Source organism: Ensifer sp. SL37 (genome assembly GCF_026672675.1).
Classification (GTDB): domain Bacteria; phylum Pseudomonadota; class Alphaproteobacteria; order Rhizobiales; family Rhizobiaceae; genus Ensifer; species Ensifer adhaerens.
Genome location: NZ_JAPPRN010000006.1, coordinates 3,008,220 through 3,447,997 on the forward strand (window position 1 = coordinate 3,008,220; position 439,778 = coordinate 3,447,997).

A 439,778-nucleotide genomic window follows, 5' to 3' on the forward strand; every position below is an offset into this window, starting at 1 on the left:
CCTGGGCGCGCAATTCAGCGGCCTATCGGCTGGCGCGGCAGATGCTGACGGAAAAGCAGCTCTTCGACGCCATCTCGCGCAAGGCGCGGGAGAAGTTCGAGGATATCAGCGTGAACCAGGTGGAGCTGCTGGCGGCTGTGGCCGTGACCTTTGCCTATGACAATGGCGCGCTCAACGACAAAGCTTATGCCGAGATCAAGACCCGCTCGGCCATGCGCGGCGGCAAGTCGAAGCGGGCGATCGCTCAGAAGCTGTCGGAAAAGGGCGTCGCGCGGGACGCCGTCGCTGCGGCGGTGGCGGAAGCCGACGATCTCTATGCGGCCGTCGTCTTGGCGCGAAAGCGCGCCTTCGGGCCGTTCCGCAAGGCGGCGCTCGACGAGAAGCGTACGGCCAAAGAGCTCTCCGCCTTTGCCCGGGGCGGCTTCAGCTTCGAACTGGGCAAGCGGGTCTTTGCGATGTCGGTCGACGAGGCCGAGGACATTTTATTTGCAGGCCGCTCGCTCTGACCTAAGGGGGCAGGTCGTGTTGTCTGATTGGTCTTCCTGTTCGCCTGGGTCAGGCCTCAGGCGATCGGCAAGGACCTTGCCGCCGCGGGGGCGGGCATGCTGGCGCTCGCCCTGATCTCCGGCATCGTCCAGTACGCGCTTGCCTTCTGGCTCTACCTGATCGGCCTCAAGCGCCTGCCGGCGAGCACGACTGCGCTGTTCCTGACCCGGACGCCCGTCTTTGGCATCGGGCGTAAAGGCCGCGGCAATTACCCGCGCTTCAGCGCCGGATCGTCCATCGCCGGATTGTAGAATAGCGAAAGCGTCAGGCTGCGGGCGATGCGTTCGGCCGTGGCAATGAACCAGGCCTTGGCCTCGCCGTTCGGGGCGATGTCGTCGAGCGTCGTGGAAAAGAGATCAAGCCATTTCGGAAAGAGATCCGGCGTCATGTTGGCGACGCCGACATGCGCCTGCACCGGCTTGCCGCCATAGGCGCCGTTGCGGAAGGCGACGGCCGACCAGAAGCTCTTCATCTTGTCCATGTGCTCCGGCCAGCGGCCGGAAAGCCTGGCGTCGAAGACGGGGCCGAGATCGGGATGGGCGAGCACGCGGGCGTAGAAGGTCTCGACGAGACGATCGATGAAGGCCGCATCGATGCCGATCGCCTTCATCTCGGCTTCCGCTCGTTCGCGGATTGCTGCGACATGAGCGGCGCGGCCCTGCAAGTCGTTGTCGTCCATCCCGATGTCCCTGTCTCGATGCCCATGTCTCGATGCCCATGTCTCAGGCCCAGGCCCTTATCTTTGGCGTCTTGCATATAGGCATGCGGGGGCGTCGCGCCAGAGGCCGAAGGGGCGATTGCGTCAATCTGTCAGAGGTAACGCTGGGTGAGTTTTGCCAGTGCTGTTCTACCCGGGCTTGCAACGGATTGCCCGCGTCGCGCGTCTCAGTAACGGTTGCGAGCCGGCACGTCGTAACTGTTACGTACTTGGACACCCACCCCCGCACGCGCATCATCCGCCCGGTCCTCGACAGCAGTGCATTTCCGATCGCCTTAACTAGGAGAGTACGATGAGCATGCATGACGATAACAAGGCTGCGCCAGCGATGGCCGAGAATGGGGTAACGGATGTCAGCCGCCGCGATCTCCTTCTCAGTGGAACAATTTTTGCAGCCGCGTCGCTGGTGGCAGGCGCTGCTTCGGTAAGCCCTGCCAAGGCGCAATCCTCTTCTTCCGCGAGCGGCAAGCCGCCAAACATCCTCGTCATCTTCGGCGACGATATCGGCATTCCGCAGATCAGCGCCTACACGATGGGGCTGATGGGCTATCGCACGCCCAACATCGACCGGATCGCCGCCGAAGGCGCGATCTTTACCGACAGCTACGGCCAGAACAGTTGTACGGCGGGCCGCGCCTCCTTCATTCTCGGCCAGGAGCCTTTCCGCACCGGGCTCTTGACGATCGGCATGCCGGGCGACCCGCACGGCATCCAGGACTGGATGCCGACAATTGCCGACGTGTTGAAGACCAAGGGGTATTCGACCGGCCAGTTCGGCAAGAACCACCTCGGCGACCGCGACGAGCATCTGCCGACCGCACACGGCTTCGACGAGTTCTTCGGCAACCTCTACCACCTCAACGCCGAGGAAGAGCCGGAAGGCTATTTCTATCCCAAGGATCCGGAGTTCAAGAAGAAGTTCGGCCCGCGCGGCGTCATCAAGTCGAGCGCCGACGGCAAGATCGAGGACACCGGCGCGCTCAACACCAAGCGCATGGAAACGATCGACGAGGAATTCCTGACGGCTGCCAAGGATTACATCGACCGGCAGGTGAAGGCCGACAAACCGTTCTTCTGCTGGTTCAACTCGACCCGCATGCATGTCTTCACCCACCTGAAGCCGGACTCGCTCGGCAAGACCGGCAAGGGCATCCATGCCGACGGCATGGTGGAGCATGACGGTCACGTCGGCCAGCTCCTGAAACAGCTCGACGATCTCGGCATCGCCGACAACACCATCGTGCTCTACACCACCGACAACGGCGCGGAACTGGCGCTGTGGCCGGACGGCGCGCAGACGATGTTCCACGGCGAGAAAGGCACGACCTGGGAAGGCGGTTTCCGCATTCCGATGATGGTGCGTTGGCCGGGCGTGGTAAAGCCGGGCACGCAGATCAACGACCCGGTGACGCTGATGGACTGGCTGCCGACCTTTGCGACCGCCGCCGGCATCGCCGACGTCAAGGAAGAGATGAAGAAGGGCTTCAAGGGCACGTCGAAGACCTTCAAGGTGCATCTCGACGGCTACGACCTGACGGGGCTGTTGAAGGGCGAGGCGAAGGAGCCGCCGCGTGACTCGGTCTACTACTTCGACCAGGGCGGCAACCTCAACGCTATCCGCTGGAACGACTGGAAGCTGAGCTTCGCCCAGGCGAGCCACGGCAACATCGCCACCGCCACCCGTGAGGTGCCGAGCTGGGCCGTCATCGCCAACCTGCGCATGGACCCCTACGAGCGCGGCATGGAAGACGGCGGCGGGGCGATCGAGTTCCTCGCCCGCAACATGTGGCTGCTGGTGCCGATCCAGGGCAAGATCAAGGAGTTCTTCGCCGACTTCAACGATTATCCGTACCAGGCCGGCAGCACGCTGAACGCCAGCGGCATCAACTATGGCTGGCTTGCGCAGCAGGCAGCGATGAAGCGGCTGGGCGAACTGGAAAGCCTGGCGCCGCGGTAAAGAGCGGAAAGACTCCGCCGCCGGCGACCGCTGGCGGCGGGACGCAAAGCGCCGGCGGCTTGTAAAAAGGCCGCCACCTCTTGCCGCGGGTCAAGGTCCGGCGGCATCCCTTGCGTAATTCCTTGCGTTCGATCGCAAAAAGGAGCGTGCGATGTGCCTGCGGAGTCTGCGTGCCCTTGCCCTACACACGGCGATCCTGGTGGCGTTGCCGACAGTGGCGCCGGCACAATCGGTGCTGACTCAGGCCATACGCACGAGCGAGGCGCAGGAGCCAGCGCTGATCCATGCCGACCAGCAGTCCGCGGCGCAACAGAAGCTCGATACGCTTTATGCCAGGCTGGGCAAGAGGCCGAACATCGTCTGGCTCGTGGTTGATGACATGGGCTATGGCGATCCCGGCGCCTATGGCGGAGGTGCTGCGATCGGCGCTGCGACACCCAACATGGACAGGTTGGCGCGCGAGGGCCTGAGGCTCACCTCGGCCTATTCGCAACCCACCTGCACCCCGACGCGCTCGGCGATCCTGACGGGCCGGTTGCCGGTTCGCACCGGCCTGACGCGGCCGATCCTTGCCGGCGACAAGATCACCAAGAACCCCTGGGCCGACGAGATTTCCCTGCCGACGCTGCTTGGTGGGGCAGGGTACAAGACCGTGCTCTCGGGCAAGTGGCATGTGGGCGAAAGCGAAGGCATGCGGCCGCACGAGGTCGGGTTTGATGAATTCTACGGCTTCTACGAGGCCGAGAAGGAAATCACCCAAGGGGTCGACAAGCGGCGTTACCCCGATCTGGTGCTGAACCCCGAGCGGCTGGCGATGCTGAGGAAGACCGGATCGAGCACGGCGCTGGTACAGGCGGTAAAGGGCGGGCCAGTCAGCCAAGTCGAAGAGATCGACAGCATCGAGAAGATGGCCGAAGGCGATCGGATGCTCAAGGAATTCACGGTGAAGAAGATCAAGGAGCTTGCGTCGGGAACGGCGCCGTTCTTCCTCGAACACTGCTTCATGAAAGTGCACGCCGACAATTTCGCCTCCAAGGCCTTCGAGGGCAAGAGCGGCAGCAAGTACCCCTACAAGGACGACGTGGTGGAGGTGGATGCCTATATCGGCGAGATCGTCGACGCGCTCGATCAGGCCGGCGTCCTCGACAATACCTTCATCTTCGTCACCTCCGACAACGGCCCGCAGCTCGATAGCTGGCCGGACAGCGGCTATACGCCGTTTCGCGGCGCCAAGGGATCGGCCTGGGAGGGCGGCATCCGCATCCCGGCGATCGCCTACTGGAAGGGCATGATCAAGCCCGGCCGCGAAAGCGACGAGCTTTTCGACCTGATGGACCTCTTCAACACATCGCTGAGCCTTGGCGGCATCAGAGACAAGGTGCCGACCGACCGCTACATCGACGGCATCGACCAGACCTCGTTCCTGCTTGACGACGACGGCCGGTCGAACCGCGAGAAGGTGTTCGTCTGGAACGAGCAGAACCTGATGGCGATGCGCATGTACGAGTACAAGATCCACGTGAAGGTGGTGGAAACCAAGGCCCAGTGGCTGAACATCGACATGACGACGGTGAGCGACGTCGGCCTCGCGCCGTGGCTCTTCAATCTCTACATCGATCCGAAGGAGGAATATCCCGTCGGCCACCGAATGAACGCCTTCCTCGCCTCGATGCTGGCCGAGATGAAGGCGCATGCCGCCACCTTCAAGAAATACCCGGCGAAGAACATCGGCCTTGGACAGTGAGCGATCCGGTACATAACAGGGGACGTCGTGGATTTTCAGTGGACGCGGCGGGGATTTTCGGGCGCCGCGCCGTCGCAGTGAGGTCCGGTCGCGACTTCGTCTTGCCGCCGTGAGAGGGGCAGTCGAGATAGCGCTTTCGCGATTGCGCCCAGCGACACCACATCCTAGTTTCCCGCCAAATCTGCCGGGAGCTGAACCATGCGAATTCGACCTGCGGTCAAGGACGACCATCCGGCGCTTTGCGCGATCGACAGCGTTGCGGCCGACGATCTGAAGCGACGCGCCGACATTGCCGACTGGATCCAGCAGGGCTGCTGCCATCTCATCGAGATCGAGGGAGAGGCTGCCGCCTATGGCGTGCTGACCCACCACTTCTTTGGCCAGGCCTACATCGAAATGCTGATGGTGGGGACGTCCTGGCGCCGGCGTGGTCTGGCTGGGACGCTGATCGCCCACTTTCAATCCATGTCGTCGGGCGCGAAACTCTTCAGCTCGACCAACATGTCGAACCGTCCGATGCAGGACCTGTTGGTCAAGGCCGGGTTCCGGCCGAGCGGCTACATCGACAATCTCGACGAGAACGATCCGGAGATCGTGTTCTACAGCCCCCCAAGTCGAGCGTGACCTGAGGGGCTGGATAGCGTGGGGCTCAGGCGGCCGCGCCGAGCTCGGCGAGGTGGCCGGCGAGGTCGGTGCCCCGACCGGCGGCGTTGATCGTGTCGAAATATTCGTGCCAGCCGGATTGGGCGATGCCGGCGACGAGGGCTTCGAGTGCTGTCGCGTCCGGGCAGCGCCACACGGCGAAGAAGGTCTGCGATGCCGCATGCAGCTTCGACTGGTCGACCTTGCCGAAGGTGATGAGCTCGACGCCGAGCGCCGACAGGCCCGGCATGGCGGAGCCGATCGCGGCCAGGAACTGCTGGCGCCCCTGACGGGGAAGGGCGAGCCACGCCGGCTTGGCGCTGTAAAGTTCGGTCAGGTAGTGAGGCATAGTCTGCTTTCTTGTTGTCAGTCTGAGGTTATGCCATTCCGGGCGCTCTCAAGCGTTTGCGGAACTGGATCTGGTGGGGATGGATCGAAGCGCGCGGCGACAGATGCGCGATGTCGCGGGTCCTGAGCTTTCGGCGGACCAGCGTGCCGCCAGCGCCTGGACCCACTCGGGCCGATCCTTGGCCGCATCGTTCAGCCAGTTGCCGACCGAATCCTGCACGTAAGGTGAGGGATCGGCGCGCAACGGCTCGAGCACGGGCAGCGCGCGTTCGGGTTCTTTCTTGAGCACTGAGAGATGGGCGCACCAGACGCCGCGCGGGCGGATGGATTCCGAGGCGAAACGGCGGATGCGTTCGGATGGATCTGATGTCCACTCTGCCGCCAGCAGGGCGATCGCTTGATCCAGATCGGCGGCGAGATGCGGGCGAACGGCGATCCAGGCCCATTCGCGAACACCGAAATGGCTATCGTCGGCCAGCGAGCCGGATCGCGGCCAGCCGCTCGGCGAGGGTCATGTTTTCTCCGGCCGCCACCACGAAACAGGCCCAGCCGCGCACCGTGTCCGAGGAATGCTGCTTGAGCGTCTCGAAAGTCGAGGGGCCGAGGCGCTCTCCGATCAGCCGGGCGGCAAGCGGCATGCGCCGGGAGATGCCGGCCGACGCGGCCGATGTCATCTCGGCAAGGGCATCGTCGTCGATGCCGGGCACGATGTTGCCCATCAGCGCTGCGAAATCGACCGCGAGGCATTCGGTCAAGGTGATGGCTTGCGCTCCGGCGTTCAGCTGCGCCAGGCGCTCGGCGCCAATGCCGCTGGCGCCGCGTTTCTTGGTCTTGCTCTCGCTCACGTCTGTGTTTCCGGCGTGTTCTTGGGCGTGGCGCCGGTCTCCAGATTTTGCCAGATGCGCTTGAGCAGCCGGTGGAACGTCTGGTGTTCATCGGCGCTGAAACCGGCAAACAGCGAGGCGATCCAGGCGCTGTGTTCGCCCAGCAGATCGCGGGCAGTCCTGCGGCCGGTTTCGGTGAGCATTACCGCGATCTTGCGCCGGTCATTAAGGCCCGAGCGGCGCTCGACGAAGCGATCGCGCTCCAGGCCGTCGAGGAGCCCGGTGATGGTGGCGCGCGTCACGCCCGCGCGATCGGCAAGCTCGTGCGGCGACAGGCCCTCGGGTTGATCGTTGAGCAGGAAGAGGGTAACGAACTTGCCTTCCGACAGCCGGTGGGGTGCCAGTCTTGCGGCGCAATCCCGGTCGATCGCGCCTGACAGCGCCAGCAGTTCGAAGCAGGCGCGCATGTTGCCGGTCTCGGCGACCGCACGACGCTCGGCTTCCTGCAACATGGCCCGGTGTTTTTGTTCCAGCATTGTCATAAGGCGACAGATAATAAGGCGCCTAATTAGAGTCAACGGCTTCTTCGTTGTCGACTGTGGATGGGGCGGCAGACTTGTCCTACCGCCCGATCATTCGCTCCTGCATTTCTTCGCCGATGAAGCAATTGTAGCCCTCACCGAACCGGGCTGCGCGCACCGTTTCGGGCGACAGGCGGCTTATCTCCAGGCCGGAGATTTCGATGATCAGCTTGCGCAGGATGGCGCGGGCGAACTCGCCGCTGTCCGTCACCTTCACCAGAAAGGCGCCGTCGCCGCCGATCACGCATTCGCGGTAATAGGCGTCGAGATCGGGGATCGCGGCGGAGTCCGAGGCGGCGTGCGTCTTCAGCATGATCGGCAGGCCGTCGATGGTGATGCCGCGGGCAACGGTGGAATTGCGGGCGACAGGGGCGGGGACGCCGGAATTGTTGGGACCGTCGCCCGAGATGTCGATGACGCGGCGGCTGCCCTCAAAGGGGCTGTAGTCGAACAGCCGTCGGGTGAAGGCCAGCGTGTTGGAGATCGAGGTGAAGGCGATCCGCCGGATCGGCTGCCGCCGCAGCAGCTCGGAATATTGCGAGGCCGTGCCGCGGCCGTCGATCAGCGTCCAGGGCGTGACCTGCACCGCCGAGCCGCCCCATTCGACATAGGTGACGGCGATGCGGCCGACGGGACCATTCTCGATCGCCTCGATGAGGGCGGGCTCCAGGAAGGCCGCGACATAGCCCTGCCGCTGCAGCCGCTGCTCGTCGAGTTCCATGGAATAGGAAACGTCGACGGCGAGCACCAGCTCGAGATCGACCCGGAGCGGTTCGGCGGAAGCACTCCCGCAGAAAAGGCAGACGTAGGCAAGAAGGATCGATCCGAGCTTCATGGCAGCCGATACCTAAGGCGAGCGGGATATCCATGCTACGCCCAAACCGACCTAGCGCAATGCGGGGTCCGGCGATGGATTGGCCGGCTAGGCCCCCTGCGGTCAGGCAAACCTGCCGGCAGGCTCTGGTCAGGTCAGCGGCGCAGCTTCTGCAAAAGCGGTTCCAGCGCCTCGATCAGCGGTTCGGGCGAAACCGGATCGCCGCCTTCCTCCCAAACATTCTGAAACTCGGCGATTTCAAGCCCGACGACTTCGCTCCCGGCAAGGACAGCACAGGCTGCACGCAGGTCATCGAGCGACAGCCCGTTTTCATGCTGGTAGTCGGTGGGCACGATGCCGGGGTTCAGCACGTCGCAGTCGAGGTGGATATAGACCGGTTGGCCGGCGACGGCTTCGGCCAGCCTTTGCGGGAGATTGGCACCGGGACGAATATGCGGAATGCGCTTCGCCTCGATGAGTTCGGCCTCGAAGGGATCGAGGTCCCGCTGGCCGACGAGCACGATATTTTCGATGGAAAGCCCACCGCCCAGACCGGACTGCCAGAGGCCGCAGGGCCCGGACAGCGCCAGCCCGCCGAGATAGCCGGTGCTGCTGGCCTCGGGCGTATTGAGGTCGCCATGGGCGTCGAACCAGACGACGACCGCATTGCCGTGGTGTCTCGCAAGGGCAGGCAGGGTTGCGAGCGAGACGGCACAGCGGCTGGTCGCTGCCAGCGAAAACGATCCCTCGGCGTAGATCACATCGAAGCGATCTCGCATGCGCTTCAGAGCCGGCATCGCGGCTTCGAGCTCGACCGTCCAGTGGCCGTTCAGCGCCGGTTCCGGATCTCCGACCGTGACCGTTTCGAGGCCGAGTTTTCGGGCGAGATGGGCGGCAACGGACTTCGCGCCGGGAATGCCGAGGTCGTTGTGATCGCCGGCGCGACCCTGAAAGCAGGTGAGGGCAATGGGCATCGATGGCGGCTCCAACTCGCGTTTGCAGCGAACGAAGCACAGAGGCGGTCGATTTGGCAAGGCTGGAAGCCGAACGGCGCAAAGCGGTTGCGTCCGTCCGGTATTCCTTCATGCCAGCGTCCTTGCTCGGTGTGCCTTCTATCCGAACACCAGCGAGCGGTGCAGTTGCGCGCCGGCCCAGGCGCCGTCGCCGACGGCAAGCGAGACGGAGTGGGGAACGCGGCCGACGTCGCCGCAGGCATAGGCGCCGGGAATGGTGGTTTCCTTGGCGGCCGTCGCCCGGATCTGCAGGCCCATCGGGGTCTCCTCGATCTCGCAGCCGAAGCGCTCGGCGATGTCGCATGAGGGCGTGGTGCGGGTGGCGACGAAAAGGCCTGCGAAGGGCAGGCGGCGGCCATCCGTCAGCACCACGTCGGCATGGCCTTCGAGCCGTGCGACCGGGGTTTCGTCGATGGTTACGCCGCGCCTGACGAGATCGGCACGGCCTTCGGCGTCGAGGGTGATGGCGCCATTGGTGAAGAAGGTCACCTTGCCCCATTCCGGAATGAGCTGCGCCTGGTGGATCGACATGGGGCTTGCCGCGATTACGGCGATCTCGCCCTGGTTCAGCTCGTAGCCGTGGCAATAGGGGCAATGGAAGGCGCTCTTGCCCCAGCGCTCGGTCAGCCCCTCGATCTGCGGCAGGCCGTCCTTGACGCCGGTTGCAAAGAGCAGGCGCCGGCCTTCGAAGGAGGCGCCGTCAGCGGTGGTAACGAAGAAGGCATCCTGCTTGCCGCTGGCTTTCTCGGCACGGCCGTCGATCCAGGTGAGCGTGGGGTATTTGGAGAGCTGCGCCCGCGCGGTTGCGGCAATCTCTGACGGGTCGATGCCGTCCTGACCGAGGAAGCCATGGGAATGGCTGGCAAAACGGTTGCGGCGAATGCCCTCGTCGATGATCGTCACGCGCCGGCGGGCGCGCAGGAGCTGGAGGGCGGCGGCCATGCCGGCATAACTGCCGCCGATGATGATGACGTCCTGTTGCATGGGTCTTCCTTTCGGTTGGGCGCAGGCCAGCCCACCGGTTTCTTGAACCAGTGTCTCGACCCGGGCTTTGGGCAATAGGGTTCCGGCCGGAAACCGCTTATGCGGTCCCGGTGTAATCGGATGTGTCGGGATCGATCACGTCAGGACGGATCGATCGGCTGCTGTCAGTGCGATCGGAGCCGGTGCCGCCGGGCAAAGTCCTCGGCTAGGTCGGCAAGGGTCACGTGGGCGAAGCGGTCGAGCAGCAGCGCCTCGGCCTCCGCAAAGGCGGTATCGAGGGCGGCGTTGACCGCCTGTTCGACGAGGCATTCCGGCATTTCCTGCCGGTTGCCGATGGCAAAGATCGCGGGTTCGCCGAGTGTTTCGTGCAACTGCCTGAGCGTCACGGTCTTGAGATCGGCAGTGATCGCCCAGCCGCCCGCATGGCCGCGGGCGGAGGAAACGATGCCGGCATCGCGCAGGAAACCCATGGTGCGACGAACGACCACCGGATTGGTGCGCATGCACATGGCAAGCTCGTCCGAGGTCAAGGGCTCGCCGCGCTCGGCCATGTGCAGGAGCGCGTGCAGGACGGAGGAAAGGCGGCTGTCTTTTTTCATGTAACTTCAATTATTACGAATCGAAGTACGATGCAAGCGGTACCTCTAGCTCACGCCTAAAAGTGCCAAGCGACAGAGGCTTGCCTGACGAGGTGCCACTCCTGTTGTCAGCGCATTCGGCTAAGATCGCCGGTATGCCCACCACCGCTCTTCGACTGGGGTCTTCGGTCCGCCGGAAGCTTGTACCGTGAAGACAGACGTTATCGTTTCATAGCTGAAATCCGCGACCACCTCAGTTGCAACAACTTCACAACGTTCTCGATCTTCATCGTCAAAAGCTGAGTCTACTAAGAACTCGAGGACGATATTGTCGTTGTTCCAGCCGCACGTTACGGCCGATATCGTCGGCGGGACTGTTCCGAGCAAGGCGCGTTGCACGCTGAGGAGCAGTCGTTTCTCGCGATCTGACGCTGGCATAAGTACCTTCATTGCTGGGGCGGTTCGAATCTATGACGCCAGATGGATGGCCCCAAAGGGATTGTACTTGAACTCGTCCTCGTCATAGGCGTCGACGGGCAGCAATTGGGCGCCGCGGTGCTTCAGCACCGTCTCGACGCCGTCGCTGAAGACTTCGTCGGCAACGGTGTCGATCAACGCGCTCAAGGCCAGTTCGTCGTCGGAGAGGGTTTTCGGCGCGTAGACTTCGGGTATCCCGACCAGATGGAAGCCGATGCTGTAGAGATGTTCGTCGGTGCCGATCGGCCGCTTGGCAAAGGCGAGGCGGCAGGGGCGGGCAAGTGCAGCGCCTGTTTGGCCTTCGGCGTCGCGAGCAAGCTCTTTCCACCTCTCAACGCCGTGGGCGACGCCGGCGCTCTCGCCCTTGGCGGCGACGATGCCGTTATCGAGGGTGTGGGCGACCAGCCGAAGTGCGATGACTGAATGTTTGACCGCATCCTCTGCCGTCATCGGCGGGCCGAGCACATAGATGACCGAGCGATGGTCGCTGACGGCCTCTTCGTCGGCTTCGGTCCAGGCACCCTTCTTGACGCGATCCCGGCAGACTTCGAAGGATATCGGCATGCGGTCATCCGGCGCGTCCTCGGAAAACGTATAGTCGATCTCGAAACCCAGGGCGAAATCGTCGATCGCCGACTGGATCATCTCGCAAAGGTGGGAGAAGGGGCGTTCTCCGCCGAGCAGGCAGAGCACGTGACGTGGTTTGACTTCGGAAAAGCTCATGGCCGCTGTCCCCCGGTGGTTTTGGCGAAGCTGTCGCAGACACCACCACAAGATGCAAGCGGTCAGTGGATGGCTTTCCTAGGCGTGCGCCGGACTTTGGCCGCCGGCCGGCTGCTGTGCTCGTGCGACAATGACGATGCCGACGAGCGAGACGGCGAGGCCGACGGCCATGGCCCAGGAGAGAGGCTCGCCGAACATGACGAAGGCCCAGATCATCGTCACGGGCGGGCTCAAATAGAGGATGGCGGTGACGCGGGCGGGCGAGGATTTTTTCAGCGCCAGATAATAGAGGCTCCAGGCGCCGAAGGTGGCGACGAAAACGAGCCAGAGGATACCGCCGACAAAGCCCGGATCGAGCACCGGCAGAACGCTGCCCTCATGCCAGGAAAAGAGCGCGAAGATCGCTGCCGCCGACAGGCACTGGATCGAGAGGCTTTGATGCACCGGCATGGCGCCCGCCGGGCTGCGCTTCTGCAGCAGGGTCGCCAGCGCCAGCGACAGGGTGCCGAGAACTGGCAGGCCATAGGCCCAGAGCGGAACGTTGCCGATATCGAGCGACCAGCCGGAGGCGATCAAGACACCGGTCAGCCCGATGAAGGAGCCGAGCCATTGGCGGGCGGTCAAGGCCTGGCCGAGGACCGGCCAGGAGAGGATGGCGACGGCAAGCGGCAGCATGTCGGTGATCAGCGCCACGAGGCCAGTGGGCACGCCATAGGAAATCGCCAGCGCAAAGCCCGCGAGATAGCCGGACATGGCAAGCGCGCCGAAGAGCATCTGCGGCACGGCGTCCTGCAACCGGATCTTTGGCCCGACCGTCAGGGCGAAGGGCAGCAGTATGAGACCGGAGACGAGGCTGCGCCAGAAGAGGATCAGGAAGAGCGGCGCGTGATCGATGGCGAAGCGGATGCCGACGAAGCCGGCGCTCCAGGAGATCACCAGCGCGGCCTCGAGCAGGATCAGGATGACGACGGCCCACATCCGGTTTGGCCGGCGGGAAGGCAGCGCAGCGACGTCGCTCATATCAAGGGTTCCGGCTCTAGCGGCTGGGGAGGGCCGCGTCGATGGCGGCGGCGGATCGCGGGCGTTCGGCGCGGCGGCGCCGGGCCGGCATCGGCAGGGTGAGGATGAAGAGCGAGCCGACGATCAGCCCGATGCCCGCCCAGCCCTCGGCCGGCAGGCGCTCGCCGACGATGACGACGGCAAGCACGGCGGCGATGACCGGTTCAAGCAGCGACAGCGTGGTCGCCATGGTGGCCGACACGCGGGCGAGGCCATAGGCGAAGAGCACGTAAGCGACCAGCACCGGCACCAGCGCCATGTAGATACCGACGGCGACATTGGTCGACGACGCTAAAAGCGGCGCGCCGGTGAAGGCGAGCACCGGCAACAGCAGAGTGCCGCCGACACCGAAGATCGAGCCCATGGCGGCACGCGGCGGAATGCCCGCCTGCATCAGCCGCCGCGCCACCCAGGAATAGAGCGCGTAGAGCAGGCCGGAGACCAGGCCGAGCAGGATGCCGTAGAGGACCGCCGTCGCGTCGGCAGCACCGGCGCTGCCGTGGCTTTCCGAAAAGGTGAGAAGCACGGCGCCGCCAAGGCCGGCGGCGGCACCCAGCAACCAGCGAGTGGTGAGCTTCTGACCGTCGAAGATGCGCTCGATCAGCGAAGCGGCGAGTGGCGCCGAGCCGATGGAGATGACGGTGCCGATGGCGACGCCGGCGAGATGCATGGAAGAGTAGAAGGCAAGCGGATAGATCGCGACCGAGAGCGAGCCGAGGATCAGCATCGGCCACTGCGCGGCGATCTTCGCCCTGCTTTTGACGATCGAATGCAGCGCCGTCAGCGCCAAGAGCAGGCCGCCAAGGCCCATGGCGACGGCGCCGATGCCAAGCGGGCTGACCCCTGAAGCAAAGGTGGCGGTGGTGCCGGTCGTGCCCCAGAGCGCGGAGGCGGTGAGCACGCAGGCAAAGCCGACGAGAGAAGCGGAATTTCGGGAGGTCATAGCTGGTCCATGATCGAGATGGCGATCCGGCGCGCGGTCTTCAGCCGTGCGTCATGTCCGTCGAGCCCGGCACGCGACATCGCGCCTTCGAGCAGGAAGGAGAGGTGCTCCGCCGTCTCGTCGATGGCGGCACCCGCGTCGGGCTTCATCTCGGCGAGATATTGCTTGAAGAGCGTTTCCACCTCGTCCTTCTGCGAGGCGACGATGTCGCGGGCGGGATCGCCGACCGAAAGCTCGGCTGCGGCATTCAGGAGGCCGCAGCCGCGGAAGCCCCAGGAATAGGCCATTTCAGCGTGGTCGACATAGCTGTCGAAGATCGCCAGTACACGGTCTCTCGGCGTTGCCGCATGGGCCAGGCGCTCGCGGTAAAGCTCCTGCCATTCCCGGTGGCGCGCCTCGATATAGGCGTTCACCAGATCGGTCTTGGACGAGAAGTTGTTGTAGAGGCTCATCTTGGCGACGCCCGCATGCGCGGTGATCGCATCGATGCCCGTGGCACCGACCCCATCCCGGTAGAACAGTTCGGCTGCCGCCTTCAAAAGCCGCTCGCGCGCCGGCGCCTTGTCGCTCATCGCCTTCTCCAATCTATTAGGTAGACCGATCTACCTATTTTGGTCCGATGTCAAGTGACGCGGTGTTTTTCAAAGGGGATGAGGATGCTGTGATGCGCCGGCCGATCGCCGCCGTCTGTGTTTGCGGCTGTAACCGTAACGTACTTCCGCGCGTCGCACGCAACGGGTCTACTGCTCGGCATGCATTCGCACTAAATTTCGCATTGGTGGCCCGCAATGGAGTTTGCGAGGCAGCGGCGGTCGAGAGATTTCAAGGCCGCCGGCCGCGGCGTATGAGGGAGATTCGGCATGCTGCGATTTATACTCACAGGCGTGGTGCTTCTGGCCGGCGCGACGAACGTCGCGGCGCAGGATATGTTGCCGGCCGAACTCCGGGACCGCGCGATCGCCCGCCGGGCGACGGAGGCGGTGATCTGGGGCATGCCGGCGGTCAATGCCGACCTGATGCTGCAGACGATGCTTTCGACGACGAAGGCCAGGGTCAACGAAGTCGTCTACTGGTCTCGCCCGGTCAACTGGAAGAACCAGACGCTGACGCCGAACCCGGATTCGATCTATTTCATGTCCTTCTGGAACGTGAAGGACGGGCCTATCGTCATCGAGATCCCACCGGCCGAGGGCGGATCGATCGCCGGCAACATCGTCAACGCCTGGCAGATGCCGCTCGAAGATGCCGGCCCGCATGGCGCCGACGAGGGCAAGGGCGGCAAGTACCTGATCCTGCCGCCGGATTACATGGGCGAGGTGCCGGAGGGCTTCATTCCGCTTCGCTCGGACACCTTCACCGGATTTGCGCTGCTGCGTTCCAACCTGAAGAGCCATGCCGACGCCGATATCGAAAAATCGGTCGCCTATGGCAAGAAGATCAAGATCTACCCGATGCCGGTGACCGACAAGCCGCCGGAAACGGTCTTTACCGACGCCTATGACGAGCTGTTCGACAGCACCATCCGCTTCGACGCCAGCTTCTTCGACAATCTGAACCGGGTCGTCCAGACCGAGCCGTGGCTCGAGCGCGACCGGGTGATGATCGACCAGCTGAAGACGCTCGGCATCGAGAAGGGCAAGCCCTTCCAGCCAAGCGCCGAAACCAAGGCGCTGCTCGACAAGGCGGCGGCCGAAGCCAGGGCCGAGCTTTCGGCGCGCTATGACGCCGGCTTTCCTGTCATCAACGAGGGCATCCGCTGGTTCCCCGCCGGGCTGCCGGACATGGTGAAGGCCGCCTCGGAGGCCTATGCCGATCCCGGTCTCTATCCGGTCGATGCCCGAGGCGTGACCTATACGCTCGGCTTCACCGGCATCAAGCGGCTGGGCACGGCGCAGTTCTACCTGATGGCCAACAAGGACAAGGACGGCAATCCCTTCGACGGCGGCGCTAACTACCGCCTCGTCGTGCCGAAGGATGCGCCGGTCGAGCAGTACTGGTCGGTGACCGCCTACGACCGCGAGACCCATGCGCTGATCCGCAACATGGACAAGGCGAGCGTCGCCTCGATCGGCGAGGGGGTGAAGAAAAATGCCGACGGCTCGGTCGACGTCTATTTCGGCGCCAAGGCGCCTGCGGGCAAGGAGGCGAACTTCGTGCCCGTCGACCCCGCCCGCAAGTTCGAACTGCTTTTCAGGCTCTACGGCCCGGAAAAGCCGCTGTTCGAGAAAAGCTGGAAGCTGCCCGACGTGGAGAAGATGCCGTAGCGCTTGCAAATGCCGTACTTGCAAAGTGACGGTGTTGACGCATTCCGGCGGAGCCATAGCTATGCATGCAGCCGCGGGCGGAAGGAGCCACCATGTGCGGACGCGTCTATCTGAAGACCAATCTGGAGGGGTTGCTGCGCGCCTTCGGCTTTGCCGAGCGTGGCGGCGTCGAGACGATCGCCAACCAGTTTCCGCGCTATAACGGAGCGCCGACGCTCACCTATCCGATCATCATCCGCGACGTGATCCGCGATCCCGATCTCTTCGGTCCGGTCTTCGTCTCGGCCCGCTGGGGCCTGATCCCGAGCTGGACCAAGGACCCGAAAGCGGGCAGGCCGCTCGTCAACGTGCGTTCCGACACGATCGCCAGCAAATTCCGCTCGTCCTATCAGCGCCGCCGCTGCCTGGTGCCGATCGACGGCTTCTTCGAATGGAAGGACATTCACGGGACCGGCAAGGACAAGCAGCCCTATGCAATCGCCATGAAAACGGGCGAGCCGTTCTGCCTTGCGGGCATCTGGGAGAGCTGGCGGAACCCCGATACCGACGAGGATATACGCACCTTTGCGATCGTCACCACCGACGCCAACGCGATGATGACCGACATCCACGACCGCATGCCTGTCATCCTGCATCCCGACGATTACGAGCGCTGGCTTTCGCCGGAGCCGGAAGCCCCTGACCTGATGAAGCCGTTTCCGCCTGAGCTCATGACGATGTGGAAGATCGGCAGCAAGGTCGGCTCGCCGAAGAACGATACGCGGGATATCTTGGATCCGGTGGATTGAAGGAGAAGCATGCTGAAAAACGAAGGCAAATTCTGATGTCTCGAACCGCTGCCCTGCAGCTTTGCTGTGGCGACACCAATCCCTTGATTGTGGCGCCAATTGAAGGCGATCCTTCGCATGATGCGAGAGGTGTGGCCCCCGAACGAGCCGGATCGCCCGATGAGTAAGCAAGCTCAAATCTCGACAACCTCTCCGCGACCTGATCTAGATGCCTGGGTTCCAGACAGAGCGAATGGCAGGGAGTTCGGGTTTTGGTTGATGCCAGGACATGACAAATCCATCCGGCAAAACGATGTTGAAGGCCTTCGCAGCCACATTCGCAGTCCTGATCGCTGCCGTGTACATCTACGGCGAAACGCTGCAATCACACGAAAGTCCGGAAGATCAAGCCAAGGCTCGTTTGAGAAAGCACCTCGCGGAACGTGGGGAAGTCGACCGGATGCGCTACGTGACTTGCTCCCGACACGATGAACCGGAGCACAATCCGCTTCCGAATGTGTCCTACTATGTGCTGTGTGTGATCGAGCAGCCTAAGTCTGCGGGGGCAGTTGCCATCGAAGTGGCCTTCGGCCAACGCGATCAGGTGGAGTTTTGGGACCTGTCGCGCTGAAGATGACGGTAAGCGCTGCGGCGAGACCCTGGTCTTGCGGCGCAAGGCAGGTCCGAACACCGGTTCGAACGTCAGCGACCGATAGCCACAAATTTTGAAGGAAGGCCATCTCTTGATCTATCTTCTCCGCCATGGCGAAACCGTCTGGAACACGCTCGGTCGGTTCCAGGGGCAGCTGGATTCGCCGCTGACGAGGCTTGGCGTCGAGCAGGCAGATGCTGTCGCCAACCTCCTTCGCGCCGAGATTGGTGATGAGGTGCCGTCGTTCGAGATGCATGTCAGCCCGCTCGGACGGACCCGCGAAACCGCCGAAAGGGTGCAGCGGGTGCTGCCGCTTGCGAGCCGCGAGGATGCGCGGTTGATGGAGGTTTCGGTCGGCTGCTGGGATGGCATGACCAAGTTCGAGATCGACATGGAGTATCCGGGCAAACTCGATGGTTCCGATGTCTTCGACTGGTATTTCCGTTCGCCGGATGGGGAGAGTTTCGATGCCGCCTGTGCGCGGGCGGAAAGCTGGCTTGCGGATATCCGGCGGCCGACGGTCGCGATTTCCCATGGGCTGTTCGGCCGGTTGCTGCGCGGCGTCTATGCCGGCCTCTCCAGGCGGGAAATGCTGGAGTTGCCGGTGCCGCAGGATGGATTTTATCGTCTCGGCGATGGGGCGTTCAGCCTCGTCACCGGCGTATCGACCGGCCAGCAACTGGCGTCCGCTACCGAGTGAAAACACCAGCGCGGCACCTCGTGTCGGCGCCCGGGCCTTTCCAGTGGCCGCCGCCGTGGATCGACGTTTCTTCGCGGTTGGAGGGCTATCGGCCAAAGGCAGGCGCGGACTGCGCAAGCATCACGTTTGCATCACCTGCTCCAGAGCGCTCAGCAACGCCCGCGTATCCGCCGGCTTGCCGACATTGACTGCCCCCGCCAGAACCTCTCCGCCGACCTGCTCCGGTTTTTCATAGGCGCTGGCAAGCACGAAGGGCACGCTCTGCGCCCGAAGCGCCTCCGCCACCGGCGTCACGGTGCCGTCTTTCAGGGTAACGTCCAGAATGGCCACCGCCGGCTCGGCGCTTCGCAAGAGCTGCAGGGCCTGCTTTACCGTCGCGGCGGGTCCCAAGACATGCCAGCCGTGCCTTTCCAGCAGCAGCTCGAGGTCCATGGCGATCAGGAACTCATCCTCGACGAGAAGCACGGACTTGGACATGAAACCAGTCTCTGTCTTTGGAGACCGGTGACAGGGGCGTAGCGATCTCTACTGCCAAACCCTTTGGTGCATAGTTCAGTTCCACGCGCGCGCCCAATTCGCTTCTCACGGAGAATTCGATAAGCCTGGTGCCGAAACCCGACCTGGTCGGGGGGCGTGACCGGCGGACCGTTCCTACAGGTCCCGCGCGAAAATCTGGCCGGTGAGATCCTTGCCGAAGCTGTGGTGTTGTTCTTCCTCGATCAGCGCGAAGCCGGCCTTCTCGTAGATGTGGCGGGCGGCGTCGAGGCCGGCATTGGTCCACAGGATCATGCGGTGGTAGCCCAGAAGGCGGGCGTGGCGCATGCATTCCTCGACCAGCCGACGGCCGATGCCGAGGCCCCGGGCGGTGGGCTCGACATAGAGCAGGCGCAGCTTCGCCGTCGTTTCATCGTGGCGGACGAGAAATACCGAGCCGACGACCTTGCCGTCTTTTTCGGCGATCCAGCATCGATCCGACTTCGGATCGTAGTCGTGCATGTATTTGACGACGATCTCGGCGACCAGCGCTTCGAACGCGGTGGTCCAGCCATATTCCTGCGCATAGAGCGCGCCCTGCCGGTGGATCACCCAGCCCATGTCGCCCGGCTGCGGATCGCGCAGGATGAAGCCCGGCGTGCGCTCCTCGGCAAGCAGGCTTTCGATCTCGCCCATGGCGCCCACCAGCTGCTTCTGTTCCGGCACTGAAAGCTTTTCCAGCATGGCGACGACTTCGCGCTGTGACGCATCCTCCAGGGGCTGGAAGATCGCGCGCCCCGCCTCCGTCAGCTCGAGTTGCGTGACCCGGCCGTCGGCCGGCGAACGGGTCTTTTCGATCAGCCCCTTCTTCTCGAACCCGGTAATGACGCGGCTGAGATATCCCGCATCGAGGCCGAGTTCGCGGCAGAGGTCGCTCGCCGTCAGACCGGAGCGATGCGCCAACTCATAGAGAATCCGGACTTCGGTCAGCGAGAAGGCGCTGGCGAGCAGATGCTCGTGCAGCAGGCCTATCAGTCGGGTGTAAAAGCGGTTGAAGCGCCGCACCGTCTGGGCGCGGTCATCGATTTGCTGCGGAGACATGGGATGCCTTTATGAATTTGCCTTGATCAGATAATTAGTTGCCTAAGGCAAGTATTGTCAAGCAGGAATGCGCCAAGGCCTGCGGGACCGCCCGCTGCCGAGCGCCGGCGCATGTGCGTTCCCTTTTGGTTTTTGCATTTGCTAATTTAGGTAGGAGATCGTTTCAGGCTGCGATAATATCGGATCGGATATCTCTTAGGTCCGGAAATCCGGAACGGGCCGCTTTTCAACGTGTTTGGCAAGCCCATGGAGCAGAGATTAGCCGCAGTGCTGGCGGCCGATATGGCCGGCTACTCCAGGCTGATGGAGGCCGACGAAGCGGGCACGCTTGCGCGGCTCCGCACGCACCGCATCGAGCTCATCGATCCCGCGATCGCCAAGAACAAGGGGCGGCTGATCAAGACCACCGGCGACGGGCTGCTGGTGGAATTCCAGAGCGTGACCGATGCGGTCAAATGCGCGGTCGAGATCCAGCAGCGCATGAAGAGGCGGAACTCCGATGTACCGGAGGACCGGCGGATCGAATTTCGCATCGGCATCAATCTCGGCGACATCATCTTCGAGGACGACGACATCTTCGGCGACGGCGTCAACATCGCCGCGCGCGCCGAGCAGCTGGCCGAGGTCGGTGGCATCTGCGTGACAGCAGCAGTGGCGACACAAGTGGCTGACCGGCTGGAATTGCCGATCGAAGATCTCGGAGAGAAGACGCTGAAGAACATCAGCCGGCCGGTGCGCCTCTACCGCGTCGGTCTCGAGGGTCTGGACCTTCCGGCCTCGACGGGGGGGAGCGAAGCGAAAAAGGGCGTCTGCAAACCGACGATCGTCGTCTTGCCCTTCGACAATATGAGCGGCGATCCCGACCAGGAGTTCTTCGCCGACGGGCTGACCGAGGACATCATCACCGAGCTTTCGCGAAGGCATGAGCTCTTCGTCATCTCGCGCAACTCCTCCTTTGTCTACAAGAACCAGTCGGTCAACGTGCGCGAGGTGGCCGCCAGCCTCGGGGCGCAATATCTGGTGGAAGGCAGCGTGCGCAAGATCGGCGAGCGGGTGCGCGTCACCGTCCAGTTGATCGACGCGGTCAACGACGCACACATCTGGGCCGACAAATACGACCGGCAGCTCGATGACATCTTCGCCATTCAGGACGAGGTGACGGCGGCGATCGCCGCGACCGTGCCCGGTCGGCTGGAGGCTGCCCAGCGCGACCAGCTTTCGCGCACCAAGCCGGCCAACATGGCGGCCTATGAATGTGCGCTTGCCGCCAAGGTGCTGCATCACCGCAGCAGTGCCGACGACAACAGGCAGGCGCAGGCGTTGATCGACCGTGCCGTTTCGCTCGATCCCGGCTATGCCCACGCGCATGCCTGGCGGGCCTGCATCCTCGGGCAATCCTGGGTCTACGGCTGGTGTGCCGACAAGGAGGCGACCTGGGCCGAGGTCAATGCCGAGCTCGAACGGGCGCTTGCGCTCGACGACAACGACGCCGACGTGCATCGCATCCTTGCCGCCGTCAACGTCAACACCAACGAACTGACGACGGCGCGCTATCACCAGGAGCGGGCGCTGTTCCTCAACCCCAATTACGACCTCGTCGTGGTGCAGCAGGGCGAACTCTTGACCTGGCTCGGCCGGCCGGAGGAGGGAGCGGAATGGATCCTGAAGGCGATGCGCCTCAACCCGCACCACCCGGAACGCTTCTGGAGCCACCTCGGCAAGGCGCATTTCGCTGCGCGCCGATATGGCGAGGCGATCGAGGCCTTCATGCACCTGACCTCGATGGACGAGACCCAGCACGCCTTCGTCGCCGCCTGCCACGGCTGGCGCGGTGATGCGATTGCGGCGGGCGCGCATATCGGCAAGGTCAAGGCGCTGGCGCCGAGCTTCGAGATCGAGACCTTTCTGGCGACCATGCACTATGCGCAGGAGGAGGACCTGCAGCATCTGCGCGAGGGGCTGGTGAAGGCGGGGGCGGGGTGAAAAGCGGGCCCGCGCGCTCAAGGCCCGCGCGTGGACGCAAGCACGGATCCGGAGGCGAGGAGGATGCGTTTCCGCCCCTGACAACGCAATTGCGGAGCCTGCTGCACCGTCGGGAGAGGTGGCTATGGAAGCAGTTCGCGCAGAACGGCGGCTGGTGGCCATTCTTGCCGTCGACGTTGTCGGCTACTCGCGGCTGATGGAGGCCGACGAGGCCCGTACGCTCGCAGCCATCAAGGCGTGGCGTTGCGACATCTTCGATCCCCTCATGCAGGACTACCACGGCCGCATCGTCAAACTGATGGGCGACGGTGCGATCGTCGAATTCGGCTCCGTCGTCGATGCCGTCGCCTGTGCGGTCGCGTCGCAAAACAGGGTTGCGGCGCGCCAGGCGGATATCCCGCGCGAGCATCGGCTGCTGCTGCGCATGGGCATCAACCTCGGCGATGTCGTCGTCGAGGGGGATGATCTGCTCGGCGACGGCGTCAACGTCGCAGCCCGCCTCGAGCAGATGTGCGAGCCAGGGGGCCTGTTCGTCTCCGGCACCGCCTTCGACCACCTGCAGGGCAAGTTCGAACTGCCGCTGGAGTTCATTGGCGAGCATCACGTGAAGAACATCCAGCGGCCCGTCCGCGTCTACCGGGTGCAGTTCGACGGAGATCTCAAAAGTCGGCGCTTCACCTTCGAGACCCTTCGCGGCTGGCGCATTGCGGCTGCGCTGGCCGTGATCGTTGCGACCGGCCTTGCCGCGACGTGGCTGGTGCAGAGGCGCGAGAGCGTCGAGCCCGCGTCCGTTGCGCGGAGCGCCTTGCCGCTGCCGCAGACGCCCTCGATCGCGGTGCTGCCTTTCGAAAATCTCAGCTCCGATTCAGCGCAAAGCTACTTCGCCGACGGCATGACCGACGACCTGATCACCGAACTGTCGAAACTGTCGGGCATCTTCGTCATCGCGCGCAACTCGACCTTTGCCTACAAGGGCAAGCCCACCAAGGCGCAGCAGGTGGGGGCGGAACTGGGCGTCCACTATATCCTTGAGGGCAGCGTCCGTCGGGAGGGAAACCAGGTTCGGGTCAATGCCCAATTGATCGACGCGATCGACGGGCACCACCTGTGGGCCGAGCGCTATGATGGGGAAATGAGCGGCGTGTTCGGGCTGCAGGACAAGGTGATCGGACAGATCGTCTCGACGCTCTCCGTGAAGCTGACGAGTGCCGAAAAGAACGTGGCGGCGGTGCCGGAAACGACGAACCCGAAGGCCTACGATACCCTGTTGCGCGGCTGGGAGCATCTTCGCCGCGACAGCGAAGCGGAAACGGTAGCAGCTTCCGCATTTTTCCAGAAGGCGATCGTGCTCGACCCGCACTATAGCCGTGCCTACGCGTCGCTGGCGGCGGCAAACTGGCGGGCGAGCACCCTCTCCTGGGATTATTCCCGCAGGGAGGCCGCGTCCAGGAACCTCGCCAGAAATCTCGCAAAGGCGATGGAGAGGCCGACGCCGCTTGCCTATGCCGTCTCGGCGCAGGTGCTTGCGCAGCAGGGGCGTTACGACGAAGCCTTCGCCGCCATCGACCGAGCGATGACGCTTGCGCCCAACGATCCCGACAACCATGTCGGCATGGCGCGGATCCTCAATGCGACGGGACGCGCGACGGAGGCGGAACAGGAGGCGCGCCTGGCGATGCGGTTCGATCCTCACCCGACGCGGGCAACGCTGCGCATGCTCGCCGTCTCGCTGTTTTCTCAAGGCAAATACGACGAGGCCGCCGCCACTTACGAGCGGGTGCTCGAGAAAAGCTCCGAACTCTTGGGGGATTACGCCACGCTGACTTCGAGCTACGGACATCTCGGCCGCACGAGCGACATTCAGAGGCTGGTCGACCAGTACAACAAGCTGGCGGCGTCCTCGCTGGGAGATCCGCTCACCGTCCAGGAAAGCGCCTATGACTGGTATGGCAGCGCCTTCAGCTACCACAGACCCTATATCGCGCGGCTGCAGGAGGGACTTCGCAAGGCCGGATTGCCGGAAGGGGCCGGCACGGACCTTGCCTTCGACGACTATGCCAAGTTCATTTCGCTGACGAAGGGCGAGTTCAGCGTCGAGCGAACGATAAAGGTCGACGTTGCGGAAGTGAAAGCGCTGCTTGCGCGCGGCGTCACCTTCATCGATGTGCGGGCGCCGCTCACCTATGACATTGGCCATCTCCCCAAGGCCGTCAATCTGTCGCTGCTGACCGCGCTATCGAAGGAAAGCCTCGCCAAGGTGGTGGGAAAGGCAGACGAGGTCGCCTTCTATTGTCAGGGCAGAAACTGCACCCATGCCGCCTATGCGTCGGCCAAGGCGATCGCCTGGGGCTACACCCGCGTCTACTATTTCGCCGGCGGATTTCTGGAGTGGGATGACGAGGGCTACCCGCTCGTGATCGAGGTCGGCAAGTAGTTCGGGCAGGGATGTCCCCGATCCATTGCTACCGTGGCCCGATGCTGATGAAGATCGACTTCCGGTCGCTGTCCGAGCTGGGGCGCCACTGGCGCGGCATCGGCGTGACGCTCTTCATCAACTGGGCGATCAAGCCATTCTCTATGGCCCTGCTGGCATGGTTGTTCATCGGCTGGCTCTTCCGCCCGTTGCCGCCGCCATCAGCCTGTTCGGCATCCAGTCGGGCGCCGCGCTCGCGACCGTCGTCTGGGTACTCATCGAGGTGCCGGTGATGCTGTCGGTCGTCTGGATCGTGAACAGGTCCAGGGACTGGTACGAGGCAGCGCCGGCGGTGGCCCGGAATTCCGTCTCGAAAGGCGCATGAGCGATGGAGGCGCGTGTCGCGCTCGCTGGACAGCCCTTGATACATGCGCCAATGATGACGGATGGACGAAATCGTCATCCAGGCGCACAAGCATTGCGCCAACCATCGAGCGGAAATCGAAGCGAGCCCGTCCTGCGGATGCTTCTATTGTTGCGAGATCTTTCCGGCGGCCGAGATCAACGAATGGATCGACGATGACACAACGGCGATCTGTCCCCGTTGCGGCATCGATTCCGTCATCGGCAGTGGCTCAGGCTTTCCCGTGACGACGGTCGAATTCCTGGCGCGGATGAGACGCTATTGGTTTTGAGCGTCGCGCCGTCCGCCCTGAAGCGGGGGCGCAACGCCACGTAGACTTCAGCCTGTCGCCATCAAGGCCCAGCTCGTTTGCCGGGCATCGATGGCGGCTCCTTGCCGCGATCTTGGTCGGATCAGGCCTCAGGCTCGTGGCAGACAGCCTCGATGTTGTGGCCATCCGGATCGAAAACGAAGGCGGCGTAATAGTTGGCGTGGTAGCGCGGGCGCAGGCCCGGCGCGCCGTTGTCCCTGCCGCCGGCCGCAAGGGCTGCGCTGTAGAAGGCGTCGACCTGCTCACGGGTCGTGGCCATGAAGGCGAGGTGAAGGTGCGCCGGCGATTCCTCGGTCTGGTAGAGGCACAGCGACGACTTGCCGTCCGTACTCATCTCCACGCCATGCGCGCCATGATCGACCACCGAAACGCCGAGCGGTTCGAGCGTCTTCAGGTAGAAGTCGAGGCTTGCCGCATAGTCGCGGACACCGAATTTGACGTGGTCGAACATCGCGTTCTCCTGTGTGCGGGTTTGAGGTGCGCTGGCGAGGCGGCGCATTTGCGGCCGGGATTGGGCTGATAGCCCGATGGCCTGTTGCAGGCAACCGTAGGTCCTTGGGGGCGCATCGGTATGCGCTCGGGGCCTGGCCTCTTGCCGCGCGGCGCGTCACACGGCGCAGACCTCCCGCACGCATCCCCTTAGCCACCTGTGCGCCGGATCGGCGTCGAGGCGGGGGTGCCAGAGCAACGAAATGGTGATTTCGGGCAGGGCGACGGGCAGGGGGAAGGTGACGAGGTTTTCGCGCAGGCTTCCGGTGTAGCGCTCGGGCACGCTGGCGACGAGGTCGGTGGCGCGGACAAGCGCCAGGGCCTCGGAGAAGCTGCCGACGGAAGCGGTGATCTTGCGGCTAAGGCCGAGGGCCTGGAGGGCAGTGTCGATCGGGCCGACGTCGTTGCCGCGGCGCGAGACATGGATGTGGTGGCCTTCGGCGTAGCGGGCGGGCGTCACTTCGCCTGATGTCAGCGGATGGCCCGGGCGGACCACGGCGACGAAACGGTCGTGGAAGAGGGCTTGGGCGCGAAGCTCCGGGCCCGTCATGTCGCCGACAACGGCAGTTTCGAGATCGACGGTTCCTTCGCGAAGCGGGCTGCTTTCCCGGTCGAGCTTCTGCACGAAGCGCAGACGCACGCCGGGCGCCTCTCGCTCGACACGGGCAATCAGTCCAGCGCCGAAGTTTTCGACGAAACCCTCGCGGTTCCTGAGCGTGAAGGTGCGGGCAAGCGTCTTCAGGTCCAGGCTCTCGGCCGGGCGAAGGCAGGCTTCGGCCGCTTCGACGATGGGGCCGGTGAGCGTGCGCAGCTCCAGCGCCCTCGGCGTCGGAACGAGGCCGCGGCCGGCACGCACCAGAAGCGGATCGCCGGTCGCCTCGCGCAGCCTTGCCAGCGCCCGGCTCATGGCCGAGGGGCTGAGCCGCAGGCGCCTGGCGGCGCGGGCGACGCTGCCTTCCGCAAGCAGCACGTCGAGGGTCACGAGCAGGTTGAGATCCGGTCTGGTCATGCCCATCCATAACACAGTTAGCTCATGATGTGGCGTCAAACGCACGAATGAAGTGCAAATGCTGCGTCTTCCGCCACATGAAGCCGAGGTCTATTTTTTCGGAGAACTGACCTTGGAGGGTTTTTCGATGATCTCATGCCCACTGATGCCCGCCCCGATTTCCCTGTCTGATCGGAAGTCGTTGCCGCCCATTTTGAATCATGAAAGCGCGCTATCGCCTTGTTTCCCCGCGATTTCCCGTGCTGCAAAAGATCGGTGCGAAACCTCGCGCGCGGGAGGTGGTCGATGAGCGCGACGAAGACTGCAAACGCTCCCGCCACCGCCTCGGTTCGCTGCGTGCTCACCAGCCTGTCGCTGTCGATGCTGCTCTCTTCGCTTGGCACCAGCAGCGCCAATGTGGCGCTTCCGGCGCTGATGGATGCTTTCTGCGTCTCGTTCCAGGCGGTGCAATGGGTGGTGCTTGCCTATCTGCTTGCCATCACCACGCTGATCGTCAGCGTCGGGCGGCTTGGCGATATCGTCGGCCGGCGGCGGCTTCTGCTTGCCGGCATCGCGCTCTTTATCGCAGCCTCGGTGCTTTGCGGCCTGACGCCCGCTTTCCCGCTGCTCGTCGCGGCGCGAGCGATGCAGGGCGTCGGGGCTGCGATCATGATGGCGCTGACCATGGCGTTTGTCGGCGAGACGGTGGCGACGGAGAAGACCGGCAGCGCCATGGGCTTGCTCGGCACCATGTCGGCCATCGGCACAGCGCTCGGGCCGTCGCTCGGCGGCGCGCTGATTGCCGGGCCCGGTTGGCGGGCGATCTTTCTCGTCAACGTGCCGTTGGGGCTTCTGGCGCTCGTGCTCGCCCATCGGTATCTGCCGGCGGACAAGGGGTATGAGGGCAGGGAACGCCCACGCTTCGACGTCGCCGGCACCTTGCTGCTTACGCTTTCGCTGGGCGCCTATGCATTGGCGATGACGGTGGGCCGCGGCAGTTTCGGCATGCTCAATGTCGCGCTGCTTTCGGCCGCCGTTTTGGGTCTTGCACTGTTCCTGCGGGTCGAGACCAAGGTAGCCTCGCCGCTGATCCGGCCGGCGATGTTGCGCGATCCGGTTTTCAGCCGCGGGCTTTCGACCAATGCGCTGGTCTCGACCGTGATGATGGCGACGCTGGTGGTCGGGCCGTTTTATCTGTCGCGCGGGCTGGGGCTGGATGCGGCGATGGTCGGGCTCGTCCTGTCGGTCGGTCCCGTCATCTCGGCCTTCGGTGGCGTGGTCGCCGGCCGTATCGTCGATCGCCTGGGCGCGGGCTTCGTAGTCACGATCGGTCTTGCCGCGATGGTTGCGGGCTGCGCGGCGCTTGTGCTGCTGCCGGGGCTTTTTGGCGTTGCCGGTTATGTCGCGGCGATCGCGCTTTTGACGCCCGGCTACCAGCTGTTCCAGGCTGCCAACAACACGGCGGTCATGGCGGATGTGAGCGCGGACCGGCGCGGCGTCGTTTCCGGCCTGCTCAACCTCTCGCGCAATCTCGGCCTCGTCACCGGCGCATCGGTCATGGGCGCGGTCTTTGCCTCAGCCGTGGCGGCAAGCGACATGGCCGGGGCGGCGCCAGCCTTGGTCGCCAGGGGCATGCAGGTGACCTTTGCGGTGGCTGGGCTGTTGACCGTGACCGCGCTGGCGATCGCCGTTGCGGACAGGGCGTTCAGGCGCGCACAACGGGCCGTCGCCGCGGAGCCAGCTGGAGAGGGATGATCCCGCAAGAGACGGACCGCACCGACACGCCGCCGCTCAGCGATCGGCACCCGACCGATTGCGCCACGCCTCGGACGCGAGGCTGTAGCTCTGGTGGAGGATCTCTTCGCCCCTCGAGCGGGAGGCCTTCCGCATGGTTTTCTCAGGGCGAAAGCCGAGCTTGAGCAGCACCTTGCCGGAGGCCGGATTGTCGGCCGCGTGGCCTGTTTTCAGCCTCGCGAGCCCGAGCTGCTCGAAGGCGAAGGACACCACCGCCTGCGCGGCCTCGAAGGCATAGCCCTGGCCCCAGCTTGGCTTCTCCAGCCAGTAGCCGAGTTCGCCTTCTTCGCCGTCGATCTCGTCGAGATCGACCAGGCCGATCATGCGGCCTCTGCGCTCGATGGCAAATCGAAAGGCCGTGCCGGCGATCCATTCCTGCCGGTGCTCACCGAACCAGCCGGTCATGTCGTCGGGATCGGGTGGAAATTGCGCCATGCGTAGCATCCTCGTGACGTCCCAATCCGACTGGATCTCAAAGGCGCGCTGCGCATCGGCGGGCGTTGTCGGGCGCAGCGCGAGTCGATCGGTCGTCAGCGTGACCGCGGGGCGATTTCCAGTGTTCGCTGCGGATGGGCGCATTGTCAGAGGTTTCCCCATCGATCCGCACTGATCGTCAGACACTACCGCGTTCAGGCGGTCGGCAAACGCTCGAGCCGGGCGCGAAGCGTTTCGAAATCCGGCACGAACCAGATCGAATCACCCTTGTTCGTTTCGCGCACGAAATCGGTCAGCGCCTTGCTGGCTTCGAGCCTGGTGCTGATATCGCCGACGATGGCGAGCCGCATGCGGTAGTTGACGAATTTCTGGAACACCTCGCCGGCGACGCGGGTCGAAAGATCGAGGAAATGGGGACCCAGCCGTTCGACCGGGACTGCCAGCAAGTCGGCCTCATGCGCCCAGCCGTTGCCAAGAAAATCATTGGCGTCGCCCGGTGCCGCAAGCAGAGGGCCATCGACAGCGCATTGCAGCACGCGCGCGGTTCCGATTTCGATCAGCTGTGTCATGCGCCAAGAAGTAGGCTGCAAAGCCCAGGGTTGCAAGGGCTGTTGCCTCGGGTTCTGCCGTCGGGGCAGGTTGCGTTCGCCGCCGGCAGGATTGTTCCCGTATCCGCATGTCCGGCTGGTTCGGCCGAGCGGGCATGAGGCGATGTATTTCTAGAAATATATCGATATTCGCAAAAACTGATTGGCGTCCGCAAGTTATGCCGGAACGACGCGTGAGAATTTCTCGGGAATTCCGGTACCAGTTTTCTGTCAATTTGACACAGATCAATGACCCCTTCTGTTCGGCATTTACTCTGAGGCACGGTGAAAAGCTGTCATCGGCCGGTCACGGGATTGATTTTTATTTCCGGTGGCGCATCTTACCTTGGATTGTGTTGGGGGACGCAGGAATGCCGGAAGTCGTTCAGGCACAGCCGATCGAAAAGCCGCCGCGCTCGCGACGCGCGGAGCTGATTACCTTCTTCGTGCTCGCCTTCGGCATCTGGCCGATCGTCGCCGTTGGTATCGTCGGCGGCTATGGTTTCCTCGTCTGGATGCTGCAGATCATCTTTGGCCCGCCGGGCCCGCCCGGGCATTGAGGTCGAGCCATGAAGGTCGAACCTCTCTCACGCCGTGAACTCTTTACCGGCCGCGCTGCCGCAAAGCCCGTCCGAATCCGCCCGCCGGGCGTTTCGGAGCTCAGCCTTGCCGCCTGCACCGGTTGCGGCGCCTGTGCGGAGCGATGTCCCACCGCCATAATCCGTCTTTCTGACGGTCTTCCCTTCGTCGACTTTTCGGGCGGCGAATGCACCTTCTGTGGTGCCTGCGAGGAAGCCTGTCCCGAGCCGGTATTCACCGAGAAGGCCGTGCGCCGTTTCCCGCATGTCGCCGCGGTCACCGATACCTGTCTCGCGCGCCGATACATTGCCTGCCAGTCCTGCGGCGAAAGCTGCCCGGAGCAGGCGATCCGTTTTCGCCCGCGTATCGGCGGGCCGTTTCTGCCTGAGATCAACGAAGACCGATGCACCGGCTGCGGCGCCTGCCTCAGTGGCTGCCCGGTGAGTGCGATTGCAGTGAAGGCATTGGAAGTGGAGGTGGCGCATGTCTGAGGCCGCAGCGGCAAAGGCGGGTACGCCCTATCACATTTCGAGCGCCGTGGTCGCCACGATGCCGCAGAGCACCGAAGCGATCCTGGCGACGCTCGCGGGAATGGAAAACGTCGAAATCCATGGCCATGGCGGCGGCAAGATCGTCGTCGTCATCGAAGGCAGAAGCACGGGCGCGCTCGGCGAACGGCTGACTCAGATCTCGCTGCTCGACGGGGTGATCTCGGCCAACATGGTTTTCGAGCATGTGGAAATGGAAGAGGAAGGGCAGGAGCCATGAGCGGAGAACTGACGCGGCGTGACATTCTGAAGGCCCATGCGGCCGGCATCGCCGCCGCCACGGCCGGCATTGCGCTGCCTGCCGCCGCACAGCCGGTGCCGGGCGGCGTCAACGCGCTGGAAATCAAGTGGTCCAAGGCGCCGTGTCGCTTCTGCGGCACGGGCTGCGGCGTGATGGTGGGCGTGAAGGAAGGCCAGGTTGTCGCCACCCACGGCGACATGCAGGCCGAGGTCAACCGCGGCCTCAACTGCATCAAGGGCTATTTCCTTTCCAAGATCATGTACGGCAACGACCGCCTGACGACGCCGCTCTTGAGGAAGCGCGGCGGCACTTACGCCAAGGACGGCGAGTTCGAGCCCGTCAGCTGGGACGAAGCCTTCAACGTCATGGCCGAGCAGGCAAAGAAGGTGCTGAAGGAGAAAGGCCCGACGGCCGTCGGCATGTTCGGCTCCGGTCAATGGACGATCTTCGAGGGTTATGCGGCGACCAAACTGATGCGGGCGGGTTTCCGCTCCAACAATCTCGATCCCAATGCCCGCCACTGCATGGCGTCCGCCGCCGTCGCCTTCATGCGCACCTTCGGCATGGACGAGCCGATGGGCTGCTACGACGACTTCGAGAACGCCGATGCCTTCGTGCTCTGGGGCTCGAACATGGCGGAGATGCACCCGATCCTCTGGACCCGTGTCGCCGACCGGCGTCTCGGCCAGCCGCATGTGCGCGTCGCGGTGCTTTCGACCTTCACCCATCGCAGCATGGACCTGGCCGATATCCCGATCGTCTTCAAGCCAGGCACCGACCTCGTCATCCTCAACTACATCGCCAACCACATTATCACGACCGGCAAGGTCAACGAGGACTTCGTCAACAAGCACACGAAGTTTGCTCGCGGGGTCACCGACATTGGCTATGGTCTCCGGCCCGACAACCCGGTCGAGGTGAATGCCGCCAACTCCAAGGACCCCGGCAAGACCGAGCCGATGGATTTCGAGGCGTTCAAGGAGTTCGTTTCCGAATATACGCTGAAGAAGACCGCCGAGATGACCGGCGTCGATCCGGAGTTCCTGGAGCAGCTGGCCGAGCTTTATGCCGACCCGAGCCGCAAGGTCATGTCGCTCTGGACCATGGGCTTCAACCAGCATGTGCGCGGTGTGTGGGCCAACCAGATGGTCTACAATCTGCATCTTCTGACCGGAAAGATCTCCGAGCCCGGCAACAGCCCGTTCTCGCTGACCGGGCAGCCGTCTGCCTGCGGCACGGCGCGCGAGGTCGGCACCTTCGCCCATCGCCTGCCTGCCGACATGGTGGTGACCAATCCCGAGCACCGCAAGCACGCCGAAGAAATCTGGCGCATTCCGCACGGTATCATTCCGGAAAAGCCCGGCTACCACGCCGTGCAGCAGGACCGGATGCTGAAGGACGGCAAGCTCAATTTCTACTGGGTGCAGGTCAACAACAACGTCCAGGCGGGGCCGAACACCGCCAACGAGACCTGGCAGGGCTATCGCAACCCGGACAATTTCATCGTCGTTTCCGATGCCTATCCGACGATCACGGCGATGAGCGCCGACCTGATCCTGCCCGCCGCCATGTGGGTGGAGAAGGAAGGGGCCTACGGCAACGCCGAGCGGCGCACCCATGTCTGGCACCAGCTGGTGCAGGCGGGCGGCGAAGCGCGCTCGGACCTCTGGCAGATGGTGGAGTTTTCCAAGCGCTTCACCACCGACGAGGTGTGGCCGAAGGAAATCCTCGACGCCAGCCCCGAATATCGCGGCAAGACGCTGTTCGAGGTTCTGTTCAAGAACGGCGAAGTCGATCGTTTCCCGCTGACCGATGTCAGCGCCGAATACGACAACAACGAAGCCAAGGATTTCGGCTTCTACATCCAGAAGGGGCTGTTCGAGGAATATGCCACTTTCGGACGCGGCCATGGTCATGATCTGGCGCCCTACGACACCTATCACGAGGTGCGCGGGCTGCGCTGGCCTGTGGTCAACGGCCAGGAGACGCGCTGGCGCTACCGCGAGGGCTTCGACCCCTATGTGAAGCCGGGCGAGGGCGTGAAGTTCTATGGCAACAAGGACGGCAAGGCGATCATCCTTGCGGTGCCCTACGAGCCGCCGGCCGAATCCCCCGACGACGAATACGATACCTGGCTGGTGACCGGCCGCGTGCTGGAACACTGGCACTCGGGCTCGATGACCATGCGGGTGCCGGAACTCTACAAGGCGTTTCCGGGCGCGCGCGTCTTCATGAACGCGGAGGATGCCCGCAAGCGCGGCATCAACCAGGGCATGGAAGTGCGCATCGTCTCGCGCCGCGGCGAGATCCGCTCGCGCGTCGACATCCGCGGCCGCAACCGCATGCCGCCCGGCGTCGTCTTCGTTCCCTGGTTCGATGCCAGCCAGCTGATCAACAAGGTTACCCTCGACGCCACCGATCCCATCTCCAAACAGACGGATTTCAAAAAATGCGCGGTCAAGATTCTTCCCGTCACCCTCTAGGGTGGTCACGGCTGGTTCGGGCCGTTGCCAAACGGCCCGCATGGATGGCCCTTGCGGCTGGCCTTCTGATGTTCGTCACGACGGCGGCCGTCGCCCAAGTGGCGGAAAAACTGGTGCCGCAGCTCGAAGGGCCGACGCCGCAGATGGCGACGGAAGCGGCGGCACCGCTGCCGAAATGGGTGGTCGACGACAAGCGCAAGATGCGCGCCTATCCCGATCAGCCGCCGGTCATTCCGCATTCGATCGAGGGCTATGAGCTTTCGGTCAATGCCAACCGGTGCCTGTCCTGTCACAAGCGCGAGTTCACGCAGGATTCGGGTGCGCCGATGATCAGTGTCACCCACTACATGACGCGCGACGGGCAGATGATCGCCGACGTTTCGCCCCGGCGTTACTTCTGCACCGCCTGCCACGTGCCGCAGGCCGATACCAGCCCGCTGGTGCCGAGCAATTTCAAGGACATGAGCGAACTGGGCTTCAAGCCGGCCGGAAGCGAGTGACGACATGATCGCATGGATCAGGAAAATCATCCTTTGGGCCTGGGGCATCATGAAGACGCCGGCCGGCACGCTCGGCCTTGGCTTCCTCACGCTCGGCGGCTTCATCGGCGGCGTCATGTTCTGGGGTGCATTCAACACGGCGCTGGAACTCACCAACACCGAAAAGTTCTGCACCTCGTGCCATGAGATGCACGACAACGTCTATCAGGAGCTGACGCGCACCATCCACTTCTCCAACCGCTCGGGCGTGCGCGCCAGTTGCCCGGACTGCCACGTGCCGCATGAATGGACCGACAAGATCGCCCGCAAGATGCAGGCTTCGAAGGAAGTCTGGGGCAAGATCTTCGGCACGATCAATACCAGGCCGAAATTCCTCGAGAAGCGGCTGGAACTGGCGCAGCACGAATGGGCGCGCATGAAAGCCAATGACAGCCTGGAATGCCGCAACTGCCATTCCTCCGTCGCCATGGACCTGCAGAAGCAGACGCAGCGGGCGGCCGAGATCCACACCCGCTATCTGCTCTCGGGCAAGGCCACCTGCATTGATTGCCATAAGGGCATCGCCCACGAGCTGCCCAACATGGAAGGCATCGATCCAGGCTGGAAGATGCCGCCGGAACTGGAGGGCAAGAAGATGGCCAATCAGACGCCGATCGACGATCTGAGGCAAGCGATGGCGGATTTGCATATGCAGGCGCAGTAAGACGCGCCGGCCCGCCTGAGCTGCATTGAATTCTCCAGGGCCATGCCGGTGCGGTGTGGCCCTCTTTTTTACGGTTCTTGGGCAGTGCGTCCTTCATTCCTGTGCTTGTCACAGGAATTCAGCCGCGTCGCGTCGGCGGCGCGAGGGACCTGGTTCCCAAGAGGCGTCGTGCCAAGACCGTACTTCCCGCCGTGCCGACGCACGGCTGCTGGATCTCTGTGACGAGCACAAAGATGAGGGTGGGCCGGCCTCGTGCCAAGCCGCCAGATGAGGGGAGTGGCTTGGGGGTTCTTGAGCCAACGGCGCACATTCGGATCTGCGGCGATGGACTTGTCGAGCAGCGCTTTTCTCTCTTCATTTCTGCCAATTCTTTTTTCTGAAAAATATTCGACACCGCTGTCGGCGCCGCCATTTCCCGTTCGTCATTTAGGCAGGGAGGCAATCTGGCTTCCTCCACCGGAGCGGGATAGGAAAAAAATCCGCGCGGGTCTTTCGCCCGCAGCTTGCTCTCACTATTTGGGTTTCACCACGCCGGCACCCCCAGAGGTCACGAGGACCGGGACTGGCGTGACAGAGGAGAATGGACAATGCGCGTAGTGGTTTTTGTAAAGGCGACCAAGGACAGCGAAGCGGGCAACATGCCCTCGACCGAGCTGCTGGAAGCCATGGGCAAGTACAACGAGGAACTGGTCAATGCCGGCATCATGCAGGCGGGCGAGGGGCTGCATCCCTCGTCGCGTGGCGCCCGCGTCGCCTTCGACGGCGCCGACCGCATGGTCATCGATGGCCCCTTTGCCGAGACCAAGGAACTGGTCGCCGGCTTCTGGATCTGGACCGTCAAGGACATGGCCGAGGCAATCGCCTGGGTGAAGCGCTGCCCGAACCCGATGCCGGGCCCGAGCGAAATCGAAATCCGCCCGGTCTTCGAGATGGAAGATTTCGGCGACTTGGTGACGCCGGAGATCGCCGCCCAGGACGAGCGCCTGCGCGAGAAGATCGCCAACCAGTAAGGGCTGTTAGCCGAACCTTGGGGTGGCCTTGCCCATCTCCTCAGGTTTAACCCGGGAGCAACCCTGCTTGCCCCTCACCCTAACCCTCTCCCCGCAGGCGGGGAGAGGGGACGAGCCCGGTTCTCGGTGAGTTCGAACGCAGCGCCGTCACGGTCAAATGTGTTTGGTCGGGGGGCCGGATTGCGGTGCTTGTCGCCGAGGAAGTGAGTGCCACGCATGTCCTTCTCCCCGCCAAGCGGGGAGAAGGTGCCGGCAGGATGAGGGGCAAGTCGTCACCGGGCGGCTGAGGAGTAGGTCCTGACCGCTGGATGAGGGGCAGCCGCCGGTTTTGCGCGGTGACAAGGTGTTGCGCGGCGAGCGGGACGAAGGCCGTTCGCGAGATGAACGGCTGCCACAGTGTCCGGATCGTGTCGACGTTGGTAGGACGTCTGCTCTGCTTCCCGTAGAGATTGTATTAACCGTGTTCGTTTACCTTATTTCCGGGGTTTGAACCGGAGTGGGGCAATGGTCAGGACGAGCAGTTTCGTCATTTTTCTTCTTTCAAGTGTTTCGATCGCGGCGGCTGCCGATATCGATGGTCCGTTGGTGGGGCCGCAGGACGCCTATGAGGTGCCGGTGGAGCAGGCGTCGGGCGGCATCGTCGGCTACGTCGAGACGTCCTACGGCGCGGCCGTGGACTCGCCCGGCGATATCGATGCGGATGCATGGGACCTGCGCGGTGCGGTGAACTTCGACGCCGGCGCCGGCTTCAACCTGCAGGTCGATCTCGGCTACACGCGCGCCTCCTTTGAGGATATCGACACGAACAGCTATGACGGCGCGCTGCACGGCTACTACCGCAATGATCTCTTTGCGGCAGGCGTCTTCGTGCAAGGCGCACGCCTCGACCCGGGCATCGGCCTCGACCTCAACGATTACATGGGTGGCGTCGAAGCGGCCTACTTCCTTGATACCTGGACGCTGCATGGCGCGATCGGCTACGGCCAGGCGAGTGTGGAAGACTTCGACGACATCGATGCCGATCATTACATGGGCTCGCTCGGCGCGCGCATCTACGCGACCGACAACCTGCGCTTCGACGTCGACGGCTCGCTGCATCGCATGAGCGAAAACGACCTGGATTACGACCTGCGCAGCGTCAAGCTGACGGCCAACTACCGGCTGGACGCTTTCCCCGTCACGCTCTTTGCCGGCTACAAATACACCAACGAAGAGCTTTCAGGGCTGAGCGCTTCGGTTTCCGGCGACACCAGCACCCTCTTCGGTGGCCTGCGCTTCTCCTACGGTTCGACGACGCTCAAGGAAGAAGAGCGCCTCGGCCCGGTCTGGTCCAGCAATCGCCTGGCGTTCTGATCGGCTTGGCAGGCGGCAGCATTTTGCGCCGCTGCCAGCCAGGTACAATCATCAAGCAAGAGCATGGTGGCACCGCGCGTCTGAAGAGGCGCGCGGTGTTCTTATGTTATCGCAGGCTCCGGAGATAATTGGCCCGATCGAACGGGTTCGCGCCCAACCGGGGCCGGGAAGGCTGCGTGCCTGCGATCGGCGCGTAGTGATCGAAGCTGTTTTCGAGCACGCCGGCGCCGCTGGTGAGCCCCGGCAACTGCCGCTGGACGCCCTGGACGTTGGCCGATGCGATCGTTCCGGCAAGCCGGGCGACGCCGCCTTCGATGATCGAATCCGTCGTCGACGCGCCTGACTTGGCGAGCAGCGTGTGAATGGCCGTCAGGACGGACGCGGGCGCTTCAAGGCGGAAGCTGTCGATCGGCTCGCAGACGACCGTTCCGGCCGAAGACAACGCCTCGGCGAGCACCAGCGGCGTCAGCCGGCGAAAATCGACGGCGGTGCTGGCCGGCGAGGTCTGGCGCGCCGCTGTCATGGCGACGTGGCAATCGATCACCTGCCAGCCGAAGAGCCCGGCCTTCAGCGTTTCGGCAACGGCCTCTTCGACCGCCCGGTAAAAGCTCGCAGGCATCTGGCCGACATCCACTTCGAGGGCAAAACTGTTGGCCGCTGCCGCCGGCCGCGGTTCGATCCTGAGGCCGACGGTCGCAAGGAAGGGGTTCGGCTCGCGGAAGATGATCTCGATGCCGGTTCCGGTGCCAAGGGGCCGTTCGACGCAGATGACCGTGCTTTCCTCGAAATGCGCCTCCAGCCCGAAATCGGCCGACAGGGTGGCCTCGATCACCTCCTTCTGCACCTCGCCATAGAGCGAAACGAACATCTCGCTGGCATCGTCGCTGGTGCGCAGGTTGATGAACGGGTCCTGTTCGGCCAGTTGCTGAAGGGCAAGCCACAGCGCCGTGTTGTCCGAAGGGCGCCTCGGCCGCACGAGGGTTTCGAGCGTCGGCGGGGCGAAGTGAAACGCTCCGGCACGCCTTCCGTCGACGCCGACCCAATCACCGATGCGGGCATGGGCAAGCCCGCCCACCTTGGCGATGCGGCCGGCTGTCACCTGGTCCACCTTTTCCAGCCGACCCTGGTCGAAGAGCTGGATGCTGGTCACCTTCGCCGCGCCGCCGGAAAGGACGAGATAGTCGCGCGTGGCGACAGTGCCGGACGTCAGGTTGAGAAAGGCGAGCTTTTCACCGCCCCAGCCGCGCTCGATCTTGAAGATCCGGCCTTCGACCGGTGCATCCGGGGCGGGCGCCTTCGTCGGCAACAGCGTCTCGATCGCGGTGATCAGGCCCGGCACGCCGACGCCGGTCATGGCGATGCCGCAATAGACCGGGTGCAGAAGGCCTTCGGCAAGCTGCGTCGCCAAGGCCTTCCGCAGCCGCTCGACAGTCAGACGCTCCGGTGCCAGTACATAATCGTCGAGCAAGGCTTCATCATTGGCGGCAAGCGCCTCCGAAAGTGCCGAAAAATGCGGTTCCTGCGCAAAGTCGTTCGGCTCGGCTCTCGCGTGTCGGCTGCCGGCCTCGACCGCCGCCGACATGATGACGGGGCGGACCGAGAGTTGGCTGGCGATCTCTTCGACCACTTCGGCGGGACGCGCCCCCAAGCGATCGATCTTGTTGACGAAGAACAGGAAGGGGACGCCGAGGCGGCGCAAGGCGCGCACCAGCACGCGGGTCTGCGCCTGCACGCCTTCCACCGCCGAGACGACCACGACGGCGGCATCGAGCGATTGCAGCACCCGCTCGACCTCGGCGATGAAGTCCGGATGCCCGGGGGTGTCGATGAGGTTTACGACCAGATCGCCAAGCCTGAACGACACGACGGAGGCGGCAATGGTGATGCCACGCTGCCGTTCGAGTTCAAGGCTGTCGGTCTGGGTATTGCCGCTATCGACGCTGCCGAGCCTGTCGATCGCGCCGGTGTCAAAAAGGAGTCTTTCCGTAAGGCTAGTCTTGCCTGCATCCACGTGGGCGAGGATGCCCAGATTCAATGTGCGCATATCCCATCAGCTTCTCAAAAATTCGGATCTGGGTTTCTTGAGAAGTGACTCGGCGCATCGGGGCCTCCAGACTTGAGCTTCTTGCGGATCGCGCAACCCACGGCAGGCGAGGGTGCTCGTGAAATCTAAGGACGCCACAGGAAGGGCGTCAAGCGCCGCCTGACAACTCCGACGCGGTGTTGCAGATTTGCTGGTGTGGTCGGGGCCGTCGAAAAATGGCGACGCTCCCGCTTCGGGCGGTCACGCGAGGACAGGCCGAACACAATGTCTGGTCGTACTTATTAGTATATGCTAACTTCCTCCCGCCAAAGAAAAAGGGGGAGGCAAACATGGACATGACCCGTCGCGCCGTCGCATTGGGCGGCGCCGGCCTGCTTGCATCAGCATCGTTCTTACCTGCGAACGCGCTGGAATCGCCGCTTTTCGATCCGGTCGAGGCTGCCGATGATTTCTGGCTGGCGGTGGAAGCCTATATCTACGGCTATCCGCTGGTGACGACGGAAATGACCCGCCGGGTGGTGACCAATGTGGCCAAGCCCGAAGGCAGCAAGGGGCCGATGGGCCACGTCATCAAGCTGCGTGAATATCCGAACGCATCCTTCAAGGATGTCACCGCGCCGAATGCCGATACGCTGTACACGACAGCCTTCGTCGATGTGGGCAAGGAGCCGTGGGTGCTGTCGATCCCCGACATGAAGGATCGCTTCTTCCTGTTTCCGATGCTCGACGGCTGGACGACGGTGTTTCAGGTGCCGGGCAAGCGCACGACCGGCGGCGGGGCGCAGGCCTATGCCATTACCGGGCCGGGCTGGCAGGGCAGCCTTCCCGACGGCGTGACCGAATACAAATCGTCAACCGGCATCGTCTGGATCCTCGGGCGCATCTATTGCGATGGCACGCCGGAGGACTATGCGGCGGTGCATGCACTTCAGGACGAGTGCAAGCTTTGTCCGCTCAGCGTCTATGGCAAGGACTGGACGCCGCCGGTCGGCAAGGTCGATCCGTCGATCGACATGAAGACGGCGGTGCGCGAGCAGGTCAATCGCATGGATGCGGTCGAATATTTCACGCTTCTTTGCGAGTTGATGAAGACCAATCCGCCGACGGCGGCGGATGGCGAGGCGATCGCCAAATTTGCTGAAATCGGCATCGTGCCGGGCCAGGACTTCGACAAGAGCAAGCTCGATGCCGCCTTCGTCTCGCGCATCCCCGTCATGGCGTTCCATCGCATCATGCTGCACTTCAAGTTCAGCGATGGTGACATCCAGAACGTCAACGGCTGGGGCTTCACCACCAAGACCGGTATCTACGGCACCAACTATCTGCAGCGGGCGCTGATCACGGCGATCGGGCTTGGCGCCAATCGTCCGCAGGATGCGATCTATCCGACGTCGCTGAAGTCCAGGGACGGCCTGGTTTCCCGCGCCTATCACGGCTCCAACAAATACCTCGTCACCTTCCCCAAGGGGCAATTGCCGCCGGTGCGCGGCTTCTGGTCGATCACCATGTACGACGAGAACTATTTCTTCGTCGACAATCCGCTCAACCGCTATTCGATCAGCGCGCGCGTCAGCCCCAAGGCCAATGCCGACGGTTCGACGGAGATCTACATCCAGAATGAATCACCCGGCAAGGACAAGGAAAACAACTGGTTGCCGGCGCCGAAGGGCAAGTTCATCCTGATGATGCGGCTCTATTGGCCCGACGACAGCCCGCCTTCCATTCTCGACGGGTCGTGGCTCATCCCGCCGGTGAAGAAGGCGGGATGACAGAGGCGAAAGAGTCCCTGCGTCTTCGCGTGAAGGCGCAGGGCGTGGCGATCAGGCGGCGGCTCAGCGCTTCGGCAGCACGAGATCGCCGACCGTATAGATGTGAAACTCGCTGCGGGAGACTTCGTCCAGCTTGCGGAACTTCTCCGCGAACACCGGATCGGAGAAGAACTCATCGACATTTCCGGTGCCCTGGATCGCCTCGACATTGACGACGGTCTCGCCGTCGGTGCTCTTCGACAGCGTGCTCCACAGAAAACCTTCCTTCCGTTCGGCAACGTAGTGCACGACGTCCTGGATGACGGCGAAGGCTTCTTCCTGCTTGCCGGGATGGGCGTGGATGACGTTGACGACGAAGGTCGTCGGAACGGGGGACGCCGTGAAAGTGGGGGTAGGGATCGTTGTCATGCTTCTCTCCATTTAAACGCCGCGGCGTATCGACCGCGACGGCACCTGGATATCGGGAGAGAAATAGCGGATAAACGAGCGCGTATTCTCATCACTTCGGAAAAAGATTCCGTAATCGGTGCGCGATGGACAAGCTCGGAACGCTCAGCATTTTCATTCAGGTGGCAGAGGCGGGCAGCTTCGTGGCCGCCGGGCATCGCCTAGGGCTTTCAGGTTCGGCCGTCGGCAAGGCGATCGCGCGGCTCGAAGACGAGATGGGCGTGCGCCTCTTCAACCGGTCGACGAGAAGCATGGCGCTGACCGAGGACGGCAGCTTCTTTCTCGACACCTGCCGCCGCATCCAGTCCGAATTCGAAACGGCCCAGGCGCAACTGTCACGCTCGCATGCGACGCCGCGCGGGCAATTGCGCGTCAGCCTGCCGCTCGCCGGCATGCTGCTGATGCCGACCATATCGGACTTCATGCGCGCCTATCCGCTGATCAATCTTGATCTCGATTTCACCGATCGGCTGGTCGATGTGATCGAGGAGGGCTTCGATGCGGTCATCCGCACCGGCGACGTGAAGGATACACGCCTGATGAGCCGCAAGCTCGGGACGTTCCGGCACCGGATCGTCGCTTCGCCGGAATATCTCGCGGCTCATGGGCGGCCGGAGGTGCCGGAGGACCTGCTTGGGCACCGCTGCCTTCATCACCGCTACGCCAATTCCGGCCGCCTCGAACCCTGGCCACTCGTTCGTGACGGGCGTGAGGTGAAGCTGGACCTGCCTGTGACCACGGTGGCGAGTACGCTTGACCCCTTGATCTTTCTTGCGGAGCGCTCCTTCGGCATCACCTGCCTGCCGCCCTTTGCCGTGTCGCCTGAACTGGCGGAAGGCAAGCTGGTCTCGCTGCTGGAAGATTACCTTCGCGAAACCGGCACGTTCCGCGTGCTTTGGCCGACCAATCGCTATCTTTCGCCAAAGGTGCGTGCCTTCGTCGATTTCATGGCGGAGAACCTGTTTGCCGCGTGACGGCCGGGCGGTACGGAACGTTCCCCCGGCGTCGATCCAGCCGTTGCTAAAGTGCTGCAAATGTCCGAAGCTTCGCTGACGCCATCGGGTCATGCGAGCCGGAGCAGATGCGCACCATGACAGACGCCTCTTCCATTCAGCCTGCCGCCAGCCATGACGCCCGCATCTGCCGGGGATGCTGGGACCAGATGCATGTGCCGATCCCGATCCGCGGGCCTTTGGCGCTGCCGTTCCGTGCCTTCGGTATTACCCGCAGCAAGATGAACCCGAACATCTGTACGATCTGCGAGCGCTCCTTCCGTTACGTGAAGAAGCAGAGTCACGTCGCGGCAAGTGCCACAATCCTGTTTGCCGACATCCGCGGATTCACGCATCTTTCGGAGCGGATCGAGCGGGTGCGCTTGAGCCAGATCGTCAGCCTGTTCCAGGATCGCTGCGCCCAGGCGATCTGGGCGCATGACGGCATCGTCAACAAGCAGATGGGCGACGGGCTGATGGCGATCTTCAACTTTCCGATCATCCGGAAAGACCATGCGCAAGCGGCGATCATGGCAGCACGCGATATCCAGCGTCTCTGCGCCGATGCACTCGGCCGCCTCGACCTCGACGACCTCGGCGAACGGCCGCTCGGCGTGGGCGTCGGCATTCATTCGGGCGAGGTCGAGATCGGCGAGTTCTCGACATTCCGCAGCGATTTCACCGCGATCGGCGGCACGGTCAACCTGGCCTCGAGGCTCGAATCCCAGGCCGAGGCGGGCGAGATTCTGCTTTCCCCGGAGACGGCCGCTCAGGCGGCAACGCTGACGGCGGGCGCCGGCACGCGGCTGCTGGTCCTGAAAGGCATCGAACAGCCGGTCAAGGCGAGGGTGCTCGCAAAGCAAGGCTGAGGCTTAGTCGAGCGGCCTGACGTCGGTGACGACGAGGCCCCATTTTCCGCCGCGGCCGCTGACCACCACTCGATCTCGCGGCCAAAGACGGTCTCGAAGTTCGGCAGAGTAGCCGCAGAGCTTATCTGCCGGAAACGGCGCCTCGATGAGTTCGATGGCGTTCCAGCACCGTCTGGAACGGTCCGTCGAGGCGACGGTGTAGATGTGTTCGACCAGCGATCAATGCGCCCGCCATCGGTGCGCCCATCTTTACAACGATGTATCCCATCCCGAAACCCAGGAATGGCACGATGGCGATAAACAAGGCTGTCTTTGGATCGGCGTACGCGTAGTGATGGGTATCCGGGCTGGTGGCGACCGCCCAGAGAAGCAATGCAGCGCCGACAGCGCCGCCGATCAAAGCGGCTATCCGGCTCAAGGCCATCCACTCGGGCGAGGGAATATAGAGGTATCCGACGAACGCGCCGAACATGGGGAGCGAGAAGAGCACCAGGCAGGATCCGAGAGCATGGCGCGCAAGTTTGGTGAAGAGTGATCGTTTCGCGCGCTCAGGTGCGTCCATCGGATGTTCCGGGCAGGTGGTTCAGAGCGGAGGGTGATAACCGTGCGATTGCGGACACTTGCCAAGGCCGTTCCTTACCACTCGGTGTTCACATCTATAGGCCGCGTTCGGTTGCGCTTCAAGGGAGGTGCAACGTATGATTACTTCATACCCAAGGCGCTGACCGTTCGTCTGTACGGCCCCTCTAGAACCACAGATCGCGCACGCAGCGGCCGTCCGGTGCCAGGTCCTCGAAGGTATCGAAGCCGTCGAAATGGTCGATTGGGAGATGGGCGACCCGGTCCAGCGCGGCCAGTCTGACATTGACGGCGATGCGCCGGCGGCCTCGTGCGTCGAGGTTGAGGCTGCGCCAGGCGACGACGCCGGCGCAGGTCGGGCAGAAGAGGATTTCGAGCGTCGGGTCCTTCTCGTCGGCGCGGGTATAGGCGGTGAGTTCGCCGCTGACTGCGATGCGCTCGCCTTCGTAGTCATAGGCCCAAAGCGTGCCGTAGCGGTGGCAGAGCGTGCAGTTGCAGGCGGTGATCGGGCCGGGGTCGCCTTTGAGCGTCCACTTCGCATTGCCGCAGTGACATGAGCCGTCAAGCATGAGCCGCTCCCGCTATTGTACCGAGGCGGCATAGTGCCCCGATGGCGGGATGTCCGCAATCGGGGCCGGATATCAATCTCGCTCGCGCTTGTGCGCCAAGACAGCGTCGATGAAGGGAGCCTTCGAGGCGAGGTACTCGCCGATGCCATGCTGGTTCGTGGCTTCGAGGTGCAGCTTCAGCGCCTGATAGCGGGCGCTGAGGTCCGGATCCTGCCGCAGAAGATCGCGAAACCGCAGCATTCTTGCAATCTGCCAATGTCCTGACCGGCACACATGGACCTTGTGGGTTCGAACGCCATTGACGTCGCGCCGATGGAAGTGGTGGTCCTGCGAAAGGTCCGTGCCGCGAACATATCCAAGCGATTTCATACGCTCCGTCACATCGCCCACGTCGCGATGCTCGGACACCTCGACCAGAAGGTCGATTTCCGGCTTCGCGGCGAGACCGGGGACGGCGGTGCTGCCGACATGGTGGATCGTGACGAGCGCATTTGCGAATACGCTGCGGATGCGCTGCTGCTCGGAGAGAAACAAATCGGGCCATCGCGGATCATAGACTGAAATCTGGCTGGTCAGCGGCACGGCGGCTTGCTCCGGGTTCTTGACGGTGGTGTCATGGTAGCACCCGGAACGAATTCATGGACCTTCCCCCGCCTGGACGGAGGAAGGTTGTTTGGTCGGATCGTGCCACCGCCTAGTTGCGGTCGAGCCGCATGACCTTTTCATCGCCGAGGACCATGCCGGTCTCGCGGAAACCGAAGCGGTGGTAGAGGGCGTGGGCGCGGGTGTTTTCCGGGTAGACGCCGAGATAGATGTCGCCGCATTCAGGGATCTTGGCCATGTGGTCCAGGAGGGCTGCGAGCGCCTTGGCGCCATAGCCCTTGCCCTGGTGGCGGGCATCGATCATCAGTCGGTAGATCCAGTGGTTGCCGTCATCGGGGTCGAGCGCATACATGGCGAAACCCACCGGCGCCCCTTCGGCCATCACGGCAAAACCGACGCATTCGGGGCGTTCGCCGAGTTCTTCGAGAGATTCGTCGTTGCTGGCGATGAAATCCATCTGGTTTTCGTGAACGTCGAGCCTTCGGATGACATCGGCATCGACGGTATCGACGGGCAGGAGTGTAATCGTCATTCGGTCCTCGTGGTCGACGCTGTGGCCTGGGCGGCAGTCTCTGTCTAATCCCGTCTGCGGTCACCTTCTCCCCGCGGGGCGAGCGGGGAGAAGGGACCTTGCAGCGCTCTCGGCGTCCACATCCTGCGCCTGGGCGCGAGCGGTTCCCTCTGCGGGGCGGGCAGGGGAACCGAAGGGTAGGCGGAGCCGGGCCGCTGCCGTTCCCTTTCCCGATCAGCGGGCGAGGGAGTTGGGGGCAAGGAACCGGAGGGACGGGGACACGCGTCCAGCCTGGCACGTCAATAACAATCTGATTTATACGTTTTCAGTTTCTGCCGTGCCGGCCGTGCCGCTCGAGGCGCCGAAATCCGGAAAGCGAGCCCTTCTCCAACGGGCGCATTACCGCAACATTGCGATGGCAAGAAAGAAACGGCCTTCGCGCCAGCCGCTCAGGTTTCCTCGACGATGCGTGGCTCTGCTTTGCCCGTCCATTCAAAGGTGATGGTGTGGCCCTGGCGGACGTTCTGGATGACCGAGGGGCGGAAGACGGCGAGGCACGTGCCCTCGGGATCACGGGCCGACGGATAGATCAGGCCGTTGCCGCCTTCGGCAAGAATGGTGGCGGCGAGCGCCTGGCCGGCGGGGTAGGCGACGGCGGTGTCGGGGGAGAGATAGGCGGCGTCCACTTCGCCGCGCACGTCATGGAAGCGGCAGGTGAAGCCGGCGATCAGTTCGCGGTAGCGACCGATGTCACGAAAGCTGCCGGCCTCGCGAAGCGCCCGGGTGCGGTGATAGACGATTTCCGCCTGGCAGGTCTGGAGTGCGCGCGGGCCGAAGGCACAGTACCAGGCGCCGCGCTCCTCGCCGTTGAAGCGGTTGCCTGGAGGCCGGGCATGGCAGAAGGCGGCATTGATCAGCGACCAGCCGTAGCCGAAGGTCTCGTTCAGGAGTTCGGCAGGATCGACGCCGATGGGCAGAGCGAGCGAACTCAGCCGCGCCGAGGTCATCGCCTCCAGCCGGTTGAGGATCTCGATCTCGTCGTCATCGTCGGCGAGCGGCTTGACCGCGGGCTCGTCGATATAGGCGGTCGAGATCAGCCGGACGGTTGCCGGCTCGTTGAAGTCGATTTCCGGCAGCGCGATCATAGGCCGCCGCGCAACCCGTCGAGATAGCGCCTGACCTTCATCATCACGGGAATGCCGCCCTCGATCATCAGGTCGACCGGCGAGCGGCCGGAAAACAGCGGGCCGGTGTTGACCGCCTTCGGCCATTGATAGGTAAGCGGCCCGTTGAAGAACAGCCGCAGGCCCTTGAAGATGCCGACGATCAGGCTCGCGCGCATGCGCTTGTCCTGGTCGAGCCTGCCCTTGAAGTCGCCGGCCTTCATGCGGTTCCAGGTGGCGATCGGCACGTCGAAGAGCTGGGCCGCCTCCCTATTGGTGAGATTCCAGAGGTCGCAGGCTTTCACCACCGCCTTTACGATCACAGCTTCTTCCTGCCGGGCGGGTGCGAAAGCCGGTTGTGCGAGGGCCATGAATGTCTCCTATGCGGTGACTGAGTGTATCATATGATATGAAATGGCGATGTTGGGCGGAAAGTCAAGGGGTGGCCGGCTGATGCCTGTTTGCACTGCCGAGCGAACGCGCCCGGCTCTGCCCCTCACCCTAACGCTCTGCCCGCCACGCGGGGAGAGGGGACATGGACGACGGGGCACCGTCACTCGGCGGCTGATCTCACAAACCCAAGGTAGACAAGGTTTCTGTGGGGGGAGCGGGTGACCACGTCGCCTTCTCGCCGTCGTGACGGGGGGAAGGTCCCGGCAGGGGATGAGGGGCAGCGCTTTTGCTGCAAAAGGGCCATCCTCAAACTTGTCGAGGCTCTCGCCGCTTGGATCGCCCTTCACCTGACGTGGCGCAGAGGTCGCCGCGCGCGTTGCGTCGCCACCCGCTGAGAGGGCGCGGTCTCCATCACGGCAATTCGATTTTACTCGGTTGGTGGCGGCCGATAGGCTCTTCGGCACAGTTGATGGGAGAGAGAGCCATGAAGCGCGCATTAGCAGCAATCGCATTCGCCTTGGCCTGTTCCGGCGCGGCCTATGCGCAGGACACCAGCATGAGTTTCTTCGTCACCAGCGTGAACCCCGGAAAGGGCGGCGATCTGGGCGGCCTCACCGGGGCGGACGCCTATTGCGATACGCTCGCCAAGGCAGCGGGGGCGACGGGCAAGAGCTGGAAGGCCTATCTTTCCACCGACGCGGAGAACGCCAAGGACCGGATCGGCGCAGGCCCCTGGTACAACGCCAAGGGCGAGAAGATCGCCGATGATGTCGCATCGCTCCACAGCGACAAGAACAACCTGACGAAGCAGACGGCGCTCAATGAAAAGGGCGAGGTGATCAACGGGCGCGGCGATACGCCCAACCGCCACGACATTCTGACGGGCTCGAAAGCCGATGGCACGGCGGCACCGGACACCTGCGGCAACTGGACGATGGGCGGCGCCGACGGCGCGGCGATCGTCGGCCACAGCGACCGCACCGGATTGAACGATTCCGCCGAGGCCAAATCCTGGAACTCTTCACACGCGACGCGGGGCGGCTGCACCGTCGAGGCCTTCAAGGGCACCGGCGGCGAGGGGCTGTTCTATTGCTTCGCTGCGAAATAGGGCGCTTTCAGCTTATCGTAACGCGCAAGGGACACGCCTTGGTTTCATCCTGACGGCCCGGACACTCGGCCCGGGTCGCAGGTCCGTTCCCACGTGCGTCAGACATGCGGCCCGAGCAACGACAGGTCGGCCTCGCCGAGCCTGTCCCTGGCGGTCCAGAGCTGGTGCCAGTAGGGGTAGATCACCGGCGGCAGGCTGACGGCGTCGAGCAGTTCGCGCTCCTCGTCGGAGAGCTTCAGATTTGCGGCCGCGAGGTTGTCTGAGAACTGCGCCTCGGTCCGCCCGCCGATGATGACGGACGTGACGCCCTTGCGGCCGATCAGCCAGGCGAGCGCAACTTGCGCCGGCGACACGCCGCGCTCGGCGGCGATGGCAACGAGCATGTCGACGATCTTCCAGAGCCGCTCCTCGTCGCGGATCGGCGGCTCCTTCCAGCCGGCAAGCTGGCGGGTGCCTTCCGGTGTCTCGTTTCGCCGGTGCTTGCCGGAGAGAAGTCCGCCGGCAAGCGGGCTCCAGACGAGCACGCCGAGCCCCTGGTCGATGGCGATCGGCATCAGCTCGTATTCAGCCTCGCGGGCCTCGAGCGTGTAGTGGATTTGCTGGCTGATGAAGCGCTGGCGGCCTTCGAGCGCGCTGACGCCGAGCGCCTTCATGATGTGCCAGCCGGAATAGTTGGAGCAGCCGATATAGCGGACCTTACCGCTGCGAACGAGGCTGTCGAGCGCCTCCATCGTTTCTTCGAGCGGTGTTAGGCCGTCCCATTCATGCACCTGGTAGAGATCGATGACGTCGGTGTTCAGTCGCTTCAGGCTCGCCTCGCAGGCGGCAATCACGTGCTGGCGCGAGAGCCCGCCGTCGTTCGGCCCCGGCCCCATCGAAAAGCGCGCCTTGGTGGCGACGAGCACACCGCCTTTGCGCTGACCGCCGAGGACCTCGCCGATGATCTCCTCGCAATGGCCGGTCGAATAGATGTCGGCCGTGTCGATCAGGTTGACGCCGGCATCGAGGCAGAGGTCGACATAGCGGCGCGCCTCCTTCAGCCCGACATTGCCGACCTCGGCGAACTTGCCGCGGCCGCCGATCGTCATTGTGCCCATGGTGATGACAGAGATTTTCAGGCCGGAACGGCCGAGCAGCCGGTATTCCATGGTCTCTGGTCCTTTGCTGGTGGGGAAACGGGAACGCAAGCTTCACCGGATGAAAGCCGAAGGCGACAGCGGCGGTCAAGTGGCGCTCAAAGAGGCCGCGTCCGCGGCGCGGGCCCAGTGTGCAGGCCTGCAACACTCTGCAATCGGATGTTGCGGTGGTTGCAGCTCCGGTTTCTTAGGGCTGGCTTGAACACGGCAAAATGTTATCGTTTCGTCGAGAGATTAAGGGGAATCACTGGATGAGCGTTGTAAAGCGTCTGTTGTCCGCATCGGCGATCGCTGCCGGTCTGGGTTGCATTGTTGCGCCCTTGACGGCGAATGCGGCCGAAAACGGTGCCGGCTTCTATCTGCTCGGCGCACGTGGCCCGATGGCCGGCCTTTTGGCGCCGCCCGGAACCTATTTCCAGAACGACACCTACTTCTATGTGGGCGAGCTCAAGGGCAACAAGCAGCTTCCGCTCGGTGGCGAGATCGTCGGCGAGGTCGATGCGACGCTGATCGGCATCTTCGGCACCGGGCTCTGGGTGATGCCCGAAGAAGTGCTCGGCGGCAATCTCGGCTTCACCGCGATCGTGCCCTTCGGGGGGCCGGATATCGACGCTACGCTTTCGGCGCCAAGGGCCGGTCGCTCGGCCTCGGTCAGCGATTCTATCTTCACTATCGGCGACCCTGTGTTGGGCGCGGTTCTCGGCTGGCACGAGGGCGATTTCCACTGGACGGCGAACGCCTCGGTCAACGTGCCGATCGGCGACTACCAGAAGGGGCAGCTCGCCAATCTCTCGTTCAACCGCTGGGCTGGCGACTTCACGCTCGCCGGCACTTGGTTCAATCCGGAAACGGGCTTCGACATCTCGGGCGCCGCGGGCTTCACCTTCAACGGCGAGAACCCGGCGACGGACTACCGCACAGGTACGGAATTCCACGCGGAATGGGCGGTGACCAAGCACTTCGGCCAGGAGTTCTCCGCCGGCGTTGCAGGCTACTTCTACCAGCAGGTGACCGGCGACAGTGGCGCCGGCGCAAGGCTCGGCCCGTTCAAGGGCCGTATTGCCGCGATCGGCGGCACCATGGGCTACAATTTCAAGATGGCCGAGACGCCGGTATCGCTGACGCTCAAGGTCTTCCAGGAATTTGGCGCCAAGAACCGGCCAGAAGGCACGGCCGGTTTCGTCACCATCGCCTTCCCGATCGGCACGCCGCCGGCCCAGGTGAAATAGGCTTGAGCTAAGCCTCGCATGCCCCGCCGGTGCCGTTTTCGACCGGCGGAGGCATGGATGACGCGTGACCTTCGTGCCGGTCTGGAAACGACCGATCGCGGCAGGGTTCGCGTGCGGCGACGTTGCTTTATCTCCCGATCGGCGCATACTGCCGCCTTCGCTGGGCAGGATGCGGCTCCGGCGGCTGTAAGATCGTTCGCGTTTTCGTCCCGATACGGGCGGTCGCGGAATGTCTCGGATGGCCAGGCCACAGGCGCTTCTCCTGCACGCAATGGACCGGATCGATCAGGCCTTCGCCGAGATCGGGTGTCCGTGCAACGGCGATTGGGCGGAAGCAAGTGCCACGCGTCACTTCCGCCGCAGCCGGCGGGCATTCGTAAGAGCGTCCGCCCTGAAAGGCGCAATTGGTTTCGACCCGCGGTTGGCGGCGTACGCGGATAGCGGCGCGCCGGCCCTTGGCAGCCAGGAGGTTTCAATGCAGGAGTTTGCACGCGAACCGGACGGCCCGATCGGCCCCGACGATCTTGATATGCTGCAACGCACCTTCGACCGGGTCTGCATCTGGTGCGACATCCCGCGCTACGGCAAACGTGCCGACCGGCTGGCCCGCCACATCACGGGCCAGTTCCGCAGGGGCATTGCCGACGAGCGGGTGCTGTTCGAAAACGCCATGTGGCTGGAGCAGCAGGGTGGTTCAACGCGGCATCGCGCCGACACTTGACGCCGGCGGCGCCTGAAGCACATCGCGATTTTCAGATTGAGTTGTCTATCGCAAACCGCTGCGCCCTTTTGCGCGACATTCTCTAGATCTCGAAGAACCGCTCCGGCATCAGGTTCCGGTAGGGGAACATATGGAAATACGGACGCGCCTCGGCGAGCACCCGGCGGACGGACGCGCGTTCGAGCAGTCGTTCGAAATAGACCGCAAGATGCGGATGCGTCTCATCGAAGGGCTCGACGATGCCGCCATAAAAGAGAGCCGGGGTGGCGGCGCAATCGGCAAGGCTGAACGTATCGCCCGCGGCAAATTCATGCGTGGCGAAGTGCGCGTCGGCCATGCCATAGGCCAAGCCAAGCGCGGCGCGGGCGTCGGCAACGCCGCGGTGGTCGTTTTCGCCCGGGCCCCGCAGCGTGTCAGTGACGATCTTCTGCATCGGCACGTGGATGTAGTTGTCGAAGAAGCGATCCCAGAGCCGGGCTTTCAGAGCCATGTCGGGGTCATCGGGGATCAGCCGCCGGCGTCCCGGATAATGGCGGTCGAGATATTCGATGATGATCGACGTCTCCGGCATCACCACGTCGCGAGCGCTGTCCGTCAAGACCGGCATCTTGCCGACGGGCCACAGCGCCGCGAAGCGGGCCGCTTCTTCCGGGTCGAGCAGGTCGACCAGGCTGCTTTTGAATGGGGTCTCGTTTTCGTAAAGCGCGATGAGCACCTTGTGGCAGAAGGAAGCGAGTGGATGCTGGTAAAGCGTGAGGGACATGCGCGTATTCTCCAGTGCGGAAGGGACGCTTGCGGATCGGTCGTCAGGTCTTTACGTGCCCGTTTATCGCAAAACCGGTCCTGTTTCGCAATCGGTTTTCGGGGTTCAGGGCCAAAAGATCGGGGCCCGTGGCGCAGAACGGCGGCAGCCGCGCCGGATACGCGCCGATTTTTTGGGGACGCCATGCTGATCGATTCCAAGCGGTTAGCGCCGGAAAAGGACGCGCACGCGTAAAGACTTGCCGCCATCGTGCCCGGCTACCATTGAAAGCGCAAAAGCTGCCCTAGAATTAATAGAACAAGGGCGTCGCAACGCTCGGCGCCCGTCGTCATCGCGACAGGGGAGGATTGCCGATGCGCTGCTTCACGGTACTTGGGCCCTCGCAGACCGGAAAGACCACGCTGGCAGACAAGCTGGCCGGTCTGGAGGGGGCCTCCAGAAAAGCTGCTTCACCCTACGGATTGAACCTCACGGAATTCGAATTTGGCGGCGAAGCCTGGTGCGCGCTCGACGCACCCGGCGGCACCGAGGCGCTGGGACACGCGCAGCACGCGCTGATCGCCAGCGACGCCTGCGTGCTCTGCGTTTCGCCGGTGCCGGAGGAGGCAGTGCTGGCCGCGCCCTATCTGAAGGCGATCGAGGCGTCGGGCACGCCCTGCATTCTCTTCATCAACCGCATGGACGAGCCGCAGGGGCGGCTGCGCGACGTGATCGCCGCGCTTCAGGATTATTCCGGCCACATGCTGCTCCTGCGCCAGGTGCCGATCCGCGAAGGCGACAAGATCGTCGGCACCTGCGACCTGATCTCCGAGCGCGCCTGGCGCTACCGCGAGGGACAGACCTCGGCGCTGATCGAAATCCCCGACACGGTGATGGATCGGGAAAAGGAGGCGCGGGCCGAGCTGCTCGAACATTTCTCTGAATTCGACGACTGGCTGCTCGAAGAGCTGATCGAGGACCGGGCGCCGGCCAACGACACGATCTATGCGATCTCCACGCGGCTCTTGAAGGAAAACCGCATCATCCCGGTGCTGGTGGGCGCTGCAAGCCACGCCAACGGCATTCTGCGGCTGATGAAGGCGCTGCGCCACGAGGCGCCTCAGGTCGACGCGCTTCGAAAGAGACTGGCTGAGGCCGGACCGATCGCCGAGACGGCGCTTTCGGCCGTCAGCTTCCACGCCTATCACAAGGCGAATGTCGGCAAGACAGTGCTGGTCAGGGCGCTGGCATCCGGTATCAAGCAGGGCGCGACGCTCGGCGGCGGCAGCCTCGGCTCGCTGCAGGACCCGGCGACCGGCAAGCCGCTGCCGAACGCCACGCCGGAGGCGGGCGCGATCTTTGCCGCTGTCAAGGCCGACCATCTGCCAGTGCCGGCGCTGCTTGCCGCCAGCAGCACCGCCGAGGCGCCGGACTGGACGCTGCCGCCGACGCCGATGCTGGTGCGCATATTGGTGCCCGACAGCGAGCGCGACGAGACCAAGCTCTCGGGCACGCTTGCCAAGCTCGCCGAGACCGACCGCGCACTCGCGGTCATGCAGGAGGAAGGCAGCGGCGCGCAGCTCGTCTGCGTGCAGGGACCGATGCACCTGCGCGACCTCTGCAAGACGCTCGCCGACGTCTTCCATGTCGGCGTCACCGACCGGCCGCCGAGCCCGACCTATCGCGAGACCGTGCTGAAACCCTCCGACGTGCACTACCGCCACCGCAAGCAGACGGGCGGTGCCGGGCAGTTCGCCGACGTCAAGCTCAGCGTGCACCCGAACGAGCGCGGTGCCGGCTTCTCTTTCGCCGAGACGGTGAAGGGCGGGGCGGTGCCGCGCAACTTCATCCCGGCGATCGAGGCCGGCGCGCGCGAAGCGATGGAGAAGGGGCCGCTCGGCTTTCAGGTGATCGATGTCGGCGTGACCTTGACGGACGGTCAGCACCATGCGGTCGACAGCAACGACTTCGCCTTCCGCGCGGCCGCCAAGATGGGCGTGCGCCAGGCGCTGTCGCAGGCCTCGGCGGTTCTGATGCAGCCGGTCATCCGCGTCGAGATCCACATCCCCTCGATCTATTCCGGCAGCCTGGTGCCGATCGTCTCCACCTACAAGGGCCAGGTGCTCGGCTTCGACCGTGACGAGACCGCCAAGGGCTGGGACATCTTTCGCGCCCTGGTGCCGGGATCGGCGCTCGACGATCTTGCCCGGACGCTAAGGGCCGCGACGCAAGGCATCGGCTACTTCTCCAAGAGCTTCGACCATTTCGAGGAGCTCTACGGCAAGGAGGCGGATGCGGTAATCCACGCGCATGGGACACAGCAGGCGGGGTGATCGTCTATGAGAGCAGCGGCTTGGCGCGATGCACCATGACCGCGCCGAGCAATTTTAGTCGCGCATCAACGTCGCTTCGGTGGCGAATTCATTGCCGCGCAATCACGGAGCGTATTTGTTGTCGCGATAGGTCTCGCCGATTCCCCGGACCGCCGACGGGCAAGGTCGAGTGCGCGGGTCGCCTTCCGTGAGGTTGCTTTCAAGGCCCCAACCCGGCATCGCCGTTCTGCGGATACAGTCTCCGACATCACGCTCTCTCGACTTCGTGTAGAGGCGGATCGGCGCGGTAGTCCGCGAGCAACCGTTGATCGGGCCTGGGGTTCGGCTGCGTTTTCACCGCTTCGAGAATGATGTGCTGGTCATCGAAGATCAGGTCCTGGCGCTGCGCGCATGGGTGGGGCCGGAGGAGGCGATCCAGCTTTCTAAGGGATCCGACGCGCTTGACAAAGGCGCCGATAAATTATTTATAACCATCCGGTCGGAAATAAATCGGATGGAGCCATGGGCCGGAAACGCGCAATTGATCAACAGCAGGTGCTGGATGCCGCCGAACGAGTCGTCGGTCGTGATGGCGCTGCCAACCTGACTGTCGATGCCGTCGCCAGGGAAGCCGGCGTCAGCAAGGCGAGTGTGCTTTATGACTATAAGTCCAAGCAGGCGCTGATCGAGGCCGTCGTCGACCGGGCGTTTGAGCGCGACAACGCACACCATGCGCAGGTCGAGCAGAAGATCGGAGACATTCAGGATCGAGCGGTCAGGGGGCGCATCGTTGCTGCGGCCGAACCGCCGCCCGAGGAGTTCCGGGCGGTGGCACTGAACCTCAGCGCGGCGCTTACGCTCGATGCCGGTTTGCGCCGGAAGATGCAGGCAAGCCAGGATGCGACGATCGCGAGAATTCTCCAGAACTCCCAGTCGCCGCGCGGGGCGTTGCTTGCCTATCTCGCGCTCGAGGGTCTCAAGTTCCTCGAATATCTCGACTTTCACCATTTTGCGCGTGCAGACCGCGACGAGGTGCTGCGCGAAATCAACTGGCTCGTGACTGCAACCCCGCAGGCAGCCGATCTTCCGGACGAGCGCTAAGCGTCCAAACCTCATAGGTGCAGCGAAATGAACCAAGCATGCGATGCCACATCCGCCGTGGCCACGGGCGAACGCGCCCCGTTCCGGCGCATCTTCATCACCGGTGGCAGCGGCTATGTCGGCCGCAACCTCATCCGCCATTTCGTCACGACGGGCGCTTCTGTTGTCGCTCTGGCGCGCAGCCAGAAGGCGGCCGACCGCGTCCGCCAACTCGGTGCGACGGCCTTTATGGGCGACCTGCTCAGTCCAGACATCGCCGCGGGAATGGCGGGCTGCGACGCGCTTGTCCATGCCGCGGCCGATACCGATCATGGACCAGGCACGCCGCAGCAGCGCCGGGTGAACGAGGATGGCACGCGGATCGTCATGGAGGCGGCCCGCGCCGCCGGTATCCGCAAGGCGATCCATATCAGCACCGAATCCGTGCTTGCCGATGGGCACCCGCTGGTGCAGGTGGACGAGACGGCGCCGTTTCCGCGCCGCCCGGCCGGCAGCTATTCGCGCAGCAAGGCGGCGGCCGAGCGTGTAGCACTTGCGGCCAGCAGTCCGGCTTTCCCGGTCGTTGCCCTTCGGCCGCGCTTCGTCTGGGGGCGTGACGATACCACGGCGTTGCCGGCACTGGTCGAGGCTGCCCGCTCTGGCAAGCTCGCCTGGATCGCGGGAGGCACCTACCTGACCTCGACCACGCATATCGCCAACCTGTGCCAGGCCGTGGCGCTTGCGCTTGCAAACGGGCAGGGCGGGGAGGTCTATTTCATCACCGATGGCGATGCCGTTCCGTTCAGGACGTTCGTCTCGCAGCTTCTGGAAACGCAAGGGATCGTCCCGCCGGAAAAATCCGTTCCCCGCGCCGTCGTCAGAGCCGTTGCCTGGGGCGGCGATGTGCTCGCTGCCCTCTCCAGGGGGAGGATCAGCGTTCCGCTGACATCACAGGCCTATGCGACGTCGGCCGTCGAGATCTCGCTTGATATCGGCAAGGCAAAGCGGGCGCTGGGCTATGTTCCTGTCATCTCGCGGGAGCAGGGGCTGGACGAGCTTCGGACCGTCAGCACCGGTAGTCCTCCAGTTGCGGCGCCGTGTCCGGCTTGCCTGCCTTGATCCAGTCCACCTTGCCGCGCAGGAACGAGAGAGCCGCGTCCAGCGCGGCCTTCCGCTCTTCTAGTCGCGCGATCTGCGCTTGCAGGATCTCGACCGTTCGTGCGGGCGAACTTTCGCCGGCGCGATAGGCGTCATTGAGGGCCTGAATCTCCCGCAGCGAGTAACCCAGCGTCTGTTGCAGCCGGATCATCCGCGCGGCGGTAACGTCTTCCTGGCTGAACAGCTGATAGGGATTAGAGCCGCCCTTGGCGCTGCGCTCCGGCTTCAGCAGCCCCTTGGAAATGTAAAAGCGGATCGTATCGACCGGCAGTTCCGTGGCCTTCGCAAATTCCGAAATCAGCATGCAGTAAACCCTTGACCATAGAGTATGGTCAATACTTATAAGAGCTGCTTGTCTGGAATTGGAGACCCATGATGACAAGCAAGGAAAAGATTCTACACCGCGTCCAACTCGGCTCGGATGGCCCGCCGATCGGAGCCCAGGGCCTCGGCTGCATGGGCATGAGCGAGTTCTACGGCACGACGGACGAGGCCGAATCTCGCGCCACTCTGGAACGGGCGCTCGAACTCGGCGTCACCCTGTTCGACACGGCGGACATGTACGGTATCGGCGCCAACGAGGCCTTTCTTGCGTCCTTCGTCAGGACGCATCGTGAAGCGGTCCTGATCGCCACCAAGTTCGGCTATGCGCGCACGCCGCAAAGCCCAGAGGACTGGAGCATAGACAACCGGCCCGAGTTCATTCGTGCTGCCGCTGACCGCTCGCTGAAGCGCCTGGGTGTCGATGTCATCGACCTCTATTACATGCATCGCCGCACCGATGCCGTACCACTCGAAGAATCCATTGGCGCGATGGCCGATCTGGTCGCGGCCGGAAAGGTCCGTTGGCTCGGCCTCTCGGCGGTGACTGTGGCGGAGCTGCGGGCCGCGCATGCCATCCATCCGATTGCAGCGCTGCAGTCGGAATGGTCTGTTTTCACGCGTGAGATCGAGGAAGATGTCGTTCCCGCTGCATTCGAACTCGGCGTGACGCTCGTGCCTTACTCCCCGCTCGGACGTGGCATGCTGACCGGCCAGGCCTTTGCCCAATCCCTGACGGAGGGAGATGCACGCAGGAATTTCCCGCGCTTTGCATCGCAGCACCAACAGGCGAACATGCAGGTGGTGGCAAAGGTCGAGGAAGCCGCGCGTGGCCTCGGCATTACCTCGGCCCAGCTGGCACTAGCCTGGCTGCACACGCAGGGCCGCAAGTTGAATGCGAAGGTGGTGCCAATCCCCGGAACACGCAGGCGCAGCCGCCTTGAGGAGAACGTCGCGGCGGCGTCCATCATCCTCCCCGATGATGTAACGGCCATGCTCGATCCGCTCGCCGGGGCTGTGCAAGGAGCCGCCGTCTAAGGGTGCGACCGCCGTGCGCGACGGGCGTGCGGCGGCCGGTTCTTGTGTTGGGTGGGGAGGAGGGACGCTCGCCGGCCGCCGACGGCTAGCTTGTGCCAGATGTTTGCACTGCCTCTGCGCTCTGCCGCTCGCGCTCCTCGATCTCGGCGATCAGCCAGTTGAGAAAGGCCCTTGTTACCGGCTTGGTGCGCAGGAGGTCTTCCTGGCAGACGAACTGGTAGGTTTCGGGCGGCTTGTAGAAATGGTCGTGGGCTAGGCGAATCTGACCGGATTTGAGTTCGTGTTCGACCATGGTGCGGTCGATCAACGCCACGCCCTGGCCTTCTCTCACCGCTTCGAGAATGATGTGCTGGTCGTCGAAGATCAGGTCCTGGCGGCTGCGCGGAAGGGCGAGGCCGGAGGAGGCGATCCAGCTTTGCCACTCCTGAAGGCCGCGATAGTGCAGCCGGTTGCTGGAAAGCAGTGCCTGCCTGTCGCCCTGCCAGAGGTCGCGACCGCAGACGGGAACCAGGCACTCGCGCAAGAGCTTGCGGGTGAAGCGTCCGGGTGGTGGCTGCAGGCAATAGGCGATGGTGACGTCAGCCGGGCCGGTGCCGGCGGTGATCGTTTCGAGGTGGGAGAGGTGGATCTGCACGCCGGGATTGGCGGCGAGAAACTCGGAGATGCGCGGCGCGATCACTTTCATCGAAAAGAACGGGCCGACCCGGACGCGCAGGATCTTGTCGCTCGTGCGTGGGCGGATGTGCTGGACCACGCCTTCGAGATCGTCGAAGGCGCGCTGGCAGGAGGCGTAGAGCAGCCCGCCCTCCGGCGTCAGTTCGACACCGTGCTGTTTTCTGACGAAGACCCGAAGGCCGAGATTGAGTTCCAGATTCCGGATCTGGTGGCTGATCGCACCCTGGCCGATGCAGAGCTCGTCGGCGGCGGCCGTCAGGCTGCCGTTGCGCGCGGCCGCCTCGAAGGCGCGCAAGGATTTGAGGCTCGGCAGGTCACGCATCCGTTGCTCCGGGTCTGGATCGGTTGCAGCCTACATGAATTTTTTCGATAGCTGGAATGATTTCTTTCACATTGCGAAGGCTGGAGACCTCCCGCATTGTCGAAGCATAATAAAGCAAAACGAAAACTGAAATCGGCCGAAAATCCAGATAGTTTCAAGCAAGTTGCTCCTTTGGTCAGGCCAATGGTCACGCTTGCGACCGGAACTTCGTGGGTGGCCGACAGGAAGGACAGAGGGAACGAGATGAAAAAGAAGTTCATGACCGCATCGGTCATCGCCGTGCTGTTTGCGGCCGGCACCGCCAATGCCGAGACGCTGTCGATCGGCACCGAGGGCGATTACGCGCCGTTCAACTATGTGACCGCAGCCGGCGAAATCAAAGGCTTCGACTACGATATCGGCCAGGCGGTCTGCGCCGAAATCAAGGTAGACTGTGTCTGGAGCACCAATGAGTGGGCGGGCATCATCCCGGCCCTGCAGGCCAAGAAGTTCGACGTGATGATCGCCTCGATGGCGATCAATCCGGATCGCAAGACGCAGGTCGACTTCACAACCCCTTACTATTTCAACGCCATGCGCTTCGTCGCCCGCAAGGATCTCGGCCTCAAGGACATCTCGCCCGAGGCGCTGAAGGGCAAGGTGATCGGCACGCAGTCCGGCTCGGTCGCGGTCGAGGCGCTGCAGGAGTTTTTTCCCGATAGCGAAGTGAAGCTCTATCCGACGATGAGCGAAGTGTTTCTCGACATGGAAAACGGCCGGCTGGACCTGATCCTCGAAGGGCAGATGGCCTTTACGGAGTGGCTGGCCAAGGAAGAAAGCGGCTGCTGCGCCTTTGTCGGCGAGAGCTTCGTGCTCGACACGGCCGAGGGCAACGCCATGGCGGTACGCAAGGGCGACGAGGCGCTGCTCTCCAAGCTCAATGCCGGCCTGAAGACGATCATGGAAAACGGCACCTACGACAAGATCCGCAAGCAGTATTTCGATTTCGACATCATGGCAAAGCCGAAGACCACGAGCGAGTATTTCCGCTGAGGTTTGTGGCTCTATCCCTCATCCGGCCCGCCGGCCACCTTCTCCCCGCAGGCGGGGAGAAGGTTAGGGTGAGGGGCAACTCCTCGGAAGATGCGCGAGGGCGTCTCTTCTAAGCTGCCGAGAGGGGCCGCCGCGGATCCAAGGTTCAACTCCAACCATCCAGAATTCGCCTGTCGCGCCCTGCGTTCAACGCATCGCGCGGCAGGAGAACAGGCGCGGCGTCGGGGTTTCGCGTTTTCCCCGGCGCCCGTCTTCTCGATTTTTCCAGTCAGCAAAATGAAAGTGCATAGGATGAGCTTCCGGGTCGCCGTTCTCGAATTCAACCAGGAAACCAACACGTTTTCGAAGCTCAAGACCGGGTTCAGGGACTTCGAGGCCTGCCACTATTTCGTTGGCGCCGAGATAGAAACCCATTGCCGCGGCACCAATTCGGAGATCGGCGGCTTCATCGATTGTTGCGACACGTACGGCTGGCAGCCGGTCTATACCGTGGCGGCGCGGGCCGAACCCGGCGGCAGGATCGAGGAAGCGATGCGGCAGCGCTTCGTCGCGGATCTCCAAAGCGCGCTCGACGGCGAAAGGCTCGACGGCGTGTTTATCGTCTTCCATGGGGCTATGTGCACGGAAACGGCTGACGATGCGCAGATCCAGCTTCTGGAGGTGGTGCGTGGCATCGTCGGTTCGGAACTTCCCATCGCCGCGACCTTCGACCTGCACGCCAATTCGGCGCCCGAAATGGCCGGCCTGCTCGATATTGCCGTCTCGTTCCGCACCTATCCGCATGTGGACATGGCCGAATGCGCCCACAAGGCGGGCGCGCTGCTCGAGCGCGCCATGCGCGGCGAAATCCGGCCGGCGCTCGCCATCCGCCAGCCGCCGATGCTGAACGGCTGCAACGACGGGCGCACGACCCATGCCTGCGCCATGACCGAGCTGCTCGAAATTGCCGACGGGATCGCGGCGCGCGACGGCATGCTGGCGACCTCGATCAATGCCGGCTTCTACGATGCCGATATCTTCAACACCGGCCCATCGGCGGTCATCTGCTACGACCGCAACCGGGTGGCGGCCGAAGACGCGGAAGCCGAGGCCGAGCGTCTCTGCCGCGAGATCTGGGACCGGCGCGAGCACCAGGATGTGCAGCTGCCGCTCGACGCGCTGCCCGGCATCGTCGCGGCGCATCTTGCGAAAGATGGGGCCGGGCCGTTGGTCATTGCCGACTTCTCCGACAATCCCGGCTGCGGTGCCTACAGCGATTCCACCTGCGTGCTCGCCAGGCTGCTCGATACCGGCGTCCGAAACGCGGCTTTCGGCGCGCTCTGCGATCCGGAAGTCGTGGCCGAGTTGATCGCTGCCGGCATCGGTGCGACACGCGAGGTTACGCTCGGCTGCAAGATCGACCCTGAAGTCGGCGGCGGGCCGATCACGATCAAGGGCAGGGTGGAGGCGATTTCGGACGGCAGGATCGTCTTCGAGGGGCCGATGTTTCAAGGGCTGCCGGCGACGATGGGGCCGAGCGTGCGCTTTCATGTCGAAGGCATCGACATCCTCATCTGCAGCGAACGTCAGCAGATGCTCGATCGCAACCTCTTCCGCGCCGTCGGCATCGAGCCGTCCGACTATCAGATCGTCGTCGTCAAGTCGCAGCAGCATTTCCGCGCCGCCTTCGGTCCGATCGCGTCCGAGATCGTCGAGATCGACGGCACGGGCCTCAGTAGTGCCAATATCGGCGCGCGCAAGTTCCAGCGGGTGCGGCGGCCGGTCTATCCGCTGGATCACGGCGAACTCGGCTGAGGCGGGCTGCCGTTCACGGGCCAAGGTTCATGCCTGCGCCCTCTAAAGGGGGCAGCCGTATGGCGCGGTAACCGTTACGTACTTCCGCAGTGCCCGGCTTTGGGTCTAGCGTCCCCGTCGTGAAGGGGAGCGCAACTTCATGAGTTTTATCGATCTCTTCGCCTGGATCGTGCTGATCGTGCTCGTGGTGAGCACGGTCGCCGTGCTGATCTTTCTCGCCATGCTGCCGGGGTCGATCGCGAAAAGGCGCAATCATCCCTGGAGCGAGGCGGTCAATGTGGCGGGCTGGGTGACGCTGTTCCTCGGCTTCGCGCTGTGGCCGATCGCGCTCATCTGGGCCTATGTCGACGTGCCGCGCCCGAGCGGCGCGCATCCGGCGGCGACCCCTGCGGGCGAGGTTCATCCGAGCGAGGCGGGCCAGTCATGATCGTCTTTCTCTTCAATGTCTATCTGGCGATCCTCTTCTGCCTGGTGAAATTCAGGATCGTGCCTTTCAACCTGTTCTGGAAGATTTCGCCGGCGATCGTGTTCCTGTTACTCCTCGTCGGCCTGTTCATTCCGATGAACTGGGGGGCGCCGCAGGGCAAGGCGCTGGTGGTGCGCAATTCGGTGGCGATCGTGCCCGATGTCGCCGGCGAGGTCACGGAGGTGCCGGTCGCCTCCAACAGCCCCCTGAAAGCCGGCGACGTGCTCTTCCGCATCGACCCCGTGCCCTACCAGGCGAAGGTAGACGCGTTGCAGGCGCAGCTTTCGCTGCAGGAGCTGCGGCTTGCGCAGATGACGAAGCTGCAGTCGCGCGATGCCGCAACCGAATTCGACGTGCAGCAACGCCAGGCGGACGTCGACAATCTGAGAGCCCAGATCAGCAATGCCGAGTGGGAACTCGGCAAGACGACGGTGCGGGCGCCGGCCGATGGCTACGTGACCAACCTTGCGCTGCGCAAGGGCGCGCGCGTGACGACGCTGCCGCTGTCGCCGGCCATGGCCTTTATCGACACCTCCGAGACGATCATCGGGGTCGAGATCAACCAGATCGATGCGCGTTATATAGAGCCCGGCCAGATGGTGGAGGCGACCTTCAAGTTTGCGCCCGGCGAGACCTATACCGGTGAGGTCGAGGGCGTGCTGCAGGCGATCGCCTCCGGGCAAGCCCGGGTGTCCGGCACGGCGGTGACCCCGGAGGCAGTCTCCGCCGCGCCCTTCATCGTGCGGGTGAAACTCGACGACCAGGCTTTCGCCGCACGGCTGCCAGCCGGCGCCACGGGGGACGCGGCCATCTTCACCGACCGGGTGAAGGTGGCGCACGTGATCCGCCGGGTGCTTTTGCGCCAGATCGCGATCACCAACTACGTCAATCCGTTCTGATCGGCTGCGCGGCGGGGTGCCACCGGCTGCCCCGCCCGCTGGAAGACGGGCGAGGATAGGACGGTTTCTCGCAATTCCGGACGGAAAACTGCTGCGCGCTTTTCCTGGAATTTCTTGGCCAAATGACGCAATTCCGGACGGAATACCGCTGCGCACTTTTCCTGGAATTGCTTGGCCAGATGTCGCAATTCCTGGCGGAAAACCGTTTCACACTTTTCCTGGAATTTCTTGGCCAAACGACGCAATTCCGGACGGAAAACCGCTGCGCACTTTTCCTGGAATTGCTTAGCCGGCAATCGGTAGCGGCGCCTCCGGGTTGACGAGACCGGCTGCCCTCAAGTCCCGCCAGAAGTCGGCCGGCACGGCTTCGTTCAGGGCGGCGCGGTCTTCGGCGATGCGGCTCGGCTGGCTGGCGCCGGGGATGACGGCGGCAACCGCGGGGTTGGCGAGCGAGAACTGCAGGCCGGCCGCCTTCATCGAGATGCCGTGACGGTCGGCGATCGCCTTGATACGCGCGACCTTGTCGAGAATTGCCGGCGTGGCCGGGGCATACTCGAAGTTCGGGCCACCGACGAGCGCGCCGGAGCTATAGGGGCCGCCGACGACGATGCCGAGGCCGCGCTTGGTGACCTCGGGCATGACGCGCTGGAGCGCGCGGTCATGGTCAAGCAGGGTATAGCGGCCGGCAAGCAGGAAGCCATCGGGACGCGGACCCTCGAGCGCGAGCAGCAGTTCGATCGGCTCCACCCGGTTGACGCCGAGCCCCCAGGCCTTGATCACGCCTTCGTCACGCAGCCGGTCGAGCGCCCTGAAGGCGCCCTTGCGCGCCGTCTCGAAAACGTCGAGCCATTCGTCGCCGTAGAAATCCTGGGCAACGTCGTGAACGAAGGCGATCTCGATCCGGTCGGTCTTCAGGCGCTTGAGGCTGTCCTCGATCGACCGCAGGGTGGCGTCATGGGAGTAGTCGTTGACGATCTTGTTGGGGCGGCCATAGCGGAAGACGTCGCCCTTTTCCCCAAGGTCGCGGGCGCTGACGTCCTCGATCTCGTCGAGGATGACCCGGCCGACCTTGGTGCTGATGACGTATTCGTCACGCGGGCGACCGCCGAGCGCTTCGCCCATGCGGATCTCGGCAAGGCCGGCGCCGTAGAACGGGGCGTTGTCGAAATAGCGGATGCCGTCGTTCCAGGCGGCCTCGACGGTGGCAAGCGCTTCCTTTTCGGGGATTTCGCGGAACATGTTGCCGAGCGGGGCTGCGCCGAAACCGAGCTTGCCGGGCAGAATATCCTTGAGTGTCATGTGTCCTGTCCTTTGCTGATCGATGGGGCAGGTGATGCGGTGCATCGCCGTTGTTTGGAAAAATAGGTCAGCGAGCGGAGTCCCGGTAGCGGGGTACGCTTCGCAGGATATGGGAAACGAATTCACAGATGCGATGTTCGGAGCCGGATAACTGGTGAAGTGTTCCGGGGAAGCCATCGGGCAGACCGTCTGCGACGGATCGGATGGAGAACACCGGTCGTAAACTTCTCGCGTCTCGGGTCTGGTTTGCGTATATTAGACTAGCCTAAATCGGTGGAGATTCAACGATCTGCAATAGGGGTGTTCGCCATGACCATTGGCCAGAGCATGCTTGCGGGTGCAGCCTTCTTCGCGCTTGGTTTTACGTCCGCATGGGCACAGCAGGTTTCAGGGACGCTCGGCGCCCCGGGAGCGACGACAACAATTACGGGTAAGCAGCTTCCGTCACCAAGTCCGGCTTTTGGCGGTTTAATCAAGGAAAAGGCCTCGGAATCGACGCCCTGGTGGGCTCCGCGTGTCGTGCCGCCGAAAGGCGCGCCCAATGTGCTGCTGATCATGACGGACGATCAAGGCTTCGGTGCGCCCAGCACCTTTGGCGGCGTCATTCCGACACCGGCCATGGACCGCATCGCCAAGGAGGGGTTGCGCTTCACGAACTTCCACTCGACATCGCTCTGCTCGCCGTCTCGTGCGGCGCTGATCACCGGGCGCAATCACCATTCGGTTGGCTACGGGGTCGTCGGGGAGATCGCGACCGGATATCCGGGCTACGATTCGATCATTCCGATCGAGAAAGGAACTGTTGGCACGATCCTCAAGGAAAATGGCTACGCCACCGCGTGGTTTGGCAAGAACCACAACACGCCGTCCTATCAATCAAGCCAGGCGGGCCCCTTCAACCAGTGGCCGACGGGCATGGGCTTCGATTATTTCTATGGCTTCGTCGGCGGCGATGCGAGCCAGTGGCAGCCGAACCTGTTCCGCAACACCACGGCCATCTATCCGTTTGAAGGCAATCCCAAGTGGAACCTGGAAACGGCCATGGCCGACGAGGCGATCCAGCACATCAGGCAGTTGAGCGAGATCGCCCCGGGCAAGCCCTGGCTCGTCTACTACGTGCCCGGTGCCACCCATGCACCACACCACCCGACGCCCGAATGGATCAAGAAGATCAGCGACATGCACCTCTTCGACGAGGGCTGGAACAAGGTGCGCGAGACGATCTTCGCCAATCAGAAGCGGCTCGGCATCATGCCTGAGAACGCGAAGCTCACGCCGTGGCCGGAGGGGTTGCCGCAATGGGATTCCCTCAGTTTGGAGGCGAAGAAACTGTTCATCAGGCAGGCCGATGTGTACGCCGCTTACCTTGCCTATGCCGACAACGAGATCGGGCGCGTCATCCAGGCGGTGGAAGATATCGGCGAGCTCGACAACACCCTGATCATCTACATCGGCGGCGACAACGGCGCGAGCGCCGAGGGCATGCTCAACGGCACGCCGAATGAGTTCACCACATTCAACGGCGTCGACGTTCCGGTGAAGGACCAGTTTCTCTGGTATCCGTTCTGGGGTTCGGAGCGGACATTCCCGCATTTCGCAGCCGGCTGGGCCTGGGCGATGGGGACACCGTTCAAGTGGGTCAAGCAGGTGCCATCGCACTTTGGCGGGACGGCGCAGGGCATGGTCATGTCGTGGCCCGGCCATATCAACGACGCTGGCGGTGTCCGCGCGCAGTTTCACCACTTCATCGACATCGTGCCGACGATCCTGGAGGCGACAGGCATCCCGCAACCGGAGACGATCAACGGCATCAAACAGGAGCCGATCGAAGGCGTCAGCATGGCCTACACATGGGACAAGGCGAATGCCGCTGCGCCGACTGAACACAAGACCCAGTACTTCGAGATGCTGGGAAACCGCGCGATCTACCACGACGGATGGGTCGCCGCGACGACGCCCGCGACATTGCCGTGGGAACTCAGCACCAAGACGCCGCCCGACGTGATCACCGGCTACAACTGGGAACTTTACAACGTCGATGAAGACCCGACGCAATTCACCGATCTTGCCGCCAAAATGCCTGACAAACTCAAGGAATTGCAGGACCTCTTCTATGCCGAGGCGAAGAAGTACAACGTGCTGCCGCTCGACAATTCGACGCTCGCACGCTGGAATGCCCCGCGGCCGAACCTGACGGCCGGCCGTACGGAATTCACCTACCGCGGCGAACTGAGTGGTGTGCCGGCCAGCGCTGCGCCGAGCACCTTGAACAAGTCCTATACGATTACGGCCGATGTCGAGATACCCGACGACGGTGCGCAAGGCATGATCGTCACCGAGGGTGGCCGCTTTGGCGGTTACGGCCTCTTCCTCAGCCAGGGCGACTTCGGTGTCGGCAGTGGGAAGGTCGTGTTCCTCTACAATCTCCTCGACCTCAAGCGCACCCTGTGGGAAGGACCGGAACTCGAACCCGGCAAACACAGGATCGTCTTCGACTTCAAGTCGGATGGAAAGGGACTTGGCGCCGGGGGCACCGGCGTTCTGTCGGTGGACGGCAAGGAGGTCGCCAGGAACAGCATCGATCATGGCATCCCGGTCACTTTCCCCGAGGATGAGACCTTCGACGTCGGTCTCGACACGCGCACCGGCGTCGCCCTTCTGGAACACCGCTACGACACGCCCTTCCGCTTTACGGGCAAGATCGACAAACTGACTTTCGAATTGAAGCCAAACGCAACGCCCTAGAGCGCCGTGCGTTCACGTGAACGCACATGGGACGCTCTGGCGACCTTGCATCGCAAGGCCCGGACACAAACGACTGGCAGAGGTGCGTTCCGATGATACGCGTGCTTGATCTCGCCGCCTTCGGGGAGATGGCAACAGGGCTCGCACTGGTGGTGGCGCCTTCGCTCGTGGGGCAGGTGCTGCTTGGCGAGCTACTCACCGGGCCTGCGATCCCGACGGCCCGGGTGGCGGGAATTGCCCTGATCGCCCTCGGCGTTGCCTGCTGGAAGAACTCAAGCCTCATCGGCATGCTGATCTACAGTGCGGCCGTCACGCTCTATCTGGCCTGGTTCGGACTGACGGACGGCTCCACCGGCGTCCTTCTGTGGCCTGCGATCGCAGTTCATGCGGTGCTGTCGGTCTTGCTCTGGCGCGGACGTCACACGCCTGGCGCCGGCTAGAGTCCCGGTCGATTTTGTCTCGGTCTCTGTCGGCAAACGCAGCATTCGTGCGTCTTCAGGATGTGCACACGGAGGACCAAGCCGCATGAAGCTCTATTTCAGCCGCAACCCCAATCCGCGCCTGGCGGTCGCCACAGCCCGATTTCTGAAGGCAGAGGTTGCGTTCGAATATGCCGAGCCGCTGGCGCCGGGCCAGGCGGACCGCTATCGGCCGCTCAATCCCAACCTGCTTTTGCCGATCCTGGAGCGTCCCGGCCGGGCGCTGTGGGAGGCGGATGCGATCGCCTGCTTTCTCTCTCGCCAGGTCGGCTCCAACCTCTGGCGAAGGGATGACGACGAGCCGGAGATGGTCCGCTGGATCAGCTGGGGCAAGGAGAACTTCGTGAAGGCCTGTGACATGGTGCATTGGGAGCGCGGCACCAAGCTGCGCTACGGCATCGGCACTTGTGACGAGGCCATGGTGGAGGAGGGGATGAAGGCGTTCCACAAGGCGGCCCGGCTGCTCGATGCCGAACTCTCCGCTCACGCCTGGCTGGTCGGCGAGGCCGTCTCCTACGCCGATTTTCGCATGGCAACATTCCTGCCCTACAATGATGTGGCAAGGCTGCCGCTCGCGGACTATCCGGCACTTGCGCGCTGGGCCGGGCAGCTCGAGGCGATCGACGCCTGGCGCGATCCGTTCCGCGGGCTTGATGCGCCCGCGTTGCCTCCGATATCAGGCTGAGCGGCGGCCTTTGCCTGCCGTCGAGCGGCGGCGACGGCCGGTGGTTGTCGCCGCGCATTCGCAGGTTGCGTGATTGTTCTCGCCATCCATTTTCTCCTCTGCTAATACAGTCGCGCTAGCATGCGAACAGCCTCTTCTTGCTCAGAAGGAATTCGTCCGATACGTTTCACAGTCGCAATCGCAGCAGCAGCATTGATGTCCCTTCCGACAGCAACCCTTGCCAAATCGCCGGCCGATATCGCCGATCTCGTCGGCGCACGCGCGCCTGGCGCCGAGAGCGAGATGCAGTCCAGGGGCTATGTCGATGTCGGCGGCAACAATACCTGGTGGAATGCCGGCACCAAGACCTGCGTCCGGGTGCATGTCTCCCAGGGACACTACTCGGCGATCTCGCAGATCAAGCCCTCGGCTTGCGGCCAAGGGAGCGGCAAGAGCACGCCATGCCCGCCGGATCTGTCGCAGGCCGATCTCTACAAGCATCCGGGCTGCAGCCTCTAGGGGCAGTCGCGTCCAACTGGTGCTGGGCTGGAACTTTCGCAGTGAAGGCAACGGTGACACGGGCGGTGCCGGCGGCCGCCTCGGCTTCATTGTGCCCTTCGATCGGCGGGGAAAGCGGTACGAGAGCGCCGCGACCATTGCGCAATGCGATGATCTCTGCTCTCCTTTGAATGGCCTATCGGTGGAGCAGATTGCCCCTGGCGATCGGATTTTGCGGTTGAAAGCGTCGGAAACCGCTAAAAAAAGACCGATTGCGGCAGATATTCCCGCCCCAACCATTCCCGCCCAAAACCCGAAAGGTGTTTCGCCTTTTTTAGGAAAGCGAGATTTGCCTACCTTCAGTACCCTTTTGGTTGTCCCGCTGGAGACGGGACATATCGCGAAGGTATGGAGGAGATACCCTTGGCAAGCATTTCAGAGGACACTACGCATACCCAGAATCCGGCGCAAAATCCGGAAGACGAACGGCTGAGCATCGGCGCGAACCTCGCCTATGGCCTGCAGCACGTCTTGACCATGTATGGCGGCATCGTCGCCGTTCCGCTGATCCTTGGCCAGGCGGCGGGCTTGAATTCCGGCGATGTCGGCCTGCTCGTCACCGCCTCGCTTTTCGCCGGTGGCCTCGCCACCATCTTGCAGACGATCGGCGTGCCGTTCTTCGGCAGCCGCCTGCCGCTGGTGCAGGGCGTCTCGTTCTCGGGTGTCGCCACGATGATCGCCATTTCCGGCAATGGCGGCATTCCGGCGATCCTTGGTGCGGTCATCGCGGCCTCATTGATCGGCCTTCTGATCACGCCGGTGTTTTCGCGCATCACCCGCTTCTTCCCGCCGCTCGTCACCGGCATCGTCATTACCACCATCGGCCTGACGCTGATGCCGGTTGCGGCATTCTGGGCGATGGGCGGCAACAAGGCGGCGCCGGACTTCGGCAGTACCGCCAATATCCAGCTTGCGGCGGTCACGCTCATCATCGTGCTGCTCTTGAGCAAACTCGGCAACGCTTCGATCTCCAGGCTTTCGATCCTGCTGTCGATCGTTATCGGTACCGGCATTGCCTATGTCGCCGGCATGACCGATTTCTCGCAAGTTGCAAACGGCCCGGTCTTCGCATTGCCGAGGATCTTCCATTTCGGCTATCCGACCTTCGAACTTGCGGCTGTTATCTCGATGCTGATCGTCATCATGGTGACGCTGGTCGAGACCTCGGCCGACATTCTCGCCGTCGGTGAGATCGTCGAAACCAAGGTGGATTCGCGCCGGCTTGGTGACGGCCTTCGTGCCGACATGCTGTCGAGCATTCTCGCGCCGGTCGTCGGCTCCTTCACCCAGAGCGCCTTTGCCCAGAATGTCGGCCTCGTGGCGGTGACGGGCGTGAAGAGCCGTTACGTGGTGGCAACGGGCGGCTTGTTCCTGGTAACGCTCGGCCTCTTGCCGATCATGGGTCGCGTCGTCGCCTCGGTGCCGACCTCGGTGCTTGGTGGCGCCGGCATCGTGCTCTTCGGCACGGTTGCGGCAAGCGGCATCCGCACGCTGTCCAAGGTCGAGTACAACAACAACATGAACCTGGTGATCGTCGCGACCTCGATCGGCTTCGGCATGATCCCGATTGCGGCACCCGGCTTCTACGAGCATTTCCCGGCCTGGGTCGCCACGATCTTCCATTCGGGCATCTCGTCGGCGGCCGTCATGGCGATCCTGCTCAACCTCCTGTTCAATCACTTCACCGCAGGCAATTCCGACCAGCAGTCGGTCTTCGTGGCTGCAACCGAACGCACGATCCGCTACCAGGACATCGCAAGGCTGCACGACGGCGACTACTTCCTCAACGGCAAGCTCTACGATGCCAAGGGCACCGAGGTGCCGCTGATTGCGGCGGAGGCGCACTGAACCGGCAAGCTCCCTGAAATGATGCAATTCCAGACTGCTTTCCCTGGGGTTGCTTTGAATTACGCAACTCCGGACGAAAAACCGCTTCGCACTTTTTCTGGAGTTGCTTGTGAAACCCGCCATTCCGGGCAGGAAACCGCTTCCTGTTTTTCCTGGCGTTGATTGAAAAACCCAACAAAAGGACATTGGGAATGACACGTGAGACCGACAATTACGCGCTGCTCGATGCGCTGCTTCACACGATGGAGAAGGGCATCATTCCGGCAACGGAAGCGGGCGTTGCCGCCGGCAACAAGATCTTCGGCGCGGCGCTGATGCGCAAATCCGATCTTTCGACCGTGCTTGTCGAAACCAACAACGAGACGGAAAACCCGCTCTGGCACGGCGAAGTGCACACGCTGAAGCGGTTCTACGAGATCGAAGGCGAGAAGCGGCCGGACAGCCGCGACCTCATCTTCCTCTCGACGCATGAGCCGTGCTCGATGTGCCTTTCGGCGATCACCTGGGCGGGTTTCGACAATTTCTTCTACTTCTTCAGCCACGAGGATTCCCGCGACAGTTTCTCCATTCCGCATGACCTGAAGATCCTGAAGGAGGTCTTCACGCTGGAGCCGGGCGGCTACAACCGCACCAATGCCTTCTGGAAGGGCCAGTCGATCCACGCGCTGATCGACGCTCTGCCCGAGCCGCAACGCCAGGAACTCAAGGCCCGCGCCGAGGCGATCCGGGCGAAATACGACGATCTCTCCTCCGTCTATCAGGACAGCAAGGACGGCAACGCCATTCCGCTGAACTGACGCTCGAAAAGCCGTCACCTGTACCGGGCCATTTCATTCTCTCATCAGAGATTGAAATGGCCTATTTCTTTGAAAGAATATGCATTCCTCCTCGCCAGGGCAGGTGCTAGGGTCGCCTCCATACAGTCGCGTTTCGGGGGAATTGCGTGAACTGGTCCAGGCCTCTCAGGGTGCATCTCAGCGTGCTCGTCGTGGCGCTGCTCATCTTAACGGCGACGCCGATCATCTGGATGGCGTTCAGCCAGGGGCGGCAGGCGGCGATCCTTGCCGGCGAAAAGCACATGCGCGAGATGAGCCTGAGGCTGATCGAGGGCTACAGGAATGCGCTCGAGGGCGGCCACGAGGCGGTCGCGCTTGCGTCCACCGTGCCGCAGCTGGCCGTCGCGCCGCCGGGCGACCTGCAGCCGAAGGAGCAGTTCTTCCTGGAGGTGCTCAGGAGCGTTTCCAACGCGACGAGCGTCTATGCCGGCTATCCTGATGGATCCTACCTGCAGGTGATCAACACGGGGCGGGACTATGTTCGCCAAAGTCTGGCGGCACCGGCAGGCACCGCCTTTGCCGTTCGGTTGCTTGCGCATGCCAAGGACGCGGGCACCGTCTCGACCCTTCGGTTCCTCGACGCTGCGGCGCAGACGATCGGGGAGCGTCCGTTCGAGCGCACAAATTTCGACCCGCGGCAGAGCCCCTGGTATCAGACGGCGTTGCGAGCCGGCGGTCCGGTTTCCGTCGGGCCCTATGTCACGGGAACGCTGAAGGTTCCGACGCTGGCGCTCGCCGTTCCGCTGAAGGGCAAGGAGGGGATCGTGGTCGGCACCAACATCCACCTTCAGACCATCAGCCGCCTTCTCGATGCGCGCGAGATCTCACCGCGGGCCCGGTCCTATGTCATCGGCAGCGACAACAACCTCGTCGCCCATTCCGATCCCGCGGTCATGAGCACAATCCTCGGCGCCTGGTCGGGTGGTGGCGGCGCCGGCATGCGCAGCCTGGATCCCAGCCTCGACGTCGTCGCCGGGCTGCGCAAGGATCCCGCCTATGCGGGCGGGGGTCTTGCCGAAGCCGATTTTGCCGGCGAGCGCTATCTGGTCCAGATGGCACCCGTCAGCGTATCCGGCCTCTTCAAGGGCAGCTCGGTCGCGATCGTCGTGCCGCTGCAGGATCTGGTGGTGCAGGCAAACCGGCTCCTGGTGCGCAACCTCATGATTGCCGCAGCCGTGCTGGTGGCCGGCGTGGTCGGCTCGCTCATGCTGTCCCGCGTGATCAGCCGCAAGCTCTATCACCTCGCCGACGAGGCGCGGCGGATCGGTGACCTGAACTTTGCCGGCACGGACGCCCCGCATTCCTGGATCACCGAGATCAATACGCTTGGCGGCGCGCTTTCCGCCAGCCGGCGCGCTATCGTCCAGTTTGCGCTCTATGTTCCGCGCGAGGTGGTGCGCCGGATCATCGACCCCGAAGGCGGGGCGGCGGTCCGGGGCAGGCGGCAGGAGGTGACGGCGCTTTTCACCGACGTGCGCGACTTCACCACCATCTCCGAACAGCATTCGCCGGAAGAAGTCGTCGATATCCTCTCGGCCTATTTCGAGATGCTGAACACGGTGGCCGAGCAGTACCACGGGACCGTGATCCAGTATCTCGGCGACAGCATCTTCGTCATCTGGAACGCGCCGGTTGCCGATCCGCAGCACATCGAGAATGGCTGTCATTGCGCGCTGGCGATGAAGGCGGCGGTCGATCGCCTGAACGAGACCAACCGCAAAGGCGGCCGGCCGGAGCTTTTCACGCGCTTTGGCGTGCATACGGGGCCGGCGGTCGTCGGCAGCTTCGGCGCGATCGCGCGGCAGCAATACACGGCCATGGGCGACACGATCAACGTCGCCTCGCGGCTCGAGGGGCTGAACAAGGAGTTCAACACGTCGATCCTGGTGAGCGGGGCGGTGCAGTCTGCGGTTGCCGACCTCTTCGACTTCCGCGCGATGGGGATGGTGCACGTGAAGGGGCGCTCGGGAGGCATCGACCTCTGGGAGCTGGTGGGCGCGAACGCCCGTTAGTCCTTGCCGCCGCGACGACCGCCCAACGGGGCGGATCAGCGCTCCGCCAGCAGGCCGGTGGCCATGGCGCGGAAGGCGTCGATCGCCTTCGGCAAGACCGCTTTCGGCTCGTCGCTGGCGGCGACCCAGAGGGCAGCGTTGAGGGCGGCACCGCTCAAGAGCCGCGCGGCCGCTTCCGGATCGACCGGCTTCAGCACGCCCTTGTCCAGCAGTTGCTCTACCGATCGCTTCGTCGCCAGCAGGCAACTGTTCTGGCTCGGCCATTTCGAGGGATCGCCGAGCACGGCCGGGCCATCGAGCAGAACGATGCGCTGGACTTCGGGATCGAGCGCCATCTCGATATAGGCCGCCCCTTCGGCAAGCATCGCCTGCCAGTGGTCACCGGCTGCCGCATCTGCGCCGATCGCCTTGGCGCGGGCGGCCATCTCGCCGTCGATCTGGGTTACGACCGCGGCCAGGAGCCCGCGCTTGTCGCCGAAATTGTGATAGAGCGCGCCGCGCGTCAGCCCGACATCGGCGGTCAACTCATCCATCGAGGCCGCCGCATAGCCCTTTTCGGCAAAGGCCTTTCGGCCGGCCGAAATCAGCTTCGCGCGGTTTTCCTCCATCGTTTCCTGGCGGCTTCTGGCCATCATTGACCTCAAATTCAGATACGGCGCGTATATGGATTTGACATACGCGTCGTATTTCGCTATTTCAGATACGTTCCGTATACCAAATGAAGCGGGTTTTGTGAAGTTCTGCCTGAAACGGCAGCGCGCGCCCGTTTGCGCGTCCTCAATTTACGAGAAGGATCAGACCGATGACCAAACGCAACGCAATCTTTCCGGCAAATCGCCATGCGCTCTACGAGGCGCACGGCTACTCCGCGGCCATCCGGTCGCAGGACCTGCTGTTCGTCTCGGGGCAGGTGGGGAGCCGTGAGGATGGCACCCCGGAGCCGGATTTCGAACGCCAGGTCGAACGCGCCTTCGACAATCTCGAAGCGACGCTCGCGGCAGCCGGCTGCAGCTTCGACGACATCGTCGATGTGACGACCTTCCACACCGACCCCGAACACCAGTTCGAGACGATCATGGCCGTCAAGAACCGGATCTTCAGCGAAAAGCCCTATCCCAACTGGACCGCCATCGGCGTCAACTGGCTCGCCGGTTTCGATTTCGAGATCAAGGTGATCGCGCGGATTCCGACTGGCCAACTGGCCGCGTAGGTCATTGGGAACGTGGCAATCCGGGTTCTAGTGCAAATGCACCAGCTTGTCCGGGTTGCGCACGACGTAGATCGCCACGACCTTGCCGTTCTCGATCTCCAGCGCAGTCGTCTGCAGTTCGCCATCGGCCTCCCGGGTGACAAAGCCGGGCAGGCCGTTGATGAAGCCGGCGCGCACGAGCGTCGAGCCGTGCTTGGCAAAGAGGGCGGCCAGTTGCGCGTGCACCTTCATCACAGCGTCGAAGCCGAGGATCGGCTGCAGGGCGGCCGGGCGCTTGCCGCCGCCGTCGGAATGTACGCTGACATCGGCTGCGAGCATGGAGCCGAGCGTTTTCATATCGCCGTGGCGGGAGGCGGCAAAGAAGGCGTTGGCGAGTTCCAGGCCGCGCTGCTGCTCGATCTGGAAGCGGGGGCGTTCCTCGCGCACATGGGTGCGGGCCCGGGCCGCAAGCTGGCGGCAGGCGGCGGCGTCGCGGTCGATCGTTGCCGCTACCTCATCGAAGCTCTGGCCGAAGACGTCGTGCAGCAGGAAGGCGGCGCGCTCCAGCGGCGAGAGCCGTTCGAGTGCCAGCATCAGGGGCAGGGTGACGTCGTCCTCCGGCTCCTCCTCGACGACCGGATCGGGAAGCCAGGGGCCGACATAGGTCTCGCGCTTCAGCCGCGCGGATTTCAACTGGTCGAGGCAGAGCCGCGTGACGGTGCGGCGCAGAAACGCCTCCGGCTCGCGCACGGATGTGCGGTCGGCCCCCATCCAGCGGATGAAGGCCTCCTGCACCATGTCCTCCGCATCGGCGACCGAGCCGAGCATGCGGTAGGCGACGCGGACGAGCTTCGGACGCAGCGGGTCGAAAACCGCCGCTGCGTCCTCATGGGCGCTGTCCGCCATCAGGCGGCAGCCTGGGCGGCGGCCTTGGCGGCTGCCGGATCGACCCAGAGGCCGAAGCCGACGGCCAGACGGTTCCAGCCGTTGATGACGTTGATCATCAGCGTGAGCTTCACCTGTTCCTCCTCGGTGAAATGGTCCTTCAGCGCCTGATAGGCCGCTTCATGGCCGTGGCCTTCCGAAAGCCGCGTCAGCGATTCTGTCCAGCCTAGCGCGGCGCGCTCGCGATCGGAATAGCAGGGCGCTTCGCGCCAGGCGGAAAGCAGGTAGATGCGCTGTTCCGTCTCGCCCTTTTCGCGGGCTTCCTGGGTGTGCATGTTGATGCAGTTGGCGCAGCCGTTGATCTGCGAGGCGCGGATTTTCACGAGTTCGATAATAGTGGCGTCAAGGCTCGCGGCAACGGCCATCGAGACACTGGTCCAGCTCTTCATCAGTTGCGGGGCAGCGGCGAAAAGGTCGATCTTGGCAGTCATGGTTCCGTTTCCTTTCGTTGGTTCCGATACCATGACGAGCGAGCGACGGCCGGTGTGACATGGCCGCGAATTTTTTTGAAAACTCCAGTGTGGATTGTTTTGCGCGGAGCCGGCGCATGCCGCGCCGCACTAACCCGTTTGGATGACTATGCCGCATTCGGCCGATATGTGAGTGTAGCCTGGGGGATCCTTTATTGCAGGTGGTGGTGCCGAGTGCTTCGGGAGGTACTCAATGGCAGACGAATTCAATGCCGCACTCGATATTCCGTATGTCTTCGAGATCACCATTAACGACTTTGCGGCGCTGTGGCGGAAGCTGGAGAGGCGAAGCTTTGCGCTGAAGGCGCTTTTGCCTAACTGGTATGGCCAGCTCCAGGGAGAATTCGCAGCAAGCTTCGGCGCGCTCGATGCCTATGTCGGCCACGGCAGTGCGGTCATTCCCCGAAACGGCATGGAAAAGGCCGCTGTCGAGGCGGTAATCGCGACAATGCTGATGGGCCGACTCGGCATGGCCATTCGCGAGCTGGCCGTCGAGGCGGGCCAGGCCGCGACCCAAGAGGGCGCTCCCATCAAGGGCCGGCTTCACTATGGCAAGGACAACCGGATTATCGGTGTGGACAACGAGTATCTGCGCCGGGTGCTCGATCCGGCCGAGGACTATCAGGCCGCTGGCTGCGTCTTCGAGGTGCTCGGCTATTCGCCGAGCAGTCCCTTTTCCATGACGTCGAGGATCGCCTCGATGATGCTGCTCTTCAACCGTGGCATGGCGCCCTTGAACGGCCGGCCGGTCGAGTACAACGTCATCCTGAAGACGATGCACGCCTTCATCGCTGCGGAGAACCTCGGCTATGTCATGACCTTCGAGCACCGCAACACCAATGACGACCTGTCGATCTTCACCACCAACGAATTCAACAAGCTGACCATCCAGTCGGCGGAGGGCGACCTTCGCCTCATTCAGAAATACCTGAAGGCCATCGGCTTCTATTTTGGCGATGTCGACAATGCGCTCGGACCGGAGTTCGAGGTCGCTGCCCGAAATTTCGCGCGCGTCTACAGGCTGGACCACTATGCGCACTACAGTGACCGCGATTTCCTGTACACACTGGCCAATGCCTATGTGCTCCACCGCAGCCAGATGTCGACGGGCGCGCGCTAAAGCTCATCGCGTGAAGCTCTTGTTTTTATGCGCGTCGTCGCCGCAAAACCGCTGCGCACATTTGCGCGACCTGCATCGGGACCCACTGATCGCGCGTCCCCCGGTTCTGTCATACCCCTGTAAAAGGGTGGCCCTATCCCTCGGCGCCAGTTTCAACACGAGGGTGTATCCATGAAATCGTTTGTCTCCGTCCTTGCCGGCGCTGTTGTCGCAGGCCTGCTTTCGACCGCGGCCTATGCCGAGAGCCTGGTGCTCTATACCAGCCAGCCGAACGAGGATGCGCAGGCGACGGTCGACGCGTTCCAGGCCGCCAATCCCGGCATCGAGGTGGAATGGGTGCGCGAGGGCACGACCAAGATCATGGCCAAGCTGATGGCAGAGATCGAGGCCGGCAATCCGGTGGCCGACGTGCTGCTCATCGCCGACACCGTGACCATGCAGCGGCTGAAGGAAGCAGGCCATCTCGCCGACTACAAGTCGCCTGAAGCGGCAAGCTACGACGCGGCACTCTATGATGCGGACGGCGCCTATTACTCCACCAAGATGATCACGACCGGCATCGTCTATAACACCTCCGCCGCCATGAAGCCTGAAGGCTGGCAGGATCTCAGCAAGCCGGAGGCCAAGGGCCTCGTCACCATGCCGAGCCCGCTGACCTCGGGTGCGGCTCTCATTCACGCTCAGACCCTGACCGGCATCGATGGCCTCGGCTGGGACTATTACAAGGCGCTCGCCGAGAACGGTGCTACGGCTGCCGGCGGCAATGGCGGCGTCTTGAAGGCGGTTGCGACCGGCGAGAAGGCCTATGGCATGCTCGTCGATTTCATGGCGATCCGCGAGAAGGCCAAGGGCGCGCCGGTGGAATTCGTCTTCCCGGCCGAGGGCGTGTCTGCCGTGACCGAGCCCGTCGGCATCCTGAAGACCGCCAAGAACGTCGAGGCGGCGAAGAAGTTCGTCGACTTCCTGCTGTCCGAGGAAGGCCAGAAGACGGCGGTGAAGATGGGCTATATCCCGGCCCGCAACGGCGTGGCGTTGCCTGCGGGCTATCCGGCCCGCGAGACGATCAAGGTGCTGCCGGTCAATGCGGCCGAGGCCGTGAAGAACTCCGACGCGGATCTCAAAACCTTCTCCGGCATCTTCGGTACGAACTGATCCCGGGAATGCTTGAACGCAACGATGCGCGCAGCCGGCCCCGCTGGCTGCGCCTTTCCTTTCACGGCCGGACGATGGGCGCGCCCAAGGTGCGGGCAGGGGCGAGCCCCGCCGCCGAGCCGCGCTGGCTGGTGCCCTTCGTTCTCGGCTGCCTGTTTCTCCTCTGCCTGCTGCCGCTCTTCAGCCTGGCGAAGGCCGGCTTTGCCGGGCTTATTTCGGGCCGGTCGATTGGCGTGCTCACGGAACCTGCAACCTTTGCCGCCATCCGCAACACGCTGATAACCGCGACCGGCGGCATGGTCGTCTCCGTTGTCATCGGCGCGCTCTTCGCCTTCTCGGTGGCGCTGACGGATGTGCGCGGCAAGCTTGCGCTCAGCTTTGCCTTCATGCTGCCGATGATGATCCCGCCGCAGGTGACGGCGCTTGCCTGGGTGGAGATGACCGGGCCGGCGAGCCCGCTGTTAAAGACGCTCGGGATTGCGCCGCCGCTCGGCAGCCCGCAGCCGCTCTATTCGCTGGCAGGCATTTCGCTGCTTCTCGGCGTCCAGCATGCGCCGCTGGTTTTCCTGGCGCTGAAAGCCGGGCTTTCCGCCGCGCCGCGCGACGGGGTGGAGGCGGCACGGCTTGCCGGGGCCACGCCATTCCGTGTCTTTCGCGACATCGTCGCGCCGCTGTCGCTGCCGGGACTGATTGCCGGTGCGGCGATCGCCTTCGTCTCCGGCGTCGGCAATTTTGGCATTCCGGCGATCCTCGGCATTCCCGCGGGCATCGAGGTGCTGCCGACCCTGATCTATACGCGGCTCGCCAGCTTCGGCGCCGGCACCTTCGGCGAGATCGCGCTGCTCTCCAGCCTCATCGCCATGATCGCGGCTGCCGGGCTGATCCTGCAGCAGAAGGCGCTTGTCGGCAGGGATTACCGCATCATCGGCCTTTCCGGGGCGAATGCCGCCTTTTCGCTCGGCCGCTTCCGCCCGGTCGTCGAGCTGGTCCTCGTGGCGATCCTGCTTCTCGTGCTGGTCGCACCGCTCGCCGCTCTTGTCGCGAGCTCGCTGGTGCCGGCCTATGGCGTGCCGCTCAACCTTCAGACGGTGTCGCTGCGCGCTTACGAAGAAATTCTCTTCCGCCAGTCGATGACGCTGAAGGCGCTTGGCAATTCGATGTTCCTTGCAGCAACGGCCGCATTCGGCCTGCTCGCCGTCTCGGTGCCCGCGGCCTATCTCATGACGCGGCGCAAGGGGTGGCTTGCCAATACGCTCGGCATCCTCATCGAGATCCCCTATGCGCTGCCGGGCATCGTGTTGGCCGTCGCCTTCATCCTTACCTTTGCCGCACCTCTGCCGATCCTCAAGGTCTCGCTCTATGGCACCATCTGGATCATCCTGGTTGCCTACTTCTCCTCGTTCCTCGCCGTCAGCCTCAAGCCGGTGATGAGTGCTTTCCTGCAGATGGACCCATCGCTGGAAGAGGCGGCGCGTCTCGCCGGTGCTGGCTTCTTCAGGCGGATGTCCGACGTGATCCTGCCCTTGGTAGCGCCGGCCGCGGGTGCGGCGATCATCCTCGTCTTCCTGATTGCCGCCAATGAGCTGACGGTCTCGGCGCTGCTCTGGTCGGCCGGCACCCAGACACTCGGTGTCGCCATCTTCAATCTCGACGACAGCGGCTCGTCGGACCTGGCCGCAGCCCTTTCCGTGCTCGTGGTCGTCATGGTCGTCATGCTGATGGCCGCGCTCGAGGCTCTCGCAAACTATCTCCCGGAAGGCGTGCTGCCGTGGCGCAACTGATCCTCAATCACGTCACCAAGCATTTCGGCGGCGGCCGGCCGGCGGTTTCCGATGTGTCGCTGACCGTGCGGGAAGGCGGCTTCCTGGCGCTGCTCGGGCCTTCCGGCTGCGGCAAGACGACGGTGCTGCGCATGATCGCCGGCTTCGAGCAGCCCAGCGATGGATCGATCGATTTTGGCGAAAGACGGCTTTCGGATGCTGCACGGGCGCTGCCGCCGGAGCGACGCAACATGGCGATGGTGTTCCAGTCCTATGCGCTCTGGCCGCATATGACGGTGGCCGAAAATGTCGGCTATCCGCTGAAGGTCCGCGGCATTTCAGGCTCGGCGTGGCAAAGGAGCGTCGCCGATGCTCTGGCGTTGGTAAAGCTCACCGACTATGCCGACCGCCGGCCGGCAGCCCTTTCCGGCGGCCAGCGCCAGCGCGTGGCGCTCGCCCGCTGCCTGGTGACCTCACCGGATGTCGTGCTGCTCGACGAGCCGCTCGCCAATCTCGACCAGCACTTACGCAAGTCGATGGAGGAGACCTTCCGCATCTTCCACGAGCGCTCGGGCGCGACGATGATCTATGTGACGCACGACCAGGCGGAAGCCATGGCGCTCGCAACCGATGTCGCCGTCATGCACGAGGGGCGGCTGATGCAGATGGCGCAGCCGGCCGAGATCTACGCAAGACCCGAAGGCGCCGTCGTCGGCGGCCTGATCGGCCGTGGCTCGGTGCTCAAGCTCGCCGTGCCGGAGGGCATGCCGCGGGCGATGGATTGGCCAACGCTGCGGTCAGCGCTTGCCGGCGTCGGCATGGAAGGCGCAGGCGATGGCGCCGTGCGCGACGTCCTCGTGCGCCCGGAACATGTGCGCCACGACGGCGAGGGCATGGCGCTCCGCGTCGTCTCCTGCGTGTTCGAAGGCGAGCGTTTTGCCCTGACCTTGGCTTTGCTGGACGGTCAGTCATTGAAGGCCTATGGCGACAGGGCGATCATGCCGGGAGACACGGCGCGCTTCGTGATGAGCCAGGGGTGGCGGCTCTAGGCCGGGTTGGCGTCAGTCGCGATCGGGTTTGTCGAGTTCGACCTCGAACTGGCGCGGGCCGACAACGCCAGGCTTTGCCGGCAGACCGACGATCCTTGCGATCACCGTGCATTTGCCGGCGACGACGGCATAACGGTCGCGGCCCTGGCTGATGACCTTGTCGATCGGGTGTTTGGGAACGGCGACGGCGACCGCGTTGATGACCGCGTTCAGTTCGCGGGCACGCTGAAAATTCGGCGCAAGGGCGGCATTGGCCTGACCAGTGGCAAGGACGAGGACGAGGCAGGCGACGGCGGATCGGGCGAACATGGCAAGCTCCTGTTTGGAAGAGGCAAGCATGATCGCCCGGCAGATTCAAGGACAGCGATCGGCCGGGCCGTCGATGGGAACGGTTCGTTGACAGGGGGTGATCCGAAGACGATCCTCGGCCAGCTTCGCCTCCAGCCTCTCGAACGGTCCGATGACATCCGAAACGCCGATACAGGAAACGCCGCTTGCGGGCGGGAACGTCAATGCCGGCGTCGTGCGCGTGGGCGATACGGTGCGCCGCGCCACGCGCCCTGAGAGCGCGACCGTTCACCGGCTGCTCCTCCGTCTCGAGGCAAAGGGCTTTGCGGGATCGCCTCGGTTCCTGGGCCTCGACGGCCAGGGGCGAGAGATGCTGAGCTTTATTGAAGGCGATGCCGGTGTCTCTTCCGACATCTGGCTTTGCGAGGATGCGCTGATTGCCGCAGGGCGGCTGCTTCGCGCCTATCATGACGCGACGGCCGAATTCGGCTTCGGCGCGGCGGATCGCTGGGCCTTTAGATATCCGGATCGGCGTCGATGGGAGGTCATTTGCCACAATGATTTTGCGCCGTACAATCTCGTTTTTCGGGCCGGCGAACCGGTGGGGATCATCGACTTCGATCTCGCCGGTCCCGGGCCGCGGCTGCGAGACCTTGCCTATCTCGCCTATTGGACCGTGCCGCTTTCCTTCCATTCCGATGACTTGAAGGCCGCGGCGCTGGCGGATCTCGATGATGGCAGCCGGCGGCTGAAACGGCTGTGCGCGACCTACGGTCTTGCCTCGGACGATGCGTTGCTTGGGATGGTCGCCGATGTGCTCGGGCATATGGGCGACGAGGCGGCGATGCTGGCAATGATCGGCGCGGCCGCGACCGAGCGGCTGAAACGGGACGGGCATCTCGATCACTGGCGGCGAGAGCGGGACGCCTTCGAGCGCTATAGGACACTATTGTCCCGAAACCTTGTCTGACGACCGGCGAAGCGGCAGGGCAAGCCGATAGCGCTCGCGAAAAAGAATTCTTGCCTACTGAAATAAACCATTGAGTTAAATGAAACTGGTTGTTATAAACAACCGGTGTTCCGCTTTTATGCGGTTGAGGAGGAACGGGGCGGTCGCCTCATCGACAGGAGGATAAGATGAAGCTTTATCAGGGCATGGGACCGAATTCGTATCGCGTGCGCATCTTCATGGCGGAGAAGGGGATCTCGCTGCCGATGGTGGATGTCGATTTCGCCAAGGGCGAGCACAAGGCGCCGGAGTTTCTCGCGGTCAATTCGCTCGGTCAGATCCCGGTGCTGGAACTCGACGACGGCACTGTTATCACCGAGAGCGTCGCGATCTGCCGCTATCTCGAGGAGACCACGCGCGAGCCGCAGCTCTTCGGCCATGACGCCGTCAGCCGCGCCAAGGTGGAGATGTGGAACCGGCGCGCCGAACTGGTGATCCTCGGCACCGTCGGCAATGTGGCGCTGCATTCGGACGCGTTCTTTGCCGAGCGGCTGACGCAGTTTCCGGCCTTTGCCGAGACCGAGCGGGCGGCGGTGCCGCAGAAATGGGGCTGGCTCGACGATGAGCTCTCGGATGGAAGGCCGTTCCTGGCAGGCGACGAATTCTCGATCGCCGACATCACCGCAGGGGTCACCGCCTGGCTCTGCGAGGTCTTCGGCATGGAAATCCCGGCTTCCGCAAAAAACGTCCAGCGCTGGCTGGAGCGGGTGCGTTCGCGGCCGAGTTTTGAGGCTTAAGGGACAGCATGTGGCAGGGGCGGTTTCGCGCAGTCTTAGGGTGGCGAGATCGGCCCCTCATCCGGCCTGCCGGCCACCTTCTCCCCGTTGTCGCGGGGAGAAGGAGGGACGTGGCGGCCGCTCGTTCCTTCGGCCAATGTGGCAGCCGCGTTGCCCGTCGGCAGGTCTCGACCTGGGAGCCGGCCGTCGTCCGCGTTCCCTCTCCCTGCAGGCGGGGAGAGGGTCAGGGTGAGGGGATGGCATGCGCCATAGCATTGATTATTTTGTAGATTTCCCCATTCTGCAGACGAAACCCAACGACCGAATTCTCGCCTCTGCGCCCCCGCTAAAATTCATATGTGGATAGGCGCGTCGCCCTTTTTGCTTGCCTTCTCCATGGCTTTTTTCAATTCCTAAAATACAAGCTGCCCGATTCGCCGCTGCCGGGCGCCTGCAAGGCGCTGGCTCTAGGAGACAAGCCATGACCGATTTCAAGAAGCCCACGATCACCGAAATGCGCCCGAAGATCACCGTGATCGGGGTCGGCGGCGGTGGCGGCAACGCCATCAACAACATGATCAACGAAGGGCTTCAGGGCGTCGATTTCGTGGTCGCCAACACCGACGCGCAGGCGCTCGCCATGTCGAAGTCGTCGCGCATCATCCAGCTCGGCGCCGCCGTGACCGAAGGCCTCGGCGCGGGCTCGCTGCCGGATGTCGGCCGGGCGGCGGCGGAAGAATCGATCGACGAGATCATGGATCACCTCGGCGGCACGCATATGTGCTTCGTCACCGCCGGCATGGGCGGCGGTACCGGCACGGGCGCGGCCCCAGTAATTGCGGCGGCGGCACGCAAGGCCGGCATCCTTACGGTCGGCGTCGTCACCAAGCCCTTCAGCTTCGAAGGCAAGCGCCGCATGGAAACGGCCGAGCAGGGCATCGAGCGGCTGCGCGAGGCGGCCGATACCGTCATTGTCATCCCCAACCAGAACCTCTTCCGCATCGCTGACGCCAAGACCACCTTTGCCGATGCCTTCGTGATCGCCGACCGGGTGCTCTATTCGGGCGTTGGCTGCATCACCGACCTGATCGTCAAGGAAGGCCTGATCAACCTCGACTTCGCCGACGTGAAATCTGTCATGAAGGGCATGGGCCGGGCGATGATGGGCACCGGCGAGGCGACTGGCGAGGGCCGCGCGCTGAAGGCGGCCGAAGCCGCGATCGCCAACCCGCTGCTCGACGAAGTGTCGATGCGCGGCGCCCGCGGCGTGCTGATCTCGATCTCCGGCGGCATGGACATGACGCTGTTCGAGGTGGACGAAGCCGCGACCCGCATCCGCGAAGAGGTCTATGACGAAGCCGACATCGTCGTCGGTTCGATCTTCGACCGTACGCTCGACGGTACCTTCCGCGTGTCCGTCGTTGCGACCGGCCTCGACGGCGCGCGCTCATCCGCCAACCCGGCCGGTGCCGCCGTCGGCCAGCCGGCGGCAGAACCTGCACCGACCCGCACGCTGCAATAGCATTCGCATCCATCGCCTGCTTCAAGGACCCTCCCGATGTGATGACGCCATATCGGGAGGGTCCTTGCGTTTGGAGGCTCGAATGAGCGACGAGGGTGTGCCCGCCGATGAGGCGGCAAAGCACGCGCCAGCGGCACCAGGCCGTGCGGCGAGAGCGGTGATGGCGGCTGAGGCGGTGCTTGCGGAACGCTTTCCGCAGGCGATCTTTGCGATCGTCGCGGGCTCCATCCTGCGCGGCGAGGGTACGCAGACCTCGGATATCGACCTGGTGGTGCTGCACGAGGCACTGCCGGCCGCCTGGCGGGAAAGCTTCCATTTCGACGATTTTCCGATCGAGGCCTTCGTGCACGACTTCGAGACGCTCAACTGGTTTGTCGACCAGGATATGGCGGGCGGTTGCCCGGTGCTTGCGGACATGGTGGCGGGCGGCGTTGCTATCGGGCCTGAGCGGGCGCGTGCCGAAGCGCTTCAGGCCGGGGCGCAACAGCGCCTGGAACGAGGGCCGGCGCCGCTGACGCCTGAGATACGCGACGGACTACGCTACCAGATCACCGATCTGGTGGATGATCTGCGCGATGCACGCCCGGCCGCCGAGATCCGCGCCATTGCCGCCGAACTGACGAAGCCGCTCGCCGATCTGATGCTGCTTGGCCGCGGGCGATGGTCTGGGCGCGGCAAATGGCTGCCGCGGTTGCTCGTCCGGGCGGACGCGTCGCTTGCCGAACGCTTCGACACGGCATTGCGCCACGCGGGCGCAGGACAGGCAGCAGAGCTGATCCGGCTTGCCGAGCTGGAACTGGCGCCGCATGGCGGGCCGTTGTTTGCCGGCGACCGTCGGACGGCGCCGCCGGATGCCCGGCGTCCTGGTCTTCTCGCGCAGTGAATGCGCCGGCTTGTGGGATGGCCGCCTCCGATGCCTTGGGCGCGGATGGGGACATGATCTGTTTGCGAGGAACCGCCGGGACGCTTCAACACGAGCGCCGGCGCCCGCAGGGCTGACGGCCGCCAAGTTCTGGGTGAGCCAACAGCTGCGGCGAGTGCAGAGGCGAGGCCTTTGGCCTTCACTTGCTGCGCGGAGGGCGTGGCTCCCGGCGCTCAGCCTCCTCGACCGCGGAGAATGGAAGCTCCTCGTACATCGAGCGGTTGAACTCGGCGAAGGTCAGCCTGCCATCGATGAACACTTTGAAGTAGCGCCGGCAGACGTCCTCCGCCATTTCTTTCCGGCTGGAATAGGGCGTTCCCTCAAGCGCATTGTCCTTCAGGTCGGGCAGGTACTCCGATACGCATGCCTCTACATATTGCCGCTGCGCGCCCGGGCGCTTGCGCAACGCGGAGATCGTCCACTCATATTTGGAATAGCTCATATATTGCTCGGTTCGCGGCGCGAACAGGACGATGGCGATTGCGCACAGCAGAGCGACAAACATGCCGCCGGCGACGAGACGAAAGTCCATTTATTCAATCGTATAAATTGTTGCCCATGCCTATTTAAGACAACTTTAGCGGTTAGCAAGAGGCGCGCTTACGCGTCGAGTGGTTTCACGAAATGTTCCTCCCCCATTTGGGGGAGGAGGCTACGGGAAAACCACTTTCGTGCTTGGACCGTTCTCCGATCGTTCGGTGTCTATTAGAGGTTGCGAAATTGGGCGCTCCCAATTGCGCCCTCGGCCGGAGCGGGGACGGGCGGGCAGGGCACGATCGGTGGCGGGGCTATGTCGCTGCGCCTGCGGGGCAGCTGCCAGAGACGCCTGGTATGGAAACGGTAACGGTCGGCGGGCCACGACCGATGTCCTTCGCGCCGACTGGACAAAGGCAATCCCTGTGGTGGCACTTCGAGTGCGAGTGCCGTCTTCAGCCAGAGATGGGGAGGATGGAGAGCTGTGGCGCCGGGCCGAAGCATCGTTCTGCTACCGGCAGCACGATCAGGGGGAGGTTCTTAAAGGGCGGCCAGCTGTTCGGCTGTTGCAACGATCTGCGTGTTGCCGAGCGAATGATCGGCATATTTGAACACCAGGATGCTCATGACTGAGGCGACAAGGGCTACCAGGATGATGCGCATGGCGTTGCTCCGACTTCCTTCTTGCCTGGCATTGATCCTTCGTTGCGCCGGGCGGTGATCGATCCGGAAGCCCTGTGCTTTCCGGTCAAAGGCCTTCCGGCCTTTTGTTGAACCTGTTCTAGCAAATGGGCGGGGCCGACTATTGTTCCCGTGGGGACAGCGGGAAATCGCGGAGGCATGCAGCTTTTCGGTGTGCTCCAGCCCGTCCTGGGCCGGAGATTTCCCCGGGGAGCTACACGCCGTGTTGAAGCGGTTGCGCGAGACCGACGGATCGGAGTTGCGGCCGGCCACCGAGAAGTTCAACGGGCGGCGGAAGGGGCGCAGCCGTGTGAATTCGGACGCGTGAGGAGCGCTTTCGCATCCCTTCGGGCTTCTGGACCTTCGATGTCGATTTGAAGAGATGGCCGCCGAACGGCTCTACAGGCCGAGGATCCAGAAGACGACGCCGAACAGCACGATGAATGCGCCGACGGCCAGCAGGAAGCGGGCCATGCCGGTGTTGGTGTCCTTCGTGCCGACGAGACAGTACCAGAGGTGATCGTTATCCATTCCTGACGCTCCATCGAAAGGCGCTGCTGCCGCGCCCGCGCGACCCACCATACACGCAAAGGTCGTCGCGGCGCGTGGAATGATTGCGTGTCCTCGCCGCCGGACCGAGATAGGTGGAGGACGCGTGCCGTTGGCGGACACGGCATGTCCATGCCGCTGTCGCCATCGACTGCCTGCTTATCCCTCCGCCTCCGCCGTTTCGGCCGCTGCCGGCTTTTTCGCCAGCGCCAGGTTGGCGGCGGCCGCTTCCGCCTCGGCTGCACCCGCAGCGCCGGAGCGCACGGTGACGGCGTTGGAGGCGAGGTCGAGGCCGGCTTCGCGCAGCGCCGGCAGCAGGCGCTTCATCGACTCGCGCTGCAGGATACTGGGGTTGCCGGGGCGGGCGGTGAACTTGAGGCGCACGACGAGCGAGTTTTCGGTGACGTCCTGGATGCCTTGCATCTTCAAGGGCACCAGGAATTCGCCGCCGATCTCGGGATCCTCCAGCATGGCAAGGCCGACCTTCTTGATGGTCTTGCGGATTTTCTCGGGGTCGGCATCGCGCTCGAATTTCAACTCGAACTTCACCGTGCTCCAGTCGCGGCTGAAATTGGTGACCGCCTGAAGCTGGCCATAGGGGATCGTGTGGATCTGGCCGTTCTGGTGGCGCAGCCGGAGCGAGCGCAGCGAGATGCGCTCGACCGTGCCCTTGAGCTTGCCGGTATCGACATATTCGCCGACGCGGAAGGCATCGTCGGCGATGAAGAAGATGCCGGAGACGACGTCCTTCACCAGCGTCTGCGAGCCGAAGGAAAGGGCGAGGCCCAGCACGCCGAAGCCGGCGATCAGCGGCGCAATATTGATGCCGAGTGCGGAAAGGATGACGAGGCTGGTGACGGCGAAGATACCGCCGAAGATGAGGTTGCGGACGAGCGGCAGGATGGTCGAAATCCGGCTTTGCTGGTGGACCACCGTATCGTCCTCGCTGTCGCCGGGCAAAGCGAGGCGGGCGGTGGGCGCGAAGGCCTCGAAGCTCTTCCAGAGGAAACTGCAGATCACCCAGCTCGCGACCACCGCAAGGCTGATGCGCTCGAGGATGACGATCCAGCCGATGGCGCCGGCCGTATCATGCTGGACGAGCACCGGGCGCCAGAGCGTGATGATCAGATGCAGGCCGATGAGCCAGATGGCGCCGGCAAGCGCCGTCTGGACGCTGCCCGAAATCGCCGCGTGCAGCGCGTGGGAGGCCGGCGTGCGCCGGCGCTCGGCGGCAGCCCCCGCCAGCGAATGGATGCCGAAGGCAAGGATCGGAAGCGCGAGCAGGATGATCTGTGTCGTGCCGCCGGCAAAGCTCCAGGCGGCGCTGTTCGGGCTGCCGGCAACGATGACGCTCATCAGCCAGAGCACGATGGCGCTTGCCGCATAGAATTCGGGCACGCCGAAGGCGATGGCGCGGCGCACCGGGCCTGGGTTTTCACCGGCAAACACCGTGCGGATATCGCCGGCGCCGGCGATGAACCAATAGAGTTTCAACAGCGTCAACAGGGTCACGCCGATCAACAGCCAGCCATCGGTCGCAGCGTTCTCCAGTCCGCGCTGGTGGGCAAAGCGCAGGCTGGCGCCGAGGATGGCGCCGATCGCCCCATAGGCGGTCAGCATGTTGGCGTGGAAGCGCGGGTGGGCGATATCGAGCAGGCGGATCTCGGGCCGCGTCGGCGCAAACAGGAAACGGGCGCCGACCGCATAGACCACGGAGGCGAGGGCGATGGTGATGAGGGCGTGGGCGAGTTCGGCAGAGGCAGTGGCCGGCGTCAGGAACAGGCGGGCAACGGCATGCGCGGCCACGGCGAAGATCGCCAGATAGGCGATGTCGAAGCCAAGCCGGATCAGCGAGGCGCGCATGCGGTGGAGCAGATCGACCACTTCGAACGAGGCGCCGAACAGCCGGTGGATGAGGAGCCGGCTGGCAAAGGCGGCGGCAAGGCCGGCTGCGACGGCGAGCAGGGCCACGGCTGTTACCGAAACCACCGACCAGCCCTCGGCGCGGATGCCTGCCGCAACGTCAGCCATCACCCCGGCGATGCCGGACATACCGGCAACGCCCATCTGCAAGCCATTGACAAAACGAGCGGAAAGCGTGTCGAGCGTGTCCGGCTGATCGGGCGAGGACGTTGGTTCAGGCGTCGTGGTTGCGGGTGCAGCCTGATGCGTGGCCGCGCCCCCCGACGCGGGCGCCGGTGCCGCGACGCCAGCGCCAGCGGGCGTCGGCGTTTCGCCCGAGGCTTGCGCCGCAGCGTCGCGCCACTCGACGGTCACCGACCCGCCGGCCTTGGCGGCGGCGCGCAAGGTCTCCTCGATCTCGGCAGCACTCTGGCCGGGTGTGAGGATCACGGTGACCGGCGGAGGCGTCGTCTCGGCGAGTGCAGGCAGGGCGAGGGTCAGGACGAGAACGAGGCCCGCCAGCAGATGGCGGCAGAGGAAGTGGAAACGCAGCATGAAATTCATCCATCAAAATCGGTTGTCCGCCCTGCGGCCTTGTCCATCACATTACATAACGTTCTAAAATTCCAATCGAATTTTGTGGGGCGGGATGAGGACTGGGCCGCGCCAGGGCCGCCGCTCACCAAGGGTTCCCCTGCGCCGAAGCTACCCCTCACTGTCCTACCGGACATCTCTCCCCGCCATGCGGGGAGAGAGACACTGGGCGGATGCTCCGGTGCCAGGTCCTCCGGCCTACTTCGTCGTGTAGCCGCCATTCACCAGGATCGTCTGGCCGGTCATCCACCAGCCGTCGGAGACGAGGAAGCGGATGTAGGGGACGATGTCCTCGATGTCGGTGAGGCCGGTGCTGGAGAAGGCCGAAAGGGCCGATGCGGTTTTGTGATAGGCGACGGCGTCGGCGCCTTCGGCCGGGTAGAAGAAGGGCGTATCCATCGGGCCGGGGCCGATGGCGGTCACGGAGATGCCGCGCGCGCCGAACTCCTTGGCGGCTGCCCGGGTGAAGTGCTCCACCGGCGCCTTGGTGCCGGCATAGGCCGCATAGAAGGGCGTGAAGGCGCCGAGCAGCGAGGTGACCAGCGTGCAGACCTTGCCGTTGTCGCTGACGTGCCTGCCGGCCTCGCGCAGGAAGAAGAATGCGGACTTCGAATTGACCGCGCTCATCTCGTCGTATTCGGCCTCGGTGATCTCGACGAAGGGCTTTTTCAGCACCTTGCCGACGGTGTTGACGGCGATGTCGATGCTGCCGAGCGCCGCCTTGGCGTCGGCAAAGAGCTTTTCGACATTGGCGGCGCTGGTGAGATCGCCGGAGAAGGCGTGGGCCGCGGCACCGGTCGCCTTGATCGCCGCCACGGTTTCATCGGCTGCCGCCTTCGTCGCCGCGCTGTTGTAATGGATCGCGACGCCACGGGCGCCGTGTGCGGCAAAATCGCGTGCGAGCAGGCCGCCGAGGTTCTTCGCGCCGCCGGCGATGAGGGCGGTTTTGCCGTTGATGCTGTGGTCTGCCATGGGTTTCTCCTGTTGTGCGCCTGATGGCGGATGCTTTCGTTCGGCGGGCGGGGCTACGCATTTGCCCGAAATCGCCCCGCTCTCCGGTACGGGCCGCCTGTGCGACCGCCGCTCGTTGCGGACGTCGTGTCTCTTGCTTCATAGGGTGCGGGCCTTATCGCCGCCGACGTGAGCGGTCGGTGATGCGACCGGCATCGCGACCAGGAGAATATCGTCGGCGCTGCTGGCATAAAGTCCCCGAACGCGACATGACTTGTCAGGAATGACGAACAATGGGGGTGAGGCGTCGCGCGCCGGCATGGACAGGATCGAGCTTTTCCGCATCTTCACCCGTGTCGTCGAAAGCGCGAGTTTTACCCGCGCGGCCGACACGCTGGGCCTGCCGCGCTCCTCGGTTTCGGCGGCGGTGCAGACGCTCGAAACACGGCTCGGCACGCGACTTCTCCATCGTACCACGCGCAAGGTTGCGCCGACGCAGGATGGGGCAGCCTTCTACGAGCGCTGCCTGCGGCTGATTTCCGATATGGACGAGGCGGAGAACCTGTTTCGCCGCGACACCTCCGGCCCGACCGGACGACTGCGGGTCGACCTGCCGAGCCGCATCGGCCGGCTGATCGTGGCGCCGGCGCTGCCGGAGTTCCTGGCGCGGTACCCCGGCATCGACATCGATCTCGGCATGACCGACCGGGCGGTGCACCTGATCGAGGAAAGCGTCGACTGCGCGCTGCGTGTCGGACCGCGCGAGGATTCGAGCCTGATTGCCCGGCCGTTCGGCACACTCAGGCTGATCAATGTCGCAAGCCCCGACTATCTCGAGCGCCACGGCACGCCGGAGACGCCCAACGATCTCAGCGCCCACGTCGCGGTCAACTACGCTTCACCCTCGAGCGGCCGGGTGGAGGACTGGGAATGGATGGAGAACGGCGAGGCGCGCACGGTTTCGGTTGCCGGCCGGGTCAGCGTCAACAGCGCCGAAGGCAGCATCGCCTGCTGCCTCGCCGGCCTCGGCCTTATCCAGATCCCGGCCTATGACGTGATCGATCACATCAGAGCGGGCCAGCTGGTCGAGGTGATGCCGCATCACGTCGCCGCGCCGATGCCGATGGCTTTGCTCTACCCGCACCGCCAGCATCTGTCGCGCCGGCTCAAGGTGTTTGCCGACTGGCTGGAGGGGCTGATGCGGGCGGTGATTGCGGCGTGAGGCGGCGATGCGGTTTGGGCTCGCTTCGTTGGCGTGCTCTAGGCCCTGTTGACAAAGTGACCATTTACGTCGAACCGTGCCTTGACGTTCCACCGATCCGGCACTGCGATCATGCAAGTATCAGTTCCCCTAGAGGCTTTTCCCGAGTTAGGAACGGTCGCAAACCCTGCCGTGCTGTATGACGGGAACGACGCATTCGTTTGCTATGAAGCCTCGGTGCGTGCGGGAGGCGGCAATGTGGTGCTAAAATTCGGAGAAATTATCGATTTCAGAATAACGCCCATGAATGTTGAGGGCCTGAAAGAGTGCCGGTATCCAGTCCATCCATGGACTTTCAATGAAATTGTTGGCGGCGAAGAGACCTCCAAATGGAAGGCCCTGAACCCGAGATTTTGGCTTATATCTTTCAATGACGTAATGATCGAAGTTCTCTTCGAAACGGTTTCTCTCATACGCCGCGACACGGAAGGTGGGCCGCAACACAGAACGTTGATTGGTGCTCTACCTGATTGAAATGCACTGGGATTCTCAATCGGTGAGAACATGATTCAAAGCTGCCTTTTGGGAGGTAGCGTTGGCGCGAGGCGATTTGAGCGAAGAGGAATGGCATATCATCGAGCCGTTCTTACCGAGAGAACGCGGGCGTAAGTCGCGCCCCGCTTATGATAATCGGCGTTTTCTGAACGGGATGCTGCATGTTCTACGCGTTGGATGCCCCTGGCGCGACATGCATGAGCGTTATGGCAAGTGGAATTCGATTTATGTCCGGTTCCGTCGATGGGCTGAACAAGGTGTCTGGGATGCACTCCTCGAAACGCTTGTCGAACTGGGGCTGACCGATGATTGGCAGCACATGATCGACAGCACCACCGTCCGAGGCCATTCGCAGGCTGCTGGCGCTAAAGGGGGACTTATAAGGAGGCTTTTGGTCGATCACGCGGCGGTCTTACGACGAAAATCCACGCCCGCGCAGACGGTCAGGGACGCCCTCGTGGTTTTGCCGTGACAGGCGGCGAGACTTCCGACTACGTCGCCGTTCCGTCGCTTCTCGCGATCCCGGTCTGCAAACCCAGATTGTTTCTCGCCGACAAGGGTTACGATGGCGACTTCATCCGCGAAGAGTTGCTGATCCACGGCATAAGGCCAGTCATACCGCCGAAAGCCAACCGGAAGCACCGCCTGTCTGTGACTTCAAGGCCTACAAGGATCGAAACCGTATCGAACGAATGTTCAACCGGTTCAAACAGTTTCGCAGAGTCGCCACCCGCTACGACAAAACGCGAAAATCCTTCGAAGCGTTCCTATTACTAGCGGCGGTAAAAATCTGGCTACCGCACTTTGTCAACAGGACCTAGCTGATCGTCTGATGACACCGCCGGCCGTTCCACGGCAGGAACTCGGATCCGCCGGCATTCCACTTGCCGTCGAATTCGGAGAAATCCGGCGTGAAGGTGACGATCAGCTGGCCGTAGCCGTATTTGTCGCGCCACATGAAGCTTCGGGTGAGATCGCTGCCGTCGCCATCGTCGCCGGTTTCGGCGAGTTCACCGTCGACGGACTGGCCCTGATCGGAAAACACGTATTTGCCGACGACCGTACCATCGGCAGCGGTTTCGAAATGCGTCTCGGCGTCCGAGAGCACGCCGGCGGAGGAAAGCTGGCCGCAATAGGTGCCCGAGGGCGCGGTGCTCGTCTCGCCTGCCATCGCCGCAGAGGCGGATGCGGCCACAAGCAGCAGCGCGGCGGTGAAGGAAAGGCTTGCAGGCAACGCGGCACCTTTGGCGTTTCGGGATGTCGCGGTCTCTCGTGATCGCCTGGCAGCAGCGAGTCGCGACGGTTGTCGTCATGGACAGTCATTCGGGATGCAAAATCAAGATGCTCATGCGTCCAGCGCCGGCGCGGTTCTGACGCTGGCGTCGCCGAACAGGCGTCCCTTCTCGGCGACGAGGAAGCAGGCGAGTATCGGAGCGCGATGTGCTTCCACATCGCGCTCCGAGGCATGTCGTCAGGTCAATCAGCTTGCATCAAAGCCCGCGTGAAAGCTGACGCGCCCTGACGGTACCGGACCTTCGAACGCCTTTGCCATGAAGTATTCGGCCGGAACGCCTTCAAGGCGCAGGGCGGCGTGGTTCTCGAAGCCGAAGCGTTTGTAGTAGTCGGGCTCGCCGAGAACGACGCAGCCCTTGGCGCCGGTCTTTGCAAGGCGCGCAAGGCCTTCGCGGATCAGCCTGCCGCCGGTGCCGCTCTTCTGGTGGTCGGGCCTGACGGAGACGGGGCCGAGACCGAACCAGCCCTTGTCCTTCCCGTCGATCGTGACCGGGGAGAAGGCGACGTGACCGATGATTTCGCCCTGGTCGAGGGCGACCAGCGAGATCGTCAAGGCGCCGGCGTTGCGCAGCGCGTCGATGATTTCGGCCTCCGTCTGGCTGCTATAGGCCATCGGCGCAAAAGCGGCCTTGGTGATCTGCCGGATGGTTGCGATGTCAGTCGCTCGTTCGGAGCGTATGTCGATGGTGGTCATTGTCAAAAACCTGTTCTTGAAACCCTTCAGTCGCGCGCTGTCGACCGCGAACGACGGGTATCGTTCACCGGTGGCGCGGTTTCGCGTCTCGACCGATCGAGACGCTCAGTGGGTGAGAACAAGCTCCAGCATCGACAATTCCTCTGCTCAGTTCAGGCGAGCAGGTTCGGTATAGGGCCAGGCCTTTGCCATGGTCAACAGGCGGCTCTGGTAGCGCAACGCGTTCACGCGGCGGCCGGTTGAGGTCCGTTCCCGCTTCGTCGTTCGCGCCTGTTGCCTGCGTCCTAGTTTTCCTGAACCGAAACGCCGTCCTGGCCGATCTTGATCTCGACGCCCGGCTTCGTCTCTTCCTGGTAGACATAGATGCCGAGGCCGACGACGGCGACGGCAAGCAGGGCGATGACGAGATAGAGGCCGTTTCGGTTCATGCGGAACTCCTTTTTCGCGGTTTCGTCAGGGAAATAGGAGCTTCTCAAGGAAAGACAACGGGATAGCGACGAACATGCGCACGGAGGGTGGCCCGGCCAAGCGACTGAGGGGGCCGATTTGACCACTATGCTGGCGTCTGTGTGGCCGCGCAGGGGAACCTCAGCGCGCCCGCAGCGCCTTCTATTCCTGTGGCGTACAAAGGTTGATTTGCCTGCATTGGTTGATTTTCGCTAATTGAGGCAAATAGATTGAACGACGCGAATGACCGAATGCGGATGGTGGCCGGAATAATGGTGCTTGGAAGTTTCTACCGAAAAACCTTCGACATGGACCATTCGGACACGAGCGCCGCGGCGTTCTTCTCACGCGTGATCAAGCTCGTGCTCTCCTTCTGGGCGGCCGAGTTCTTCATGACCGGCGGGCTCTGGGTGGTGCTGGGCGTCAATCCGGTCGACTACGCGCCGATCAAGCTCGTCGTGTCGCTGGTTTGCGTGCTGATCACGCTGATGATTTCGCACATCGTGGCGATGATGCGCGCGCGGAACATCGCAGCCCAGGTTTTCGTGTCGGCCGTCCTGTCCATTCTGGCGTCGACGGTTGCAACCACCATCGACTATCACCTGTTCACCTATGTGAAGCCCGCAGTCGGTGTCGACTATACAATCGAGAACTTCTGCTACACGCTGTTTTACGGCGTCTCGCTGTTCTTCGGCTGGTCCTGCTTCTTCATCGCCTACATGTACAATCTGAAGGTCCGCGCGCAGGAGCGCCGGCTGGCGATCTCGCGCGAAGAGGCGCTGACCGCGAAGATGCAGGCGCTCTACTACCAGATCAATCCGCACTTCCTGTTCAACACGCTGAACTCGATCGTCGGTCTGATCGAGGAGGGCGCCTCCTCTCAGGCGAGCCGCGTGGTGCTTTCGCTGTCGTCGTTTCTGCGAAAGACGCTGGAGATGGATCCTCTGCGGGATCTGGCGCTTTCGGAGGAGCTGGCGTTGCAATCGGAATATCTGGCGATCGAGAAAGAGCGGTTCTCCGATCGCATCAGCGTCACGCTCGACATTCCGCAGGAGCTGAGAACGGCGCTGGTGCCGAGCCTGATCCTGCAGCCGCTCGTCGAGAATGCCGTGAAGCATGGGCTCGGGCGCTCGTCCGGCGATCTGAAGATCACGATCAGCGCGTCGCAGGAGGAAGACCGGCTGCAGCTTTCGGTCGACAACGTGTCCGATGCCGGCGAAGTCCTGCCGATGGTCAATCGATCCGGGCTCGGTGTGGGGCTTGCGAATGTCGAAGAGCGTGTCAAGGCGCGCTTCCCCGAGGGCGGTTCGCTCATCGCCGGACCGGTCTCCCCGGCCCATTTCCGCGTGACCCTGACCATGCCGTTGAGGGCACCCGCCGCCGATCGGCTTGCCGATGCTGCCATCAACGCCGTGACGGCCTGAACGGGGTGCGACAATGGCTGGCGCGCGCCCCTGGGAGGCGCGCGACGGGAGTAACAGGGGTGGCTCGCGTTCAGACCGAACGCGTCAGGCCGCCATCCACCTTCAGGTTCTGGCCGGTGATGTAGGCGGCACCATCAGAGGCGAGGAAGGCGACGGTGGCGGCGATCTCGGCGCTGGTGCCGTAGCGCTTCATCGGCACGGCATCGCGGCGCTCTTCGGTCGCCGGCAGGCTGTCGATCCAGCCGGGCAAAACGTTGTTCATGCGCACATTGTCGGCGGCATAGGTGTCGGCGAAGATCTTGGTGTAGGAGGCAAGACCGGCGCGGAAGACGGCGGAGGTCGGGAACATCGGCGAGGGCTCGAAGGCCCAGGCGGTGGAGATGTTGATGATCGCGCCCGCCTTCTGCTTCTGCATGATCGGCGTGACGAGGCGGACCGGGCGGATGACGTTCATCAGGTAGACGTCGAGGCCGGTGTGCCACTGCTCGTCGGTGATTTCGAGGATCTGGGCGCGCGGGCCATGGCCGGCGCTGTTGACCAGCACGTCGATCCGGCCCCATTTTTCCATGGCCGCATCGACAAGACGCTTCAGGTCATCGTTCGACTGGTTGGAGCCGGTGATACCGATGCCGCCGAGCTCGGCGGCGAGCGCCTCGCCCTTGCCGGAGGAGGAGAGGATCGCAACCTTGTAGCCGTCGGCTGCCAGACGCCTGGCGCTCTCGGCTCCCATGCCTGAGCCGCCGGCGGTGATTACGGCCACTTTTTCTACTGCCATTTTACCAATCTCCTCATCCATATTCGTGGAATGCCGCTTTCGCGGGTGCTGCCATTGAAATACCATCTCTTCCATGCGACGACGAAGCAATTTCGCTTTCATATGGCAGTAGAAAAACTATCCGATGAGTGATGCACCGGGAAAGCTCCCTTCGCTGAATGGGGTGAAAGTGTTCGAGGTGGCCGCGCGCCACCTGAACTTTCGCCTCGCAGCCGAGGAACTGGGCGTGACGCAAGGGGCCGTCGCCCAGCAGATCCGCGGGCTCGAGGCCGAGCTTGGGGTCAAGCTCTTCGAGCGGTTGCCGCGCGCGCTGGCGCTGACCGGCGAGGGGCGCGCCTATATCGCCGATGTCAGGCGGGCGCTGGAGATCATCGCGCGGGCGACCGACGGGCTGAAGCCCCAGCCGGTGCGGCTGACGATCAGCACCACGCCGTCCTTCGCGTCGCGCTGGCTGATCCCGCGCCTGCCGGATTTCACCGCGCGGCATCCGGATCTCGACCTGCATATTCTGGCGACCGACCGCATGTCGAGCTTCCAGGCCGATGGCGTTGATCTCGCCGTGCGCTATGGGCGGCCACCCTTCGGGCCGGGGCTTGCGGTGGAACTGCTGTTCGAGCAGGAGATCGTCGCGGTCTGCAGCCCGATGCTGCTTGCCGGGCGGCCGGCGCCGAAAACCGCCGAGGAACTGGCCGGCTACACGCTGCTGCACGACGCCCATAATTTCTGGCCGGAGTTCATCGAGCGGCATTTCGGTGGCAGCCGGCAGGCCTCGTTCAAGGGCATCAGCTTCAACCAGACCTCGCACGCGATCGAGGCGGCGACGGCAGGTCAGGGGATCGTTCTTGCCAACCGCGATTTCGTCGCGCGCGATCTCGCCGAGGGGCGGCTCATCCGGCTGTTCGAGGGCTCGATGACCGGGCCCTCGGATTTCTATCTGGTCTGGCCGCGCTACCGAAAGTCGCTCAGCCTTCAAACTGTGATCGCCTGGCTCAGTGACGAGGCGAAAAAGGAGCGGGGAGGCCCGACCGATCGGGGGCCTGCAAATGGGTGGCGGAGCGAGGGTTCCTGATCCGCGATCAGCGACGCAGCGCCGTGTCGAGCCGGTAGAGCAGGGCGTGAAACGCACCTTTGCTGGGCTTTCGTCCCGGCAACTTGCCGACGATGCCTCGGATCTCCGGCGACGCGGCGGCGATCAGTTGCCGAAGGTCGGCTTCGATGGTGGCGGCCTCGTCCGCCGCGCCGATCGAGAGCGCCTGGATGGCGTAGGCAGCCGGGCCGAGCACATGGTTGATCTGGTGCGGCGTTTCGATCGGATGGGTATAGGGCGCACCGGCCGCAGCAATGGCCGCGCGGGCGGCAGCCTTGGCGGCGGGATCGTCAACCGCGCGCGCCGCTGCCTGGGCGCCCCAGGCGGCTTTGCGCAAGGTGGCCGTGCGCGGACCGCCCTCGGAAAAGGCGACAGCCGCGGCGATCGCCTCGCGCGGCCGGGTATCGCCCGGTACCGCCGCCTCGAAGACCGGCAGCGCGCGCGCGGCGCACAGGACCGCCCAGCGGGTGATATGGCGCAGGTCGTCTTCGGTCAGGAGCGGTTGTGAGGCTTCGTCGGTCATGGGGTGCTCATGGTGAACAGGCCGAATGCATATCATGCGGTCGCCACGTGACAAGCCGATCGGTTGTATAAAGGACGCAGGTTGCATCCCTTCATAAACGCCATATCTTTCACCGCCGAGCCATTTGCAGCCGCAAACTCAGGAAAAGGGAGGCTCCATGCCGGCCGTCGGTTCCGATTATGGCGATGTCGTTGCCTGGCGGCGCGACATTCATGCCCATCCGGAGTTGCAGTTCGACGTCCACAGAACGGCGGAGTTCGTGCGTTCCAAACTCGCCGCGTTCGGATGCGACGAGGTCGTGACCGGCATCGGTCGGACGGGCGTCGTGGGCGTTATCCACGGCCAGAAGCGGTCAAGCGGCAGGGTGATTGGCCTGCGGGCGGATATGGATGCCTTGCCAATCGAGGAGGCGACGGGGGCCGCCTGGGCGTCAAGGACAACGGGCGTCATGCACGCCTGCGGTCATGACGGCCACACGGCGATGTTGCTGGGGGCCGCGCGGGAATTGGCCGAGGCGCGAGCATTTGACGGCACGGCCGTGGTCGTCTTTCAGCCGGCCGAAGAGGGCGGCGGCGGTGGCAAGGCCATGGTCGACGATGGCCTTATGGAGCGTTTCGGAATCAACGAGATCTATGCCATGCACACGGAGCCCGGTTTGCCGATCGGGCAGTTTGCCACCGCTTGTGGACCTCTGGCCGCTTCGGCCGATGGCTTCAGGATCAGGGTCGACGGCAAGGGCGCGCATGGCGCTTCCCCGCACGTCAGCGTCGATCCGCTGGTGGTCGGCGCCAATATACTTCTGGCCTTGCAGACGATCGTCTCCCGCAACGTCCATCCGCGTCAGTGCGCCGTGGTCACGGTCGGCTGGATGGCAGGAGGCAAGGCCGGCAACGTCATCCCCCAATCGGCCGAGATGGGCGGGACGACCAGGACCTACGATCCCGGCACGAGAGACCTGATAGAGGCGCGCGTTACCTCCATCGCGCAACGGATTGCCGAGGCCTACGGAGCCAGCGCCACGGTCACCTACAAACGCATGTTTCCGCCGACCGTGAACCATGGAAGAGAGACCGCCTTTGCCGTCAGCGTGGCGCGATCCCTGGTCGGAGACGCGCACGTCAACGACGCCCTGGAGCCGCTGATGGGCTCGGAGGACTTTGCCTTCATGCTCGAAGCGCGCCCCGGCAACATCATGCTGATCGGTAATGGCGACAGCGCGTCGGTGCATGACGCGCGGTTCGATTTCAATGACGATGCCATTCCTTTCGGCGTGGCCTATTTCAGGGCCATCGTGGAGGGCAGAATGCCGCTCTGAGCGATCGGCCGGATGTCCATCGCGCTGCGGCTGCAGCGACGACATCAACGAGGTTTCCTGCCCTCAACGCTCCCAGCCCTCGGTAAACGGAAAGCGTTCCGCCCAGAGCGTCGCGAGCTTCGGATCGGTATCGACGCGGCGGACGATGTCGGCAAGGGTCGGGGCGACCTCGTAGAAGCGGCGGCGGCCGGGTGACCAGCGCGAGGCAGTGGCGACGTAGAGGTCGAGGACCGACAGTTCATCGCCGAGAAGGTATTTGCCCGGTTGCAGTTCCGCGCCCATTCGCTGCCAGCAATGGGCGACGCGGTCGAACACGCGGGCCTTGACGGTTGCGTGGTCTTCTTCCCGTTCGGCGATGCGGGACGGGTTGTCGGTGATCCAATAGAGCGCGTAGATGGCGGCGGATACGAAGGTCATCCATCGGAGAAACGCCGGCCGTTTTGGGTCGGTTATCGCCGGGGCCAGACGGCTCTGAGGGTGTGCGTCGGCAAGCCAGATCAGGATCGCGGCACTTTCGGTCATCAGTTCGCCGGTCGGGAGTGCGAGGGCCGGAACCTGGCGCAGGGGATTGATGCGCGCCAGCCTGTCCGCCTCCTGCTTTCCTTCCCAGGGGGCGTGTTCCTCGACGCGGTAGGGCACGCCGATGAGGCTCAAAACGGCCTCGATCGGAACCGATCCTGAGCCTGAGGCTCCGTAGACGACAAACGGCTCGGCCAACTGCTCTTCTCCTCCTGGTCGTGCCGCGACGAATCCGGCCGAAGCTTGGTCGCCCTGCGTCGAGACTGGGGGCGGGGCGGGTATTCCGCGTTGCAGTCGCATAGATCCCCGCTTTCGCGATACAATCAAGGCCCTGAGGTGCAATTGGACGTTTCGCCGCAAATCCCGGTTGCAGCGGGCAGGCGGACCGTTTCCGCTTTCCGCGGCAAGGGGCTCCGGTTCCATCTGCCGGAGCGACGGTTCGTCCGCATGCCGACCTTTTGACCGTGCCCGGTTGCAGTTGGCGCGGTTCCAGGCTGAAGCAGGACACGAGGATTGATCCGATGTCGCCAGTCACCGCCGCGTCTCCGACGCTCGATCGCGACCTTCTGCTGAAGGCGGCACAGGAGCGTCTGCTGCGCTCGGAATGGTCGCGGGAGCTGTTGCGATCGTTTCAGGGGGGCGCGCTGCAATCCGCCCTGAAGTATGCGGTCAATGCGTCACCCTACTATCGCGAAACCATTGGCGACCGCTTGGCGCAGGGGGCCGCACTCAAGGACCTGCCCGTGCTGACGAAGCGGGCGCTTATGGAGAATTTCGACCGGATCGTTACCGACCCGAGGCTGAGCCGGCAACTGGTCGAGGGGCATCTCGGCGGACAGTCTTCCGGCTCGCTTCTGCTTGGTGAATACAGAGCCGTTGCCACGGGCGGCACGACCGGCGAGCGTGGGGTCGCGGTCTTCGATCCCGCAGCCTGGCTATCGGCCATCGCCAACATGGTACGTTTCCAGGCGATCGTCGGCATCGACGAGACGACGCGCAGTGTTGCCATATTCGCCGCGTCGCCGGTCCATATTTCCTACCATATCGGCGTGGAGCTTCGGGCGTTGAGGCCGCCGGCGCCCCGGTTCAACGTGCTGATGCCGATCGAGGAGATCGTGGAGGGCCTCAACCTGAACCAGCCCGAGGTGATCTCGACCTATCCGTCCTTCGTGCGTGTCCTGGCGGGCGAGCAGCAGGCGGGGCGGCTGAGGATCAGGCCGCGGCTTTTCCGAACCAGCGCCGAGACGCTGACGGAGGAGGTGCGCGAGCTTGCGGCCGAGACCTGGCAGGCGGCCATCGCCGACAGCTATGTCTGCACCGAGGCGGGACCCATGGGCCACGAATGCTTGCTTGGCGACGGGCTGCATCTCGCCGAAGACAGCTTCGTCTTCGAGGTGGTGGACGGAGACGACCGCCCGGTACCCGACGGCGTGGAGGGTGCGAAGCTGCTGGTGACGACCCTTGCCAATCGCGCGCTGCCGCTGGTGCGCTACGAGATCTCCGACATCGTGGCGATGGCGACCGAGCCGTGCCGCTGCGGCCTGCCGTTCTGGCGGATCGGGTCGATTGCCGGGCGGAGGGAAGAGACGCTGCGGCTGCCCAGGCGTGGTGGTGGGACGGTCAATGTGCACGCCCACCGGCTTCGCTCGCCGCTGACGGGTGCGGCCGGGGTGCGGCAATTCCAGTTCGTGCAACTGCCGGATGGTCTGGAAATCGCGATCGCCGTGTTTGAAGGCGCCGATGCGGCCGCCGTCCACGCTGCCGTCGAACTGGGCGTGCGTGCGGCACTCGAGGCGGTGGAAGCCGAACCCGCGGAGTTCCGTGTGCGGGTCGTGGATGCGATCGCGCGTTCGGGCGGCGGCGCGAAGCAAAAGCTGGTGGTCTCCGGCGGCGACTAGGAGAGGGCAGGATGCACGCGTGGTGCAATCGCGGCCCGGCTTCGGCCACGCGGCAGCAGGTGGACATTCCGGTGGCCGGCGGGCGGGCAAGCGGCTTATAGTGTTGATAGGCCGGTCCGGGCCCGATATGAAGCCGGCCTCTTGCCCGCGATACGGAGTTTTGAAGATTGAGCGTTGCCTTCACCAAGGAAGAAAGTGCCGAAACCGCCGCCGAAACGTTGCTGCCGGACCGGGCGGTTTCGTCGCATCCGAACCTGGTGACAAAGGCGGGGCTGACGGCGCTGGAGGCGCAGATGCAGGAGGCGCGGGTCGCCTATGAAGCGGCAGCCACGATCGACGACGTGAACGAAAAGCGGCGGCAGCAGGCGGGACCCTTGCGGGACGTGCGCTATCTCTCCGAACGGCTGCGCACCGCACAGCTGATGCCCGAACCTGCCTCCAACGAGATCGTCGCCTTTGGCAGCACGGTGACCTTCAGCCGGGACGACGGGCGGGTACAAAAATACCGGATCGTCGGCGAGGACGAGGCAGACCCCAAGGCGGGATCGATCTCCTATGTCTCGCCGGTGGCACGCATCCTCATGGGCAAGGCAGTGGGCGACCTCGTCACGGTCGGCGACCAGGAGCTCGAGGTCGTGGCGATTTCCTGACCTTTAGCGTTTCGGCTTGATCGCGTGGATTCGTGGCCATTATTATCGTATCCGATTTAATAGTGTCATCTTGACATTTCGCTGTTGCTCGGTATTTATATCGCGTCCGATCTAATTTGGCGGTGCCGGATGATCGGAGGCGCTTGCCGGAGGCAGGCGGCCAAGAGGTTTCCTCGGTTCGTCGGTACGGAGAATGGACATGCACAACACTGGTGACGCTACGCCCGTTCGCGCCTATCGCGAGTTTTCCCGCGTGCTCGATCCCGATGTCTACGAGCCGCTGCCGGATGACTGGCTGATCGGCATCACCGACGTCGTGAATTCCACCGGCGCGATCCGGGCCGGGCGCTACGAGGACGTCAACTATGTCGGCGCTTCGGCGATTGCCGCCATCGGCAATGCGCGCGGCGATTTCGATTTTCCCTTCGTGTTTCGCGGCGATGGCGCGGCCTTTGCGCTGGCGCCCGGTGGCGCGGCAATGGCAGCTTCGGCGCTGCGGCAGCTCGCCGCCTTCGCAAGGGACCGGTTTGGTCTCGATTCGCGCGTCGGCCTGCTGACGGTCCGGGATATCAGGGACCATGGCCAGGATGTGCGCATCGCCCGCTATGCCGCATCGGAAAACGCGACCTATGCGATGTTTGCCGGCGGTGGGCTTAAGTGGGCGGAGCGGCAGTTGAAAGAGGGTCGTTACCTGCTTTCGCCGGAAAGCCATGGAGCCGAACCGGATCTGACCGGCCTTGCCTGCGAATGGCGGCCGTTTCCAAGCCGGCAGGGGCAGATCCTGTCGCTGCTGGCCGAACCCGCCGACGACGTGACGCCCGAGCGCTTTGCCGCCGTGGCGCGCGCGGTGATCGCTGTCTTCGATCAAGGGCCGCGGCAGTCGCATCCTCTGCCTGAGGAAATGGGTGTGCCGAAGGACGCGCGGGTGCGGGTTGCGCCCGAGCGCTGGGCGGGAGTGGCCGCCAGTTCCGATTTTCGCAAATATGACGACGGCCTGCGCCTGACGGTGGATTGCACGACGGAGCAGATCGACCGCATCGAGGCGATCCTTGCGGCCGCCAAGGCGCGCGGCGAGGTGATCTTCGGGCTGCACCGGCAGAGCCACGCGCTGATGACCTGCCTTGTGCCGTCGGCGCGACCGGATGCGCACTTGCATTTTCTCGACGGCATGGACGGCGGTTACGCCAAAGCGGCGGAAATGATGGTGCCGCGTGAGCGCTTGAGTGCCTGATCCGGCCAAGCGGCAAGGGCGGCGGAGAGCCGCCCTTGCGCGTGATGCTGGCCGCTCCAATCGCCGTGCCGGCCTTTGCGCGAGCGATAATCGCGGCAGCGGCAGGCGGGCGTTTCAGCGACCTTCACTATTTCCGGTTTCCGGGCTGACCAGCGCCTAGCAGGTTGTCGCGCAGCTTTGCCACCGACCGCTGCACCGTCTCAAAGTCGTCACCGAGGCCGATCACGTCGGTCAGCGCAGCACCCGGCTCGGCATCCACCACCGCCTGGCCGGCCGGCGTCAGCGTCAGCCGCACCTGGCGTTCGTCTGCGGGATCGCGGCGACGCTGAAGGTAACCGTCAGCCTCGAGCTTCTTCAGGATCGGCGTCAGCGTGTTCGATTCCAGAAAGAGCTTTTCACCAAGCGTGCTCACCGTCTGGTCGTCCTCTTCCGACAGCGCCACGAGGGTCACGTATTGGGTATAGGTGAGGCCCAGCTTGTCGAGCAGGGGCTTATAGGCGCGGCCGAAGGCAAGATTTGCCGAGTAGATCGCAAAGCACAGGAAGTTCGAAAGCTTCTTGCCGCCCTTGGCCGATGCAGTGCCAGGGTCCTTGGCAGTCTTGGACGTGGACATGGGAATCTTTTTTCCTTTTCGTTGTCTGCACTTAATATAAATCGTATCCGATTAAATCGCAATGGTGTTGACGATGCCTCACGCTTCATCTATAAACATCGCATCCGATTAAAGCGGATCCGATAAAAAATCAAACAGAGAGGAAATGACATGACCGAGAAGCTTCTTTTCACCGGCAAGACCCACAACACCAGCGGCCGCGACGGCGGCACCATCAGCCAAGACGGCACTTTGGAACTCAAGCTCACCCAGCCGCATCCGGCCGCGGAAAACCTGTTCGGCGCCGCCTGGTCGGCCTGTTACCTGGGCGCGATCGAGCTCGCAGCGCTGCAGCGCAAGGTGAAGCTCCCGGCCGGGCCGCAGGTCGATACCGAGATCGATCTCAACGTCAACGACGGCTCCTATTTCCTGCGTGCCCGCCTGAACGTTCGCCTGGATGGTCTCGACCGCGACGTTGCGCACGACATCATCCACGCCGCCCATGATATCTGCCCTTACTCCAAGGCAGTGCGCGGCAACATCGACGTCGAGACCAATCTCCTCTGATTTCGGCTTAAAAAAACCTATTGATATCACCGGGATGTGCCTGAGCTGGTCACCAGCCGCGGCGCATCCCGATTTCGTTTCAGCAGCGCTCGTTCCTCTACGCATGGCGTCCGGCGGCGGCGGAGGAGGGATTTTCCCGACGGGACCTCACAAGAATGTAATTTGGCCGATCGTCCGCCTTGTTGGTATTTTCGCGCCTTCGCATGTACAGGGGAGCGGCCCTGAGGGGCCGATGGTCGCATGCCTTACAACCTCACGGTCAATGGAAAGAGCTATGCCGTCGATGTGGACGGCGATATCCCTCTGCTCTGGGTCCTGCGCGACACGATAGGGCTTACCGGAACCAAATTCGGCTGCGGCATCGCCATGTGCGGCGCCTGCACGGTGCATGTCGACGGGCAGGCGGCGCGCTCCTGCGTGATGCCGGTGTCAGAGGCGGCGGAGAAGCCGATCACCACGATCGAGGCGATCGGCGACACGCCGGAGGGCAAACGGGTGCAGCAGGCCTGGCTCGACATCGACGTGGTGCAGTGCGGCTACTGTCAATCCGGGCAGATCATGTCGGCGACCGCGCTCATTGCCGCCAATCCCACGCCGACCGACGACGACATCGATGCCGTCATGGCCGGAAACATCTGTCGATGCGGCACCTATCCGCGCATTCGTGCAGCCATCAAGCTTGCGGCGCGGGGGTGATGCCATGTCCATCTTCGACAGAACGAACCTTTCCTTATCGCGCCGCCAGCTTCTGATCGGCGCATCGCTGACCGGTGCGGGGCTGGTGATCAGCTTCAGGCCGCAGGCGGCCGTCGCAGCGGGCGAGCCCTTTTCGCCGAACGCCTTCATCCGCATTCCCCAGGAAGGCAAGATCACCTTCGTCATGCCCTCGGTGGAAATGGGGCAGGGCATCTATACGGCGGTCGCGATGATGCTTGCCGAAGAGCTGGAGGTCGGGCTCGACCAGGTGGTGCTGGAACATGCGCCGGCCGACCCCAAGCAATATGCCAATCCGCTGCTGGGCGACCAGATCACCGGCGGTTCCTTTGCGATCCGCGGTGTCTACGAGCAGATGCGCAAGGCGGGTGCGGCGGCCCGCATCATGCTCATCGGTGCTGCGGCGCGCGACTGGGGCGTTTCGCCCGACGCCTGCAAGGCCGAGGCGGGACATGTGGTCGAGACCGCCGGCAGCCGGCGCGCCGCCTATGGCAGCCTGATTGCGGCTGCGGCCTCTGAAGTCGTGCCGCAGGAGGTGCCGCTGAAGCCGGCGTCCAGCTACCGGGTGATCGGCAAGCCGGTGCATCGTCTCGACAGCCCGGAGAAGGTGAACGGCACGGCGAAATTCGGCATCGATGCCCGCCCGGATGGCGTCTCCTATGCGGCGATCGCGATCTGTCCGCACTTCAACGGCAAGCTGCGCTCAGTCGACGAGGCCCCGGCCATGGCGATCAAGGGCGTCAGTCAGGTGGTCCGCATCGAGGAGGCCGTCGCGGTCGTCGCCAACAATACCGGCGCTGCGCGGAAGGGGCTCGCGGCCCTTTCGATCGAATGGGATCCGGGGCCGAGCGCCTCGGTTTCGCAAGCCGAACTCGAGCACCTCATGGATGCGGCGATCGACGGCAAGGCCCTGCCGCATGTCAGCGAAGGCGATGTCGCCAAGGCCGAGGCCGAGCATGGGCCGGTGCACGAATTCGTCTACCGCATGCCGATCCTGACCCATTCCGCCATGGAGCCGATGAATTGCACCGTGCATGTGCGCCCCGATGGCTGCGAGGTCTGGGTGGGGACGCAGATCATGAGCCGGGCACGGCAGGCGGCGGCCGACGTGACCGGCCTGCCGGTCGAAAAGGTGGTGGTGCACAACCACTTGCTCGGCGGCGGCTTTGGCCGCAGGCTCGATGTCGACGGCGTGATCCTCGCGACGAAGATCGCCAAGCAGGTGAAGGGCCCGGTGAAAGTGACCTGGAGCCGGGAGGAGGACATCCGTCACGACTGCTATCGTTACCTCAACTACAGCAAGGTGACGGCGACGCTCGGGGCCGACGGCATGCCGGTCTCCTGGCGGCACCGGGTCATCGGCCCGTCGGTCATGGCGCGCTGGTTCCCGGGCTTTACCAAGGACGGTGTCGACCTCGACCAGATGGCGGGGGCCGAAACGCCCTATGCGATCGAAAACAGGCAGACCGATTTTGCCCGCCAAGAGGCGCCGGATGGCATGCTCACCGGCAACTGGCGTGGTGTCGGCGCCACCCGCAACATTCCCCCGGTCGAATGCGGAATCGACGAACTGGCGGAACTGGCGGGCATCGATCCGCTCGAATACCGACGGCGGCTGCTGCAGCACAAGCCGCGGCTGCTCGGCGCGCTCGACCTTGCAGCCGAGAAGGCCGGCTGGTCGACCCCGCTTGCCAAGGGCAGGGGGCGGGGTATCGCGGTTGCCGAGGATTTCGGCAGCTTCGCGGCGATGGTCGCCGAAGTCAGCCTCGACGGGAACGGCAGGTTCAAGACCGAGCGTATCGTCTGCGCGGTCGATTGCGGCCAGGTGATCAACCCGGACACGGTCGAAGCACAGATCCAGAGCGGTGTCGTCTACGGCCTGAGTGCGGCACTTTACGGGCGCATCACCGTTGAAAACGGCGCGGTGGTCGAAGGGAATTTCGACGATGCGCCTGTCCTGCGCATTCACGAGACGCCGCCGATCGAGGTGCATATCGTGCCGAGCGCCGAGGCGCCCGGCGGCATCGGCGAGGTGGGCACGCCCGGCGTGGCGCCGGCGCTTCTGAACGCGATCTTCATGGCGACCGGGAAGCGGCTCAGAACCCTGCCGATCGACCAGGGCGACCTGAGGAGGGTGTGACCATGAACAGGCCCGCCCTTGCTCTCTCGCTTGCATCCGCGCTCGTGGCCGCAGGTCTCATCGCCACTTTCGAGCCGGTCAGCGGTTTTGCCGAAACCGCCAGCGGCGGCGCCTTGAAAGGCGCGGCCGACTTTGCCTCGATCACCGACGCGCGCCAGCGCTCGAAGGCGATCTTTGCCGAGGCGAGCCGGGTGCTCACCCATCCGCGCTGCATCAACTGTCACCCGGCAACGCGCAGCCCGACGCAGGGCGAGGACATGCACCCGCATGTGCCACTGATGATCGCCGCCGACAGTTCGATGGGCCCGGCCGGCCTTGCCTGCAGCACCTGCCACGGCGCGGAGAACCGGGCGATCGTCGGCAGCCGGCTGAAGTCCATCCCCGGCAACGCCCATTGGCAGCTGGCGCCCGAAAGCATGGCCTGGCAGGGCCTCACCGTTCGCGAGATCTGCGAACAGGTGAAGGACACAGAGCGTAACGGCAACCGCTCCCATGCCGATCTCATCAAGCACATGGGCGAGGATCACCTGGTCGGCTGGGCCTGGCATCCGGGTGAGGGCCGCAGCGCGCCGCCCGGTTCGCAACCGGAGTTCGCCGCGCTGATCACGGCCTGGGTGGATACCGGCGCGGAATGTCCGGACTGAGCGGAAGCTCATGTCCGGACTGAGCGGAAGCTCAAGTTTGGGCTAAGCGGATTGGATTGCCGGCGAGCGCTGTATCAGCCTGTCGAAGCGCGTGCCGCGCACGGCGTCATGCAATCTTCAGCAGCCTTCGCCAAGCCTGCTGCAAGATTGGATTTGATGCGGCCAAGTAACTGTAAACAACTGAAAATTGCAAGATCGAGGCGTTGCTGCGACGATCGGGGAGCGCTGGCACGTCGTCGCTAGGAGCGGGTCCTCCTTGACAATGCAGCCGGACTGTTCGACCTTCGCGCTCATGACCTGCCGCCTCGCCAAACTGACGACTGCGAAAAAAGCCCCGCACCCGGGGCTGTCGGTCGTTGCGCGCAGAGCATAGCAAGCACAAGGATCAGATCGACCCCGCCGGTTCGGACGGGGTTTTCGCTTGCGCTCTCCGTCTCCGGTTTTTTCAAGGAGATGGAATTTCATGGAAAGCACAGCTTCAACGCAATCGCCGGGCCTTGGCGGCCTCTGGCTGCCGCTGATCACGCCCTTTCGCGATGGTGAACTGGACGAGCGCTCACTCCGCCGGCTGGTCGCCCACTATGCGGCCGAGCCGATCGATGGCTTCATTCTCGGCGCGACCACGGGCGAGGGCATGGCGCTCGACGAGGCGGAGTGCGAGCGGGTGGTTGCGATCACCAATCAGGCCCTGGCTGGATCCGGCCGGCGCATCCCGGTCTATTTCGGGCTTTCCGGCAGCGATACGCGGAAGTCGGTGAAGGCGCTGGAGCGGATGGCCGCTTGGGGCGTCGATGGCTATCTGATTGCCTGCCCCTATTACACGCGGCCGTCGCAGCGGGGGCTGTTTGCGCATTTCTCGGCCCTTGCTGATGCCACGGACCGGCCGATCCTGATCTACAACATTCCCTACCGGACGGGCGTCAACCTCGGCAACGAGACGATGCTGCAACTGGCGGAACGGAGAAACATCGTCGGCGTCAAGGATTGTTCGGCGGATGCGACGCAATCCTTCGATCTGCTGCGCCACAAGCCGCGCGATTTCGCCGTACTGACCGGCGAGGACCCGTTGTTCTACACGGCGCTGACGCAAGGGGCCGAAGGCGGGATCACGGCGTCAGCCCATGTGCAGACGGCAGCGTTCGCCGATGTTCGCAACAGGCTGCTTGCCGGCGACCAGGCGGGGGCGCTTTCCGCATGGCAGCGCCTTGCCGACCTGCCGCGGCTGCTCTTTGCCGAGCCGAGCCCCGGGCCGATCAAGCACTGGCTGTGGCGCGCGGGGCTGATCGACAGCCCGGAGATGCGCCTACCGATGGTGCCGGTGAGTGATGACTTGGCGCTGAGGATCGAAAGGGCGATAGCGGCGCAGGACGGCTGCCGCTGAGCCTGCGACGGTTCCTCAAGGCGGGGCGATCGGTGAAAGGAAGATCGCCCTGCTTTGCGTGATCGTTTGCATCGTATTTTAACAGTTACGTACTTTCGCCGAACGGCTTGTTTCGGCAGGATAGCGGTCCTCACGCGCGGTGTCCGACGGCCCTGTGCGGATCCGTGCTGCTGGGCATTGAAATGCCGCAGTTGAGGAAAAAAACAGAGAACCATTCTTGCGAGCGATCCGTGTCCTGAACCGTCACGGGTGAGGGCGAAAGGCCGGTTTTCCGGCGCGAGGACGAAGCCGGGCGAGATGGACGGTGTGCCAAAAACGGGGCGCCTGTGCGGGTGCCTTTCGAAAGCTGATTGATCAGGACGCCTGGAGACGATGATGAAAACATCCGGCAGCAATCTTGAAATCACTCGACGCGACATGATGAAAGGCGGGATCGGAGCAGCCTCGCTTGCCGCGATCGGTGCCGGCGCGGCCGTTCCGGCGGCTTTGACCGCCGCCTCGGTCGTTACCTCGGCCACGCCCGCCGAGGCGCAGCAAGCGCTCGGGCCGGGAGCGCCGACGCTGCCGGTGACCGGCGTTGCCATGCATCCAGGCTATGCCCGTACGATCGGGCAGATGGCCTATATCTGGGGCTGGCCGATCGTCAACATGCTGAACCGCAGGGCCAAGGTCACCCAGGCGCCTTATGCGGGTCTGCTCGGTGGCCTTTCGCCGGTGGCCCCGCGCGGCCAGGTGGGCATGCTGCACGACTATATCGAGCCGTCGGAAACCTTCGTCACATGCCCCAACCAGGACGTCGTCTATGGCCTCGGTTTCTTCGAGCTCGACGATGAGCCCGTCGTCGCGCAGGTGCCCGACTTCGGCGACCGCTTCTGGCTCTATTCGCTCTACGATGCCCGCACCGATCAGTTCGGCCAGCTCGGCAAGCCCTATGGCACGCGGCCCGGCTTCTATCTTCTTGTCGGCCCCGACTGGGACGGGCTGAAGCCCGCCGGCATCACCGACATCATCCGCTCCCCGACATCGCTTGCGAGCGCCATTCCCCGCATCTTCCAGACCGATGTGAGCGACGACAACCAGGCGATCCAGCCGCTGATCAACCAGGTGGTTTTCTATCCGCTGAAAGAGTTTACCGGCGAGGCGAAGACGATCGAATGGGCAAAGCTGACCGACATTCCGGCTCCGCCCTTAAACGGCGGCGCGACCGACGCCGAAACCAAATGGGTGACGCCGGAGACGTTCTTCGACCAGTTCGGCGACGCCATCGCCGCGGTCGATCCGCTGCCGGGGGAGGAGGCGCTTTTTGCCCAGTTCCGCCTGTTGCTCGACGCGGCCGAGCGGGATCCCGAGCTTCGGGGCATGCTCGTCGACACCGCGATCGAGACCGAGAACAAGGTCATCCACCCCTTCTTGGAATGGCAGCGCAACGGGCTGCCGGCCGGCAATGGCTGGAACCGCTCGGTCAACAATGCGCAATGGGGGATCGACTACTTCAACCGGACCGGCACCGCCAAGTCGAACATGTTCAACAACCGGCCGAGCGAGACGCAGTATTTCTATACCGACTTCGACGGCGCCGGCGACCAGCTGACCGGCGTGAAACTCTACGAGATCACCTTTGCGCCCGGCCAGGAACCGCCGGTCAACGGCTTCTGGTCGCTGACCCTTTATGACGACAAGCACCTCTTCCACACCAACGACTTCAAGCGCTATTCGCTGGGCACCAAGAGCGACAGGCTGAAGCGCAATGCCGACGGCTCGCTGACGCTCTACGTGAGCGCCGAGCGCCCCGGCGGGGAGAAGGACAGCAACTGGCTGCCGGCGCCGCACGGAATCTTCTCGCTCTACATTCGCGCCTATTGGGGCAAGGACGCGATCCTCGACGGCACCTGGCAGCCGCCGAAGATCACGGTTGCAGCATGAGGGGGGGCCAAGGTGCCGGGATAAACCGACGTCGGTTTGCCCGGCTTGCTCAACGCCAGAAGCGCTTGACGTCGATCACGTCGTCGAGCGCAGCCTGCGCGCGGTCGATGAGCTTGTCCTTGTTGGCCTGAACGACGAGCGTTCCGGCGTCCGGGTGATCTTCGAGGCCGATCTCGCCGAGCACATGCGGCGCCGAAACCAGATCGTTGAGCGTGCCGAGTTCATCCTGCAGTGCGGCCATTGCGGCCGTGAAGCGCTTGTGGCGCCTGGCGCCACGCTTGTCGTCGAACAGTGTCGCAAAGAATTCGGCGGCATAGCGCAGCTTCTTGGCGTCCTTGCGGGCCTCGTGCCGCTCCTCGTCGTTGATCTTGGCGAGCGCGCGGCCGTGCTTCTTCAGCTTCCGGCGCTCGCGGTCGAGCACGGCCTCGGCGAAATCGGTCACGGACCTATCGTGAAGTTCGGCGGGCGGCGATGAAAGATAGGCGCCGCAGTGGAGCCACTGGTGGAGATCGAGCATGAGGGCGCGGCCGCGACCGTCATCGAGCGCCGCGAACACCTCCCGATAGCGGGCGGCGCGGGCCGTCTTCAGCCACTCGACAAGTTCCGGCTGGGATGCGCGGGCCAGGAGAACGTCGACGTCGCGGGCCTTGCCGAAGACGCCCGCCAGCCACTTCAGCTCGCCTTTCAGGCGCGTACTTTCGTCGTCCTGAAGCAAATCCCTGTAGAGCGAGAAGGCCGATCGCAGGCGCCGAAGGGCAACGCGAGCCTGGTGCAGGGCCTCCGGGTTCTGGCGCACGCGCAGCACGTCTTCGTTCAGGCGGTGGTGGCGAAGACAGGCAAGGGCGACCGTGCGGAAGCTCTTTGCCACCCGCATCTCGCGGTCGAGTTCGACCGGCTCGGCCTTGAAGACCATCTGCTCGGCATCGATGAGACGGAAGCCGCGCTCCGCCTTGGACATGACGCCGAAGCGGATGGGAACGATCGCCTCGATACGGCGGGCGAGCGTGAAGAGCGCCTCGGACGCGCCGTCCTTGAGCTCAAGTTCGATCTCGCCGATCGCGGTCTGGCGGGTGCCCGCGGTGATCAGGCCGCGGTCGAGCACGACCTCGACGTCGGCGCCATCCTGTTTCACTTTCCAGGTGGTGCGCTCGACATCGACGGCAAAATGCGCCTGCAGATCGCCTGGCTCGAGGTCGAACTGGGCGGCAAGCGGCGTGGTGTGGTCGACCACCGGCTCGTCGCTGTCCAGCGGCTGCTCCCATTCCGGCCGGGCGAAAACCGAGGCGCTCGCTCCCGTCGCCTTGATCGTCTGGGTGCGGGCAGAACCGACCGTGCGGATGCGCAGCGTGAAACCCGACTGGAACAGGTCGCGGGCGCGCGTATCGAAATAGACGGACCGCTGGCTTTCGACGCGCGCCGGCTCACCCAGAAGCCCGGATGCGGCGAAGCGATCGAGATCTTCAGGGAGAAGCTCGAGCTTGATTTCGATTTCCGTGTTCAACCCCATCCTCCAACAAGTGCAAGAGACAACGCGATAATGCCATATGAGCACATTGGTTCGTGTTCTGGATGACATGGATCATATTTGCGGCGGCGGTCCCACGCGATAGGTCGCGCTCGAAGCTGAAGGCCGCCGGGGTGTACGGGTTTTCAATGGATTCCGGACGGACAAGCGCTTCGCACTTTTCCTGGAATTGCTTTTTGAGATGGCGCGATTCCGGACGGAAAACCGCTTCGCACTTTTCCTGGAATTGCTTTTTGAGATGACGCAATTCCGAACGGAAAACCGTTTCACACTTTTCCTGGAATTGCTTAAGCTCCCCGCATTTCATGCCACGGAATTGATAAATGTCGCTTCGCCTTGCCACCTTCAACATCGAAAACCTTTTGAGCCGCTTCGATTTTTCCGGCTTTCGCAATCAGCTGAAACAGGACCGCGTGCTCCGGCTCTTCGACGTGAAGACGGAAGCCGAGTACCAGCGGCTGGAGGAGGCGCGCACGATTGCGCATACGGACGATACGCGGCAGATGTCGGCGCTCGCGATTGCCGATTGCGATGCCGATATCCTCTGCCTGCAGGAAGCCGACAACATGGCCTCGCTGCAGGCCTTCGAATACAACTACCTTTTTCGCATGGTCGGCAACGGCTATCGCCAGAAGTACCTGATCGAGGGCAATGATTCGCGCGGGATCGACGTCGCCGTGCTGATGCGCGAGGAGACGCGCGACGGCCAGCCGATCGAATGCCTCGACGTGAAGAGCCATGCGGGGCTGACTTATGAGGATCTCGACCTCTTCAACGACAGAATAGCGCTTACCAACCGTCCGGCCGACCGGATCTTCAAGCGCGACTGCCTGGAGCTGGACTTAAGGATCGGCGGGCGGCCGCTGACGCTCTACGTGGTGCATTTCAAGTCGATGGGGCCGGCGCGCGAAGGGCTCGACGGCCGGCAGGCGACGATGCCGCTGCGCGTGGCCGAAGCCTCGGCCGTGCGCCACATCATCGAAAGCCGCTTCGGCCGCGGGAAGACGGCCGACAAGATGTTCGCGATCTGCGGCGACATGAACGATTACCAGGAGAAGGTGAACATCCTCGGCGACCGGCGCACCGGCTACCAGTTCGTGCCGCATGAGGAGGAGACGAGTTCGCTCGACGTCTTCACCCGCGACGGCTTTGTCGAGAACCCGATGCTGCGCCGTCCGGTGATGGATCGCTGGACGCTGTTCCACAGCCGCGGGCCGCAGGAGCGGCATCTCTGCCAGCTCGACTATATCTGGCTTTCGCCGGCGCTTGCCAAACGCAACGCGCACCAGGTGCCCGAGGTCATTCGCGGCGGCCAGCCGTTCCGCACGATCTTTCCGCCTGATCTGGAGGTGGAGCGCTATCCGCGCACCGGCTGGGACCGGCCGAAGGCGTCCGACCATTGCCCCGTGGCCATCACCCTGGATGTGTGAGCATGAGCGCGCTTGAAAGCAACACGGACGCCTGGCCGGATGAAGGCGTCATCATCCCGATCGATGCGGTGGATGTCCGCGTTACCGGCGCGGCGCATCCGTTTCACCAGGAGGAGGTGGAGCGCGCGCAGGAAAACTGGCAACGGGAGATTACCGCCAACCCGCACCTCTTCGACGGGCGGATGGTGTTGCTCAGGGCGCTTCGCATCGCGGACGGCCGGCTGCGGGGCGAGGGGCATGTGGTGCCCTATTCGACCTTTCTCTGGTGGCGGAAGACGCGAGCAAAGAGTGCCTTTCATCTCTTTGCCATGCCGGCGATCCTTTCTTCCGACGGTGCGCTGATCCTCGTGCGCATGGGCGGGCACACCGCCAATCCGGGCCGGGTCTACAGCCCCTCCGGTTCGCTCGAGCCCGAGGATATCGTCGATGGCGGCTGCGACATCGACGGCAATATCCGCCGCGAGGCGATGGAAGAAACCGGCATAGACCTTTCGCTCGCGACGGTGGAGCCCGGCTATCACCTGCTGCATATGGGCCGCGCCGTGACGCTCATCCGCGTCTATCGCTATCCGGAGACGGCGGCAGCGCTGGTTGCGCGCGTGGCGGAGCACATTGCCGCGGACCCGGAGCCGGAGATTGACGAGGCGATCGCGGTTTTCGGCCCGGATCCCGTGGCGCACAACTATCCGCCCTTCATACCGCCGATCCTCGACTGGCTGTTTCGGCGCGAGAAACCGCTCTGATTTCGAATCAACGGGACGTCGCATCTCCTTGTATTTGTGCGTTTTAGCGGGGGTCGACACGCGGCCGCGCGGCGGCGGGTGCGCGCCGGTTGCGGCCGGGAGGGTTTTTGGCCGCGTGAGCGGCGAAGCGTGCTGCGGGCGCCGGAGCTAAAGAAAACGTGATCCGCGCCGAGCTGTGTACCGGCGCTTTTAAGCCTTGCCGCCCGCGTCCCGACGCTGCAAAGTTCGCGCATATTCGCAAGGGGACATGAATGGCGCTCAGCTACGCGATCTACGACGTCTTCACCGACAGGCGACTGGAAGGCAATCCGCTGGCCGTGGTCTTCGGTGCCGACTGGCTCGACGATGAAGCGATGCAGGCGATCGCGCAGGAATTCAACCTGTCGGAGACGGTGTTTATCCGCAGGCCCGGCGGTGCGGCGCACACGGCGAAGCTCCGGATCTTCACGCCTGCCCAGGAACTGCCCTTTGCCGGCCATCCGACCGTCGGTGCGGCAATTGCGATCGCTGAGGCCCAGCGTGGCGCGACCGAGGAAGGTTTCGACCTCGTGCAGGTGCTGGAGGAGAAGGTAGGGCCGGTGCGCTGCGCCGTGCGGCTCAAGCCCGGGCAGGCGAGCTTTGCCGAATTCGACCTGCCGCGAAAATCGGTCAGGCTCGACGCACGCTTCGACCGGCAGGCGATCGCCGATGCGCTAAGCCTGAAACTCTCGCAGATCGGTTTCGAGAATCACGTACCGTCGTTCTGGAGCGCGGGCGCACCCTTCGTCATGGTGCCGGTGCATGATGTGGCGGCGGCTTCGTCGATCGAGTTCGATTCGCTGCGCTGGGAGCAACTGACGCCGATGGCCGAGGGACGGCTCGCCGCGGCTTACGTCTATTGTCGCGGCGGCGTGAACCACACGGCGCGCTTTCACGCCCGCAAGTTCGGCCCTGGTGCCGGCAATCTGGAGGATCCGGCAACCGGCTCGGCCGTTGCCGCCCTTTCCGGCGCGATCCACTATTTCGACCAGTTCGTCGACGGCCATCATCCGGTGCTGGTCGAGCAGGGCGTGGAAATGGGACGGCCGTCCTTCATTCACCTGCATCTCGACATCTCGGGCGGCGAGATCAGCAACGCCCGCATCGGCGGCCACGCGGTGAAGATTGCGGCCGGCGAACTCTACGTCTGAGGCGTCGGCATAAGACTTGGGAAATTCAGCTTAATCAGCGTCTTAAGAGAAGTTTTGGTGGGTGATCACGGGCTCGAACCGTGGACCCGCTGATTAAGAGTCAGCTGCTCTACCAACTGAGCTAATCACCCATCCGTGGCGTCGCTTTAGCGCACGACCTCATCACACTCAAGAGGGTATTTGCATCTCGCAATGATAAACTCACAGCCGTTTCCACCGGAGCGGTCGGAAACGGCTAGATTCTTGCCTTCAATCATCCCCGTCGTCAGCGCACGTCGATGAAGTTGCCCCTGAGGTCGAAGCGGCAGTTGAAGAAGGTGACGCCGCGGCCGCCATCGTAGTTGCCCTGCACCCAATAGTAGCGGCCGCTTCGGAAGGCCATATTGACGGTGATCCGGTTGGGACGCACGCCGAAGGCGGCAGACGCTTCGCCCTGGCAGAAGCGCGGCATCATCCTTGCGTCGACACGATCCGGCTGCTGCGTGTCGTCGTATTGCGGCGGGCGTTCCGGGCGTGGCCGTGTGTTGCCGCCGGCAGACGTGACACGGCAGACGCCGTTGCCGGCGCCCCGGCGCGTATAGCTGATTGAAGGCGAACCATCGCGGTTGACGCTGATCGAGATCGTGGTTCGTCCTTGGCTTGCCTCGTAATAATCGCTGCTGAACCGCTTCAGACGGGCCTGGCTGCCATTGATGAGGACGGGACCGCCCTGATCGGCGTGGACCTCGATACGGCCGGGGCAGGTGGCGTTGAAGAACGGCACTTCGGCCTTCGCCTCGGTGGCGAAGCCGGCAAGGATACCGACGAGCATTCCTGTGGCGATCGTGCTGCGCATGGGGATACCTCTCCAATCATCGCTCGTTTCGTGTGCCCGGCTCGCTGCAGTATGCCGACCATGCGCCTCGCGTCAAACGGGTCTTTTGTCGCGTTTCCCCTGTGGCCTGTATCCGCAGGGAGGCGCGAGGGGTGGCCGGAACGCCCCCGGTTGATAGCGGGCGAATTCTCCACAGGGTTGCTCTAGCCCCACGAGATTTTTCAAAAGATTTTCACAAAGGCGCTGGACAACCAAACCGAACGCCTTTATACGCCCCCTCACGACAGCAGCGGGACACACCGCAGCGGTCGCGGATGGGTGATTAGCTCAGTTGGTAGAGCAGCTGACTCTTAATCAGCGGGTCCACGGTTCGAGCCCGTGATCACCCACCAAAACTTCTCCTAAAGCGCTGATTAGATTACAATTCCTATATCTACGCCGATCGCATGTGTCCGGGCTTCTGGGCAAAAGTCACGCCCCGTTTCCGCTGCAAAATATACCGGTTCGATGTTGCGACCCCAGTGGGCGGCGCGCATTCCGCTGAACCGTGGGACGGGCGGCGGATGAGGATCGCAAAGACAGGGCTGGGCCAGCGTGATTGGTCCTCCGGCGATCAGTCGCCAAGCACGCGCGACGGCCGGGCCGCCGTCGAACCGTGTCTTGCAGGGCTCGTGAATCACTTGGCCGGAAAATATCGAAGGGTTCCGGCGAGCCGGGGGCCGGTTGAGCCCTTGGTGTCCATCGGATGATTGATGCCGTCGTTGACCGGCAATTCTTCAAAATCAAAGGGGCTCACGCCCTCTAGGCAGGCTGCGTTAACGCCGTAGAAATCGGGGTTGGAGCGCGGCTTGTGAAAGGTGTAGATGCCGCATTTCGAGCAAAAGAAGTGTTCTGCTGCATTTGTGTTGAACTGATACTTGGTCAGCGCCTCGCCGCCCGAAAGCACAGTCACGCCGTCTTCGGCCGCCGAGACGGCAACCGCGCCCTTCAGCTGGCAGTATGAGCAGGTGCAGCGGCGGGCCGTATGGAGGCCATTCTTCAGCCGAACATTGAAGCGAACCGTTTTGCAGTGGCAGGCGCCGTTGAGGTCCTGAACGTCGAAATTCATGGAAACATCCGTCTGGTCTGAGCCGAATTGATGTCTGTTCCATAAGGGCTGGATCACCGATCCTCAAGTGCGGGCCACCGGCGTCGCGGCCGGCGCGACCGACCCTCGGCCAGCTGTGCCGCCGGCACCGTTCGGCGTCGGCCGCCCCTATGTTTTCGAGATCAGTAGGCTCCGTTCAATTGGCGGCGCAATTGGGATCGTTTCCGTTGATGACGGTCACGCCCGAGCCAGGGGTGGTCGCAAGGCTCACAAAGCCCGCCGCAGCATTGCTGGTGTTGCCGTCATGCAACAGGCGCATCTTCAATCCTGCGTCTGCAGATTGTCCTCTTGCCGACAAAGTAATCCTGTGTAATTTTCGCCAAATCGGAGCTCAAACTAGAGGAGGCATACGATGAATATCAATTTTGTTCAGATGCGCGCCTCTGGTGGAATGGTTCACCCGTCACGACGAGTGTGCCGTAATCCTGTGTATTACTTCGGCGCATAACTGCGTCCTGAGTTCCGCCTTTTCGTATCTTCCATTTTGACTTGATGTGACCGGCTTCCGGAACGTAGTTCCGTGTCCGCGCGCATCCATAATCTAGAGGACCCGACCGCTTTGCGCGGCGGGAAAAATCATGCGCGAATTGCAACTGACCACCGCTGGCGCTTTGCCGGCGATCATGGACGACCTTTTTCGAACGTTCGGCTTCCGCCGCACGGTCGGCGCTTTCCTGCTTGCTGCCTGGAGGCGTCAGCGGACGCTCAACCAGCTCAGCCACCTCTCCGACCGTATGCTGCGCGATATCGGCGCAGAAACGGGAGAGGGCGTGAAGAAGCCGGAGATCGCCGACATCTCGCTCTGGCAGATGCCGGTCGGCTATCCGGTGACGAGACACAACTGAGGCCCGCGTCAAGCGGGCCTCTTTTCCCGCAGCAACCGGTGGCCGATGAACAACGGCTCAGAGGGCAATCGGTTCACTGGGGGACTGGCGCGGCGAGCTTGGCCGCGCAGTCATGCTTGATCATCGCCGCGGCAAGGTTTTCCCGCCCCTTGCCGGTCGCCTTCGCCCTTGCCGCCGCCATCTCCCTGCACCAGCCGGCGTCGAGAACGTCCTCCGGGATGTGCGGTATGCAGGATGAAAGAAAGAGCAGCGAAGAGAGGAAGGCGACGCGCATTCAGGGGCTCCGTGGGTGGGTTCCGAATTGATAGCATTGGCGGGCGATAGGGGAACAGACGGCAATGGCTTGGCCGAAAAGGTCGAGCGGCTTTGGAATTGTCGATCGGTGCGCCGCGTCCCCCGGCGTTTCCGAGCTCGGTGGGACATCGAAGTAGAACCTTGCGGCTGCGATGTGTATATCGCCGGCATTCAATTAGTGCGGGCGTGGCGGATGCGATTTGCAAGGGTCAGAAGAATATTGCTCTCCACGGTCCCGCTTGCTCGATTGGACTATCTGCTCGGCATCGCGCTGTGCGCCTTGCTCGTGGCAGCCCTGTTTCCGTTCGCGGCGGCTGACGAAGTAGGGTGGCCAGCGAAATCGGCGTTGATTTTCGGCTGCGGCTATGCGGTTTTCCTGACGTTGCGACGACTGGTCGATCTCGGCGTTGCCAATTCGGGGCTCGCCTTCCTGTTTCTCTATGCATATTCGGTCGCAGCCGGCGGACTTGGCAGGGCACTTGGCGCCTGGGGAGCAGTCGCCCCTGTGGCGCTGGCGTTGTTTTTGTTTCTAAGCCCGACGACTGCTGGTCGCGTGCCTGCGCAAGATCAGCCAGATTCGGTGGGCTGACTTCCGATGTTTCGCGCGATCGACCTGAAGTCGGCCATCGCCTTCGGCCTGCTACCGGGCGCCTGGACGGAGTTCGACTTCGATTGCGATGAAGGACCCGAGGCGACTTCGCCAGACGACGTGAAGTTCACGCTGGAGCTGGAGATCGGCACGAAGGAGGAAAGCTGGGCGGAGAGTTTTTTCGTTCTGGTGGTCACCCCCAACACCAGGCCCGGCCGGACCCCGCACACGCGATTTCTGGCGTTGCCACGCTACAGCCACGCGGTTCTCAAGGGGCACTTGGTCAAGGCGCTCGCCGCCAGTCAGCGCGACAGTTGGGAAGAAAGCCTCTTGGAACTGCGCAAGCGGTTTTTCTGGGAGTGGGAAAGTACCTGATCTCGCCCGGACTTCTGGGTGGTCGACTGGTGAACGCCGCCTCTCGCCGGCCGCACGGGCCGGTTTTCCCTGATTATATCGACGAGCGCGCTTGCCCGGTTTGCTCAATTAGCTATGACGGTGACGAGGTCGGGACATCCGGCATTTGAAACCGCGGGTGGAAGTGCAGTAGCGATGACGGACACCAGGAATATTATTGACGCGCGTGCGTGCAGCGACGAGGCCCTGCAGGCGATCGGTTCCGATGTGCTGATTGTTGGGTCGGGGGCTGCGGCCTGCGCCATGGCGACGCGGCTCTTGGCGGAGGGCTTGAAGGTCACGTTGCTTGAAACCGGCGACAACCTCGTCAACTCCGACAGCTCGCCCTTCTTCGAGATCGCCAACCAGGAGCCGTTCGGGCTTTCGTTCCAGATCGGCGGCGCGACCAATCTTTGGTCCGGGCGTGTCGCGCCGCTGGAAGATGTCGACCTGACGTCCGGCAACGACTGGCCGCTGGAGCGCGCTGAACTCGATGGATATTACCAGCAGGCGATCGAACTCCTGCAGCTGAAGCCGATCGGCGCCATCGACCAGGTGCCAGCCTATGACGGCGGCTCGGCGCCTTGGCGGGATTTCGTCTCCGACCCGGCCGTCTCGGTCAAGCGGTTCCAGTGGAGCCGTCCGGCCTTCAACGGTCAGGATTATCTGAAGGCGCTTGCGAGCAAGAACCCTGATCTCACCATCGTCTATAATTGCCGCGTGCTGCAGGTGATCCCGACCGCCGCCGGCGATCGCGTCGGCGCGGTGCGGGCGGCGATCGGCGAGGGGCGAACCGTGGAGCTTTCCGCCCCGGAATTCGTGCTTTGCGCGGGGGGGCTCGAAAACCCGCGCATCATGCTGAACAGCCGCCAAGGCGGGTTTTTGGCAAACGACAATATCGGCCGCTTCTTTTCCACCCATCCGAAGGCGAATGTCGGGCGCATTCACCTGTTCAAGACGGTGAAGACGGCAGGGCCGCTGTTCAGCGATCACAAGAGCGGCAGCAGCTCGCTGCGCTTCGGTGTCGGCGTGCGCAAGGGTCAGAAGAGAGACCAGCTGAACCATTATGTTCAGTTTTCGCCGCGCTTTGAATCGATCGGGCTCAAGCTTCTCGAGCATGCGCAGCACGTGGTGGCTGCCGGCGAGGGCGGCGATCGCCCGCAATCGACCTTGCGTCGTCGCCTGACCTCGGCGCTGGCGGTTGTCGGCCAGGTCGCCTTCAACGTCATCGGCAAGATGGGGTTGCTCGGGCCGGGCGGCTCGATCCTCGTGGTGCGCGGCTTCTTCGACCAACATCCCAATGCCGAGCACAGGGTCGAGTTGAGCGAGGCGCGCGATCCCCATGGGCTGCCGAAGGGCGTCGTGCGCTGGTCGCTGACAGAAGATGACCAGGCGTCGATCCGCGAATTTCTAGACGAGCTTTCCGAGCTGCTGCTGCGCCACAATATCGGCAAGCTGATCTCGACGCTGCCGCCGGCAGGCAAGCCCTGGGACATCACCGGCATCCATTCCCATTTCATGGGCACGACGCGTATGGGCCGCTCGGCCGACATGTCCGTCATCGATCGCGATGGCCGGGTGCACGGGGTCGACAATCTCTATGCGGCAGGCGCGTCGGTCTTCACCTCCTACGGCTACGCCAATCCAGTACTGACAGTCATGGCGCTTGCAATGCTTACCGCCGATAAGATATGCCAGCGCCACAAAACAAAGGCGGGTAATCCATGACGGAAATGACTTCCCCGGAACTTAGCGGCAAGGAACAGCGGGCGAAACGCACGCGCTGGCAAAAGCTCTCGCGAAAGAACTACTTCGGGGGCAAGCTTTCGACGAAGAACCTGGTCCGGCTATGCCAGGAAAATGCTTCGAACAAGCGCACGATCATCGTTCACACCGAAGACGTTGACTATACTGAGTTTTTCCCGAACTCGTTCCTGGTCTCGAAGTCCGATCGCAAGAAGGCCGATCTCGTCGTCGACACGCATTACCATCTCGATGCCATCGAGAGCGAAAGCTACGACATCGTGCTCTGCACCGGCCTGCTCGAACATGTTCCCGATCCGCAGCGGCTGATCGACGACATGCGCCGCATCCTGAAGCCGAACGGCAAGCTGATCATCTCCGCCTCGGCGGTGTTCTCCTTCCACGAGGGGCCTGAGAACTATTTCCACTTCACGCCCTTCTCCTTCAAGATGCTGTTCAAGGACTGGAGCGAGATCGAGGACCTGCGTGGCTCGAGCATGCCGTTCGAAACGATCGGCATTCTGATGCAGCGCATTCTCCTGCAGTGCGACGTGTTTCCGCTGGCGCGCCCGTTCATCGAACTCATGGCGCGCTCGGCCCGGTTCTTCGACGTCTTCATTACCCAGCAGTACGATACGACGTGGAAATACACCGACGATCACAAGATCGATTCGATGATGCCTTCCAATATCCAGGCCGTGGTGAGGAAATAGCGCGGGCCCGCCCGGGGCTTGGGCGACATCCGCCGCCGCTTCGCCTTTAAAATTCCGATGAAGGATCACCCACGGGCGACGCCCGTGGGTGATTTCGTTTTTGGCGCCGGGTGCTCGCGGGCGTTTACGGGGTCGTCGCGGGCTGCGTCGTGGCCGGCTGCGTGGTTGTTGCTGGCGGCGTCGCCGACTGGTCTGTCGTTGCGGGCTGCTGGGTCGTCGCTGGCTGCTCGGTCGTTGCCGGCTGTGTCGTCGTCGTTGTCGGCGCTGTCTCGGTTGCCTGCTGGTTCGCCCCCGGTTTCAGGAACATCACAGCAAGTACAATGAGCACGACCACAACCACGATACCGATGATGGTGTTTCGATTCATCAAGGCTTCTCCTCAGGTTAAGTGCCTTGAAGCTGTAAATGGAGCGGTTGGTCGAATTATCAACGGGCCGGTTCGCGGGTCGGTTGAAAAACACATGCCAAACGTGGCGTGGGGCGGCTGTGACCGCCCCGACGTGTGCGGCTGTCCCTGAAGTATAAACATGAGCCGGGTGGTTTCTCCTCGAACGACAGCCGGCTAAGCGAAAGCGCGAACCGACAAACCCGCCTTAGCGGGTGCCTTCGTCGGGAGCCTTAGGGACCGCGGTAATGAAGCCGAGCCGCAGCAATTGCTTCGATCCGTCGAACTTCATCGAAGACTCGGAAAAGAGCTGCAGGGCGCCAGTGCTGGAGAGTGCATCCGTCATCTTCGCGTAGGCCGCCGAGCCGTCGAAATATTGCCCATCGGCCACCGCGTCGTTGATGACCTTCTGGTAGTCGGCAAAGAACTTGAAGTGCAGCAGCGTGCCAAGAATAGACGAGAAGTTGCGCTGATAGGGGAGCGGCTGGTGGATGCTGGGGCCGAAGCGACAGTCTTCGTCCCAATAGATCAGCGGGTACTTGATCATTTCCAGGTCCGAGTCGAACTCGCGGTGGCGAGCGCCGCCCTTGATGGTGATCGCCCGCTTCGTCGTCGTCAGCGTGTAGCCGCAGCTGTCGAAATGATCGGCGACTTCCCAGGGGGCACTTGTCTGCAACTGGTCGATGTCGGCGGCCCCGAGATCGACCGGATACATGTCCAGCATCGGTGCCGGGAGGCGCGAGATCTTCAGGCCCTCGAGCGCGTGGATGACCGACCAGAGCGTGCGGTTTTCGCAATCGTCATAGATCAGGAATTCGTCGGAATCGACGTTCACGTACCAGCGTTCGCCACCATACAGTGCGAACAGCGACTCTCTCCAGGCACGTCCGCGCCGCGCATCCTTGTAGCGGACCGAGGATGCCCACAGGTCGACATCCGGCTGACAGAGCAGAAATTCGCGGGTGCCGTCGGTCGAGGCATCGTCGACGCAGATGAAGCGGGTGATCCCGAGTGACCGGTAATGGGCGAGGAAGCCCGGCATGAGCTTGGCGTCGTTGCGGGTCAGGAAGATCAGCGGCAGGTCATCGGGATAGAGCGATGTCTGCCCTTGGGGGCTGACGCAGCGCAGATCGACCGCGTGGTTCATCCTGCGTTCGCGCCGCTCGACCTTGGTGGTCTCGTACCAGGTCGCGATGCGATCAAACAAGCTTCGATCCGTGATCGACTCGGCATCGGATCGATTCTTGAAGGGATACGCGATATCCGTCATGCTCATTCCGACATTTGTCATAAATAATATGAACCCGGACTAAATCAAAAGCACAGGCGTGGCAATCCATACGATCGCACGGATATGGGGAGCGAAAATCGCTGTGTCGAGTGGCTCGCACACGTGGAGTGCGCCCGGCTGCTACAGTTTCTGCGGGTATCCTTCAATCGCAAAAGGCGGCATTCAAGCGGCTCGGCACTGGTGCGCAGCCTGACGTCAAAGCGTTTTCTGCGAAACTTTTTGGCCGCTATCCTGTTTCTCCTTCATCCACGTTCGCGCTGATGCGCCAAGAAGTGGAGGAGGCAGACATGACAAGCATGATGAGCAAGCTATTGATGGCGGCCCTGGTGGCCGCGGGATCGGCCACCGCAATGCCGGCCGTCTCGCCGGCGCAATCACTCGACCTCTATATCGGCCGGGACCGGGATTATTACGGCGACGACTTCCGTCGCGAGCGGCGCTATGACGACGAAGATTACGTTCGCCCGCGCGGCTGCAGCACTGGCCAGGCGTTGCGCCGGGCCTATCGCGCCGGCCTGCGCGATCCAGAAATTGCCGCCATGAGCCGCAACCGGATCGTCGTTGAAGGCGAAACCCGGCGCGGCCAATATGCCCGGATCTATCTGGCGAACCGCAGCGGCTGTCCGCGCATCGGATAACGGCTGGGCGGTCGCATGACGATCGCGATCGTTCTCTCGCATAGGCCGGCGCCGGCAATCGTTCGCCGTCGGCGGTCGGGTAACGTCGAAGTTTTGCGGGTTTCCTTGCGGCCGGGCACGGTGATAGACCTCGCCGCATGACCGCACTTTCCGATTTCAACGCCACCCCGCTCGCCGAGCGCGCCTGCGGCACCTGTACGCTCTGCTGTCGCCTGCCGGATATCGATGCGCTGGAGAAGCCGGCCAATGCCTGGTGTCGGCATTGCACGGGTGCGGGATGCCGGATCTATGAGGACCGGCCGCAGCTTTGCCGTGACTTTCTCTGTCTCTGGCGTACGGACGAGACCTTGGGCGAGGCGTGGGATCCGGCGCGTTCGCATATGATGATCTATCGCCAGGGACCGCAGGTCACGGTTCTCGTCGATCCGGACCATCCGGACGCTTGGAAGCGCGCACCCTATGCAGCGGTGCTGCAGGGCTGGGCGCGCGAGGGTGAGGGCGGACAATATGTCATCGTCTTTGTCGGCGACGCAGTGTTCAAGGTTGATTGAGACCGGTTGGTAACGACCCGGCAGGCCCCTAGAAAGAAAGAGCCCCGCACGAGGGCGGGGCAAGCAGGCACCCAAAATGGCTCGGGGTGCGGGGAAGCGCAGTCCAGAAAGAACGTACTGCGCGGTACGGAAGCTAACGTGCATCCGCCGGAGCGGGAAAGGCCGGATTCGCTGATTCTGGTACGGTTGCCAAAATAAAGTGGCCCGCGCACGGGCGGGCAGGCGCGCCCCTGTGGTCGCTTCACTGGTCGGTTTTCATGGCTATCGATTGACTTTGCCGGTCGGCGCTTCATTTCCGATTGGAGGAAAAGACGGAGACGATCATGTCAAAGGCGATGCTGACGTTCCTGTGCCTGGCGGTGCTTATGCTTTCGGCTTGCGCCAACACGGCGCGCGGCTTTCGGCAGGACGGTGTCGAAACCGGCCACGCGCTGGACGATGCGACCCATCGCGTGCTGAAATCGACATCGAAGTGACGCGAGACGAGGTGCCCTGGGCTGCGGCGGCCTATCTACCGCGATGCGGCGGTGCTGGCGCGCGCGGGAGTTTCAGCGCTGCTGAAGATCACCACGGCAAACAGCAGCACGCCGAGGAAGGCGACGATAGACGCGGCGGCAACGATGGGCTCGATCTCGGGCCTGCCTGTCGTCATCAGATAGAGCGAGGGCACGAGCACCGCGACGCCTGACGTGTAGACATAATACTGGATCAGCGCGAGCCGCCGCTCGGCCTTGGCCGGGTTGAGCGCGTAATAGATGCCGAAGATCGCCATCGTCACCCAGCCGAGCAGGTTCGTATGGGCATGGGCCGGCGTTGCTGCATGGTCCTGGCTGATCGCCATGTGCAGGCCCATGCAGAGGCCGATGATCAGGAAGATGATTGCGGTCTTGAAATAGAGTTGCGCAAGCCTTGGCATGGACTGTCTCCTCCGCGATGCCTTTGCTGTCTATTAGCATGTTCGCAAATGATTGGAGATTGCCAATATTGGGCGTGTGGGGGCGTCCGGGCAGGCGGGCCGGGCGGTGGTGGCGGCGAGCGTGGCGCGTTTGCGCGTCGCCATGCCGTCGAAGGTGGTGAGCCCCTGGTGCTGCAGGTAAGCCGAAATCGCCGCCTCGATGCCGCGATCGTTGCCGCCTTCGGTTTCCCAGAAGGCTTCGATGGCTGCAAAGAGGGCGGATCTGTCGAGCGTGACGGTCATCGCAGGCTGGTTCCGAACTGCTGGCGGTGGTTGAGGGTGCCGTGGGCGGTTTGGCCGAAAGGCGCGCACTGCGCGCTGAAATCGGCGCACCAGCGTTCCCATGCCTGCGACGTTCGCACGAAAGCGGGCAGTCTGTGTTCCTGCTCGGGGCTCTGGTCGAAACCGTTCAGCCAGGCATCGGCGACGGTCTCGGTAACATCTTCGCCGTGAAGCGCGTCTAGATCGAAGCGGATTAGCCGCTCCACATGCTCGCCGTCATGCACATCGAGCCAGTCGGCTGCGGTTCGGTAGGTGGTGCCCGTCGTGTCGGTCTCGTCGCAGAAGGTGCCGGCACCGAGCGTCATCATGGCGAGAATGATTTCTCGGCGCTTTAGAAAGGGTGCTGCGCTCATCGCCGTTGCAGCGCCCACGGAGATCGCATCCGACATCGTTCACCTCGTCTGTTCGAGGTGCGCACTGGAACACCCTTCGCGGGTTTCCTGTCGGCCCCTCCGGCTGTGTTTCTGATGTAGATATAGGAAAAATCCTATCTTCCAGTCAATAGGAAAAACACTGCCGGCAGGAATTGCCTTCTTCAAGCTGTCGATGACGCACTGTTTGTTCTTGTTTTGTTCGAGTGATTGCGCCACTGTGGGGCCGCCATTCCAGGTGGCGGAAAAGGAGCATGGGATGATCACCTACTTCGTCGTTCAGAGCTTCACACTGGGGAGCCGCGGCGCATTTCTCGCCGACGATCCGGTGCAGGCGACCGGACCCGAGCATGCCCAGCGGCTGGCCGAAAGGCTCGCGGCGACCAAGGTGGGGGTGATCGCCTTCAGCCGCTCGGGCGACCTGGCGACCGGTGAGTTCGAGGATGCCAGGGTGCTCTTCACGATCGGCGACCTGCCCACGGAGATCGAGGAGGCGATGGTGGCGTGACGGCTGTCGCCGGGCAGGGGTGGCCCGTAACGGTCACATCCGTGAGCGGTCGAGAAGGCGCTCACCGCTTGGGCGCCACTCAATGTTCGTTGGTTACGAGCTGGGTGCGCCGTGGTAATGTCGTCGCGCAACGTTGGGAGGCGTGAAATGATGTCCGTCGACAGTCGTGCAAGCGGCGAGCCGTCTACCGGTCAATATTGGTCTTCGCCCATTCCGGTTGACGAGGCCGAGTTGAGCCCCGTTCTCCTGCGACAGATCAATTTTTGCGACGACAGGCGCGGATTTCGGGCCTATGTCGTGCAGGTGTTTGCCGATCCTGCCGGGCCTCCAGAGGCCATGTTCGAGCTTGCGTACAATCGCAGGAGCAAGCGCGCCTGCGCCATTTTCGAGGCGGTTCGGGCGGCTGACCTTGGTGGTTCCGGTGATAGGGTCGTCGCTGCGGCCGATCCGATCTGGGTGGTCGCAAACAGCCCTCGGACAGCGGTTGATGCTGCTTTTCAGGCCTTGGTCGATCGGTGTTCCGACTAGGGCAACTCGCTTATTTGTGCTGTTTGCGGCGGCGATGGGCGAAAAATCAAAGACTTAAAGCGCGACGAGGGGGCCGGAAGATTGCGGCGTGCCTTAACGGGCGGCTGCTCGGCGATCCCGACCGGATTGCCGCTCAATCTCTTTAAAATCCTGTGATTGTTTGTGGCGCTCGCCCCGCTTACCGCGCGCTGTATTTGCCGACGACCCGGTGGCAGAAGGACCATTCGACCCGGCTCTCGGTGAACTCCAGGAAGGGGTTGTATTGCCTCAGCGTCCATTCGCGGTCGTTGAACGAGACGAGCCGCTTGATGATTGCCTCTGCATCGTTGGCGGGGGGAACGTGGTAGAGCACCACGTCCTTGTCGCGCGTGGGTGGCAGGTGCGGGTGGACGAGCGCCATGTCGCCCGGCTCATAGGCCGGGATCATCGAGCTGCCGGTGAGGTAGATGCCGTAGGCGCCCTTGACGCCCTCGAGCACGGACGGGCGCTTGACATATTCGACCGCATCGAAGGTGACGATCACATGGCCGTCGCCGCCTTGCGCGGCCGCAAAGATCGGCAGGTCGCGATGGCCGACGAGCTGCTCGCCGGGCACGATCTGCGGCGCAAAACCCGGCGCGCGTCTGGGTGCGGCTTCGCCGGCGGCGGCAGCCCCCTGGATCAGCTCGACGATCGCGCGGGCGTCGCGCTCGCGCAGTTCCCGCGGCGTCTCCCGCTCCACGAACTGCTGGATATAGGCATGGTTCTTCCCGATCGCGATCGACAGATCCTTGTAGGTCGTCTTCTTCGCGTCGACTGCTTCCCGGATGAGGTGGCGCAATTCGTCCATGGCACTGGCATCCCAGATTCCGTTTCCGTCGTCAAATAGGATTTTTCCTCTTGATGGCAATAAGAAATCCTACTATGAATAGGATGTCAACGGAAATGAGCGGCAGAAGCCGCTGCAGCAACCGTCACGGCGCCCAGTGGGCCAGCAAGCGGACTGGATGCGGATGATCGATCCGTCTCAGCCGATGCCGACCAGGGGGCGCATTCAGCATCGATCGCCGCATCTTGTGCGGTGGTCCAGGCGAGAGGCCGTCGTTTCCTCCCCGGCGACCTCTCGCTTTTCCAATCGATGCCGGCGCGCCGGCGCATGGTTGCCACGCGGGCCGATGACGGTCCGTGGCCGGTGACGTGCGCCACGTCGGTGGAGAGCAGCCGGCGCGCAGCCAGTGCGTGCCGGCGGCGCCAAGGTCACGGGTTTCGGCCGTTGCAGTGCCTCCTTCGGCGGAGGCGTGGCCCCCTGACACCGGGAGGGGACGGCGAAGGCGACCGGCTGCTTGCCTGGCGGTGGGCGGCAAGGCGACCGGCCAGTGACGGGAAGAACAATCGGAAGCGGGCGCGCGGCAGGCGCGACGAATGGCCGTGCCAATGGGCACGGCCAAAGGGGAAGGCATGGGAAGCGGCATGGCTGACAATGATTTGACTGGGAAGGCGCCGGGAGGGCGCGGGGTTTTGCCGACGCGTGAAACTCCGGGGCGGCTGGCGACCGGGGACGTCGGTTCCAAGGCTGGGATTCGTCGTCCTAGCCGGGTGGCGGGCGTCTCCTCCCGCCAGGTGGTGCGCTCTCCTTTCCCCCGGCCGGCGAGGGCTTGAGCGCATGCGCATTACCGCAATCGTCGAAGCTCTTGTTCAATCGGGCGCGTCGCCCGAGATGATCCTTTCTGCCGTGCGCGCTGCCGAGGCGGGGCACGTATCCGAGATCGAGCGCCGCCGGGCGGGCGACCGCGAAAGGCAGCAGCGCCGTCGGGCCCGCGTGACGTCACGCGATGTCACGGTGACGGCCGACGGTGCCCTCTCTGATAAAGAAAGCTCCCCCACACCCCCTAAAGAAACTAACTCTCCCGACCCGAATCCGGGTGGGGACGCCGACCGGCCGGTTCCGGCTGCAGCCGTTCCGGATGCGGCAGGCTCGCGGCGCAACGGGAGCGGCCGGGCGATGCGGCTGCCTGAAGATTTCGAGCCCGACTGGGGCTTTGCCGCCGGCCTCGGCTTCGGCCGGGCCGAGGCCGGCGTCGAGTTCGACAAGTTCCGCGACTACTGGCGCGCCAAATCGGGACGCGATGCGACCAAGCTCGACTGGGCCGCCACCTGGCGAAACTGGATGCGCAATGCCGGCGGCCGCGGGTTGCGCGGTGGCGGGCAGGCCCGTCGCGGCCATCACCCCCAGCCGCCGCCACACGAGACCGCCTTTGCCCGCCATCAGCGGGAATGCAGGCAGACAATCGAAAACCAACTGAACGGAAACGGGAACAATGACCTATTCAGAGATGATGATTTCGCCGGCGGAGGCCCGGCTTTCGACCTTGGGCCGGGAGATTACCGCGCTCACTGAGCGGCTGGCTTGCGTCAACGAGGCGGCGGTGCTGCGCAGCCTCGACGCGATGCAGACGGCCGGCATGACCATGCCCCCGACGATCGAGCCGAGGAAGATCATTGCGGTTTACCACTACGCGCTTTCGGGCGTGCCGGCCTCGGGTCTTTCGGCGGCGACGCAGAAATTGATCCGCGGCGACTATGCCGCCAATCCCAACGTGCTTCTCGGCACGATTCCCAAGCCGCCGGTGCTGGCGGCGCTCGCCAAGGCGGAGGCGCTGGGTCTCAGGGCGGATCTTGCCCGCAAACGCGAGATGGTTGCGGCGCTGACGCCGCGCCCGGCCGACGATCGGCGATCGCCGGCAAGCCGCAGCCGGGTGCGGGCGATGGTCGAAAGCTTCCGTCAGGTGCATGCGGCAGCGAAGGCCGGGCGGGATGCAGTTTCCTCCGACGGGCGGGCGCAAGGCGCGAACGTCCCGACCGAAAGCGCAGCTGATAGGCAGCCGGATGATACGGCCCCGCAAAATCCGGCGGCGCGGAATGCGTTTCGCGACTGGCTCGTGTCCGGCGTCGAGCGTGCAAATCTCAATCCAGCCGTTTCGAAGGAGGCTTTCCATGCGGTCTGAAGGCACTGAATTGACGACAGGACAGGCACCGGGCCGCGCAGCGGAAGGGTCGGCGGAAAGGATGCTCTCGGGGGACGAAGCGGGGAGCGCGGCAGAACCGGCGACGCTCGACGATCTCGTCGGCATCGTCGCCGTTCAGGTGCGGGCGCAGGCGAGCCGGATCCAGGAGTTGGAACTGGCGCTCGCCGATGCCGAGGCGCGCATCCTCTCGCAGGCGCGGCTGATCTGCGGTGCCACGGCCGCGGCAAACAGCGATCTGTTCAACCGCCGGCCGGTGCGGGCGATCATCGAGGAGGTGCTTGGCGCCTATCCTGGGATCAGCTTCGAGGACATCATCGGGGTTGGCCGCGAGCGACGGCTGGTCGAGCCGCGGCACCGCTGCATGACCGCTGTTTACGACGAGCGTCCGGATCTATCGCTGCCGGCGCTCGGGCGGATCTTTCGGCGCGACCACACCTCGGTGCTGCACGCCGTCAACAAGCGCGAGCCCGGCAATGCGCGGCGGCGCGGACGGACCCAGCAGCCGGGCCGCTTGCCCGCGAATGCCGGTGCCGACGGGATCGGCGCGCCGGCATTTTGATTTTCCGACGAATTTCCGTCCCGCCCGCGGCCGCATGCAGCGGGCGAGGGCACATGCAGATTGCAAAAGGAGAAGAGACCATGACATCCAAGGCAGAGCGCATCCGTATCAAGCGCGCCAGCCGGGCGGGCCGGCCGCGCAAGGCCAATGTGGCGCGCTATCCGGGCGGGCAGATCAAGCATGGCGAAAGCGAGCGCGAGGTCTGCTCCGTGGCGCTGGACGCGCGCCGGCGCATGCATTTTTCCGGCCGACGCGATGCCGATGTTGCCAGCCCCTTTGCCGGCTACACGCTCGGTCGCATGTTCCTCGACGGCAAGCTGACCGCGCATGAGCGCGAGGCGGGCGACGAATATAGTCGGCAGATGGCGCGTTACTACAGCCTCACCGGCATTCCTTTCCCGAGCGTGCGGGCCCAATCGCTGTTCGACGTGAAGGGTTTTGCCGGCGAGACGAGCGCCGAGCGCGCCCGCGGCGCCCGCCAGGCGGCGAACCGGATGATGGAGCTGGAAGGCGTGCTCTTGAAACTGCCGGACGGGCCGCAGGTGAAGACCACTGTCTTCAACGTCTGCATCATGGACTACGAGATGCTGCGCACCATGCCAGAACCGCAGCTCGCCTGGCTGAAGCGCGGGCTGATGGAGCTGCACTGGCAGCTGGGGCTTTCGCGGGAGAAGGAAGGGGCGTGAACGCGAGCGGCGCGGATCGGCCGCTGCCAGTGGCGCGGTTTCAAGCCCGGCTCGCGCTTCGCAGCGCCGCTTGCCGCGATGCGGGTTCGAATGCCCTCGCGTCAGCGCGGCTGCGCACCGCGACGAGCGTCGCATGTTCGGCTGAACACGCGACGCTCGAACCGGCCTGAGGGGCGGGCGGATGCGACCGGAGCCGCGTGGATGGGGCGCGCGCCGGTCTCTCAGGCACGGTAACGATTATCCGCGGAAGGCTCTTCCCTCAGTCGTGGCGGCCACCTCCGGTTCGTAGGAAAACATCATGCAGGTGAGCGCTGAACGTTTCGCTGCTCGCAATTGCCGTGTCGCTTTAGGCTTTTGACCACGGATGTACTGGCACTGGTGTAAGAGCGATGATGAGGAAGGTCGGTGCGATTTCGCCCCGGGCTTTCTCGTTGACCGCATGCGAGACTTTCGCGTCATTGATGCGGCCGATTGCTTCGTCAGCGGTCGCCAGCCGCCTGCGCCCGGGTATCCAGGCCACGAAGGGTCTGCCTCATCTTGGCCTTGAATAGACCTCAATTGACGCGCACCCTGATTAAATCGATTTAAGCCTGCTTGGCTTCTCGCGGCGTCAGGACCTCGACCCGCCATTTCCCCCTTAGATCGCCGCGTCGTAGCGCTGCCGCACGCAGCGGTATCAAACGAGATCGCGTGCCGGCGACTGCCGGTATCGGGAGGAGATGTCATGTTCGACCGAACGATTCACCGGACAATCCATTTCGACCGACCGTTCAGATTGCCGGGCGTCGATGAGACGATGGTCGCCGGCGCCTACGAAATCGATGACGACGAGGTGCCGATCGAAGGGCTTTCCTGGCTCGCCTACCGCCGTGTTGCCACCTTCATCAAGTTGCCCGCGACAGTCGAGAACCACTACCGAATGCGGTTGATACAAATCGAACCCGACGAGTTGGCGCGTTTGGTGGCGCTCAGCGGCGCCGAGATATCAGATGCGCCCGGACAGTGAGGATAGAACCATGTCCCAACATCGCTATCCCGTCGGACTGTCCGTTCGCCTGCGAACCGTCATAATCTCTCACCGAGAACCGCCGAAACCTATCGCATCACCGCAAAGATGCCGCTACGCGACAACGCCCCTCAATATCGAATTCGCAACGATGAACTCGGACAGGAGCGGGTCAGCGCTGAAAGCAATCTGGAACCGATCGACTGGGGAATGACCCGCAGCCACTGAGGAATGCCATGCGCTATGTCGAAACATTGAAGCGACTATTCCGGGTTAAACCTGAAATCCGTCACCGTGGTCTTGTGCTGACGGTCGCAAAGCCGGCCAGTCAAAAGGCACGCGACAGGCCACAGGAGCGTCATGACAGCTCCGGCATATTGAAGCGCAGCCGGGATACGCAGGAGCGCCACCGGCTTTTGTAGAGCAACTGATCTGCGTCAAGACAAGGAGATAGACGCCGATGAAACCGCTCCATCGCACACATCAGATTGGCCTCGCGCTTTGGCTGCGAAACGGTGGGGCAACCGGCAACACGGGCGAACTCGATCAATATGGCAGGCGTGTGGAACGTGACGGGTCCTGGACGGGAGCGCGGTTGTATATCGGCTCCTGGACTATGGCCGGCCTCGACCAGCAATTTGGCCTCCGCTGTGCTTCTCAACGCACCACAGCGGGCCTGAAGAAGACGAGGTAAACGCCCGTGTCTGACGCGAATGGAAATGTCTTGATGAGCGTCGCGGAAATCGAGCTGCTGCGGTGTGTGTTCGAGGCGACCTGCGCGGAGCACCAGATACCGCGGGAGGGAAGCTGCGCCGAACATCTTGCCCGGTTTCTTATGTTCGAGTTCAATTTGTCTACCTCAACCGAAAGCTCTCTCCTGGCAGCCGTCGATGAGGTCTATCTCCGACGCGCTCCGCCCCACGAGGAAAGCTAAGCAACGCGCAGCCGGCCGAATAACATCGCCTATCCTACCCTACGAGGCTCCTCGCAACCTTCCGTTCGCGCAGGATGCGAGCGTCGAGTTCCTTCAGCCGGTGCGTGAGGGCGGGATCGCCGGGCAGGAGGGCGAGAGCCTTCGCCAGCATATTGCGTGCGGTGACGAGATCGCCGTCGCGGATGTGGCGATTGGCGCGGTGATAAAGGAAGTTGACCCGCTCCGTTGGCGCAAAACGGTCGCCGAAGCGGGCGTCGAGCGCGTCGGACCAGGCGGGATGCCGGGCCATGGCGGCGATGGCGACCTGATAGGGACGCATGGGCGCATCGACCCGGGCGGCGCGGGCAAGACCCCGTAGGCGCGAAACGTCATGGGTTCTGCAGGCGGCGATCAGCGAAAGGGCACGCTCGGTGCCGGTAAAGACACGGACGGTGCCGTGGCCGGTCATGTGAACGCGCACGAGATGCGTTTCGGCCTGAAGTGCTGCGATGCGCTCGGCGTGGCGGCGATCTATCGCGTGGAAGGGATCATAAAAAATGAAGGCGCGGCCGGCGGCCTGATCGGCCGAAATGCCCATATTGGCGTGCAGATCGGGCGAAAAATGCCGGAGGAAGCGATTGTCGTAGGGGACGGATTTCGGGTCGATCGAGACCTGCGGGCAAAAGGCGATGGCCGTGGTGGCATTGAAGCGCCGGCGATAGCGAAGCGCCGCATAACCACCCTGCGAATGGCCGTACAGAATGCGCTCGGGAGCTGCATTCAGAATGGGTGCTGCGGCTTCGACCGCCTTGACCACGCTTGCCGCCGGAAACCAGTTGGGTCGCCTACTGATGAAGCCGAGGGCTGAGATGTCGGCCTTCTCGCAAAAGCGCTGGCCCCAGTAGCGGCTGCCGTTCGCCTGGATCTCCATCTCGTTGAAGGTCACCAGCAGATAGGGGGATGAACCCGGTCGATAAATGACTTCAAGGTTTTCGTCCGAGTAGATCAGCACGGTTACTCCAAAACAATTTCAATTCTTGCAGTAATATTATTTGAAAGTTCGAGAGTGATTTGCGGTCACCTCGGATTTCTTCAGTATTGCGTATTTGTATCAGATTTCCAGTGCCTGGATATTTCCGCAAGGCAAATCCAATAATGAGGTCCGTTCGCAGCTCAAGGGAGGCTCGTTTCCGGTCGATTTCGGCCCGATGCGGTCACTGCGCCACCGGTTGAGCGCCCACGTTTATGGCGTTCGTTACAGTTACGTACTTGATTGCCCGCGCGAAAGGAGCAGCATGCCCGCGCAGACGGCAACGGCCTTTCGCAATCGGTCGTGAGTTGCCGTTTTGGCAGCCGAAATTTGTTTGAAAATTCAGGCATGGCTTTGCGCGTCGAACCTCAATGGAGACGTGCTTCTTCCCAGATCAGTTTTTCGCGCGATGGCTCATCGCAGGAAGGAACCTGACAATGATAAAGGCATCTGATCATTCAAATTCGTCCCGCTGCGTGTCGAGGACTTTTCCGATGAAACTTCTGGCGTCGTGCGTGGCAGGGCTGAGCATTGTCGCTGGCCTGTCAACCCCGGCGCGTGCGCAGCAAGCAACACCAAAACCCAACATCCTTCTGATCGTTTCCGATGACACCGGCTACGGAGACCTCGGCCCCTATGGCGGCGGTGAAGGACGAGGCATGCCGACACCCAACATCGACAAGCTGGCCGAACAGGGCATGCTGTTTTATGATTTCTATGCCCAGCCGAGCTGCACGCCAGGTCGCGCCGCCATGATCACCGGGCGTATTCCCAACCGCAGCGGCATGACGACGGTTGCATTCCAGGGGGAAGGCGGCGGTCTTCCGGCGGCCGAATGGACGCTCGCCTCCGTGTTGAAGCTCGGCGGGTACCAGACCTATTTCACCGGCAAATGGCATTTGGGCGAGGCCGACTATGCCTTGCCGAACGCCCATGGCTTCGACGTCATGAAGTATTGCGGCCTTTACCACCTCAACGCCTACACCTACGCCGACCCGACCTGGTTCCCGGATATGGACCCCAAGCTCAGGGCCATGTTCCAGAAGGTCACCAAGGGCGCGCTCTCCGGTAAGGCCGGCGAAACGGCGGTCGAGGACTTCAAGATCAACGGCCAGTATGTCGACACTCCCACGGTCAATGGCGCGGCAGGGGTCGTCGGCATCCCCTATTTCGACAGCTACGTCGAAAAGGCGGCCATCGAGTTTCTCGACGACGCGGCGAAATCCGACAAGCCGTTCTTCATCGACGTCAACTTCATGAAGGTGCACCAGCCGAACATGCCGGCGCCCGAGTTCGAGCATAAATCGCTGTCAAAGTCGAAATATGCCGACAGCATCGTGGAGCTGGACACCCGCATCGGCCGCATCATGGACAAGCTGCGCGAGACCGGCCTCGACAAGAATACGCTGGTCTTCTACACGACCGACAATGGCGCCTGGCAGGATGTCTATCCCGACGCCGGCTATACGCCGTTTCGTGGCACCAAGGGCACGGTGCGCGAGGGTGGCAACCGCGTTCCCGCCATCGCCGTCTGGCCGGGCAAGATCAAGGCCGGCTCCAAGAACCATGACATCGTCGGCGGCCTCGACCTGATGGCGACATTTGCTTCGGTTGCCGGTGTCGCTCTGCCGGACAAGGACCGCGAGGGCCAGCCGATCATCTTCGACAGCTTCGACATGTCGCCGGTCCTGCTTGGAACCGGCAAGTCGGAACGGAACTCATGGTTCTATTTCACCGAGAACGAACTGTCTCCCGGCGCTGCCCGCGTCGGCAACTACAAGGCGGTGTTCAACCTGCGTGGCGACAATGGACAGGCGACCGGCGGCCTTGCCGTCGACAGCAATCAGGGCTGGAAGGGTCCGAACAAATATGTGGCGACGGTGCCGCAGATCTTCGACCTCTGGCAGGACCCGCAGGAGCGCTACGACATCTTCATGAACAACTACACCGAGCGCACCTGGACGATGGTGACCATCAGCGACTCCATCAAGCAATTGATGATGACCTACGTGAAATATCCACCGCGCAAGCTTCAAAGCGGGACCTATACCGGTCCGATCGAAATCTCGAAGTATCAGCAGTTCCAGTGGCTGCGCGATGAGCTCGGCAAGGAAGGCTTCAGTCTGCCGATGCCGACCGGCAACTGAACCGGAAAATGAGAAGCGGCGCTGTCTGATCACGGCAGCGCCGCTCGATCGTCGGGCTTTCGAGGCGCCGGTCAGATCCGCTCGAGGAAGGCAAGTAACCGTTTCATCGCCAGCGCAGTTGCCGCCGCGTCATAGGAGGGCAGCGAGCTGTCGGCGAAGTAGTGCTGGTCGCCCGGATAGAGGAACAGTTCGGCGTCCTCTGCCTTCTCGACGATCTCGCGGGCGGCGTCGACATCGCCTTCGCCGACGAAGATCGGGTCGTTGTCCATGCCGTGGATTTGAACGGGTACGCCGGCCGGCCAGGGGCCGAAGGACCACTGGCCACTGATCGGGATGCAGGAGTAAAAGAGCAGGGCGCCGCGGGCGCCGGGGCGGGTCTGGGCGAGTTTCTGAGCCGGCAGGACACCGAAGGAGAAGCCGGCATAGACGAGGTTTTCGGGGAGGGCATCGGCGAGGCGCACGCCGCGCTCGCGCATCTCTTCAAAGCCGACCGCCTCGATATGGGCAACGCCCTCCTCGATGCTCGCGAATGTACGTCCTTCGAAGAGATCGGGCAGGTGGACGACGTGCCCGGCCGCGCGCAGGTCGTCGGCAAAGGCGTGCATGCCGGGTGTCAGCCCCTGGGCATGGTGGAATACGAGGACCTCGGCCATCGGCAGCTTCTCCTTCAAACCAGTGTTCGCGCATCAATTGTATTTCGTTCGGTGGAATTCAAGCGGCAAGGCTGTCCTTAAGGAAAATATTCCTCCCGCGCTGATGCCGCGTCTCTCGACCTTTTCTTGCCATCTTCGCTCGCTTGGTTGCGCACGATGCACCACGATTCTGGAGGGAAAAGGATCATGACAGGTAAGTTGCGCATTGCCGTGCTGTTCGGTGGCCGGTCGGCGGAGCATGAGGTTTCGCTGATGTCGGCGCGCAACGCCGTCGCGGCGCTCGATCGGACGCGCTACGAGATCGTGCCGATCGGGATCGCCAGGGATGGCCGCTGGATGCTGGTCGATCTCGAAGACGGGGAACTGCCGAAGGCGATCCCCGTGTCGGGAACGCAGGTGGCGCTGATCCCCGGCGGACGGGGGCGGGCGGTCACCATCGCGGCCGACGGCCGCCAAGGGCTGTTGCCGGCGATCGACCTGATCTTTCCGGTTCTGCATGGTCCCTTCGGCGAAGACGGGACGGTGCAAGGCTATGCGGAAACTGCCGATGTCGCCTATGTCGGCTGCGGTGTCGCGGCTTCGGCGGTCGCCATGGACAAGGCGCTCGCCAAGCGCCTGCTGGTGGCCGAAGGCATTGCCGTTGCGCGGGCGATCGGCCTTCATGCGGGCGACGCCTATTCAAGCGAGACCATCCTCGAAAGCCTGGGACTGCCGGTTTTCGTCAAGCCGGCGCGGCAGGGATCTTCCGTCGGCGTCAGCCGCGTCGACAGTCTGGACGCGCTTCAGGCGGCGCTTAACGAGGCGTTCCGGCACGACGACAAGGTGCTGATCGAGGAGTTCGTCCAGGCCCGCGAGATCGAGTGCTCGGTGCTGGAGGATGCGAAGGGACAGCTCACCGTCTCGCGACCGGGCGAAATCATTCCGGCTGCGAGCCACGGTTTCTACAGCTACGACGCCAAATATGTCGATGCCGGCGGCGCAGTCGTCGAGGCGCCCGCCAAACTCTCCGAAGAGGTGATCGCCGAGGCCAAGGACATGGCCGCGCGGGCATTCCGGGCGCTTGACTGCGCGGGGATGGCGCGGGTGGACTTCTTCCTGCGCGCCGATGGAAGCCTCATGATCAACGAAATCAACACCATTCCCGGCTTCACCAATATCAGCATGTATGCCAAGGCGCTGGCAGCCGACGGCATCGCCTACGGCCAGGTGGTGGAGACGCTGATCGCCCATGCGCTGAAGCTGCGCGGCAAGGCGGGCGGGAGCACCTGAGGGGATGACAGGGGCAACCCGGGTATGCAGGCTATCGCCGGGGATGGCGGGCTTGCCCGGCGGCAGTGTCACCCTGGAGTATTGCGATGCTACCTATGAGTTGCGGTCCATATTAGGATTGTCGCATTCATTGTGGGTTCACGTCGCCCCGGCCAAAACTCGCACCTGTTACAAACGGACAGGTGATGAAATGAAGAAGATTGGCATCGTCGTGCTTGCGGCGATAACGGCTCTTTCGGGCATCACGCCGGCAAACGCCCTGCCGGCTGTTGCCATCGAGCGGGTGCAGAAGAGCGACGTTCAACTGGTGCAGCACCGGGAATGGAACGGCGGTCACCATCGCCGGCGTCCGCCGGGCTGGCACGGCGGCTATCGCCCGCGCCCCGGCTGGGACGGCGGTTACCGCCCGCGGCCAGGCTGGCATGGCGGCTATCGTCCGCGTCCGGGTTGGGACGGCGGCTACCGCTATGGCTACTATAACGGCCACCGCGGCTATCGTTACGAGCGCTACGGCTATCGCCGCCACAATGACGGCTGGTGGTATCCGCTGGCGGCCTTCGGCACCGGAGTCATCATCGGCGGCGCGATTGCCGCTCCGCCGGCGCGTCGCTACGAGACCGGCGTCAACCCGCGCCATGCCGACTGGTGCTATGCGCGCTATCGCTCCTACCGTGCCTGGGACAACTCGTTCCAGCCCTATGGTGGCCCGCGCCAGCAGTGCTATTCGCCCTACTTCTGAGGCGAGCGTGTTTTAAGGAGGCCGCCGGTCGCTGACCGGCGGGCCTCTTTTTTGTTTTCTGGCATTCACATGCGCTGAGGGAACGCGGCCCGGCATGGGTGGGAACGCAGCCTCTATCGACTGCTGCGCGGCATCTCCTCGTCGAAGCGGGTTTTCTCGCGCCCCGGATCATCCTCGAGGATTTTCTCTTCGCGGTCGTCAGGCAGTGCATCGTCCGGATCGACATTGGCTTCGTCGCGGCTCGGAACGGGCGACACGCGACCCTGATCGACCGGCGTCGGATGGTCTCCCGCGGGAAGCTGGTCGACGGGGAGCGGCGGGATCTTACCGATCGGCACTGCGCGTGTTTCGCCAGACGGGGGCACGTCTTCCGGTGTCTCTCGGTCGCGGGATTTCGGGTTTGCCTTGTTCATCGTCGCATCTCCTTGCTGGCGGTTTGCCAGGAATAAGCCGAGGCGAGCGGAAAAGGTTCCGGTCTGGGCGTTCAAGATCTCAAGATTGAAGGTGGATCAATGACGGGGCGTGGCCGTGCGGATTGGGGGACATCGCATCCGGCTCCTGTCGTTTTCCAAGTCTTGGTCCGCGATGCAATCGGCATCCCAAGCACGCGCTATCGAGCCAGACATCCTGTCGATGATATCGGGGCGAACTCTGCCGCGTCCATTCTAGCGGGAATTGTAAAAACTAGCGGGAATTGTAAAAACCGGTCGCGCGTTTGCAGGGGAGGCGTCTGCTAGGAATCGCTCATTGCGGCAACCCCGCGAAGAGGCAGACAAGCGGAGCGGCCGCGGACCGGCAGGTCGGAAAAGCCCGGTCTTCCAGAACTTCAACGTCTTCTAGAACTTCAACCGGGCGTCGTCATGTTCGGGAGGGCGGTGCGCGTCCTTGCGACGAAACCCGTAGGCGAGCGCGAGCCCCAGGATTGCGGAGCCGACGACGATGGCGGCGAGTGCGAAGAAATTCTCCATGGCATTTTCCTCCCGAGGGGAAGCTTAACACAGAATGCGCGCAAACAAATGGCGCGGCAGCGAGAATGCGCGTCATGGTTACTCAACGCATGTCGGCCCAAGATGTTCAATCCGATTGGCTTCGGTGCGCGGTGCGTTCGGCCGAGGCTTTGCACGGGAGCGACACTGCGGGCGGGCGATCTGGACCAACGTCGAGCCCCGCCAGCTTCGCCGTCTACGAAGCATCAGCGACCTCAATAACCGCCAGCACCGCCGCCGCCCTGACTCATGCCCTGGACGCCTTGCATGCCCTGGTAACTGGGGCTCGGAGCAGGAGTGCTGGTGCGGCTCGCCTGGTCGGTGGTGCAGCCGGCAGCCGCAAGAAGCGCCGCGCAAAGAGCGGCGATCAGGTATTGTCGTGTCATGGGTACCTCCCGTGGTCGTGGGAGCGGCATCAACCGCTTCCGCATCGAAACGGATCAACCATGCCGCCGCCGGCCCCGGATCCGTTGAGGAAGGAGACATGGCGCCAGCGGCCTTGCATGGCGCTCGCGATTGTACCACCGATCGCGCACATGGGCTGGCAAAGAGGCGGGGCGGGAGTAAAGGAAGAAAACGAACAAAACGGAAACAAATTTTGGCAAAGGGGCTTGCCAGGCGAACGGAAGCGGGCTAAGGATATTACAGGCTGGCCGTTTCGTCATTGAAGCGGCCTTTTTGATTCCGGCGGATTGGCGCGGCCTTGCCTGGGCGCTGATGCCGATATCCAAAAAACTCAAATCCGCGCCGGCGCCGGCTGCGACCGCTGAGACGCGGGTGACGACGGCCGCTACGGCGTCACGGCGCTTCGCGATTTTTCGGATCCGCACTTGGGCTTCACGTCCTCGGCGCCCGCATGCTGCTGTCGCAAGATCGCTGCATGTTCTGGTGCGAAAGCCCTAAAGCTGGTCGCGTGGAAAGGGCTCACGCGACAGGCTTTAAGATCTTGTTTTTATGCATGTCGTTGCGGCAATACCGCTGCCCACTTTTACGCGAAAAGCCTTAGGCTTCCTGCTTGGCGATCTTGCCGGTGACGGAGGCGCCGGTCTCATGTCGCGGGCGGGGCTGCCCGATGCTGCGCAGCCAGCGCGAGGCTTCCTTCGGATCGCGCTCGACGCCGAGGCCTCTCTGATAGATGGTCACGAGGCGGGCCTGGGCAGCCGGATGACCCTGGCGGGCGGCCTGGCGGTTCCAATGAAGCGAGGCGGCATAGTGTTCCGCGCCGCCATCGTTGAAATAGATTTCGGCGAGTTTCGCCTGGGCATCGACATTTCCTGACGTCGCCAGTTCAAGCAACCTGGGCGAGATATTCGTTGCGGACGGCCGCGGGGTGAAAATGGTCTTCAACTTGCTGAACGTGTTGCGGATCATCTGGCACCTGTTGCATTCATTGCATGGTTCCCGCGGCTGGACTGCTAGGCTGAAAAACTGCTTAAAATCTTGAACTAATTTGACTTTTCCCTGGCCACTGCCGGTAGAGCAGGAGCGCTTGCGATGCATTGCGCCAGAAGCACCCGATGTGGGGCAACCCGGTGAGCGGTATTGATGACCGAATGCAACCTGAAGTCAAGGTTGCAAGCGTGACATCCGGCGTGACACACGCATTTTTCTGTGATCGGCTGTCACGCTTGCTAGCTTGAACAGACATTCCTTATCGGCGGTTCCCAAGGTTCGTCTGAATATCGGATGGATACAAATGTTGTTGGTCACAGTTATCGAATGCTTGGACTAAACAACGGCCACTTCAAAATTCAACGTTCTGCCGATCGTTTCGTTAGCAACGCTCCTGATTTAATCTGGTGGGATGCATCTAATACAGCAACATTTTCGGGTGCCGCTCTTGCAAAATCATTCCTTCCTAGTAGCTCTACTCCATTTGGTGCAGACAATGGATTGACGGGCGGTAGTGGGGATAACGCGACCTTTGCGACACATAACGTCCGAGTGTCCACTTGGTTTGGTGTCGGTATTTGGGATAGTTCCAGCAACGCTTGCCGTATAGTGCTCAACGCTCGGTCTGGCTCGATTTCAATGCTTGGGGAGCTTCAAATCGGCAACGCCAAATTGTTCGCGGATGGAAACGTTCAGTTCGCCAGCTCGATGCAGTCCTCGTTCGGCAACTATTTGAGCGATGCTCTTAATGCTCGCGCCGGCATCTACACCGGCTCAAACCGCGATGAAACCAATTTCCCAATCGGACATACGATCCTGGTCGAAACGGGCAATGGGGACATCAAAGAGAGGAATTCCGCCCATGCGATTTATCTTAGTTCCAGTTACGGCTACGCCTTTGGCGGGGCTGGGGCGCAACTTGCTGGAACTTGGCGTGCTCGAGGCGGCTACGATTCGCCCGTGTCGGGTGCATGGACCTATTGCTTCGTGAGGACGGCATAATGACATCGATGTCACTTAATATGGTTTATGCCGTTCGAGCTACTCAAGAGGCCGACGTCTACAACATCCGCTGCAACATCACGGATTATCTCGGAGCGTCCTACGACACCGACTACTGCAGTCGTCCGGATGACACCGTCGGCGTTAATCCCCTGATCCGCCAGTGGTTGCTCGATAATTCCGGCTTCCAGATCGAGCCATACATCCCCCCCGATCCGCCGACGGAAGACGAATTGCGGCAGCGGATGCCCAGTCTGACCGCCCGCCAATTCCGCCTCGGATTGGTGAATGCCGACATCTCGCCGTCGACCGTGACCGCAGCGATCGCGGGGATGCCCGCTGGTTCGGAACAGGACAAGGCTCAGATCGAGTGGGAGTATGCGACCACGTTCAACCGGTTGCACCCGCTGATCGGGACGGTTGGTACGGCGCTTGGTCTTTCTGACACCCAGATCGATGCCCTGTGGGTGGCGGCCGCCGCGCTTTAACCGGAAAATCTCCAAATGGTGAATCCATGAACAGAGCAGCGTTTTACGCGGCCCTGCGCGATCCCGCGTCGGGTGTATTCAAATCCTTGTCTGCAAAGCAGTTCGAAAGCCTGGACGCGGTCGTCCTGGAGGGGCGCCGGCGTGCGGTAGGCCTCTGCCATCTGGCCGCAATTCTCGCCGAGGCCCATCACGAAACCGGCGGCACAATGCGGCCGGTCGAGGAGAATCTGAACTACTCGGCAAGGCGGCTCATGCAAGTATGGCCGGCGCGATTTCCGACGCTTGCGAGCGCGGAACCCTACGCGGGCAATCCGCGCAAGCTTGCGAACCGGGTCTATGGCGGGCGGCTTGGCAATGTCGAAGACGACGACGGGTGGGTCTTTCGCGGGCGAGGGCTGGCGCAAATTACCGGTCGCGCGAACTATGGCAAGTTTGGTCTGGTGGAGATGCCGGATCGTGCCTGTGATCCGGCAACGGCCATTCGCATTCTTTTCGACGGCATGCTGCACGGGCTTTTCACGGGCAAGCGACTGACTGATTTCGACACGGACGATAGCCGTTCGGCGGCGGCGACCGGCTATCGTTATGCCGCCTCACGCGCGATTATCAACGGCGATATCAGGCAGAACGGGCCGAAGATCGAGGCCTACGGCCGCGCCTTCGAGGCGGCGCTGCGTGCGGCCGGATATGGTCGCGAGAGCGCTTCGGCCGATCCCTCCGTTGTTGTCGTGCTGAGGCCAGGCTCGGTCGAAAGGGCGCCCGACATGGAAAGCGTCAACGCTTCGCACGGGGCCAAATTCAATCGCCTGCGCCGTCTCATTGAGGCGGTTGCCGGGTTTCTTGCGCGGTGGACGAAATGAGTGCTGTCGTCATCCGTATCCTGCTGCGCTACGGCGCGGGGCTGCTCGTGGCTAAAGGGCTGCTGGCGCCGGAGGCGGGGCTGGTGCTTGCCGATGATCCCGACGTGCAGATGCTGATGGAGGTGGGTATCGGCCTTGGTGCGGGCATTCTCTCGGAGTGCTGGTACGTGCTGGCGCGACGCCTTGGCTGGGCGAAATGATGTTTGCCTGGCCGAAGCTTCTCATCGCCGGCCTCATCGTCTCGGGTCTCATCTGGCTCATTCATGAAATCCGCGCAGACGGCGCACGATCCTACGCCAATACCATCGAGAGGCAGAACAATGACGCTCAGAGCCGCGCTCGTGGGAAGCGCCTTGATTACGATTCCTGCCTTGATGCTGGCGGGGTGTGGGACTTCGCGTCCGGCCAGTGCTCCCGGGCTGCGCGCCGTGGTCGGAACTGATCTTGTCGGCGCGCGCGGAGCATCGCCAGCGGATCAGCGCCGGATCGACCGCACGGTCGTCGGCCTTTGTGCCGCGGATATCTGGACGAAGGCCGAATGCGCGAAGCACGGGGGAGACCATCATGTCGCTGGCTGAAATCGATATCGTTGTTCATCGCCAGTTGGGAGAACTGGTTGCCGGCATGCGCGGCCTGCAGGAGTCCATTCATCGGATCGAGGATGGCGCCAGGCGGGCGGAGGATAAATCTGCCGCCAGTCAGGCCAGCGTTCACCGGCGCATGGATCAACTTGCCGAGCGGGTCAACGAACTGGAAGCGTCGGCTTCCGCTATCGGTGCCGAAATCTCCGATATGAAGCCGGTGACCGATGACGTCAGGCGGTGGAAGCTCATGGGCATTGGTGCCCTTGGGGTGACGGGAATTGCTGCGATGGCCCTCGGTGTCAGTTTTGCCGAAGCGATCCGGCGGATCGTGTTCGTGATTGCCGGAAAAGCCTAGCGCTCAGGGCTGCTTGACCTACGTCTTTTAATCAAAGCGCCGCGCACCCGAAAGGGTGCGCGGCGCTTTTTGCGTTTGGTGCTCTAAAGGGTATCGCCCGTCGATGATCACACGGTCGGTATCGGATTTGCCGGAGCGCCCAAAGTGCGGACGCTCTCCGAAACCGAGAAGCGAAGGCGATACTCCTTCGGTGAGAGACCCAGGATCTTGCGGAAGATCTTGCGATAGGCGTTGGTGTCGTCATAGCCGCTTTGCCAGGCAACCTGCTCGATCGAGAGATGTGAGCGCTCCAGCAGATCGCGGGATTTGGCGATCCGTAGCCGCTGGCAATATTCGGTCGGGTTGAAGCCGGTTGCCTTCTGGAAACGGCGCAGGAAGGTGCGGTCGCCGAGACCGGCGCGGTCGGCCATCATCTGCAGCGTCACGCCCTTGGTGTTGGCGCCGTGCAGCCAGTGCTGGATCTTCAGGATGATCGTGTCGCCGTGATCGAGCTTCGGAGCGAAGACGCTGTAATAGCTCTGCTCGCGCGCGCCGGGGTCGATGATCATGTAGCGTGCGGTTGCCAGCATGAGATCGGTTCCGAGGAACCGGTCGACGAGTTTCAGGCCGAGGTCGATCCAGGCCATCATGCCGCCGGCGGTGATGATGTCGCCTTCGTCGATTAGCAGCCTGTCGGTGTCGACGCGGATGTCGCTGTAGCGGTTGGAGATCAGGTCCTGATGCGACCAATGGGTGGTGATGGTGCGACCGGCGGCGAGGCCGGACTCTGCCAGCAGATAGGCGCCGCCGCAGACGGAGCAGATCGTCGTGCCGCGTTGATGCTGTTCGCGCACGAAGGCGGGCAGGGCACCGATGCGATCGCCGACCGGCAGATCGGAGAGCGTCGGCGGCAGGATCAGGGCCACAAGGCCCGAGGAGGGGCCCTCGTGGGTGTCGCGCGATTTCGACACCGAACCATCTTCCTGAAGTTTCCAGTGGCTGATGCGGATTTGCGGCGCGTCTCTGCCGCTTTGCTCCACCGACTGCATGCTCGCCACCTGGAACATGTCGGTCAGCCCATGGATCGCCGACATCAGGGCGCGGGGATAGACGACGATGCCGATCTCCGCCGGCTCGTTTTCGGGTCGTTTTGTCACTTCTGCCCCCATCGTTGTCAGCTTTGCCGGTCGAGAGGTTAGGCCCACCGATTTATCAATTCAACCATCGCTTCCGCCGAATGGAAGCCCGAGCAACAGAGATCAAAGAGGTGAGGACCATGACACAGGCAAAAGCAGTTTCCGCAAGCGTTTCCAACGGCATCTCCCGCCGCACGGTTCTCTCGGCCGCCTTTGGCGCTGCCGCCACGGCAGCCGCGGTCAATGCCATGAGCACGCCGGCCAAGGCCGCATCCACCACCGCAACAACCGCCGGCGCCTCCGGCACTAAGGGAGAAAACACCATGGGCAGCCGCATCATCACCCGCGATGGCGTCGAGATCTATTTCAAGGACTGGGGTCCGAAGGATGGCCCGGTCGTCGTGCTCAGCCACGGCTGGCCGCTGTCGTCCGACAGCTGGGAAGCGCAGGCCTTCCACCTTGCCGCCAACGGCTTCCGCGTCGTCACCCATGACCGCCGCGGCCACGGCCGCTCGTCGCAGCCCTGGGACGGCAACGACATGGACCACTATGCCGACGACCTCGCGGATCTGATCAACGCACTCGATCTGAAGGGTGTCTTCCTTGCCGGGTTTTCGACTGGCGGCGGCGAAATCAGCCGCTATATCGGCCGCCACGGCACCAGCCGGATCGCCAGGGCCGGTTTGATCTCAGCCGTGCCGCCGCTGATGGTCAAGACCGACAGGAACCCCGGCGGCCTACCGAAGGAAGTCTTCGACGGCCTGCAGGCGGCAAGCCTGAAGGATCGCTCGAAGCTCTACCGCGACATCGCGTCCGGTCCGTTCTTCGGCTTCAACCGCCCGGGTGCGGTCGCCTCTCAGGGCATGATCGACAGCTTCTGGCTGCAGGGCATGATGGGGGGACACAAGAACACCTATGACTCGATCGTCGCCTTCTCGCAGACCGACTTTACCGAGGACCTGAAGAAGTTCGACGTGCCGACGCTGATCATCCATGGCGACGACGACCAGATCGTGCCGATCGATGCGGCGGCACGGGCCTCGAAGACGCTGGTGCCGCATGCGGAGCTCAAGGTCTATGCCGGCGCCCCGCACGGCATCACCGACACCCACAAGGACCAGCTCAACGCCGACCTGCTCGCCTTCGCCAAGGCCTGATGGTTGTTCGCCGGTGCCGCCTCGCAGGTGGCCCCGGCACCCTATGTCAAACGCTTCAGCCAAGGATCAGAGCCATGACCTCTTCCTACAATCCCACCGACGTCTCCGGCCCCGGCCGTCGTGAATTCCTTGCAGGCACCAGTGCGCTTGCAGCCTCCGCCCTGCTGCCGAAAGGTGCCTATGCCGCAGATATCAAACGTTTCCGGCATGGCGGCTTCGATATTTCCGTCGTCAGCGACGGCTTCATCATGCTGCCGGTCAGCATCGTGCTGCCGGATGCAACGGCGGAAGAGCGGCCGGAGATCATGCGCCGGCTTGGCGGCACTCCCGAAAAGGCGCCGTTTCACACCAATATTCCGGTCATTCGCACTGGCGACGATCTGATCGTGGTCGACGACGGCTCGGGCACACGTTTCCAGGAGAGCGCCGGCAAGCTTCACGCCAATCTGCTTGCGGCCGGCATCGACCCGAGTGCGGTGACGAAGGTGGTGCTGACGCATGCCCATCCTGACCATGCGGGCGGCACCGTTGGCGCCGACGGCACGCTCGCCTTTCCGAATGCGCAGTACTTCGTTTCGGAGGGGGAATGGCGGTTCTGGACCGATCCCAACTTCGAAAAGACCATGCCGCAGGTGCTTCATGGCTTTGCCAAGGGTGCGCAGCGCGATCTCTTTGCGGTCAAGGACCGGCTGACCCTGGTGAAGCCCGGCGACGAAATCGTCAGCGGCATGCAGGTGCTCGACACGCGGGGCCACACACCCGGTCATATCTCGCTTCAGCTTTCCGGCGGTGACGGCGCCGGACATGAGGGCTTGGTGATCACGGGCGATGCGGTCACCAGCAACATCGTCTTCTTTGAGCACCCCGACTGGCATTTCGGCTTCGACACGGATGCGGAGCTGGCCTTGAAGAACCGCAAGGCCCTGATCGACCGGGCCGCGTCGGAGCGGCTGGCGCTGCTTGGCTATCATTGGGCCTATCCGGGGATCGGGCGGGCGGAGCGCAACGGGGCGGCCTATCGCTTCGTGGCGGCGGGGTGACCGCCTGGAGCCGGCAATCACTAGGACAGTTGACGGGCGCGCCTCCTGCGGGGCGCGCCCGTTTCTCTGCATTCAGAGAGCCAGTTCGCTGTCCTTGATATCGCTGATCGGCGCAAGGAACGGCAGGTCGAACGGACGCGGAGCGGTGCGTTTCGCGGTGAGCTGTGGCCAGTCGGGATTGACGAGCGCGCCGCGGCCAAGCGCGATCATGTCGGCACCGGCTTCCATCACCTCCTCGGCGCGGTCAAGATCGTGCAGGCTGCCGTTGGCGATGATGAACAGGCGCGGCGCGTGGCGGCGGGCGAGGGAAACGAGCGAGGCGTCGCCGCCCTCGAAGGCCGGCTTCCAGGCTTCGAACTCGGTCACGTGCACGAAGTCTGCCGGGCTTTCGGCGAGCGCCTCGAACACGCGGGCTGCACCTTGTTCGCGTTCTGCCCATTTGTGCCTGAAGTCGTTGACCTTACTCTGGGAGAGCCGCAGCCCCAGCGGGACGTCGGGGCCGATCGCCACGCGCACTGCCTTCAGCACTTCGAGTGACAGGCCGAGCCGCTCAACGATATCTCCACCCCAGCGATCCGCCCGCCGGTTCGAAAAGTCCGTGAAGAACTGATCGAGCAGATAGCCGTTGGCGCCGTGGATCTCGATGCCGTCGAAACCGGCAACCTCGATTGCAAACCGGGCGGCACTGGCGAACCCTTCGATCGCCTCGGCGATTTCGGCATCGCTGATCTCGCGCGGCAGGGCATAGGGGCCGTCGCCGTGATAACCGGTCAACTGGCTGCCCTTCGGCCGGACGGCGGAGGGGCCTACCGTCTCGGGCCTGTGCGGGTTGCCCTGCGCCAGCGCGCCGCCGTGCATCAGTTGTGCGAAGATTCGCCCGCCCTCCGCATGAACGGCCTCGACGATCGGTCGCCAGGCGAGAGCCTGCTCCCGGTCGGTCAGGCCCGGCTGGTCCTTGTAGGTTTGGGAATAGGCCTTGTCGGTGTAGATGCCCTCGGTCGTGATCAGGCTGAAGCCGCCGCGGGCGAAGCGCTGGTAATAGTGCTGCATGCGCTCGCTGGGCGCGCCGGCCGCCGTGGCGCTGATGCGGGTCATCGGCGCCACGGACAGGCGATTGGCGAAATCAAGCCCCTTGAGACGGGTGCCGGTGAAGGCGGGGGACGCGATGCCAAACGGTGCGTTCATGTCACTTGCCTCCATCGAGCGCGATCGCTTCGATCTCGATCAGCGCGTCTGGCGAATAGAGCGAGGAGACCTCGATGATGCTGTCGGCGGGATAGGGGGCGGAAAACCACCTGCGGCGCAGCTCGATGATCTTGGCGAAATTCTCCATGGAGCGCAGGAAGATCGTGACCTTGACGATCTTGTCTAACCCAGAGTCCGCCGCCTTGAGCGCCCGGCCGAGATTGCGGAACGCCTGTTCGGCCTGGCGGTCGAAGTCGCCGACGCCGACGAGCTTGCCGTCGTCGCCGATTGCCGCCTGACCGGAGACGAAGACGAAGCCATTGGCCTTGATCGCCTGGGAAAGCAGGAAGGGCGCGTAGGGATCCGGCTGGGTGACGACCTGTTCGAGAGACATAAGATGTCCTTTCATGCTTGAGATTTTCTCAGCTTGGCGCTGTTGCCTTCACTGTTGATCCCAATATGCTAGGCCATTCGGCGGCTGACAAAGAGTGATTTCTCAGCCGACAGATGAGCTGAGTTCATCCATTGAGGAAATCATGAGGAAGTTGCCGCCGCTCGGCGCACTCAGGGTCTTTGAAGCGGCCGCCCGGCGGATGAGCTTCAAGCTGGCGGCCGAGGAACTGAACGTCTCGGCCACTGCCGTCAGCCACCAGATCCGCCAGCTGGAGGAGATGCTGGAGACGAAGCTCTTCGAACGAGGGACGCGGCAGGTCCGGCTGACCACTGCGGGACAGGTGCTCTTTCCGGTGCTGCGTGATGGCCTCGACCGTTTCGAGCAGGCGATCGCCGACATGCGCCGGCAGGAGGCGAGCAAGGTGGCGCGGTTGACGTCCACCGTCGCCTTCGTCGCCAAGCGCCTGGCGCCGCTTGCCGGTTCCTTCCGCGAAGCCTATCCCGAGTGGACGCTGAGGCTGGACGCCTCCCACCGGATGGTCGATCTGGAGGTGGATGCGGATGCAGCGATCCGCCTTGGCGGCGGTGATTATCCGGGCCTCGTCACCGAACCGCTGTTCGCCGATCGTTTCGCCCCGGTTTGCGTGCCGCGACTGGCGCCGGCCAGTGCCGCGGACCTCAAGCACGCGACGCTCATCCACTACGATTGGGGCACGCTGCGCCGCCACGATGCGCGCGCGCCGGTCTGGCGGCAATGGCTGGAACGGGCTGGCGCCACCGATGTCGAGGCCGGCGCGGGGCTTTCCTTTACCGACGAGATCCATGCCGTGCAGTCGGCCATCGCCGGGCAGGGCATTGCCCTCTTGAGCCTCACGCTGGTCGCCGAGGAGCTTGCCTCCGGCATTCTCGTCCAGCCGTTCGACCTGACGCTGGAAAGCGACCGATACGACCTGGTCTACAGTCCGCGCATGGCGGACCGGCCAGCGACCCGCGTGCTTCGCGATTGGGTGCACGCGCAGTTCAGCGGCGATGCCTGATCCGTGAGGTGATCTCGTTCAGTCGTCGAATCCGAGGAAGTCCGGCGCCCAACGGCGACTGGTGAGGCGCAACGAACGGTCGGGCTCGATGATATAGGTCTCGTAGACCTTGCGGCCGTAGGAATCGATGAACTGGTGCGGGACGATGCTGCCGACGGGTGCCTTCTTCAGCTTGGTACGCGGTTGCCCGCCATAGGTGATGCTGCCGGGAATCGGTTGCATGTTCGGCGAGTAACCGTAGCTGATGTCGGGGCCGGTGGTCGCCGTGCAGCCACTGAGAAGCAGCACGACGGAGAGGGCGGCAAAAGCGTGTTTCATGTCGGCGATCCTCAGAATGGCTGAGCCTGGCCCACACGGCGTCAAGCGTCAGGCGGAAACGCCTTGGACGATCGTTGCCGGTGCGGTCCAGCACTCTCTTCTAAAGTGTAGCGCTTAAACGGAAATTTCCAAGTTCTGTCATGCGGATTCCGGCAAGCAATGCTTGCAAATGTTCACGGCTTGTCCCAGTTGTGGAATGCCTGACCGCGACAGTTGCGGCGGGCTTGCGCGCAACCTGGCGTTCGGGTGCGTTCCGAGCTTTTTTGGACGCGCCTTTGGGGGCGAAATGGCAGCGTGGCACTATGTGATCGGGTCGAGCGACACGGGCCCGTGAGCGACAACATTTTGCTGGTGATGATCGCGCGGGACGAGCTTTCACCGGATGTGCTGGTTTGGCGGCAGGGACACGGGGAGCGGATCCCGGCCTGCGACATGGCCGAAATCAAAGCGGCCTCCGCCGCGCGACGCCAGGACCCGGACCGTCCGCCGACGTGCCGCCGCCAGTGCCCGAATATCCACTTGCCCGGCCATGGCCCCGTTTTCTGGCGCGCATTTTCGACATGCTGCTGCTTTACATACCGGCTGCCTTGGTGGCCCGCATCGCCCCGATGCGGACCTTCGTCAATCCGGTGATAAGCAGGCAGACGACGTTCGGGGCCGCCTGGCACGTCGAGGATCTCTCGCGCGACAACATGCTCTTTGCGATCAGCTCGGACCAGACAGGCGGCGTCTATTTCGGGCACGAGCAGGTCCTGGCAACAATGAACGAACGGCCAAATGCCGAGGTGCTCGCCGAACTGCAGGCGAGGGCGGGATACGAGGCGAGCGCGGACTGGACGCCGATTATGATCAACGGCCAAGGGGCGCCTGGCGATGAAGTCGCTCAAGGAACCGGACGCCACCGCCGAGATAACCATTGCGCTGCGCGGGCGAGACGCCTGGCGGATGGTTAGATTTCTGATGAAGGGCAAGAAGCGGGACGAGGCGATCGATACGCTGGAGACGGCCGTATTCGGGACCATCGAGTAGCGGGCGGCAGGGGCTGTCGCCTCGCCGCCGGGCGCGGCCGGCGGTCCATGCGCTTCGCACTCATGCCCAGATTTGTCGCTGAGATGAATTCCGATTTGCCGAAACATGGGTTACGTCTTGTGTGAACTTCTGCGCGGATTGCGCGTTTCGGCTTGTGTCGGCCGCACGTTCCGTCCCGCCCAGTCTCTTTGCTGAACCCGGATATTGCATGACCGCCGAACAGTCTCTCGCGTTTCTCGTCATCGGCGCCATGATGGTCTTCTTTATCTGGGGGCGGTTTCGATACGACGTGATCGCCTGTTCGGCGCTGATGCTGGCGGTCGCCGTCGGCATCGTGCCTTACGATCATGCCTTCGATGGTTTCAGCGACGACATCGTCATCATCGTCGGCAGCGCCCTGATCGTCAGCGCCGGGGTGGCGCGCTCGGGGATCGTCGACGCCGCCATCCAGCGGTTCCTGCCGAACATCTCATCGGTCCGGGCCCAGCTCGCACTGCTGGTCATCACGGTGACAGTGCTTTCCGCCTTCATCAAGAACATCGGGGCGCTGGCAATCATGCTGCCGGTCGCCTTCCAGTTTGCCCGGCGGTCGAATGTCCAGCCTTCGGTCTTCCTGATGCCGATGGCCTTCGGCTCGCTGATCGGTGGGCTGATGACCCAGGTCGGCACGTCGCCGAACATCGTCGTCTCACGGGTGCGCCAGGAGCTGACCGGCGAGAGCTTCACGATGTTCGACTTCACGCCCGTCGGCGCGACGCTGGCGCTGGTCGGCTGCATCTTCCTGCTCTTTGCCTACAAGCTGGTGCCGCAGCGCTCCAGCAGCCAGGTCTCCGTCCATTCGGCGATCGAGATCACCGATTATACGTCCGAGGCGGTTGTTGCCGCCGGTTCGCCGGCGATCGGCAAGGCGCTCAGCAATCTGGTGAAACTGGGCGACGGCGGCGCCGTCGTCATCGCCATCTTTCGCCGCGGCCTGCATCTGGCGCCGCTTCCCGACGTTACCCTCGAAGCCGAGGACATCCTGATTTTTGAAGGCGGTCCGGGAGCGCTCGATCGCATCGTCTCGCAAGGCAAGCTGAAGATTGCCGGCGACCGCGCGCCGCATGGGCGGGAAAAGGCCGGGGACGAGATCGAGGCGATCGAAGCTGTCGTCGGCAGCGGTTCGCCGCTCGAGGGCATGTCGGCACAGCGCCTGGCGCTGTTCAACACCCACAACATCAACCTGCTCGCCGTCAGCCGCCAGGGCGAGAGGCTGAAGCAGCGGCTCGGCAGCATTCGCTTGAGGGCAGGCGACATCATTGTGCTGCAGGGCGCGCGGCGCGAACTGACGCTCTTCCTGCAGGAGTTCGGCTGCCTGCCGCTGGCGCAGCGCGAGATCCTGCTTGGCACGACGCGAAAGGCACCGCTGCCGCTTCTGGTTCTGGCGGCCGCGATGGGCTCAACGGCAGTTGGACTTGTACCGGTGCCGATCGCCTTTTTCGCGGCGGCCCTCGCCATGGTCGTCTTCCGCATCATCCCCTTGCGCGATTTTTATCGCTCGGTCGATGGGCCGATCCTGGTGATGCTGGCGGCGCTGATCCCGGTGAGCGATTCCTTGCGCACGACCGGGGGCACCGATGTCATTGCGGCCTGGCTCGGCACGGTTGCCGCAGGCCTGCCGCCGGCCGGCGCGCTGACGATCATCCTGCTTGCCGCCATGGCGGTGACGCCGTTCCTCAACAATGCCGCCACCGTGCTCGTTATGGCGCCGATCGCCGCGAGTTTCGCCGGCGCGCTCGGCTACAAGCCGGAAGCCTTCCTGATGGCAGTTGCCATCGGCGCCGGCTGCGATTTCCTCACGCCCATCGGCCACCAGTGCAACACGCTGGTCATGGGGCCGGGCGGCTACAAGTTCAGCGACTATCCGCGCCTCGGCCTTCCGCTGTCGGTGGTGATCGTGATCGTCAGCATCCCGACACTGATGCTGGTGTGGCCGCTGCGCTAGGTGTGGTGCGAGTGGCGCCTCGCCCGCAGGGATGCTCGCATAAATAGCCGCTACCGTGTACAGGTAGACGCGCGGTAGCGCCCGCCGCAGATTTGCCTATCCGTGAGCGACAACAGGGAGAAGATGGCATGAGCCCCAAGCCCACCGGCCACGTCAGTGGCAATGACCTGATCCTGACGCGCACGTTTCATGCACCCGTCGCCGACGTCTGGACGAGCGTGACAAAGTCCGAGAGCACCGCGCTCTGGTTCGGCCGCTGGGAAGGCGAAGCGGGGCCCGGCAAGACCGTGCGGCTGCAACTGCTCCATGAGAAAAGCCAGCCATGGACGGATGTCCTGATCGAGGAGTGCGCCGCGCCGCACCGCCTGGTCGTGGTGATGAAGGATGACGCCGGCGAGTGGCGTATCGCGTTGACGTTTACGCAGACGGGGGGCACGACGGAGCTGCGCCTGGTTCAACATTTGAGCGACCCGAAACTCGCAGGCGACGTCGGGCCGGGCTGGGAATATTACCTCGATATGCTGGTCGCCGCGCGCGCCGGCAAGGCTTTGCCGTCATTTTCGGACTATTATCCGGCGCAGAAAGCGCACTTTCTGGAAGGCGTCTAGCCCCTGGCGGTCGGCAGTCGGACGGGCGCGTTCGACACAATTTGCGGGCGCTGCCGCTGTGGGCCGCGCGTTCTTGTGTCGTAACGAGAGGGCGCGCCGCGGCGGCGTTGTCCGGGTCGGCTGGCCCCCTCACAACCGCAACGTCTCGCAGTTCGACACCGAGCGGAGCCTCCCTGCGCTACGCCAGAACGGTGACGAGAACCGCGCCCCAGAGCGCCAGCAGCACGTTGCCGATCGCGTAGCCGAGACCGTAGCCGAGTGTCGGGACCTTGCTTCCGGCCGCTTCCTGCACGGCGGCAAGCGCCGGGGCTGAGGTTCCGGCGCCACAGCAGGTACCGGCGAGCACGCCTTCGTTCATGCCGAAGACCCAGCGGCCGAGCGCAAGTGCGGCCAGATGCGAGATCAGGCAGATCAGCAGGCTGGCGATGACCAGCGCCGGGCCGGACTGGACGAGGCCGGCGACAAAACTCGGGCCGGCCGAGATGCCGACGCAGGCGATGAAGGCGCAGAGCCCGACGCTGTCGAAGAACCACAGGGTTGCCTCCGGCACGAAACCGAAGGTGCGCCGGACCGAGCGCAGCCAGCCGGCGCAAAGGCCCGCGATCAGCACGCCGACGGCGACGCCGAGGCCGATTTCGAGCGCGCCGAGTTTCAGGGCAGGGATGCCGATGAGGCCGCCGAGGAAGATGAAGACGCCGACAAAGACCATGTCGGTTGCGGTGGTCTCACGGTCGGCATAGCCGAGCAGCTTCGCCACCTCCTCGACATGGCGTCTGGCGCCGGCAATCGACATCACGTCGCCACGGCGGACGGTGAGGCCAGGAAAGATCGGGATCGGCTGGCCGGCGCGCAGGATGCCGCGCAGGAACACCGAGCGCGCTTCCGGCTGCTGCCTCAGCTGCCACAGGCGTTTTCCCGCAACCTCCTTGTTCGTCACCACGATATCGAGCACTTCAACCGGGATATCGAGCAGCGTGCGGTCGTCGATCTCGGTGCCGATCCGACTGGAATATTCGACGAGGAAGCCGCGAAGACCGGCAACGGCGATGATGTCTCCAGCCTGCAGGCGCTCCTTGGGCGTTGGGGTGATGATCTCCTCGCCCCGGCGGATCTGCTCGATATAGGCCTTCTGGTTTTCGGGAACGCGCGCTTCGGCTTCCGCGACCGTCAGCCCCACGAGGGCGTCGGCGATGACGAAGGCGCGCGCCTCGATTTCGCGCCGTGCGGTGTCGCCGCTCGTCTGCGGCGCGATCTTCAGTTCGGCTTCTAGCTCGGCGCAGGCCTCCTTGAGGCTACGGCCGAACATCCGCGGCGCCAGTTGCGACTGGACGAGGATGGCGGTGACGACACCGACGAGATAGGCGACGGCAAACCCGGTCGCCACGGCGGATTCGAACTGGCTCGCCGCTTCCGGCGTCGGTGCCGTTTTGCGGAAGGTGTCGATCGCCACGCCGACAGTCGCCGATTCCGTCGCGCCGCCGGCGAGCACGCCGGCTGCGGTTCCAAGATCGAAGCCAAAGAGCATCGAGAGCACGATCGCAACGGCGAGCGCGACGACGCAGAGCGTGACGGTGACGGCGATCTGCGGCAGCGCGTCGGCGTTGAGGCTCTGGAAGAATTGCGGGCCGGTGCGGTAGCCGATTGCAAAGAGGAAGAGCAGGAAGAACGCCTGCTTGACGTCGTTGGAGAGCACAGCACCGGTCTGGCCGATCAGCACGCCCGCCAGCAGGCAGCCGGTGACGGCGCCGATGGTGACACCGAAGATGGTGATCTTGCCGACCGCGTAGCCGATGCCGAGCGCGAGGAACAGGGCAAGCTCCGGATGCGCCCGCAGGATGCTGAACAGGTGGTCGATCACGCGGCGGTTCCTCCCGGTGCCAAGCCGAAGAAAGCCGCTTCAGCTGGATGATGCGCTGGTCGCTGAGCCGGCGGAAAGAAAGTCGCCAGCCGGAGATGCGGGGATGCTTGTCGGCCGAGGGAAACACTGGCCAGGCGTTGGGGAAGGGCGGCCGGCATGGCTGCCGGCCGCCCGATCGGCTAGCTGATCTTCAGGCCTTTGGCGGCCTGGTAGGTCTGGACGTAACCGCGCGCCACCGAGCGCACGGCGCGGCCAATCTGCGAATAGGCTTCGTCATTGAGGTTGGCGAAGGAGACGCGTGCCGACCAGCTCGGCGCATCGAAACCCGAGCCGTTGAGCAGCACGATGCCGTGGTCCTCGGCAAGCCGGAAGGGAATGTCGAGCGGGTGGATGTTGTCCTTCACCCAGGTGACGACATCCTCGCCGACATATTTGCGCAGCCAGAACTCGAAGTCGATGATGCCGTAATAGTGGTCGAAATAGATGCCCGGATTGGACTCGACCCCCATGCCCTCGATCAGGTTCCAGAAGCGCTTGGTGCAGATGGCGATGCAGGCCTTCTGGTAAGCCTTCTCGACGTCCATCAGCTCGACCAGGCCGAAGAGCGTCATCATCACCTGCTGGGGCAGCGACAGGCCGGCGGTGTGGTTCAGCGCCACGTCGCGGCTGTCGGCGACGATGCGGTCGATGAACTTCACCTCGCGCGGCTTCGGCGTCATCGCCTTGTAGCGTTTTTCGAGGAGCTTCTGGATCGGTTCACCATGGGCCTTGATCTTCTCGTCGAAGATGTTGTCCTCGGCGACGGCAATGACGCCGAGGCGCCAGCCGGTGCAGCCGAAGTACTTCGAATAGGAGTAGACGCCGATCGTGTTGCGCGGCAGATGCCCAAGCAGCGACTGGAAGCCCGGAACGAAGGTGCCGTAGACGTCGTCCGTCAGCACGATCAGGTCGGGGCGCTTCTTGTTGACGAGGTCGACAAGGCGCTTGATCGAATCCGGATCCATCGCCACGGCGGACGGGTTGCCGGGGTTGACCAGGAACAACGCCTTCACCTTGGGGTTCTCCAGCGCCTTGATGTCTTCGTCGGTGAACTGGAACCGGTCCTCCTGCTCGGCGCTGACGTTGATGGTCTTGAGATCGTAGTCCTCCAGCTCCGGCATTTCGAGATAGGGCGTGAAGATCGGCGTTCCGAGCGCGATCGTGTCGCCGGCGTTAAGCAGGCGGGCGTTCTTCAGTGCCTTGAAGATGTAGCACATGGCGGCAGTGCCGCCTTCGACCGGGTAAAGGTCGAACTTTGCCTTCGGTCGGTGGCCGGCGCACATCGCCCACATCAGGTATTCGTGGGTTATGATCTCGTTGTGGTGCAGCGCCCGATCGGGAACCGGATAGTTGTCGCCGATGATCGAGTCCGTGAGCTCGTGCACGAAGGCGTCCGCATCGAAGCGGAAGGTGGTGATGGCGTAGTTGACGGCGTCGGAAAGCGTCTTTGCCGGCGGGATGCCTTCATCCTCTTCGTCCCAGTCAGCCGTGTTTTGCAGCAGCTTCTTCGTCCACTTTTCGAACCGCGCGTGGGCGCCGTCCTTCGGCGGCATGCCGGCCACGCCGGCCTTCGGGTCGTAATAGGCGCGCTTGGCTTCCGTCAGCGCAAACTGGCCGAGCAGGAAGAAGGCCTCGCGAGCGCGTGTCGCCGTCCAGTTCGGGTTGCCGCGGCCGGCATTGAGGAAAGCCTTGGCGGATTTCTGTGAGCTCGACTTGGCGAGCTTGATCAGTTCGTCCTTGATTTCGAACGGGCTGAGATCGGATAGGCTGTCGTAGAAATTTCTGTCCAACATGGTCCACACTCCCTGTGATCTATGCATTTTGAACGATGGTCGGCTTCGCCCGTTCGCCTCAGGCGAGCATAATGACGATGACGAGGCCGAAGATGGTCAGCAGCGTGTTTCCGATGGCGTAGGGCATGCCGTAGCCGAGCGCCGGCACCTTGCTCTTGGCCGCCTCCTGGATCATGCCGAGCGCTGCCGTCGTCGTTCGCACACCGGCGCAGGCGCCAAACAGGATCGCCGGGTGGAACTTGAAGACATAGTGGCCGAGGAGCACCGAGGCGATCATCGGGATCGACGTGGCGACCACGCCCCAGATGAACAGCGAAATGCCGACCTCCTGCAGGCCTGCGACAAAGCCCGGGCCGGCGCCGATCCCGACGACGGCGATGAAGATGTTGAGGCCGAGCGTGTTCATCAGCCACAGCGCCGGTGACGGGATGCGGCCGAAGGCGGGGTAGGTGGTGCGCAGCCAGCCGAGCACGAGGCCGGCCAGAAGCGCGCCGCCGGAGGTCGAAAGGCCGATCGGGATACCGCCGATCGTGATCGTCAGCGCACCGATCATCGCGCCGATGAAAAGCCCCCAGCCGAGAAAGGCGATGTCGGTCGTCTCGACAGGCCGGTCGGCAAAGCCGAGCGCCTTGATCGCCGCTTCGACATGGCGTTTCGCGCCACCGATGGTGACGATGTCGCCGCGCTCGACCGTCGTCCCGGGCAGCACCGGGATCTCGACCAGCGAGCGGATGATCTTGCGGGCATAGACGCCGCGCGCCCAATCCATGGTGCTGACTTCCGCCAGCGTCTTGCCGGCGAGCGCCTTGCTGGTCACGTAGACATCGAGGACTTCGGCTTCCGCGTTGAGCAGCTCCTTGTCCTCGACCTCGAGCAGCTTGTTGTCCAGGTTTTCGACGAGCAGCGAACGCCGGCCCGAAAAGGCGACGACGTCGCCCGGCTGCAGCACGGTGTTGCCATCGGCCTCGATGATCTGGTCGCCGCGCCGCAGGCGCTCGACGAAGACGCGGATCCCGGGAAGGATGTCCTTGACCGGTTTCCCGGTGAGCCCGCTTGCCGCGTCGACGCGATAGGCCCGGAGGCCGAAGTCGTGATAGGCGCGGGTAATGCCGGGCTCACTGCTTTCGCTGCCACCGCCGAGCTTGGCCTCGTATTCGCGGCAGGCCGCCGGAAGGTCGATGCCAAGAAGCTTGGGACCGAGCTGGGCGAGGATGATCGCCGAGCCGATCGTGCCCCAGATATAGGTCACCGCATAGGCGATCGGGATCTGGTCGGCAAAGGTCTTGGCCTGCTCCGGCGTCAGCCCGAGCGAATTGATCTGGTCGGTCGCAACCCCGATTGCAGCCGAGATCGTCTGCGAGCCGGCATACATGCCGGCGCCATAGCCGAGCGGCAGCCCGGCAATCAGCGCGCAGAGATAGGGAACGACGAGGCACAGCACCAGCACGGAGAGCGCAAAGGCGATCTGTTTCGGTCCATCGGTGCTCAAGCCCCGCACGAATTGCGGCCCGACGCCGTAGCCGACGGCGAAGAGGAAAATCAAAAACAGGGTGGATTTCAGGTCGCCGGAAACCTGGATACCCAGCTGTCCGATGAGAACGCCCGCAAGCAGCGTGGCGGTGACATTTCCAAGGTTGAACCCCGCGACCTTGATCGGACCGATGAGGAAGCCGATGCCGAGGGCGAGGAAGACGGCGACAGGCGGATAGGTCCGAAGCGTGTCGACGAAGAAATCAATGGGATTCACTGATGCTATTCCCCTCTGAAAGTTGAGTTGCCGTCACTTCATTTCGGGATCTGCGCGGCTAAGTTGAGCTTGTTTCCGAGGCTTGTCGATGCCCAATCTTAATCCCGGCAATTGTCGCTTCGGTCGTCGAAATTCTCAACGGGCATAGGGTTACGTGAGCGTAACGTATGTTACATTTCAGCGTTTTTGCTTGGGGTTGGGGATCGAGGCCGCCGCGATGTGTCGGTCGCATTCGATCGCAAGACCGCGGCACTGGCCCGGATCGCGATGGCACTTCAACTCTGGTGTTGTAATTCGTAACGTTATCTCCCAACGTGAAGCATGAGGCGTTTTCTCTTGGTTATGCTTGGAAAAGTTGCTGGGCACGGAACGGCGCGTCTTGCTGCTTGCGATAGGGGCGGCAGAACTTCGAGGGCTTGAGAAAAAAGCGGTGTCGTCTCCGCAAGGCGGCCGGTTCGTAAGGTGACGAGGAGGGGAAGCAATGATGGACGAGGTTATCCGAAGGCTCGGCGCACTTGGCGTTGAGCTCCCGACGCCGCCGAGGCCGCTCGGCGCCTACCGCGCGGTGATCGAGGCGGGTGAGATGCTTCATGTTTCGATGCAGGGGCCATTGCTGGACGGGCGCTTCGTGCATACGGGGCTGCTCGGGCGCGATGTGACCATCGACGAGGGGCGCAAGGCCGCAGAGTTGGCAGTGCTCAACGCGCTGGCGCAGATCCATGAGCATCTCGGCCGTTTCGAGCGTATTCGCCAGATCGTCCGGCTGGAGGGACATGTCGCCTGCACTGAGGATTTCCTGGAGCACCCGAAGGTCCTCGACGGTGCTTCCGAGCTTCTGGCGGCCGCCTTTGGCGAAAGGGCTGGCCATGTTCGCTCCGTCTGCGGCGTGCGCAACCTGCCGGGCAACGCCTCTGTCGCGGTGACGCTGACGGCCGAACTCTTGCCGCCGGAGTTCTGAGGTAGCACGGCACGTCTTTTAGCGGAAAGGTGGTCGCTATCGCGGGCGTCGGATTGTGTCCGGCGCCCAATTTTCGGCTTGCGCTACGTAATGTTATTTTATAACAAATCTCGCATGACGAAACGCCGCATGTTGATAGATCCCTCCCGCCTGTGTCGTGCGGTTGTCTCATCCGCCGATTCATGCGAGGAAGGCGTTGATGGTGCTGCGTCCGCGACAATGCGGAAGCGGCTGAAAAGGGAACACGGAACGGACGACCCTGATGGGGCCGAGACCGTGGCTGCCCCCGCAACTGTGAGCGGAAAGCGCATTCACACCATGTCACTGGTCGAAGACCGGGAAGACGTGGATGCGCCACGACCCGCGAGCCAGGAGACCTGCCATCGAACCGATCAACCACAACGGACGGGGTGTTCCGATGGAAAAGAACTGGCTTTCATACGACGGTTTTCCGTCCTCTTGCCGTTTCGCCATCTCTTGCCGTCAGTCCGGCGGAGGGCAGGAATGGCTGAGCCGAATTTCCGACAGCACAAGATAACGGTCTGCACCGATTGCCGCTTCACCGGCGGCCCATGCGTGCCCGGTGCCGAGCTGATCAAGCGGCTCAACCTGAGCATCGCAGCGCTCGGCGCACCGCTCGATCGCGACTTCTCGATCGCCGGAACGGTCTGCATGGCGGCCTGCACGCGGCCCTGCACCATCGCCTTCCAGGCAACGGGGAAGGCGACCTATCTCTTCGGCGACGTCTCGCCGGAAGAGGACATCGACGATCTCGTGCGCTTTGCCACAACCTATGCCGAGCGTGGCGATGGCATGACGCGGGCGGCGGAACGGCCGCGCGGGCTGAAAGGCAAGACGCTTGCCCGCATTCCCGCGGCGATGCTCGTCTCCGAAGATCTTGGCGGGCACTTCCAATGAGGTCGCGCAGAGGAACGAACCCATGAGCTGCAACGCGACGGGTGCAGCCCTCACGGTCGAGGGCCTTCGCTGGGGGCCGCGTTCGGGCCTGACGCTGGTCAACGACATCGGCTTTGCGATCGCGGCCGGCAGCCGGCTTGCGATCCTCGGGCCGAATGGCGCCGGCAAAACCTCGCTTCTGCGCTGCCTCTACCGGGCGGTGCAGCCGAATGCCGGCCGTGTTTCGGTCGATGGCGTCGATCTCTGGTCGATCTCGGCCCGCGAGGCGGCAAGGACAATCGCCGTCGTCTTGCAGGAGATGCCCGGCGATTTTCCCTTCAGCGTGCGCGACGTCGTGATGATGGGACGCATTCCGCGGCGGGAGGGCTTGAGCGGCTGGAACGATTTCGACCGCCAGCGGGTGCAGCATGCGCTCGCGCATCTCGATCTTGCCCATCTTGCCGGTCGCCAGTTCTCGACGCTTTCGGGCGGTGAGAAGCAGCGGGTGCTGATCGCCCGCGCGCTGGCACAGGAACCGCGCATCATCATCCTCGACGAGCCGACGAACCATCTCGACATCCGCCACCAGCTCGAAATCCTCGAGCTCTTGCAGACGCTGAAACTGACAATCGTCTCGACGCTGCACGACATCAATCTCGCCGCCGAGTTTGCGACAGATGTCGCGATCTTGACCGCCGGGCGGCTGACGGCCTTCGGCCCGCCCGAAGAGGTGCTCAGCCCCGGCGAGCTTTCGGCCGCCTTCGGCGTCACCGCCACCGTTCACAATGCCGCTGCCGGCGGCGCCCGCTTTTCCTTTTCACTTCCTCGACAGGGATCGATTTCATGAAGATCAATATTGCCCCATTTTCCCTTCTTTTCGTGCTTGCCGCCGCCACGCCGGCGCTGGCCTATCCGGTCACCGTCAAGAGCTGCAACCGCGAGGTGACCTTCGACGCGGCGCCGAAGCGCGCGATCGCCAACGACGTCAACCTGGTGGAGATGATGCTGGCGCTGAGGCTCCAGGACCGCATGGTCGGCTATACCGGCGTCTCCGGCTGGAAGACGCTGGACGAGAAGCTGCGCGAAGGCGTCAAGGAACTGCCGGAGCTTTCGGAGAAATATCCGACCAAGGAAGTGCTGCTCAACGCCGATGCCGATTTCCTCTTTGCCGGCTGGAACTACGGCATGAAGGTCGGCGGCGAGGTCACGCCCGAGACATTGGCGCCCTTCAAGATCGGCGTCTACGAGCTGACCGAATCCTGCATCCACGTGATGGCCAAGCAGAAGCCTGATATGAACGACATGTTCGTCGATCTTCTCAATCTCGGCCGCATCTTCGGCGTCGATGACCTTGCCCCCAAGTTTTATCCAGTTTTGAGTTTGCTCCAGCGGTTTTGGGTTGCTGTATTGGGGGCGGTAGCGGCGGGTTGCGGTGCGGAGCCATTCCGGCTGCGCAGCACCGCATCACGTCGCGGGTTGATTGTCTGAGCGAACTCGGCAGGTGTCATCCAGCCGAGTCCAGAGTGTGGTCGATGATCGTTGTAATCGCTGCGCCAGTTTGAAAGCGCCGATCGAGCATGGGCCAGTGACGAGAAGAGCGTCTCATTCAAGAGCTCGTCGCGCAGCCGCCCATTGAAGCTTTCGATGAAGGCGTTCTGGATCGGCTTGCCCGGCGCGATGTAGTGCCAATCCGCCTTGCTCCGATCCGTCCATTGCAGGATCGCGTTACTGGTGAACTCACTGCCATTGTCGCTGACGATCATCTTCGGCTTGCCTCGTCCCTCGATGATCCGATCCAGCTCACGGGCGACCCGCAGGCCGGAGAGCGACGTGTCGGCGACGAGAGCCAGGCATTCCCTGGTGCAATCGTCGACGACCGTCAGAATCCGGAACCTGCGGCCATCGGTGAGTTGATCCGACACGAAGTCCAGTGACCAGCGATCATTGGCGGCAAGCGGGATCAGCATCGGTGCTCGTGTGCCTATCGCTCGTTTCCGACCGCCGCGCTTGCGCACCGTCAGCTTCTCTTCCCGATAGAGCCGGAAGAGCCGCTTGTGGTTCACAAGGTGACCCTCACGCCTGAGCAGCACATGAAGGCGTCGATATCCAAAGCGGCGGCGTTCATGCGCCAGCGCCTTCATCCGCTCGCGAAGGTCATGGTCATCGCTGCGCCTGGTTTCGTAACGGATCATCATCCGGCAAAAGCCGATGGCTTTACACGCCCGCCGTTCGCTCATCTGGTGGTGATCCATCAGATGAGCGACAGCTTTCCGCCTTGCTGCGGGCGTCACCACTTCTTTCCCAAAAGGTCTTTCAAGGCCGCATTGTCGAGCATCGCATCTGCCAGGAGCCGTTTCAGCTTCGTGTTCTCGTCTTCCAGCGTCTTCAGCCGCTTGGCTTCGGATACGTCCATGCCGCCGAATTTGGCCTTCCATTTATAGATGCTGGCATCGCTGACGCCGTGCTTGCGGCAAAGCTCCGAGACGGGCGTGCCAGCCTCGTGCTCCTTCAAAATGACGATGATCTGTTCGTCTGTGAAACGGTTGCGCTTCATTCCCTGGTCCTCTCAATGGGCCAGAGCTTACTTCAAAATGGATTATTTCAACGGGGCAAGGTCATCGAGGATCGCGCCGAGACGCTGGTTGACGGCTATCGCCGCCAGCTTGCCGAGATCACCAAGGCGAACGCCGGCAAGGCTAACCCGACGCGGGTCTTCGTCTATGATTCCGGCGAAGAGAAGCCGTTTACTTCCGGCCGCTTCGGCATTCCGACGGCGATGATCGAGGCCGCCGGCGGCGCCAACATCATGGACGACGTGGAAAAGAGCTGGGTGGAAATCTCCTGGGAACCGGTGATCGAGCGCAACCCGGAAGTGGTGGTCATCGTCAACTACGGCGAGGTGAAGGCCGAGGACAAGATCGCCTTCATGAAGAACAATGCAGCCTTCAAGAATGTCGATGCCGTCAAGAACGATCGCTTCGTCGTGCTCGATTATGTCGAAGCGACGCCAGGCCCGCGCAACATCGACGCCATTGCCAGGCTTGCCAAGGCCTTTCAGGGCGAGGGCCTGTAAGCGATGCTGGCTGAGGATGCGTCGCCTGGTCCCGTCGCCGTTTCACGCCTAGCGCCGGCACGGGCGCTGAAGGCGGGTGCCGGTCTCATGACGGCGCTTTTGCTGCTGGCCTTGACCGTCACGGCCGGCGTATCGCTCGGCTCGGCGCCGATCCCGGTTGCGACCGTCTGGTCGATCATCGCCAGCAAGATTTCTCCGGGCAGCGTCGAGGCTTTCTGGTCGGCGGGGCGCGAGAGCATCGTCTGGGACGTGCGCCTGCCGCGCGTCATGCTGGCGGGCCTCGTCGGCGCCGGGCTGGGGCTGACTGGCGCCGTGCTGCAGGCGGTCACGCGCAATCCACTTGCCGATCCGCATCTGCTCGGCGTTTCCTCCGGCGGCGCGCTCGGCGCGATCGTGGCGCTGCTGCACACCGGCATGATCCTCGGTCTTGCCACGGTGCCGCTCTTTGCCTTTGCCGGCGCGCTGCTCGCAACCGTGCTCGTCGCCTTCGTCTCCCGCGTGCTCGGGAGCAGCGCCGACCGTCTCGTGCTGGCCGGCGTCGCGGTCGCCTTCGTCTTGACATCCGTCGGCAACCTCATGATTTTCCTTGGGGACCCGAGGGCGAACCATACGGTCATCTTCTGGATGCTCGGCGGTCTTGGCCTGGCGCAATGGTCGCAGCTCGTCTATCCCGGCGTGGTGCTTTTCGCCTCCCTCGGCTGGCTGATGATCCGGGCGCGCGAAATCAATGCGCTCGCCATGGGCGACGAAACCGCGATGACGCTCGGCATTCCCGTGCGCCGCTTCCGGCTGACGCTGTTCGTCGTCACCGCACTTCTGACCGGGGTGATGGTCGCCTTTTCCGGCGCGATCGGTTTCGTCGGGCTGATGGTGCCGCATTTCGTGCGGCTTCTGGCCGGCAGCGACAACGTGCGGGTCATTCCGCTCTCGGCCTTCTTCGGGGCGCTGACGCTCATCCTTGCGGATCTGGCGGCCCGCGTCATCATGGCGCCGGAGGACATGCCGATCGGCGTCGTCACCGGGCTCGTCGGCGGCATCGCCTTCATTGCCATCCTGAAGCGACGCGCGTAAGGCGGGTAGGAACACGTTATGGACAAGGGCCGGTTCCGGCCTATGTGTTAGCGCAGCCGAGGGATCGACGATTGGCCCGCATGTGAGGAGCATATGGCGAACGAAGCTGACATCTGCACGCCGCAGGACGTTCTGAATTTCTGGTTTGGCGAACTCACCTATGACGACTGGTTCGGGACGAGCCACGAACTCGACCAGGCCTGTATCAGCCGCTTCCAGGCGTCGCACCTGGCGCTGGCCCGTGGTGTCGACGAGATCTGGCGCGCGAGCCCGGAAAACCGGCTGGCGGCGATCGTGCTTTTGGACCAGATGCCGCGCAACATGTTTCGCGGCACGCCGCTCGCCTTTGCCACCGATTGCCTGGCACTGCACGAGGCCAAGCTCGCCGTTGGCGCCGGTGCCGACATGGCGATCAAGCCGGAATGGCGCGCCTTCGTCTATCTGCCCTTCGAGCATTCGGAAAACCTTACCGACCAGACCATGTCGGTGAAGCTCTTTACCGAGCTCGGCGATGCCGATTATCTCGACTATGCCATCCGGCACCGCGAGGTGATCGAGCAGTTCGGTCGTTTCCCGCATCGCAACGCCTTCCTGGCGCGGCCCTCGACGGAGGCCGAACTTGCCTATCTGGCGCAGCCCGGCGCCGGTTTTTAACGGGAAAGCGGGCGCTGACGGGGATTTATCGCCGTTCTTTGCATCTTTCCGCCGTCTTTCGTATTCACATCGAAACGTGAAGACGGCCGGAGCGATTCCGGACCACGGTCTCAATCTGCAAGGATCATGAAATTGCGTTCTGTCGGAAAACTGCCCGCCATTCTCGTCTGCCTGCTGGCGCTTGCCGTGGGCGGCCCGGTCATGGCCCAGAAGGCGGCGCAGCCGACAGCGCAACAAACCGCACAGGCAAACGGGCAGGCGGGCCAGAAATCGACACAGCCGGCGCAATCGCCGCAAGGGGCACAATCGTCCCAGACCGCCGCCCAGCCTGCTGCCGGCAAGCCGGCGCAGGAGGCGCAGCCAGCGGAGAACGGGGCGACCCCCGGTGCCACGGAACCTGCGGCGACAACCACACAGCCTGCCCAGAATGCCCAGCCGGCGGCCGATGCCTTGCCGGCGGATGCGACGCCGCCGGCCCAGAGCCAGGCGGCCGAGCAGCTGACCAAGGCCGACGAGGAACTGAAGGGACTGACCGAACGGGTCGAGAAAGCCAAGGACGACGACATCGTGCTTGCCGACCTCAAGGTTCAGGTCGACGCGCTCGCCAAACAGATCATCGGCGTTTCGGTTTCGACCCGCCCGCGCCTCGACGAAATCAAGGCGCGGCTGACCGAACTTGGCGATCCGCCGGCCGAGGGGCAACCGCCCGAAGCCGACATTGTGACGGCCGAGCGCAAGCGGCTGATGGCCGAACGTGGTGCCATCAATGCGCTGACCGGCGAGGCGGAAGGCCTGTCGGTGCAGGCGACGAAGCTGTCCAACGCCATTACCGCGACAAGGCGCGCGCTGTTTTCCAATACGCTCCTGAAGAACACCGAAGTGTCGACCGGAATGTTCGACGACGCGCTGACGGCGACGGCGGACGAGACCCGGGTGCTGTCGCGCAGCGTCGGGAGCTGGCTGAGCTTTGCCTGGAACTACAAGCGCGTGCCGCTCCTGACGGCGCTGTTCCTGTCGCTGCTGGCGGCGCTCGTGTTCCTTTCCGGCAGCCGCAGGCTCTTTCGCCCGCTGATCGAGCATGACATTACCGATGAGGAGCCGAGCTACTTCCGGCGGCTCTCCGTCGCATTCTGGTCGACACTGATCCCGACCATCGCGTCGGCAGCCTTCGCGGTCTCGAGCTTCCTGTTCCTGCGCGGCTTCAACGTGCTGCGTTCCGATATCGCACCGATCATTGCAATCACGCTCGGGGTCGCCGTCGTCGTCTTCTTCGTGACGAGGCTCGCTCAGGCCGTGTTGTCGCCGCGCGATTCGCGCTGGCGGCTCGTCCGGGTTTCCGATCGCGGCGCGCGGATGCTGATGATCGCGATCTTCGCCATGGCGCTGGTCAACGGCCTCGACTACCTCTTCGGCGGCGTCAGCGAGGCGCTCGGTTCGCCTGTCGTCCTGACCGTCGTCAAGAGCTACATTGCCTCCATCGTCATCGGCCTGATCATCATGGCTTCGGCCTGGATCAAGCCGACGCTCAGGAAGGATGAATCCTTCGACGCCCATGGCCGCGCCTGGCCGCGGGTGGTGTCTTTCGCGCTGCTCGCGACCGGCGCCTTGCTCATCATTGCCGCTGTGTCGGGCTATGTCGGTCTTGCCCGCTTCATCGCCACGCAGATCATCATTACGGGCGCGATCCTCGTCACGATGTATATCGGCATCCTCACCGGCCGGGCGGTTGCCAAGCAGGGCGCCTTTGCCGAGACCGCCGCCGGGCGTTATCTCGAGCGGCGCTATAATCTCGAACAGGTGGCGCTCGACCAGATCGGCCTTGCCGCGGGCCTCAGCATCTACGCGCTGGTCGTGATGTTCTTCATCCCGCTGATCCTCTTGCAGTGGGGCTTCCAGGTCGCCGACATCGAGTCCTGGGCCTACCGGATGGTGACCGAGATCAAGATCGGCTCGATCACGATTTCGCTGGTTGGCATCCTCGCCGGCATCCTGTTCTTCGCGCTCGGCTACGCCGTCACCCGTTTCGTGCAGCGCTGGATCGACGGCAACATCATGGCACGCAGCCGGGTCGATGCGGGCGTGCGCAATTCGATCCGCACCGGCATCGGCTATACCGGCGTCGGGCTTGCGGGGCTGATCGGCCTGTCGGCGGCCGGCATCGACCTCTCCAACCTCGCGCTCGTTGCCGGTGCTCTCTCGCTCGGTGTCGGTTTCGGCCTGCAGAACATTGTCTCGAACTTCGTTTCGGGGCTCATCCTGCTCGTCGAGCGCCCGTTCAAGGTGGGGGACTGGATCGTCAGCGGCACGACGGAAGGTTTCGTCAAGCGCATCTCTGTCCGCGCGACCGAGATCGAGACCTTCCAGCACCAGTCGATCATGATGCCGAACTCGCTGCTCATCAACGCCTCGGTCGGCAACTGGACGCACCGCAACAAGCTCGGCCGCTCCGAAATCGCCATCACCGTCACCTATGCCAGCGAGCCGCGCCGGATCATGGAGCTGCTCGCCGAGATCGCGGCCGCCCATCCCATGGTCTTGAAGAACCCGTCGCCGAGCGTTGGCTTCACCGCCTTTGGCGATGACCGCATGACCTTCGAATTGCGCATCTACGTGGCCGACGTCCTGACCGGCGGCGGCGTGCGCAACGACCTGCGTGTCTCGATCTACGAACGCTTCCGCGACGAGGGCATCGGCGCGCCGTTCCCGGTCAAGATCGAGGACGTGCCGGTCGAGGACCAGACCGGCATCGAAAGCCACCACCCGGAAGAGGTCGGCGAGCCGAAGGGCGCCACCTCCGCCGAGGAAAGGGCCGCAGCCAAGTCTGCCGCTTCGGACAAGAAAACTGCCGCTGCGGCGCCGCTCGACGAGGAGCGCGAAGTGGAGGGGGCAAGCAGCCGCCGGAGCGCCAGCCGCCGGGCAAACCCAAACCGCTGATAAACGGACCGTTCAGCCACTATTCAGCCGGCCTGCCATAAAAAGCATGCAATTCTTCTGGTGACCGACTACGCTGGTCATCGGCTGAAGAGGTGGCCGGCGCAGCGTCGCGTAACCGACGGGGCGGCCGGCTCGGCAAGAGGGCGGCGCGTCTGGCGTCGATGGGCGATGAAGAAATTTGTGATTGCTTTGCTTTCCGGTTTGCTGATGGCCGGCGCGCCGATGGCCGGTGCTGCCAGTGCCGCGACTGTCACGAACAAGGACAGCGAGACCGCCGTTCTGATCGTCGTCGAGGGTGAAAGCCGTGTGGAAGTGGCGATCGCATCCGGAGCGACCGAAATGATCTGCCCCAGCGGCTGTTTCGTCACCGCGCCGAGCGGTGACCGCATCGGCCTGCAGGGCGATGAGAACGTCGAGATCGTCAACGGCAACGTCGTCGTCAAGTAACCTTTCATTCCGCGACAGCGGTGCGGCAGGCGCGCCGCTGTCGGGCGGCACTCCATTCGCTCGATAGGTCGGCAGGTGCCGTCGCTGATGGCGCCGGCAGCCCCTTTAGTAGCGGTCGCGGTGCTCTCTTCGCTCGAAGCCTAATCCCAAGGGATGGGCGAGGGCGCCGAAGCTCTCATTCGTTCGGGCGGGCAAGCCCGCGTCGGGCCTGCCGGACACTCTCCTTGCATTGACAGGCTGCATTGCCGGTAGCACGCTTGGGCGTTGGGGTGACGCGCGTGGTCGCGATCATCCGCGCATTGCCGGGGGGAGCCATGCCATTCCTTCGCATCGCCTTGTCCGTTCTGCTGGTGCTTTTCGCATCGGAGGCGCTGGCCGAAAAGCGGGTGGCGCTGGTCATCGGCAATTCCGCCTATCAGCATGTGGCCACCTTGCCCAATCCCGGCAATGACGCGCACGACATGGCGGCAAAGCTCGAAGGGCTGGGCTTCGAGGTGGTGACGGGCGCTGATCTCGACCTTTCGGGTGTGCGCCGTGCGGTGCGGGACTTCGTCGGCCGGCTCGACGGCGCCGACCTCGCGTTGTTCTTCTATGCCGGCCACGGCCTGCAGGTGAACGGCGAAAACTATCTCGCCCCCGTCGATGCCACGCTCGCTTCCTCTGTCGATCTCGAATTCGAGGCGGTGCCGATGAACCTGATCCTGTCGGCGATGGAGCGCAGTACGCGGGTCAATATCATCCTGCTCGACGCCTGCCGCGACAATCCGCTAGCGGTCAATCTCGCCCGCTCGATGGGCACGCGCTCCGCCTCGGTCGGCCGCGGTCTGGCCAAGGTCGGCACCGGCATCGGCACGCTGATCGCTTTCTCCACCCAGCCCGGCAATGTTGCCCTCGACGGATCGGGGCGCAATTCGCCGTTCACATCGGCGCTCTTGAAACATCTCGGCCAGCCGGGGCGCGACATCACCCGCGAACTGATCGACGTGCGCCGCGACGTGCTGGCGGCAACCGGCGGCAAGCAGGTGCCCTGGGACAATTCCTCGCTGACCGGCGAAGTGGTGCTGAAGCCCGCCGTTGACGGCAAGCCGGCGCCGGCCGAGGCGCCTGCGACGGGTCAGGCCGCCGAGCTTGCCTATTGGGAAACGATCAAGGATGCGACCGACCGCGACCTCTTCGACGCCTATCTGCAGCAATATCCCGACGGTGCGTTCGCATCGCTCGCCAAGGCAAAGATCAAGATCATCGAGCGGGCTTCAGTGCCTACATCCGAAGGCGTGCCCGGCGGATCGGGTGGCCAGGCCGTGGCGGCCATCGATCCGGCGCTGGCCGCGCCCAATGCCGACGACACGACATTGGCCCGTTCCGTACAGGTTGAGCTCAACCGGCTGGGCTGTCGCGCCGGCAGCGAGGATGGCGTCTGGGGTGCCGGCAGCCGCAAGGCGCTCGAAGCCTTCGGCAAGTTCGCAAAGGTCGACCTTGCGACGCTCGAACCCTCCAGCGACGTGCTCGGTCGCCTGAAATCGGAGAAGGTGCGGATCTGCCCGCTTGCTTGCGGCCGTAACGAAGAGGCGAAGGATGGGCGCTGCGTCACGATCCGGCGCGAGGCGAAGCTGCCGCAACCAGGCGAGACGCAAGGCACGATCAAGGCACCGCAGAAAAACACCGGCACCCGTGCGATCAGCCCACCGGCCGAACTGCAGAAAAAGAGCTTTGCCAATTGCCCCGCAAATGCCGATGTCGCGTTCCGGCAGATGTTTGCCCGCGGCTCGGGCCGGGGCCGCATGACGATTTCCGCCACCCATTCCTGCGGCCGGGCCTTTGCCTGTCATCGCACCGCAAGGGGCCAGCCGTGGGATTGCGGCTGGCGGTAAAGCGGACAGCGCATGCTGGCGCCATCGAACGGGGTTGGCGTGAAGGGCGGCGGCGTTTCTCAACCCTCGCGCGTCATTTCAGGGCTTGATTTCGCTGCCGCATGCGCAAGGATCGCCGCGATGGTCAAGGCCGGTTCCGGCAAGGGAGGACACCCCATGAAGCTCCAGCTTATCCGCAATGCGACACTCAAGCTCGACTATGCCGGTCACACGGTGCTGATCGATCCCTTTCTAGGGCCGAAGGACAGCTTGCCGTCCTTTGCGGGGCGGGCGCCCAATCCGCTGGTCGGGCTGCCGTTCGACACCGATACCATTCTTGCCGGGGTCGAACTCGTCATTATCTCGCATCTGCACGAGGACCACTTCGACGACACCGCCAAGCATCGCTTGCCGAAGGGGCTGCCGATCTTCTGCCAGCCGGGCGACGAGGAGGCGATCCGTGGCGCTGGTTTTCGCGACGTCACGCCCCTTCTCGGCAAGGCGCAGTGGCAGGGCCTGAAGCTCACCCGACGTGACGGCAGCCACGGCCTTGGTCCTGTCGTTCAGGACATGGGGCCGGTCATGGGTTTCAGCCTTGAGGCCAAGGGCGAGCCGACGGTTTACTGGGCCGGCGACACGGTGCTCTATCCGGCCATCGAAAAGACCATCCACGATACGAAGCCGGATGTGATCGTCACCCATTCCTGCGGCGCACGCTGGGACGGCGCCCTGATCGTGATGGATGCGGCGCAGACGATCGCGGTCTGCGAGGCCTCCAAGACGAGCATCGTGGTTGCAACGCACATGGAGGCGCTCGACCATGCGACGGTCAGCCGAGGTGATCTCCGCGCCGCTGCCAGCGCCCACGGCATCGCCTTGCCCAGGTTGCTCATTCCGGATGATGGCGACGTGTTGACCCTGATACCGCCCGTGGTCTAGGCGGCCGACAGGTCGAAGTAGGCAAGCTGTTGTGCGGCACGGTTGCCGGGGGCGCCTTCTTGACCGGCTGCGGTCTTGATCCGCTCTCGCTTGCCACGGGTATCTGTGAATATTCGAAAATTCGCGCATATTAAACACAACGAAATCCTCCGCCGCAGGAGCGGTCACCGTTGTGGATCGAAAGCTCGCAGCCATCCTTGCGGCCGATGTCGCCGGCTTCAGTCGCCTCGCAGCGCTCGACGAAGAGAACACGCTTCGCGCGCTCGACCTTTGCCGGGGGCGGATTGCCGAATTGGTGGATGACCATGGCGGCCGCATCTTCGGCAGTGCCGGCGATGGTCTCGTCGCCGAGTTTCCAAGCGCTGTTCAGGCCGTCCGCTGCGCGGTGGAAATCCAGCGCGGTCTTCTCGATGCGCAGGAACTGCCCCCCGAACGCCGCCTGCAGTTTCGCATTGGTGTCAATCTCGGCGACATCGTCGTGTCGGGAGACGATCTGCTTGGCGACGGAGTCAATATCGCCGCGCGCCTGCAGGAGATCGCCGTCCCGTCGGGCATCTGTATTTCCGGGGCGGTGCGCGAACATCTCGACGGCAAGGTGCCCTTCGCGCTGACTAGCCTCGGCGAACGGACCTTGAAGAACATCCCCCGGCCCATTCTGGTTTTCCGGGTCGACTGGCAAGACGAGATCGCCGTCGGAGGTGGCGTCCTCAACGGGGCGCCGCTGGCCGGTCGCAGCAAGGACCAGCCGTCGCTCGTCGTCATGCCCTTCGACAATCTGAGCGGTCCAGGCGACGAGTACTTCGTCGACGGTGTCGTCGAGGAGATCACTGCGGCGCTCTCGCGCGTCCGGGATTTCTTCGTCATCGCGCGCCAGTCCGCCTTCACCTACAAGGGGCGCTTCGTCGACGTGCGTGACGTCGGCAGGGAGCTCCGTGTCACCTATGTGGTTGAAGGCACCGTGCGCCGCGGTGGCGACCGGCTGCGCATTTCCGTGCAACTGGTCGACGCCGAGACGCGGACCCAATCCTGGTCGGATCGCTACGAGGGCGCAATCGAGGATATTTTCGAGTTCCAGGATCGGATCGCCGCGCAGGTGGCAGGCGCCATTCATCCGGCCATCCGCGATGCCGAGATCGAGCTTGCCAAGCGCAAGCCGCCGGCCAGTCTGCGCGCCTATGATTTCGTCATGCGCGCCTTCCCCAATCTCTGGGGGCGCCGCAGGGATAGCAACAACCAGGCGATCGAACTGCTTCGGCAGGCGATCCTGGTCGATCCCGGCTACGGCCGCGCGCATGCGCTTCTGGCGTGGTGCCATGCCTCGAGCGCCTCCTACCTATGGACCGACCGGCCGGAGCAGGAACTGGATCATGCGCGTTCCGCGATCGAAGGTGCAGGCTCGATCAGCGACGATCCGACCGCTTTGACTGCGGCTGGCGCGGCAATGAGCATCTGCGGCGATCAGGATCGCGCCGCCACCTTTATCGAAAAGGCGCTGGCGCTTGATCCGAACAATGCCTGGGCATGGGCTCGGCTCGGCTGGATCGCGATCTTCACGGACGATCCCGCACGCGCAACGGAGCGGTTCCGGCGTGGGATGACGCTGAGCCCGAGAGACCCGCTCGCATTCAACATGAAACTGGGGATGGCTTTTTCCATGGCCATGCAAGGGGCTCTCTCCGAAGCCATCGCGATCGCCCAGGACGTCGTCAACAACTATCCTGACGTGACCTGGTCCTATCGCCACCTCGCGGCCTGGTCGGCGATGACCGGGGACATGGAGACCGCCCGATGGGCGGCGCAGAAGCTGCTGGCAGCAGAGCCGGGGTTCACGATCGAGCGGTATCGGGCACTGCCCTGGTTTCAGAGGATACCGCAGTGGCAGCATCAGATGGCCGAGGCGCTACGGCAAGCCGGCTTGCCCGAACGTTGATCGCCGCTCGAGGGATATGGGCGTTCCGTTCCCGGCCAGCCTCACGGGATCGAGAAAATGCTGATCTCGTTCGTGATGCCTCTGAGCGCGACATTGTGCGATTGCGGGTTGAGGCCGCGATCGCTGAGCAGGCTCGAGGCGCGCGGATCGTCGAGCACCGAACCGGTCGCAAAGATTTCGCGCGAGCTGGCGAGGTGCTGGACCCGAGAGGCGATGTTGACCGTCTGGCCGAAATAGTCCTGCCGCTCGTTGAGGCTGACGGCGATGCACGGTCCCTCGTGGATGCCGATCTTCAGCAGCAGGTCTTCCGAGCCGCGGTCCTCGTTCAGCTGTCGCATGGCATCGCGCATGCGCATGGCGGCCGCAACCGCCCGGTCCGGCGTCGGGAAGGTGGCCATGACGGCGTCGCCGATCGTCTTGACGACCGCGCCGGCTTCCGCCGCGACGATCTCGTTGACGACACTAAAATGGGTCTTCACCAGATCGAAGGCGGCGAGGTCGCCGACCCGCTCGTAAAGCTCGGTCGAGCCGCGCAGGTCGGAGAAGAGAAAGGTGAGGCTGGTGATCTTCAGCCGCTGGTCTACGTCGATCGTGTCGGTGCGGTAGATGTCGCGGAAGGTCTGGTTGGAGAGCAGCCGCTTGGCGGTCAGGAACGGCCGGCGGCGGCCGAGGATATCGTGCAGCGCGTCGTTGGCGATGCAGACGGAGGGCAGGGTGCGGACATCCGTGTGGTTTTCCACCTGAATGCGCAAGGGACCGGGTTGCATGGTCAGCGCTTCGTCGTGGCGATGGCCGCGGTCGAAGACGAGCGACAGCGTGCGCCGCTCCTTGGTCGGCTCGCCCTTAACGTCGATGAACTGCGCGGCATGGGTCACCGGCTCGAAGATGATGATGAATTCCGCCGGCATCTGCAGCGAGATCACCGCCTTTTCGCCGGGCGGCAATTCCAGCGCCTCGATCATGAAATCGTCGACCTGGGCCTCGTAGCCCTCCTCGGGCAACTCGATGCCGGAGCCCCAGTAGATCTGCCGGAAATATTCGAGCGGCGTCAGTTCGTGCGGGCTGTGGGCCTCGATATGGCGTATGCGCGGGTTCACGGTGAAGGTCACTTCCACCATCTCGTCCAGCGTCGGCTCATAGCCGGCGGCGCAGAGCGAGCAGGTATAGGTGTCGCTCTGCACGGTTTTCAGCGAGGTGTTGGCATCGAGCACGCCGCCGCAGCCGGGGCAAAGCACATTCCAGGAAAGCTCGAAAAGGCCGAGGCGGGAAGCATGCAGGAAGGCGGCGATCGCCTTCTCCTCGTCGAGCCCGTGCTCGGCGGCAAAGGCGAGTGCGTTGATGCGGCCGAGTTTGCGGTCCGGCGCTTCCCGGACAAATCGCTCCAATACGCCGGCGATTTCAGGCTGCACGGTCTGGCGCAGCATATCGAACAGAGGCTGGGCTTCACTCATGCCGGCATCCTACACCGAAAACGGGCGCCGGGGCAGACGGTTTATCGGTGAGGATTGGTCGAGGGGAAAGCGGCCGACCGCCTTCCCGTCATTCGCTACGCTCCACCTCGCCAGCACTCCTCAGGCTACCTTGCGGTCGCGACCGAAGGGATCGCCAAGCACGGACTCCGTGTGCAGACAGGCCTGCCAACCGCTGTTCTCGCGTATCCAAGTGGTGGCGTCGGCGGCTTTCAGTGTCAAAGGCTGCCCGTCCACATCCATCTCTTCCGTCACCGTATAGGCGATGACGGCGACGTCCTCGCGCGGAAAGACCACGCTGACGTCGTCGAGGCGGAACGACTTGAGCTTCCAGGAACGCTCGACCTGTTCTGCCATTCTGCGATAGTCGTCCGGCGTGAGCACCGCTGCGCCTTGCGCGCCGACGACAATCGAGCGTTCGGGCAGCATGGCCACGGATGCCTCGGTGTCCTTCTCCAGAATGGTTCGCCAGAATTCCTGTTCGAGGTCGATAATCTCCTGTTCGTCGGCATGTGCCATGGTTCGTACCTCCGTTTGGCATACCGGCAGAAGGCGTCAAACCGCGAAAGGTTCCGCCAAGACAGTCGGGTTCAGGCGATCTCAGAGCGCATCTTGATGCCGGCAACAAGCGTGGGAACCGAACAACCGACCACGTCGTTTCCCTGGTCTGGCATCACGGTTGGGACAGGGGGTAGGAACATGACGGCGCTATCGGGAAAATGCCTTTGCGGTCGGGTCGCGCTCTCGGTGCGCGGCGAACCGATCCGGGTCGGCATCTGCCATTGCATGGACTGCCGCAAGGAGAGCGGATCCGCCTTCACCTTCTATGGCATCTGGCCCGCGGAACAGTTTGAATATTCGGGCGAAATTTCGGATTTCCAGGGCCGGTGCTTCTGTTCGCATTGCGGCTCGCGTGTCTTTTCGGTCGACGCGCGCGAGGCGGAGGTCAAGCTCGGCATCCTGTCCCAGGCGCCGACGCCGCTGAAGCCGAGCTACGAACTCTGGGTCAAGCGCCGGGAGCCTTGGCTGCGGCCAGTGGAGGGTGCCGCGCAGTACCAGGAAGATCGCGAACGCACAGGCGACGAGGAGCGGTCCGACACCCGCTACTAGGCCTGTTTCGCTACAAATTCGAATCCCCTTAAATGAGCATCGATTCATGCAGTGAATTGTGCTTTAGATCAAAGCGTTGCCGCCCCCGTCCGGCCGAGGCGTCGTCGGCGAGCGGACGCTGGGGGAGTGAATGTCGGCACGGCCTTCCTTACGAATTTCCACGCCGCTCAACGGACTGCTGGCAGCGCTCGGCCTTGCCGCCGTCGCGGCGCTGACCACGCGCAATATCGGCGCGACGGCGCGGCTCTCGCTGGAGCTGGTGCTTGGCGGCCTCTGGCTTTTCTATGTGCTGCAGCTGGCCGATACGCTCGCCGCCTGGCCCACGGCGGATCGTCGCGCGCTGATGCCGCATCTCGTCATCGATATGGTGGCCGTCGTCGTTCCGCTGGCCGCCTTCCTGTTCGCCGATCCGCGCGACCAGAGCCTTTATTGCGGAGTCTGGCTCTTGAAGCCCTTGCGCCATTCCACCTTCTTCCGGCTGCTCGGCCGGGTGGTGGCGCGCGCCGCGCCCAATCTCGTCGGCGTCACCTCGCTCTTCGGCATCGTGCTCTTCGGCGCATCGCTGGTCGCCTATCTGATCGAGCGCGACATCCAGCCGGACAAGTTTGGCAGCATTCCGCAGGCCATGTGGTGGGCGGTGGTGACGCTGTCGACCACCGGCTATGGCGACGAGATCCCGCAGACGCTGGCCGGCCGGGTGCTTGCCGGTCTGGTGATGATGAGCGGTATCGGCATCTTTGCGCTCTGGGCGGGCATTCTCGCCACCGGGTTTTTCGAAGAAGTGCGCCGCCAGGATTTCGTGCGCAACTGGCAGCTGGTCGCGGCGGTGCCGCTGTTCGAAAAGCTCGGCTCGGCCGCCTTCGTCGAGATCGTCAGAGCATTGCGGCCGCGGGCGGTGCCGGCAGGTAGCATCATCTGCCGCAAGGGCGAGCCGGGCGACCAGATGTACTTCATCGTCGAGGGGCGCGTGACGATTGCAACGCCGTCACCGACGCCGGTCGAGCTCGGCCCCGGCAGTTTCTTCGGCGAGATGGCGCTGATATCGGGTGAGCCGCGCTCTGCGACCGTCACGGCTGCCACAGAAGTCTCTTTGCTGTCGCTCTATTCGGAGGATTTCCAGATGCTGTCGAGCAGCAATCCGGAGATCGCCGAGGTCATCCGCCGGACCGCCGAGACGCGGCGTGGCCGAGCCCCGGAGGCATGAGAAAAGCCGGCGTCACGGCGGCCGGACGTCTCAAGCCGGCACGCCGGTCTCGTTAATTCGCCGGCCGCTTATTAACACCGAAGAAAGCCTTTCTCCTCTAGCATGGCGCCTGCAAGTTACAGCGACTAGGCGGGCATGAAGAACGCGCGGAGCTGTAGGGGGACACTCTTTCACATAGGCGTTCAATGTCATTTTTTGGCGTTTCCGGAATGTATTATTCCGGCGAATCCCTTGCCGAGCACCGCATCGTGCTTGCCGAGGACTCCAACCTCTTTTCCTCGATGGTCTCGAAGCGGCTGAAAGAGCTGTTCGACATCGATGTCATCGTCTGCCGTGACTATGACGATCTGCAGTTCGCCGTCGAAAACGCGACATTCCCGGCCTCGCTCGCCATCTCCAACATCAACCTGCCGGGGGCGGAAAACGGCGAGGCGCTCAACTACCTGATCGAAATGAGCGTGCCGACGGTCGTCTTCACCGGCTCGTTCCAGGAATCGACGCGCGAGAAGATCCTGGCCAAGGAGATCGTCGACTACGTCATCAAGGACAGCGTCTTTGCCGTCGACATGCTGGCAGAATCGGTCTGCCGGTTCCTCACCAACCACAAGCACCATGTGCTGATCGTCGACGACAGTCCGACCGCACGCGCGCTGCTGACGACGCAGCTCAAGCGCTACAACTTCCGCACCAGCTCGGCCGAAAACGGCGCGATGGCGCTGGAGCTCCTCAAGAACAATCCGGACATCGGCCTCGTCATCACCGACTACAACATGCCTGATATCGACGGCTTCGAGCTGACGCGGCGCATTCGCAGTTCCTACGGGCCGCACCAGCTGCGCATCATCGGTGTTTCGTCGTCGACCAACCGCCTTCTGTCGGCGCGCTTCCTCAAGGCCGGCGGCAACGACTTCGTCGTTCGTCCCTTCGTCAACGAGGAATTCTACTGCCGCGTCAACCAGAACCTGGATACGCTGACCAAGATCCGCACACTCAGTGAAAAAGTTAGGGTTCCTGCTTAACCATCAAAGCAGGATGGGTAAAAACCCCTAAGAAGTATTGGGTGGGTGCACCAAAAACGCCGCGCACAGGTTGCCGTATTAACGAAATTGCAATCCGAACGGTCTTCAATCCGCCGCAGCAGGAGCGGGGAACCCGGTCACACGGATCACGCCGGCCGAAAGGCCAGGCGCGGCAAGTGGCCGGGTTGAAGATTTCGGGAGCCAGCGTCACCCCTTGAGGGAAGCACGCCTGTGGCTCGAGAGGGGTTGCAGGGACGTGAGATTGCGCCGCACGCCAGGCCGGGTGAATTCTGTGCAGAAGCACAGTGACAAGCGCATGCTGCTTGTCGAAGATTCCCGGATGTTTGCGACGGCGCTGAAGTACGGGCTTGAGTCCGTCCACGGCATTCGCGTTACCCATTGCAACTCGCTGGCGGCGCTGAAGGAAGCGCTGGAGCAGGCGCCGGAGAGCTTCTCGCTCGCCGTTCTCGATCTCAACCTGCCGGATGCGCCCAATTGCGAGGCGCTCGAATTCATCCTCGACAACCAGGTGCCGGCCGTCGTCTTCACCGCGGCCTTCAACGACCATACGCGCGAGGAAATCCTCAGGCGCGGCGCGCTCGATTGTGTCATCAAGCACCAGCCGGAATCGATCAATCTCTTGATTGGCGCCGTTGATCGGGCGCTGACCAACGGCAAGACGACGGTGCTGCTTGCTGATTCCGATGCCGCCTCGCGCAGCGAACTGGCCGGCATCTTGAGGCGCAAGCGGATTTCCGTCTGCGAGGTCGCATCTGCCGCCGATGCGCTGCAGGTGCTTGATAGCGGCGAGGCCGTCGATCTCGTCGTCACCGACCTTGATCTCTCCGACATGTCCGGCGCAGCGTTGCTTGCCGAGGTGGAACGGCGGCGGGGCGACGGCGCGGTGCCGGTCATCGGTCTCTCTGACAGCGGCGACCGGCGTGCCGGCGCCCGTTTCCTCGAAGCGGGCGGTACGGATTTCATTCAGAAGCCCTTCCTCGAAGCGGAGTTCAATGGGCGCATTGCGCAGGCGGCCGGCGTACAGAAGCGGCTGCAGACGCTGCAGCGGCAGGCGGCCAGCGACTACCTCACCGACCTCTACAACCGCCGACACTTCTTCGTGGCGGGGCCGCGGCTGGTCGAGCAGTGCCTCAGGCGCGGCGAGCCGACGGCGATCGCCGTGCTTGATATCGATCATTTCAAGCGCCTCAACGACACCTATGGCCACGAGATCGGCGACATCGTGCTGAAGCATGTGGCCAAGCGCCTCTCCGTGCTCGTTGGCGAGGACCATCTGCTCGCCCGCCTCGGCGGCGAGGAGTTCGGCATCCTCTTCAACGGCTGCGACGTGCGGCGCGCCTTCGCCTTTTGCGACGCGCTGCGCCTGGAACTCGCAAAATCCCGCATCGTCGCCGACGACGAGGAGCTGACGATTACCGTCTCGATCGGGCTTGCCACGATCGAGACCTCGGAGGCCTTCGAGAACTACCTGCATGCCGCCGACCAGTTTCTCTACATGGCCAAGCATGCCGGCCGGAACCGGGTGATTTCCGAGTTGGCGCTGCTCGACGCGCTGGCCTCGTAAACTGCCGGGCCAGACCGGCAGGCCCACCCTCGGAAATAATGATCCGTCACCTGTCGGCTTGGAACGAAGTCGATCGTCCTTCGGTTACCGCACATGATCAGGCGGCACGAGGAGGACCAAATCATGACCAATGTCGTTTCCAATCTCTGGTTTGCGAAGGAGGCGCGCCAGGCCGTCGACTTCTATGTTTCGCTCGTTCCCAATTCGGCAATCATCCGCGTCACCACCTTGCCGGCGGAAAGCCCGAGCGGACCGCCCGGCAGCGTGACGACCATCGAGTTCACGCTCGGCAACCAGGAATTCCTGGCGCTCGAAGCCGGGCCGCTCGATCCGTTCAACCATTCCTTCTCGATCATGATCCAGTGCGATACCCAGGAGGAGATCGACCGGATTTGGAACGCGATCAGCGAAAACGGTGGACAGATCGAACAATGCGGCTGGATCCGCGACCGCTGGGGGTTGTGCTGGCAGATCGTGCCAAGGGTGCTCGGCGACATGGTCGCCCATTCCGACCGTGCGCGCGCCAAGCGCGTCACGGAGGCGATGCTCGGTATGATCAAACTCGATATCGCCGAACTGGAGCGGGCGTTTCACGGCTAGAAGCCGGCTGTCTCGTGGGTGCAGGACCCGCAAGTTATGGAAGCGGCAGGCGGGCCATGCCCCGCCTCCAGCGACGCTCGAGATGCCAGGCACAAGGCCGCCTGCCTGCGCAACCATGGGGCGCTTTTTGTCGCGAAGACATCTACCCGTTTATGAGGGAACCTTTTATAGGATGACAAGGCTGGCCGGCGCGGGGGCACTTGGAAGCGCACTGGCTGTTGGGGGGAGACGACGTGAATTTACAGATGTTTACGAGTGTTGATGGCCGTATCGGACGTCAGGCCTGGTGGTTGGCGCAGATCGTTATCTGCATTGCGGCGATAGCCGCGATGTTCGCCGGCGGGGCGTTGTTGGCGCTTTCGGGCGTCGACAATTATGCCGCGGGCTTCAGCCTTATGCATATGCTTGTCATCCTCATCATCACCGCGAGTTTCTATTTCGGCTTCACGGTCAACACCAAGCGCTGGCACGACCATGGCCGTTCCGGGTGGTGGAACCTTGCGCTGTTCGTCCCGGTCGTCGGGCCGCTCTTGGGCCTCGTCATGTTGGGCTTCCTCGCGGGCGAGGAGGGTGACAACCGCTTTGGTCCGCCGGTCCTACGCTTCGTCGGAGGCGGTGCCGCGTGCTTCGGCCGCGCCGGTCAGTGACGCCGGGCTGTAAGTCAAAGGGCTACGGCGACGTTTGTGTGCGTCCGACAGAACGCGTGTCGCCTTCGGCGTTCATTTTTCGCCCCTGCACGTGCCAAGCGCGTGACGGTGGCGATGCCGGGCATGATCAAGCCGAATATTGCCAAGATTGAGCGTGCAAACAGCTTTGGGCCCCCGACCGTCGGGCGTCGAGCCTTGCCGGTGCCGGATCGGTCTCGGGCTATGCCGGTCCGCCAGGGCGAAGGCCGACCTTTCGGTCGTGCCCCGCAATAGTTTTACTTGCTCTTCTGCGGATAGATCGTTTCGCCGCGCTTCAGCATCTCGACGAAGGTCTCGATCTTCTTTTTGCGCCCGGCTTCGGTCTTCATGTTGTGGGTACGGAAGGCGAGCGCGAAGCGGTTCTGTGCGCTGAGCTTGCCAAGCATTTCGCGGGCTTCGGGCTCAGCGTCGATCGCCGCCTGCAAGTCGTCGGGGATCTGCATGTCCTTGCCGCTGGCATAGGCCCGGTCCCAGCGGCCGTCGGCCTTGGCGGCTTCCACCTGTTTGAGCCCGTGCTCGGTCATACGGCCCTCGGCAATCAGGCGCGCGACATTGTCGACATTGATCTGGCTCCAGATGCTCTTCTTGCCGCGCGGCGAATAGCGCTGGAGGAAACTCCTGTCGTCGTGCCCCTTGCGCACACCGTCGATCCAACCCCAGCAGAGCACCGCGTCGATCGCCTCCTTGGGCGTGATCGAGGCGAGGCCGGAGCTGACCTTGTGGGTCTTGATCCACACTTCGGTTTCGCTCTGGTGGTGGGTGGCGAGCCAGTCGTAGAAGCTCTGGAAGTCCTTGAATTCGTGAACCTTGGCGGGATCGATCTCCACGGGGGCCATCGTTTGGTGTGCTCCTCGCTCTCCTGAAACGCCGACCATTCAATCCAAAAAAGCGGCGCGTGCAAGCGCCAGGACGGCACAAGCGGAAAGTGTCACCAACGAAAAAGGGCGGAGAAGCTCCGCCCTTGTCTGGTCCATATGATCTGCCGCTTATCGCGCCATCTGCAGCGTCAGCTTGCGGTCGGCACGCTCCTGCTGCGGCGAGCGGTTGTAGAGTTCGCGATAACACTTGGAGAAGTGCGAGGCGGAGACGAAGCCGCAGGCTACGGCCACTTCGACCACCGGCATCGACGACTGGATCAAGAGGTGCCTTGCGCGGTCGAGGCGGATTTCGAGGTAGTAGCGCGCAGGCGAGCGGCCCATTTCCTGGCGGAAGAGGCGCTCGATCTGGCGGCGGGAGAGATCGGCGCCCTCAGCGATTTCGAGCAGCGAAAGCGGCTCGGCGAGGTTTGCCTCCATCAGTTCGATGATGGACAGCACCTTGGCGTTCTGCACGCCGAGACGGGCGCGCAGCGGCAGGCGCTGGCGGTCATGGGGCCCGCGCACGCGATCGGTCAGCGCCTGTTCGCAGACGCGGTTGACGAGGCTCTCGCCGAAATCCTGGTCGATCAGGTTCAGCATCATGTCGAGCGAGGCGGTGCCGCCGGCGCAGGTGTAGATGTTGCTGTCGATTTCGTAGAGGTCGGCATAGACGTCGACCTGCGGGAAGCTTTCGGAAAAGCCCGGCAGGTTTTCCCAGTGGATGGCGCAGCGCTTGCCGGTCAGAAGACCGGCCGACGCCAGCACATGGGCGCCGGTACAGAGGCTGCCGACGGCGACGCCGCGGTTATAGACCTCGCGCAGCCAGGCATTGACCGACTTGTTGTTGAAGTCCTCGACATAGATGCCGGAACAGACCAGCACCATCGAGGGGCGGTTTTCGCCGCCGAGAAACTTGCGCTCGTCTGCAAGCGACGAGTTGACCTCGAGCGCGATACCGCTCGACGACAGGACCTTTTCGCCGTCGGACGAAGCGAGGCGCCAGGAATAGGCCTCGTAGCCGAGCATGCGGTTGGCGATGCGGAGCGTTTCGATCGCCGCCGAAAAGGGCAGCATGGAAAAGTTCGGCACCAGGAAGAAGACGAGAGAACGCTTTTTGGTCAGTGGCTTGTTCATGAGGCTTCCCATGCTTGGCGATGCGGTATATTCGTCGCTTGGAAGATACTCTTCGGCTTGTCTGTTTGCGACATTCGCATGGATAGCAGCGACCGCAAAGAGATTTCGCATTGCGACATCGCGCGGTGAAAGGCGGCTCGGCCCCGCTTTCAGGCTTTTGTAAGGAAAGCGACAGTTTTTACAGCGCTGTTGACGCTATCGGACAAGAACTGCCAGAGATACGCAACATTCGCAAAGCGCTCTCCAGGGTTGTGTTTGCCGATTGCGACGCTTCACACGGCTGGCGCGGGTGTCGGTAAAAGACAAGTGAACCTCGTGCGATCGCTCGCTAGCCTGATTAACGGCACCGCGAGTAGAGGTGCGAGCCAAATCGGCCGATGATCACACACCATTGGCGGCTCGTGCTTTCGACACTACCTGCGATGCGGTGGTCTCTTTGGCAGGGTACGTTGCGTGGGGCAGAATCAGCCAACAGTTCTGATGCGCGCCGTTTCGCTGCTGAAGGCCCTGTGGACTGTTTCGGTCATCGTCGCGACAACCGCCATCGGTGCCCACGCCGGATGGTTGGGCCACGGCATCGTGGGGTCGTTGGCGCTCGGGTTCGTGGGGCTTGTCGCCGGCTGTTTCCTCAGTCGGCCGTCGCTTCTCGCAGAGTTGCTGACCTAGGCCGCATTGCGTTTCGGATTGCGCGACGACACGTTCGAACGCAAAGGAAAAGGGCACCGCCTTGTCGGCGATGCCCTTCGATTCATCCGGTTCGTGACGCCCTCAGAAGGGACAGATCACGCCGTCATTCATTGTTCGGTCTTATGCACCGCATCGTCCACCGACGGGAAGCCGATGTCCTTCAGCGTGTCATAGGACAGGTTCTCGAGGGCCCGTTCCTGGCGATAACGCTTCCATACTGCCCAGGCACGAACCTGCAGATTGAAGAGACCCGGAAGGGACGAGTGGGAGGATGCCCGTTCCGAGGCCGATGAAAACTGAGTGTTGGACATTTCATGGCTCCTTCTGAGTGTCTCAGCCGGTCGCGACCATGATGGTATTTATGGCCTAACCTGACTTATCATTCCAACGAATATGTTTGATGCCTTTCATCAAACATGGTGATTGATTAGCGGGTCCGCAAACATCACGTCGTCACGGACTCTCTGTGGCAGTTTGGCGAGTTCGCGCCGGGCTTCCACCCGATTCCGCGCGATCTGTTTTTCGCGTCGTTGCCTTGCAACACCGTCGAGGACGGCGATCATTTGATTGAGGGCGTTGAGGACCATGTCGTTGCTCCTGCTATGCTCTTTTTTTACCACTGCCTGCGGCAGGCGGCTGTTACGGAGGGAACTCTTCGAAGCGGCGATAACAAGGGCTGCGGTGGACATGCGTTTCTCCTTCCTGCGTCGTCCTTGAGCTTGACTATCGGCCATTGCTGATGTTCAATCAAACGAAATGAAGTGAAGCTATCTTTCAGTTTTTTTGAATGAGGTTGACGCCATGAACATGCTGATGCGCCATGCGCTTCCGCTTCTCGAAATGGACGTGCTGAAGACTTTCATCGCGATTGCCGAGACCGGCAACTTCACCACCGCCGCCGAAACCGTCTACCGCACGCCGTCGGCTGTCTCGATGCAGATCAAGAAGCTCGAAGAGATGCTCGGCTGTACGCTGTTCCTGCGTGACGCGCGCTCGGTCACCTTGACGCCGAAGGGCGAGTTGCTGCTCGGCTTTGCCCGCCGCCTGCTGTCGCTCAACAACGAAACGGTTTCCCGCTTTCTCTTGCCGGATATGAACGGCGTCGTGCGCGTCGGCGCGCCTGAGGACGTTGGCGAGCGCATCCTGCCCGAGGTGCTGAAGCGTTTCGCCGAATCCTATCCGAACGTCACGGTCGATGTGTCGATCGGCATGAGCAACGCCATGCGCAAGAAGGTGGATGAGCACCGGCTCGATATCGCCATCTTCAACAGCCTGACCGAGGGAACGCCCCGCAATGGCGAAATTCTGATGCAGGAAAAGCTGGTCTGGGCCGGCGCAAAATGCGGCAGCGCGCATCTGAAGGATCCGCTGCCGGTGTCGATGTGGGAGGACGGCTGCGTCTGGCGGGCGGATGCGGTAGAAAAACTCGCGCGCGCCGGTCGCAAGTTCCGCATTGCGTTCCTCAGCGCCTATACCACCGGGCAGCGCGCCGCCGTGCTTGCCGGTCTCGCGATCGCGCCGCTGCCGCGTTACCTCGTCCAGGGGGAAATGGTGCAACTCGGCGAGCGCGACGGCCTGCCGGATCTCGGCCACTACAATATCGGCCTGCAGGTGATCAGCGATGCGCCGGCGCCTGTACTGGCGGTCGCCGACCATGTGCGCGACGCCTTCGCCGATCTGCAGGTCCAGTAAGGGGAGATATCGCGGTTGCGCTCTTCCCGGTCGCTGCCCGCCGCCTTCCTGTCGTCCTGGCGACTTTCGTCGGGTGCCCGGCCATGAGCGAACGGTCGCGCGTTCTCGATCCGATCGACCGCCTGTCGGAGATCATCTTCGGCCTCTTGATGGCGCTGTCCTTCACGGGAACCATGAGCACGGTCACGGCCGGCGAGGGCGGTGTCAATGCGGTGCTCGTCGCCGCCCTCGGCTGCAACATCGCCTGGGGCATCGTCGACGGCGTCATGTATGTGCTGACGACGGTGGTGGAGCGCGTGCGACGGCGCGGTTTTCTCGACAGGCTCAGGTCTGAGCGGCTCGATCGCGCCCGCGAACTGTTTCTCGAAAGCCTGCCGGACGATGTGCGCCGCGTCTCTTCGCCCAAGGAAACGGAAGCGCTGCTTGTCCGGGTGAGGGCGCTCTCCGCCGACCCCCGGCACCGGGTTGTGACCGCACACGACCTTAAGGCAGCCGTCGCGATCTTTCTGCTGGTCGTCGCCTCGACGTTGCCGCCAAGCATTCCCTTCCTGCTGACGGACAATGTCGCGCTCGCCATGCGCGCCTCCAACGCCATTGCGCTCGTCATGCTCTTCGTCATCGGCGCGCGCCTCGGCCGCTACATGGGCCGAAGCCCCTGGCCGATGGCCTTTGCGATGGCTGCGATCGGCGCGGTTCTGGTGGCGGTGACGATCCTCTTTGGCGGATAACTTTCGCCCTTGAGCGACGAGGGTTCGCTCACACCTTGATCGGTGCCTGGCGGATGTGGATTTCGATCAGCCGTTTCAGTTCGGGCAGATCCCGGGCTTCCAGCGCGTCGACCATCAGGTGGTGCTCGCGGGCCGATTGCTCGATGCGGGCGCGGGTGCGCCATTGCGATACCGGGGCCGATACGGTGCGCTGGCGGATTTCGGCAACGACGTCGACGAGTTCGGAATTGCCCGAGAGCATGAGAAGGGCGCGGTGGAAGGCGAGGTTGGCGTCATAGTGCTCCATGATGGAGCCGCGAAACGACATCTCGTCGAACTGCCGAGCGAGTTGCCGCAGTTCGGCGATGGTGGCGGGCGTTGCATTGGCAACCATGCGGTCGGCGACGCCGGTTTCGAGAATCACGCGGATATCGCTGATTTCCTGCGTGCGCTGGTCGTCGAGTTCATAGACCTGGTAGCCGCGGTTGGGATTGTGCTGCACCAGCCTGCGCTGCGACAGCCGGTCGAGCGCCCGGCGCACCTCCGGCCGCGTGCAGTCGTAGCGGCGCTCCAGGTCGATCTGCTTCAGCCAGGCGCCGGCCGGCAGGGTCCCGGTCAGGATGTCGTGCAGCAGGAGGTCGGTAACATCCTTCTTGTCCTCGGGCTTTTCCTCGGGCGCCAGCATTTCCGTCAGATCGTCGCTCATTCCTGCCTTACACTCTCTTTCCGCCTGTCACCGGCCTCTGACGCACGTTGCTGGTGCATGTCCCAGGTCCCCGGCGCGTGCCTCGCATCGCCCGCCGCAGCGGAATTGGCTCCATTTTTGGAGAAACTATGATGCCGTCCTGAACAATTCAATGCGGGAGAGCGGCGTTCCCTGCCTGCCTCTCGCCGTTGTGCACATCGCTCGAAATGTTTCAGGACCCTCTTGTGTATCCAAAAATGTTATCATAAATTGGCGCCAATTCTGGTTACTATTGTTGCGGAAGTCAAGAAACGATGAAAAATGCCGATGCCGTCTGGGACCTCCTCGAAGCCAAGCGCGAACGGTTCTTCGTGCTCAGCGACCGGGTCTGGGATACGCCGGAAACCAACTACGAGGAGTTTTCCTCGTCGGCCGAACACGCCGCGCTGCTGGAGGCCGAAGGTTTCCGTGTGTCGCGCGGCATCGCCGGCATGCCGACGGCGGTCATGGGCGAGGCGGGCGAGGGCGAACCGGTCATTGCCATTCTCGGCGAGTTCGATGCGCTGCCGGGCCTCAGCCAGGAGGCCGGCATTGCCGAGGAACGGCCTCTGGTCGACGGCGGCAATGGCCATGGCTGCGGCCACAATCTGCTCGGCGCCGGCGCGATGATGGCGGCGACCGCCGTCAAGGATTACCTCGCGGCCAGCGGCATCAAGGGGCGGGTGCGCTATTACGGGTGCCCGGCGGAAGAGGGCGGCTCGTCCAAGGGCTTCATGGTGCGCGCTGGCGTGTTCGACGATGTAGATATCGCGATTTCCTGGCACCCCGCACCCTTTGCCGGCGTCAACAACCCCATTTCGCTTGCCTGCAACGAGCTCGACTTCCGCTTCAGCGGCCGGGCGTCGCATGCATCGGCTGCCCCCCATCTCGGCCGCAGCGCGCTCGATGCGCTCGAACTGATGAATGTCGGCGTCAACTATCTTCGCGAACACATGCCATCGTCGGCGCGCATCCACTATGCGGTGACGGACACCGGCGGCAACGCGCCGAACGTGGTGCAGGCCCGCGCCAAGGCGCGCTATCTCGTGCGCGCCCGCAGCCTGCCGGAACTGCTCGATCTCGTGGAACGTGTCCGCAGCGTTGCCAAGGGCGCGGCGCTGATGACCGGCACCACGGTCACGGACGAGATCGTCAGCGGCGACGCCAACCTCGTCGGAAACACCCCGCTCGAAGCGCTGATGCACCGCCAGCTTGAGCATCTGGGACCGCCGCAGTTCGACGAGGACGATCGGCGGACGGCGGCAAAGTTCCAGGAGACCTTTACCGGCGAGGATATCGCCTCTGCCTTCGAGCGTTTCGGGCTCAAGCTGCGACGGGGCGTTTCGCTCTGCGACACGATCTTTCCGCCGGAAAACGGCGCCGGCACGCTTGTCGGCTCCACCGATGTCGGAACGGTGAGCTGGGTGGTGCCGACCGTGCAGATGCGCGGCGCGACCTACGCGATCGGCACGCCCGGCCATTCCTGGCAGCTGGTGGCGCAAGGCAAGCTGCCGGCCGCCCACAAGGGCATGGAGCACGCGGCCAAGGTGATGGCGAGCACGGCGGTGGAGCTGATCCTCGATCCCGCGCTCATTGCCGCCGCCAAGGCCGACCATGCCGTAAGGCTCGAGGGCACGCCCTTCGTCAATCCCATTCCTGACGATGTCGACCCGCCGATCCCCGGGGTGAGCCATGGTTAAGTCATCGATCGACAAGCGAAGGGAGGCGCTGCGATGACTGAGCCCGGTTTCCTCGACATCATCAGCTTCGGGCCGGACGGCTGGGGCCCGGCGCTTGCCGCCGGCGCCTGGATGACGATCCTGATCGCGATTGCCGGTTTTGCGATCGGCGGCCTCATCGGCACCTTCGGCGCCTGGGCGAAGATCTCCGGCGGCCCGGTCGTCCGTGGCTGCGCCGAGGCCTACACGACGGTCCTTCGCGGCATTCCCGACCTCCTGGTCATCTATCTCTTCTATTTCGGCGGCAGCGCCGTGGTGACGGCCGTCGGCCAATTGTTCGGTGCGGAGGGTTTCGTCAGCTTCCCCGGCTTCATCGCCGGTGCGCTTGCGGTCGGCATCACCTCAGGCGCCCAGCAGACCGAGGTCTATCGCGGCGCCTTCCGCGCCGTGCATCCGGGCGAGTTGGAGGCGGCAACCGCCTGCGGCATGGGCCGGCTCCTCAAGTTTCGCCGCATCATTGCACCCTTGACGCTGCGTTATGCGCTGCCCGGTCTCGGCAATGTCTGGCAGGTGGTGTTGAAGGAGTCAGCACTGGTCTCGGTCACGGGTGTCGTCGAACTCTTGCGTCAGGCTCAGATCGGCGCCGGATCGACCAGCCGTCCCTTCGACTTCTTCTTCATTGCAGCCATGATCTATCTCGCGATTTCGACCGTGTCGGGCCTGGTTCTTCAGCTTACCGAGCGCCGGTTCTCGCGCGGCGTCAGGAGGGGCTGATGGATATCAAATTTGCCCTCGAAACCTTCTGGAGCTTGGCGACGGCGCTGCCGCTGACGCTGGAGCTTGCCGCGACATCGATCGCGCTTGGTTCGGTGCTGGCTCTTGGGCTGGCGCTCTCCCGTCTGTCGGGCATTCTTGCGCTCGATCTCTTTGCCCGCACTTACGTGTTCCTGTTTCGCGGAACGCCGCTGCTCGTGCAGATCTTCCTGATCTATTACGGCCTCAGCCAGTTTCCCGCCGTTCGCCACAGCATCTTCTGGCCGCTTCTGCGCGAACCCTACTGGTGCGCCGTGCTGGCGCTGATGCTGAACACGGCCGCCTATGCGAGCGAAATCATCCGCGGCGGCCTCCTTTCGGTTCCGCACGGCCAGGTCGAGGCAGCGCGGGCCTGCGGCATGGGGCGCGTCATGATCTTTCGGCGCATCGTCATGCCGCAGGCGCTGCGCCAGGCATTGCCCGGTTACGGCAACGAGATGATCTCCATGGTCAAGGCGACCTCGCTCGCCTCGATCATCACGCTGATGGAAATCACCGGCGTCGCCGCCAAGCTGATCTCGGAGAGCTACCGGGTGATCGAGGTCTTCGTCGTCGCCGGTCTCATCTATCTCGCCATCAACTTCGCGCTGACCCGGCTCGTTGCGTTTGCCGAACACCGGTTTAACCCGCAGCTGCGCGCGCCATTGCCGATCTCCGCCGAACTCAAGGGAGAAGCCCATTGAACATGTCCGCCGCCGTCACCGCACCGGTCGCGATCCGCGTGCACGACCTTCACAAGAGTTTCGGCCCGGTCGAGGTGCTGAAAGGCGTGTCGCTCGACGCGCGCGAGGGTGAGGTGATTTCCATCCTCGGATCCTCCGGCTCCGGCAAGTCGACGCTGCTTCGCTGCATCAACATGCTGGAGGTTCCGAATTCGGGCACGATCGAGGTCGCCGGCGAGGCGATCCGGCTGAAGACATCGAACGATGGGCGCAGCCGCCCGGCCGACCAGAAACAGGTGGACCGCATCCGCTCCGAACTCGGCATGGTGTTTCAGAGCTTCAATCTCTGGTCCCACAAGACCGTGCTTGAAAACGTCATCGAGGCGCCGGTGCATGTGCTGAAGCGCCCGCGCGTCGAGGCGATCGAGGAGGCCGAAGCCCTGCTTGCCAAGGTCGGCATCGCCGACAAGCGCAACCATTATCCCTCGCATCTCTCCGGCGGCCAGCAGCAGCGCGCCGCGATCGCCCGTGCGCTTGCCATGCGCCCGAAGGCGATGCTCTTCGACGAACCGACCTCGGCGCTCGACCCGGAACTGGTCGGCGAGGTGCTGCGCGTCATGCGCGGTCTGGCGGAGGAGGGGCGCACCATGCTGGTCGTCACCCACGAGATGGGCTTTGCCCGCGACGTCTCGAGCCGCGTCGTCTTCGTACACAAGGGCACGATCGAGGAGGAGGGGCCGCCGCACGAGGTCTTCACCCATTCGAAGTCCGAACGCTTCCGCCAGTTCATCAAGAGTTGAAGCCTGTCGTGATCGGCGGGCCGAAAAACAAAGCAATCAACATCCACAAAAGGGGAATGCTGCAATGAAAAAGACCACCGCAATCATGGCATCGGCGCTTGCCGTTGCCGCGGGGCTGATGTCCATGCCGGCGCAGGCCGAAGACAAGAAGTGGACGAAGGTGACGATCGCCACCGAAGGTGCCTTTCCGCCCTATAACCTGACCAAGGCGGACGGCACGCTCGACGGCTACGAGATCGAGCTCAGCAAGATCCTCTGCGACCACATGAAGGTCGAATGCACCGTCATCGCGCAGTCCTTCGATGGCATGATCCCGGCGCTCAACGCCGGCAAGTTCGACGCGATCATGGCCGGCATGTCGGCCACCGAGAAGCGCAAGGAAGTCATCGACTTCTCGATGTCCTACGGCAGCACCGGCCAGGCCTTCGCGACGCTGAAGGGCGGTGATCTCGAAACCCTGCCGATGAAGGGCGAGCTCTTCTCGCTTGCCTCCAACGAGGCCGGCGCGCGCAAGGCGGTCGACGAGCTGAAGCCGCTGATCGAAGGCAAGACCATCGGCGTCCAGACCGCCTCGATCGCGGCGCGCTTCATCGACGAATATCTGAAGGACGTCGTCGAGGTGCGCGAATACAAGACGACCGAGCAGCACGATCTCGATCTCGTCGCCGGCCGCGTCGATTTCGTCATGGCGTCCATGGGCTACCTGAAGACGACCGTCGAAAAGCCCGCCAACAGCGACATGGTCATCACCGGCCCCCGCTTCCAGGGCGGCTTCCTCGGCGCCGGCAGCTCCGTCGGCCTGCGCAAGAGCGATCCCGAATTGAAGGCGCTGTTCGACGACGCAATTGCCGCTGCCAAGGCCGATGGTACCATCAAGCGCCTGTCGGAGAAGTGGTTCGGCTTCGACCTGACGCCGCAGTAATCCGGGTCGGTTCGCCTCTCAACCAAAGCACCGCGTGTTCCGTCGAACGCGCGGTGCTTTCTGTGTTTGGAATGCCCGGCGCTTCCTCGCGCGCTTGCGAGGCGGTTGGCAGGGCTGTTTATTTAATAGCGACGCGCAGCGCGTGTGGACATCTTTCGAACACAATCGCTTCGTATAAGCCCACCTGTCGACATTTGCTTATGAGCGCTGAATGTGTTCGCCGCTCGCAACTGTCGCGTCGCTTTAGACTTTTGACCACGGATGTACTGGCACTGGTGTAAGAGCGATGGTGAGGAAGGTCGGTGCGGTTTCGCCCCGGCCTTTTTTATTGCCGGCTGATCACTTCAGCGTTTTCGACGCGAGCACAAAGTCGATCAGGTCGCCGACCGTGACGAGCTTTTCGACAGAGTCGTCGGTCAGATAGATCTCGAACTCTTCCTCCACCAACATCGCCAATTGAGACACTTCGAGCGAGTCGGCGCCCAGATCCTCTTCGATCTCGGCATCGTCTTTCACTTCGGAAGCCTTCACGCCGAGCAGCTCGACGAGGATCGCCTTTACGCGTTCGGAAACATCGGATCGTGTGGGTGCCATGGATCTACTCCCTCCCTTAAAGCATAACACAAAGGGCGGTGAACGGCCGTCTAGGCCTATAGGATCATTCGCTGATTTCGTCATGATCCAAATGGGTTAGGCCATTTCGGTGAGGGAGAGCCCCTGGGTGTTTGCCAGTGCCAGACCTCGGCACCTCGGCGAACTCCTGCGATATCGGCGAACGCGTCGATCAGGGTGCCGCCGAGCGATATGAAACCCTGAAGATCGACTACAGGCCGCGCTATACGCCCCTGTTGCGCGCGCTTGCCGCCGGCGCCGAGACCGTCACCGAGATCACCAGCAGCAGCAGTCTCACCCAGGGCGCGATCAGCCAGACGGTCAGCCTGATGCTGAAGGGCGGGCTCCTTGCCCGGCGCGGCCTCGACGACGGCAGGAAGACCGGCCTGCGGCTGACGAAAAAGGGCGTCGCGCTCCTGACAACTCTGGAGCCGCACCGGCAGATGACATTCCTGGCGATCCGGAGCCTCGAGCTGGAAATCGGATATCCGGTTCTTGCGGTGCTACAGGCGCTCGGGGCGGCGCTGGAGCGGGAAGGGTTCGCGAGCCGCCTGAAGGCCGCCTCCCATCGTGAGGAGAAGGAGGCTTTCGGTGGCCGCTGAAGTCGGGATCAGAAACTGGTTCGATGCCGCAGCCACCGCCTATGCCCTGTTCCGGCCGGACTATGGTCGGTTCATGGAACGGCTTAAGAAAACCTTCCTCGATCCAGCCTTGAGGGAGGCGCCGCAGCCACCGCGCCAAGCCCAATCCGGCGCGGCAAAGCCGCCCCGGTCACCTTCCAACGATGCCCTATTTCGTCGGAGCAGGCGTCGGCCGCACCAGCGAGACGACGCGCGGCTTCGAGGGGGCGTCCAGCCACTCGATCCACTTGTCCCGTTCCTCGGTCGTGTCGAAGAACCGCCAGAGCTTGTAGTCTTCTTCGGTGGTCTGCAGCATTTCGCCGATCGAAACGAGCTCCATCGGCAATTCCACCTCGTTGCCGTCGTAGCGAATGAAGTAGATCCCCTCGGCGGCAAGCCGGATGATCTGACCGGTGCCATAGGTGCCATCGGGATCGTCGACGGTGAAGTACATGCCGGTCAGGGTATCGAGAATTTTGTCGTTCATGGGTTCTGGATGCCAGTTTAAGGAATAGGTTTCATCAGACCGTCGCCCGCCGCCGGAATTAAGGCAAGCTGAAATCTCCAGTGTCCACATTCACCAAACAGCATAATAGCCCGATGCGCGACCAAACGAGGACTTTCGCTTGTGCGGTCGGCCGCCACGTTCATGGCGAGAGGGCGGCTGGTGCCGCCCTTCGTTTGCGTCAACCAAAGTACGAGGTTTTGCCGCGCGTGAGGTTGGACCTGCCCGTGCCTGGCGTCGTGTTGGGTTTCCCGCTACCGCCCGCCAACTCGATTGCTTCAATGGCTTTGGCGGTCGGCTGATTTTCAGCGGCCCCCGGCGAACTCGCTGCGAAGGCGGAGCCGGCAAATGCAAGCGATGCCGCGACTGCGATGATGATTTTCATTGGTCTCTCCTTGGTTCAAAGCACGCGCAAAAGCGCGCCAACCTCGGCGTAGACCTGCTGTGAGAACGAAGACATACGGCGGTTGTCGTATTTCGACACGGCAGAGACTTGTGAGAGCGCGGAATGGTTACCGGACTACTCCCGGCTCCTCCTCCGCCGCCGTCCGCCGCCTTCACCGTCATCGCTACTCACCTTGCGCTCCGGCAAGGTGACCACGGTCGAAAGCTTCGGGAAGCTGTCGACCTTGTTCGGCATCGCCATGGCGTTGACGAAATGCTCCTGAAATTTTGATTCAAGCGCCGTCTCTATCTTCTCGATTTTGCTGACAGTTTTCTCGATCTCGCGGCGGTGGCCGCGGTTCAAGAGCGCCATCAGCGCGCCGGTACCGGCGGCGTTGCCGACGGCCTTTACGTCGTCGAGATCGCAGTCCGGGATGAGGCCCAGCACCATCGCATACTTGGGATCGATGAAGGAGCCGAAGGCGCCGGCAAAGCGGATGGTGTCGACGTGGTCGACGCCCTGCTTTTCCATGAGCAGCTTGATGCCGGCATAGAGCGCTGCCTTGGCGAGCTGGATGGCGCGGATGTCGTTCTGCGTCACGGTGATGCGCTGCTCACCCTCGTGCAGGAGGTAGGAGAAGGTGCGGCCGTTCGGGATGATGCGCGGGCTTTTTGCCGCCATGGCACCATCGACGACACCGTCCTCGGAGATGATGCCGGAAAGATACATCTCGGCGACGATCTCGATGATCGCCGAGCCGCAGATGCCGGTGACGCCGACTGATGCGGCCGCCTCGGCAAAGCCTTCCTCGTCAGACCACTTTTCGACGCCGATGACGCGGAAGCGCGGCTCCAGCGTTACGGGATCGATGCGCACGCGCTCGATCGCGCCGGGGGCGGCGCGCTGGCCCGACGAAATTTCCGCACCTTCGAAGGCCGGGCCCGTGGGCGAGGAAGCGGCGACGACGCGGTCCTTGTTGCCGAGCACGATTTCGGCATTGGTGCCGACATCGACGAGCAGCATCATCTTGTCCTGGCGATAGGGCCCTTCGGCGAGGGTTGCGCCCGCCGCATCGGCGCCCACATGGCCCGCGATGCAGGGCAGCATGTAGAGGCGCGCGCCGCGGTTGACGTCGATATCGATCTCATGCGCCCAATATTGCAGCGCGCCTGACACAGCGAGCGCGAACGGCGCCTGGCCGAGTTCCGTCGGGTCGATGCCGAGGAAAAGGTGGTGCATGATCGGGTTCGCGACGAAGACCATGTCGAGAATGTCGTGGCGGTCGACTTCACCCTCGGCGCAGACCTTGCCGATGAGACCATTGACCGCCTCGCGCACGGCCTTGGTCATCGCCTCGCGGCCATCAGGATTCATCATCACATAGGAGACGCGGCTCATCAGGTCTTCGCCGAACCGGATCTGCGGGTTGGAGGCGCCGGACGAGGCGGCGATGCGACCCGAGAGCAGCGACACCAGATGCATGGCGATCGTCGTCGAGCCGATGTCGCAGGCAATGCCGTAGGCCTCGTTCTTGAGGCCCGGCCACAGGCCGACGATGAAGGGGCGCGAACTATCCATGTCGCGGTGGATGGCAGCGGTGACGGCCCAGTTGCCCTTGCGCAGGATGCCTTGCACCTGCGGGATCAGGTGCGGCGCAATCAGCAGATCCTTCCAGCCCCAGTCCTTCTCCAGCATCACCTTCAGCCGGTCGAGATCGCCGAGCGGCTTGTGCATGTCGGGCTCGTCCACCTCGACATAGCAGAGCTGAACGGCGGCGTTGCGCTCGATCACCCGGTCGGTTGCGGCCTTGCGCACGACCTGGGCGTTGATGACGGTATCCTGCGGCACGTCGATGACGAGATCGCCGAGGATCTGGGCGGAACAGGAGAGGCGGCGGCCGTCGGGCAGGCCGCGGATCTTCTCGTAGCGATCTTCCTTGGCGCCCTTTTCAGAAATGTGGTCGTTGGACGAGACGATCTTGTGCTTGGCGAAGTTGCCTTCTTGCACCACGATCTGACAGCGTCCGCAGGTGGCGCGCCCGCCGCACACGCTTTCGACATAGACGCCGAGCTTGCGCGCCGCATCGAGAACCGGCGTGCCGACCGGGAAGCGGCCGCGCTTGCCCGAAGGCATGAACAGCACGAGAGGGTCCTTTTGCGCGGCTTCGGTCATGTTGGTCTCGATCTCGGAGGTACCTTCAATGCGCATGCTCTGTGGTCTTTCGTCAGGTCCGCTTCAATGGGTCAAGCGAAGCACGGGTAAACGGTTTCAGACTGCACCGGAACGGCGCCCGATAGTTGTCCAATCCCGACATGGAAGCTTCTGTTTCAAACAGTTAGGCGTGGGGCACGGTGGCGCGTCAGGCTTACTTTCGCGACAGCCGCCGGGCGTTGCTGCGCACGCGCTTGCCATAGGGCCTGAGGGCTGCGGACGCAATCGCCGTTCCGTGGCCAGACGCCATGCCGCCGGTCATCAGGCGCAAGGTGTTGTCGAAAGCGGCCTTCCAAAGGGCCATGTTCACGGCCATGACGCTCTCGGCCGTGGCGGCGATCTTCTCGGAGACCATGCGATGAAGCTCGGTCACGTCCTGGGTCTTGCCGGTGAGCGCCGCCATCTGCATCTCCTGCAGTCGGACGGCGATGACGAAGGGGGCCTCGAACCAGAGGGTGGCGGCATCCAGGCGTAGGCTGCGTGTCATGGTGATCTCCACTTTGCGTTGGCGGATGGATGAACGGACGTGCGTTGCTACGGCGCCCCGGCAAGTTTTACGACTGCGAATGTATAGGCAAGAGTCGCGGCCAGCACGGCCGAACTGCCCCAGAGGCAAGCCTTGATCACCTGCTCCTGCGGACCGAGATAGACCTTCCTGGTGACGGTGGCGATCATTATTGTTCCAAGTGCGGCAGCCGTCACGATGATCACGGGTGCACCATAGGTGCGGAGCGCGGCGTAGAACCGCTGAAACTCGGCCGCATCGTCAAACAGTGTGTACCTGGCGATAACGACCAGAGGGAGAACGACGGCAAGGAGGCGCACTGGCTTCTCATCGTCCTTCTCCCTCGAGCGCATCAGCGCCGATCCAGGAACTACTCGCTGGCAGCCGCACCACCCGTGCGGGCCGCGCGGCCACCGCGACGTCCGCCACCGGCGGCTGCCACTGGTGCTGCCGCAACCACGTGGCCACCTTCGGCCGGCTTGTGGTCGCGGTAGGTCTTGATCCAGTGGGTGCAGTTCGGGTCGGTGCCGTTCAGCACGTTTGCCGCACGCACGGCTTCCATTTCCTGCGGGCGGCAGGGGTTCATGATTGCCGACGTCATGCCGGCGCCGATGACCATCGGAATGAAGCCGGCATTGATGCCGTGGCGGTGCGGCAGGCCGAAGGAGATGTTGGACAGGCCGCAGGTGGTGTTGACCTTCAACTCTTCGCGCAGACGCCGCAGAAGTGCGAAGACCTGCTGGCCGGCGGTGCCCATGGCGCCGATCGGCATGACCAGCGGGTCGACGACGATGTCGTGCGGCTTGATGCCGAAGTCGGCAGCGCGCTCGACGATCTTCTTGGCGACGGCAAAACGCACATCCGGATCTTCGGAAATGCCGGTTTCGTCGTTGGAGATGGCAACGACCGGAACGTCATACTTCTTGCAGAGCGGCAGGATCGCTTCGAGCTTTTCCTCTTCGCCGGTCACGGAGTTGACCAGCGGGCGGCCCTTGGCGACGCGCAGCGCCGCCTCGATCGCGGCCGTCACCGAACTGTCGATCGACAACGGCACGTCGACGAGGCCCTGGACGATTTCGAGTGTCTTGACCAAGAGCGGCGGCTCGGTCTCGTTCGGATTGACGGCGGTCACGCCGGCGTTGACGTCGAGCATCGTCGCCCCGGCGGCGACCTGTTCCAGCGCATCCTTGATGACGGTGTCGAAGTTGCCCTCGATCATTTCGGCGGCCAGCTTCTTGCGGCCGGTCGGGTTGATGCGTTCGCCGATGACGCAGAACGGCTGGTCGAAGCCGATGATGATCTCGCGGGTGGCGGAAGCGACGATGGTCCGGGTCATGCAGGGTCCTTTGTCATTTGGCGTCTATGTAATCACGCCGGTGAAGTCGATGATAGGCGCCTTGTGGCCGGCGCCGGTCAGTGCGGGTGATGGGCCGCGGCTTCGGCCATCTGTTGCTGGTTCTCTTCCTTGCCCTCGCGAATGTGCTCCAGGCGCTCGGCAACCATCGCATCCTCCGGCAGCGTCTCGTGCTTCCAGGGGCGGCGGCCCTTCAGGACGCCCGATTCATGCACGATTTCTGCGACATATTCTTCCTGGCGGTAGGCCATGACGTGAATGCCGGAGACGCCTTCGATCTCCTTCACCTCGTTGATGATGTCGATGCAGAGCTGCTTGCCTTCCTTCTTCTGGTCCTGCGCGCCCTCAAGTCGGGTAATCACGCTGTCCGGAATATGGATGCCCGGCACGTTGGAGCGGATCCAGCGGGCGGTCTTGGCCGATGCCATCGGCCCGACGCCGACGAGGATATAGCACTTCTCGTGCAGACCGAGGTCGCGCACCTTCTTCATGTATTCGCGGAACATCGGCACGTCGAAGCAGTACTGGCTCTGGACGAACTGCGCGCCGGCCTCGATCTTCTTGGCGAGACGATAGGGGCGGAAATCATAGGGCGGCGCAAAGGGGTTGATCGCAGCGCCGAGGAATACCTGCGGCGGTGTCGTCAGCTTGCGGCCCGAGAGGAACTTCGAGTTGTCGCGCATGATGCGGACGGTTTCGAGCAGCGACATGCAGTCGAGGTCGAAGACGGGCTTGGCGCCGGGCTGGTCGCCGGCCTGCACGCCGTCGCCGGTCAGGCACATGATGTTCTGAACGCCCATGGCAGAGGCGCCGAGCACGTCGCCCTGGATGGCGATGCGGTTCTTGTCGCGGCAGGCGATCTGCATAATCGGGGCGTAGCCCATGCGGGTCAAAAGCGCGCAGATGCCGACCGAGGACATGTGGCAGTTGGCGCCCGAGGCATCGACCGCGTTGATGCCGTCGACCCAGCCGTCGAAGATCGCGGCGCGCTCGTAGACGTCCTGCGGGTTTGCACTGTCAGGCGGGTTGAGTTCGGCGGTGACGGCGAACTCGCCGCGGCGCAAAACCCGTTCAAGACGGCCGCGGGACGAGTGGCCGGGCAGGGGCTCGAGCGGCGCGCCGGGATCGAAGGGATTGATGTCGGGGCTCATGCCTGGCCTTCCTTGGATGCCGCTTCACGGCGCGCTGCGGCTTCCGCCGTCACGCGCAGCCAGGACGAGGTTTCGCGCAGCGACTGGTTGACCGGCTTCTGCACGTTCATGATGGCGTTGCCCTTCTCCATGTTCTGCGAGCCCTTCCAGGCCTGCACCCAGACGCAGGGCATGTCCGGCTCGACCTCGCAATTGCCGTTGGCGCGCACGCCGCCGCAGGGGCCGTTGCGCAGCTGCTTCGGACAGTTCATCGGGCAGGACATGCCCGTCGACGACAGCGCGCACTGGCCGCACATGCGACAGTCGAAGAGGAAGCCTTTCACGTGGCGCTCGACGAAGGTCACCGGACGCTCGACCCGGCCATAACCGATGGCGTTCCACAGCGGGTGAAGCAGCAGGAACAGATCGGCGAAGCGGTGGTAGAACCATTCGAGGAAGCGGGAGTTGCGGACCGCCCAGAGGCGGACCGTATATTTGTGGCGCGAGCGGCGGCTCGGCGAAACGCCAGACGGCGTAAACGCGCCGGTTGCGGCCTTGGCGGCCGGGGCGGCGTTGCCCTTCATCACCTTCGGCTCGCTCGGCGGTTTGGCGTCAGCCATTGTCGCGGCCTCCGGCTTTGACGAGGGCGACCAGGCGTTCGCGGTCATAGGCGGCTTCGAGCTCGGCGGCGGCCTGGTCGGCTTCCGTTTCCAGATCGTCGGAGACCGGCACCGGATCGGCCTTGCGCCATTCGGCGAGGTAGTCGTCGGTTTCAGCCGCACCGGTGCGCATGGCGCACATGTCGATCGCTTCGGTGAAGCGCAGAGACAGCTCGCGCTTCGCCGTCGTGCGGCCCTTCTTGATGATGACCTGGGCCGGAATGTCGCGCCAGTAGACGATAATGCGATCTGCCATGGGGTGTTGTTCTCCTCGTTCTGCGACAATGCGCATGTACCGGCGTCCGGGCTCATCTCGCCACGACGTCGGATATGTCCAAAAACGACGCTGGCGCGGATGCCATATCAGACGTCTTGGCGGTGATGCGCAAGTCGCAGTTGAGGCGCTTCTTGCAGCCAGGAACCATCGGCAAGGATTACCCGCAGTTTCAGGCTTTTAGCCGATGTCGGAAGGAGGTAAGGGCGGCTTGTCAGCCTACCAGATGCCGCGCTTCAGCCCGTTCCATATCCAGGTCCAGATCGGCGGATGATACCATTGCCGTGACGGGCCTGCGACATCGATGACCTGCAGCTTTCCGGCGAGCGCATCGCCGACGGCGGCAATCGCAATGTCCGTGGAAGCCGCCGTCTGCAGCAGCGGATAGGTGTGCATCGTATCGTGAGGGGCAGGCTTCTGGCGCGACTGGTAGAGCACGCCGCCGGTATCGACGCCCGCATCGACCAGATGCACGGTCGCTCCGAAGTTTTCGAGGTCGTTGTTGACCCGCGCCCAGTAACCGCCCATCAGGCCGCGATAGGCCGGGTTGATGCCGGCGTGGAAGTTGAGGACCGGGCAGGGGAAGGCGGCCAGCGTTTCGGCCTTCAGCATGCGGCAGCTGATGAGGAAGACGACATCGGGTTTGAGCGCGCGCACTTGGGCGACGGCGTCCGTGTCGTTGATGGAGGCGATGGATTTGACCGGGATCGACGGATCGGGTTTTCCCGAGACTTTGTAGGTCGCGAAGATCTCGTCCGCGCGCTTGCGGGTAAAACGCTTGCCGAAGCGCGAGGCGATCATGGTCGCAAGCTGCCCCAGCGCCGTCAGCCAGCCGAGCTTGTGTGCGCGGCGGCGCAGGAACAGGCCCTTCGATTCCGGCTGCTCCTCGACGACCGTAACGTCGGCGAAATGCGCGGAGAACGCGTTGATCATGATCCAGGGGTTCTCGCCGCCCGCGGTCACCACGACGACGCGGCCGGGGCGTCCGCCTGCGGCTTGATTTTGGCTGGCGATGTCGGTCATGGCGGCCCCGCGGATGAACAGGGCCGAGTTATGAAGGCTTGCCCGTTACCGCCGGCTTAACTGGTTCCAGTACCATTCGGCGACACCGCCACCGAGCACGACGAGGGCGACGGATTCGACCATCTTCACGTCATCCGAGAGGCTGCAGACCGCGCCGACGACCAGCGACAGCAGCAGCCCGGCGGCGCAGCCGATGGCGTAGGGCAGATAGTCGAGGATTTTCACTGGCGCCTCCCATCCCAAGACGCAGCCGTCGCGCACTGAGATGTAACGCAGGGTAGCGCAGATATGGGGATTAGGAAGAGCTTATTTTTCGTTGCAGGGGCGAGCGCTCACGTAAGCCGCTGCGCTTCGGCCAGCATCGGTGGACGAGGCTAGCCGGAGTCCTTGCAAACCGGATTGCCCCTCACCCTAACCCTCTCCACGCAGGCGGGGAGAGGGGACGTGGCCCGATCTTAGTTTCGCCGAGCGGAGCCGCAGCGAGGCGGAAATCGTGGTGTTTATTGTTGGCGGAGTGGGTGCCGCGAATTTCCTCCGCCCCGCTTGCGGGGAGAAAGGTGGCCGGCAGGCCGGATGAGGGGCTTTTCCGTTGCGCCAGTGGCTCACGACGCTGCGGTAATCCGCCGGTGGATGCCGCCGAGACTTTCCCTGAATTTTTCGAAGGTGCCGTGCTCCGTCAACTCCCGCAGCACCTGCTCATTGATGCCGCCGCGTGTCGCGTAGTCCTGCGCCAGATGCGCGAAGCTTGCGTCCGGGGTCGTTTCCGGCGCCTGGCCGAGCGCGCCAAACAGGCTGGCGATATAGGCGCGGCCCTTCGCTTCGTCGACGCCGTTGTCCTTTAGCCAGCTATGGATCGTTTCCAGGTACTTGAAGTAGCTGGCATAGGTGGCGGTCGCCACACTTAGCGCATCGAATTCGCTCTCGCTTGTTACTTCGATCGCCGTGCCGAGCCGGCCGAAAAACGCCGCCATATCCGGATCCGGCGGGAAGATGATCGTCGGGCCCTGGTGGATCGCGATCATCGGCATCGGCAAGGCCTTGGTCACCCGCTTCACTTGGCCGACCATGGCGGCGATCTCGGCGCAGGAGAAGGTCGCGATCAGGCTGACGACATGGTGATCCGGGCGAAAGCGCAAGGTCGGCAGCACGTCGCGGGCGATTTGCGGCCGGACGCCGAGCATGACCGTGTCTGAGGCGTCGAGCACCGCCTGATTGTCGGCAGCGACAGTCACGTCAGGAAAGCGGGCGGCAAGGCCCGCAGCGATCTCTTCGTTGCGCGGCGAAAGGACGACGGTGGTGATCTCGCCGGGAAGCGTCTTGAGGCCGGTGACGATCGCCGAGGAGAGTGCGCCGGTGCCGATGAATCCAAGTTTCATGAAAGTTCTGTCGCCTGGTGATTTCAGAAGGTCCGTGAAACTGCCGGGTGTGGCATGCACGGGTACGGGTTTGGAATTGGCGGAATAATAATAGCAAAGGCGCCGGCGACAAGCGCTCGCCATGGCGTCGCCCACAGGAGAGCAGGACGCATTTCAACAGTGCGGTTGAGATTGCCACGCCCTTTCGGCCGCTGCGGGGCGTTGCGCATAAGGCGGAGACCCCTGCTAGGCCAAGGGGTGTTAGTCGAACGGGTGCTGCGTTTTGGCCCGGGACCTAGCGAAAGTCATCGGCGGTGAGGACATAGATCGTCCGGCGCCCCTTGGCATAGGCTGCCGTCGCGGCCTCGTGGATTGCGTTGCGCGCGGCATCGAAGGCCAGCAAGCAGGCTGCTTCGGTCGTCCGGGTGGGCGCGCCGCGGGAGAGGGCGGCCGCCTCAACATAGAAGGGCACTTCGAACATGCCATCGTGGCCAAGGAAACGTACGGCCTTGCGCGCTTCATCGAAGCTTCGGCATGGGTTCGGAAAGGTCAGCGGCATGGTCGTAATCCTTTTGGCGGTAAGCCAGGCCGGCCAGAGACGGGCCGTCACAGGATCCGCCCGAAAAGGATCGTGGTCACGACGACGGCGACCGCCAGCGAAAGGGCGATCCAGGCAAGCAGGCCGCGGTAGTCGAATAGATAGATCTGAGCCGGTATGTGGTACTTCATGATCGCCTCCTGCAGCTGATCTGTTAGGAAGATGGTTTGGATCTAAAGGGCGTGTCTGGACTTGAAGGCCCGTTCGGCCAGGGCCATTCGCTCATCGGCGGGACGAATCAGTTCGAGATTGCCTTCATCGGTCACGCGCTCATGGCATTCGTCGCTGCTGCGTATGCGGTACTGGAGCGCATTGTCGCGGATGGGGAGCGTGGCGGTTATGCGGTAGGTGTCCCCGATGATCGACTCTCTGGTCAGCGCTCCCTTCGAGCGAACAAGCTGGCCGACCTGGAATCGGTGAACCGGCGACTGGTCGCGGGGGCCGCGGATGATGCGTTTCGTAAAAGATAAAGCGTTCATAGTGGTCTCAGTCCTTTTAGGTGTGGGCAGGCACGGTCGGTCGGCTGCGATGAGCCGGTTATCGACCGATCAACCAAGGTTCGGGGAACGAACAGACGTTACAATGCGCGATGTGCTTCGAGGCGAAGCATGGACCAAGCACTGGATCCGAAGCTTGCGTGTCGTTCGAAAATTTAGGAGAATAGGTGCGGTTGGAAATTCTGATACCGCGAAAGCCACATCGGCCAAATTTACTTGGATATACTATTGCGCGTCGATTGAGTTTCAATTGAGGCGCGTGTGTCGGCCGGCGCAGATTTAAAGTGTTTTTGGCGCGACGCCGGTGTTTCTCCCGAGTTTCTCGCTGCTCGCGTGATAAAAGCCACGTGCCGATCGAGGATGTGTTAAGCTCGTCGCTTGGAACTGGAGACTGTCATGTCCGAGCCGAACAAACTCTACCAGAGCGAAATCATCACCCTGCACAAGGCGCCGCTGATCGGCACTCTCTGCCTGGAATGCGACGACGGCCAGATCGAGGTCGCCCTGAACCGAGCGGCTGCCGAGACCCTGCAGAAGGTTATTGCGCGCTTTCTTTCCCCAGCCGCGTGACACCCCCCAGCCGCGATGGCCTCATTCGATGAAGGAGAGGCGCGATGTCCTCCCGTTTGGTCTTCTCACTGTTTCTGGTCGCCCTGTCGGTTTTTCTTGTCTGGGCCTTCAGGCCACCTCAGGGCAATGCGAGCGATCGCCCCGCCATGCCGCATGTGGCTGAGCAAGGGCAGGCGGTAAACCCCGATTACGGACTGGGCTGATGACAACACTAAGGTACGGTCTCAAGGTCGAAGCCAACAATGTCTGGGCGGTTGTCGATGTCTTCACCGGGCAACCGGTTGTTGTTGACGGTTATCTGATGTCCAACTTGCCGCGCGACGAAGCGGATGACCTTCTCGATATTCTCAATCTCAAAGACCGCATACGCAGGGGCACGATCCAGCTTCCGCCCCGGCCGCCGGAAGATAGGGGTTAGAAGGGTGGGCTGGAAACCCACGATAGTGGCTCAGCGGGCCACGCTGCCGGTCTTTCGATCAACTGCAGCCTGTCTGAATTCCTCATAAGGCGCCGGACGGGAAGGGGACCTCGGAAACTCCGCGGCAGTGCCCGGCTCGGCCAGCGCCGCCTCCGGAGTGGCGTGGCTGTCGACGCCGCTTTCGAGTGCCGCAATCAGGAAGCGCGTGGCGGCAAGCCGTCCGCCCGGGTCTGCCGTCGCAGTCGTTCCGTAGTAGCCGGCAGCGGCGAGTACCTCGACCAGAAGGCTGAGGTCGTCGGAGTGAAGACAATGTTCTGGATTGCTGGAAGACATTGCGTCCTCCTTTGGTTGGGGCCCAGGCAAGAAGGCCCGTAGGCGACGGCGCCCGCTTCAATCGCCGTCGATGAAGCACCCTGCACGCGTTGTCGCGCCAGCGCAACGAACTTCACTCAAGCACCGGGAGGTATGTTTTGGCCGAGCGCGCGTTTCGCTTCGTCGCCCGTCGCTGTGCTGCGCGCATCCATCGCATTCGCCAGATCGAGCCTGCGCGGGCCGACTTTCGCGAAGATGTCACGCGCCGCCAACGGTGCCAATTGATAGGCCAGAATGAACTCTTCGAGATCGTAGACCGCATCCCAGCCATGAAGCAGTCTCTTTTTGTCGTGCGTGAAATTCTTGGTCATGGGACGCTCCCGCGTTCTGGCTCCGTGCTTGGCGCAAAGACGGCCAATTGTCAGGCGGCTGAGGAAGCGTCAGGGATACGCCAGCTAAACGGGCTGGCGCGGACATGGTTTCAAATTAAGAGTTCAGACGGCGAAGGAGGGGACCGGGCAAGGGGCCTGGCAATGAGGGGCCCGGGCGGAAGCCGGATCGTCGGCTTCTGACGGAACGTGATCACCGGCGATCAGGCGGACGACGTGCTGTTGCGGCCGGAAGCGTGCGGCCGGCAGGACCTCGCGGTCAATCTGTGAGCTGGCAGAAAGCATGACCGGTCGCCATCGCCGGGCACAGCATGGTTCTCGGCGGCAACGGTGACCTTGGCAAAGTGCGCGGCAGCGACGCTATTTCAGGTAGGCGCGCACCACATCCACCAGTTCGGCCGCCGCTTCCTCCCGGTCCTTCTGCGACAGCTCGGCTGCGGCGACATGCATGTGGATATGGTCTTCGACCACTTCCGCCATCAGCCCGTTGACCGCGCCGCGGATGCCGGCGATCACCTGCATGACCTCGGCGCAGCCCTTCTCCTCCTCCAGCATCCGCTCGACCGCCTCCATCTGGCCGCGCAAGCGCCGGACCCTGTTGATGAGCTTCTGCTTCTCGCGGATGGTATGGGTCATCGCAAACTCCGGTTTCGGGCGCCGCCGCTATGCGGCCCGTGGTTCCACCTCCACGGTCACATGCGACAAATCGTGAATGGCGGCAAGCTTTTCGCGATAATAGGACGGTGCCCGCGGGCTGTCGGCGACGAGCGAGACGATTGCACCGTGGTGGCCGGGCCCGAGTTGCCAGACGTGCAGATCGACGATCTCGGCGTCTTCCCTGGCGACGATCTCGCCGATCTCGTCCGGCAGGTCTTCGCCATCGGGGATATAGTCGAGCAATGTCGCGCCGGTATCGCGAAGGAGGCCGAAGGACCAGCGCGCAATGACTAGTGCGCCGACGATGCCCATGGCGGGATCGAGCCACAGCCAGCCATAGATTGCGCCGAGACCAAGGGCGACGATGGCGAGCACCGAGGTCAGCGCGTCGGCAAGGACGTGCAGATAGGCGGCGCGCAGGTTGCGATCCTGCCCACCATGGTGCCCATGGTGGTGGCCGTGATGATCGTGGTGATGATGGTCGTGATCGTCCTTCAAGAGCCAGGCGCAGACGAGATTGACGATGAGGCCGGCAACAGCGACGAGGATCGCCTCGCTGAAATCGATCGTCACCGGAGCGTTGAGGCGGCGCAGGCTCTCCCAGCCGATCAGAAGCGCGATCAGGGCCAGCACGATGGCACTCGAAAAACCGGCGAGGTCCCCGAGCTTTCCCGTGCCGAAGGTAAAGCGGCGATTGTTCGAATGCTTGCGTGCATAGAGATAGGCAAGCGCTGCGATCAGCATCGCGGCCGCATGGGTCGACATGTGCCAGCCATCGGCAACCAGCGCCATCGAGCCGAAGATCTGACCTGCCGCGATCTCGATCAGCATCATCGTTGCGGTCACCGCGATGACAATCCAGGTCCGCCGCTCGTTGCGCTCGTGATTGCCGCCGAGGAAGACGTGATCATGGCTGGCCGCGAGCACGCGCGCGTCGTCATGCGAATGCCCGTGGTGGTGATGATGGTCGCGGTCGTGATTGCCCATGTCGATGCCTCCAATATTATATAGGGGGGTACCCTATATTGGATTCGACATAAAGTCTCTGGTTCGGGTCTGCGATTTCAGCTTGATGATGTCGCTAATTCACGCCGTCAGCAGCGACGTCGTCAGATCGCCGTAACCGGTAAACCGATATTCGTATTCGAGCCCGAGCCGCTCGGCGGCCTTCCTCGCCTTCTCCTGCAAGCCTGCATCCTCCTGCTGCGAGAGATAGACGAGCTTGCGGTAGTGGCCGAAATACATGTCCCGGAGCTCCGGGTGCCGGTTGAGGCCGAGCGGTTCGATGACGAAGGCCTCGAACTGGCGGGCGAGAAAGTCGGTGAGGAAGAAGGCGGTGAGGTCGTCGTCCCAACGGCGGGCGAAATCATCGTTGCCGGCAAAGAAGGAGTAACAGTGCGGACCGGGGATACGCTCGACCTTTTCCTCCTCCAGAAGTCGGTCGAGCTGGCCGCCGGTGCCGCAGTCGGCATAGGCGACGAAGATGCGCTCGAAGCCTTCGGCGCGGGCCTTGGCAATGGCGTCGCGAATGCCCGGGGTGATCTTGTCGGGCGTGTTGTGCCAGATGGCGGGCAGACAGTTGAGGTCGATATGGCCAAGCCCGTTAGCCTCGCAGATCGCCAGGATTTCGCGGGCGATGGCGCCGCAACCGATCACGTGAACTTTTTCCGGTTGTGCACGTTCTATTGCGGGCGATACTTTTTCCATCTTGATTCCATGTGGCTATCAGCGGGAAGGACCCTGACCATGACAGTAAAGACCCTTGCAACCGTCGGCGCCGTTCTCGTCGCCCTTTCGACGCTTACCGCCTGCGGCAACACCATCCGCGGCATCGGACAGGATACCGCAAACACGGTCAACGCGACACAGTCGGCCGGCAAGAAGGTGGCAAACTCCGTCAACTAACCCGGCAAACTTGCCAGGCACGCTCGCCAGACATAGGAAAGCCGGCCGCGGATTTCACCCACGCGGCCGGCTTTGTCATTTCGGATTGTCCGAAGCTCAGCCGGCCAGGCGGTTGTGCTTGCGCTTCATGAAGTCCTTGGCGGTTTCGACCGCAATCGCCGCATCGCGGCAATAGGCATCGGCACCGACGGCCTTGCCGAATTCCTCGTTCAGCGGCGCACCGCCGACGAGAACGACGTAGTCGTCGCGCAGCCCCTTTTCCTTGAGCGTGTCGATGACGACCTTCATGTAGGGCATGGTGGTGGTCAGAAGCGCCGACATGCCGAGAATGTCCGGCTGCTCGCGCTCGATCGCTTCGAGATAGTTTTCGACCGGGTTGTTGATGCCGAGGTCGACGACGTCGAAGCCCGCACCTTCCATCATCATGCCGACGAGGTTCTTGCCGATGTCGTGAATGTCGCCCTTGACGGTGCCAATCACCATCTTGCCGAGCTTCGGCGCGCCGGTTTCGGCGAGAAGCGGGCGCAGGATGGTCATGCCGGCCTTCATGGCGTTGGCCGAGAGCAGCACTTCCGGCACGAACAGGATGCCATCGCGGAAGTCGATGCCGACGATGCGCATGCCTTCGACCAGCGCCTGGGTCAGGACGTCGTAAGGCGTCCAGCCGCGCTTGAGCAGGATGTTGGTCCCGTCCTCGATTTCCTCCTTCAGGCCGTCATAGAGGTCGTCGTGCATCTGCTGCACGAGTTCTTCGTCGGAAAGGTCCTCGAGAATGATTTCATCGTCTGCCATATTGGGGTTCCTCGGTTCCTGGCACGGTCGCGCGAAATTTTCGGACGCGTCCATCAATCCATAGCGGTCGATGTCTAAAAATCTGTTTTCGAAAGCGACGTCGCATATGACAAAAAGCGACGGGAGGGCGGCTTCTTTTGCCGCCTGTATATTCTTAACAAAAACAATATATTCGCGCCACGCGGTTTTTGCGCCCTCTTGTCGCCGCTCGGCAGTGTTCGAGTTGCGCCACGCCTTGGCGCATTGAGACCCGCAAGGCCCCCGATGCTTGGTAGCATTAAGGTCAAATGATGCTTGAAGGCGCAAAAAGTGATGCGCGGGAGAGGAAAAGCGAATGAGCGACGTGACAGATCAGGGCGCGGTTGAAGGCGGCGGTCGCCGCGCACGCGGCGAGGGACGGGGAGCAGCAGCAAGGCGCGCATCGCGCACCGGCGGCGGCCCGGGGCCGTCTTTGCCCTATATCCAGCGCAAGATTCGCGAATACGAGGTGCTCGACGAGGAAGGCCTGCAGCTGATCGAGCGTAATGCCGATACGATCCTCGAGGAAATCGGCATCGAGTTCCGTGACGACGCTGAGGCGCTCGAACTCTGGAAGCAGGCCGGCGCCGACGTGCGCGGCCAGCGCGTGCATTTCCCCAAGGGTCTCTGCCGCGAGCTTTTGAAGACGGCACCTTCCGAATTCACCTGGCATGCCCGCAATCCGGAGCGCAGCGCCCAGGTCGGCGGCAAGGCGACGATCTTCGCGCCGGTCTACGGCCCGCCCTTCGTGCGCGATCTGGAAGGCAACCGCCGCTATGCGACGATCGAGGATTTCCGCAATTTCGTGAAGCTCGCCTATATGGCGCCGTCGATGCACTCGTCCGGCGGCACGGTCTGCGAGCCGGTCGACATCCCCGTCAACAAGCGCCACCTCGATATGGTCTACAGCCATATCAAATATTCCGACAAACCCTTCATGGGCTCGGTGACGGCGCCGGAGCGGGCGGAAGACACGATCGCCATGGCGAAGATCGTCTTCGGCGACGACTTCGTCGAAAACAACTGCGTTACGCTGAACCTCATCAACGCCAACTCGCCGATGGTCTTCGACGAGACCATGGTGGGCGCGCTCAAGGTTTACGCGCGCCATAACCAGGCCTGCGTGCTGTCGCCGTTCATTCTGTCGGGCGCCATGAGCCCGGTGACGGTTGCCGGAACGCTGACGCAGATTCTGGCCGAAGTGCTGGCCGGCGCCTCCTTCACCCAGCTCATCCGCAAGGGCGCGCCGGTGCTCTTCGGCACGTTTGCCGCCTCGATCTCGATGCAGTCGGGCGCGCCGACCTTTGGTACGCCGGAGCCGTCGCTCGTCTCCTATGGCGCAGCCCAGCTCGCGCGTCGCCTGAAGCTTCCGTTCCGTACCGGTGGTTCGCTCTGCGGCTCCAAGGTTCCGGACGCGCAGGCAGCACACGAATCGGCCAACACGCTGAACATGACGCTTCTTGCCGGCACCAACTTCGTGCTGCACGCTGCCGGCTGGCTCGAAGGCGGTCTGATCTCGTCCTACGAGAAGTTCATGATCGACCAGGACCAGCTCGGCATGATGCAGAAGATGGCCGAAGGCGTGGACCTCTCGGAAAACGCCCAGGCGCTGGACGCGATCCGCGAAGTCGGTCCGGGCAGCCACTATCTCGGCTGCGCGCATACCCAGGCCAACTTCCAGACGGCGTTCTACCGTTCGCCGCTCGCCGACAACAATTCCTTCGAACAGTGGGAAGTGGAAGGCGAAAAGCGCATCGAACAGCGCGCCAATGCGCTGTGCCGCAGTTGGCTGGAGCATTACGAGGCGCCTTACCTCGATCCCGAGATCGACGAAAAGCTGAAGGCGTTCATCGCCAGCCGCAAGGACTCGATGCCGGACGCTTTCACCTGAAAGGGTCCCGAGCGAGCCAGGGAGCAAGGCGGCGCGGCGCAGGTGGCCGACATGATCCAGAAGGAGGTCTGGCGCCCGCATTACGAACACCAGGGGCCGAAACCGAAATGACGGCGCCTTCCGCGACAGCGGACAAGACAATCGAAACGATCCGTGCGGCGCTGGCGCCGCACGGTCTTTTTTTGCGCGGAACCGTGAATTTCGCCTCCGGTGAGGCGGCACCGCTGCTCGTCGATGGCCGCCTGGCGGCAAGCGTGGTGCTGATTGGCAATATCGGCGGTTCGCTGTGGCAGCCGTTCAGCGCGTGGCGGCAAGCCCGGTCGGATGGCGGCGGCGCCGATCCGCTCGACAATTGGTCGAAGGCCGTTATCAATCCGGTCGCCGGCGAGCAGGGGGCGACCGCCTTCTTTCCGTCGGATCCCCCGTGGCAGCCGTTCCAGCAGTGGGCGATGAGGGCCGAAGGCCTGAAACCGTCACCGCTGGGCATTCTCATCCATTCGCGTTTCGGCCTGTGGCACGGTTACCGCGGCGCACTTGCTTTCGGTATCCCGCTTGGCGAGACAGGTGAAGCGAGCGCCAGCCGCCCTTGCGACCACTGTCTCGAAAAGCCGTGCATCTCGGGCTGTCCGGCGTCGGCGCTTGCAGGGGAACGCTTCGATGTCGGGCGTTGTCGCGGCCATCTGCGCACGGACGCGGGCAGGGCGGGCTGCCTTGCGAATGGTTGTCTATCGCGCGCTGCCTGTCCCGTCGGGAGCCAATATCGCTACCCGCCCGAGCAGTTGCGCTTCCATATGTCTGCGCTTGAAGTGTGAGCCCCGGTCTCCACTCTGGCGCGCAAAGATGGTGCAAATCTCCAAAATGACTAAAATTGGAGGTGTCGTGGAAAGGTAATATTATCGAATTTATAACGATCTGGACGGCGTGGCGTTGGAGTCCATCGTATGAGAGGTAGCCCAGTCGTATCCGTGAGCAACTATCCTCCGCACCTGTCGCGCGAGGACGTGCAAGCGCAGATATCTCGGCTTGACAGTATTCACGCGGCCAACAGCCAGGTTTTGGGGGACGCTTTCAAGCGCCTGCTGGCGATCGGCGCCGGCCATGCGGCCGTCATCACCGCCTGCATTGCCGGCTTCGATGCGCTGGTGGACCGATCGGTTCTCACCGGCGATCTTCTGCCCGATGCCATCGACATCCTCAGGAAATTTGCGCTGACCGTCAGCGCGCTCGGCCTGTTCCTCACGTTCTGGGCGATCGGCAACAATTACGGCGAGGTCCAGAAAGAAGCGAGGCGCCATGCGGTGAAGGTGGCAACGACGCTCAGAGAAAAGCGGCTGCTTTTGTCGCTGTCGCAGGATGTGCTGAACCGCGATCCCAAATCCTATCTGCTTGCAGGCGTCGGGGGCTTTGCCTGCCTTTGCGCGATCTTCGGCCTTGCAAGTCTCGCCGGCATCGCCGGTCTCGTCACCACCATGGCGGCGATCGTCGGCGGCTAGTCGCCAAGCGTATGATTTCGCCTGTGCCCGCGCCAGAATAAGCCGCAATCTCAGGCATGCTTGGCGGCTGATTCGATTGGACCTTTCGCCATGCCGCTTTTTCCAAAACCCTTTCTCGTCGGTGCCGTTCTTTCGGCCGGTCTTGCCGGGCCTGCGCTCGGCGCCTGCCGCGATGTCAGCCATCTTGGCCAGGACTATGTCGCCTGCAGCTTCGATCCGGCGACAACCGATATCCGCCTCTACAACAAGGATCAGGCGGGCGTGCCCTTCCGCTCCTTCCGGGCGCTGTCGCTCGAACTGCGCCATCGCGAAGAATACATGAGCTTCGCCATGAACGGCGGCATGTATCACGACGATCTGTCGCCGGTCGGCCTGCATATCGAGGAGGGGCGCGAGCAGGCGCCGCTCAACACCAATTCCGGCTGGGGCAATTTCCACCTTTTGCCGAACGGGGTGTTTTATGTCGACGACGGCAAAGCGGGGGTAATTGCGGCGGACGCCTATCGCGACGCCAGGCTCACGCCGCGATTTGCCACGCAATCCGGGCCGATGCTGGTCATCGACGGCAAGCTGCATCCGCGCTTTCTGCCCGACAGCACCAGCTACAAGACCCGCAACGGCGTCGGCGTGACGGCCGAGGGCGAGGTGGTTTTCGTCGTCTCGAAGCGCCCGGTGCGGTTCCACGATTTCGCGACGCTGTTTCGCGATACATTGGATTGCCCCAATGCGCTCTTCCTCGACGGCACGATTTCGAGCGTCTATGCGCCTGATATCAACCGCCATGACCGGCTGTTTCCGATGGGGCCGATCATCGCCGTCGTCGGAAAATTTCCACGCTGACTTTCCTTGGGCGCGGGATTCGGGCGGAAAACCGCACACTTTTCCTCCTCCCCCGAAAAAAAATGTGCCGCCCACCCAAGGAACGGGCAGCCTGCAACGTCTAAGGTTCAAATGAGGTGAGGGCGGGCACGGATTTGGACGCTGAACTCGTCGAAAAGGCGGTGGATGGAGACCGACAGGCTTTCGGCCAGCTGGTCGAGCGACACTATGATTTTGTCCATGCGGTCGCCTGGCGATGGTCCGGAAACATCTCTGACGCAGAGGACATCGCCCAGGATGTCTGCCTGCGGCTGGGTGCCGCCATTCGCGGCTTTCGCGGCACCAGCCGGTTTCGCACCTGGCTCTATACGCTGACGTTGAACGCCGCGCGCGACCATAGGCGGCGGCAGGTGCGCGATCACAGCCGCATGCAGGCCTATGCCAGCGAGCAGGCGACGGCAGCGCCCCCTCAGGATCCCGACGAAGAGCAGCGCGAGGCGCTCTGGGCCGCGGTCCGGGAACTGCCGGAAAAGCAGTGCGATGCGGTGCTGCTCGTTTATGCCGAAGGCTTGAGCCATGCGGCGGCCGCCGACGTGCTTGGCTGTTCGGAGGCAACCATATCCTGGCATGTGCATGAAGCGCGCAAGCGCCTGAAGACATTGCTCGGCAAGGAGGCAGTGTGACCATGAGCGACGATTTCGAAAAGCTTGGCCGGATGAACCCGCCGAAGGCTTCTGCGGAAGCGCGCGCCCGTGCGCTCGCCTTGGCCATGCAGGCCTTCGACGAGCAGCAAGAAAATTCGAATGCCACCCAAGGATCGGTTCGGCCGGTTCGTCAAAGCTCCATCTTCAACCGGATATGGAGCCCCATCATGAACCGGAAACTGCTCGCCGGATCGGCACTGGCAACTCTTCTCGTCGTGCCCGCCGCCGCTTTCCTGACGTTTGAACTCACGCGCGACGGTGCGCTCTTCGGCGAGCCTGCGCAGGAGATCGCGCTGAAGGGTGAACTCACCAAGGAAGAGGCGCGGCAAAAGCCGGAGCCCCAGGTCGCCGCCAGGAAGGCGGCCGCCGACGAACGCGCGCGCCAGCAGGAAGCAAAAACCGTGGAGGCGCCCGCGACCGTCGAGGCCGAGAGCGAGGCTGCGGCTCCTGCCGCGCAGGCCGATGCGATGGCCAACAGTGTTGCGCGCGACAGTGTTGCTCCGCTCTCGGCGGTCGCCGGTGCGCAGCCGCAGATGACCTATCTGCCGGCGCCGGTCACTGAGGAGAAGCTCGTCGCGCCCGAGCAAAACCGCGAGCGCTTCGGCAAGGCCGACAGCAATCCGGTGAAAAGCGTTGCGACCGATCCGGTCTCGACCTTCTCTGTCGATGTCGACACGGCATCCTACGCTTTCGTGCGCCGCTCGCTGATGGAAGGGCAGATGCCCGAGCGCGACGCCGTGCGGGTCGAGGAGATGGTCAACTACTTCCCCTATGACTGGCCGCGGCCGGCAAGCGCCGCCGAACCCTTCAAGGCGACGGTGACGCTGACGCCGACGCCGTGGAATGGCGGCACACGGCTGATGCATGTGGCGATCAAGGGGTACGACGTGGTGCCGGCGCAAGCGCCGAAGGCGAACCTCGTCTTTCTGATCGACGTTTCCGGCTCGATGGATGAGCCGGACAAGCTGCCGCTGTTGAAGGGTGCCTTCCGGCTGCTGGTCGAGAAGCTGAAGCCCGAGGATACGGTCTCGATCGTCACCTATGCAGGCAACGCCGGAACCGTGCTGGAGCCGACATCGGTCAAGGACAAGGCGAAGATCCTCCAGGCGATTGACACCTTGCAGCCCGGCGGCTCGACCGCCGGTGCGGAAGGGATCGACGCGGCCTACGGGCTTGCCGAGAAGGCCTTCGTCAAGGGCGGGGTCAACCGCATCATGCTGGCGACGGATGGTGACTTCAATGTCGGCCCGTCGAGCGACGAGGACCTGAAGCGGCTGATCGAGGAGAAGCGCAAAAGCGGCATCTTCCTCTCCGTGCTCGGCTTCGGCCGCGGCAATTATAACGACGCGCTGATGCAGACGATCGCCCAGAACGGCAACGGCACGGCCGCCTATATCGACACGCTGGCCGAGGCGCAGAAGACGCTGGTGGAGGAGGCGGGGTCCTCGCTCTTCCCGATCGCCAAGGACGTCAAGCTGCAGGTGGAGTTCAATCCGGCCGCGATCGCCGAATACCGGCTGATCGGCTACGAGACACGCGCCTTGAAGCGCGAGGACTTCAACAACGACAAGGTGGACGCCGGCGACATCGGTTCCGGTCACAGCGTGACGGCGATCTACGAGGTGACGCCGAAGGGCAGCCCGGCGGTGCTCAACGACGACCTGCGCTATGCAGAGGCGGAAAAGTCGGTGGCAGAGGCAAGCTCGAACAGCGGCGAACTTGCCTTCCTGAAGATCCGCTACAAGAAGCCGGACGGCGACAAGAGCGAGCTGATCACCACGCCGGTGACCGAGGCGAATGCGGTGCCGTCGCTCGCCGAGGCGTCCAATGACGTGCGCTTCTCTGTGGCAGTGGCGGCCTTCGGGCAGAAGCTTGCAGGCGTGACGGCGCTCGCTGACTATTCCTATGACGCAGTCATCGATCTCGCCGCAGCCGCCAAGGGCGCCGATCCGTTCGGCTATCGCAGCGAATTCGTCAATCTGGTGCGGCTCTCCAAGGGGCTCGGCGGTTCCGGCAAGTGATGTCGGGTTGGGGCAGCCCTCAACCGCGTGGTCAGGGTTTGCCCCTCATCCGCCTGCCGGCACCTTCTCTCCGTTATGACGGGGAGAGGGGAACAAGTGGCAACCGTTTCGCCCATCGTGAAGGCTGAGATTGTCGCTGACGTTGAGGCCTGGCACCTGAGGGTGCGCCTAGCGGCTCTCTCCCCGCCTGCGGGGAGAGATGCCCGGCAGGACAGTGAGGGGGCACCCGTCACGCGCGAGCGTCGATCCCCTGTCGCCTCACGCCTTCGGAAAGGCGCGTTCCAGCCCACCGGCCTTCGACAGGCCCGCCTTGAACGCCTGGTAGGCTGCATGGTGGCTGGAGCGGCCGGCTTCCATCAGGCGCATCTGCAGCCGCGCCGGTGCATGGCTGCCGAGCCACTGGCCGAGCTTTTCGAGTTTCAGCGAATTCAGGAACTTCGCCTCCGAGGCGATGTCGAGGTGGCGGTAGAGGCCGTCCATCAGGCGCTCGTCCTGCTCGGGGTTTTCCATCAGCAGGCGCAGGAAGGACTGGTCGGCTTCGCTGAAACTCCCGAATTTTTCGGCGACGGTGTCCCGGTCGGGAAAGGAGGCTGGGCCGGCGTTCATGTCACTGTCTCCCGTCTGCGGCCGCGCGGTGCGTTCTGCGGGACGCAAAGGCGCGGTGTGGCACGTTGAACCGCTGCAAAGCAGCGAATCTCTCTTTCATCGGGGATAGGCCAGCGGTCACGGGTGCGCAAGCGGTGGCGAATATGCAGATATTGAACATATAGTCCAATATTGACAATTAATCCAACTATGGGCATATGCGAGCCATGACCATAGCACCCGCCTTCACCTCGATCCTTGCAACGCACGCGCCGACGGCGGCTGCGATCAGCGCGCTTCTTTATCCGCATGGGGAGGTTGTGCTGCATGATCTCCGAACCGGTACGATCGCGGGGATCTGGAACTGTTTCTCCGGTCGCGCGGTCGGCGAAGATTCGCTGATCGAAGAGGAATTTTCAGCCCTCGGCAGCACTGAAGCGGTGCTCGGGCCCTATGAGAAGACCGGTGCGGATGGCCGGCGCTTCAAGTCGATCTCAGCCGTTCTGCGCGACGGGACGGGCGACGCGGTCGGCCTGCTTTGCATCAATCTCGACATGTCGATGATCGATCAGGCGGTGAAGCTGCTCTCGGCTTTCGCCGGCGCCGAGCAGCCGAAGCCGCAGGCGCTGTTTTCGCGCGACTGGCGCGAGGAGATCAACGCGACCCTGCATGGCTGGCTGAAGGAGCGGGGGCTGGCGCTCTCGGCGCTCAAGCGCGGCGATCGCGTGGCGCTGGTGGCAGCGCTCGACGAACGCGGCCTCTTCCAGACGCGCAACGCGGTCGATCACCTTGCCAGCCTCATCGGCGCCTCGCGCGCGTCGATCTACAACTATCTCGCTGCGGCCCGCGGCGAGGCGCCCTGATTGCTGCGCGCAATATTTCGGACAGAGACCGCTTCGCGGGTCTTCGGACTTGCCTGACCCATAACCGTTCGCGTGCGCCTCAGCCGCGAGAGGAGGAAATATCCATGACGACCTTGCCCGATTTCCGGCTCGAAACCCATTTCTCCCGCTGGGAGTTCAGCGCCCGCCACCATATGACCGCGAGCGACAGCCAGACGACCAGCATGAGCGATCTTCTGGCGCTTGCCGACGCGGAGGACCGCGCCGCCTGGGACAACATCACGCTCGGCTATACCGAGACCTATGGCGCACCGGCGCTGAGGGCAGCGATCGCTGCGACCTATGAAGGGCTGACGGCTGCCGATATCCTCTGCTTTGCCGGCGCGGAGGAGGGGCTTTATTGCGCCATGCTGGCGCTGCTCGGGCCGGGCGACCACGCGATCGTGACGGTGCCGAACTACCAGTCGATGGAGACACTTCCGGTGACGATCGCCGGCGCGGTGACCGGCGTGCCGCTTCGCCCAGAGAACAATTGGCGGCTCGATATCGCCGACGTGCGCGCGGCGTTGAAACCCAACACGAAGCTGATCTGTGTGAATTTCCCCAACAATCCGACCGGTGCCATTGCCGACCAGGAAACCTTCGCGGCGCTCGCCAAGCTCTGCGCGGAGCGCGGCATTCATCTCTTCAGCGACGAGGTCTATCGCGGGCTGGAGCGTGACGCCTCGCTGCGCCTGCCGCAGGCGGCCGAACTTTTTGACCGTGGAATCTCGCTGAATGTCATGTCCAAGGCCTATGGCCTGCCGGGCCTGAGAATCGGCTGGATCGCCTGCCGCGACCATGCGCTTCTCGAACGCATGGAGAAGATGAAGCACTATCTGTCGATCTGCAATTCGCGGCCGTCGGAAGTGCTGGCGACAATCGCGCTCAAGGGGCGTGCCGTTATCCTCGATCGCAACCGGGCGCTCGTTGCCGCCAATCTCGAGAGGCTCGGCGCCTTCTTGGCGGAATTCCCGGATCTCTATGAGTGGCGGGCACCTGACGGGGGCTGCGTCGGCTTTGCCCGCTATCTCGGTGCCGATGGCGTCGAGAGCCATTGCCGGGGGCTGGTGGAGGAGGCTGGCGTGCTGCTCTTGCCGTCAAGCCTCTTTGTATCCGATCTGCTGCCGGTCGCCACCGATCGCTTCCGCGTCGGTTTCGGCCGCAAGGATATCGAGGTCGGGCTCGATGCCTGGCGCCGGCATATTCGGCGATAGCCCCAGTGTCGCCATCTTCGGCCTGCTAGTTACCCGCAGGTCCCGCTCCCGGGCGTATGCCCCGGGAGCCTTGGAACGCACGCATGTGGATACGGACCGCGCGACAATGGTCCCATTGTCAAGATTGTGTTAACGAGCGGCCCCCGCCACCGAGTGTTTCCTCTGCTGATGCAATACAGACCCGAAATCGATGGACTGCGCGCGCTTGCCGTCGTCCCGGTCCTCCTGTTCCATGCCGGTTTCGGCCTTGTCTCTGGCGGCTTTGCCGGCGTCGATGTCTTCTTCGTCATCAGCGGCTACCTCATCACCGCGATCATCCACCGCGAGATCAGCGACGGGAACTTCAGCATCGCCCGTTTCTACGAGCGGCGCGCCCGTCGCCTTGCGCCGGCGCTGCTCCTGGTCTGCGCCGTCTCTATTCCCTTCGCGCTGATGTGGATGCTGCCGGAGGAACTCAACAGCTTTGGCAAGAGCCTCTATGCGGTGAACCTGTTCGCCTCGAATTTCTTCTTCTGGGACCAGACCGGCTATTTCGCGCCGAGCACGGCGCTGCTGCCGCTGCTGCACACCTGGTCGCTGGCGGTCGAAGAACAGTTCTATCTGGTCTTCCCGCTGCTGCTTTTGCTGCTTCACCGCTTCTCGCGGGCAACGCTGTTGAAGGTGGTGGCGGCGCTCGTGCTCCTGAGTTTTGCGGCGACCCAGGTCTTTGCGAACCTGGACCCGGCCGCGAATTTCTACCTGCTGCCAAGCCGGTTCTGGGAACTCGGCGTCGGTGCGCTGCTTGCGCTCGTCGGCGTTGAAAAGCTCGATCTTTCGAAAGGCAGCCGCGAGCTTCTGTCAGCCCTCGGTCTGCTGGCGATCGTCGCGAGTTATTTGTTCGTGGTGGAATCGGCCTTCTATCCCGGCTGGACGACCGTGCCGGTGGTTCTGGGCACGGCGCTGGTTCTCGCCTTCGGCCGCAGCGATACCGTCGTCGGCCGGCTGCTGTCGCTGAAGCCGCTGGTCGCGATCGGGCTCATCAGCTACAGCCTCTACCTCTGGCATCAGCCGGTCTTTGCCTTCGCGCGCCTGCGGTCGATCGAGGACATTCCGGCCGAAGGCTACGCGCTCCTGATCGCGCTCTGCTTCGTACTTGCCTATCTCAGCTGCCGTCTCGTCGAGCAGCCCTTCCGCAAGCCGGGCCGCTTCAGCCGTCGCGCGGTTTTTGGCGCCACGCTTGCGGCCGGATCGGCGGCGATCGCCTTCGGCTTCACGCTCGACGGTTCCGACGGTCTCGCCGCCCGGAATCGCGAACTTGCGCAGCTTTCGGAGCCGAGCGTCGGCCTCGGCAAGAAATGCGATGCCGTCGCCGACCTGCGCTGCGCCTCTAACCCGAAGCCCGAGGTCGCGGTCTGGGGGGATTCCTTCGCCCGGCACCTCGTCGACGGCATTATCGCGTCGAAGCCGGACGTGCGGCTGGTGCAGCTTGCCAAGAACAATTGCGGGCCGTTTTTGAACCTGTCGCCGATCATGCCGCGGCTCGGTCGCGACTGGTCCGACGATTGCGCCCGCTACAACGAAGAGGTCCGCCGTTTCCTGCTTGCCAACCGGTCGATCCGCTACGTCGTTCTGTCCTCGCAGCTCAGCCAGTACCTGAAGGAGGAGAAGGTGCTGGTCGATGGCCGCAGCGAGGTGACGACCGAGACGAAGCTTCTCATCGACGGCCTGCGGACAACCTTTGCCTGGCTGCGCTCGAACGGCTTCGAACCCGTCTTCGTCGCGCCGACGCCGCATGACGGCCGCGATACCGGGCTCTGCGTTGCAAGAGCCCGTCTGCTCGGCCTGTCGGACCGGCACTGCGAGCCGGTGCTAAAGACCGTTCGCGAATATGACCGCGATGTCCTGAACGTGGTTGCGGATATCGCCGACGAGTATCCCGTCGTCAGCTTCATGGACTATCTCTGTGACGACGACAGCTGCAAGATCGAGGACAAGGGCGTCGCGCTCTTCGAGGACTTCGGGCACTTCTCCAAGGAAGGGTCCCGCCAGATGGGACGCGCCTTCGATTTCTACCGAGCTTTCATCGAGGCGGCGAAGGGCAGGCCCGTGGCCGAGCGGGCAACGGACGCCAAGGCCTTCGACAACGCCGCGCTTTAAGACAGCCGCCACATCGACGCATAAACGAAAACGCCCCGGATCTTTCGATGCCGGGGCGTTTGCTTGTCGATTTGCCTTGCCTGGCTTGATCAGGCGCGGCGGCTGCGGCGCTCGCGGGCAGGCGCGGCCGCCGTTTCGTTGGCGGTCTTGTTGCGCAGCGGGCCGATCTTTTCGATGATCAGGTCGAGCGTCGGGCGTTCGCGGCGCACATGTTCGTCGAGTGCGACGCGCATCGCGGCGAGGTGGCCGCAGGTGGTGCCGCAGCAGCCGCCGATGATCTTGGCGCCGGCATCGGCCGCAAGGCGCACATATTCGGCCATCAGCGGCGGCGTGCCGGAATAGTGGATCTCGGAGCCGCGGAATTCCGGAATGCCGCAATTGCCCTTGACGATCACGGTCGCCTCGGGTGCTGCCTCCGTCATGTCGAGCAGCGAGGAGAGAATGTCGGAAGCACCGACGCCGCAATTGGCGCCAACGGCGACCGGGCCGTCACCGAACTCGGTGGCAACGCCATGGATGTCCTTCGGGTGCAGCCCCATCATCGTCTTGCCGGCGGTATCGAACGAGCCGGTATAGACGTAGGGAAGGCCGACCTTGGCGGCCGCTTCGGCGGCCGCACGGATCTCGTCCGGCGAGGACATGGTTTCGATCCAGGCGACTTCGGCGCCGCCGGCCTTCAGGCCCTCGATCTGCTCGACGAAAGCGGCAACCGCATCCTCATAGGAGAGCGCGCCGAGCGGGATCAAGAGTTCGCCGGTCGGGCCGACGGAGCCGGCGGTGATGACCTTGCGCGATGCCTTGTCGGCAACCGCACGGGCGATCTCGGCGGCGCGCTTGTTCAGCGCATGCACGCGGTCGTCGGCCTGGTGCAGTTTCAGCCGGTGACGGGTGCCGCCAAAGGTGTTGGTGAGGATGATGTCGGCGCCGGCGTCGACGAAATCCTGGTGCAGCTTGGTGATGTTCTCCGGCTTCGTTTCGTTCCAGAGTTCCGGCGCTTCGCCTGCTTCGAGGCCCATGGCGAAGAGCGACGTGCCGGTGGCGCCGTCGGCGAGAAGAACGCCTTTTTCGGCGATGAGAGCGGAGAGGGCATTGGAGGCTGCGGTCATCGGTTTTTCCCGGCTAGAATAGATTGCAACAAGATATAAAGATATCTTTATGTCTTGGCAAGCGTTCAGCGACGGGAGGCTTCCGGTTCGGCGCGCATGCTCATGCGGCCGGCGAGCCCAAGGCCGAAGACGGCAAGTGCCGTCAGCAGCCACATCGGATCGGCGCGATTGAGGAAGAAGCTTTCGAGCATGGCGTTGTAGGTCATGAAGATCACCACCATGACGCAGAAATCGGCGAAGATGCGGCCCTGCGGTCGGCGATAGGCCCGTGCGTAGTCGAAGAGCGGTTTGACGAAAAGCAGGATGGTCATGAGGATGCCGCCGGGCAGGCCGAACATCAGCACCGCGTCGAGATAGCTGTTGTGGCCGGTGACGATGCCGCGTACGTCCCAGCTCGCCTCGAAATTCGCCTCCATGCCCATGATCACGGGCGACAGCCAGAAACTCGCATAACCCTGGCCGAGCCAGGGGCGCTCGGCGATGCTGGCGCTCGCGAATTTCCAGATGTCGTCGCGCCGGTGAAGGTCGCATCGTCGATCAGCCCCTTGGTGATCGAAAGCAGCGTGTCGGAATAGATGGTGCCGAGCGTCAGGCCGAAGACCAGCACTGACATGGCGAGATGGGCAAGGATCATCAGCCCGGGGCTGCGCACCGCGCGGCCGGCAAAGACGAGGCCGATCGCGATCGGCAGGAATCCGATCGTCGTCTTCGATCCGGTGTGCAGCACGAAATTGGCCGCCAGCAGCGTGATCGCCCAGCCGCGAAGCGGCGCGCCGGCGCGCAGGCAATAAATGCCGAACATGCAGAGGATGGAAAAGACCGGCGCGGAGACGTTCTTGTGCAGGAGGTGGCCGCGCCAGAAACCGGCATGCCAGGGCTCGTCGCCGAAGGCCGAATGGATGGCGCGGTCGGGTGCCACGAAGAGAGCGGCGTAGTCGATCAGGATCAGAAGCAGGATCGCATTGGCGCCGGCATTGACGAAGTCCTTCTCGCTCTTCGGCAGCACCAGCACGCCCGCCACCATGATCATGGCGACGAGGCTCAGCGTCAGGCCGCGGGCGGAGGCGGCCGGGTCATAGGACTGCAGGCAGGAGAGGTAGGCGATGGCGAAGATCGCGATCCAGGCCGGAGAGACGAGGCGGGCGAGCACCCGCCGGTCGACGGTGAGCAGCATGGCGAAGAGATAGACCGCGCCGAGCACCAGGTAGCCGACCTGGTTGATGATGTTGCCTTCGTTCGCCGCGTTCGGATCCGTCGTCACCGCGCCCTGAAACGGGATCAGCGTGAAGACGATGAGGAACAGACCAAGGCCCGAAAGCAGCGCGGCAAGGCCGTTGACGAGTTCCACCAGCCCGGCATCGAACGCCTCCGGCACGCGCTGGCGCGCGGTGGAGGTGTCTGCCGTGGCTGTGTTCGGGTGCATGGCGGCTTAAAAAACGAATGACTGGGACGCGGTTCGGCATCGGTGATCATGACCCCGGGCCGTCCTGCCGTTCGGACAGGGCCGGCCTTGGGAGATCCGCACCTTGGCGCAATCAGGTTAAACCTCGGTGAAACGGTGGACGGGCCGCCCGGGCGGGATCGGCAGTCGCGGCATTACCGGTCCCGATATTTGCGCGCCGATTGCCGCAGGTGCTTGCCGCCCGGTCGCCATGCCCTTAAAAGGCTAGGGTATATTGGCCGTGTGGAAAACGCGGCCCTTGCCGTATTTCGCGGTCCGTCTTCCATAATTCGATCTCGATTTTCGTTCCGAGGTCGTTCGATAGCGTCGAAACGAGAAAACACGATATGCAGTCCCTTATCCGTATGGTCGCGTCCGCGGCGGTCTCCGTAAGCCTGCTGCTTGGCAGCGCATCCTTTGCCGCCGCCGGGCAGGCTCATTTTGTCGTCAACGCCGACACCGGCTCGATCCTGGAGGCCGACAATGCCGACGAGCTGAACTTCCCGGCGTCGCTGACGAAGATGATGACGATCTATCTCGCCTTCGAAGCGCTGCGCAGCGGCACCCTGCAATGGGACCAGAAGCTGACGGTTTCCGAGCACGCCAACAGCCTGGAGCCGTTCAAGCTTGCCGTCGGCGCCGGACGCCAGATCACCGTGCGCGAAGCGGTCATGGGCATGGTCGTGCTTTCGGCCAATGACGCAGCCGTCGTTATCGGTGAGACGCTCGCCGGCAACGAGACCGCCTTCGGCCAGATGATGACCCGCAAGGCCAAGACGCTCGGCATGACCAGCACCGTGTTCAAGAACGCCAACGGCCTGCCGGACCCGGCCCAGGTAACCACGGCGCGCGACATGGCGACGCTCGGCCTCGCGCTGATGCGCGACTTTCCGCAGGAATTCCAGCTCTTCGCCAACAAGACAATCGAGTTTCGTGGCATGAAGCTGCGCGGTCACAACGGCGTGATGAAGCGCTACGAAGGCGTCGACGGCATCAAGACCGGCTACACCGACGCCTCCGGCTACAATCTCGTGACCTCGGCCAAGCGCGGCGACACCCGCCTCGTCGCCGTCGTCATGGGTGGCAAGACGGCGCAGTCGCGCGACGACGACATGATCGCGCTGCTCGACAAGTTCCTGCCGCCGAAGGAAGACGCAAGCGCTGCCAGCGTCACTGAACCGGCTGCTGCAGCGGCGACGACCACCACGAACTGATCTCTCCGACCACTTTCTGAGGTTTGCCCCTCACCCTAACCCTCTCCCCGCAGGCGGGGCGAGGGGACGAGGGCTGACGTTCGCCGTCCGTTGCTTGGCCGCCGCCAGAGGCGGCCATAATGAGGTCGGGAAAACGATAGGATGTCGTCGGGCACTGACCGCCGGGCAGGCCTGTCAGAGATTGGGAGCGTGGCATCGCCGCAAATACCTTCTCCCCGCGGGCGGGGAGAAGGTGCCGGTAGGCGGATGAGGGGCCGCGTCGGTCGCTGCCCCAATCATCGCTTGTCTCAAGCCGCAGCGCGATCCTCGTGGCTGACCGGCGTGACCATCGCGGCGATGACCGTCGAAAGGTCGAGGGCGCCGATCGGGCGGCCGTTTTCATCGACCACGTGGGCGGTTCCCACACGGGCAGCGGTCATCGTGCGCGCCGCCGATTCCAGTACCGTGCCGGTTGCAAGCGGCACGCCTTCGGCATTGCCGGAGATCGGCCGCATGATGGTCTCGACATTGATCACCCGGCCGCGGTTCACTTCCTTGACGAAGGCGGTGATGTAGTCGTCGGCCGGCGACAGCACGATTTCCTGGCCGGTGCCCTGCTGCACCACGCGGCCATCGCGCAGGATCGCGATCTTGTCGCCGAGGCGCAGCGCCTCGTCGAGGTCGTGAGTGATGAAGACGACGGTCTTCTTCAGTTCCTTCTGCAGATCGAGCAGCACCGTCTGCATGTCGACGCGGATCAGCGGGTCGAGCGCCGAATAGGCTTCGTCCATCAAGAGAATGTCGGCATCGTTGGTCAGCGCGCGGGCGAGACCGACGCGCTGCTGCATGCCGCCCGACAGCTGGTTCGGGTAATGGTTCTCGAAGCCCTTGAGACCGACGCGCTCGATCCAGCCGCGGGCGCGCTTCTCGCTCTCCTTGCGTTCCACACCCTGGATTTCGAGACCGTAGACCGTGTTGTCGAGCACGGTGCGGTGCGGCAGCAGCGCGAACTTCTGGAACACCATCGCCGTCTTGTGGCGGCGGAATTCGCGCAGATCGTTGTCGTTCATCTTGCAGACGTCGACGCCGTCATAGAGCACTTCGCCGGCGGTCGGGTCGATCAGCCGGTTGATGTGGCGGATCAGCGTCGACTTGCCGGAGCCCGAGAGACCCATGACCACCATGACGCTGCCGGCGGGCATGGAAATGTTGATGTCCTGCAGGCCGAGCACGTGGCCGTGCTGCTCGTTGAGCTCGGCCTTGCCCATGCCTTTCTTGACGGCATCGACGAAGTCGACGCCGCGGGGGCCGAAGATCTTGTAGAGGTTCTTCACCTCGATCGCGTGACTAGCCATGGATAACCTCCGAGTGCTTTTGCAGCCGCTTGCCGAAGGCCTGGCTGGTACGGTCGAAAATGATGGCGATACCGACAAGGGCAAAGCCGTTGAGGAAGCCGACGGTGAAGAACTGGTTGGCGATCGCCTGCAGCACGTTCTTGCCGAGGCCGCCGACGCCGATCATCGATGCGACGACGACCATCGCCAGCGACATCATGATCGTCTGGTTGATGCCGGCCATGATGGTCGGCAACGCCAGCGGCATCTGCACGTTCTTCAGCTTCTGCCAGGTCGAGGAGCCGAAGGCGTCGGCCGCTTCCAGCACTTCCTTGTCGACGAGGCGGATGCCGAGATTGGTGAGCCTGATCATCGGCGGCACCGCGTAGATGACGACGGCGATCAGCCCCGGCACCTTGCCGATGCCGAAGATCATGACGACCGGGATCAGGTAGACGAAGCTCGGCATCGTCTGCATGACGTCGAGGATCGGATTGACGAAGGACTGCACCCGGTCCGAGCGCGCCATCAGGATACCGATCGGAATGCCGATGAGGATGGAGATCAGTGTGCAGACGGTGACCATGGCGAGCGTGACCATGGTGTCATTCCAAAGCCCGACAAGACCGATGGCGATCATCGACAGCGCGGTGCCGATGGTGACGTTGATGTTGCGGCTGCCGAAATAGACGATCGCGGTCATCGCCGCCAGGATCACAATCCAGGGGGAGCCGACGAACAGGCTTTCGAGGTAGTTCAGGAACCATTGAAGCGGCTGGACCACCGTGTCGATGGCGTTACCATAGGATCGCACGAAGCCCTTGAAGCTATCATCGACAGCCTTGCGGGCGAGCCGGATCGTGCTCTCGTCAATGGCAGGGAACTTGCAGAGCAACGCTGGCAAGACACTGCAGATGGAGGCCATTTGTTTCCCCTTCTTGGCCGGAAGTTTTTTTTAAGCCGGCCGCGTCTCGGCATCGAAAGGCTCGATGACAGCGCACACTTGGGTGACCTCTTTGGGTCCCGGCACTTAAACTGTGGCAGCGAAATGTGTCGCCCGCTTACCTGATAGCGACGCGAAGGCTCCCGGTTCGCCGCCTCTGAGACGATGAACGTTCAAACGAGACCCGCAAGGACGCCCCATCGTTCCCTGTCCCGGCATCAAAACCGGAACGGGCAGGCGGCCGATTCCACGGTCCGCCTGCCGTCATGTTCGATCAGAGCGCTGCCTTGACCTTTTCGGCCACTTCCGGGCTCACCCACTGTGTCCACATATCCGGGAACTCGGCGAGGAAGTGCTTGGCGCCGTCCTCGTTGGTGCCCTGGTTCTGGTCCATCCAGGCGAGAACCTTGTTGACGGTGCCATTGTCCCACTTGCGCGCCTTGACGTAGTCCATGGCAACGCTCGCCTTGTCGGCGAAGGACTTGGTCACGACGGTGTAAACGTCGGAAACCGGGTAGGAATTGACTTTCGGGCTCGGGCAATCCGGCACGGCGGTGCAGGCGTCCCAATCGGCCTTGTCGTGATCGACGCCGAAGGAGAGGCGGGTCATCTCGTATTTGCCGAGGATGGCGGTCGGTGCCCAGTAGTAGCCGAGCCAGCCGGTCTTCTTTTCGAACGCGTTGGCGATCGAGCCGTCGAGGCCGGCAGCCGAGCCGGTATCAACCAGCAGGAAGCCGTCCTTCTCCGCGTTCAGCGCGCGATAGAGATTGGCGGTCGAGACCTGGCAGTTCCAGCCAGACGGGCAATTGTGAACGGCGGCCTTCGACGAGTCTTCCGGTGCCGGGAAGAGCTCCGGGTGCTTCAGCGCGTCCTGCACCGTCTTGATGTCCGGGTGCGCGTCGGCGAGGAATTTCGGGATCCACCATCCTTCGACGCCGCCTTCGCTCAGGATCTTGGCGGCTTCGATGAGACGGCCTTCCTTGATCGCAGCGTCGAGCGGCGTGCGCACGGCGTTGACCCAGAGTTCCGGCGCCATGTCGGGCTGCGCCTTTTCGTTCATGGAAGCGAAGGTCGGCATGGTGTCGCCGGTGACCAGCGTCACCGTGCAGCCGTAGCCGTTCTCCAGAATGAACTTGTCCACCTGGGCGGCGACGCCGGCAGAAGCCCAGTTCATTTCGGCAATGCTGACTTCACCGCATTCCGCGGCCTGCACGGAACCCGCCATGGCATAGAGGCCAGCGGCGAGAATGGTGGAAGCGAGGAGTTTCTTCATGTTGCAAGACCTCCCAGTCTTATTTTGCAGCCAAGATCCAAACGGGAATCCACGGCGGACGCGACATCCTCCGTCACCCGAAACAACGATGCAGCCGGGGGGTCGGCATCAAACAAGCCAAGGTTCACCCTTGCTGCGGACGGTGCGGGAGTTCGTATTCAGCCCTGGCCGCGGAACCCTGTCGCCAGCCAATCTCCTCTTATACCGCAAACCAAGCCTAAGGTTTCTCGCTGAGAAATCAACCTCTTCAATCGGTTGACCGGGAAGGACGGGGTCTCGTGCGTTCTGTCTGCGACATCGCCGAAGCGCGTATTTTGTGCGTGAGAGACCCCGAATTTAAGCAATAGCGACAATTCTTGCCGCAAAAAATGGCGCTGGGCGCCACGGACCTCAGAACCCTGTCGAGATCCTGACGTTTCCTGTCGTGATTGCGTCACGCCAAATGGCGCGCATGTCGCGAAAAATTTACAAAAAAGTCCGGAATTCATCTTTGGTTAAATCCTCACTAACCATCCGGTAACGATGTCCAGCTAATTGTTCTTCTCGCGGCGGGGGACTGCCGCCGGTCCGGATCAGGTTTGTGCGTCCCGGACTTTGAGCGAACCTTCGGTGTGTTTTTCCGAAGTGACCAGGCGTTTTTTGGCGGCCGCATCCCTCTTGAAGAGGTTGATGCGGCCTTCGCATTTCAGGGCCAATGCCGGACATAAAAAAACCGCCCCGGAGGGGCGGTGGAGGAGGCTCTGGGAGGAGAGCTCGAAGGGGCTTCCGCCCCGATCGCTGGCCTTAGCCGACGTTCGACGTGCGGATGACGCCGAGCGGGCCGAAGGGCGCGTCGACGACGAGGTTGCGTACGCGCGACTGGCTGGACGGAACCTTCGAGTTCCAGGCGATCTGAACGAAATTGGGCTTGCTGAAAATATACAGCATGGACATGAACCTTGAGAGGCCGGAGGCCTATCCTCCGGGGCGTGTTGCTATGCCGCTGATATAGGAGTGCGCTGCAAAAAATTGAATGCCAAACTCGCCACGCCATGTCGCATTCTGGCTATCGGCCGCGACATTTTCGACAAGCCTTGCGAAAGCGCGAAACAATGCGTGAAAGGGCTTTGTCAATTGCGGCGAAATCGTGTCGAAACAGACCTTTGCCGCTGCCCGTTTCAGTGTTACCGATGGCCGCATGACACGCAGGATCATGTTGCAGGGAACCGGCTCGGATGTCGGAAAATCGGTATTGGTGGCGGGGCTCTGCCGGCTTGCCGCCAATCAGGGCCTGAAGGTCCGGCCGTTCAAGCCGCAGAACATGTCGAACAACGCCGCCGTTTCCGACGACGGCGGCGAGATCGGCCGCGCGCAATGGCTGCAGGCGCTGGCCGCGCGCGTGCCGTCGTCGGTGCACATGAACCCGGTGCTCCTGAAGCCGCAGTCGGACGTGGGCAGCCAGATCGTCGTTCAGGGCAAGGTCGCCGGGCAGGCCAGGGGGCGGGAATATCAGGCGCTCAAGCCCAAGCTGCTGGGCGCCGTCATGGAGAGTTTCGAACAAATATCGGCCGGTGCCGATCTCGTGGTGGTCGAAGGCGCCGGCTCGCCGGCCGAAATCAACCTCAGGCCCGGCGACATCGCCAATATGGGCTTTGCGACACGGGCCAATGTGCCGGTCGTGCTGGTCGGCGACATCGACCGCGGGGGGGTGATCGCCTCGCTGGTCGGCACGCATGCGATCCTGCCCGAGGAAGACCGGCGCATGGTGACCGGCTATCTCATCAACAAGTTCCGCGGCGACGTCACGCTGTTCGACGACGGCATTGCTGCCATCGGCGGCTACACCGGCTGGCCCTGCTTCGGCGTCGTGCCGTGGTTGAAGGCGGCGGCACGCCTGCCGGCGGAAGATTCCGTCGTGCTGGAGAAGCTGACGCGCGGCGAGGGGCGGGCGCTGAAGGTTGCCGTCCCGGTACTGTCGCGCATCGCCAATTTCGACGACCTCGATCCGCTCGCCGCCGAACCGGAGATTGATCTCGTCTTCGTGCGGCCTGGCAGTCCCATTCCGGTCGACGCTGGCCTCGTCGTCATTCCCGGGTCGAAATCGACCATCGGCGACCTCATCGATTTCCGTGCGCAAGGGTGGGACCGTGACCTCGAACGTCATGTGCGCCGGGGCGGCCGGGTCATCGGCATCTGCGGCGGCTACCAGATGCTCGGCCGGCGCGTCACCGATCCGCTCGGCATCGAGGGCGGCGAACGTGCGGTCGAGGGCCTCGGGCTGCTCGACGTCGAGACCGAGATGGCGCCGGAAAAGACGGTGCGCAACAGCCGCGCCTGGTCGCTGGAGCATGATGTGGCGCTCGAAGGCTACGAAATCCATCTTGGCAAGACGCAAGGTGCGGACTGTGGCCGGCCGTCGGTGCGCATCGACAATCGCGCCGACGGCGCGCTTTCGGCCGATGGCCGCGTGATGGGCACCTACCTGCATGGGCTCTTCACCAGCGACGCCTATCGCGGCGCGCTGCTCAAGAGTTTCGGCATCGAAGGCGGCGCCAACAACTACCGCCAATCGGTCGATGCGGCGCTCGACGATGTCGCGAACGAACTGGAGGCTGTGCTCGATCGTCGCTGGCTGGACGAGTTGCTCAGGCACTAGGGACGCGGCAACGGTCAGCCAGCAGGTCCGGTACGTCGGGCCCAACAGGAGCAACGAGCTTATCCGACGGAACTACGCTGCGACATCGTGCTCCTCGCTTGCGGCTTCCCAGACTTCCCGCGCGGCATCCAGGTTCATCAGGGCAATCCCCAAGCCGACGATCAGGTCCGGCCAGGCCGACTGCCACAGATAGGCTGTCGCCAGACCCGCGGCGATGATGGCCACATTGGCGAAGGCATCGTTGCGGGCCGAGAGAAATGCTGCCCGCGTGAGGCTGCCGCTCGTGTGACGGTAGGCGACGAGCAGATAGGCGCAGAAGAGGTTGACCACCAGCGCCCCAAGTCCGGTCAGGGAAAGGGCAAAGGGCTCTGGCGGGACCGGATCCATGAACTTCGCCCAGGCCGTCCAAAGGAAGGCCAGCGCCGGTACCAGTAGAATGAACGCCATCGCCATGCCGACCCGCGCGCGGGTTCGCGCCGTCCAGGCCAGAGCAAAGAAAATCAGCATGTTGACGGAGGCGTCTTCGAGGAAGTCGACGCTGTCGGCCATGAGGGACACCGAGCCGATCGAAAGCGCGACAAGGAGTTCGACCCCGAAATAGCCAAGGTTCAACAGGGAGACGATGAGGACGACGCGGCGCAGGTCGGTATCCACTCGAAAGGTTCCCTTTCTGGCGAGATTCGCCCTCGGCACTTTTTTTGGCGAGATTCGCCCTCGGCACTTTGGCACAGGTGTTAGCAGCAGTTTGCTATCCATAGCACTAGGTTTCGACATCGGTTCCGTTCACACTGCCGTCGTGCCTGACGCCCGACAAATCGTCGCGTGGCGCAACTCGGCCGGGGAGGCGTCGCATGCGTCGATTGACTTTGGGCTGCCCGCTTCCTAATCATCAGGTGTTGGATGGTTCCCCCTTGTCGTGGCGATCTGGGGGAATAATTGGGAATGTGACGGATGGACCCAAATCGGGCATCCTTATCGCAGCCGACCCCGCGACTGTAGAACGGTCAGGGTTCGCCATCGGGTTTGGTGCCGGGCTGTCGGCCGGTTGCATGGGCAATCGGGGCAGGTCGGGGATCAAACCGGAAAAGCCACTGGCGTGGCATCGTGATCAGCCGGGTTTGGACGCCTCTTCTTCTACGAATCGTCCGCCTTTCACGATGTCCCTCACAGCGCCCATGCGTCGGAGACGACGCGCAAAGGTTCGCTGTGGCACCGGAAAGACGCCGGGAAGGTGAGGCGGGCCGCTCGGGCCCTGACATCGGAACCTTGCCGTTTAAGGGCGAGGCGATGTTCGGCCCGTGACGCCGTGAGCCAGGAGACCTGCCATCCGGCATGGGCATTCCGCCCGAGGGGACTTTTGTCTCCAACGCCATCACGGAGGTTGTTTTGGCTCGCAGATGTTTTCAAGAACGCGCCCGTGGCGCGTCCGATGGCTTTTGCCACCGACGGCTGATTTGGGAATGTTGAGGCAGCCACGATGAGCAGTCTCAGCGCCGGGCCCGTGCTGGTCCTTGGCGGCGCCCGTTCCGGCAAGTCCAGCTTTTCCGAGAGGCTCGTCGAAGCGTCCGGCTTCACCATGCATTATGTCGCCACGGGCCGCGCTTGGGACGACGAAATGCGCGAGCGCATCGACCATCACCGGACGCGCCGCGGCGAGGGCTGGACGACGCATGAGGAGCCGCTCGATCTCGTTGGCATCCTTAGACGCATCGATGATCCCAGCCATGTGGTCCTGATCGACTGCCTGACGCTATGGGTAACCAATCTCATGCTGGAAGAGCGCGACATGACGGCGGAGTTCGCCGCCCTTGTTGCGTATCTGCCTGAGGCGCGGGCGCGCCTCGTCTTTGTTTCCAATGAGGTCGGCCTCGGCATCGTGCCCGAGAACCGCATGGCCCGCGAGTTTCGCGACCATGCCGGCCGGCTTCACCAGATCGTTGCGGAGAAATCCGCTGAAGTTTACTTTGTCGCGGCCGGTTTGCCGCTGAAAATGAAGGGTTGATCCATGACCACTGCGAGAGCCAACCAGGGCAAGATCCCGGCGACCGTCATCACCGGCTTCCTCGGCGCCGGCAAGACGACGATGATCCGCAACCTGCTGCAGAACGCCGACGGCAAGCGCATCGCGCTGATCATCAACGAGTTCGGCGATCTCGGCGTCGACGGCGATGTCTTGAAGGGCTGCGGTGCCGAGGCCTGCACCGAGGACGACATCATCGAGCTTACCAATGGCTGCATCTGCTGCACCGTGGCTGACGATTTCATCCCGACCATGACGAAGCTGCTCGAGCGTGAAAACCGCCCTGACCACATCATCATCGAAACCTCGGGCCTTGCCCTGCCGCAGCCGCTGATCGCCGCTTTCAACTGGCCGGATATCCGCAGCGAAGTGACCGTCGATGGCGTCGTCACCGTGGTCGACAGCGCCGCCGTTGCCGCTGGCCGCTTTGCCGACGACCACGACAAGGTCGATGCGCTGCGCGTCGAGGACGACAATCTCGATCACGAAAGCCCGATCGAGGAGCTGTTCGAGGACCAACTGACGGCTGCCGATCTCATCGTTCTCAACAAGACCGACCTGATCGATGCCTCCGGCCTCAAGGCCGTACGCGACGAGGTGTCTTCGCGCACCAGCCGCAAGCCGACGATGATCGAGGCGAAGAACGGCGAAGTCGCCGCTGCCATCCTGCTTGGCCTCGGTGTCGGCACGGAAAGCGATATCGCCAACCGCAAGTCGCATCACGAGATGGAGCACGAGGCAGGTGAGGAGCACGATCACGACGAGTTCGACAGCTTCGTCGTCGAGCTCGGTTCGATCGCCGATCCCTCGGCGTTCATCGATCGCCTGAAGGGCGTGATCGCGGAGCACGACGTTCTGCGCCTCAAGGGCTTTGCCGACGTGCCCGGCAAGCCGATGCGCCTCCTGATCCAGGCGGTCGGCGCCCGCATCGACCAGTATTACGACCGCGCCTGGGGCGCCGGCGAAAAGCGCGGTACGCGCCTCGTCGTCATCGGCCTGCACGACATGGACGAGGCGGCGGTGCGCGCTGCGATTACCGCGCTCGTCTAGATCGTTCTTTGAGTGAAATGATCTAACGCATTGAAATGATGCAGTTCCGGATGGAAAACGCTTTTAGCGTTTTCGTTCGGAATTGCCCCACCGGACAAGACGAATGCATCTGCTTCTCGCCCAGAAAGGAACGATCGCCGACGGCAACGAGGCGATCGACCTTGGGCAAACGCCGGCCGATATCCTTTTCCTATCAGCCGCCGACACCGAGCTCTCCTCGATCGCCGCGGCTCACGGCCGACGCGACGGAGGCTTGAGCCTGCGCATCGCCAGCCTGATGAGCCTGATGCACCCAATGTCGGTCGACACTTACGTCGAGCGCACGGCGCGTCACGCCAAGCTGATCGTCGTCCGGCCACTCGGTGGCGCCAGCTATTTCCGTTATCTGCTGGAAGCCCTGCATGCGGCTGCCGTCACCCATCGTTTCGAGATCGCGGTTCTGCCGGGTGACGACAAGCCGGATCCGGGGCTGGAGCCTTTCTCCACCGTCGCAGCCGACGACCGCCAGCGCCTTTGGGCTTACTTCACCGAAGGCGGCTCGGACAATGCCGGGCTGTTTCTCGACTATGCGGCCGCACTGGTCACAGGTGCGGAGAAGCCGCAGCCGGCAAAGCCCCTGTTGAAGGCCGGCATCTGGTGGCCGGGTGCTGGTGTGATCGGCGTCAGCGAATGGCAGTCCCTTGTGCAGGGACGGATGGTAGCGAGGGAGGGATTCGAACCCCCGACGGTCGGGATCTGCTTTTACCGCGCGCTCGTGCAGAGTGGCGAGACACGGCCTGTGGAGGCGCTGATCGATGCGCTGGAGGCTGAAGGTGTGCGGGCACTGCCGGTGTTTGTCTCAAGCCTCAAGGATGCCGTTTCCGTCGGCACGCTGCAGGCGATTTTTTCCGAGGCCGCACCCGACGTGGTGATGAACGCCACTGGCTTTGCGGTCTCGTCGCCCGGTGCCGACCGTCAGCCGACGGTGCTGGAATCGACCGGTGCGCCGGTGCTGCAGGTGATTTTCTCCGGCTCGTCGCGGGCGCAATGGGAAACGTCGCCGCAGGGGCTGATGGCGCGCGACCTCGCCATGAACGTGGCACTCCCCGAAGTCGATGGCCGCATCCTTGCGCGCGCCGTCTCCTTCAAGGCGGCGTCGATCTATGACGCCAAGGTGGAGGCCAATATCGTCGGCCATGAGCCGCTCGAAGGCCGGGTGCGCTTTGCCGCTGATCTTGCCGTCAACTGGGCGAAGCTGCGCCGGGCAGAGCCCGCCGAGCGCCGCATTGCCATCGTCATGGCCAACTATCCGAACCGCGACGGTCGCCTCGGCAACGGTGTCGGGCTCGACACGCCGGCCGGTACCGTCGAGGTGCTTAGCGCCATGGCACGGGAAGGCTATGCGGTCGGTGAGGTTCCCGCCGATGGCGACGCGCTGATCCGCTTTCTGATGGCCGGGCCGACCAATGCGGCGAGCCATGACCGTGAAATCCGCGAGCGTATTTCGCTGAACGATTACAAAACGTTCTTCGATTCGCTTCCGAAACAGATAAAGGATGAAGTTGCCGGTCGCTGGGGCGTGCCGGAGGCCGATCCCTTTTTCCTCGATGGCGCCTTCGCGCTGCCGCTCGCCCGCTTCGGCGAGGTGATCGTCGGCATCCAACCGGCGCGCGGCTACAACATCGATCCGAAGGAAAGCTACCATTCCCCGGACCTCGTGCCGCCGCATGGCTATCTCGCCTTCTACGCCTTCCTGCGCCAGCAGTTCGGAGCGCAGGCGATCGTCCACATGGGCAAGCACGGCAATCTCGAATGGCTGCCGGGCAAGGCGCTGGCGCTGTCGGAAACCTGCTATCCCGAAGCGATCTTCGGGCCGCTGCCGCACATCTATCCCTTCATCGTCAACGATCCGGGCGAAGGTACGCAGGCCAAGCGCCGCACCAGCGCCGTCATCATCGACCACCTGACCCCGCCCTTGACGCGCGCCGAATCCTACGGCCCGCTCAAGGATCTGGAAGCGCTCGTCGACGAATATTACGACGCCGCCGGCGGTGATCCGCGCCGCCTCAGGCTGCTCAGCCGCCAGATCCTCGATCTCGTGCGCGACATCGGCCTCGACAGCGACGCAGGCATCGACAGGGGCGACAGCGACGACAAGGCGCTGGAAAAGCTCGACGCCTATCTCTGCGACCTCAAGGAAATGCAGATCCGCGACGGCCTGCACATCTTCGGCGTTGCGCCGGAAGGGCGGTTGTTGACGGACCTCACCGTAGCGCTGGCGCGCGTGCCCCGCGGTCTCGGCGAGGGCGGCGACCAGAGCCTGCAGCGGGCGATCGCAGCGGATGCGGGGCTGCGTGGGTTTGCTATTCCCACCTCGGCGGGGGGCAACCCCGCACGCGACGCCCAACCCTTCGACCCGCTCGACTGCGTCATGTCCGACACCTGGTCAGGCCCGAAACCGTCCATCCTCGCTGACCTCTTGGACACCCCCTGGCGCACCGCCGGCGATACGGTTGAGCGCATCGAGTTGCTTGCCGCAAATCTCGTGTCGGGTGAACTGGCTTGCCCGGACCACTGGGCCAACACCCGCGCCGTGCTCGGCGAAATCGAAACGCGCCTGAAGCCGTCGATTTCAAACTCGGGTGCCGCCGAGATGACCGGCTTCCTCACCGGTCTCAGCGGCCGCTTCGTCGCCCCCGGTCCATCGGGTGCGCCGACGCGCGGCCGGCCGGATGTGTTGCCGACGGGGCGCAATTTCTACTCCGTGGATAGCCGCGCGGTGCCGACGCCGGCTGCCTATGAGCTCGGCAAGAAATCGGCCGAGCTTCTGATCCGCCGCTACCTGCAGGACCACGGCGAATGGCCGTCCTCCTTTGGCCTGACCGCCTGGGGTACGGCGAACATGCGCACCGGCGGCGACGACATCGCCCAGGCCCTGGCGCTGATCGGCGCCAAGCCCACCTGGGACATGGTCTCTCGCCGGGTGATGGGCTACGAGATCGTGCCGCTCGCAGTCCTCGGCCGCCCACGCGTCGACGTGACCTTGCGCATTTCCGGCTTCTTCCGCGATGCCTTCCCGGACCAGATCGCGCTCTTCGACAAGGCGATCCGCGCCGTCGGCGCGCTGGAGGAAGACGATGCCGACAACATGATCGCCGCACGCATGCGGGCGGAAAGCCGACGGTTGGAAGCGGAAGGTGTCGAGGCTGCTGAGGCCGCGCGTCGAGCCTCCTACCGCGTCTTCGGCGCAAAGCCCGGTGCCTATGGCGCCGGCCTGCAGGCGCTGATCGACGAGAAGGGTTGGGAAACCAAAGCTGATCTCGCCGAGGCCTATCTTACCTGGGGCGCCTATGCCTATGGCGCCGGCGAGGAGGGCAAGGCCGAGCGCGATCTTTTCGAGGAGCGCCTGCGCACGATAGAGGCGGTGGTGCAGAACCAGGACAACCGCGAGCACGATCTGCTCGACAGCGACGACTACTACCAGTTCGAAGGTGGCATGAGCGCTGCCGCCGAACAGCTCGGCGGTCACCGTCCGGCGATCTACCACAACGACCATTCCCGTCCGGAAAAGCCTGTGATCCGGTCGCTCGAAGAAGAGATCGGCCGCGTGGTCCGGGCCCGCGTCGTCAATCCCAAGTGGATCGATGGCGTCATGCGCCACGGATACAAGGGCGCCTTCGAGATCGCTGCCACGGTCGACTACATGTTCGCCTTTGCCGCGACCACGGGTGCGGTGCGCGACCATCATTTCGAGGCCGCCTACCAGGCGTTCATTGTCGACGAGCGCGTGGCTGACTTCATGCGCGACAAGAACCCGGCCGCCTTTGCCGAGCTTGCCGAACGCCTGCTTGAAGCAATCGACCGCAATCTCTGGACGCCGCGCTCGAATTCGGCGCGGTTTGAACTTGCCGGCATCGGCACGGCAGCAACCCGGCTTCGTGCCGGCAATGAATAGAGCGGTTCCGGGCTGGCGGTAATCCGTCCGGAATTGCTTGCAAACAAGGACCTGGTTCCGTTTCGCTGCTCAGTGAAGTGCGAAAAGGAGCCGAAGCGGGACGAGGGCGTCTGCCCATCCCGAACTTGAGAACTGAGGGAGTGATCATGAGCGACGAGACGACAGTAGGCGGCGAAGCCCCGGCCGAGAAGGACGATGCCCGCCACGCCATGAAGATGGCGAAGAAGAAGGCAGCGCGCGAAAAGATCATGGCGACGAAGACCGACGAGAAGGGTCTGATCATCGTCAACACCGGCAAGGGCAAGGGCAAGTCGACCGCCGGCTTCGGCATGATCTTCCGCCATATCGCCCACGGCATGCCCTGCGCCGTCGTGCAGTTCATCAAGGGTGCGATGGCAACCGGCGAGCGCGAGTTGATCGAGAAGCATTTCGGCGATGTCTGCCAGTTCTATACGCTCGGCGAGGGCTTCACCTGGGAAACGCAGGATCGCGCCCGCGATGTTGCGATGGCTGAAAAGGCCTGGGAGAAGGCGAAGGAACTGATCCGTGACGAGCGCAACTCGATGGTGCTGCTCGACGAGATCAACATTGCTCTGCGCTACGACTACATCGACGTCGCCGAAGTGGTTCGCTTCCTGAAGGAAGAAAAGCCGCACATGACGCATGTGGTGCTCACCGGCCGCAACGCGAAAGAAGACCTGATCGAAATCGCCGATCTCGTCACTGAGATGGAGCTGATCAAGCATCCGTTCCGTTCCGGCATCAAGGCGCAGCAGGGCGTGGAGTTCTGATGAGCCAGAGCTGGCAGTTCTGGGCGCTGCTTTCGGCCGCCTTCGCTGCGCTCACGGCGGTGTTTGCCAAGGTCGGGGTTGCGCAGATCAACTCCGACTTCGCAACGCTGATCCGCACCGTCGTCATCCTCTGCGTGATCGCCGCCATCGTGGCGGCGACAGGGCAGTGGCAGAAGCCATCGGAAATCCCGGGCCGCACCTGGCTGTTCCTGGCGCTGTCAGGGCTTGCGACTGGCGCTTCCTGGCTTGCCTATTTCCGCGCGCTCAAGCTCGGCGACGCCGCCCGCGTGGCGCCGCTCGACAAACTCTCGATCGTCATGGTCGCGATCTTCGGCGTGCTCTTCCTCGGTGAAAAGCTCAACCTGATGAACTGGCTCGGCGTCGCCTTCATTGCCGCCGGGGCGCTGTTGCTGGCGGTGTTTTGAGCGCGCCTGCTCTGGTGCCTGTTCACTGAATGCTCGCCTCAATCAATCCGTAATCCCGACACATGCAGTGGTTGTGACGAGCGGGAGGACGGCATGCAGATTGAAGGCAATTGGAGCGAGCGCCTTCCTGATCCGTCGGGCCACGTCGCGCAGTTCGGCAGACGCTGGAAGCGTCGCAGCCTGAGGGTGAGCCCTGCGTCAGACCCACCGGCGGACACGCCTGCAATAGGCACCGTAGGCGTCGCCGAAGACCTTGGCGAGGTGGGTTTCCTCCATGCGGATCTGGTAGGAAATCGAGATCCAGGCGGAGAGCGCCAGCGCCACCGAGATGACGTTGGGCACCGCCAGCACCGTGCCGATCAGCGCGGTCACCATGCCGACATAGATCGGGTTGCGCGAAAAGGCATAGAGGCCTGAGGTCACAAGCGGCGCGTCCTGCTTTTCAGGGATGCCGATCTTCCAGGAATGACGCATCGCCCATTGCGACAGCATCGTCAGCCCGCCGCCGAGCGTCATCAGCGCCAGGCCGACGGCGTGAAGGATGGGCGTGTCGAGCGCCGGGATCCGGCCGAGGGCAGCATCGACGGAGGCCGGGAGCATGGCGACCGCCAGCAGGTGGATCACCAGCGCTGCGACGATCAGGCGGAAAAGCCTGCCCGCAAACCCTTCCGCATCGTCGCCATAGGTCAGCACGACCGGCGAGCGGCCGGATTGCACACGGCGGAGGATCGCCAGCGCGAGCGTGGACAATCCCACGACGAGCATCAGGATGGCGGGAAGGGTGGTGGACATGGAAACCTCTGGAGCGAGCTGACAAGACAGGAGCGCACGACGGGTAGGCGGCCCATATGAGCGTCTACCCGGCGAAGCATTCTGATCACCTTGCAATCTCTAGTAACTAGAGGTTCAAGCGCCGGACCTGTCCGACTTTCGTCGTGGTTACCGGATCTTATTGCCAAGCGTTGGAGGCTGTCATCGTCGCCCCCGCCGTGTCGGAAGGTCGGCAAAATTCGTCTCTTGACGGTTGCTCCTTCCGTCGAGCGATTGCATAGGCAGGAGGCCGCACCCATGTTAGACCGTCGACAGGCTAAATACGGGTGAACCTTGAAGAATACTCTCAGAGCTGCGGTTGGTGTCGCATCGGTCTTGCTGTTCTTGTCATCAGGTATGGCTGGGCAGGCGCAAACCGTGAAGAGCGGGGCGTCACGAGCTCAAGAAACGACGACCAGCCAGAAGGCGAAACCGAAAACTAAAATGACGCGCAAGCAAAGGGCAGCGGATGAAGCCAAGGCCAAGGCGCTCGCCGAAGCGCGCCGTCCACGGATTTGCAAGACGCGGGAGAACGAATGCAGCTATGGTGCAGGTCCGGTCGGAGAGCAGTGCTCGTGCTGGTCGAAATCCGGTGCGCCTGATCTTGGCATAACTGTCAGGCGTTGACCGCCCGCGACATTCGCGCGGGCAGGCAAGCGTGCGTCGCTCGAAGCGACGCCTGACGCGATAGAAATCACGGGTCGCCTGGTTCGTTCTGAAAGCTTGGGATTGGGTTTAGGTGATGGAAGCCGGCGTTGAACGCAAAATAATGACCGATCTCGAGAACAGCGCGCTCCAGTTTGCAACGCGAGCACACGGCGAACAGAAGCGTAAGTATGACGGTCGGCCCTATATCGTTCATCCGATTGCGGTGGCGGAGATTGTTCGAAGCGTGCCCCATACGCCCGAAATGATCGCCGCAGCGCTGCTTCACGATACGGTCGAAGATACCGACGCGACGCTGCTGGAGCTCAAGGAAGCGTTCGGCCCCAAGGTCGCAACACTGGTTGCGTGGCTCACCGACATATCCACTCCGTTCCACGGCAACCGACAGGTGCGCAAGGAACTGGATCGCCAGCACCTCGCATCGGCGCCCGCCGCGGCGAAAACCGTCAAGCTCGCCGACCTGATCGACAATGCGATAGCGATCAAAGCCGGCGATCCGAATTTCTGGAAAGTGTTCGGCGCCGAGATGAAACGCTTGCTGGAGGTCTTGGGCGACGGCGACGAGACCCTTCTCGCAAAGGCCCGTGCATTGGCGCCGCAATGAGAGTGCTGCCGTCTATCGGCAAGCATGTCTGCGCCATGTCGACCCGGTCAACCGCTCATCCACGATCGCAGAACGGACATGCATGTGCGGTTTTGCCCGCCGGTGTGGCCCAGCCACGCCTCACAGGCTGCGCGGTTGCGGCCGTTAGGACAGCGCAGAATTTGCCGAGCGCGCCGCGCCTCAATGCCCCAGCCAGATCCTCAAGGGATGCGTCGGATCTGCGAGCAGCCGGATCGCGAGCGCGATCGAGACGATGACGAGCAGCGGCTTGATGATCTTGGCGCCCTTGGCCATGGCATAGCGCGAGCCGACCTGGGCGCCGAGGAACTGGCCGAGGCCCATCAACAGGCCGACCTTCCAGAGGATGGCGCCGAAGAAGAGGAAGACGCCGAAGGCGCCGACGTTGGAGCCGAAGTTGAGGAACTTCGTGTGCGCCGTCGCCTTCAACACGCCGAAGCCGGCGAGGGTAACGAAGCCGAGCATGAAGAACGAGCCGGTGCCGGGGCCGAAGACGCCGTCATAAAAGCCGATTAGCGGCACCAGCGTCAGCGTGAAGACGAAGGGGGTGACGCGGCTGTGCTGGTCGACGTCGCCCATGTTCGGCTTCAGGCCGAAATAAAGCGCAATGGCGATCAGCAGAAAGGGCAGGATCGCCTTCAGCACGTCGCCGGGAACGATGGTTGCGAGCAGGGCGCCGAGCACGGCGCCGGCGGCCGACATCAGCGCCATCGGCAGCTGCTCTTTCAGGTTCACGTGGCCGCGCCGGGCATAGGACAGCGTGGCCGAGCCGGAGCCGAACAATCCCTGCAGCTTGTTGGTGCCGAGCGTCTGCAAGGGCGGGATGCCCGCAATGAGCATGGCCGGAATGGTGATCATGCCACCGCCGCCGGCGATCGAATCGATGAAGCCTGCGATGAAGGCGGCGACGAACAGGAAGGCGAGCAGGTGGAAGGCGAGATCTTGCACGGCGGGGACTCGAGAGGAGAGCTGTCAGGCGGGATTTTCCGCCTTGTGTCAGAGCCCGGCGCGATTTGCAAAGCCTTCTGTCGCGGTGTTGCTGTCCATGCAGGTGTCGAAATTGAAAAACCGACAAAGATTCAAAGCCTTGTTCCGGCTCGCTGTCTTTCTGGATGGAGGCGCTCTCGCCCGCATGGTGCCGAAGAAGGGCTGTCCTTGCGATACGGCAGGGGGAGACGAGTTTCCTCAAACGCGACATGGCGATGGCGCAATCCGGTTTGACCGGCCTTCCGCGCTCCGGTAAAAATGAAGGATATGCGACGGCGTCCGCTTTGGCGGACTGAAAGAGCGTCCGGTGCGGCCGACCCAGCCAGGGGGCCATCAGCCGGTGCTGTCCAGATCGGCCGGGACGGATCGTCCCAGCCGGCGCTTCGTTAAGGAGAACAACGAAGGGAGCCGGCCGCCGATGCCATCGGGCAAACACTCTGCACAGACGACGAAAGCAGGAGCCGGGCTGGTGCTCGGGCTCGGCTGCGAGCGTCGCACGCCGGCCGAAGAGGTGATCGCCCTTGCCGAGCGTGCGCTTGCCGATGCCGGTGCTGCGCCCGGCGATCTGCGGCTGGTCGCCTCGCTCGATGCTCGCGCCGAGGAGCCGGCGATCCTGGCGGCCGCTCAGCATTTCTCGGTTCCGGCCGCGTTCTACGATGCCGCCACGCTCGAAGCCGAAGCTTCCCGGCTCGCCAACCCCTCCGAGATCGTCTTTGCCTACACGGGTTGTCATGGCGTTGCCGAGGGCGCAGCGCTCGTCGGTGCCGGTCGCGAAGCCGTGCTGATTGTGCAGAAGATCGTCTCCGCCCATGCGACGGCCGCACTTGCCGGGCCGGCGACCTTACGCGCCGAAAAGCGCATCCAGGCGGCGGAGGCTGTCTGATGCGTTCTTATGTTGTTGAATTGAATCAATCTTTTGCCCGGGGTTTCTCTCAAGTGGAATCCGGTTCTTTAGAGAGCGCGTCAGGCGTGCCTTTGGGTGGCGCCGAAATACAGGTGGGACAGCACGCATGATCGACGACCTCTTTGCCGGATTGCCGGCGCTCGAAAAAGGTTCGGTCTGGCTGGTCGGCGCCGGCCCCGGCGATCCCGGCCTGTTGACGCTGCATGCGGCCAATGCGCTGCGCCAGGCGGATGTGATCGTGCATGATGCGCTGGTCAACGAGGATTGCCTGAAGCTCGCGCGGCCGGGTGCCGTGCTGGAGTTTGCGGGCAAGCGTGGCGGCAAGCCGTCGCCGAAGCAGCGCGACATCTCGCTTCGCCTCGTCGAACTCGCGCGCGCCGGCAACCGGGTGCTGCGCCTCAAAGGCGGCGATCCGTTCGTCTTCGGTCGCGGTGGCGAGGAGGCGCTGACGCTGGTCGAGCACCAGGTGCCGTTCCGCATCGTGCCCGGCATCACCGCCGGTATCGGCGGGCTTGCCTATGCCGGCATTCCCGTGACCCATCGCGAGGTCAACCACGCGGTCACTTTCCTGACTGGCCATGATTCCTCCGGCCTGGTGCCGGATCGCATCAACTGGCAGGGCATCGCCAGCGGCTCGCCTGTCATCGTCATGTACATGGCGATGAAACATATCGGCGCGATCACCGCCAACCTCATTGCCGGCGGCCGCTCGACCGACGAACCGGTCGCCTTCGTCTGCAACGCCGCGACGCCGCAGCAGGCGGTGCTGGAAACGACGCTTGCGCGCGCAGAGGCCGATGTCGCGGCGGCAGGGCTGGAGCCGCCGGCGATCGTCGTCGTCGGCGAGGTGGTGAGGCTTCGCGCAGCGCTCGACTGGATCGGCGCGCTGGACGGGCGCAAGCTTGCCGCCGACCCGTTCGCCAATCGCATTCTCAGGAACCCGGCATGAGCGGATTGCTGATTGCCGCACCCGCGTCCGGCTCCGGCAAGACGACAGTGACGCTCGGGCTGATGCGCGCCCTGAAGAGGCGCGGCGTGGCGATCGCGCCCGGCAAGGCGGGGCCGGACTATATCGATCCCGCTTTCCACGCGGCAGCGACCGGCGAGCCCTGCTTCAACTACGACCCCTGGGCGATGCGCCCGGAACTGCTGCTTGCCAATGCGTCGCATGCCGCCTCCGGCGGGCGCACATTGATCGTCGAGGCGATGATGGGACTGCATGACGGTGCTGCCGACGGCTCGGGAACGCCAGCGGACCTCGCCGCGACGCTGAACCTTGCGGTCATTCTGGTGGTCGATTGCGCCCGCATGTCCCAGTCGGTTGCCGCCCTCGTGCGCGGCTATGCGGATCATCGCGACGATATCCGGGTGGTCGGCGTCATCCTCAACAAGGTCGGCAGCGACCGGCATGAAATGATGTTGCGCGATGCGCTCGGCAAGGTGCGCATGCCTGTCTTCGGCGTGCTCCGGCAGGACAGCGCATTGCAACTGCCGGAGCGCCATCTCGGGCTCGTGCAGGCGGGCGAACACTCAGCGCTTGAGGGCTTCATCGAGGCGGCGGCCGCGCGGGTCGAGGCTGCCTGCGATCTCGACGCCATCCGCCTGATCGCGACGATTTTCCCGCAGGTGCCCGCGGCGGCCGATGCCGAGCGTTTGCGGCCGCTCGGTCAGCGCATCGCGGTCGCGCGCGATATCGCCTTTGCCTTCTGCTACGAGCACCTGCTTTACGGCTGGCGGCAAGGCGGCGCGGAGATTTCCTTCTTCTCGCCGCTCGCCGACGAGGGGCCGGATGCGGCAGCCGATGCCGTCTATCTTCCGGGGGGCTATCCGGAGCTGCATGCGGGGCAGCTGAGCGCCGCCGCCCGATTCCGTTCCGGCATGCATTTCGCGGCGGAACGCGGCGCCCGCATCTTCGGCGAATGCGGCGGCTATATGGTGCTCGGTGAAGGGCTTGTCGCTGCCGATGGCACACGCTACGACATGCTCGGCCTGCTGCCGCTCGTAACCAGTTTTGCCGAGCGCAGGCGGCACCTCGGCTATCGCCGCGTCGTGCCTGTCGACAACGCCTTCTTCGATGGACCCATGACGGCGCACGAATTCCACTATGCGACTATCATCGCCGAAGGGGCGGCCGATCGGCTGTTTGCGGTCAGCGACGCCGCCGGCGAGGATCTCGGCCAGGCGGGCCTCCGGCGCGGCCCTGTCGCCGGTTCCTTCATGCATCTGATCGACGTCGCAGGTGCTGCATGAGCGCACCGATCGTTCATGGTGGCGGCATCACCGAGGCCGCAGCGCGCTATGGCGGCCGGCCTGAAGACTGGCTCGATCTGTCGACCGGCGTCAATCCATGCCCCGTCGCCTTGCCCGCGGTCCCTGAGCGCGCCTGGCACCGGCTGCCGGATCGGCAGACGGTAGATGATGCGCGGAGCGCCGCCGCCGACTACTACCGCACCAACGGCGTGCGGCCTTTGCCGGTGCCGGGCACCCAGTCGGTGATCCAGCTCCTGCCACGTCTTGCTCCGGCCAACAGGCACGTCGCGATTTTCGGGCCGACCTATGGCGAGTATGCCCGCGTGCTTGAAGCGGCCGGCTTTGCTGTCGATCGCGTCGCGGATGCCGACGCGCTCACGGCCGAACATGGGCTTGTCATCGTCGTCAACCCCAACAACCCGACCGGCCGCGCCTTGGCGCCGGCGGAGCTTCTGGCGATCGCCGCAAGGCAGAAGGCGAGCGGCGGACTGCTGCTGGTCGATGAGGCCTTCGGCGATCTTGAGCCGCAACTGAGTGTCGCTGGTCACGTGCCAGGGCAGGGCAACCTCATCGTCTTCCGCTCCTTCGGCAAGTTCTTCGGCCTTGCGGGCCTGCGCCTCGGCTTCGTCGTTGCGACCGAGCCAGTGCTTGCGTCCTTTGCCGATTGGCTCGGTCCCTGGGCTGTCTCCGGCCCGGCGTTGACGATCTCGAAAGCGCTGATGCAGGGCGATACGAAGGCGATCGCGGCGGGCATCCTCGAGCGTCGCGCCGGCCTCGACGCGGCTCTCGATGGGGCAGGGCTCAACCGTATCGGCGGCACGGGGCTATTCGTGCTGGTCGAGCATCCCAGGGCGGCTCTGCTGCAGGAACGGCTCTGCGAGGCCCATATTCTCACGCGCAAGTTCGACTATGCCCCGACCTGGCTCAGGATCGGTCTTGCGCCTGACGCGGCCGGTGACCGACGGCTGGCGGACGCGCTTGCCCGCATGGAGCTCTGAGGTGTCGGAGACGATCCTGCTCATTCTCGCGCTGGCGCTGGTGATCGACCGCGTTGTCGGCGATCCGGACTGGCTCTGGGCGCGCGTGCCGCATCCGGTCGTGTTTTTCGGCAAGGCCATCGGCTTTTTCGACGCCCGGCTGAACCGGGAGGACCTCGAGGATGGTGCCCGCAAATTTCGTGGCGTCGTCATGATCCTGCTGTTGCTTGGCATCAGCGCCTGGTTCGGCCATCTGCTGCATCGCCTGTTCACCGTCTTCGGACCGCTCGGCTTTCTGCTCGAGGCGGTTGTGGTCGCGGTCTTCCTGGCGCAGAAGAGCCTCGCCGATCACGTGCGTCGCGTGGCCGGGGGCTTGCGACAAGGCGGGCTGGAAGGCGGACGTGCCGCCGTGTCGATGGTCGTTGGTCGCGATCCAAAGACGCTCGACGAGCCGGCGGTCTGCCGTGCCGCGATCGAAAGCCTTGCCGAGAATTTCTCCGACGGCGTCGTGGCGCCGGCCTTCTGGTACGCGATTGCCGGCCTGCCCGGGCTTCTTGCCTACAAGATGCTGAACACCGCCGATTCGATGATCGGCCACAAGTCGCCGAAATATCTGCACTTCGGCTGGGCCTCGGCCCGGCTCGACGATCTCGCCAACCTGCCGGCAGCGAGGCTTTCGATCCTTTTGATCTCAGCCGGTGCGCTGATCCATCGTGGCGTAAGCGCCGCCAAGGATGCGCTGACCGTGGCCCTTCGCGACCACGGCCTGCACCGCTCGCCGAACTCCGGCTGGCCGGAAGCGGCCATGGCCGGCGCGCTCGATCTGCAGCTTGCCGGTCCGCGGATCTATGGCGGCGTCAAGGTCAGCGAACCGATGATCAACGGTCCGGGCCGAGCGGTTGCAACAAGCGAAGACATCGACGCCGGTATTGCTGTATTTTATGGCGCCTGCACGGTCATGGCCGGGTTTGTTCTTGCAATCGCAATGATTTGATCGCGGAAGTTGACCTTCGCATTAAGACTCTGCTTTCCATATGTATTAAGATCGTATCATATTCGATCAGTTATTCTCCTGGAACGTTTGGTTCCACCGGTACGTGTTCGTCTTCCCGGAGAGAGAAGCATGCGCAAAAGCTTTCTGACTGCGCTGATTGCCGCTCTGCTGCAGTTTGCCGTTCAACCCGCGAACGCCGCCAATCTCATTGCCGATATCAGCCTGTCGTCGCAGACGATGACCGTGCGGCAATACGGCGTCGTCATGTATCGCTGGAAGGTGTCGACGGCGCGCAAGGGCTATGTGACGCCACGCGGCAGCTGGAGCGCCAAATGGCTCTCTCGCAACCACCGTTCACGCAAATACGACGACGCGCCGATGCCATATGCCGTGTTCTTCAACGGCGGCTACGCCATCCACGCCACCTACGACATCAAGCGGCTCGGCCGCCCGGCATCGCACGGCTGCGTGCGGCTGCATCCAAACAACGCGGCGGAGTTTTTTGCGCTGACGCGGGAACATGGGCTGAAGAACACGCGGATCGTAATTACGCGGTGACGCCTGCCTAGCCAGCCCCTCATCCCCCTGCCGGGACCTTCTCTCTGTTTTGAAGGGGAGAAGGGATCCGAGGCACCGTTTCCGCTTCATCTCCGATCGTTTCGTAAGAAGTGAACGGTAGAATGCGCGTCCCCATCTTCAACGTGACTGCTTGGCTTTCCTCGGGGTAAACCCGAGGAGAGGGCAATTCTGTCGGGCACTTGATGAGGCAGCTAAGAGCCGCTGGCGACCGTCAGTCGATGCCTGCCACATGCATCAGCCGGTCGAGGCTCGGCACGGTGACGTGGCGGCTGTTTTCGATGCGGATGACATTCTCCTTGCGGAGCTTGGTGATCTGGCGGCTGACGGTCTCGATGGTCAGGCCGAGATAGTCGGCGATGTCGGCGCGCGACAGCGGCAGGTCGAACACGTTCGAGGTGCCGTTTTCCGGGTCGATGTGAGTCGCGATGATGTAGAGGAAGCTTGCGACCTTCTCCTGCGCGGTCTTGCGGCCAAGGGTGAGCATCCAGTCGCGCGCTTCGTCCAGTTCCTTCAGCGCCTGCTCGTGCAGCCGGTGTTCCAGCCCGGGAGCCTCGGAGACCAGCCGCTCGATGACGTTGCGCGGGAAGCAACAGATGTCGGTGTCGACAGCCGCTTCCGCCGTCAGCGCGCTTTCGCGGGTGAAGGGCCGGCCCATGAAATCAGGGGCGAACTGCAGGCCGACGATCTGCTGGCGGCCGTCGGCCAGCACCTTGCTGAGCTTGACGACGCCGGAGATGATATTTGCGTAGCTGTCGGTGGTTTCTCCCTGGCCGATGACCTCGCGGCCGGGCTCGATGCTGCGGCGGGTGGAGTGACGGCTGAGGTCGAGAAGCTGATCCGGAGAGAGCGTACCGCAAACGCCGCCATGGCGCGCCTCGCAGGCGGAGCAGACGGCTGGAACGTCCGAATTATGGATATCCTTGCGGCGATGTTCGTTCACGATCTGCAATTCTTTCTACCTGCATTCCATTGCTCCCTGGATGACCAAAGAGGATGCGGGTCGTTAAATCAAGAGTTGACAGGTGCTAATTCCGAAAGCGCGAAACAATGTCTCATGCTGGCTTGAGCATTGTCAATTTTAACGTGTTAATTCGCCGACTTGATCAAAATCAAAGGCCTCATTGCCGATCCGTCCTAAGCCGTTTTCACGACAGCGGAGAGACTGATGGACGACGCGCTAATCCTCAAGCATGCGAACCCCGTGCCACGCTACACCAGCTACCCGACCGCGCCGCATTTTTCCGAAGCGGTGGGGCCGGTTGACTATCAAAGCTGGCTCGGGGCGATCGGTCCGGATGAGGCGATCTCGCTCTATGCTCACGTGCCCTATTGCGACCGGCTCTGTTGGTTCTGTGCTTGCCATACCAAGCAGACGCTGCGGTATGATCCGGTGGCAACCTACCTCACGGGCCTGCATCGGGAGATTGCAGAGATTGGCGGGCGGGTGAGCCGCGAAGCCAAGGTAACGGCCCTGCATTTCGGCGGCGGCTCGCCGACGCTCGTCAGGCCCGACGACCTGATCGCGCTGAAGCGCGCCTTTACCGATCACTTCACCTTCGCGGCTGATTGCGAGATCAGCGTCGAGATGGATCCGAACGATCTCGACGAAGCGCGCCATGATGCGTTGGCGGAGATCGGTATGACGCGGGCGAGCTTCGGCATCCAGGATTTCGACCCCGTCGTGCAGAAGGCGATCAACCGCATCCAGACCTTCGAGCAGACGCGTGACGCGATCGAGGCATCACGGGTAAGGGGCGTGCATTCGGTCAATTGCGACGTGCTCTATGGTTTGCCCTATCAGAGCCTCCAGTCGCTTGAGCGCACCATGGAGGCGGTGCTTTCGCTCGACCCCGATCGCGTCGCACTCTTCGGCTACGCCCATGTGCCGTGGATGAAGACGCATCAGAAGATGATCCCGGACGAAAGCCTGCCCGGCATCGTCGAGCGCTTCGCGCAGATGAGTCGCGCGGCCGAAATGCTGGCTGCCGCCGGCTACGAGGCCATCGGTATCGATCATTTTGCGAAGCCCGATGACAGCCTGGCGCGGGCCAGCCGGGAAGGGCGTCTCCGTCGCAATTTCCAGGGCTATACCGACGATGCCGCCGAAACGCTCGTTGGGCTTGGCGCCTCCGCGATCGGCCAGTTTCGTCAAGGTTATGTCCAGAACATGCCGGCGACCGGTGAGTATCTGCGCCATGTTGAAAACACGGGGCTCGCTGCGGTCCGCGGTTATCGCTTCACACCGGACGACACTTTGAGAGCAAAAGTGATTGCCGACGTCATGTGCCGTTTTGCCTTCTCCTTTGCTGAGGTTGAGGAAGCGTTTCCCGGGCTGGCAGGGGCTGTGATCGAGGAGGCACGGCTGTTTCGGGCGCGCGACGTGGATGGGCTGACGACGATCGAAAACGGGGTTTTCCGCCTGACTGAACGCGGCAGGCCCTTTGCCCGCTCGGTTGCAGCCACCTTCGACGCCTATCTCGGCAACGGTCGGGGCCGGCATTCGGTGGCCGTCTGACCCCATGCTCTGTCGCAACACCGTTTTCCAATTCGAAAGCCTTTGCCATCAAGGCCATTGGCTTTTGCGGCGCATTTACCTATAGGATCGCCGAGACTCGACTTAAAATATTAGAGGTATGCGCGTGACAGCTACATTCGACAAGGTTGCCGACATCATCGCGGAAACGAGCGAGATCGATCGCGAGACGATTACGCCGGAAAGCCACACGATCGACGATCTCGGCATCGACAGCCTGGACTTCCTCGACATCGTGTTTGCGATCGACAAGGAATTCGGCATCAAGATTCCGCTCGAGCAGTGGACGCAGGAAGTCAACGAAGGCAAGGTTTCGACCGAAGAATACTTCGTTCTGAAGAACCTCTGCGCCAAGATCGACGAACTGCGGGCTGCCAAGGGCTGATCGGGCTTTCGCCCGAGCCTTGCCACTCGATTTCCAATGCCGCCCGTCGCGCCCCGCGCTTGACAGGCGGCATTGGCGTTTTTACTTGAGCCCGAAACCAACAGGGTGAGCCTCAATGCTCCTTGAATACTTCCAGATGATCGACCGTGTCGAAACGGTCGATCTTTCGGCTGGCCGGCTGACGGCGCGGTCCGTCGTGCCGGAGAAGAGCCCGGTGTTCGAAGGCCATTTCCCAGGCTACCCGCTGGTGCCCGGCGTGCTTCTGATCGAGACCATGGCGCAGGCCTCCGGTTTCCTGGTGCTCGCCGCCACCAATTTCGCCGCCATGCCCTTCCTGATGTCGGTCGACGGCGCCAAGATGCGGACCTTCGTCGAGCCCTCGGCCGAACTCGAGATCGAGGCTTTCCTCGAGCATGAAGGTTCGGGCTTTGCCGTCACCAAGGCGAAGATCACCTCTGGCGGCAAGAAGGTCTGCGATGCCCAGCTGAAACTGAGAACGATGCCGTTCGATCAGGTTCCGCTCGGCGATATCGTGCGCAAGCGGGCTGGAGAAGTGGGTCTGATGGCGGCGCTTTCGGCGGCAGCCGGTTCGGAGAAGTAAGATGAGCAAATCTGCAAACGACGTTGTCATTACCGGCGTCGGTATCGTCACCAGCCAGGGCGTCGGCGTCGAGCCGCATCTGGCGCTGCTTACCGCCGGCACGTCGCCGGCCGTGCGCGTCGAGACCGAAAAGTTCAGCCCCTATCCGGTGCACCCGCTGCCGGAGATCGACTGGTCGCAGCAGATCGCCAAGCGTGGCGACCAGCGGCAAATGGAAAACTGGCAGCGTCTCGGCGTTTTTTCCGCGGGCCTGGCGCTCGATGACGCCGGTCTCAAGGACAATCTCGAAGCCTGCGGCAGCATGGACATGATCGTCGCTGCCGGCGGCGGCGAGCGTGACATCAACGTCGATTCGCTGATCGTCGACGAGGCGCTGAAGCGCAACGACCGCGAACAGCTCCTCAATGAAAAGCTGACGACCGAACTGCGCCCCACGCTGTTCCTGGCCCAGCTTTCGAACCTGCTCGCCGGCAACATCTCGATCGTGCACAAGGTCACCGGTTCGTCGCGCACCTTCATGGGCGAGGAAGCGGCCGGCATCTCGGCGATCGAAACCGCCTTTGCCCGGATCAAGGCCGGCCAGTCGACCCATACGCTCGTCGGCGGCGCGTTTTCGGCCGAGCGCCTCGACATCATGCTGATGATCGAGGCGATCCAGGGCCAGGCGACCGGTGACTGGCACCCGATCTGGTCGCGCAGCCGCGACAACGGCGGCGGCATGATCCCCGGGTCGGTCGGAGCCTTCCTGGTGCTGGAATCACGCGAGTACGCCGAAGCCCGTGGTGCCCGCATCTATGCGACGATCGACGCGATCGGCAGCGACCGCGGCAGCCGCGCTGACGGCAAGCTCGAAGCACGCCTTGCGGACCTTGCGAAACCGGCCGAAAAGCTCGACCCGGCAGGCACCGTGGTCTTTTCCGGCACGTCAGGCTTTCATGATCTCGTCGCCAGCGAAAAGGCGTTCCTGCAGGCCAAGCTGGCCGGCGCGCCGGTGCGTGCCTATGGCGGCGTCGTCGGGCACAGCATCGAGGCGCAGTTTCCGGCGGGCCTCGCGCTTGCTGCACTCACGCTTGGCCACGGCGCCAAGGTACCGGCCTTCGACGGCAGCTTCGAAAAGCCGATGACGGCTGCTGCCCGGTCGGCGGTCGTGACCACCGTCGGTCATTCACGCGGCGAAGGCGTCGCGGTCCTTTCGGCCGAATAAGAGGAACGATTGATGAGCAACGCTTACAAGGATCATCTCGGTCGTCCGATCGTCGCCGTCACTGGCATGGGCGTCATCACCTCGCTCGGGCAGGGCCTGGAAGACAACTGGTCAGCGCTGACCGGCGGCGTCTCCGGCATCCGCAAGATCACCCGTTTCCCGACGGAGGGTCTCAACACCCGCATCTCCGGCATGGTCGATTTCATCGAGGTGCCGGCGGCCAACTCCGTCGAGCGCTCCTACGCCATGGCGCGCGAGACGACGCTGGAAGCGCTGGCGCAGGCCGGGCTTTCCGGCGACTTCAACGGTCCGCTGTTTCTGGCCGCCCCGCCGATCGAGCCGGAATGGAGCGCGCGCTTCGAGCTTGCCGACCGCTCGCCGCCTTCCGAACAGCCGGGCGATGCGTACAACCGTTTCCTCGCCGCGATGCGCCAGAAGGCCGATCCGGTGTTCCATGAGGCCGTGCTCTTCGGCTCGATCTCCGAGCGCCTTGCCGATCGCTTCGGCACGCGCGGCCTGCCGGTGACGCTCTCGACGGCCTGTGCCTCGGGCGCGACCGCGATCCAGCTCGGCGTCGAGGCGATCCGCCAGGGCCGCACCGATCGTGCGCTGACGGTAGCGACCGATGGTTCGGTCAGCGCCGAAGCACTCATCCGCTTTGCGCTGCTTTCCGCGCTCTCCACCCAGAACGATCCGCCGGAGAAGGCCTCCAAGCCCTTCACAAAGGATCGGGACGGCTTCGTCATCGCCGAAGGCGCTGCGACCCTGGTGCTCGAATCGCTGGAAGCTGCCGTTGCCCGCGGCGCCCGCGTCTACGGCATCCTGAAGGGCTGCGGCGAGAAGGCCGATCTCTTCCACCGCACGCGCTCGTCGCCCGACGGCGGCCCGGCGATTGCGACGATCCGCGCGGCCCTTGCCGACGCCGGCATCGACGAAGGCGGCATCGGCTACATCAACGCGCACGGCACCTCGACGCCCGAAAACGACAAGATGGAATATCTGTCGATGTCTGCCGTCTTCGGTGAGCATCTGCCGTCGATCCCGGTCTCGTCGAACAAGTCGATGATCGGCCACACCCTGACGGCCGCCGGCGCGGTCGAGGCGGTGTTCTCGATTCAGACGATGCTGACGGGCACGCTGCCGCCGACGATCAACTACCAGAACCCCGATCCGGCGATCGTGCTCGACGTGGTGCCGAACGTGAAACGCAGCCAGCAGGTGTCTGCGGTGCTGTCGAACTCCTTCGGTTTCGGCGGCCAGAACGCCAGCCTGGTGATGACGGCCGAGCCGGCTTGAGCCGGACCTGGTGAAACGAAATACCCCCCTCTGGCCGGCCGCGCGTCGATCTCCCCCAACAAGGGGGAGATCGACGCGCGGCCGGCCGATCGCTCCAATAACAAGGCCCGATTTCGGTGCTTTTCGTGAAGGGCAAAGGGGTGCCACATCCAATCTCCCCCCTTGTGGAGGAGATGCCCGGCAGGGCAGAGGGGGCTAACGCGCCGCTCTCTGTAGAATGGCGACATGCCCACAAGACGTGTATATGCCGCCTGTCGATCTGAACATTTAAAGGAAGAACCATGCGCGCCCTGCAACTGCTCGATGACCGCAAGCTCGAAATCACCGACATTCCGGAACCGGAAGCACCCGGCCCGGGCGAGGTGACGTTGCGCGTCAAGGCGGTTGCGCTCAACCATATCGACGTCTGGGGCTGGCGCGGCATGGCATTCGCCAAGCGCAAGATGCCGCTCGTCATCGGCGCCGAGGCAGCAGGCGTCGTCGACAGCATCGGTCCCGGTGTTTCAAGCGTGCTTCCGGGCCAGCTCGTCTCGATCTACGGCGCGCGCACCTGCGGCCTCTGCCGTCCGTGCAAGGAAGGCCGCGACAACCTCTGCGAACATGTCGGCGGCGTTCACGGCTTCCACCTCGACGGCTTCGCACAGGAGAAGATCAACCTGCCGGCGCGCCTGCTGGTACCGGCACCTCCGGGCGTCGACGCGGTCGCCGCAGCCCTTGCTCCGGTCACCTTCGGTACCGTCGAGCACATGCTGTTCGACAACGCCAAGCTTGAGCCCGGCGAGACCATCCTCGTGCATGCTGGCGGTTCCGGCATCGGCTCGGCGGCGATCCAGCTTGCCAAGAAGATCGGCTGCACCGTGATCACCACCGTCGGCTCCGACGACAAGATCGAGAAGGCCAAGGCGCTCGGCGCCGATCACGTCATCAACTACCGCACCGACCGCTTCGAGGGCGTGGTGCGCAAGCTTACCAAGAAGAAGGGCGTCGACGTCGTGTTCGAGCACGTCGGCAAGGACACCTGGGCGGGCTCGATGCTCTGCATGAAGCGCGGCGGCCGTCTCGTTACCTGCGGCTCCACCTCGGGCGTGTCCACCGACATGAACCTGATGATGCTGTTCCAGCAGCAGCTGAAGCTGCTCGGCTCCTTCGGCTGCCGCATGGAAAACATGGCGAACGCCATGCAGAAGATGGCGCGCGGCCTCGTACATCCGGTCATCGACACCGAAATCGGCCTGGACGAGATCGACCGCGCGCTGGAGCGCATGGAATCGCGCCAGATCTTCGGCAAGATCATCCTGAAGATGGATTGATCGACGTGCGCATGCTGATCACACGGCTGGTGCTGGCGGCGGATCGTTTCCGCCAGTGGCTGATTGCGCAGTTCGTGTTTCTGCTTTTGACGATCCTGAAGATGTTTCCCGCTGACGGCGCGATCAACTTCATGGATCGCGCCCTGCGGTTCATCGGCCCGAAGACCAGCCGTCAGAAGCTGACGCTGACGAACCTGCGCAATGCATTCCCGGAAAAGAGCGAAGCGGAGATCGAGCAGATCGCGCTCGAAAGTTGGGGCAACATGGGCCGCATGGCGGCCGAATACGTGTTCCTCGACCGTCTCTTCGATTTCGACCCGGAGCGCACGACGCCCGGGCGCATCGAAGTCTCGGGCATTCCCTTGTTCCTCGAGCTTCGCGACAATCCGCGCCCCTTCATCGTCTTTACCGCGCACAGTGGCAATTTCGAAATGCTGCCGGTCGCCGGCTCAGCCTTCGGGCTCGACGTGACGGTGCTGTTCCGGCCGCCGAACAACCCATACGTGGCCGAAAAGGTCTTCAACTTCCGCGCCGAACGCATGGGCAAGCTCGTGCCGTCGCATGCGGGCTCGTCCTTTGCGCTCGCCCGCCAGCTGGAGCGCGGCCAGGGCGTCGGGGTTCTCGTCGACCAGAAGTTCCGCAAGGGTCTAAAGACCAAGTTCTTCGGCCAGGACGTGCAGACCAACCCGCTGCTCGCCAAGCTCGTCCGCCAGTTCAACTGCGAGGTCTATCCGGCCCGCTGCATCCGCTTGCCGGGTGGCCGTTTCCGCCTGGAGATCGAACCGGCGATCGCCATCCCACGCAAGGCCGACGGCAGCGTCGACGTGACCGCTACGGCGCAGGTTCTGAACGACAAGGTGGAAAGCTGGGTGAGGGAGTATCCCGGCCAATGGCTCTGGTATCACGACCGCTGGCACATCAAGCGCTACCTGAAAGACTGATTCTCGTTCGCCCGCGACCCCAGCCTGATTGCGTCTTGCGCAAGCAGACTTGATCTTCCTGCAAGCCCGGCACCCCGTGTGCCGGGCTTTGCGTTTTGCCAAGTACGCGGGGGGCATCGGCGCCGATCTTCCCTCGAAAACGTGCGTAAACGTTAAGTTTTTCTTTCTGCTGTTGAACGCTATCGCAATGAGTGTAAACTTATGCCTGTCGCGTGAGAAAATGCCTGCAAGCGCTTTGGATGACCCGAGCAGTGCGGTTTTACGCGGAAGTGGTGGGGGAAACGTCAAGAACCAGATCAGTGTCCTGAGCATCTACGCCTGTTTTGTAAGTGCATCGAAGCGGTTTTGCCGTGGGGGAATTGGGGTTTCGAATTGAACGCACTGATTGAGCTGTTCTGGTTCAAATATTCGCAGCTGCAGTATGCCGTTCGTACGGCAGACGAGCATTTGATCAGCATTCTGGATCGCGAATTGGATCCGATCTTGAGATCCGTCTACGACGAGAAGGCGGTGAGCGTCGAAGATGCCCGGCTTCAGTTTCAGTTCCTGATCGACATTCTGCGCGTCGAAGCCGACGACATTTCCTGCGTGCTGCGCCATTCGCAGTTGCTGCAATCGCTGATCAATCGCTACTTCGCGGCGACCGGTGCGGAGAACCTCGCCGACCTGCAACTGGAGCGCCTGCCGGCGCAGCCGAACAAGGGCAGGGCGGACGAAGGATTGCTCAACGAGGCGATCCTCGACAGCTTCCCGGACCGGCTTGCGGTGATCACGCCCGACTACCGCTATCTTTACACCAATCCGCGCAATGCCGAGCATCTGGAAAGCCGCCCGATGGACCTGATCGGCCGGCATATCGTCGAGTTCATCGGCATCCAGCGGTTCGAGCTTCGGGTGAAATCCTATCTCGACCGGTGTTTCGCCGGCGAGGTGGTGGACTACACCTTCGCCAAGACGGTCGACGCGCGCACGGTCGTCGTGCGCTGCCGGCTGACGCCGTGCATGTCGAGCACCGGCAAGCTCATCGGCGCTATTCTAGTGATCCAGGAACATGCCGACCGCCGCCGCGCGATCGCGGCCTGAGGCGCCGGTTCCGGCGGTATCAATCGAAAATGCATGAGGGGATGCGCGGCCGGGTAACGGCCGCCTTGCATGTCCACCTGCCGCGAAGGCCGGTTCACCCGACCGGCGCGGTGATGCTGCGCAGACATTCCTGCTCGAAGCCGACGTGCCGCCTGAGGCTCGTGAAGAAGCCGCGCAGCATGTAGCCGGCGGTCTCGGCATTGACCGTCTGGTCGGCAGCGCCGAGGCGCTCCAGCATTTCGGTCAGCTCCTCGGCGAAGCACTCGTCCTCGCAATGTTCGTATTTCAGCCGCTCCAGCGTCGCGCCGAGCGTCGGATCGCCGCGGTAGGTGCGTTCGATCCAGGAGAAGACGAGGTTTTCTTCGCCCGAGTGCATCTCGCGGATCAGCGGCTCCAGCACCTTTGCGGCATAGAGGCATTTCTGCCGGTCGATTTCCGCAGGCAGGCTGTCGGCGATTTCCTCCAGGCAATTGCAGAGCGCAAGCTGCTCCTCGTGGGCGCGGGCAAGCCAGGCAAACGGCTCGGCCACGGACTCCCGCCGGGGGGCCGGGTCCAGCCGGCTGCGGATTCGTCCGTCTTCAAAAGTCTTTTTCATCGGCTTCAGACGCCAGCTCCCACGGCGCTCCCTATTGTTTGCCGAGGATGATCCAAACGAGGTGACAAAGCCTTGATCTGAATCAAGGCCGGGCTGCCCCGATTCTGACACTTTCGGGCAAGCTGCGGTGACACCCCTCGTTTCGGGGTGTTGTCGCGTGCGTTCGGATAAAGTTGGGGACCCAACCATGAAATACACATTCGAGATGATCCTGCTCGGGGTCGGTGCATTCCTGGCGCTTGTCGGCGCCGGGTTTGCCCAGGACCGGCACTTCGAAGCCCATATGTGGGTGCTGTTCTTCACGCTTCTTGCCGGCACCATCCTCCTGATGCGCCGCATCGAGTTCAGCCCGGCTTCCGCGGGCAGGGCGTCACCGCCGCCACCCCAGTCGGAGTATTTTGACGAGGTGGTCAAGTACGGCGTGATCGCCACCGTCTTTTGGGGCGTCGTCGGTTTTCTCGTCGGTGTCGTGGTTGCACTCCAGCTTGCCTTCCCGGACCTCAACATCGAGCCCTGGTTCAACTTCGGCCGCATGCGGCCGTTGCACACCTCGGCGGTGATCTTCGCCTTCGGCGGCAACGCGCTGATCGCAACGTCCTTCTACATCGTCCAGCGCACCAGCCGTGCCCGCCTTTTCGGCGGCAATCTCGGCTGGTTCGTGTTCTGGGGCTACCAGCTCTTCATCATCATGGCCGCCACCGGCTATCTGCTGGGCATCACCCAGTCGAAGGAATACGCGGAGCCGGAATGGTATGTGGACCTGTGGCTGACGATCGTCTGGGTCGCCTATCTCGCCGTCTTTCTCGGCACGCTGCTGACGCGCAAGGAGCCGCATATCTATGTGGCCAACTGGTTCTACCTCGCCTTCATCGTCACGATCGCGATGCTGCACATCGTCAACAACCTGGCGGTTCCGGTCTCCTTCCTCGGCTCCAAGAGCTACTCGGCCTTTGCCGGGGTGCAGGATGCGCTGACGCAATGGTGGTACGGGCATAATGCCGTCGGCTTCTTCCTGACGGCCGGCTTCCTGGGCATGATGTATTACTTCATTCCGAAGCAGGCCAATCGCCCTGTTTACTCCTACCGCCTGTCGATCATCCACTTCTGGTCGCTGATCTTCATGTACATCTGGGCGGGTCCGCACCACCTCCACTACACCGCGCTGCCCGACTGGGCGCAGACGCTCGGCATGGTGTTCTCGGTCATGCTCTGGATGCCCTCCTGGGGCGGCATGATCAACGGCCTGATGACGCTCTCGGGCGCCTGGGACAAGATCCGTACCGACCCGATCATCCGCATGATGGTCATGGCCGTTGCCTTCTACGGCATGGCGACCTTCGAAGGTCCGATGATGTCGATCAAGACGGTCAACTCGCTCAGCCACTACACCGACTGGACCATCGGCCACGTGCATTCCGGCGCGCTCGGCTGGAACGGCCTCATCACCTTCGGCGCGATCTACTATCTCGTTCCGAAGCTGTGGAACCGCGAGCGCCTCTACAGCGTGCGCATGGTCAACTGGCACTTCTGGCTCGCCACCCTCGGCATCGTCGTCTACGCGGCGGTCATGTGGGTTGCCGGCATCCAGCAGGGCCTGATGTGGCGCGAGTACGACGACCAGGGCTTCCTCGTCTATTCCTTCGCGGAATCGGTCGCGGCCATGGTTCCCTACTACGTGCTGCGTGCCCTTGGCGGCGCACTCTTCCTCGCCGGAGCTCTGCTCATGGCCTTCAACGTAACCATGACCATCCTCGGCCGCGTGCGCGATGAAGCCCCGATCTTCGGTGCGACGCCCGCGCTCAAGGCTGCGGAATAGGAGGGCATAGAGAATGTCCATTCTCGACAAACACGCGACGCTCGAACGCAACGCGACCCTGCTGCTCGTCGGCTCGCTGCTCGTCGTCTCCGTCGGCGGCATCGTGGAAATCGCGCCGCTCTTCTACCTCGAAAACACCATCGAGAAGGTGGAGGGCATGCGTCCCTATTCGCCGCTGGAGCTTGCCGGCCGCGACATCTATGTGCGTGAAGGCTGCTATGTCTGTCACAGCCAGATGATCCGCCCGTTCCGCGACGAAGTGGAGCGCTACGGTCACTACTCGCTGGCGGCGGAATCCATGTACGACCATCCGTTCCAGTGGGGCTCCAAGCGCACTGGGCCGGACCTGGCGCGCGTCGGCGACCGCTACTCCAACGAGTGGCACGTGCAGCACATGATCGAGCCGCGCTCGGTGGTGCCGGAATCGGTGATGCCGAGCTACGCCTTCCTCAAGGCGACGCCGCTCGATGTGAACAACATCGCCGCGAACCTCAAGGCCAACAAGGCGGTCGGCGTGCCCTACACGGACGAGATGATCGACAACGCGCTTGCCGACATCAAGGCGCAGGCAGATCCGAACGCCGACACGTCCGGCGTCGAGGGCCGCTATCCGAAGGCCAAGCTCGGCGACTTCGACGGCGATCCGCAGAAGCTGACGGAGATGGACGCGCTCATCGCTTATCTGCAGATGCTCGGCACGCTGGTCGACTTCTCCACCTACGACGACACCACCGGCTATCGCTAAGGAGACCGCACCATGGAAACCTACACGGCCATGCGCCAGTTCGCCGATAGCTGGGCGCTCCTTGCCATGACGCTCTTTTTCCTGGGCGTCGTCGCCTTCATCTTCCGGCCCGGCGCCAAGAAGGCCGCCGATGATGCCGCAGCCATCCCCCTGAAGGAGGATTAATAGAATGGCGGACAAACACGTCGACGAAATCAGCGGCGTCGAGACCACCGGCCACGAATGGGACGGTATCCGCGAGCTTAACAACCCGATGCCGCGCTGGTGGGTCTATACCTTCTACGCGACCATCGTCTGGGCGGTGGGCTACATGATCGTCTATCCGGCCGTGCCGCTTCTGACCGACGCCACCAAGGGCGTGCTCGGCTATTCGAGCCGCGCCGAGGTGAGTGCGGAGCTTGCCAGCGCCAAGGCGGCGCAGGCAGGCAACCTCGAGAAAATCGCGTCGAGCTCGCTCGCCGACATCATGGCCGATCCGCAGTTGCAGCACTTCGCCGTTTCCGGCGGCGCGTCGGCCTTCAAGGTCAACTGCGCCCAGTGCCACGGCTCGGGTGCGGCCGGTTCTGCCGGCTTCCCGAACCTGAACGACGACGACTGGCTCTGGGGTGGCAAGCCCGAAGAGATCTACCAGACGATCGCCCACGGCATCCGCTATAACGGCGACGACGACACCCGCGTCTCGGAAATGCCGTCCTTCGCGGAAATCCTGCAGCCGGAAGAGATCAAGCAGACGGCGGCCTATGTCGTCAGCCTCACCGGCACGCCGTCGGATGCCTCCATGGTAGAGCCGGGCAAGGCGCTGTTTGAGGCAAACTGCGCCTCCTGCCACGGTGCCGACGCCAAGGGCAACCGCGAGTTCGGCGCGCCCAACCTTGCCGATGCGCTGTGGCTCAACGGCTCGAGCGAACAGGCGATCGTCGCCCAGATGAAGGCGCCCAAGCACGGCGTCATGCCCGCCTGGCTGCCGCGCCTCGGCGACACCACCGTCAAGCAGCTCGCCATCTTCGTGCATTCGCTGGGTGGCGGCGAATAAGAGGAACGAGGGGCTTGCGGACCTGCCACTCATCCGTAGGTGATGGTGGCGCCCCTCATCCGGCTGCCGGCACCTTCTCCCCGCCAGGCGGGGAGAAGGGCGCAAGCCGCGCTAGCCTCGCCAGGTTAAAAGTATGGTTGGCGATGGAGCCGCCCATCACGTTCTTGAGTGGGCTACCGCTCAGACTTTTCAGGCTTGATGCCGGGCGGGTGACCCCAGCGTTCCTCTCCCCGCCAGGCGGGGAGAGATGTCCGGCTGGACAGTGAGGGGCAGCTCTCATCCATCCAGTCGAAAAGGCCGCGCCAAAGGGCGCGGCCTTTTTCATCTGGAGCGTTTCGTCATTGAGGGGAGATGTCAATGAATTGGCCGACGTGTCCTCTCAAGATCTCGCCTTTTCGCCGACACGCCTTCGCAACGAAACCACGGCCAGCGTCGCCATGATCGCGATGGCGACGGCGCAAACGGCGGCGGCTGCGTTGAAGCCGGTCATGAAGGCGGCCTGGGCTTGCTCCAGCATGCCCGCCGGTAGCTCGGTCGCGACGGATACGGCGCCGGCGAGGCTGTCCGACAGCCTGTCGCCGATCTCGCCGGGGATCAGCGTCTGGCCGGCCATTTCGATGCGGTAGACGGCGGTGGTCAGGCTGCCGAGCGTGGCGATGCCGACGGCAAGGCCGAGTTCCTGCACCACTTCGGAGAGGGCCGAGGCCGAACCGGCCTTTTCGGCGGGCGCTGCACTGACGACGAGATCGGTGCCAAGCGCGGCAATGGTTCCAAGGCCGAGATAGACGAGCGCAAATGCGGCGGTTACCAGCCCGACCCCGTATGGCGTATGGCCGAGCTGGGCGAGCAGGAGGTAGCCGACCACGGAGAGCGCCAGCGCCGCTGCGATCACGGGGCCGGGGCCGAAGCGCCTGGCGATGAGCGGTGCGGTGATGCCGGCCAAAAGCATGGCGAGCGCCGAGGGGCCCATTCTCAGGCCCGCCGACAGCGGAGAAAGCCCGACGACGAGCTGCAGATACTGGGTGACGAGCAGCATCGTGCCGCCGACAGCCGTCAAGCCGATCAGGAGGATCAGCAGCGCTGTGCGGAAGGCGCGATCTGAGAAGAGCTCGAGGTCGATCAGCGGGCTTCGCAGGCGGCGTTGTCGCCGGATGAAGAGGAGCGTGGCGACGAGGCCGACGGTCAGGCCGAGCGTGGCGCCGAGCCCAAGGCCATCCTTGGCGACCTGCTTGATGCCGTAGACGATGGGCAGCAGCCCCGCCAGCGACAGCGCCACACTGGCCATGTCCAGGCGGTCCGATTGCGGGGCACGATATTCCGGCAGCAGAAACGGCGCGACGATGAGCAGCAGCCCGACGATCGGCAGTGCGACGAGGAAGGCGGCCCCCCACCAGTACCGTTCGAGCAGGATGCCGCCGACGATCGGTCCCGCGGCCATGCCGAGCGCGAACATGGTCGCCCAGACGCCGATCGCAAGCGCGCGCTGGTGCGGGTTCAGAAACATGTTGCTGATCAGCGCCAGGGTCGGCGGCATCAGCGTTGCGCCGGCAACGCCGAGTGCCGCGCGTGCAGTGATCAGCATGGTAGCGCTGGTGGAATAGGCCGAAAGCACCGAGGCGACGCCGAAGGCGGCCGCGCCCAGCATCAGGAGCTTGCGGCGACCGATGCGGTCGCCGAGCGTTCCCATGGTGATCAGAAAGCCGGCGATCATGAAACCGTAGGCATCGACGATCCAGAGCGCCTGGGTGCTGGTGGGCTTCAGATCCGCCGCGAGCGCCGGCAAAGCGAGATGCAGCAGCGTCAGGTCGAGCCCGAGCAGGATGGTGGGGAGCGCGAGCAGGGCGAGCCCGGCCCATTCTCGCAGGCCCGCGCGCGTTTCACCGGGATCGGCATGGTCGGTGAGGTGGGATGGTCGGTCGCTGAGAATTGTCAAAAGTGGCCTCCGTCTTCGCTTGGGCTGGTTGCGGAGACCACATCTTCAGGGCACAATCATCCTGTTACAATTTAAGTATTTATCCTATTACTGAGAGCAATAGCGTGAACGAACGAAGTCTTGAGCGAAGCAAGAACGAGCTGTCGGAGTTTTTGACGAGACACAGGGCGAAGCTGACGCCGGCCGATGCCGGCCTTGCCTTCACCGGGCGGCGGCGCACCCCGGGCCTCAGGCGGGAGGAGGTGGCAGCGCTCGCCGGTGTCGGGCTCACCTGGTACACGTGGTTCGAGCAAGGGCGCGACATCAAAGTGTCGGAGGCGTTCCTGCTGAATGTGGCGCGAGCGCTGAAGCTCGACGACGCCGAATGCAGCCATCTGTTCCTGCTTGCCCACAAGCGGCCGCCACCGCCGGAGGCACATCATCGCGTTACCGTTTCGCCGCTGATCCAGACGTTGCTGGACGAGCTCACGGTCCGGCCGGCCCATGTGATCAACCTGCGCTGGGATGTCGTTGCCTGGAACGCTGCGGCAGACGCTCTGTTCGGCTTTAGCGCCCGGCAGCCGGAGCTTGGCAATATCCTGCAAATGGTGTTTGCCGATCCCGAGATACGGAGGCGCATGCCTGCCTGGCGCGAGGACGCGCCGAAGCTGCTTGCCCAGTTCCGATACGATTTTGCCGTGGCGCCGGATGATCCGTCGATGCTGGCCCTGGTCGAAAGCCTGAAGGACCTGTCGGCCGATTTCAGGCGCTGGTGGGCAGCGCCCGGCGGTGACGAGGTCCGTCGCGGGATTGGGTCCCTGATCGATGCCGGGGCCGGGCGCCTGCGTTTCCGCCACGAGACGTTGGTTGTGGACGAGCACCGGCATCTGCGGATGGTGGTTTACTTCGCCGAGCCGGCGCTTGCCTGATGGCGACGCCCGAAGCGGCAGGCGCCGGGCCTTCTTATTCGAGGGCTGCGGCGATGGTGGCGCCGACCACGACGCTCGATAGCGCCGTGCCGAGCAGCAGCGAGGTGTTGACCGGCTTTCTCACGACCGTGCCGAAGTTGAAAAGGTTCATCGGCAGGAGGTGAAAACCGCCGCTTTCCGGCTTGCTCGACGGCGCTTCCATGAAGCACTCATCGTCGAACCAGATCCAGTCGTCGCGCCAGGTCCAGCAGCCGTGCTGGCGATAGATGTTTGCCACCTGCTCGGCGAAGCCCTTGTCGGCGGGCAGACGGATATAGTCTTGCGGCCTGCGGCTGAAATACTGCATGGCGAGCGGCATGGAGCGCTCGGTGCAATAGTTCGACATCCAGAGCTTGAAGCCGATCTCGTCGCGTAGCCGGTCGAGCACCCGGAAGACCTGCACGTGATCCTCATGGCCGTATTCGCCCCAGGGATTGTGGGTGAAGACGTTCATGTCGGGCTTCAGGAGCGGCAGCAGCGTGCGATAGAGCGTTTCGTAATTGTCCCGGTAAGCCTGGGCGATCGGCCGGGTGGAGTGGCGGAAGCTGCCGGGCATGATCTGCGACAGCGATTTCTTGACGATGCGCTTGGCTTCGCGGCGTGTGCCTTCGGTGCCGAACTCCATTCCGAAGGGACCGGGCTTCGGGTTCGTCCAGTCGGCGCAATCGAAGGAGCCGGTTTCTTCCATTTCCAGAAAGCGCACGTTGCCGCGCGGGTAGGCCTTGATCGCAGCGGCGCGTGCGTCGCCCATCTGCGGCTCCGACCAGATATCGCGGTAAAGGATGATCACCTCGTCGACTTTTCGAAGGATCGAGGTGAACCACAGCAACTCGTCATCGGGATGGGCGCCGATGATGACGGAGTTCTTCAGAAAATCATGCGTGTCGGCCATGCTCTTGCGCGCCCTCGTGTTCGTCGCGCGCAATTCTGACGTGTAGAGATTAAACCGGCGTAAAGCCGGAGCGCGTGTCCACAGGGAAGCGGTGCGGTCGTAGGGCCACCGCCCTCCTGGCCTGACCCTCCCGGCAATTTACTGCGCAGACCAGACCGCCAGTTCGTAACCATCCGGGTCGGCGAAATGAAAGCGCCTTCCGCCAGGGAAGGTGAAGATCGGCTTGACGATCCTGCCGCCGGCCTTTTCGACGCGGGCGAGCATATCCTCGAGCTTGTCGGCATAGACGATGATCAGCGGTCCGCCGCTGCCGACGGGGCCGGTGGTGGTAAAGCCGCCGGTCAGTCGGCCGTCCTGGAATTCGCAATATTCCGGGCCGTAGTCGGTGAAGGTCCAGCCGAAGGCGCTGCCGTAGAAGGCCTTGGTGGCGGCGATGTCGGAGACATTGAACTCGACATAGTCGATGCGGCTGTCGTTGCCCTTGTTACCCATTTTTCTACCTGTCTTCTCCGGATTCCATGATCGATTTCAAGGTGGCGAGATCCTTCGCCACCCAGCCGGCATCGCCGGCAAATTGTTCTGCGCTCATGCCCGGCTGCCGCAGAAGCGTGAACATCACCTCCGCACCGTCGCCGTTCGGCACGACGCGCAGCGCATTGTGGACCTCTGTGCCGTCTTCCAGCGTGACGAGATGGTCGGTGACGCCGAAGGCGTTGTCAGGCGCAAAGCGCACGCGGGCATTACCGAGCGGACCCGGCGCCAGCCAGTGATCACCCTCGCGGGTCAAGCCCGACGACAGGCCGGACGCCCAGCGCGGCATGTTCTCGGGCTTTGCCATGAAGGCATAGACGTCGCGCCAGTCGCGGTCGATGGTGATGTGAACGATCTTTGCTTCAAGTGTTGCCATGCTTTGTTCTCCTGCATGACGGAGTAGCACGGGTCGCCCGACCGGTCTTGAACGAAACGGCCAGTCAGGCCGCCCGCCGGTCACCGACGAGCTGGCGGCGGATTTCGGCGGGTGAGAGCGAGGTCAGCTGCCTGGCCTCGCGCGACAGATGCGCCTGGTCGGCATAGCCGGCATCGAGCGCAAGCAGGCCGAGCGTGGCGGAGGGGTCCCTTTGGCAAGCCCCGAGGAAGCGCTGCAGGCGCAGGATGCGGTCGAGCGTCTTGGCGCCGTAGCCGAAATGCTCGTGGCAGCGGCGCCTCAGCGTCCTTTCACTGGTGCCGGTGACGGCAGCGAGGGCGCGGATGGGGTTGTTGTCGGACGAGCCATGGCTCTGCCGCAGATGGGCGAGGGTGGCGGCGATATCGCCTGATGGCGGCGAGACGGCCGGCAGGCGCTCAAGCACCGCTTCCGTGAGCATCTCGGCGCGGCGGACCGAATCGGGCGCGTCCTCAATCCTGGTTTCGAGTTTGCGCGCGGCTGGACCCCAGAAGGCGTCGAGCGGAACGACCTCGCCGATGATCTGCGAAAGCGATGTGTGCAGGAAGGATGCCGCGATGCCCGGGCGGAAGCGCAGGCCGATGATGTCGGTGCCGGGCGCGAAGACGGGGAAGGCGGCCACCCGGTCGGGCCCGGCAACCGCCAGGCCGTGCCTGGACCAGAGGATATCGACACAGCCGTCGGGTACGACCGCGATGGGTGCGGCCGTCCCCTCCGGCAATTGGTGGCGCCAGAGGCATTCGACATGGCCGACGAGTGCGCCGGGCGCGGCATACTCTCGATAGATACCGCGCCGCTTGGCCAGTGTCGGCTCTGTCGGAGCCGGCTCCGTCTGTCTCAGCGGCCCGTGGGCGCCGTCCATGCCTTGTCCTCCACGTTTCGGACCGTGCCGGCCGCCTCTTGGCGCGACCAGATCTCGCCGTCGATCTGGCCCTGCAGCTCCGGATAGTCGGCCGCATGGAACACCGGGTCGAGACCCTGCCGGCGCTGGGCGAAATAGTCCTTCGTCAGTTTGGCAATGGTACCGGAGAGGAGCACGATGGCAATGAGGTTGATCGTTGCCATCAGCCCCATCGAGGCGTCTGCCGCGTCGAACACGGTGGTGATGCTTTCGGACGCGCCCCAGACGACCATGACGAGCACGGCGCAGCGCATGACCAGAACGCCGACGCGATTGGCGCCGCCGAGATAGGTGAGCGCATTCTCCGCATAGGAATAGTTGCCGATGATCGAGGTGAAGGCGAAGAAGAAGATCGCGATGGCAATGAAGTAGCTGCCGGCCCAGCCGATATGCACGTTCATGGCCGCTTGCGTCAGCTGCGTTCCGGTGACGCCGGAACCGGGTTCCAAGGTGCCCGACAGCAGGATCATGACCGAGGTCGCGGTGCAGATCAGGATCGTATCGATGAAGACGCCGAGCGACTGCACGAAGCCCTGCGACGCCGGGTGATGCGGCACGGGCGTAGCGACGGCCGCGATGTTCGGGGCCGAGCCCATCCCGGCTTCGTTGGAAAACAAGCCACGCTTGACGCCGTTCATCATCGCAGCCGTGACGCCGCCGGCGACACCGCCTGCCGCTTCCTGCAGGCCAAAGGCGCTGGAGATGATCGTCCACAGCACGCTCGGCACGATCGACGCGTTGACGACGAGCACGTAGATCGCGGTCAGGAGATAGGCGATCGCCATGAAGGGCACGACGATTTCGGCGACGCGGGCGATCTGGCGGATGCCGCCGAAGATGACGATGCCGGAGATGGTCGCAACCGCGATACCGACGGCGATCTTGGGCACACCGAACGCACCCTGGACGGCGTCCGCGATGGAATTGGCCTGCACGGCGTTGAAGACGAGGCCGAAGGAGAGGATCAGGCAGACGGAGAAGATCGTCGCCGCCCAGGGCGCGTTAAGGCCGCGGGCGATGTAGAAGGCGGGACCGCCGCGATATTGACCGTTTTCGTTGCGCACCTTGTAGAGCTGCGCCAGCGCGCTTTCCGCATAGGCCGTCGCCATGCCGACGAGCGCCACCATCCACATCCAGAAGGTGGCACCGGGACCACCGAGATAGAGCGCAACGGCAACGCCGGCGAGGTTGCCGGTGCCGACGCGCGAGGCGAGGCTGACGGTCAGCGCCTGGAACGGGCTGATACCGGCCGCATCCTTCGAGCCGCCGCTGCTTAAGACCCGGAACATCTCGCCGAAATGCACGATCTGCGGAAAGCCGAGGCGCAGGGTGAAGTAGATGCCGACGGCGAGCAGGCCGTAGATCAGCACGTAGCCCCAAAAGATCGTGTTCAGAAAGCCGATGATCGTGTCCATGCGGTTCCTCATTGGTATTGCAAGGTGTGGTGATGTGGCGAACCGCGGTGCGGATCGGATGGGAAAGGCCGTTTACTACTTTTGGGCCTGGCATCTCTTTCGAGCGCCTGGACCTTTCGCCGCATGCTGGCGCTTTAGCCCGCAAACTTGACACAGATCAACGTTTTCGGCCGCCAAATCAGGCAAAACGTGGTGCAATACATGACATATCCGGGGATTTCCCACAAATGAGCCCACAATCCGCCGCAAATCCTGCCTCCGTCGAACGTCACGAGGCCGAGCCGGTCAATGCGGCGCATGTGCGCAAGCCGCTCTACGAAAAGCGCAAGAAGATCTTCCCCAAGCGCGCCGAGGGACGATTCCGTCAGTTCAAATGGCTGGTGATGCTGGTGACGCTCGGCATCTATTATCTGACGCCCTGGATCCGTTGGGATCGTGGCGAGCATGCGCCGGACCAGGCTGTGCTCGTCGATATCGCCGCCCGGCGCTTCTATTTCTTCTTCATCGAGATCTGGCCGCAGGAGTTCTTCTTCGTCGCAGGCCTGCTCGTCATGGCCGGCTTCGGCCTGTTCCTGGTGACGTCTGCCGTCGGCCGCGCCTGGTGCGGCTATACCTGTCCGCAGACGGTATGGGTCGATCTCTTCCTGGTGGTCGAACGCTATATCGAAGGCGACCGCAATGCCCGCATGAAGCTCGATGCCGGTCCCTGGACGTTCGACAAGATCGTCAAGCGCGTGTCGAAGCACTCGATCTGGATCATGATCGGCATTGCCACGGGCGGCGCCTGGATCTTCTATTTCGCCGATGCACCGACGCTTTTGAAAAGCTTCGTTTCGCTGGAAGCGCCCATGGTCGCCTACATGACTGTCGCGATTCTCACGGCGACGACCTATGTCTTCGGTGGACTGATGCGCGAGCAGGTCTGCACCTATATGTGCCCGTGGCCGCGCATCCAGGCGGCAATGCTCGACGAAAACTCGCTGGTCGTGACCTATAACGACTGGCGCGGCGAGCCGCGCTCGCGCCACCAGAAAAAGGCCGTCGCTGCCGGGGAGGCCGTCGGCGATTGCGTCGATTGCAACGCCTGCGTCGTCGTCTGTCCGATGGGCATCGACATTCGCGACGGCCAGCAACTCGAATGCATCACCTGCGCGCTCTGCATCGATGCCTGCGACGGTGTCATGGACAAGCTCGGCCGTGAACGCGGGCTGATTTCCTATGCGACGCTCAACGACTATGCCGCCAACATGGCGCTGGCCACCAATGGCGGTACGGCGGCGATCGATCCGGGTCGGGTGCGCAACGCCGACGGCGCATTTTCGGACAAGGTTCGCCACTTCAACTGGAAAATCGTCTTCCGGCCCCGTGTGCTCGTCTATCTCGGCGTCTGGACGCTGGTCGGTATCGGTCTGCTCTATGCGCTCCTGTCGCGCGACCGGCTGGAACTCAACGTGCTGCACGACCGCAACCCGCAATTCGTCGTCGAATCCGATGGTTCGGTGCGCAACGGCTACATGGTCAAGCTCTTGAACATGATCCCGGAACAACGCACGATCACGCTCGCAATCGACGGGATGCCCTCTGCGACCATGCGCATCGCCGGCCAGGCAGCGGGCGACGGCCGCACCTTCGCCCTCGGTGTCGATCCGGACAAGGTGACGGCAGTCAAGGTGTTCGTGACGCTGCCAAAGGACAAGCTCGGCGAGGCGGACGACGGTTTCAGCCTGATCGTCGAGGATCCGTCGAGCCATGAGCGCGATGTCTACAAGGCCAACTTCAACAGCCCGGGAGCCGCAAAATGACGATAAACCAGGCAGGGGCAAAACAGGCAAAGGCACCGCGGCCCTTCACCGGCTGGCACATGCTCGGCGTCATGGTGCTGTTCTTCGGCACGATCATCACCGTCAATCTGATCATGGCCTGGAACGCCAGCCATAGCTGGAGCGGATTGGTGGTGCAAAACACCTATGTCGCGAGCCAGCAGTTCAACGGCAAGGTGAAGGAAGCGAAGGCCTTTGTCGCCGATGGCCTCGACGGCAAGCTCAGCGTCGAAAACGAGGCGCTGCGCTACACGCTGACGCGCCGGGGCAACCCGGAGATGACTGCCGACAAGGTGGTGGCTGTGCTGAAACGCCCGGTCGAGGAGCATGAGGACGTCACGGTTGAAATGGCGCATCAGGGCGAGGGCGTCTTCGTTGCCGCAACCGCGCTGAAGCGCGGCCAGTGGATCGCCGATATCACCGCAACCTCCGGCGAGACCGTCGTCTACCGCCAGGCCATCCGCTTCATGGTGCCGGGAGCTGCGAAATGAGCTGCTGTGCTCCCGGAACCGAAATGGCTCTGGAGATCGACAGGGCCGGGCAGGGACTGCCGACAACGGAAGAGCTGTGGTTGATGAGCCGGTCGCTCGGCGGCGGCCTGCGCCAGACGGATTTGAGCGTGCCCGGCGTGCATTGCGGCGCCTGCATCAGCACGATCGAGGGCGCCTTGAAGACACGGCCGGAGGTTGACCGGGCGCGCGTGAACCTTTCGTCCAGGCGCGTGTCGATCATCTGGAAGGAAGAGGTAAATGGCGCCCGTACCGATCCGCGGGAGCTGGCGCGGGCCATCCGTTCGCGCGGCTACGAGACCCATCTTTTCGCGCCGGGCGAGGAAGACGGCGATCAGACACTGAAGAAGCTCGTGCGCGCCGTTGCCGTCTCGGGTTTTGCCTCGGCCAACATCATGCTGCTTTCGGTCTCGGTGTGGTCGGGGGCGGAGGCGGCGACCCGCGATCTCTTTCACTGGATCTCGGCGCTGATTGCCGCCCCGACACTGATCTATGCCGGACGCTTCTTCTATGCGTCCGCCTGGAACGCGCTGAAGCACGGCCGTACCAACATGGACGTGCCGATTGCGCTGGCGATAACGCTCTCCTATTCGATCTCGCTCTACGAGACGATCACTCACGGCACCCATGCCTGGTTCGACGGCACGGTGATGCTGCTCTTCTTCCTGCTGATCGGCCGCACGCTCGACCATATGATGCGCGGGCGCGCCCGCTCGGCGATCAGCAGCCTGGCGAGGCTCTCGCCGCGCGGCGCCATGGTGATGGATGCCGAGGGCGGACGCGAGTATCGCCCTGTCGACGAGATCAAGCCCGGCGAGAAACTGGCGATCGCTGCCGGCGAGCGCATTCCCGTCGACGGCCGCATCCTCATGGGCACCAGCGATCTCGATCGCTCGATCGTCAATGGCGAGAGCGCGCCGGCGCCGGTCAAGGTCGGCGACGCCGTCGAGGCGGGTACGCTGAACCTCACCGGACCGCTGACGATCGAGGCGACGGCGGCGGCACGCGACTCGCTGCTTGCCGAGATCATGGGGCTGATGGAAGCCGCCGAAGGGGGCAGGGCGCGCTACCGCCGCATCGCCGACCGCGCGGCACAATACTATTCGCCGGCGGTGCATCTGCTGGCTCTGCTCAGCTTCATCGGCTGGATGTTCGTCAACGGCGATTTCCATCATGCGATGCTGGTCGCCGTCGCGGTGCTGATCATCACCTGCCCCTGCGCACTCGGGCTTGCGGTACCTGTCGTGCAGGTGATTGCCGCCGGACGGCTCTTCCAGAACGGCGTCATGGTCAAGGACGGCTCGGCGATGGAGCGGCTTGCCGAGATCGATACGGTGCTGCTCGACAAGACCGGAACACTCACGGTTGGCGAGCCGCGGCTCGTCAATGGCGGGGACATTCAGCCATCGATCCTCGCGACGGCGGCGGGGCTCGCCGTGCATTCGCGCCATCCGCTGGCGATGGCCATTCATGATGCGGCGGCGATCGCGCCCGTCGTCAATGGCGACATCCGCGAAATCCCCGGTGCCGGCATTGAAGCGCAGACGCAAGCCGGTCTCTACCGGCTTGGCAGCCGCGCCTTTGCCTGCGGCGATGCCGGCGAGGCGACCGGCCAGTCGGAAGTGATCCTGTCGCTCGATGGCCGCGAACTCGCCTGCTTCCGCTTCGAGGACCGGCTCAGGCCGTTCGCCCGCGAGAGCATCGAGGAGCTTGGACGGCTCGGCCTTTCGACGGGCATTCTTTCGGGCGACCGTGCGCCGGTCGTCGCCGCCCTTGCCAAGCGGGCCGGCATCGAGCGCTTCAAGGCGGAACTGACGCCACGCGGTAAGGTCGATGAATGCGCAGCGGCCGCCGAGGGTGGTCACCGCGTGCTGATGGTCGGTGACGGCATCAACGACGCGCCGGCGCTGCGAGCCGCGCACGTCTCGATGGCGCCGGCAACGGCCGCCGATGTTGGCCGCCAGGCGGCAGACTTCGTCTTCCTGCACCAGGGGCTGAACGCCGTGCCGATGGCGATCGATACGTCGCGCCGGGCCGGGCGGCTGATCCGCCAGAACTTTGCCCTGGCGATCGGCTACAACGTCATCGCCGTCCCGATCGCGATCCTCGGCTATGCCACACCGCTGATCGCGGCCGTCGCCATGTCGACCTCGTCGGTGATCGTCGTTGCCAACGCCTTGCGCCTGCGCGCGGCGACCGGCAATGTCACGGAGGTCGCCGAACAGAAGGCACCTGTCACGCTGCGGCCGGTCGGGAGCGCCTCATGAACACGCTGATCTATCTCATTCCCATCGCGCTGTTTCTCGGTGGGATTGGCCTCGCCGCCTTCCTTTGGGCACTGAAGAGCGGCCAATACGAAGACCTCGAAGGCGCCTCCTGGCGGGTGCTCGACGATGGCGATGGCAAGCCTGAAAAGAAGTGATTTCGTCAGTAATCACTTGTCCTTAATCGATTTGAATGCCAAAACAACCTCCGCCGTCGCTTCTCGCGCCTGGGCTTTCGACAGAGCCCCGCGCGAGGGGGCGAAGTTCAATTCGAAGGGCCGGCACAGACGCGTTTATCCCGATCGCGCCCGGCACTTCTGTCCAATGGAGGCAATCACGTGTCACAGGCGGAAATCGGCCTAATCGGTCTCGGCGTCATGGGCTCGAACCTGGCGCTCAACATCGCTGAAAAAGGCAACAAGATCGCGGTGTTCAACCGCACCGTCGAAGCGACGCACAAATTCTACGCGGAAGCGGGCGACCTCCAGGGCCAGATCGTGCCCTGCGACACCATTGAAGAGTTTGTCGCCGCCATCCGCCCGCCGCGTCCGATCATCATCATGATCAAGGCCGGCGAGCCGGTCGATCAGCAGATGGAAATCCTGAAGCCGTATCTCGCCAAGGGCGACATCATGATCGATGCCGGCAACGCCAACTTCCGCGACACGATGCGCCGCTTCGAGGCGCTGAAGGATTCGGGTCTTACCTTCATCGGCATGGGTGTTTCCGGCGGTGAGGAAGGCGCGCGCCACGGCCCGTCGATCATGGTCGGCGGCAAGGAAGAGTCCTGGAAGCGCGTCGAGACCGTGCTGACCTCGATCGCCGCCAAGTACGACAACGTGCCTTGCGTCGCCTGGCTCGGCGAAAACGGCGCCGGCCACTTCGTCAAGACCATCCACAACGGCATCGAATATGCCGACATGCAGATGATCGCCGAAATCTACGGCATCCTGCGCGACGGCTTGAAGATGTCGGCGAGCGAGATTGGCGAAGTCTTCGGCACCTGGAACAAGGGCCGCCTCAACTCCTACCTGATCGAGATCACCGAGAAGGTGCTGAAGGCTGCCGATCCTTTGACCGGCAAGCCGATCGTCGACCTGATCCTCGACAAGGCTGGCCAGAAGGGCACCGGCAAGTGGTCGGTGATCGAGGCGCAGAACATGGGCGTGCCGGCAACCGGCATCGAGGCGGCGGTTGCAGCCCGCAGCATCTCCTCGATGAAGGACGAGCGCGAAGCGGCCGAAAAGATCCTTGGCCTTCCCCAAGTCGGCGAGTTCAAGGTCGCCGACAAGGCAGCCTTCATCAAGGATCTCGAAAGCGCGCTGCTTGCCGCCAAGATCGGCGCCTATGCGCAAGGCTTTGCCGTGATGTCGGCGGCGTCCAAGGAGTTCAACTGGAACCTGCCGATGCCGACGATCGCCAAGATCTGGCGCGCCGGCTGCATCATCCGTTCGCAGTTCCTCGACGAGATCACCACCGCCTTCACCAAGGCGCCGGATGCCGCCAACCTGATCGTCACGCCGGCCTTTGCCGCCATGGTGAAGGACACCGACGGGGCGCTGCGCCGCGTCGTCTCGGCAGCCGTTCTCGGCGGCCTGCCGGTTCCGGCACTCGCCTCCGCACTCGGCTATTTCGACAGCTACCGTCGCGGCCGCGGCACGGCCAACGTCATCCAGGCGCAGCGCGACTTCTTCGGCGCCCATGGCTTTGACCGCGTCGACGGCGCCGACAGCCATCATGGCCCGTGGGGCAGCGGCCTCAACGCCTGACCGTTCGGGTAATCAGATCAATGCGGGGCGGCCTTCGGGTCGCCCCGTTTTCGTTTGGGCCTCGTTTTGCCTGGACGGGGTGCTAGCCTGTCATCGAGACGGGTACAGATCGTTCTGTGGTTCCCCCGCCGCCTGACGCGGTGGGATTGGAACAGGACTTGATCGGCAGGACGGCGAAAAGCGAGGCAATCATCAGCACAACGATGATCAGCACCAGCCTGTCGGTGAAGGCGGCGCGAAAGATTTGCAGCACGTAGTGTTTCGTCTTCATCGTGCCCACGCGCTTTCATCGCCATCTCATGCTGGATGGCTTGGCTGCACCGTGGACGTCATGCGTCCGTTCATGGGAATGTACGTCAGACGGAAAACGGCCGAAAGGGCCGATTGTTGCGGGCTGAGGCTTGTGCACCGCGTGACGCCAGTTGTCCCAAAGACCCCTGGCGGGCGCGGCTAGCGCCGAGAAGCGTGGCGGTCGTCGCGGGTTCGGCTGCGTTCGCCAGGGCGCTGCGAACCCCGCATCGTTTCGCGCTCATCCGTGCGACGCGGGAATGGCGTAACCGTGTTTGCCGGTGACGAGCGGCGGCGCCGTTGCCGCAGCCTACCCAGCCTCTTTGGCGGATCGACAAAGATCACCAGCAGAAAGCCGATGGCCATAAGCAGATAGGCCGGGACACCGGTCGTTGCGCTGCCGACGAAGGCGCAAAGCATGGCGAACGCAAGATAGATGCCGATGGTCAAGGGATTGGACAGGAAGGCCCACGCGCGGTCAGTCAGCCTGTCTTTCCATGCAATTCTCGATGTCATGCCGAACATCACCTGTCTGAAGTGATTGGCAGCTTTTTTGTTTGCTGCGATGGCGCCCCAGCCCGTGCAATATGTGACCGGTGCATGGCGCGGCAATGACACTCAGACCTTTGGCAGCAAGAGTCGGACCAAAGTCCCATCGATTTCACGGCGCGATAAGTTAGGATCGGTGGGCGTTGCCACGGCAGCGCCACAAGAACCTAGTTTTTTCAGTACCGATTTAGAGCAGGGTCGCGTTATGCGTTTGGGTTCTGCTTGCAGGTCCTCGGTCCCGCCGAGGAAGGCGGTGACTGCGAAATGCTGGGCGCCGGCGCGCGACGCCCAGCTTGCTTTGCTTCAGCTGCGAAGACCCGGCGCTTCCTGGCCGGTCCGCTCGACATATTCCGTGTAACCGCCGCCATACTGATGGATGCCCTCGGGCGTCAGCTCCAGCACACGGTTGGAAAGGGCTGCGAGGAAGTGGCGGTCGTGCGAAACGAACAGCATCGTGCCTTCGTAGTCCGCGAGCGCCTTGATCAGCATTTCCTTGGTGTCGAGGTCGAGGTGGTTGGTCGGTTCGTCGAGAACAAGCAGATTCGGCGGGTCGAAGAGCATGATCGCCATCACCAGGCGAGCCTTCTCGCCGCCGGAAAGCACCCGGCACTTCTTCTCGACATCGTCACCCGAAAAGCCGAAGCAGCCGGCAAGCGCGCGCAGCGGCGCCTGGCCGGCCTGCGGGAAGGTGTCTTCGAGCTGCTGCAGCACCGTGCGGTCGCCATCGAGCACGTCCATCGCATGCTGGGCGAAGTAGCCCATCTTGACGCTGGCGCCGAGCGCGACGTTACCCTCGTCCGGCTCGGTGGAACCGGCGACGAGCTTCAACAGCGTCGACTTGCCGGCACCATTGATGCCCATGATGCACCAGCGCTCCCGGCGGCGCACCATGAAGTCGAGCCCTTCATAGATGCTGCGGCTGCCATATTTCTTGTGCACGCCCTTGATGTTGATGACGTCTTCGCCGGAGCGCGGCGCCGGGCGGAATTCGAAGTTGACCGTCTGGCGGCGCTTCGGCGGCTCGACCCGGTCGATCTTCTCGAGCTTCTTTACGCGGCTCTGGACCTGCGAGGCGTGCGAGGCGCGCGCCTTGAAGCGCTCGATGAACTTGATCTCCTTTGCGAGCATCGCCTGCTGGCGCTCGAACTGCGCCTGCTGCTGCTTCTCGTTCTGGGCGCGCTGCTGCTCGTAGAAGCCGTAGTCGCCCGAATACGCGTTGAGCTGGCCTGCGTCGATCTCGATGATCTTGGTGATGATGCGGTTCATGAACTCGCGGTCGTGCGAGGTCATCATCAGTGCGCCGTCGTAGTTCTTGAGGAAGTCTTCGAGCCAGATCAGGCTTTCGAGATCGAGATGGTTGCTCGGTTCGTCGAGCAGCATCACGTCGGGCCGCATCAGCAGGATACGGGCAAGCGCCACGCGCATCTTCCAGCCGCCCGAGAGCTTGCCGACGTCGCCGTCCATCATCTCCTGGGAGAAGCTGAGGCCCGCCAGCACTTCGCGGGCGCGGCCCTCGAGCGCGTAGCCGTCGAGTTCTTCGTAGCGCGCCTGCACCTCGCCGTAGCGCTCGATAATCGCGTCCATTTCATCGAGGCGATCCGGATCGACCATGGCGGCCTCGAGCTCGCGCAGCTCGGCGGCTACTTCGCTCACCGGTCCGGCGCCGTTCATCACTTCGGAAACAGCGCTGTTGCCGGACATCTCGCCGACGTCCTGGTTGAAGTAGCCGATGGTGACGCCCTTATCGACGGCGACCTGGCCTTCGTCCGGGATTTCCTCGCCGGTGATCATGCGAAAGAGCGAGGACTTGCCGGCGCCGTTCGGGCCGACGAGGCCGACCTTTTCGCCGCGGTTGAGCGCGGCGGAGGCTTCGATGAAAAGGATGCGGTGGCTGAGCTGCTTGCTGATGTTTTCGATACGGATCATGTCTGCGGTAGCCTGAAGGGAGGAGCGGGGCGCAGTCGCGCCCAATTGTTGCCCCGGCCTGTCGCAGGTTTCTGCGTCACAAGCAAGACTTGAGGGCTGTTTTCAGCCGTTCCTAGGCGCGCAAGCCACGCGTGATCGGCGGCTGGAACTCGGGCTGGCTGAGGCTCTGCAGCGTTTCTGGCGGCTGGCCGTCGATGTGGCCGATGACTGCCTTGGCCAGTTCCCGGCCGGCCACGCGGATGTCCTCGTACATGGTCATGACTTCCGGGCGCAGCCAGCGCAGGAAGTCGCTCGGTGACTTCGAGACCATGTCGCAGTCTTCGCCGAGCTTCTTCTTGGCCATTTCCAGGCCGGCAATCAAAGCGATCGCACCGGAGCCGCTGCCCGAAACGATGCCGTCGGGCGCGTCCGCCGAGCGCATCAGGGGTTCGAAGGCGTCGCGGATCTCGACCAGCGAATGGTCAATGTTGGTCTGGTGGAAGCCGACTGCATCCGCCTGGAAATCGCGAAGCCCACGCTCGAAACCGGCGCGCATGTGTGAATAGAAGGTGAGGTGCGGCGGCGGCTCGAGCAACACCAGCTTCCGCCGGCCGCGCGCCACCAGTTTGCGTACCGCCTCGTAGGCGAAACGCTCGTTGTCGAAGTCGTGATAGGGGTGAACGATGCCCATCTCCGTGCGGCCATGGGTGACGAAGGGCAGGCCGCGCTCGGTCAAAAGCGCCACACGCGGGTCGTGCGGCTCGGTTCGCGAGATGATCACGCCGTCGGCAGCACCCGTGTCGAGGATATAGCGGATCGGCGCCAGAGCGTCCTTGACGGCGCTATAGGGGGTGACGACCAGGTGGTAGGGCGTGCCGGCAAGGATCTCGGTGATGCCGACGACCATCGGGCTGGTGATGCCCATGATCTCTTCTTCCAGCGTCAATACGAGACTGATGACGTTGGTCTTGCCGGTTCTCAGGCGCACGCCGGCGCGGTTCGGCTGGTAGCCGATCTGTTTGGCGACGAGCCGCACACGCTCCTTGGTTTCCGCACCGATATCGGGCGCATCCTTCAACGCCCGCGAAACCGTAGTGATGCCGAGCCCGGTCATGAAGGCGATCGTCTTCAGTGTCGGACGGGCTCCATCCGGCAGTGTCTGCGGCCTGTTTTTCGTCTTGTTGTCCATTGCCGTCACCCGCCCACTCTCTTGCCGCCCGCCGCCAGATTGCCCGTCCGGCAGCGAAACGCGTCGGTTCAGTTCCATCCGCCGCGCCGTCGCCCTGTCACGTCATCGCGTTATATACGAAAAGTCGGTGGCGGCTATGCTGCTTTGGATGGATCAAATTGCTTCAAATCTGTAACGATACAGTTGCGATGTCGAGCGTTTTCGTTGCTGCGCTGCGAAAGATGGAGCGGACTGGTTGAATCGGAAGTTTTGGCGCATGCTTTTTGCACTTGCGAGATGGCGCCTCCGATGCCGGTGCGCCATTGTTGCGGAAAATATATGTATTTCAGCGCGATGTAAGGGATTCTTGTCGGCTGCGTGGGTGCCGGCACTGCGCGCAAAGCGCTTTGGAACGCGGCTGTCGTATGCACGCAATGGGTGTTTTTTAAGATTCTGTTTAAATCGATTGTGGTGGGTGTTGCGTCCTGTAATCGATTGCACTAAGTTTTTTACGGTAACGTTACAGTGAGGGAGGAGACTCATGAATTTACGTTCTTTCGCCGCCGTGCTTTCAGCCGCCGTGGCCCTGCCGCTCAGCGCAGCCAACGCTGTCGATCTTGAAGTGACCCATTGGTGGACCTCGGGCGGCGAAGCTGCCGCGGTCGCGGAACTCGCCAAGGCCTTCGATGCGACGGGCAATCACTGGGTCGACGGCGCGATCGCCGGTTCTGGCGGCACCGCCCGTCCGATCATGATCAGCCGCATCACCGGTGGCGACCCGATGGGCGCCACGCAGTTCAACCATGGTCGCCAGGCCGAGGAACTGGTTCAGGCCGGGCTGATGCGTGATCTCACCGATGTCGCAACCCGCGAGAAGTGGAAGGACATCATCAAGCCGGCGAGCCTGCTCGATTCCTGCACGATCGACGGCAAGATCTATTGCGCCCCGGTCAACATCCACTCCTGGCAGTGGCTGTGGCTGTCGAATGCGGCCTTCAAGGCGGCCGGCGTCGAGGTTCCGAAGAACTGGGATGAATTCGTGGCCGCGGCGCCCGCGCTCGAAAAGGCAGGCATCGTGCCGCTCGCCGTCGGCGGTCAGCCGTGGCAGGCAGCCGGCGCCTTCGACGTGCTGATGGTGGCGATCGCCGGCAAGGACACCTTCCAGAAGGTGTTCGGCGACAAGGACGAGGAAGTGGCAGCAGGCCCCGAGATCGCCAAGGTCTTCAAGGCTGCCGACGATGCCCGCCGCATGTCGAAGGGCTCCAACGTCCAGGACTGGAACCAGGCGACCAACATGGTCATCACCGGCAAGGCCGGCGGCCAGATCATGGGCGACTGGGCGCAGGGTGAATTCGCGCTTGCCGGCCAGAAGGCCGGAACCGACTACACCTGCCTGCCGGGCCTCGGCGTCAACGAGATCATCTCGACCGGTGGCGACGCCTTCTACTTCCCGCTTCTGAAGGACGAGGAAAAGTCGAAGGCGCAGGAAGCGCTGGCCTCGACGCTGCTCGATCCGAAGACGCAGGTCGCCTTTAACCTCAAGAAGGGTTCGCTGCCGGTGCGCGGCGACGTCGATCTGGCGGCTGCCAACGACTGCATGAAGAAGGGGCTGGACATTCTTGCCAAGGGCAACGTGATCCAGGGTACCGACCAGCTGCTTTCGGCCGACAGCCAGAAGCAGAAGGAAGACCTGTTCTCCGAATTCTTCGCCAACCCGTCGATCACGCCGGAAGACGCGCAGAAGCGCTTCGCCGACATCATCGCGAACGCGGAGTAACCGCAACTGCCTTGGCCGGCCTCTTTGAAAACGAGGCCGGTCAAAGCCTCCCATTCGGCAGGATGTGCCGGTCGTCCGCGCGTGATGCGTTTGCGGGCCCCATGGGAGTGGTTGTCGCCCTGATGTGGCAGAGCGCTGCGCGCTGAGTGCGCGGGGCTGCCCATCGTCCGAAACCCAATGCAGTTCCGGAGGAACGAAACATGGCGGGTTACACACAAGGTTCGGGCCGACCGAACCAGTGGCTGCGGAACCTGAACGCGAAGATTGCCTCCGTCCCGATGATCTTGACGGCCGTGGTGATCTTCCTCGGCGGCACGATCTGGACGGTCGTCTATTCCTTCACCAATTCCAAGCTGTTGCCGCGGCTCTCATTCGTCGGCCTCGATCAGTACGAGCGCCTCTGGGCGGCGCCGCGCTGGCTGATTTCGGTGCAGAATCTGGCAATCTACGGCATCTTCTCGCTGATCTTCAGCCTGCTGATCGGCTTCGTGCTGGCCGCATTGATGGACCAGAAGATCCGCTTCGAAAATACCTTCCGCACCATCATGCTCTATCCCTTCGCCCTGTCCTTCATCGTGACGGGCCTGGTCTGGCAATGGCTGCTCAATCCGGAATTCGGCATCCAGTCGGTGGTGCGCTCGCTCGGCTGGGAAAGCTTCACCTTCGACCCGCTCTATAATGCCGAAATCGTCATCTACGGCATCCTGATCGCAGCCCTCTGGCAGGGCACCGGGCTCGTCATGTGCCTGATGCTCGCAGGTCTTCGCGGCATCGACGAGGACATCTGGAAGGCCGCGCGCGTCGACGGCATACCCATGTGGAAGACCTACATCTTCGTCGTCATTCCGATGATGCGCGGCGTCTTCATCACCACGCTGGTGATCATCGCCAGCGGCATCGTCAAGGTTTACGACCTGGTGGTGGCGCAGACGAGCGGCGGTCCCGGCATCGCGTCGGAAGTGCCTGCAAAGTATGTCTACGACTACATGTTCCAGGCGCAGAACCTCGGTCAGGGCTTTGCCGCCTCGACGATGATGCTCATCACCGTCGCCATCATCATCGTGCCTTGGGCCTATCTGGAATTCGGGGGAGGGCGCAAGCGTGTCTGATATCGTTGCTTTCAATTCGGTGACTGAAGAGGCCGCACTGCAGGCGCAGACAAACCGGGTCGTCGCCGGCCCCCGCGGCGCCAAGCCCCGCCGGGCGTTGTCTGGGCGCAACATCATGATCTACGGCACGCTTGTTGTCGTGGCGCTGTACTACCTGCTGCCGCTCTACGTGATGGTCATGACTTCGCTCAAGGGCATGCCGGAAATCCGGCTCGGCAACATCTTTGCCCCGCCGGTTGAAATCACCTTCGAGCCTTGGGCAAAGGCCTGGGCGAGCGCCTGCACGGGGCTCAACTGCGACGGCCTTTCGCGCGGCTTTTGGAACTCGGTGCGCATCACCGTTCCTTCGACGATCGTCTCGATCGCGATCGCCTCGGTCAACGGTTATGCGCTCGCCAACTGGCGCTTCAAGGGGGCGGAGCTGTTCTTCACCATCCTGATCGTTGGCGCCTTCATTCCCTATCAGGTGATGATCTATCCGATCGTCATCGTACTGCGGGAAATGGGCATCTACGGCACGCTGACTGGCCTCATCCTTGTGCACACCATCTTCGGCATGCCGATCCTGACGCTGCTCTTCCGCAACTATTTCGCCGGCCTGCCGGAGGAACTGTTCAAGGCCGCGCGCGTCGATGGCGCCGGCTTCTGGACGATCTACTTCAAGATCATGCTGCCGATGTCGCTGCCGATCTTCGTCGTGGCGATGATCCTGCAGGTCACCGGGATCTGGAACGACTTCCTGTTCGGCGTCGTGTTCACCCGGCCGGAATACTACCCGATGACGGTTCAGCTCAACAACATCGTTAACTCGGTCCAGGGCGTGAAGGAATACAACGTCAACATGGCGGCGACGATCCTGACCGGGGCGGTTCCGCTCTTCGTCTACTTCGTCTCCGGACGGCTTTTTGTCCGCGGCATTGCCGCCGGCGCAGTGAAAGGGTAACAACATGCAAAACGTCAGCGTATCGGTCAAAGACCTGTCGTTGAGCTTCGGTGCCGTCACTGTGCTCGACACGCTCAACCTCGACATCAAGGACGGCGAGTTTCTGGTGCTGCTCGGCTCGTCCGGCTGCGGCAAGTCGACCCTGCTCAACTGCATCGCCGGTCTGCTCGATGTCAGCGACGGGCAGATCTTCATCAAGAACAAGAACGTTACCTGGGAGGAGCCCAAGGACCGCGGCATCGGCATGGTGTTCCAGTCCTACGCGCTCTATCCGCAGATGTCGGTGGAGAAGAACCTCTCCTTCGGCCTGCAGGTCGCCAAGGTGCCGAAGGAAGAGATCGACAAGCGCGTCAGCCGCGCCGCCGAGATCCTGCAGATCCAGCCGCTCTTGAAGCGCAAGCCTTCGGAGCTCTCGGGCGGCCAGCGACAGCGTGTGGCGATCGGCCGGGCGCTGGTGCGCGATGTCGACGTGTTCCTGTTCGACGAGCCGCTCTCCAACCTCGACGCCAAGCTGCGCTCGGAGCTGCGCGTCGAGATCAAGCGGCTGCACCAGTCGCTGAAGAACACGATGATCTACGTCACCCACGACCAGATCGAGGCCTTGACGCTTGCCGATCGCATCGCGGTCATGAAGAGCGGCGTGATCCAGCAGCTTGCCGATCCGATGACGATCTACAACGCGCCGGAAAACCTGTTCGTCGCCGGCTTCATCGGTTCGCCGTCGATGAACTTCTTTCGCGGCGAACTGCAGCTGCGCGACCAGCGCGCCTACGTCCACGCCAACGGCGTCGATTTCGACGTGTCGGCCTATCCGTCGCGCGCGCCCTTCGTGCATGGCCAGAAGGTGGTGCTGGGCTTGAGGCCCGAGCATGTGCGCGTCGACGAAGCGGCAAGTGGCGCGCCGGCCTCGCACCGGGCGGTCGTCGATATCGAGGAGCCGATGGGCGCCGACAATCTGCTGTGGCTGAAGCTTGCCGGACAGTCGATGTCGGTTCGTATCGCCGGCCAGCGGCGCTACGCGCCGGGCACGGCGGTCACGCTTTCCTTCGACATGGGCGTCGCCTCGATCTTCGATGCGACAAGCGAGAACCGACTCTGAAATAAGGAGATGCCGGGCGGCCACCTCTGCCCGGCACCTCCCAGCAATGACTGTGCCGGCGTGGCCGGTCGATCTATGGAACCATGCGCATGCTCTCTGAGGATTTCACCCGCACCGCCATTCGTCTCGATCTCGCAGGGGATTGGCAACTTTCTTCCGTCGACAATAGCCATGCGCTGGCAATGGAGTTGCCGGGCGATGTGCATTCGGCACTGCTGAAGGCCGGCGTGATCGACGACCCGTATGTGGGGCGCAACGAGAACGACGTGCAGTGGGTGGCGCACAAGGACTGGGTGATCGAGCGCACGGTCACGGTCAGTGCCGACGACATTGCCGGCTACTGGTATCTCGACCTTGAATACCTCGACACGGTTGCCTCGGTGTTCGTCAATGACAAGCTGGTGCTTGAAGCGGAGAATTGCTTCCGCCGCTATCGCCCGGATGTCTCGAAGACGCTGGTTGCAGGCGAGAACCGCATCCGCATCGTGTTGCATTCCTCGATTGCCGAAGGCGCGCGGCGGCAGGCGGAGCAGCCCTTCTACGTGCCCTATCACCCTGGCAATTCACCGATCGCCAACGGCAATATGCTGCGCAAACCCCAGTGCCATTTCGGCTGGGACTGGAACCTCGCGATCGCACCGCTCGGCGTCTACGGAGAGATCGCCCTTTGCCGGCTGGAGATCGCCCGCATCGAGCATGTGACGAGCAAGCAGGTCTGGCTGGAGGATGGCAGCGTCGATCTGGTGGTGACGCTGACGCTCTTTGCCGATGGGCCGGGCATTGTGCCGGTGCACTTCTCGCTCGATGAGGACCGCGAACGGCTCGATTGCGCCGTCGGCAAGGGCGAGACCCGCATCACCCATGTCTTCACCGTGAGCGAGCCCAAGCGCTGGTGGCCGGCTGGAAGCGGCGAGCAGGACCTGTCGCGGCTGACCGTCGAGGTGCCGCAGGAGCAGGTGACGCGTCAGATCGGTTTCCGCACCGTCGAGCTTCTGACCGACAAGGACGAGGCCGGCAGCCGCTTCGCCTTCCGCGTCAACGGGCGCGAGATCTTCTGCAAGGGCGCCAACTGGATCCCGGCCGATGCGCTGGCGTCGCGGGTGACCCGCGAAGGCGTCGAAGACCTTTTGACCTCGGCTGTCGATGCCAACATGAACATGATCCGCGTCTGGGGCGGCGGCTTCTACGAGCCGGACTGGTTCTACGATCTGTGCGACCGGCTGGGCCTCATGGTCTGGCAGGACTTCATGTTCGCCTGCAACCTCTATCCCTCGACGCCGGATTTCCTGGAGAATGTCGCAGCCGAGGTGGACTACCAGGCCAAGCGCCTGTCGTCGCATCCGTCGATCGCGGTCTGGTGTGGCGACAACGAGCTCGTCGGCGCGCTCACCTGGTTCGAAGAGCCGCGCAAGGATCGCGACCGTTATCTCGTCTCCTATGACCGGCTGAATCGCACCATCGAGGTGGCGCTGAAGGCGGCGCTGCCCGAAGCGATCTGGTGGCCGTCGAGCCCGGCGTCGGGATATCTCGACTTCGGCGACGCCTGGCATGCCGATGGTTCCGGCGACATGCACTATTGGTCGGTCTGGCACGAAAACAAGTCCTTCGACAATTACCGCACCGTGCGGCCGCGCTTCTGCTCGGAGTTCGGCTTCCAGTCCTATACGTCGATGCCGGTCATCCGGCAGTTTGCGGCCGAGAAGGACCTCAATATCGCGTCGCCCGTGATCGAGAGCCACCAGAAGAATGTCGGCGGCAACGAGCGCATCGCCGGCACGATGTTCCGCTACTTCCGTTTCCCCAAGGATTTTCCGGCTTTCGTCTATCTCAGCCAGGTGCAGCAGGGGCTGGCGATCCGCACGGCCGTCGACTACTGGCGCTCGCTGAAGCCCCATTGCATGGGCACGCTCTACTGGCAGCTCAACGACACCTGGCCGGTCGCCTCCTGGTCGAGCCTCGACTATGGCGGCAGCTGGAAGGCGATGCACTACATGGTCCGTCGCTTCTTCCAGCCGGTCTCGGTCGCAGCGATCCCATCGGCAGATGGAAAGGAAATCGCGTTCTCGATGGTCAACGATACGGCAGAGCCGGTGACCGTCGCGCTGCAGACCTTCCTGGTTTCGCTCGATGGCCAGCGCACGCCGCTCGCGGCGGTCGCCGGTACCTGCGGCCCGGACCGGGCAGCAACGCTGGCGACGATCGCGGCTTTCGACATTCCGGAAGGCGATCTGCTGTTCTGGTCGTTCGAGGCATCGAACGGCATGCGCGGTGAGGGGCACCACGTCAACGGCACCTACAAGGGGCTCGACCTCAAGCCGTCCGGCCTGACACTCGATGTCGCGCCCGCAGGCGAGGGCGCCTTCGACGTCACGGTCAAGGCGAGCGGCTTGGCGCTGCATGTGATGATCGAGGCGGATGTCGCCGGGCGCTATTCCGACAACGCCTTCGACCTCTTGGCCGGCGAGACGAAGGTCATCCGTTTCACCCCGAAGGTGCCGCTTGGCGCAGGTGACCTGCCGCGCTTTTCCGCCTTCGATCTCGAATCCTGCCAGGGAAAGGGTTGACCGCCATGAAACGCAGCCACGTCAACGACATCATCGCCGAGAGCGATGCCTTCATGAAGAGCTTCGGCTTCACCCTGCCACCCTTTGCCTACTGGTCGCCGGAGCAACTGAAGGCGCGCGTCGCTTCCGACAGTCCGACGATCTTTGATGCCCGGCTCGGCTGGGACATTACCGACTATGGCAAGGGCCGCTTCGAGGAGTTCGGGCTGGTGCTCTTCACGCTGCGCAACGGCAACGCCGCCAATCTGAAGACCGGGCAGGGCATGGTTTACGCCGAGAAGCTGATGATCACCGCCAAGGACCAGGTCAACCCGCTGCACCGTCACGCGGTCAAGACCGAGGACATCATCAACCGTGGCGGCGGTTCGCTGGTGCTGCAGATGTACAATTCCAAACCGGACGGCTCGGTTGACGAGGAGAGCGACGTCGTTGTCGCGACCGATGCACGGCTGCGCACGCTGAAAGCTGGCGACCTGCTGAAGCTCAAGGCCGGTGAAAGCGTCACGCTTCTCCCTGGCAACTGGCACGCCTTCTGGGCCGAGGGCGCCGACGTGCTGATGGGCGAAGTATCGACCGTCAACGACGATCTCACCGACAACTATTTCCGCGAGCCGGTCGGTCGCTTCTCGGCGATCGAGGAGGACGCAGGCCCCGCCCACCTCTTGGTGTCGGACTACGATACCTGGCTCAGGTGATACCGAGACCCCAACAACCCCAAGATCCCACTATCCCAAGACCCCCAGGACGAAATCGAGGAGGATTTCATGAAGGACGTCAGTTTCCAGCTTTATAGCGCTCGCAATTTCCCGCCTTTCGCCAATGTGCTGAAAGCACTCGGCGACGCCGGCTACAGCCAGGTCGAAGGTTACGGCGCGCTTTACGCAGCGCTCAGCGACGCCGAGATCGCCAGCTTCAAGGAAGGTCTCGACGACAATGGTCTCGCCATGCCGACCGCGCACTTTGGCCTGGACATGCTCGAAAGCGATCCGGCCCGCGTGCTCGAAATCGCCAAGGCGCTCGGCATCAAGGCGATCTATTGCCCCTACCTGATGCCCGACCAGCGCCCGACCGATGCCGCCGGCTGGCGCGCCTTCGGCGAGCGGCTGCAGAAGGCCGGCAAGCCCTATCGTGATGCCGGGCTGATCTTCGGCTGGCACAACCACGACTTCGAGTTCGCGGCCCTTCCGGATGGCAGTATTCCGCAGGACCTGATCTTTGCGGGCGGACCGGATCTCTCCTGGGAGGCCGATATCGCCTGGATCATCCGCGGCGGCGCCGATCCGATCGCCTGGATCAAGAAGTATGGCGACCGCATCACCGCCGTGCATGTGAAGGACATCGCGCCGACAGGCGAGAAGAAGGACGAGGACGGCTGGGCCGATGTCGGCGAGGGCACGGTCGACTGGAAAGGCCTGTTTGCGGCACTTTCCGGCACGAAGGCCCGCTACTTCATCGCCGAGCACGACAACCCGAGTGATTTCAAGCGCTTCGCCAAGCGTTCGCTCGCCTCCATCCAATCCTATTGAGAAGCAGGTTTATCCATGACCAAGGAACTTGGCGTCGGCATCATCGGATGCGGCAACATCTCCACCACCTACTTCAAGCTTGCCCCGCTTTTCCGGGGCATCAAGGTTGTCGCCTGCGCCGACATCAACCCGGCGGCAGCCGAGGCGCGGGCGGCCGAATACGGCGTTAAAGCTGAGAGCATCGAGGCGCTGCTCGCCAATCCCGATGTCGACATCGTCGTCAACCTGACCATTCCGGACGCGCACTATCCGGTCTCCAAGGCAATCCTCGAAGCCGGCAAACACGTCTATTCGGAAAAGCCGCTGGTGCTCTCCCTGGAGCAGGGCGAGGAGTTGAGGGCGATCGCCAAGGCGAAGGGCCTTTCCGTCGGCTGCGCGCCGGACACCTTCCTCGGCGGCGCGCATCAGCTTGCCCGTAGCTATGTTGACGCGGGCAAGATCGGCCGGGTGACCTCGGGCACCTGCCACGTCATGAGCCCGGGCATGGAGATGTGGCATCCGAACCCGGACTTCTTCTTCCTGCCCGGCGGCGGCCCGATCCTCGATCTCGGTCCCTACTACATCGCCAACCTGATCAACCTGATCGGCCCGGTGAAGCGCGTGGCGGCGCTCGCCACCATGGCCAACCCGACCCGCACGATCACCAGCGAACCGCGCAAGGGCGAGGTGATCCCGGTCAGGACGCCCACCAACATCCACGCGCTGCTCGAATTTGAGAACGGCGCGACGATCACGCTGTCGGCCAGCTGGGATGTCTGGTCGCACCGCCATGCCAACATGGAGCTTTACGGCACCGAAGGCTCGCTCTACGTGCCCGACCCGAACTTCTTCGGCGGCACGGTGGAAGCAAGCGGCCGCGACAAGAAAATCGAGCCGCTGGAGCCCTGGGATCATCCTTTCGGTGTTGCCAACCAGGAGCATCCGCAGGGGCCGATGGCGAATTACCGCACCGCCGGCCTTGCCGACATGGCGCTCGCCATCCTCGAAGGCCGCGATGCCCGCTGCTCGCTCGACCGCGCGCTGCACGGCGTCGACGTCATGGTGTCGATCCTGAAATCTGGCGAGGAGGGACGTTTCGTCGAACTCTCCACCACTTGCACCCAGCCGGCCGCCCTCGGCATCGAGGAAGCTCGGGCACTCTTGCGCGAGACCGAAGAAGAAATGTCGGGAAATCGCGTCGCTGCCGCTTCATAGCGACACCGGAGAGGTTTAGACCTTTGTGAACTGAGGTTTCCGTAGCGGCCAACCGCTACGGAAACCGTTTCATTTTTGAGGGTGGCGGACGAGTTCGCCATCCGGAGATCGATCGCGGAGGATTGTGCGATGACCTGGCTACCGGCGGAAAACCGCTACGACACCATGAAATATAACCGTCTCGGCCGTTCCGGCCTGAAGCTGCCGGCGATCTCGCTGGGGCTTTGGCACAATTTCGGTGGCGACACACCGCATGACCGCAAGGTCGACATGTGCCGCACGGCGTTCGATCTGGGCATCACCCATTTCGACCTCGCCAACAATTACGGCCCGCCTCCGGGCTCGGCCGAGACTGCCTTCGGCGAAATCATGCGCACGGACTTCGCGCACTTGCGCGACGAATTGATCATCTCGTCCAAGGCTGGCTACGACATGTGGGCCGGCCCTTACGGCGAATGGGGCAGCCGCAAATACATGATCGCATCCTGCGACCAGAGCCTGAAGCGCATGGGCCTCGACTATGTCGACATCTTCTATTCGCACCGTTTCGACCCTGAGACGCCGCTCGAAGAAACCTGCGGTGCGCTCGACCATATCGTGCGTTCGGGCCGGGCGCTCTATGTGGGGATTTCCTCCTACAACTCGCAGCGCACCCGCGAAGCCGCCGCGATCCTTAAGGATCTCGGCACGCCTTGCCTCATCCACCAGCCGAGCTACTCCATGCTCAACCGCTGGATCGAGGACGATGGGCTGATCCATACGCTCGAAGATCTCGGCATCGGCTCGATCGTTTTCTCGCCGCTCGCCCAGGGCATGCTGACGACGAAGTATCTTGGCGGCATCCCGTCTGATAGCCGCGCGGCGCAGAACCACTTCCTGAAGAAGGACTTCATCCGCCCCGAGATCATCGACAACATCCGCAAGCTGAACGGTATCGCCGAAAAGCGCGGCCAGACGCTGGCGCAGATGGCGCTTGCCTGGGTGCTTCGCAACGGCCGGATCACCTCGGCACTGATCGGCGCCAGCCGCTCCGAGCAGATCGTCGATTGCGTCAAGGCGCTCGAAAACGACACGTTCACGGCCGACGAACTGGCCGAGATCGATCTCTATGCGCGCGAGGCGGACATCAACCTCTGGGCCAAGTCGGCCGAGCTCTGATTTCGACCGAAAATATTGATTTGCCTGCATTTTAGGCAAAGCACATCGCTTTCCGGCGTATTAGACAAAAGTCGAATAAACGCCGGAAAGCGGCTTCTGGACATGGTCCGGTGTTTCTGTAAGGTGCGACAATGCCTGCCGGTTGCGGTGCTGATCGCAGTCGCTTTCGACGGGTAACGAGGAGGAGAGCCACCGTTTGTCCGGGAAGGGGCAGGGTGGATTGATGGGTAGAGGCGCGCTGCGCCCGCCCTTTGGCGAGAACTAGGGGAGGAACCATGGATCGCCGTTCATTCATTAAAAACGCAAGCCTCGGCGGCTTGGCGGCCGCAGGTGCAGCCGCGCTTGCGACACCGGCCATCGCGCAGGCAAACCCGAAGGTGAACTGGCGCCTGGCGTCGTCGTTCCCGAAGTCGCTCGACACGATCTATGGCGGCGGCGAAGTGCTGTCGAAATACGTCTCGGAGGCAACCGACGGTGCTTTCCAGATCCAGGTCTTCGCTGCCGGCGAAATCGTTCCAGGCCTGCAGGCCGCTGACGCGGCTGCTGCCGGTACGGTCGAGGCCTGCCACACGGTCGCATACTATTACTGGGGCAAGGACCCGACCTGGGCGCTCGGTGCAGCCGTTCCCTTCGCGCTCAACGCGCGCGGGATGAACGCCTGGCACTACCATGGCGGCGGTATCGACCTCTTCAACGAGTTCCTCGGCACGCAGGGCCTCGTCGGCTTCCCCGGCGGCAACACCGGCGTGCAGATGGGCGGCTGGTTCCGCAAGGAAATCAAGACGGTTGCCGACATGCAGGGCCTGAAGATGCGCATCGGTGGTTTCGCCGGCAAGGTCGTCGAGAAGCTCGGCGTCGTGCCGCAGCAGATCGCCGGCGGCGACATCTACCCGGCGCTGGAAAAGGGCACCATCGACGCTGCCGAATGGGTCGGCCCCTATGACGACGAGAAGCTTGGCTTCTACAAGGTTGCGCCCTACTACTACTATCCCGGCTGGTGGGAAGGTGGTCCGACGGTCCACGCCATGTTCAACAAGGCGGCGTTCGAAGGACTGCCGAAGAACTACCAGTCGCTGCTGCGCACCGCCTGCCACGCCACTGACGCGAACATGCTGCAGAAGTACGATTACCTGAACCCCTCGGCGATCAAGCGCCTGGTGGCTTCGGGTGCCAAGCTCAGCCCGTTCAGCGCCGAAATCCTGTCAGCCTGCTTCGACAAGGCCAACGAGGTCTATGCCGAGATGGAAGCCTCGAACCCGACCTTCAAGAAGATCTGGGACTCGATCAAGGCTTTCCGCGGCGAGTACTACCTCAACGCCCAGATCGCCGAATACAATTACGACACCTTCATGATGATCCAGCAGCGCGGCGGCAAGCTCTAAGCTTTTCCCTCATTGCCGATTGAAACGAGCCGTTCGCGATATCCGTTGCGGGCGGCTTTTTCGTTGCCGCGCGCACGGCGTATTGCTGCGCGCCGTACTGAACGCATTTCGTGGTAGGGTTGCTGCCTCAACAGGACGGAGGAAGAACTATGCCAAGCGAAGGCCAATCGGTCGTGCTCGGTCCCGACGAGGGCCGCCGCTACGACATGGGCGCCATCCAGGCCGTCTTCAAAGCCGATGGCGCTGAAACCGCTGGTCGATTTTCGGTCTCGGAATGGTGGCTCGATGCCAGGCACGAGGGACCGGGCGCCCACAAGCACGACGACAACGACGAGATCTTCTACGTGATCGAGGGCACGGCGAGCGTGCTCGTCGGCGACATCTGGCACCAGAAGCCGAAGGGCTCGCTGTTCGTCATCCCGCGCGGGATGATGCATGACTTCAAGAACGAGAGCGAGGCGCGCATGGGGCTGCTCAACGTTTATGTCGGCGGTCCATTCGAGGAGGCGATGCCGATGATCGTCGACTGGTACCGCGACAATCCGGCCAAGCGGCTGGATTGAACGAGTTCGGTCGTCGTCTCAGCGATTGTAGAAATGGAAAGGGCGGCTTATCGGCCGCCCTTTGCTTTTCTGTCTGCCAGCGGTCCTACTTGAACGACGGCGGCTGGCTGAGGTCGTTTGAGGGGGCCGGCTGTGGCTGGGCACCCGGGCTGCCAAACGACGGAGCGGTCTGCGGCTGGGCGCCACCCTGATCGGCCGGCTTTTGGTCGAGCGGGCTGCCGCCTGGAAGCTGCAGGCCGCCGGGCAGGCCGAGACCGCCACCGCCGGCGCCGAAGCCGGGCACCTCGATCTTGATGGTGTTCGGATCGACGCCCGTTCCGGTTCCCTTGTAGTGCATGACCATCTGCGGGAACATGATCGTCAGGCCCACCATCACGATCTGGATACCGACGAAGGGTACGGCACCCCAGTAGATCTGGCCGGTCGTAACGGGCTGGATCGACTTGCCGGTGATCTTGTCGAGATAGGGCACCTTGGCCGCGACCGAGCGCAGGTAAAAGAGCGCGAAGCCGAAGGGCGGGTGCATGAAGCTCGTCTGCATGTTGATGCCGAGGAGCACGCCGAACCAGATGAGGTCGATGCCAAGCTTGTCGGCAGCGGGCGCAAGCAGCGGCACGATGATGAAGGCGAGCTCGAAGAAATCGAGGAAGAACGCCAGGAAGAAGACGAGCAGGTTGACGGCAATCAGGAAGCCGGTCTCGCCGCCCGGCATCGCCGTCAGCAGGTGCTCGACCCAGATATGGCCGTTGACGCCATAGAAGGTGAGCGAGAAGACGCGTGCACCGATCAGGATGAACAGCACGAAGGCGGAAAGCCTTGTCGTTGCCGTCAGTGCGCCGCGCACGACGTCCAGATTGAGACGACCCTTGGCGGCCGCCATGATCAGCGCGCCGACTGCACCCATGGCGCCGCCTTCGGTCGGTGTTGCGATGCCGAGGAAGATGGTGCCGAGGACGAGGAAGATCAGCGCCAGCGGCGGGATCAGCACGATGATGACCTGCTGGGCAAGCCTCGACATCGCATTGATCTTCAGGCCGCGGTCGAGCAGGGCGACGATATAGATGAAGGCAACGCCCACTGTGCCGCCGAGGATATCGGCGTTCTCGCCCTGGGTCGGGTAGAGATAGACGTGGGCGGCATAGGCAATGCCGGCTGCGACCGCGAGCGCGATGAACAGCGAGGTAACGCCGGAGCCCAGCGTGCGGGCTTCCAGCGGCAGGGCCGGCATGGAGTCACGCTTCAGGATCGTCATGATCAGGATGTAGACCATGTACAGTCCGGTCAGCACCAGGCCCGGGATCAGCGCGCCGGCATACATGTCGCCGACCGAACGGCCGAGCTGGTCGGCAAGAACGATGAGCACGAGTGACGGCGGGATGATCTGGGCGAGCGTGCCGGAAGCCGCGATGACGCCCGAGGCGACCTTCCGGTCATAGCCGTAGCGCAACATGATCGGCAGCGAGATCAGGCCCATGGCGATGACCGAGGCGGCAACGACGCCTGTCGTGGCTGCAAGCAGCGCGCCGACGAAGATGACCGCATAGGCAAGACCGCCGCGGATCGGGCCGAAGAGCTGGCCGATCGTGTCGAGCAGGTCTTCCGCCATGCCCGATTTCTCGAGCACGATCCCCATGAAGGTAAAGAAGGGGATGGCAAGCAATGTGTCGTTCGACATCACCCCCCAGAACCGGTCAGGCAGCGCGTTGAGCAGGGGCCAGGAGAGGTTGATCGAATCCGACAGCGGCGCAAGTTCGACGCCGATGATGAAGAAAAGCAGGCCGTTGGCGGCGAGCGAGAAGGCGACCGGGTATCCCAAAAGCAGGAACACGATCAGTGACGCGAACATGATCGGCGCCAGGTTTTCAGCAATGAATTCGATCATGGACGGGTCTCCGGAGACACGACATCGTCAAGCGGCGCATGGGTCGGCACATAGGGTGTCGGGTCTTCCATGTTTCCGGTCATGATCGCGATTTTCTTGATGATCTCCGACACGCCCTGGAAGGCCAGCAGCAGGAAGCCGAAGAGCAGGATGGCCTTGGCCGGCCAGATGATCAGGCCGCCGGCGGATGATGAGACCTCGCCCGAGACGTAGGACATCTTCACATAGGGGAAGAGGTAATAGAGCACGAGCAGCACGAAGGGCATCAGGAAGAGGAGGTGCCCAAGAAGGTCGATCCAATGCTGCACGCGGCGCGAGAACTGACCGTAGACCACGTCGATGCGGATGTGCTCGTTCTGGCTCAGGGTATAGGCGGCCGCAAACATGAAGGCGGCGCCGAACAGATACCATTGCGCCTCGAGCCAGGCATTCGACGACATGTTGAAGATCTTGCGGATCACTGCGTTGCCGGCGCTGACGAGAACAGCGGCCAGGATCAGCCATGAAACGCTCTTTCCGATAAATTCCGTGATCGTGTCTATAAGTCGGCTAAAGCCGAGCAAAGCTCTCATCGATTTCCTCCCCGCGATGGCTTTTATGGTTCTTGTGCCAAGCATAGCCAGAGTGCCGATTTCAAGCGCACGTTCAAGTCTGAGGCGCGATTTTCCCGTGTAGTTCGGCCGCCTCCGACTAAAGTAGAATAGGGTGATCCAGCGCTTTGCCCATTGTTTGTGCAATCCGGTTGCAGACGGCGAGGCACGGCGATCGTCAGCCGCCTTAAGGTGCACATCGCCGAGCGAATCGATGTGGAAAGCCGGGCACAGGCGATACGACGCGCGAATTACTGCAACGTTGCAGGCTTGAATTTGTATGATTTTTGAGGTCGGATGGCGCCGCCAAGGGAGGACGCCTGAACCATGACTGCCATGATCCGAAACCCCATTCTGCCGGGCTTCAACCCGGACCCTTCGATCTGCCGTGTCGGAGACGACTACTACATCGCGACCTCCACCTTCGAATGGTACCCGGGTGTGCAGATCCACCATTCGCGGGATCTGGTGAACTGGCGACTCGTCCGCCGTCCGCTGGAGCGGGCAAGCCAGCTCGACATGCGCGGCAACCCGGATAGCTGCGGCGTCTGGGCGCCGTGTCTTTCCTATGACGATGGCCTGTTCTGGCTGGTGTACACCGACGTCAAGCGCTTCGACGGCAACTTCAAGGACGCGCACAACTACATCGTCACGGCTGAGGCGATCGAGGCGACCTGGTCGGATCCGGTCTACGTCAATTCCTCCGGCTTCGACCCGTCGCTCTTCCATGATGACGACGGCCGCAAGTGGTTCCTCAACATGCAGTGGAACCACCGCACCGAAAGCTTCGGCGGCTCGCCGAAACATCCGGCCTTTGACGGCATCCTGCTGCAGGAATGGGACGAACGGACACGCAGGCTCGTCGGCCCAGTGAAGAACATCTTTGCCGGCTCACCACTCGGCCTCGTCGAGGGGCCGCATCTGTTCAAGCGAAACGGCTGGTATTATCTGACGACGGCGGAAGGCGGAACCGGCTACGACCACGCCGTCACCATGGCCCGCTCACGCGCGATCGACGGCCCCTATGAGATGCATCCGGATATCTATCTGATCACGTCGAAGGACCACCCCGAAGCGCCGTTGCAGCGCGCGGGCCACGGCCAATATGTCGAGACGCCAGATGGGCAGGCCTATCATACGCATCTGACCGGCCGACCGCTGCCTCCCGGACGCCGCTGTACGCTCGGTCGCGAGACGGCCCTGCAAAAATGTGTCTGGCGCGATGATGGCTGGCTCTATCTCGAAAACGGCGGCCCGGTGCCGGAGGTGCTCGTGCCGGCGCCGGGACCGGCGGGGCAGGTGGCGACACCGGTGGTTACGGAAACGCATTTCGACGGCCAGGCATTGCCCTTCGAGTTCCAATGGCTGCGTACGCCGGAACCGGAGCGGATCTTCTCGCTCGAATGGCGGCCGGGCCACCTCAGGCTGTTCGGCAGAGAGAGCATCGGCAGCTGGTTCGAGCAGGCGCTGGTCGCGCGGCGGCAGGAGCATCATTCCTTCCGCGCCGAGACGACGGTCGATTTCACGGCCGTAACCTACCAACAGGTTGCAGGTGTGACGCATTACTACAATCGCCACAAGTTCCATGCGCTCGGCATCACCTGGCACGAAACGTTGGGCCGGGCGCTGACGATCCTCTCATGCCCCGGCGATTTTCCGCACGGCCGGCTGCAGTTCCCCGTCGGCAGCGGCATCGCCATTCCCGATGGTCCGATCGACCTTGCCATGGACGTTCGCGACAATGACCTGCAGTTCTTCTGGCGGGCGAACGCAGCGGTGGATTGGCAGCCGATCGGCCCGGTTCTCGATGCGGGCGTGGTCTCCGACGAGGGCGGCCGCGGCGAGCATGGATCCTTCACCGGGGCCTTCGCCGGCATGTTCGCCTTCGACACCTCAGGCGCGGGCAAGGCTGCCGATTTCGACCGCTTCCGCTACGTCAGCCTTGCGGCAAGTTGATCCGCAAACATTAGAATTATGGAATAAGTGATGGATATCATTACGCATTTGTAATGTAGAGTTTCATATTCGGTTCAGGAAGCGGGGTCTAATTTTCGGGTGCAGACAAAGAAAGGACACCCGAATGAAACGTCTCCTGATCGCGCTCGTCGCCAGCTCCGTTCTGATTACGCCGGTCGCAGCCCTTGCCCAGCCGGCAGGATCCTTCGAGGTGGCGCAGAACTATGATCGTTCGCGTCGACCCGTCGATCGCGATTACGATCGTCACATGGACCGCCGCGTGGATCGTCACGTCGACAAGCACGTCACGATCGAAAAGCGGGTGATCGTCAAGAAGAAGGAGCGCTGGGCGCGCGGCCATCGCCTGTCGCCGGCCGAGCGCCGCCACATGGCGCAGGTGCGCGACTACCGTTACTACAAGCTTCGCCAGCCGCCGCGCGGCCAGCAATGGGTACGGTCCGGCAACGACTTCCTGCTGATCAGCCTTGCCACCGGCGTCATTGTCGGCCTGGCGGCAGCACGCTGATAAGGCACTCTGGGTTCAGCGAAGGGGCGGCGTTTTCACGCCGCCCCTTCGCCTTTTCGGTAACCGGCGCGTGGGTTTTGCCGGTCGCCAAAAAGCAGGAGTTCGATAGCGCCTGCCGCTTCCGGCGCGTCCCCATCTGCGGGTTCATCTCCCAGAAACGGATCGAACATCGGCACCGGCCGCCCGGCGGCGTTGAGCGCCATGCAGGTGAAGCGCGGTCGGCGCGGTACGCGCGCGGGGTCTGCCATCAGGCGGCCCGTGGCGACCAGCTGGCGAAGGGGTCGGCAAGATCGCGCCAACGTTCCGGACGAAAGCGCTCGTCGGCGATCAGGCAGGCATCGAGTTCGGCACGAAGCTCCGCCTCGTCCATCGGGTCGGCGCCGATGAAGACGATCTCCTGGCGACGATCACCCCAGACCGGGTCCAGGTAGGGACCGACCGCCTTCAGGAAACCTGGTTCGCGCGGCCATTGCTCCTGAGGCACGGCCGACCACCAGAGCCCCATCTTGCCGGTCCGCACAAGCGGGCCGGCCTGGCTGATCTCGCCGACATAATGCGGTCGGGTGGCGAGCCAGAAGAAGCCCTTGGCGCGAAGCACGCCCGGCCAGGAACGGTTGAGGAAGGCCTGGAAGCGCATGGGATCGAGCGGGCGGCGGGCGCGGTAGACGAACGAGCGGATGCCGTATTCCTCGGTCTCCGGGATATGGTCCTTGAAGCCGTGAAGTTCCTTGTACCAGAGCGGATGTTCTTCGGCCTTGGCGAGATCGAAGCGGCCGGTTCCAAGCACCTCGCGCAGGTTCACCTTGCCAAAATCGGTTTCGATCAGCCGCGCATCGGGATTGAGCCCGACGATGATCTTGCGGGCGGCATCCACCTGCTCGGGCGTCGCAGTGCCGACCTTGTTCAAGACCACCACGTCGGCGAACTCGATCTGCTCGACCAGGAGGTCTACGAGGGTGCGTGTATCGCCTTCGCCCGCCGTTTCGCCACGGTCGGCGAGGAAATCGAGCGAGGAATAGTCGGCCAGCAGGTTCGCGGCATCGACCACCGTCACCATCGTGTCGAGCCGCGCGACATCGGCCAGGCTTTCACCGTCCTCGTCGCGAAAATCGAAGGTGGTGGCGACGGGCAGGGGCTCGGAAATGCCGCTCGATTCGATCAGCAGATAGTCGAAGCGGTTCTGTTCGGCGAGGTTGCGGACTTCCTTCAGGAGATCGTCGCGCAGCGTGCAACAGATGCAGCCATTGGTCATTTCCACCAGTTGCTCTTCCGTGCGCGACAGACCGGCACCACCATCACGCACCAGCGCCGCATCGATGTTGACCTCACTCATGTCGTTGACGATGACGGCGACGCGCAGCCCGTCGCGGTTGGAAAGCACGTGGTTGAGCAGTGTCGTCTTGCCGGCGCCAAGAAAGCCGGAGAGAACGGTGACAGGGAGCTTTTCCATCGATTGGTCCTGTATGTTATATCGTTACGAATACCGTCGGTAAAAAAGGCGAGCGCGTTGGCTCGCCTGATACGAGTGCGAAGTTTGGCACCGGACCTCTGGGCTGAACCCAACTTGCCGGCAGGTCGTCGTTCCAATCTTTTGGTCGCCTGTGGCTAGTCTTTCCGTCAATCCTCCTTGACCCGAGGTTCCAGCAGGCGGCCCGGTTCCGCACCATCTCGCCGAGAATGCCAATCCCGAGAATGATAGAGAGAGGGGCGGGCGCCCGTATAGCCGAGCCAAGCGAGCGCCCACCGATACCGCCTTGGGAGGACGGGTCAGCTTGCCGAGGCGAGGCAGGTCTTCAGCGAGGTGCCGATCCCTTCCATCATCTGGAAATAGAGATCCGGGCCGGCCTCCAGCGTGCCGGCTTCCGGGTCGAGCGTACCGGATTTCGCCGGCGTTCCCTCGATCACCACATTGATCAGCTTCGGCTCGAACTGTGGCTCGGCAAAGACGCAGGTGGCACCGAGTTCCTTGATCTTGGCATGGATCTGCGACACCCGATCCGCGCCAGGCAGGACCTCAGGGCTGACGGTGATCGAGCCGGCGACGCGAACCTTATAGCGGTGCTCGAAATACTGGTAGGCGTCGTGGAAGACGACGAAGGGCTTGTCCTTCACCGGTGCCACGGTTTCCGTGAGCTTGGCGTCGAGCGCATCCAGGCGCTTGTTCAGGGCGTCCAGATTGGCCTTGTAGGCGCCCGCATTGGCAGGATCGGCCTCAGTGAGCGTCTTTTCGATCTCGGCGGCCATCGCCTTGGCATTCATGGGATCGAGCCACATGTGCAGATCGGCATCGCCGTGGCCGTGATCGTGGTCATGGCCGTGATCGTGCCCCGCTTCGCCCTCGGCATGCTTGTGGCCTTCCTCGCTATGGCCTTCGTCGCCGTGGTCATGCGCCTCGAATGCACCGCCTTCGCGGAATTTCAGCTTCTCGATGCCGGGCGCTTCGCTGAGCTCCACCACCTTTGCGCCGCTGCTCAAGGCGTCGAGCGGCTTGTCGAGGAAGGCTTCGAGGCCGGGACCGACCCAGAAGACCACCTTTGCCGCCTGCAGGGCCGAGGCGTTCGAAGGCTTCATGTTGTAGGTGTGCGGCGAGGCGGCGCCCTCGACGATTAGCGACGGCTCGCCCACACCCTGCATGATCGAGGCGACAAGGGAGTGGATCGGCTTGATCGAAACCACCACATTGGGGCTGTCCGCTGCGGCAGGTGCTGCAAGAAGCATGGTAGAGGCAAAAAGCAGGGCGGATGTCGATTTCATCGGGTTCTCCGGGCTTGATTGGCGTGCCTGCCACATCGGCCAGGCGCGCTTCGGGCATGCAAAACTGTTACTCCAACGGGCCGTTGCCGGCCTTGAAGTTGTCATGTAATGTTATTACATCAATTGCGTTATGCTATAACGTGTGCGATAGCCAGTGGCAACCATGCAATCCGGAATTTTTTCATGCTGAATTTCCGTTCCCCAGAAGCGCTGCCGCTGGTCAATCTCAGCAATGCCGGCGTGCGCCGCAACGGTCGCTGGCTGGTGCGTGGCGTCGAATTCTCGATCAGCCCGGGCGAGATCGTCACGCTGATCGGCCCGAACGGCTCGGGCAAATCGACGACCGCGAAGGCGGCGATCGGCGTTTTGAAGCCGGATGAGGGCTATGTCGAGCGCAAGCCGGGCCTGAAAGTAGGCTACGTGCCGCAGAAGCTTGCCGTCGACTGGACGCTGCCTTTGACGGTCGAACGACTGATGACGCTGACCGGCCCCTTGAAGGGGCGGGAGATCGAAGAGGCGCTGTCGGCGACAGGCGTGCTGCATCTGGCGAAATCCGAGGTGCAGCATCTCTCCGGCGGCGAGTTCCAGCGCGCGCTGCTCGCCCGCGCGATTGCCCGCAAGCCGGACCTGCTGGTGCTCGACGAGCCGGTGCAGGGCGTCGATTTCAGCGGCGAGATTGCGCTCTACGAACTGATCAAGCAGATCCGCAACCGCACAGGCTGCGGCATTCTCCTGATCTCGCACGACCTGCATATCGTCATGGCCGAGACCGATACGGTCGTTTGTCTCAACGGCCATGTCTGCTGCCGCGGCACGCCGCAGGCGGTCAGCCAGAGCCCGGAATATCAGAAGCTTTTCGGCAGGCGGGCCGCCAATACGCTTGCGGTCTACAGCCACCACCACGACCACACCCATTTGCCCGACGGCCGGGTGCTGCATGCGGACGGTTCGATCACCGAACATTGCTACCCCGGTGACGGCCATCACCACGACGACGAGGAAAACGTGCACGATCACGGCGAGGATTGCGGCTGCGGCCACCATTCGCGGCTGCACGGCTATGACGTGAAGGAGAAGCGCGATGCTTGACGATTTCTTCGTGCGCGCGCTGATCGCCGGCATCGGCATTGCCGTCATGGCCGGGCCGCTCGGCTGCTTCGTCATCTGGCGGCGCATGGCCTATTTCGGCGACACCATGGCCCATTCGGCGCTGCTCGGCGTGGCGCTGTCGCTGCTGCTCGAGCTCAACCTGATGCTCAGCGTCTTCATCGTCGCGGCCGTCGTCTCGGTGCTGCTTCTCTTCCTGCAGCGGCGCGGGGCGCTGTCGACGGATGCGCTGCTCGGCATCCTCTCCCATTCAGCACTTTCCTTCGGCCTCGTCATCGTCGCCTTCATGACCTGGGTGCGCATCGATCTCGTCGGCTTCCTCTTCGGCGACATTCTGGCGGTCTCCGAGTCCGACATCGACATCATCTGGGGTGGCGGCATCCTCGTCATATTCGCGATTGTCTATCTCTGGCGGCCGCTCCTGGCCTCCACCGTCAATCCGGAACTGGCGGAAGCCGAGGGTCTGAAGCCAGAACGCACGCGACTCTTTTTCATGCTCTTGATGGCGCTGGTGATTGCGATCGCCATGAAGATCGTCGGCATTCTGCTCATCACCTCGCTGCTGATCATCCCGGCGGCAACGGCACGGCGCTTCTCGACCTCGCCGGAAGTGATGGCGGTACTCGCATCTGTCATCGGCGCGCTCGCCGTCACCGGCGGACTTTTCGGCTCGCTTCACTGGGATACCCCGTCGGGACCGTCTATCGTTGTTGCCGCGGTTGGGCTTTTCGTTCTGAGTCTGCTACCGATCGGCCGCCGCCCGCTCGAGGCGGCGCATCATTCCACGCCTGGAGGGCACCACTAATGGCTACGCCGCAACTGACCAAGAACCAGACGTTGGTGATGGATGCGCTCAGCCACTCCGAAGGGCCGATGAGCGCCTACACCATTCTCGACAAGCTGCGCGATCACGGCTTCCGCGCCCCGCTGCAGGTTTACCGCGCACTCGACAAACTGCTCGAATATGGCCTCGTGCATCGGCTGGAAAGCCTGAATGCCTTCGTCGCCTGTTCTTGCCCGCATGACCACGAACACGATCACGGCGTCACCGCCTTCACCATCTGCGAAGGCTGTGGCCAGGTGACCGAGTTTCATGACGAGGCGATCGAGCAGCGGCTTTCGACGCTGACGCGGGCGCAGAACTTCAAGACCGAGAAGACGACGATCGAGATCCGCGGCCATTGCCAGAGCTGCGCATAAGGGCAACTCTTCAGGGCCCGTGGAAAGCTTACCTTGAGGTGTTTGGCGCTCAGTCCAGCCGGGTGAGGTCGGCGGCGTAGCGCCGCCAGTTCTTGACGTAATGCGCTGCCGAGCGTTTCAAGCCTTCGACCGCCGCATCATCCAGCGTGCGGATCGCCTTGGCCGGCGCGCCGACGATCAACGAATTATCCGGAAATTCCTTGCCTTCGGTGACGAGCGCATTGGCGCCGACCAGGCAGTTGCGGCCGATCTTGGCGCCGTTAAGCACGGTCGCGCCCATGCCGATCAGCGAGTTTTCGCCGATGGTGCAGCCATGGATGATGGCGCCGTGCCCGATGGTGCAGCCTTCGCCGATCGTCACCGGGAAACCGGGATCGACATGGATGACGACGTTTTCCTGGATGTTGGTGCGCGCCCCGAGCCGGATGGGCTCGTTGTCGCCGCGCAGGCTTACGCCGAACCAGATGCCGACCTCTTCGCCGATCTCGACCTGGCCGATGACATTGGCGTCCGGGGCCACCCAATAGCTGCCCTTCGGCGGCGTCTGTGGGCGAAGTGATCCAAGGGCGTAAAGCGGCATCCATTCTGTCCTTTTGCAACATGGCCGATCGGGGCCGGTCGGCAGGCGGCGGGCCGCCTGCCGGAAGTGAGCCGGTTAGACGACGCTGACGGCGAGCGCCGCAACCCCATCGACGCCGCAGGTGACCTCGTCACCGCGCGCGACCGGTCCGACGCCCGAGGGCGTGCCAGTCATGATGACGTCGCCGGGGGCCAGCGTGAAGAGTTTGGAGAGTTCGGCGATGATTTCCGGCACTTTCCAGATCATCTGGTCGAGATCGCCCTGCTGGCGGAGTTCGCCGTTGACCTTCAGCCAGATATTGCCGTTGAGCGGATGGCCGATCGTTTCGGCCGATGCGATCGCCGAGAGCGGGGCGGAATGCTCGAACGCCTTGGCTGCAGCCCAGGGCTTGCCAGCCTTCTTCGCCTCCGCCTGCAGGTCGCGGCGGGTGAAATCGATGCCGACGGCATAGCCGTAGACGCAATCGAGCGCATCCTCGACGGCGATGTTGCTGCCGCCACGTTTCAGGGCGACGACCAGTTCGACCTCGTGATGAACGTCGGTGGTCAAGGGCGGGTAGGGGAAGGCGCTACCGGCTGCAAGCAGGTTGTCCGGGTTCTTCTGGAAGAAGAACGGCGGCTCGCGGTCCGGGTCGTGGCCCATTTCGATCGCGTGGGCGGCATAGTTGCGGCCGACGCAATAGACCCGGCGAACCGGAAAGCCGACGAGGCTGCCGGAAATCGGCAGCAGCACGGGAAGCGGTGGGGGGATGATTGTTTCCATGATCGTCCGGTCTTGGGCGTCCGCCTGTCGCAACCGACAGGAAGAGCACCGCGCGTTTGTTGGGCGTTCGCCGTTGGCCGATTTCGGTTGAGGCGAGGCAAGAGAGAATCCGGACGTTACTGCATAAATCCGCGAATCGGAATCGATCCGCAGAAAAATTAAGAACAAGGATTGGGGACGAAGATTTTGATTAAGGCGCGCCCACCAGGGCGCGCGCGATCACGGCATCCGAAAGGATGCCATCATCGGCAAAGTCAGGCGCAATGAGCGTAGGCCTGAAGCTGGTCTCGGGTCAGGAACCGACCGTCCGAACGCGAGTTGAGTTCAGGATGGCTGTATTCGAGGCTGGGGACCTGGGGAAGCTCAAGGGCCTGGCGCACGGTCATGATGCCGAGATCACGACGGCCACCTTCACGCTTCACGGTGACTTCAACGATGCGATAGAGATTGCTCTCGCTCATATGTTCTCTCCCGTATATCGTTTTTCTTGAATTCCCTTAATGGGACTAAGGCGCTCCGAAATTGGTTTTTGTGAGGCACCTCAGAATATAGTAGAAAGAAATGAATGCTTCACGACAGAAATCGGGCCATTTCTGGAAAAATCACCCGAGATTGGGCAGTAATGTGCTGAAATGATGCGTTTGCTGGGCGAATGCCCGGAGCCTGAATAATCGTACGCGGCCGTCAAAGGCCGAAGCTTTCAATCAAAAAAGTCATCGTGTCGCTTGCCCGATGGCAAACGCTCGCCGCCTTCCAGCGGCACCTTTCGTTCAGCGCCGTTAGGCGCGTTAGTGCGTAGGCAACTCGGCTTCTTCGGCGGCCGAGATGAACAGCGATCGGGCCTCTTCTGCGGTGCGACGGCCGTCGATGGCGGCGCGGCAGGCACTGCGGGCGGCCACATAGAATGGTCCGCGGCGAGGCCAGTGGTCTGCAAGGCAGGCGAGGGCGTCTGAGGGGCCTTTGACGGTGCGGCAATCGCCGCTAACGAAGTCGAGTTCGATCGGCTGTTTCCAGACTAATTGCATGCGTCTCCTCCTCGAGATCATCTCAATGAACATCGGCATTTGCGACCGCCGGCCTCTGGCTCCTCTCGAGAAGGTCGGCAGTCGATCTTGCTAATGTAGCGCAGGAGTTCGCTTTTGTAAGCAGCTTTTCGGTTATGGCAGGACAGGCTGCCGCCGGCGGCCGCTCCGCCTGGCGCGAGTGCCGCGATTGGCGTTATCTGGGGATGCCACGCTGCAAGCTTTCGGCGAAGGCGCGACCGGCAATAAGCAGGCGTCCTTCGCTGGAATTGCCTGCGAGATAGTCGTCGATCAGCATCCTGGCATGCCGCCGCGCAGGCTCCCCGTCTCGCGCCCAGCCCTGTTCGATGCAAAGCGCGTCAAAGACGCGCTGCAACCGCTCCATGTCGGCCTTCGACAGCGCCAGGCATTGTGTCGCTCGCAATGGGGCCACCCGTCCCTCCCACAAGGCCGCATTCCCGCGCGCACTATGGCAGAAGGCCGGCGAATTGAACCCCTCGGGAATGAGGGGTTATACGGGCGCGCCCGTTGCCGTCGGTATTGTCAGGCCGCCGGGACGACGCGGTCCACCTTGGTTCGGCGACCGCCTTCCTCGATCCGGTAATAGTCGGAGCCGATCTGCGCATACTGGTCGCAGCGCCGGCCGCCATCCTCGAAGGTGATGCAGACCTCGTCGCCGGTGATCGTGTAGCTGCCCCCATCGCGCACCTCGTAGTCACGATAACCGTAGCGGCCGTCGGGGAAGAAGGTGGAGTTGACGCCGTTGAGATTGTACCGCAGCGTCTTGCCGACGAGGAAGGCCTGGAGCGCATCGCCCGAAAGCGTCGGGACGGACGGGGCGGTCGGCCGGGGTTTTGCGACCTCAGGCGCCTCCAACTCCATCGATTGGCACCCGGCCAAGAGAAGCGTGAGAAGTGCCGCGATCGCGCGTTTCATGCCGTCTGTCCCTATTCCTGTGACCGGTAACGATACAGGAACGCTGCCCTAGTCCTGTCCGCGGTCGCCGTCAACCCCGTGCTGTGCGTAGCGGCCGGGCTGAGGCGAGCTGATCATCTGCCTTCTTTCCGTTGGCAATTGCGAGTTTCGTCCTTTGTGAAACGAAGGCGCAAAAAGCGCCTGTCGCTCAAAAAAGGCTCGTGCCAACCGCGGCAGCGACCGTGGCCGCCAGCGCCAGCAGCAGAAATGCGGCGCCGATGACGGTCGCTATTGTCCGTCGGCGCCGTGCGCCGCTCCAATCGTAGCTCATGTTTCGCTCCGATGACGATCCAGTCGAGGCGGCAAGATGTGCGATTCTTCTTAACAAAGTGGAAACCATGCCCGGCGCGGAGCCGCCGTCGGCAGGAGGCTATCGGCGGCGGCCGTGTTGCCGGCACCTTGTTGGTGGCCCCGTTAGTGCCGTATCGCGAGGAGTTCAGGGGAGTTGTCGTAACGCAGGCGCTTGTCGCTACAGCGCTGATCGTTGTGACGCGGTGCGATCCGTGGTAGCTCGTCGCGCAGTTGTACGAATCCGATGATGCGTTCAGTTACCCTGCCGTTGATTTCGGAGCGTTTTTTCGCAGTTCCTTGGATCGGGCGCGATAGGCTGACCAAGCGGCGTGCGCCTTCGGCCCACACACGTCAAGATGGAAGGAAGCAAGGGGTATCCATGCGCTGCCTGGTGATCAATCTCGACCGTTCCCCTGAGCGACTGATCCACATCGGAAGCCAGTTTTCCACCTTCGGCCTGAATTTTGAGCGCGTGGCTGCCGTTGACGGGCGAGAGCTCGATGACGCCGTGTTGGCGATGCAGCCGGTGTCGAAGCAGTGGAAGAGGATGAACAAGGCTGAAATCGCCTGCTTCATGAGCCATCGGAAGTGCTGGGCCATCATCGCGGAAGGGAGCGATGCCTATGGCGCGGTGATCGAGGACGATGTCTTCTTTTCGCCGAGCGCAACCCAGGCGCTGTCGTCATCGGATTGGATCCCGGCCGAAGTGGGCCTGCTGAAGATCGAAACTTTCCGGCAGAAGGTGTTTCTCAGCCGTGCCCGTGTGCTCGCCGATGCCGGGCGCACGATCCATGCATTGCGGGGATGCCATGTCGGCACGGGCGGCTATGTCATCTCTCGGGACTATGCAAAAAGACTGCTTGAGCTTTCGGAAGGGGCGTTTCCATGCCCTGTCGATCATTTCATGTTCGACGATGAGGTGCCGCGGCCGGACGACTGCCGCATTCATCAGCTCTATCCGGCCGTCTGCATCCAGGGCATGCTTCTCGACAGCGCCGACCCGGCGCACGGAAGCACGATCCGCAAGCCGGCGGGAGCAGCGGCTCGCGTGAAGTTGAAGCTCAAGATACATCAAAAGCTCTGGCGCGAGTGCAAGCGACTGTCACTGCAGGTGGCGGCGTTGCCGCCGTTCCTCTTGCGCAGCATTCGCTACCGCTGGACGATCGTTCCCTTTGGGTGACGGGTCGCGTTGCTGAAGCCTCCTCGTTGCCTCTCATTGCCGTAGGTGTCTAAAGCTCGCTTTCTTCGGCGTCGCGTTATATAAGCCCGGCAACACTAGATAATGCCTGCTGGCGGCATGCGCGAATTTTCGGCGCTGCCCTTGCCGCGGCCATTGAACAAGAGACGCACGAAAGATGACTGAGACCGCAGGAAAAGCTGCGCGCACTAAGGCGTATTTCAACGCACCGGTCTTCGCCGTTGCGCCCATGATCGATTGGACGGACAGGCACTATCGGTTTTTCGCGCGGCAGCTATCGAAGCATGCGCTGCTCTATACGGAAATGATCGTCGCTGAGGCGATCCTGCGGGGAGACAGGCAGAGGCTGCTCGGTTTTGACGTATCCGAGCATCCGGTGGCGCTGCAGCTCGGCGGTAACGATCCGGCGAAGATGGCGGAGGCGGCACGGATCGCCGAAGGCTTCGGCTATGACGAGATCAATATGAATGTCGGCTGCCCGTCGGACCGGGTGCAATCCGGCACGTTTGGCGCCTGTCTGATGCAGGAGCCGCAAACGGTGGCCGCCTGCGTGGCGGCGATGAAGGCGGCGGTAAAAATCCCGGTTACGGTCAAGTGCCGTATCGGTGTGGACGACCAGGATCCGGAAGTGGCGTTGCGCACGCTCGTCGCGCAGGTGATCGATGCCGGCACGGACGCCGTCTGGGTGCATGCCCGCAAAGCCTGGCTACAGGGCCTGAGCCCCAAGGAGAACCGCGAGGTCCCGCCGCTCGACTATGGCCTCGTGTGTCGGCTGAAGCAGGAAAATCCCAATCTTTTCATCGGTATCAACGGCGGTCTTCAGACCCTGAATCAGGCGCTTGAGCAGCTTCCGCATCTGGACGGCGTCATGCTCGGCCGCGCTGCCTATCACGACAGCGCCATGCTGACAGCGGCCGATCGCCATTTCCCGCATCCGCTGACTGGCGCCAAGCCAATCGTCGAAGACGGCGCCACCTTCTCAGAGCGCGGCCATCGTCTCGATCTTGATTTCTGGGCGGAGGTCCGTGACGCCATGGCCGACTACGCCGCCGCGCATATCGCCAATGGCGGCCGGCTGATCCACGTGACCCGCCACATGGTCGGCCTGTTCCAGGGCTGGGCGGGTGCGCGACGCTATCGCCAGATCCTGTCCTCCGATGCGACCCGCCAGGGCGCGGGGCCGGACGTTATCCACGCGGCCTTCGACGCGGTCTTCGAGGCGACGGCGGCCAAGCAGGCGGCGGAGTAGGCGGTCGTCGAGTGTGCGGGCGCCCGCGGGGCGTTCGAGGGTAAGTGCCGCAGACCTCTCCGTTTGTCGTCCTCGAGTTTGCCCGAGCGCTCATTGGGCCGCGCGTCCGGCGCAGGCTTTGCTGCGTCGAGAGAAGATGGCGCCTCTGGTTCTGGATGCTCGGGTCGAGCCCGAGCATGGGGGCTGGAGCTGCTTCTGGAGACCCGCTGCCTATAAGGCCGGGTTAGGAGCTGATCCCCAAACGAAAACGGCGCCCCTTGCGGAGCGCCGTTTCCAAATGAATGTCCGACCGGACGATCCGGCTTAGGCAGCCTGGATGTTGACGGCCTTCGGGCCCTTGCCCATGCGATCCGGCTCGGTGTCGAAGGTGACCTGCTGGCCGTCCTTGAGCGTAGCGAGGCCAGCGGCCTGAACGGCGGAGATGTGTACGAACACGTCCTTCGCGCCGCCATCCGGCGTGATGAAGCCGAAGCCCTTGTCCTGGTTGAAGAATTTTACGATGCCCTTGGTGGCCATGGAAGAAGTCCTTTTCCTTCAGTCAATTTGCGTTGCCCGCGCCCCCTGGGGGATGTGGGCATCTCGTCTTCCGCTTGCAAGCGGAAAGGCGTCGAGTGGTCACGATATCGGGGAAAAGACGTCTACGGTGCCGCTGCCGGCGGTCCCGACACAAGGCCGGGCGCAGTTGAAAGTCCAGTCTCCGGGATAGAAATCGCCCGAACGGGGCAAGAAGTGACAGGATTTGCAGAAAAAGGCAAGCGCCTTGTGCGCCGCGGGAAGCCGTCCAGCCTCTGTCTTTGCAGGGCTTTGGCCCGTTCTCGACCGTCGCTTTCCGGGCAGGGAGAAAAATCGGGGACGGCCGGTTTCCGGACACAATTTCGTCCCGACCGCGACCGAACGTGCGCGCCGTCAACGGGCGTTTGCGTTTTGGGGGCGGACTGCCGGGGGGAAGGCTTGCGCCTCTCCATAACACTTGCGCATCCCCGGGATAACGCGCAGGTTTTACCGAAGGTTGGTTCCGTCTTGGCCGCCGATGGCGTAGCCAGTGGCGCAGACGGGCGGCCGCGAGGACGGACGAAGTATCGCCGTGCGGGCGAAGTATCGCCGGGGCTGAATTGGTGAGAGTGCGCCGGCCAGGTCTTGCTGGTGGCGAGAGTGACATACGGAGAGGGACAGCGTGATCGACCCTTACGAACTGCTTGGACTGGAACGCGACGCCGACAATCAGGCGATCCGCAACGCCTATCGCAAGGCGGCGAAATCCGCGCATCCGGATTCCGGCGGCGATCCCGAACAGTTCGCGCGACTGCAGGTGGCCTATGAGCTGCTCAAGGATCCGGTGCGCCGCAAGGTCTATGACGACACCGGTTACGATCCGCAGCTGGCCGACGCGCGCGATCTCAAGGGCCTGATGATGCTGGAAACGCTGGTCAACGAGTTCATCCTCGACGAGCGCGAGCCCGGCAGCTTCGATCCCGTCGCCGCCATGCGCCGCAAGCTTTCGGACGATATCGTCAAGAGCCGGTTCCACATCCTTGAACTCGAGCGCCACCGGGCCCGCGTGCGCAAGCACCTCGACCGCCTCGGCCGCCGGCCGGAGACCGACGTGCTCGGCTCGATGCTGCGCGCCCGCTCGCGCTCGATCGCCGAGGCGATCAAGAGCACCGACGAGCAGATCAAGACGATCGAGCAGGCCTATGAAATGCTGGAGGGGTATTCCTACGAGCTTGAGGCGCTGGAGGTGAAGGCGCACGCGGCGGAGTAGGCGGCGCCGTCTCGACTTTGCCGGTGGTAAGTACGCCGGGACGACGACGACACCCGTGATCCGGACCCCTGGCTGTCGGCCGGCGCCGATCGCCGGCGTTGATATCACCGGCGTTCGCCTTTGTGGCACCGCTGTCCAGTCGCCTCCATCGGTGCCATAGTCTTCGTCTGTGTCCTATAGCCGGGACCTCTGCCATCGTCTGGAGCGAAGGAGAGTGGCATGAGCCGCTCACACATGCGTGCAGCCGTTCTCCTGCTGGCGACCATGCTCGCCGCCTATCTCGCGGTCAGCTATTTTTTCGTCCCGGAACTCTGGGTCTTCCATGATTCCAGGCGCAGGGCTCCGCTCAATCCCATGGTAACGTCCACGGAGCAGGGCATTCCCGGCGACCCGATCAATGTCGGGCTGGTCGGCTCCAAGGAGCAGATCATCCGCGCCTTCGCCGCGGCCGGATGGGACGCCGCCGACAAGGTGACGCTCAGGTCCTCGGTCGATATCGGCCTCAGCGTCGTGCTCGACCGGCCAGATCTCGACGCGCCCGTCAGTCCGCTGTTCTATGAGGGGCGCAAGCAGGACCTGGCCTTCGAGAAGCCGGTCGGCCACAGCGCCGACCAGCGCAACCATGTGCGCTTTTGGCAGACGACCAAGCCTGTGGAGGGCAGCGGCCCGCTCTGGCTCGGTTCGGCCAGCTTCGACCGCGGCGTCGGCCTCAGCCACGATACCGGCCAGATCACCCACCACATCGGCCCCGATCTCGATGCCGAACGCAATCTGGTCATCGACGACCTCGACAAGGCCGGGCAGGTGGCATCGACCTATGAGATCCCCGGCGTCGGCGCCACCACATCGGGTCGCAACGGCGGCGGCGATCCTTACTTCACTGACGGCAAGACCTTGATCGGAGTGCTCAAGCCGGCAGGCGAAGGGGGCGGTGCGGAGGCCGCGAAGTGAGTGCGCACCGCCGCACGCGGAGCAAGGACGCGGCAGGCGCAGAAGGTGGCGATGGATCAAAGGCTTAAAGCGCAAATCTGAAAGATTGTGGCGCGGGGCGGCACAGCGGACGGCACGCGCCCCGTCACCTACGCGTTACGGACGCCCCATGAACAGCGACAACGATGCAAAATCGTCGTGCAGGTGGCCGGCGTCGATGGCACGGCGGAAGATCGCCTCGTAGCCGTCGGTGATCGTCCGGTCGATGCCGCGGGCGGCCATCAGTTCGACCAGATGGTGGAAGGCGCCATAGTGCGGCGAGACCGAGGAAAGCGTCTCGTCGTCGGCCGCATAGCGCCCGGCAGCGCTACGCTTGATCAGGTCGGCGACGAGGCCATCGATGACAGGCGCCGTCGCCGACCATTGTTTGCCAAGCGTTTCGAGATCGATCGCCTCGACGCGGCAGACGGCGATCGATTGCAGCGCGCCGAACAGCGCGCCCCACATCAGGGCGAGCACCGCGCTGTCGAGCGCGTTGGCAAGGCCCGGATCAGCGCCGATATGCTGCACATTGCCGCCGAGCGCGCCGAGCACTGCGCGGCTTTCCTCAAACGCCGCGGCCGGGCCGGAGATGAGCAGCGTGCCCGCTTCGGTGCCGATGAAATCGGGAGTCGCCAGGATTGCACCGTCGAGGTAGCGGATGCCATGCCGCCCGGCCCAAGCCTGCACCTCGCGGGCGCCGTCGGGCGTGCCGGAGGTCAGCTCGATGATCAGCTTGCCCTTGAGGGTGCCCGTGACGTCAGGGTCGCGCAGCAGGCTCTGCGTCGCCAGGTAGTCGCTGACATTGACGATGACGATGTCGGAGGCTGCGACGGCGTTGCGTACGCTGGCCGCCACTTCGGCTCCGGCTGCGGCGAGCGGCGCGGCCTTTGCCGGCGTACGGTTCCACACCGTCGTCGGGTGCCCGGCCTTCAGCAGCGCATGCGCCAATGCCGACCCCATCCGCCCCATTCCCAAAACGCTGATTGCAGGTTGCATATCCAGTCTCCATATCCTTGGTGCGGGATCGGCGCTCGCTACGCGCATCCCGCTTCGCTTGTTCGAGGCGACGCATTTGTCGTCGCGGCTGAGACGTAAGACGGGACAATCGGGTCGCAATACGCACCCGCGGGTAAGTGGTTACCCCGGCGTAAGGGAGGATGACGTGACGGATGCCATGGAAAACTGCGGTTTCATGACCGCGCTGCGGGCGATCGAGGGCAAGTGGAAGGTCGATATCCTCTGCGAACTCGGCAAGGCGGCGCGCCGCTTCGGCCGCCTGCGTCAGGCGATGCCCGCCATCAGCGAGAAGATGCTGGCGCAGCAACTGCGCGAACTGGAAGCCGATGGCCTCGTCAGCCGCACCACCTATCCGGAAACGCCGCCAAAGGTGGTCTATTCGCTGACCAAACGCGGTGCCGCGCTGAACGTGGCGGCGGATGCGCTCTGCAAGTGGGGCGAGGAGTTTGGCGACGACGCAGGGCAGGTCGAGGCGAGGGCGGTTGCGGTGGGCTGATCGCCGCGACGTCGGCGTGGCCGTGGGCGGGCTCACTTTCGAGCGGCGTTGGCGCCACAATGCCGCCCGCCACAGCCCCGATGTGTTGTCCGGGCCGTTGGAGCCGCGATCTTGGCGGCTGCAGCCCTGTCTGCCTCCATCTCTGCTCGTCACAGGGATCCCGTACCAATGCGGCCGTACGGCGGAAAACTGCGGCGGCGCGTTCGGGCAAAGTTTTTGGCTGTAGGCCCTTCGCGCCGCAGACGCGGCGCCGCCGGGTTCCTGTGACAGGCACAGGAATGAGGGCGGTCGGGTAATCCCGGCACTTCTTCGGCCAAGGTGGTTCGCTGCGAGCCGATTTCATAAGAGCGCCGCCGGTTACCGTCGTCACGCCCAAGCCACGAGTTCTGCGGCTGCATCATCTCCACCCTCATCTCTGTGCGTGTCACAGAGATCCAGCTGCCGCGCGTCGGCGCGGCAGGAGATGCCGAGCCAGCGCACACAGGCGCTTTGGTTTGCCGACGCATCCCCTCGCGCCGCAGGTGTGGCGCGAGGAGGGTCCAAAACAAGCGCCGGGTTGAGGGCAGTGAGGCTGTGGTCGTAGCGGAGAACCGCTACTTCACCACCACATGGCGCTTCTTGCCGAGCGAGAGCCGCAGCGGGCGCCCGTCGACGGTCAGCAGTCCGTCGCCATCCTCGATGACCTCGCCGTCGATGCGGACACCGCGGCCTGAGATCGCCCGCCGCGCTTCGCTCTTCGATGCCGCCAGCCCGGCCCGGACGAGCAGGTCGATCAGCATCACGCCGGCAGTGCGCTCGGCGTCGTCGAGTTCGACGGTCGGCAAGCCCGCGGCGGCTTCGCCTCGCCCGAAAGCCTGCCGCGCCGTTTGCTGTGCATGATCGGCCGCTTGCCGCCCATGCACCAGTGCCGTCGCCTCGTTGGCAAGCCGCTCCTTCACCGCATTCAGTTCCGCACCCTCGGCGCGACCGAGCCTTTCGATCTCGTCGAGTGGGAGCTCGGTGAAGAGTTTGAGGAAGCGCACGACATCGGCATCCTCGGCGTTGCGCCAGAACTGCCAGTAGTCGTAGGGCGAAAGCCGGTCTTCGTTGACCCAGACGGCGCCGGCCGCGGTCTTGCCCATCTTGACGCCCGAGGCGGTGGTAAGAAGCGGCGTGGTCATGCCGACGACTTCCGCGCCCTCGATCCGGCGCAAGAAATCGACGCCACCGACGATATTGCCCCACTGGTCGCCGCCGCCGAGCTGCAGCCGGCAGCCGGTGCGGCGGAACAGCTCGAGGAAATCGACCGCCTGCAGGATCATGTAGTTGAACTCGAGGAAGCTCAGGTTCTCCTGCTGCTCCAGCCGCGACCTGACGCTGTCGAAGGAGAGCATGCGGTTGACGGAGAAATGCTTGCCGACATCCCGGAGCATGTCGATCCAGGCCATCTTGTCCAGCCAGTCGGCATTGTTGACCATGACCGCATCGGTCGGCCCGTCGCCGAAGGTCAGCAGCCGCTCGAACACCGTGCGGATGCCAGCGACATTGGCCGCAATCTCCTCCTCCGACAGCATCGGCCGCGACGCCGAACGAAAACTCGGATCGCCGATCCGCGTGGTGCCGCCGCCGATCAGCACAATCGGCTTGTGCCCGGCCTGCTGCATCCGCCTGAGCGCCATGATCGGCATGAGATGCCCGACATGCAGACTATCTGCCGTCGCGTCGAAGCCGGCATAGACGGGTACGATCCCGCCCGCAAAGGCGCCGTCGACGCCCTCAAGGTCGGTCACCTGGTTGACATAACCGCGCTCGACCAGCGTCCGGGTGATCGTCGAGCGAGGCTCAAAGGCATCGATGGGATTGTCGGAATGGGTCATCGGTACTCTCCATGGCTTTGCCGCCAGGGAGCACTGGGGTGACCTTGCCCCCAAGTTTTATCCAGTTTTGAGTTTGCTCCAGCGGTTTTGGGTTGCTGTATTGGGGGCGGTAGCGGCGGGTTGCGGTGCGGAGCCATTCCGGCTGCGCAGCACCGCATCACGTCGCGGGTTGATTGTCTGAGCGAACTCGGCAGGTGTCATCCAGCCGAGTCCAGAGTGTGGTCGATGATCGTTGTAATCGCTGCGCCAGTTTGAAAGCGCCGATCGAGCATGGGCCAGTGACGAGAAGAGCGTCTCATTCAAGAGCTCGTCGCGCAGCCGCCCATTGAAGCTTTCGATGAAGGCGTTCTGGATCGGCTTGCCCGGCGCGATGTAGTGCCAATCCGCCTTGCTCCGATCCGTCCATTGCAGGATCGCGTTACTGGTGAACTCACTGCCATTGTCGCTGACGATCATCTTCGGCTTGCCTCGTCCCTCGATGATCCGATCCAGCTCACGGGCGACCCGCAGGCCGGAGAGCGACGTGTCGGCGACGAGAGCCAGGCATTCCCTGGTGCAATCGTCGACGACCGTCAGAATCCGGAACCTGCGGCCATCGGTGAGTTGATCCGACACGAAGTCCAGTGACCAGCGATCATTGGCGGCAAGCGGGATCAGCATCGGTGCTCGTGTGCCTATCGCTCGTTTCCGACCGCCGCGCTTGCGCACCGTCAGCTTCTCTTCCCGATAGAGCCGGAAGAGCCGCTTGTGGTTCACAAGGTGACCCTCACGCCTGAGCAGCACATGAAGGCGTCGATATCCAAAGCGGCGGCGTTCATGCGCCAGCGCCTTCATCCGCTCGCGAAGGTCATGGTCATCGCTGCGCCTGGTTTCGTAACGGATCATCATCCGGCAAAAGCCGATGGCTTTACACGCCCGCCGTTCGCTCATCTGGTGGTGATCCATCAGATGAGCGACAGCTTTCCGCCTTGCTGCGGGCGTCACCACTTCTTTCCCAAAAGGTCTTTCAAGGCCGCATTGTCGAGCATCGCATCTGCCAGGAGCCGTTTCAGCTTCGTGTTCTCGTCTTCCAGCGTCTTCAGCCGCTTGGCTTCGGATACGTCCATGCCGCCGAATTTGGCCTTCCATTTATAGATGCTGGCATCGCTGACGCCGTGCTTGCGGCAAAGCTCCGAGACGGGCGTGCCAGCCTCGTGCTCCTTCAAAATGACGATGATCTGTTCGTCTGTGAAACGGTTGCGCTTCATTCCCTGGTCCTCTCAATGGGCCAGAGCTTACTTCAAAATGGATTATTTCAACGGGGCAAGGTCAGAACAAAAAAAAGCCGCCTGACGGCGGCTTGTTTCAAGACATGATCGAAACGCGCCGCTCCCTATGGAGACGTCGCATAATAGGTGGCAGCGATGAGCGCGGTCTTGATCATGCGGCGGTTGTAGCGGGGAATGGGGGAGGCGGCAAAGGGCGGGGCCAAGATGTGTCCGTTAACTACATACTCCCACGGCACTGCAGCCAAATTAATGACAATATTCTGGAATCGGCTAAGTCTTGAATTATGCGACGTCTCTGTCGCGTAGCCTACTTATCTCCGCTCCAAAATTTCCGTACAAATGAGTGCAGATGTTCACCATAAAGCATATAATATCCTCGTCGATCGCTTCTTTGAGATCCAAGGGAGCCTTATCGTCAAAATCTTCTTTGTGAACGAGCATATTGCGAATTTTGTATATGCGTCTTCCTATTGTCCGCGACTTGTCCTCTTTTTCCTCTGATCCAAGAATGTCGCTGAAGTTTTTTACCTTATTGGCTCCGGCGGCCAAAAGCTCTTCTAAGCCGGCCAGCGCGAATAGCGCACGAATGGAATCATCTTCCCGAGCTTTCCACTGCAGCGACTTCCTGCACTCTAGTGCGATGACAACTGCTGGGGCTGCTACGCCGAGTGAACGCTTGATCTCCACCCCCCAAGGTAACGCAAATAGGTTCTCAAGGTATCTGTAGATCTCCAGATACATCTGCGAAAGGTGTGTAGAGGTCAGGGCGTTGTATATGTTCTCCAAGTCGTCCACGACCAAGTCGCTAAGCTTTGATAGTGCCAGACAAATTCGCTCCGAAGCAACCTGTGATCGGTAGCACTCATGATTTAATGCGATTTTTGTTGGAAGATACCAGTTGTTATTCGCAAGGTATTCCTTATCGATGTCTGTTCTATATATGGCGTACTCTTCAAACATCTCCATCATTGTATTGATGTCATGCCCGTCGTAGTTGGATATGTTCGCCGCCGAGATCATATCCCGCGCGTAATCTTTCCGGCGAAAGTCCTTTTTTATGCGGTAGGTGCCAGACATATTTAGTGAAACGAACATAAAATGGCACTCAAGTGGATCAACTTTCTCAGCCTGCATATCGCCCATGAATTCGTGTAGGCGAAATGTCTCGTCTACGCTCAATCCGTCAGTGTTTATGTAAAAGTATATGTTGTCATCAGTTCTTGCGCGTAGAAGAAAGCTGTTGCCTCCAAGCAACACTGGCTTGCCTAGTGCGTGCAGGGAGTTAAGTATGGGGCCCTGGTACTCCAAAGCCTCAGTGCCAAGGGGCGCAGTCTTCAATTTAGGCGGTTCAGAGGGCAGATCAGCCAGCTGTATAAACGGTGCGAATATTGCGCGACAATAATCCATAAACTTGACGTTCGCCACTAATGCGCCATCCATAGCGGTTGGAAATCCTTGAGGCGATCAGCGTTCTTGAACATTGACGTAAATGCTCGTTTGAAAAATTCACGCTCAAATCTGCCAACCTGGCCTGTTTTTACAGATAGCTTCTGATTCAACAGATCCAGCTGTAAAAACTGATTAAATTCGTCGATAGACGCGATGGAGTCTAGCTTATTCGGTACGCGTCCGAGGTGGGTCGCCTTGTAGGAATTGTCGGATTTGGCACTGACTGTCCTTATTGACGTCAATACGGACAGTGCGGAATGGAACGACTTGAGATTATCGATGGCGGCCGGCGGCGACGCTTCAGCAAAGAGATGAAGCTGCAGATTGTCGCGGAGAGCTATTCGGAACCTGGCTTGTGTGCGACGACGGCGCGGCGACATGGAATATCGCGTTCGCAGTTATATGAATGGCGCCGGCTCGCACGAGCGTGGCAACTGGATGTTGCGTCGCCTGTGGGCGGCTTTGTGCCGGCGCTGCTTGTCCCAGAGGTAGAGCCGGTAGCAGGGTCGTTGCCGAACGCCGGCCGGATGGAGGTTGTCAGCGCCAACGGTCGTCGTGTGATCGTGGACCGCGATGTCGACGTTGAAGCGCTGCTTCGGATCATGCGCGGACTGGAGGCGCTGCGGTGAATCCGTTTCCGATGGGAACAGGGGTCAAGGTCTGGCTTTCGACGGGCTATACGGACATGCGCTGTGGCTTTCCCTCTCTGGCGCTTCGGGTGCAGGAGGTTCTGCAGCATGATCCGTTGTCAGGGCATCTCTTCGTCTTCAGGGGCCGCAGATCGGATATTTTGAAGATCATCTGGCATGATGGTCTGGGCGCCTGCCTTTTTACCCGGCGGCTGGAGAAGGGCCGGTTTATCTGGCCGAATATGGAGGGCGGGGCGGTCGCGATCTCACCGGCGCAACTGTCCTATTTGTTGTCCGGGATCGACTGGCGCAATCCGCAGGAAACCTGGCGTCCGACACGGATCGGATAGCATTATTGCATTGAAAATATTGAATGAATCTGATCGAATGGCTTCATGACTTCGAAGCCTGTGGATCTTCCTGCGGACTTTGCGAGCGCCTATCTGGCGCTGCTTTCCGAGCGTGAGATGTTACAGGCTGAACGTGATGTCGTTGTCGCCGAGCGCGACACCGTCGTCGCTGAACGGGACATTGCGGTGGCGCAAGCCGCCAATGCGCAGGCCATGTTGTCGGACAGCGAGGCTTTGATCGCCAGTCTGGAACTGGCGATCGAGAAGCTGAAGCGCGAGCTGCGCGGCCGGCGTTCCGAGCGCACGGCGCGCCTGATCGACCAGATGGAATTGCAGCTCGAAGAGCTGGTAATGGCGGCGTCGGAGGATGAAGCCGCAGCGCAAGCGGCTGCCGCCAAGACCGCGAGCGTGCGTTCGTTCACGCGCAAACGGCCGCTGAGAAAGCCGTGGCCGGAGGATATCGAACGCGAGCGCGTGGTGATCGATCCCCCGACCACCTGTGCCTGCTGCGGTGGCTCGCGCCTGTCGAAACTGGGCGAGGACGTCACCGAGACGCTCGAGGAGGTTCCGCGCCGGTTCAAGGTGATCGAAACCGTACGCGAGAAATTTAGCTGCCGGGACTGCGAGAAGATCAGCCAGGCGCCGGCACCCTTCCATGCCACGCCACGCGGCTTTATCGGTCCTCATCTGCTGGCGACGATCCTGTTCGATAAGTTCGGCATGCATAGCCCGCTCAACCGCCAGAGCACCCGGTTCAAATGCGAGGGCATCGAGCTTTCGACCTCGACGTTGGCCGACCAGGTCGGGTATGGAACGGCCGCGCTCCTGCCGATCTTTGATCTGATCGAAACGCATGTCTTCGCGGCCGAGCGGCTTTTTGGCGACGACACCACCATTCCCATCCAGGCCAAAGACAAATGCACGACCGGGCGAATATGGACGTACGTGTGCGATGACCGGCCCTACGGCGGCGCGGCAGCGCCGGCGGCCATATACTATGCGTCGAGCGACCGCCGCGGCGAGCATCCGCAGAAGCACCTGGCCGCGTATGGCGGCATTCTGCAGAGTGATTGTTACAATGGCTTCGAGCCGCTCAGTGTCGCCGAAAAGAAAGCGGTGCCGATCACCTTCGCCTTTTGTCATGCGCACGCGCGGCGCAAATTCTTTGAACTGGCCGACATCCAGAAAAATGCCCGCGACCGCAAGCGCAAGGGCAAGCCAATCTCGCCGATCGCATTGGAGGCCGTCCAACGGTACGACGCGCTGTTTGAGATCGAGCGCGACATCAATGGATTGAGCGCCGCAGAACGACTGGCCGCGCGGCAGGAAAAGAGCAAGCCGCTGTTCGATGACATGCACGCGTGGCTGAAACGGGAGCGCGCCTCGCTCAGCAAATCGTCCGAGGTGATCGAGCCGATCGATTACATGCTGAAGCGCTGGGATGGCTTTGCCCGTTTCCTCGACGATGGCCGGATTTGTCTCACGAACAATGCGGCCGAGCGCGCGCTGAGAGGAATTGCCCTCGGGCGTCGAAACTGGACCTTCGCCGGCTCCCAGCGTGGGGCCGATCGTGCCGCCATCATGCTCTCCGTCATCACGACTTGCCGTCTCAACGACGTCGACCCAAAGGCGTGGCTCGCCGATGTGTTTAGCCGCATCGCCGATCTTCCCGTCTCCCGCCTGCACGAACTGCTGCCGTGGCAATGGAAGACACACAAAGGGACGGCTATTGCGGCGGCCGCGTAAACAGCTCCCGGAACAATGCTTCCGAACGCGCCAAGCCTTCATCGGTCAGGATCAATGACTTCGACTTGTTGACTGGGTCGCCGATCAAGCCCTTCTTGTGAAGCCGATCCGTCGTTGCCCAGTCGAAGCCCTTCCAGGCACAGCGTTCGTTATGCAGCGTCAGCCATAGCAGCGCCAAAACCGCATCGTCGATCTTGTCCTCATCGATCTCCATGAACCCACGTTACCACGCGCGGCGCTCAAAATCCTGCGGCCCTGCTCGGATGGATACCTTATTCGTAACTATGTTTACGGCTGAGACGACAGAATCCATCCTTCCGGAGACTTGACTCCAATCTGGATCGAACCCCGGCTCATCGAACATCCATACGGCTGCTGCTGCGCAGAATCCCGCCATCGCCGGGAAGGAATTGAATATATCTCTACCCTCTGTAATACGCTTCTTATCACCTTGATCGTTCTCCGACTCGATGCGGGAGAAGCGTGACATTGCTCTGTCTATGCTTGTGAGGAGGGAGAGTGTTTTAATAAACAACTCGAGGAAATTGCCGTGAGCGGTGGCGTCAATGGCATCCATGCGGGCAAAATCCTCGGATATTTTATCTCGCAGATCTACCTCGGCTTTGCGGGAGCTGAAAATGATGAAGAGCTCTATTACAGCTTGGCTCTGATACTGAGAGTGCTGACGTCTCCGCCGCTTATCATCTTTGGAAAAGATCTCGACATCATCGCCGATCTTTCTCTTAACGTCCCTAATAATCTGGCTGTAAACAGTCTCAAGTTGCCGTCCGATTTCCCAAGGAACCTGACCGGTATTAAGGACGAGCGTACGGTAAATAAGAGAGTTAACCGCTTTTGCGATCCAAAATTCAACACGGATAGGATTCTCTCCTATCCCTATTCCACTTTCGATAGCCTCCTTCAAAGCAGTCGTACGCTGCATGCCATCGATGATGGAAAGCGTATCTTCCTTGGTTTCCCTTAAAGAAATAGAAAGTTGTCGATCTCGGAAGTAGCAGCAAGAGTCTTGTACTCATCCTCGTCTGCCAAGTAACCAACTACCACCGGTGGAAGAACTGCTCCTCGAGCGACATCGTCGACCATGCGTTGTCTGATGGTCTGTGCAGTTTTTGTTGTAAGTTTGCTGCGCTGCCCATCGATCCCACCCTTATTGGAATATGCCCCTTCAACAATATCGAGGTAGCTCTTGACAGTGAGAACAGTCATTACAGACAGGCATTCCACTCTCTTATCTTCAATAAGGCTAAACATTTTCGTAGACATCGAATTAACATGCTCCGTGGAATCGCCGTTGTTTTTTCGTAGAGCTTGTAACCAAAAATTGCTAGCCCTGAAGAAATCGCACGGATTGAGGGTGCTCGGTAGCTTCGGGCTGTTTACCGCTCCGGTCACCTGGTTTGCCCTTCGTCCGGCCATTCTGCCGCTTCTGGACTCGGGGTTCCTCCTACGACCCGACATCCGGCTTCACCCCGGGGCAGGGTCGGTTTCTCAGACACATGATCGGTGAGTGGGTTTTCCGTCTGGTCGACGGTCATTCCGTCCAGGGTGCTCTGGCGGAACAGCGGACGTTCGGTGTCTGTGCCGAGGAGGTATTTTTGCTGGCGGAGTAGGAGGGTTTACGCGCTGTCCTGCCGGACATCTCCCCACAAAGGGGGGATTGCGCTGGGCTCGCCATTGACGGGCCGCTCCGCGTTTTCTCAACACTCAGCGCCGAGTTTTGGCGTCTGCGGACCTACCGCCCCGGCCGCCCCGTCTTCCCCTTGGTCCGACCCTTCTGCCGCTTCTCGTCCGCCGGGTCCTCATAGGACCCGACACCCGGCTTCGCTCGCGTGAGAATCGGCTTGTCCGGCACATGGCCGATCACCGGCTTTTCCGTCCGGCCGACGGTCATTTCGTCGAGGGTGTTCCGGCGGAACAGCGACTGGTCCGAGCCGGCAGGTGTGGCGACGTCGCGGCCCATGTCGTCGAGGTGGGGTTTCTGGAAGAGTGACTTGTCGTCGGTGGACTTGGATCCTCGGGTGGAGCCCGAGGATGACGTCGAGGAGGCGGACCGCTTGCCACCCTCCTGCGACCGTGCCTCTTCCCGTGCCATCGGGTCGTCCATCGCTGCAAGTTCGGCGGCCTTGAGGCGTTTGATTTCGTCGCGCAGGCGGGCGGCCTTTTCGAAGTCGAGGTCGGCGGCGGCGTCGCGCATCGCTTTTTCCAGCGCGTTGAGGTGCGCCTGCAGGTTGTTGCCGACGAGGTGGCCGCCGTCTGCAAAGCCCTTGCCGGCGACGCCGGAGATGTCGGCGCGGACGTGGTCCTTCTCGTAGACGCTGTCGAGGATGTCGGAGATCTTTGCCTTCACCGATTCAGGCGTGATGCCGTTGGCCTCGTTATAGGCCATCTGCTTTTCACGGCGGCGGCTGGTTTCGTCCATGGCGCGCTGCATCGAGCCGGTGATCTGGTCGGCGTAGAGAATAACCTTGCCGTCGACGTTACGGGCGGCGCGGCCGATGGTCTGCACCAGCGAGGTCTCGGAGCGCAGGAAGCCTTCCTTGTCGGCGTCGAGAATGGCGACGAAGCCGCATTCGGGAATGTCGAGACCTTCACGCAGAAGGTTGATACCCACTAGCACGTCGAAAGCACCCAAGCGAAGATCGCGGATGATCTCGATGCGCTCCAGCGTGTCGATGTCGGAGTGCATGTAGCGCACGCGAATGCCCTGTTCGTGCAGGTATTCGGTGAGGTCCTCGGCCATGCGCTTGGTGAGCACGGTGACCAGCGTGCGGTAGCCGGCAGCGGCCGTCTCGCGGATTTCGCCAAGCACGTCGTCGACCTGGGTCTTGGCCGAGCGCACTTCGACCGGCGGGTCGATCAGGCCGGTCGGGCGGATGACCTGTTCGGCAAAGACCCCGCCGGACTGTTCCAGTTCCCACGAGCCGGGCGTCGCCGAAACGGCGATCGTATCAGGGCGCATCGCGTCCCATTCCTCGAAGCGCAGCGGGCGGTTGTCCATGCAGGAGGGCAGGCGGAAGCCGTATTCGGCCAGAGTCGCCTTGCGGCGGAAGTCGCCGCGATACATGCCGCCGATCTGGCTGACGGAAACGTGGCTCTCGTCGATGAACAGCAGCGCATTGTCGGGGATATATTCGAACAGCGTCGGCGGCGGCTCGCCGGGATTGCGGCCGGTCAAATAGCGCGAATAGTTCTCGATGCCGGCGCAGGAGCCTGTCGCCTCGAGCATCTCGATGTCGTAGCGGGTGCGTTGCTCCAGTCGCTGGGCTTCGAGCAGGCGGCCGCCTTTTTCGAGTTCCGCGAGGCGATGCACCAACTCTTCCTTGATCGCCTTGATCGCGCCGTTCAGCGTCGGGCGCGGGGTGACATAGTGCGAGTTGGCGTAGATTTTCACCGACTTCAGGTCGCCGGTCTTCTGGCCGGTGAGCGGATCGAACTCGGTGATGGCGTCGATCTCGTCGCCGAACATGGAGATGCGCCAGGCCGCATCTTCCAGGTGGGCCGGGAAGATCTCGATGGTGTCGCCGCGCACACGGAACGAGCCGCGCTGGAAGTCCATGTCGCGGCGCTTGTACTGCTGCGCCACCAGGTCGGCGAGCAGCTGCCGCTGGTCGAGCCGGTCGCCGACGCTCATCTGGAAGGTCATGGCGGTATAGGTCTCGACCGAGCCGATACCGTAGATGCAGGAGACCGAGGCGACGATGATGCAGTCGTCGCGCTCCAGCAGCGAGCGGGTGGCCGAGTGGCGCATGCGGTCGATCTGTTCGTTGATCGAGGATTCCTTCTCGATGAAGGTATCCGACCGCGGCACATAGGCTTCCGGCTGGTAATAGTCGTAGTAGGAGACGAAGTACTCGACCGCGTTGTCCGGGAAGAAGTTCTTGAACTCGGAATAGAGCTGGGCGGCGAGCGTCTTGTTGGGCGCGAGGATCACGGCGGGGCGCTGCGTCGCCTCGATCACCTTGGCCATGGTGAAGGTCTTGCCCGAGCCGGTGACGCCGAGCAGCACCTGGCTGCGCTCGCCGGAGTTCAGGCCCTCGACCAGATCGGCGATCGCCGTTGGCTGGTCGCCGGCCGGCTGGTAGTCCGACGCCATGCGGATTTCGACGCCGCCCTCGGATTTCGGTGGGCGGGCAGGGCGATGCGGCGTCCAGAGCTTGCCGTCCTTGAACAGCGGGTTGCCGCTCTCGATCAGCGCCGAAAGCGCCTCGACGGTGGCGGTGACGCCCGAGGTGGAGGTCAGCTTGGCGGCATCTTCCAGCGAGACGTCGAGGCCGGCCACCGGATTGAGGCCGGCGGCGGCGCGGGTCTTCGGGTCGGTCGAACCGCCCATGGAGGTGCCGCGCGCCGACTTGCTGCCAACGATCTCGACCTTGCCTTTCTTGCCCGCCTTCTTCGGCCCCGCCTCGTCATCGGCGCCCGCTGCCTTGCGCGCCGCCTTGGAGGCGGCGATCTCCACCGTCTTGCGGTGCTTGCCGGCCTTGGAGGCGATCTGGCGCTGGGTTTCGAAGGCCGAGGCTTCCGCGTCCGCCTCAAGCTGCTTCACCCAGTCGGAAACATTGCCGGATAGAGGCGTGCCTGACAAAGGCGCCTGCGGCGCTTCTTCGAAACCGGACGGGGTGGAGGGCTTCGGCGGGGCATTCTTCGGAGCTTTGGTCATGGCGGGGAATATGGAGAGAGTCCGGCGGAAAGTGAAGAGGCGAGGGAGTACAAAAGGGCAACATTTCGCCCCGGGTTGCCGAAGTCGATTCCGGCGCCGTTTGCGCCTTGAATCGCGGGCTTCAACCGAGGCGGGTCGGATTCCTGTCGCATTGTAACCCTTACGGTTGCGGGCCTGACGCAGCGTTACCCCGATTGGGCGAGAAGACAGCCAAGCCTGCCGCGTGATAACAATAGTTCTTTGGAGGGTGCCATGTTCTGCTTGCGTGGTGCCGCACTTGGGCTTTGTGCCGTGGTCCTTGGTCCGATGTCCCTGTTTGCCGCCGAACCGGTCGGCAAGGCAGTGGAGATCCGGACAGCGGTCAACGGTGCGCGGGGTGCGATTGCGGTCAGAGACCCTGTCTACAAGAACGAACGGATATCGACATCGAAGTCCGGGCTCGGGCAGTTTGTCTTCGAGGACGGCACCAAGCTTGCCGTCGGCTGGGGGTCTTCCGTCGTCATCGACAAGTTCGTCTATGACGACAAGAAGTCGGTGAAGAAGCTGACCATCATGGCCGCCAAGGGCACGTTCCGCTGGATCAGCGGCAAATCCGGCCATTCCGCCTATGAAATCGTTACGCCGGCCGGCACCATCGGGGTGCGCGGCACCGCCTTCGACTTCTTTGTCGGCCCGGATGGCACCACCGCTGTGGTGCTGCTCAGCGGCGCGGCGGATTTCTGCGGTCCAGGCGGCTGCCGGCAGCTGACGCAGCGCTGCGATTGCGTTGTCGCCAAGCCTGGCCGGAGGGCCACCGAACCGAAACGGGTCAGCCGCACGACGTTGAAATCCCTGGGCAATGCCCAGGCGCTGCCGTTCCTCTCCGGAGGTCAACGCCTGTCCGGAGCGATCGGCTGGGTGGGCGGCGGTTGCGGGCTGCGCGCGGCGCAGTTCGAGGGCACCACCCGTACCATCCCAGAGCAACCGGCTCGCGTTGAAGAAAAGCCGCGTGAAGAGAAGCCGCCGCCGGAAGAAAAGCCCCGGGATCCGGGCCCGCAGCCGGAGAACCCCGGCGATCCCGGACCGCAGCCCCAGAACCCGGGCGATCCCGGCCCGCAGCCGCAAAACCCGGGTGATCCCGGACCGCAGCCCCAGAACCCGGGCGATCCCGGCCCGCAGCCGAACAACCCCGGCGACCCAGGACCGCAAGACGGCGGTGGCGGCGATCAACCGAGCCAGGATCAGGGGACGCAGGATCAGGCCCCAAGCCACGATTGAAGGGGCGGCGAAGGCTTTGCTGGCGCGCGCCTGATCTCAAAGCCGAGCCGGTGCGCCTCGCCGCCTTCCTCTGGCGAGCCGTGTTTCTTGAAAACTTCTCTGAATCAGAAGGCTGCGGTCGTTTCCGCATGTGCTCTGTGAGGTGGCTTTCGGCTGCCGTTGGCAAGCTCATTCGGCAGGACGCTTGGTATTCTCGTCGGTGGTCTGGGCGAAATGGTCGGCGCGGCGGCCGATCCGGGCGTAGAAACCGGCGAGTGCCGGCGTCAGTGCCGCTGCCTTCAGCTTGGCGGCGTTGACGATGCTGCGGCTGGTCTGCGTCCGAGCGCCGAGTGCGGCGACCAGCCGATCGTGCAGGCCGCGCAGATCCGCGAAGGCGGGCGAGGCAGCGAGGTTTTGGTCGCCGGCGACGGCATAGACCCGCGTTCGCGTTGTCTTGCCCTTGAGCCCGAGGGAGCCGGCGTCGAGCATGGCATGGTCCGGCAGAGCCTGGGCGGTCGCCTCGGACACCAGAATGTCGATGTTGACGTCCTTGCAGGCCGCTTCGATGCGCGCGGCGATGTTCACGGTGTCGCCGACGGCGGAATAGTTGAACCGCGTCTCGGCGCCCATGTTGCCGACGCAGGCAAGCCCGGTGTGGATGCCGATGCCGATGCGCACTTCCTGATCGGCGCCGAAGCCGAAGGCATTGTCGGCGTTCAGCCGTGCCAGCGTCTCGCGCATGCCAAGCGCAGCACGCACTGCCTTTTGCGGATGGTTGGCGACGTCGACCGGCGCATTCCAGAAGGCCATGATCGAATCGCCGATGAACTTGTCGAGCGTGCCCTCGTTGGCCAGCACATGCCGGCTCAGCGCATCGAGCAGCGTGTTGAGAAAGGCGACGACCTCGGTCGGCGTCATGCGCTCGCTCATTTCGGTGAAGCTGCGCACGTCGACGAACATCACGGTGAGCTCGCGATCGTCGCCGCCGAGGCTGAGGGCATTGCGCGTATGCTCGATGCGGTAGAGCAGCGACGGCGAGAGATAGCGGCCGAAGGCCTGCCGCACCTCGCGGCGTTCGCGATCGGTCACCAGGAAGCGGTAGGCAGTGGCCGCGAAATGGGTGATCGAGGCGGCGAGGATCGGCGCCAGCGGATCGAAAAGCCGTCCGCCATAGTAGAAGGCGATCCAGGAGGCGACGAGCGCCAGCGCCGTCACCGCCATGCCGCAGACGAGTGCGACCACGGGGCTGACGAAGGTGGTGAGCAGCACCAGCAGCGTTCCGGCGAGCGCGATCGAGAGGATTTCGAGCCCGTTCGCCCAATCCGGGCGCGAAAGATAGCGACCCGACAGGATCTGCTCGACGATCTGCGCGTGGATCGAAACACCGGGCACGTTCTGGCCGAGCGCGGTGGTGCGCACATCCTGCAGTCCGGCCGCCGAAGTGCCGATAAAGACGATGCTGCCTTCGATGCCGGCGCGGATATCCGGCGAAGGCTCGCCGTCAGCGAGAATGCGGCGCGCCGAGATATAGCGTTCCGTCGTGTCCGGTGTGACATAGAGCCAGACCTCGCCGGTCGACATCAGCGGTACGACGAAGTCGCCGATCTTGACGGCGGTCAGCGTGTTGGCGACGTCTGGTGCGGCCGCCAGGACATAAGTCGAAGCGCCCTGGGCCACCCGCAGGGCCTCCATGGCCAGGCTCGGATAGAACTGCTGGCCGTCGCTGAGGAATAGCGGGGCGGTGCGCACCACCGCCGAGGACGAGCCGGGATTGAGGCTGATGTGGCCGAGGCCGGCGGCATTGGCCTCGAGCTGCGGCCTGAGCGGCGTCGCGGCCCGCAGGCGTGGCGGCGCTTCGTTGGCGCTTTCGCCGGTCAGGGCAAAGCCGGCCTTGACCGGCGGCAGGTAGCTGCCCTCGTTGGTCAGGCCGAAGCCGAGAACCACGGGCTTGTCGCGGATCGCCTCGGCGAAGATCTCGTCATTGTCCGGCAGGGCGGCAAGGAAGGACGGATCGACGCCGCCGACATCGCGCACCACCGTGCGCGGCGACAATCTGTCCGGCTCGGCAAAGAGCACGTCGAAGGCGATCGCGGCCGCACCCATCTCGCTCAAGCGGTCGGTCAGCTTCGCCAGCCGATCGCGCGGCCAGGGCCATTGGCCGAGCTCGCGCAGCGACGCCTCGTCGATGTCGATAATCTTGACCGGCATGGGCTCGAAGCGGCGCGGCGCAATGCGCTGGTATTCGTCGAAGGTGACGTCGCGCGCCTGGCGCAGCAACTGCGGATCCTGGGCGCGCAGAATGGTGAAGAACGCCACCACCGTCATGCCGATCAGAACCCCGAACAGTTGCGATCGTGTCATGGCGGCCTACGGAACCATGGGCAGGCCCGCCTTGACGAGCCCGTCATTGAAATGCGCGTGGTCGGTAGGATCGACATAGGCGGTAAAGAAGCGCCAGTAGCGCGGCACGTCGTTCGGTGCGTTGGCGATCGCTTCCGGAAGAAGCTTGCGCGCCTCATCGATGCGGTCGAGCTGGCCGAGACAGGTGATCAGCATCACCAGGTTGAAATAGGTGCGGCGCAAGAGCAGCGCCCGTTCGGCGCAGCGCAGGGCTTCGTCGTAGTTGCCGAGATGGTAGTGGGCGAGCGCCATGCGGTTGAGGAAGAGATAGGTGAGCGGATCGTGCGGGCTCAGCCGCAGCGCCTTGTGCAGCGGGTCCAGCGCCTCGGCGAAGCGGCCGATATAGATGCGCGCCCAGCCGAGCGCCATGTGGGCGAGCGCGAAGTTGGAGTTGATGTCGATCGCCTGTTGCGCTTCCTCGACCGCGGCGTGCGGCCGCTGGGCCGCGAAGTTGGCGAGACACATGACATAGTGACAATAGGGGTCGTGATCGTCGATCACCACCGCGCGCGCGGCCTCCGCCTGCAGCTCGGCGCTGTCGCGGTCGATGTCCTTGCTGAAGCCGAAGAAGCAGCGGGCAAAGAGCGAGCGGGCGAGCATCATGTGCGCGCGGCCGAATTCCTGATCGAGGGCGATGGCGCGGCGCTGCCATTCGATCGCCTCGTCGAAATGCGCGGCGGAATCCTGCGCGTTGTGCAGCAGGGTGCCGCGCATGTGGCATTCATAGGCGCCGAGATTGTCGGTGCCCCGCAATTGCGCGCGCCGGTTTTCGCCGATCAGGATCTCCGGCTCGATTGCCGCGACCACATGCTGGGTGATTTCGTCCTGAATGGCGAAGAGGTCGGCGAATTCACGCTCGTAGCGCTGTGCCCAGAGGTGGTTGCCGGTCTCGGCCTCGATCAGCTGGCCGGTAACGCGCACGCGGGAGCCGGACCGGCGCACGCTGCCTTCGACGATGTAGCGCACGCCGAGATCCCGGCCGATCTGTTTGACGTCGACGGCGCGGCCCTTGTAGGCGAAGGAAGAGTTGCGCGCGATGACGAAGAACCAGCGGTAAAGCGACAGTGCGGTGATGATGTCCTCAGTCAGTCCGTCGGCGAAGAAATCCTGCTCGGGATCGCCGGACATGTTGACGAAGGGCAGCACCGCAATCGATGGCTTGTCGGGCAGGGAAAGCGGCATGCCGGGCAAGTCGCCGCCCGCCGGGTTCTCGCGCCACTCGACGCGGTGGACCAAGACCGGACGCGGTATGTTCTTCAGCGCGCGCTCGCCGAGGCGCTGCATCGGAAACTCGAGTTTGCCTTCGATCTGGTCGTGGAGCGCGCCGGAAATGCAGATGTCGTTCGGCTGCGCCACCTGCTGGAGCCGGGCGGCGACATTGACCCCGTCGCCGAGCAGATTGCCGCCGTCGACAACCACGTCGCCGAGATTGAGGCCGATGCGGAACTCCATGCGCCGTTCTGGCGGTAGGTCGGCATTGCGGCGCTGAAGGGTTCGCTGGATGGCGACCGCCGCCCGCACAGCCTGCACGGCGCTCTGGAATTCCGCGACCAGGCTGTCGCCGGCCGCGCCGAAGACGCGGCCCCCGTGCTCCGCAGCAAGGCCGGAAATCGTCTCGCAGTAGGTGGCCAGGGTCGCAAGCGTGCCTTCCTCGTCGGTCGCGACAAGGCGACTGTAACCAGCGACATCGGCAGCAAGGATCACGGCGAGCTTCCGTTCCAAGGCGGCGGGCCCCTCCTGCGGCATCTGGTCAGAAGGAAATTAAGCGTAACTTAAATTAGAAAGTCCGAGAAGCGTAAATCGCCCTGATCGGGCCTGAAGACGCTGCTCAATGCGTAAAAATGCTCCACGCGGCTTCTACGCGAGATTGTACTCGCCGGTGCTTCCGCGGAGCGGCCGATTGTGCAAGGTTCGCGGCCTTCATGCCGCCGCGCTTGGTTCAGGCCGGCAACCTCTATCGCGCTCGGGATCAACAGTGATGGCGCCTTTTTCCATTCGCCGGCTCACCTCCAGTGATGCCGAGGCCTATCGGGCAGTTCGGCTAGACGGCCTGCTGAAGCATCCCGAAGCCTTCGGTTCATCTTACGAGGATGAGGCCAGCCGGCCGATCGAGGTCACAGCGGAACGTCTTGATAGCGGCTTCGTCCTCGGCGCCTTCGATAGCGATGAAAAGCTCATGGGTGTTGCTGGCCTCGCGATCCAGACGGCGACAAAGGCAAAGCACAAGGGGACCCTCTGGGGCATGTACGTCTTGCCGGAGGCACGAGGAACCGGGCTATCGCGTTTGCTCGTCGACGGGATTATCGCCGAAGCGCGGGGCAAGGTGGAGCGGCTGTTGCTGACAGTCATCTCGTCGAACGCCGCTGCCCTCAGCCTCTACCGGAAGGCGGGATTCGTCGAATACGGCCTGGAACAGCGCGCGCTGCGGGTCGACGATGCCTATTTCGACGAGATGTTGATGGCGTTGTCGCTTTAAGCGGCGTGGCGGTCAGCCAGGGAACACGCAGCGGGGTCGACGCGGCGCTGTGCAGCGGTAGGATGGCGCCACCATGCCGCTGATTCGACCCACACGCGAAAGCGACCTTTCTCTTCTGCCCGCCATCGAGCGCTCCTCGGGCGAGGTGTTCCGCACCGTCCCCGAGCTTGCCTGGATTGCCGACGACGACGTGCAATCGGCAGAAGCTCATCGCGAATTCCTGCGCACCGGACTATCGGTGGTAATGGTCGACGCCTCCGATCGGCCGATCGCTTTTCTTTGCGCTACGGTTGCCGACGATGCCATGCACATCTGGCAGCTTGCCGTCGAGGCGGAACGTCAGGGGCAGGGGCTTGGGCGCACGCTGATGCTGGCGGCAATCGCGCATGCGCGCGTGACGTCATGCGCCGCCGTCACGCTGACGACGTTCCGCGATCTTGCCTGGAACGAGCACTTCTATCGCAAGCTCGGCTTTGTGGCGCTCGATGCGGGCGAACTCGATCCGCGTCTTGCCGAAATCCTTGCCAACGAGGCTGCGCACGGGCTGCCGGCAGAGCGGCGCTGTGCCATGCGGCTGAAGCTCGCTTGAGGGCGCAAGCCAGCATTCCGGAAAGCCGGCGCTGAAAGAAGCTCGCTCGGGCGCGGTTGTGGCCGCGCTACCGTCTGATGGCGACCACCTGGCCGCGTGCGAACTGCGATACCCTGACGCCGCCGGACTGGTTGCCGCCGATCAGCTGGGCCGTCGATTTCGACAGCATGGACAGGATGCCGACGTGATAGCCGCGGCCGGTGCGCACGACGACGACGTCGCCGGGACGGGCATAGGAGAGCTTCACGGGCGCGCCAAAACGCAGCCAGGAACGGGCGATGCCGAAGCTCTGCGGCGGACTGCGCCCGGCCTTGCGGGCGACCATGCCCATGAAGTGGCCGCACCAGGGGGTGCGGGCAGGGTTGATGCCGAGCGCTGCACGAAGGGTCTTGTTGTTCTTGACCTCGTGCAGGCCCTTGTATTGCTGCGCCTGGGCAAGCATGCCCGCATTGGCGAAATCAGGTGTCAGTAGCGCGACATAGGCAGCCGCAAGAAACGCCAGGACCTTCATGGTCAGGTCTCCTTGACAAGTTGCTTGGTGCGAACGGTCGGGGCGGCCTGGCAATCGCCGGCATGGCACCCGGTTGCTCAACGGTTTCCAATGTTGGGCGGGGAGATATCAGCGGACGCGCGCGTGCAGGCGTTGAAAAACGCCGCATCGGGCACGCCGGCGAACCGCGGCAAAACGCGGAGCCAGCTTCACGGCAACTGCCGTTTCGAAGTGTGGTATTCCCCTGTCTGCCCCGTCGGGCAGCAAAGCTTCATTCACCATGCGCCGGTGCAAAATTGTGGCAAAACCCGTAAAATATTAGGGCAGGGATTGCTAATCGCCGAAATAGCTGATGCGAAACGGCGATTCGCCGCGTCAGACATCAAAAAAATAGTGGGTCGGTGCCTTCCAAGGCAGGTCTTTACGCCGGAGAAGCGGCGGCACTTGCGCGCCTACGGGGCGGCGGCGCATCGTCACAGCGTGATTCGCACGCCGAGGTTCTTCATGTCGTTCACCCTTTCTCCGGCCTATCTCTGGCCCGTTCTTCTGCTCCTGATCTCCAACGTCTTCATGACCTTTGCCTGGTACGGGCACCTGAAGTACACGTCGTCGCCGCTTTACATGGCGATCGTCGCCAGCTGGGGCATTGCCTTCTTCGAATATTGCCTGGCGGTGCCGGCAAACCGCATCGGCCACCAGGTCTATTCGGCGGCCCAGTTGAAGACGATGCAGGAGGTGATCACGCTGATCGTCTTTGCAGCCTTCTCCGTCTTCTGGCTGAAGGAGTCGATCGGCTGGAACCATCTGGTCGGCTTCGCGCTGATCGCGGCCGGTGCTTCCTTCATCTTCAAGGGCTGACGCACCCCCAACGGACACAAAGAAAAAGGCAGGGCGTAAACCCTGCCTTTTCAGCGAAAAGCGGTTTGTCGTCGGCGTCGCGGTAACTACATCACCGCCGCCACGGCCGGGGCCAGATGCGGCCAGACCTCGACTGCGCCGCGATAGATCATGTCGAGCGCGACATAGAGGATGATCACGAGACCGATATAGGCGATCCAGTGATAGCGGTTGAGCAGCCGGGCGATAAAGCCGGCGGCGATGCCCATCATGGCGATCGAAAGCGCAAGGCCGATTACCAGGATCGTCGGATGTTCGCGGGCAGCGCCGGCAACAGCGAGCACGTTGTCGAGCGACATCGAGACGTCGGCGACGACGATCTGGATGGCCGCCTGCATGAAGGTTTTCCTCGGCGCCTCGGAGCCTTGTCCGCTTTCACCCGCCGCGTTTGCTGCCTGCTGTTCGCGAATTTCGCGCCACATCTTCCAGCAGACCCAAAGCAGCAGGATGCCGCCGGCGAGCAGCAGGCCGATGATTTCGAGCAGTTGCACCGTGACGCTGGCGAGCGCGATGCGCAGAACCGTGGCGGCGATGATGCCGACGAGAATGACCTTCTTGCGTTGGTCCGTCGGCAGGCCAGCGGCGGCAAGACCAATCACGACGGCGTTGTCGCCGGCGAGAACGAGGTCAATGACGATGACTTGAAGAAGCGCCGCCAGGCCGGCAGCGGTAAAGATTTCCATGATGCAACAGTCCCCCGACCTGCATATGCGAGATATAGATATGACTAACGGATAAAGCACTGCCGTGCCGCTGGATCAAGACCACTGGACGGAAATCCTCAACGACGGCCCTGCCGCGTCTCAATCGAGAAGATCGAAAGCCCGGTACATCCAGACGAGCTGGTAGGCGACGGCTGCGACGACGAAGACCGCGTGAAAGCGGCGGCTCGGGGTCCAGGCGGCGGCAATGCAGAGCAGGATGTAGGCGGCGTTGCGCGCCGGGTACTCAAAGCCGTAGGACGCGAAATAGGCCTTTCCCTTCAACGCGGTGTCGACGAGATCGACCGCAAAGGCAAGCGCCAGGGCACCAAAGAACCAGGCCCGGCGCGACATGAAGTAGTGTTCGTAGTCGCTGTAGTCGTCGAGCGTCGTTGGAAACAGCATGACGCAGAGAAAGAAGAAGACGCAGCAATAGAGGACGACGAAGAGGTAGACGCTGACATCGATCACCGCCAGCGAATGCAGGTGGAACTCCCACCACCAGAAGTGCACGAGGAAGACGAACATGAACAGGACCCAGCCAAGGTGGATCCAGTAGACGCGCGTCTTGCCGGGATGCTGGACGAAGAGTGCAATGCCGCTCAAGAGCCGAGCGAGGCTCAGGCTGACGATCATGCCCATGACGACGCGGATATGCGAGAAGATCTCCGGGTCGGTATGGGCAGGCTCCATACGCCGCGCTCCTATTCTTCCGCCGGCACCGGCTTCGGTTTGCCGTTCTCGTCGAGCGCGACCATCACGAAGATCGCGTCCGTCACCTTTTCCATCAGATGCGAGAGATAACGCTGCGCCCAGGCTTCGACCTTGAGCGTCATCGAGGTGCGGCCAACCTTGACCACGTCCGTATAGATGCAGAGCGTGTCGCCGATCTTGACGGGCAGCGCGAAGGCCATTTCCTTGACCGCCGCCGTCACGACGCGGCCGCGGGCGCGTTCTGCCGCGCGGATGCCGCAGGACAGGTCCATCTGCGCCATCACCCAGCCGCCGAAGATGTCGCCCGCCGCATTGGCATCGCCCGGCATGGCGAGCGTGCGCAAGGTGAGTTCGCCGGTCGGTCTCGTCTGTTCGGTCATGCAGCCTGTCTCCCTGTTGGAGACAAGATGTAACCCGAGCGCGCTTGCGGAGGGAAGACCCCGCTGCCGCACAAATGCTGGCAACGTCCTTGAGGTGCCGGCTCGTTATACTTTCGCAGGGGGTGAATGAGGAATGCCAAATTTAGGGGTTCCTCGTTAGGGGCTTTGCAAAGACCTCATCCTAACCTGCAGGCTCTGGGAGTGCCTGCCGGCTATGCCGCGGCAGCCAGGATTTGGGGCGGCGCGGGGAGCGCCGAGGGGCAGGGGATTGGCAATGAAGAAATTCAGGATTTCGGCGCGTCTCTACGCGCTGGTGGCATTTGCGCTTTTGACCATGGCGGCGGCGCTGACCTTCGGTCTGTTCCAGGCGCAGGAAAAGCTCGTCGGCGAACGAAAGGCGATGCTTGCGGCGATGGACGAGAACGCGATCGCCGTGTTCGACGCCTATCACAAGCTGGAAGTGGCCGGCACGCTGCCGCGCGAGGAGGCGCAGAAGCGCGCGCTCGAAGCGATCAAGGCGATGCGCTACCAGGGCAGCGGCTATTTCTGGGTCAACGACATGCATCCGACCATGATCATGCATCCGATCAAGCCGGAGCTCGACGGCAAGGACCTCACCGAAAACAAGGATCCCAACGGCAAGCAGCTCTTCGTCGAGTTCGTAAAGACCGTCGAAAAGAGCGGCCAGGGTTTCGTCGACTACTACTGGCCGAAGCCCGGTGCCGACGCGCCGGTGCTGAAGTATTCGCACGTTGCCGGCTTCAAGCCCTGGGGCTGGGTGGTCGGGACCGGCGTCTATGCCGACGACCTGGCGGCGATGTTCCGCGACCGCGCCTGGCAGGTTGCCGGCATTCTTGCCGCCGCCGCTCTTGCCATCCTGATGGCGGCACTGGCGATCGTGCGCAGCGTCGTCAAGCCGGTCGAAAAGCTGAAGGCCTCGATGCGGGCGATCGCCGACGAAGATCTGTCCTCGGAGGTGCCGGAAACCGACCGTGGCGACGAGATCGGCCAGATGGCCAAGGTCCTCGTTGTCCTGCGTGACTCGGTGCGCGAACGGCTGGAGTTGCGCTCGCGTGAGGCAGAACAGCAGGAGCGACTGAGTTCCGAGCGGCGCGGCAACGAGCAGCGCCAGCGGGCGACGGCTGAGGCGCAGGCCGAGACGATGGAAACCGTTGGTGCGGCGCTCGAACTCCTGGCGAGTGGCGACCTCACCGCCGAGATCAGCCATATCGCGCCGGAATACGGCAAGCTGCGGGACGACTTCAACACGGCCGTCGCAGCCCTTCGCGATGTCATCGGCTCGATCTCGCATTCGACCGAGATCGTCACCGCCAGCGCCGGCGATATTTCCGAAGCGGCAAACAATCTTTCCCGCCGGACGGAGCAGCAGGCAGCCGCCCTTGAAGAGACGGCCGCGGCACTGGACGAAATCACCTCGACAGTTCGCCATGCCTCCGAACGGGCAAACGAAGCGCGTGAGATGGTCGACCGGACCAGGACCAGCGCCGCAAAGTCCGGCGGCATCGTGCGCAATGCCATCGACGCCATGGGGCGGATCGAAAGCTCGTCCGGCCGCATCGGCCAGATCATCGGCGTCATCGACGAGATCGCCTTCCAGACGAATCTGCTGGCGCTCAACGCCGGGGTCGAGGCAGCGCGCGCCGGCGAGGCGGGCCGCGGCTTTGCCGTCGTCGCACAGGAAGTGCGCGAGTTGGCGCAGCGTTCGGCCGGAGCCGCCAAGGAGATCAAGGAACTGATCGGCGCCTCGGTGCGCGAGGTCGGCGCCGGCGTCGATCTGGTTCGCTCCACAGGCGAGGCGCTCTCGGAGATCGAGGCGCAGGTCAACCGGGTCAACGAGCAGGTGGCCTCGATCGCCACGGCTGCGCGCGAGCAGGCGACCGGGCTGCAGGAGGTCAATGTCGCCGTCAACAGCATGGACCAGATGACCCAGCAGAACGCGGCGATGGTGGAGGAAACGACGGCGGCGAGCCAGACGCTGGCGGCCGAAAGCCGCGAGCTGAAGTCGCTGCTGACGAAGTTCCGGCTGCAGCCTTCAGGCTCGCACGCGGGTTACGGCCGCGCCGCCTGACGCCTCAGGTTTGTCGATTGCGACCCGCGCGCGACGCCGCGCGGGTTTTTCATTCGGGGTCGGCCGCAATGCTGTCGCAAGGATACGCGTTTAGGTGCCGCCGTCGTCACACCGGTTGTCGTGCACGGAGACATTCTCCGTCTTGACCTCAGCACCGCCGGGGATAGATACGCGAGAGGCGGGAGGTGTTCGACGGGGCGTCGCTCCGGTTGCCGGCCGCTGCACCAGAGGGGACACCATGGCACTTCTCAAACTACTTCTGACCCGGCCGATCGCGCTGATGATGCTGGCGCTCGGGTTTCTTTCCGCCTGTACCGTCGTCGTCGACGAGCCGCGGCCGGGGCCGAGGCCCACGCGCCCGCAGGCCTGCACGATGGAATATGCGCCGGTTTGTGGCGAGCGCGGCAATCGTATGCGCAGCTTCCCGAATTCCTGCCAGGCGCGCGCTGACGGCTTCAACGTCATCCACCGCGGCGAGTGCCGTCCGGACTATCGCCCGCCGGATCGCGAGCCGCAGGCCTGCACGATGGAATACAATCCGGTGTGCGGCCAGCGCGGCCGCCGCACGCAGACCTTCTCGAACGCCTGCCAGGCGCGTTCCGAGGGCTTCCAGGTGATCGGCCGCGGCGAATGCCGCAGGGAGGACGACCGTCCATCCGAGGGCCAGTTCTGCACCCGCGAATATGCCCCGGTCTGCGGCCAGCGTGGCAGCCGCATCGAAACCTTCTCCAACGCCTGCGAGGCGGGTGGTGCCGGTTTCCAGATCGTCCATCGCGGCGAGTGCCGCTAAGGCCCAAGCGATCACGCCTTCAGCATGCGAGCCCGCGTCCGACGAGGACGCGGGCTCTTTTTTGTCGGTATGGATGGACCATTCGCAGCGCGGACACCCCATTTCCAGCGGTTGGCGCGCAAGCCTTCGTTTACCGTATTTGAATAAAATGCCAGGCAAATTAGGCTTTTTGTCCGCTGTGCCCGGTTTGCGACACAGGCAAAAGGCAGCAATTGCAGGTGCTGTAGCAACCATTGCGTGCCAATTGAACGCGGTGGCGGCGGCAGGGGCAGCGGGGCGATGACGGTGGTCTTTTTCGGGCCGCCTGGAGGAAGGCGCAGTTCGGTATGGCCTATGTTACTCGTCTCCATCGCCCGCTGACGGCGCTCGTTCTTTCGTTTTCGCTCGTCACCTGCTCGACCGATGACGCGCTTTCGCCGCCCGGCCGCATCGATGGCGGGGCGCGGGTCGGGTCGATCGGGCCGGTTCCTGTCGATGCCGTGCCGGCAGAGGAGGTGGCCGCCTATCCGGCCGCCACGCAGCGTTCGACCTTCCAGACCAATCCGCAGCACGCGGCGCCTCAGCAGACGCGCCGCGCGCTTCCGATGCTCGATAGCGACGAGGCGGTGGCGACGGGCGCGCAGCCGGCAAGCGCCGGCTTGAGCGCTATTCCCCAAGAGGGCGTCAACATGGATGCGATGCTCGGCGTGGAGCAGCCGGTGGTGGGGCTTGCGGAGGAGCAGAGCAACGACATTGCCGAGGGCAATGCCAGCCAGCCGGTGGTCGGCGGCATTGGTGACGAGAATGTGCGCCAGCTCGGCGGCGTAAACAGCGCCGCGCCGGCCGAAGCGAACCTTGGCTATGACCCGGATCTGCCGCCGCTGTCGCCGGACAAGATGGCCGCCGAACAGGCGCAGCGCGCCCGCGCCATGGAACAGCAGCGCCTTCAGCGCACGCAGGAGCCGCAGCAGGTCGCCTTCCTGCCGCGCGCCAACAATCCGATGTCGACGCCCGAATATACCGGCGCGATGCCCGGTTCCGAGATTGCTTGCCGCCAGCGCCTGAAAAAGCTCGGCGTCACCTTCAGCGACATTCCGCGCATCAGCAACGGTCCGTCCTGCGGCATCGACTATCCGATCGAACTCAGCGGGCTGTCCGGCGGCATCGGTGTGAAGCCGGCGGTCAAGCTCAATTGCGAGGTGACCGAGGCTTTCGCGAAGTGGGTGAAGTACGAACTCGCCCCGTCGTCACGCTACCGCTACTGGTCCGGCATCAAGACGATCAAGCCGCTTGGCGGCTACTCCTGCCGTACGATGAATTCGCGTCGCGGCAATCCGATGTCGGAACATGCGCGCGGCAACGCCATCGATGTCGGCAAGTTCGTGCTGAAGAACGGCAAGGAAATCGACGTGCGCAAGAAGGGCTTCTTCGCCTTCCGCGAGAAGGCATTGCTGAAGGCCGTGCGTTCCGACAGCTGCAAGTACTTCAACACCGTGCTCGGCCCGGGCAGCGACCCCTTCCACAAGGACCATTTCCACTTCGACCTGAGGACGCGCAAGACCGGCTATCGGCACTGCGATTAGGTGTTCAGCCGGTTGGCACCAGTGGTTCCCGGCTGCCGGCTATCGAAGCTCGGAAGCCGGCAAAAAAAGAGGCCGGCGGGGAGGCCGGCCCAACGACCGGAGCAAAAGGGGGAGGCTCCGGCCTGCAAATCACGAGCGCAAATCAAAGGGCGATGTTGCGGCCCGCGCGTTGCAAACTGATCGAAGAGCGTCACGGTTTCGTGACAGCTGGGCGTGATTGCTGTGGTCGGCCGAACAAATCCTGCGCCGGCTTTCGTTCGAGTGCGTTCCTGGCTGGCTGTCGGCGAAGATCTCCGAATCGACCTGATTCCTTAAATAAGTAGTATTATACTTTAGGTTTTACTCGTCCGGGTCGCGTTCCGATCGGTTGCCCCAAATATGGCGATTCCCGGCATTTTCGGATCCAATTGTAACAGACTGAATTTTCTATATGTTTTTCTGCATATGAGAAAACCTCGGGTTGGCGAGGCCGTGCCGATCTCTCCGTTTCGTCTGGTTTTGTAATAAGTAATACGATATTATATTATTTCGTATAACAATCTTGGATAGTGTCTGGTTGGCCGCTACAAGCATTGGGGGCCCTACTCACTCCTTGACGCCACAGGAGGACGAAATGGGAACGGTCATGCAATTTCCGGGGATGCGCAGCGATATGGCTGTGCATGCCGCCGAAGTTTCTAAAATCCTCAGGACACTTGCCAACCGCAACAGGTTGCTGATCGTGAGCGCGCTGCTCGAAGGCGAGCATTCTGTCGCGGCGCTCGAGGAAATGCTGGGCATTCGCCAGCCCACGCTTTCACAGCAATTGACGGTGTTGCGGGATGCCGGCATTGTCGCGACCCGTCGGCAGGCCAAGCAGGTTTTCTATCGGCTCAGCCACGACAAGGTGGCGCGCCTCGTCGGCTCGCTCTATCAGATCTTCTGTCGAGATGGTTCAAAAGCATGAATGAATACGGGAATGCGCTGGCAGGCGGGCTGTTGATTGGCCTGTCGGCGGCGATCCTGATGGTGGCCACTGGCCGGGTGGCCGGCATCAGTGGCATCGCAGGGCGCCTGCTGCAGGGCGTACAGGCTTCGTCGGGCGCATTGTTCGTACTGGGGCTGATTGCCGGACCGGTGTTGTACCGCCTCATTTTCGATGCCTGGCCGTCGGTGACTGTGACGGCCTCCTGGCCGCTTCTCGTGGTTGGGGGCCTGCTGGTGGGCTTCGGCTCGCGCATGGGCTCGGGCTGCACCAGCGGTCATGGCGTTGTCGGGCTTGCAAGGCTGTCGCGCCGATCGATCGCCGCGGTCGCCACCTTCATGGGAGCGGCGATCGTCACGGTCTTCGTTGCGGGTTTCTTCGCATGAACAGCGCCTTGCTCCGCCTTGCCGCGACGCTCGTCTCCGGCGTCGTATTCGGGTTCGGTCTTTCGCTGTCGGGAATGCTCGATCCGGCCCGCGTGCGGGCTTTTCTTGACATAACCGGCAACTGGAACCCAAGCCTTGCCTTCGTGCTCGGCGGCGCTGTCTTCGTTTCGGCGCTCGGAGTTCTGGTGACGCGCCGGTTGGAACATCCGCTGTTCGACGGGACCTTTCATCTGCCCAACAATCAGGTCATCGACCGGCGACTGATCGTCGGCTCGGCGATCTTCGGCGTCGGCTGGGGGCTGGTCGGGCTTTGCCCGGGCCCGGCGCTCGCCTCGCTGTCGCTTGGCTTGCCGGCAACGGTCCTCTTCGTGGTGGCAATGCTGGCCGGGATGCTGATCCATGACCGGCTGGTTGACCGCAAGCTCCCGAGGCAGACATCGGCCGGGGCGGGCGCGGATACGGGACTGTCTCAGCGGCGTTGACGCACAGTCATCTTGTTTTTTCATTCCAGCCGGCTGCAAATCGGAATGAATTGTCCCATATAGGGCGGGACCTCAAGACTCTGCCCCTCCTTCCGGATCAGTTTTCATGGCGCCAATCGTTTCCGTTTCCAATCTGTCGAAGACTTATGCCTCCGGCTTCAAGGCGCTGAAGGGCGTCAGCCTCGATATCGAGGAAGGCGAGATCCTGGCGTTGCTCGGGCCGAACGGTGCCGGCAAGACGACGCTGATCTCGATCATCTGCGGTATCGTCAATCCGAGCGGCGGAACGGTGATGGTCGGGGGGCACGACGTGGTGCGCGATTTCCGCGAGACCCGCGCGATGATCGGGCTCGTGCCGCAGGAGCTGACCACCGACGCTTTCGAAACCGTCTGGAACACGGTCACCTTCTCCCGCGGGCTGCACGGCAAGAAGCCGAACCCCGCCCATATCGAAAGGGTGCTGAAGGACCTGTCGCTCTGGGACAAGAAGGACAACATGCTGCGCGAGCTTTCGGGCGGCATGAAGCGGCGCGTGCTGATCGCCAAGGCGCTGTCGCATGAGCCGCGGGTCCTCTTCCTCGACGAGCCGACGGCTGGCGTCGACGTCAACCTGCGCAAGAGCATGTGGGACGTGGTCGAGCGGCTGCGCGCCTCGGGCGTGACGATCATCCTGACGACACACTACATCGAAGAGGCGGAAGAAATCGCCGACCGCATCGGCGTCATCAACGGCGGCGAGATCCTGCTGGTCGAGGACAAGGCGGCGCTGATGTCGAAGCTCGGGCGCAAGCAGTTGCGCGTCGATCTCGCCCATCCGCTGGATGGCGTGCCTGACGTGCTCTCGGGTTACAACCTGACGCTCGAAGGCGACGGCCATTGTCTGATCTACGATTATGACACCAGCGCCGAGCGGACCGGGATCACCACCTTGCTCGCCGCCTTGGCGGAGGCCGGCATCAGGCTCAAGGACATTTCCACGCGACAGAGCTCGCTGGAAGACATTTTCGTCGAAATCGTGGGGGCAGGGCGATGAACATCGAAGCGATCAAATCGATCTATTTCTTCGAGATGGCCCGCACACGCCGCACACTTCTGCAGAGCGTGGTGTCGCCCGTTATCTCCACGTCGCTCTATTTCATCGTCTTCGGCGCGGCGATCGGCGGCCGCATCCAGGAGATCGACGGCGTTTCCTATGGCGCCTTCATCACGCCCGGCCTGATGATGCTGACGCTTCTGACCCAGTGCATCGGTAACGGGTCCTTCGGCATCTATTTCCCGAAATTCACCGGCACGATCTACGAGGTGCTTTCCTCGCCGGTCTCGATGGTCGAGATCGTGCTCGGCTATGTCGGCGCCGCGGCGACCAAGGGGATGATGATCGGCACGATCATTCTCCTGACGGCATCGCTCTTCGTCGACCTGACGATCGCTCATCCCTTCGTCATGGTCTTCTTCTTCGTGCTGACGGCGATTTCCTTCAGCCTGTTCGGCTTCATCATCGGCATCTGGGCCAAGGATTTCGAGCAACTGAACCTGATCCCCATGCTGGTGATCCCGCCGCTCGTCTTCCTCGGCGGCAGCTTCTATTCGGTGAAGATGCTGCCGCCCTTCTGGCAGGCCGTCAGCCATTTCAACCCGGTGCTGTACCTCATCAGCGGTTTCCGCTGGAGCTTCTTCGAGGTGTCGGACGTCAACCCGATCTTCAGCGCGGTGATCATCATTGCCTTCCTGACTGTCTGCATGTCGGTGCTCGCCTGGATCTTCCGCACCGGCTACCGCCTGCGTAACTGACTTCCGTCGGTCTGGTCAGGGTGCTAGCGCCGGTACGGCTCCACTGGCATAGGCGATGATCGTGCTGGCGACGGCCATCGCGAGCAGCGCCTGAAGAATCGTGACCACGACGTGGAGGAGCGACCGCACGGCGGAGAGCCCGAGGTCGGCCATGAACCAGCGCGTTTCGGCAACGATGTACCAGACGATCGAAGCGACCACGAAGGCGGCGCCGACAGTGGTGAAGGCGTTGTGCCCGGCCAAGAGCAATTGGCCACCGAGGCTGATGGCAAAAGCGAAGGGTGCCGTGACGTAGCACTGGCTGAAGAAGGGCGGACGCAGCGTCTCGCGTGTCAGCTTGGCACCCTTGTTGCGCAAGAGCTTCACGGCCATCAGCAGAGGCAGAATGCTGAAGGCGACAGCCCGAAACATCAGCAGGTTGGAGTCGGAGGCAAGCAGCGACGTCGGCGCCCAGGGAACTGCGCGGCTGACGAGACCGAGCTCCAGCCCATGCGCCAAGAGCAGCGTGATCAGCAGAAAAAGCGGCGGGCTCAGCGCATCCGAGTACTGCTCCGGCAGGTCGTCGCCGAGCTCGACGTCGGCATAGCGCATCATCGCCTGCGGGTGGCGCAGCGTGCGCCACAGGGTGAGCGGATAAAACAGCAGCCAGCAGACGAGCTCATAGAGCAGTTCCTCGATCGACTTCAGCAGTCGCATGAAATCCATGCCGTGCTCCCCTTGCTTCTATGCGTGGCACGACCGCGCGCCGGGGCCGATGCCGGTCAGTCGCGCAGACGCAGCTCGTCGGTACGCATCTGCAGCATCTCCAGCGTCGACAGGAAGCTCATGCCGAGCAGGCTCTGATCGAGCTTGCCCTTGGCTGCGACCGTTGCGCCGATGTTGCGGCGGGTGATCGGGCCGATCGAGATCTCCTGAAGCATCACGGGGGCTGCCTGGGCCCGGCCATTGGCTGTCATGACCGTGACGATATAGTTGAGGTTGGCCGGGTCGAGGCCGATCTTTTCCGCATCTTCATAGGTGAGCGCGATGTTGCTGGCGCCGGTATCGACCAGCATGCTGATGTCCTTGCCGTCGACCGTCGCAGTGGTCTCGAAATGACCGTTCAGCATCTTCTGCAGCACCACTTCCTGCTGTCCCTCGCTGTCGGTGATGATGGTGGCGCGGCCGGGGATGAGGCCGGCGAGCAGGCGGTTGCCGAAGCCCTCCAACTCGAAACGGTAGACATAGGCCGAGACCAGCGCCAGAACGACGAAGAGCCAGATGGCGATCTGACGCAGGCCTTCGCCGAAGCGGTGGCGGCTCTGCAGGATGCCGGCGCCGATCAGCGTGGCGATGGCCCCGAGCGAGACCAGTTGCCCGAACTGGTCATTGGCGAGCCCCATGGTGCGGCCGGTGTCGTGGTTGATGATCAGCAGGATGAGGCCGATGGCCAGGATCGAGAGCAGGATGGCAAGACGGGTCATGCTTCGCCGCGTTCCCTCGCCATGCGCGTGCGTCGGGTTTCGCGCCGCGGCTTGCGTTCGACGGTCTCAAGCCGCGCAGGCAACTCGCTCATGATCGCGCGGCGTTCGGCATCGGTATAGAGCGTCCAGCGTCCGACTTCGTCGCGGGTACGGCCGCAGCCGAAACAGTAGCCGGTCTTGTCATCGATCGAACAGACGAGAATGCAGGGAGATTCCATGGGCGTGCTCAGTTTTCCCTTGATATATCGATGTTTCAAACCGTCAGCGCAAGGGCACCGAGCACGGCGATTTCGGTCAGTTGCTGCGTCGCCCCGATCGTGTCGCCCGTTTGTCCGCCGATCTTGCGCATCGCCAGCCGAGCGAAGCCCTTGACCGTGGCAAGGAATGCGACGAGCGCCGCGATGACGCCGAGCGCCGGGACCTGCGCGAGATAGAAGAGCAGCATTGCGACAAGAAGTCCGAAGGCAAGCGCGAAGCGCGTGGCCGCCGGTTCCGGCTCGCCAGCCGAGGCCGCGACGCCGCCGCTGCGCGCCGGCGGAAGCGACGACCAGTGCCAAACCATGGCGGCGCGGCTGAGGCACGCTGCGCCAAGGATCGCCATGGCGGCGCCCAGCGGCGAAAAGAGCGGCAGGATCGAGGCGAGCGCCGAGACGCGCAGGCCGAAGGAGAGGATGAGGGCGACGGCCGCATAGGTGCCGATGCGGCTGTCCTTCATGATCGCAAGCGCCGCTTCGCGGTCGCGACCGCCGCCAAAGCCATCGGCCGTGTCGCCAAGCCCGTCTTCGTGCAGTGCGCCGGTGACAAGCGCCTGGATGGCGACGACGACAAAGGCGGCAAAGAGCGAGCTCACCTGCAGCGCCATGAGGGCCATGGCGACGGCCGCCGATGGCAGTGCGATCGCCAGGCCGGCTAGCGGGAAGGCGCGCACGGCACGGCTCAAGCGCCCGTCATAACCTTCGAAATGGCGCGCAGGCATCGGGATGCGGCTGAGAAAGCCGATCGACCGCGCCACATCGTCACAGAAATCGCCAACGAAGCCCATGGCTCCTCCAAGGTTGCGGCCATTGACCCGGCCGCTGCCAAACTCGCCGACTGCGGCGAGTCTCGCAAGCCGGGCGGGCGCACCCGCGAGGGCCGCGCACACTTTTCCCAGACCTTTCATAGGCCGTCTGCGACCGCTCGCGGATCGAGACGGCGACGCCGATTGGCGCAAATGTCGTTGCCCGAATTTTCGGCGCCCTCTATGAGGGGCGTAGATAGAGCTTCACGATGATGCAAGGATTCCTCCGATGAGTGCTAGCGGCCTGCCGTTTGATGATTTTCGCGAATTGTTGCGCAACCTGCCGGGCCCGGATGCGGCAGCCCTTGTTGCCGCGCGGGAGCGGGACGCCCAGCTGACGAAGCCGCCGGGTGCGCTCGGCCGCCTCGAGGAAATCGCCTTCTGGCTCGCCGCCTGGACGGGCAAGGCGCCGGTGGTCAACCGGCCGCTGGTGGCGATCTTTGCCGGCAACCACGGCGTCACCCGCCAGGGCGTGACCCCGTTCCCGTCATCCGTCACCGCACAGATGGTCGAGAATTTTGCCGCCGGTGGCGCTGCGATCAACCAGATCTGCGTCAGCCACGACCTCGGGCTGAAGGTCTTCGACCTCGCACTCGAATACCCGACCGGTGATATCACCGAGGAAGCCGCGCTGTCCGAGCGCGATTGCGCCGCGACCATGGCCTTTGGCATGGAGGCGATTGCCGGCGGCACGGATCTTCTGTGCATCGGCGAAATGGGCATCGGCAACACCACAATCGCGGCCGCGATCAATCTCGGCCTTTATGGTGGCACGGCCGAAGAATGGGTCGGTCCGGGTACCGGCTCCGAAGGCGAGGTGCTGAAGCGCAAGATCGCCGCGGTCGAAAAGGCCGTGGCGCTGCATCGCGATCACCTGTCCGATCCGCTCGAACTGATGCGTCGCCTCGGCGGTCGTGAGATCGCGGCCATGGCTGGCGCCATCCTGGCCGCCCGCGTCCAGAAGGTACCTGTCATCATTGACGGCTACGTGGCGACCGCTGCGGCTTCGATCCTGAAGGCGGCCAACCCGTCGGCCCTCGACCATTGCCTGATCGGCCATGTTTCGGGCGAACCGGGGCATCTGCGCGCGATCGAGAAGCTCGGCAAGACGCCGCTGCTGGCACTCGGCATGCGGCTTGGCGAAGGCACGGGCGCGGCCCTTGCCGCCGGTATCGTCAAGGCGGCGGCTGCTTGCCACAGCGGCATGGCGACCTTTGCCCAGGCCGGCGTCAGCAACAAGGAATAGTGAAGTTCCGGCCGGGCTTTGCAGGAAGGCCGGCCGGTTTCTGTCCAAGGCCTGTCACGGGCGCGAAGCTGTCGCGTGCCGGGCCTTGATGGATGCGTCCTTCTCGCCTATCCAAAGCGCAAATGCGCGCCCTAGCTATAGTCTTGGGTGCCTGCAACCGAGACCGCCTTGCATTCGCCTCAATCACGATGTCGAAGCAAGCACAGTTTCAAGCCCTGTCGAGACGAAATGGACGCCAAGAACACCACGCACCGCATTGGACAGACGGGTCCTGTCGAGAAGCAGACCGGCATTCGGCATCTCTTTGCCGCTGCGAGCTATTCGCTCGGCGGCGCCAAGCGGCTGATCGGCGAGGCTGCCTTTCGCCACGAGCTGATCGCCTTTGCCGCCGCGATGATCGCTTTCATCATCGTCGGCGCAACCTTCTTCCAATATGTGGCGATGGCGATCCTGTTCCTGCTGATGATGGCCTTCGAGGCGATCAACACGGCAATCGAGGAAATTGTCGATCGCGTTTCTCCCGAAATCTCGGAAATGGGTAAGAACGCCAAGGATCTCGGCTCCTTCGCCTGCCTCTGCCTGATTGTCGCCAACGGTGTCTATGCCGCCTATGTCGTGATCTTCGACGGCTTCATGAACTGACCGGCTAGCGGGCCGGCGCCTTCACCCGATAAAGCACATGCGGACGCAGCGGGTTGCCCCCGGGTACCGTGACGTCGTCGAAATCATCAGCCGGATCCGAGCGCATGCCCAATCTTTCCATCAGCGCCCGCGAAGGCTGGTTGATGCGCGAGGTATAGCCGATAACCTCGGCAAGGCCGAGTGTGCGCCATGCATGGTCCAGGCAGGCGCTCGCCGCTTCCAGCGCGTATCCTTGCCGCCAGTACGGGCGGGCAAGGATCCAGCCGATTTCGACATGCGGTCCGCCGGGGATTTCGTCTCCAGCCCCAGAAAGGCCGAGACCGCCGATCAGCGCACCATCGGATTTGCGTTCAACGGCGAGGAAGCCGAAGCCGCGATCGGCGAGATGGCGGGCGCAGTCGGCAATCATCGTTGCCGTTTCGTTGCGCGTCAGAATGGCCGGATAATAGTAGCGCCGGACTTCGGGATCGGCATTGGCAAGAGCGAAAGGCGCGATATCGCGTCCTTCCCAGGGCCGAAGCCTGAGGCGCTGCGTTTCGATGTGCATGGATCAGGCGAAGCTCTTGCGGCGGCGAACCGGGGCTGCGACATCCTCGATCGCCGGCAGGCTTTCGAGCACGCGGCGCGCCGGCAGGATGGCGATCGCCTCTGTACCTTCGCGCAGCTTCGAGCGCAGGATGAATTCGCCATTGTGCTTGGCGAGGATGGCCTGGACGATCGGCAGGCCGAGGCCCGTGCCCTGTTCGGCGCTCTTGATGGCGATCGAGCCCTGGCCGAAGGCAGAGAGCACGATCGGGATTTCTTCCTCGGGAATGCCGGGGCCGTTGTCCTTGATCGAGAGATACTGGCCGCCGCCCGCGGTCCAGCCGACCTTGAAGGTGACTTCGCCGCCGGTATTGGTGAACTTCACGGCATTCGACAGCAGATTGAGAATGACCTGGCGCATCGACTTTTCGTCGATCCAGACCGAGGGCATGCCGTGTTCGAACTGCTGGTGGATGGTGATGTTCTTGGCGCGGGCCTTCAGTTGCACCATGCCGATGCAATCCTCGGCGATATCGACCAGGCTGACCGAATCCTCGTTGAGGTCGTAGCGGCCGGCCTCGATGCGCGACAGGTCGAGGATCTCGTTGATGAGGTTCAGCAGGTGCTCGCCAGAGCGGTGGATGTCGTTGGTGTATTCCTTGTAGGTCGGGTTGCTGAGCGGGCCCAGAACCTCTGTCGACATCACCTCGGAGAAGCCGAGAATGGCGTTCAGCGGCGTGCGCAGCTCGTGCGACATGGATGCGAGGAAGCGCGACTTGGCGAGGTTTGCCTCTTCGGCACGCCGGCGGGCTTCGTCGGACATCGACTTTGCAACTTCGAGTTCCGCGATCAGGTCGTCTTTTTCCGATTGAACGGAGAGGATGTGCACGCTTGCGCGGTTCATGCGATCCGTCATCAGCACCAGAAAGAGCAGCGACAGCGAGATGACGCCGGTGAGCCCCATATAGATCACGTCGCCGGTCGTGAGCGATGCAAAGGCGAGGGCTGCCACGACCGGGGCGAAAGTGTAAAGGAGCGCATTGCGCAGCAGGAACGTGCCCATAGCGGTCGCAGCAAGCGCGACCAGCAGCACCGTGCCCTCGAAGAAGCCGAAGCGCACGTTGCCGCAGCTCGCGCAATCCTGTGCGACGAAGGTCGCCCAGCAGAGGCCCATCAGCACCTGGCCGAGCAGGAAGCGGCGGCGCCAGACCGGAACCTTCTCGGCGCTGATGTCTTCCCGGCGTGCCTTGCGCGCAAAGAAGAGCGTGACGGCATGGGCCGAGAGCGTCATGACCGCCCAGAGGACGAAACCGAGATTGCCGGAGAGATAGATGCCGACCGCCGCAATCAGCGTAACAAGCACCGGAATGGCGATCGCGCCATGCAGAGCACTGTCAATGTAGAGATTGAGCATCTCGCGCTCGAAGCCCGAGGGCACCGACGAGCCTGTCTGCAGCCGCTCACGCGTCGCGCGGACCGTCCTCGAAACAGCCTTGTTTCGATGGCTACGCGATTTGTCGACGATAATCTTATCGGTCGATGTGCTGGCAGCGATACTCATGCTCATATGCGACGGTTGCGATTGCGTTGCAGTCTAGTGAGCAATCCTTAAGAAGTTGCTGCGGTGCGTGAAGGATTCGACAACCATTGTGGCGCAGCCGTGTTCAGGTCGTGATGGATCGCGCTGCATGTGAGGTTCCTTCTCTAATCTTTTGGAATCGACCATGTTTATGACGCGCTGGTCTGCGAGGCAGTCCCGCGGCAATCGAGGTTAGGGCAGGCGTGAAATTCGGACGGACGACATATCGGTTTCCCAAGGGCCGCGGCAGGTCCCGCGGTCATGCGCCGTCCGGCGGACGTGGCGGCATGGCCGGCGGATGGATCATTCTCATCCTCTTGGCGATCGGCGCCTTTGTCGCCGACAGGCTGCCCGTCGGAGAGCGATCTGCGACCGGTTCGGCACGGGGCGCGGCGATCGCGAGCGACGGCGACAGCCTGCGGATCGACGGTAAACGCGTCCGCATCGAGGGCATCGACGCGCCGGAGCTCGACCAGACCTGCAGGCGCGACGGCGTCGCCTGGGACTGCGGCCGCGAGGCGCGCGACAGATTGCGGGCGCTCGTCTCGGCGGGTGATGTGCGCTGTCGGTTTCACGGCCGGGACAAATACGGCCGCGAGCTCGGCGTTTGCGATGCTGCCCACCGCGATGTCGGGCGCGAGATGGTGCTTTCGGGCTATGCGGTGAGCTACGGGCGCTATGAGGCTGAGGAGGCAAGGGCAGAACGGGAGCAGCGCGGGCTCTGGGCCGGCGAATTCGTGAAACCGCAGGAGTGGCGCCGGACGAACGGTCATCCCGACGAGGGGCCGCACCTCATCGATGGCTGGCTTGCGGCGATCCGCAGCTGGCTGCTCGAACGCCTGACCGCACTTTTTTCCGGTATCGCCGATGCCTGACGACCGCATTGCTCAACTCGATCGGTTGCGGGCGGAAATTTCGGCCTGTCGCATCTGTCGCGACAGCCCGCTGCGCGGCGAGGCCGACCGGCTGCCGCACGAGCCGCGGCCTGTGGCGGTGATCTCCACTGCGGCGCGCATCCTGATCGCCGGGCAGGCGCCCGGACTGCGCGTGCATGACAGCGGTCTGCCGTTCAACGATGCGTCCGGCGATCGGCTGCGGCAATGGCTGGCTGTCGATCGCGAGAGCTTCTACGATCCGGAGAAATTCGCGATCGTGCCGATGGGTTTTTGCTTTCCGGGCTATGACGCCCATGGCAGCGACTTGCCTCCGCGGCGCGAATGCGCGCCGCTCTGGCGCCACCGGGTGATGGAGCAGATGCCGCAGGTGGAGCTGGTGCTGGCGATCGGCCACTATGCGCAACGCTGGCATATCGGTCCGGACTGTCCGAAATCGATGACCGAGACGGTGAAGAACTGGCGGCGCTACGCGATGCGCAACGCCGTGCCGGCGGTCCTGCCGTTGCCGCATCCGAGCTGGCGCAACACCGGCTGGCTGAAGCGAAATCCCTGGTTCGAAGCGGACGTGCTGCCCTTCTTGCGCGAACGTGTCCTCGTTCTCACGAACTGAAACAATTTTCTTTATCTTCATCAATTTCGCGCTATAGAGGGAAAAATAATTCGAGAGGGACTTTTATGGATCGCCTAGACCGCAAAATCCTGCGCCTGCTGCAGGAGGATTCCACGCTGGCCGTTGCCGACCTTGCCAAGAAGGTCGGGCTTTCGACCACGCCGTGCTGGCGGCGTATCCAGAAGATGGAAGAGGACGGCGTCATCCGCCGCCGCGTCGCGCTGCTCGATCCGGTGAAGATCAACACCAAGGTCACGGTCTTCGTGTCGATCCGTACGAACTCCCATTCGATGGAGTGGTTGCGCCGCTTCTCCGAGGTCGTGTCCGAATTTCCGGAAGTCGTCGAGTTCTACCGCATGAGTGGCGACGTGGACTATCTGCTGCGTGTCGTCGTGCCTGACATCGCGGCTTATGACGCCTTCTACAAGCGCATGATCGCCAAGATCGAGATCCGCGACGTTTCCTCCGTCTTCGCCATGGAGCAGATCAAGTATACGACCGAGCTGCCGCTCGACTACATGATGATCGACCAGGCGAAGTCCAGCGAGGACTGACCTCAGCTAGCAGACTCAGGCGAGGCCAAGCCTTGCCAGGATCTTGTCGTTCGACAGTTCGCGAACCGCGTCCTTGCCCGTCCAGCGGGCGGCGCGGTTCGAGCTTTCCGCCAGTCGCTTCGCAAGCGCAAGAGCCGGGCCGTGGCAGGCGGCGTTGCGCTTGCCGATCTGCCGGAGCGCCCAGTTGACCGCTTTCTTCACGAAGTTGCGCTCGTCGCCGGAATGCTGCTCGATCAACGGCAGCCAGGCGAGAAGCGCTGCGTCCGGTTCTTTCTTCAGGTGAACCGCTGCCGTCGCGATCATCGCAAAGGCGATGCGGCGGACGAATTCCCGTTCGTCGGCTGAAAATTCCGGGATCAGTTCGCGCTCGAAGCGCGCGGCAATAAAAAGGTCGGCGACGGTATCGACCACTTCCCAGGAATTGCAATCTTCCGCCCAACGGCGCGCCTCGTCGAGCGTCAGTACTTTCGGATCGGCGGTGAAGGCGGCCAGGATGCGCGCCTCGCGAATGCCGGTTTGCCAGAGCGCCAGCGCCCGGCGGTGATCGGTCTTCACCAGCCGGGTGATCTTGTGAAGCTCGACGTTGGAAAGCCCGATGGCGGCGTCGGTGACGATACCGAAACGCGCCATGCCGGCGAGATTGTCTTCAGAGCCGAGAGACCGCAGGTGAGCGATGATCTCGCCCGCGGTCGAGGACGGGCTAAGGCTCACTTTTCGAGGCGGGCGAGCAGCGAGGACGTATCCCAACGGTTGCCGCCCATTTCCTGCACATCGCCGTAGAACTGGTCGACCAGCGCGGTCACCGGCAGCTTGGCGCCGTTGCGGCGGGCTTCGGCGAGCACGATGTCGAGGTCCTTGCGCATCCAGTCGACGGCGAAGCCGAAGTCGTACTTGCCGGCATTCATCGTCTTGTGACGGTTTTCCATCTGCCAGGAGCCGGCTGCCCCCTTGGAGATGACGTCGACGACCTTCTCGATGTCGAGACCCGCCTTTTTGCCGAAGTGGATGCCTTCGGCGAGCCCCTGGACGAGGCCGGCAATGCAGATCTGGTTGATCATCTTGGTGATCTGGCCGGCACCGGCCGGACCCATCAGGCCGACCATGCGGGCAAAGGCTTCGATGACCGGCTTGGCGCGATCGAAGGCGGCTTCGTCGCCGCCGCACATCACCGTCAGAACGCCGTTTTCGGCGCCTGCCTGGCCGCCGGAAACCGGGGCGTCGACGAAGTGGGCATTGCGGGCCTTGGCCGCTTCGTAGAGTTCGCGGGCGACCTCAGCGGAGGCCGTGGTGTTGTCGATGAAGACGGCGTTGGCCTTCAGCTTTTCGAAGGCGCCGTCCTTGGCCGTCGTTACAGAGCGCAGGTCGTCGTCGTTGCCGACGCAGCAGAAGACGAAATCGGCGCCATCGGCGGCCTCTGCCGGGGTACGCGCCGCGCGACCACCGAACTCGGCCGCCCACTTTTCGGCCTTGGCGAAGGTGCGGTTATAGACCGTCAGCTCGTGACCGCCGCGGACCTTGAGGTGACCGGCCATGGGGTAGCCCATGACGCCGAGACCGATGAATGCAACCTTTGCCATTTTCCGAATACTCCCATTGCTTTCGCCTTGGTGTAGCCGATGGCGCGGGTGCGGAAAAGAGAGAAGGGAGCATCGTGCGATGCTCCCTTCTCATGATGCTGTCATGGCCCGATCAGGGCTTGAAGCGCGCGACCACCAGATGTCCGGCGATCGGCTCACCTTCTTCCAGGCGCACCGTGATGTCGCCGACTTCGACGATCTCGAAGCCGGTGGCGGCGAGACGGTCGCGCAGGTAGCTCTCGGCATGGGCAAAGCGCTGGTGCGGGCCGACCATGAAATTGCGGCCGGCGAAGGTCTCTGCGGGCAGGGTTTCGCTGGAGAAGATCAGCAGGCCGCCCGGGACGAGGTTGTCGACCGCGCCGAAAAACAGCGCTTCGAGCGCGCCCATATAGGGAAGCACGTCGGTGGCGACGATAAGGTCGAAGGGCTCGTCGTCATTGTCGTCGAGAAAGTCGACCGCCTCTGCAACGTAAAGCGTCTCGTAGAGGTCTTTTTCGTGGGCGATCTCGACCATGTTTTCGGAGAGGTCGACGCCGGTGATGTCTTCGGCCATGTCGCGGAGCGCGCCGCCGGTCAGGCCCGTGCCACAGCCAAGATCCAGCACCCGGTCGAAGGGGCCGAGTTCAAGCGCCTGCAGGCGCTGGCGGACGAGGAGCGGCACGCAGTAGCCGAGCTGGTCGACGAGCACGTTGTCGAAGACTTCGGCATGCTGGTCGAAGAGCGTGGCGACATAGGCATCGGGCGCCTTCACCGGCGTTTCGCCGCGTCCCATCGAGGCCAGTCGCACGGCAGCGCCGCCGTGGTCTTCCGGATCGAGCGCCAGCACTTCGGCATAGGCTTGCGCCGCGGCATCGAACTTGCCGGACTTTTCCAGGGAGAGGGCGCGGTTATAGGCCTCGGCCAGCGCTTCCTCGTCGATTTTCGTGCTTTTCTGGGTCATGGGCGCTTCTTACGTCCGCAGCCGGTTTTTGGCAATCGCCGTCGGCGAAAGGTTTGCGGGCGTGGATCTGGCGTTTTGGCGGTCAGTGGCAGGATTTCCTTGGCCTTCCGGACGAAAAACGTCGCCATGCGGCGCCATCGGGATTTATCGGCGACAGGAAAGGAGTCATCATCGCAAGCATAAGAAAAGACGGGAGGAATGCCGATGTCCGCCGAGCTTGGGCCGCTGATCTTGAGCGCCGAAACGAAGGAGCCGAAAGGCCCGCCCTTGCCGCAGACGTCGCAGGAGCAGATCAACGCGGTGGTACACTATTATCGCGGCGAAATGGGGCGCATGGCCGGCTGGCGCGACCGCATCGACCGGACCTCCAACTGGGCAATCACCGTCGTTGCGGCGCTGCTCTCGGTCTCGCTGTCGACACCGTCGTCGCATCATGGCGTGCTGCTCTTCGCCATGCTGCTGATTACGCTCTTGCTCCTGATCGAAGCCCGGCGCTATCGCTTCTTCGACGTCTATCGCGCCCGGGTACGGCAATTGGAGCGCGGCTACTTCGCCCAGATCCTGGCGCCCGATGGCACGCCGAACCTCAATTGGGCGGCGTCGATCGCCAAGAGCCTGCGCAAGCCCGCTTTCCTGATGAGCTACCGCGAGGCGCTTTGCCGCCGGCTGCAGCGCAATTACTGCTGGATGTATCTGATCCTGCTGCTCGCGTGGGCGCTGAAGATTTCCTCGCCGAAGATCTCCACCAATGGCGAGCCCTTCGGCCACGTGCGCTCCTGGATGGACGTCGCCCAGAATGCGGCCCTCGGTCCCTTGCCCGGCTGGCCGGTGATTGTTGGTGTCATCGTGTTTTACGGGCTGGTGCTCTACGGCTCGCTGCACAAGGAGCCGCGCGAAGGCGAACTCGCGCATGGGGAGGTGCATGTCTGAGGGCGCCGGGCGTCACGCCTCGCCGATCCAGGGTTCCTGGTGACAGAGAGCGGTCGCCGTCGGCGGCTCTCAGTGCAGAATGAGCTCGCCCTTCAGTGCGCGCCATTCGGTGGCCGAGATCAGCTTGCGGTGCACGTAGCGCACCGAATGCAGCGGCCCGTCCAGTTTCTCTTCCCAGAATTTCAGGAAGCTGCGCATTTCGGGGAAGTCCGGCGCAATGTCGTAATGCTGCCAGATATAGGTTTGCAGGAAGGCCGGATGGTCGGGCAGGTGGTAGAGGATCTGCGCCGTCGTCAGTCCGTAGCCCTTGAGCTGAAGTTCCATCTCGTTCGTCATGTGGACCTCACTTCTCGCAAAGGTTGGTCCCTATGATGAAACGCCTGATTTGTTAATCAAGGGCTAATATTTGTCCCGAAGTGAAACTTTCTCGTGAAATAACAAAAGCTTGGCAGCCTCTCTTAGGGAGTGCTGCCAAGCTTGTTCGAAACCGACGTAGAAAGCCTATCGCTTCAGATGGCGGGTCAGCCGCGCTTCCAGCAGGCTCCAGATGTTGCGCAGGATCTCGACCATGATGAGGTAGAGAATGGCTGCCCAGATATACATCTGGAAGTCGAAGGTACGCGAGAAGGCATAGCGGGTTTCGCCCATGAGATCGAAGACTGTGACGATCGCGACGATCGCCGAGCCCTTGATCATCAGGATGATCTCGTTGCCGTAGGGGCGCAGCGCCACGATCATTGCCTGCGGCAGGATGATCTTCCAGAAGGCGACGCGCTGGGGAAGGCCAAGCGCGTCAGCGCCTTCGCGCTGGCCGCGCGGCACGCTCTCGATCGCGCCGCGCAGGATTTCCGCCTGGTAGGCCGCAGTGTTGAGCGTGAAAGCGAAGATCGCGCAGTTCCACGCGTCGCGGAAGAACCACCACAGGCCGACCGCTTCCAGCTGCGGGCGAAAGCTGCCGAGGCCGTAGTAGATGAGGAAGAGCTGTGCCAGCAGCGGCGTGCCGCGGAAGAAGTAGACGTATCCGTAGGCGAACCACGACAGGACCTTGTTCTTCGACATGCGGGCAAAGGCGATCGGCAGCGACAGGATAGCGCCCATGACGATCGAAAGGCCGACCAGCATCAACGTGACGCCGAGGCCGTTGATGAAGCGCGGGCCGTATTTGGCAAACTTGTCCGGATCCCAGCCGCCGACCACGGTCAGGAAGATACCGACGCCGAGTGCCAGCCAGATGCCGAGCGCAACGCTGCCGACGAAGCGGGTGAGCGTGTAGGGCTTCGGCGGAACCGGCGGCGGCGCCTGCGGCGGGATCATCGTTGCAACGACACTCATCGGCCCATCTCCGCACGTTTGGTTCGCCGTTCAATGTAGGAGAAGACGATCGAGGAAATCATCGCGAGGATCAGGAAGAGCACGCAGGCAACACCGTAGAATTCGAAGGCCTGCTTGGTCACGCGGGCGGCAATGCCGGTCTGGCGCAGGATGTCGGTCAGGCCGACGACCGAGACGAGGGCGGTGTCCTTGAGCAGCGCCATCCAGAGATTGCCGAGACCGGGCAGGGCGATGCGCACGAGCTGCGGCAGGATGATGAGGCGCATGGTGCGGCCGCGATGCAAGCCAAGGGCGTCACCGGCTTCGTATTGTCCATGCGGGATGGCCTTGAAAGCCGACAGCAGCACCTCCGAGCAATAGGCGGAGAAGACGACGCCGAGTGCGATCATGCCGGCGAAGAAGGCATTGATCTCGACCGGACCGTCGTAGCCGAGCGATGCCAGCAGTTGTTGAACGAGGATCTGCAAGCCGTAATAGACGATGAAGAGCGTCAGCAGTTCGGGCAGGCCGCGGAAGATCGTCGTGTAAATGTTCGACGCGAGCCGAACCGTGCGCTCTTCGGACTGTTTGCCCAGCGCGATGAAGAAGCCGATCAACAGGCCGACGGGCAGCGTTGCGATGGCAAGGCTCGCGGTAATGACGAAGCCGTGGGCGATATCGTCGCCCCATCCGGTGTCACCGCAGGCGAGAAGCGTGCCAGGTGCGAGCCAGGTAAAGACCCCGACCGGGCCGCAGAATGGATCGACGATCGATCCGATCCAGGAGAGGATGGAATAGAAGCCGGCAAACAACCCGCTCATGTCAGAGATTTCCCCTTTTGCGCTGTTTTTATGCGTATCGATCGCGCTTTGTTTTAGGCACTTGTCAAACAAAAACGGCGGAAGGGCAAGCCATCCGCCGTTGCAATTTTCGCATCAACCGACGTTTTTCCGGCATGATTCACTATGGATTCGCACCAGAAACCGTCAATCAGCTGCCATAAACGTCGAATGGGAAGTACTTTTCGTTGATTTCCTTGTACTTGCCGTTGGCGCGGATCGCTTCGATCGCCTTGTTGAACTTCTCGCGCAGCGCATCGTCGCCCTTGCGGACCGCGATACCGGCGCCGTCGCCGTTGATAACGGGGTCGATCGGCAGGGTGCCGAGCAGCTTGCAGCAGGCGCCGTCAGCGGTCTTCAGCCATTCCGAGAGCACGACGACGTCGTCGATGACCGCATCGATACGGCCGTTGGCGATGTCGAGCTTGTACTCATCAGCCGTCGGATAGAGCTTGATTTCGGCACCCTTCATATGCGCTTCGGCATAGTTGGAATGGGTGGTCGAGCCTTGCGCGCCGAGCGCCTTGCCCTGAAGGGCGGCTGCGGTTGCCTCGGTGATCGGCGAATCCTTCGGCACGACGATTGCCGGCGGGGTGTTGTAGTACTTGTTGGTGAAGTCGACCTTTTCCTTGCGCTCGGCGGTGATCGACATGGACGCGATGATGGCGTCGAACTTCTTGGCGATGAGCGCCGGAATGATGCCGTCCCAGTCCTGCGTCACGAAAGTGCACTCGGCCTTCATTTCCACGCACAGCGCCTTGGCGATGTCGATGTCGAAGCCCGTCAGCGTGCCGTCCGCTTCCAGGTTGTTGAAGGGCGGGTAGGCGCCTTCCGTGCCGATCACGACCTTTTCGCCGTCGGCCATGGCCGAGCCTGCCATGAGCACGAAAACGGCAGCCGATGCGGCGGCTGCCAGCCGCTTGGAAATACGCATGATAGTCCTCTCTGTTGGTCGACATCCGGCATTGTTGTTTTTCGCGGATGCCAATTTCAGCCGGGGCGTCTGCCGCCGGTTGTGGCGATATTCGTACTCTTTTCCACTAAAAATCAACAGGAAAGCGAAGGCGCTCAACGGGAATCAAGTTTCGACCGATGATTGTGGTTTTCCGTGCGGGAGAAACATGAACGGAGCGTTCAGCGGCGGTTAATCTTGCCTCCGCTAGCCCTTGTCAAGGAACCGGTTCGCGGTTTGGGCGTTGCATTGGACCGCGCGTCTCGCGGCCAACACAAAAAAGCCGAAACCTTGGGTCAAGGCCCCGTAAGTATTCGTGTTCGCATTCTCTTCTTCAGCGTGTCACAGGTTGACGAGAGGATGCGGGCCAGGACCTCCCAGGAAGAGGAAGGAAGACAAAATGTCGATTCGATCCAAGCTGTTCGCGACCGTCGCGCTGCCGGTGCTGTCGGTGTCCGTGGCGGTTCCGCCCGCGGTGGCCGACAGCCTGATGAAGCCATTCGAGGTTGCACAGGAGGGCGGTGGCCAATCCGACGAGGAACTGCTGCTGCAGAAGCAGCGCCAGGCGGAAGAAGAAGCCGCGCGTCAGGCTGCCGAACAGCAGCGCGCCGCTGAAGAAGAAGAAGCTGCACGCCAAGCTGCCGAGCAGCAGCGTGCTGCTGAGGAAGAGGCTGCCCGTCAGGCCGCCGAGCAGCAGCGTGCCGCTGAAGAAGAGGCAGCGCGCCAGGCCGCCGAGCAGCAGAAGGCCGCTGAGGAAGAAGCTGCGCGCCAGGCTGCCGAACAGCAGAAGGCTGCTGAAGAAGAAGCCGCACGTCAGGCTGCCGAACAGCAGAAGGCTGCCGAAGAAGAAGCGGCACGTCAGGCTGCCGAGCAGCAGAAGGCTGCTGAGGAAGATGCTGCCCGCAAGGCTGCTGAAGAGCAGAAGGCAGCCGAAGAGCAGAAGGCTGCTGAGGAACAGAAGGCCGCCGACGAGCAGAAGGCCGCTGACGAACAGAAGGCTGCTGACGAACAGAAGGCCGCCGAAGAGCAGAAGGCTGCTGAAGAGCAGAAGGCCGCCGAAGAGCAGAAGGCCGCTGACGAACAGAAGACCGCTGACGAACAGAAGGCTGCTGAAGAGCAGAAGGCTGCTGAAGAGCAGAAGGCTGCCGAAGAGCAGAAGGCTGCCGAAGAGCAGAAGGCCGCTGAAGAGCAGAAGGCTGCCGAAGAGCCGAAGGCCGGTGGCGAAACCGCTCCCGCCGTCGAGCCGCAGCCGCAGACTGGCGAGGGCCAGCCTGTGCCTGGCGCGGAACAACCACAGACCGGCGAAGGCCAGCCGGTGCCTGGTGCAGAACAGCCGCAGACGGGCGAGGGACAGCCAGTCCCGGGTACCGAGCAGCCGCAGACCGGCGAAGGTCAGCCCGTGCCCGGCACGGAGCAGCCGGTAACGGCCGAGCAGCCACAGGTGCAGCAGCCGGCTCCGGAAGTGGTCGACACCCGCACGGAAGAAGAGAAGGTGAAGATCGCCGATGATCCGGCCGCGACCGACGAAACCGTCGTGCTGCCGGTCGAAAACGGTGCTGCCGTGCTCGACAGCGACAAGGACGCGGACAATGCCGGCGGCAACCAGGCGCGCGAAGAGCGCCAGAAGCTGCGTGAAGAACTGCGCGCCAAGGAAGAGGACGCCCCGCCGCCGGCCGACGATGCCGCAGCGCAGGCTGCGATCGCTGCCGAGATGCCGGCCGACCTACCGCAGAAGATCGAAGCGAACCTCAACGAAAAGGGTACGCGCGTCGATGAGGCTCCGGTCTTCGTGGTTCCGGAGACGACCAACATCGTCAACAACACTGTTATCAACAACACGGTGATCAACAACAATACGACGGTCAACAACATCACCAACAACATCACTGAGGTAAAGATCGTCGAGCAGGTCGACAACCGGGTGATCCTCGGTGTCGGCGACCAGATCTTCGTGCGTGGCGACGACCGTCCGCGCCTGCGTTACGATGCGGAAGAGACTTACTACGATCAGCTTCCGCGCGGTCGCACCCGCGAAACCATCGTGCGTCCGGGCGGCTACCGGATCGTCACCGTCTACAACCGTTACGGCGACATCCTGCAGCGCTCGCGTGTCGACCGCGACGGCAACGAATACCTGATGATCTATGCGCCCGAGCGTGACGAGGGTCCGCGTCCGGCGATCATCGACGTCGGCTACGAACTGCCGCCGATGCGCCTGCGCATCCCGGTTCGTGACTACATCGCCGACGTTTCCGACGATCCGGATCGCGACTACTACGAGTTCCTGGCCGAGCCGCCGGTCGAGCGTGTCGAGCGCGTCTACACCATGGACGAAGTCCGCTACTCCGCCCGCCTGCGCGACAAGGTGCGCCGCGTCGACCTCGACACGATCACCTTCCCGACGGGCAGCGCCGAAGTGTCGATGTCGCAGGCCAAGACCATGCGCAAGGTCGCAGCCGCGATGGAGAAGATCCTCGCCAAGGATCCGGGTGAAACCTTCTTCATCGAAGGCCACACCGATGCCGTTGGCTCGGACCGCTCAAACCTGGTGCTCTCCGACAAGCGCGCCGAATCGGTTGCCTCGCTGCTGACCGAGGTCTACGGCATTCCGCCGGAAAACCTGGCGACCCAGGGCTATGGCGAGCGCTTCCTGAAGGTTCGCACCCAGGACGCCGAACAGCAGAACCGTCGCGTCACCATTCGCCGTGTGACCCCGCTGGTTCGCCCGGTCGCACAGCGCTAACAGGGCTTCGCGCAGCGCTAACAAGGCGCGCGCGGCGCCAAAATGATTGGCGCTGCGCGGATCAAGCTTCGGCAGGACTGCCCGAATAAGACCAGGAAACCCGCCTCGTAAAAGGCGGGTTTCCGTCGTTTGACATTCCTTCCCAGATTTATCTTCCTCGGATTGCCATGAAAGCCTTCGTTCTCGCGCTCGTTGCCGCCACCACGCTCGCCCATTCGGCCATCGCCGCGCCCGGGCTCGTCGAGCCGGATCTGCGTCTGCCCGCCAATCCCGAGGGAAGGGGCGGAGCGCCGCGGGTGGCGCTGACGCTTGATGCCTGCAGCGGCGCCACCGACATGCGCATCCTCGGCACACTGATCGAAAACCGCATCCCCGCGACGATCTTCGTCACCGCGCGCTGGCTGAAGCGCAACGGCCTCGTCGTCGAGGTGATGAAGGCGCATCCGGATCTATTCGAGATCGAGGACCACGGCGCCATGCACGTGCCGCCGATCGACGTGAAGATTTCCGTCTATGGCATCGCGGCAGCCGGCTCCGAGGCGGCAGTCACCGCCGAAGTCGATGGCGGTGCTGTCGCAATCAAGGCGCATGGCCTGCCGGCGCCGAAGTGGTTTCGCGGCGCGACGGCCAAATACACCCATTCGTCGATGAGCCAGATCCGCGCCATGGGCTACCGCATCGCCGGCTACTCGGTGAACGGTGATGGTGGCTCGCTGCTGGGTGCGGCGATGGCGGAGAAGCGCATTCGCGCCGCCAAGGACGGTGACGTCATCATCGCCCATATCAACCAACCGACCCATTCCGCCGGCGCCGGCGTTGCCCGCGGCATCCTCGACCTCAAGGCGAAGGGCTACAGCTTCGTGCGACTGAACGACATTCCGGACGAAATGACCGTCGGCGCGACGAACTGACCGCCAGCAACGGCTGATTCTGGAAAATATCCGCACGCCGAGGCCGTTGGCGTAAGCCGCAGTGTGGGCCGTGAATGCGGCGCGCCCTCCGCGGCGGTTCATGTCTCGTCGACCACGAGGCCGCTGCTCGACGCAAAGTAGCGGCCCGTCGAAATCCGTTTTCCGTTGCCGGTTCGTCCCCCTAGGCTTCTCTCCCTATGCGACTGGTTCTGGAGGGGTGGATGAAACGTGTCGTCTTCGGGCTCGTTATCGCACTGCTCGTGCAGGCTTCCTTGCCTACGCGTGCCTATGGCGCAGGCACGGCTCTGCCACCATTCGAGCAGGTGCTGGACCGCGCCGAGGCCGGTGACGTTGAGGCCGAGGTCGATCTCGGCATGCGCTACCAGACTGGCGAAGGTGTTGCCCACGATCTCATGAAAGCCATCGGCTGGTACGGGAGGGCTGCAGCGAAGGGCAACGCGAAAGCCCAGTTCCTGCTCGGCTCGATCTACTTCAACGGTGCCGAAGGTGTGAAGCAGAACTATGTCGAGGCGCTTCGCTGGTTTCGGCTTTCAGCCGATCAGAAGACGCCGGCCGCCCAGTACAATATCGGCGTTCACTACGAACAGGGATTGGGTGTCGCCAAGGATGACGCGCAGGCCGTTGCCTACTACCGGCTGGCAGCGGAGCAGGGCTATGCCGCGGCCCAATACAATCTCGGCTACATGCTTCAGGAGGGGCGCGGAACGGCGCGCGATCCGGCCGCGGCCTTCGAATGGTATCGGAAGGCTGCGGACCAGGGGCTGGTTGCGGCCATGCACAATCTTGCCGTCGCCTATTTGCGGGGCAACGGTACGCTGAGGAATGACGCGGAGGCCTATCGCTGGGAGTCGCGCGCCGCGATCGGCGGGGAACCCCGCGCCCAGTACAATCTCGGCGTTATGTATGAGAGAGGCACCGGTGTCGAACGCAGCGTTCCCGAGGCGCTCAACTGGTATGTGCGAGCAGCCGAGCAGGGAAACATCGAAGGGCAGGTGAATGCCGGCAGGCTCTATTTCAATAGCGAGGCGGGGCGGGTCGATACCAAGGAGGGTGATCGCTGGCTGCGGCTTGCTGCGAATGCCGGAAACGGGCAGGCACAGAATCTCCTCTGCACTATCTACGCGCGCGCCTTCGGCGTCGGGCGCGACGATCGGGAGGCGGTGAAGTGGTGCCGGATGGCGGCGGACCGGGGCATGGTCTCGGCGCAGGTGGATCTGGCAATCTTCTACATGCTGGGTCGCGGTGTCGCGAAGGACGAGGCTCAGGCATTCGAGCTGTTCCTGAAGGCGGCAGAACAGGGAAACCCGCAAGCGCAGATGAATGTCGGCGCCATGTACCTGACGGGTGCCGGCGTCGATGAAAACTACGCCGAGGCGCACCGCTGGTTCCTGATGCTTGCCGATCGCGGAGATCCCAAAGGGCAATTCAACCTGGCGGTCATGTATGCGAATGGCCAAGGTATCGAGAAGAACGCGAAGGAGGCGGCGCGGCTCTACGAGCTTTCGGCTGACCAGGGTTATGCCTTGGCGCAGTTCAATCTCGCCATCGCCTATCTCAATGGCATCGGCGTGGAGATTGACGCTCCGGCTGCCGTCAGGTGGTTCCGCAAGGCGGCGGAGCAAGGAAATGCGGACGCCCAATTCTTTCTCGGTATCGCCTATGCGAGAGGCGATGGGGTGGAGCAGGATCTTTCAGCCGCGGCCGAGTGGTATGCCAAGGCGGCCGCGCAAGGGATGCAGAAAGCGCAGGAGTTGCTGGCGAAGCTGCCTGAAGAGTATCGCCGTGCCTCACAGCGTTGAGCCTGCAGCGCCTTCGCGCATTTCAGACGCCTTTACGCTGTAACCCTGTGACCTTCTCGACGAAATCGGCAATTGCCGCCGTGTCGTCGAGCTCGAACACTGGCAGATCGGAGCCTTGTACCGGATGATCGGCAGCGATTGCGCAGATGTGGGGGTCGGTGGGCGCCAGCGGCTCGCGGTTCGCTGACTCCAGACGGCGAGCCTCGACTTTCGGGATCGGTTCGCGCTTGTAGCCTTCGATGAGGACGAGATCGCAAGGCGCGAGCCGCGCCAGGATCTCCTTGAAGCTTGGCTCCGGGGCGCCGCGCAATTCGTGCATGATGGCAAATCGCGTGCCGGAGACGATCGTCACCTCATGGGCGCCGGCCTCGCGGTGGCGGTAGCTGTCGGCCCCGACCTTGTCGATATCGAAGTCGTGGTGGGCGTGCTTGACGGTGGAGACGATGTAGCCGCGCCGCGTTAGCTCGGTGACGAGCCGTACCATCAGGCCAGTCTTGCCCGAATTCTTCCAGCCGGCGATGCCGAAGATCTTCATGGCGCTCATGTTTTGTCATCCTCGAAGAAACGCAACCATTGCTCCGCGTCGGTCAGATCCTCGGGCGTGTTGACGTTGAAGAACGGATCGAATGCGCCTTCTGCCGTCGCGATAAGCGGAAAATCGACCGTTACCGAAGGGTGGCGTTCGATGAAGGCGCGGACGCGGCGCTTCGGGTCACTTGTCAGAAAGGTCTCAAGCTCGTCCGCAAGGGCGACCGGCCAGAGCCCGAACAACGGATGCATCTGCGCGTTGGATGCCGCAACGGCAATCTGCTGGTGCTCTGTCAGGCCGGCAACCATTCGGGTGACGAGATTATCCGGAAAGAACGGCGTATCGGTCGGAACAACGACGACGTGGCTTGCTGCCGGATTGGTCGCCGCGACATGGCGCATGGCTGTCAGCACGCCAGCAAGCGGGCCGAGAAAACCGGGGACTGTGTCGGCGATGACGAGCACGCCTCTGTCGATGGCGCCAGCCGGATCGGCGTTGAGGTTGACGGCGACGCTCGTCACCTGAGGCCGGAGCCGGGCGACGATGCGCGTCAACATCGTCTGGCCGCCCAGCTGAAGGCCGAACTTCGGGCTGCCCATACGGCGCGACAATCCGCCGCCAAGGACGACGGCGGGCAGGGATGCGCTGATCAGGGGCGAGGGACGGCTTCCGGGCATTGTCGGCTCCTATTCCAGTGGGCCGGTCAGCGAGCGCTGGGCGACGGCTTTGCGACCGCGCAGCGTCTCGCGATAGAAGGTGTAGAGACCCGAACCGATGATGATCGCGACGCCGACCAGCATCCAGTGATCCGGCACCTCGGCAAAGAAGAAGATGCCGATCGCAATCGACCAGATCAGGCTGGTGTAGCGGAAGGGGGCGATCACCGAAATGTCGCCGGCCCGCATCGCCAGCACGATCGTCTGGTAGCCGAGCATCAGCAGAACGCTTGCCGCAGCGATATGGCTGAAGGTCGTCGTCGACATCGGCTGCCAGCCGCCCATCGGCTGGATGAGCAAGGCGCCGACGAGGGTGGTGACGAGCGAAGTGGATACGGTGATGTAGAGCGCCGGCACGTCGTGGCCGATGCGGCGGGTACAGAGGTCGCGGGTGGCGGTGACGAAGACGCACCCAACCACGGTCAGCGCCGCCGGCGTGAAGCCCTCGGGGCCCGGCCGGAGCACGATCAGCACGCCGATGAAGCCGGCGATGATCGCGGTCCAGCGGCGCCAGCCGACCGGTTCGCCGAGGAAGAGTGCGGCGCCGAGCGTGACGGCCAGGGGAAGCGCCTGCATGATTGCCGAGGCGTTGGCGAGCGGGATCTGGCCGAGGGCCGAGATATAGGTGACCGAGGCCAGCGCCTCCATGGCGATGCGCAGCAGGATCACCGGCCGCATCAGCGTTCCGATCGGCCGGAAGGCGCGAAAATGCCAGGCGGCGAGCACGACCATCAGCGTCGTCAGCAAACCGCGCACGAAGATGATCTGCCCCACATTCATTGCGCCGGTGACGGATTTGACGAGCGCGTCGTTGCACGAGAACGTGACCATCGCCAGGCACATGAAAAGAATGCCGCGGAAATTGGTGGAGGCTTGCATGCTGGCTGTCCTGCGACGCCGGGCAAGCGGCCTGCGCTGCCGGCGGATGGGGAGGCGAATCCGTGAATGGATCGCCTAATGTTTAAGCATTGGCTGCCGGGTTGTGCAAACGGGATCGCATGCCGCTCCGACTTTTCTTGTCCGACAAGTAGAAGGATTGCCTTCGAGGGAGAACCTTTGCCGGAAAGACTGTCGCTTGCCGGTAAAGCCGGTGTGTTCGAACATAAGCTTATTCGCGGAATCTTAAGTTTCGCTGCCTATCGTCGCCACAATTCCGCATCCATTCGCATGACGCGATCGGCGGGGTGGCGCCGCAATAAACCTTGCAGGGTGGCCATTCCAGGGACGTTTGCTTGAGGCTTGGGAGAGCCTCCGGCCGATGGCCCATCGGTGTTTCCACCAAGAAAAACCGCCGCGCGGGCCTGCTTCCCATAAGAATAATCAGGGGTGCGCAATGTCTTTCATCGATCGCTTGCTGCAACGGTTGCGTATCGTCACCAAGGTGCTGCTTTTCGTGGTTCCGCTCGTGGCGCTTATCGCCGGCATTGGTCTCATCGGCTTCTTCACTGCCCGCACGCTCAACGGCCATATGACCGTGACGCGGGAAACCATCAACAATCTCTCGGATTTCCAGGCGCTGCGCGGCGCGCTGCAGGCTTTTGCCGATGCGCCGAGCGAGGAGACGCGCACGGCACTGTCGGCCCAGATCGACGAACAGGAAAGCGGCGTGAAGACGCTCGACGGCCTGTTGACCCGTGCCGAGGACAAGGCGGAAATCGCTTCGGTGCTTACGCTTGGTCAAGCCATGCGCAGCCAGACGGACAAGCTCTGGGCGACCAAGCTCGAGCGCGACCAGGTAACAGCGTCACTCGACAAGGCGCTTGCCGACATGACCGAACAGGGCAATGGCGCCTACAAGCAGATCGACATCATCCGCAAGGAATCGGGTGAGAAGGAAGCCTTTGCCAAGGCGTTGCTGTTCGATGCCGCCGCCTATCAGGGCCTTGCCGAGCGCATCAAGAAATTCCGCCTGCCGGTAACCATGGCCGTCAACCCCGACGCCAAGATCGACCAGGCGAACAAGCTTCTGCCGCATCTCATGAAGCAGATCGAAGAAGCGGAAAAGATCGCCTCGGAAAAGGTGCAGGCGCCGATTGCCGAACTGAAGGATCAGGCAACGAAGGTGCAGGCGACCCTTGCCGGCGGCGATGACAACGAGGCGAAGAAGAACGCGCTGGTGCCGATCCTCAGCAAGTTCTCGAAATACGAAGCGGACTTTGCCAAGGAGGCCGCGAAGAATTCCGACACGGCCGCCAAACGCTTCGTCGGCATGGATGCCGAGATCTCGCAGCTGAAGACCCTGATCGCGCTGATGGGCGACACCTTCAAGGGCCTCGACAGCACGCGGCTGCACATCAGCGAACTGCATCGCAAGCTCGATGCCGCCGGCCGCGAGCCTGTCATGGCCGACATCCTGGCGGTTCGCGAAACCTCAGCCAAGCTCGGCGAACTCGGCGGCAAGAACGCTGCCCTTCGCGACCTTCCGGGTAAGCTCGGCCCGTCGCTCGACAACATCGACAAGGACACTGCTGCATTGATCGACGTCGGCGGCCGCTGGCAAACGGCAAAGACCGAAGCGGCGACGATGGTCGCAGCCGCCAGCACGACGCTCGAAAGCTTCGTCAGCAGCGCCCAGGAGGCCGGCAAGGTCGACAGCCAGCGTTCGGCCGACGTTTCGATCGTGGCGATGATCGCCGGCACGCTGCTCGCCATCATCGGTGGCCTGATGCTGGTCGAGACGCTGCGCGGTCCGCTGAAGCGCGTGACCGAAACGATGACGCGGCTTGCCAATGGTGACCTCGACGTTGCCATCGAAGGCCGCAACCGCGGCGACGAGATCGGCGACATGGTGCGCTCGGTTGCCGTCTTCCGCGACAATGCGGTCGAGAATGTCCGGCTTGGTCGTGAGGCCGAGGCCGCGCGCGCGCTTTCTGCAGAAGAGGAAACGCGCCGGGCTGCTGAGCGCGCCCGCATCGAGGCCGAGCAGATGCAGGCGCTGAACGCGCTCTCCGACGTGCTCGCAGCACTTGCCGATGGCGATCTCGAAGAGGGCATGTCCGAGGATCTGCCCGCCGATTACGTGATCATGGCCCGCACCTACAACAATGCGGTCGAGGCGCTGCGGGCGACGCTCGCCGACGTGCGCGTTGTCACCGGCGAGATCACCGGCGGCACCGGCAATCTCGCCGCGTCGGCTGACGATCTGGCGCGCCGGACCGAGCAGCAGGCGGCAGCCCTCGAGGAAAGCTCGCGGGCCTTGCGTCAATTGACCGATATCGTCCGCGCGACGGCCGAAAGCGCCCGCAAGACAACGGTTTCGGTCGGCGAGACCAACTCCTACGCCAAGCATTCCGGCGAAGTGGTCGCCAAGGCGATCGATGCCATGGCCGAGATCAACCGCTCCTCGGAGAAGATCAGCACGATCATCGGCGTCATCGATGAAATCGCCTTCCAGACCAACCTGCTTGCGCTCAACGCCGGCGTCGAGGCGGCGCGGGCAGGCGAGGCGGGCCGCGGCTTTGCGGTGGTGGCGCAGGAGGTGCGCGAACTCGCCCAGCGCTGTGCCGGGGCTGCCCGCGAGATCAAGGGGCTGATTTCCGAAAGCTCGGCACAGGTGAGAAGCGGCGTCGCTCTCGTCCAGGAAACCGGCGACGCGCTGACAGTGATCAACAACCACATCGGCACGATCCACGATCTCGTCAGCAACATCGAGGCTTCGGCCGCCGACCAGTACACCGGTCTCAACGAGGTGAACTCGGCGGTGCATCAGGTCGAGATGATCACCCAGCAGAACGCCGCGATGGTCGAGGAAAACACCGCCGAGATCCATGGCCTGCGCCGGCAGGTGGAAGCGCTCAACGACAAGATCGAACGCTTCCGTACCGGGACGGACGGTATCGGCGCCCGCGGACAGGGGCATCGAAGCTACGCGGCTTGAGTGTCCGGGCGGGCGGCTTGGGCACCCGCTGACCAACCCTCTCCCCGCAGGCGGGGCGAGGGAACGTGCCGGACGGTCAAGCGCGCCCATACAGGCGCTATCCACTTACACGCGGAATACGTGGGGACACGAAGGTGTGCCCCACATTCCCTTCTCCCCACCTGCGCGGAGAAGGTGCCGGCAGGCGGTTGAGGGGCCGCCTGCCGGTTGTTCTTCCAAATTGGTATCCTGATGAAGGATCAGCCGCCGGTGACGCTCATGTGGCGGGCAACCGCCGGGCGGTTGTGCTCGCGGTCGATGATGAAGTCGTGGCCCTTCGGCTTGCGGCCGATCGCCTCGTCGATCACCTGGCTGAGATAGGCATCGTCTTCGGAAGCGCGCAGCGCTGTACGCAGGTCGGCCGCGTCGTTCTGGCCGAGGCACATATAGAGCGTGCCGGTGCAGGTGAGACGGACGCGGTTGCAGCTCTCGCAGAAATTATGCGTCATCGGCGTGATCAGGCCAAGCCTTCCGCCGGTTTCCGCCACCTCGAGGTAACGGGCAGGGCCGCCGGTGCGATAGGAAATCTCCGAGAAGGTGAACTGCTCTTCCAGTTGCCGGCGCATTTCCGACAGCGGCATGTAGTGGTCGGTCCGGTCTTCTTCGATCTCGCCCATCGGCATGGTCTCGATCAAGGTCAGGTCCATGCCGCGGCCATGGGCCCAGCGCATGAGATCGGGAATCTCTGCGTCGTTGAAGCCTTTCAACGCCACGGCATTGATCTTGATCTTCAGGCCGGCGGCCTGGGCTGCGTCGATGCCTTCCAGGACCTTGGAGAGATCGCCCCAGCGGGTGATCTGATGAAATTTTGCCGGGTCGAGCGTGTCGAGCGAGACGTTGATGCGCTTGACGCCGCAGTCTGCAAGCTCGGCGGCATATTTCGCAAGCTGCGAGCCGTTGGTCGTCAGCGTCAGCTCGTCGAGCCGGCCGGCCTCGATCTCGCGACCGAGTTCGCGCACCAGAAACATGATGTTCTTGCGCACCAGCGGCTCGCCGCCGGTGAGCCTGAGCTTGCGGACACCCTTCTCGATGAAGGCGGAACAGAGACGCTGCAATTCTTCGAGCGTCAGCAGATCCTTCTTCGGCAGGAAGGTCATGTGCTCGGCCATGCAATAGGTGCAGCGGAAATCGCAGCGGTCGGTAACGGACACGCGCAGATAGGTGATCGCCCGGCCGAAGGGGTCGATCATCGGGGCTGTCTTCTGCTCCAGCGGCAGAGCGCCAGATCTGTCTATCGTTGCTGTGTTCAAGCGTCTTTCTCCCAGCCCCTTCAATGTCGTCGTCGAAGATCGTCGCGTCAAGGCGCATACTGTCGCAAAGTGTTGATCGGAAGAGACGGGTAATTCTCGCGCGCCGATTTCTGCGCTAGTGCATTGTTGTCCTTCAGAGCAATGCCGCATCGGGGGACGCAGATTACGGCGAATGGCCGGCATCCGGTTTGTCGTACGCGAAAGGAAGCAGCGAAATGAGCGAAGTCTGGCCGACGGAATTGCGAGTGTCGAAGGATCGCCACCGGCTTGTGGTGACGTTCAACGACGGAGCCTCCTTCGATCTCTCGGCCGAGATGCTGCGGGTGCTTTCGCCGTCGGCCGAAGTGCAGGGCCATGGTCCCGGTCAGCGGGTGACCGTGCCCGGCAAGCGCAACGTGCAGATCATTTCGGTGCAGCCGACCGGCAACTATGCGGTGCGCATCGGCTTTGACGACTTCCACGACACCGGCATCTTCACCTGGAACTACCTGCGCGAACTCGGCGAAAAGGGTGCGGAACTGTTTGCCGGCTACGAGCAGGAGCTCGTGGAGAAGGGCATGTCACGGGACAAGGCCGAGAAGCCTCGCTGACGACGACCGTGCGCCCGCGTGTGGTTTCAGGGGCGCTACGGCCGCGTGGAGCCCACCTCAGGCCAATTCGCCTTCCTCCCGCAAGAGCAGGCCGATCAGCCGCTCCATGGAGCGGGTGACCACCAGGCAGTCATCAATCGACTCATCGTCGAGCAATCTTTCGATCAGCGCCGTGTGGATCTCCATCGCGGCCTCCGTCAGCGTGCGGCCCTCGGGCGTCAGCGATAGCCTGAGCACCCGTTTGTCCTTCTCGTCACCGCGACGCAGGATCAGGCCGCGTTTCTCCAGATGCGGCAGCAGCATGCTCATGTTGGAGCGGCCGACCAGGAGCTTGCGCGCCAGTTCCTGCTGCGAGATGCCGTCGAACCGGTAGAGATTGATCAGGATGTCGAGATGCGGGGGCTTGATATCGAGATGGGCGATCTCGCGGGTTACCGTCTGCTGCATCAATTGGCAGGCACGGGCAACCGCGATCCAGCTGCGGAAGCGAGGGTGGTCCCAGGGAAAATGATGTTCTGTGGTCACTTGATTTTTGTTCATCGTTGTACAATTATGTTCAGCATTGAACATTTTTAGAGATTCTCACTATGGCATCCTTTGCGATCAAGGTCATCCGCAACGCGCTGAAAGGCGTCGACGCGTTTTCACCCGAGGCGGCCGGGCGGCTCGCTTTCAGGCTGTTCACCCTCACGCCCGGCAGAAGGCCGAAGAATGCCAAGGAAAGGGCGGCGCTTGCGGCTGCAGCTCCGGTGATCGCCAGGGGGCAGCCGGTGACGCTCTCCTATGCCGGCGGCTGGGTGCTGGCGCGCAAGTTCGCCGCACCGCGCGAGGCTGCCAACACCAAGCGCATTCTCCTCGTGCACGGCTGGGGATCGCGCAGCGACTATCTGGCGGCGATGATCGACGGCCTGGTCAAGGGCGGCGCCGAGGTGGTGACGCTCGATTGGCCAGGGCACGGCGCTTCGCCGGGGCGCACGCTGACGATGCCGGCGGCGGTTCGAGCGATCGACGCGGCCTGGCGGCATTTCGGCAATTTCGACGTCTGTGTCGGCCATTCCTTCGGCGGCGGCAGCCTGGCCTGTGCGGCCGGCGGCATCGTCTGCGACGTGCACAGCCATATGCCGAGAAAGCTGGTGCTGATCGGCGCGCCGAGCGAGATGACCTGGCTTTTCAAAGGGTTCGGAAAAATCCTTCGCCTGTCGCCAAAGGCGCAGGCGGCTTTCGAAGGCGTGGTCGAGCGTCTGTCCGGACGGCGCCTTGATGATTTCGATGCCGCGCGGGTGATCCAGGCGCGTGCCGTGCCGACGCTCATCATCCATGCGGAAGACGACAAGGAAGTCTCCGCCGACCATGCGCGCCGTTATGCGGCGGCCGGGCCGAATGTCGAGATGCACTGGGCAAACGGTTTTGGCCACAGGCGCATTGTTTCGGCCGCACCGGTGATTGCGCGGATCAACGCCTTCATACACGCGGAAGATCAAAAAGCCGCCGCCTGACTATTTTTCGTTGACGTCGTCATCAGTCTGTCATGCTATCGGCCGAAGGGTCACTGGCCCGGGATTCGGCGCGCAGATCAGCGCCCTGATCGTTCCCCGGGGAACTCTGGCAGCATTGGAGGACGGTATGTCGATCATCGCCTCGGTCGAGGAACTCAACGCGCTCTACGGCGGCGTCAGCGAAGCATCGGTGGCCAAGGTCACCAAGACGCTGACGGCTGAATACCGGCTGATGATCGAGGCATCGCCTTTCTGCGCGCTCGCGACCGTCGGTCCGGAGGGCCTGGATTGCTCGCCGCGCGGGGACGATGATTGCGTCGTGCGGATCGCCGACGACAGGACGGTGCTGATTCCGGACTGGCGCGGCAACAACCGCGTCGATTCGCTCGCCAATATCGTGCGCGATCCGCGCGTGGCGCTGATGTTCCTGATCCCCGGCTCGAACACGACGATGCGAATCAACGGCACGGCGGTCCTCAGTGTCGATCCTGGCTTGACGGAAAGCTTCGAGGTCGACGGCAAACATCCGCGCAGCGTTATCGTCGTGACGATCGGTGAGGTCTATTTCCAATGCGCCCGCGCCGTCATGCGCGCCCAGCTCTGGAACCCAGACCGCTTCCTCGATCCGGAATCGCTGCCGACGCCTGGCACGCTTCTGAAGGCCGCCAAGGCGGATTTCGACCGTGACACCTATGACCGCGAATGGGCGGAGCGCGCCGCCAAGACCATGTGGTAGGCTGCGTCCCGGCTGATCGGCACGATTGGCCAAGCACAGAGGCTGGAGGCGAGGGTGCTGCGGCAAGCTATGACAGGTGCACTCCTGCTCGCTCTCCTAATCGGCAAGGCGTCTGCCACCGAGCCGTTGCTGTCGGAGAAGCTCAGGCTGCTGGCAGCCCGCTACCCTGTTGCCATCGAGCGCATCGAGAATAATGCCCTGGTCCTCAGGGATGGCGGACCGCCGATCATCATCGACGACGGCCGAGCGAAAAGCCATGCCGAGAAACTCGCGGCAGGAGACGTCGAGGACAGCCTGTCGCAGATCTATCCGCTCGGCGCCTGTGCGACGCCACCGGCGGTCGATTTCGACCCGGGGCGCATCCGCAGCGAAGCGCTGCTGAAACGGCTCTATGGCGGCAGCGCTGCAGCCGTCCGGCGGGATCTCGTGAGCGTGGACTGGTTCGGCGAACGGCTGCAAGTGACGAGGAAGCACGGGATGGCGGCGGCGCTGAAGGCTGTTGCTGCCGACCTTTCGCGGCAAGCCGAACTCAAGCGCTATCTCAGCCCGAGTGCCGGTACCTTCAACTGGCGGCCAATTGCCGGCGCTGCGACGCTGTCGGTCCACAGCTTCGGTGCGGCCATCGATATCAACACGCGCTTTGCCGACTATTGGCGTTGGGCGGGAAAAGCCAGGGGCGGCTATCGCAACCGCTATCCGCTGGACATCGTCCAAGCCTTCGAGAAACACGGCTTCATCTGGGGCGGCCGCTGGTATCACTTCGACACGATGCACTTCGAGTACCGGCCGGAGATCATCGCAATCGCTCGCGCCGCAGGCGCCGATTCCTGCCGCCGGTAACGCATTTGAGCGGAAAGCGGGCTCGTTGCCCATGAAACGCAAAAGGCGCCCGTGAAGGCGCCCGTTGTCGGTTTCATTTCAGGTAGGCACTGCGGTCTCAGCGGCGGTAGATCAGCCAGTTGCGGCCGGATTCCTTGCGCATGCCGTCTTCGAAGAGAACCGTCTTGTTGCGGCCGGCGTTCTTGGCCGAGTAGAGCGCGATGTCGGCCTTGTTGTAGAGGTCGACCGGGTCTTCGGCGGCCGTCGCCATGCAGACGCCGACGGACAGCGTGATCGGGCCGTAATTGACGCCGGTCTTGGAGTTGCGGAAGGGCGTTGCGGCCAGCACGGTGCGGATGCGGTCGGCGATCTGGAGGCATTCTTCCTGGCTGCTGTCGCCGAGGATGATGGCGAACTCCTCGCCGCCGGTGCGCGCGACGAAGGCTTCGCGGCGCAGGTTGGCACGCAGTACGCCGCCGACGGTCGCAAGGATCTTGTCGCCGACCGGATGGCCGAAGGTGTCGTTGACCTTCTTGAAATGGTCGATGTCGGCAACGAGCAGGCCGGTGAAGTTTCGCAGGTGCTCGTTGTTGTAGACGGCCGCCAGATTGTCGTCGAAGGCACGGCGGTTGGCGAGCCGCGTCAGCGAGTCGGTGTTGGCGATACGCTTGTACTCGTCGAGTTCCTGCCGGATTACCTCCATCTCGAAGGACTTCTGCACGACAGTCTCGACGCGTTCCTTGCCCTGGCTCATCGTCTCGGCCGTGGCGTCGGTCAGGATGCCGATTGCGTGGCGCAGGATATCGGCGCTCGACGCGCTCTTGCTGACGATGTTGACATAGGCTTCGTCGAGAACCTTGTTGTAGTTCTCGAGCGCATATTGCTCGTCGCGCAACAGGGTGACGAGTTCGGCAAGCTTGGCCGCAAGCGTGGTGTGGGCGCGTTCGATGCCGGTGGAGCGATGGATGTGGCTGAAGTACTGCGCGCCGATTGCATCCAGTTCTTCCTGGGTCGCGCGGCTGCCGAGCGCTGCCAGCTCCTTCGACAATTGCGGGTTGGAGCCGAGATAGGCTTCGTAATAGAGCTCGTAGTTGCGGGGGATGGGCGCCACGCCCATCATGCGCATCGCATGGGTTACCTGCGCTGCGATATCGGGCGTCTGAGCCTTGCCCGAGCTTGCCGTTTGCATCTGCAAACCCCCTAATATGAAACGCTGCTTACCGGTCATTATTTTTAGGGGCAAATGATTTGCGAAGTCTTAATATTTGCCGCCGTCGCACCGCCGCATCATGACCGATCACGGCAGATTTTGCCGATGGACAGTGCGTTCGCGACATCAAAGCCACGGCGCCTTGGAGGCGCCGTGGTGTATCAAAATGGATCAGGCCGGGCTGATCATTGTTTCCGGACGAACGACCGCGTCGAACTCTTCGTTCGTCACATAGCCGCCGCCGACTGCTTCTTCACGCAGCGTCGTGCCGTTCTTGTGGGCGGTCTTGGCGATCTTGGCGGCGTTGTCGTAGCCGATCTTCGGAGCAAGCGCCGTCACCAGCATCAGCGAGCGGTCGAGTGCCGCCTTGATGTTGTCTTCGCGTGCCTCGATGCCGACGACGCAATTGTCGGTGAAGGATACGGCCGCATCGGCCAGCAGCTGCACCGACTGCAGGAAGTTGTATGCCATCAGCGGGTTGAAGACGTTGAGCTCGAAATGGCCCTGGCTGCCGGCGAAGGTGAGTGCGGCGTGGTTGCCGAACACCTGGACGCAGACCTGGGTCAGGGCTTCGCACTGGGTCGGGTTGACCTTGCCGGGCATGATCGACGAGCCAGGCTCGTTTTCGGGCAGCGACAGTTCGCCAAGACCCGAGCGCGGGCCGGAGCCGAGGAAGCGGATGTCATTGGCGATCTTGAAGAGGGCGGCGGCTGTCGCATTGATCGCGCCATGGCTGAAGACCATGGAATCATGGGCGGCGAGCGCTTCGAACTTGTTCGGCGCCGAGGTGAAGGCGATACCTGTGATCTTGGCGATCTCTTCGGCGACCTTTTCGGCAAAGCCGACAGGCGCGTTGAGGCCGGTACCGACGGCCGTGCCGCCCTGGGCGAGTTCGCAAAGGCCCGGCAGCGTCATTTCGATGCGCTTGATCGAGGAGGCGACCTGCGCCGCGTAGCCGGAGAACTCCTGGCCGAGCGTCAGCGGCGTTGCGTCCTGGGTGTGGGTGCGGCCGATCTTGATGATGTGGTCGAACGCCTTGACCTTGGCTTCGAGCGCCTTGTGCAGGTGCTTCAGCGCCGGTAGCAGGTCATGGATGACGCGCTCGGCGCAGGCGATGTGCATGGCCGTCGGATAGGTGTCGTTCGACGACTGGCTCATGTTGACGTGGTCGTTCGGATGCACCGGCTTCTTCGAGCCCATGACGCCGCCGAGCAGTTCGATGGCGCGGTTCGAGATCACCTCGTTGGCGTTCATGTTCGACTGCGTGCCGGAGCCGGTCTGCCAGACGACGAGCGGGAAATGGTCGTTGAGCTTACCGTCGATCACTTCCTGGGAAGCCTTGACGATGGCATCGGCGACGGTCGAATCCAGCCGGCCGAGCGCCCGGTTGGTGCGGGCGGCCGCCTGCTTGACGATGCCGAGCGCCCGGACGATCGAGGCCGGCTGTTTTTCCCAGCCGATCTTGAAATTGCCGAGCGAACGCTGGGCCTGGGCGCCCCAATAGCGGTCGTTTGCCACTTCGATGGGGCCGAACGTATCTGTTTCCGTGCGCGTCGATGTCATCGTGATACCTGCCTTGATCATGCGGTTCATCAAGCCTGGGCGAGGGGCCGTGTGGCCGATCTCTCCAGGGTGCCGGGCCTCTCTCTGCCCCGACGGCTGGAGCTTGTAAAGGGGCGGTCCATGGCTGGCCATGCTACAATCGTTTGAAACCCCTTGGGCGTGGCGGGTGCATGCCGCGTCACCGTGATTCGGTCCTTGCCGGGCGTTTGGCGGCGTTGTGATGTTTCGGTCACAGACGCCATCTTCTTTTCCAGCGCCGATCGCCGGCCGCCGCCCGTGCCAACGCGCGCACCGAAATAAAATCCAGTGCGATCAAATTTTTATCGCTCGCTGAACGTCCTGCAAATGAGGCGTTGGGGAGATTCTAAACGGAGGTTCGAGGACGATCGTTATCGGCGCGTTTCCTTTTCATTCACCATCCTTTTCTATAACTTTTAGCGCACGAGGGCGTGGCGAGAATCTGGCTTCAGCCGAATTCGGCGACAACGCGATACGGGGACGTAGTTTCATATGAGAGTTCTTAAGACGGCAGCGATCGTGGCGCTCATGAGCGGCTGTGCAATCGCGACCATGGACGCGCGGCCGGCTTCGGCCTTCACGTTCGGCGATTTCATTCGGGCAGGCAGAAAGAAGCCCGAGGCGCAGCAGGTGCAGCCGACCCAGCCGCTCCCGGGTGTGGGCACGATGGCTGACCCGCAGCAGGCGGCCAAGCCGCTGCCGAAGATCACCGGCCCGAAATACTATACCTACAAGGCGGAGTCGCTGCGTCGGATCGCAACCGACAAGCTGCTCGATCCCTTGGTCACCGGCTCCGTGCGCAACGACGCGCTGCCGCCGGTGCTGCGCATGCCGCTGGCTGACGCGCGGCAATTCCTTCCCGGCATCAATGTGCGCGCCTCGGGTGACGTGGCAAAGGCGGTCGAAGCCCATTACGGTGCCCGCATGGATTACATCTGGATTGGCGCCGAAGGCGTCAACGCCAAGGCGAAGGCGGCGGTTGCCGTTCTTGCCGACGCCGCCAAGGTCGGCCTCGATCCGCAGGATTATGCCGTCAGCGTGCCCTCCGATACGTTCGATCGCGGCGACATGATCGCCCGCGAGAAAGAGCTTGTGCAGTTCGAGATCGCGCTTTCGGCAGCGACGCTCAGCTACGTGCAGGACACGGTGCGCGGTCGCATCGACCCGAACAAGATCTCCGGCTATCACGACTTCAAGCGTAAGACGGTGGATCTGCTGCCGCTTCTCGACAAGATGTCGGCAAGCAGCGACATGACCGCGCTTCTCAATGAGCAGAACCCGAAGAGCGCGCAATTTGCCGCTCTCTCTGCCGAACTGGTGAAGCTGCGCTCCGAGCAGAGCGTCGAGCAGCGCGTCGAAATCGCGCCCGGCACGCTGCTGAAGCCGGGTCAGAGCAATCCCGAGCTCGCCAACATCATCGCAGGTATCCGCCTCAAGGGCTCGGAGAAGCTGAAGGCCGATCATGCGACGGTTCTTGCCGCCTACCAGGGCACGCCGGAATACACGCCGGAGCTGGTTGCTGTGGTGGAGGCCTTCCAGCAGGAGCACGGGCTCAAGGCCGACGGTGTCGTCGGCCAGGCGTCGCTTCGCATCCTGACGGGCGGCGACACGGTCGCCTCCAAGATCAACAAGCTCGAAATTGCCATGGAGCAGGCGCGCTGGCTGCCGGATGGTCTCGGCGACCGCTACGTCTTCATCAACCAGCCGGCCTTTACCGCCACCTACGCCGACAAGGGCGCCGAGCAGTTCTCCATGCGCGTCGTCGTCGGGTCCAAGGCGAACCAGACCTACTTCTTCCAGGACGAGATCCAGACGGTCGAGGTCAACCCCTACTGGGGCGTGCCGCAGTCGATCATCGTCAACGAGATGCTGCCGAAGCTCAGGAGCGACCCGAACTATCTCGACCGGATGGGCTACCAGGTCGAGGTCGGCGGTCGCCCGGTCCCGTCCGCATCGGTCAACTGGAACGGCTCGACCGCATCGGTTGCCGTGCGTCAGCCGCCGAGCAGCGACAATGCGCTTGGCGAGTTGAAGATCCTGTTCCCCAACAGTCACGCGATCTACATGCACGACACGCCGTCGAAGAGCTTCTTCAAGCGTGACAATCGCGCGCTCAGCCATGGCTGCGTGCGGCTTGCCGATCCGCGCCTGATGGCGGCAGCCGTGCTCGGCACGAGCGTCGACGATGTCGGCAAGGAGATCGCCGGCGGCCGCAACAAGGCGCTGCAGGTCCCGGTGAAGGTTCCCGTCTACGTCGCCTACTTCACGGCTTGGCCGAACAAGGACGGCGTGGTCGATTACTTCAACGACGTCTATGAGCGCGACATGTATATGAACCGGGCCTTCGAGGCGACGCGCGGCGCACGCCGGGCGGAAGGATAAGCAAGAAAAAGGCCGCTTCGAGCGGCCTTTTTCCTGTCTGCTATTTGGAAAACAGGCCCGAGACCAGATCCGGGGTCAGTTCGTCGAAGTGGCTGATGACAACGGTGGGGTCGAGGCTTTCGACCGGAACATCGGAATAGCCGAAGGGAACGGCGATCGAGGGTACCTGAGCATTGCGGGCGACGAGGAAGTCGTTGAGGCTGTCGCCGACCATCACGGCGCGGGTCGCCAGGCCCCCGGCATTGGAGACCGTGCGCAGCAGGTGGGCGGCATCCGGTTTGCGCACTTCGAAGGTATCGCCACCCGATATCGCGGCGAAGCGCTCGATCAGGCCGAGCCGTTCGAGCAGACGCGTGGCGAGCTTTTCCGGCTTGTTGGTGCAGACCGCGAGCTTGAAGCCGGCGCCGGATAGGCGGTCGAGCGCGTCGACCAGCCCCGGATAGGGCAGCGAATCGCCCGGCATCGAGCCGTGGTAGAAATCGACGAATTCCTTCAGCTGCCATTCCAGCATGTCTTCGGCCAGCGGCTTTTGCCGCATCGCAAAGGTGCGCTCGATCATGGCGCGGGCGCCGTGGCCGACGAGATGGGTGAGGTCGCCGTAGGTGACCGGCTCGACGCCGGCCTGGGTCACCGCATGGTTGAGGCTGGCGACCAGGTCTGGCGCCGTGTCGACGAGCGTTCCGTCGAGATCGAAGACGACAATGGGAGAATTCAAAGAGAAAACCTCTTGGCGCTGAAAACCGTTGTTGATCGGGTAGGCGAACTCATCGGCGATTGCAATGGCAAGCGGCGCCGGCAAGCACACGGAATCCTGAGTGCCGATTTCATTTTGACTTTTGTTTGCGCCGTCGGGCGTGTAAGTGTCACAGCGGAAAAACGGGCGGCCGTTCGCTGATTGCGGCCTGCTGCCCGTGCGAATCACAAGGGAGCGACCGGCGCATGGACGCCCGCGAAATGAAGATCAAAGCCGCGGCCGCGGCGCTGGAATATGTCGAAGACGGCATGCGTCTCGGCATCGGCACGGGTTCCACGGCCGAGGAGTTTGTGCGGCTCCTGGCCGAGAAGGTTGCAGCGGGCTTTCGCATCGAAGGCGTTCCCACCTCGGAGCGCACGGCGCGGCTCTGCCTCGAACTCGGTGTTTCGCTGAAGTCGCTCGACGAGCTGCCCGAACTGGACCTGACGATCGACGGCGCCGACGAGGTCGATGGTCAGCTGCGTCTGATTAAGGGCGGCGGCGGCGCGCTGCTGCGCGAAAAGATCGTTGCGGCTGCGTCCAAGCGCATGATCGTGATTGCCGACGAGACGAAAGTGGTCGACGTTCTCGGCGCCTTCAATCTTCCGATCGAGGTCAATCCTTTCGGTCAGGTGGCAACCCGGATCGCGATCGAAAAGGTTGCCTCGCGCCTCGGACTTTCCGGCGACATCACTGTCCGCCAGTCCCATGACGGCGCCTTTCTGACGGACGGCGGGCACCTCATTCTCGATGCATCTTTTGGCCGTATTCCTGATGCAGATGCGCTCGCCGGGGAGCTGAATGCCATTCCCGGCGTCGTCGAGCACGGGCTTTTCATCGGCATCGCTTCGCTGGCAATCATTGCCGGGCCGCAAGGGGCACGCACGCTGACTGCGTCCTGAGCCGGCTTCGCTGCCCCGTCAGGGGCAGGAGCGGTGAAGACAACAGGTTTCCATACATGCGGGCCTGGCGGCGGCAATCGCCCGGGCAGCATGCGACAAACACAGGAGCAAGGGTAAAAATGAACAAACTCGCAGGTCTTGTCCGCACTTTCGCTGCCACCGCGGTTCTGCTGTCCGCGTCCGTTCCGGCGGTTAAGGCCCAGGACGTCTCCGAAGACCAGATCAAGGCGGCGCGCGCGACGATCGCTGCTCTCGGCGTAACCAACAGCTTCGACAACATTCTGCCGAACCTTGCCGAGCGTCTGAAGAACACGCTGATCCAGGCATCGCCGAACCATCAGGAACTGATCACTGCGACCGTCGACGACAAGGCGCTGAGCCTTGCCGCCCGCCGCGCCGATCTCGAGAACGAAGCCGCGACGATCTACGCCAAGACCTTTTCGCTCGAAGAGCTGAACGCGATCACCGAGTTCTACAACTCGGCCGCCGGCAAGAAGCTCCTGAACGACGGCCCGATCGCATCCCGCGAACTCCTGAAGGCCGCAGACATCTGGGCATCGGGCGTATCGCGCGACCTGACCCAGGAAGCCACCAAGTCGCTCGACGAGAAGGTCGGCTCCACCCAGCCGGCAGCAGCCGAAGGTGCAGTTCAGGCGCCGGCACAATAAGCTGCGGCGCCGAGCGCCTTCATCACGTTTCGAGGAGCCCGGAGCGATCCGGGCTTTTCTTTTGCCCGGAGGCTCCACTATATGTGCCTGCGACGCGGCCATCGGCTGCGCCCGGTTGCGTGTCGGCCAAAGATCGTTCGGCGCGCTTTTCAGATCGCCATTTCGGCCCGCTTGCTTTCAGGAGACTGCCCATGCCCGCTTTCGACTATGACCTTTTCGTAATCGGCGGCGGTTCGGGCGGCGTGCGCTGCGGGCGTCTTGCAGCAAGCCTCGGCAAGAAGGTCGCGATCGCGGAAGAGTTTCGCTATGGCGGCACCTGCGTTATCCGCGGCTGCGTTCCGAAGAAGCTTTATGTATACGCGTCGCAGTTTTCCGAGCACTTCGAAGATGCAGCGGGCTTCGGCTGGACGGTCGGCGCAAGCACGTTCGACTGGAAGAAGCTGGTCGCCGCCAAGGAGCAGGAAATCACCCGGCTCGAAGGGCTCTACCAGAAGGGCCTCAACAATGCGGGCGCCGAAATCCTGCATACGCGCGCCGAGCTCGTCGGCCCGAACACGGTTCGCCTGCTCGACAGCGGCAAGACGGTAACGGCCGAACGCATCGTCATTGCCGTCGGAGGTCATCCGACCCCGCATGACGCGCTGCCCGGCCACGAGCACTGCATTTCCTCCAACGAAGCCTTCGACCTTGCGGAACTGCCGAAGTCGATCCTGATCGCCGGCGGCGGCTACATCGCCGTCGAATTCGCCAATGTCTTCCACGGCCTCGGCGTCGAGACGACGCTGATCTATCGCGGCAAGGAAATTCTCTCGCGGTTCGACCATGACCTGCGCCGCGGGCTGCACGTCGCGATGGAGGAGAAGGGCATCCGCATCCTTTGCGAGGACATCATCCAGTCCGTCACGCTCGACGCCGACGGCAAGCGCGTCGCGCACACGATGAAGCACGGCGACATCTTCGCCGACCAGGTCATGCTGGCGCTCGGGCGTGTGCCGAACACCAGAGGTCTCGGCCTGGAGGCCGCCGGCGTCAAGACGGACGAGCGCGGCGCCATCATCGTCGACGCCTTCTCGCGCACCAGCGCGCCCGGCATCTATGCGCTTGGCGATGTGACGGACCGCGTTCAGCTGACGCCGGTCGCGATCCATGAGGCGATGTGCTTCATCGAGACCGAGTACAAGAACAATCCGGTGTCGCCGGACCACGACTTGATCGCGACTGCCGTCTTCTCGCAGCCGGAAATCGGTACCGTCGGTCTGACCGAAGAGGAAGCGGCGCGCCGGTTCGACGAACTCGAAGTCTACCGCGCCGAGTTCAGGCCGATGAAGGCGACCCTTTCGGGCCGCAAGGAAAAGATGATCATGAAGCTGATCGTCAATGCCGCCGACCGCAAGGTGCTCGGCGCTCACATCCTTGGCCATGACGCTGGCGAAATGGCGCAGCTGCTCGGTATTTCGCTGAAGGCCGGCTGCACCAAGGACGATTTCGACCGGACGATGGCGGTGCACCCGACGGCGGCGGAAGAGCTGGTAACGATGTATTCGCCGTCCTATCGCATCCGCAAGGGCGAGCGGGTCTGAGCCGCCTCAGGCGGAAGCTCCTGCAAACCGCGCCTCCTCGCGTTTGAAAAGATCGGCGAGACGATCGATGACCGTCCGGACTTCCGGACGGCGCCGGTCGTCGTCGTTTGCCGCGATCCACAACGGATGCGTCAGGCCCTCGATCAATTCGCCTTCGCGCTTCAGGAATGGATCACCTTCGCCGACGAAGGCGGGCAGGACGCCGCGGCCGGCGCCATTGCGGATCAGCCGCACGAGAAGGGCGGCACTGTCGGTCCACGTATGGATCTGCTGCTCGCGGTTTTCAAAGACCCATTTTTCAGCCGGCGAGCTGGCAACTTCGGTGCCAATCGATATCCAGGGAAAGTCCTCGCGCTCCGGCATGTTGCCGGCGCGATAGACGGCATAGGCGATGTTCACCGAGCGGCGCACTGCCACGTTGCCGGAGCGGGGCTGTTCGTACAGGACAGCCACATCGGCCTCTCTGAAGGTCAGGTCGAGGCCGCGATGCGCATGCTTGCAGCAGAAGCGAAAACTGTCGCCAGCGGCGCGGATATCGGTTGAATGATCGGCGACGAAACCTGCGACCCAGGCGTCGCTTGCGACTGACACGATCGGCAGCGCGAAGGCGTCGCGGTGCCAGTCGGAGATATTTGCGGCGGCATTCCGCATGGCACGGACATGTTCGAGGAGGATCTGGCCATCGTGGGCGAGGCGGTAGCCTTGCTGGCTGCGGATGAAGAGTGCCCTGCCGGTCGCTCGCTCGAGCGCGAGCATGCGGCGGCCGATGGTCGGCGCGCTCAACCCCGTTCGCGTGGCAGCCCCGCTCAAGCCACCCTCGGTCGCAACGTGATAAAACAGTTTCAAATCGTCCCAAGCTGCCTCGGCCATAAGCACTCCATGGCGGTCATTGTCTCGTAGTAGCGCGGGTCGTCCGCCCTGACTTCCGTTCGCAGATGAAAGACGTCTTTCAACGGTGCGCCTACAACGCTGCCGGCGAAGACATTAGGTCTCCCATTGTCTCAAGGCAAAGGAGGCGAGACCATGTTTGAACATTGGGCGGTCATGTGGACGGTTCTGCAGCGTGAACATCGCCGCGGGTCACGCAACGGCTTGGATGATCCGCTCGACGGGCCGGAGTGGCGTGGCCTGCACTGGGTGCTGCCGACCTTCTCTTTTCTGCTTAACCGGCGCAGATCGGATGCGCGCTTGACGCGTTCCGATGCGCCACTCACCGAACGCACAGGCGCGCGCTGGGACGTGAGGGCCAGCCATTGCCGGCCGCAAGCCGCCGGGCACGATCGCTGAACAATCTGTCGCCTATCTTGGCGGCGGCTGTAGCGTCAGGGATGCCACTATGCCATTGAAACTGCGCATCGTTCTTTCGATATAGGGAGCGAGACTTTCGGGATCGTGCGCTCCGCGGAAATATCGTTGCGCCCCGGGCGCCCTGCAAAGCAATGAATTCTGGTAGGATGGCTTTCCAAGCGTTTCCTTAACGTCTATAAGCCCGCATTCCGCGGCGTTTCCGGCTGGGCGGGCACGAGGCTTGGCCAAGTGACCGGGGCAGGGCGAGCGGATGTTGAGTGAAATTTCAGAATACCGGGCGGCCGCCATTGGCCGTCAGGGCGTGACCCGCGCGGTTGGATCCGCGGCAGACAACAGGTGATCGAAATGGCACAGACTTGGACTCCAAACAGCTGGCGGCAGAAACCCATCCAGCAGGTGCCGGAATATCCGGACCTGGCAGCGCTTGAGGCGACCGAAGCGCGCCTCGCGAAGTATCCGCCGCTGGTGTTTGCGGGCGAAGCCCGTCGTCTGAAGAGTGCCCTCGCCAATGTCGCCGAAGGCCGCGGCTTCCTGCTGCAGGGCGGCGACTGCGCCGAGAGCTTTGCCGAGCACGGCGCTGACACGATCCGCGACTTTTTCCGCGCCTTCCTACAGATGGCCGTCGTTCTGACGTTCGGCGCGCAGCAGCCGGTGGTCAAGGTCGGCCGTATCGCCGGCCAGTTCGCCAAGCCCCGTTCCTCGGGTATCGAGAAGCAGGGTGACGTGACGCTTCCGTCCTACCGCGGTGACATCATCAACGGCATCGAGTTCACCGAGGAAGCGCGCATTCCGAACCCGGAACGCCAGATCATGGCTTACCGCCAGTCGGCTGCGACGCTGAACCTTCTGCGCGCGTTTGCAATGGGCGGCTATGCCAACCTCGACAACGTGCACCAGTGGATGCTCGGCTTCGTCAAGGACAGCCCGCAGGCGGAACGCTACCGCAAGCTTGCGGACCGCATCTCCGAGACCATGGACTTCATGAAGGCGATCGGCATCACCTCGGAAAACCACCCGAGCCTGCGCGAGACCGATTTCTTCACCAGCCACGAGGCGCTGCTGCTCGGCTACGAGCAGGCGTTGACGCGCGTCGACTCGACCTCGGGCGACTGGTACGCCACGTCCGGCCACATGATCTGGATCGGCGACCGTACCCGCCAGCCCGACCATGCGCATATCGAATACTGCCGCGGCATCAAGAACCCGCTCGGCCTCAAGTGCGGTCCGTCGCTGACGGCCGATGGCCTGCTGGAGCTGATCGACCTTCTGAACCCGGCCAACGAAGCCGGCCGCCTGACGCTCATCTGCCGTTTCGGCCATGACAAGGTGGCCGAGCATCTGCCGCGCCTCATCCGTGCGGTCGAGCGCGAAGGCAAGAAGGTGGTCTGGTCCTGCGACCCGATGCACGGCAACACGATTACGCTCAACAACTACAAGACCCGTCCGTTCGAGCGGATCCTGTCGGAAGTGGAGAGCTTCTTCCAGATCCACCGCGCCGAGGGTTCGCACCCGGGCGGCATCCATATCGAGATGACCGGCAACGACGTGACGGAATGCACTGGCGGTGCGCGTGCGCTTTCGGGCGACGATCTCGCCGACCGTTACCACACCCATTGCGATCCGCGCCTCAACGCGGACCAGGCGCTGGAACTCGCCTTCCTGCTCGCCGAACGCATGAAGGGCGGCCGCGACGAGAAGAAGATGGTCGTCAACGGCTGATCTAAATCTCTGGCATTGTTCAGGTTTTCTGAACGTCGCTTGGATGCTTTGAATTTGACAATGCCGGGCCGGCTCTGGAAGCTGGCCCGGCATTTTCGTGTCTGGAGCAGGGCGCGGCGCGGGCTGTCGCTTGCGGCGGCACGCTCCATGGCAGGATCGAGGGGTCATGAACTTGGGGAGGGGCAATGCAGGACATTCATCACGGGGGCTGCCTTTGTGGCACCATTCGCTTCAAAGCGCGCGGCGAGCTGCGCGAACTGATCTTCTGCCACTGCAGCCAATGCCGGAAGCAGACCGGGCTCTATTACGCCGCCACCAACGTGCAGGACCAGGACTTCGAGCTGAAGGGCGCGGAAAACGTAACCTGGTACAGGGCCAGTGACAGCGCCAGCCGGGGCTTTTGCCGTCAATGCGGGTCAGCGCTGTTCTGGAAGGCGGACGGTTCGGATTACACCTCGATCCTCGCGGGCGCCTTTGACAAGCCGACGGTGCTGAAGCCCGGCTACCATATCTTCTGCGAAGATCAGGGCGATTTCTACGAGATCAAGGACGACCTGCCGAAATTCGCAGCCGGCCGCGTCTGAGGTTCAGGCCGGCGGGTTTGCCGCCTGTCGCTCGGCCTGCTCGAAGCCGTTGGCAAGGCCGGCAAGCTTAACTGCCTGCCATTGGCAATATTCCTCGATCAGCCGCTCACTCAACCAGAACAGGCCGCGCTGCCCCTCATCGGCTCTTCCAAGCAAGCCGAGATCCTGGGCCCGCGTGAAGATGCGCCGGATATGGGTGTTCGAGATCATGTAATGCGTGGCGAGATCCGAGAGGTTCGCCTCCAGCCAGACTTTACCATCCACAGGCTCAAGGCTCTTCGGCCGCGCCATGAGATCGTCGAGCAGGAGGCCACCGCACTCGGTCCAGACGAAAGCCGCGACACCTTCCGGCGGCTGGGTCCACCGGCGATCTGAAAGCAGCAGGCGGGCGGCGATCGGCTGAGCCCGTTCGAAAACCGTGCGGTCGGCTTCGACGCGGGCGACACGGCCTTGGCCGTCGAAGCGATCGAGCGTTCCCATCTGGCTCATGAACCAGCGCAGCATGGCGCCTTCGCTGATTTCCGTCGGCTCTAGCGGACGGATCTTCTTGCGACCCCGGCCGCCCTCCGCGTCGCGCAAAAGCTTGTAGGTCAGCAGTTCGGCGATGAAGGCAGCAGCGGTATTGCGGCTGGCGCCGCCGGTCTCATGGATGAACTTGAGAAGGCGGGCGGTCGTAACCCCCGTTTCGGGATTGCCGGGCTCACGCTCGAGGTGCAGGGCGTAGACGGCCTGGCTGAGGGTCCATTTCTGGTGGGAGGCGACAAGGCGAGCGATGCGGGGAAACATGTCGTAGGCCGCCATCAGATCGCGCGCGCTCGCCTGGAGCACGTTGCGTAACTCCGGATGACAAAGAAAACCTTCCGCGGTGAAGGCGAGCGAGCCATCCCGCGCAGCGCCTTCCTGCTCTGCCATCACATGCATCTGCTGCGCACACCCCCAATGCTTGCGCGGCCCGCCAAGTGAAGGGCACTCTCGGTGCCCCGCCGGCCAGCCGCGCTCAGCTGCATTCCTTCTACTAGGGCTACCTTGTGCATAACGTGTCAGCAACCGAATTTGTTCAACGGGGCGTTGACGGTGGCCGTCGAACGCCCCGTTTGAACGGGTCTACTGCACGAGGACCGGCGACTGGCACTTGACGCCGGTGACGCGGACATCGGCCTCGCCGACCCGTACGCCGACGAGCAGCAGAAGGTTGTAGAGCAGATCGTCGACCGGCTTGGTGACGGCTCCGAGCGTTTGGGCCAATGCCTGCTGCACGATGGTCGGGCTGCCGAGCGTCAGGAACAGGACCTGTATGTTCAGGTCGAGATTGTTGAGGAGCGTTTGCGTCGTCGAGGTCAGGATGTCCTTGGTCGAGACCGTCTTGATCGACCGGGCCGCGACCTCGGACGGGCTGAAGCTCAGGCGCGTCGGCTTGAGGTTTTGCGCCTCGACATGGGCCAGCGCATCGATCTTGACCACCAGGGCGTCCACGAGTTTGGCTCTTTGTACCCGCGCGTCTGACGAGAAGTTGGACAGGACCGCCGGATCGACGTCGCCGATGGCGATTTCGGCAATGCCGGGCACGGCATCGACGCTGACCGAAGCATTTTCGGGCGTGCCGCCATAGCACCTGATGTCGGCGAGCTTGGCTTCCGCATAGGCGAGTTCGACATAGATCGGCAGGCGGATGCGAATGCCGGCAAGGGCGGCCAGGCCATCGACGTTGACTTCGACGGCAAGGCGGGTCTGGGCGGTGCGTATTGCTGCGCCGGGCGTGCCGAGGCGGTGGCTTGGCGTTTCCACGGGCGGCTCGCCGATCGCAAGCTTGACCTTGGCAGATGCGATCCCCGGAAGGCCGGCCACGGCATTGAGGGCGATCTGGTTTTCGCCATTGGCGATGGCTGCAGCCGCCGACACGATCTGCAGCGCGCTTACGCGCATCGCCCAATCGGAGCCGGCGTCGACCTGCAGGCTCTTCTTCGGATCGAGGTTGAGGATTTGCGCCAAGGTGAAGGTGCGCTTGTCGTTCGAGGTCGAAAGCTCGATGCTCTTGAGCGCGGCCGTGACGGTTCCGGACAGGCCCTGGACGAGCCGCATGGAGGCAAGCAGCTGCGGCATCGTCAGGTTTGCCTTGAGCACGTCTTCATAGGAGGCAGCCGTCAGGTTGAGCCTGGTCGCAATGACCTTCAGGAAGGGCTGGATATCGATATCGGCGTCGATGAGCGCCTGGTAATCCATGACCTTGAGCGAGATCGTCGTTCCGAGCATCTGCCCGAGGATGGAGTTGAGCAGCCCATCATTGAGGCTTGCAAGACGGGAGCCGACGGAGAAGGCCGCGATTTTCGAACTCGCCGCCGTGCCGTAGACGCTGAGGTCCGGCGGGGCGCTGAAGATCGAGGCGAGGAAGATGTCGCCCTTCCTTTCGAGCATCACCTGCACGGCGTCCGTGGGCGTGGCGTCCTTGATGAAGCGCTGGCCGGCATCGACCGACGGATCGGGCACGTAGCGCCCGCGCGCTACGGTCGCGACGCCATCAAGCTTGGCGGTGCTGATGTCACCGGGCGGCAGGGTCTTGCCGTCGATGGTCAACAAACCGTTCGGCGTCGACACGCCGTAGTTCAGGCCATTGTTGGCGAAGTGATTGAGCACGGCCTTCTCGGCGGCGGAGACGTTGGCCGCTGCCGCGATCGCAGCGAGATCGACCGAAGACTGCATTTCACGCTTCTGGACGGTCAGGTAGCCGTAGTCGATCGCAAGGGCCATGGACGTGATCACCAACGGCATGGCCAGGGCGGCCGAGATACCGATATTGCCGCTACGGGCTCGGGCGAGGGAGCGCATGGGTTTCCACAGCATATCAGACCCCTCCGATGCGGATGGTTGCGAAGCGCTCGATCTGTTCGCTCGGCATGGCGAATGTGAACAGGTTGAAGATCGGCAGGTCGCCGGCGTCGTATTTGATCCGGACGGTGAACTGGTTTGCGTTGTTGGCGTCGTCCCTGACGGTGACGGTCATGCGCGACGACTTGATGAAGGCCTGATCCATCGTCGTGCGACGGATATAGTCGGTCGCGAGCCGTTCACGCTCGGTTTGGGAGAGGCCGGCGATGGCTGTGCGGGCGGCATCGGCAGCAATCTGCTGAATGGAATGGGCGGCACTGAGATAGACGCCATAGGCGATCAGGGTCAGCACGCACATGAAGAAGAGTGGTGCTATTATTGCAAATTCGATCGCAGCGGCCCCGTCCCGGCCGCCTAACAGGCGCTTGAAGTTGGACATTGCAGCATCTCCGCGTACCCACGTTGCTGTATTTCTCGAATGTCCCTGCACCCATAACGTGATCCTCAAATATTAATTTTTTCATACTCCGATAAGTTGTTGAATCCCAATGCATTTCGCGAATGTTGCAAAATGTGTATTCACAGTTGAATTAGTATTTATGAAAATGAGCTAGTTTTCGCCCTGTCGCGGCGGCTGCGCGCGTCCGCGTCCGGGCGCCGAAATCTGCGCGAGGGCCGGCTTGCCCATCGTCAGCGCATCGTCCCGGTTCGGCCGGGGTCCGGTCACTCCTGTCCGGGCGTGCGATAGCGTTCGAGCTGCCGGTTGAGCGTCGCCAGGTCCGCGCGCAATTCGGAGATCTCGCGCAGTAACACGTCGTCGACCTTGTGATGCAGTGCGATCAATTCGACTTCCGACTTGAGATTGACTTCGTAGTCCTTCGAGGCAGCGAAGCGGTCGCGCTCCGCCTGGCGGTTCTGCGACATCATGATGACCGGCGCCTGCAGCGCGGCGAGCATCGAAAGCATCAGGTTGAGGAAGATATAGGGGTAGGGATCGAAGGCGCCGGTGGCGAGCAGAATGGTGTTCAGCAAAACCCAGAAGACGAGAAAGCCGCAGAAGCCGATGATGAAGCTCCAGGAGCCGCCGACGCGGGCGATGTTGTCTGCGAGCCTGTCGCCGAAGGAGAGCCGTGCCGTGAAGGCGGCATGTGAATCGGTGGCGAGCGTGCGTCGGTCCCGGGCATGGGTAAGAATGCGGCGCTCGATCTCTCCGAGCTCGCTGAGCGGCTTGCCGAAAAGCTGTTTCGATATGTCATTGAAGTGCGGCATGGCGATCTCCGGAGTTGGCCGGAGACAATCTAGCGCGTCAGCGCCGCAAGGAAATCAGGCGGTACGCGAAAATGCTGCAAGGACCGGAGCGGTTACTGGCCGCTCCGGTCTTCGATCAGTGGGTCTCGACGCTGGCGAAGAGATCAGCGTGTGACTTGAAGAACCGGTCGGTCGAGAAGCGGTCGCCGAACATCATGTCGTGTTGCAGGAAGCGGTAGTCACGCAGGAGTGCCGGCACCTTCGGCTGGCGCGACCACTCGGCGACTTCCTTGCCATTCTTGCGGATCAGCATGTAGCGGTCGACGACGCGGTACTGGTCATACACCTTGCCGAGGAAGCCGGTGTAGTAGGGGTGCTCGTAACCGGACTGCTTGAGGATCTGATAGGAGAGGAAGGCCGGGCTGATGGTGCCGACGTTCTTCTTCGGGCCAGTCTTGTTCGACCAGACGACGAGCGGCGTTTCATGCTGCGCCTTCATCTGCTCCTTCGAACCTTTGCGCTCCGCCGTCACACCCTTCATGAAACCGGTGCTGGTATAGACGGTGTTAAGCGGCGGCAGATGGTCGCCAAAGAGCACGATAACCGTTTCGCGATCGCGGTTCTTGGCCCAGTCCATCAGCTTCTTCAGGCTGTCGTCGGCCTCCTTGATGCCCTGCGCGTAGGTGGCAAGCACCTGGCGGTCGGCCTCGGGCAGGTCGCCTTCGACCTTGATGGTGTTGTTGGCGTAGCGGTTGGCCTCATAGGGGCCATGGCCCTGGAGTGTGACGGCGAAGAAGAAGAACGGGTCGTCCATCGCGTCGGCCTGGCGGATGATCTCGTTGGTCAGCGAGTCGTCCGAGGCGAAGATGCCGCGCTTCTGCATCGGTGGCATGTTCTCTTCCGACTTGAACATGTCGAAGCCGAAGGCCTTGTAGACGGCGGTGCGGTTCCAGAACCAGCTCTGGAACGGATGGATGGCGCGCGAGACGTAGCCTTCGCCACGGAAGAAAGTGGCAAGCGACGGGATCGGATTGCGGATGTACTGCTGGTACGGGATGCTGCCATAGGGCAGGAACGCGTTGGAGAAGCCGGTCAGCGCCTCGAACTCGACGTTGGCGGTCATGCCGCCGAACTCCGGCGAGAAGACGTTGCCCGACTGCATTTCGCGGATCGTCGGCATCGGGTCGGGCGACAGCTTGACGTTCGGCAGGCGGGTCGGATCCCAGAAGGATTCGCTCATCAGCACGATGACGTCGGGCTTGCCGCGGTGCGAGGTGCCGGCGGGAAGCGGCTTCACCGGAATGCGGTCGATCGCGTCGGCCATGTAGCCGGCGGGCGCGCTGACATTGGCCATCGGCAGGTTGATCGCAAAGGCGAGCGCAAAGCCGTTGTGCTTATAGTTCTCGGTCTGGTCCCACATGATCGGGATGACCTTCAGGCGATCACGGATCCAGGAGAACTGGTTGTAATCCATGATGTTCCAGAAGGCGACGAGCAGCGGCAGCGCGAAGGCGAGGCGGGCGACACGCTCGCGGGTCGTCAGCTTCGGGAAGGTCCGCCAGGCAAAGCGCAACAGGAGGGCGATGGCGACGACGGTGGCAACCAGGCCGACGGCGATGCCGAGCGCCGTCCACGGACGGTCCTTTACCAGCACGGGCATCAGCTCCATGATCTGGCGGCCGAACAGGAAGTCGGTCGGATAGAGCGGATCGGACAGGAACACCTGCTTCTGCTGGCAGATGACGGCCGGCAGAAGTGCCAGCGGCGCGATCACCACGGCGGACTTGTGCTCGCGGCCGAAAATACCGTCGACAGCGAGCAGAATGAGAAAGAATATGCCGATGGTCGTCAGCGCCGGGCGCGTCGGGTCGAGGACATAGGAAAGGGTGTCGGTCGGCGACTGACGGACGATCAGTTCAACGGCGAAGACAAGGGCAGTTGCAACGAACAGGGAGAACAGGGCGCTGCGCGTGGAAGCGAGCGTCTTGGCGTGCCGTGCGGCGAAGCCGGGTCGGTCGGCATAGACACGTGAGCCTCGCGCGACAGCGGAATCGATACTGGCCAACATATTCTCCAATTTCATAAATGCGTCGTGTAACTGTCATACGCCCGTCATTTTGAACAGGGGATGAATGGTTTCTTAACGGGAATGGAGGGTGGCTTTTCGTGGCGTGAAGCCGCACGAACGGCCCAGTATAAGGACCGGGAAAAACAGAAGTTTTCGGTTTTTTTCGCGTGGCTGCGATTGGCTGTGGGTATTTTTCCGCAGATTGCGCTAAAGAACATTGCGAAAGTCAGATGCAATCGTTCAGGACAGACCGACAGGCCCGCTCATGACCGCCCATAAAAACGCCCCCTCGCTCCTTCGTATCGCCGTTGCCCAGCTCAATCCGACCGTGGGCGACATCGCCGGAAACCTGGCCAAGGCGCGTGAGGCGCGCGCCGATGCGGCGCGACAGGGCGCCGATCTCCTGCTTTTGACGGAGCTGTTCATTTCGGGCTATCCGCCGGAAGACCTTGTTCTGAAGCCGGCCTTTCTCAAGGCCTGCCTCCAGGCCGTCGAAAAGCTGGCCGCCGAAACGGCCGATGGCGGCCCGGGCGTCATCATCGGCTTCCCGCGCCTGTCGAAGACCGGCCGACATAACGCCGTGGCAGTGCTCGACGATGGCAAGGTGATCGCGATCCGCGACAAGGTCGATCTGCCGAACTATGGCGAGTTCGACGAGAAGCGCGTCTTCGATCCGGGCGAGATGCCGGGACCGGTCAATTTCCGCGGTGTGCGCATCGGTATTCCGATCTGCGAGGACATCTGGGGCGATCTCGGCGTCTGCGAGACGCTGGCCGAAAGCGGTGCTGAAATCCTGCTGTCGCCGAATGGTTCGCCCTATTATCGCGGCAAGGTCGACGTGCGCCATCAGGTCGTGCTGAAGCAGGTGATCGAGACCGGCCTGCCGATGATCTATGCCAACCAGCTCGGCGGCCAGGACGAACTGGTCTTCGACGGCGCCAGCTTCGCCTTCAACACCGACAAGTCGCTCGCCTTCCAGATGAGCCAGTTCGAAGAGGCGATCTCGATCGTGGAGTGGAAGAAGGGCGAGAGCGGCTGGCATTGCGAGCACGGCCTGAAGTCGCGCCTGCCGGAGCGGGAGGAGGCGGATTACCGCGCCTGCATGCTCGGCTTCCGCGATTATGTGAACAAGAACGGCTTCAAAAATGTCGTGCTTGGCCTCTCCGGCGGTATCGATTCCGCCATTTGCGCAGCGCTCGCCGTCGATGCGCTCGGCGAGGAGCGGGTGCGCACGGTCATGCTGCCCTACCGCTACACCTCGCAGGAATCGCTGAAGGACGCCAAGGAATGCGCCGAGGCCCTCGGCTGCCGTTACGACATCGTGCCGATCTCCGAGCCGGTCGAAGGGTTCCTCAGCGCACTCTCCGATACGTTCGAAGGCACGGAATCCGGCATCACCGAGGAGAACCTGCAGAGCCGCACCCGCGGCACGATCCTGATGGCGATCTCCAACAAGTTCGGCTCGATGGTTGTGACGACAGGCAACAAGTCGGAGATGTCGGTCGGCTATGCCACGCTCTATGGCGACATGAACGGCGGCTTCAACCCGATCAAGGACCTCTACAAGATGCAGGTCTATGCCATCTCGAGCTGGCGCAATACCACGGTTCCTCCGGGCGCGCTTGGTCCTTCCGGCATCGTCATTCCGCAGAACATTATCGACAAGGCGCCTTCGGCCGAGCTTCGTCCCAACCAGACGGACCAGGATTCGCTGCCGCCCTATCCGGTGCTCGACGACATTCTCGAATGCCTGGTGGAAAAGGAAATGGGGACGGACGAGATCGTCGCCCGCGGCCATGACGAGGTGACCGTTCACCGGGTCGAGCATCTGCTCTACATCGCCGAATACAAGCGCCGGCAATCGGCGCCGGGCGTCAAGATCACCAAGAAGAACTTCGGACGCGACCGCCGCTACCCGATCACCAACCGCTTCCGCGACCGGGGCTAGGCGATGGATATCCTCTCCGAAGAGACGGACGGCCGACAGGGCCGTCCAGATTTTACGGACGAGGAAATCCGGCTCCTGCGACTGTGGTCGGCAAGCGACGTTTCCGCCGGCCGGCAGCTTTCGGCGCAGATCGGCTATTTCGCGACGCCTGCGATCTTTGGGGTCTATGGCCTTGCGGCCGGAAGCCTCACCGTCGTCGGCGTTGCCTTCATCTGTATCCTGCTCCTGCTGGCCTGGGGTCTGGTCACCACCTGGCGGGACCGACGCAATTCCGTTCTGATGCAATCGGTCTGTTCCAAGGTTCTGGCGACCCTGCCGGCGGGTGAAGACAAGAAATAGCGGCCTCGTCCGGGAGAGAAGAGCATGCGCAGTTCCGTCGAAATCCATGACATCGCATCAGGTGAAACGCGGGTTGTCTGGCAGACGGACCGGCTGGTCGAGGCACCAAACTGGTCGCGGGACGGCTCACATCTGATCATCAACGGTGACGGCAGGCTCTATCGGCTTGGCCTTGATGGTTCCGAACCGGTGGAGATCGATACCGGTTTTGCGACGCTCTGCAACAACGACCACGGCCTCTCCCCGGATGGCACGACGATCGCGATCAGCGACAAGACCGAGTTCGGGAAATCGGCGATCTACCTGCTGCCGGCCGAAGGCGGCACGCCGCGGCTCGTCACCCGCAACCTGCCTTCCTATTGGCACGGCTGGTCGCCCGACGGGAACACGGTGACCTATTGCGGCATCCGCGACCAGGTCTTCGACATCTACACGATCTCAGTCGACGGCGGCGAGGAGCGGCGGCTCACCTATGGGGAGGGCCGCAACGACGGGCCCGATTGGTCGGCAGACGGCGAATGGATCTATTTCAACTCGAGCCGTACCGGCCAGATGCAGATCTGGCGGATCCGCCCGGACGGCAGCGACGTCACGCGCATCACCGACAGCCCCTATGGCGACTGGTTTCCGCATCCGTCGCCTGACGGTAAGCACCTGCTCGTGCTTTCCTATGACGGCGACGTCTTCGATCATCCGAGGGATCTCGATGTCCGGTTGCGGCTGATGGACCTGGACGGCGGCAATGCCCGCATCCTGTTCGAGCTCTTCGGCGGGCAGGGAACGATCAACGTTCCCAACTGGGCGCCCGCAGGCGATCGTTTCGCCTTCGTCCGCTACGAACGGGAAAGCTGACCGCGCTGGACAAGTATATCGAGGCCATGCTAGCGATGAGGTCGTTCGCAGGGCACATCCGATCCGCGGGAAGGGCAAGGCCCACCTGTCTCACTGAACTTGGTTGCCACACCTCTTTTCAGTCTGTGGGCGCGGATACCGGACGTGAATGAAAGGAGGTCTTTCATGATCACGCGCGATCTTTCCGCGAACATTACCCTCGATGCGATCCGCAAGCAGGCCAAGGCCTTTTTGAAGGCCGTCAAGGCTGGCGATGCCAGTGCAAGGCAGCGGGCGCTTCCCTATTTCTCCGAACCGACCGCAATGGGCCTTCAGGATGCCCAGCTGGTGCTTGCCCGCGAATTCGGCTTTGCCAGCTGGACGCGGCTGAAGCGGCATCTGGAGAAAGCCGAGGCCGGCACGCCGTCGACCGAACAGGTCGCAAACCGCTTTCTCGCTCTGGCGACAGTCTCCTATTTCGGCGACGTCGCTGCCGATCCCGAGCGGTTCGCTCAGGCACTCGACCTTCTCAAGGACCATCCTGAGATTGCCGGGGACAACATTCACGTGGCCGCTGCGCTCGGCGACGCCGCGGCGATCGACCGCTTTCTCGATCGCGACCCGAAACTCGCAGAGAAGCGCGGCGGTCCGTTCGACTGGGAGCCGTTGCTCTACGCCGCATATGCCCGCGTTCCCGGCCGCTCGTCGCTGCCGGCGGGCGCCCGCCTGATTGCGCGCGGGGCCGATCCGAACGCTTACTGGCTCGACGACGGCCAGTATCGTTTCACGGCTTTGACCGGCGTCTTCGGCGAGGGCGAGGCGGGGCCGGAGCGGCAGCCACCGCACCCGGATTGCCTTGTCTTTGCGCGGCTGCTGCTTAATGCCGGTGCCCGAGCCAATGACAGCCAGGCGCTCTACAACCGGATGTTCGAACCGGACAATTCCTGCCTCCAGCTGCTTCTCGACCATGGCCTCAATGCCGACGACCGCAACAACTGGCTGGTGCGCAACGATGGCGGCCTGGTCGAAAATGGCGAACGCGTCTTCGACTATCAGCTTGCCTGGGCACTGGAAAGACGCATGTCCGATCGCGTCCGGCTGCTTGTTGCGCACGGCGCCGACGTCAATCGCCCGATCAAGGGGCGCACGCCCTATCAATGGGCGGAGCTCGGCGGCGATCCGGCACTGGCACAATACCTCGTGTCGCGCGGCGCGACCGAAGCAGCGCTGGAGGATGTCGACCGGCTGGCCCGTGCCGTTGGGGAAGTGAAGGCCGACAAGGCGAGGGAACTTGTCGATAGGGATCCGACACTTGTCGCTCGAACCCAGGCTGCACACCCCGCCATTCTGCACGAGGCGGCGGGTGAGGACCGGCAGGACGCCGTGGCGCTGATGCTCTCGCTCGGCTTCGACGTCAACCGCATGACCTCGCGCACGCCGTTGCACGAGGCGGCGCTGCATGGGCATGTCGCGATGGCGAGGCGCCTGCTCGATCACGGCGCCGATCCATTGGCCCGCGACCCCTACCATCATGCACCGCCGATCGGCTGGGCCAAATACAACGGCAAGGACGCGATGGTCACTTTCCTGAAGGATCAGCCGCTCGACATCTTCGCAGCTGCGTCCTTTGGCGTGGCCGCGCGCCTCGCCGACATCCTCGACCGGCAGCCGGATCTGATCGAAACGCCGTTCGGCACGTTCCGCGGGCGCGGCAGGCCGGAGCCACAGCACGACTGGATGACACCGCTTGCCTTTGCCGTGATCAACGGGCAGGCGGGAACGGTGCGGCTGCTTCTCGAAAGGGGCGCGAATGCACGCGTGCGCGATGGCGCCGCCGGCCCGTCGATACGCGATCTTGCCCTGGAGCAGGGCAATGCGGAGATCGTCGCCTTGCTGCGCGCTTCGGCGGCCGCCCCGCAATAGGATGCGCAGAGGGAGGCGCGGGCAGTCGCCCGCGTTCTCCTGATCCCCGCTGCGACCGCTGATTGTCGGGCGATTCAGCCGGTTGAAATCGTTAAGTATTTTATCACCAGCTTATTTAAGCCAAACTTCGATTTTGGTCGCTAGGGTGCCGGCAGTATCGGCTGCCATCGTTGCGCATCGCACCTCCACAAGTGCTAGTATGCCCGGCAGGGCCGGTACGGACGAGGGGGACTGGCGTGGTGGAAAAGGCGTTGCGGCAGGCAAAACGGGACAAGACGGTCTGGGCGATCCATGCCGCCTGTACCTTGGTCGCGGTCCTGATCATTGCAAGCCTCATCTATGTCCTCGACCGGTCCGTCACGGAGGCCGATCGCTTCGGCCTTTCGGCCGAGCGTCGGCTTGTCGCAAACGAGCTGCGCCACCAGATGGATGCGGTCGTTCAGTTCCAGGCGCAGGTGTCCTTCTGGGACAAGACCTACGAGGAGCTGGCGACGGGGCATGTCAGCGACAGTTTCGTCGCCGACGAGCTTTCGGGCTGGCTTTGGGAAGACTACGGCTTCTCCTGGATCATCTTCACGGATCCGGCCCGCACCGTTTCGACGGCGCTCAAGGACGGCGCATCGGTTCCGGCAGAGGTCGCCCGCGTGCCGCTCGACGAGGTCGACGATCTCGTAGACGAAGCCAAGCGCCGCTACGACAATGCGCTCAGGAACAACGACGGCACCTACAATCTCGATGTCACGACGCCGGATGCGCAGTCCGTGATGCCGGCCGTGCCCGGCATCCACGCGGTGGACCTGCGCGAGATCGGCGGGCGTATGAGTGTTGCCGTGGTGCAGGCGGTCATCCCCGAGACATTGGTGGTTCCGGCCGAACGGCGCGATCCGGTGCTGATGGTCGCCGTTCGGCCGGTCACGCCGAAAATGACGCGCGAGATCGCGGCACGGCTGGGTATTCGCGGGCTGGCCTTTGTTCCGCTCAACGAGCGGCCTGCAGGCAGTGCCTATGCGTCTGTCGGGCGCTGCTCCGATTCGTCCTGTCTCGTGGCCGCCTGGGTGCCGAAATCGCCCGGTGGGTTCGTCCGCGCGGAGCTGTTGCCGAGCGTCATTATCATGGCGATCGTCGCAGCACTGCTGATGGCCTTCGTGGCGCTGCGGTTCTCGACGCTCTTTGCCGCCCTGCAGCAGAGCGAGGCGCTGAACCGGCACCTTGCCAAGCACGATCGCCTGACGGGGCTGATGAACCGCAGCGGCTTCGACGACATGCTGGCGGCGGCCCTGTTGCGGGCATCGACGCATCCGTTCACGCTCGTCTATGCCGACCTCGATGAATTCAAGGAGGTCAACGACCGCCACGGCCACGCCGCCGGCGATGCCGTGCTGGTGGCCATGGCCGAACGCTTTCGCAACCGGGCTGGCCCGAAGGGCACGGTCGCGCGGCTTGGGGGTGACGAATTCGCGGTCATTCTCGGCGATTGCAGCGAGGCCGACGCCCGCAGCCTGACGGCCGGCCTGATCGCCGACGCGCAGACGCCGGTCGCTTTCGAGGGCCAAATGCTCGTTGTCGGCGGCAGCGCCGGCATCGCCTTTGCGCCGCGGCATGGCCTGACGGCACGCCAGTTGCTGCTGGCTGCGGACGAAGCGCTCTATCTGGCCAAGCGGCGCGGCCGCAACCGCTTCGAAACGGCGGACGACATGGTGTTGCCGGCCGAGAAGAATGACGGCCAGTCGGCGGCCTGAACGCTACCCGCGGATCGGCAGCAGCGTTACTCCGGAACATTGTAGGGCGTGATCACCACCACGGCGGAAAGCTGCGGGCCGATTGCCGGCGCCTGGGCGCCGGGCCGCAGCATCATCGTGCGAAAGGCGGTGCGCGCATCGGTCCTGAGGTCGTGATGCAGCACGAAGTGAATGCGCCGTTCCCGCAACAGCGCCAGATTGTCCTCGTCGAGATCATGGGCGATGTAGAGCGCGCAGTGACGCTCGAGGCGCTCGAAGGCTGCAAGGACGGAGCGGTTGCCGCCACCGATCGAATAGGCCGCGTTGATATCGGGATTGGCCGAGAGCGCCGCGTGAGCCAGGCGGCCGGTTTCGCTGTCGCGGCCGTGGCCTTCGCTGATCTCGACGATCCGGATTGCCGGATAGCGCTCGCGCAACACCCGGCGAAAGCCGATCTCGCGTTCCTCCTCACCACGAAAGCGGCCGCTCGAAAGGGTCACCAGCACAGTTGCCGGCGCGCCGGAAAAGCGCTCCCCGAGGAGGTAGGCGGCCGTTTCGCCCGCCGCCCGGTTGTCGGCGCCGGCATAGGCCGTCCGCTGAGAATGGGGCAGGTCGGTTACCAGCGTCACGACGGGCGTACCGCCCATCTCGAAACGGGCGACTGCGGCGACGATCTCGGGCACGTCCGGCGCCTTCAACACCAGGCCGTCGGTCCCGCGCAGCCGGATTCGGTCGAGCAGTTGCACGATCTCCTGTGGGCGCATCGTCTCGGCGAAGTGGAACCGGCAGCGAAAGACGGTGGGCGCGAAGGTCATCGCCTCGCTCTCGAAGGCGCGACGCACCGCGTCGGTGAAGCGCTGTGGCGACTCCATGACGATATCGATCGCAAACTTGCGCCCCTGGATGTCGAGGCCGGCCTGCTGCTTCTCCAATTCCTCGATGGCTGCGCGAACCCGGGCCTCCGTCTGGCGGCGCACGCCCGGCCGCTCGTTGAGCACGCGATCGACGGTCGCGGTGCTGAGCCCGGCCTGAAAGGCGATGTCCTTGACCAGAAACGGATGGGCCATCGCCTTGCTCTCCTGATGGATTTTTGATGGATTCTTGCTCTATATCATGTTTTGCCGCCGCCTATAGTCGTGTTCATCAGGATGTTCCAGAGGAGGAAACGCGATGAAGACCGACAACAAAGCGCGCCAGCGGATCGACCGCGTCTGGCTCACCGAAGAGGCTTGCGATCTCGAATCGTTCCGGGCGGAAGTCGAACGCCAAACCAGCCTGTCCGACTACCCCCATGCTTCCGGCTGCGAAAAGAATATCCTGATTTATGACAGCGCCGCGCTGATTGCGGCGTGCGGCGATGCCGAGGCGCGGCGTTCTGTTCTGGCGGAGATCTGCGAGGTACTGGCGACCGGGCCTGGCGTGGCGGTCTTCAAGCGCGCCTTTGCCGATACGACAGCAATCGACGTCGCAAGCGGGGTCTTTGACGCCATCATCGAAGAGCAACATCGAAGCAACAGCGGCGGCGGCGATCACTTCGCCAAACCCGGCGCCAATGACCGCATCTGGAACTCGCTGGAAAAGCACTGCCTGAACGCGCCGGAGAATTTCGCCTCCTATTACGGCAATGCCGTCATAGCGCTCGTCAGCGAGGCTTGGCTCGGGCCGAACTACCAGATGACGGCGCAGGTCAATCGCGTCAATCCTGGCGGTGCGGCGCAATCGGCGCACCGGGATTATCACCTCGGCTTCCAGACCGCGGCCGTGATCGAGCAGTATCCGGCGCATGTGCACAGGCTTTCACCGGTGCTGACGCTGCAGGGGGCGGTTGCCCATTGCGACATGCCGCTCGAAAGCGGACCGACGCTGTTCTTGCCCTATAGCCAAACCTATGTGCCGGGCTATCTGGCGCTCAACCGGCCGGAATTCCGCGCATATTTCGACGCACACCACGTGCAGCTTCCGCTCGAAAAGGGCGACGTTGTCTTCTTCAACCCGGCGCTCTTCCATGCCGCCGGCACCAACCGCTCCCGGGATATCCGCCGCGTGGCCAACCTGCTGCAGGTATCTTCGGCCTTCGGTCGCGCAATGGAAACCGTTGACCGACTGACCATGAGCGCGACGCTCTATCCGGCCTTGCGGGCCTTGCTGGCGGGCGGGACGCTGACGCAGGCGGAAGCGGCCAACGCGATCTCCTCCTGTGCCGAAGGCTATTCGTTCCCCACCAATCTCGACCGGGATCCGCCACTCGGCGGGTTGGCGCCGAAGACGCAGGCGCAGTTGATGCGCGAGGCTCTCACTGCGGGGACGGGCGAACAAGAGTTTCTCTCGGTGCTGGAGGCGCAGGCGAAGCGCAAGCTGAGCTGACGAGCGAGTTACAATTTGACAGGCTCCCGGTGTGTTTCAGCCGGGAGCCGCAGCCGTTTCAAACGATCATTTCCGAGGGAGGAATTCGATGAGTGGACAATTGCAAGGCAAGATCGCCATCGTCACCGGTGGTACGCAGGGACTGGGCGCGACGATTGCTGGCCTTTTCGCCGAACGCGGCGCTGAAGGCATCGTCATCTGCGGCCGCAACGCCGCCAAGGGGCGGGCGAAGGCCGAGCAGATCGGCAAGGCAAGTGGCGCGAAAGTCGTCTATGTCGAGGCCGATCTGGAAAAAGTAGAGGACGCCCGCAAGGTGGTCGCCGCTTGCGACGCGGAATTCGGCCGGGTCGATGCGCTGGTCAACGCCGCAGCTATTACCGACCGTGGCACGATCCTCGATACCACGCCCGAACTCTTCGACCGCATGTTCGCGATCAATGTGCGCGCGCCGTTCTTCCTGATGCAGGAGGCGGTGAAGATCATGCGGCGGGAGAAGACCGAGGGCACGATCGTCAACATCGGCTCGATGTCGGCGATGGCCGGCCAGCCGTTCATTGCCGCCTATTGTTCGTCGAAAGGCGCCCTCGAAACGCTGACCAAAAACACGGCTTATGCGCTTCTTCGCAACCGCATTCGCGTCAACGGGCTGAATATCGGCTGGATGGCGTCCGAAGGCGAAGACCGCATCCAGCGCGAGTTTCATGGCGCGGCTGCCGATTGGCTCGAAAAGGCGGCGGCCGGCCAGCCTTTCGGTCGGCTCGTCGATCCGGCCGAAGTGGCGCGGGCCTGCGCCTATCTGTCGTCGGCCGAGTCCGGGCTGATGACCGGATCGGTGATTTGCTTCGATCAGTCGGTCTGGGGCGCCTATGACGGTTCGCCGCATCCGGTCGCTCCGCTTTGAGGCGGAGGCAAACGACTAAGCTCGAAAGTAGCCGGCGGAAAGTGGCGCGCCATGTCTCGACCGGGTTGGCGCCGCTTGTCTTTCTCAAACGGCTGTGCACTTAGTGCCGTCGTCAGGTGCCCGCGAGAGCGGGAGAATCGGGAATCCGGTGTCATTCCGGAACGTGCCCAACGCTGTGACGGGGACGATCGCGTCTAAGAGAGCCTTGAATTGATTCAAGGTTTTGCCACTGGATCTTCAATCGATCTGGGAAGGCGAGGTGATCGGTTGAACCGAAGTCAGAAGACCGGCCTGGCGAGATAGACCGAACCCCGCGTGGACGGCGGGAGGTTTTCGCATTGTTGGGGATCGAACGATGCTGACTGAACCGAAAGGCGGCCTTGCGGCTGCCGGTGCCTTTTCGCTGCCAGAGCGGGAGGCCGTCTACCGTGCCATCTCGACACGTCGCGACGTGCGCGATGAATTCCTGCCCGCGCCATTGCCGGATGATCTGATCTTGCGCCTGCTGGCCGCTGCGCACAGCGCCCCGTCCGTGGGCTTCATGCAGCCGTGGAACTTCGTGCTGGTGCGGGCGGAAGAAACGCGTGAGCGCGTCTGGCAGGCGTTTCGCCGCGCCAATGACGAGGCCGCGCTGATGTTCGAGGCGGAACAACAGGCCAAGTACCGTGCGCTGAAGCTGGAAGGCATCCGCAAGGCGCCGCTCAGCATCTGTGTCACCTGCGACCGCACGCGCGGCGGTGCCGTCGTACTCGGGCGCACCCACAATCCGCAGATGGACGTCTATTCCACCGTCTGCGCCGTGCAAAACCTCTGGCTTGCTGCGCGGGCCGAAGGGGTGGGCGTCGGCTGGGTGAGCATTTTCCACGAGGCCGAGATCAAGGCGATTCTCGGCATCCCAGATCATATCGAGATCGTTGCCTGGCTCTGCCTCGGCTATGTCGATCGCCTCTATCAGCAGCCGGAACTCGCCGTGAAGGGCTGGCGCCAGCGCCTGCCGCTCGACGAGCTGGTTTTCGAAGACGGATGGGGACGCAGCAAGGAGAAGGCGTAAGGCCTCGTCCGATCAATTCTGGACCGGCTGATAGGCCGGTCCCTTCGGATGCTTGAGGTCGATGGCGGTTTCTTCCTGCGGCAGGTAGGTCGGGCCGACGACGCGAACCTTGTTCTTCGACGGATCATAAGGCCGCTCTTCGGCCGGCGCCTTGGCGGTATTGCTCGCCGCTTCCGGCTTCTTGGTCTCGATGACGATGATCGACGACTGGTCGTCACCGATCTTCGTTCCGTTTGCCTTCGGTGTGGTCGAGGCGGTCTGGGGTATCTGGCAGCCGCACTGGCCGGGTTTTCCGACAGCGCGGGTGCGATAGGCAAAGGCGTTGGGCATTTCGGTATAGGGACGGCCGGTCACGGCCGAGACCATCTTGTCGCTCTCTTCCGTGTTGAGGTCGTGAAAATAGAGCTCGGTCTCAGCCCCCGGACAGCGCGCCCGACAGGCCTGCTCGTCGCGCGGGAAATCGGCCGGCGTCGCATCTGAAGAAACCGGGAAAAAGGCGCCGTCGCAGGTACGCACGCACATGGTTCTGAGCGTGCCGCTATAGTAGCGCTCCTGCGGTGCGTAGCCGTCTTCGCCTCGGCCGAGCATCGGGCCGTAGGCGTCTTCCGGCGGCAGGTCGGCAACGATGTTGCGGTGGCTTTCCGGCACGTCCGGTTCCACGCTTGCGAACTCCTCGCGGTCACCATAGCAACCGTTGATCTCCAGCGCGGCGAGGATGCGGCGCCGGCTGTCGTCGCTGCCGCCGGCGACGATCTGCTCGCGCTCGGACTTCAGCATGCGCAGATTGTCTTCCATCTCGGCGATCAGGCTGTTGAGGCCGTAGCAGGTGTCGGGGTCGCCGCCGTCGAAGCCAATGGCGTTGCCGCCACCGCAACCCGCGCGGCGGCGGTCGTTCTTTGCCCGCCGCAGCTCGATATTCTGCCGCGAGATCGCGCTTGCGTAGTCGCGCGCATCGGCATTGCTGGCGACGTAGTCAGGCAGTTGCGCGAGCCGCGCGTTCAGTCGGTCGCAGGCCGTCGATGCCAGTGACGGGCCGGCACCGATCAGAACCAGAGGCACAAGGGCCGCAGCGACGTGTTTCATGCGCGTGAACACGGGCGAAAGTCTCTTCCTGTTGCCAGGTCGGCGCCGACCTTCTGCGGGTGGCTGCCAGCGGCATTCCTGTTTCGCCTCCATCATAGAGCTTGTCGTTGATCGTGCAACGACAAGCGACGGTTTGCGTTAACAGCGCAGATCACCTGACGCGCTTAGGCGGCGCGGGCGGTTTCCAGCGACATCGGACGTTCGAGCACGGTACCTTCGATGGCAGCGACCGCCTTCATCCGCGTGAGCAGATCCGGCGTTACTTCCCAGGCGACGGCAACCGCGAAAACGGAGCCGATGCGATGCGGTTCGGCGATACGCTCGCCCGGGCATCCCATGCGCCGGAACATGCGCTCCAGGAACACATCCGTCACCGTGACGATGTGGCTGATGCCGGAAGCAAGGCCCAGCTCGCCGACGCCGCACATCAGTTCGGCGGCCGCGACCGTCACCTGGTTCGACGCGCGGTCCTGCGAGATCTCGGGCTCGATGCAGAAGCGGCTGGATTCCCAGACCGAAGCGCTGCGGATTTCCGGATTATCGCCAAGCAGGATCGGGAAGGTATCGTCCAGCATGTTTGGGCCGAGTGTCGGTAGGAGGCGAAGCGCGCCGCGCAGCCGGCCGGTATCGGGCGCATAGGACAGGACGTAGAGCGGGTTTGCCTGGTCGTAGTTGTCGATTTCCCAGTCGCCTTCGGTCTGCACGTCCCATTTCAGGAAGTCGTGGAAGACGCGCTTGCGCAACCGGAACATGTCGTCGACGGCCGCCGGGTGTTGTGCGCGGGTCTTTCCGTTCAGGATCCTGATCATCGTTTTCTCCATCCGAGTTTGGGGATGGGGCGATGCTGTCAGGCTCGCGGCGGTTGCGTAACTGTCGCTAGCGACAGTTCAAATGCGCGATATTTGCCACTAGATTTCGAGGGGTTTCGGTGGAGGCGTATTGTCGGGTGTCAAACGGAGGGTATCAGAGCGTGTCGTACGGCCTGTGCCACAGCCTGAGTGTTGGAAACGACATTCAGCTTGCGTCGCGCATTGGTCATGAAGAAGCGCACGGTGCGCTCGGAAATGCCGAGGATCGTGGCGATTTCCCAATAGCTCTTGCCGGCGGCGGCCCAGGTCAGGACCTCGGTCTCGCGGCCGGTCAACCGCATCTCTCGGGTCGAAATGCTGCCGGCCATGGCGCCGTGCTCCAGCATGGCGGCATGGAAGAGATTGGCGGCCAGCTGGAAATCGCGCAGGTGATGGCGGCGATAGGTCGTCCATTCGCCGGCTGTCATGTTGACGTTGATTGCGAGCAACGCCATGCGCCCGGCGGGCGAGGGCAATGGCAAGGCGACGCCCTCAGTGGATATGCCGATTTCCTGGGCTGCCTGGAACAACGGTTCGCATTCCGGGAAGCGATGCCGCGCCATCGTCCATTCCACCGGCCGCACGCCGCCAAGCGCCAGCTTCAGGATCGGATCGATCCGGTGAAGGCTGCGGGCATGGTAGATCTCGGCAGCGTAGGCGCCAAAGGTGTGATGCAGCCGGCAAACCTTGAGCTCGTCCGCATAGGGCTCGGCTTCGAGATAGAGAAGATGGGCAATGCGGAAGGTTCGACGCATCAATGTGAAGAAATGAGCGGGCTCGACACAGCCGCCACATTCCAGGATTTCCAGCATGTCGAGGACAGCCTGCTGCTCAGTCATGCCACAACACCGAATCTCGTCCGAGGCCCCAGCATGGTTAGAGGTTCACCTTTTGTCCAGCGCAAACTTTCCCGATTGGTGTATAAGACCAATTGCGCACGCCTTGATTGTGGTCGTCGATCGGCCGCGTGACAGGGGCTGATTCGCGGGTGATCTGCAAAACCAGCGATGCCGCGCCTGAAGCAGGCGCGACATCCGGATACGGTTTTGCCGGCGCCGGCATGGCGCCCGAATGCAGCGAAGACCGGTGGCGATCTCCGCGTTGCCATCTCAACCCGGATGGCTGGCTTCGACCACCGCCAGAGCCGCCATGTTGACGACGCCGCGTGAGGTGACGGACGGCGACAGGATATGGGCCGGAAGCGCCGAGCCGAGCAGGATCGGGCCGACATGCAGGCTGTCGGTCATGGTCTTGACGACACCGAGCGTGATGTTGGCGGCATCGAGATTGGGGAAAACCAGCAGATTGGCTTCGCTCGACAGGCTGCTGTCCGGCATGACGCGCTGGCGCAACGCTTCCGAGATCGCCGCATCGCCGTGCATTTCGCCGTCGACCTCGAGATCCGGCGCGAGTTCCCGCACGAGCTGCAGCGCCGCGCGCATCTTGGTGGCGCTCTCCGAATCGCGCGAACCGAAGTTCGAATGCGAGACGAGGGCGGCGCGCGGGGTGATGCCGAAGCGGCGGATTTCCTGTGCCGCCATGACCGTCGTCTGGGCGATCTCTTCGGCGCTCGGGCAGTAGCTCACATAGGTGTCGGTGAAGAAAGTTGCGCCGCGCTGCGAGATCAGCAGGCTCAAGGCCGAGAAATCGAGCACGCCGTCGCGCTTGCCGATGATCTGCGATACGTCGCGCAGGTGCTTGCTGTAGCGTCCTTCGACGCCGCAGATCAACGCATCGGCTTCGCCGCGCTTGACCGAGAGCGCGCCGATGACGGTCGTGTTGGTGCGCACGATCGTGCGCGCGGCTTCCGGGATGACGCCGAGACGGCCGACGAGGGCAAAATAGTCCTCGACATAGTCCCGGTAGCGCGGATCGCCTTCGGGGTTGACCACCTCGAAATCGACATCCGGACGGATGCGCAGGCCATAGCGACGCAGGCGCGTCTCGATGATCTGCGGACGGCCGATCAGGATCGGGCGGGCCGTGCCTTCTTCGAGCAACACCTGGGCGGCGCGCAGCACGCGTTCGTCTTCGCCTTCGGCAAAGATAACCCGGTTCTTCTGGGCGTTCTTGGCGGCGGCAAAGACCGGCTTCATGATGAAGCCCGAGCGGAAGACGAAGCGGTTCAGCTTGTCGAGATAGGCGTCATAGTCCTGGATCGGACGGGTGGCGACGCCGCTTTCCTCGGCTGCCTTCGCAACCGCCGGCGCGATGCGCAGGATAAGGCGCTGATCGAACGGCGAGGGGATCAGGTAGTCCGGGCCGAAGACCGGGGTCTCGCCGGAATAGGCGCGGGCGGCAACATCGGAGGGCTCTTCGCGGGCAAGACCGGCGATGGCGCGTACGGCCGCCATCTTCATTTCTTCGTTGATCGTGCTTGCGCCGCAGTCGAGCGCGCCGCGGAAGATATGCGGGAAGCAGAGAACGTTGTTGACCTGGTTCGGGAAGTCCGAGCGGCCGGTGCAGATCATCGCGTCCGGACGGGCTTGGCGGGCGGCTTCCGGCATGATTTCCGGCGTCGGATTGGCGAGCGCCATGATCAGCGGCTTTTCGGCCATCTGCGCCAGCAGTTCCGGCTTCAGGACGCCGGCGGCCGAAAGGCCGAGGAAGACGTCAGCGCCGCCGATGCTGTCGGCAAGCACGCGGTTGCTGCTATCCTGCTCGTAGACGGACTTCCATTCGTCCATCAGTACCTCGCGGTCCTTGTAGACGAGGCCTTCGAGGTCATGGACCCAGATGTTTTCGCGCTTGGCGCCGAGCGTCACGAGAAGGTTGAGACAGGCGAGTGCGGCGGCACCTGCGCCCGAGGTGACGATCTTGGCGGTCGCGATGTCCTTGCCGGCGAGTTCGAGGCCGTTGAGGATGGCGGCGGCGACGATGATCGCGGTTCCGTGCTGGTCGTCGTGGAAGACCGGGATCTGCATCTTTTCACGCAGGCGCCGCTCCACCTCGAAACATTCGGGCGCCTTGATGTCTTCAAGGTTGATGCCGCCGAAGGTCGGCTCGAGCGCCGAGATTACGTCGACCATGCGCTCGATGCTCGACGCGTCGATTTCGATGTCGAAGACGTCGATGCCGGCAAACTTCTTGAAGAGGACGGCCTTGCCCTCCATGACGGGCTTGGAAGCCAGCGGACCGATATTGCCGAGACCGAGGACGGCCGTGCCGTTGGAGATGACCGCGACCAGGTTGGCGCGCGCTGTGTAATCGGCGGCTGTTTCCGGATTGTCACGAATGGCGATGCAGGGGGCTGCAACCCCTGGCGAATAGGCAAGCGCCAGGTCGCGCTGGTTGCCGAGCGGCTTGGTGGGCTGGATTTCGAGCTTTCCCGGGCGTGGGTAACGGTGGAAGAAAAGGGCCTGCTGGTCGATGTCGCCGCTGGCCGGACCGGTATGGGATTTCGTCTTGTCGCCCGTATTCATGCTCTCACATTCCTCATTCGTGGTCGTGCCTTTTGGCATGAATTCGAAGCGAGGTACAGTTTTGCAGTGCTGATTTCAGCGGGGGGACCGGTGACGCAATGTTGATGTCATCTTCCTGAAACACGAGTCTGGTTTCACGAAGGCAGAAAGCATAACCTGAAGACGAGGCTCGCATGATGGCGGCGCAGCAAGACAACTCCGCACGAAAGCTCAGGACGTTGTTCATCTCGGACGTCCATCTCGGCTCGAAGGCCGCCAAGACCGACTACCTGCTCGACTTCCTGCGGCATCATGAAGCGGAGACGATCGTTCTGGTCGGCGACATCGTCGACGGATGGCGGCTGAAGCGCAGCTGGTACTGGCCGCAGAACTGCAACGACGTGGTGCAAAAGCTCCTGCGCAAGGCGCGCAAGGGCGCCCGCATCGTTTACATCCCCGGTAATCACGATGAATTCCTGCGCGACTTTCCGGGCGTGCATTTCGGCGGCATCGAGGTGGCGCAACGCTACATGCACGAGGGGGCCGACGGCCGTAAATATCTCGTGCTGCACGGCGACGAATTCGACGTCGTCGTGCGCAACGCCCGCGTGCTCGCCTATCTCGGCGATTGGGCCTACGACACGGCGATCGCCATCAATATCGGGCTTGCTGCGGTCCGCCGACGTCTCGGCATGCCCTATTGGTCGTTCTCGTCCTGGGCGAAGCTCCAGGTCAAGCACGCCGTCAACTTCATCGGCGAGTTCCAGAAGGTGGTCGCCGAGGAGGCGCGCCGTCACGATGCGCAGGGCGTGATCTGTGGTCATATCCACCATGCTGTCATCGAGGAGATCGGCGACATCCGCTACATCAACACCGGCGACTGGGTGGAAAGCTGCACGGCGATTGCCGAGCACCACGACGGCACGATGGAACTGATCACCTGGCACCAGATGCGCGGTGGCGCCAGCGAAGGCGAAGCCTCTGGCGAAGCGGACAAACTGCTCGCCCAACTGCTGACCCAGCGCGCGGCCTGACCTTCGCGGCGCAGCGATATTCCTGTCGCGAAAACTAGGTTATGGCGAGGGGCGCCCGGCTCGTGCTAGAGATCGGGCACAGCCATCAGGTCAGACGATGATTCCCTTCCAAGCGCCCGCCTATGTGGGCCCTCCGCCGCGCCATTTTGCGCTTCGCATTGCTTTGCTCTTCTGTGCGCCGCTGATCGTCAACGGCTTCGCGATGCCATATTTCCCGATGTGGCTGAGCACGCTGTCGATGAGCGACTTCGAGATCGGCGTCGTTCTGGCGTTGCCGATGTTCGTGCGCGTCATCACGGCGCCGATCGCCGGCGTCATTGCCGATAGGCTCGGCGAGCGGGCGATCGTCCTGATCTGGTCCGGTTTCCTGTCGCTCGCAACGGCCGTGGTTCTGTTCTACTTCCGCGAATTCTGGCCGGTGCTGCTGATCTACACGCTGCAGTCGGCCGTCTATTCTCCCTATGTGCCGATCGTCGAGGCGATCGCGCTTTCAGGCGTGCGGCGCTGGGGCTTCGACTACGCCCATATGCGGCTCTGGGGCTCGGTCGCCTTCATCGGCGCGACGATGCTCGGCGGCTGGATGGTGGGCATCTTCGGCAGCGACATGGTGCTGCCGGCGATGGCGATCGGCTTCGGCCTGACGATCATCATGGCCTATGCCGCGCCACGGGTCGGCAAGCCGCGGCGGCCGTCACCGATCACGGCATTGACGGAGCCGCCGCCGAAGTCGCTGCGGCAGCTCGACCTGCAGCTGCTGCTGATCGGGGTGACGCTGGTCAACGCCAGCCACGCGATGCTCTTTGCCTTCTCGGCGATCTATTGGCAGCACATCGGCTACAGCGGTACCGAGATCGGCCTGCTCTGGAGCGCGGGCGTCGCGGCGGAAGTGACGATGTTCATCTTCGCCAAGGCGATCAGCCGCCGTTTCAGCGTCTGGGTGATGATCCTCTCCGGCTGCTTTCTCGCCGTGGTGCGCTGGATCATCTTCCCGATGGATCTCGGCTTCAGCGGCTATTTCATCCTGCAGTGCTTCCACGCCTTCACCTATGCGATCATGCACACCGGCATGCAGCACAAGCTGGTCGAGCGGGTGGTGGAATCACAGGAAGCGTCGGCGCAGGGGCTCTACTTCTTCTATACCGGCATCTTCACCGCGATCTTCACGTTCCTGTCCGGCTATTTCTACGCCTGGTACGGGGTGAACGGCTTCTATTCAATGTCGGTCGTCGCCTTTGCCGGCTGCTGCTTTGCCGTCACCGCCTGGTATCTTCAACCCCAGAGGCGCGGCTCCGGCGGGAAGACAAGCGAGGCCTCGTAGCGCAGGCCGGGCTCGCGATCCTGCGCCAGCAGCAGCGGCCCGTCGAGATCGACGAAATCCGCGCCTTGAGCCACCAGGATCGCCGGCGCCATCGCGAGCGAACTGCCGACCATGCAGCCGACCATGACCTTAAGCCCGAGCGAGACCGCCTCATCGCGCATGCGCAGTGCCTCGGTCAGGCCGCCGGTCTTGTCGAGCTTGATGTTGACGGCGTCGTAACGCCCGACGAGAGCGGCGAGGTCGCCGGTCGCGTGCACGCTTTCATCAGCGCAGATCGGAACGGGACGGGCGATCGTTGCCAACGCCTCGTCGCGGCCGGCGGGAAGCGGCTGCTCGATCAGGTCGATCCGTTCCTCGGCGCAGATCGCAAAGTGATAGGCAAGCGTTTCGGGCGTCCAGCCCTCGTTGGCGTCGAGGATGATGCGGCTTTCCGGTGCGCCGGCGCGCACCGCACGGATGCGGGCAGCATCATCCGACGTACCGACCTTGACCTTGAGGAGCGCGCGGTGGGCATATTTGGCGGCCTGCTCGCGCATCGCGTCGGCCTCGGCAAGCGAAAGCGTATAGGCCGTGGTCAATGCTTCCGGTGAAGAAATGCCGGCAAGAACATGGGCCGACTTGTTTTTCTGCTTTGCTTCCAGATCCCACAGCGCGCAATCGACGGCGTTGCGGGCAGCACCTGGCTTCATCGCGCGCTGCAGGTCGGCGCGGCTGAGCCCAGCCTCGATGTGGTGGCGGATGGCGGCGATTTCGGCGAGCACCGTGTCGATCGTCTCGCCGTAGCGGCCGTAGGGAACGCATTCGCCGGAGCCCGTATGGACACCGTCTCCGATGCGGCAAGTGACGACGCTTGCCGTCGTCTTTGAGCCGCGCGAGATCGTAAACGTGCCCGCAATCGGGAAATGTTCCACGGTGGCATCGAGGGAAAGTGACATGAAAGCGTCTCCGGCAGGTAATCTGTTGGCCCGGCGTCATAGCGCCGCAACGTTCGGGTGACAGCAAAGGTGCGAGCCGTTATGACGGTGGAAGGATTTACGAATCTTTACACAGTCGTTGCCTCCGGTCGGACGCGCAACAGTCGTGGTAACACTTTAGGTCTGCTGCACAATCTTGTCCTCAAATCTATCGAGATTGGACGAGTTTTGCAGAGGCAAATCGGGATAACAGAAGACACGTGTCGCAAGCCGCCCGCAAGATGACCGCCGATGTCGCGCTGTCCGAGAGTGGCGGCGGGCGAAGCTATGTCTTCACCGGCACCTGGCGGCACGAGACGGCCGAAGCGATGGCAGCAAAGCTCGACGGCCTTGCGCGCAAGGGCGACGGAGCCGCGCAGTTCGATCTGTCCGGCGTGACGGCGATGGATACCGCAGGCGCCTGGATCATCCGCCGCTTCATGACCCGTGTCGTCGGCCCGTCGCGCGACAACGTTCATTTCGCCGAAGGCGGACAGCGCTATGTCGAGCTCATCGACGCCCTGCCGGCTGAACTGCGCTCGCCGGAAAAGAACGGCGAACGGCTGCCGCTGTTTCAGCGCATCTTCGCCCCGGTCGGTGAGGTCATGGCGGCGACGTGGGAAGATATCGTCGCTGCGATGTACATCCTGGGGTCCGCGGTGCGCGGCGCCCAGCTTAAGCTTGGACGGCACAGCGGCGTCTCGCCGGCGGCGATCGTCCACCAGATCGACCGCATGGGCGTGAAAGCCGTGCCGATCATCACGCTGATGTCGTTCCTGATCGGCGCCATCATCGCCCAGCAGGGCGCGTTCCAGCTGCGCTATTTCGGCGCCGAGGTCTTCGTCGTCGATCTCGTCGGCATCCTGCAGCTCCGTGAAATCGGGGTGCTGCTGACCGCGATCATGATCGCTGGCCGCTCCGGCAGCGCGATCACCGCCGAAATCGGCTCGATGAAGATGCGTGAAGAGGTGGATGCGCTGAAGGTGATGGGGCTGAGCCCGGTCGGCGTACTCGTATTTCCGCGCCTCGTGGCGCTGACCGTCGCGCTGCCGCTCTTGACGATCATCGCAAACTTCGCGGCGCTCGTCGGTGCGGCGCTCGTTGCCTGGGGCTATTCCGGCATCACGATCCCAACCTTCCTCGCCCGATTGCAGGAAGCCATCGATTTTTCGTCGATCGCCGCCGGCATGATCAAGGCGCCGTTCATGGCGCTCATCATCGGGGTCGTGGCAGCCGTCGAGGGCTTGAAGGTTGGCGGCAGCGCGGAGTCGCTCGGCCGCCACGTGACGTCTTCGGTGGTCAAGTCGATCTTCGTCGTGATCCTGATCGACGGGCTCTTCGCCATGTTCTACGCGGCCATTGATTTCTGATGCGGAGAACAGCGTGAACCCAATCGAAAAGAGTCACGAGGGGTACCAGCCGACCGAGGCGAACGGGCGCGAGGCCGTGCTTTCCGTTCGCGACCTGACGGTCGGTTTCGGCTCCAACATCGTGCTCGACAAGCTGAACCTCGAGATCTACCGCGGCGAAATCCTCGGCTTCGTCGGAGCGTCCGGCACCGGCAAGTCGGTGCTGATGCGCACGGTTCTGAGGTTGCTTGCGAAGCGGTCCGGCAAGATCGAAATCCTCGGCGCGGACTACGACAACATCACCGAGGGCGAACGCATCGCGCTCGACATGCGTCTTGGCGTTCTCTTCCAGCACGGAGCGCTGTTTTCGGCGCTGACGGTGCGCGAGAACATCCAGGTGCCCATGCGCGAATATCTCGACCTGCCGCAGAGCCTCATGGACGAGCTGGCGCGGGTGAAGATCGAGCTGGTCGGCCTTGCGCCGGAGGCGGCGGAAAAGTACCCGTCGGAGCTTTCGGGCGGCATGATCAAGCGCGCCGCACTTGCGCGCGCGCTGGCGCTCGATCCGGACCTGGTCTTCCTCGACGAGCCGACCTCGGGGCTCGATCCGATCGGGGCGGCGGAGTTCGACGAGTTGATCGCCAAGCTGCGCGACACGCTGGGATTGACCGTGTATATGGTGACTCACGACCTCGACAGCCTCTTTTCGGTCTGCGACCGCATCGCGGTTCTCGGCAAGAAGAAGGTCCTGGTCGAAGGCACGGTGGAAGACATGCTGGCCTGCGACGATCCGTGGGTGCAGTCCTATTTCCGTGGCAAGCGGGCACGATCGATCGTGCGGAACGATCAATGAATCTTGAGAAGCCGATTTTGATGCCCGGGCGTCGAGATCGGAGGTAGAGCCGGTGAAGCGGCCACGAAGGTAGTCGGTACGAATGGAAACGAAAGCGAACTACGCCATTGTCGGTTTCTTCACGGTGTTCGTGGTCGCAGCCGCATTCGGCTTCGTCTACTGGATGTCGCAGTATGGCCGTAGCGGCGAGATGATCGAGCTGGTGGTCAACATTCCGGGGTCGGCCAACGGCCTTTCGGTCGGCTCTCCGGTGCGCTTCAACGGCATTCCCGTCGGCACGGTTCGCAACCTCGCGATCGATGCCAACGATCCGCGTTATTCGATCGCGCTGACCGAGGTTTCGGTCGACGCGCCGGTGCTCAAGTCGACCAAGGCGACGCTGGAAGTGCAAGGCCTGACCGGTGCGGCCTATATCGAACTCAGCGGTGGCCACAAGGGCGACGAAAACATCCTGAAGACCGCGATCGAGAAGGGTACGCAGGCGCGTATCCTTGCGGACCAGTCGAGCGTCACCAGCCTGCTCGCGACGGCCGACCAGATTATGGATCGCGCCAACAGCGCCATCACCGACATCCAGGGCTTCGTCACCGACGTGCGCGGTCCGCTGACCAAGACGATCGGCAATGCCGAGACGTTTTCGAATGCGCTCGCGAACAATTCCGGCGCGATCGATGACTTCCTGAAGAGCGTGACGGAACTCTCCGGTTCGGTGAGTGCTGCGTCAAAGAAGCTCGATTCGACTCTGGAATCTGCCGAAACTCTGGTGAAATCGGTGGATCCGAAGAAGATCGATCAGATTGTCTCGAACGTCGAGCAGATCAGCACCGACCTGAAGGCTGCCTCGGGCGGCGTTTCCGAAACCATCGCTGCCTTCCGGCGCACGGTTGAAACCTACGAGCAATTCGGCAAGAACGCCCAGAAGACGCTGGAGCGGGTCGATACGCTGGTGGCCTCGGTCGACAAGCAGAAGGTGGAGCTCGTTGTCAACGACATCACGGCGGCGACGGCCGACGCCCGCAAGACGGTGGCCAACATCTCGCAGTTTGCCGACAAGATCACGGCGCGCCAGCAGGACATCGACCGCACGATCACCGACGTTACGCAGCTGGCAAGCAAGCTCAACGCTTCGGCCAACCGGGTCGACAGCATTCTCGTCAAGGTCGACGGTTTCCTCGGCGATGCGGACGCGCCGTCGCTTTCGGCTGACGCCCGCGCGACGCTCGCCTCGTTCCGCAAGATGGCGGACAACCTGAACGCCCAGATCGGCCCGATTGCGGAGAACCTCAAGCGCTTCTCGAATTCGGGGCTGCGCGACGTCGAGGCGCTCGTCACCGATACGCGCCGCACGGTGCAGAGCCTTGAGAACACGATCTCGACGTTCGACAAGGATCCGCAACGCCTTCTCTTTGGCGGCGAGACGGTAAAGCAATATGATGGCCGCACCCGACGCTGAGTCGGTGGGCACAGCCGGCGTGGGGCCGGGTGGTGTGTTTCGATCCGGGATGCGCCGAAGTTGTGTGGGACAAAGGTAACGGCAGTATGAGTTTTCCAGGGCTGGTGGGCGTGCGAGTAGCGGGAGCGTGGCGCTCCGCCCTGATGATCATGCTGGCAGCAGGACTTGCTGGCTGCGGTACCAAAGCGGTCAACGACACCTACAGTCTTTCGGCAAGGCCGGCCGTCGAAGGTCGCGCATCGACCGGCAAGCAGATCCTCGTGCCGGAGCCGACGGCTCTGAAGGCACTCGACAGCGATCAGGTCGTCATCCGCCTCTCCGGCGCGGAACTGCAATATCTCGCCAAGGCTCAGTGGAGCGACCGCCTGCCGAAGCTGGTACAGGCGAAGCTCGTGCAGGCCTTCGAGGACACAGGCAAGATCGGCGGCGTCGGCAAGCCCGGCCAGGGCCTGGCGATCGACTACCAGGTCATCACCGAAATCCGCGCCTTCGAGATTTCGACCGAGGGCGCCGACACGGCCAATGTCGAAATCTTCGCCAAGATCCTCAACGATCGCAACGGCACGGTGCTGGCGCAAAAGGCGTTTCGCGCCACGGCCGCAGTCAAGGGCACGGGCAACACGGCCTTCATCAAGGCCATGGATCAGGCCTTCGCCAATGTTTCGGCAGAAATCGTCAGCTGGACGCTCGGCTCCATCTGAGGAACCGAGGACGCTTCTATCTTGCGGTGACCGTCTCGATCCGGTTGATCACTTCCGCGACGCCTTGCACCTGTTTTGCCGCCTCTTCGGCGCGGAAAACTTCGCCTTCGGTCGCCACGAAACCGGCAAGCACAATGGTGTTGCCTTTGGCGGTAACAGTGACATCGGCTGCATCGAGGCCGGGCGTGACCGCCAGGAGATGGGCGACGCGGCGCTCCAGTTCGGCCGGGTGATCGGCCACCTGCCGCTCCGGTTCATCGCCGTAAAATGTCCGTTTTTTGAAGATCATTGTTTTCACCTCGCTCGACGAAGGTGAAACGCCTGATAGCGGGCTTTGTTCGCCTGTTTCATTCGAAACAGCGGGGTGGGACTGATCCGTGCGATGGCTCGTTTCAGGCGACGGGCGGCTCCGTCGCGGTCGGATTACACGGGGATATACACAATGCGCAGTTCTTGCTTCGCCATGGCGATGGCGACGACGATGGCACTTGCCTTGGCCATGCCGGCGAAGGCCGCGAACTATAGCTACGGCTGCAAACCGAGCTGCGTCGTCAAAACCGAACGGGCTTATGGCGCCGACGGTAAGGTCTTCTGGAAGAAGGTGCGGATCTGCAAGTGACGTCAGGGAAGGTCCAAAGATCTTCGTTCGGAACGACCGTGGTCAGTGAGCCACTCATAGGTTCGGACACGCTGTGAATGGTCCGGAGAGAAGCGCGTCTGCGCGGTGGAGCGCTTCTCTCATTTTGTGGACTGCCGGCGAGATTACGGCCAGCGGACCACCGGGGGCAGGGACGACAGGATCGACTCGACATTGCCGCCGGTCTTCAGGCCGAAGATGGTGCCGCGATCGTAGAGCAGGTTGAACTCGACGTAGCGGCCGCGGCGCACCAGCTGTTCGTCGCGGTCGTTTTCGGTCCAGGGCGCATTGAAATTGGTGCGCACGATCTTCGGATAGACGATGGCGAACGCCTTGCCGACATCACGGGTGAAGGCGAAATCGGCGTCCCAGCCGCCTTGCTCTTCCGAGGAATGCAGCCAGTCGTAGAAGATGCCACCGGTTCCGCGCGCCTCGTTGCGATGGGGCAGAAAGAAGTAGTCGTCGCACCACTTCTTGAACTTGGCATGGTCGGCGACCGCATGGCGCCCGCAAGTGATCTCCATCGCGCGGTGGAAGAGCTGCGTGTCGGGATCCGTCATGACGCGACGGCGATCGAGCACCGGAGTGAGGTCGGCGCCGCCGCCGAACCAGTTGCTGGTCGTCGCCACCATGCGGGTGTTCATGTGAACGGCCGGTACGTTGGGATTGACCGGATGGGCGATCAGCGAAATGCCCGAAGCCCAGAAACGGGGATCTTCGGCTGCACCCGGGATCTGGCTGCGGAATTCGGGCGAGAACTCGCCGTAGACGGTCGAGGTGTGCACGCCGACCTTTTCGAAGACGCGGCCTTCCATCATCGACATGCGGCCACCGCCGCCCTTGCCATCCTCACGGCTCCAGTCCTTGGCAACGAAGCGGCCGGGGGCGCGGTCAGATAGCGGCCCGGTCAGCTCATCCTCCACCGCCTCGAAGGCGGCGCAGATGGTGTCGCGCAGCCCTTCGAACCATGCACGCGCCTCCGCCTTCTTATCTTCGATGTCTGCGGGGAGCCCCTGGGGTAGCTGCGGTCGTTCCATGAGATTACGTCCTGTTGGCGGGATTTTCCGATGAGATGCCGCCGATTCGATTGAAGTCGCCACAGTTCACACTTTGGCGCTGATGGCAACGGCGGTCCAGCGCTTCGGCCACTCGGTCGCGGCGTGTCCTTGGCCCCGGCGAAACCGCCTACACAAAGCTCTGGCAAAGGCAGGCTTGCCTCACTATCTTACAATCCAGAGGTATAGCCCATGGCAAGAATACCTGCAGGCCCGCCGCTCGATGGATTGCGGCGGCAGATCGCCCGGCATCGCCGGGACAATCCGACACGAGGCGACGGCCTTTTCGTGCGGGAAACCTTTCGGCTCGATCGCAGTGCTGCCCGTGCAAAAGCGCGGGAATGGTTCGACACCTGGCCGAAGGCCGCCTACTGGACCGAGGTGGAAAGCTGGCGCCAGCTCGAGGGCGACGAGATCGAGTTTACGATGCGCCGCCTGCCGACCGCGGATTGATCCATCGCCCCTACCGCTTTTTCTGAGATCACCGATCACGTCAACAAACGCGCCAGATTCCCCTGCCGTGCCGAGGTAGCACAGCGCTCAACCTCGATTTCGATCCTGAAAAAAAATCAGAGTTTTTCCTAGAAGAATCAATAGATTAATGATGGCTATCAGCCCGAGTATCACGGTCCCCAAGGCAAGCGCCAGGAATGTATTGACGACGCATTGCTGATCCCCTGCGGCGCATGCGCGATCGTCAAGATAATAGAACCATGAGAACAGGATGAGAGCGAGAAGAGGAAGGACTATCGCAACTCGACCTCTTAGTTCTGGCTTCATCTTCTTTTCCGCACAATGACCATGCGTAGGCACCTTTGGTCGTGGCGGCCGCTCAAGGGTGGCTGTCTTCATCCATGAGCCTTGGGCCGGCGCCTTCCATCGACAGCACGTCGTGCGGATTGCGCAGAGGACATTCGCGCAGCGACAGGCAGCCGCAACCGATGCAGCTCGTCAGATGGTCGCGCAACGCCATCAGGCTGGCGATGCGTTCGTTCAGCTGTTCGCGCCAGTTTTCGGACAATCTGCCCCAATCCTCGACCGTCAGCGGACGATCGTCCGGCAAAACCGACAAAGCGTCCTGGATTTCCGACAATGGAATGCCGGTGCGCTGCGCCACCTTGATGACGGCGACGCGCCTGAGCACGCCGCGCGGATAGCGGCGCTGGTTGCCGCGGGTGCGGTTGCTGCGGATCAGCCCCTTGGCCTCGTAGAAATGCAGGGTGGAGACGGCGACGCCGCTGCGCTCCGCCACTTCGCCCACGGTCAATTCGCGGCGCAGTTCGCTTTGTTTCACAATCGTCATAACGGCTATTGACCTCAACTAATCTTGAGGTTTTATAGCATTGGCTCCATGACTGAGACAACAGGAGCTTGATCCCCATGACTGAGAAAATGACCCTCGCCGTGATCTATGGCAGCGCGCGGCAGGGTCGCTTCTGCGACACGGTCGCCAATTGGCTGATCCGGGAACTATCGGCTTCCGACACCTTCTCGCTGACGATCATCGACCCGGCGCGGCTCAGAACGTCGCGCGGCCTTGGCGCGGCGGTCAATCCCGGCGAATGGCTGGAGCGCAAGATCGCCGAGGCGGATGCCTTCATCGTCGTTACGCCCGAATACAACCACGGCTACCCGGCGGCGCTGAAGGAACTGATCGACTCTGTCTACGAGCCCTGGCACGCAAAGCCGGTCGCCTTCGTCTCTTACGGCGGCGCCTCGGGCGGCATTCGCGCGGTCGAGCAATTGCGCCAGGTGTTTGGAGAGTTGCACACGGTGACACTGCGCGACGGCGTGGCCTTCCCGAAGGCGTGGTCGAAGTTCGATGCTGCCGGCAACCTCTATAAACCGGAGGAGCTCCGCGCGCCGCTGTTTTTGATGATGGATCGCCTGACCTGGTGGGCGCGGGTGCTGAAGCAGGCGCGCAAGAGCAAACCTTACAACGAAGTCGCGGCGTAACGTTGGAAACGAGGGCTCTCGGCCGGGCTCTCAAAGGCTCGGCCTGCCGCCAAGGAGACGGCTATGGAGACGGTATCAAATCGGCGAAACCTGCCGGATCGCTTCGCCCGCAATCATCGCGGCGGAGATCGCGATGTTCAGCGAGCGCTGGCCGTCGGCCATCGGAATGAGGATGCGGCCATCGGCGCGCTCGTGCACGTGATCGGGCACGCCGGCGCTTTCCCGCCCGAAAAGCAGGATGTCGTCTGGGCGGAAATCATAGCGCGTATAGGGCAGGGCAGCCTTGGTGGAGGCGAGCACCAGCCGACGTCCGCTCGCCGAGCGCCACTCTTCGAAGCGCTCCCAGTTGACGTGACGAGTGAGCGCCACCGACGCGATGTAGTCCATGCCGGCGCGCTTCAGGTTTCGGTCGGAGAGGTCGAAGCCGGCCGGCTCGATCACATCGACCGAAAGCCCGAGACAGGCGGCCATGCGCAGGATCGTGCCGGTATTGCCGGGAATATCGGGCTGGTAGAGGGCGATGCGCAGATTGCTCACGTCAGGTTACTCGTTTGCAGGGGCGTTGCGCCGCGTATCGAAATCCGCAGCCAGGATGCCCATCATGATGTCGTCGTGCCACTCACCGTCGATCAACGCCGATTCGCGTTCGCGGCCCTCGATCGAGAAACCGGACTTGAGATAGGCCGCAATCGCCCGCTCGTTGAAGGCGAGGACCCTCAGCGAGACCCGATGGAGGGCAAGTTCGTCGAAGGCATAGGCCAATACCCGCTTGATGACCGCCGTGCCAAGACCCTTGCCAAGGCGATCCGGATCGAAAATGCCGATGGCGAAGTTCGCGCGGCGATCGGCGCGGTTGATGTTGTCGAGCCGCACTTCGCCGACAAGGCCGTCCTGATCGATGATCCAGGCGGCCGGATGTTCGGCGATGCGCGTTACCCAGGCGGCCGCTTCGCCGTGGCCGAAGAGGCCGGGAAACGACCTGCCCGCACCGAACATCCGGTAGATATCCGGATGGCGGCCGAGCCTCAGGCGCGCGTCTGCGTCACCCTCGCGGGGGCGCCGCAGGAGAAAGCCGACACCTTGAAGGTCAGGAGGCGTGTCCGATGAAGCGATCATCCTTGTTCTCCGGTGCGAAACGTCCGGCGCTGCTTGCTTTTGAGGTCGCTCATATTGCCTGCGCTAATCTGTGCCGAAACGGCAACAGCGGTCGGAGCGATGAAAAATTGGGCAAGAAAGTGCCTGCGACAATCTGGCATGCGAGCGCGAATAAGGGTAGAGATCGGACCTCTTCAACGCGAACCGACGGAGGCAAACATGAATGTATTGATGTTGACACGCCTTCCTGGAGTAGTGGGCCACCGTTTGGCCTGACCGGTTCCGCGACCTATCTTTTAACCGAGATCGACGCGCTTCCGGGACTCCGGAAGACGAAGCCCTTTGCGGGCTGCATTTCCGGACTGACTTTTTCATCATAAGAATGCGGGGCGAAATCCCGCTTTCCTTCAAAATACTCTGAAGGAGCAATGTTATGTTTGGCTGGTTTGAATCCCGCCTCAATCCCTATCCGCCGGAGGAGCCGACGGTTCCGCCGAAGACTCTGTTCGGCTTCTGCTGGCACTACTCCAAGCCGGCTGCGCCGTGGCTCATCATCATGTCCGTCTGTACGGCGCTGATCGCCATTGGCGAAGTGGCGCTGTTCCAGTTCCTCGGCAACATGGTGGACTGGCTGTCGAGCGCCGACCGCGAGAGCTTCCTCGCCGCCGAAGGCGGACGGCTGTTCTGGATGGGTGCGCTCGTCCTCATCGGCCTGCCGGGCCTCGTGGCGATCGATTCACTGATCATGCATCAGGTGCTGCTCGGCAACTATCCGATGATCGCCCGCTGGCAGATGCACCGCTACCTGCTGCGCCAGAGCATGACCTTCTTTGCCAACGAGTTCGCCGGACGCGTGGCAACGAAAGTCATGCAGACGTCACTAGCCGTGCGCGAAACCGTGATGAAGATCCTCGACGTCTTCGTCTATGTCGTCAGCTACTTCGTCACGATGCTCGCCGTCGTCGCCACCGCCGACTGGCGGCTGGTGATCCCGCTCGGCATCTGGCTGGCGATCTACATCTGCATCGTCAGCTATTTTGTGCCGCGGCTGCAGAAGATCTCCAAGGAGCAGGCGGACGCGCGCTCGATGATGACCGGCCGGATCGTGGACAGCTACACCAATATCGGTACGGTCAAGCTGTTCTCGCATGCCGGCCGCGAGGAAGGCTATGCGCGCGACGGCATGGACGGCTTCCTCGACACCGTGCATCGCCAGATGCGCAAGGTGACGCTGTTCCACGTGCTGGTCTATGCCAACAACAGTATCGCGCTCTTTGCGATCGCAGCGCTTGGCATCCATCTGTGGCTGACGAGTGCGATCTCCGTCGGCGCGATCGCGATCGCCGTCGGCCTTGCGATGCGCATCAACGGCATGTCGCAGTGGATCATGTGGGAAGTCTCGGCGCTGTTCGAGAATATCGGCACGGTCTATGACGGCATCGGCATGATGACCAAGGCGCACGACATCGTCGACGAGCCGGACGCCAAGGCGCTGACAGCGGACAAGGGGGCGATTGCCTTCGACAACATCCGCTTCCACTACGGCAAGGCCAAGGGCGTCATCGATCACCTGTCGCTCGACATCAAGCCGGGTGAGAAGATCGGCCTCGTCGGTCGCTCGGGTGCGGGCAAGACGACGCTGATGAACCTGCTGTTGCGCTTCTACGACCTGGAGGACGGTGCGATCCGGATCGACGGCAAGGATATCTCCACCGTCACGCAGGACAGCCTGCGCTCGCAGATCGGCGTCGTGACGCAAGACACCTCGCTCTTGCACCGCTCCATTCGCGACAACATCGCCTATGGCCATCCGGAAGCGGACGACGAGGCGATCATTGCGGCGGCCAAGAAGGCGAACGCCTGGGACTTCGTCCAGGGGCTCGAGGACAACCAGGGCCGCAAGGGCCTGGACGCCCAGGTCGGCGAACGCGGCGTCAAGCTCTCCGGCGGCCAGCGCCAGCGTATCGCGATCGCGCGCGTGTTCTTGAAGGACGCGCCGATCCTGATCCTCGACGAGGCGACCTCGGCGCTCGATTCCGAAGTCGAACAGGCGATCCAGGAGAACCTGTTCGCGCTGATGGCCGGCAAGACGGTGATCGCGATCGCCCACCGCCTGTCGACGCTGACGGAGATGGACCGGTTGGTGATCCTCGAGGCCGGCCGCATCGTCGAGACCGGCTCGCATGCCGAGCTCGTTGCCCATGGCGGTCTCTACGCCGACCTCTGGTCTCGCCAGTCGGGTGGCTTCATCGCCGACGACGTCGAGAAGGAAGAGGCCGCAGAGTAAGCAACCTGAGGCCCGCCGTTTGAAAGAGCGGCGGGCCTCTTTGTTAGACGTTACGCATTTGTAATCTGCAATTGTGTCGAAACCGATTGCTGTTCCCGCCGAACCGCCTATATCGGAACCATGCTCAGCGCCATCGTCAGCCTCTTCGAGAACTGGATCAAGCCCTTCGCACCGCGCGAGCGCCTGCAGCCGCCGAAATCGCTCTGGGGGTTTGCCTGGTTCTACGCCAGACAGGCCAAGGGACCGTTCATCGCTATGGCCGTCTTGGGCGGCCTCGTCGCCATGCTGGAGGCGGGTCTTTTCTACTTCGTCGGGCGGCTCGTCGATCTGCTCGACACCGTGAAGCCGGAAGCTGGCTGGAGCGGGTTGATCGCCGCCAATGGCCCGGAGCTTCTGTTCATGCTCCTGACAGTCATGGTCTTCCGTTTCATCGCGGTGTCGTTGGCGGCGCTCGTCGAAGAACAGGCGATCACGACAGGCTTTTTGAACCTGGTGCGTTGGCAATCCTACGTGCACGTCGCCAGGCAGTCGCTGACCTTCTTTCAGAACGACTTTTCCGGCCGCATCGTCACCAAGGTCTGGGCCGGCGCGCAAGCAACGAGCGACCTGCTCGTCTCGCTGCTGCAGGTCGTCTGGTTCATCGTCATCTACACGGCGTCCACCATGGCGCTGGTGGCGCAGCTCGACTGGCGTCTGGCCGCGATGGTCGGCTTCTGGATCGTCGTCTTCCTGGTGCTGGCGCGCTTTTTCGTTCCACGCATCCGCAAGCACGCCCGCGATACCGCCGAAATGGCGTCGATGCTGAACGGTCGCATGGTCGATGCCTATTCCAACATCCAGACATTGAAGCTCTTCGGGCGCGACGAGGAGAACGACCGCTATATCCGCGGCGGCTTCGACCGGTTCCAGCGCGCGGTCATCCCGTTCACGCGGCTCTTGACGGCCGTGCGCGCCTCGCTGGCACTGCTTTCCGGCTTGATGATCACGGCGATCGCGGTCTACGCCATCCATCTCTGGCTCGCAGGCTCGATCAGTTCCGGCGCGGTCGCCTTCACGCTGGCACTGGTGCTCCGGCTCAACATGCTGCTTGGCCGCATGATGACGCAGTTGAACTCGATCATGCGCAACATCGGCACGATCCAGAACTCGGCCGAACTGGTCTCTCAGCCGATCGGTCTCGTCGATCGGCCCGATGCGACGGAACTGGCCGTGAGCAAGCCGGAAATCCGCTTCGAGCACGTCCGCTTCCACTACGGCAAGGGCGACCGCGTCATCGACGATTTCTCGCTGGTCGTCCGTCCAGGCGAGAAGGTGGGCATCGTCGGTCGCTCGGGCGCCGGCAAGTCGACGCTCGTCAATCTCCTGTTGCGCTTCTACGATCTTGAGAGCGGGCGCATCCTGATCGACGGCCAGGATATCGCATCCGTCAGGCAAGAGTCGCTGCGCGCCCAGGTCGGCATGGTCAGCCAGGATACTTCACTTCTGCACCGCTCGATCCGCGACAACATCCTCTTTGGCCGTCCCGACGCGAACGAGGAGCAACTGATCGCTGCGGCGCGGAAAGCCGAAGCCTACGACTTTATCGCCGACCTTCAGGACCAGCGCGGCCACAAGGGGCTCGACGCCCATGTGGGCGAGCGCGGCGTCAAGCTTTCGGGCGGACAGCGGCAGCGCATCGCGATCGCCCGGGTGATGCTGAAGGATGCGCCGATCCTCGTGCTCGACGAGGCGACCTCGGCGCTCGATTCCGAAGTCGAAGCGGCGATCCAGTCCAATCTCGACCGCCTGATGCAGGGCAAGACGGTGCTCGCGATCGCGCATCGGCTGTCGACGATCGCCGCGCTCGACCGGCTGGTGGTAATGGACAAGGGGCGGATCGTCGAACAGGGAACGCACGCCGAACTTGTCGCCCGCGGCGGGCTTTACGCCGGGCTCTGGTCACGCCAGTCCGGCGGATTTCTCGCCCGGGAAGAGGCGGCGGAGTAGGGCGCTTTACGGACGCCTTCAAGCCCATCCGGCGGGCGCAAATTCCGCCCAACTGATGGCCGTCAAGTCCTTGTGCCAATTGGCCGCGCTTTTCCCCGCGACAATCTGCCCACATGCCCTTGTCAAGGCTGGACATAATTTGCGATCAAGCATAGAACGCGCCGGATTGACGGGGATTCTGCGTGCTGTGCGCGCGCCGATTCTTTTCGGATTCTGTGCCGATGTCGCATTTGCAACTGCAAGGCGATGGGGCGACAGCACTATGAATAGGGCGTGGTTCCTTGACCTGGATCAAACCGCAAGGGGCAGGAATTTCGCCGGGGGCGGATGCGGTTTCCGCAATATTGCGTGAGAGGATGGTTTAGCCGTGAGCGAACACGACACTTCAAGCGAGGCCTTGGGCGAGCCCACTCGCCGCGACTTCCTTTATCTGGCTACCGGTATGGCAGGCGTCGTCGGCGCTGGTGCCGTCGCCTGGCCGTTCATCGACCAGATGCGTCCGGACGCATCGACGCTCGCGCTCGCCTCGATCGAGGTTGACGTATCGAGCCTTCAGCCCGGTATGTCGCTGACGGCGAAATGGCGCGGCAAGCCGATCTTCATCCGCAACCGTACGGAGAAGGAAGTCGAGGAGGCAAAGGCCGTCAAGCTGGACGAGCTTAAGGACCAGGTTGCGCGCAACGCCAACCTTCCGGCCGACGCTTCCGCGAGCGACCTCGATCGTTCCGCCGGCGAAGGCAAGGAAAACTGGATCGTCATGATCGGTTCCTGCACCCATCTCGGTTGCGTGCCGCTTGGCCAGGCCGGTGATTTCGGTGGCTGGTTCTGTCCCTGCCACGGTTCGCACTACGATACGGCCGGCCGCATCCGTAAGGGTCCGGCGCCGGAGAACCTTCACGTGCCGACCTTCTCGTTCGTATCCGACACAGTTATCAAGATCGGTTGAGGGGACTACTGATAATGAGTGCTGAACATTCAACCTACACGCCGACGACTGGCATTGAGAAATGGGTTGATTCCCGTCTGCCGTTGCCGCGTCTCGTTCACGATAGCTTCATCAGCTACCCGGTTCCCCGGAACCTGAACTACGCCTACACCTTCGGCGCCATGCTCTCGGTCATGCTGATCGTCCAGATCCTGACCGGTATCGTGCTGGCCATGCACTACGCCGCTGAAACGACCGTCGCCTTCAACTCGGTCGAGAAGATCATGCGCGACGTCAATCACGGCTGGCTGCTGCGCTACATGCACGCCAACGGCGCATCCTTCTTCTTCATCGCCGTCTATCTGCACATCGCCCGTGGTCTCTACTACGGCTCGTACAAGGCTCCGCGCGAAATCCTCTGGATCCTCGGCGTGGTCATCTACCTCCTGATGATGGCGACCGGCTTCATGGGCTACGTTCTGCCCTGGGGTCAGATGTCCTTCTGGGGCGCGACCGTTATCACCGGCTTCTTCACCGCCTTCCCGCTGGTGGGTGAGTGGATCCAGCAGTTCCTGCTCGGCGGCTTCGCCGTTGATCAGCCGACGCTGAACCGCTTCTTCTCGCTGCACTACCTGCTGCCCTTCATGATCGCCGGCGTCGTCGTCCTGCACATCTGGGCGCTGCACGTAACGGGTCAGACCAACCCGACCGGCGTTGAAGTCAAGTCCAAGACCGACACCGTGCCCTTCACGCCCTATGCGACGCTGAAGGATGCACTCGGCGTTTCCGTCTTCCTGATCATCTATGCCTGGTTCGTCTTCTACCAGCCGAACTTCCTCGGCCACCCGGACAACTACATTCCGGCTGACGCGCTGAAGACGCCCGCTCACATCGTTCCGGAATGGTACTACCTGCCGTTCTACGCGATGCTGCGCGCCATCACCTTCAATGTCGGCCCGATCGACTCCAAGCTCGGCGGCGTTCTGGTGATGTTCGGCTCGATCATCATCCTGTTCTTCCTGCCCTGGCTCGACACGTCCAAGGTCCGCTCGGCCGTCTACCGTCCGTGGTACAAGCTGTTCTTCTGGGTCTTCGTGGCCAACGCCATCCTGCTCGGCTGGCTCGGCTCGCGTCCGGCGGAAGGCCTGTACGTCGTGATGTCGCAGATCGGCACGCTGTACTACTTCGGCTTCTTCCTCGTCATCTTGCCGGTCCTCGGTCTGATCGAGACGCCGAAGCGCATTCCGAACTCCATCACCGAAGCGGTGCTGGAAAAGCAGAATGCCAAGGCGCAGCCGGCTGCCGCGCGCGCCTGATCAGAACAGCGATTGATAAGGAACCCACAACAATGAAAAAGCTTGTTACAGGCATTCTGTCACTCGCTGTCGTCGCTGGTCTCGGTCTCGGTACGGCTGTTGCCGAAGAGGCGAAGGGCGGCGAGGAGCACGGCGGCGGTACGCCCCACTATCCGATCCACAAGCCGGAACAGCAGGACTGGAGCTTTGCCGGTCCCTTCGGTCACTACGACAAGGGTCAGCTTCAGCGCGGCCTGAAGGTCTACGCCGAAGTCTGTTCTGCCTGCCACTCGATGAACCTGGTGTCCTTCCGCACGCTGGAAGGCCTGGGCTATTCGGAAGGCCAGGTAAAGGCCTTTGCGGCGAACTACGAAGTTCAGGACGGCCCGAACGCCGACGGCGAGATGTTCACCCGCAAGGCTGTCGCCTCCGACCACTTCCCGTCGCCTTACGCGAACAAGGAAGCGGCTGCCGCATCGAACAACGGTGCAGCTCCGCCGGACTTCTCGCTGATCGCCAAGGCTCGCGGCATCGAGCGCGGCTTCCCGCAGTTCATCTTCGACATGTTCTGGCCCTACCAGGAAGGCGGCCCGGACTACATCCACGCGCTGCTGACCGGCTACCAGGATCCGCCGCAGGGCGTCGAAGTGGCTGAAGGCACGCACTACAACCCGTACTTCGCCAACGCTGCCGCGCTGGCGATGGCTCAGCCGATCTCCGCCGACCAGGTCACCTATGACGATGGCACGCCGCAGACGGTCGACCAGTACGCAAAGGACGTTTCGGCGTTCCTGATGTGGGCCGCCGAGCCGCACCTCGAAGAGCGCAAGCGCACCGGCTTCATGGTCATGGTGTTCCTGCTGATCTTCACCGGCCTGGTGTACCTCACCAAGAAGTCGGTCTACGCCAACAAGGAACATTGATCGGCTCCGGCTCAGGCCGGTACGACCAAGACCCAACGAAAAAGGCCCCGGTTCGTCCGGGGCCTTTTTCGTTTGCCACCGTGCATCCCGACACCGTTGACCTTGGGCGAGGAATTTGGCCGGACCTGCAGCAAGTTCGCGATGCTTCACGCATTCCTTTGGCGAAGGGCAGGCGGCTAAACACCAGTCGCTCGCAGGACAGGCTTGCGATGCAGACAGCAGCTACCGTATTCGGCCGATCATTGGCCACCGCACCGATCTCGGATTAAGGCTGTGCCGGGCAGCGGAAGACCGGCCTACGCATCGGAAGGACCTGGTCTCCAGCCGCTTGCCGCAGCCCACCGATCCGCGCGTCGAATGACCTGCCACAAGTGTTCCGACTTGCCCTCGGTATAGGCTGCCCGGTCGTGGCGATGTCGGCTTGCCAATGCTCGCTTCAGCTCGACGTATGGGCCGTGTTCCTCGGCATGGGCGCGCATGTAGTCGCGAAACAGCAGCGACCATTGTTCCTGCCAGCTTCCCGCTCGGCGCACGTGGATGTGCGTGCGTTCGTCGCCAGGGCGCTCACGAAAGTAGCGTTTCGCCAGATCGGTATTCTGCGGCCGCCACAGGTAGCCGATCGCCGCCATTTTTTCCGCCAGCACGTCGAGGGACTCCAGATCGGCAACGGAAATCTGAACATCGATGATCGGCTTGGCAGCCAGACCACGGATTGCGGTGGAGCCGATATGGTCGATACGCAAGGCATGATCGCCCAAAACCTGGCGGATCGTCTTCGCCTTGGTGGCAAACCGCTCCGCCCAATCGGAGGACCAATCGCAGATTTCAATCGGCTGTGTCGTGCAAGGCAGCTCCCTATCCATCGGACGAACTTCAGATGCAGAGCGTGATGATGTCAACATTCATTCCTGCGTTCCACCTGTCTGGCTGGCAGAGTGTCTGGCCGTCCGGATGCCGTTAAGGACGACTGCATGTTATGGTTGCATAGACCGTTGGCGCCCGCCTAGAAGGCTGCGTTATTGTTTCTTCAGAGGGGTGAATCTCGATGTCTATTTCTTTCAAGCGCCTGGCGGTGGTCGCCGTGGTAGCTCTTGCCTTTGTTCCCGGTATTGCACAGGCCGAGAGTTACGCGACGCTCACCAAGCAAGGCTACGCCACCGGCAAGCTCTCCAGGGGCAAGTCCGGCGCCTGGGGCTGGGTGGTCGGCAACGGAGAGAAGACGTTCTTTTGCCGGCTGAACGTCGCTTCTGCCTATGTCAACAAGAAGGAGATGGTGAGCTTCACCGCAAGCGGCCGCATGCTCAAGATCGACCGTGCGACCTACGACGGCGCGCTCGGCGGACCGGACCCGAACAAGCCTTACCTGAAGGATCTGCAGGCGGGCCGGGTCAAGCCCGCCGATGTCGGCGGCTGTTCGCCACTGCGTTGAGCCGGTCCAGTCAGCACGCGTCGCCAGGCGCGGCTAAAGCATGTCGACAGCCCGTTGTTCACGACACCCGCCTACGAACCCAAATCCCCTTCGCGCAGCCGTGATTAGCGGGTAGTGGCTCGAACTTGCGACAAGGGGCAGAGTCCGGTCGTACGCGTGCCGGGAGCGCCTTAAGGAGCGCTCTGCATCATAAGGGATCGCCAGTATCTTAGCGGAAGTGATCCGTCGCTTTTCTTCTCTGATATCCCTGCAAACGAAAACGGCCCCGTCGCAAGACGGGGCCGTTTTGATTGTTTCTATCCGGGCTCGCTTAGCTGAAGCGACCGGCGGCGTGGGCGAGCATCGTATAGACCTTGCCGGTATCCGACGTCAGGTAGGTCTGGGTGATGCGCTTGTCCGGGTCGTTGCGGGCGACATCTGCGAGCAGCTTCTCGAAATCTGCGATGTAGCGATCGACAGCGGTGCGGAATTCCGGCTCGCGGTCGTACTTGCGCTTGATCTCGTCGAAGGTCTGCTGGCCCTTCAGCGTGTAGAGGCGACGCGTAAAGACGTCGCGCTCGCCGCGCTGGTAGCGGCGCCACAGATCGACCGACGCATCATGATCGATGGCGCGGGCGATATCGACCGAAAGCGAGTTCAGCGATTCAACCACGTGGCGCGGGTTGCGGCTGTCGCCGGCCCGTGCCGTCGGCTGAGCCTCGGCCGGGCGCTGCGGCGCGGGCGAGGGTGCTTCTTCGCGCGACGCCGCACGGAGCAGGTCACGCATCCAGCCACCACCTTCGGCGACCTCGTTGCTCACAGCCTGCGTCGGCGCCGGCTGGCGAACGGCGGGCTGCTCGATACCGAGGCTGCCGCGCAGCGCCGGTGCCGGTTCCTGACGGCGCGGCTGCTCGATGACGGGCTGCTGCGCTACAGGCTGCTGTGCCACCGGCTGGGGCTGCGGCTGTGCGACCGGTTGCGGCTGCGGGGCTGCCTGCTGCTGCACCGGACGGGCGACCGGAGCGGCGGCCGGCTGCTGGCGCAGCGGCTGGGCCACTTCGAGCTGCGTCGAGGACTTGCCGATGATGTCGGACAGTTCCTGCAGCGCCTTGATCTGCTCGCCGACGGCACGGCGCATGACGGCCGCATTTTCCTTGGCTTCTTCCGGCAGGTCGAAGGCGCCGCGCTTCAGCTCTTCGCGGGTCATGTCGAGTTCCTTGCGGATCTCGCCAGCCGAGCGACGGATCTCGTCAGTCGCGCCGCTGAAGCGGCCGATCGCCTCGTCGATTGCGACGCGAACGGCGTCACGCAGCTGGTCTGCGACGCCATCGGACTTCTTGCCGCTTTCGGCAAGCATGCGCTCGATGTCGGACACCGAGGCCGCAACGCTGCCGCGCAGACGCGAGGCGACTTCCTTGGAGCGCTCCTCGGCATTGGCAAAGGCACCCTCGATCGAGGCACCGGCATCTTCACCGACCTTGGCGATCGCCTGGCGAAGGGCTTCCGATGCGCCGAGCGCACGGCCTTCGACGGAGGAGAGCGTCTTGTTGACGTCGGCAAACGAGGTCTCGACGCCCGAGCGAAGCGTGTTGGCGATCTGGCGCGAACGCTCTTCGGCACGGCTGAAGACCTGCTCGACCGAGGCGCCGGCTTCGTCACCGGCCTGGGCGAGCGTGTTGCGCATCGATTCAGCAGCTTCCGCCGCGCGCTGTTCGGCGCTCGTCAGCAGGCGACCGACATCGGCGAAGGACTGCTGGATGCCGCTGCGCAGGTTTCCGGCAACGTGGCCCGAGCGTTCTTCGGCCCGCTGGAAGGCGCCGTCGACGAAGCCTTCGAGCGCACGCATCGTGCGTTCGATCTCTTCCGAGCGCTGCACGAGGCCGACCGACAGGGTGCGAAGCGCATCCTGGCGTTCCTCGAGCGTGCTGACGAGGTTCGACTGGGCCGCGCCGAGCAGGTCGGAGGCCTGGCCGAGAACGCGCGAGTGGTCTTCGAACCGGCCGACAATGCCGCCGATCTGCGACAGGGTCGAGGCGGAGATATCGGAGAGCTTGTCGACCTTGCCTTCGATGAGGCGGGTGGAGGTCGACAGCATGTCGGAGGCCTGGCGGGTCGATTCCGACACGCGGGCGATCGTCGATTCCAGACGCTGGTCCATTTCGCCGAGGTTGCTGCTCGCCTGGTCGATGACCGTGGCAATGGCCGCATTGTTGTTGGCGAGCTGGTCGATCAGGCCAAGGGCGGTCGACTGCAGACGGTTTTCGACCATCTTCATCGCCTTTGCCGTCTCTTCGGCGCGGTAGGAGATCGCGTTCAGCGTCTCGCCCGTGCGCTCGGCGATGGCGTTGACGAGGGCGGCGTTTTCCGCACGCAGGCGGTCGGCGCTTTCCTGGGTCACGGCAGCGATGCGCTCGGCTGCCTCGCGGCCGGTGGCGGCATACTGGTCGATGACCGGGCGTGCCTGCTCGTCGATCAGGCGCGACAGCTCCATCGAGCGGCCGGCGAGCATCGAGTTGAGTTCGCGGGTGCGCTCGTCGAGCGTGGTGCGGATTGCTTCGCCACGGGCTTCCAGCGCCTTCTCCGTATTGCTGAGGCCCTGGTGGATGTTGTCGGCGTGGTTGGCGATCTGGCTGTGCGTTGCGGCCAGCCGCGCGCTTGCGGTGTCGGCCGCGTCGGCGATCGAGCGGGCAAGCTCGGCATGACGTGCAGCGGTCGCTGCCGCCTTCTGCTCGATCGAGTTGGCAAGCTCGGCGTGGCGCGCGGCGGTAGCGGCTGCCGTCTGGTCGATCGTGTTGGCGAAGTCTGCCTGGCGAGCAGCAAGTGCGGAGGCGAAATCGTCGCCTGCCTTCGACAGCAGCCCGGCCGAGCGGACAGCTTCCGCGTCGATTTCCTGAGCTGCACCGCTGATGGCGCCGCGCAGGCTGTTCACAAGGCCGGCGGCCTTGTCTTCCATGCGCAGTGCCTCTGCGTCGAGTTCCTGGGCGACGTCGCCAACGGCGCTACGAAGCGTGTTGACGAGGCCGGCAGCCTTGTCTTCCATGCGCAGCGTTTCTGCGTCGAGTTCCTGCGCGACATCGCCAACGGCGCTGCGGAGCGTGTTTGCGAGACCGGCTGCCTTGTCTTCCAGGCGCACGGCTTCGGCATCGAAGTCCTCAGCCACGCCGCCGACTGCGCTGCGCAGATTGGCGACGATGTCGGACGTCTTGCCTTCCAGGCGATTGGCTTCAGCGTCGATATCCTGCGTTGCCTCGTGAACGGCGCCGCGCAGGCTGGTGACCAGAACGGCCGCCTTGCCCTCGATCGTGCGGTTGACGTTATCAAGGCCGATGTTGAGGGCACGATCCATGGTGCCGAGGCGTTCGGCGATGCGTTCCGCACCGGACTCGATGGCGCCGGTGATCCGGGTTGCCGCAACTTCGCTCATGCGGTCGATGTCGCCAGCGCGGTCACCAAGGCTGTCGGCGATGCGCTGTCCGGCGCCGTCGACGATCTGGTTGACGCTGCCGACGCTGTCGCGGACCCGATCTTCCAGCGAGCTGAGGCTGACTTCCAGGCGCAGGCCGGTATCGTCGACCAGGGTGTTGACGTCGTTGACGCTGCCGCGGATGCGGTCCTGAAGGACGCCGAGGCTGTTTTCGATCAGTGCACCGGTCTCGCCGACGATCGCGTTGACGCCGCTGACGCTGCCACGGATACGGTCTTCGAGCGCGCTGAGGCCACCTTCGACACGGGCCGCCGCATCATCAACGACGGAGCCGACATTGGTGACGCTGCCGCGAATGCGGTTTTCGAGGGCGCCGAGATTGCTCTCGATCCGTGCGCCGGTGTCGTCGACCACGGCGCCGACATTGCCGACGGTGCCACGAATACGGTCTTCGAGGACACCAACGCGGGTCTCGAGATGCATGCCGGTTTCGTCGACGATCGAGCTGATGTTGCCGGCGCTCTCGCGCATGCGCTCTTCGAGTGCGCCGAGGCTGGTTTCGACGCGCATGCCGGTATCGTCAAGGCGATCGTTGAGGCCGTTGATCGACAGGTCAACGCGGTTGGTGAGGCTGTCGGCCGCCAGGCTGATCTGGTTGGCGGTTTCGGCCAGGCGCTCGGCAATATGGCCCGTGGTCGAGCGCATACGGCTGTCGAGCACTTCGCCGCTGCGGTCGATTGCGCCGGCGAGTGCCGACTGGCGCTCTTCGAGCGACATTTCCAGCATGCCGGCGCTGGTGGCGAGCGTCGTGGCGATCGCGGTCGACTGATCGGCAAGCATGCCTTCGAGCTGCTCGCGGCCCTGGCCGACGGCAAGGTTGATGGCGTTGATGCGGTCGTCGAGCGTGACGCGGATCTGTTCGTGCGTGGACGAGAGCGTATCGCGCAGGTGCTCGGCGCGGCCGCTCAGCGTCTCCTCGATTTCCGCTGCCTTGCCGGCAAGCGAAGCGGTCGCTTCGGTGGTGCGCGCCGTCAGCGCATCGGCGATGTGCGCGCTGGTCTCGGTCAGCGTATCGGAGATCTTGCTGACACGGCCGCTCAGATCCTCGGCGATGCGGGCACTCGTCTGGGTGAGCGTATCGGAGATCAGGCTGACGCGGCCGCCGAGGTTTTCGGCGATCGTGTTGACGCTCTCGGAGAGCTTCTGCTCGATATCACCGACGCGGTCGGTCATGGTTTCGGCGACGGCGGTTGCCCGGAAGGTCAGGCTGTCGGCCACGTCTTCGGCGTGACGGCTCAGCGTATTGGCCATCTCGTTGGCACGCGACGACATCGTCGAGGTGATGGCTGCGGCGCGCTCGGCGAGTACGCCGTCAAGCGCCGTCGTCTGGTTGGTGAGCGCGTCGGAGATCGCTTCGCCGCGTTCGGAAAGGACGCGCTCCAGCCGGTCGGCCGTGCCGCTGACGGCGGTGTCGATCGAGTCCGCGCCCATGGAGAGGATCGTCGAAAGCGCGAGCGTGCGTTCCGACAGGGTGTTGTCGAGGCGGTGCTGGCTGGCAGCGATCGCGCTGGTGATCTCGTCGGTCGAGCCGTGCAGGGTCTGCTCGATGCGGGCGTGCGCGGCCTGCAGGCCGTCGACGAAGGCAGCGGTACGGCTGTCGAGACCTTCGGTCAGGCGCTGTTCGCTCGTCGTCAGTGCGCTCGAAAGTGCGTCCGCACGCTGGCCGAAGCCGTTTTCGATGCGGTCCTGTGCCTGGGTGAGGGCACCCATGAGGCCGCTGGTCTTTTCGGAGAGCACGCTGTCGATGCGGGTGTGCGCATCGCCGATCATGTTGCCGAGTTCCGTGGTACGGCTCGCAATCGTCTCTTCGATGAAGTCCTGGGTCGCGCCGAGCGTGGTCGCAAGCGTCAGCGACTGGTCGGAAAGGGCCGAGCCGATCTTCTCGATGCTGCTGTCGAGTGCGCCGCCGATCGCTTCCGAACCGCCGGAGACGGTCTCGTTGATGCGGTGCAGGCTTTCCATGAGCTTGGTGTCGAGCAGGCTCGCACGCTTGTCGAAGGCGGAGGCAAACTCGTGGAACCGCTCGTCGAAGGCGGTTGCGAGCTGGCCGACGGTCGTCTGCAGCTTCTCTTCAAAGAAGCCGCCGCGAAGGTCGAGGTCCATGATCGCGTCGTCGGCGCTGGAGCGCAGGCTCTGGCGGAAGCTCGCGCCCTTTTCGTCGAGCGTGGCGTTGAGCGAGGCGAGCACGTGGTCGAGACCACCGGTGATGGCGTGCTGGCCGACGCTCAGGCTTTCGTTGAGGTCGCGGGTGCGGGCGATCAGTGTTTCGTTGAGCTGGCGGGCGCGTTCGTTGAGCGCCGCATTCAGCTTCTCGGTGCTGGCGTCAAGCGAGGAGGCGCGCGTTTCGAACTGGCTGAGCAGGTCTTCGCCGCGCTTCGTCAGCGTGTCGCTGAGCTGGTCAAGCCGGGTGTCAAATTCAGTGCTGAGACCAAGGCCGGCAGCGGTCAGGCCCGAAAGCAGCGCATCGGTGCGGGTCGTCAGCATGCTGCCGATCGACTGCAAGGCGCCGTCCGACTTCTCGCTGAGGGCAGCCGCGCGGGTGTCAATCAGCGAGGCAAAGGCTTCGCCCGAAATTGCAATGCGCGAAGCAATGTCTTCGCTTGCCTGTTCCAGGTCGTCCTTCAGCTTGCCATGCGCACCGGAGATGGCCGAACGGATACGCTCCGAATGGCCGATGATGGCTTCGCGCTCAAGCCCGAGTTCCTGCACCAGGGTGCGCACGCGCAGTTCGTTTTCGCTGTAGCTGCGTTCGAGCGCGTTGACCTCGGAATGAACCAGCGTTTCGAGTTCGGTGGCGCGGGCAATCGTGCGCTCGATGCCTTCGTTCATCGCCGAGACTTCGCGACGGACGGCCTGGCCGACCGTCATGACGCGATCGGCAGCAGCCGTTTCCGGCTCGGCAAGGCGCAGGGCGACTTCCGCCATCGAGCGCGCGGCGTTGCGCAGTTCCTGCGCGCGGGCGATCATGATGGCAAAGGAGAAGAAGAGCATGATCGGCAGCACGATGCCGATCGCAACGCCGACGGCGCCAGGGGTGGCGGCAAGGTCGCTCAGCGAACGGATCTGCCAGATCTGCGGCCCGTAAAGAAGGTTGGCGACACCGAGGCCGGCAACCGCCCAGATGATGGACACCAGCGCAGCAACGCGGATCGCGGCGCGATTGGAGCGCACGTCGAGCGCACGCAGCATCGCAGCCGGCGAACGGCGACCATCGTCGTTGGCGGCGGAAAGGGACGGGGACTTGGGCGCAGGTTCCGGAGCGAGCGTCTTGGCCGCTTCTGCAGCACGTGCCCCGCGGGACTGTTCCGGCTGGGGCCGTGCTTTCTTATTCTGATCGGGCGTCGCCGCCTGATTGGTGGGCTGAGACACATTTTCCTCCGGATCATCCAAGGAAGTCTTGTCATTCGGGCTCGATGCAAGCTCGTCGAAATCAATCTTCAGGGCAGCTTCCAGAGCCTGGAACGCCTTTTCGTCGATCGACTCATTGCTCTTTTTCGTCGCCATAGGGATACGCCTCATTACCTTTTGCCCAGAATGGAAAGCGCCTCTGGCCCGTTAGCGGGCAGGGTCTCTTCCTCATGGGCGGTGACGGCAAGATACGCGCATCGGATCTACGCAATACCCTACTGATCACCCACTGCATTGCCTCGACGGATAGTCGCATTTGTGGCCGAATGGGACCACGCGTCGAGCTTATCCACCGGAACGGTTGCCATTTTCGTACGCGGGTCCGTTCCTAAGCGTATCGTAGTGACACATTAGCTGGGTTCTTACAATTAAGAGCGCTTGGGGTTGATTAAAATCCTAATGAAATCTTAATGCGATGCAGGTCTAAAAGCCGGAAAAGATAAGGAAATCAGAGAGTTTAACGGACGTTAACCATTTTCCCAAAATACTGCCTATATTGCGCCCGGATTTGAGCCAATAGGTGCCGGCGCCCGCCAAAGATGGAAGTCTGAACAGTGCGGGCGGCGGCACCGCTCCCGATGAAGCGATGCCGGAAACAGGCCAACATCAAACAAACAATAGGGAAATTGGCTCATGGCGGCCCTCAGGATTGCCTTTGAAGCCCCGGATAGTCCGGGAAACTCTTCTGCGTCAGGCAAAAAGCCGATCGACTTTGCTCACCTCGCCGTCCAGACGATGGGTGACAAGGCGCTCGAAATCGAAGTGCTGCAACTCTTTGCGCGCCAGGCGCGCCAGGTCTTGAAGGAAATCGCCGAAGGCGAGGGCACGCCCCGTGCCCAGGCAGCCCACCGGCTAAAGGGCGCAGCCCTTGCGGTTGGTGC

451 protein-coding genes, 2 tRNA genes, 6 pseudogenes and 2 riboswitches (2 of these 461 cut by a window edge) are annotated in these 439,778 nt (G+C 63.2%); of the genes and pseudogenes, 262 read left to right on the forward strand and 197 right to left on the reverse strand.

From position 1 onward, the window contains the following. Window positions 1–506, forward strand: the 3' portion of a protein-coding gene (recX, locus tag OVA00_RS26710; protein ID WP_113189696.1) for a recombination regulator RecX. Its footprint begins 82 nt before the window's first position; 506 of the gene's 588 nt are visible here — the last part of the coding sequence; the start codon falls outside the window, past its left edge; the stop codon is at window positions 504–506. Window positions 507–533: 27 nt separating this feature from the next. Next, window positions 534–797 (forward strand): EamA family transporter, encoded by a 264-nt coding sequence (locus OVA00_RS26715; protein ID WP_268089925.1) that lies wholly within the window; start codon window positions 534–536, stop codon window positions 795–797. On the opposite strand, the gene OVA00_RS26720 is transcribed toward OVA00_RS26715, so the two are convergent. Then, window positions 755–1,225 (reverse strand): group III truncated hemoglobin, encoded by a 471-nt coding sequence (locus OVA00_RS26720; RefSeq protein ID WP_268089926.1) that lies wholly within the window; start codon window positions 1,223–1,225, stop codon window positions 755–757. The genes OVA00_RS26715 and OVA00_RS26720 overlap by 43 nt on opposite strands. A 331-nt stretch (window positions 1,226–1,556) precedes the next feature. Between OVA00_RS26720 and OVA00_RS26725 the strand changes: the two genes are divergently transcribed. The 3 genes from OVA00_RS26725 to OVA00_RS26735 all read left to right on the forward strand — a co-directional run bounded on the left by OVA00_RS26725 (window position 1,557) and on the right by OVA00_RS26735 (window position 5,589). Next, window positions 1,557–3,221, forward strand: coding sequence for an arylsulfatase (locus OVA00_RS26725; protein ID WP_060583207.1), 1,665 nt, complete (start codon window positions 1,557–1,559; stop codon window positions 3,219–3,221). A gap of 151 nt (window positions 3,222–3,372) precedes the next feature. Further along, window positions 3,373–4,965 carry an arylsulfatase gene (locus tag OVA00_RS26730; RefSeq protein WP_268089927.1) on the forward strand — a complete coding sequence of 531 codons (1,593 nt, stop codon included), beginning with the start codon at window positions 3,373–3,375 and terminating at the stop codon, window positions 4,963–4,965. Window positions 4,966–5,163: 198 nt separating this feature from the next. Then, complete coding sequence (locus OVA00_RS26735; protein WP_268089928.1) at window positions 5,164–5,589, forward strand: GNAT family N-acetyltransferase; 426 nt, start codon at window positions 5,164–5,166, stop codon at window positions 5,587–5,589. A gap of 25 nt (window positions 5,590–5,614) precedes the next feature. Here the strand turns inward: OVA00_RS26735 and OVA00_RS26740 are convergent, their stop codons facing one another. From OVA00_RS26740 to OVA00_RS26790, 12 genes are all read right to left on the reverse strand, one after another. Continuing rightward, a complete protein-coding gene (locus OVA00_RS26740; RefSeq protein ID WP_034793040.1) occupies window positions 5,615–5,956 on the reverse strand; it encodes a DUF6616 family protein in 342 nt (113 codons plus the stop codon). A gap of 48 nt (window positions 5,957–6,004) precedes the next feature. Next, window positions 6,005–6,433: a DNA alkylation repair protein gene (locus OVA00_RS39820; protein ID WP_326494152.1), complete on the reverse strand. Its 429-nt coding sequence runs from the start codon at window positions 6,431–6,433 to the stop codon at window positions 6,005–6,007. Then, window positions 6,420–6,800 (reverse strand): hypothetical protein, encoded by a 381-nt coding sequence (locus tag OVA00_RS39825; protein WP_326494141.1) that lies wholly within the window; start codon window positions 6,798–6,800, stop codon window positions 6,420–6,422. Before OVA00_RS39825 ends, OVA00_RS39820 begins: the two co-directional genes overlap by 14 nt. Further along, on the reverse strand, window positions 6,797–7,321 hold the full coding sequence (locus OVA00_RS26750; RefSeq protein WP_268089929.1) for a MarR family winged helix-turn-helix transcriptional regulator: 525 nt from the start codon (window positions 7,319–7,321) through the stop codon (window positions 6,797–6,799). The genes OVA00_RS39825 and OVA00_RS26750 overlap by 4 nt, the downstream gene beginning before the upstream one ends. Window positions 7,322–7,400: 79 nt before the next feature. Further along, a complete protein-coding gene (locus OVA00_RS26755) occupies window positions 7,401–8,195 on the reverse strand; it encodes a DUF1194 domain-containing protein (protein ID WP_060603647.1) in 795 nt (264 codons plus the stop codon). 134 nt (window positions 8,196–8,329) lie between these two features. Further along, complete coding sequence (locus tag OVA00_RS26760) at window positions 8,330–9,148, reverse strand: arginase family protein (RefSeq protein ID WP_089043537.1); 819 nt, start codon at window positions 9,146–9,148, stop codon at window positions 8,330–8,332. A 138-nt stretch (window positions 9,149–9,286) separates the two neighbouring features. Beyond that, on the reverse strand, window positions 9,287–10,171 hold the full coding sequence (locus OVA00_RS26765) for an NAD(P)/FAD-dependent oxidoreductase (protein WP_034793082.1): 885 nt from the start codon (window positions 10,169–10,171) through the stop codon (window positions 9,287–9,289). A 164-nt stretch (window positions 10,172–10,335) separates the two neighbouring features. After that, window positions 10,336–10,770: an RrF2 family transcriptional regulator gene (locus OVA00_RS26770; protein WP_034793085.1), complete on the reverse strand. Its 435-nt coding sequence runs from the start codon at window positions 10,768–10,770 to the stop codon at window positions 10,336–10,338. Window positions 10,771–11,217: 447 nt separating this feature from the next. Next, window positions 11,218–11,949 carry a hypothetical protein gene (locus OVA00_RS26775; RefSeq protein WP_051659265.1) on the reverse strand — a complete coding sequence of 244 codons (732 nt, stop codon included), beginning with the start codon at window positions 11,947–11,949 and terminating at the stop codon, window positions 11,218–11,220. Between the two features lie 78 nt (window positions 11,950–12,027). Then, entirely contained in the window at window positions 12,028–12,969 is a 942-nt protein-coding gene (locus OVA00_RS26780) for a DMT family transporter (RefSeq protein ID WP_034793088.1), read from the reverse strand. 16 nt (window positions 12,970–12,985) lie between these two features. After that, window positions 12,986–13,951 carry a DMT family transporter gene (locus OVA00_RS26785; RefSeq protein ID WP_034793090.1) on the reverse strand — a complete coding sequence of 322 codons (966 nt, stop codon included), beginning with the start codon at window positions 13,949–13,951 and terminating at the stop codon, window positions 12,986–12,988. After that, on the reverse strand, window positions 13,948–14,523 hold the full coding sequence (locus tag OVA00_RS26790; protein WP_060516055.1) for a TetR/AcrR family transcriptional regulator: 576 nt from the start codon (window positions 14,521–14,523) through the stop codon (window positions 13,948–13,950). The genes OVA00_RS26785 and OVA00_RS26790 overlap by 4 nt, the downstream gene beginning before the upstream one ends. 288 nt (window positions 14,524–14,811) lie before the next feature. On the opposite strand from OVA00_RS26790, the gene OVA00_RS26795 reads away from it, so the two are divergent. From OVA00_RS26795 to OVA00_RS26810, 4 genes are all read left to right on the forward strand, one after another. Beyond that, window positions 14,812–16,215 (forward strand): DUF1254 domain-containing protein, encoded by a 1,404-nt coding sequence (locus OVA00_RS26795; RefSeq protein WP_268089930.1) that lies wholly within the window; start codon window positions 14,812–14,814, stop codon window positions 16,213–16,215. A gap of 92 nt (window positions 16,216–16,307) precedes the next feature. Further along, window positions 16,308–17,003, forward strand: a complete 696-nt coding sequence (locus OVA00_RS26800) for an SOS response-associated peptidase (protein ID WP_268089932.1) — start codon at window positions 16,308–16,310, stop codon at window positions 17,001–17,003. Between the two features lie 268 nt (window positions 17,004–17,271). Further along, a complete protein-coding gene (locus tag OVA00_RS26805; RefSeq protein WP_143034194.1) occupies window positions 17,272–17,613 on the forward strand; it encodes a hypothetical protein in 342 nt (113 codons plus the stop codon). A 112-nt stretch (window positions 17,614–17,725) separates the two neighbouring features. Then, window positions 17,726–18,334, forward strand: coding sequence for a histidine phosphatase family protein (locus OVA00_RS26810; protein ID WP_268089934.1), 609 nt, complete (start codon window positions 17,726–17,728; stop codon window positions 18,332–18,334). A gap of 120 nt (window positions 18,335–18,454) precedes the next feature. Here the strand turns inward: OVA00_RS26810 and OVA00_RS26815 are convergent, their stop codons facing one another. Together OVA00_RS26815 and OVA00_RS26820 are read right to left on the reverse strand one after the other, a co-directional pair. After that, window positions 18,455–18,811: a response regulator gene (locus OVA00_RS26815; protein WP_090294177.1), complete on the reverse strand. Its 357-nt coding sequence runs from the start codon at window positions 18,809–18,811 to the stop codon at window positions 18,455–18,457. 174 nt (window positions 18,812–18,985) lie between these two features. Continuing rightward, window positions 18,986–19,909 (reverse strand): bifunctional helix-turn-helix transcriptional regulator/GNAT family N-acetyltransferase, encoded by a 924-nt coding sequence (locus OVA00_RS26820; RefSeq protein ID WP_268089936.1) that lies wholly within the window; start codon window positions 19,907–19,909, stop codon window positions 18,986–18,988. 246 nt (window positions 19,910–20,155) lie between these two features. Between OVA00_RS26820 and OVA00_RS26825 the strand changes: the two genes are divergently transcribed. From OVA00_RS26825 to OVA00_RS26845, 5 genes and pseudogenes are all read left to right on the forward strand, one after another. Beyond that, window positions 20,156–21,892 (forward strand): adenylate/guanylate cyclase domain-containing protein, encoded by a 1,737-nt coding sequence (locus tag OVA00_RS26825; protein WP_060516063.1) that lies wholly within the window; start codon window positions 20,156–20,158, stop codon window positions 21,890–21,892. A gap of 124 nt (window positions 21,893–22,016) precedes the next feature. Beyond that, window positions 22,017–24,326: a rhodanese-like domain-containing protein gene (locus OVA00_RS26830; protein WP_268089937.1), complete on the forward strand. Its 2,310-nt coding sequence runs from the start codon at window positions 22,017–22,019 to the stop codon at window positions 24,324–24,326. A 38-nt stretch (window positions 24,327–24,364) separates the two neighbouring features. Continuing rightward, window positions 24,365–24,523 (forward strand): annotated as a pseudogene (locus OVA00_RS40075) (arsenical-resistance protein); the annotation flags it as partial. Then, a pseudogene (locus OVA00_RS40080) lies at window positions 24,511–24,690 on the forward strand (arsenical-resistance protein); the annotation flags it as partial. The pseudogenes OVA00_RS40075 and OVA00_RS40080, both read left to right, overlap by 13 nt. Window positions 24,691–24,751: 61 nt before the next feature. After that, window positions 24,752–25,000, forward strand: coding sequence for a hypothetical protein (locus tag OVA00_RS26845; RefSeq protein ID WP_034793118.1), 249 nt, complete (start codon window positions 24,752–24,754; stop codon window positions 24,998–25,000). 121 nt (window positions 25,001–25,121) lie between these two features. Here OVA00_RS26845 and OVA00_RS26850 read toward each other — a convergent pair whose 3' ends face one another. Continuing rightward, window positions 25,122–25,490, reverse strand: a complete 369-nt coding sequence (locus tag OVA00_RS26850; RefSeq protein ID WP_060583226.1) for a VOC family protein — start codon at window positions 25,488–25,490, stop codon at window positions 25,122–25,124. 156 nt (window positions 25,491–25,646) lie between these two features. Beyond that, window positions 25,647–26,537: a LysR family transcriptional regulator gene (locus OVA00_RS26855; RefSeq protein WP_090294445.1), complete on the reverse strand. Its 891-nt coding sequence runs from the start codon at window positions 26,535–26,537 to the stop codon at window positions 25,647–25,649. Window positions 26,538–26,822: 285 nt separating this feature from the next. On the opposite strand from OVA00_RS26855, the gene OVA00_RS26860 reads away from it, so the two are divergent. Beyond that, window positions 26,823–28,271: an MFS transporter gene (locus OVA00_RS26860; protein ID WP_268089939.1), complete on the forward strand. Its 1,449-nt coding sequence runs from the start codon at window positions 26,823–26,825 to the stop codon at window positions 28,269–28,271. Window positions 28,272–28,307: 36 nt separating this feature from the next. Here the strand turns inward: OVA00_RS26860 and OVA00_RS26865 are convergent, their stop codons facing one another. Both OVA00_RS26865 and OVA00_RS26870 read right to left on the reverse strand, forming a co-directional pair. Further along, window positions 28,308–28,907, reverse strand: a complete 600-nt coding sequence (locus OVA00_RS26865) for a GNAT family N-acetyltransferase (RefSeq protein WP_326494142.1) — start codon at window positions 28,905–28,907, stop codon at window positions 28,308–28,310. 32 nt (window positions 28,908–28,939) lie between these two features. Then, window positions 28,940–29,314, reverse strand: a complete 375-nt coding sequence (locus OVA00_RS26870; protein WP_060603604.1) for a DUF4180 domain-containing protein — start codon at window positions 29,312–29,314, stop codon at window positions 28,940–28,942. A 389-nt stretch (window positions 29,315–29,703) separates the two neighbouring features. On the opposite strand from OVA00_RS26870, the gene napE reads away from it, so the two are divergent. The 8 genes from napE to OVA00_RS26910 all read left to right on the forward strand — a co-directional run bounded on the left by napE (window position 29,704) and on the right by OVA00_RS26910 (window position 36,749). Further along, window positions 29,704–29,892 carry a periplasmic nitrate reductase, NapE protein gene (gene napE, locus OVA00_RS26875; protein WP_034793129.1) on the forward strand — a complete coding sequence of 63 codons (189 nt, stop codon included), beginning with the start codon at window positions 29,704–29,706 and terminating at the stop codon, window positions 29,890–29,892. A gap of 9 nt (window positions 29,893–29,901) precedes the next feature. Continuing rightward, window positions 29,902–30,402 (forward strand): ferredoxin-type protein NapF, encoded by a 501-nt coding sequence (gene napF, locus OVA00_RS26880; protein WP_089043552.1) that lies wholly within the window; start codon window positions 29,902–29,904, stop codon window positions 30,400–30,402. Continuing rightward, window positions 30,395–30,679, forward strand: coding sequence for a chaperone NapD (locus tag OVA00_RS26885; protein WP_034793133.1), 285 nt, complete (start codon window positions 30,395–30,397; stop codon window positions 30,677–30,679). The genes napF and OVA00_RS26885 overlap by 8 nt, the downstream gene beginning before the upstream one ends. Next, window positions 30,676–33,183: a periplasmic nitrate reductase subunit alpha gene (gene napA / locus OVA00_RS26890; RefSeq protein ID WP_060516070.1), complete on the forward strand. Its 2,508-nt coding sequence runs from the start codon at window positions 30,676–30,678 to the stop codon at window positions 33,181–33,183. Before OVA00_RS26885 ends, napA begins: the two co-directional genes overlap by 4 nt. Window positions 33,184–33,227: 44 nt before the next feature. Next, a complete protein-coding gene (locus OVA00_RS26895) occupies window positions 33,228–33,683 on the forward strand; it encodes a nitrate reductase cytochrome c-type subunit (RefSeq protein WP_089043553.1) in 456 nt (151 codons plus the stop codon). Between the two features lie 4 nt (window positions 33,684–33,687). Next, a complete protein-coding gene (locus tag OVA00_RS26900; RefSeq protein WP_034793141.1) occupies window positions 33,688–34,386 on the forward strand; it encodes a NapC/NirT family cytochrome c in 699 nt (232 codons plus the stop codon). 587 nt (window positions 34,387–34,973) lie between these two features. Then, complete coding sequence (locus tag OVA00_RS26905) at window positions 34,974–35,396, forward strand: YciI family protein (RefSeq protein WP_060516071.1); 423 nt, start codon at window positions 34,974–34,976, stop codon at window positions 35,394–35,396. A 504-nt stretch (window positions 35,397–35,900) separates the two neighbouring features. Further along, the gene (locus OVA00_RS26910; RefSeq protein ID WP_034793150.1) at window positions 35,901–36,749 is read left to right on the forward strand and encodes a hypothetical protein; all 849 of its coding nucleotides are present in this window, start codon (window positions 35,901–35,903) and stop codon (window positions 36,747–36,749) included. 106 nt (window positions 36,750–36,855) lie between these two features. Here the strand turns inward: OVA00_RS26910 and OVA00_RS26915 are convergent, their stop codons facing one another. Further along, the gene (locus tag OVA00_RS26915; RefSeq protein ID WP_268089942.1) at window positions 36,856–38,793 is read right to left on the reverse strand and encodes an elongation factor G; all 1,938 of its coding nucleotides are present in this window, start codon (window positions 38,791–38,793) and stop codon (window positions 36,856–36,858) included. A gap of 329 nt (window positions 38,794–39,122) precedes the next feature. On the opposite strand from OVA00_RS26915, the gene OVA00_RS26920 reads away from it, so the two are divergent. Next, on the forward strand, window positions 39,123–40,562 hold the full coding sequence (locus OVA00_RS26920; protein ID WP_268090375.1) for a DUF1254 domain-containing protein: 1,440 nt from the start codon (window positions 39,123–39,125) through the stop codon (window positions 40,560–40,562). Between the two features lie 63 nt (window positions 40,563–40,625). Here OVA00_RS26920 and OVA00_RS26925 read toward each other — a convergent pair whose 3' ends face one another. Continuing rightward, window positions 40,626–40,970, reverse strand: coding sequence for an antibiotic biosynthesis monooxygenase (locus OVA00_RS26925; RefSeq protein WP_162728764.1), 345 nt, complete (start codon window positions 40,968–40,970; stop codon window positions 40,626–40,628). A gap of 125 nt (window positions 40,971–41,095) precedes the next feature. On the opposite strand from OVA00_RS26925, the gene OVA00_RS26930 reads away from it, so the two are divergent. Next, window positions 41,096–41,983 (forward strand): LysR family transcriptional regulator, encoded by an 888-nt coding sequence (locus OVA00_RS26930; RefSeq protein WP_060583237.1) that lies wholly within the window; start codon window positions 41,096–41,098, stop codon window positions 41,981–41,983. A 116-nt stretch (window positions 41,984–42,099) separates the two neighbouring features. After that, window positions 42,100–42,870, forward strand: a complete 771-nt coding sequence (locus OVA00_RS26935; protein WP_268089943.1) for an adenylate/guanylate cyclase domain-containing protein — start codon at window positions 42,100–42,102, stop codon at window positions 42,868–42,870. Window positions 42,871–42,991: 121 nt separating this feature from the next. Here the strand turns inward: OVA00_RS26935 and OVA00_RS26940 are convergent, their stop codons facing one another. The 6 genes from OVA00_RS26940 to OVA00_RS26965 all read right to left on the reverse strand — a co-directional run bounded on the left by OVA00_RS26940 (window position 42,992) and on the right by OVA00_RS26965 (window position 46,666). After that, window positions 42,992–43,432 (reverse strand): hypothetical protein, encoded by a 441-nt coding sequence (locus tag OVA00_RS26940; protein ID WP_268089944.1) that lies wholly within the window; start codon window positions 43,430–43,432, stop codon window positions 42,992–42,994. 184 nt (window positions 43,433–43,616) lie between these two features. Then, window positions 43,617–44,018, reverse strand: coding sequence for a GFA family protein (locus OVA00_RS26945; protein WP_112984630.1), 402 nt, complete (start codon window positions 44,016–44,018; stop codon window positions 43,617–43,619). Between the two features lie 72 nt (window positions 44,019–44,090). Then, window positions 44,091–44,600, reverse strand: coding sequence for a GrpB family protein (locus OVA00_RS26950; RefSeq protein ID WP_268089945.1), 510 nt, complete (start codon window positions 44,598–44,600; stop codon window positions 44,091–44,093). Window positions 44,601–44,712: 112 nt separating this feature from the next. After that, the gene (locus tag OVA00_RS26955) at window positions 44,713–45,153 is read right to left on the reverse strand and encodes a GNAT family N-acetyltransferase (protein WP_060516081.1); all 441 of its coding nucleotides are present in this window, start codon (window positions 45,151–45,153) and stop codon (window positions 44,713–44,715) included. Between the two features lie 428 nt (window positions 45,154–45,581). Continuing rightward, window positions 45,582–46,277, reverse strand: coding sequence for an RES family NAD+ phosphorylase (locus tag OVA00_RS26960; RefSeq protein ID WP_268089947.1), 696 nt, complete (start codon window positions 46,275–46,277; stop codon window positions 45,582–45,584). Next, complete coding sequence (locus OVA00_RS26965; protein ID WP_034793180.1) at window positions 46,274–46,666, reverse strand: antitoxin Xre-like helix-turn-helix domain-containing protein; 393 nt, start codon at window positions 46,664–46,666, stop codon at window positions 46,274–46,276. Before OVA00_RS26965 ends, OVA00_RS26960 begins: the two co-directional genes overlap by 4 nt. 506 nt (window positions 46,667–47,172) lie before the next feature. On the opposite strand from OVA00_RS26965, the gene OVA00_RS26970 reads away from it, so the two are divergent. Beyond that, on the forward strand, window positions 47,173–47,796 hold the full coding sequence (locus tag OVA00_RS26970; protein ID WP_060516083.1) for a hypothetical protein: 624 nt from the start codon (window positions 47,173–47,175) through the stop codon (window positions 47,794–47,796). A 98-nt stretch (window positions 47,797–47,894) separates the two neighbouring features. Here OVA00_RS26970 and OVA00_RS26975 read toward each other — a convergent pair whose 3' ends face one another. After that, entirely contained in the window at window positions 47,895–48,944 is a 1,050-nt protein-coding gene (locus OVA00_RS26975; RefSeq protein WP_268089950.1) for an aldo/keto reductase, read from the reverse strand. A gap of 239 nt (window positions 48,945–49,183) precedes the next feature. Between OVA00_RS26975 and OVA00_RS26980 the strand changes: the two genes are divergently transcribed. Both OVA00_RS26980 and OVA00_RS26985 read left to right on the forward strand, forming a co-directional pair. Beyond that, entirely contained in the window at window positions 49,184–50,161 is a 978-nt protein-coding gene (locus OVA00_RS26980; RefSeq protein WP_113553152.1) for a SphA family protein, read from the forward strand. Between the two features lie 271 nt (window positions 50,162–50,432). Beyond that, a complete protein-coding gene (locus OVA00_RS26985; protein ID WP_268089951.1) occupies window positions 50,433–50,882 on the forward strand; it encodes a hypothetical protein in 450 nt (149 codons plus the stop codon). A gap of 82 nt (window positions 50,883–50,964) precedes the next feature. On the opposite strand, the gene OVA00_RS26990 is transcribed toward OVA00_RS26985, so the two are convergent. Beyond that, window positions 50,965–51,645 (reverse strand): glutathione S-transferase family protein, encoded by a 681-nt coding sequence (locus OVA00_RS26990; protein WP_268089952.1) that lies wholly within the window; start codon window positions 51,643–51,645, stop codon window positions 50,965–50,967. A gap of 353 nt (window positions 51,646–51,998) precedes the next feature. On the opposite strand from OVA00_RS26990, the gene OVA00_RS26995 reads away from it, so the two are divergent. The 3 genes from OVA00_RS26995 to OVA00_RS27005 all read left to right on the forward strand — a co-directional run bounded on the left by OVA00_RS26995 (window position 51,999) and on the right by OVA00_RS27005 (window position 56,135). Next, entirely contained in the window at window positions 51,999–53,957 is a 1,959-nt protein-coding gene (locus OVA00_RS26995; protein WP_192438345.1) for an elongation factor G, read from the forward strand. Window positions 53,958–54,458: 501 nt separating this feature from the next. Next, window positions 54,459–55,037 (forward strand): TetR/AcrR family transcriptional regulator, encoded by a 579-nt coding sequence (locus OVA00_RS27000; RefSeq protein ID WP_060583254.1) that lies wholly within the window; start codon window positions 54,459–54,461, stop codon window positions 55,035–55,037. Between the two features lie 27 nt (window positions 55,038–55,064). Next, window positions 55,065–56,135 carry an NAD-dependent epimerase/dehydratase family protein gene (locus OVA00_RS27005; protein WP_127889136.1) on the forward strand — a complete coding sequence of 357 codons (1,071 nt, stop codon included), beginning with the start codon at window positions 55,065–55,067 and terminating at the stop codon, window positions 56,133–56,135. Here the strand turns inward: OVA00_RS27005 and OVA00_RS27010 are convergent. Further along, the gene (locus OVA00_RS27010; RefSeq protein WP_060516092.1) at window positions 56,083–56,478 is read right to left on the reverse strand and encodes a MerR family transcriptional regulator; all 396 of its coding nucleotides are present in this window, start codon (window positions 56,476–56,478) and stop codon (window positions 56,083–56,085) included. The genes OVA00_RS27005 and OVA00_RS27010 overlap by 53 nt on opposite strands. A gap of 71 nt (window positions 56,479–56,549) precedes the next feature. Between OVA00_RS27010 and OVA00_RS27015 the strand changes: the two genes are divergently transcribed. After that, window positions 56,550–57,533, forward strand: a complete 984-nt coding sequence (locus OVA00_RS27015; RefSeq protein WP_268089954.1) for an aldo/keto reductase — start codon at window positions 56,550–56,552, stop codon at window positions 57,531–57,533. 85 nt (window positions 57,534–57,618) lie between these two features. Here the strand turns inward: OVA00_RS27015 and OVA00_RS27020 are convergent, their stop codons facing one another. Beyond that, window positions 57,619–58,530 carry a LysR substrate-binding domain-containing protein gene (locus tag OVA00_RS27020; RefSeq protein WP_268089955.1) on the reverse strand — a complete coding sequence of 304 codons (912 nt, stop codon included), beginning with the start codon at window positions 58,528–58,530 and terminating at the stop codon, window positions 57,619–57,621. A gap of 243 nt (window positions 58,531–58,773) precedes the next feature. On the opposite strand from OVA00_RS27020, the gene OVA00_RS27025 reads away from it, so the two are divergent. The 4 genes from OVA00_RS27025 to OVA00_RS27040 all read left to right on the forward strand — a co-directional run bounded on the left by OVA00_RS27025 (window position 58,774) and on the right by OVA00_RS27040 (window position 62,721). Beyond that, on the forward strand, window positions 58,774–59,562 hold the full coding sequence (locus OVA00_RS27025; RefSeq protein ID WP_268089957.1) for a transporter substrate-binding domain-containing protein: 789 nt from the start codon (window positions 58,774–58,776) through the stop codon (window positions 59,560–59,562). A 276-nt stretch (window positions 59,563–59,838) separates the two neighbouring features. Further along, window positions 59,839–61,356 (forward strand): M81 family metallopeptidase, encoded by a 1,518-nt coding sequence (locus OVA00_RS27030; protein WP_268089958.1) that lies wholly within the window; start codon window positions 59,839–59,841, stop codon window positions 61,354–61,356. 139 nt (window positions 61,357–61,495) lie between these two features. Next, window positions 61,496–61,783: a DUF3302 domain-containing protein gene (locus OVA00_RS27035; protein WP_060583259.1), complete on the forward strand. Its 288-nt coding sequence runs from the start codon at window positions 61,496–61,498 to the stop codon at window positions 61,781–61,783. Then, entirely contained in the window at window positions 61,780–62,721 is a 942-nt protein-coding gene (locus OVA00_RS27040) for an HlyD family secretion protein (RefSeq protein ID WP_089043567.1), read from the forward strand. The genes OVA00_RS27035 and OVA00_RS27040 overlap by 4 nt, the downstream gene beginning before the upstream one ends. Here the strand turns inward: OVA00_RS27040 and OVA00_RS27045 are convergent. Both OVA00_RS27045 and OVA00_RS27050 read right to left on the reverse strand, forming a co-directional pair. Further along, window positions 62,703–62,957 carry a hypothetical protein gene (locus OVA00_RS27045; protein WP_268089959.1) on the reverse strand — a complete coding sequence of 85 codons (255 nt, stop codon included), beginning with the start codon at window positions 62,955–62,957 and terminating at the stop codon, window positions 62,703–62,705. The genes OVA00_RS27040 and OVA00_RS27045 overlap by 19 nt on opposite strands. Window positions 62,958–63,006: 49 nt before the next feature. Further along, on the reverse strand, window positions 63,007–64,020 hold the full coding sequence (locus OVA00_RS27050) for an aldo/keto reductase (RefSeq protein ID WP_089043569.1): 1,014 nt from the start codon (window positions 64,018–64,020) through the stop codon (window positions 63,007–63,009). 309 nt (window positions 64,021–64,329) lie between these two features. Between OVA00_RS27050 and OVA00_RS27055 the strand changes: the two genes are divergently transcribed. From OVA00_RS27055 to OVA00_RS27085, 7 genes are all read left to right on the forward strand, one after another. Further along, window positions 64,330–66,765, forward strand: coding sequence for an arylsulfatase (locus OVA00_RS27055; protein ID WP_268089960.1), 2,436 nt, complete (start codon window positions 64,330–64,332; stop codon window positions 66,763–66,765). Between the two features lie 92 nt (window positions 66,766–66,857). Further along, the gene (locus OVA00_RS27060; protein ID WP_034793228.1) at window positions 66,858–67,205 is read left to right on the forward strand and encodes a hypothetical protein; all 348 of its coding nucleotides are present in this window, start codon (window positions 66,858–66,860) and stop codon (window positions 67,203–67,205) included. 85 nt (window positions 67,206–67,290) lie between these two features. Next, entirely contained in the window at window positions 67,291–67,929 is a 639-nt protein-coding gene (locus OVA00_RS27065; RefSeq protein WP_110818641.1) for a glutathione S-transferase family protein, read from the forward strand. 195 nt (window positions 67,930–68,124) lie between these two features. Then, a complete protein-coding gene (locus tag OVA00_RS27070) occupies window positions 68,125–68,427 on the forward strand; it encodes a hypothetical protein (protein WP_112977163.1) in 303 nt (100 codons plus the stop codon). Window positions 68,428–68,814: 387 nt separating this feature from the next. Continuing rightward, entirely contained in the window at window positions 68,815–70,314 is a 1,500-nt protein-coding gene (locus tag OVA00_RS27075) for a nucleobase:cation symporter-2 family protein (RefSeq protein WP_371273165.1), read from the forward strand. A gap of 191 nt (window positions 70,315–70,505) precedes the next feature. Continuing rightward, window positions 70,506–71,111 carry a deaminase gene (locus OVA00_RS27080; protein ID WP_034793244.1) on the forward strand — a complete coding sequence of 202 codons (606 nt, stop codon included), beginning with the start codon at window positions 70,506–70,508 and terminating at the stop codon, window positions 71,109–71,111. A gap of 146 nt (window positions 71,112–71,257) precedes the next feature. Continuing rightward, window positions 71,258–73,162 carry an adenylate/guanylate cyclase domain-containing protein gene (locus tag OVA00_RS27085; RefSeq protein ID WP_127889128.1) on the forward strand — a complete coding sequence of 635 codons (1,905 nt, stop codon included), beginning with the start codon at window positions 71,258–71,260 and terminating at the stop codon, window positions 73,160–73,162. 35 nt (window positions 73,163–73,197) lie between these two features. On the opposite strand, the gene OVA00_RS27090 is transcribed toward OVA00_RS27085, so the two are convergent. Then, complete coding sequence (locus OVA00_RS27090; RefSeq protein WP_034793250.1) at window positions 73,198–73,794, reverse strand: TetR/AcrR family transcriptional regulator; 597 nt, start codon at window positions 73,792–73,794, stop codon at window positions 73,198–73,200. Window positions 73,795–73,964: 170 nt separating this feature from the next. On the opposite strand from OVA00_RS27090, the gene OVA00_RS27095 reads away from it, so the two are divergent. Beyond that, entirely contained in the window at window positions 73,965–74,372 is a 408-nt protein-coding gene (locus OVA00_RS27095; protein ID WP_268089961.1) for a RidA family protein, read from the forward strand. A 27-nt stretch (window positions 74,373–74,399) separates the two neighbouring features. On the opposite strand, the gene OVA00_RS27100 is transcribed toward OVA00_RS27095, so the two are convergent. Beyond that, the gene (locus OVA00_RS27100) at window positions 74,400–75,257 is read right to left on the reverse strand and encodes a sigma-70 family RNA polymerase sigma factor (protein ID WP_268089962.1); all 858 of its coding nucleotides are present in this window, start codon (window positions 75,255–75,257) and stop codon (window positions 74,400–74,402) included. Continuing rightward, window positions 75,257–75,727 (reverse strand): carboxymuconolactone decarboxylase family protein, encoded by a 471-nt coding sequence (locus OVA00_RS27105; protein ID WP_034793267.1) that lies wholly within the window; start codon window positions 75,725–75,727, stop codon window positions 75,257–75,259. The genes OVA00_RS27100 and OVA00_RS27105 overlap by 1 nt, the downstream gene beginning before the upstream one ends. A gap of 232 nt (window positions 75,728–75,959) precedes the next feature. On the opposite strand from OVA00_RS27105, the gene OVA00_RS27110 reads away from it, so the two are divergent. From OVA00_RS27110 to OVA00_RS27125, 4 genes are all read left to right on the forward strand, one after another. Then, window positions 75,960–76,886: a peptidoglycan-binding domain-containing protein gene (locus tag OVA00_RS27110; protein ID WP_113506151.1), complete on the forward strand. Its 927-nt coding sequence runs from the start codon at window positions 75,960–75,962 to the stop codon at window positions 76,884–76,886. Between the two features lie 171 nt (window positions 76,887–77,057). After that, on the forward strand, window positions 77,058–78,038 hold the full coding sequence (locus OVA00_RS27115; protein WP_192444274.1) for an ABC transporter substrate-binding protein: 981 nt from the start codon (window positions 77,058–77,060) through the stop codon (window positions 78,036–78,038). A 74-nt stretch (window positions 78,039–78,112) separates the two neighbouring features. Further along, a complete protein-coding gene (locus OVA00_RS27120) occupies window positions 78,113–79,819 on the forward strand; it encodes an ABC transporter permease (protein ID WP_268090376.1) in 1,707 nt (568 codons plus the stop codon). Then, a complete protein-coding gene (locus tag OVA00_RS27125; RefSeq protein ID WP_268089963.1) occupies window positions 79,807–80,847 on the forward strand; it encodes an ABC transporter ATP-binding protein in 1,041 nt (346 codons plus the stop codon). The genes OVA00_RS27120 and OVA00_RS27125 overlap by 13 nt, the downstream gene beginning before the upstream one ends. 12 nt (window positions 80,848–80,859) lie before the next feature. On the opposite strand, the gene OVA00_RS27130 is transcribed toward OVA00_RS27125, so the two are convergent. Next, entirely contained in the window at window positions 80,860–81,156 is a 297-nt protein-coding gene (locus OVA00_RS27130; protein WP_268089965.1) for a hypothetical protein, read from the reverse strand. 151 nt (window positions 81,157–81,307) lie between these two features. Here OVA00_RS27130 and OVA00_RS27135 point away from each other — a divergent pair, with 151 nt between their 5' ends. The 4 genes from OVA00_RS27135 to OVA00_RS27150 all read left to right on the forward strand — a co-directional run bounded on the left by OVA00_RS27135 (window position 81,308) and on the right by OVA00_RS27150 (window position 85,265). Continuing rightward, on the forward strand, window positions 81,308–82,105 hold the full coding sequence (locus OVA00_RS27135) for an aminoglycoside phosphotransferase family protein (protein ID WP_090294127.1): 798 nt from the start codon (window positions 81,308–81,310) through the stop codon (window positions 82,103–82,105). Window positions 82,106–82,272: 167 nt separating this feature from the next. Further along, window positions 82,273–82,881, forward strand: coding sequence for a glutathione S-transferase family protein (locus OVA00_RS27140; RefSeq protein WP_034793282.1), 609 nt, complete (start codon window positions 82,273–82,275; stop codon window positions 82,879–82,881). A 460-nt stretch (window positions 82,882–83,341) separates the two neighbouring features. Further along, window positions 83,342–84,382, forward strand: a complete 1,041-nt coding sequence (ftsZ, locus tag OVA00_RS27145; RefSeq protein ID WP_034793296.1) for a cell division protein FtsZ — start codon at window positions 83,342–83,344, stop codon at window positions 84,380–84,382. 82 nt (window positions 84,383–84,464) lie between these two features. After that, the gene (locus OVA00_RS27150) at window positions 84,465–85,265 is read left to right on the forward strand and encodes a nucleotidyltransferase domain-containing protein (protein WP_326494143.1); all 801 of its coding nucleotides are present in this window, start codon (window positions 84,465–84,467) and stop codon (window positions 85,263–85,265) included. Window positions 85,266–85,443: 178 nt separating this feature from the next. On the opposite strand, the gene OVA00_RS27155 is transcribed toward OVA00_RS27150, so the two are convergent. The 5 genes from OVA00_RS27155 to OVA00_RS27175 all read right to left on the reverse strand — a co-directional run bounded on the left by OVA00_RS27155 (window position 85,444) and on the right by OVA00_RS27175 (window position 90,476). After that, complete coding sequence (locus OVA00_RS27155; RefSeq protein WP_060601230.1) at window positions 85,444–85,836, reverse strand: hypothetical protein; 393 nt, start codon at window positions 85,834–85,836, stop codon at window positions 85,444–85,446. Between the two features lie 482 nt (window positions 85,837–86,318). Next, entirely contained in the window at window positions 86,319–86,441 is a 123-nt protein-coding gene (locus OVA00_RS27160; RefSeq protein ID WP_255380501.1) for a hypothetical protein, read from the reverse strand. A 417-nt stretch (window positions 86,442–86,858) separates the two neighbouring features. Further along, complete coding sequence (locus OVA00_RS27165; RefSeq protein ID WP_255380500.1) at window positions 86,859–86,990, reverse strand: hypothetical protein; 132 nt, start codon at window positions 86,988–86,990, stop codon at window positions 86,859–86,861. A 177-nt stretch (window positions 86,991–87,167) separates the two neighbouring features. Continuing rightward, complete coding sequence (locus OVA00_RS27170; RefSeq protein ID WP_060601228.1) at window positions 87,168–89,474, reverse strand: mechanosensitive ion channel family protein; 2,307 nt, start codon at window positions 89,472–89,474, stop codon at window positions 87,168–87,170. Window positions 89,475–89,702: 228 nt separating this feature from the next. Continuing rightward, entirely contained in the window at window positions 89,703–90,476 is a 774-nt protein-coding gene (locus OVA00_RS27175; RefSeq protein ID WP_060601222.1) for an SDR family oxidoreductase, read from the reverse strand. Between the two features lie 298 nt (window positions 90,477–90,774). Here OVA00_RS27175 and OVA00_RS27180 point away from each other — a divergent pair, with 298 nt between their 5' ends. From OVA00_RS27180 to OVA00_RS40085, 3 genes and pseudogenes are all read left to right on the forward strand, one after another. Continuing rightward, window positions 90,775–91,677, forward strand: a complete 903-nt coding sequence (locus OVA00_RS27180) for a LysR family transcriptional regulator (RefSeq protein WP_060601308.1) — start codon at window positions 90,775–90,777, stop codon at window positions 91,675–91,677. 111 nt (window positions 91,678–91,788) lie between these two features. Continuing rightward, complete coding sequence (locus OVA00_RS27185) at window positions 91,789–92,190, forward strand: hypothetical protein (RefSeq protein WP_060583410.1); 402 nt, start codon at window positions 91,789–91,791, stop codon at window positions 92,188–92,190. Window positions 92,191–92,251: 61 nt separating this feature from the next. Further along, window positions 92,252–93,032: pseudogene (locus OVA00_RS40085) on the forward strand (IS5 family transposase). Here OVA00_RS40085 and OVA00_RS27205 read toward each other — a convergent pair. From OVA00_RS27205 to OVA00_RS27215, 3 genes are all read right to left on the reverse strand, one after another. After that, on the reverse strand, window positions 93,029–93,445 hold the full coding sequence (locus OVA00_RS27205; RefSeq protein ID WP_034793318.1) for a hypothetical protein: 417 nt from the start codon (window positions 93,443–93,445) through the stop codon (window positions 93,029–93,031). The pseudogene OVA00_RS40085 and the gene OVA00_RS27205 overlap by 4 nt on opposite strands. Before the next feature lie 246 nt (window positions 93,446–93,691). Continuing rightward, complete coding sequence (locus tag OVA00_RS27210; RefSeq protein WP_034793767.1) at window positions 93,692–94,189, reverse strand: GNAT family N-acetyltransferase; 498 nt, start codon at window positions 94,187–94,189, stop codon at window positions 93,692–93,694. A 293-nt stretch (window positions 94,190–94,482) separates the two neighbouring features. Continuing rightward, window positions 94,483–94,626 (reverse strand): hypothetical protein, encoded by a 144-nt coding sequence (locus OVA00_RS27215; RefSeq protein WP_034793319.1) that lies wholly within the window; start codon window positions 94,624–94,626, stop codon window positions 94,483–94,485. A gap of 327 nt (window positions 94,627–94,953) precedes the next feature. Between OVA00_RS27215 and OVA00_RS27220 the strand changes: the two genes are divergently transcribed. Then, window positions 94,954–96,069, forward strand: a complete 1,116-nt coding sequence (locus tag OVA00_RS27220; protein WP_268089967.1) for a sensor histidine kinase — start codon at window positions 94,954–94,956, stop codon at window positions 96,067–96,069. A gap of 70 nt (window positions 96,070–96,139) precedes the next feature. Here OVA00_RS27220 and OVA00_RS27225 read toward each other — a convergent pair whose 3' ends face one another. Then, on the reverse strand, window positions 96,140–96,844 hold the full coding sequence (locus OVA00_RS27225; protein ID WP_034793321.1) for an SDR family oxidoreductase: 705 nt from the start codon (window positions 96,842–96,844) through the stop codon (window positions 96,140–96,142). Window positions 96,845–96,968: 124 nt separating this feature from the next. Here OVA00_RS27225 and gcvA point away from each other — a divergent pair, with 124 nt between their 5' ends. Continuing rightward, window positions 96,969–97,913, forward strand: a complete 945-nt coding sequence (gene gcvA / locus OVA00_RS27230) for a transcriptional regulator GcvA (protein WP_113294337.1) — start codon at window positions 96,969–96,971, stop codon at window positions 97,911–97,913. Window positions 97,914–97,920: 7 nt separating this feature from the next. On the opposite strand, the gene OVA00_RS27235 is transcribed toward gcvA, so the two are convergent. Continuing rightward, a complete protein-coding gene (locus tag OVA00_RS27235) occupies window positions 97,921–98,454 on the reverse strand; it encodes a putative immunity protein (protein WP_268089968.1) in 534 nt (177 codons plus the stop codon). Window positions 98,455–98,611: 157 nt separating this feature from the next. On the opposite strand from OVA00_RS27235, the gene OVA00_RS27240 reads away from it, so the two are divergent. After that, on the forward strand, window positions 98,612–99,769 hold the full coding sequence (locus OVA00_RS27240) for a M20 aminoacylase family protein (protein ID WP_060516119.1): 1,158 nt from the start codon (window positions 98,612–98,614) through the stop codon (window positions 99,767–99,769). 63 nt (window positions 99,770–99,832) lie between these two features. Here the strand turns inward: OVA00_RS27240 and OVA00_RS27245 are convergent, their stop codons facing one another. Continuing rightward, window positions 99,833–100,486: a glutathione S-transferase family protein gene (locus OVA00_RS27245; protein WP_113189610.1), complete on the reverse strand. Its 654-nt coding sequence runs from the start codon at window positions 100,484–100,486 to the stop codon at window positions 99,833–99,835. Window positions 100,487–100,809: 323 nt separating this feature from the next. Between OVA00_RS27245 and OVA00_RS27250 the strand changes: the two genes are divergently transcribed. The 3 genes from OVA00_RS27250 (at window position 100,810) to OVA00_RS27260 (ending at window position 104,067) form a co-directional block, all read left to right on the forward strand. Continuing rightward, on the forward strand, window positions 100,810–102,186 hold the full coding sequence (locus OVA00_RS27250; protein WP_268089969.1) for a phenylacetate--CoA ligase family protein: 1,377 nt from the start codon (window positions 100,810–100,812) through the stop codon (window positions 102,184–102,186). A 167-nt stretch (window positions 102,187–102,353) separates the two neighbouring features. After that, the gene (gene greA, locus OVA00_RS27255; protein ID WP_034793328.1) at window positions 102,354–102,836 is read left to right on the forward strand and encodes a transcription elongation factor GreA; all 483 of its coding nucleotides are present in this window, start codon (window positions 102,354–102,356) and stop codon (window positions 102,834–102,836) included. Window positions 102,837–103,035: 199 nt separating this feature from the next. Next, complete coding sequence (locus tag OVA00_RS27260; RefSeq protein ID WP_268089970.1) at window positions 103,036–104,067, forward strand: DUF3095 family protein; 1,032 nt, start codon at window positions 103,036–103,038, stop codon at window positions 104,065–104,067. 127 nt (window positions 104,068–104,194) lie between these two features. Here OVA00_RS27260 and OVA00_RS27265 read toward each other — a convergent pair whose 3' ends face one another. Continuing rightward, the gene (locus tag OVA00_RS27265; protein WP_034793351.1) at window positions 104,195–104,680 is read right to left on the reverse strand and encodes a MarR family winged helix-turn-helix transcriptional regulator; all 486 of its coding nucleotides are present in this window, start codon (window positions 104,678–104,680) and stop codon (window positions 104,195–104,197) included. 150 nt (window positions 104,681–104,830) lie between these two features. Here OVA00_RS27265 and OVA00_RS27270 point away from each other — a divergent pair, with 150 nt between their 5' ends. The 6 genes from OVA00_RS27270 (at window position 104,831) to OVA00_RS27295 (ending at window position 112,028) form a co-directional block, all read left to right on the forward strand. After that, window positions 104,831–105,226 (forward strand): Ohr family peroxiredoxin, encoded by a 396-nt coding sequence (locus OVA00_RS27270; RefSeq protein ID WP_034793353.1) that lies wholly within the window; start codon window positions 104,831–104,833, stop codon window positions 105,224–105,226. Between the two features lie 240 nt (window positions 105,227–105,466). After that, window positions 105,467–105,922: a (2Fe-2S)-binding protein gene (locus tag OVA00_RS27275; protein WP_034793355.1), complete on the forward strand. Its 456-nt coding sequence runs from the start codon at window positions 105,467–105,469 to the stop codon at window positions 105,920–105,922. A gap of 4 nt (window positions 105,923–105,926) precedes the next feature. After that, window positions 105,927–108,080 (forward strand): xanthine dehydrogenase family protein molybdopterin-binding subunit, encoded by a 2,154-nt coding sequence (locus tag OVA00_RS27280; protein WP_113189608.1) that lies wholly within the window; start codon window positions 105,927–105,929, stop codon window positions 108,078–108,080. A gap of 2 nt (window positions 108,081–108,082) precedes the next feature. Further along, window positions 108,083–108,724 (forward strand): hypothetical protein, encoded by a 642-nt coding sequence (locus OVA00_RS27285; RefSeq protein WP_060583317.1) that lies wholly within the window; start codon window positions 108,083–108,085, stop codon window positions 108,722–108,724. Window positions 108,725–109,187: 463 nt separating this feature from the next. Continuing rightward, on the forward strand, window positions 109,188–110,105 hold the full coding sequence (gene dapA / locus OVA00_RS27290) for a 4-hydroxy-tetrahydrodipicolinate synthase (protein WP_268089971.1): 918 nt from the start codon (window positions 109,188–109,190) through the stop codon (window positions 110,103–110,105). A gap of 375 nt (window positions 110,106–110,480) precedes the next feature. Further along, on the forward strand, window positions 110,481–112,028 hold the full coding sequence (locus tag OVA00_RS27295; RefSeq protein WP_083523527.1) for a DUF1254 domain-containing protein: 1,548 nt from the start codon (window positions 110,481–110,483) through the stop codon (window positions 112,026–112,028). A gap of 49 nt (window positions 112,029–112,077) precedes the next feature. Here OVA00_RS27295 and OVA00_RS27300 read toward each other — a convergent pair whose 3' ends face one another. Next, window positions 112,078–113,535, reverse strand: coding sequence for a CYTH and CHAD domain-containing protein (locus OVA00_RS27300; protein WP_268089973.1), 1,458 nt, complete (start codon window positions 113,533–113,535; stop codon window positions 112,078–112,080). Beyond that, complete coding sequence (locus OVA00_RS27305) at window positions 113,489–113,905, reverse strand: hypothetical protein (protein WP_268089974.1); 417 nt, start codon at window positions 113,903–113,905, stop codon at window positions 113,489–113,491. Before OVA00_RS27305 ends, OVA00_RS27300 begins: the two co-directional genes overlap by 47 nt. On the opposite strand from OVA00_RS27305, the gene OVA00_RS27310 reads away from it, so the two are divergent. The 3 genes from OVA00_RS27310 (at window position 113,877) to OVA00_RS27320 (ending at window position 116,895) form a co-directional block, all read left to right on the forward strand. Next, the gene (locus OVA00_RS27310; RefSeq protein WP_034793373.1) at window positions 113,877–114,983 is read left to right on the forward strand and encodes an endonuclease/exonuclease/phosphatase family protein; all 1,107 of its coding nucleotides are present in this window, start codon (window positions 113,877–113,879) and stop codon (window positions 114,981–114,983) included. The genes OVA00_RS27305 and OVA00_RS27310 overlap by 29 nt on opposite strands. A 2-nt stretch (window positions 114,984–114,985) precedes the next feature. After that, a complete protein-coding gene (locus tag OVA00_RS27315; RefSeq protein WP_060516127.1) occupies window positions 114,986–115,726 on the forward strand; it encodes an NUDIX hydrolase in 741 nt (246 codons plus the stop codon). A gap of 251 nt (window positions 115,727–115,977) precedes the next feature. After that, on the forward strand, window positions 115,978–116,895 hold the full coding sequence (locus OVA00_RS27320; protein ID WP_034793378.1) for a PhzF family phenazine biosynthesis protein: 918 nt from the start codon (window positions 115,978–115,980) through the stop codon (window positions 116,893–116,895). Between the two features lie 55 nt (window positions 116,896–116,950). On the opposite strand, the gene OVA00_RS27325 is transcribed toward OVA00_RS27320, so the two are convergent. Next, window positions 116,951–117,026, reverse strand: a tRNA-Lys gene (locus OVA00_RS27325). Window positions 117,027–117,160: 134 nt separating this feature from the next. Further along, the gene (locus OVA00_RS27330) at window positions 117,161–117,730 is read right to left on the reverse strand and encodes a hypothetical protein (RefSeq protein WP_268089975.1); all 570 of its coding nucleotides are present in this window, start codon (window positions 117,728–117,730) and stop codon (window positions 117,161–117,163) included. A 295-nt stretch (window positions 117,731–118,025) separates the two neighbouring features. On the opposite strand from OVA00_RS27330, the gene OVA00_RS27335 reads away from it, so the two are divergent. Next, a tRNA-Lys gene (locus OVA00_RS27335) sits at window positions 118,026–118,101 on the forward strand. Window positions 118,102–118,385: 284 nt separating this feature from the next. Here OVA00_RS27335 and OVA00_RS27340 read toward each other — a convergent pair. Together OVA00_RS27340 and OVA00_RS27345 are read right to left on the reverse strand one after the other, a co-directional pair. Next, a complete protein-coding gene (locus tag OVA00_RS27340) occupies window positions 118,386–118,817 on the reverse strand; it encodes a GFA family protein (RefSeq protein ID WP_268089976.1) in 432 nt (143 codons plus the stop codon). Between the two features lie 175 nt (window positions 118,818–118,992). Next, window positions 118,993–119,121 (reverse strand): hypothetical protein, encoded by a 129-nt coding sequence (locus tag OVA00_RS27345; RefSeq protein WP_268089977.1) that lies wholly within the window; start codon window positions 119,119–119,121, stop codon window positions 118,993–118,995. A gap of 313 nt (window positions 119,122–119,434) precedes the next feature. Here OVA00_RS27345 and OVA00_RS27350 point away from each other — a divergent pair, with 313 nt between their 5' ends. Further along, window positions 119,435–119,701, forward strand: coding sequence for a DUF1127 domain-containing protein (locus OVA00_RS27350; protein ID WP_034793390.1), 267 nt, complete (start codon window positions 119,435–119,437; stop codon window positions 119,699–119,701). A 73-nt stretch (window positions 119,702–119,774) separates the two neighbouring features. Here OVA00_RS27350 and OVA00_RS27355 read toward each other — a convergent pair whose 3' ends face one another. Next, window positions 119,775–119,975 (reverse strand): hypothetical protein, encoded by a 201-nt coding sequence (locus OVA00_RS27355; protein ID WP_268089978.1) that lies wholly within the window; start codon window positions 119,973–119,975, stop codon window positions 119,775–119,777. 15 nt (window positions 119,976–119,990) lie between these two features. Between OVA00_RS27355 and OVA00_RS27360 the strand changes: the two genes are divergently transcribed. From OVA00_RS27360 to OVA00_RS27375, 4 genes are all read left to right on the forward strand, one after another. Further along, window positions 119,991–120,584: a hypothetical protein gene (locus tag OVA00_RS27360; protein WP_268089980.1), complete on the forward strand. Its 594-nt coding sequence runs from the start codon at window positions 119,991–119,993 to the stop codon at window positions 120,582–120,584. 6 nt (window positions 120,585–120,590) lie between these two features. Next, window positions 120,591–120,959 (forward strand): Imm8 family immunity protein, encoded by a 369-nt coding sequence (locus tag OVA00_RS27365; RefSeq protein WP_268089981.1) that lies wholly within the window; start codon window positions 120,591–120,593, stop codon window positions 120,957–120,959. Between the two features lie 174 nt (window positions 120,960–121,133). Then, a complete protein-coding gene (locus tag OVA00_RS27370; RefSeq protein ID WP_162744914.1) occupies window positions 121,134–122,705 on the forward strand; it encodes a GMC oxidoreductase in 1,572 nt (523 codons plus the stop codon). After that, window positions 122,702–123,433: a class I SAM-dependent methyltransferase gene (locus tag OVA00_RS27375; protein WP_051659275.1), complete on the forward strand. Its 732-nt coding sequence runs from the start codon at window positions 122,702–122,704 to the stop codon at window positions 123,431–123,433. Before OVA00_RS27370 ends, OVA00_RS27375 begins: the two co-directional genes overlap by 4 nt. 124 nt (window positions 123,434–123,557) lie before the next feature. Here OVA00_RS27375 and OVA00_RS27380 read toward each other — a convergent pair whose 3' ends face one another. Then, the gene (locus OVA00_RS27380) at window positions 123,558–123,800 is read right to left on the reverse strand and encodes a hypothetical protein (RefSeq protein WP_034793396.1); all 243 of its coding nucleotides are present in this window, start codon (window positions 123,798–123,800) and stop codon (window positions 123,558–123,560) included. Window positions 123,801–124,026: 226 nt separating this feature from the next. Then, window positions 124,027–125,013 carry a glycosyltransferase family 2 protein gene (locus tag OVA00_RS27385; protein WP_268090378.1) on the reverse strand — a complete coding sequence of 329 codons (987 nt, stop codon included), beginning with the start codon at window positions 125,011–125,013 and terminating at the stop codon, window positions 124,027–124,029. Window positions 125,014–125,216: 203 nt separating this feature from the next. Here OVA00_RS27385 and OVA00_RS27390 point away from each other — a divergent pair, with 203 nt between their 5' ends. From OVA00_RS27390 to OVA00_RS27400, 3 genes are all read left to right on the forward strand, one after another. Beyond that, complete coding sequence (locus tag OVA00_RS27390) at window positions 125,217–125,747, forward strand: hypothetical protein (RefSeq protein ID WP_268089982.1); 531 nt, start codon at window positions 125,217–125,219, stop codon at window positions 125,745–125,747. Between the two features lie 137 nt (window positions 125,748–125,884). Then, window positions 125,885–126,298, forward strand: a complete 414-nt coding sequence (locus OVA00_RS27395) for a hypothetical protein (RefSeq protein WP_089043598.1) — start codon at window positions 125,885–125,887, stop codon at window positions 126,296–126,298. A gap of 323 nt (window positions 126,299–126,621) precedes the next feature. Next, window positions 126,622–126,774 carry a hypothetical protein gene (locus OVA00_RS27400; RefSeq protein WP_060601181.1) on the forward strand — a complete coding sequence of 51 codons (153 nt, stop codon included), beginning with the start codon at window positions 126,622–126,624 and terminating at the stop codon, window positions 126,772–126,774. Between the two features lie 35 nt (window positions 126,775–126,809). On the opposite strand, the gene OVA00_RS27405 is transcribed toward OVA00_RS27400, so the two are convergent. From OVA00_RS27405 to OVA00_RS27415, 3 genes are read right to left on the reverse strand one after another with little or no spacing between them, the layout of a single operon-like run. Continuing rightward, on the reverse strand, window positions 126,810–127,214 hold the full coding sequence (locus OVA00_RS27405; protein WP_268089983.1) for a hypothetical protein: 405 nt from the start codon (window positions 127,212–127,214) through the stop codon (window positions 126,810–126,812). Window positions 127,215–127,247: 33 nt separating this feature from the next. Next, the gene (locus OVA00_RS27410) at window positions 127,248–127,496 is read right to left on the reverse strand and encodes a hypothetical protein (RefSeq protein WP_268089984.1); all 249 of its coding nucleotides are present in this window, start codon (window positions 127,494–127,496) and stop codon (window positions 127,248–127,250) included. Then, a complete protein-coding gene (locus tag OVA00_RS27415) occupies window positions 127,493–127,924 on the reverse strand; it encodes a hypothetical protein (RefSeq protein ID WP_060516136.1) in 432 nt (143 codons plus the stop codon). Before OVA00_RS27415 ends, OVA00_RS27410 begins: the two co-directional genes overlap by 4 nt. Before the next feature lie 241 nt (window positions 127,925–128,165). Between OVA00_RS27415 and OVA00_RS27420 the strand changes: the two genes are divergently transcribed. Then, window positions 128,166–128,414, forward strand: a complete 249-nt coding sequence (locus tag OVA00_RS27420; RefSeq protein WP_268089985.1) for a hypothetical protein — start codon at window positions 128,166–128,168, stop codon at window positions 128,412–128,414. 706 nt (window positions 128,415–129,120) lie between these two features. Here OVA00_RS27420 and OVA00_RS27425 read toward each other — a convergent pair. Beyond that, window positions 129,121–129,771: a S24 family peptidase gene (locus tag OVA00_RS27425; protein WP_082566246.1), complete on the reverse strand. Its 651-nt coding sequence runs from the start codon at window positions 129,769–129,771 to the stop codon at window positions 129,121–129,123. A gap of 813 nt (window positions 129,772–130,584) precedes the next feature. Here OVA00_RS27425 and OVA00_RS27430 point away from each other — a divergent pair. The 8 genes and pseudogenes from OVA00_RS27430 to OVA00_RS27465 all read left to right on the forward strand — a co-directional run bounded on the left by OVA00_RS27430 (window position 130,585) and on the right by OVA00_RS27465 (window position 135,132). Continuing rightward, window positions 130,585–131,319 carry a hypothetical protein gene (locus OVA00_RS27430; protein ID WP_268090395.1) on the forward strand — a complete coding sequence of 245 codons (735 nt, stop codon included), beginning with the start codon at window positions 130,585–130,587 and terminating at the stop codon, window positions 131,317–131,319. Beyond that, the gene (locus tag OVA00_RS27435; RefSeq protein ID WP_218685344.1) at window positions 131,240–131,926 is read left to right on the forward strand and encodes a hypothetical protein; all 687 of its coding nucleotides are present in this window, start codon (window positions 131,240–131,242) and stop codon (window positions 131,924–131,926) included. The genes OVA00_RS27430 and OVA00_RS27435 overlap by 80 nt, the downstream gene beginning before the upstream one ends. Continuing rightward, on the forward strand, window positions 131,916–132,506 hold the full coding sequence (locus OVA00_RS27440; RefSeq protein ID WP_268089986.1) for a helix-turn-helix domain-containing protein: 591 nt from the start codon (window positions 131,916–131,918) through the stop codon (window positions 132,504–132,506). The genes OVA00_RS27435 and OVA00_RS27440 overlap by 11 nt, the downstream gene beginning before the upstream one ends. An 80-nt stretch (window positions 132,507–132,586) precedes the next feature. Continuing rightward, entirely contained in the window at window positions 132,587–133,192 is a 606-nt protein-coding gene (locus OVA00_RS27445) for a hypothetical protein (RefSeq protein WP_060583349.1), read from the forward strand. A 724-nt stretch (window positions 133,193–133,916) separates the two neighbouring features. Beyond that, window positions 133,917–134,198: a hypothetical protein gene (locus OVA00_RS27450; protein ID WP_112977134.1), complete on the forward strand. Its 282-nt coding sequence runs from the start codon at window positions 133,917–133,919 to the stop codon at window positions 134,196–134,198. 10 nt (window positions 134,199–134,208) lie between these two features. Continuing rightward, window positions 134,209–134,426 (forward strand): annotated as a pseudogene (locus tag OVA00_RS27455) (hypothetical protein). An 8-nt stretch (window positions 134,427–134,434) separates the two neighbouring features. After that, a complete protein-coding gene (locus tag OVA00_RS27460) occupies window positions 134,435–134,620 on the forward strand; it encodes a hypothetical protein (RefSeq protein ID WP_162741365.1) in 186 nt (61 codons plus the stop codon). Window positions 134,621–134,925: 305 nt separating this feature from the next. Then, window positions 134,926–135,132: a hypothetical protein gene (locus OVA00_RS27465; protein ID WP_034793461.1), complete on the forward strand. Its 207-nt coding sequence runs from the start codon at window positions 134,926–134,928 to the stop codon at window positions 135,130–135,132. A 34-nt stretch (window positions 135,133–135,166) separates the two neighbouring features. On the opposite strand, the gene OVA00_RS27470 is transcribed toward OVA00_RS27465, so the two are convergent. Next, on the reverse strand, window positions 135,167–136,123 hold the full coding sequence (locus OVA00_RS27470; protein WP_268089987.1) for a hypothetical protein: 957 nt from the start codon (window positions 136,121–136,123) through the stop codon (window positions 135,167–135,169). 512 nt (window positions 136,124–136,635) lie between these two features. Between OVA00_RS27470 and OVA00_RS27475 the strand changes: the two genes are divergently transcribed. Continuing rightward, the gene (locus OVA00_RS27475; protein WP_112977129.1) at window positions 136,636–138,288 is read left to right on the forward strand and encodes an arylsulfatase; all 1,653 of its coding nucleotides are present in this window, start codon (window positions 136,636–136,638) and stop codon (window positions 138,286–138,288) included. A gap of 71 nt (window positions 138,289–138,359) precedes the next feature. On the opposite strand, the gene OVA00_RS27480 is transcribed toward OVA00_RS27475, so the two are convergent. Further along, on the reverse strand, window positions 138,360–138,941 hold the full coding sequence (locus OVA00_RS27480) for a dienelactone hydrolase family protein (protein WP_268089988.1): 582 nt from the start codon (window positions 138,939–138,941) through the stop codon (window positions 138,360–138,362). Window positions 138,942–139,127: 186 nt separating this feature from the next. Here OVA00_RS27480 and OVA00_RS27485 point away from each other — a divergent pair, with 186 nt between their 5' ends. Both OVA00_RS27485 and OVA00_RS27490 read left to right on the forward strand, forming a co-directional pair. Further along, window positions 139,128–140,210: a D-alanine--D-alanine ligase family protein gene (locus OVA00_RS27485; RefSeq protein WP_268089989.1), complete on the forward strand. Its 1,083-nt coding sequence runs from the start codon at window positions 139,128–139,130 to the stop codon at window positions 140,208–140,210. A 190-nt stretch (window positions 140,211–140,400) separates the two neighbouring features. After that, entirely contained in the window at window positions 140,401–140,949 is a 549-nt protein-coding gene (locus OVA00_RS27490; RefSeq protein ID WP_034793472.1) for a BA14K family protein, read from the forward strand. A gap of 113 nt (window positions 140,950–141,062) precedes the next feature. Here the strand turns inward: OVA00_RS27490 and OVA00_RS27495 are convergent, their stop codons facing one another. The 4 genes from OVA00_RS27495 to OVA00_RS27510 form a co-directional block, all read right to left on the reverse strand. Beyond that, on the reverse strand, window positions 141,063–141,362 hold the full coding sequence (locus OVA00_RS27495) for a hypothetical protein (RefSeq protein WP_090425664.1): 300 nt from the start codon (window positions 141,360–141,362) through the stop codon (window positions 141,063–141,065). 423 nt (window positions 141,363–141,785) lie between these two features. Next, the gene (locus OVA00_RS27500; RefSeq protein ID WP_255380915.1) at window positions 141,786–141,917 is read right to left on the reverse strand and encodes a hypothetical protein; all 132 of its coding nucleotides are present in this window, start codon (window positions 141,915–141,917) and stop codon (window positions 141,786–141,788) included. A gap of 233 nt (window positions 141,918–142,150) precedes the next feature. Next, window positions 142,151–142,321, reverse strand: coding sequence for a hypothetical protein (locus OVA00_RS27505; RefSeq protein ID WP_156400691.1), 171 nt, complete (start codon window positions 142,319–142,321; stop codon window positions 142,151–142,153). Between the two features lie 616 nt (window positions 142,322–142,937). Beyond that, window positions 142,938–143,306 (reverse strand): tetratricopeptide repeat protein, encoded by a 369-nt coding sequence (locus tag OVA00_RS27510; RefSeq protein ID WP_051659282.1) that lies wholly within the window; start codon window positions 143,304–143,306, stop codon window positions 142,938–142,940. Window positions 143,307–143,621: 315 nt separating this feature from the next. On the opposite strand from OVA00_RS27510, the gene OVA00_RS27515 reads away from it, so the two are divergent. The 6 genes from OVA00_RS27515 (at window position 143,622) to OVA00_RS27540 (ending at window position 146,616) form a co-directional block, all read left to right on the forward strand. After that, window positions 143,622–144,329, forward strand: coding sequence for a tail fiber protein (locus OVA00_RS27515; protein ID WP_268089991.1), 708 nt, complete (start codon window positions 143,622–143,624; stop codon window positions 144,327–144,329). Next, window positions 144,329–144,817 (forward strand): hypothetical protein, encoded by a 489-nt coding sequence (locus tag OVA00_RS27520; protein ID WP_268089992.1) that lies wholly within the window; start codon window positions 144,329–144,331, stop codon window positions 144,815–144,817. Before OVA00_RS27515 ends, OVA00_RS27520 begins: the two co-directional genes overlap by 1 nt. Continuing rightward, window positions 144,793–145,677 carry a hypothetical protein gene (locus tag OVA00_RS27525; RefSeq protein ID WP_268089993.1) on the forward strand — a complete coding sequence of 295 codons (885 nt, stop codon included), beginning with the start codon at window positions 144,793–144,795 and terminating at the stop codon, window positions 145,675–145,677. The genes OVA00_RS27520 and OVA00_RS27525 overlap by 25 nt, the downstream gene beginning before the upstream one ends. Continuing rightward, window positions 145,674–145,877 (forward strand): hypothetical protein, encoded by a 204-nt coding sequence (locus OVA00_RS27530; protein WP_034793500.1) that lies wholly within the window; start codon window positions 145,674–145,676, stop codon window positions 145,875–145,877. Before OVA00_RS27525 ends, OVA00_RS27530 begins: the two co-directional genes overlap by 4 nt. A 120-nt stretch (window positions 145,878–145,997) precedes the next feature. Further along, on the forward strand, window positions 145,998–146,255 hold the full coding sequence (locus OVA00_RS27535) for a hypothetical protein (RefSeq protein WP_082566485.1): 258 nt from the start codon (window positions 145,998–146,000) through the stop codon (window positions 146,253–146,255). Next, on the forward strand, window positions 146,242–146,616 hold the full coding sequence (locus OVA00_RS27540; protein ID WP_113189145.1) for a DUF1515 family protein: 375 nt from the start codon (window positions 146,242–146,244) through the stop codon (window positions 146,614–146,616). Before OVA00_RS27535 ends, OVA00_RS27540 begins: the two co-directional genes overlap by 14 nt. 107 nt (window positions 146,617–146,723) lie before the next feature. Here OVA00_RS27540 and OVA00_RS27545 read toward each other — a convergent pair whose 3' ends face one another. Continuing rightward, window positions 146,724–147,752 (reverse strand): GlxA family transcriptional regulator, encoded by a 1,029-nt coding sequence (locus OVA00_RS27545; RefSeq protein ID WP_268089995.1) that lies wholly within the window; start codon window positions 147,750–147,752, stop codon window positions 146,724–146,726. Between the two features lie 119 nt (window positions 147,753–147,871). On the opposite strand from OVA00_RS27545, the gene OVA00_RS27550 reads away from it, so the two are divergent. Further along, on the forward strand, window positions 147,872–148,888 hold the full coding sequence (locus OVA00_RS27550) for an alpha/beta fold hydrolase (protein WP_268089996.1): 1,017 nt from the start codon (window positions 147,872–147,874) through the stop codon (window positions 148,886–148,888). A gap of 74 nt (window positions 148,889–148,962) precedes the next feature. Further along, window positions 148,963–149,928 (forward strand): MBL fold metallo-hydrolase, encoded by a 966-nt coding sequence (locus OVA00_RS27555; protein ID WP_060584825.1) that lies wholly within the window; start codon window positions 148,963–148,965, stop codon window positions 149,926–149,928. Between the two features lie 72 nt (window positions 149,929–150,000). Here OVA00_RS27555 and OVA00_RS27560 read toward each other — a convergent pair whose 3' ends face one another. Next, window positions 150,001–151,113 (reverse strand): NADH:flavin oxidoreductase, encoded by a 1,113-nt coding sequence (locus tag OVA00_RS27560; protein ID WP_134887789.1) that lies wholly within the window; start codon window positions 151,111–151,113, stop codon window positions 150,001–150,003. A 1-nt stretch (window position 151,114) separates the two neighbouring features. Beyond that, on the reverse strand, window positions 151,115–151,507 hold the full coding sequence (locus OVA00_RS27565; protein ID WP_268090379.1) for a RidA family protein: 393 nt from the start codon (window positions 151,505–151,507) through the stop codon (window positions 151,115–151,117). A gap of 142 nt (window positions 151,508–151,649) precedes the next feature. On the opposite strand from OVA00_RS27565, the gene OVA00_RS27570 reads away from it, so the two are divergent. Beyond that, the gene (locus OVA00_RS27570; RefSeq protein WP_034788068.1) at window positions 151,650–152,543 is read left to right on the forward strand and encodes a LysR substrate-binding domain-containing protein; all 894 of its coding nucleotides are present in this window, start codon (window positions 151,650–151,652) and stop codon (window positions 152,541–152,543) included. Between the two features lie 18 nt (window positions 152,544–152,561). Here the strand turns inward: OVA00_RS27570 and OVA00_RS27575 are convergent, their stop codons facing one another. After that, window positions 152,562–152,861: a hypothetical protein gene (locus tag OVA00_RS27575; protein ID WP_034788071.1), complete on the reverse strand. Its 300-nt coding sequence runs from the start codon at window positions 152,859–152,861 to the stop codon at window positions 152,562–152,564. Window positions 152,862–153,155: 294 nt separating this feature from the next. On the opposite strand from OVA00_RS27575, the pseudogene OVA00_RS40090 reads away from it, so the two are divergent. The 4 genes and pseudogenes from OVA00_RS40090 to OVA00_RS27590 all read left to right on the forward strand — a co-directional run. Then, window positions 153,156–153,290: pseudogene (locus OVA00_RS40090) on the forward strand (DUF4339 domain-containing protein); the annotation flags it as partial. A 74-nt stretch (window positions 153,291–153,364) separates the two neighbouring features. Then, entirely contained in the window at window positions 153,365–153,814 is a 450-nt protein-coding gene (locus OVA00_RS27580; protein ID WP_268089997.1) for a hypothetical protein, read from the forward strand. Between the two features lie 284 nt (window positions 153,815–154,098). After that, window positions 154,099–155,874 (forward strand): SLC13 family permease, encoded by a 1,776-nt coding sequence (locus tag OVA00_RS27585; RefSeq protein WP_034788081.1) that lies wholly within the window; start codon window positions 154,099–154,101, stop codon window positions 155,872–155,874. A gap of 128 nt (window positions 155,875–156,002) precedes the next feature. Further along, the gene (locus tag OVA00_RS27590; RefSeq protein ID WP_134887794.1) at window positions 156,003–156,482 is read left to right on the forward strand and encodes an SRPBCC family protein; all 480 of its coding nucleotides are present in this window, start codon (window positions 156,003–156,005) and stop codon (window positions 156,480–156,482) included. A gap of 178 nt (window positions 156,483–156,660) precedes the next feature. Here the strand turns inward: OVA00_RS27590 and OVA00_RS27595 are convergent, their stop codons facing one another. From OVA00_RS27595 to aspT, 3 genes are all read right to left on the reverse strand, one after another. Then, complete coding sequence (locus tag OVA00_RS27595) at window positions 156,661–158,340, reverse strand: aspartate:alanine exchanger family transporter (RefSeq protein ID WP_051659120.1); 1,680 nt, start codon at window positions 158,338–158,340, stop codon at window positions 156,661–156,663. 179 nt (window positions 158,341–158,519) lie between these two features. Beyond that, complete coding sequence (locus tag OVA00_RS27600; RefSeq protein ID WP_051659121.1) at window positions 158,520–160,172, reverse strand: bifunctional aspartate transaminase/aspartate 4-decarboxylase; 1,653 nt, start codon at window positions 160,170–160,172, stop codon at window positions 158,520–158,522. A gap of 58 nt (window positions 160,173–160,230) precedes the next feature. Beyond that, entirely contained in the window at window positions 160,231–161,919 is a 1,689-nt protein-coding gene (gene aspT / locus OVA00_RS27605; RefSeq protein WP_226020693.1) for an aspartate-alanine antiporter, read from the reverse strand. Window positions 161,920–162,400: 481 nt separating this feature from the next. Between aspT and OVA00_RS27610 the strand changes: the two genes are divergently transcribed. The 4 genes and pseudogenes from OVA00_RS27610 to OVA00_RS27625 all read left to right on the forward strand — a co-directional run. Beyond that, entirely contained in the window at window positions 162,401–162,877 is a 477-nt protein-coding gene (locus OVA00_RS27610; RefSeq protein ID WP_268089999.1) for a RidA family protein, read from the forward strand. A gap of 183 nt (window positions 162,878–163,060) precedes the next feature. Continuing rightward, window positions 163,061–163,276, forward strand: a riboswitch (cobalamin riboswitch). Window positions 163,277–163,381: 105 nt separating this feature from the next. After that, window positions 163,382–163,795: a DUF1636 family protein gene (locus tag OVA00_RS27615; protein WP_034788085.1), complete on the forward strand. Its 414-nt coding sequence runs from the start codon at window positions 163,382–163,384 to the stop codon at window positions 163,793–163,795. Between the two features lie 22 nt (window positions 163,796–163,817). Then, window positions 163,818–164,621, forward strand: coding sequence for an ABC transporter ATP-binding protein (locus OVA00_RS27620; RefSeq protein WP_268090000.1), 804 nt, complete (start codon window positions 163,818–163,820; stop codon window positions 164,619–164,621). Then, window positions 164,618–165,130, forward strand: a pseudogene (locus tag OVA00_RS27625) (ABC transporter substrate-binding protein); the annotation flags it as partial. The gene OVA00_RS27620 and the pseudogene OVA00_RS27625, both read left to right, overlap by 4 nt. 8 nt (window positions 165,131–165,138) lie before the next feature. On the opposite strand, the gene OVA00_RS27630 reads toward OVA00_RS27625, so the two are convergent. Beyond that, a protein-coding gene (locus tag OVA00_RS27630; protein ID WP_112977085.1) for an IS3 family transposase occupies window positions 165,139–166,328 on the reverse strand; the annotation gives its coding sequence in 2 pieces (ribosomal slippage) (window positions 165,139–166,079 and window positions 166,079–166,328; 1,191 coding nt in all). A gap of 15 nt (window positions 166,329–166,343) precedes the next feature. On the opposite strand from OVA00_RS27630, the gene OVA00_RS27635 reads away from it, so the two are divergent. The 8 genes from OVA00_RS27635 (at window position 166,344) to OVA00_RS27670 (ending at window position 176,672) form a co-directional block, all read left to right on the forward strand. Continuing rightward, window positions 166,344–166,847 (forward strand): ABC transporter substrate-binding protein, encoded by a 504-nt coding sequence (locus OVA00_RS27635; RefSeq protein ID WP_442780562.1) that lies wholly within the window; start codon window positions 166,344–166,346, stop codon window positions 166,845–166,847. A gap of 87 nt (window positions 166,848–166,934) precedes the next feature. After that, window positions 166,935–167,918, forward strand: a complete 984-nt coding sequence (locus tag OVA00_RS27640) for a FecCD family ABC transporter permease (RefSeq protein ID WP_268090380.1) — start codon at window positions 166,935–166,937, stop codon at window positions 167,916–167,918. Between the two features lie 93 nt (window positions 167,919–168,011). Continuing rightward, window positions 168,012–168,572, forward strand: a complete 561-nt coding sequence (locus OVA00_RS27645; protein ID WP_060601111.1) for a DUF924 family protein — start codon at window positions 168,012–168,014, stop codon at window positions 168,570–168,572. Window positions 168,573–168,698: 126 nt separating this feature from the next. Beyond that, window positions 168,699–171,506, forward strand: a complete 2,808-nt coding sequence (locus OVA00_RS27650) for a mechanosensitive ion channel family protein (RefSeq protein WP_176960255.1) — start codon at window positions 168,699–168,701, stop codon at window positions 171,504–171,506. A gap of 168 nt (window positions 171,507–171,674) precedes the next feature. Next, entirely contained in the window at window positions 171,675–171,953 is a 279-nt protein-coding gene (locus OVA00_RS27655) for a hypothetical protein (RefSeq protein WP_034788099.1), read from the forward strand. A 314-nt stretch (window positions 171,954–172,267) separates the two neighbouring features. Next, window positions 172,268–173,824, forward strand: a complete 1,557-nt coding sequence (locus OVA00_RS27660; protein ID WP_060601107.1) for a caspase family protein — start codon at window positions 172,268–172,270, stop codon at window positions 173,822–173,824. Window positions 173,825–173,836: 12 nt separating this feature from the next. Next, on the forward strand, window positions 173,837–174,742 hold the full coding sequence (locus OVA00_RS27665) for an MBL fold metallo-hydrolase (RefSeq protein ID WP_326494145.1): 906 nt from the start codon (window positions 173,837–173,839) through the stop codon (window positions 174,740–174,742). Between the two features lie 172 nt (window positions 174,743–174,914). Continuing rightward, entirely contained in the window at window positions 174,915–176,672 is a 1,758-nt protein-coding gene (locus OVA00_RS27670) for an adenylate/guanylate cyclase domain-containing protein (RefSeq protein WP_134886587.1), read from the forward strand. A 41-nt stretch (window positions 176,673–176,713) separates the two neighbouring features. Here OVA00_RS27670 and OVA00_RS27675 read toward each other — a convergent pair whose 3' ends face one another. Together OVA00_RS27675 and OVA00_RS27680 are read right to left on the reverse strand one after the other, a co-directional pair. Continuing rightward, window positions 176,714–178,123, reverse strand: a complete 1,410-nt coding sequence (locus tag OVA00_RS27675) for an adenylate/guanylate cyclase domain-containing protein (protein ID WP_034788105.1) — start codon at window positions 178,121–178,123, stop codon at window positions 176,714–176,716. Between the two features lie 120 nt (window positions 178,124–178,243). Continuing rightward, complete coding sequence (locus tag OVA00_RS27680; protein WP_134886586.1) at window positions 178,244–178,660, reverse strand: nuclear transport factor 2 family protein; 417 nt, start codon at window positions 178,658–178,660, stop codon at window positions 178,244–178,246. A gap of 180 nt (window positions 178,661–178,840) precedes the next feature. On the opposite strand from OVA00_RS27680, the gene OVA00_RS27685 reads away from it, so the two are divergent. The 6 genes from OVA00_RS27685 (at window position 178,841) to OVA00_RS27710 (ending at window position 184,306) form a co-directional block, all read left to right on the forward strand. Continuing rightward, window positions 178,841–179,251, forward strand: coding sequence for a GFA family protein (locus OVA00_RS27685; protein WP_090294046.1), 411 nt, complete (start codon window positions 178,841–178,843; stop codon window positions 179,249–179,251). Between the two features lie 130 nt (window positions 179,252–179,381). Continuing rightward, window positions 179,382–180,455, forward strand: coding sequence for a cyclic nucleotide-gated ion channel (locus OVA00_RS27690; protein WP_034788119.1), 1,074 nt, complete (start codon window positions 179,382–179,384; stop codon window positions 180,453–180,455). Window positions 180,456–180,640: 185 nt separating this feature from the next. Continuing rightward, window positions 180,641–181,474, forward strand: a complete 834-nt coding sequence (locus OVA00_RS27695; protein WP_034788121.1) for a response regulator — start codon at window positions 180,641–180,643, stop codon at window positions 181,472–181,474. 292 nt (window positions 181,475–181,766) lie between these two features. Further along, window positions 181,767–183,059 carry a GGDEF domain-containing protein gene (locus OVA00_RS27700; RefSeq protein ID WP_226020692.1) on the forward strand — a complete coding sequence of 431 codons (1,293 nt, stop codon included), beginning with the start codon at window positions 181,767–181,769 and terminating at the stop codon, window positions 183,057–183,059. A gap of 123 nt (window positions 183,060–183,182) precedes the next feature. Beyond that, window positions 183,183–183,659 (forward strand): VOC family protein, encoded by a 477-nt coding sequence (locus OVA00_RS27705; RefSeq protein WP_034788525.1) that lies wholly within the window; start codon window positions 183,183–183,185, stop codon window positions 183,657–183,659. Between the two features lie 200 nt (window positions 183,660–183,859). Next, entirely contained in the window at window positions 183,860–184,306 is a 447-nt protein-coding gene (locus tag OVA00_RS27710; RefSeq protein WP_268090004.1) for a DUF805 domain-containing protein, read from the forward strand. 275 nt (window positions 184,307–184,581) lie between these two features. On the opposite strand, the gene OVA00_RS27715 is transcribed toward OVA00_RS27710, so the two are convergent. Then, window positions 184,582–185,181, reverse strand: coding sequence for a YdeI/OmpD-associated family protein (locus OVA00_RS27715; protein ID WP_134886584.1), 600 nt, complete (start codon window positions 185,179–185,181; stop codon window positions 184,582–184,584). Window positions 185,182–185,331: 150 nt separating this feature from the next. Beyond that, the gene (locus tag OVA00_RS27720) at window positions 185,332–186,336 is read right to left on the reverse strand and encodes a GlxA family transcriptional regulator (protein WP_034788530.1); all 1,005 of its coding nucleotides are present in this window, start codon (window positions 186,334–186,336) and stop codon (window positions 185,332–185,334) included. A gap of 453 nt (window positions 186,337–186,789) precedes the next feature. Between OVA00_RS27720 and OVA00_RS27725 the strand changes: the two genes are divergently transcribed. After that, window positions 186,790–187,002, forward strand: coding sequence for a hypothetical protein (locus OVA00_RS27725; RefSeq protein ID WP_268090006.1), 213 nt, complete (start codon window positions 186,790–186,792; stop codon window positions 187,000–187,002). Between the two features lie 128 nt (window positions 187,003–187,130). On the opposite strand, the gene OVA00_RS27730 is transcribed toward OVA00_RS27725, so the two are convergent. Both OVA00_RS27730 and OVA00_RS27735 read right to left on the reverse strand, forming a co-directional pair. After that, window positions 187,131–187,334 (reverse strand): DUF1127 domain-containing protein, encoded by a 204-nt coding sequence (locus tag OVA00_RS27730; protein WP_034788135.1) that lies wholly within the window; start codon window positions 187,332–187,334, stop codon window positions 187,131–187,133. A 99-nt stretch (window positions 187,335–187,433) separates the two neighbouring features. Then, complete coding sequence (locus OVA00_RS27735) at window positions 187,434–187,712, reverse strand: hypothetical protein (RefSeq protein ID WP_051659126.1); 279 nt, start codon at window positions 187,710–187,712, stop codon at window positions 187,434–187,436. 112 nt (window positions 187,713–187,824) lie between these two features. Here OVA00_RS27735 and OVA00_RS27740 point away from each other — a divergent pair, with 112 nt between their 5' ends. Both OVA00_RS27740 and OVA00_RS27745 read left to right on the forward strand, forming a co-directional pair. Next, complete coding sequence (locus tag OVA00_RS27740) at window positions 187,825–188,715, forward strand: LysR substrate-binding domain-containing protein (protein ID WP_034788138.1); 891 nt, start codon at window positions 187,825–187,827, stop codon at window positions 188,713–188,715. A gap of 83 nt (window positions 188,716–188,798) precedes the next feature. Continuing rightward, window positions 188,799–189,443, forward strand: a complete 645-nt coding sequence (locus OVA00_RS27745; protein ID WP_060520584.1) for a VIT1/CCC1 transporter family protein — start codon at window positions 188,799–188,801, stop codon at window positions 189,441–189,443. 28 nt (window positions 189,444–189,471) lie between these two features. Here OVA00_RS27745 and OVA00_RS27750 read toward each other — a convergent pair whose 3' ends face one another. Continuing rightward, window positions 189,472–190,128: a GntR family transcriptional regulator gene (locus OVA00_RS27750; protein ID WP_034788143.1), complete on the reverse strand. Its 657-nt coding sequence runs from the start codon at window positions 190,126–190,128 to the stop codon at window positions 189,472–189,474. Window positions 190,129–190,421: 293 nt separating this feature from the next. On the opposite strand from OVA00_RS27750, the gene OVA00_RS27755 reads away from it, so the two are divergent. The 5 genes from OVA00_RS27755 (at window position 190,422) to OVA00_RS27775 (ending at window position 195,022) form a co-directional block, all read left to right on the forward strand. Continuing rightward, on the forward strand, window positions 190,422–191,846 hold the full coding sequence (locus tag OVA00_RS27755; RefSeq protein ID WP_268090007.1) for a M20 family metallopeptidase: 1,425 nt from the start codon (window positions 190,422–190,424) through the stop codon (window positions 191,844–191,846). Window positions 191,847–191,879: 33 nt separating this feature from the next. Continuing rightward, entirely contained in the window at window positions 191,880–192,599 is a 720-nt protein-coding gene (locus tag OVA00_RS27760) for an ABC transporter permease (protein WP_268090008.1), read from the forward strand. Continuing rightward, window positions 192,599–193,321 carry an ABC transporter permease gene (locus OVA00_RS27765; RefSeq protein WP_060528781.1) on the forward strand — a complete coding sequence of 241 codons (723 nt, stop codon included), beginning with the start codon at window positions 192,599–192,601 and terminating at the stop codon, window positions 193,319–193,321. Before OVA00_RS27760 ends, OVA00_RS27765 begins: the two co-directional genes overlap by 1 nt. 2 nt (window positions 193,322–193,323) lie before the next feature. After that, complete coding sequence (locus OVA00_RS27770; RefSeq protein WP_034788153.1) at window positions 193,324–194,100, forward strand: ABC transporter ATP-binding protein; 777 nt, start codon at window positions 193,324–193,326, stop codon at window positions 194,098–194,100. 64 nt (window positions 194,101–194,164) lie between these two features. Further along, window positions 194,165–195,022 carry a transporter substrate-binding domain-containing protein gene (locus OVA00_RS27775; protein ID WP_034788156.1) on the forward strand — a complete coding sequence of 286 codons (858 nt, stop codon included), beginning with the start codon at window positions 194,165–194,167 and terminating at the stop codon, window positions 195,020–195,022. 339 nt (window positions 195,023–195,361) lie between these two features. On the opposite strand, the gene OVA00_RS27780 is transcribed toward OVA00_RS27775, so the two are convergent. Further along, complete coding sequence (locus OVA00_RS27780; protein ID WP_034788158.1) at window positions 195,362–195,616, reverse strand: acyl carrier protein; 255 nt, start codon at window positions 195,614–195,616, stop codon at window positions 195,362–195,364. 137 nt (window positions 195,617–195,753) lie between these two features. Here OVA00_RS27780 and OVA00_RS27785 point away from each other — a divergent pair, with 137 nt between their 5' ends. Then, a complete protein-coding gene (locus tag OVA00_RS27785; RefSeq protein WP_268090009.1) occupies window positions 195,754–196,236 on the forward strand; it encodes a MarR family transcriptional regulator in 483 nt (160 codons plus the stop codon). Between the two features lie 187 nt (window positions 196,237–196,423). On the opposite strand, the gene OVA00_RS27790 is transcribed toward OVA00_RS27785, so the two are convergent. The 15 genes from OVA00_RS27790 to OVA00_RS27860 form a co-directional block, all read right to left on the reverse strand. Continuing rightward, window positions 196,424–196,741 carry a hypothetical protein gene (locus tag OVA00_RS27790; RefSeq protein WP_034788160.1) on the reverse strand — a complete coding sequence of 106 codons (318 nt, stop codon included), beginning with the start codon at window positions 196,739–196,741 and terminating at the stop codon, window positions 196,424–196,426. A gap of 199 nt (window positions 196,742–196,940) precedes the next feature. Beyond that, the gene (locus OVA00_RS27795) at window positions 196,941–197,144 is read right to left on the reverse strand and encodes a hypothetical protein (protein ID WP_112770945.1); all 204 of its coding nucleotides are present in this window, start codon (window positions 197,142–197,144) and stop codon (window positions 196,941–196,943) included. A gap of 135 nt (window positions 197,145–197,279) precedes the next feature. Then, window positions 197,280–199,352: an ASKHA domain-containing protein gene (locus tag OVA00_RS27800; protein WP_268090010.1), complete on the reverse strand. Its 2,073-nt coding sequence runs from the start codon at window positions 199,350–199,352 to the stop codon at window positions 197,280–197,282. A gap of 157 nt (window positions 199,353–199,509) precedes the next feature. Continuing rightward, window positions 199,510–199,842 (reverse strand): hypothetical protein, encoded by a 333-nt coding sequence (locus OVA00_RS27805; protein ID WP_268090011.1) that lies wholly within the window; start codon window positions 199,840–199,842, stop codon window positions 199,510–199,512. Between the two features lie 47 nt (window positions 199,843–199,889). Further along, window positions 199,890–200,213: a hypothetical protein gene (locus OVA00_RS27810; protein WP_268090012.1), complete on the reverse strand. Its 324-nt coding sequence runs from the start codon at window positions 200,211–200,213 to the stop codon at window positions 199,890–199,892. 17 nt (window positions 200,214–200,230) lie between these two features. After that, a complete protein-coding gene (locus OVA00_RS27815; protein WP_034788171.1) occupies window positions 200,231–201,196 on the reverse strand; it encodes a methyltetrahydrofolate cobalamin methyltransferase in 966 nt (321 codons plus the stop codon). A gap of 77 nt (window positions 201,197–201,273) precedes the next feature. Further along, window positions 201,274–202,365 carry a methylenetetrahydrofolate reductase gene (locus tag OVA00_RS27820; protein WP_034788174.1) on the reverse strand — a complete coding sequence of 364 codons (1,092 nt, stop codon included), beginning with the start codon at window positions 202,363–202,365 and terminating at the stop codon, window positions 201,274–201,276. Beyond that, on the reverse strand, window positions 202,362–202,964 hold the full coding sequence (locus OVA00_RS27825) for a methylenetetrahydrofolate reductase C-terminal domain-containing protein (RefSeq protein ID WP_034788176.1): 603 nt from the start codon (window positions 202,962–202,964) through the stop codon (window positions 202,362–202,364). Before OVA00_RS27825 ends, OVA00_RS27820 begins: the two co-directional genes overlap by 4 nt. Then, complete coding sequence (locus OVA00_RS27830; RefSeq protein WP_060520592.1) at window positions 202,957–203,259, reverse strand: virulence factor; 303 nt, start codon at window positions 203,257–203,259, stop codon at window positions 202,957–202,959. Before OVA00_RS27830 ends, OVA00_RS27825 begins: the two co-directional genes overlap by 8 nt. A gap of 237 nt (window positions 203,260–203,496) precedes the next feature. Next, the gene (locus tag OVA00_RS27835) at window positions 203,497–204,300 is read right to left on the reverse strand and encodes a formyl transferase (RefSeq protein WP_268090013.1); all 804 of its coding nucleotides are present in this window, start codon (window positions 204,298–204,300) and stop codon (window positions 203,497–203,499) included. A 45-nt stretch (window positions 204,301–204,345) separates the two neighbouring features. Further along, complete coding sequence (locus OVA00_RS27840) at window positions 204,346–204,525, reverse strand: hypothetical protein (protein ID WP_034788185.1); 180 nt, start codon at window positions 204,523–204,525, stop codon at window positions 204,346–204,348. Between the two features lie 377 nt (window positions 204,526–204,902). Further along, entirely contained in the window at window positions 204,903–205,676 is a 774-nt protein-coding gene (locus OVA00_RS27845) for a pyrroline-5-carboxylate reductase (protein WP_268090014.1), read from the reverse strand. 274 nt (window positions 205,677–205,950) lie between these two features. Next, entirely contained in the window at window positions 205,951–206,214 is a 264-nt protein-coding gene (locus OVA00_RS27850; RefSeq protein ID WP_034788542.1) for a DUF1488 domain-containing protein, read from the reverse strand. Window positions 206,215–206,261: 47 nt separating this feature from the next. Next, the gene (locus tag OVA00_RS27855; RefSeq protein WP_034788190.1) at window positions 206,262–206,384 is read right to left on the reverse strand and encodes a hypothetical protein; all 123 of its coding nucleotides are present in this window, start codon (window positions 206,382–206,384) and stop codon (window positions 206,262–206,264) included. Window positions 206,385–206,426: 42 nt separating this feature from the next. Beyond that, window positions 206,427–206,732 carry a hypothetical protein gene (locus OVA00_RS27860; RefSeq protein WP_060520594.1) on the reverse strand — a complete coding sequence of 102 codons (306 nt, stop codon included), beginning with the start codon at window positions 206,730–206,732 and terminating at the stop codon, window positions 206,427–206,429. A 414-nt stretch (window positions 206,733–207,146) separates the two neighbouring features. On the opposite strand from OVA00_RS27860, the gene OVA00_RS27865 reads away from it, so the two are divergent. From OVA00_RS27865 to OVA00_RS27875, 3 genes are read left to right on the forward strand one after another with little or no spacing between them, the layout of a single operon-like run. Beyond that, window positions 207,147–207,320, forward strand: a complete 174-nt coding sequence (locus tag OVA00_RS27865) for a hypothetical protein (protein WP_156552966.1) — start codon at window positions 207,147–207,149, stop codon at window positions 207,318–207,320. A gap of 44 nt (window positions 207,321–207,364) precedes the next feature. Next, window positions 207,365–207,523: a hypothetical protein gene (locus OVA00_RS27870; RefSeq protein ID WP_156400735.1), complete on the forward strand. Its 159-nt coding sequence runs from the start codon at window positions 207,365–207,367 to the stop codon at window positions 207,521–207,523. Further along, complete coding sequence (locus OVA00_RS27875) at window positions 207,523–207,738, forward strand: hypothetical protein (RefSeq protein ID WP_034788194.1); 216 nt, start codon at window positions 207,523–207,525, stop codon at window positions 207,736–207,738. Before OVA00_RS27870 ends, OVA00_RS27875 begins: the two co-directional genes overlap by 1 nt. A 30-nt stretch (window positions 207,739–207,768) precedes the next feature. Here OVA00_RS27875 and OVA00_RS27880 read toward each other — a convergent pair whose 3' ends face one another. The 5 genes from OVA00_RS27880 to OVA00_RS27900 all read right to left on the reverse strand — a co-directional run bounded on the left by OVA00_RS27880 (window position 207,769) and on the right by OVA00_RS27900 (window position 210,803). After that, window positions 207,769–208,071 carry a hypothetical protein gene (locus OVA00_RS27880; RefSeq protein ID WP_060601055.1) on the reverse strand — a complete coding sequence of 101 codons (303 nt, stop codon included), beginning with the start codon at window positions 208,069–208,071 and terminating at the stop codon, window positions 207,769–207,771. Window positions 208,072–208,187: 116 nt separating this feature from the next. Continuing rightward, window positions 208,188–208,421 (reverse strand): hypothetical protein, encoded by a 234-nt coding sequence (locus tag OVA00_RS27885; RefSeq protein WP_060601052.1) that lies wholly within the window; start codon window positions 208,419–208,421, stop codon window positions 208,188–208,190. Between the two features lie 378 nt (window positions 208,422–208,799). Continuing rightward, window positions 208,800–209,075, reverse strand: coding sequence for a metal/formaldehyde-sensitive transcriptional repressor (locus tag OVA00_RS27890; RefSeq protein WP_034788200.1), 276 nt, complete (start codon window positions 209,073–209,075; stop codon window positions 208,800–208,802). Between the two features lie 27 nt (window positions 209,076–209,102). Then, window positions 209,103–210,083, reverse strand: coding sequence for a CDF family Co(II)/Ni(II) efflux transporter DmeF (gene dmeF / locus OVA00_RS27895; protein WP_268090016.1), 981 nt, complete (start codon window positions 210,081–210,083; stop codon window positions 209,103–209,105). 99 nt (window positions 210,084–210,182) lie between these two features. Then, window positions 210,183–210,803 carry a DUF1638 domain-containing protein gene (locus OVA00_RS27900; protein WP_090294026.1) on the reverse strand — a complete coding sequence of 207 codons (621 nt, stop codon included), beginning with the start codon at window positions 210,801–210,803 and terminating at the stop codon, window positions 210,183–210,185. Window positions 210,804–210,842: 39 nt separating this feature from the next. Here OVA00_RS27900 and OVA00_RS27905 point away from each other — a divergent pair, with 39 nt between their 5' ends. Then, the gene (locus OVA00_RS27905) at window positions 210,843–211,001 is read left to right on the forward strand and encodes a hypothetical protein (RefSeq protein ID WP_034788206.1); all 159 of its coding nucleotides are present in this window, start codon (window positions 210,843–210,845) and stop codon (window positions 210,999–211,001) included. A 96-nt stretch (window positions 211,002–211,097) separates the two neighbouring features. On the opposite strand, the gene OVA00_RS27910 is transcribed toward OVA00_RS27905, so the two are convergent. Continuing rightward, window positions 211,098–211,793, reverse strand: coding sequence for a corrinoid protein (locus tag OVA00_RS27910; RefSeq protein WP_034788208.1), 696 nt, complete (start codon window positions 211,791–211,793; stop codon window positions 211,098–211,100). A 334-nt stretch (window positions 211,794–212,127) separates the two neighbouring features. Here OVA00_RS27910 and OVA00_RS27915 point away from each other — a divergent pair, with 334 nt between their 5' ends. From OVA00_RS27915 to OVA00_RS27940, 6 genes are all read left to right on the forward strand, one after another. Beyond that, on the forward strand, window positions 212,128–213,702 hold the full coding sequence (locus tag OVA00_RS27915) for a trimethylamine methyltransferase family protein (protein ID WP_034788211.1): 1,575 nt from the start codon (window positions 212,128–212,130) through the stop codon (window positions 213,700–213,702). 107 nt (window positions 213,703–213,809) lie between these two features. Beyond that, a complete protein-coding gene (locus OVA00_RS27920; RefSeq protein ID WP_268090017.1) occupies window positions 213,810–214,514 on the forward strand; it encodes a ferredoxin in 705 nt (234 codons plus the stop codon). Between the two features lie 153 nt (window positions 214,515–214,667). Continuing rightward, window positions 214,668–215,195, forward strand: coding sequence for a hypothetical protein (locus tag OVA00_RS27925; RefSeq protein WP_034788217.1), 528 nt, complete (start codon window positions 214,668–214,670; stop codon window positions 215,193–215,195). 90 nt (window positions 215,196–215,285) lie between these two features. After that, complete coding sequence (locus OVA00_RS27930; protein ID WP_112976525.1) at window positions 215,286–216,035, forward strand: phosphodiester glycosidase family protein; 750 nt, start codon at window positions 215,286–215,288, stop codon at window positions 216,033–216,035. Window positions 216,036–216,169: 134 nt separating this feature from the next. Further along, window positions 216,170–216,697: an RNA polymerase sigma factor gene (locus OVA00_RS27935; RefSeq protein WP_060601041.1), complete on the forward strand. Its 528-nt coding sequence runs from the start codon at window positions 216,170–216,172 to the stop codon at window positions 216,695–216,697. 2 nt (window positions 216,698–216,699) lie between these two features. Next, window positions 216,700–218,739 (forward strand): vWA domain-containing protein, encoded by a 2,040-nt coding sequence (locus OVA00_RS27940; RefSeq protein ID WP_442780563.1) that lies wholly within the window; start codon window positions 216,700–216,702, stop codon window positions 218,737–218,739. 258 nt (window positions 218,740–218,997) lie between these two features. On the opposite strand, the gene OVA00_RS27945 is transcribed toward OVA00_RS27940, so the two are convergent. Beyond that, entirely contained in the window at window positions 218,998–219,345 is a 348-nt protein-coding gene (locus OVA00_RS27945) for a hypothetical protein (protein ID WP_268090018.1), read from the reverse strand. A 206-nt stretch (window positions 219,346–219,551) separates the two neighbouring features. On the opposite strand from OVA00_RS27945, the gene OVA00_RS27950 reads away from it, so the two are divergent. The 3 genes from OVA00_RS27950 to OVA00_RS27960 all read left to right on the forward strand — a co-directional run bounded on the left by OVA00_RS27950 (window position 219,552) and on the right by OVA00_RS27960 (window position 223,558). Further along, complete coding sequence (locus OVA00_RS27950; protein ID WP_034788230.1) at window positions 219,552–220,187, forward strand: helix-turn-helix transcriptional regulator; 636 nt, start codon at window positions 219,552–219,554, stop codon at window positions 220,185–220,187. Window positions 220,188–220,291: 104 nt separating this feature from the next. Beyond that, window positions 220,292–221,422: an aminotransferase class I/II-fold pyridoxal phosphate-dependent enzyme gene (locus OVA00_RS27955; RefSeq protein WP_060601035.1), complete on the forward strand. Its 1,131-nt coding sequence runs from the start codon at window positions 220,292–220,294 to the stop codon at window positions 221,420–221,422. Window positions 221,423–221,590: 168 nt separating this feature from the next. After that, window positions 221,591–223,558: an acyltransferase family protein gene (locus OVA00_RS27960; RefSeq protein WP_268090019.1), complete on the forward strand. Its 1,968-nt coding sequence runs from the start codon at window positions 221,591–221,593 to the stop codon at window positions 223,556–223,558. Between the two features lie 89 nt (window positions 223,559–223,647). Here the strand turns inward: OVA00_RS27960 and bmt are convergent, their stop codons facing one another. The 3 genes from bmt to OVA00_RS27975 form a co-directional block, all read right to left on the reverse strand. Further along, on the reverse strand, window positions 223,648–224,664 hold the full coding sequence (bmt, locus tag OVA00_RS27965) for a betaine--homocysteine S-methyltransferase (RefSeq protein WP_060520605.1): 1,017 nt from the start codon (window positions 224,662–224,664) through the stop codon (window positions 223,648–223,650). A 65-nt stretch (window positions 224,665–224,729) separates the two neighbouring features. Further along, window positions 224,730–225,080 (reverse strand): hypothetical protein, encoded by a 351-nt coding sequence (locus OVA00_RS27970; RefSeq protein ID WP_268090022.1) that lies wholly within the window; start codon window positions 225,078–225,080, stop codon window positions 224,730–224,732. An 8-nt stretch (window positions 225,081–225,088) separates the two neighbouring features. Then, a complete protein-coding gene (locus OVA00_RS27975) occupies window positions 225,089–226,087 on the reverse strand; it encodes a hypothetical protein (RefSeq protein WP_268090023.1) in 999 nt (332 codons plus the stop codon). Between the two features lie 365 nt (window positions 226,088–226,452). On the opposite strand from OVA00_RS27975, the gene OVA00_RS27980 reads away from it, so the two are divergent. Further along, window positions 226,453–227,319, forward strand: a complete 867-nt coding sequence (locus OVA00_RS27980; protein ID WP_089044198.1) for a D-alanyl-D-alanine carboxypeptidase family protein — start codon at window positions 226,453–226,455, stop codon at window positions 227,317–227,319. Between the two features lie 287 nt (window positions 227,320–227,606). On the opposite strand, the gene OVA00_RS27985 is transcribed toward OVA00_RS27980, so the two are convergent. The 4 genes from OVA00_RS27985 to OVA00_RS28000 form a co-directional block, all read right to left on the reverse strand. After that, entirely contained in the window at window positions 227,607–228,653 is a 1,047-nt protein-coding gene (locus OVA00_RS27985) for a quaternary amine ABC transporter ATP-binding protein (protein ID WP_060520608.1), read from the reverse strand. Further along, a complete protein-coding gene (locus tag OVA00_RS27990; RefSeq protein ID WP_034788251.1) occupies window positions 228,646–229,557 on the reverse strand; it encodes an ABC transporter permease in 912 nt (303 codons plus the stop codon). The genes OVA00_RS27985 and OVA00_RS27990 overlap by 8 nt, the downstream gene beginning before the upstream one ends. A gap of 292 nt (window positions 229,558–229,849) precedes the next feature. Further along, window positions 229,850–230,848: an ABC transporter substrate-binding protein gene (locus OVA00_RS27995; RefSeq protein WP_268090024.1), complete on the reverse strand. Its 999-nt coding sequence runs from the start codon at window positions 230,846–230,848 to the stop codon at window positions 229,850–229,852. Between the two features lie 783 nt (window positions 230,849–231,631). After that, window positions 231,632–231,775: a hypothetical protein gene (locus OVA00_RS28000; protein ID WP_089044242.1), complete on the reverse strand. Its 144-nt coding sequence runs from the start codon at window positions 231,773–231,775 to the stop codon at window positions 231,632–231,634. 250 nt (window positions 231,776–232,025) lie between these two features. Here OVA00_RS28000 and OVA00_RS28005 point away from each other — a divergent pair, with 250 nt between their 5' ends. Next, on the forward strand, window positions 232,026–233,483 hold the full coding sequence (locus tag OVA00_RS28005) for a cobyric acid synthase (protein ID WP_268090026.1): 1,458 nt from the start codon (window positions 232,026–232,028) through the stop codon (window positions 233,481–233,483). Window positions 233,484–233,555: 72 nt separating this feature from the next. Here the strand turns inward: OVA00_RS28005 and OVA00_RS28010 are convergent, their stop codons facing one another. Continuing rightward, complete coding sequence (locus OVA00_RS28010) at window positions 233,556–234,137, reverse strand: cation transporter (RefSeq protein ID WP_034788257.1); 582 nt, start codon at window positions 234,135–234,137, stop codon at window positions 233,556–233,558. A gap of 823 nt (window positions 234,138–234,960) precedes the next feature. Here OVA00_RS28010 and cobU point away from each other — a divergent pair. The 5 genes from cobU to OVA00_RS28035 all read left to right on the forward strand — a co-directional run bounded on the left by cobU (window position 234,961) and on the right by OVA00_RS28035 (window position 241,703). Further along, window positions 234,961–235,485, forward strand: a complete 525-nt coding sequence (cobU, locus tag OVA00_RS28015; RefSeq protein ID WP_034788264.1) for a bifunctional adenosylcobinamide kinase/adenosylcobinamide-phosphate guanylyltransferase — start codon at window positions 234,961–234,963, stop codon at window positions 235,483–235,485. A gap of 3 nt (window positions 235,486–235,488) precedes the next feature. After that, window positions 235,489–236,553, forward strand: a complete 1,065-nt coding sequence (gene cobW, locus OVA00_RS28020) for a cobalamin biosynthesis protein CobW (RefSeq protein ID WP_060520610.1) — start codon at window positions 235,489–235,491, stop codon at window positions 236,551–236,553. A gap of 103 nt (window positions 236,554–236,656) precedes the next feature. Further along, window positions 236,657–240,487, forward strand: a complete 3,831-nt coding sequence (gene cobN / locus OVA00_RS28025; RefSeq protein ID WP_268090027.1) for a cobaltochelatase subunit CobN — start codon at window positions 236,657–236,659, stop codon at window positions 240,485–240,487. A gap of 146 nt (window positions 240,488–240,633) precedes the next feature. Next, the gene (cobO, locus tag OVA00_RS28030; RefSeq protein ID WP_043617391.1) at window positions 240,634–241,278 is read left to right on the forward strand and encodes a cob(I)yrinic acid a,c-diamide adenosyltransferase; all 645 of its coding nucleotides are present in this window, start codon (window positions 240,634–240,636) and stop codon (window positions 241,276–241,278) included. Next, complete coding sequence (locus tag OVA00_RS28035; protein WP_034788274.1) at window positions 241,278–241,703, forward strand: EamA family transporter; 426 nt, start codon at window positions 241,278–241,280, stop codon at window positions 241,701–241,703. Before cobO ends, OVA00_RS28035 begins: the two co-directional genes overlap by 1 nt. 198 nt (window positions 241,704–241,901) lie before the next feature. Here OVA00_RS28035 and OVA00_RS28040 read toward each other — a convergent pair whose 3' ends face one another. Continuing rightward, a complete protein-coding gene (locus OVA00_RS28040; protein ID WP_060520613.1) occupies window positions 241,902–242,495 on the reverse strand; it encodes a methyltransferase family protein in 594 nt (197 codons plus the stop codon). A gap of 312 nt (window positions 242,496–242,807) precedes the next feature. Between OVA00_RS28040 and OVA00_RS28045 the strand changes: the two genes are divergently transcribed. Both OVA00_RS28045 and OVA00_RS28050 read left to right on the forward strand, forming a co-directional pair. Then, a complete protein-coding gene (locus OVA00_RS28045) occupies window positions 242,808–243,140 on the forward strand; it encodes a hypothetical protein (protein WP_192438213.1) in 333 nt (110 codons plus the stop codon). Between the two features lie 115 nt (window positions 243,141–243,255). Continuing rightward, window positions 243,256–243,783: an HD domain-containing protein gene (locus tag OVA00_RS28050; RefSeq protein WP_113187891.1), complete on the forward strand. Its 528-nt coding sequence runs from the start codon at window positions 243,256–243,258 to the stop codon at window positions 243,781–243,783. Between the two features lie 180 nt (window positions 243,784–243,963). On the opposite strand, the gene OVA00_RS28055 is transcribed toward OVA00_RS28050, so the two are convergent. After that, a complete protein-coding gene (locus OVA00_RS28055; RefSeq protein ID WP_060584895.1) occupies window positions 243,964–244,749 on the reverse strand; it encodes a TSUP family transporter in 786 nt (261 codons plus the stop codon). Between the two features lie 457 nt (window positions 244,750–245,206). Between OVA00_RS28055 and OVA00_RS28060 the strand changes: the two genes are divergently transcribed. The 6 genes from OVA00_RS28060 to OVA00_RS28085 all read left to right on the forward strand — a co-directional run bounded on the left by OVA00_RS28060 (window position 245,207) and on the right by OVA00_RS28085 (window position 250,471). Next, a complete protein-coding gene (locus OVA00_RS28060; RefSeq protein ID WP_112976536.1) occupies window positions 245,207–245,671 on the forward strand; it encodes a cobalamin biosynthesis protein in 465 nt (154 codons plus the stop codon). Window positions 245,672–245,801: 130 nt separating this feature from the next. Continuing rightward, window positions 245,802–246,641: a uroporphyrinogen-III C-methyltransferase gene (cobA, locus tag OVA00_RS28065; RefSeq protein WP_442780575.1), complete on the forward strand. Its 840-nt coding sequence runs from the start codon at window positions 245,802–245,804 to the stop codon at window positions 246,639–246,641. Then, window positions 246,638–247,942 carry a cobyrinate a,c-diamide synthase gene (locus OVA00_RS28070; protein ID WP_268090028.1) on the forward strand — a complete coding sequence of 435 codons (1,305 nt, stop codon included), beginning with the start codon at window positions 246,638–246,640 and terminating at the stop codon, window positions 247,940–247,942. The genes cobA and OVA00_RS28070 overlap by 4 nt, the downstream gene beginning before the upstream one ends. Continuing rightward, entirely contained in the window at window positions 247,939–248,940 is a 1,002-nt protein-coding gene (cobD, locus tag OVA00_RS28075; protein WP_268090030.1) for a threonine-phosphate decarboxylase CobD, read from the forward strand. Before OVA00_RS28070 ends, cobD begins: the two co-directional genes overlap by 4 nt. 1 nt (window position 248,941) lies before the next feature. After that, window positions 248,942–249,913 carry an adenosylcobinamide-phosphate synthase CbiB gene (gene cbiB / locus OVA00_RS28080; RefSeq protein ID WP_268090031.1) on the forward strand — a complete coding sequence of 324 codons (972 nt, stop codon included), beginning with the start codon at window positions 248,942–248,944 and terminating at the stop codon, window positions 249,911–249,913. A gap of 129 nt (window positions 249,914–250,042) precedes the next feature. Further along, entirely contained in the window at window positions 250,043–250,471 is a 429-nt protein-coding gene (locus tag OVA00_RS28085) for a L,D-transpeptidase (protein WP_034788308.1), read from the forward strand. Between the two features lie 232 nt (window positions 250,472–250,703). Here OVA00_RS28085 and OVA00_RS28090 read toward each other — a convergent pair whose 3' ends face one another. Further along, window positions 250,704–251,441 (reverse strand): Crp/Fnr family transcriptional regulator, encoded by a 738-nt coding sequence (locus OVA00_RS28090; protein WP_051659129.1) that lies wholly within the window; start codon window positions 251,439–251,441, stop codon window positions 250,704–250,706. A gap of 216 nt (window positions 251,442–251,657) precedes the next feature. On the opposite strand from OVA00_RS28090, the gene hemN reads away from it, so the two are divergent. The 8 genes from hemN to OVA00_RS28130 all read left to right on the forward strand — a co-directional run bounded on the left by hemN (window position 251,658) and on the right by OVA00_RS28130 (window position 259,845). After that, on the forward strand, window positions 251,658–253,007 hold the full coding sequence (gene hemN / locus OVA00_RS28095; RefSeq protein ID WP_113506194.1) for an oxygen-independent coproporphyrinogen III oxidase: 1,350 nt from the start codon (window positions 251,658–251,660) through the stop codon (window positions 253,005–253,007). Window positions 253,008–253,125: 118 nt separating this feature from the next. Further along, window positions 253,126–253,410, forward strand: a complete 285-nt coding sequence (locus tag OVA00_RS28100; protein ID WP_089044188.1) for an acyl carrier protein — start codon at window positions 253,126–253,128, stop codon at window positions 253,408–253,410. Between the two features lie 115 nt (window positions 253,411–253,525). After that, window positions 253,526–254,011 (forward strand): 3-hydroxyacyl-ACP dehydratase FabZ family protein, encoded by a 486-nt coding sequence (locus OVA00_RS28105; protein WP_034788315.1) that lies wholly within the window; start codon window positions 253,526–253,528, stop codon window positions 254,009–254,011. A gap of 1 nt (window position 254,012) precedes the next feature. After that, window positions 254,013–255,215 carry a beta-ketoacyl-ACP synthase gene (locus OVA00_RS28110; protein ID WP_060520622.1) on the forward strand — a complete coding sequence of 401 codons (1,203 nt, stop codon included), beginning with the start codon at window positions 254,013–254,015 and terminating at the stop codon, window positions 255,213–255,215. A gap of 12 nt (window positions 255,216–255,227) precedes the next feature. Next, complete coding sequence (locus tag OVA00_RS28115; protein WP_060520623.1) at window positions 255,228–256,511, forward strand: beta-ketoacyl-ACP synthase; 1,284 nt, start codon at window positions 255,228–255,230, stop codon at window positions 256,509–256,511. 281 nt (window positions 256,512–256,792) lie between these two features. Next, window positions 256,793–257,821, forward strand: coding sequence for a zinc-binding dehydrogenase (locus tag OVA00_RS28120; protein WP_034788322.1), 1,029 nt, complete (start codon window positions 256,793–256,795; stop codon window positions 257,819–257,821). Between the two features lie 11 nt (window positions 257,822–257,832). Next, window positions 257,833–258,762, forward strand: coding sequence for a lipid A biosynthesis lauroyl acyltransferase (locus OVA00_RS28125; RefSeq protein WP_034788563.1), 930 nt, complete (start codon window positions 257,833–257,835; stop codon window positions 258,760–258,762). A gap of 372 nt (window positions 258,763–259,134) precedes the next feature. Then, entirely contained in the window at window positions 259,135–259,845 is a 711-nt protein-coding gene (locus OVA00_RS28130) for a PAS domain-containing protein (RefSeq protein WP_034788334.1), read from the forward strand. A 94-nt stretch (window positions 259,846–259,939) separates the two neighbouring features. Here OVA00_RS28130 and OVA00_RS28135 read toward each other — a convergent pair whose 3' ends face one another. Beyond that, window positions 259,940–260,440 (reverse strand): hemerythrin domain-containing protein, encoded by a 501-nt coding sequence (locus OVA00_RS28135; protein ID WP_051659130.1) that lies wholly within the window; start codon window positions 260,438–260,440, stop codon window positions 259,940–259,942. A 187-nt stretch (window positions 260,441–260,627) separates the two neighbouring features. Here OVA00_RS28135 and ccoN point away from each other — a divergent pair, with 187 nt between their 5' ends. The 4 genes from ccoN to ccoP are packed head-to-tail and all read left to right on the forward strand — an operon-like array spanning window position 260,628 to window position 264,034. Continuing rightward, the gene (gene ccoN / locus OVA00_RS28140) at window positions 260,628–262,256 is read left to right on the forward strand and encodes a cytochrome-c oxidase, cbb3-type subunit I (RefSeq protein WP_034788365.1); all 1,629 of its coding nucleotides are present in this window, start codon (window positions 260,628–260,630) and stop codon (window positions 262,254–262,256) included. 13 nt (window positions 262,257–262,269) lie between these two features. Then, a complete protein-coding gene (ccoO, locus tag OVA00_RS28145; protein WP_034788367.1) occupies window positions 262,270–263,001 on the forward strand; it encodes a cytochrome-c oxidase, cbb3-type subunit II in 732 nt (243 codons plus the stop codon). A gap of 12 nt (window positions 263,002–263,013) precedes the next feature. After that, entirely contained in the window at window positions 263,014–263,166 is a 153-nt protein-coding gene (locus tag OVA00_RS28150; protein ID WP_034788377.1) for a CcoQ/FixQ family Cbb3-type cytochrome c oxidase assembly chaperone, read from the forward strand. A gap of 4 nt (window positions 263,167–263,170) precedes the next feature. Next, a complete protein-coding gene (ccoP, locus tag OVA00_RS28155) occupies window positions 263,171–264,034 on the forward strand; it encodes a cytochrome-c oxidase, cbb3-type subunit III (protein WP_060520625.1) in 864 nt (287 codons plus the stop codon). Window positions 264,035–264,413: 379 nt separating this feature from the next. On the opposite strand, the gene OVA00_RS28160 is transcribed toward ccoP, so the two are convergent. Continuing rightward, window positions 264,414–265,967, reverse strand: a complete 1,554-nt coding sequence (locus OVA00_RS28160) for an MFS transporter (protein WP_112976543.1) — start codon at window positions 265,965–265,967, stop codon at window positions 264,414–264,416. A gap of 104 nt (window positions 265,968–266,071) precedes the next feature. On the opposite strand from OVA00_RS28160, the gene OVA00_RS28165 reads away from it, so the two are divergent. Beyond that, on the forward strand, window positions 266,072–266,875 hold the full coding sequence (locus OVA00_RS28165; RefSeq protein ID WP_268090035.1) for a helix-turn-helix transcriptional regulator: 804 nt from the start codon (window positions 266,072–266,074) through the stop codon (window positions 266,873–266,875). Window positions 266,876–266,909: 34 nt separating this feature from the next. Here OVA00_RS28165 and OVA00_RS28170 read toward each other — a convergent pair whose 3' ends face one another. From OVA00_RS28170 to OVA00_RS28190, 5 genes are all read right to left on the reverse strand, one after another. Further along, the gene (locus OVA00_RS28170; protein WP_060520627.1) at window positions 266,910–267,806 is read right to left on the reverse strand and encodes a hypothetical protein; all 897 of its coding nucleotides are present in this window, start codon (window positions 267,804–267,806) and stop codon (window positions 266,910–266,912) included. 138 nt (window positions 267,807–267,944) lie between these two features. Continuing rightward, complete coding sequence (locus tag OVA00_RS28175; protein ID WP_134886563.1) at window positions 267,945–268,298, reverse strand: VOC family protein; 354 nt, start codon at window positions 268,296–268,298, stop codon at window positions 267,945–267,947. A 4-nt stretch (window positions 268,299–268,302) separates the two neighbouring features. Continuing rightward, window positions 268,303–268,713, reverse strand: a complete 411-nt coding sequence (locus OVA00_RS28180; RefSeq protein ID WP_112984362.1) for an SRPBCC family protein — start codon at window positions 268,711–268,713, stop codon at window positions 268,303–268,305. A 64-nt stretch (window positions 268,714–268,777) separates the two neighbouring features. Further along, window positions 268,778–269,611 (reverse strand): helix-turn-helix domain-containing protein, encoded by an 834-nt coding sequence (locus tag OVA00_RS28185; RefSeq protein ID WP_268090036.1) that lies wholly within the window; start codon window positions 269,609–269,611, stop codon window positions 268,778–268,780. Next, window positions 269,587–271,065, reverse strand: a complete 1,479-nt coding sequence (locus tag OVA00_RS28190; RefSeq protein WP_192438191.1) for an alanine/glycine:cation symporter family protein — start codon at window positions 271,063–271,065, stop codon at window positions 269,587–269,589. Before OVA00_RS28190 ends, OVA00_RS28185 begins: the two co-directional genes overlap by 25 nt. Before the next feature lie 227 nt (window positions 271,066–271,292). Here OVA00_RS28190 and ccoG point away from each other — a divergent pair, with 227 nt between their 5' ends. The 5 genes from ccoG to gndA all read left to right on the forward strand — a co-directional run bounded on the left by ccoG (window position 271,293) and on the right by gndA (window position 277,427). Continuing rightward, complete coding sequence (gene ccoG, locus OVA00_RS28195; protein ID WP_060600978.1) at window positions 271,293–272,867, forward strand: cytochrome c oxidase accessory protein CcoG; 1,575 nt, start codon at window positions 271,293–271,295, stop codon at window positions 272,865–272,867. Continuing rightward, on the forward strand, window positions 272,864–273,376 hold the full coding sequence (locus OVA00_RS28200; RefSeq protein WP_034788399.1) for a FixH family protein: 513 nt from the start codon (window positions 272,864–272,866) through the stop codon (window positions 273,374–273,376). The genes ccoG and OVA00_RS28200 overlap by 4 nt, the downstream gene beginning before the upstream one ends. Beyond that, a complete protein-coding gene (locus tag OVA00_RS28205; RefSeq protein WP_268090037.1) occupies window positions 273,373–275,661 on the forward strand; it encodes a cation-translocating P-type ATPase in 2,289 nt (762 codons plus the stop codon). Before OVA00_RS28200 ends, OVA00_RS28205 begins: the two co-directional genes overlap by 4 nt. Next, entirely contained in the window at window positions 275,658–275,816 is a 159-nt protein-coding gene (gene ccoS, locus OVA00_RS28210; protein ID WP_034788403.1) for a cbb3-type cytochrome oxidase assembly protein CcoS, read from the forward strand. Before OVA00_RS28205 ends, ccoS begins: the two co-directional genes overlap by 4 nt. A gap of 180 nt (window positions 275,817–275,996) precedes the next feature. Next, complete coding sequence (gene gndA / locus OVA00_RS28215; RefSeq protein ID WP_034788404.1) at window positions 275,997–277,427, forward strand: NADP-dependent phosphogluconate dehydrogenase; 1,431 nt, start codon at window positions 275,997–275,999, stop codon at window positions 277,425–277,427. A gap of 82 nt (window positions 277,428–277,509) precedes the next feature. Here the strand turns inward: gndA and OVA00_RS28220 are convergent, their stop codons facing one another. The 4 genes from OVA00_RS28220 to OVA00_RS28235 form a co-directional block, all read right to left on the reverse strand. Continuing rightward, window positions 277,510–277,707, reverse strand: coding sequence for a hypothetical protein (locus OVA00_RS28220; RefSeq protein WP_112770915.1), 198 nt, complete (start codon window positions 277,705–277,707; stop codon window positions 277,510–277,512). 170 nt (window positions 277,708–277,877) lie between these two features. Continuing rightward, window positions 277,878–278,333: a hypothetical protein gene (locus OVA00_RS28225; RefSeq protein ID WP_162733017.1), complete on the reverse strand. Its 456-nt coding sequence runs from the start codon at window positions 278,331–278,333 to the stop codon at window positions 277,878–277,880. A gap of 234 nt (window positions 278,334–278,567) precedes the next feature. After that, window positions 278,568–280,190 (reverse strand): ABC-F family ATP-binding cassette domain-containing protein, encoded by a 1,623-nt coding sequence (locus OVA00_RS28230; protein ID WP_060584925.1) that lies wholly within the window; start codon window positions 280,188–280,190, stop codon window positions 278,568–278,570. Between the two features lie 112 nt (window positions 280,191–280,302). Continuing rightward, window positions 280,303–281,358, reverse strand: coding sequence for a LacI family transcriptional regulator (locus tag OVA00_RS28235; RefSeq protein WP_060520634.1), 1,056 nt, complete (start codon window positions 281,356–281,358; stop codon window positions 280,303–280,305). 520 nt (window positions 281,359–281,878) lie between these two features. Between OVA00_RS28235 and OVA00_RS28240 the strand changes: the two genes are divergently transcribed. The 11 genes from OVA00_RS28240 (at window position 281,879) to OVA00_RS28290 (ending at window position 294,652) form a co-directional block, all read left to right on the forward strand. Continuing rightward, window positions 281,879–283,114 carry an ABC transporter substrate-binding protein gene (locus OVA00_RS28240; RefSeq protein WP_060520635.1) on the forward strand — a complete coding sequence of 412 codons (1,236 nt, stop codon included), beginning with the start codon at window positions 281,879–281,881 and terminating at the stop codon, window positions 283,112–283,114. A gap of 200 nt (window positions 283,115–283,314) precedes the next feature. Further along, a complete protein-coding gene (locus tag OVA00_RS28245; protein ID WP_268090041.1) occupies window positions 283,315–284,223 on the forward strand; it encodes a carbohydrate ABC transporter permease in 909 nt (302 codons plus the stop codon). A 115-nt stretch (window positions 284,224–284,338) separates the two neighbouring features. Beyond that, a complete protein-coding gene (locus OVA00_RS28250; RefSeq protein ID WP_442780576.1) occupies window positions 284,339–285,166 on the forward strand; it encodes a carbohydrate ABC transporter permease in 828 nt (275 codons plus the stop codon). Between the two features lie 4 nt (window positions 285,167–285,170). Next, window positions 285,171–286,265, forward strand: a complete 1,095-nt coding sequence (locus OVA00_RS28255; protein ID WP_034788421.1) for an ABC transporter ATP-binding protein — start codon at window positions 285,171–285,173, stop codon at window positions 286,263–286,265. A gap of 89 nt (window positions 286,266–286,354) precedes the next feature. Continuing rightward, a complete protein-coding gene (locus tag OVA00_RS28260; RefSeq protein WP_442780564.1) occupies window positions 286,355–288,829 on the forward strand; it encodes a beta-mannosidase in 2,475 nt (824 codons plus the stop codon). A 5-nt stretch (window positions 288,830–288,834) separates the two neighbouring features. Then, the gene (locus OVA00_RS28265) at window positions 288,835–289,524 is read left to right on the forward strand and encodes a D-lyxose/D-mannose family sugar isomerase (RefSeq protein WP_034788426.1); all 690 of its coding nucleotides are present in this window, start codon (window positions 288,835–288,837) and stop codon (window positions 289,522–289,524) included. 69 nt (window positions 289,525–289,593) lie between these two features. Continuing rightward, window positions 289,594–290,355 (forward strand): sugar phosphate isomerase/epimerase family protein, encoded by a 762-nt coding sequence (locus tag OVA00_RS28270; RefSeq protein WP_034788429.1) that lies wholly within the window; start codon window positions 289,594–289,596, stop codon window positions 290,353–290,355. 15 nt (window positions 290,356–290,370) lie between these two features. After that, window positions 290,371–291,549: a Gfo/Idh/MocA family protein gene (locus tag OVA00_RS28275; RefSeq protein WP_112770909.1), complete on the forward strand. Its 1,179-nt coding sequence runs from the start codon at window positions 290,371–290,373 to the stop codon at window positions 291,547–291,549. Between the two features lie 129 nt (window positions 291,550–291,678). Then, window positions 291,679–292,707, forward strand: a complete 1,029-nt coding sequence (gene mgrA, locus OVA00_RS28280) for an L-glyceraldehyde 3-phosphate reductase (protein ID WP_034788432.1) — start codon at window positions 291,679–291,681, stop codon at window positions 292,705–292,707. A gap of 275 nt (window positions 292,708–292,982) precedes the next feature. Next, on the forward strand, window positions 292,983–294,089 hold the full coding sequence (locus tag OVA00_RS28285) for a TRAP transporter substrate-binding protein (RefSeq protein WP_034788435.1): 1,107 nt from the start codon (window positions 292,983–292,985) through the stop codon (window positions 294,087–294,089). A gap of 149 nt (window positions 294,090–294,238) precedes the next feature. Further along, the gene (locus tag OVA00_RS28290; RefSeq protein WP_268090043.1) at window positions 294,239–294,652 is read left to right on the forward strand and encodes a cupin domain-containing protein; all 414 of its coding nucleotides are present in this window, start codon (window positions 294,239–294,241) and stop codon (window positions 294,650–294,652) included. 85 nt (window positions 294,653–294,737) lie between these two features. Here the strand turns inward: OVA00_RS28290 and OVA00_RS28295 are convergent, their stop codons facing one another. After that, window positions 294,738–296,534, reverse strand: a complete 1,797-nt coding sequence (locus OVA00_RS28295; protein WP_268090044.1) for a TRAP transporter large permease — start codon at window positions 296,532–296,534, stop codon at window positions 294,738–294,740. After that, window positions 296,531–297,106 (reverse strand): TRAP transporter small permease subunit, encoded by a 576-nt coding sequence (locus OVA00_RS28300; RefSeq protein WP_034788445.1) that lies wholly within the window; start codon window positions 297,104–297,106, stop codon window positions 296,531–296,533. The genes OVA00_RS28295 and OVA00_RS28300 overlap by 4 nt, the downstream gene beginning before the upstream one ends. A gap of 345 nt (window positions 297,107–297,451) precedes the next feature. Here OVA00_RS28300 and OVA00_RS28305 point away from each other — a divergent pair, with 345 nt between their 5' ends. Both OVA00_RS28305 and OVA00_RS28310 read left to right on the forward strand, forming a co-directional pair. Next, a complete protein-coding gene (locus OVA00_RS28305; RefSeq protein WP_268090046.1) occupies window positions 297,452–299,080 on the forward strand; it encodes a glycoside hydrolase family 43 protein in 1,629 nt (542 codons plus the stop codon). Window positions 299,081–299,204: 124 nt separating this feature from the next. Then, a complete protein-coding gene (locus OVA00_RS28310) occupies window positions 299,205–299,606 on the forward strand; it encodes an RcnB family protein (protein WP_034788451.1) in 402 nt (133 codons plus the stop codon). 35 nt (window positions 299,607–299,641) lie between these two features. Here OVA00_RS28310 and OVA00_RS28315 read toward each other — a convergent pair whose 3' ends face one another. The 3 genes from OVA00_RS28315 to znuA form a co-directional block, all read right to left on the reverse strand. Continuing rightward, window positions 299,642–299,854, reverse strand: a complete 213-nt coding sequence (locus tag OVA00_RS28315) for a hypothetical protein (protein ID WP_192438175.1) — start codon at window positions 299,852–299,854, stop codon at window positions 299,642–299,644. Continuing rightward, on the reverse strand, window positions 299,854–301,056 hold the full coding sequence (locus OVA00_RS28320) for a GTP-binding protein (RefSeq protein ID WP_034788454.1): 1,203 nt from the start codon (window positions 301,054–301,056) through the stop codon (window positions 299,854–299,856). Before OVA00_RS28320 ends, OVA00_RS28315 begins: the two co-directional genes overlap by 1 nt. Before the next feature lie 317 nt (window positions 301,057–301,373). Continuing rightward, window positions 301,374–302,360, reverse strand: coding sequence for a zinc ABC transporter substrate-binding protein ZnuA (gene znuA, locus OVA00_RS28325; protein WP_326494146.1), 987 nt, complete (start codon window positions 302,358–302,360; stop codon window positions 301,374–301,376). A gap of 183 nt (window positions 302,361–302,543) precedes the next feature. Here znuA and OVA00_RS28330 point away from each other — a divergent pair, with 183 nt between their 5' ends. The 3 genes from OVA00_RS28330 to OVA00_RS28340 are packed head-to-tail and all read left to right on the forward strand — an operon-like array spanning window position 302,544 to window position 304,667. Then, complete coding sequence (locus tag OVA00_RS28330; RefSeq protein WP_060584952.1) at window positions 302,544–303,449, forward strand: ATP-binding cassette domain-containing protein; 906 nt, start codon at window positions 302,544–302,546, stop codon at window positions 303,447–303,449. Continuing rightward, the gene (gene znuB, locus OVA00_RS28335) at window positions 303,442–304,272 is read left to right on the forward strand and encodes a zinc ABC transporter permease subunit ZnuB (protein ID WP_034788464.1); all 831 of its coding nucleotides are present in this window, start codon (window positions 303,442–303,444) and stop codon (window positions 304,270–304,272) included. The genes OVA00_RS28330 and znuB overlap by 8 nt, the downstream gene beginning before the upstream one ends. Continuing rightward, window positions 304,272–304,667 carry a Fur family transcriptional regulator gene (locus OVA00_RS28340; RefSeq protein WP_034788467.1) on the forward strand — a complete coding sequence of 132 codons (396 nt, stop codon included), beginning with the start codon at window positions 304,272–304,274 and terminating at the stop codon, window positions 304,665–304,667. The genes znuB and OVA00_RS28340 overlap by 1 nt, the downstream gene beginning before the upstream one ends. Before the next feature lie 49 nt (window positions 304,668–304,716). On the opposite strand, the gene OVA00_RS28345 is transcribed toward OVA00_RS28340, so the two are convergent. The 7 genes from OVA00_RS28345 to OVA00_RS28375 form a co-directional block, all read right to left on the reverse strand. Next, window positions 304,717–305,247, reverse strand: coding sequence for a gamma carbonic anhydrase family protein (locus tag OVA00_RS28345; protein ID WP_268090049.1), 531 nt, complete (start codon window positions 305,245–305,247; stop codon window positions 304,717–304,719). 75 nt (window positions 305,248–305,322) lie between these two features. Next, window positions 305,323–306,009, reverse strand: coding sequence for a fumarylacetoacetate hydrolase family protein (locus OVA00_RS28350; protein ID WP_060520644.1), 687 nt, complete (start codon window positions 306,007–306,009; stop codon window positions 305,323–305,325). Between the two features lie 254 nt (window positions 306,010–306,263). Next, the gene (locus tag OVA00_RS28355) at window positions 306,264–306,470 is read right to left on the reverse strand and encodes a hypothetical protein (protein ID WP_034788476.1); all 207 of its coding nucleotides are present in this window, start codon (window positions 306,468–306,470) and stop codon (window positions 306,264–306,266) included. A 327-nt stretch (window positions 306,471–306,797) separates the two neighbouring features. Beyond that, the gene (locus OVA00_RS28360; RefSeq protein WP_082566472.1) at window positions 306,798–307,034 is read right to left on the reverse strand and encodes a DUF982 domain-containing protein; all 237 of its coding nucleotides are present in this window, start codon (window positions 307,032–307,034) and stop codon (window positions 306,798–306,800) included. Between the two features lie 193 nt (window positions 307,035–307,227). Beyond that, window positions 307,228–307,464, reverse strand: coding sequence for a hypothetical protein (locus OVA00_RS28365; RefSeq protein WP_268090051.1), 237 nt, complete (start codon window positions 307,462–307,464; stop codon window positions 307,228–307,230). Window positions 307,465–307,574: 110 nt separating this feature from the next. Beyond that, window positions 307,575–307,967, reverse strand: coding sequence for a hypothetical protein (locus OVA00_RS28370; RefSeq protein ID WP_060584956.1), 393 nt, complete (start codon window positions 307,965–307,967; stop codon window positions 307,575–307,577). A gap of 187 nt (window positions 307,968–308,154) precedes the next feature. Further along, window positions 308,155–308,277 carry a hypothetical protein gene (locus OVA00_RS28375; protein WP_255380892.1) on the reverse strand — a complete coding sequence of 41 codons (123 nt, stop codon included), beginning with the start codon at window positions 308,275–308,277 and terminating at the stop codon, window positions 308,155–308,157. A 399-nt stretch (window positions 308,278–308,676) separates the two neighbouring features. On the opposite strand from OVA00_RS28375, the gene OVA00_RS28380 reads away from it, so the two are divergent. Both OVA00_RS28380 and dusA read left to right on the forward strand, forming a co-directional pair. Beyond that, a complete protein-coding gene (locus OVA00_RS28380; protein ID WP_268090054.1) occupies window positions 308,677–309,477 on the forward strand; it encodes a glycosyltransferase family 25 protein in 801 nt (266 codons plus the stop codon). A 175-nt stretch (window positions 309,478–309,652) separates the two neighbouring features. Then, on the forward strand, window positions 309,653–310,744 hold the full coding sequence (gene dusA / locus OVA00_RS28385; RefSeq protein WP_218686693.1) for a tRNA dihydrouridine(20/20a) synthase DusA: 1,092 nt from the start codon (window positions 309,653–309,655) through the stop codon (window positions 310,742–310,744). 303 nt (window positions 310,745–311,047) lie between these two features. Here dusA and OVA00_RS28390 read toward each other — a convergent pair whose 3' ends face one another. Continuing rightward, a complete protein-coding gene (locus OVA00_RS28390; RefSeq protein ID WP_034788487.1) occupies window positions 311,048–311,260 on the reverse strand; it encodes a cold-shock protein in 213 nt (70 codons plus the stop codon). Between the two features lie 658 nt (window positions 311,261–311,918). Here OVA00_RS28390 and OVA00_RS28395 point away from each other — a divergent pair. Continuing rightward, on the forward strand, window positions 311,919–312,506 hold the full coding sequence (locus tag OVA00_RS28395) for a J domain-containing protein (protein ID WP_034788490.1): 588 nt from the start codon (window positions 311,919–311,921) through the stop codon (window positions 312,504–312,506). Between the two features lie 219 nt (window positions 312,507–312,725). Further along, window positions 312,726–313,457, forward strand: coding sequence for an LssY C-terminal domain-containing protein (locus OVA00_RS28400; protein ID WP_268090055.1), 732 nt, complete (start codon window positions 312,726–312,728; stop codon window positions 313,455–313,457). 135 nt (window positions 313,458–313,592) lie between these two features. Here OVA00_RS28400 and OVA00_RS28405 read toward each other — a convergent pair whose 3' ends face one another. Then, window positions 313,593–314,474 (reverse strand): NAD(P)-dependent oxidoreductase, encoded by an 882-nt coding sequence (locus tag OVA00_RS28405; protein WP_268090056.1) that lies wholly within the window; start codon window positions 314,472–314,474, stop codon window positions 313,593–313,595. A 166-nt stretch (window positions 314,475–314,640) separates the two neighbouring features. Here OVA00_RS28405 and OVA00_RS28410 point away from each other — a divergent pair, with 166 nt between their 5' ends. Next, window positions 314,641–314,991, forward strand: a complete 351-nt coding sequence (locus tag OVA00_RS28410) for a winged helix-turn-helix transcriptional regulator (protein WP_226020687.1) — start codon at window positions 314,641–314,643, stop codon at window positions 314,989–314,991. A 593-nt stretch (window positions 314,992–315,584) separates the two neighbouring features. On the opposite strand, the gene tyrS is transcribed toward OVA00_RS28410, so the two are convergent. From tyrS to OVA00_RS28430, 4 genes are all read right to left on the reverse strand, one after another. Continuing rightward, window positions 315,585–316,847: a tyrosine--tRNA ligase gene (tyrS, locus tag OVA00_RS28415; protein ID WP_268090059.1), complete on the reverse strand. Its 1,263-nt coding sequence runs from the start codon at window positions 316,845–316,847 to the stop codon at window positions 315,585–315,587. Window positions 316,848–316,904: 57 nt separating this feature from the next. Beyond that, a protein-coding gene (locus OVA00_RS28420; RefSeq protein WP_112977085.1) for an IS3 family transposase occupies window positions 316,905–318,094 on the reverse strand; the annotation gives its coding sequence in 2 pieces (ribosomal slippage) (window positions 316,905–317,845 and window positions 317,845–318,094; 1,191 coding nt in all). Between the two features lie 303 nt (window positions 318,095–318,397). After that, window positions 318,398–319,540 carry a hypothetical protein gene (locus OVA00_RS28425; RefSeq protein WP_268090061.1) on the reverse strand — a complete coding sequence of 381 codons (1,143 nt, stop codon included), beginning with the start codon at window positions 319,538–319,540 and terminating at the stop codon, window positions 318,398–318,400. Beyond that, window positions 319,540–319,944 (reverse strand): hypothetical protein, encoded by a 405-nt coding sequence (locus tag OVA00_RS28430; protein WP_268090396.1) that lies wholly within the window; start codon window positions 319,942–319,944, stop codon window positions 319,540–319,542. Before OVA00_RS28430 ends, OVA00_RS28425 begins: the two co-directional genes overlap by 1 nt. Between OVA00_RS28430 and tnpA the strand changes: the two genes are divergently transcribed. The 3 genes from tnpA to tnpC are packed head-to-tail and all read left to right on the forward strand — an operon-like array spanning window position 319,840 to window position 322,289. Continuing rightward, window positions 319,840–320,193 (forward strand): IS66-like element accessory protein TnpA, encoded by a 354-nt coding sequence (gene tnpA, locus OVA00_RS28435; protein ID WP_268090383.1) that lies wholly within the window; start codon window positions 319,840–319,842, stop codon window positions 320,191–320,193. The two genes, OVA00_RS28430 and tnpA, sit on opposite strands and share 105 nt — an antisense overlap. Beyond that, window positions 320,190–320,543 carry an IS66 family insertion sequence element accessory protein TnpB gene (gene tnpB / locus OVA00_RS28440; RefSeq protein ID WP_018237843.1) on the forward strand — a complete coding sequence of 118 codons (354 nt, stop codon included), beginning with the start codon at window positions 320,190–320,192 and terminating at the stop codon, window positions 320,541–320,543. The genes tnpA and tnpB overlap by 4 nt, the downstream gene beginning before the upstream one ends. Window positions 320,544–320,588: 45 nt before the next feature. Beyond that, on the forward strand, window positions 320,589–322,289 hold the full coding sequence (gene tnpC / locus OVA00_RS28445; RefSeq protein WP_268088965.1) for an IS66 family transposase: 1,701 nt from the start codon (window positions 320,589–320,591) through the stop codon (window positions 322,287–322,289). On the opposite strand, the gene OVA00_RS28450 is transcribed toward tnpC, so the two are convergent. Continuing rightward, entirely contained in the window at window positions 322,270–322,503 is a 234-nt protein-coding gene (locus OVA00_RS28450; protein WP_192439505.1) for a DUF6429 family protein, read from the reverse strand. The genes tnpC and OVA00_RS28450 overlap by 20 nt on opposite strands. A 9-nt stretch (window positions 322,504–322,512) precedes the next feature. After that, window positions 322,513–322,866: a hypothetical protein gene (locus OVA00_RS28455; RefSeq protein WP_268090062.1), complete on the reverse strand. Its 354-nt coding sequence runs from the start codon at window positions 322,864–322,866 to the stop codon at window positions 322,513–322,515. Here OVA00_RS28455 and OVA00_RS28460 point away from each other — a divergent pair. After that, complete coding sequence (locus OVA00_RS28460; protein WP_268090064.1) at window positions 322,840–323,274, forward strand: hypothetical protein; 435 nt, start codon at window positions 322,840–322,842, stop codon at window positions 323,272–323,274. The genes OVA00_RS28455 and OVA00_RS28460 overlap by 27 nt on opposite strands. On the opposite strand, the gene OVA00_RS28465 is transcribed toward OVA00_RS28460, so the two are convergent. Further along, entirely contained in the window at window positions 323,271–323,726 is a 456-nt protein-coding gene (locus OVA00_RS28465; RefSeq protein ID WP_268090065.1) for a hypothetical protein, read from the reverse strand. The two genes, OVA00_RS28460 and OVA00_RS28465, sit on opposite strands and share 4 nt — an antisense overlap. A 316-nt stretch (window positions 323,727–324,042) precedes the next feature. Beyond that, complete coding sequence (uvrB, locus tag OVA00_RS28470) at window positions 324,043–326,967, reverse strand: excinuclease ABC subunit UvrB (RefSeq protein WP_268090066.1); 2,925 nt, start codon at window positions 326,965–326,967, stop codon at window positions 324,043–324,045. A gap of 252 nt (window positions 326,968–327,219) precedes the next feature. Here uvrB and OVA00_RS28475 point away from each other — a divergent pair, with 252 nt between their 5' ends. Next, window positions 327,220–328,224 (forward strand): FecR domain-containing protein, encoded by a 1,005-nt coding sequence (locus OVA00_RS28475; RefSeq protein WP_082566463.1) that lies wholly within the window; start codon window positions 327,220–327,222, stop codon window positions 328,222–328,224. 168 nt (window positions 328,225–328,392) lie between these two features. Here the strand turns inward: OVA00_RS28475 and OVA00_RS28480 are convergent, their stop codons facing one another. After that, complete coding sequence (locus tag OVA00_RS28480) at window positions 328,393–330,564, reverse strand: CHASE2 domain-containing protein (protein ID WP_218686685.1); 2,172 nt, start codon at window positions 330,562–330,564, stop codon at window positions 328,393–328,395. A 6-nt stretch (window positions 330,565–330,570) separates the two neighbouring features. After that, window positions 330,571–332,325 carry an adenylate/guanylate cyclase domain-containing protein gene (locus OVA00_RS28485; protein WP_268090067.1) on the reverse strand — a complete coding sequence of 585 codons (1,755 nt, stop codon included), beginning with the start codon at window positions 332,323–332,325 and terminating at the stop codon, window positions 330,571–330,573. Between the two features lie 256 nt (window positions 332,326–332,581). On the opposite strand from OVA00_RS28485, the gene OVA00_RS28490 reads away from it, so the two are divergent. Beyond that, a complete protein-coding gene (locus OVA00_RS28490; RefSeq protein ID WP_089044159.1) occupies window positions 332,582–333,079 on the forward strand; it encodes a GNAT family N-acetyltransferase in 498 nt (165 codons plus the stop codon). Window positions 333,080–333,152: 73 nt separating this feature from the next. Continuing rightward, the gene (locus OVA00_RS28495) at window positions 333,153–333,668 is read left to right on the forward strand and encodes a GNAT family N-acetyltransferase (protein ID WP_218686683.1); all 516 of its coding nucleotides are present in this window, start codon (window positions 333,153–333,155) and stop codon (window positions 333,666–333,668) included. A 67-nt stretch (window positions 333,669–333,735) separates the two neighbouring features. Here the strand turns inward: OVA00_RS28495 and OVA00_RS28500 are convergent, their stop codons facing one another. Further along, window positions 333,736–334,179: a TIGR02594 family protein gene (locus tag OVA00_RS28500; RefSeq protein WP_034795245.1), complete on the reverse strand. Its 444-nt coding sequence runs from the start codon at window positions 334,177–334,179 to the stop codon at window positions 333,736–333,738. Between the two features lie 483 nt (window positions 334,180–334,662). On the opposite strand from OVA00_RS28500, the gene OVA00_RS28505 reads away from it, so the two are divergent. Continuing rightward, window positions 334,663–335,016, forward strand: a complete 354-nt coding sequence (locus OVA00_RS28505; RefSeq protein ID WP_034795307.1) for a DMT family protein — start codon at window positions 334,663–334,665, stop codon at window positions 335,014–335,016. 86 nt (window positions 335,017–335,102) lie between these two features. Here the strand turns inward: OVA00_RS28505 and OVA00_RS28510 are convergent, their stop codons facing one another. The 3 genes from OVA00_RS28510 to OVA00_RS28520 all read right to left on the reverse strand — a co-directional run bounded on the left by OVA00_RS28510 (window position 335,103) and on the right by OVA00_RS28520 (window position 336,850). Continuing rightward, a complete protein-coding gene (locus OVA00_RS28510) occupies window positions 335,103–335,738 on the reverse strand; it encodes a TerC family protein (protein WP_034795244.1) in 636 nt (211 codons plus the stop codon). 120 nt (window positions 335,739–335,858) lie between these two features. Continuing rightward, entirely contained in the window at window positions 335,859–336,449 is a 591-nt protein-coding gene (locus OVA00_RS28515; protein WP_060600902.1) for a hypothetical protein, read from the reverse strand. 11 nt (window positions 336,450–336,460) lie between these two features. Beyond that, entirely contained in the window at window positions 336,461–336,850 is a 390-nt protein-coding gene (locus OVA00_RS28520) for an acyl-CoA thioesterase (RefSeq protein WP_043626011.1), read from the reverse strand. 274 nt (window positions 336,851–337,124) lie between these two features. On the opposite strand from OVA00_RS28520, the gene OVA00_RS28525 reads away from it, so the two are divergent. From OVA00_RS28525 to OVA00_RS28560, 8 genes are all read left to right on the forward strand, one after another. Next, window positions 337,125–338,939 (forward strand): methyl-accepting chemotaxis protein, encoded by a 1,815-nt coding sequence (locus tag OVA00_RS28525; protein WP_060520659.1) that lies wholly within the window; start codon window positions 337,125–337,127, stop codon window positions 338,937–338,939. Window positions 338,940–339,177: 238 nt separating this feature from the next. After that, entirely contained in the window at window positions 339,178–339,729 is a 552-nt protein-coding gene (locus OVA00_RS28530; protein WP_034795236.1) for a Kazal-type serine protease inhibitor family protein, read from the forward strand. Between the two features lie 326 nt (window positions 339,730–340,055). After that, complete coding sequence (locus OVA00_RS28535) at window positions 340,056–341,291, forward strand: extensin-like domain-containing protein (protein ID WP_268090070.1); 1,236 nt, start codon at window positions 340,056–340,058, stop codon at window positions 341,289–341,291. 613 nt (window positions 341,292–341,904) lie between these two features. Continuing rightward, window positions 341,905–342,237 carry an ArsR/SmtB family transcription factor gene (locus OVA00_RS28540; RefSeq protein WP_034795232.1) on the forward strand — a complete coding sequence of 111 codons (333 nt, stop codon included), beginning with the start codon at window positions 341,905–341,907 and terminating at the stop codon, window positions 342,235–342,237. Then, window positions 342,234–342,641, forward strand: coding sequence for a YeeE/YedE family protein (locus tag OVA00_RS28545; RefSeq protein ID WP_268090072.1), 408 nt, complete (start codon window positions 342,234–342,236; stop codon window positions 342,639–342,641). The genes OVA00_RS28540 and OVA00_RS28545 overlap by 4 nt, the downstream gene beginning before the upstream one ends. Continuing rightward, on the forward strand, window positions 342,638–343,123 hold the full coding sequence (locus tag OVA00_RS28550; RefSeq protein WP_268090073.1) for a YeeE/YedE family protein: 486 nt from the start codon (window positions 342,638–342,640) through the stop codon (window positions 343,121–343,123). The genes OVA00_RS28545 and OVA00_RS28550 overlap by 4 nt, the downstream gene beginning before the upstream one ends. Window positions 343,124–343,229: 106 nt before the next feature. Further along, a complete protein-coding gene (locus OVA00_RS28555) occupies window positions 343,230–344,156 on the forward strand; it encodes an ABC transporter ATP-binding protein (protein ID WP_060520663.1) in 927 nt (308 codons plus the stop codon). Next, window positions 344,153–344,914 carry an ABC transporter permease gene (locus OVA00_RS28560; RefSeq protein ID WP_034795209.1) on the forward strand — a complete coding sequence of 254 codons (762 nt, stop codon included), beginning with the start codon at window positions 344,153–344,155 and terminating at the stop codon, window positions 344,912–344,914. The genes OVA00_RS28555 and OVA00_RS28560 overlap by 4 nt, the downstream gene beginning before the upstream one ends. A 15-nt stretch (window positions 344,915–344,929) precedes the next feature. On the opposite strand, the gene OVA00_RS28565 is transcribed toward OVA00_RS28560, so the two are convergent. The 4 genes from OVA00_RS28565 to OVA00_RS28580 are packed head-to-tail and all read right to left on the reverse strand — an operon-like array spanning window position 344,930 to window position 347,419. After that, window positions 344,930–345,619, reverse strand: a complete 690-nt coding sequence (locus OVA00_RS28565) for a hypothetical protein (protein ID WP_060584982.1) — start codon at window positions 345,617–345,619, stop codon at window positions 344,930–344,932. Window positions 345,620–345,675: 56 nt separating this feature from the next. Further along, complete coding sequence (locus OVA00_RS28570; protein WP_060520665.1) at window positions 345,676–346,377, reverse strand: retropepsin-like aspartic protease family protein; 702 nt, start codon at window positions 346,375–346,377, stop codon at window positions 345,676–345,678. Further along, on the reverse strand, window positions 346,374–346,595 hold the full coding sequence (locus tag OVA00_RS28575) for a DUF1289 domain-containing protein (protein ID WP_060600889.1): 222 nt from the start codon (window positions 346,593–346,595) through the stop codon (window positions 346,374–346,376). The genes OVA00_RS28570 and OVA00_RS28575 overlap by 4 nt, the downstream gene beginning before the upstream one ends. 35 nt (window positions 346,596–346,630) lie before the next feature. Further along, the gene (locus OVA00_RS28580; protein WP_060600886.1) at window positions 346,631–347,419 is read right to left on the reverse strand and encodes an adenosylcobinamide-GDP ribazoletransferase; all 789 of its coding nucleotides are present in this window, start codon (window positions 347,417–347,419) and stop codon (window positions 346,631–346,633) included. A gap of 247 nt (window positions 347,420–347,666) precedes the next feature. Here OVA00_RS28580 and cobT point away from each other — a divergent pair, with 247 nt between their 5' ends. Together cobT and OVA00_RS28590 are read left to right on the forward strand one after the other, a co-directional pair. Beyond that, on the forward strand, window positions 347,667–348,683 hold the full coding sequence (gene cobT, locus OVA00_RS28585) for a nicotinate-nucleotide--dimethylbenzimidazole phosphoribosyltransferase (protein ID WP_034795180.1): 1,017 nt from the start codon (window positions 347,667–347,669) through the stop codon (window positions 348,681–348,683). Window positions 348,684–348,911: 228 nt separating this feature from the next. After that, the gene (locus OVA00_RS28590) at window positions 348,912–349,325 is read left to right on the forward strand and encodes a diacylglycerol kinase (RefSeq protein WP_034795175.1); all 414 of its coding nucleotides are present in this window, start codon (window positions 348,912–348,914) and stop codon (window positions 349,323–349,325) included. 4 nt (window positions 349,326–349,329) lie between these two features. Here OVA00_RS28590 and OVA00_RS28595 read toward each other — a convergent pair whose 3' ends face one another. Together OVA00_RS28595 and OVA00_RS28600 are read right to left on the reverse strand one after the other, a co-directional pair. Next, window positions 349,330–349,872, reverse strand: coding sequence for a GNAT family N-acetyltransferase (locus OVA00_RS28595; protein ID WP_268090074.1), 543 nt, complete (start codon window positions 349,870–349,872; stop codon window positions 349,330–349,332). Window positions 349,873–349,875: 3 nt separating this feature from the next. Further along, window positions 349,876–351,411 (reverse strand): sensor histidine kinase, encoded by a 1,536-nt coding sequence (locus OVA00_RS28600; RefSeq protein ID WP_090294420.1) that lies wholly within the window; start codon window positions 351,409–351,411, stop codon window positions 349,876–349,878. A 305-nt stretch (window positions 351,412–351,716) separates the two neighbouring features. Between OVA00_RS28600 and OVA00_RS28605 the strand changes: the two genes are divergently transcribed. The 3 genes from OVA00_RS28605 to OVA00_RS28615 all read left to right on the forward strand — a co-directional run bounded on the left by OVA00_RS28605 (window position 351,717) and on the right by OVA00_RS28615 (window position 353,489). After that, window positions 351,717–352,304: a thermonuclease family protein gene (locus OVA00_RS28605; RefSeq protein WP_034795169.1), complete on the forward strand. Its 588-nt coding sequence runs from the start codon at window positions 351,717–351,719 to the stop codon at window positions 352,302–352,304. Continuing rightward, complete coding sequence (locus OVA00_RS28610) at window positions 352,297–352,935, forward strand: uracil-DNA glycosylase family protein (RefSeq protein WP_268090075.1); 639 nt, start codon at window positions 352,297–352,299, stop codon at window positions 352,933–352,935. The genes OVA00_RS28605 and OVA00_RS28610 overlap by 8 nt, the downstream gene beginning before the upstream one ends. A gap of 65 nt (window positions 352,936–353,000) precedes the next feature. Next, window positions 353,001–353,489, forward strand: coding sequence for an Lrp/AsnC family transcriptional regulator (locus tag OVA00_RS28615; RefSeq protein WP_034795162.1), 489 nt, complete (start codon window positions 353,001–353,003; stop codon window positions 353,487–353,489). Window positions 353,490–353,504: 15 nt separating this feature from the next. Here OVA00_RS28615 and OVA00_RS28620 read toward each other — a convergent pair whose 3' ends face one another. The 3 genes from OVA00_RS28620 to OVA00_RS28630 form a co-directional block, all read right to left on the reverse strand. Further along, window positions 353,505–354,200 carry a DNA alkylation repair protein gene (locus OVA00_RS28620; protein WP_268090076.1) on the reverse strand — a complete coding sequence of 232 codons (696 nt, stop codon included), beginning with the start codon at window positions 354,198–354,200 and terminating at the stop codon, window positions 353,505–353,507. Then, the gene (locus OVA00_RS28625) at window positions 354,197–355,066 is read right to left on the reverse strand and encodes an NAD(P)-dependent oxidoreductase (RefSeq protein ID WP_192438142.1); all 870 of its coding nucleotides are present in this window, start codon (window positions 355,064–355,066) and stop codon (window positions 354,197–354,199) included. The genes OVA00_RS28620 and OVA00_RS28625 overlap by 4 nt, the downstream gene beginning before the upstream one ends. Before the next feature lie 112 nt (window positions 355,067–355,178). Beyond that, a complete protein-coding gene (locus tag OVA00_RS28630) occupies window positions 355,179–356,006 on the reverse strand; it encodes a class I SAM-dependent DNA methyltransferase (RefSeq protein WP_034795154.1) in 828 nt (275 codons plus the stop codon). Window positions 356,007–356,210: 204 nt separating this feature from the next. Between OVA00_RS28630 and OVA00_RS28635 the strand changes: the two genes are divergently transcribed. After that, window positions 356,211–356,936: a DUF2270 domain-containing protein gene (locus tag OVA00_RS28635; protein WP_034795151.1), complete on the forward strand. Its 726-nt coding sequence runs from the start codon at window positions 356,211–356,213 to the stop codon at window positions 356,934–356,936. Between the two features lie 69 nt (window positions 356,937–357,005). Here the strand turns inward: OVA00_RS28635 and OVA00_RS28640 are convergent, their stop codons facing one another. The 4 genes from OVA00_RS28640 to OVA00_RS28655 all read right to left on the reverse strand — a co-directional run bounded on the left by OVA00_RS28640 (window position 357,006) and on the right by OVA00_RS28655 (window position 360,020). Continuing rightward, window positions 357,006–357,272, reverse strand: a complete 267-nt coding sequence (locus OVA00_RS28640) for an usg protein (protein WP_034795148.1) — start codon at window positions 357,270–357,272, stop codon at window positions 357,006–357,008. Between the two features lie 165 nt (window positions 357,273–357,437). Next, the gene (locus tag OVA00_RS28645) at window positions 357,438–358,268 is read right to left on the reverse strand and encodes an ABC transporter permease (RefSeq protein WP_060520672.1); all 831 of its coding nucleotides are present in this window, start codon (window positions 358,266–358,268) and stop codon (window positions 357,438–357,440) included. Next, on the reverse strand, window positions 358,265–359,068 hold the full coding sequence (locus OVA00_RS28650) for an ABC transporter permease (protein WP_034795142.1): 804 nt from the start codon (window positions 359,066–359,068) through the stop codon (window positions 358,265–358,267). The genes OVA00_RS28645 and OVA00_RS28650 overlap by 4 nt, the downstream gene beginning before the upstream one ends. A 169-nt stretch (window positions 359,069–359,237) precedes the next feature. Beyond that, window positions 359,238–360,020, reverse strand: a complete 783-nt coding sequence (locus OVA00_RS28655; RefSeq protein WP_034795139.1) for an ABC transporter substrate-binding protein — start codon at window positions 360,018–360,020, stop codon at window positions 359,238–359,240. Between the two features lie 418 nt (window positions 360,021–360,438). On the opposite strand from OVA00_RS28655, the gene OVA00_RS28660 reads away from it, so the two are divergent. The 3 genes from OVA00_RS28660 (at window position 360,439) to OVA00_RS28670 (ending at window position 365,512) form a co-directional block, all read left to right on the forward strand. Beyond that, complete coding sequence (locus tag OVA00_RS28660; RefSeq protein WP_268090077.1) at window positions 360,439–362,781, forward strand: OmpA family protein; 2,343 nt, start codon at window positions 360,439–360,441, stop codon at window positions 362,779–362,781. Between the two features lie 167 nt (window positions 362,782–362,948). Then, the gene (locus OVA00_RS28665) at window positions 362,949–363,692 is read left to right on the forward strand and encodes a polysaccharide deacetylase family protein (RefSeq protein ID WP_089044148.1); all 744 of its coding nucleotides are present in this window, start codon (window positions 362,949–362,951) and stop codon (window positions 363,690–363,692) included. A 221-nt stretch (window positions 363,693–363,913) separates the two neighbouring features. Then, window positions 363,914–365,512: a tetratricopeptide repeat protein gene (locus OVA00_RS28670; RefSeq protein ID WP_268090078.1), complete on the forward strand. Its 1,599-nt coding sequence runs from the start codon at window positions 363,914–363,916 to the stop codon at window positions 365,510–365,512. Between the two features lie 22 nt (window positions 365,513–365,534). On the opposite strand, the gene mobB is transcribed toward OVA00_RS28670, so the two are convergent. Genes mobB through OVA00_RS28685 form a run of 3 tightly spaced genes read right to left on the reverse strand, consistent with a single transcriptional unit; the run spans window position 365,535 to window position 367,636 of the window. Further along, complete coding sequence (gene mobB, locus OVA00_RS28675; RefSeq protein ID WP_113554763.1) at window positions 365,535–366,056, reverse strand: molybdopterin-guanine dinucleotide biosynthesis protein B; 522 nt, start codon at window positions 366,054–366,056, stop codon at window positions 365,535–365,537. Next, window positions 366,053–366,718, reverse strand: coding sequence for a molybdenum cofactor guanylyltransferase MobA (gene mobA / locus OVA00_RS28680; RefSeq protein WP_268090079.1), 666 nt, complete (start codon window positions 366,716–366,718; stop codon window positions 366,053–366,055). The genes mobB and mobA overlap by 4 nt, the downstream gene beginning before the upstream one ends. A 9-nt stretch (window positions 366,719–366,727) precedes the next feature. Continuing rightward, complete coding sequence (locus OVA00_RS28685) at window positions 366,728–367,636, reverse strand: DMT family transporter (protein ID WP_060520678.1); 909 nt, start codon at window positions 367,634–367,636, stop codon at window positions 366,728–366,730. A 454-nt stretch (window positions 367,637–368,090) separates the two neighbouring features. Here OVA00_RS28685 and OVA00_RS28690 point away from each other — a divergent pair, with 454 nt between their 5' ends. After that, window positions 368,091–370,634 carry a methyl-accepting chemotaxis protein gene (locus OVA00_RS28690; protein WP_268090080.1) on the forward strand — a complete coding sequence of 848 codons (2,544 nt, stop codon included), beginning with the start codon at window positions 368,091–368,093 and terminating at the stop codon, window positions 370,632–370,634. Between the two features lie 239 nt (window positions 370,635–370,873). On the opposite strand, the gene moaA is transcribed toward OVA00_RS28690, so the two are convergent. Next, window positions 370,874–371,923 (reverse strand): GTP 3',8-cyclase MoaA, encoded by a 1,050-nt coding sequence (gene moaA / locus OVA00_RS28695; protein ID WP_134887762.1) that lies wholly within the window; start codon window positions 371,921–371,923, stop codon window positions 370,874–370,876. 215 nt (window positions 371,924–372,138) lie between these two features. Here moaA and OVA00_RS28700 point away from each other — a divergent pair, with 215 nt between their 5' ends. Next, window positions 372,139–372,513 (forward strand): gamma-butyrobetaine hydroxylase-like domain-containing protein, encoded by a 375-nt coding sequence (locus OVA00_RS28700; RefSeq protein WP_034795121.1) that lies wholly within the window; start codon window positions 372,139–372,141, stop codon window positions 372,511–372,513. Window positions 372,514–372,570: 57 nt separating this feature from the next. On the opposite strand, the gene OVA00_RS28705 is transcribed toward OVA00_RS28700, so the two are convergent. Then, window positions 372,571–373,053, reverse strand: a complete 483-nt coding sequence (locus tag OVA00_RS28705) for a MarR family winged helix-turn-helix transcriptional regulator (protein WP_034795119.1) — start codon at window positions 373,051–373,053, stop codon at window positions 372,571–372,573. A gap of 47 nt (window positions 373,054–373,100) precedes the next feature. Between OVA00_RS28705 and OVA00_RS28710 the strand changes: the two genes are divergently transcribed. The 3 genes from OVA00_RS28710 to OVA00_RS28720 all read left to right on the forward strand — a co-directional run bounded on the left by OVA00_RS28710 (window position 373,101) and on the right by OVA00_RS28720 (window position 375,585). After that, window positions 373,101–374,009, forward strand: a complete 909-nt coding sequence (locus tag OVA00_RS28710) for an alpha/beta fold hydrolase (RefSeq protein ID WP_060520681.1) — start codon at window positions 373,101–373,103, stop codon at window positions 374,007–374,009. A 127-nt stretch (window positions 374,010–374,136) separates the two neighbouring features. Then, on the forward strand, window positions 374,137–374,745 hold the full coding sequence (locus tag OVA00_RS28715; protein WP_112770881.1) for a pyridoxamine 5'-phosphate oxidase family protein: 609 nt from the start codon (window positions 374,137–374,139) through the stop codon (window positions 374,743–374,745). Window positions 374,746–374,814: 69 nt separating this feature from the next. Then, window positions 374,815–375,585 (forward strand): M15 family metallopeptidase, encoded by a 771-nt coding sequence (locus OVA00_RS28720; protein ID WP_060520682.1) that lies wholly within the window; start codon window positions 374,815–374,817, stop codon window positions 375,583–375,585. A 97-nt stretch (window positions 375,586–375,682) separates the two neighbouring features. Here OVA00_RS28720 and OVA00_RS28725 read toward each other — a convergent pair whose 3' ends face one another. Together OVA00_RS28725 and fumC are read right to left on the reverse strand one after the other, a co-directional pair. Then, the gene (locus tag OVA00_RS28725; protein ID WP_034795108.1) at window positions 375,683–376,753 is read right to left on the reverse strand and encodes a GGDEF domain-containing protein; all 1,071 of its coding nucleotides are present in this window, start codon (window positions 376,751–376,753) and stop codon (window positions 375,683–375,685) included. Window positions 376,754–376,945: 192 nt separating this feature from the next. Continuing rightward, on the reverse strand, window positions 376,946–378,337 hold the full coding sequence (gene fumC / locus OVA00_RS28730; protein ID WP_268090384.1) for a class II fumarate hydratase: 1,392 nt from the start codon (window positions 378,335–378,337) through the stop codon (window positions 376,946–376,948). A 510-nt stretch (window positions 378,338–378,847) separates the two neighbouring features. Between fumC and OVA00_RS28735 the strand changes: the two genes are divergently transcribed. Next, the gene (locus OVA00_RS28735; protein WP_268090081.1) at window positions 378,848–380,737 is read left to right on the forward strand and encodes a L,D-transpeptidase family protein; all 1,890 of its coding nucleotides are present in this window, start codon (window positions 378,848–378,850) and stop codon (window positions 380,735–380,737) included. A gap of 40 nt (window positions 380,738–380,777) precedes the next feature. Here OVA00_RS28735 and OVA00_RS28740 read toward each other — a convergent pair whose 3' ends face one another. After that, window positions 380,778–381,452, reverse strand: coding sequence for an HAD family hydrolase (locus OVA00_RS28740; protein WP_089044236.1), 675 nt, complete (start codon window positions 381,450–381,452; stop codon window positions 380,778–380,780). A 12-nt stretch (window positions 381,453–381,464) separates the two neighbouring features. Here OVA00_RS28740 and OVA00_RS28745 point away from each other — a divergent pair, with 12 nt between their 5' ends. The 4 genes from OVA00_RS28745 (at window position 381,465) to gor (ending at window position 384,620) form a co-directional block, all read left to right on the forward strand. Continuing rightward, window positions 381,465–381,632, forward strand: coding sequence for a hypothetical protein (locus OVA00_RS28745; RefSeq protein ID WP_218686670.1), 168 nt, complete (start codon window positions 381,465–381,467; stop codon window positions 381,630–381,632). A 44-nt stretch (window positions 381,633–381,676) separates the two neighbouring features. Further along, window positions 381,677–382,372 carry a ribose-5-phosphate isomerase RpiA gene (gene rpiA, locus OVA00_RS28750; RefSeq protein WP_089044140.1) on the forward strand — a complete coding sequence of 232 codons (696 nt, stop codon included), beginning with the start codon at window positions 381,677–381,679 and terminating at the stop codon, window positions 382,370–382,372. A 119-nt stretch (window positions 382,373–382,491) separates the two neighbouring features. After that, a complete protein-coding gene (locus tag OVA00_RS28755) occupies window positions 382,492–383,040 on the forward strand; it encodes a DUF2059 domain-containing protein (RefSeq protein ID WP_034795099.1) in 549 nt (182 codons plus the stop codon). 191 nt (window positions 383,041–383,231) lie between these two features. Then, window positions 383,232–384,620 carry a glutathione-disulfide reductase gene (gor, locus tag OVA00_RS28760; protein WP_268090083.1) on the forward strand — a complete coding sequence of 463 codons (1,389 nt, stop codon included), beginning with the start codon at window positions 383,232–383,234 and terminating at the stop codon, window positions 384,618–384,620. Between the two features lie 6 nt (window positions 384,621–384,626). On the opposite strand, the gene OVA00_RS28765 is transcribed toward gor, so the two are convergent. Beyond that, window positions 384,627–385,490, reverse strand: coding sequence for a LysR family transcriptional regulator (locus OVA00_RS28765; RefSeq protein ID WP_060600832.1), 864 nt, complete (start codon window positions 385,488–385,490; stop codon window positions 384,627–384,629). A 153-nt stretch (window positions 385,491–385,643) separates the two neighbouring features. Here OVA00_RS28765 and OVA00_RS28770 point away from each other — a divergent pair, with 153 nt between their 5' ends. The 3 genes from OVA00_RS28770 (at window position 385,644) to OVA00_RS28780 (ending at window position 388,231) form a co-directional block, all read left to right on the forward strand. Then, window positions 385,644–385,907 carry a hypothetical protein gene (locus OVA00_RS28770; protein ID WP_268090084.1) on the forward strand — a complete coding sequence of 88 codons (264 nt, stop codon included), beginning with the start codon at window positions 385,644–385,646 and terminating at the stop codon, window positions 385,905–385,907. A 366-nt stretch (window positions 385,908–386,273) separates the two neighbouring features. After that, complete coding sequence (locus OVA00_RS28775) at window positions 386,274–387,647, forward strand: class II 3-deoxy-7-phosphoheptulonate synthase (protein ID WP_034795289.1); 1,374 nt, start codon at window positions 386,274–386,276, stop codon at window positions 387,645–387,647. 185 nt (window positions 387,648–387,832) lie between these two features. Continuing rightward, window positions 387,833–388,231: a GFA family protein gene (locus OVA00_RS28780; RefSeq protein WP_060520690.1), complete on the forward strand. Its 399-nt coding sequence runs from the start codon at window positions 387,833–387,835 to the stop codon at window positions 388,229–388,231. 3 nt (window positions 388,232–388,234) lie between these two features. On the opposite strand, the gene OVA00_RS28785 is transcribed toward OVA00_RS28780, so the two are convergent. The 5 genes from OVA00_RS28785 to OVA00_RS28805 form a co-directional block, all read right to left on the reverse strand. Then, window positions 388,235–389,152 carry a hypothetical protein gene (locus OVA00_RS28785; RefSeq protein WP_060585014.1) on the reverse strand — a complete coding sequence of 306 codons (918 nt, stop codon included), beginning with the start codon at window positions 389,150–389,152 and terminating at the stop codon, window positions 388,235–388,237. Between the two features lie 183 nt (window positions 389,153–389,335). Next, a complete protein-coding gene (locus OVA00_RS28790; protein WP_246812717.1) occupies window positions 389,336–391,069 on the reverse strand; it encodes a TadG family pilus assembly protein in 1,734 nt (577 codons plus the stop codon). Window position 391,070: 1 nt separating this feature from the next. Continuing rightward, entirely contained in the window at window positions 391,071–391,493 is a 423-nt protein-coding gene (locus tag OVA00_RS28795; protein WP_034795083.1) for a TadE/TadG family type IV pilus assembly protein, read from the reverse strand. A 284-nt stretch (window positions 391,494–391,777) separates the two neighbouring features. After that, window positions 391,778–392,323, reverse strand: a complete 546-nt coding sequence (locus OVA00_RS28800) for a DUF1003 domain-containing protein (RefSeq protein ID WP_268090086.1) — start codon at window positions 392,321–392,323, stop codon at window positions 391,778–391,780. Window positions 392,324–392,438: 115 nt separating this feature from the next. After that, entirely contained in the window at window positions 392,439–394,367 is a 1,929-nt protein-coding gene (locus OVA00_RS28805) for an LTA synthase family protein (RefSeq protein WP_268090088.1), read from the reverse strand. A gap of 268 nt (window positions 394,368–394,635) precedes the next feature. Here OVA00_RS28805 and OVA00_RS28810 point away from each other — a divergent pair, with 268 nt between their 5' ends. The 5 genes from OVA00_RS28810 (at window position 394,636) to OVA00_RS28830 (ending at window position 401,150) form a co-directional block, all read left to right on the forward strand. Continuing rightward, complete coding sequence (locus OVA00_RS28810) at window positions 394,636–396,318, forward strand: NAD+ synthase (RefSeq protein WP_034795073.1); 1,683 nt, start codon at window positions 394,636–394,638, stop codon at window positions 396,316–396,318. Between the two features lie 3 nt (window positions 396,319–396,321). Next, window positions 396,322–396,657 carry a hypothetical protein gene (locus tag OVA00_RS28815; RefSeq protein WP_218686669.1) on the forward strand — a complete coding sequence of 112 codons (336 nt, stop codon included), beginning with the start codon at window positions 396,322–396,324 and terminating at the stop codon, window positions 396,655–396,657. Window positions 396,658–396,681: 24 nt separating this feature from the next. Beyond that, window positions 396,682–397,509, forward strand: coding sequence for a TolB family protein (locus tag OVA00_RS28820; protein WP_268090090.1), 828 nt, complete (start codon window positions 396,682–396,684; stop codon window positions 397,507–397,509). Window positions 397,510–397,674: 165 nt separating this feature from the next. Then, entirely contained in the window at window positions 397,675–399,411 is a 1,737-nt protein-coding gene (locus OVA00_RS28825) for an ankyrin repeat domain-containing protein (RefSeq protein ID WP_268090091.1), read from the forward strand. 236 nt (window positions 399,412–399,647) lie between these two features. Further along, window positions 399,648–401,150 carry a diguanylate cyclase domain-containing protein gene (locus OVA00_RS28830; protein ID WP_060539317.1) on the forward strand — a complete coding sequence of 501 codons (1,503 nt, stop codon included), beginning with the start codon at window positions 399,648–399,650 and terminating at the stop codon, window positions 401,148–401,150. Between the two features lie 26 nt (window positions 401,151–401,176). On the opposite strand, the gene OVA00_RS28835 is transcribed toward OVA00_RS28830, so the two are convergent. Continuing rightward, entirely contained in the window at window positions 401,177–402,196 is a 1,020-nt protein-coding gene (locus OVA00_RS28835; protein ID WP_034795061.1) for a LacI family DNA-binding transcriptional regulator, read from the reverse strand. A gap of 103 nt (window positions 402,197–402,299) precedes the next feature. Between OVA00_RS28835 and OVA00_RS28840 the strand changes: the two genes are divergently transcribed. The 3 genes from OVA00_RS28840 (at window position 402,300) to bluB (ending at window position 405,445) form a co-directional block, all read left to right on the forward strand. Then, window positions 402,300–403,493 (forward strand): phytanoyl-CoA dioxygenase family protein, encoded by a 1,194-nt coding sequence (locus tag OVA00_RS28840; protein WP_112770872.1) that lies wholly within the window; start codon window positions 402,300–402,302, stop codon window positions 403,491–403,493. 88 nt (window positions 403,494–403,581) lie between these two features. Further along, complete coding sequence (locus tag OVA00_RS28845) at window positions 403,582–404,394, forward strand: SDR family oxidoreductase (protein WP_060528794.1); 813 nt, start codon at window positions 403,582–403,584, stop codon at window positions 404,392–404,394. Between the two features lie 97 nt (window positions 404,395–404,491). Beyond that, a riboswitch (cobalamin riboswitch) is annotated at window positions 404,492–404,703 on the forward strand. Window positions 404,704–404,749: 46 nt separating this feature from the next. Further along, the gene (gene bluB / locus OVA00_RS28850; RefSeq protein ID WP_268090092.1) at window positions 404,750–405,445 is read left to right on the forward strand and encodes a 5,6-dimethylbenzimidazole synthase; all 696 of its coding nucleotides are present in this window, start codon (window positions 404,750–404,752) and stop codon (window positions 405,443–405,445) included. A gap of 12 nt (window positions 405,446–405,457) precedes the next feature. Here the strand turns inward: bluB and OVA00_RS28855 are convergent, their stop codons facing one another. The 4 genes from OVA00_RS28855 to OVA00_RS28870 form a co-directional block, all read right to left on the reverse strand. Beyond that, window positions 405,458–406,528 carry a DUF2865 domain-containing protein gene (locus OVA00_RS28855; protein ID WP_034795054.1) on the reverse strand — a complete coding sequence of 357 codons (1,071 nt, stop codon included), beginning with the start codon at window positions 406,526–406,528 and terminating at the stop codon, window positions 405,458–405,460. 164 nt (window positions 406,529–406,692) lie between these two features. Further along, window positions 406,693–407,337 (reverse strand): acyl-homoserine-lactone synthase, encoded by a 645-nt coding sequence (locus tag OVA00_RS28860; RefSeq protein WP_034795052.1) that lies wholly within the window; start codon window positions 407,335–407,337, stop codon window positions 406,693–406,695. Between the two features lie 140 nt (window positions 407,338–407,477). Continuing rightward, window positions 407,478–408,215 carry a helix-turn-helix transcriptional regulator gene (locus OVA00_RS28865; RefSeq protein WP_034795050.1) on the reverse strand — a complete coding sequence of 246 codons (738 nt, stop codon included), beginning with the start codon at window positions 408,213–408,215 and terminating at the stop codon, window positions 407,478–407,480. Window positions 408,216–408,485: 270 nt separating this feature from the next. Beyond that, on the reverse strand, window positions 408,486–410,798 hold the full coding sequence (locus OVA00_RS28870; RefSeq protein ID WP_268090094.1) for an NADP-dependent malic enzyme: 2,313 nt from the start codon (window positions 410,796–410,798) through the stop codon (window positions 408,486–408,488). A gap of 173 nt (window positions 410,799–410,971) precedes the next feature. On the opposite strand from OVA00_RS28870, the gene OVA00_RS28875 reads away from it, so the two are divergent. Further along, window positions 410,972–411,811, forward strand: coding sequence for a UDP-2,3-diacylglucosamine diphosphatase (locus OVA00_RS28875; RefSeq protein ID WP_060585025.1), 840 nt, complete (start codon window positions 410,972–410,974; stop codon window positions 411,809–411,811). Window positions 411,812–411,908: 97 nt separating this feature from the next. Then, window positions 411,909–413,129 (forward strand): MFS transporter, encoded by a 1,221-nt coding sequence (locus OVA00_RS28880; protein ID WP_060520705.1) that lies wholly within the window; start codon window positions 411,909–411,911, stop codon window positions 413,127–413,129. On the opposite strand, the gene dgcA is transcribed toward OVA00_RS28880, so the two are convergent. After that, entirely contained in the window at window positions 413,081–414,064 is a 984-nt protein-coding gene (gene dgcA, locus OVA00_RS28885; RefSeq protein ID WP_268090096.1) for an N-acetyl-D-Glu racemase DgcA, read from the reverse strand. The two genes, OVA00_RS28880 and dgcA, sit on opposite strands and share 49 nt — an antisense overlap. Before the next feature lie 260 nt (window positions 414,065–414,324). On the opposite strand from dgcA, the gene OVA00_RS28890 reads away from it, so the two are divergent. The 4 genes from OVA00_RS28890 to OVA00_RS28905 all read left to right on the forward strand — a co-directional run bounded on the left by OVA00_RS28890 (window position 414,325) and on the right by OVA00_RS28905 (window position 418,438). Next, window positions 414,325–415,452, forward strand: a complete 1,128-nt coding sequence (locus tag OVA00_RS28890; protein WP_051659332.1) for an ABC transporter permease — start codon at window positions 414,325–414,327, stop codon at window positions 415,450–415,452. A gap of 22 nt (window positions 415,453–415,474) precedes the next feature. Further along, complete coding sequence (locus OVA00_RS28895; protein ID WP_060520788.1) at window positions 415,475–416,284, forward strand: ABC transporter ATP-binding protein; 810 nt, start codon at window positions 415,475–415,477, stop codon at window positions 416,282–416,284. Between the two features lie 82 nt (window positions 416,285–416,366). After that, complete coding sequence (locus OVA00_RS28900; RefSeq protein WP_034795040.1) at window positions 416,367–417,737, forward strand: MlaD family protein; 1,371 nt, start codon at window positions 416,367–416,369, stop codon at window positions 417,735–417,737. Window positions 417,738–417,823: 86 nt separating this feature from the next. Next, the gene (locus tag OVA00_RS28905; RefSeq protein WP_089044126.1) at window positions 417,824–418,438 is read left to right on the forward strand and encodes an ABC-type transport auxiliary lipoprotein family protein; all 615 of its coding nucleotides are present in this window, start codon (window positions 417,824–417,826) and stop codon (window positions 418,436–418,438) included. Window positions 418,439–418,454: 16 nt separating this feature from the next. Here the strand turns inward: OVA00_RS28905 and OVA00_RS28910 are convergent, their stop codons facing one another. Further along, window positions 418,455–418,727, reverse strand: a complete 273-nt coding sequence (locus tag OVA00_RS28910; protein ID WP_060585030.1) for a BON domain-containing protein — start codon at window positions 418,725–418,727, stop codon at window positions 418,455–418,457. Window positions 418,728–418,880: 153 nt separating this feature from the next. Between OVA00_RS28910 and OVA00_RS28915 the strand changes: the two genes are divergently transcribed. Next, the gene (locus OVA00_RS28915) at window positions 418,881–419,057 is read left to right on the forward strand and encodes a hypothetical protein (protein WP_268090098.1); all 177 of its coding nucleotides are present in this window, start codon (window positions 418,881–418,883) and stop codon (window positions 419,055–419,057) included. 143 nt (window positions 419,058–419,200) lie between these two features. On the opposite strand, the gene hemF is transcribed toward OVA00_RS28915, so the two are convergent. Beyond that, window positions 419,201–420,112: an oxygen-dependent coproporphyrinogen oxidase gene (gene hemF, locus OVA00_RS28920; protein ID WP_268090099.1), complete on the reverse strand. Its 912-nt coding sequence runs from the start codon at window positions 420,110–420,112 to the stop codon at window positions 419,201–419,203. Between the two features lie 210 nt (window positions 420,113–420,322). Between hemF and OVA00_RS28925 the strand changes: the two genes are divergently transcribed. Then, the gene (locus OVA00_RS28925) at window positions 420,323–420,583 is read left to right on the forward strand and encodes a hypothetical protein (protein ID WP_060585034.1); all 261 of its coding nucleotides are present in this window, start codon (window positions 420,323–420,325) and stop codon (window positions 420,581–420,583) included. Window positions 420,584–420,670: 87 nt separating this feature from the next. Here OVA00_RS28925 and OVA00_RS28930 read toward each other — a convergent pair whose 3' ends face one another. Then, the gene (locus tag OVA00_RS28930; RefSeq protein ID WP_268090100.1) at window positions 420,671–420,910 is read right to left on the reverse strand and encodes a hypothetical protein; all 240 of its coding nucleotides are present in this window, start codon (window positions 420,908–420,910) and stop codon (window positions 420,671–420,673) included. Between the two features lie 52 nt (window positions 420,911–420,962). Next, window positions 420,963–421,433 carry a redox-sensitive transcriptional activator SoxR gene (gene soxR / locus OVA00_RS28935; RefSeq protein WP_034795010.1) on the reverse strand — a complete coding sequence of 157 codons (471 nt, stop codon included), beginning with the start codon at window positions 421,431–421,433 and terminating at the stop codon, window positions 420,963–420,965. 77 nt (window positions 421,434–421,510) lie between these two features. Here soxR and OVA00_RS28940 point away from each other — a divergent pair, with 77 nt between their 5' ends. After that, a complete protein-coding gene (locus OVA00_RS28940; protein ID WP_034795007.1) occupies window positions 421,511–422,086 on the forward strand; it encodes an NADPH-dependent FMN reductase in 576 nt (191 codons plus the stop codon). A 75-nt stretch (window positions 422,087–422,161) separates the two neighbouring features. Here OVA00_RS28940 and OVA00_RS28945 read toward each other — a convergent pair whose 3' ends face one another. After that, entirely contained in the window at window positions 422,162–422,623 is a 462-nt protein-coding gene (locus OVA00_RS28945) for a tRNA (cytidine(34)-2'-O)-methyltransferase (RefSeq protein WP_034795003.1), read from the reverse strand. A 6-nt stretch (window positions 422,624–422,629) separates the two neighbouring features. Next, entirely contained in the window at window positions 422,630–423,202 is a 573-nt protein-coding gene (locus OVA00_RS28950; protein ID WP_268090101.1) for a GNAT family N-acetyltransferase, read from the reverse strand. Here OVA00_RS28950 and OVA00_RS28955 point away from each other — a divergent pair. The 6 genes from OVA00_RS28955 (at window position 423,190) to OVA00_RS28980 (ending at window position 430,597) form a co-directional block, all read left to right on the forward strand. Continuing rightward, window positions 423,190–423,561, forward strand: coding sequence for a hypothetical protein (locus OVA00_RS28955; protein WP_268090102.1), 372 nt, complete (start codon window positions 423,190–423,192; stop codon window positions 423,559–423,561). The genes OVA00_RS28950 and OVA00_RS28955 overlap by 13 nt on opposite strands. 53 nt (window positions 423,562–423,614) lie before the next feature. Beyond that, on the forward strand, window positions 423,615–425,468 hold the full coding sequence (locus tag OVA00_RS28960; RefSeq protein ID WP_089044122.1) for an ABC transporter ATP-binding protein: 1,854 nt from the start codon (window positions 423,615–423,617) through the stop codon (window positions 425,466–425,468). 120 nt (window positions 425,469–425,588) lie between these two features. After that, window positions 425,589–427,454, forward strand: a complete 1,866-nt coding sequence (locus OVA00_RS28965) for an ABC transporter ATP-binding protein (protein ID WP_268090103.1) — start codon at window positions 425,589–425,591, stop codon at window positions 427,452–427,454. Between the two features lie 367 nt (window positions 427,455–427,821). Next, window positions 427,822–428,400, forward strand: a complete 579-nt coding sequence (petA, locus tag OVA00_RS28970; protein ID WP_034794992.1) for a ubiquinol-cytochrome c reductase iron-sulfur subunit — start codon at window positions 427,822–427,824, stop codon at window positions 428,398–428,400. Window positions 428,401–428,414: 14 nt separating this feature from the next. After that, the gene (locus OVA00_RS28975; RefSeq protein ID WP_034794990.1) at window positions 428,415–429,695 is read left to right on the forward strand and encodes a cytochrome b; all 1,281 of its coding nucleotides are present in this window, start codon (window positions 428,415–428,417) and stop codon (window positions 429,693–429,695) included. A 32-nt stretch (window positions 429,696–429,727) separates the two neighbouring features. After that, window positions 429,728–430,597: a cytochrome c1 gene (locus tag OVA00_RS28980; protein WP_034794986.1), complete on the forward strand. Its 870-nt coding sequence runs from the start codon at window positions 429,728–429,730 to the stop codon at window positions 430,595–430,597. Between the two features lie 296 nt (window positions 430,598–430,893). Here the strand turns inward: OVA00_RS28980 and OVA00_RS28985 are convergent, their stop codons facing one another. Beyond that, window positions 430,894–431,460, reverse strand: coding sequence for a GrpB family protein (locus OVA00_RS28985; protein WP_034794983.1), 567 nt, complete (start codon window positions 431,458–431,460; stop codon window positions 430,894–430,896). Between the two features lie 182 nt (window positions 431,461–431,642). On the opposite strand from OVA00_RS28985, the gene OVA00_RS28990 reads away from it, so the two are divergent. After that, a complete protein-coding gene (locus OVA00_RS28990) occupies window positions 431,643–432,026 on the forward strand; it encodes a hypothetical protein (RefSeq protein ID WP_060528797.1) in 384 nt (127 codons plus the stop codon). A gap of 310 nt (window positions 432,027–432,336) precedes the next feature. Here the strand turns inward: OVA00_RS28990 and OVA00_RS28995 are convergent, their stop codons facing one another. Further along, window positions 432,337–438,993 carry a kinesin gene (locus OVA00_RS28995; RefSeq protein WP_268090104.1) on the reverse strand — a complete coding sequence of 2,219 codons (6,657 nt, stop codon included), beginning with the start codon at window positions 438,991–438,993 and terminating at the stop codon, window positions 432,337–432,339. Between the two features lie 537 nt (window positions 438,994–439,530). Between OVA00_RS28995 and OVA00_RS29000 the strand changes: the two genes are divergently transcribed. Continuing rightward, a protein-coding gene (locus OVA00_RS29000) for an Hpt domain-containing protein (RefSeq protein WP_034794621.1) crosses the window boundary here: on the forward strand, window positions 439,531–439,778 show its 5' portion. Its footprint extends 121 nt past the window's final position; the window shows 248 of its 369 coding nt (coding positions 1–248); it begins with the start codon at window positions 439,531–439,533; the stop codon falls past the right edge of the window.

What these genes read in the sequence shown, in the direction of transcription:
- OVA00_RS27180 (WP_060601308.1), top strand. Translation starts at nt 90,775, where the DNA reads ATGGACAGGATCGAGCTTTTCCGCATCTTCACCCGTGTCGTCGAAAGC.
- OVA00_RS28515 (WP_060600902.1), bottom strand. Translation starts at nt 336,449, where the DNA reads ATGGAGCCTGCCCATACCGACCCGGAGATCTTCTCGCATATCCGCGTC.
- OVA00_RS28790 (WP_246812717.1), bottom strand. Translation starts at nt 391,069, where the DNA reads ATGCTGTGGAAACCCATGCGCTCCCTCGCCCGAGCCCGTAGCGGCAAT.
- OVA00_RS27515 (WP_268089991.1), top strand. Translation starts at nt 143,622, where the DNA reads ATGGATACAAATGTTGTTGGTCACAGTTATCGAATGCTTGGACTAAAC.
- OVA00_RS28880 (WP_060520705.1), top strand. Translation starts at nt 411,909, where the DNA reads ATGATTCCCTTCCAAGCGCCCGCCTATGTGGGCCCTCCGCCGCGCCAT.
- OVA00_RS28050 (WP_113187891.1), top strand. Translation starts at nt 243,256, where the DNA reads ATGGAAGCCGGCGTTGAACGCAAAATAATGACCGATCTCGAGAACAGC.
- OVA00_RS26740 (WP_034793040.1), bottom strand. Translation starts at nt 5,956, where the DNA reads ATGCCTCACTACCTGACCGAACTTTACAGCGCCAAGCCGGCGTGGCTC.
- OVA00_RS28550 (WP_268090073.1), top strand. Translation starts at nt 342,638, where the DNA reads ATGAACAGCGCCTTGCTCCGCCTTGCCGCGACGCTCGTCTCCGGCGTC.
- OVA00_RS28940 (WP_034795007.1), top strand. Translation starts at nt 421,511, where the DNA reads ATGACTGAGAAAATGACCCTCGCCGTGATCTATGGCAGCGCGCGGCAG.
- OVA00_RS27500 (WP_255380915.1), bottom strand. Translation starts at nt 141,917, where the DNA reads ATGGAGAATTTCTTCGCACTCGCCGCCATCGTCGTCGGCTCCGCAATC.
- OVA00_RS27915 (WP_034788211.1), top strand. Translation starts at nt 212,128, where the DNA reads ATGAGCGACGTGACAGATCAGGGCGCGGTTGAAGGCGGCGGTCGCCGC.
- OVA00_RS26905 (WP_060516071.1), top strand. Translation starts at nt 34,974, where the DNA reads ATGCGCGTAGTGGTTTTTGTAAAGGCGACCAAGGACAGCGAAGCGGGC.
- OVA00_RS27025 (WP_268089957.1), top strand. Translation starts at nt 58,774, where the DNA reads ATGAAAAAGAAGTTCATGACCGCATCGGTCATCGCCGTGCTGTTTGCG.
- OVA00_RS28815 (WP_218686669.1), top strand. Translation starts at nt 396,322, where the DNA reads ATGGATATCCTCTCCGAAGAGACGGACGGCCGACAGGGCCGTCCAGAT.
- OVA00_RS27110 (WP_113506151.1), top strand. Translation starts at nt 75,960, where the DNA reads ATGGCAGACGAATTCAATGCCGCACTCGATATTCCGTATGTCTTCGAG.
- OVA00_RS28995 (WP_268090104.1), bottom strand. Translation starts at nt 438,993, where the DNA reads ATGGCGACGAAAAAGAGCAATGAGTCGATCGACGAAAAGGCGTTCCAG.
- OVA00_RS28290 (WP_268090043.1), top strand. Translation starts at nt 294,239, where the DNA reads ATGCCAAGCGAAGGCCAATCGGTCGTGCTCGGTCCCGACGAGGGCCGC.
- OVA00_RS28615 (WP_034795162.1), top strand. Translation starts at nt 353,001, where the DNA reads ATGGATCGCCTAGACCGCAAAATCCTGCGCCTGCTGCAGGAGGATTCC.
- OVA00_RS28345 (WP_268090049.1), bottom strand. Translation starts at nt 305,247, where the DNA reads ATGCCGCTTTACGCCCTTGGATCACTTCGCCCACAGACGCCGCCGAAG.
- OVA00_RS28450 (WP_192439505.1), bottom strand. Translation starts at nt 322,503, where the DNA reads ATGGAGATCGATGAGGACAAGATCGACGATGCGGTTTTGGCGCTGCTA.
- OVA00_RS27485 (WP_268089989.1), top strand. Translation starts at nt 139,128, where the DNA reads ATGACAGGTAAGTTGCGCATTGCCGTGCTGTTCGGTGGCCGGTCGGCG.
- OVA00_RS27980 (WP_089044198.1), top strand. Translation starts at nt 226,453, where the DNA reads ATGCAGTCCCTTATCCGTATGGTCGCGTCCGCGGCGGTCTCCGTAAGC.
- OVA00_RS28595 (WP_268090074.1), bottom strand. Translation starts at nt 349,872, where the DNA reads ATGCACATCGAAACGCAGCGCCTCAGGCTTCGGCCCTGGGAAGGACGC.
- OVA00_RS27910 (WP_034788208.1), bottom strand. Translation starts at nt 211,793, where the DNA reads ATGGCAGACGATGAAATCATTCTCGAGGACCTTTCCGACGAAGAACTC.
- OVA00_RS27650 (WP_176960255.1), top strand. Translation starts at nt 168,699, where the DNA reads ATGAAATTGCGTTCTGTCGGAAAACTGCCCGCCATTCTCGTCTGCCTG.
- OVA00_RS28725 (WP_034795108.1), bottom strand. Translation starts at nt 376,753, where the DNA reads ATGCAAACGGCAAGCTCGGGCAAGGCTCAGACGCCCGATATCGCAGCG.
- OVA00_RS28250 (WP_442780576.1), top strand. Translation starts at nt 284,339, where the DNA reads ATGATCTACGGCACGCTTGTTGTCGTGGCGCTGTACTACCTGCTGCCG.
- OVA00_RS27790 (WP_034788160.1), bottom strand. Translation starts at nt 196,741, where the DNA reads ATGAACGACAAAATTCTCGATACCCTGACCGGCATGTACTTCACCGTC.
- OVA00_RS27095 (WP_268089961.1), top strand. Translation starts at nt 73,965, where the DNA reads ATGACCAAACGCAACGCAATCTTTCCGGCAAATCGCCATGCGCTCTAC.
- OVA00_RS28580 (WP_060600886.1), bottom strand. Translation starts at nt 347,419, where the DNA reads ATGGGCTTCGTTGGCGATTTCTGTGACGATGTGGCGCGGTCGATCGGC.
- OVA00_RS27960 (WP_268090019.1), top strand. Translation starts at nt 221,591, where the DNA reads ATGCAATACAGACCCGAAATCGATGGACTGCGCGCGCTTGCCGTCGTC.
- OVA00_RS26995 (WP_192438345.1), top strand. Translation starts at nt 51,999, where the DNA reads ATGCGCTGCTTCACGGTACTTGGGCCCTCGCAGACCGGAAAGACCACG.
- OVA00_RS27905 (WP_034788206.1), top strand. Translation starts at nt 210,843, where the DNA reads ATGACAGTAAAGACCCTTGCAACCGTCGGCGCCGTTCTCGTCGCCCTT.
- OVA00_RS28905 (WP_089044126.1), top strand. Translation starts at nt 417,824, where the DNA reads ATGAGTTTTCCAGGGCTGGTGGGCGTGCGAGTAGCGGGAGCGTGGCGC.
- OVA00_RS27140 (WP_034793282.1), top strand. Translation starts at nt 82,273, where the DNA reads ATGAAGCTTTATCAGGGCATGGGACCGAATTCGTATCGCGTGCGCATC.
- OVA00_RS27165 (WP_255380500.1), bottom strand. Translation starts at nt 86,990, where the DNA reads ATGGATAACGATCACCTCTGGTACTGTCTCGTCGGCACGAAGGACACC.
- OVA00_RS26940 (WP_268089944.1), bottom strand. Translation starts at nt 43,432, where the DNA reads ATGGACGCACCTGAGCGCGCGAAACGATCACTCTTCACCAAACTTGCG.
- OVA00_RS27815 (WP_034788171.1), bottom strand. Translation starts at nt 201,196, where the DNA reads ATGACCCGGACCATCGTCGCTTCCGCCACCCGCGAGATCATCATCGGC.
- OVA00_RS27760 (WP_268090008.1), top strand. Translation starts at nt 191,880, where the DNA reads ATGACTGAGCCCGGTTTCCTCGACATCATCAGCTTCGGGCCGGACGGC.
- OVA00_RS27505 (WP_156400691.1), bottom strand. Translation starts at nt 142,321, where the DNA reads ATGACACGACAATACCTGATCGCCGCTCTTTGCGCGGCGCTTCTTGCG.
- OVA00_RS28560 (WP_034795209.1), top strand. Translation starts at nt 344,153, where the DNA reads ATGAACATCGAAGCGATCAAATCGATCTATTTCTTCGAGATGGCCCGC.
- OVA00_RS27130 (WP_268089965.1), bottom strand. Translation starts at nt 81,156, where the DNA reads ATGTTCGCCCGATCCGCCGTCGCCTGCCTCGTCCTCGTCCTTGCCACT.
- OVA00_RS27590 (WP_134887794.1), top strand. Translation starts at nt 156,003, where the DNA reads ATGAGCCCCAAGCCCACCGGCCACGTCAGTGGCAATGACCTGATCCTG.
- OVA00_RS28180 (WP_112984362.1), bottom strand. Translation starts at nt 268,713, where the DNA reads ATGGCAACACTTGAAGCAAAGATCGTTCACATCACCATCGACCGCGAC.
- OVA00_RS28085 (WP_034788308.1), top strand. Translation starts at nt 250,043, where the DNA reads ATGCGCAAAAGCTTTCTGACTGCGCTGATTGCCGCTCTGCTGCAGTTT.
- OVA00_RS28980 (WP_034794986.1), top strand. Translation starts at nt 429,728, where the DNA reads ATGAAAAAGCTTGTTACAGGCATTCTGTCACTCGCTGTCGTCGCTGGT.
- OVA00_RS27410 (WP_268089984.1), bottom strand. Translation starts at nt 127,496, where the DNA reads ATGACCGTCACGCTCGACAGATCCGCCCTCTTTGCAGCCATCGAAGCC.
- ccoP (WP_060520625.1), top strand. Translation starts at nt 263,171, where the DNA reads ATGGCGGACAAACACGTCGACGAAATCAGCGGCGTCGAGACCACCGGC.
- OVA00_RS28530 (WP_034795236.1), top strand. Translation starts at nt 339,178, where the DNA reads ATGGCACTTCTCAAACTACTTCTGACCCGGCCGATCGCGCTGATGATG.
- OVA00_RS27775 (WP_034788156.1), top strand. Translation starts at nt 194,165, where the DNA reads ATGAAAAAGACCACCGCAATCATGGCATCGGCGCTTGCCGTTGCCGCG.
- OVA00_RS28685 (WP_060520678.1), bottom strand. Translation starts at nt 367,636, where the DNA reads ATGCAAGCCTCCACCAATTTCCGCGGCATTCTTTTCATGTGCCTGGCG.
- OVA00_RS27305 (WP_268089974.1), bottom strand. Translation starts at nt 113,905, where the DNA reads ATGTTGAAGGTGGCAAGGCGAAGCGACATTTATCAATTCCGTGGCATG.
- OVA00_RS27745 (WP_060520584.1), top strand. Translation starts at nt 188,799, where the DNA reads ATGAGCGAACGGTCGCGCGTTCTCGATCCGATCGACCGCCTGTCGGAG.
- OVA00_RS28360 (WP_082566472.1), bottom strand. Translation starts at nt 307,034, where the DNA reads ATGCAATTAGTCTGGAAACAGCCGATCGAACTCGACTTCGTTAGCGGC.
- OVA00_RS27685 (WP_090294046.1), top strand. Translation starts at nt 178,841, where the DNA reads ATGACGGCGCTATCGGGAAAATGCCTTTGCGGTCGGGTCGCGCTCTCG.
- OVA00_RS27435 (WP_218685344.1), top strand. Translation starts at nt 131,240, where the DNA reads ATGACCTATTCAGAGATGATGATTTCGCCGGCGGAGGCCCGGCTTTCG.
- OVA00_RS28105 (WP_034788315.1), top strand. Translation starts at nt 253,526, where the DNA reads ATGCTCCTTGAATACTTCCAGATGATCGACCGTGTCGAAACGGTCGAT.
- OVA00_RS28625 (WP_192438142.1), bottom strand. Translation starts at nt 355,066, where the DNA reads ATGGCAAAGGTTGCATTCATCGGTCTCGGCGTCATGGGCTACCCCATG.
- OVA00_RS28640 (WP_034795148.1), bottom strand. Translation starts at nt 357,272, where the DNA reads ATGACGAACGAGATGGAACTTCAGCTCAAGGGCTACGGACTGACGACG.
- OVA00_RS28495 (WP_218686683.1), top strand. Translation starts at nt 333,153, where the DNA reads ATGCCGCTGATTCGACCCACACGCGAAAGCGACCTTTCTCTTCTGCCC.
- OVA00_RS28960 (WP_089044122.1), top strand. Translation starts at nt 423,615, where the DNA reads ATGTTTGGCTGGTTTGAATCCCGCCTCAATCCCTATCCGCCGGAGGAG.
- OVA00_RS28785 (WP_060585014.1), bottom strand. Translation starts at nt 389,152, where the DNA reads ATGCATGTGATGGCAGAGCAGGAAGGCGCTGCGCGGGATGGCTCGCTC.
- OVA00_RS28795 (WP_034795083.1), bottom strand. Translation starts at nt 391,493, where the DNA reads ATGTCCAACTTCAAGCGCCTGTTAGGCGGCCGGGACGGGGCCGCTGCG.
- OVA00_RS28565 (WP_060584982.1), bottom strand. Translation starts at nt 345,619, where the DNA reads ATGGATTTCATGCGACTGCTGAAGTCGATCGAGGAACTGCTCTATGAG.
- OVA00_RS27930 (WP_112976525.1), top strand. Translation starts at nt 215,286, where the DNA reads ATGCCGCTTTTTCCAAAACCCTTTCTCGTCGGTGCCGTTCTTTCGGCC.
- OVA00_RS27055 (WP_268089960.1), top strand. Translation starts at nt 64,330, where the DNA reads ATGACCATTGGCCAGAGCATGCTTGCGGGTGCAGCCTTCTTCGCGCTT.
- OVA00_RS28205 (WP_268090037.1), top strand. Translation starts at nt 273,373, where the DNA reads ATGAGCTGCTGTGCTCCCGGAACCGAAATGGCTCTGGAGATCGACAGG.
- OVA00_RS28235 (WP_060520634.1), bottom strand. Translation starts at nt 281,358, where the DNA reads ATGGACAACAAGACGAAAAACAGGCCGCAGACACTGCCGGATGGAGCC.
- OVA00_RS27035 (WP_060583259.1), top strand. Translation starts at nt 61,496, where the DNA reads ATGAGTTTTATCGATCTCTTCGCCTGGATCGTGCTGATCGTGCTCGTG.
- OVA00_RS28510 (WP_034795244.1), bottom strand. Translation starts at nt 335,738, where the DNA reads ATGGAAATCTTTACCGCTGCCGGCCTGGCGGCGCTTCTTCAAGTCATC.
- OVA00_RS28070 (WP_268090028.1), top strand. Translation starts at nt 246,638, where the DNA reads ATGAGCGGATTGCTGATTGCCGCACCCGCGTCCGGCTCCGGCAAGACG.
- OVA00_RS26860 (WP_268089939.1), top strand. Translation starts at nt 26,823, where the DNA reads ATGAGCGCGACGAAGACTGCAAACGCTCCCGCCACCGCCTCGGTTCGC.
- OVA00_RS27030 (WP_268089958.1), top strand. Translation starts at nt 59,839, where the DNA reads ATGAAAGTGCATAGGATGAGCTTCCGGGTCGCCGTTCTCGAATTCAAC.
- OVA00_RS27810 (WP_268090012.1), bottom strand. Translation starts at nt 200,213, where the DNA reads ATGCGCTCGAGGGAGAAGGACGATGAGAAGCCAGTGCGCCTCCTTGCC.
- OVA00_RS28275 (WP_112770909.1), top strand. Translation starts at nt 290,371, where the DNA reads ATGACCAAGGAACTTGGCGTCGGCATCATCGGATGCGGCAACATCTCC.
- OVA00_RS27300 (WP_268089973.1), bottom strand. Translation starts at nt 113,535, where the DNA reads ATGGGGTTGAACACGGAAATCGAAATCAAGCTCGAGCTTCTCCCTGAA.
- OVA00_RS27600 (WP_051659121.1), bottom strand. Translation starts at nt 160,172, where the DNA reads ATGTTGGACAGAAATTTCTACGACAGCCTATCCGATCTCAGCCCGTTC.
- napA (WP_060516070.1), top strand. Translation starts at nt 30,676, where the DNA reads ATGAGCGGAGAACTGACGCGGCGTGACATTCTGAAGGCCCATGCGGCC.
- OVA00_RS28455 (WP_268090062.1), bottom strand. Translation starts at nt 322,866, where the DNA reads ATGGATGCCATTGACGCCACCGCTCACGGCAATTTCCTCGAGTTGTTT.
- ccoN (WP_034788365.1), top strand. Translation starts at nt 260,628, where the DNA reads ATGAAATACACATTCGAGATGATCCTGCTCGGGGTCGGTGCATTCCTG.
- OVA00_RS26960 (WP_268089947.1), bottom strand. Translation starts at nt 46,277, where the DNA reads ATGATCGCGCTGCCGGAAATCGACTTCAACGAGCCGGCAACCGTCCGG.
- dmeF (WP_268090016.1), bottom strand. Translation starts at nt 210,083, where the DNA reads ATGGGCAATCACGACCGCGACCATCATCACCACCACGGGCATTCGCAT.
- OVA00_RS26855 (WP_090294445.1), bottom strand. Translation starts at nt 26,537, where the DNA reads ATGACCAGACCGGATCTCAACCTGCTCGTGACCCTCGACGTGCTGCTT.
- OVA00_RS27420 (WP_268089985.1), top strand. Translation starts at nt 128,166, where the DNA reads ATGATCACCTACTTCGTCGTTCAGAGCTTCACACTGGGGAGCCGCGGC.
- OVA00_RS27985 (WP_060520608.1), bottom strand. Translation starts at nt 228,653, where the DNA reads ATGGCTAGTCACGCGATCGAGGTGAAGAACCTCTACAAGATCTTCGGC.
- OVA00_RS28635 (WP_034795151.1), top strand. Translation starts at nt 356,211, where the DNA reads ATGTCCGCCGAGCTTGGGCCGCTGATCTTGAGCGCCGAAACGAAGGAG.
- OVA00_RS28780 (WP_060520690.1), top strand. Translation starts at nt 387,833, where the DNA reads ATGCAGGACATTCATCACGGGGGCTGCCTTTGTGGCACCATTCGCTTC.
- OVA00_RS26820 (WP_268089936.1), bottom strand. Translation starts at nt 19,909, where the DNA reads ATGTCTCCGCAGCAAATCGATGACCGCGCCCAGACGGTGCGGCGCTTC.
- OVA00_RS28835 (WP_034795061.1), bottom strand. Translation starts at nt 402,196, where the DNA reads ATGGCCCATCCGTTTCTGGTCAAGGACATCGCCTTTCAGGCCGGGCTC.
- mobB (WP_113554763.1), bottom strand. Translation starts at nt 366,056, where the DNA reads ATGAGCGCCATGAAGATCTTCGGCATCGCCGGCTGGAAGAATTCGGGC.
- OVA00_RS28300 (WP_034788445.1), bottom strand. Translation starts at nt 297,106, where the DNA reads ATGAGAGCTTTGCTCGGCTTTAGCCGACTTATAGACACGATCACGGAA.
- OVA00_RS26865 (WP_326494142.1), bottom strand. Translation starts at nt 28,907, where the DNA reads ATGGGGAAACCTCTGACAATGCGCCCATCCGCAGCGAACACTGGAAAT.
- OVA00_RS26830 (WP_268089937.1), top strand. Translation starts at nt 22,017, where the DNA reads ATGGAAGCAGTTCGCGCAGAACGGCGGCTGGTGGCCATTCTTGCCGTC.
- OVA00_RS27615 (WP_034788085.1), top strand. Translation starts at nt 163,382, where the DNA reads ATGGCTGAGCCGAATTTCCGACAGCACAAGATAACGGTCTGCACCGAT.
- OVA00_RS27740 (WP_034788138.1), top strand. Translation starts at nt 187,825, where the DNA reads ATGAACATGCTGATGCGCCATGCGCTTCCGCTTCTCGAAATGGACGTG.
- OVA00_RS26805 (WP_143034194.1), top strand. Translation starts at nt 17,272, where the DNA reads ATGACAAATCCATCCGGCAAAACGATGTTGAAGGCCTTCGCAGCCACA.
- OVA00_RS27820 (WP_034788174.1), bottom strand. Translation starts at nt 202,365, where the DNA reads ATGAGCCCCGACATCAATCCCTTCGATCCCGGCGCGCCGCTCGAGCCC.
- OVA00_RS27585 (WP_034788081.1), top strand. Translation starts at nt 154,099, where the DNA reads ATGACCGCCGAACAGTCTCTCGCGTTTCTCGTCATCGGCGCCATGATG.
- OVA00_RS27150 (WP_326494143.1), top strand. Translation starts at nt 84,465, where the DNA reads ATGAGCGACGAGGGTGTGCCCGCCGATGAGGCGGCAAAGCACGCGCCA.
- OVA00_RS28650 (WP_034795142.1), bottom strand. Translation starts at nt 359,068, where the DNA reads ATGAGCGGGTTGTTTGCCGGCTTCTATTCCATCCTCTCCTGGATCGGA.
- OVA00_RS27380 (WP_034793396.1), bottom strand. Translation starts at nt 123,800, where the DNA reads ATGAATCGAAACACCATCATCGGTATCGTGGTTGTGGTCGTGCTCATT.
- OVA00_RS27920 (WP_268090017.1), top strand. Translation starts at nt 213,810, where the DNA reads ATGACGGCGCCTTCCGCGACAGCGGACAAGACAATCGAAACGATCCGT.
- OVA00_RS28590 (WP_034795175.1), top strand. Translation starts at nt 348,912, where the DNA reads ATGGACGCCAAGAACACCACGCACCGCATTGGACAGACGGGTCCTGTC.
- OVA00_RS27430 (WP_268090395.1), top strand. Translation starts at nt 130,585, where the DNA reads ATGCGCATTACCGCAATCGTCGAAGCTCTTGTTCAATCGGGCGCGTCG.
- OVA00_RS27330 (WP_268089975.1), bottom strand. Translation starts at nt 117,730, where the DNA reads ATGCGCAGCACGATCGCCACAGGAATGCTCGTCGGTATCCTTGCCGGC.
- OVA00_RS27185 (WP_060583410.1), top strand. Translation starts at nt 91,789, where the DNA reads ATGCAAGTATCAGTTCCCCTAGAGGCTTTTCCCGAGTTAGGAACGGTC.
- cobT (WP_034795180.1), top strand. Translation starts at nt 347,667, where the DNA reads ATGAGTGCTAGCGGCCTGCCGTTTGATGATTTTCGCGAATTGTTGCGC.
- OVA00_RS26815 (WP_090294177.1), bottom strand. Translation starts at nt 18,811, where the DNA reads ATGTCCAAGTCCGTGCTTCTCGTCGAGGATGAGTTCCTGATCGCCATG.
- OVA00_RS28230 (WP_060584925.1), bottom strand. Translation starts at nt 280,190, where the DNA reads ATGATCCGTATCGAAAACATCAGCAAGCAGCTCAGCCACCGCATCCTT.
- OVA00_RS28825 (WP_268090091.1), top strand. Translation starts at nt 397,675, where the DNA reads ATGATCACGCGCGATCTTTCCGCGAACATTACCCTCGATGCGATCCGC.
- napE (WP_034793129.1), top strand. Translation starts at nt 29,704, where the DNA reads ATGCCGGAAGTCGTTCAGGCACAGCCGATCGAAAAGCCGCCGCGCTCG.
- OVA00_RS28545 (WP_268090072.1), top strand. Translation starts at nt 342,234, where the DNA reads ATGAATGAATACGGGAATGCGCTGGCAGGCGGGCTGTTGATTGGCCTG.
- OVA00_RS28735 (WP_268090081.1), top strand. Translation starts at nt 378,848, where the DNA reads ATGAGAGTTCTTAAGACGGCAGCGATCGTGGCGCTCATGAGCGGCTGT.
- OVA00_RS27475 (WP_112977129.1), top strand. Translation starts at nt 136,636, where the DNA reads ATGAAACTTCTGGCGTCGTGCGTGGCAGGGCTGAGCATTGTCGCTGGC.
- OVA00_RS26770 (WP_034793085.1), bottom strand. Translation starts at nt 10,770, where the DNA reads ATGAAAAAAGACAGCCGCCTTTCCTCCGTCCTGCACGCGCTCCTGCAC.
- OVA00_RS27275 (WP_034793355.1), top strand. Translation starts at nt 105,467, where the DNA reads ATGCCTTACAACCTCACGGTCAATGGAAAGAGCTATGCCGTCGATGTG.
- ccoO (WP_034788367.1), top strand. Translation starts at nt 262,270, where the DNA reads ATGTCCATTCTCGACAAACACGCGACGCTCGAACGCAACGCGACCCTG.
- OVA00_RS28570 (WP_060520665.1), bottom strand. Translation starts at nt 346,377, where the DNA reads ATGACCCGTCTTGCCATCCTGCTCTCGATCCTGGCCATCGGCCTCATC.
- OVA00_RS27885 (WP_060601052.1), bottom strand. Translation starts at nt 208,421, where the DNA reads ATGACCAAGAATTTCACGCACGACAAAAAGAGACTGCTTCATGGCTGG.
- OVA00_RS28630 (WP_034795154.1), bottom strand. Translation starts at nt 356,006, where the DNA reads ATGACCCAGAAAAGCACGAAAATCGACGAGGAAGCGCTGGCCGAGGCC.
- OVA00_RS28405 (WP_268090056.1), bottom strand. Translation starts at nt 314,474, where the DNA reads ATGCAACCTGCAATCAGCGTTTTGGGAATGGGGCGGATGGGGTCGGCA.
- OVA00_RS27120 (WP_268090376.1), top strand. Translation starts at nt 78,113, where the DNA reads ATGGGCGCGCCCAAGGTGCGGGCAGGGGCGAGCCCCGCCGCCGAGCCG.
- OVA00_RS28135 (WP_051659130.1), bottom strand. Translation starts at nt 260,440, where the DNA reads ATGAAAAAGACTTTTGAAGACGGACGAATCCGCAGCCGGCTGGACCCG.
- rpiA (WP_089044140.1), top strand. Translation starts at nt 381,677, where the DNA reads ATGGACGCCCGCGAAATGAAGATCAAAGCCGCGGCCGCGGCGCTGGAA.
- OVA00_RS28200 (WP_034788399.1), top strand. Translation starts at nt 272,864, where the DNA reads ATGACGATAAACCAGGCAGGGGCAAAACAGGCAAAGGCACCGCGGCCC.
- OVA00_RS27015 (WP_268089954.1), top strand. Translation starts at nt 56,550, where the DNA reads ATGACAAGCAAGGAAAAGATTCTACACCGCGTCCAACTCGGCTCGGAT.
- OVA00_RS28670 (WP_268090078.1), top strand. Translation starts at nt 363,914, where the DNA reads ATGAAACGTGTCGTCTTCGGGCTCGTTATCGCACTGCTCGTGCAGGCT.
- OVA00_RS27830 (WP_060520592.1), bottom strand. Translation starts at nt 203,259, where the DNA reads ATGGCAGATCGCATTATCGTCTACTGGCGCGACATTCCGGCCCAGGTC.
- OVA00_RS27520 (WP_268089992.1), top strand. Translation starts at nt 144,329, where the DNA reads ATGACATCGATGTCACTTAATATGGTTTATGCCGTTCGAGCTACTCAA.
- OVA00_RS28170 (WP_060520627.1), bottom strand. Translation starts at nt 267,806, where the DNA reads ATGGCCGACACGCATGATTTTCTGAAGAACTCCGTCATCATCGGCGCC.
- OVA00_RS27050 (WP_089043569.1), bottom strand. Translation starts at nt 64,020, where the DNA reads ATGACACTCAAGGATATTCTGCCCGGCAAGCTCGGTTTCGGCGCAGCC.
- OVA00_RS28240 (WP_060520635.1), top strand. Translation starts at nt 281,879, where the DNA reads ATGAATTTACGTTCTTTCGCCGCCGTGCTTTCAGCCGCCGTGGCCCTG.
- OVA00_RS27240 (WP_060516119.1), top strand. Translation starts at nt 98,612, where the DNA reads ATGCCGGCCGTCGGTTCCGATTATGGCGATGTCGTTGCCTGGCGGCGC.
- OVA00_RS27995 (WP_268090024.1), bottom strand. Translation starts at nt 230,848, where the DNA reads ATGAAGAAACTCCTCGCTTCCACCATTCTCGCCGCTGGCCTCTATGCC.
- OVA00_RS28315 (WP_192438175.1), bottom strand. Translation starts at nt 299,854, where the DNA reads ATGGCAGACCCCGCGCGCGTACCGCGCCGACCGCGCTTCACCTGCATG.
- cobD (WP_268090030.1), top strand. Translation starts at nt 247,939, where the DNA reads ATGAGCGCACCGATCGTTCATGGTGGCGGCATCACCGAGGCCGCAGCG.
- OVA00_RS28535 (WP_268090070.1), top strand. Translation starts at nt 340,056, where the DNA reads ATGGCCTATGTTACTCGTCTCCATCGCCCGCTGACGGCGCTCGTTCTT.
- OVA00_RS27660 (WP_060601107.1), top strand. Translation starts at nt 172,268, where the DNA reads ATGCCATTCCTTCGCATCGCCTTGTCCGTTCTGCTGGTGCTTTTCGCA.
- OVA00_RS26930 (WP_060583237.1), top strand. Translation starts at nt 41,096, where the DNA reads ATGGACAAGCTCGGAACGCTCAGCATTTTCATTCAGGTGGCAGAGGCG.
- OVA00_RS27570 (WP_034788068.1), top strand. Translation starts at nt 151,650, where the DNA reads ATGAGGAAGTTGCCGCCGCTCGGCGCACTCAGGGTCTTTGAAGCGGCC.
- OVA00_RS27875 (WP_034788194.1), top strand. Translation starts at nt 207,523, where the DNA reads ATGACAACACTAAGGTACGGTCTCAAGGTCGAAGCCAACAATGTCTGG.
- OVA00_RS28840 (WP_112770872.1), top strand. Translation starts at nt 402,300, where the DNA reads ATGAAGACCGACAACAAAGCGCGCCAGCGGATCGACCGCGTCTGGCTC.
- OVA00_RS26945 (WP_112984630.1), bottom strand. Translation starts at nt 44,018, where the DNA reads ATGCTTGACGGCTCATGTCACTGCGGCAATGCGAAGTGGACGCTCAAA.
- cobO (WP_043617391.1), top strand. Translation starts at nt 240,634, where the DNA reads ATGAGCGACGAGACGACAGTAGGCGGCGAAGCCCCGGCCGAGAAGGAC.
- OVA00_RS28705 (WP_034795119.1), bottom strand. Translation starts at nt 373,053, where the DNA reads ATGAACAAAAATCAAGTGACCACAGAACATCATTTTCCCTGGGACCAC.
- OVA00_RS28060 (WP_112976536.1), top strand. Translation starts at nt 245,207, where the DNA reads ATGCCATCGGGCAAACACTCTGCACAGACGACGAAAGCAGGAGCCGGG.
- OVA00_RS26915 (WP_268089942.1), bottom strand. Translation starts at nt 38,793, where the DNA reads ATGCGCACATTGAATCTGGGCATCCTCGCCCACGTGGATGCAGGCAAG.
- OVA00_RS27350 (WP_034793390.1), top strand. Translation starts at nt 119,435, where the DNA reads ATGCGCGAATTGCAACTGACCACCGCTGGCGCTTTGCCGGCGATCATG.
- OVA00_RS28985 (WP_034794983.1), bottom strand. Translation starts at nt 431,460, where the DNA reads ATGGATAGGGAGCTGCCTTGCACGACACAGCCGATTGAAATCTGCGAT.
- OVA00_RS28285 (WP_034788435.1), top strand. Translation starts at nt 292,983, where the DNA reads ATGGATCGCCGTTCATTCATTAAAAACGCAAGCCTCGGCGGCTTGGCG.
- OVA00_RS28665 (WP_089044148.1), top strand. Translation starts at nt 362,949, where the DNA reads ATGAAAGCCTTCGTTCTCGCGCTCGTTGCCGCCACCACGCTCGCCCAT.
- OVA00_RS28110 (WP_060520622.1), top strand. Translation starts at nt 254,013, where the DNA reads ATGAGCAAATCTGCAAACGACGTTGTCATTACCGGCGTCGGTATCGTC.
- OVA00_RS27975 (WP_268090023.1), bottom strand. Translation starts at nt 226,087, where the DNA reads ATGCACCCGAACACAGCCACGGCAGACACCTCCACCGCGCGCCAGCGC.
- OVA00_RS27850 (WP_034788542.1), bottom strand. Translation starts at nt 206,214, where the DNA reads ATGCCGCTGACCTTTCCGAACCCATGCCGAAGCTTCGATGAAGCGCGC.
- OVA00_RS28355 (WP_034788476.1), bottom strand. Translation starts at nt 306,470, where the DNA reads ATGAGCGAGAGCAATCTCTATCGCATCGTTGAAGTCACCGTGAAGCGT.
- OVA00_RS27440 (WP_268089986.1), top strand. Translation starts at nt 131,916, where the DNA reads ATGCGGTCTGAAGGCACTGAATTGACGACAGGACAGGCACCGGGCCGC.
- OVA00_RS26720 (WP_268089926.1), bottom strand. Translation starts at nt 1,225, where the DNA reads ATGGACGACAACGACTTGCAGGGCCGCGCCGCTCATGTCGCAGCAATC.
- OVA00_RS26755 (WP_060603647.1), bottom strand. Translation starts at nt 8,195, where the DNA reads ATGAAGCTCGGATCGATCCTTCTTGCCTACGTCTGCCTTTTCTGCGGG.
- OVA00_RS28430 (WP_268090396.1), bottom strand. Translation starts at nt 319,944, where the DNA reads ATGTCGCCGCGCCGTCGTCGCACACAAGCCAGGTTCCGAATAGCTCTC.
- OVA00_RS27880 (WP_060601055.1), bottom strand. Translation starts at nt 208,071, where the DNA reads ATGTCTTCCAGCAATCCAGAACATTGTCTTCACTCCGACGACCTCAGC.
- OVA00_RS27640 (WP_268090380.1), top strand. Translation starts at nt 166,935, where the DNA reads ATGACGGCGCTTTTGCTGCTGGCCTTGACCGTCACGGCCGGCGTATCG.
- OVA00_RS28855 (WP_034795054.1), bottom strand. Translation starts at nt 406,528, where the DNA reads ATGAAACACGTCGCTGCGGCCCTTGTGCCTCTGGTTCTGATCGGTGCC.
- OVA00_RS27715 (WP_134886584.1), bottom strand. Translation starts at nt 185,181, where the DNA reads ATGGCCCCCGTGGAGATCGATCCCGCCAAGGTTCACGAATTCAAGGAC.
- OVA00_RS27365 (WP_268089981.1), top strand. Translation starts at nt 120,591, where the DNA reads ATGTTTCGCGCGATCGACCTGAAGTCGGCCATCGCCTTCGGCCTGCTA.
- OVA00_RS28555 (WP_060520663.1), top strand. Translation starts at nt 343,230, where the DNA reads ATGGCGCCAATCGTTTCCGTTTCCAATCTGTCGAAGACTTATGCCTCC.
- OVA00_RS28800 (WP_268090086.1), bottom strand. Translation starts at nt 392,323, where the DNA reads ATGCCGCACTTCAATGACATATCGAAACAGCTTTTCGGCAAGCCGCTC.
- fumC (WP_268090384.1), bottom strand. Translation starts at nt 378,337, where the DNA reads ATGACATCGACGCGCACGGAAACAGATACGTTCGGCCCCATCGAAGTG.
- OVA00_RS28465 (WP_268090065.1), bottom strand. Translation starts at nt 323,726, where the DNA reads ATGGCCGGACGAAGGGCAAACCAGGTGACCGGAGCGGTAAACAGCCCG.
- OVA00_RS27770 (WP_034788153.1), top strand. Translation starts at nt 193,324, where the DNA reads ATGTCCGCCGCCGTCACCGCACCGGTCGCGATCCGCGTGCACGACCTT.
- OVA00_RS27100 (WP_268089962.1), bottom strand. Translation starts at nt 75,257, where the DNA reads ATGGCGGACAGCGCCCATGAGGACGCAGCGGCGGTTTTCGACCCGCTG.
- OVA00_RS27845 (WP_268090014.1), bottom strand. Translation starts at nt 205,676, where the DNA reads ATGAAACTTGGATTCATCGGCACCGGCGCACTCTCCTCGGCGATCGTC.
- OVA00_RS26895 (WP_089043553.1), top strand. Translation starts at nt 33,228, where the DNA reads ATGGCCCTTGCGGCTGGCCTTCTGATGTTCGTCACGACGGCGGCCGTC.
- OVA00_RS28005 (WP_268090026.1), top strand. Translation starts at nt 232,026, where the DNA reads ATGACACGCAGGATCATGTTGCAGGGAACCGGCTCGGATGTCGGAAAA.
- cobW (WP_060520610.1), top strand. Translation starts at nt 235,489, where the DNA reads ATGACCACTGCGAGAGCCAACCAGGGCAAGATCCCGGCGACCGTCATC.
- OVA00_RS28100 (WP_089044188.1), top strand. Translation starts at nt 253,126, where the DNA reads ATGCGCGTGACAGCTACATTCGACAAGGTTGCCGACATCATCGCGGAA.
- OVA00_RS28380 (WP_268090054.1), top strand. Translation starts at nt 308,677, where the DNA reads ATGCGCTGCCTGGTGATCAATCTCGACCGTTCCCCTGAGCGACTGATC.
- OVA00_RS27950 (WP_034788230.1), top strand. Translation starts at nt 219,552, where the DNA reads ATGACCATAGCACCCGCCTTCACCTCGATCCTTGCAACGCACGCGCCG.
- OVA00_RS28690 (WP_268090080.1), top strand. Translation starts at nt 368,091, where the DNA reads ATGTCTTTCATCGATCGCTTGCTGCAACGGTTGCGTATCGTCACCAAG.
- OVA00_RS27280 (WP_113189608.1), top strand. Translation starts at nt 105,927, where the DNA reads ATGTCCATCTTCGACAGAACGAACCTTTCCTTATCGCGCCGCCAGCTT.
- OVA00_RS28245 (WP_268090041.1), top strand. Translation starts at nt 283,315, where the DNA reads ATGGCGGGTTACACACAAGGTTCGGGCCGACCGAACCAGTGGCTGCGG.
- OVA00_RS28865 (WP_034795050.1), bottom strand. Translation starts at nt 408,215, where the DNA reads ATGACTGAGCAGCAGGCTGTCCTCGACATGCTGGAAATCCTGGAATGT.
- OVA00_RS28190 (WP_192438191.1), bottom strand. Translation starts at nt 271,065, where the DNA reads ATGGACACGATCATCGGCTTTCTGAACACGATCTTTTGGGGCTACGTG.
- OVA00_RS27970 (WP_268090022.1), bottom strand. Translation starts at nt 225,080, where the DNA reads ATGGAGGCGAATTTCGAGGCGAGCTGGGACGTACGCGGCATCGTCACC.
- OVA00_RS26885 (WP_034793133.1), top strand. Translation starts at nt 30,395, where the DNA reads ATGTCTGAGGCCGCAGCGGCAAAGGCGGGTACGCCCTATCACATTTCG.
- znuB (WP_034788464.1), top strand. Translation starts at nt 303,442, where the DNA reads ATGCTTGACGATTTCTTCGTGCGCGCGCTGATCGCCGGCATCGGCATT.
- OVA00_RS28125 (WP_034788563.1), top strand. Translation starts at nt 257,833, where the DNA reads ATGCTGATCACACGGCTGGTGCTGGCGGCGGATCGTTTCCGCCAGTGG.
- OVA00_RS26990 (WP_268089952.1), bottom strand. Translation starts at nt 51,645, where the DNA reads ATGTCCCTCACGCTTTACCAGCATCCACTCGCTTCCTTCTGCCACAAG.
- OVA00_RS26760 (WP_089043537.1), bottom strand. Translation starts at nt 9,148, where the DNA reads ATGCCCATTGCCCTCACCTGCTTTCAGGGTCGCGCCGGCGATCACAAC.
- OVA00_RS27000 (WP_060583254.1), top strand. Translation starts at nt 54,459, where the DNA reads ATGGGCCGGAAACGCGCAATTGATCAACAGCAGGTGCTGGATGCCGCC.
- OVA00_RS28930 (WP_268090100.1), bottom strand. Translation starts at nt 420,910, where the DNA reads ATGAAGCCAGAACTAAGAGGTCGAGTTGCGATAGTCCTTCCTCTTCTC.
- OVA00_RS28390 (WP_034788487.1), bottom strand. Translation starts at nt 311,260, where the DNA reads ATGGCCACCAAGGGCATCGTAAAATTCTTCAACCAGGACAAGGGCTTC.
- OVA00_RS26980 (WP_113553152.1), top strand. Translation starts at nt 49,184, where the DNA reads ATGAGCGTTGTAAAGCGTCTGTTGTCCGCATCGGCGATCGCTGCCGGT.
- cobN (WP_268090027.1), top strand. Translation starts at nt 236,657, where the DNA reads ATGCATCTGCTTCTCGCCCAGAAAGGAACGATCGCCGACGGCAACGAG.
- OVA00_RS26935 (WP_268089943.1), top strand. Translation starts at nt 42,100, where the DNA reads ATGACAGACGCCTCTTCCATTCAGCCTGCCGCCAGCCATGACGCCCGC.
- OVA00_RS27705 (WP_034788525.1), top strand. Translation starts at nt 183,183, where the DNA reads ATGACCAATGTCGTTTCCAATCTCTGGTTTGCGAAGGAGGCGCGCCAG.
- OVA00_RS28175 (WP_134886563.1), bottom strand. Translation starts at nt 268,298, where the DNA reads ATGGGTAACAAGGGCAACGACAGCCGCATCGACTATGTCGAGTTCAAT.
- hemF (WP_268090099.1), bottom strand. Translation starts at nt 420,112, where the DNA reads ATGGAACGACCGCAGCTACCCCAGGGGCTCCCCGCAGACATCGAAGAT.
- OVA00_RS27550 (WP_268089996.1), top strand. Translation starts at nt 147,872, where the DNA reads ATGACACAGGCAAAAGCAGTTTCCGCAAGCGTTTCCAACGGCATCTCC.
- OVA00_RS27675 (WP_034788105.1), bottom strand. Translation starts at nt 178,123, where the DNA reads ATGAGTGAAGCCCAGCCTCTGTTCGATATGCTGCGCCAGACCGTGCAG.
- OVA00_RS26870 (WP_060603604.1), bottom strand. Translation starts at nt 29,314, where the DNA reads ATGACACAGCTGATCGAAATCGGAACCGCGCGCGTGCTGCAATGCGCT.
- OVA00_RS27565 (WP_268090379.1), bottom strand. Translation starts at nt 151,507, where the DNA reads ATGTCTCTCGAACAGGTCGTCACCCAGCCGGATCCCTACGCGCCCTTC.
- bluB (WP_268090092.1), top strand. Translation starts at nt 404,750, where the DNA reads ATGCTGACTGAACCGAAAGGCGGCCTTGCGGCTGCCGGTGCCTTTTCG.
- OVA00_RS28475 (WP_082566463.1), top strand. Translation starts at nt 327,220, where the DNA reads ATGTTCTGCTTGCGTGGTGCCGCACTTGGGCTTTGTGCCGTGGTCCTT.
- OVA00_RS26845 (WP_034793118.1), top strand. Translation starts at nt 24,752, where the DNA reads ATGGACGAAATCGTCATCCAGGCGCACAAGCATTGCGCCAACCATCGA.
- OVA00_RS27105 (WP_034793267.1), bottom strand. Translation starts at nt 75,727, where the DNA reads ATGACTGCCAAGATCGACCTTTTCGCCGCTGCCCCGCAACTGATGAAG.
- OVA00_RS28965 (WP_268090103.1), top strand. Translation starts at nt 425,589, where the DNA reads ATGCTCAGCGCCATCGTCAGCCTCTTCGAGAACTGGATCAAGCCCTTC.
- OVA00_RS28710 (WP_060520681.1), top strand. Translation starts at nt 373,101, where the DNA reads ATGGCATCCTTTGCGATCAAGGTCATCCGCAACGCGCTGAAAGGCGTC.
- OVA00_RS27270 (WP_034793353.1), top strand. Translation starts at nt 104,831, where the DNA reads ATGACCGAGAAGCTTCTTTTCACCGGCAAGACCCACAACACCAGCGGC.
- OVA00_RS28505 (WP_034795307.1), top strand. Translation starts at nt 334,663, where the DNA reads ATGTCGTTCACCCTTTCTCCGGCCTATCTCTGGCCCGTTCTTCTGCTC.
- OVA00_RS28500 (WP_034795245.1), bottom strand. Translation starts at nt 334,179, where the DNA reads ATGAAGGTCCTGGCGTTTCTTGCGGCTGCCTATGTCGCGCTACTGACA.
- OVA00_RS27415 (WP_060516136.1), bottom strand. Translation starts at nt 127,924, where the DNA reads ATGTCGGATGCGATCTCCGTGGGCGCTGCAACGGCGATGAGCGCAGCA.
- OVA00_RS28655 (WP_034795139.1), bottom strand. Translation starts at nt 360,020, where the DNA reads ATGCGTATTTCCAAGCGGCTGGCAGCCGCCGCATCGGCTGCCGTTTTC.
- mobA (WP_268090079.1), bottom strand. Translation starts at nt 366,718, where the DNA reads ATGCCCGGAAGCCGTCCCTCGCCCCTGATCAGCGCATCCCTGCCCGCC.
- OVA00_RS28810 (WP_034795073.1), top strand. Translation starts at nt 394,636, where the DNA reads ATGACCGCCCATAAAAACGCCCCCTCGCTCCTTCGTATCGCCGTTGCC.
- OVA00_RS26730 (WP_268089927.1), top strand. Translation starts at nt 3,373, where the DNA reads ATGTGCCTGCGGAGTCTGCGTGCCCTTGCCCTACACACGGCGATCCTG.
- OVA00_RS28520 (WP_043626011.1), bottom strand. Translation starts at nt 336,850, where the DNA reads ATGACCGAACAGACGAGACCGACCGGCGAACTCACCTTGCGCACGCTC.
- OVA00_RS28950 (WP_268090101.1), bottom strand. Translation starts at nt 423,202, where the DNA reads ATGATCGCTTCATCGGACACGCCTCCTGACCTTCAAGGTGTCGGCTTT.
- OVA00_RS27340 (WP_268089976.1), bottom strand. Translation starts at nt 118,817, where the DNA reads ATGAATTTCGACGTTCAGGACCTCAACGGCGCCTGCCACTGCAAAACG.
- OVA00_RS27560 (WP_134887789.1), bottom strand. Translation starts at nt 151,113, where the DNA reads ATGAACGCACCGTTTGGCATCGCGTCCCCCGCCTTCACCGGCACCCGT.
- OVA00_RS27795 (WP_112770945.1), bottom strand. Translation starts at nt 197,144, where the DNA reads ATGAAAATCATCATCGCAGTCGCGGCATCGCTTGCATTTGCCGGCTCC.
- OVA00_RS27075 (WP_371273165.1), top strand. Translation starts at nt 68,815, where the DNA reads ATGGAGGAGATACCCTTGGCAAGCATTTCAGAGGACACTACGCATACC.
- OVA00_RS27160 (WP_255380501.1), bottom strand. Translation starts at nt 86,441, where the DNA reads ATGCGCATCATCCTGGTAGCCCTTGTCGCCTCAGTCATGAGCATCCTG.
- OVA00_RS28925 (WP_060585034.1), top strand. Translation starts at nt 420,323, where the DNA reads ATGGCAAGAATACCTGCAGGCCCGCCGCTCGATGGATTGCGGCGGCAG.
- OVA00_RS27170 (WP_060601228.1), bottom strand. Translation starts at nt 89,474, where the DNA reads ATGAATTTCATGCTGCGTTTCCACTTCCTCTGCCGCCATCTGCTGGCG.
- OVA00_RS28600 (WP_090294420.1), bottom strand. Translation starts at nt 351,411, where the DNA reads ATGAGTATCGCTGCCAGCACATCGACCGATAAGATTATCGTCGACAAA.
- OVA00_RS27005 (WP_127889136.1), top strand. Translation starts at nt 55,065, where the DNA reads ATGAACCAAGCATGCGATGCCACATCCGCCGTGGCCACGGGCGAACGC.
- OVA00_RS28540 (WP_034795232.1), top strand. Translation starts at nt 341,905, where the DNA reads ATGGGAACGGTCATGCAATTTCCGGGGATGCGCAGCGATATGGCTGTG.
- OVA00_RS26725 (WP_060583207.1), top strand. Translation starts at nt 1,557, where the DNA reads ATGAGCATGCATGACGATAACAAGGCTGCGCCAGCGATGGCCGAGAAT.
- OVA00_RS27490 (WP_034793472.1), top strand. Translation starts at nt 140,401, where the DNA reads ATGAAGAAGATTGGCATCGTCGTGCTTGCGGCGATAACGGCTCTTTCG.
- OVA00_RS26975 (WP_268089950.1), bottom strand. Translation starts at nt 48,944, where the DNA reads ATGGAATACCGGCTGCTCGGCCGTTCCGGCCTGAAAATCTCTGTCATC.
- OVA00_RS27695 (WP_034788121.1), top strand. Translation starts at nt 180,641, where the DNA reads ATGTCATTTTTTGGCGTTTCCGGAATGTATTATTCCGGCGAATCCCTT.
- OVA00_RS26800 (WP_268089932.1), top strand. Translation starts at nt 16,308, where the DNA reads ATGTGCGGACGCGTCTATCTGAAGACCAATCTGGAGGGGTTGCTGCGC.
- OVA00_RS27865 (WP_156552966.1), top strand. Translation starts at nt 207,147, where the DNA reads ATGTCCGAGCCGAACAAACTCTACCAGAGCGAAATCATCACCCTGCAC.
- OVA00_RS28955 (WP_268090102.1), top strand. Translation starts at nt 423,190, where the DNA reads ATGAAGCGATCATCCTTGTTCTCCGGTGCGAAACGTCCGGCGCTGCTT.
- OVA00_RS27315 (WP_060516127.1), top strand. Translation starts at nt 114,986, where the DNA reads ATGAGCGCGCTTGAAAGCAACACGGACGCCTGGCCGGATGAAGGCGTC.
- OVA00_RS26750 (WP_268089929.1), bottom strand. Translation starts at nt 7,321, where the DNA reads ATGACAATGCTGGAACAAAAACACCGGGCCATGTTGCAGGAAGCCGAG.
- OVA00_RS27610 (WP_268089999.1), top strand. Translation starts at nt 162,401, where the DNA reads ATGATGGACGAGGTTATCCGAAGGCTCGGCGCACTTGGCGTTGAGCTC.
- OVA00_RS26920 (WP_268090375.1), top strand. Translation starts at nt 39,123, where the DNA reads ATGGACATGACCCGTCGCGCCGTCGCATTGGGCGGCGCCGGCCTGCTT.
- OVA00_RS27495 (WP_090425664.1), bottom strand. Translation starts at nt 141,362, where the DNA reads ATGAACAAGGCAAACCCGAAATCCCGCGACCGAGAGACACCGGAAGAC.
- mgrA (WP_034788432.1), top strand. Translation starts at nt 291,679, where the DNA reads ATGACCTGGCTACCGGCGGAAAACCGCTACGACACCATGAAATATAAC.
- OVA00_RS28260 (WP_442780564.1), top strand. Translation starts at nt 286,355, where the DNA reads ATGCTCTCTGAGGATTTCACCCGCACCGCCATTCGTCTCGATCTCGCA.
- OVA00_RS27575 (WP_034788071.1), bottom strand. Translation starts at nt 152,861, where the DNA reads ATGAAACACGCTTTTGCCGCCCTCTCCGTCGTGCTGCTTCTCAGTGGC.
- OVA00_RS27800 (WP_268090010.1), bottom strand. Translation starts at nt 199,352, where the DNA reads ATGCGCATTGAAGGTACCTCCGAGATCGAGACCAACATGACCGAAGCC.
- OVA00_RS28480 (WP_218686685.1), bottom strand. Translation starts at nt 330,564, where the DNA reads ATGACACGATCGCAACTGTTCGGGGTTCTGATCGGCATGACGGTGGTG.
- OVA00_RS27310 (WP_034793373.1), top strand. Translation starts at nt 113,877, where the DNA reads ATGTCGCTTCGCCTTGCCACCTTCAACATCGAAAACCTTTTGAGCCGC.
- OVA00_RS28860 (WP_034795052.1), bottom strand. Translation starts at nt 407,337, where the DNA reads ATGATCAGGATCCTGAACGGAAAGACCCGCGCACAACACCCGGCGGCC.
- OVA00_RS28975 (WP_034794990.1), top strand. Translation starts at nt 428,415, where the DNA reads ATGAGTGCTGAACATTCAACCTACACGCCGACGACTGGCATTGAGAAA.
- OVA00_RS27835 (WP_268090013.1), bottom strand. Translation starts at nt 204,300, where the DNA reads ATGACCGACATCGCCAGCCAAAATCAAGCCGCAGGCGGACGCCCCGGC.
- OVA00_RS28400 (WP_268090055.1), top strand. Translation starts at nt 312,726, where the DNA reads ATGAGCCGCTCACACATGCGTGCAGCCGTTCTCCTGCTGGCGACCATG.
- OVA00_RS28820 (WP_268090090.1), top strand. Translation starts at nt 396,682, where the DNA reads ATGCGCAGTTCCGTCGAAATCCATGACATCGCATCAGGTGAAACGCGG.
- OVA00_RS27090 (WP_034793250.1), bottom strand. Translation starts at nt 73,794, where the DNA reads ATGGCCAGAAGCCGCCAGGAAACGATGGAGGAAAACCGCGCGAAGCTG.
- OVA00_RS27370 (WP_162744914.1), top strand. Translation starts at nt 121,134, where the DNA reads ATGACGGACACCAGGAATATTATTGACGCGCGTGCGTGCAGCGACGAG.
- OVA00_RS27825 (WP_034788176.1), bottom strand. Translation starts at nt 202,964, where the DNA reads ATGGCTGACGCCAAACCGCCGAGCGAGCCGAAGGTGATGAAGGGCAAC.
- OVA00_RS26925 (WP_162728764.1), bottom strand. Translation starts at nt 40,970, where the DNA reads ATGACAACGATCCCTACCCCCACTTTCACGGCGTCCCCCGTTCCGACG.
- OVA00_RS26965 (WP_034793180.1), bottom strand. Translation starts at nt 46,666, where the DNA reads ATGGCCCTCGCACAACCGGCTTTCGCACCCGCCCGGCAGGAAGAAGCT.
- ccoG (WP_060600978.1), top strand. Translation starts at nt 271,293, where the DNA reads ATGAGCCCACAATCCGCCGCAAATCCTGCCTCCGTCGAACGTCACGAG.
- OVA00_RS27220 (WP_268089967.1), top strand. Translation starts at nt 94,954, where the DNA reads ATGGACCATTCGGACACGAGCGCCGCGGCGTTCTTCTCACGCGTGATC.
- OVA00_RS27215 (WP_034793319.1), bottom strand. Translation starts at nt 94,626, where the DNA reads ATGAACCGAAACGGCCTCTATCTCGTCATCGCCCTGCTTGCCGTCGCC.
- OVA00_RS27250 (WP_268089969.1), top strand. Translation starts at nt 100,810, where the DNA reads ATGTCGCCAGTCACCGCCGCGTCTCCGACGCTCGATCGCGACCTTCTG.
- OVA00_RS27465 (WP_034793461.1), top strand. Translation starts at nt 134,926, where the DNA reads ATGAGCGTCGCGGAAATCGAGCTGCTGCGGTGTGTGTTCGAGGCGACC.
- dusA (WP_218686693.1), top strand. Translation starts at nt 309,653, where the DNA reads ATGACTGAGACCGCAGGAAAAGCTGCGCGCACTAAGGCGTATTTCAAC.
- OVA00_RS28305 (WP_268090046.1), top strand. Translation starts at nt 297,452, where the DNA reads ATGACTGCCATGATCCGAAACCCCATTCTGCCGGGCTTCAACCCGGAC.
- OVA00_RS27755 (WP_268090007.1), top strand. Translation starts at nt 190,422, where the DNA reads ATGAAAAATGCCGATGCCGTCTGGGACCTCCTCGAAGCCAAGCGCGAA.
- OVA00_RS26985 (WP_268089951.1), top strand. Translation starts at nt 50,433, where the DNA reads ATGGACCGGATCGATCAGGCCTTCGCCGAGATCGGGTGTCCGTGCAAC.
- OVA00_RS28720 (WP_060520682.1), top strand. Translation starts at nt 374,815, where the DNA reads ATGACAGGTGCACTCCTGCTCGCTCTCCTAATCGGCAAGGCGTCTGCC.
- tnpC (WP_268088965.1), top strand. Translation starts at nt 320,589, where the DNA reads ATGACTTCGAAGCCTGTGGATCTTCCTGCGGACTTTGCGAGCGCCTAT.
- napF (WP_089043552.1), top strand. Translation starts at nt 29,902, where the DNA reads ATGAAGGTCGAACCTCTCTCACGCCGTGAACTCTTTACCGGCCGCGCT.
- OVA00_RS28700 (WP_034795121.1), top strand. Translation starts at nt 372,139, where the DNA reads ATGAGCGAAGTCTGGCCGACGGAATTGCGAGTGTCGAAGGATCGCCAC.
- OVA00_RS27155 (WP_060601230.1), bottom strand. Translation starts at nt 85,836, where the DNA reads ATGGACTTTCGTCTCGTCGCCGGCGGCATGTTTGTCGCTCTGCTGTGC.
- OVA00_RS27060 (WP_034793228.1), top strand. Translation starts at nt 66,858, where the DNA reads ATGATACGCGTGCTTGATCTCGCCGCCTTCGGGGAGATGGCAACAGGG.
- OVA00_RS26850 (WP_060583226.1), bottom strand. Translation starts at nt 25,490, where the DNA reads ATGTTCGACCACGTCAAATTCGGTGTCCGCGACTATGCGGCAAGCCTC.
- OVA00_RS28265 (WP_034788426.1), top strand. Translation starts at nt 288,835, where the DNA reads ATGAAACGCAGCCACGTCAACGACATCATCGCCGAGAGCGATGCCTTC.
- OVA00_RS27900 (WP_090294026.1), bottom strand. Translation starts at nt 210,803, where the DNA reads ATGGAAAAAGTATCGCCCGCAATAGAACGTGCACAACCGGAAAAAGTT.
- OVA00_RS28320 (WP_034788454.1), bottom strand. Translation starts at nt 301,056, where the DNA reads ATGGAAAAGCTCCCTGTCACCGTTCTCTCCGGCTTTCTTGGCGCCGGC.
- OVA00_RS27450 (WP_112977134.1), top strand. Translation starts at nt 133,917, where the DNA reads ATGTTCGACCGAACGATTCACCGGACAATCCATTTCGACCGACCGTTC.
- OVA00_RS28910 (WP_060585030.1), bottom strand. Translation starts at nt 418,727, where the DNA reads ATGATCTTCAAAAAACGGACATTTTACGGCGATGAACCGGAGCGGCAG.
- OVA00_RS28870 (WP_268090094.1), bottom strand. Translation starts at nt 410,798, where the DNA reads ATGAATACGGGCGACAAGACGAAATCCCATACCGGTCCGGCCAGCGGC.
- OVA00_RS27805 (WP_268090011.1), bottom strand. Translation starts at nt 199,842, where the DNA reads ATGACACGCAGCCTACGCCTGGATGCCGCCACCCTCTGGTTCGAGGCC.
- OVA00_RS27860 (WP_060520594.1), bottom strand. Translation starts at nt 206,732, where the DNA reads ATGAACGCTTTATCTTTTACGAAACGCATCATCCGCGGCCCCCGCGAC.
- OVA00_RS27750 (WP_034788143.1), bottom strand. Translation starts at nt 190,128, where the DNA reads ATGAGCGACGATCTGACGGAAATGCTGGCGCCCGAGGAAAAGCCCGAG.
- OVA00_RS28605 (WP_034795169.1), top strand. Translation starts at nt 351,717, where the DNA reads ATGGCCGGCGGATGGATCATTCTCATCCTCTTGGCGATCGGCGCCTTT.
- OVA00_RS28990 (WP_060528797.1), top strand. Translation starts at nt 431,643, where the DNA reads ATGTCTATTTCTTTCAAGCGCCTGGCGGTGGTCGCCGTGGTAGCTCTT.
- bmt (WP_060520605.1), bottom strand. Translation starts at nt 224,664, where the DNA reads ATGACCGCAGCCTCCAATGCCCTCTCCGCTCTCATCGCCGAAAAAGGC.
- OVA00_RS27780 (WP_034788158.1), bottom strand. Translation starts at nt 195,616, where the DNA reads ATGGCACCCACACGATCCGATGTTTCCGAACGCGTAAAGGCGATCCTC.
- OVA00_RS27320 (WP_034793378.1), top strand. Translation starts at nt 115,978, where the DNA reads ATGGCGCTCAGCTACGCGATCTACGACGTCTTCACCGACAGGCGACTG.
- OVA00_RS26775 (WP_051659265.1), bottom strand. Translation starts at nt 11,949, where the DNA reads ATGAGCTTTTCCGAAGTCAAACCACGTCACGTGCTCTGCCTGCTCGGC.
- OVA00_RS28115 (WP_060520623.1), top strand. Translation starts at nt 255,228, where the DNA reads ATGAGCAACGCTTACAAGGATCATCTCGGTCGTCCGATCGTCGCCGTC.
- OVA00_RS26970 (WP_060516083.1), top strand. Translation starts at nt 47,173, where the DNA reads ATGAAGCGCGCATTAGCAGCAATCGCATTCGCCTTGGCCTGTTCCGGC.
- dapA (WP_268089971.1), top strand. Translation starts at nt 109,188, where the DNA reads ATGGAAAGCACAGCTTCAACGCAATCGCCGGGCCTTGGCGGCCTCTGG.
- gor (WP_268090083.1), top strand. Translation starts at nt 383,232, where the DNA reads ATGCCCGCTTTCGACTATGACCTTTTCGTAATCGGCGGCGGTTCGGGC.
- OVA00_RS28770 (WP_268090084.1), top strand. Translation starts at nt 385,644, where the DNA reads ATGTTTGAACATTGGGCGGTCATGTGGACGGTTCTGCAGCGTGAACAT.
- OVA00_RS26790 (WP_060516055.1), bottom strand. Translation starts at nt 14,523, where the DNA reads ATGAGCGACAAGGCGCCGGCGCGCGAGCGGCTTTTGAAGGCGGCAGCC.
- dgcA (WP_268090096.1), bottom strand. Translation starts at nt 414,064, where the DNA reads ATGTCACTTTCCCTCGATGCCACCGTGGAACATTTCCCGATTGCGGGC.
- OVA00_RS26825 (WP_060516063.1), top strand. Translation starts at nt 20,156, where the DNA reads ATGGAGCAGAGATTAGCCGCAGTGCTGGCGGCCGATATGGCCGGCTAC.
- ftsZ (WP_034793296.1), top strand. Translation starts at nt 83,342, where the DNA reads ATGACCGATTTCAAGAAGCCCACGATCACCGAAATGCGCCCGAAGATC.
- OVA00_RS27510 (WP_051659282.1), bottom strand. Translation starts at nt 143,306, where the DNA reads ATGATCCGCAACACGTTCAGCAAGTTGAAGACCATTTTCACCCCGCGG.
- OVA00_RS27425 (WP_082566246.1), bottom strand. Translation starts at nt 129,771, where the DNA reads ATGGACGAATTGCGCCACCTCATCCGGGAAGCAGTCGACGCGAAGAAG.
- OVA00_RS27720 (WP_034788530.1), bottom strand. Translation starts at nt 186,336, where the DNA reads ATGAACAAGCCACTGACCAAAAAGCGTTCTCTCGTCTTCTTCCTGGTG.
- OVA00_RS27040 (WP_089043567.1), top strand. Translation starts at nt 61,780, where the DNA reads ATGATCGTCTTTCTCTTCAATGTCTATCTGGCGATCCTCTTCTGCCTG.
- OVA00_RS28900 (WP_034795040.1), top strand. Translation starts at nt 416,367, where the DNA reads ATGGAAACGAAAGCGAACTACGCCATTGTCGGTTTCTTCACGGTGTTC.
- OVA00_RS27400 (WP_060601181.1), top strand. Translation starts at nt 126,622, where the DNA reads ATGTCAAAGGCGATGCTGACGTTCCTGTGCCTGGCGGTGCTTATGCTT.
- OVA00_RS28660 (WP_268090077.1), top strand. Translation starts at nt 360,439, where the DNA reads ATGTCGATTCGATCCAAGCTGTTCGCGACCGTCGCGCTGCCGGTGCTG.
- OVA00_RS28575 (WP_060600889.1), bottom strand. Translation starts at nt 346,595, where the DNA reads ATGGAATCTCCCTGCATTCTCGTCTGTTCGATCGATGACAAGACCGGC.
- OVA00_RS27225 (WP_034793321.1), bottom strand. Translation starts at nt 96,844, where the DNA reads ATGGCAGTAGAAAAAGTGGCCGTAATCACCGCCGGCGGCTCAGGCATG.
- OVA00_RS26735 (WP_268089928.1), top strand. Translation starts at nt 5,164, where the DNA reads ATGCGAATTCGACCTGCGGTCAAGGACGACCATCCGGCGCTTTGCGCG.
- uvrB (WP_268090066.1), bottom strand. Translation starts at nt 326,967, where the DNA reads ATGACCAAAGCTCCGAAGAATGCCCCGCCGAAGCCCTCCACCCCGTCC.
- OVA00_RS27375 (WP_051659275.1), top strand. Translation starts at nt 122,702, where the DNA reads ATGACGGAAATGACTTCCCCGGAACTTAGCGGCAAGGAACAGCGGGCG.
- OVA00_RS26900 (WP_034793141.1), top strand. Translation starts at nt 33,688, where the DNA reads ATGATCGCATGGATCAGGAAAATCATCCTTTGGGCCTGGGGCATCATG.
- hemN (WP_113506194.1), top strand. Translation starts at nt 251,658, where the DNA reads ATGGACGACGCGCTAATCCTCAAGCATGCGAACCCCGTGCCACGCTAC.
- OVA00_RS27020 (WP_268089955.1), bottom strand. Translation starts at nt 58,530, where the DNA reads ATGCGTGACCTGCCGAGCCTCAAATCCTTGCGCGCCTTCGAGGCGGCC.
- OVA00_RS28755 (WP_034795099.1), top strand. Translation starts at nt 382,492, where the DNA reads ATGAACAAACTCGCAGGTCTTGTCCGCACTTTCGCTGCCACCGCGGTT.
- OVA00_RS28525 (WP_060520659.1), top strand. Translation starts at nt 337,125, where the DNA reads ATGAAGAAATTCAGGATTTCGGCGCGTCTCTACGCGCTGGTGGCATTT.
- OVA00_RS28765 (WP_060600832.1), bottom strand. Translation starts at nt 385,490, where the DNA reads ATGGCCGAGGCAGCTTGGGACGATTTGAAACTGTTTTATCACGTTGCG.
- OVA00_RS27395 (WP_089043598.1), top strand. Translation starts at nt 125,885, where the DNA reads ATGACCGCACTTTCCGATTTCAACGCCACCCCGCTCGCCGAGCGCGCC.
- OVA00_RS27890 (WP_034788200.1), bottom strand. Translation starts at nt 209,075, where the DNA reads ATGACCCATACCATCCGCGAGAAGCAGAAGCTCATCAACAGGGTCCGG.
- OVA00_RS27955 (WP_060601035.1), top strand. Translation starts at nt 220,292, where the DNA reads ATGACGACCTTGCCCGATTTCCGGCTCGAAACCCATTTCTCCCGCTGG.
- OVA00_RS27445 (WP_060583349.1), top strand. Translation starts at nt 132,587, where the DNA reads ATGACATCCAAGGCAGAGCGCATCCGTATCAAGCGCGCCAGCCGGGCG.
- OVA00_RS28295 (WP_268090044.1), bottom strand. Translation starts at nt 296,534, where the DNA reads ATGATCGAATTCATTGCTGAAAACCTGGCGCCGATCATGTTCGCGTCA.
- cobU (WP_034788264.1), top strand. Translation starts at nt 234,961, where the DNA reads ATGAGCAGTCTCAGCGCCGGGCCCGTGCTGGTCCTTGGCGGCGCCCGT.
- OVA00_RS28150 (WP_034788377.1), top strand. Translation starts at nt 263,014, where the DNA reads ATGGAAACCTACACGGCCATGCGCCAGTTCGCCGATAGCTGGGCGCTC.
- OVA00_RS27175 (WP_060601222.1), bottom strand. Translation starts at nt 90,476, where the DNA reads ATGGCAGACCACAGCATCAACGGCAAAACCGCCCTCATCGCCGGCGGC.
- OVA00_RS28035 (WP_034788274.1), top strand. Translation starts at nt 241,278, where the DNA reads ATGAGCCAGAGCTGGCAGTTCTGGGCGCTGCTTTCGGCCGCCTTCGCT.
- OVA00_RS27235 (WP_268089968.1), bottom strand. Translation starts at nt 98,454, where the DNA reads ATGACCGACGAAGCCTCACAACCGCTCCTGACCGAAGACGACCTGCGC.
- OVA00_RS26780 (WP_034793088.1), bottom strand. Translation starts at nt 12,969, where the DNA reads ATGAGCGACGTCGCTGCGCTGCCTTCCCGCCGGCCAAACCGGATGTGG.
- OVA00_RS27945 (WP_268090018.1), bottom strand. Translation starts at nt 219,345, where the DNA reads ATGAACGCCGGCCCAGCCTCCTTTCCCGACCGGGACACCGTCGCCGAA.
- OVA00_RS28370 (WP_060584956.1), bottom strand. Translation starts at nt 307,967, where the DNA reads ATGAAACGCGCGATCGCGGCACTTCTCACGCTTCTCTTGGCCGGGTGC.
- OVA00_RS28610 (WP_268090075.1), top strand. Translation starts at nt 352,297, where the DNA reads ATGCCTGACGACCGCATTGCTCAACTCGATCGGTTGCGGGCGGAAATT.
- OVA00_RS27690 (WP_034788119.1), top strand. Translation starts at nt 179,382, where the DNA reads ATGTCGGCACGGCCTTCCTTACGAATTTCCACGCCGCTCAACGGACTG.
- OVA00_RS27530 (WP_034793500.1), top strand. Translation starts at nt 145,674, where the DNA reads ATGAGTGCTGTCGTCATCCGTATCCTGCTGCGCTACGGCGCGGGGCTG.
- OVA00_RS27115 (WP_192444274.1), top strand. Translation starts at nt 77,058, where the DNA reads ATGAAATCGTTTGTCTCCGTCCTTGCCGGCGCTGTTGTCGCAGGCCTG.
- OVA00_RS27135 (WP_090294127.1), top strand. Translation starts at nt 81,308, where the DNA reads ATGACATCCGAAACGCCGATACAGGAAACGCCGCTTGCGGGCGGGAAC.
- OVA00_RS27405 (WP_268089983.1), bottom strand. Translation starts at nt 127,214, where the DNA reads ATGCCAAGGCTTGCGCAACTCTATTTCAAGACCGCAATCATCTTCCTG.
- OVA00_RS27735 (WP_051659126.1), bottom strand. Translation starts at nt 187,712, where the DNA reads ATGTCCACCGCAGCCCTTGTTATCGCCGCTTCGAAGAGTTCCCTCCGT.
- OVA00_RS28000 (WP_089044242.1), bottom strand. Translation starts at nt 231,775, where the DNA reads ATGCTGTATATTTTCAGCAAGCCCAATTTCGTTCAGATCGCCTGGAAC.
- ccoS (WP_034788403.1), top strand. Translation starts at nt 275,658, where the DNA reads ATGAACACGCTGATCTATCTCATTCCCATCGCGCTGTTTCTCGGTGGG.
- OVA00_RS27010 (WP_060516092.1), bottom strand. Translation starts at nt 56,478, where the DNA reads ATGCTGATTTCGGAATTTGCGAAGGCCACGGAACTGCCGGTCGATACG.
- OVA00_RS27855 (WP_034788190.1), bottom strand. Translation starts at nt 206,384, where the DNA reads ATGAAGTACCACATACCGGCTCAGATCTATCTATTCGACTACCGCGGC.
- OVA00_RS28270 (WP_034788429.1), top strand. Translation starts at nt 289,594, where the DNA reads ATGAAGGACGTCAGTTTCCAGCTTTATAGCGCTCGCAATTTCCCGCCT.
- OVA00_RS27535 (WP_082566485.1), top strand. Translation starts at nt 145,998, where the DNA reads ATGACGCTCAGAGCCGCGCTCGTGGGAAGCGCCTTGATTACGATTCCT.
- OVA00_RS27070 (WP_112977163.1), top strand. Translation starts at nt 68,125, where the DNA reads ATGTCCCTTCCGACAGCAACCCTTGCCAAATCGCCGGCCGATATCGCC.
- OVA00_RS28310 (WP_034788451.1), top strand. Translation starts at nt 299,205, where the DNA reads ATGAAACGTCTCCTGATCGCGCTCGTCGCCAGCTCCGTTCTGATTACG.
- OVA00_RS27065 (WP_110818641.1), top strand. Translation starts at nt 67,291, where the DNA reads ATGAAGCTCTATTTCAGCCGCAACCCCAATCCGCGCCTGGCGGTCGCC.
- OVA00_RS27870 (WP_156400735.1), top strand. Translation starts at nt 207,365, where the DNA reads ATGTCCTCCCGTTTGGTCTTCTCACTGTTTCTGGTCGCCCTGTCGGTT.
- OVA00_RS26910 (WP_034793150.1), top strand. Translation starts at nt 35,901, where the DNA reads ATGGTCAGGACGAGCAGTTTCGTCATTTTTCTTCTTTCAAGTGTTTCG.
- OVA00_RS27295 (WP_083523527.1), top strand. Translation starts at nt 110,481, where the DNA reads ATGAAAACATCCGGCAGCAATCTTGAAATCACTCGACGCGACATGATG.
- OVA00_RS28915 (WP_268090098.1), top strand. Translation starts at nt 418,881, where the DNA reads ATGCGCAGTTCTTGCTTCGCCATGGCGATGGCGACGACGATGGCACTT.
- OVA00_RS27260 (WP_268089970.1), top strand. Translation starts at nt 103,036, where the DNA reads ATGCACAACACTGGTGACGCTACGCCCGTTCGCGCCTATCGCGAGTTT.
- OVA00_RS28490 (WP_089044159.1), top strand. Translation starts at nt 332,582, where the DNA reads ATGGCGCCTTTTTCCATTCGCCGGCTCACCTCCAGTGATGCCGAGGCC.
- OVA00_RS28715 (WP_112770881.1), top strand. Translation starts at nt 374,137, where the DNA reads ATGTCGATCATCGCCTCGGTCGAGGAACTCAACGCGCTCTACGGCGGC.
- OVA00_RS28350 (WP_060520644.1), bottom strand. Translation starts at nt 306,009, where the DNA reads ATGGAAACAATCATCCCCCCACCGCTTCCCGTGCTGCTGCCGATTTCC.
- OVA00_RS27460 (WP_162741365.1), top strand. Translation starts at nt 134,435, where the DNA reads ATGCGCTATGTCGAAACATTGAAGCGACTATTCCGGGTTAAACCTGAA.
- OVA00_RS27480 (WP_268089988.1), bottom strand. Translation starts at nt 138,941, where the DNA reads ATGGCCGAGGTCCTCGTATTCCACCATGCCCAGGGGCTGACACCCGGC.
- tyrS (WP_268090059.1), bottom strand. Translation starts at nt 316,847, where the DNA reads ATGACCCATTCCGACAATCCCATCGATGCCTTTGAGCCTCGCTCGACG.
- OVA00_RS28375 (WP_255380892.1), bottom strand. Translation starts at nt 308,277, where the DNA reads ATGAGCTACGATTGGAGCGGCGCACGGCGCCGACGGACAATAGCGACC.
- OVA00_RS27990 (WP_034788251.1), bottom strand. Translation starts at nt 229,557, where the DNA reads ATGGCCTCCATCTGCAGTGTCTTGCCAGCGTTGCTCTGCAAGTTCCCT.
- OVA00_RS27645 (WP_060601111.1), top strand. Translation starts at nt 168,012, where the DNA reads ATGGCGAACGAAGCTGACATCTGCACGCCGCAGGACGTTCTGAATTTC.
- OVA00_RS27080 (WP_034793244.1), top strand. Translation starts at nt 70,506, where the DNA reads ATGACACGTGAGACCGACAATTACGCGCTGCTCGATGCGCTGCTTCAC.
- OVA00_RS28340 (WP_034788467.1), top strand. Translation starts at nt 304,272, where the DNA reads ATGGCTACGCCGCAACTGACCAAGAACCAGACGTTGGTGATGGATGCG.
- OVA00_RS27765 (WP_060528781.1), top strand. Translation starts at nt 192,599, where the DNA reads ATGGATATCAAATTTGCCCTCGAAACCTTCTGGAGCTTGGCGACGGCG.
- OVA00_RS28775 (WP_034795289.1), top strand. Translation starts at nt 386,274, where the DNA reads ATGGCACAGACTTGGACTCCAAACAGCTGGCGGCAGAAACCCATCCAG.
- OVA00_RS27265 (WP_034793351.1), bottom strand. Translation starts at nt 104,680, where the DNA reads ATGTCCACGTCCAAGACTGCCAAGGACCCTGGCACTGCATCGGCCAAG.
- OVA00_RS27555 (WP_060584825.1), top strand. Translation starts at nt 148,963, where the DNA reads ATGACCTCTTCCTACAATCCCACCGACGTCTCCGGCCCCGGCCGTCGT.
- OVA00_RS26765 (WP_034793082.1), bottom strand. Translation starts at nt 10,171, where the DNA reads ATGCAACAGGACGTCATCATCATCGGCGGCAGTTATGCCGGCATGGCC.
- OVA00_RS28120 (WP_034788322.1), top strand. Translation starts at nt 256,793, where the DNA reads ATGCGCGCCCTGCAACTGCTCGATGACCGCAAGCTCGAAATCACCGAC.
- OVA00_RS27620 (WP_268090000.1), top strand. Translation starts at nt 163,818, where the DNA reads ATGAGCTGCAACGCGACGGGTGCAGCCCTCACGGTCGAGGGCCTTCGC.
- OVA00_RS26785 (WP_034793090.1), bottom strand. Translation starts at nt 13,951, where the DNA reads ATGACCTCCCGAAATTCCGCTTCTCTCGTCGGCTTTGCCTGCGTGCTC.
- OVA00_RS26795 (WP_268089930.1), top strand. Translation starts at nt 14,812, where the DNA reads ATGCTGCGATTTATACTCACAGGCGTGGTGCTTCTGGCCGGCGCGACG.
- OVA00_RS27665 (WP_326494145.1), top strand. Translation starts at nt 173,837, where the DNA reads ATGCTGGCGCCATCGAACGGGGTTGGCGTGAAGGGCGGCGGCGTTTCT.
- OVA00_RS28645 (WP_060520672.1), bottom strand. Translation starts at nt 358,268, where the DNA reads ATGAGTGTCGTTGCAACGATGATCCCGCCGCAGGCGCCGCCGCCGGTT.
- OVA00_RS27655 (WP_034788099.1), top strand. Translation starts at nt 171,675, where the DNA reads ATGAAGAAATTTGTGATTGCTTTGCTTTCCGGTTTGCTGATGGCCGGC.
- gcvA (WP_113294337.1), top strand. Translation starts at nt 96,969, where the DNA reads ATGAGTGATGCACCGGGAAAGCTCCCTTCGCTGAATGGGGTGAAAGTG.
- OVA00_RS27355 (WP_268089978.1), bottom strand. Translation starts at nt 119,975, where the DNA reads ATGCGCGTCGCCTTCCTCTCTTCGCTGCTCTTTCTTTCATCCTGCATA.
- OVA00_RS28845 (WP_060528794.1), top strand. Translation starts at nt 403,582, where the DNA reads ATGAGTGGACAATTGCAAGGCAAGATCGCCATCGTCACCGGTGGTACG.
- znuA (WP_326494146.1), bottom strand. Translation starts at nt 302,360, where the DNA reads ATGAAATCGACATCCGCCCTGCTTTTTGCCTCTACCATGCTTCTTGCA.
- OVA00_RS27285 (WP_060583317.1), top strand. Translation starts at nt 108,083, where the DNA reads ATGAACAGGCCCGCCCTTGCTCTCTCGCTTGCATCCGCGCTCGTGGCC.
- OVA00_RS27730 (WP_034788135.1), bottom strand. Translation starts at nt 187,334, where the DNA reads ATGTCCAACACTCAGTTTTCATCGGCCTCGGAACGGGCATCCTCCCAC.
- OVA00_RS28255 (WP_034788421.1), top strand. Translation starts at nt 285,171, where the DNA reads ATGCAAAACGTCAGCGTATCGGTCAAAGACCTGTCGTTGAGCTTCGGT.
- OVA00_RS28890 (WP_051659332.1), top strand. Translation starts at nt 414,325, where the DNA reads ATGACCGCCGATGTCGCGCTGTCCGAGAGTGGCGGCGGGCGAAGCTAT.
- OVA00_RS27680 (WP_134886586.1), bottom strand. Translation starts at nt 178,660, where the DNA reads ATGGCACATGCCGACGAACAGGAGATTATCGACCTCGAACAGGAATTC.
- OVA00_RS28040 (WP_060520613.1), bottom strand. Translation starts at nt 242,495, where the DNA reads ATGTCCACCACCCTTCCCGCCATCCTGATGCTCGTCGTGGGATTGTCC.
- OVA00_RS28875 (WP_060585025.1), top strand. Translation starts at nt 410,972, where the DNA reads ATGATGGCGGCGCAGCAAGACAACTCCGCACGAAAGCTCAGGACGTTG.
- OVA00_RS27635 (WP_442780562.1), top strand. Translation starts at nt 166,344, where the DNA reads ATGGGCCAGAGCTTACTTCAAAATGGATTATTTCAACGGGGCAAGGTC.
- soxR (WP_034795010.1), bottom strand. Translation starts at nt 421,433, where the DNA reads ATGACGATTGTGAAACAAAGCGAACTGCGCCGCGAATTGACCGTGGGC.
- OVA00_RS28185 (WP_268090036.1), bottom strand. Translation starts at nt 269,611, where the DNA reads ATGGACGGCGCCCACGGGCCGCTGAGACAGACGGAGCCGGCTCCGACA.
- OVA00_RS28330 (WP_060584952.1), top strand. Translation starts at nt 302,544, where the DNA reads ATGCTGAATTTCCGTTCCCCAGAAGCGCTGCCGCTGGTCAATCTCAGC.
- OVA00_RS27940 (WP_442780563.1), top strand. Translation starts at nt 216,700, where the DNA reads ATGAGCGACGATTTCGAAAAGCTTGGCCGGATGAACCCGCCGAAGGCT.
- OVA00_RS26955 (WP_060516081.1), bottom strand. Translation starts at nt 45,153, where the DNA reads ATGACGATTACACTCCTGCCCGTCGATACCGTCGATGCCGATGTCATC.
- OVA00_RS27540 (WP_113189145.1), top strand. Translation starts at nt 146,242, where the DNA reads ATGTCGCTGGCTGAAATCGATATCGTTGTTCATCGCCAGTTGGGAGAA.